This window comes from Neorhizobium sp. SOG26 (assembly GCF_003491345.1).
In the GTDB taxonomy this organism is placed as follows: domain Bacteria; phylum Pseudomonadota; class Alphaproteobacteria; order Rhizobiales; family Rhizobiaceae; genus Neorhizobium; species Neorhizobium turbinariae.
On sequence record NZ_CP025512.1, the window covers coordinates 1740615 to 2183758 of the forward strand.

A 443144-nucleotide genomic window follows, 5' to 3' on the forward strand; every position below is an offset into this window, starting at 1 on the left:
TGATGAGCAGTTCCATCGCCTGGACGTTTTCCGCGCCCGGAACATTGCGGTCGCCGGTGGCGAAGATCACCGGGAGCGCCGGATAGGTTTCCCGCAGCTTCAGCGCCAGATCGAGCCCGCTCATCTCGGGCAGGTGGACATCCGTCACCAGGATATCGACCGGCTGGTCGCCGCAGGCGCCGATTGCCTCGTTGGCCGAACCGGCATCCACCACCACCATGCCGACATCCTGCAGGAAATCGGCCGTCGAGATGCGGATCAGCGCCTCGTCCTCGACAAGCAGGACGCGGATTGGCCGTGCCGCCTGAGCGGCTGGAGCTCCTGATGCGGCCGCTGCCGGCCCACCCTCTTTCTTCCAGCTCCAGATGCTCGCCTCGCGCGTCTGCTCGAGCACCTGACGGATCTTCCGGGCCAAAGTCTCCCGGGTGTAGGGCTTGCTCAACAGGTTGACGCCGGCATCAAGCCGCCCGCCATGGACGATCGAGTTTTCCGTATAGCCGGAGGTGAAGAGGACCGCGAGACGCGGCAGCCGTTCCTTGGCCTTGCGCGCCAAGTCGCTGCTCTTCAGGCGGCCGGGCATGACAACATCGGTGAACAGGAGGTCGATCGGCACGCCGCTTTCGACGATGGCAAGGCCGCTATCGGCGTCCCTCGCCTTCAAGACGCGGTAACCGAGTTCGGTGAGCAGGCTGACGGTGATATCGCGCACGGCATCGTCATCCTCGACGACCAGAACGGTTTCGCTGCCGCCGGTGGCGGGCGCATTGCTGTTTTCGACGGTGACGTCTTCTTCCTCCATGGCGCGCGGCAGGTAGATCCGCACCGTCGTGCCATTGCCGGGTTCGCTGTAGATCTTGATGTGGCCGCCGGACTGCTTGACAAAACCATAGACCATGGAAAGGCCGAGGCCGGTCCCCTTGCCTTCCGGTTTGGTGGTGAAGAAGGGATCAAAAACCTTGGCGAGGATATCCGGCGTCATGCCCGTGCCGGTGTCGGAAACGGCGAGCATGACATATTGCCCGGCTTCGACATCGAAGGTGCGGCGGGCATATTCGTCATCGAGATAAGCGTTACCGAGTTCGATGGTGAGCTTGCCCTGCCCGTTCATCGCGTCACGGGCATTGATGGCGAGGTTGAGCAGCGCGTTCTCGACATTGCTCGTGTCCACCAGCGTGTTCCACAAGCCGCCAGCGACAATCGTGTCGATCTCGATCGCCTCGCCGAGGCTGCGCCGCAGCAGATGATCCATGTCGCGGATGAGCCGGCTGAGGTTGACGACCTTGGGTGACAGCGGCTGCCGCCGACCGAAGGACAGGAGTTGCGAGGCAAGCCGAGCACCGCGGGACGCTCCGGCAAGCGCGCTGTTGATGCGCCGCTCCGCGGTCGCGTTGCCTGCGAGCTCGCGGCTGAGCAGCTGAAGGTTGCCCGTCACCACCTGCAGCAGGTTGTTGAAGTCGTGGGCGATGCCGCCGGCCAGGTTGCCGATCGCTTCCATCTTCTGGCTCTGGCGCAGGACCTCCTGCGTCCTTTCGAGCTCGATCGTCCGCTCCTCGACGCGATGCCCCAGCGTTTCGGCGAGATTGGTGAGGTGGGTTTCGGTGTTCTTCTGGTCCTCGATATCCGTGTTGGTGGCGACCCAGAACTCTATCTCACCCTGGGCATTCGATACCGGGACTGCGCGGCTGAGGAACCAGCGGTAAACACCATCGTGACGCCGCACGCGAAGTTCGGTCTCGAAGGTCTTGCCGGTGCGCAGGGCCTCGTTCCAGCGCATCTCGACATTCGGGTTATCATCTGGATGCACGATGCCGGAGCGGACTTCGGCGTCGAAATAGAAGGAGGTGAGCCCGCTATAGGCTAGGATCTGGTCGTTGCACCACTGAACCCGTCCATCCGGCGACGCGGTCCAGACATGGTTCGGCAAGGATTGCGCCAGCGTCCGGAAGCGGTATTCGTTCTTCCTCGCCGCCTCCTGCGCCCGGCGAAGCTCGGTGACGTCATGCCCCTGCACGAAGATGCCGGTGACATTGCCATCCTGGTTGCGGATCGGCTGGTAGACGAAGTCGACGAAGTGCTCCTCCGGCATATGATCCGGTTTCGGCCGGAGCAGGACGCGCGCCGCATGGGCACTGTAGGGCACGCCAGACCTGTAGACCTGGTCGAGAAGCTCGTAGAAGCCCTGGCCGACAAGATCCGGCAGGGCCTCGCGAACGGTGCGGCCGATAAGGTCCTCGCGGCCGACCAACTGCCGGTAGGTGCTGTTGGCAATCTGGAAGCGGTGATCCGGCTCCCGCAACACCGCCATGAAGCCCGGCGCCTGCTCAAACAACGTCCGGAGATATTCCCGCTCGGCTTCGAGCGCAGCATTCTGCCCCACCACGGCATCGACGCGACGCAGGACATCCGTTTCGGCCTGAAGCGAACCACCGTCCACAAGCCGGCTGCGCAGGCGGTGGATGTCGGTCACGTCGACGGTATGCTGCAGGATGAAGACGATCTCGCCCGCCGAGTTCTTCATCGGGCTATGGGTGGCGCTCCAGAAACGCTCCTGCATCTGCCCGTCGGCACCGGCGATCGGATAAGGGATGAGCGGCAGATGGTCGACCTCGCCGGTCGCCAGCACCTTGGCGAAGGACTGGCGCAGCATGCGGTTCGAGGCAGAGGCCGGATCGCTCGGAAACGCGTCGAACATGTTGCGGCCGACCAGCTCTTGGCGCGTCCTGTTGGTCACCGCGAGGTAGGCGTCGTTCATGCCCACGATGCGAAGCTCCGGGTCCATGATCACATATGGATTTGGAGAAACGTTGAACAGCTGATGCAGATCGAGGTCGGTGAACTCCGTGAGTCGGAACATGCTGTATTCCTGATGCGCGTACAGTGAGCTTATAGGTGTTGCCAGCGCATTGACAACGGAAAACCATTGGATGCAAGCGGCGGAACAACCGAGTACCCTGGCGTGTTTCCCTGCGTTACCACACGGAGGAGACCATCATGGCAATCGAGCAGGCACCAAGTGAAAAGGGCCGCGAATCCGCGCGCGGGCTGAAGCAGGAATCGCGCCGGGAAGAAAAGAAGGTCGAAGCACAGAAAGGCTCCGACCTTGCCAAGGGTGCAGACCGTTTCGAGGAACGCGCCACGAGCTCCGACGGCAAGAGCGCAGGCGACAAGCAGCACTAGCCTCGCGAACACGCAAGAATGAGCGGCCCTGCCGGGACAAGGCCGCTCCAAGTGCGTGCGCCGCTTTGTCAGACCTTCCGGGTACGCCAGCTTTCGGCGTAGTTTTCGCGTGCCTCGCGGGCATAAGGCGTCGGCGAGACGCGCACGCGGATTTCCGCCTGCTTGTGGCCCTTCTCGATCGACGTCTTGTCCGTGCCGCCGTTCGGCTCGCCCCAGATCAGCGTCAGCACATCACCTTCCTTGATGTCCGGATCAACGACGCCGAGCGACAGCATGCAACGCTCGTTGTAGCTGTAGCCGTTGAACATCGACATGCCGACGAGACGGTCACCGAGCATGATGCGATCGGCGCTGGAGGAGGCATAGTTCGGCTGCGGAAGGTCGATCCACTTGTAGGGCTGCTCGCCCGGCACGAAATTGGACGCGATCACCTTCATCACGTCTTCCGCATTCCACTCAAACGTCACCTTCTTGCGGTGCGGCTTGCCCTTCATGGCTTCCAGCGCAGCGCGACCGACAAAGTCGTGGTCGAACTTGATATAGATGCCGTAACCGAGCTCGTACGGGGTGACGTAGTAGTCCTCGATATTGTCCGAGACGAGGCTGCCGCCGATGGAGCCGGTGGCCTCATAGCTGTCTTCCGTCAGCCAGTCGCGGTAACCCTGCAACTCGTCACCGGTATAGATGGCCGGCAACGGCGACGGGATCCAGCCGGATTCGAGCGTGTTGGTGGAATAGGCGCGGGCGCCGACGAGGTATAGATCGACGCCGGCATCCTTGGCGGCCTTGACGATGATGTCGCGAACCTCGTCCTTTTCGGCATAGGGACCCCAGACTTCCAGCCCCGGAGCGCCGGCCATGCCGTGGCGCAGCGCCTGCACCTTCTTGGAGCCGATATTGATCCAGTCGACATGGAAGAACTTGATGTCCGGGATCGGCCCGCCATTCATCTGCTCGAAGATCTTCGGAGCATCAGGCCCCTGGATCTGGAAGCGGTAATGCACGCGGTTGACTTCCTTGCCATCCGGGCGCGAGGGCGAACGGGGGTCATGCGTCAGCTTCACATCGTGCTTGCCGAGCGAAGCGTTGTAGCGCAGCCAGTTGGCAGTCGGCGCGCGACCGACAAGCACGAACTTGTCCTGCCGCTCGCGGAAGATGATCATGTCGCCGATGACATGGCCGGCGGGCGTGACCGGCACGTAATGCTTCGCGCGGTTGGTGTCGAAATTGGCGAAGCTGTTGATCGCCAGGCCTTCCAGGAATTTTTCGGCGTCCGGACCCTCGACGATCAGTTCGTCCATGTGGTGCGACTGGTCGAAGAGTACGGCCGAATGGCGCCATGCCTGCTGCTCGGAGCGCCAGTTGGAAAATTCCGGCGCCACCACCGGGTAGATATACATGCCGATGCGCGAGTTGCGCAGCATCTCGACGGTGTTGCCCTTCTCCTTCAGGATCTGGGTCAAATTCTTAGCCATTGGTGGTTCCTCCCAAGCCGATGATGAGCCCGGCGCTTCCTCCAGCCAGGCGTTAAGCGGCAGCATCCATGCATACATGACGAACGTCAAGAGCGAAGAATACTGCTGCAAACGCGGCTGGAGCACGTTGATGTGTACACATTGCAGTCGATCGCAGTGCCGGAGTGCAGTTTAGCGATTTCAATTGGAAGGCCGGCTGAGGTGAAAAATGTTCCCAAAGCTGCTGTTGTGAAATTTCCTGCCTGTGCGACACCGCGTTTCGCTGTCAGTATCTCGTCACGAACGAGATCAGACAGGATCAGGAGAGACCCATGACGATCGCCACCCTTTCCCGACGCACGCTTTTGCAGGCGGGCTCTGCCCTGCTGGCATCGACCGCGCTGCCGACCTTCGCCTTCGCCCAGGATGCAGCGAGCGGTGGCCGGCTGGTGGTCGCGGCCGATTCGGAGCCGAAGAACCTCAATCCCGCGATCGTTGCCTCGAACGGCGTGTTCTTCGTGGCGAGCAAGGTGATCGAACCGCTCGCCGAAGCCTCGTTCGAGGGCAAGGATGGTCTTGCGCCTCGGCTGGCCACCTCCTGGGAAGGATCGGAGGACGGCAAGTCGGTGACCTTCAAGCTGCGCGAAGGCGTGACGTGGCATGACGGCAAGCCGTTTACCTCCGCCGATGTCGCCTTCTCGGCCCTCAACATCTGGAAGCCGCTGCAGAACCTCGGCCGCCTGGTTTTCGCCAGCCTCGAAGCCGTCGATACGCCGGATGACACGACGGCGATCTTCCGCTTCTCCAGACCGACACCGCTGCAGCTGATCCGCAACGCATTGCCGGTCGTCTCCAGCGTCGTGCCGAAGCATCTTTACGAAGGCACAGACATTGCCACCAACCCGGCGAATGTGAAGCTGGTCGGCACCGGGCCTTTCAAGTTTGCCGAGTACAAGCCGGGCGAATATTACCGCCTGGCGAAGAACGAGAACTACTGGAACAAGGGCGAGCCGAAGCTCGACGAGGTGATCTTCCGCGTGCTGCCGGACCGCGCCGGTGCGGGGGCTGCACTGGAAGCCGAGGAGATCCAGCTTGCCGCCTTTTCCGCCGTGCCGCTGACCGACCTCGACCGTATTTCCAAGGTGCCGGGCATCAAGGTGATCTCCAAGGGCTACGAGGCGCTGACGTACCAGCTCGTGGTGGAGATCAACCATCGCCGCAAGGAACTGGCCGACCTGAAGGTTCGCCAGGCGATCGCCCACGCAATCGACAGGAAGTTCGTTGTCGACACGATCTTCCTCGGCTACGCCGCGGCGTCCACAGGGCCGGTGCCAAAGAATGCGCCGGAGTTTTATGACGCAAGCGTGCCGACCTACGACTTCGATGTCGACAAGGCGAACGCGCTGCTCGACGAGGCCGGCTACAAGAAGGACGCGAACGGCACGCGCTTTTCACTGAAGCTGCGACCTGCCCCTTACTTCAACGAAACCAAGCAATTCGGCGCCTATCTGCGCCAGGCGCTGGCGGCGGTCGGCATTGATGCGCAACTGGTGAATGCGGATTCGGCCGCGCACCAGAAAGCGGTCTATACCGACCATGACTTCGACCTCGCGGTTGCGCCGCCGGTGTTCCGTGGCGATCCGGCGATTTCAACGACCATCCTCGTGAAATCCGGGACGCCGGCCGGCGTGCCCTTCTCCAACCAGGGCGGTTATGCCAATCCGCAGCTGGACGAGATCATCGCCAAAGCGGCGGAAACCGTGGATACCGCCGCGCGCACCGAGCTTTACAAGGAGTTCCAGAAGCTCGTCGCGACGGACCTGCCACTGATCAATGTTGCCGAATGGGGCTTCATCACGGTGGCGCGCGACACGGTTGACAACGTCTCCAACAATCCGCGCTGGGCGGTCTCGAACTGGGCGGATACAGCGCTGCAATCGTGATAGCCTGCGGGACCGAGACCTGAGTCCTTGAGGCTTTCCGCAGCGTGAACCGTGCTATTCGATTGATCAGACGACGTGCGATCAGCAGCATTCCGGTGCTGCTGATCGTCGTGATCCTGACGTTCGGGCTGCTGGAAAGCGCTTCGGGCGATGCCGTCGATGCCTATCTGCTGTCGATCGGCGGCGGGGACGCGACGGTGGCGCAGGCGCTGCGGCAGGCTTATGGCCTCGACCAGTCGATGATGGCGCGGCTCTGGGTCTATGTCTCATCGCTCGCGACATTCGATCTCGGCTGGTCGATCGCCTTCGACCGGCCGGTGCTCGACCTCATCCTGGAACGGTTGCCGAACACCCTGCTTTTGATGGGAAGTGCCACGGCGATCTCCTTCGGCCTTGGATCCGCCCTTGGGATCGTCGCGGGCGCAAAGCCGGAAAGTGCAGTGGATCGAACACTTTCGACGGTTTCCCTGATTCTCTACGCGATCCCGAGCTTCTGGCTGGGGCTGGTGCTTTCGATCGTCTTTGCCGTGCAGCTTCGCTGGCTCCCGACGTCAGGCATCGAGACGATCGCCTCCGGCAAGGAGGGACTTGCCCGCGCGCTCGACATCGCCCGCCATCTCGTCTTGCCGGTGGGGGCGCTGGCGCTGATCTACATGGCGCTGTTCCTGCGCGTCATGCGTTCCGGCATGGCGGAAGCCTGGCAGCTGGATTTCGTGCTGTTTGCCCGATCCAAGGGCCTGTCGCGCTCGCGCATCGTGCTGCGCCATGTGGCGCGCAACGCGCTGCTGCCGCTCGTCACCATGCTCGGCCTGCAGTCCGCCGCGATGCTCGGCGGCAGCGTGGTGATCGAGAGCATCTTTGCGATTCCGGGGTTCGGGCGCCTCGCACAGGAAGCGGTCGGCGGCCGAGACGCGCCGCTGCTGATGGGCATCATCGTCGTCAGCGCCGTGCTGGTGATCTGCGTCAACCTCATCGTCGATCTCGTTTATGCCGCACTCGACCCGCGCGTCGGTGCATCGGAGAGCGCCGGATGAGGCTTGTCCGTAACCTCATCGGCACGCCCGAAGGCGCGATCGGGCTCGGCATCCTGGTTCTGCTGGCGCTGGTCGCGCTGTTTGCGCCGGTGCTGTCGCCGGGTGATCCGTTGCGGATTGCCGCGCGGCCGCTGCTTGCCCCATTCACCGACCCATCCTTTCCGCTCGGCACCGACCGGCTCGGTCGCGATGTGCTGGCCGGCATCATCCATGGCACGCGCACCTCGCTTGCGGTCGGGATTGCGGCTGCGCTGGCGGCGATTGCAATCGGCCTCTGCGTGGGTTTAACGGCGGGTTTTGCCGGCGGGCTGGTGGACGAGGCGCTGATGCGGGTGGTGGACGCCTTCCAGATCGTGCCGAGTTTCCTGCTGGCGCTCGCCTTCGTCAGCGTCATCGGCGCCTCGGTACCGGTGGTGGTGATTGCGATTGCGCTCGGCGCCTGGGCCGATCCGGCGCGGCTGACGCGGGCGCAAGTGCTGTCGATCCGCGAACGGGACTATGTGGCCTCGGCGCGCGTCATCGGCACGCACCCGGTCGAGATCGCGCTGCGGGAAATCCTGCCCAATGCCCTGCCGCCGGTGCTGGCGCTTTCGGCAATCATCGTCGCGGCAGCGATCCTCACCGAAGCCGCCCTCTCCTTCCTCGGGCTCGGCGACCCGAACGTGGTCACCTGGGGCTCGATGATCGCCGAAGGGCGCAACGTGCTGCGCTCCTCGCCTTCACTCTCCATCTTCCCCGGCATCGCGCTGGTGGTGACGGTCGTCGCCGTCTATCTCTTCAGCGAAGGGCTGACGAAGACGATTGGCCGCGGGAGGCGCATTGCATGAGCACGCTTTGCGAGATCCGCGACCTCAGCGTCACCTATCACGATCAGCCGAACCCTGCAGTGGGTCACGTCACCCTCGATATCGAGGCCGGTGGACGGCTGGCGATCATCGGTGAAAGCGGCTCCGGCAAAAGCACGCTGGCCCGGACACTGGCCGGGCTTCTGCCGCCCCGCACCCGCGTGACCGGCGAGATACAATGGACAGGCGGAACGCCGCCCCGTCCCGGTCGCGATCTGGGCTTCGTTTTCCAGGACCCGTCCTCCAGCCTCAATCCCGTGCTGACGATCGGCGAACAGGTAGCGGAGGGTGCGAGGCAGCACCTCGGACTTGGCTGGAAGCAGGCCTTGGCGCGGACGCAGGAGATGCTGGAGCGGGTCCGCATTGCGCAGGCGGACCGGATGTTGCGGGCCTTTCCGCACCAGCTGTCCGGCGGACAACGCCAGCGGGTGGCGATCGCGGCCGCGCTTGCCGCCAAACCGAAGATCCTGATTGCCGACGAAGCCACGAGCGCGCTCGATGTCGTGGTGCAGGCGGAGATCGTTGCCCTGCTCGACGACCTGGTGCGCGACGCGCAAATGACGCTCATCTTCATCACCCATGACATCGCGCTGGCCTCAGGCTTTGCGGACCGGGTGGCGATCTTCAAGGATGGACGGCTGGTGGAGGCCGGACCAACGGCAAGCGTGCTTGCCGCGCCTGCGCAGGGCTACACAAGAACGCTTCTTCAGAGCCATCTCGATCTCACCTCGCCACCGCTGGTCGAAGAGGCCGCGACGTGACGCTGCTGGAGATCAACAACCTGTCGAAGCATTTCCGGTCCGGCGGCCGCGATGTCACGGCACTGGATGACGTCTCGCTCACCCTGGATCCGGGACAGACGCTAGGGCTCGCTGGCGCGTCTGGCAGCGGCAAGTCGACGCTTGCCCGCATCGTGATGCGGCTGTTGCCGCCGGATGGCGGCTCTATCCGGTTTGCGGGTGAGGATTGGCTGGCGTTATCCGGCAAAGACCTTCGCCGCCGCCGTGCCAAAATCCAGATGGTGTTCCAGGACGTGCTCGGCGCCTTCAATCCGCGCGCGACGGTCGCATCGGTGCTCGATGATCCCCTCCGGATCCACGAGATCGTTCCAAAGAGCGACCGCCCGCGAAAGATCGCCGAACTGCTCGATCGGGTCGGCTTGCAGGCCAACCTGGCGGATCGCTCTATCCGGGATGTCTCGGGTGGTCAGCGCCAGCGGATCGCGATTGCACGCGCCATCGCCACTGATCCGGCGCTGATCGTGCTTGATGAGGCCGTCTCGGCGCTCGATGTCTCGATCCGTGGCAAGGTGCTCGAACTTCTGGTGGAGTTGCAGCGCGAACGCGATATCGCATATCTCTTCGTGTCGCACGACCTTGCCGTGCTTCGGGCCGTTTCCCACCGGATCACCGTGATGGACGGTGGGCGGCTGGTTGAGACGGGTCCGGCGCGGCAGGTGATCGACAACCCGCAATCGACCGCGGCAAGGGCGCTGGTTTCCGCCGTACCCCGACTGAGAATACAAACACCCCAAGGACATTCGTATGAGCCCTGAGCTTTGGCACCCCCTGCACGACACGCCCGCCTTTCCGCCTGCACGGTTCGGGGCCGTCGCGGATAGGATCGCGAGGATCCTCAACACCCGCAACGACGTGTTGCTGATCCAGGCTGAAGCCGTGGTGGCGCTGGAGGCGGTCGCCGCGAGCCTCGGCCGGCCGGGAATGAAGGTGATCAACGTCGTGACGAGCCTCTATGGCGGCTGGTTCGGCAACTGGATGCGACGTACCGGCGCCGAGGTGGTCGACGTGACCGCCGAGCCTGCCAGGCCGATCACGGCGGAAGCCGTCGAGGCGGCACTGGATGCCAATCCGGATACCAAGGTGCTGGCGCTGGTGCATGCGGAATCGGCGAGCGGCATCCGCAACCCGCTGGAGGAGATCGTCGCGCTGGCTCGCGCCCGCGGCGTCGTGACGGTGGTGGACGCCGTTGCCTCCGTTGGAGGTCACTCGCTCGACGTGGACCAGCTCGGCATCGACATTGCCGTGATCGGCCCGCAGAAGGCGCTCGCCGGCCCAGCCGGCCTTTCCGCCCTCTCGGTGAGCCCGGCCGCATGGAAACTGATTTCTGACGAAGGCCCCCTAAGGGATTCCATTCTCTCGCTTATCGACCAGAAGGCCTGGCTCGACACTGGTCGGGGCGCGCTCGCCGGCACGACGGCACCACTGGAGCTCTTTGCACTCGAAGCAGCGCTCGATCGCGTCGAAGCTGAAGGCGTGCCGCAGATGATTTCCCGGCATGTGCGCGCGGCGCGGGCAACCCGCGCGGCGCTTGCCGCCATGGGTGCCGAGCTCTGGGTGGAACTGACGAAATGCTCCAACCTCGTGACCGCGGTAAAGCTTCCAGAAGGCGTGCGGGCGGAAGCGCTGCTAGGCGTGGCGCCGCGGGTGATGGAACTCTCCGCCGGTGTCGGGCCCGGTGCAGACCAACTGATCCGGCTGAACCATACCGGCCGGCGTGCCCGCTTTGACAGCGTGCTCGGCAATGTCACGGCCTTCGGAATGGGGCTGCGACGCTCCGGCGTGAAGGCCGATATTGCCGCAGCCGTGGATGCCGTGGCGCTACACTTCGGCGACTGATCCGAGGCCTTTCTCGACCAGCCAGGCGCGGGTGATGTCTTCGTCCTCCGGCCCGATGCCATGGTTGGCGTCGAGCTTGCGGGTGGTAAGATCCGCACCGGCGTCTTGCAGCCGCTCCTCCAGCTCCGGCGCCAACGCCGCATAGAAATCATCGGTAGCGGTGAGCGAAAGGACGGCGACGCCGGAGAGATCGACCGCCGGCCTGTCTTCCAGCACGTTCATGGAACGGAGCAGCACGGCCTTGCGGATGAGCTTCGGGTAGAGCTGCATCACCGCGCCGATCATGTTGCCGCCATTGGAATAACCGACGAAGGCAAGACGCTCCGGGTCGACGCCATAGGCCGGACCGAGCTCCTCCACGAAGGCGACAAAGGCTTCCGCTTCGGACCTGATTTCCTTCTGGTCGAAGGTGGTCTGGGTGAAGCGACGGAAGAAGCGCGGATAACCTTCATCCGTGGCGCGCCCGCGGATGCCGATCAACATGGCGTTCGGCGCTGCCGTGCGGCCGAAGGGCAGCATCGCCGTTTCGTTGGCACCCGTCCCGTGCAGCAGGACAAGCGTCGAGCCATCCCACTTTTCCGGCATGTGGATGCGATGCACGAAAGGCAGGTCGCGGTAGGTCACCCGCTCCTCGCCCGGCAGGCCGAATTGCGGCAGCATCACGCGCAGCGCGTCGTGGTCGGCCTTGAAGTGTTTCGGGATGAACAACTGCGTGCCAAGCGTCTCGATCGACTCGTCGGTCGCAAAACCGGGTCCGTCGCTGGCAAGCTCGATCAGCGTGCCGCCCGGCTCGCGCACATAGAGTGAATAGAAATACTGCCGGTCGTGCATGTTCATCTCGCCGGCATTGTCTGCCACAAGCGCTTTATGTACCGCCTCGACCTGCGCCCGGTCCGGTGCGCGAAGCGCGACATGGTCGATGGTGCCGGTGCCCGGTGCAGCGGTCCAGAAGCCGCTCGCATTGCGGACGTCGATGATGTCGCCGGCATCAGAGACGAGCCGCTGGATCGACCCTTCGGTGCCGCTTGCCTGCAGGGCCATGTGCCGCGTGAGGAAATCAGCGGTCTCCTCCGGCTTCTCCGACAGGATCGTCGCGCCCCGCAGGCGGCGGATGGCATCTGCTTCCGCAATGCCGCCGTCCGGCCACCAGACCCACGGGCTGTCGTCGTCCTCGACGCCGACCAGCTTGACGATGACGCCGTCCGGATCCGTCAGCCGCAGCACCGGTTCGCCAAACTCCTGTGCCGGCCCGGCGAGCTTGATGTTGAACTTCAGTGCCCGCGTCAGCCAGAAACCGACGGCATCAGGCGCGATCGCAAAGCTGATCTCGCTCGGCGCGCCGTGTCCGACGCGCCCGAGCGACCCGTCTTCCCAGGCGAGGAAGGTGACAAGCGATCCGGGCGAGGCAGCGCCGTCGCCGTAGAAGAGATGAAGCTGCTGCGCATCCTCGAAACCGGCGGTGCGCTTGACGAGCCGCAGGCCAAGAAAGCCGACGTAGAAATCCACGTTGGCCTGGATCTTCCGGGTGATGGCGGTGATGTGATGGATGCCGCTGGTCATGGGGCCCTGCCTCAACGTGGAACTCAGCCATCCATGTGAAAGAAAAGCCGGCGGGGCGCAACCGCGACACAGCGTCAACAAAATCGCGAGTTCCTTCGAAAGGCTGCTCTGCTCGATCAAAAATCGCTGGCCGGCACTCGTTGTTACGTGGCCAAAGAAAAAGCCCGGAGGCGAAACACACCCGGGCTTTCCTATTCGAGAGGCTGGGGGCGTATCAGCGGCGCTGGTTGTAGACGTCCACGCAGACGGCGCCGAGAAGCACGAGCCCCTTGATGACCTGCTGGTAGTCGATGCCGATGCCGAGGATCGACATGCCGTTGTTCATCACGCCCATGAGGAAGGCGCCGATGACGGCACCGGTGACCTTGCCAACGCCGCCGTAGGCGGAGGCGCCGCCGATGAAGCAGGCCGCGATGACATCAAGCTCGAAGCCGGCGCCGGCCTTCGGCGTGGCGCTGTTGAGGCGTGCCGCGACCACAAGACCGCCGAGCGCTGCCAGGAAGCCCATGTTGACGAAGGTGAAGAACACCAGCCGGTTCGCCTTGATGCCGGAGAGTTCGGCAGCGCGGATATTGCCGCCGACGGCATAGATCTGGCGGCCGACGACGGTGCGGGTCGTGAGGAAGCCATAGGCCGCGATCAGGGCTGCCATGATGATCAGCACGTTCGGCAGGCCGCGATGCGAGGAGATCAGGTAGGCGATGTAACCGACGGCCGCGAGAACGACGAGGTTCTTGGCGACGAAGAAACCGAAGGGCTCGGTCTCGACGCCGTGCGACACCCGGCGCTTGCGGCTTGCGAAGTTCTGGATGATCAGGATCACCGCCAGGACGAGGCCGATCAGGAAGGACGTGATGTAGAGCCCGCCCGACGACGAGATGAGCTCAAGCACATAACCGGACGACAGCTTCTGGAAGATCGGCGGGAACGGGCCGATCGCCTGGCTGCCGAGGATCGCGATCATCAAGCCGCGGAAGACGAGCATGCCGGCGAGCGTGACGATGAAGGACGGTATCTTGAAATAGGCGACAAAATAGCCCTGGATGCCGCCGATCACCGCGCCAACGGCAAGGCAGATGACGATGGCGAGGGCGAGGTTGATGCCGTAGCTGACCATCAGTAGACCCGCGAGGCCGCCGATGAAACCGGCCACCGAACCGACCGACAGGTCGATATGGCCGGTGACGATCACCATCAGCATGCCGAGCGCCATGATGACGATGTAGGAGTTCTGCAGCACGATATTCGTGACGTTCAGCGGCTTCAGAAGAACGCCGTCCGTGGCGATCTGGAAGAACACCACGATCACGGCCAACGAGATCAGCATGCCGAAATCGCGCAGGTTGTCCTTCAGAAAACCAGTCGCCTTGGGCGGCGCTGTGATTGCTTCCTGGGGCGTGCTCATTGGTCTCTCCCTTTGCGCCGCATGATGGCGCGCATGATATTTTCTTGCGTGGCTTCCTCGCCGGCGACTTCACCGACGAATGCACCTTCGTGCATCACCACGATACGGTCGCAGATGCCGATCAGCTCCGGCATTTCCGACGAGATGACGATCACCGCCTTGCCGGCATTGGCCAGTTCGTTGATGATCGAGTAAATTTCGTATTTCGCGCCGACATCGATACCGCGCGTCGGCTCATCGAGGATCAGCACTTCCGGGTTGGTGAACAACCACTTCGACAATACCACCTTCTGCTGGTTGCCGCCCGAGAGCTTGCCGGTTTCCTGGTAGACGTTGTGGCTGCGGATGCGCATGCGCCCGCGGAACTCCTGCGCCACCTTCATCTCGGCGATGTCGTCGATGACGCCGCGTGAGGAGACGCCGCCAAGATGCGCGAGCGACACGTTCTTGCGGATATCTTCCGGCAGGATCAGCCCGAGTTGCTTGCGGTCTTCGGTGACATAGGCAAGGCCGGCCTTGATCGCCTTGTGGACGTCCGACAGGTCGAGCTCCTTGCCATGCAGCTTGGCGACACCGGTGACGTGGCGGCCCCAGGACTTGCCGAACAGGCTCATGGCGAACTCGGTGCGCCCTGCGCCCATCAGGCCGGATATGCCGACGATCTCGCCCGCCCTCACCTTCATCGAGACATTCTTGACGACCTGGCGGTCCGAATGCTGCGGGTGGTAGGCCGACCAGTTCTCCACTTCGAAGATGACGTCGCCGATCTTCGGCACGCGCTTCGGGTAACGGCTTTCAAGATCGCGGTCGACCATGCGCCGGACAATCTCGTCCTCGTCCACCGGGCCTGCATGGCAGTCCATCGTGCCGACGGTGCGCCCGTCGCGCAGCACGGTGATCTGGTCGGCGACCTCGGTGATCTCGTTCAGCTTGTGGCTGATCATGATCGAGGTGATGCCGTTGCGGCGGAACTCCTTGAGAAGCTCGAGCAAGGCGGCACTGTCGGTCTCGTTAAGGGACGCGGTCGGCTCATCGAGGATCAGCAGGCGCACGTCCTTAGACAGCGCCTTGGCGATCTCGACCAACTGCTGCTTGCCCACGCCGATATTGGTGATCAGCGTGTCGGGCTGCTCGGTCAAGCCGACCTTGGCGAGCAGTTCCTGCGTGCGCTTGTGCCGTTCGCTGCGGTCGATGATGCCGCGTCGCGCCGGGGGATTGGTCAAGAAGATGTTTTCCGCGATCGACATCAGCGGAATGAGTGCAAGTTCCTGGTGGATGATGATGACGCCGAGCTTTTCGGAATCATTGATGTCGCGGAAATGGCGCTCCTGCCCGTCGAACAGGATGGAGCCCTCATAGGTGCCGTGCGGGTAAACGCCCGAAAGGACCTTCATCAACGTCGACTTGCCGGCGCCGTTTTCGCCGACGAGCGCGTGGATCTCGCCTTCCTTCACGGTAAAGCTGACATCAGAAAGCGCCTTCACGGCGCCGAAACTCTTGGATATGCCCCGCATTTCGAGGATGGGCGGCTTTTCCGCCAGTGGCTGCGGGTGCGGGACTGGATCGGCCATGATCACTCCGAATGATAAAGATCCGCGCGGCGCAGGAGGCCGCGCGGATTCAGATGACTTACTTGAGCTGGTCTTCCTTGTAGTAGCCGCTGCCGACCAGGACTTCGTTCACGTTGTCCTTTTCGACCACAACCGGCTTCAGCAGGTAGGACGGAACGACCTTCTTGCCGTTGTCATAGGTCTTGGTGTCGTTGACGGTCGGCTCCTTGCCGCTCATCACGGCGTCAACCATGTCGACAGTGACCTTGGCAAGTTCGCGGGTGTCCTTGAAGATCGTCGAATACTGCTCGCCGGCAATGATCGACTTGACCGACGGGATTTCCGCGTCCTGGCCGGTCACGACAGGCATCGGCATGTCGCCGCTGCCGTAGCCAACGCCCTTGAGCGACGACAGGATACCGATCGAGATGCCGTCGTAAGGCGAAAGCACGCCGTGCAGTTTCTTGTCGGAATAGGTCGAAGACAGGATGGCGTCCATACGGGACTGGGCGGTTGCCGGATCCCAGCGAAGGGTCGCGACCTTGTCCATGCCAACCTGGCCGGAGCCAACCTTCAGCGTGCCCTTGTCGATGAGCGGCTGGAGAACGCTCATCGCGCCATTGTAGAAGAAGAAGGCGTTGTTGTCGTCCGGCGAACCACCGAAGAGTTCGATGTTGAACGGACCGGCTTCGGTGTCGGCCTTGAGGCCCTTCACGAGCGAGGTCGCCTGCTGCACGCCCACCTGGAAGTTGTCGAAGGTGGCGTAGTAGTCGACGTTCGGCGTGTCGCGGATCAGGCGGTCGTAAGCGATGACCTTGATCTGCTGGTCAGCAGCCTGCTGCAAGACGTCCGACAGGGTCGTGCCGTCGATCGACGCGATCACGAGCACCTTGGCGCCCTTGGTGATCATGTTTTCGATCTGCGCGAGCTGGTTCGGGATATCGTCTTCAGCGTACTGAAGGTCGGTCGTGTAGCCACGCTCCTTCAGGACGTTGACCATGTTGTCGCCGTCGGCGATCCAGCGGGCAGAAGACTTGGTCGGCATGGCAACGCCGACGAGGCCCTTGTCCTGGGCGCCGGCGGGTGCCGCAATCGACAGCCCGGCCATGATGGCGGCGGTTGCAAGATATTTGAACATGCGCATGGATTGCTCCTCCTTAGAGGCGGCTCCCTTCGAGCCGCCATAGTTCACGTGCTGCAACCGACCCCCTGTCGGCTGCAGGATCCGTATTAGTGGTTGTCGCGCGGAAGGCCGGCAGTCTGGGCGATCCGCTGATACTTCACGGCCGGTTCCAGCACCGCGCCGGTTTCCATCTGGCCGACGATGCCGCGCTGGATTTCCTGCCACGGTGTCTGGTGCTTCGGATACTGGTAGCCGCCGTTGGCCTCGAGCGCCTTGCGGCGTTCGGCAATTTCCTCGTCCGAGATCAGGATATTGGCTTCGCCGCGACCAAGGTCGATGCGGACGCGGTCGCCGGTCCTCAGGATCGCAAGACCACCGCCGGCAGCCGCTTCCGGCGAAGCGTTGAGGATCGACGGGCTTCCCGACGTGCCGGACTGGCGGCCGTCGCCGATGCAGGCGAGCGAGGAAATGCCGCGCTTCAGGAGGTAGTCCGGCGCGCGCATGTTGACCACTTCGGCAGCACCCGGATAACCGATCGGTCCGGCACCGCGCATGAAGAGAATGGTGTGCTCATCGATTTCCAGCGACGGGTCATCGATGCGGTGGTGGTAATCCTCCGGACCATCGAACACCACGGCCTTGCCTTCGAAGGCTTCCGGATCGTTCGGGTTCGACAGGTAACGCTCGCGGAATTCCGGCGAGATGACGCTGGTCTTCATGATCGCCGACGAGAAGAGATTGCCGCGCAGCACGCGGAAGCCGGCGGCAGGCTTCAGCGGCTCCTCGTAACGACGGATGACCTTCTCGTCCTCGATGATGGCGCCGCGGCAGTTTTCGCCGATCGTCTTGCCGTTCACCGTCATGGCGTCTTCGTTGATGAGGCCATGGTTCATCAGCTGGTTGACGACGGCCGGAACACCACCGGCGTGGTAATAGTCCTCGCCGAGATATTCGCCGGCCGGCTGCAGGTTGACGAGCAGCGGAACGTCCTCGCCATAGGTCTGCCAGTCATCGACGCTGAGCTCGACGCCGATGTGACGGGCAAGCGCGTTGAGGTGGATCGGGGCGTTGGTCGAACCGCCAATCGCCGAGTTGACGCGGATCGCGTTGATGAAGGCTTCCTTGGTCAGGATGTCGGAAGGCTTCAGGTCTTCCTTGACCATCTCGACGATGCGAAGGCCCGTAAGGTAGGCGACTTCCTGGCGGTCGCGGTACGGTGCCGGGATGGCGGCCGAACCCGGAAGCTGCATGCCGAGGGCTTCGGCGAGCGAGTTCATCGTGGTTGCCGTGCCCATGGTGTTGCAGTAGCCGGTCGACGGCGCGGACGATGCAACGAGCTTGACGAAGCCAGCGTAGTCGATTTCGCCCTTTGCCAGCAGTTCGCGGGCCTTCCAGACGATGGTGCCCGAACCCGTGCGCTCGCCGCGGAACCAGCCGTTCAGCATCGGGCCGACCGACAGGGCAATCGACGGGATGTTGACGGTCGCGGCCGCCATCAGACAGGCAGGCGTGGTCTTGTCGCATCCGATCGTCAGCACCACGCCATCGAGCGGGTAACCGTAAAGAACTTCCACGAGACCGAGATAGGCGAGGTTGCGGTCAAGGCCCGCCGTCGGGCGCTTGCCGGTCTCCTGGATCGGGTGCACCGGGAATTCGATCGCGATGCCGCCCGCTTCGCGGATACCTTCGCGCAGGCGGTTGGCCAGCTCGAGGTGGTGGCGGTTGCACGGCGAAAGATCCGATCCGGTCTGGGCGATGCCGATGATCGGACGGTCGGACTGAAGCTCTGCCTGGCTGAGGCCGAAGTTCATGTAGCGCTCAAGGTAAAGCGCCGTCATGTCCACGTTGTCGGGGTTGTCGAACCAGGCCCGCGAGCGGAGCTTGCGCATTTCCTGACGCCGGTGGTCGGTTTCTGCGATTTCGTTGGAGGGTGCGTTTTCAGAATTGCTCATGATCAGTCCTCGAATTCTTCCGTCTGGATGCGCCGGCCCAGCATAAAGGCGTCTGCCACATGCACCAGTGGCGAAAAATCAGTGTCGCTGGTGCCGGAGCGGACAAGGCTGACGAAGTCGCGATAAAGATTGCGGTATTCGCGATCCTCTTCGACGATCTGCGGCTCGCCATCAACGATCAACCGGCTGCCGCCATGGGTGAGGACGACAGGGCCCTCTTCCGTCTCGACCCGGATGTCCCAGGTCTGCGGGCCCGTCTGGCGCCAGTCGAACTCTGCCGATACCGGCGTGCCGCTCACCATCTCGAATGCGAGCGATGCGGCGATCGGGGCCGCGCGGTTTGCCGGGAAGGTCAGGTCCGAGCGAACAAGATGGAATGGCTCGGGAAGGATGCGGGTGACGATGGACAGCGCGTTGATGCCGGGATCGAAGACGCCGAGCCCGCCCGGCTCCCAGATCCAGGCTTGGCCCGGATGCCAGTGGCGGACGTCTTCCTTCCACTCGACGGAAACGGTTTTGATCTTCCGCTTGGCAAGCAATGCGCGTGCCGGCTCGACGGCCGCGGCAGCGCGCGAATGCCAGGTGGAAAACAGGGTGAGGCCCTTCGCCTTGGCCAGAGCTTCGAGTGCATAGACCTCGGAGAGGCTGGCGCCCGGCGGCTTTTCCAGCATCACATGCTTGCCGGCGTCCAAGGCCGCCTTCGCCTGGGCAAAGCGCCCCTGCGGCGGGGTGCACAGCGAAACCGCATCGATCTCGACGTCGGATGCCAGGAGGTCGGCGATGTCGTGGAAACAGTGCACGCCCTCAAGCTGCGCGTTGCGGCTCGCGACCGCAACGAGGTTCACGCCATCGGTTGCTTCGATGGCGCCGAGATGCTGATCCCGGGCGATCTTTCCAAGACCGACGATGGCAAGACGGATAGGAGCCATATCAGTCTCTCAGAGTGGCTTGACCGTGACCGGCACGTCGGCCGCGACCGCAAGCCGGTTGACCAGCGGAAGCTTGAACGGGGCGGCCGAGATCTCGAACACGTCGCCCGACTCGGTCTTGATGCCTTCCGAGAAGGACAAGGTTGCCGTGCCGAAGAAATGCACATGCAGGTCGCCCGGCTGGCGGAAGATGTCATATTTGAAGTTGTGGTGCTCCAGGTTGGCGATGGTGTGCGACATGTTCGCCTCGCCAGACAGGAACGGCTTTTCGAAGATGGGCTTGTCGCCGCGCAGCACGCGCGACGTGCCTTCGACATGATCCGGAAGGTCGCCGACAAGGAGTTCCGGACCAAGGGCAGCCTGGCGCAGCTTGGAATGCGCGAGCCAGAGATAATTGCCCTTCTCGGTCACGTGGTCGGAAAACTCGTTGGCGAGGCAGAAGCCGAGGCGGAACGGCGTGCCGTCCGGTCCGATCATATAGATGCCGGCCAGTTCCGGCTCCTCGCCACCGTCCAGCGCGAATGCCGGGGAAACCAGATCCTCGCCCGTGGCGCGCAGCTGCGAGCCGTTGCCCTTGTAGAACCATTCCGGCTGCACGCCCGCCTGGCCTGGCTGCGGCTTGCCGCCCTCGACGCCCATCAGGAACATGCGCATGGAATCGGTCGGCTTTTCTTCCGCCTGGGCTGCCTTGTGCATCTTGTCGCGGCCATCGGCAGAACCAAGATGCGTCAGGCCGGTGCCGGCGACGATGAAATGTGCAGGATCTGGATGCGTGATCGGCAGGGCGATCTTGTTGCTTGCAGCCGCCTGATCGAGGTCGACCACCGCACCGAGGCCCAGGCTGTCGATCTGCTGCGAAAGCGTGCGCGAGGCTGCAACTGCCTGCGTGGCGAGATCATACGTGGAAGACACGCCATTGACGACACGCGCCTGCCCTTCCCCATCCCAAGCCACAACCTTGATGGCTCCGGCATCGTCCCGAACCTGAAGAATACGCAACATCGATCAACCACCTAACGCTTGTCCGATAATGCGATGCCGCATCGCGAGGGCATTCGCATCTCCCCCACCGGAACATGGCGTCCCGATGCATTCGAAAAATACGACTATTGGAAGCGTGCGAGGCTTGTCAAGCGCGCTTCCCCGCCGGTTAACCAACGCGCCAAATTATCCAGCGCGGATTTTAGCGCGATAAATCAGCATCTTGTGAAGGATAAAATTGCACTCCTGAAAAACAGGTTGTGCAGATTCTTCATTTTCCCGCTTGAAAAAGTAATATTATATGTGAATGCTCCATTCGTCAGTTCGCTTTCTCATCACTGGGAGGATTTCAGATGAAAAGAGCACTCGCGACGGCTGCGGCCGTCCTTACGCTATCGCTAGCGTCCACCGTTTCCGCTGCATCGTTGACCGTCGGCTTTTCGCAGATCGGCTCCGAATCCGGCTGGCGCGCGGCAGAAACCACCGTCACCAAGCAGGAAGCTGAAAAGCGCGGCGTGAACCTCAAGTTCGCGGACGCACAGCAGAAGCAGGAAAACCAGATCAAGGCGATCCGCGGCTTTATTGCCCAGGGCGTTGACGCGATCTTCATCGCACCGGTCGTTGCTACCGGCTGGGACGCCGTCCTGAAGGAAGCCAAGGAAGAAAACATCCCGGTTATCCTGCTCGACCGCGAAATCGACGCGCCGAAGGACCTCTACCTGACGGCTGTCACCTCCGACACGGTCTACGAAGGCAAGGTTGCCGGCGAATGGCTGGTGAACGAAGTGGCCGGCAAGGACTGCAAGGTGGTCGAACTTCAAGGCACCACCGGTTCGTCACCGGCGATCAACCGCAAGAAGGGCTTCGAAGAAGCGATTGCCGGCAAGGACAACATCAAGATCGTTCGTTCGCAGACCGGTGACTTCACCCGTACCAAGGGCAAGGAAGTCATGGAAAGCTTCATCAAGGCCGAAGGCGGCGGCAAGGACATCTGCGCTGTCTACGCTCATAACGACGACATGGCTGTCGGCGCCATCCAGGCCATCAAGGAAGCCGGCCTGAAGCCGGGCTCCGACATCAAGGTGCTGTCGATCGACGCTGTTCCGGATATCTTCCAGGCCATGGCGAAGGGCGAGGCCAACGCAACGGTTGAGCTGACCCCGAACATGGCAGGCCCGGCCTTCGACGCTCTTGAAGCCTACCTGAAGGACAAGAAGGAGCCGCCGAAGTGGATCCAGACCGAGTCGAAGCTCTACACGGCTGCCGACGACCCGATGAAGGTCTACGAAGCCAAGAAGAACCTCGGCTACTGACCGTCAGGCACTCTGGCCGACCTCTCGTCGGTTCAGTTGCGTCCAAGGACCGGAGCGGCGCCCGCCGCTGCTCCGGCCCAGCGTATCGATGACCCGCAAGCCTGGGACCGATACGTCACACGAACAGCAAGAGCGCATCATTTCGCGTGGCAATACGCGGCGCCATGGTCTGCGGGTCACATATAATGACGGATACCAATACGCTTCTGGAAGCACGCGGAATCGGCAAATCCTTCCTTGGGATTACCGCGCTGGATGGAGTGGACTTCACGCTGGAAGCCGGCGAGATCCATGCCCTGCTCGGCGAAAACGGCGCCGGGAAATCAACGCTGATCAAGATCCTGACGGGCGTCTACACGCGTGACCGCGGAACCATGCGCATGCATGGCCAGGAGGTGACGCCGGCGAATGTGGGCGAAGCGCAGGCGCTCGGCATCGGGACCGTCTACCAGGAAGTGAACCTGCTCGAAAACCTGACGGTTGCCGAAAACCTGTTCCTCGGCCGCCAACCGCGACGCTTCGGCCTGATCGACCGGCGCGAGATGCGCCGCCGCTCCAAGGCGCTGCTCGAGCGCTACGGTCTCGACATCGACGTCGATGCGCTGCTTTCATCTTATTCGGTCGCGGTCCGGCAGATCGTGGCGATCGCCCGTGCCGTTGATCTTTCCGGCAAGGTGCTGGTTCTCGATGAACCGACGGCCAGCCTCGATGCGCATGAAGTCGAGATGTTGTTCTCGGTACTGCGCAAGCTGCGCGAGGATGGGCTCGGCATCATCATCATCACCCACTTCCTCAACCAGGTTTATGCCGTGGCCGACCGCGTGACGGTGCTGCGCAACGGTCGCCTCGTCGGCACCAAGAAACTGTCCGACCTGCCGCGCCTTGAGCTCATTTCCATGATGCTCGGCCGCGAACTGCAGCACATTACCCGCGACCACCAGGCAGAAGATGCGACCGTCGCTGCGACGGCCGAAGCGCCGATCCAGTTCCTGGGATACGGCAAGCGCGGCAGCGTCGCGCCATTCGATCTCCAGGTGAGGCCGGGTGAAGTGGTTGGCGTTGCCGGGCTTCTCGGATCGGGGCGTTCGGAAACGGCCTTCCTGTTGTTCGGCATCGATCGCGCCGACAGCGGGACGGCAATGGTCGACGGCAAGGAGGTCACACTCTCCTCCCCGGAAGCGGCGATCGCAAACGGCTTCGGCTTCTGCCCGGAGGAACGCAAGACCGACGGGATCATCGGTGACTTCTCGGTCGCCGATAACATCGCGCTCGCGCTCCAGGCGCGACAGGGCTGGGCGAAACCCATCACATCCGCCGAGAAGACGGCGCTTGCCGACAATTTCATCAAGTCGCTGGACATTCGCCCGGCCGACCCGGAGCGGCCGATCAAGTTCCTGTCCGGCGGCAACCAGCAGAAGGCGATCCTCGCCCGTTGGCTGGCGACAGACCCGCGCCTGCTGATCCTCGATGAGCCGACCCGCGGCATCGATATCGGGGCGCATGCCGAAATCCTGAAGATGATCGAGAAACTTTGCGCCGAGGGCATGTCGCTGGTGGTCATTTCGTCGGAACTCGAGGAACTCACCGCCGTCGCGCATCGCGTCATCGTCCTGTCCGACCGCAAGCATGTGGCGGAACTGGCCGGCAGCGAAATGACGGCCGACAACATCATGCAGGCGATCGCCTCCTCGGCCAGAACGGAGGCCGCGTGATGAACCGCGTTTCCCGTCGTCTGAAGCGGCTTGCACCGCAGATCATCGCGCTGGCGATCATCCTCGCGCTGATCACGGTCATCACCCCGGGCTTCCTCACGGTGTCGGTCCAGAACGGCCGGCTTTACGGCAGCCTCATTGACATCCTCGTGCGTGCAGCACCCGTCGCACTCCTGACGATCGGCATGACGCTGGTGATCGCCACCCGCGGCATCGACTTGTCGATCGGCGCGGTGATCGCCATCTGCGGCGCGGTCGCGGCAACGCTGATTACCCAGGATTATCCGCTGCCGGTGGTGATCGTCGTCTCGCTCGCGGTCGGCCTCGCCTGCGGACTGTGGAACGGCGTGCTGGTCGCGCTCCTCGACATCCAGCCGATCATCGCGACGCTGATTCTCATGGTGGCAGGGCGCGGCATCGCCCAGCTCGTGACCGAAGGGGCGATCCTCACCTTCAACAATGATTCCTTTTCGGCACTCGGGTCTGGCTCGCTTGGCGGCATCCCCATTCCGGTGCTGATCTGGATTGCAGCCGCGATCCTGATCGGGCTTCTGGTGCGCCGCTCGGCACTCGGTTTCCTGATCGAGGCGACCGGCATCAACCGCCGCGCGGCAACGCTTGCCGGGGTGAAGGCACGCTTCCTCCTTTTCTTCGTCTATGCCGTCTCCGGCCTCTGCGCGGCAATCGCTGGCCTGATCGTCACCGCCGACATCCGCGGCGCGGACGCAAACAATGCCGGTCTCTGGCTGGAACTGGACGCCATTCTCGCCGTCGTCATCGGCGGCACGTCGCTCAACGGCGGGCGCTTCTCGATCGCGGCATCGCTGATCGGCGCGCTGATCATCCAGTCGATCAACACCGGCATCCTAGTTTCGGGCTTCCCGCCGGAATTCAACCTGATCATCAAGGCCGTCATCATCGTGATCGTTCTGACGCTGCAGTCTTCGGCCGTCATATCGCTGCTGAACTTCGTGAAGCCCGCCAAACGCGGCCCGGAAACCCGCAATGTGAAGCCCCTTGATGAGGCAGAAGGGACCGCACGATGATCCACGCGCGCAACCTCCCGTTCGTGACGACGCTCGGCATCTTCGTGATCGCCTATGCGCTCTGCGTCGCGCAGTTCCCGAACATGCTGTCGACCCGGGTGATCGGCAACCTGCTGACCGACAACGCTTTCCTCGGCATCGCGGCGGTCGGCATGACCTTCGTCATCCTGTCCGGCGGCATCGACCTTTCGATCGGCTCGGTGATTGCCTTCACGAGCGTCTTCGTCGCCGTCATGGTCGGGTCGCTCGGCGTCCACCCGCTGGTTGCGTTTGCGGCGGTGCTCGTCATTTCCACGATCTTCGGCAGCCTGATGGGCGCGATGATCCGCTACCTCGACATTCCGCCCTTTGTGGTGACGCTTGCGGGCATGTTCCTGGCGCGCGGCGCGGCCTATCTCATTTCGACCGAGTCCGTGCCGATCTCGCATGAGATCATCGACACCATCCAGGGCTTCTATTTCCGCTTCCCCGGCGGCGGACGGCTGACCGCGCTTGCCATGCTGATGCTGGCAGTGTTCATCGCCGCTTCCTTCATCGCGGGGCGCACGCGCTTCGGAGCCAATGTCTATGCCATCGGCGGCAACCAGCAGTCCGCGGAACTGATGGGCGTGCCGGTCGGCTCGACCACAATCGGCATCTATGCGCTCTCCGGCTTCCTCTCCGGCCTCGCGGGTATCGCCTATACGCTCTACACCTCCTCCGGTTATTCGCTGGCGACGGTTGGCGTTGAGCTCGATGCCATCGCGGCGGTGGTGATTGGTGGTACGCTGCTGACGGGCGGCGTCGGCCTCGTCGCCGGCACCTTTGTCGGGATCCTGATCCAGGGCCTGATCCAGACCTACATCGTCTTCGATGGCTCGCTTTCTTCCTGGTGGACCAAAATCGTCATCGGCATCCTGCTTTTCGTGTTCATCGTGTTGCAGCGCGGAATCATCTGGTATTCAAACAGGAAATTGGCGGAGAGCCGGCTTAAGGAAGTGTGATGGGTCTTCTGGAAACGACGATCAGCGGGCGAAAGCGCCGCAGCAACCACGCGCATGTGGTGGCGGAGCTCGGTCGAGGCATCGTTTCCGGCAAGATCGCGGAAGGATCGCTGCTGCCTGGCGATTCGGAGCTTTCCGCCCGCTTCGGGGTCTCACGCACGGTGCTCCGCGAAGCCATGAAGACGCTCGCGGCCAAGCGGCTGGTGGAGGCGAAGGCGAAGGTCGGCACCCGGGTGCTGGACAAGGCGAGCTGGAATTTCTTTGATTCGGACGTGCTCGGCTGGCGGTTCGAGTCCGGCCTCGACTACGAGTTCATCGAACATCTGGCGGAAATGCGCATGGCGCTGGAGCCGGCGGCGGCGGCAGCAGCGGCGGTGCGCGCATCGAGCGACGATATCGTTGCGCTTTACGCCATTGCCGCGAAATTCGACGACCTGTCGCATACGCCAGAAACGATCGCGCAGGTGGACCTCGACTTCCACCTCGCCATTGCCCGCATGTCCGGCAACCCCTTCATGCGCTCGGCGAGCGCATTGATCGAGGCAGCGCTTGCCATTTCCTTCCAGCTGTCGTCGCCGGCGGCCTCGCCGGAAAAGATCGACGAGGTGGCCGCAAACCACCTGCGGATCACGCATGCGATCGCCTCGCGGGACCCGCAAAAGGCGATCGCCGCGATGCGCCACGTCATCGAGGTCGGCAAGGGCCGCATCCTTAGCACCTTCGACGTGACGCTGCCGGCCTGAACCTTACCGCGGCTCGAGCGTCATCATCAGGTTGGCGAGCAAGGCCGTGCGTGGCGCAACGCTGCTGACAAAAATATGCTCGTGGAAGGTATGCGGCCCTGCCCCGTCGGCACCAAGACCATCCAGCGTCGGCACGCCCATGGCCGCCGTGAAGTTACCGTCGGAGCCGCCACCGGTCGCCATGCCTTCGAGCGTGATGCCGAGGCCGCTCGCGATCTCGGCCGCCTTGTCGAACAGGCGCTTGCCCTCGACCGTCTGCGCAAACGGAGGGCGGTTCATCTTTCCGGAAATTTCGAAACTGATGTCAGGATCGACCGGCTTCATCGCTTCGATCTTCGCCGTCACCTCGCGGGCGCTCTCGTCGTCGGGAACCCGGACATCCACCTGCATGCGGCACTCCGCCGGCACGGTGTTGCGGCCGGTGCCGCCGTGGATCGTCCCGACGGTCACGGTAATGCCGCGCCCGGTGTCGTTCAGCGCTTCAAGTTCCAGCACCAGCCGGGCCGCCGCACGAACGGCACTGCGGCCATCCTGCGGCCGTGCGCCCGCGTGGGCGGCGCGACCTTTTACCGTGATGTCGTACATGGCCACACCCTTGCGCGCGACGACGACCTTGCCGCCGTCGCGGGCGGGCTCCACGACCAGGGCGTAACCTGCGGTCTTGGCTGCCTCTTCCATGAAGGCGCGCGATGAGAGGCTGCCCATCTCCTCGTCCGGCACGAACAGAAGGTCGATCGGCATCCTGGATCCGCGCTGCACGGCAAGCGTCATCGCCTCGAGCGCCATCAGCGCTCCGGATTTCATGTCATAGATGCCCGGGCCATAGAGGCTGTCACCTTCCTGGCGCAGCGGAAGTTCGTTTTCAATGACGCCGACGGCATGCACCGTGTCGAGATGCGCCAGCACCAGCACCGTTTTTTCGTTGCTGCCGGCCGGACGCGGCGAACGCACCGCCAGGATATCACCATAGCCAAGTGTACCGGGCAAACGCTCGACCTCCAGACCGGATGCCCTGGCGCGTGCTTCGACGCGATCAGCCAACCGGTTGACCGCTGCCGCATCCCGCGTCGGGGTCTCGATCTCCACCCAGGCCTTCAACTCCTCGATCAGGGCTTTGGCATCGATGTCTTCTGCGGAAACGGCAAGCATCATGAAAAGTCCTCGGTTTCAAAATTTGTAATGGGTGGGCACGGTCGATGTCACCGGCCGTTGACGAGCGCCAGGATGAGTTGATGGACATTGCCGCCGTCGCTCATCTCGACGCGGTCGAAATCTGAACTCTTCTGGCGTTGCGCGCGCGAAATCTCCCCGAGCTTCGCCTGCAGTGCCGCCCGCACCTTGGTGCATTTCGGGTCGTTCGGCGCGCTCAGGCCAATGCTGACACGCTCGATCTCCTTGACCATGTCCTTGATCATCACGCCATGCACGGCCTCGTGGCGGCGCACGCCGGTGATGAACGCATCCCACATGCGCTTCAGGTCCGGCGCGAGCGGAGAGGACGGTTTGGGCAGGGTGTAGGTGATGATGAGTCTGGGGCGCGCGGTTGTCAGCGTGCAGGAGCCGTCCGGCTGCGGCACGTATTTCCGTGTCCAGGTGAGCTTGAAGTTGGTGAGCGCAATCGTGCGCACTTCCTGCCCGATCTTCGGGCCGCGTTCGCCGATCGAGGCATAGAGCTCGACGCCGGAGGTGCCGGAGATGGCGTATGTCTTCCACTCCTCGACCGGCTGCCATGGCTCCTGCGCCATCACCGCCTCGGCGAGGAGAAAAGCCACAGCCGTCAGCCAGAAAGACCTCATCCAGTCACGCGGCTCCCTCGATATCCGTTGGATGAGAACTAGAGGCAGTCACCGATCGATGCAATAGGATGAAGCCGCGGGCAAATCTTGCGGGGCTGCGGCCTCAGTCCTCGGGAAAGATCGGATCTTCCACGAATTTGCCGCCCTGGTAGACAGCCATCGCCGAGGTGGGCGCTGGCCGCTCCTGCGTTGCATCAAGCTCGGCCCGAAACCGCTCGGCGTTGTCCTTCGGGCGCCATCCGAGATAGGAGGCGTGCGAGTTATCCCACCACTTGCTGTCATTGTCGGAAATGCCCCAGATGATCGGGCAGCCAAGCATCGGCGCGCGGAAGACGCAGCCGATCAGCGACACGAAGTCGTCATAGGACATCCAGCCTGACAGCATCCGGTGGTTCAGCGGCTTTTCGAAACAGCTGCCGATCCGCACGATCGCGGTTTCCTGCCCGAACTTGTCGAAATACATGCTCGCCAGCGCTTCGCCGAAGCATTTTGAGACGCCGTAAAGGCCGTCCGGCTTCATCTGCGCCTTGACGTCGATATGCTGGTCCTGCCGATAGAAGCCGACAACGTGATTGGAGCTTGCAAAGATGATGCGCGGATGCCCATGGGCGCGCGCTGCCTCATAGAGGTTGAAGAGCCCCAGAAGGTTGGCGTTGAGAATCTTGGAGAACTTGTCCTCCACCGATACGCCGCCAAGATGCAGGATGCCGTCGCAGCCTTCGACAAGCTTCATTACCGCCTCGGCGTCACCGAGATCGCAGGTGACGACTTCCTCGTTCGGCCCGGCAGCACCGACGTCCACGATGTCGGACAGCCGAAGGATCTCCGCCTGCCCCGACAAGCGGGCGCGCATCGCGCTTCCCAGGCCGCCGGCCGCACCTGTGATCAGAAGTCTCTTCAACACGTCATCCTCCCAAAGCGGCCAAGCGACCGCTCTCTGCCATTCACGCCAACTTGTTCGAGACAAGCACTACGACTTATCATACATCTTGACTTGCACTGGTCAACAAGCCACCGCACCGCTAAACAAGCTGGAATACCTGGCATACGAGTTGCCGCCCCAAGAGCAACTCCTGTCGGCAAGGAGGGCACTGTGAGCGTAGATGTGAAAGTCGATACCGGCAGGGGATCGAGGACACTGGTGTCTCGGCTGGCCGAGTCGCTGCGCGAGGCCATCAAGGCAGGAGAATTTGCTCCAGGTTCGCGGCTGCCAAGCGAAGCGCAACTGACCGAAGCGCACGGGGTGAGCCGCACCGTGGTTCGCGAAGCGATCGCAGCCTTGCGCGCCGACCGCCTGGTCGAGGCGCGGCAAGGCGCTGGCGTCTTCGTGCTGGATACGCCTGCCGAACCGCAGCCGGTGCCGTTGTCCTTGCAGGACATAGACCTGGCGCGGGTTTCATCGATGATCGAACTGCTCGAACTGCGCACGGCCGTGGAGGTCGAGGCGGCAGGGCTCGCCGCGGTGCGCCGGTCGCCGGCCCAGGAAGAAGTCATCCTCGAAAAACATTACGCGGTGCGCGCCTGCCTTGAGGCCTCCAAGCCTACCAGCGAGGCTGACTTTGCGCTGCACCTGGCGATCGCCGAGGCCACCAACAACCCGCGCTTTCGCGAGTTCCTGACGATGATCGGCCGCAGCGTGATCCCGCGCGCCGCCCTTCGTCCCGACGAGTCCGAAAAGGACCAGGCGGCCTACATCAAGCTCCTGGACGAGGAGCATAACGCCATCGTGGTTGCCATCTCGGATGGCAATGAGGAAGCAGCCCGGGAGGCAATGCGCAGCCACCTGCGCGGCAGCCAGCTTCGCTACCGCACACTGCTGCGGACGGTCCGTGAATCTGTAAGATGAGCTGTTGACACAGATCAACGCCACCTGTACGACAACTCAAGTCTGGAGGAGACGCTTACAGAGGAATTCATATGATGACGCCAGAAGAGATCAAGGCGGCACTCGGTGCCGGCCTTCTGTCCTTTCCCGTGACGCATTTTGATGCGGAAGGTCAGTTCCAGCCGGAAAGCTACCAGCGCCACATCGAATGGCTGTCAGGTTTCGAAGCGCCCGTCCTGTTTGCTGCGGGCGGCACCGGCGAGTTCTTCTCGCTCTCCCCCAACGAAATTCCCGGCATCGTCAAATCCGCCAAGGAAGCATCCGGCAAGACCGCGATCGTCTCTGGCTGCGGTTTCGGCTCGCATGTTGGCGTCCAGCTTGCCAAGGATGTCGAGAAGGCCGGTGCCGAGGGCATCCTTCTTCTGCCCCACTACCTGATCGATGCGCCGCAGGAAGGCCTTTACCAGCACGTCAAGCGCATCTGCCAGTCGGTCGGCATCGGGGTCATGGTTTATAACCGCGACAACTCCGTGCTGCAGGTCGATACCCTGAAGCGCCTTTGCGACGAATGCCCGAACCTCATCGGTTTCAAGGACGGCACCGGCGATATCGGCCTCGTGCGCCAGATCACCGCGACGATGGGCGATCGCCTGATGTATCTCGGCGGCATGCCGACGGCGGAGCTTTTCGCCGAAGCGTATCTCGGCGCCGGCTTCACCACCTACTCATCAGCCGTCTTCAACTTCGTGCCGGGGCTTGCGGTCGAGTTCTACAAGGCGCTGCGCGCCGGCAACCGCACCCGCTGCGAAGAAATCCTGCGCGACTTCTTCTATCCGTTCATGGCGATCCGCAACCGCCGCAAGGGTTATGCCGTGGCCGCCATCAAGGCCGGCGTTCGCCTGCAGGGCTTTGATGCCGGCAAGGTTCGCCCGCCGCTGGACGACCTGACGGCAGAAGAAGAGCAGATGCTTTCCAAGCTCATTGGCAGCCACAAGCGGTAACACCCGATGAAGATCGTCGCCGTTCGCACCCACCTTCTCGAGCACAAGCTCGACGTCGCCTTCGAAAGCGCCTCGATGCGCTTCGATCGCCGGGCGCATGTCCTCGTCGAGATCGAATGTGATGACGGCACGACCGGCTGGGGTGAGTGCCTTGGGCCGGCAAGACCGAATGCGGCAGTCGTCGCGACCTATGCGAACTGGCTGATCGGTGCCGATCCGCTGGAAAACGAAAAGCTCTGGGCAGTGCTCTACAACGCACTGCGCGACCAGGGCCAGCGCGGGCTCGCCGTAACGGCCCTGTCCGGCATCGACGTCGCGCTCTGGGACATCAAGGGCAAGCACTTCGGCGTTCCCGTCTCCACCCTGCTCGGTGGCCGGTTCCGCGAGAGCGTGCGGGCCTATGCGACGGGCAGCTTCAAGCGCGATGGCGTCGACCGGGTCGAAGACAATGCAGCCGATGTCGCGCGCTACCGTGCGGAGGGCTTCCACGCCACCAAGATCAAGATCGGCTTCGGCGTTGACGAGGACCTGCGGGTGATCCGCGGGGTGCGCGATGCGGCCGGTAGCGACATGCGTCTGATGATTGACGCCAACCACGGATATGATGTCGTGGAAGCGATCCGGCTGGGCAATGCCGCCGCTGACTACGGCATCGACTGGTTCGAAGAGCCGGTGGTGCCGGAGCAACTGGCTGCTTATCGGGAAGTGCGCGCAAAACAGCCTATCCCTGTTGCCGGTGGGGAAACCTGGCACAGCCGCTGGGGCATGCGCGAGCCGATCGAGAGCCGTGCGGTCGACATCCTGCAGCCTGACCTCGCCGGCGTTGGCGGCTTCACTGAAGCCAAGCGCGTCGCCGACCTTGCCGCGCTCCATGGCATTCGGGTTGTACCGCATGTCTGGGGTACCGCCGTTCATATCGCCGCAGCGCTGCAGTTCATGGCCGCGATGATCCCGAGCCCCGTCCGGGTCAATCCGATCGAGCCGATCCTGGAATTCGACCGCACCAACAATCCGTTCCGTCAGGCGGTGATCAAAACGCCGATCGAACACGAGCGCGGCGTGGTTCAGATCCCGAACGGCCCCGGCCTTGGGATCGAGATCAACCGCGATGCGCTCTCCGAATATCGCATGGGAGACATCTGATGCTCGTCCGCCCCCTTTCCGGCAATCCTCCCAAGACAAAGCTGCCCAAGGGCGCGGTCGACACTCAGATGCATGCTTACCTGCCGGGATATCCTTCCCTGCCCGGCGGCCCCGGCCTTCCCGCGGGCGACCTGCCTACCCCGGCTCAATATCGCGAACTGATGCGCTGGCTCGGCATCGACCGCGTGATCGTCACGCAGGGCAATGCGCAACAGCGCGACAATTCCAACCTCAACGCCTGCCTTGCCGAATTCGGCCCGATTGCCCGCGGCGTATGCGTCATCGACTCCGCCACCTCGGACGAGGAATTGGAAAGGCTTGCTGCGGCCGGCAATGTCGGCGCCCGCATCATGGACTTGCCCGGTGGCGCGGTGGACCTGTCCGAGCTTGAGGCGGTCGACGCCAAGGCTGCCTCCCGCAACTGGATGGTGGCGGTTCAGTTCGACGGCAGCAACATCCTGGACCATGAAGCCCGGCTGAAGGCCATGAAGTCGCGGTGGGTCTTCGACCATCACGGCAAGTTCTTCGCAAGCGTCACGCCAGACAGCCCGCAGGTCGATGCCGTGAAGCGCCTGATCGATGGCGGCAAGTGCTGGTTCAAATTTGCCGGCGTTTATGAATCATCGAAAGCTGGCGGCCCCGATTATGCCGACGTGGCAGCCGTCGCACGCGAGATCGCCCGCTATGCCCCCGAACGCATCGTCTGGGGCACAAACTGGCCGCACAACCTTGCCCGCGAACAGAAGGACTATCCGGACGACGTGGCTCTGACGGACACGGTGCTTGGATGGTTCCCGGACGAGGCGGGCCGCGATCTGGCGCTCGTGAAAAACCCCGAAGAGCTTTACGGCCTGCCCGCCTGGGCAGACGGCAGAGACTGAATTTCCAGACAACCGGGGCGTGGAGGCCCTGACGTTAATCCAAGAGGAGGACATCATGAAACTGACCAAAATGCTCGGCCTGGCATTCGGCATCGCGCTTGGCGCGACGGCCGCCCATGCCCAGGTGACACTACGCTCCGCCGACATCCACCCGGATGGCTATCCGACCGTCGATGCCGTCAAATACATGGGCGAGCTGCTCGAAAAGAGCACCGACGGCCGCATCAAGATCCAGGTCATGAACAACGCTGTTCTTGGCCAGGAAAAGGACACGATCGAACAGACCCGCTTCGGCGTCATCGACATGAACCGCGTCAACGCCGCGCCGTTCAACAACCTCGTGCCGGAAACGACCGTTCTCGGCCTGCCCTTCCTGTTCCGCTCGACCGAGCACATGCACAAGGTCGTCGACGGTCCGATCGGCGAGGAAATCCTCAAGGCCTTCGAACCGCACGGCCTGATCGGCCTTGCCTATTATGACTCGGGCGCGCGCTCCTTCTACACCACGAAGAAGCCGATCGAGAAGCTCGCCGACCTCAAGGGCATGAAGATCCGCGTCCAGCAGTCCGACCTGTGGATCGCCATGATGCAGGCCTTTGGCGCCAACCCGACGCCGATGCCGATGGGCGAAGTTTACTCCTCGCTCGAGACCGGCGTGGTCGACGGCGCGGAAAACAACTGGCCGTCCTACGAGTCTGCCCGTCACTACGAAGTGGCCAAGAACTACACCCTCACGCAGCACTCGCTGAACCCGGAAATTCTGGTCATGTCCAAGATCTCCTGGGACAAGCTGACGCCGGAGGACCAGAAGGCCGTGCGTGAAGCCGCCAAGGAATCCGTCAAGAAGATGCGTGAACTCTGGACGGCTCGCGAAAAGAGCTCGGAAGAGAAGGTTCGCGCCGGCGGCGCCAAGGTCATCGAAGTGGACAAGGAAGAATTCTCGGCCGCGATGAAGCCTGTCTACGACAAGTTCGTGACCGATCCGAAGCAGAAGGCTCTGCTCGAGCAGATCCAGGCCGTCAAGTAATCCGCAGGCAATGTCCGGCCCTCCCCGCGAGGGCCGGTTTTATTTTCGGCGCAGGACACGCGCGCGCCGGATCGTGGAGGACAGGTTCGTGAGAAACTTCATGTTGGCCATCAGGCCGATCTTGGGCGGGCTCAGCCGCCTGATGCTTTATATTGCCGGGATCGGCATGATCGGGATGACGCTCATCGTCGGCTGGCAGGTGTTCGGCCGTTACGTGCTGAACGACTCGCCCAGTTGGTCCGAGCCGCTGTCGCTTTACCTCATGTCCTGGTTCATCATGCTCGGCGCCGCCGTCGGCGTGCGCGAAAGCGTGCATCTGGGGCTCGACATCGTCCGCCACGTGGTGCCGCCAGTCATTCAGAAGGCGATGGACATCACCAGCCTCGTCCTGATCGTGCTCTTCGGGCTCGCCATGACCTATTACTCAACGCTGCTCGCCCAGGGCACCTGGTCCGCGACCATTCCGGTTCTCGGCTGGCCGGGCGGCACCGACTTCTTCCCGATGATCTTCGGCGGCACGATGATCGCCGTCTTCGCCCTGGAGCGCCTTGCCGACATCATCATCGGTGTCGACGTGGCGGCCGACGTCCTCGTGCAGGAGGCTGCATAATGGCTTATGCCATCCTTTTCGGTTCATTCACGGCGCTGATGATCATCGGCATGCCGATTGCCTTCTGCCTCGGCATCGCGTCCTTCGCGACCGTGCTTTACATTGGCCTGCCGCCGATCGTCATCTTCCAGCAGCTGAACTCCGGCATGAACGTCTTCGCGATGATGGCGATCCCGTTCTTCATCTTCGCCGGCGACCTGATGGTGCGCGGCGGGATCGCAACGCGGCTGATCCGCTTTGCGGCCGGCCTTGTTGGACACCTGCGTGGTGGCCTCGGCCAGGTCAACGTCGTTGCCTCCACCCTGTTCGGTGGCATTTCGGGCTCCGCTGTTGCGGATGCCTCCGCTGTCGGTGGCCTGATGATCCCGCAGATGGCGGCGCGCGGATATGACCGGGACTATGCAGTCAACGTGACCGCCAATGCCGCAATCATCGCGCTGATGATCCCGCCATCGCACAACATGATCCTTTATTCGATCGCAGCGGGCGGCAATGTTTCGGTGGCCGACCTCTTCACCGCCGGCATCCTGCCCGGGATCCTGCTTGCCGGGGCCCTGATGCTCACCGCCTGGTGGGTTGCGGTGAAGCGAGGTTATCCGGCCGATGCCTTCCCGGGTATTGCGCGCGTCGGTTATTATTTCCTGGCCTCGCTGCCCGGCATCCTCCTCATCGCCATCATCTTCGGCGGCGTTCGTTCGGGCGTGTTTACGGCGACGGAAAGCTCCTGCATTGCCGTGCTCTACGCCTTCCTCGTCGCGATGCTGGTCTATCGCGAACTGAACTGGGAAGGTTTCGTCGAAGCCGTGATGGGTGCAGTGCGCACCACTGCCATGGTGCTCCTGGTCATCGGCACCGCCGCCTCCTTCGGCTGGCTCATGGCCTTCCTCCAGGTCCAGACCCTGATCATCACGGCGATCAGCGCAATCTCGGACAACCCGATCATCGTGCTCTTGATGATCAACGTCATCCTGCTGGTGCTCGGTACCTTCATGGACATGGCGCCGATGGTCATCATCGCAACGCCGATCCTGCTGCCGGTCGTCAAGGCCTTCGGCATCGACCCGGTCCACTTCGGCGTGGTGATGATCCTCAACGCCGGCATCGGGTTGAATACCCCGCCGGTCGGCACCGTTCTTTTCGTCAGTTGCGCGGTGGGCGGCATCTCGATCCGTGAGGCGATGCGAACGATCTGGCCGTTCTTTGGCGCCAGCGTCGCGGTGCTGCTGCTCGTGACATACATTCCCGCGCTATCTCTGTGGCTGCCAAGCCTTTTCAAATAGCCAGCAGACGCTTAACAGTTTTCCTCCGGTCCCGCTCTCCAAGGCGGGACCTTCCACATAAGGGAGAGGCCCATGACCATCTATCAGAACCTCATTGCCGGCGAATGGGTCGGCACGGACGCGTCCAAGAACATCAGCCCCTCGGACACGAATGATGTCGTGGGCATGTATGCGCAGGGCAGCGCCGAAGACGCCAAGCAGGCGATTGCCGCGGCCAAGGCCGCCTTCCCGGCCTGGTCGCGCTCCGGGATTCTGGAGCGCCACGCGATCCTGAAGAAGACCTCCGACGAAATCCTCACCCGCAAGGACGAGCTTGGCGCGCTTCTCGCGCGTGAGGAAGGCAAGATCCTTTCCGAAGCCACCGGCGAAGTTATTCGTGCCGCGCAGATTTTCGATTTCTTTGCAGGCGAAACGCTGCGCCTTACCGGCGAAGTCGTGCCCTCGGCCCGCCCTAACATCGGCGTCGAGATCACCCGCGAGCCGCTCGGCGTCATCGGCATCATCACGCCGTGGAACTTCCCGATTGCCATCCCGGCCTGGAAGATCGCGCCAGCGCTTGCCTACGGCAACACCGTTGTCTTCAAGCCCGCGGACCTCGTTCCCGGTTGCGCCTGGGCGATCGTTGACATCATGCACCGCGCCGGTCTGCCGAAGGGCGTGCTGAACCTCGTGATGGGCCGCGGCTCGGTCGTCGGCCAGGCCATGCTCGACAGCCCGGATCTCGCCGGCATCACCTTCACCGGCTCCACCGGTACGGGCAAGCGCGTGGCGCTCGCTTCCATCGAGCATAACCGCAAGTTCCAGCTGGAAATGGGCGGCAAGAACCCGATGGTCGTCCTGGATGACGCCGACCTCAACGTCGCCGTCGAAGCGGCCGCCAATTCCGGCTTCTTCTCCACCGGCCAGCGCTGCACGGCCTCCTCGCGCATCATCGTGACGGAAGGCATCCACGACAAGTTCGTCGCAGCGCTGACCGAGAAGCTGAAGACCCTCAACGTCGACAACGCCATGAAGGCCGGTACCCATATCGGCCCGGTGGTGGACGAAAAGCAGCTGAAGACGGATACGGACTATATCGAGATCGGCAAGCAGGAAGGCGCAAAGCTCGCCTTCGGCGGCGACCTCGTGAAGCGCGAGACGCCCGGCTTCTACTTGGCACCGACGCTGTTTACCGAAGCCACCAACCAGATGCGGATCTCTCGCGAGGAAATCTTCGGACCGGTCGCATCGGTCATCCGCGTGAAGGATTACGAGGAAGCGCTCGCTGTTGCCAATGACACGCCGTTCGGCCTTTCAGCCGGCATCGCCACGACGAGCCTGAAATACGCCACCCACTTCAAGCGCAATTCGGAAGCGGGCATGGTGATGGTCAACCTGCCGACCGCCGGCGTCGACTTCCACGTGCCGTTCGGTGGCCGCAAGGCTTCGTCGTTCGGTCCGCGCGAGCAGGGCAAGTATGCCGCCGAGTTCTTCACGGTCGTAAAGACGGCTTACACGCTGGCCTGATTGGAAATCACACGCATGAAAAAGGCCCTGCCGTTTGCCGCGGCAGGGCCTTTTTCGTTCGATGATTGATTACTCGGCAGCTGCCACACTTGAGCGCTTGGGCAACCTCCAGTTCGGCCGTGGGAAATGGCAGGTATAGCCGTTCGGGTAACGCACCAGGTAATCCTGGTGCTCCGGCTCGGCCTCCCAGAAATCACCAACCGGCTCGACTTCCGTCACCACCTTGCCGGGCCACAGGCCGGACGCATCGACATCGGCAATGGTTTCTTCGGCGATGCGCTTTTGCTCCTCGTTCTCGTAGTAGATCGCGGAGCGGTAGCTCATGCCGATATCATTGCCCTGGCGGTTCTTGGTGCTCGGGTCGTGGATCTGGAAAAAGAACTCCAGGATATCGCGGTAGCTGGTCTTGGTGCGATCGAAGATGATCTCGATCGCTTCCGCATGCGTTCCGTGGTTGCGATAGGTCGCATTTGGCACGTCACCGCCGCTATAGCCCACGCGGGTGGAGATGACGCCAGGCAGGCGTCGGATCAGGTCTTGCATGCCCCAGAAGCAGCCGCCGGCCAGAACGGCCCGTTCGGTAGACGTCGTCATGCTTTCCTCCTTGGAATTGGTTTCCCGCCTAAAATGGCGATCCGGGCGCTGATATTCAATGTCGAATACCTAGAGGCGACGGCGCCGCGTTGTCCGCCCCTCGACAGAGGAACGCCGCACAGGTTATCGAGGGGCGCAGACGCTGCGGAGGATTCCTTATGACGCCGAAACCGACCTCGATCATTCTCGATTGGGGCACAAGCTCGCTGCGTGCCATGCTCGTTTCCGGGAGCGGCGAGACGATCGACACCAAGGAGACGAGCAGCGGCGGCATCCAGTTCGTCAAGGACGGTGCGTTCGAGGCAGCACTGATGGAGGCGGTGGGCGCGTGGTTCACCGCTCATGGCCCCCTGCCCGTCATCGCCAGCGGCATGATCACCAGCCGCAACGGCTGGCTTGAAGTTCCTTATGTCGATACGCCCGGCGGCGTGGGAGAACTGGCGCGCGGCACCCGAACCCAGACGCTCGCGAACGGCGCGGTCGTCACTTTCCTGCCGGGCATGCGCAACCCGGCCGCCAAACCGTTCCCGGATGTGATGCGCGGCGAGGAAACCCAGATCGTCGGCTTTGGCCTGGAGAAGGATCGGACGCTCGTTCTGCCCGGGACGCACAGCAAATGGGCGCGCATCAAGAATGGCCGCATTGATGGCTTCCAGACCTACGCGACGGGCGAAGTTTTTGCGCTGCTGACGAAACATTCATTCATCGCCAAGGCGGAGGAGCCTGCCCCTGGCTCGGAGCCGAACTGGGCGGCCTTCGATCGTGGCGCCGAGTTTGCCGCCAGCAATGAGGCTGCCGCGGATGCCTTCCTGTCGGCGATCTTCAGCGCCCGCACCGGCGTGCTCGACGGCAAGCTGAAGCCGCAGGACATCATGGATTATGTTTCCGGGCTCGTCATCGGCTCCGAGTTCCGCCAGGCTCGGGCCGCGGGCTGGTTCAAGGACGGTGATGCCATCGGCATTGTCGGAAACAACATCCTGAACAGCCGCTACAGCCGCATCGCGCCACTCTTCCGCCTGAGCGTCGACATCGGCCCGGCGGACGCGGCAAAACGCGGCATCATGCTGATCGCGGCCGAAGCCGCACGATAGTTGATCAAGGAGTTCGACATGAACCTGGAACAGGCCCTGGCCTCCTGTAATCTCGTCGCCATATTGCGCGGCATCCGCCCGGATGAGGTGGAAGCGGTGGGCGAGGTTCTCATTGAAGCCGGCTGGCGCATCATCGAGGTGCCGCTCAACTCACCCGACCCGCTGAAGAGCATCGAGACACTGGTGAAGCGGTTCGGCGATCAGGCACTGATTGGAGCCGGTACCGTCCTCTCGCCAGCGCAGGTTGCCGATGTTGCGGCGACCGGCGCCAAGGTGATCATTTCGCCGAACGCCAATCCGGCAGTCATCAAGGCCTCGCGACAGGCGGACATGGTGAGCCTGCCGGGGGTCGCAACACCGACGGAGGCCTTTGCGGCCATCGAGGCCGGTGCAACCGGCATTAAGGCATTCCCCGCCGAGGCGATCCCGCCACACGTGATCAAGGCGTGGAAGGCGGTCCTGCCGAAGGACATTCCGGTTCTCGCCGTCGGTGGCGTGACGCCGGACAACATGGCAGACTTCGTGAAGGCGGGCGCGGCCGGATTCGGCATCGGTTCGTCGCTCTACAAGCCGGGCGCCGACGTCGCATCCATAAAGGCGCAGGCCATCCGGTTCATCGAGGCAATGAAGGCGGCGCGGGGTTAATCGCAGCTATCGCGGCGAACGGGAACCAAATCCGGCGTCCGTGGGTTGCCGCAGCACCATCACAAGGGGCAGTCATGGCAAAGATCAACCACAGCATCGAACATCAGCAGAAGGTCTACCAGAAGTGGGCGCCGATCTATGATCGCGTCTACCGGGGTTTCCTTGGTGATGCGCATCGCACGGTTGCCAAGCTCGCCGCGGACGCTGGTGACGATATCCTGGAGGTGGGCGTCGGAACGGGCCTCATCCTGCCGCACTATCCCGCCCGCTGCCGCGTGACCGGCGTCGATCTCTCCGAACACATGATCGCCAAGGCGCGCGAAAAGGTGGAGCGACAGGGGCTCGGTCACGTCAAGGCGCTGCATGTGATGAACGCGCACCACCTCGACTTCGCCGACCGTTCGTTCAACGCCGTATGCCTGCCCTTCGTCATCACGCTGATCCCGGATCCGGAACGGGCGCTCGACGAATGTGCCCGCGTTCTCAAGCCCGGCAGCGAGATCATCATCGCCAGCAAGCTCGGGCATGGCCGCGGCCTGCAGGGTGCGATCGAGGAAGTCGTGGCGCCGCTTGCGCACCGCGTCGGCTGGAGCTCCGCCTTCCGTATTTCGCGAATTGCCGATTGGGCCGCCCGTCGTGGTGATTTCGAGGTGGCCGAGATCCGCCCGGTGTTTCCGAACGGATTCTTCAAGGTGATGCGGCTCAAGCACCGGCTGTCGGCCTGAGGCGGCTAGCTACCTTGTCTTGAGCACCGAGACTGCCTGCTCGCTTTTCTGAACATATTCGTTCGCATCGCTTTGCCGCTGCACAAGCAGGATGAACAGCAGGTCTGTCAGCATCAACTGTGCATCACGGGCGGTGATCGCGGAGGACCGAACGCGTTCTTCATCGGCCACCGTATGAAGCCGGATGTCCGCCACCTGCGCCAGCGGGCCACCGCTCAGGCCGCTCACCGCAATCACGGTCGCGCCACGATCGCGCGCCAATTCGGCGATCCGCAAGGTCTCGATGCTGCTGCCGGAATAGGACAGCGCAAACAACACGTCGCCGCTGCGCAGCGTCGAGACATTGGCCATCTGCACGTGGCTGTCGCTGTCATGCAGGACGTTACGGCCGAGTTTCATCAGCTTGTAGGAAAAGTCGCGGGCCACGAGCGACGAAGCGCCGACGCCGGCCATGTGGATCCGGCGCGCTTCATCGAGCGCCGCGAGCGCCCGGCCGATGTCCTGCTCGCTGTTGACGGAGAGCGTCTGCTGCATGGCAAGCATCTTGCTGCCGATCAGCTTCTGCAAGATCGTCAGGTAGCTGTCACCCACCTCGATGCTGCCGTGGATCATGCCCGGCGCCGTGTGGCGCTCCTGCGCCTTGGCTTCGCTGACGGCGAGCTTCAGCTCCTGATAACCGGCAAAACCGAGCTTCTGGCTGAACTTCACGACGCTGGACTGGCTGCGCCCAGTCTCCGCGGCGAGCCCGCCCGACGAGAGCCGCAGCATCTGATCCGGGTTGTCGAGGATAAACTGGCCGATCTCGCGATCAGCCGGGGCCATGATCTCAAGCTGTGCGTTGATCTTCTTCAGGACTGACATGCGTTCATCCGCAACTGGCGCTGTTCGATCGACTTAAATGACCTGCACCCTATCACCCAGCCGGCGTGAGGTCATGGGATATTATACCGGAGACCGCGCCTTGGAATAAAATATTCCGCGTGATTGACAGCCGCACCATTCGGTTTAGGGTTCGTCAGAACAGCGACGGCGCGCTCTTCTTGGACGGATTTCTTCATGGACAGACTTCGAATTGTCGGCGGCCAGCGGCTTCAAGGCGCCGTCACTATTTCGGGGGCCAAGAACGCGGCCCTGCCCCAGATCGCGGCGGCGCTCCTGAGCCCCTACCCGCTCGAGCTGACCAACCTGCCCCAGGTGAGCGACGTCGAGAACATGCTGAATGTTGTGGCGCTGCATGGGGCCGAAGTCTCCCGCGCCGCGCACTCCACGACGATCGATGCCAGGGCGATCCTTTCCAAGGAAACCTCGTACGACACCGTGCGCCGGATGCGCGCGACCGTGCTTGTGCTTGCGCCACTGCTGGCGCGCTTTGGAGAAGCACGCGTGTCGCTTCCCGGCGGCTGCGCCATCGGCGCACGTCCAGTCGACATGCATATCAAGGCGCTTGCTGCGCTCGGCGCGGAGATCGACATCGAGAATGGCCTGATCGTCGCCTCGACCAATGGTGGTTTGACGGGTGCGCGTGTCGTCCTGCCCTCCCCCTCCGTTGGCGCGACGGAAACCGCGATGATGGCCGCGACCACGGCCAAGGGCGAGACCGAAATCCTGAACGCCGCCCGCGAACCCGAAGTCGCGGATCTCGCCGCCTGTCTGACCGCCATGGGCGCCAGGATCGAGGGCGCCGGCACGCACCGCATCCTGGTGGAAGGCTCCACCACCTGGCAGCCGGCAAAACATCACGGCATCCCCGACCGCATCGAAGCCGGCACTTATGCGGTGGCGGCGGCCATCACCGGCGGCATGCTGGAGCTCACCAATGCGCGGCTTGAGAACATGGCGTCTGTCGTGCAGGCGCTGGAAGCGATGGGCGTCAGCGTCTGGCCGAGCGACCGCGGTCTCGTTGTTTCCCGCGACGGACCACTCAAGGGCGCGGACCTAACCACCGAGCCCTATCCCGGCTTCCCGACGGATCTGCAGGCGCAATTCATGGCGCTTGCTGCCTGCGCCGAAGGCGCGTCGCTGATCCGCGAAACCGTCTTCGAAAGCCGGTTCATGCATGTGCCGGAACTGATGCGGCTTGGTGTGAACGTCTCGCTCCAAGGTACGACGGCCTTGGTTCGCGGCGGGGCAAAGCTCAAGGGCGCGCAGGTCATGGCAACCGACCTCCGGGCCTCGGTGTCGCTCGTGCTGGCTGGGCTGGTGTCGGAGGGCGAGACGATCGTCAACCGCCTCTACCATCTCGACCGCGGTTATGAGCAGCTCGACCGCAAGCTGAAGCTCTGCGGCGCAGACATCGAGCGGCTGAGCGCATGAGCAAGGGCAGCCAGCGCTATTTTCTCGGCGTCGACGGCGGGGGCACCGGTTGCCGAGCGCGCATCGAAGATGAAGCCGGAAACCTTCTCGGCCAGGGCCTCTCCGGCCCTGCCACCACACGCCTCGGCATCGAGGAAGCCTGGGCGTCCATCGCCCGCGCCTTCAATGCAGCGATCGAGGAGGCCGAACTATCAGAGGACGATCTTGGTCGCGTCCATGTTGGGATCGGGCTTGCCGGCATCGGCCGGATCGGCGCGCTGGAGGCGCTTTCCGCCATCCCGACACCGTTTGCCAGCGTCGACTTCGTCAGCGACGGGATGGGCGCGTGCCTTGGCGCACATTCCGGCCGCGATGGCGCGATCGTCATTGCCGGCACCGGCTCGATCGGCCTTGGATTTGTCGAAGGCCGTGACCTTCGCATCGGTGGGTACGGATTTCCAATTTCGGATGAAGGAAGCGGCGCCGATCTGGGCCTGAAAGCGATCCAGATGGCGCTACGCGCCAATGACGGGCGGATCGAAAAGACCGCACTGTTGTCAGAGGTGATGCAGCGCTTCCACGGCGACCCGATGGAGGCTGTCGCCTGGATGGATCGCTCTTCCGCGACGGACTACGCTACCCTTGCCCCGATGGTGATGCGCCACGCGGACCAGGGCGATGCCGCGGGCCGCCGCATCGTCCAGTCGGCTGCCGAGCATATCGATACGCTGGTGCGCACGCTGTTCGACCAGGGCGCACCGCGCGTGACGCTTCTTGGCGGCTTGGCGAGCCCGCTGCAGGCCTGGCTTTCGCCGGATGTGCGACGCCGCCTGAAGCCAGCCGACGGCGATGCCGTATCCGGCGCCATTATCCTCGCCCGCCGGTCCGCAGGCGAAGACGCAAGCCGTGCGCCACCGCCTGTTGACGCGGAATAATCTATTCCTTTCTTCGTTGACAGAAGGAATGGATGAACCTAATCCTTGCCTTCAGGTGGAGGGAGCAGTGCTGGCTGGTCGTTGTCCACGTGACGCATTGAAGGTGGACCCATGAGCGATGCAAGGCTGATTTCCGAACTGGAAAACCTGGTCTCCGAGAATCGCAATCCAAGCTCGATGGATATCGACCTTCTGCCGACGATCGACGTCCTGCAGCGCATCAACGGCGAGGACCAGACGGTCGCCACCGCCGTACAGCGTGTCATTCCGCAAATCGCCGAAGCCGTCGATGAAACGGTCAAGGCGTTCAACAAGGGCGCGCGGCTGATCTATATCGGCGCCGGCACGAGCGGCCGGCTCGGCGTCCTCGATGCGTCCGAATGCCCGCCCACCTTCAGCGTACCGGAAGACATGGTGATCGGCCTGATTGCCGGTGGCGACCATGCGCTGCGCCATGCCGTCGAGGGCGCCGAAGACGATCTCGAGCAAGGCAAGCTGGACCTGCAGTCGGTCAATGTGACGGTAGACGATGTTGTGGTCGGCATCGCCGTCAGCGGCCGCACGCCTTATGTCATCGGCGCACTGACCTACGCGAAGTCACTTGGCGCCAAGACCGTCGCCCTGTCCTGCAATCCGGATTCTGTCATCGCCGCGATCGCCGATATCGCCATCTCGCCGGTGGTCGGGCCGGAGATCCTGACCGGCTCAACGCGCCTGAAGTCCGGCACCGCACAGAAGCTGGTCTTGAACATGCTGACCACGGCGAGCATGATCCGGATCGGCAAAAGCTACCAGAACCTGATGGTCGACCTGAACGCCAGCAACCAGAAGCTGGTGGCGCGCGCCGCGCGCATCGTCATGCAGGCGACCGGCTGCGATCTGGAGGAGGCCAGGCGCGTCCTCGACCAGACAGGGAACAACGTGAAGCTTGCGATCCTGATCGTGCTCACGGGGATGGATGTCGAAACGGCGCGCACCGCACTTGCTAACGCTGGCGGCTTCCTTCGCGCTGCAATCAATGACAAGACAGGATAAAGCCGCGCCGGAAGCGCGGTGAAACAACACAAACACTGGGAGAAGAACATGGGACAACATTTCACGACCAAAGCCCTTACAGGCCTTGCGCTCGGTGTAGCGCTTGGTGCAGCGGCCATCGCCGCGCCGGCATCGGCAGCAACGCTGAAGATGGCCTGGAAGCAGGACGCAACAGGGCTTGATCCGCACAAGCAGACGGCTTTCTCATCCATCCGTCTTCTTGAACTGATCTACGAACCGCTGGTGCGTTTCGACAAGGACCTGCAGATCGTCCCGGCGCTCGCGACCTCCTGGGAGTTCGCAGCCGACGCAAAGCAGTTGACCTTCAAGCTCGACCCGAACGCCAAGTTCCAGGACGGCAAGCCGGTCACCGCAGCAGACGTGAAGGCATCCTTCGAGCGCCTGCTTGACGAAAAGACCGCCGCGGCCGCCCGCGCCAACTTCCTGTCGATCGAAACGATCGAGACGCCGGACGACAAGACGGTTGTCTTCAAGCTGTCGCAGCCGGACGTTCCGCTGCTGACGGCGATGGCGAGCATCAATGCCGCGATCGTTCCGGCCGCCGAGATTGCTGCCGGCACGATCGGCACGAAGGCGCTTGGCTCCGGTCCGTTCAAGCTGGACAACTGGGTGCCGAACTCCAAGGAAACGCTGTCCGCCAACAAGGACTGGGCCGGCGGCAAGGTCGCGATCGATGGCATCGACATCAGCGTCCTGCCGGATGAAACGGCAATCCTCGCGGCCCTGCGCACAAAGCAGGTCGATTTCGCCCTCATCAACGACCCGCTGGTCGCAACGCTTGTTCCGGACGAGCCGAACCTGGTGCTGAACCGCACCCCGGTGCTCGCCTACCATGTCCTGCAGCTGAACGCCTCGCGCAAGCCGATGGACAACCTCGCTGTCCGCCAGGCGATCTCCTGCGCAGTTGATCGCCAGGACGTGCTGGACACGGCCTCCGTCGGCGAAGGCAAGGTGACCGGCCCGTTGACGATGCCGGGCTACACCAGCGATCCGAGCAGCCTGTTCTGCTACAAGAAGGACATCGACAAGGCGAAGAAGCTGATGGCCGACGCCGGCTTTGCCGATGGCTTCACCGCCACTGTCATTGCCGCCAATGGCGAACCGGCAACCGCTGCCGCCGAAGCCCAGGTCATCCAGTCGCAGCTCGCCGAAATCGGCGTCAAGCTCGACATCAAGATGATGGAGCTCAACGTTTACGTCGACGCCTGGCTGAAGGGTGACTTCGACATGGCGGTGGCGCTGAACGGTGGCCGCGCCGACCCCTACTCCATGTACAACCGCTACTGGACGAAGAACGGCAACCTCCAGAAGGTCGCGAACTACATCGATGACACGCTCGACAGCCTGATGCAGAAGGGCCGCGAAGAAACCGATCCGGCCAAGCGCAAGGAAATCTTCGCCGAATTCGAGAAGCACATCGCCGAAATGGCGCCGTGGGTCTGGCTCTACACCTCCTTCAGCTACACCGCGCAGCAGAAGAACGTGTCCGGCTTCGAAACGACGCCTGAAGGTTCGCTCTTCGGCCTCACCAAGGTGACGCTCCAGTAAGGAGCGTCCTGCCAACAATACGGGGCTTGGAGATCTCATGAACTACCTGACGCGACGGCTCTTGACCTTTCCGCTCGTCATGCTCGGGGTCTCCATCCTCGTCTTCTTTGCGATCCGCATGATCCCGGGCGACGCCATCACCGCGATGCTCGGGACGGAAGCCGGCCTGCTGACGCCCGCGCAACGGGCGGCGCTCTCTGAATATTTCGGCATCGACCAGCCGATCCTCATCCAGTACTGGAAGTGGCTGCTAGGCGTTTTCCAGAGCGACCTCGGTATTTCGGTGACGCACGGCAAGCCGGTGCTCTCCATCATCCTGGAGCGCTTTCCACTGACCCTCCAGCTCGCCATCATGGCGATGGTCGTGGCGCTTGCCGTGGGCTTGCCTGCCGGTGTGTTTGCAGCCACACGCAAAGAGCGCCCGTCCGACCTTGGCGTGCGCATCTTCGCAATGATCGGACAGTCGACGCCGAACTTCGTGGTGGGCCTGCTTCTCATCTACGCGCTGTCGGCGGGCTTCGGCATCCTGCCGACCATGGGCGAGTTCACGCCGTTCTCAGTGGATCCGCTGCGCAACCTCAGCCAGATGATCCTGCCGGCGGTGACGCTCGGTTTCGCCTTTGCCGCCTCCGTCACCCGCATCTCCCGCTCTGCCATGCTGGATGTCCTCTCCGACGACTATGTCCGCACGGCTCGCTCCAAGGGCGTTCCGAAGCGGCGGGTAATCTGGCGCCATGCGCTTCCCAATGCGCTGATCCCGGTCGTGACGCTTTCGGGCGTCGAGTTCGGCTACCTTCTCGGCGGAGCGGTGCTTGTCGAGCAGATCTACGCCCTGCCCGGCCTCGGACGCCTCGTTCTCGAAGCCATCCTCCAGCGCGACTACGCGCTCGTCCAGGGCTGCGTCCTGTTCATTGCCTTCAACTTCCTGGTGGTCAATCTGCTCGTTGATCTTCTTTATGTGGCGCTCGATCCGCGCATCCGTCTTGGCGAGGGCGGCTGATGCTTCGTGCGATTTTTTCCCACCCCAGCGGCCGGATCGGCGGCGCGATCGTCCTTCTCTACGTGGTGATCGCCCTGCTCGGCCTGTTTGACCTGACGCCGCACGACCCGCTGCAGCAATACCGCATCGATCGGCTGAAGGCGCCGAGTGCCGTCTATTGGATGGGTACCGACCTCTTCGGGCGTGATGTCGCAAGCCGCCTGATGAAGGGCGTCGGACAGTCCTTCCTTGTCGGCATCTCCGCAGTTGCCATCGCAAGCGTCGCAGGCACCGTGCTCGGCCTGACCGCCGCATGGTTCGGCAAGCTGTGGGACGGCCTTGTGATGCGCGTGATGGATGTGCTGCTCGCGTTTCCCGCAATCCTGCTTGCGCTCCTCATCATCGCGATTGCAGGCCCCGGTACCTGGACGAGCGTCGCAGCGATTGCCATCGTCTACACGCCGATCTTCACACGCGTGGTGCGCGGCCCGGCGCTATCGATCAAGTCGCGCGAGTTCGTGGATGCGGCACGCACCTTCGGGTCGAGCAAGACCTATATCCTGACCCGCCATCTGCTGCTCAACCTCGTAGCACCCCTCACCGTCCAGGTGACGCTGGCGCTTGCCTGGTCGTTGCTGACCGAAGCCGGCCTTTCCTTCCTCGGGCTCGGCACCCAGCCGCCGGCCTCCTCGCTAGGCCTGATGCTGGCCGACAGCCGCAACCTGATGGAAAAGGCGCCCTGGCTGCTGATCTTCCCGGCGATTGCCATCATGATCAGCATTTTGGGCTTCAACCTGCTTGGTGACGCGCTGCGCGATATCCTGGACCCCAAGACGAGGAGCCGCACCGCATGACGCTTCTGTCCGTCAAAGACCTGCGCGTCGGATTTGGCCAAGATCCCGCGAAGAACGAGATCGTCAAAGGCGTCAGCTTCGATCTCGAGGCTGGCGAAACGCTCGCGATTGTCGGCGAAAGCGGCTCCGGCAAATCGGTCACCGCGCTGTCGATCAACCGCCTCGTCGATTTCGGCGGTGGCCGCATCATCGGCGGCTCGATCCACCTGACCCGCGCTGATGGCAGTGTCTTGGACGTTACCCAAGCCTCCGAACCGGTGCTGGAAAAGATCCGCGGCGCGGAGATCGGCATGATCTTCCAGGAGCCGATGACCTCCCTCAATCCCGTGCTGTCGATCGGCACGCAGATCGAGGAGAGTTTTCGTCTGCACCGCGGCCTGACCGGCAGGCAGGCAACCGCCGCCGCCAAGGATGCGCTTGACCGCGTGCGCATTCCCGATGCGGCGCGGCGGCTTAGATATGCGCCGAACCAGCTGTCTGGCGGCATGCTCCAGCGCGTGATGATCGCGACAGCGCTTGCCTGCAATCCGCGCCTGCTGATCGCCGACGAACCCACGACGGCACTCGACGTGACGGTGCAGGCGCAGATCATGGCCCTGCTTGCCGAACTGAAACGCGAGACCGGCATGGGGATGATCTTCATCACCCACGATATCGGTCTGGTCGCCGGCATTGCCGACAGGGTGATGGTGATGCAGGCGGGCCAGGCGGTGGAGCAAGGCGCACTCGACGCGGTTCTAGACCGGCCGCAGCATTCCTATACAAAACATCTTTTGAGCGCCGTGCCGCATTTTGAATCCGGCCGCGCCGCCCGCACCGACTTCAAGCGCAAGCAGGGCGAAGCGCCCGCCCTGAGCGTCGATGGCCTGACGGTTCGGTTCAAGGTGAAGAACGGCCTGTTCAGCCGGGCTCAAGGCGCGGTTCATGCGGTGGAGAATGTGGGTTTCGACCTGATGCCCGGCGAAACCCTGGCAATCGTCGGCGAAAGTGGCTCGGGCAAATCCACCACCGCGCGCGCCATCCTGGGGCTGGTGAAGCCCACCCGCGGGCGTTTTGTGACCCACAAGGGCAGCATTTCGGACGCCACCGATCCGGCGACGCAGATGGTGTTCCAGAACCCCTACGCCTCGCTTAATCCGCGGCTGCGCATCGACAGCATCCTGGCCGAGCCGGTGATCGCCGCCGGAGGAAAGGTGACGAACGAGACGCGCGAGAAGATGAAGGCGCTGCTGCAGCGCGTCGGACTGCCGGAAGACAGCCTGGAGCGTTACCCGCACCAGTTTTCCGGTGGCCAGCGGCAGCGGCTCTGCATCGCCCGCGCGCTGATGCTCAACCCGTCGATCGTGGTGCTGGACGAGGCCGTTTCTGCGCTCGATGTTTCCGTTCAGGCGAAGGTGCTGGAACTGCTCGTCGACCTGCAGAAGGAATTTGGCCTCGCCTACCTTTTCGTCAGCCATGACATGGCCGTGGTCGAGCGGATTGCCCACCGCATTGCCGTGGTCTATGCGGGCGAAATTGTGGAGATCGGTGAAGCGGCATCCGTGCTGTCCAACCCGCAGCATTCCTATACCAAGCGGCTGATCTCCGCGGTGCCGAGCATCGACCGCCGCAACCAGCGCTTCGAGATCGACACGCGCCAGGTGGCGTCGCTTGTTCGTCCGCCGGCTTATGAACCACCGGAGGCCCGGTGGCGGGACTATGGTGCCGATCACCGTGCAAGGGCAGAGGCTTGAGCCATGGCTGAACATCTTGGCACAGCGGATGCGGGTTTGGCGGCAGTCTTTGAACGCGCGTTTGCGCCTCTTGAACAGGCTGTCGAAGCAAAACGCATACCCGGGGGCGTACTGGGTATTATCGACCTGAAGCACGGGCGCATGACGCGGGCGCTTGGCTCGGCGCAAATCATGCCTGACCAGCGACCGATGACGCTCGACACCTGGTTCGACCTTGCCTCGCTGACAAAGGTCATCTTCACCACGACGCGCATCCTGAAGCTCGTTGATGACGGCGTGGTCGACCTCGACGCACCGGTGGCAACGCTCCTGCCGGATTTCCGGCAGTATCATGCCGACGCCTGGGAGCGGAAGATCACATTCCGCCAGTGCCTTGGCCACCAGACGCCCTTTCCCGGTGTCGAACCGATCTACACCTATGACCGCGACCCGGACCTGTTGCGCGCCTTCATCCTGCAGCGGGAGTGGCGTGCTGGTCCGCCCGTCTATTCCGACATCAATTTCATCCTGCTCGGCTTCGTACTGGAACGTCTGGCCAAGGTTCGAACGGTGCGGGAGCTCGATCCGGGCGCGGGTTTTGCCTGGTCCTCCGACCCACAGGTTACCGTCGCGACCGAGGACTGTGCCTTCCGCCACCGGGTGATCTGCGGCGACGTGCATGACGAGAACTGTTATGCATTGCAGGGCTCCGGCCATGCCGGCCTGTTCGGGACCGTGGCCTCGGTGCTGGACTTCGCCCAAGGCCTGCTCGACGGCACCGGAGCTTCCGAGCAGGCGATCCGGCTGATGCGGACGCCGCTCTCCAACAAGCGCACGCACGGCTGGGAACATCCCTTCGACGGATGGTGGGGCGGAAGCCTCTGCAGCGGTGACACGATTGGCCATACCGGCTTTACCGGCACGAGCCTGCTGATCGACTTCGAACGCGGTCGCGCGGTGACGCTGCTTACCAACCGCGTCCATCCAACCCGCCATTTCGACAGCGGCATTCTTACGCTTCGGCAGACCGTCTGCGACCTGTTCAACCAGCCTTGAGGACTTCGACCATGCAGCCAATCTGGGCCGTCGGCCTGATGACCGGAACCGTGCTTGACGGCAATATCGACGTTGCGCTGCTGAAGACGGATGGTGAAACGGTCGAGACCTTCGGCGCCTACACGCTCCACCCCTATCCGCCGGAAATCCGCTCGCTGCTGGAAGAAACGCTGAGCCAGGCCCGCGCTTGGAACTTCGAAGGCCCGGATCCCGCCATTTTTGCGCAAGCCGAGGAAGCACTCACACGCGCACAATCCCAGGCGGTGAAGGAGTTGGTGGCGAGCGCCGGGCTTTCCATGGGCGATATCGGCATTGTCGGTTTCCATGGCCAGAGCGTGCTGCACCGCGCCCCGACGAAAGAGCGCATCGGCGCCACCCGCCAGCTTGGCAATGGCGAATTGATGGCTTCCATCCTCGGCTGCAAGGTCGCCTATGATTTCCGCTCGGCTGACGTTCGTGCTGGTGGACAGGGCGCGCCGCTTGCCCCCACTTATCATGCTGCACTCTTGCGCAGCCTCGATACGACGGGCGACAGCGCGGTTTTGAACCTTGGTGGCGTCGCCAATGTCAGCTGGTGGGACGGCAAGGACCTGATCATCGGCTTCGACACCGGGCCGGCCAATGCGCCGCTCAATGATTTCGTGAAAGCCCGTGGGCTTGGCGACATGGACCGCGGCGGCGTGCTTGGCGCCTCCGGCAAGGTCGATGAGGAGCGTCTGGCAAAGCTTCTCGAACATCCTTACCTCACCGCGCCTTATCCGAAATCGCTCGACCGCTTCGACTTCACCGCCGCGATGGCGGACGGGCTGGATGATGCAACGGGAGCCGCCACCCTTTCCGCCTTCACCGCTGCGGCTGTCGGCAAGGGGCTCGATCTCCTGCCGCGCCGCCCGAAGCGGCTGATCGTCTCCGGCGGCGGCCGGCATAACCCGACGATCATGTCGATGCTGGAAAGCCGTGCCGGCGTCACCGCCGTGTCCGCTGACGAATTCGGCTGGCGCGGCGATGCGGTGGAGGCGGAATGTTTCGCTTATCTGGCGGTGCGCGTGCTGCGCGGCCTGCCGATCAGCTTTCCCACCACAACCGGTGCACCAAAGCCCTTGCAAGGTGGGCGACTCGCAGGCTAAGTCGCGGCGTATCACAGCAGCGTCAGGAGCGCTTGAACATCATGAACAAGCGTACGGCTTACGCGGTTGGCGGCAACGCCGTCGTGATTGGCGTGCTGTTGATGCTTCTCGGCGACTTCATGTTCGCGCTGAACGACGCGATGGGCAAATGGCTGGTGGCGAGCTTCTCGGTCGGCCAGGTCCTGCTGATCCGCTCCGTCGGCGCCTTCGCCGTTCTCGGCCCCATGCTGTCGCGCCAGCCGCTGTCGGCCCTCTACCGTGTCGAGCAGCCTTCGCTCCACCTGCTGCGCATCGTGCTTGCCACCGCAGACACCGGCCTGTTCTACGCGGCCGTCGCCTATCTGCCGCTCGCGGACGTGATGACCTTCTACATGGCCGGCCCGATCTATGTGGCGGCGCTGTCGCACTTCCTGCTTGGCGAGCGGATCGGCTGGCGGCGTTGGCTTGCGGTTCTCATCGGCTTCATCGGTGTCGTGATCGCGCTGCGGCCCTCTGAGGAAATGCTGGCATGGCCATCGATCTTCGGCCTTGTCGGCAGCGTGTCCTTCGCGCTGACGATTGTGCTCAGCCGCATGTTGCGCTCCACATCAGACGCAACGCTCGTGACATGGCAGACGCTGGCCTGCCTCGTGGCCGGCGCCTTCCTGACGGTCGGCAACTGGAGCCCGTTCACCTTTGGTGAACTTCTGGCGCTGCTGCTTCTCGGCATTGTGGCCTGCACCGCCCACCTGCTGATCACCCGCTCGCTGAAACTCGCGCCTGCCTCCCTGCTGGCGCCGCTGCAATATACGCTCCTGCTGTGGGCGGTGGTGTTTGGCTGGGCCTTCTTTGGTGACTTCCCGGATGCGCAGACGCTGTTTGGCGCAGCGATCATTGTGCTCGCGGGTCTCTTCATCTTCCACCGCGGAAACCTGAAGCAGGATGTGGAGCCGATCGTGCCGACGGAGTCGAGCCACGGTTGACCGCTCTAGCGCAGGCCAAGCCTGCGGCTCAGCATGGCTTCCAGCGCAGACAGGGCATCATAGATCAGCACAGCAAGCGCGCCGACCACCAGCCCTCCCTGCAGCACGAAGGCCAGGTTGTTGGACTGCAAGCCGGCGATGATGACCTCGCCGAGCGTCTTCGCCGCCACCGTTGAGCCGATGGTGGCCGTGGCGAGGTTGATCGTGACCGACAGCCGTATGCCCGCGATGATGACCGGCAGAGACAGCGGCAGTTCGACCTTCAGCAAACGCTGCATCGCCGTCATGCCGGATCCGCGCGCCGCCTCCGTGACCGAACGGGGCAAGTTTTGAAGCGCCGTCAGCGTGTTTTCGAAGATCGGCAGCAGCCCGTAGAGGAAGAGCGCAATCAAAGTCGGTTTCGCCCCGAAGCCAACCGCCGGCACGGCGAGCGCCAACACGGCAACGGGCGGAAAGGTCTGGCCGATATTGACGAGGCTGCGCGACAACGGCAGGAACTCGGCCCCGAACGGCCGCGTGACGAGGATCGCCAGCAGGATCGCCAGGATTGCCGCGGCGAGCGTCGCCGCAAAAACGATCTCCAGATGCTGCAGCGTCAGTGAAAGCAGGCTTCCCTGGTTGTAGATCGCTGGCGTACCGCCATCCACCAGCGGCCTGAGCAACGGCTCGAACGTGTCGGGAGACACGAGGAAGCTGACCAGCACGGCAAAAAGAAGCAGGCGCAACAGGAGCGGAACAAACCTCATTGAGGCCTTGCCGCATGCTTCACGAGGTTGTCGAGCGTGACCCGGCCCATCGGCAGACCCGAGGCGGAGATGACAGGAAGCGCCCTGCGTCCGGACCATAACATGGCCGATAGCGCGTCCTGCTGCGAACTCGTCTCCGAGATCGGCTCGCCATCAGCCTCGCCCGGCTCCACGATCGCGCCCGTCGCACCGATCGCCAGAAGCCGGAAAGGCCGGTCACCATCTCCTACCAGCGCACCGACAAACGGCTCCGCCGGCGCACTGATGAGTTCAGCAGGCGGGCCGTATTGAAGCACCCTGCCCTTGTCCATCACCGCAATCTTGTCAGCCAGATGGAACGCTTCATTCATGTCGTGAGTCACGAGGACAATAGTCGTTTCCAGGTGCTTCTGGATGGCTTTCAGATCCTCCTGCGCCTTGGCCCGGATGATCGGGTCGAGCGCCCCGAACGGCTCGTCCATGAGGAGCACGTTGGGTTCGGCCGCGAGCGCCCGCGCGACACCCACCCGCTGCTGCTGGCCACCCGACAGTTCATGGGGATAACGCGCGGCGAAGACGGCGGGATCGAGCTGGAACAGGGTCAGCAACTCCTCCACCTTGGTGTCGATCCGCCGTTTCTCCCAGCCAAGCAGGCCCGGCACCGTGGCGATGTTCTGCGCCACCGTGCGATGCGGAAACAGCCCATGCCCCTGGATCGCATAACCGATGCGGCGGCGCAGGTCGTAGCCCGGGATCGAGCGATTATCCTCGCCATCAAGCCGGATCACGCCTTCGGTGGGCTCCACCAACCGGTTGATCATGCGCAGAAGCGTGGTCTTGCCCGAACCGGAGGTGCCGACGATCACGGTGATCGTGCGCGGCTCGATCACCATCGAGACATTGTCCACCACGGCAAGGCCACCATACCGCTTGGTTATCGCGTCGATCTCGATCATGCGGCGCGCCCTCCCTTGGCGACACGGGAATTCATTTCGATCAGCGCATCGAGCACGACGGCCGCCGCGAAGGCGAGCGCCACCGTCGGCACGGCGCCGAGAAGCACGAGGTCCATGGCAGTCTGCCCGATCCCCTGGAACACGAAGACGCCAAAACCGCCGCCGCCAATCAGCGCGGCGATCGTTGCCATGCCGATGTTCTGGACGAGCACGATGCGGATCGCGGTGAGGATGACCGGTAGCGCCAGCGGAATTTCGACCTGGAACAGGCGCTGCCGGTTCGTCATGCCGATGCCGCGCGCCGCTTCGTTCGTTTCGCGCGGGACGCCGGCGAGACCGACGACGGTGTTGGCGACGATCGGCAGCAGCGAATACAAGAACAGCGCCACGAAGGCCGGCGCCGTGCCGATGCCACGGATCCCGGCTTCGGAGGCGCCCGGAACATTGGCAGCAATCCAGGCAAGCGGCGCGATCAGGATGCCGAAAAGCGCGATCGACGGAATAGTCTGGATGAGGTTGAGCAGGTTCAGCACGCTTGCCCGCAGCCACCGGACCCGGTGACACAGGACGCCGAGCGGCAGCCCGACGATCGAGGCCGCGACAAGCGAGCCGAGCGCCAGCTTCACATGATTGCCTGCCTCGCTCCAGAAGACATCCGCCCGGCCGGCATACTCCTTCATGATCGACAGCCCGTTCCAGCTACCGGAGACGAACAGCAGGCCAATCGCCACCGCCGCGACGCCGAGAAACAGCACGCGCAACCAAGGTGGCGGCTGAAGCCGGGTAATGGCATCCGCCGTCAGCAATGCGAAGGCAAACAACAGGATCCAGAAACCGGAGGCGGGCGAGACGCGGGCGTAAGTATTGCCGTCCGGGGTGAGGAAGCCAGCCGCCTGCCCCATGGCAAGCACGAGACCGGCGAGTGCGCCCACCGCCGCGATTAGTCTCAAGGTCGCGGGCGCGCGCAGCAGCGCAATGACGATGGCGAGCGCCAGTCCGGCGAGAAGCACCCCACCCGCCAGCGGCGGTAGAGCCTCGAGCACGGTCTTCGCCTGCCCTTGCAGGATGCGGTTCGGCTTCAGCACGGCGAACGGGCTTGCCAGCAGCCCGTAAACGGCAAGCACGGCGATCACGATCCCGAGTTTGTCGAACCTGAACCTCAATCCGCCTCCTGCGCGCTAAGCACTTCGCGGGTTGGCAATGGCATCCGTCTTCATATCGCCAGTGCGAAGAGACGGGACGCCGGCCGGACCTTATTTCAGGAAGCCGTTCTTCTTCAGGAAGTCTTCGGCAACCGCCTTGGCCGGCTCGCCGCCCACCTGCACGCGGCCGTTCAACTCCTGCAGCGTCACGAGATCAAGCTTCTCGAAGACGGGCTTCAGGATCTCCTCGATCTTCGGGTTCTTCTTCAGCACCTCTTCGCGGATGATCGGCGCGGGCTGGTAGACCGGCTGCACGCCCTTGTCATCCTCGAGCACAACGAGCCCGGACGGCGCAATGCCGCCATCGGTGCCGTAAACCATCGCCGCATTTGCGCCGTTCGTCTGGTTGGCGGCAGCCGCGATCGTCGCGGCCGTGTCACCGCCCGAGAGCGTGATCAACTGGTCCGGCTTCAGTGTGAAACCATAGGTGGTCTGGAAGGCAGGCAGCGCCGCAGCCGAGTTGACGAATTCCGACGATGCCGCCAGCACCACCTTGCCGCCTTCCGACACGAACTTGCCGAAATCGGTCAGCGTCTTCAGCTTGTTTTCGTCCGCAACATCCTGCCGCAACGCGATCGCCCAGGTGTTGTTGGCGGACGACGGCGACAACCAGACGATCTTGTTCGCCTCGTAATCCAGCTTCTTCACCGTCTCGTAAGCCTTCGCCGCATCGTTCCAGGTCGCCTCATCGGCCTTGTTTTCAAAGAAGAAGGCGCCATTGCCGGTATATTCCGGATAGATGTCGATCTCGCCGGCGGTGATCGCCTTGCGCATCACCGGGGTGGCGCCAAGCTGGATGCGGTCGGTCGTCTGGATATCATTGGCGTTGAGCATGGCGAGGATCACATTGCCGAGCACGCCGCCTTCCGTATCGATCTTGGAGGAAACGACGACCTGGGCCTGCGCCACCGTGGCGGCGAGGCTGGCTGCAAGTGCAATTCCGACGAACTTCGCTTTGAACGACATGGCCAAGATTCCTTCGCATCGCGCGCCGATCACGCGCCTTGGTTTTAAACAAGAGCAACAACAGGACGTTTATCTAGGGCACTCGTGCGAGCCTACGAGTTCTCCGGCCAAACCGCGAGAAGAAATTTTCCACGGCATTTCTCGCCACCGCCATATGAGCGGCTCCGCCGTCGCTTGAGACACCAGATGAAGCACAGACAAAAATGCCTCGCACGCGTGAAACCCACGCGGGCGAGGCATAGCGATCTTTGATCTTGAAGGGCTTAGTCGTCCTTGCGCAGGCTACCGGCCAGGAAGAAGCCAAGAAGCGTGCCGGCGGCGAGCGCCCCGAGCGCGACGCCTGTCGCAGTGCTGTTGCGCTGTGCCGTGCGCGTCAGGTCAAGCCCATGCTGGCGCAGGTGGCTCGCCGCATGGCGGGCGAGCGGGCCAAGCGTCGCCGAGGCGTCACCGGCACTCGAGGATGCCTGCCGGGTCAAGCTCCGGCTCAGGTCGGCGAGTTGGTCCTGAAGGATGGATATCTGGTGAGCGATGTCGCGAGCCATTTGAGAGGGTCCCCATTGTTGGATTCGATCTTCAACGTCGGGTTCCCGGCAATGTTCCCGCGCCATCACCGGATGATGGGTCAAGCCGCGATGCGGCGAGCGGCCTTGTGGACGGCCTTGGCGTCATCGCCGTACTGCTCCAGGATCGCAGCGGCGTCCTCGACGGCAATGCGATATTTCTTCGCGACGACAACGGGTGTGAGAGGCGCAGCAGCGCCTTTTTCATGGCTCATGATTTTTCTCCGGAAGTTTCTGGCCGCAAATCGCGGCCGGGGCCATTGCCCCGTGATGCTTATATGGGGAGGGTGGAGGCGTTTTGCGAGTGTTGTCGGAGCGGATGATCAAAAAGATAAGGTGGCAATAGTCCACTGTCTTGGACAGCCGATCAGAACATGGGTAACCGGCGTGGCTAAATTGCGCCGTCTCTGCGCACTCAAATCAAAAAAAGATCGGACCACATGAGCCTCTTTCAGCCGCGCGCAAACTGCTCGTGTTGAATGACTAGAGCCCGCTCCTCCAACGAGAGGGGTTCAAATCTCTCGCGCCGCCGGCCCCACACAACAATAACGCAAACACGGGAAACACAGCGCGCGCAAACGCATGAAAACGTTACGTTTTTTGCCTGCCGTTCAATGTACCACGATCCCGAATTAGCTCGCTTTCTCGTTCACTCAACTGTTCTGGGGTACAGTTCTCGAGAATCGTGAGCTTGATCGCTCGGCCTTCCAAGTGTGCGGCACAAAGTTCTCTGTGGATACGGCGGAACGCGGCCGGCTTCTGCGGCCTGTACGGCCGACCCACGAGGATCTTGATCACGTTCCTCTCATATTCCAGGAACGGGCGAGAGCGGCGAGTGTACTTCCCGATATAAACGCCGGCGCCCTCAATCTCCCATTGGTAGATGCCAGGTCGGTCTGGATCTACGCCGTCCGCAATGTACAACAAGTACCATCCCTTAGGCAGCATGCGGTGTCCTTGCTGACCTTTCCCAGGCCCGGAATGTGAACGGCGGTGCGTATATCAATGCGTACGACAGATCATCGGGTGCCTAACAATGATGAAATTCATTGACTTAGGATGCTGGTGGGCCCTACTGGATCAAAGAAATGAACAATTTCAATGAGTTAGGCTTGCCTATTTTCCCGATACCGTCTGTAATGCCGTCACTTTTTCCAATTCAAAAGCCAGATGAAGGGCTGGCTTCAGGAGGTAGTGCCTCCTGTCGTGACGTAGGTTCGAGTGTGCTAACGGGCCTCCAATTGCGCGATGAGCTTCTTGAGTTCTATAACTGGCGTAGGGTCGGGGCGTTTGTCAAACACGCGCTCCATCCAATCCCCAGTGGTCTCGCAGAACTGCACCTTCGCTTTGTAGTCGGAAAGCGTCTGAGGCGGGAAGAAGGGCATGAGAGCCTGTGTCGCCGTGATGGACACCTGAACGAGTTCCTGAATACAGCCTTCGAGCAAACTCGGGACGAGCATTGGTCCCATGTGCGCGTCGGCGTTCATCTCTGGCCTGAGCATGGCGAAGCCAGCGAAGGTTGGATGACCGCATAGGACGCACAGTCGCTTGTAATGAGCGGCCCGCTTCTTTTCGGTAAATCCGTCGCGCTTATCCAACTCATCCCTGATGAATCCGGGACCGAAGGCTCTCTGGCGCTTGTCTTCAGGCGTGACCTTCCACTCTTGGACAAGTTTTGGATCGGTCCTCAAATAATCGAGGAGCCAACCGCTCTCCATGATGTATCGAATCTGCAAGCCCGACGACTGGTAGTATCCGCCGAGCAGCAGCTTGATGGCTGAAGCCATTGAGTTGAACACGCTGGCACCGATGAGAGCCACGATCACTTGGTCTTCGGTCATGTCCTCCGTGTTCACACGAACGTAATGGTGCATGTCCATGCACCTTTCGATCATCGAGACGTGAAACGACATCTCATCGTTCGCCTCGATGATCTCGATAGACTTTGCGCGAAGGTCCTCTTCACCCCCGTGCAATAAGGTCAGATTTTCAGGGATAGCAGTTATGGGTATCTCCTATGAAATCTCGGCAGCGCTGGCGACTTGCGACGTTTCGGACATGCGCAGCCAATGTTTGCCGATTGGCTCCTGCGTCAGACGCCCAAGTTGTACCATTTCAGAAAGCTGGGTGCGCATCTCGTGGGGTATATCACGTACCTTCAGTGTCACAGGACCACGCAGACGAATCTGTTCAAGCAAATTATAAAGATACTCGCCTTCAGTGCAGTTAAAACGCTTCTGGAAGCTAAGTTTACGCATAGTAGACTCCTCTGACGAATCTAGGTTTATTTTCCTATACTATCTACTCTGTCAGCAGCGCAGTCAACATTTAGTTGAGAGTATTGGGCCCCGGTTGGTGTGGTTGCACGTGGTTTCGTGTTTAGGACCCACACCCGCAACCAAGGCGAAAATGCCGCCTCCCAAAACGCCCCGATTCGAGGAGTTGGTGTATTCGCCTAAGTATATGATAGTTAACGTGATTTTTGGATTTAGACCGACGCGGCTTTACTGGCGCAAAAACGGCCTGACGGTATCCGAGCCTCAAAACATGACGGTATTTTGGGTGTCAGGATACCGTAAAACGGCTTCGCTGGACCATTTTCCGAAAGTTAGGCTATTGATTTTATTGGAGAATATTTGTCCAGATGGTCAAAAAGTGCATGTAGGCCGCCACAAACGTCTGAACTGAGGCCCACCAATAATCAATAACTTAGCGCCGAGACCGCCGCAACCGATTGATCTCGCCGCCGCATACCTCTGATCCGAACTGTGTCTGCCGCCACATACCTCTGATCATTGAGACATATAATTGATTTTCTTAGGCAAGTCGGAGGCGACTTAACGTCGTAGAAATTGCGCGAAGCTGGCGAACGCAATGGAATTAGGGGAAGTTGGCTGAATCAAAATATATGCAGTCAACTGTAGATGATGCTCAAGGTCTCGTGCTGGTGATGGCCCGATGTATCTGGCCGGTTGTTGCGAACTTCTAAGCTTGCATGCAAAACTTGGCTCATCGCTCCCGATTTGACCGAAACCGAGTTTCCATGTCGATAACTGAAACGCACTTCCGCAAGTCCGTCTCAAACCTCAAGCCCCCCTCTTCAGGTCAGTATATCCAGGCAGACTGGGATTTGGCTTACGGGAAGATTTCCCCAACAGATGACGATACTCGGCTCTATGAAGCCGCCAAATGGATAGCTTCGGAATACGCCGAGTTGTCAAAAAAATATCCGTCGCCTGCCTTTGGCTCCCTAGATTCAGAATGGGCCACAATCCTGGCGGTAGCTATATTGAACCGGGATCACCGCATCGCCGAGAAGTTGCGCGACGAGGTCGCCAAAGAACGTCGAGATGATCCAATATATTCAATGGATGCCTTTTCTGGTCTCCGGATCGAGGGCAACAACGGGCAACATTTCACGACAACGGATTTCGCCGAGAGCAGCACAGACCTTACCGAAAACTGGCTTTTCGATGCTCTTAAAGTATCTGGATCGAGCGCTCCGCCCGAAGACCTCACTACATTCGGCGTGGCGGCCGGCAAGTTCTATAGCTTCCGAAAACTTTTGAGCACGCTTTGGAACCAGGCATGGTTCGATGCCTGGTATTTTGACCTCGACAAAGATGGTGCAACGATATGGATGCCTAGCGACCCAGATGCCATGATCCTAGATCAGAGTTGGCTACAGCGCCAACAAACGAATTTGATGAACTACCCGTATATCGATATCTCTATTTGGCCGTCACTTTCGCCGAGTCAGCGAAGGAAGCGCTCCAGATTGAGGGCCGTGACGTCAGTTAGGAGGACCGAAAATTCGGTGCTGGCCCGAGTGTCTTCTGCGCAGTATCTCTCTTCAAGACCACCTGTATATACGATCGAGAGAAGCGGGCTGGAAGGCTCCTTTATCGCAGATTTTCTTGACGTTGATATGCCGAATGCAAAAGGCGTGACGGTGGCGCACCTTTTATCGGCATGGCATCTGATCCTTGACATCGCACACGGGCTGAGCCGGGTTACGAAGCTTCCCCAAACAATATCGCCCAAAGACGCACGAGAAATAGCACTGACTGTACCAGAAGGTACGCTGGTTCAAGCTATCGCTGAGGGGATACCTATCGACGCAGTGACGGCAAAAAAAATCGTCGAGTTTTTGACGTTCGAAATCAAAACGTCGAAAAATCAGAAGGGAAATCGAGGTCTTTGGTCCGCTCCCTTGGTTAAGATTCCCAACTGTAATGATTATCTTTTGCCACTTCCCGCCCTGGAAACGAGTAACCCTTTGCGCAAGGCAGAGGCTTGGATGGAAAAGGGAGGTATTGATGACTCTAACCCGATTGCTGCTCGGGGTGAAAAATACGAAGTAATATACCGTGCCAGAATACGGCAGGCAGTTATCGACAATCGATATTTCAAAACCGCTTCAGTTGCGGAACATGGAGTTAAAAAGACAAAAGACTTCGGTGAGCAGATCGATCTTCTCGTGGCCTTCGGTGGTATCTGCCTAGTTGGAGAAGTTAAGCTGCTGTTGATGCCGGCCGATCCTTTCGAGAAAGCTCGGTACGACGGGAAATTGAAATCTGCCGCTACCCAAGCGAAACGAAAAACGCAGCTTTTGCAGACTCGACCTGACGTTGCCGCAAAGGCGCTAGGAATAGCCGTGGAGTCTGCCAAGAGCCTCCGATATATCCCGATTGTAATTCCAGCACAGGACTACGGCTTTTCGACAAAGGTGGATGATGTCCTGATCGTTGAGGCATCTTTTTTGAAGCTTTATCTCAGTGGCGGCGACCTTGTGGTTGGTCGAGCGATTCAGAAAGGGAGCTCTAGGGCAATAGACAGGACGATCCAATACTATCAAACGGAAGCCCAGGCAGGACAGAATGTTGATTTGCACTGAGAGCTGACCCGGGATTTGCGCCGAGAAGTGACCCGCCTTAGGTATCGTCCGTCGTGGTTGGGGTGGTCAAGTTCCTGCGTTTCTCCTTCGTAGTTTTGGGCTCATGGGCTGAACTGTTTTTGAAGCGGAAGCTGTCGTTTCCGGTTTCGAGGATGTGGCAATGATGTGTGAGCCGGTCGAGCAACGCGGTGGTCATCTTGGCATCGCCAAAAACGCTGGCCCATTCGCTGAAGCTCAGGTTGGTGGTGATGATGACGCTCGTGTGCTCGTAGAGTTTACTCAGTAAATGGAAGAGCAGCGCACCGCCTGAAGCACTGAACGGCAGGTAACCGAGTTCGTCCAGGATGACGAGATCGGAGTGTGCCAGGCGGTTGGCGATCTGCCCTGGTCGGCCTTGGGACTTCTCTTGCTCGAGCGCGTTGACCAGTTCCACGGTCGAGAAGAACCGAACTCGCTTGTGATGATGTTCGATAGCCTGGACACCAATTGCCGTGGCGATATGCGTTTTGCCCGTGCCGGGGCCGCCGACCAGGACGATGTTGTTGGCGTCGTCGAGGAAGTCGCAGCGATGAAGCTGACGCACCAGCGCCTCATTGATCTCACTGCTGGCGAAGTCGAAGCCGTTCAGATCACGATAGGCTGGAAAGCGTGCCGTCTTGAGCTGGTAGGCGGTCGATCGAACTTCGCGTTCCGCAGTCTCGGCCTTGAGAAGCTGCGACAGGATCGGGATTGCCGCCTCGAACGCCGGCGATCCTTGCTCCGTGAGCTCGCCGACGGCCTGGGCCATGCCGTGCATCTTCAGTTGCCGCAACATGATGACGATAGCGCCGCTTGCCGGATTATGACGCATGGCGAGCCTCCGTCTTTCTCAGCGCATCGTAGCGTTCGACATTGGCCTTGGGCTCGTTGATGAGCGTCAGGGCCTGAGGGGCGTCAATGGTGGGCGGTGTGAAGGATTTGCCGTCGACGAGGCGATGCAGCAGGTTCAGCACGTGGGTCTTCGTGGGGACGCCGGACTTCAGTGCCATGTCCACGGCCGACAGGATGGCCTGTTCGTCGTGCTGGAGGACCAGCGCCAGGATATCGACCATCTCGCGGTCGCCACCCGGCTTCTTCAGGAGGTATTGCTGCAAGGCTCGGAATGCGTCCGGTAGCTCAACGAACGGTGCACCATTGCGAAGAGCGCCCGGCTTGCGTTGCACGACCGCCAGATAATGCCGCCAGTCGTAGATCGTCTGTCCCGGTCGATCATGAGAGCGATCGATGACACGGCGGTGCTCACAGACGATCTGGCCCTCCGCGGCGACAACGATACGGTCCGGATAGACCCGGAGGCTCACCGGCCGATTGGCGAAGGATGCCGGGACACTGTAGCGATTGCGCTCCAGATGGACGAGGCAGGTCGGCGTGACCCGCTTGGTATACTCGACGAAGCCGTCGAACGGCCGGGAAACCGGCATCAATACCAAAGCTTCCTCAGCCCAGATGTCAGCGATGGTGCCGCGCATCTGGCCGTGTGGCGTCTGCGCCCACAATTCCTTGCAGCGCTGCTCCAGCCAGTCGTTCAACGCTTCCAGCGACGGAAAGCGCGGCGTGGGCTGCCAGAGACGATGACGGGCATCCTGAACGTTCTTCTCGACCTGTCCTTTCTCCCAGCCGGAGGCAGGATTGCAGAACTCGGGTTCGAACACATAGTGGCTGGCCATTGCCAGGAAGCGGATGTTGACGTCACGCTCTTTGCCACGGCCGACCTTGTCGATTGCCGTGCGCATGTTGTCGTAGATGCCGCGACCGGGGATGCCGCCGAAGACCCGGAATGCATGGTTGTGGGCGTCGAACAGCATCTCGTGCGTCTGCAAGAGATAGGCACGGACGATGAAGGCGCGGCTGTAACTCAGCTTCGTATGCGCCACCTGCAGCTTGGTGCGCTCATTGCCAATGATGGCCCAGTCCTCCGACCAATCGAATTGGAACGCTTCGCCCGGCTCGAAGGCCAGAGGCACGAACGTTCCGCGCCCCGTCGTCTGGAATTCCCTCTGCCGGTCTGCCTTCCATTCCCGGGCAAAGGCTGCAACACGGCAGTAGGAACCGTCATAGCCGAGGCTCACCAGGTCGGCGTGGAGCTGCTTCAGGGTGCGCTTCTGTTTGCGGCCCTTCTTGGATTCCGTCTTCAGCCAGGCCGACAGCCGATCTGCGAAAGGGTCGAGCTTGCTCGGTCGCTCCGGGACCTTGAACTTCGGCTCGACGCCGTCCAACCGCAGGTATTTGCGGACAGTGTTCCGGGACAGGCCGGTCCTGCGGCAAATCTCCCGAATCGAAAGATGCTCTCGAAAATGCCAGCGTCGGATTACGCTCAGTAACGCCATGTCGATCACTCCAAAGCCCCCGCTGAAACCTCGCGAGGGATGATTGAAACATGGGTCAAATCTCAGTGATAATTTCCCGCAATCCCGGGTCAGCTCTCAGTGCAAATCAACAGTCATTGAGGGCGGAGCTGCGATGGAGAAGCCGCCAGAACAAACGCGGTTGCAGGTCCCAGAGGACATACCAGAGGCAATGCACGGCGAGTGGTTGGCCATCGTCGCTGACCTGAAGAGCCGACACAATTTCACGGAAGCGATGTTCGGCGTCATCGGTGCCTATGTGACAGCCTTGTGGAACATGCGGCAGGCGCAAAAAGCGCTCGACGATTATGGGCAGGTCTTCACGAGTCCAAAGGGCGTCCTCATGAAGAACCCCGCAGTGACCCTCCACGGCAAAGCTCAGGCAACGGTCATGCGGCTGTCGGCCGAGCTTGGGCTGACACCGGCAGCGCGTTCTCGGCCGCGCATGAAAGACGATCCAGAGGGCGCTCAAAAGGACATGTTTGATGGAACCCCTCTCCTGGATTTTTGACGATAGCCCGATCGATGATCCCTTCGGGTATGGGGAAAGAGCAGTTCAGTTCCTGCGCGTTCTGAAGCATCCGAAATCCAGCCTGCCGGGTCGTGCTTTCCAGCTTGATCCCTGGCAGGAGCGCATTGTCCGCAAGATCTATGGCCCGTGTCACCCCGAAAACCAGTGGGATGAGAACGGTCTGGTCATTGCTCGCAAAGGTGAGCGAATAGCGAAAACCGTGGCAGTGATGCTCCCTAGAGGGAACAGGAAAACTGCTCTGGGGGCGGCCCTTGCCCTGCTTCACACGATTGGTCCTGAGGCGATAGCTGGCGGACAGAACAAGGTTGCGGCTGCAGATAGGAAGCAGGCGCGCATTGCTTATGATGAAGCGCTGGACATCATCAATGCCACAGTTGAGCAAACGAGCCGCAAGCGCTTGGAACTCATCGACTCTGAGAACCACATCGGGAACCGGCTGAAACGCGCAAGCTTCCAAGCAATGTCATCTGACGGCAGGGTCGCTCACGGATATACGCCCTACTTTGCCCTGCTCGACGAGATTCATGCTTGGCCGAAGCGCGATCTCTATGAGGCGATCAAGAGCGGCCTGGTCAAAATTCCGAACTCACTTCTCATGGTGATTAGCACGGCCGGTCGTGGTCAGCAGAACCTTGCTTGGGAGTTTTTCGATTATGCGAGGAAGGTGCAGCGCGGGGAGGTTGAAGACCCTTCAACGCTCCCGATACTGTTCGAGACGCCTGTTGATGCGGACTGGCAGGATGAGTCGGTTTGGCTGAAGGTCAATCCGGGCCTTCGTTATGGTTATCCCGACATCATTGGGATGCGAAAGAACGCTCGAGAAGCTCGTGAGCAACCTTCGGAAAGGGCGACCTTCCAGCAGCTGAACTTGAATATGTGGCTCAATGCGTCGGCAAATCCTTTCGTTGATATGCCGATCTATGACGAGGGAGCCTTCCCTGTTGAGCTTCAGGAGTTGGAACACAAGCCTTGCTGGTTAGGTGTAGACCTATCTTCAAACAACGATCTGACCTGCGTGGTTGCTGCCTGGAAAGACGGTGATGGATACATAGTCTATCCATGGTTCTTCTGCCCAGAAGATAACCTCGAGGCGCGTGAGCAAAGGGATAAGGTCCCTTACGTACAGTGGGCCAAAGATGAATACATCATCCCAACCCCTGGGAACGTCGTCGACTTTCGTCATGTAGAAGATCACATCCGCGAGCTCTGTGCGACCTATGATGTTCGAGAGATCGCGTTCGATCCTCACCTCGCGCGCAACATGCTCAACAACCTCTTAGACGAAGGCTTCCCCGCTGTTGAGATGCGGCAAGGCTGGATCACGATGGCGCCGGCAGTGAAGGAGCTAGAGCGCGCTATTCTCGGCCGACGCTTCCGTCACGGTGGTCATCCAGTGTTGCGATGGAACTTCGAAAACATTCTCGTCGAGACAGACAAGGCCGGCAACAAAGCCTTCCATAAAGGCAAAAGCCGAGAGCGCATTGATGGTGCCGTGGCAGCTGCGATGGCGGTGGCGCGCGCTGCGGCGGGAGAAAGCAACGTCTCCAGCTACGACACTTTTGACGGGAACATAGAGGAGTGGGCCTTTGCCTGACGACACAGAACGTCTCCTGGTCTCTCTTGAGGCGAGGATCACTGATTTCGAGCGCAATATGCGCAAGGCGGAGCGAACCGGTACCGGATCGTTCAACAAGCTGCGTTCGAGCTCGGCAAGCGCGACCCGCAACATGGAGCAGGACATGATCCGCAGCACGACGCGGATCAACCAGGCGCTGGCTAGCGTCAGCACCAAGATTGGTGAATTCGGAAAAGCTGGAATTGGCGGCGTGATCGGTGGCATCGCGGCCGGCGGGATTGCTGGCATTGTTTCCCAATTCCGCGACGTCGCGAATTCAGTCGCGGAAGTAGGCGACCAGGCAAAGATCGCGGGCGTCAGTCTCAAGTCTTTTCAGGAACTGAAATTTGTTGCCGAGCAGAATCGGATCGGGGTTGATGCCCTGGTCGATGGCTTGAAGGAGCTTAACCTCCGAGCTGATGAATTCATTGTCACGGGAGGCGGCTCCGCTGCTGAGGCTTTCCAGCGGCTCGGCCTCAATGCCGATACGCTGAAGGCGAAGCTGAGCGACCCGTCGGCGCTTTTCACTGAGATCATCGGGAAACTTTCGCAACTCGACCGCGCGGCGCAAATCCGCATTGCCGACGAGGTCTTCGGCGGAAGCGGTGGCGAGGTCTTCGTGAAGCTGATCGAACAAGGCGAGAAAGGGATCCGCGATACGATCAAGGCCGCCAACGACCTCGGCGCGGTCATGGATGATGATCTCATCAAGAAGGCTGCGGAGGTGGACAAGAAGTTCGCCGCGATCGCCACCAATGTCGGGACGCAGTTAAAGGGCGCGATCATTGAGGCCGCGAACGCATTCCAGAGCTTCATCGACAAGTACAATGCGTTCCAACTGAACCGCCGCGCGCTCGAAGTCGGTGAGGCAATGGGCGGGCTTTACGGCAAAGCAAGCCCTAATCCGCCTGTCGCTCCGACCAGCAAGGCAGCTCCCAAAGGGTCGCGCGTACCGTCCGCGACGGATATCTTGCGCCAGAAGCTGCTCGAGCAGCGCATTGCAGGCGCCTTCGACACCTTGCCTGAAGCGCAGGCTTCGTCCTCCAGTGGTTCGAAATCCTCGTCTATCTCGCAAGCCGAGCGCGAGCGGAAGGCGGTCCAGGAGCTCATCACCGAACTCGAGGAAGAGCTTCGGCTGGTCAATGCCACTGATGCCGCCAAGCGCGCAGCGGCGGCCTCCAGACAGGCAGGAGCGTCCGCTACGGACGACGAGCGCAAGAAGATCATCGGACTGACGGAGGCGATCTATCAGGAGGAGGAAGCCCGTCGACGTGCTGAAGAAGCCACGTTGCTCTATCGCGACCTTACCCGTTCGGCGCTCGATGACGTCTGGTCCGGCATCGAGCAGAACAAGAGCAGCTTCGAGATTATGGCCGACGTGGCTGTCAACAGCCTGAAGCGTATCGCGGACACTCTTATCGATGACGTCTTGGATAGCCTGTTTCAGGTCAATAAGGCGGCTGGCGGAAGCGGCGGCGGTGGCTTGTTGGGTTCCATATTGGGTGGTCTGTTCGGAGGCGGAAAGAGCGCCTTCCCCGCGGCCCCAGCGTTTCCCTCCAAACCCGGGATTGGTCTGTTCGCCAAAGGCGGGATTGCCGATCGGCCGTCGATCTTCGCAGAAGCAGGACCAGAGGCGGCAGTGCCTCTGCCCGACGGCCGTCGCATCCCGGTAGACCTTCGGATGCAGTCGCAGCCCACGGCCGCCGCTTCCGGCAAGTCTGTGATCGAACTTCGGCTGTCGGCCGACCTTGAGGCCCGCATCCTTGAGAAAGCTGGAAATCAAACTGTGTCAGTTATCCGTCAGGCCGATGCAGAACGTAGAAACCTCTACGCGAATGGGGAGCCCCGCTGATGGCTGATCCAATACTCATGCCGGAAATCAACTGGTCATCATGCCAGTTCGACCCGGTAAGCCCCTCGGACACAAGCATGATGGAGGGCCGTCGCTCTGAGGTCGTCGCGAGCATGACGCCTTTTTGGAAAGCCGCTTTCCAAACTGCCTGGCTCGAGGAGATCGACTACGGGCTGTTCGATGCCTTCGTGATGAAGGCCAGTTCTCGCGGCGCTCCGTTCCTCGCATATGACCCGTCCCGCCCTCGACCAATCGCAATGGATACGGGCGCGCCATTGTCGGGCACGAAATCAGGTGGTGGCGCCTTTAACGGTCAGGCCGTTCTCCAGACGATCACCAACAGCCGGCAGCAGGTCATCGCTGGCCTTCCGGCAGGGTTCAAACTCTCGCCCGGGGATTACATCGAATATCGGATGACGCCTCTCAAGCGTTCGCTGCATCGGATCATGGAGTCTGCTACCGCTAACAATTTCGGCGTCGTCACGCTCTCGGTCATGTTTGGGTTGGACACGCAGAACTTCAGCACGGCGGCCACGGTGCACTTCGAACGCGCGTCGTCCGTGATGATGATCGATCCCGGTAGCGTATCAGCGCCGAAGTCCTGGGGCGGCCGCGAGGCTTCCTTCTCAGCAACGGAGATCTTCCTATGAGCGTTCTTGATCCTAATGTAGAAGCCCTGGTTGACGCTGGCTCGCTGGTTCGGCTGGACCTTGTGCGAATAGACCTTCCCGGTAAATCCGTCGGATATCACAGAGGGGGAAGGTCGTTTATTTTCAACGGCCTCGAATACGTCCCAAACCGCTTTCTGCAGATGGGCAATATGTCGAGCGCCCTTGGCGTCGCGGTAACAACGCGCACCATCAGTTTCTCGAACATTCCGGTTGCCGACCCGGACGACGCCTTAGCCAAGATCGAGGAATACAACTACCAGAACGCGCCGGTCATCATCTCGCACCTTGCAGGCAATCCGGATACCGATGAGGTGGTGGGCATTCTCGCATCGTCGATCTACGAGATTGACCAGGTACGGTACAGCACGAGTGCCCTGAATGGCTCCGAGAGGTCGTTGACCATCTCGATTGACCTCCAGCCGCCCGGCCGGTCTGCCCGTGGCTCGACTGGCGTCAAGCGGAGCTCGGCCGAGCACCAGTTCGACAACCTCGCGACTGATACCTTCTTCGAATACGCCGCGACGGTCAGCACAATTCCCGAGGAATGGGGCCAGGTCACTCGATGAATCTGCAGAAGCTCTTATGCGCTGAACTGAAGCGTCAGCTTGAGGCGAAAGGTAAGATCACGACGGCGATACCTGCCGGCGGCGATTTGCTGTGGCAGTGGTTCCTCGATCTAAGCCGGTCCCGCACCTATGGCGCGGCAGGTCCAAACCCGATCAGCTTTGCTGAAATCCTGACCTACGGGCAGGCAATGCGGTGGCCGATGGAGCCGCGCCACGTCGAGATCCTGCGGGCGATGGATGCAGTCTGGATCGAGCGCGCCTTCGAAAAGAAGGATGCTCAGGAGGATCCAAAACCGCACATGGTCCAAGGGCGGACCATGACCCCTGCGAAGTTTGATGCGATGTTCAGCGGGGGGCGGTGATGGCCTATCTCGACCACTACCTCAAAGCCAGAAGCGAGCGACTGAAGCGCCAGAAGGTGAAGAAGCCACGGGACATCATCAAAGGGCAGCGGCGGGAGCACGTGATCAACAAGGTCATGGACACCCTCAAGGACTGGAGATCATCCCCGTTCGAAAACCAGGGCTCTGCTCATGCGGGACTACGGTCCGCGCTCTGCATGCAGGGACATAGTTGGTTGAGATCGGATTTTGAAGCAGGCACGATCGTGGGGCAGTGCCTTCAGCTTATGGGCGCAAAGTATCCCACCTGGGAGCAAGGGCAGCCGGAATACACCGTCCCTCGCGAGAACTGCGCACGGTGTGGTGGTGAGATGCCAGCAGAAGCGCTTGAAGGGACGCGCAAGAATAGGTTCTGCTCAACAGAATGCGCGAAAGCTGCATGGGTATTTCTCAGCGCTGACTCAACTTGGCGAAACAACAGCGTGGCGTGGTCTGCCTATCACCTCGTCCTAAAAAGTCGCACGACACCGAGGATCTGCGTTGGCTGCCAAGAAACGTTCGGCGTTCTCAGCGAGAATTCTAGTGTGCAATACTGTTCGCAAAAATGCGCCGCAGCCGCCAGAGTTAGGCTTCCCGATATCGTATGTGCCGCTTGCAAGAAGACGTTCCACCCACGAAAAAACTATACGAAGTTCTGCTCAGTCGCATGCAGTCACGCCGGCAACTCGCTCCGTGAATATCAAAGGACGTGCACTTATTGCGACGAAGGCTTCACTGCTGCGAATCCTCATGCGCTCTTCTGCTCTGACAGGTGTCGTCAGAAGGAAAGCTATTGGCGGAAGAAAGCCGCGAGCGCGCCGCAGGTCATCTATCTCATGCCAGCACGTGAGATCACACCGACGGTGTTCGACGGCTGGTTCAAGCGCGCCGCATAGGAGGCTCAGAAGTCAATTCTGTTGTCCTGGCTTCCGATAACGGAGCTTATCGGTAGCCAGAATCAATCCTTCTTGCGGTCGAAAACGTTCTGCATGGGGATGAAATCATCCGCGTCGATCGGAGCGTCTATGTCGGCCGCTTGCTGACGCTCGTCCGCCTTTGCGAGCAAAGATTGAGCGCCGTCCATCAGCTTCCGGATTGCCTCGGCTTCAAGCCTCTTCGCTGAGAGATAGAGATCGTTGAATTTTTCGGTTTGGCCGGGGACATAAGAACCGGTTGCGAAGCGCGTCAGGAAGCGGTGCGCGATTTCGTCGAGCGTGCTTGCCTGCCCGAGACCCTGAAGGCTTGATTGCAGGCGGTGGATGATTTCGGCGTTCAACGATCGGCCATTCTCTTCCGCCTTCTCTTTGATGGAGTCTCGCAACCCCGGCGGAAAGCGCAAGAGCAGCTTGTCAACTTCATCGCTTGGGTATGATGGTCTGGCCATGTCGCCTCGATATCAAAATAATTCGGAGTGTGCAAAATCTTCTTGACTACGTATCGTCTCGATATCAAGGTGTCTCCGTATCATAGTGAAACGGAGTTGCTGAATGGTTAACAAATTCCCTTGTGAAAAGCTGGATAAGTTCATGGTGCGGATGCCGGATGGGCTAAGGACCGCGATCAAACTCGCCGCCATAGAGAATGGCCGGACGATGAACGCTGAGGTGGTCTACCACTTAAAGCGGATTTACGAACCCCGCCAAAGCGAAAAGCCCGCTGCGCAGTCCTGAGAAAACGAGCAGCGGGCTTTTAGTAATTAATCCATCAACAAGGACAGATCAGATGCAGACGCAACATATAACGGATGGAACTGTAGTTGCAAGCGCAAAGCCGCTCTATTTGGATGACGCCGTCGGCGACCTTTACCAGTCCGCCGCAGTGATCCGACTTTCCGCAAGCGCTCTGCGCGCTCATGCGCCTGACGGTGATGTGGAGCAGGACGTCGTGACGGCTCTCGGTTTGGTCGATGGTAGACTTTGCCAGATCCGCGAGATGTTCAACGCAGGGTGCGAGGCGGACTATAAGCTGTTCGACCTCATTGACCGATACCGGAAGGCAAAGGCCGCATGGGACGCCGTGCTCAACCTAAATCAATCCCTCAATCATACCCCTGAAGAAGATGCTCATGATGCGGCGCTGATGGAGCTTGTTGCATATCAGTGTCAGACTCTTGGTGGCGTTCACCATAAGGCGCGCGTTTTCTTGCAAGACGAGAGCCTATTGGACACGCTGCGGACCGCACGAAACGGGCCGGATCTGGAAGCGTTTCTCGCATCGCTCATGATGGGGGCGGCGCAATGATCCTCGTGGCCGCAGTTCACGATGCCATTCAGGCCGAGAACCTATTGAAAGCGTCGATCGATGCTCTCGAGGTCCTGCACAAGCAGCTTAGCGGGAGTGACGCGGCGAGCGCTACGCGCATCCGGAAAGGTCTTCGCATTGCCCTCGATCGCGTTGGCGATGTTCTCGACCAACTCGATCCCAACGGGACGGTACCACGGGGGAAATGATGATGCTCGACACGAGGCCGAAACCTGAGCCAAGGGAATCGGTGAGCAGCGACCGCCTCATCGGAGTCAAAGAGATCGCGAGGATCCTCGGCGTTTGCGAGGAAACCGTGCGGCGGTACCATGCTCGCGGGCTGCTCCCTACCCACCAGATCGGGGGGAAATATTCTCCGATCACCTCGACCCGCACGGACCTGCGAAAGTTCGTGCGAGCCAAGCTGAGGAAGAAGTGATGGCCGGATCTAGTTTACGCGAAATGACAATTCCGCGCTTTGCGATGAGGCGAGACGAGGCTGCGGCCTCTCTCGCTATTTCGCCATCGCTCTTCGATAACTGGATTGAGGAAGGGCGAATGCCGCGCGGCCGCAAAATTGGTGGTGTCATGCTGTGGGACACTGAAGAGGTGCGCAGTGCCTGGTACCGCATCGTTGACCGTGACGCCTCCTCCGCCGAGGATGGGGAAAACCCCTTCGATAGGGCAATCGCGTGATCGCTACCCGACTTAAGTACTGCGTCTATGATCCCGATCCGCGCGGGAACGTGCGATATTACCTGCGCAAAAAGGGTTACCCGAAGATCCGCATCGATGAGACGTTCGATGACGGAAACGGAAACATCACCGAAGCCTTCATGAAGGCCTATCTGGCTGCGATCGCGTCCCTGAGCGAGGCCGCGCCGAAGAAGCCGCCTCCGAAGGAGGATACATTTGATTGGCTTGTGGATCAGTACATCCGCTCGGAAAAGTTTCAGAAGTTTGATGCTGCCACTCAGCGTGACAAGCGCAGCGTCCTCAAACGGTTTTGTGAGACCGCCGGCCCTTTGCCCTACAAGAAGTATCGACGGCAGGATATGGAGGCGAGCCAGCTGAAGCGCCGCGACACTCCTGGCGCGGCCGACAAGCTCGTGAAAGTGATTCGGGCGCTCTTCAATTGGGCGATCTCGAAAGGATACGCCACGATCAACCCTGCCACGGGCATCGAGAAAATAAACAAGGGCTCCCAGGGCTTCCACACGTGGACGGCTGAAGAGGTTGAGCAATACAAGGCGTTTCATAAGATCGGGACCAAGCCTCGGCTTGCCTTGGAAATTATGTTGAATGTCGGCGCTCGAATATCCGATACCGCTGTTCTAGGTCGTCAAAACGAAAGCGGCGGCTGGCTGAAGTTCACCGCCAAAAAGAACAGAAACAAGAGCCCGGTCACGATCGAAGTGCCTATCAGGCCGGATCTAAGGGCCGCCTTAGCGGCGACGAAAACCGGCGACATGACCTACCTAGTGACTGACTATGGGCAGGCCTTCACAGTCGACGGCCTCGGCAATCGAATGCGGGAGTGGTGCGATGACGCTGGCTTGCCTCACTGCACCTCTCACGGGTTACGAAAAGCCTCTGCCGTGACGCTGGCGGAGAACGGGGCCTCAGCTTCCGAACTATGTGCGATCTTCGGTTGGACCAAGCTTGAGACTGCTGAAATCTACATCAGGCGAGCTCAAAAGAAGAAGATGGCGGGCAACGCTTTTGCCCGTCTCGATGACTACAGGGACCGGAAAAGTGTCTCATCCAACGGTCCCAAAACGCCACATGAGACAAAATGAGGAAAAAACCGTGCAAAAACAACGGCGAAAAATGGGGGTGGTGGGCCCGGAGGGACTCGAACCCCCAACCAAGCGGTTATGAGCCGCCGGCTCTAACCATTGAGCTACAGGCCCGCCGATCGAGACGAGGATGAGCGCAATGGTCCGCCCAGCCTTAAGGCTCGCTCTAGCGCAATTCCCTTTCCTGAACAAGCCGTCGCCGCAATAGGTTCACAATCGCCCGCCACCAATGTTCCCAGGCAGTGAGTCCGGCGGCTATAAGTCCTGCTCTTTGCCGTTATTCAACATCCGGCGCGGTGGGAGAAACCCACGATGCGCCTTTAGACCGGGAGAACACCATGCGCCCTGCGCCCACACAGTCACGTCTTGCGCTTGCCGCGATCCTGAGCCTTGCTGCGGCAAGCTCATGGACATCAGGCGCGGCGGCCCAGGAACCGCGCCCGCGCGAGCCGCTGATCCGGGTGTCCGGCGAAGGCGAAGCCTCGGTCGTTCCGGACATGGCGGTCGTCAGCCTGTCGGTGGTGCGCAATGGCGAGACGGCCGATGCCGCGCTCTCGGCCAACAGTGCGGCGATGAAAGAGGTGCTGGCGGCGCTGAAGGCCGAAGGCATTGCTGATCGCGACATCCAGACCAGCAACTTCTCGATCTATCCGCAATACCGCCATACCGAGCCGAAGGATGGCGTGGTCGAGCCGCCGAAGATCATCGGCTACGAGGTCTCGAACGGCGTAACGCTGAAGATCCGCGACCTCGAAAAGCTCGGCGGCATTATCGACAAGTCGGTGAAGCTCGGCGTCAACCAGGGCGGCCAGATCGAGTTCACCAATGACAATCCGAAGGACGCCATGAAGGATGCCCGCAAGGCGGCCGTTGCCGAAGCGCTGGACAAGGCCAAGACCTTGACGGAGGCGGCCGGCGTCAAGCTTGGCCGGGTGATCGAGATCAGCGAGAACACCGCCCGCCCGCCGCAGCCGATGATGCGCATGGCGATGGCCAAGGACATGGCGGCGGAATCCGTTCCGGTCGCCGCCGGTGAGAACACCTATCGTGTGACGGTCAACGTCACCTTCCAGCTCGACCAGTAACAACCGTCGTTCCTCTCGCCACATCGGCGGCGGGAGGTTTTCACCTTGAACCATATAAAAAGCCCGCCGATCGGGAGATGATCGGCGGGCTTTTTCTGTTGTTGGCGGCCGCGCGTTAGCGGCGGATCAGCGGGCAGCCGCGGACGTTGGCGAAAACCACCCGGTCGCGACCACGGCGGTCGAACCCGACCACGGTCACGGTGCGACGCGACACGTCCACGACACGGACGCGGCGCAGGCCCATGCGGGCGGCCTTTTCTTCGGCAAGCCACGGTGCGCAGCCGGGGCGACGGTCCGGGCGGCGGTCAGGACGCCAGTGGCGGTCGCGGTGCTGAACCGAGATGACCAGGTCGCCATTGGCGGCTGATGCCGTCGGCGCAACGGCGGATAGTCCGGCGAGCGCGACGAGAGCAGCGATTCCAGCTTTGGTGAAGATGTTCCTCATGGCGTGTCTCCAGAATTGGGGCGTTCTGCCCGAAACCTCTCTCGCCTTGCTGGCGATTGTGTGGAAGCTAGCGCGCCGGGGCTGAACAAACCCGCAATCGGCCATTCAGTTGCGGTTCATCCAGCATTCACCGAAAGATGCAGCACCACCTCGCGCCTATGCGGGTGGTCGCGGTGTTCGAAGAGGTACAACCCCTGCCAGGTGCCGAGCATCAACCGCCCGGAACTGACCGGGATGCCGAGCGAAACAGCGGTCAATGCCGCCTTGATATGCGCCGGCATGTCGTCCGGACCTTCGGTCGTGTGGGTCACCCAGCGCATCTGCGGGTCGCTGGTCGGCGGTACGAGGCGCGAGAAGAAGGTCTTCAGGTCGCGCCGCACATCCGGATCGGCATTCTCCTGGATGAGGAGCGAGCAGGACGTGTGGCGCACGAAGACCGTCAGCAGGCCTTCGCCACTTGCCTGTCCAGCCACGAATTTCTGGGCCGCCTCGGTGAATTCATAAAGCCCCTGCCCGCGCGTTTGGATCGATATGACGGTCTGGGGCATGAGGCGGCGCTCCGTGTTTCAGATCGCCGGATTTATAGGGACATGAAGCTCTGGAAGCCACCGTAAATCATGCGTTTGGCATCAAACACGCCCTTCCACTGCTCGCCTGCGAGCCGCGGATCCTTCATCACCTTGTCGTTGATCGCGTCGCGCTGCTCGCGGCTTTCATAGGTGATCCAGGAGAACACGACCGTCTCGTCCTCCTTCGCCTGCACCGCTCGCGGGAATGATGTCAGCTCGCCATAGGGCACGTCGTCGCCGATGCATTCGACATAGCTGACGGCGCCATATTCCTTCCAGATATCGCCAGCGAACCGGGCAATCTCCTTGTAGCGCTCCAGGTTGGCCGTCGGTAAGGCAAGAACAAAACCATCAACATAAGGCATAGGTCTTCCTCCTCTTGAGTTGCAACTTAACAAGGACGTGAAACGGCAGGCCGATCCGACAAGCTGGCGGAGATTTTCCCGATCGGCAAGATCGGGCCGGATCAGAACCGGTCCGGGATCGTTATGCGGTCTCGATCATCGGGAGAATGGCATGACCGCAGGAGATGCAACGGACACCAGGAAGCAGGCCCGCACATCGCGTCTCGGCTTTCCGGTCAAGGTCATGGCGCGCGATGACCTGAAGAGCAACGACAGCCGCCGCTCAGCCAACAATCCACATCTGCAGGTGTCGCTCGAATATGTCGACCAGATCCTCGACCATCTCGACCGGCACGACATCCGCATGTACCGCATGTCCTCCGATATTGCCCCATACGTCACGCATCCGGACATGCCGCAGTTCCACGGAATGATCGGCGAGAGCGTCAGCGAGCTTCGCGCGCTGGGTGAAAAGTCAAAGCGTCTCGACATCCGCCTGTCGTTCCACCCTTCACAGTTCGTGGTGTTGAACAGCCCCGATCCCGAGCTCGTCAAGAAGAGCATCTGGGACCTCTCGACCCAGGCGGAGATGCTGGATCTGATGGAACTCGGGCCGGAGGCCGTACTCGTCATTCATGTCGGCGGCACCTATGGCGACATTCCCGCCAGCCGCGCCCGCTGGGTTGAGACCTGGAAGATGCTTCCCGAGCATGTGCGCCGTCGGCTGGTGCTCGAACACGATGATCTGCGCTTTTCCGCTGCCGACGTCCTTTGGATCCACGAGCATACCGGCGTGCGGCTGATCTTCGACTACCAGCATTTCTGGTGCCTCAACCCGGAGCGGGCGGACCTGCGCGAGACGCTGGCCGCCATTCTCGCCACCTGGCCGGAGGGACAGCAGCCGAAGATCCACTTCTCTTCGCCGCGCACGGAACTGCGCGAACAGGTGCGGATCGACCCGAAGACGCGCAAGAAGACGACAAGATACGTCGCACCGGTCTTCACCGGCCATGCCGATTTCTGCAACCCGTTTGAGTTTGCCACCTTCATGCGCACGGCCGAAGGCCTGGATTTCGACGTGATGCTGGAGGCGAAGTCCAAGGACCTGGCGCTGTTGCGGCTGCGGCCAGATTTGCTGCGTTATGCGCCAGACGTTGCGCTGCGCTTTGGTCTGGAAGCCACCAAAGCAGAAGAGCTCGAAGAGGAAGCCGATGCGGTGCTCGTGGAGGAGAAGGTCGCCGGCGGCGCCTGACCCGGATCAGTCCGGGAAGCCCCGCGCCCGCCACTGACTGCGCGGCACAGCAGCGCCAACGTCGAATGCGAACGAAACGACCTTCATCGCATCCTCGTCCACCTCGCAGCGAAACCTGATGTTATACCACTGGGCGCTGGCGCGAAACGCCGCCTGCTTGACCTCGAGTACCGTACCGGAAGGCAGCTTGTAGGCGGGCAGGATGTCCGGCCGGTAGGCTGCCGGCGCATGGCGCAACTGCTCGCGCAGTTCCGTGGCGCAAAGCTGCCCGGCGCGGATCTCGCGCGGGATATCGCCCATGGCCGCCATTGCCACGTCGCTTTCGGTGACGCTGCGGGAAAACAGCTTGGTCGCCTTCGTCAGGTTGCTGGGCGCGTCCTTGGCCGGGGCCTCGGTCGGTTTTGGTGTCGGTGCAGGCACGACCTGCGGGATAAGCGCTGTCATCTCGCCGGCAGGTGCGGCACCGGTCTCCGGCCCTTCGACATGCGAACTCGCCGCCGTATCGACCTCCGGCACGTTGACATCATCGGGCACGGCACTTGCGGGTGGCGCATCTTCTGCGGCTTCCGTCTCCTCGGCCGCTTTGCTTGTTTCCTCCGTCTCTGTTGGAGCGGTTTCCGGCTCTCTGCCTGCCGGCTCTTCAGGCGCGTCGCCGTCTTCGCTCACGCGCGGGCCTTCATCCTTCTCGCCAAACTGCTGCACGGGTCGCATTACCGGCATGGGTTGCCCTGCCCGCTCCTCGCCCTGCGGCGGTTCGGGTGCGGGTGGAGGTGGCGGCGACGGTTCGGGCGGCGGAGGCGGTTCTTCCTGTTTCGCTTCCTCTTGCGGCGGCGGTGGCGGTGGGGGCGGTGGCGGCTCCTCCTGTTTGGCCTCTTCCTCCTGCTCCGGCGGAGGTGGCTCTTCGGCCTTCTCCGCCTCTTCTTCCGGCTCTTCAGGTGGGGGAACCAGTTCCACCGTCACGCTCTCTTCCTTGGGCGGTTCCGGGAACTCCAATGGGAAGTGGAAAAAGAAGGCGAAGGCCAGGACGACATGCAGCAACACGGAGGCAGCGATGCCGCCTCCGAACGCTCTGGTCCGTTTCGGACGATGATCCTGCCTGGTTTCCCGGGCGTCCTCGGCTTTAATGCCTTCCATGGCTGCGATGTACGATGGAATGCAGGCCGGATCGAGTCCCGGCGGATCAAAACCTGCGCCGGCAACATCTTTGTGGCTTGAGAAGAAACCGACCGCGCGGTATGTTTCACTATGTCCCAAGCCCACAGACGCGAAAAGCAGCCCGAGCAGGTGCGGCGTTCCATCCTTGACCAAGCGGCACGGTCTGCCGCAGAGGCTGGCTTGTCGGCGATCACCTTGCAGTCCGTCGCAGCTTCGGCCACCGTGACCAAGGGCGGACTGCTACATCATTTTTCCAGCAAGCAAGCGCTGGTCGAGGCGGTGTTCGCCGATCTCCTGGCAAAGCTCGATGACGAGATCGACCGGTTGATTGAGAACGACACCGCCTCCCCTGGTCGCTTCACGCGCGCTTATATCGAAGCCTTCTTTCAGGTTACGCGCGAAGGTGCCGGAAGCCCTTGGGCCGCGCTGTCGGTCTCCTGCATGAACGACCCGAAGCTGCGCGCACTCTGGTCGGACTGGATGCGCGGCCGGATCGAACGCCATGCAGACACGGACAATCACCCGGTGCTGCAGATTGCGCGCTACGCCGCCGACGGCATATGGCTTGCCAATCTCATGGAAAACAATGGTGTCGAGCCGCAAGATCTCGAGCGCCTCAGGATGGAACTCAGGAAGATGACGGAAATCGAGGCGCCCAGATGAACACGGCTCTGGTGACATATGTTTCGCTTGGCACAGCGATTGCGCTCGAAGTGATCGGCACGACCTTCCTGCAGCAAAGCCAGCAGTTCACGCGCCTGGTGCCGACCATGCTGATGGCGCTGTGTTACGGCGCGGCCTTCTATCTCCTGTCGATTGCGCTCCGCGTCATGCCGATGGGCACCGTCTACGCCATCTGGAGCGGGCTTGGCATCGTGCTGATCTCGGGCGTCGGCCTCGTGGTGTTCCGGCAGAAGCTCGATCTTGCGGCCATGATTGGCCTTGGCCTGATCATCGCCGGCGTTGTCGTGGTCAACGTGTTCTCGAAAACCGTCGGGCATTGAAGAGGCCCGACGACCAAAAGAAAAAGGCCCGGCTCGCACTGCGAACCGGGCCTTTTGATAGAGTGTCGACCGGAGCTTAGCTGTCCAAGAAGCTGCGGAGCTTGCGGCTGCGGCTCGGGTGTTTCAGCTTGCGAAGCGCCTTCGCCTCGATCTGGCGGATACGTTCGCGCGTCACCGAGAACTGCTGGCCGACTTCTTCCAGCGTATGGTCGGTGTTCATGCCGATGCCGAAGCGCATGCGCAGCACGCGTTCTTCGCGCGGCGTCAGCGACGCCAGTACGCGGGTCGTCGTTTCGCGCAGGTTCGCCTGGATGGCCGCATCGATCGGCAGAAGCGCGTTCTTGTCCTCGATGAAGTCACCGAGATGGCTGTCTTCTTCGTCACCCACCGGGGTTTCGAGCGAGATTGGCTCCTTGGCGATCTTCAGGACCTTGCGAACCTTTTCGAGCGGCATGGCGAGCTTTTCAGCGAGTTCTTCCGGCGTCGGCTCGCGGCCGATCTCGTGCAGCATCTGGCGCGACGTGCGAACGATCTTGTTGATCGTTTCGATCATGTGCACCGGAATACGGATCGTGCGGGCCTGGTCGGCGATCGAACGCGTGATTGCCTGCCGGATCCACCACGTCGCATAGGTCGAGAACTTGTAACCGCGACGGTATTCGAACTTGTCGACCGCCTTCATCAGGCCGATATTGCCTTCCTGGATGAGGTCGAGGAACTGTAGGCCGCGGTTCGTGTACTTCTTGGCGATGGAAATCACGAGGCGAAGGTTCGCCTCGACCATTTCCTTCTTGGCGATCCGCGCTTCGCGTTCCCCCTTCTGGACCATCGACACGATGCGACGGAATTCGGCGATCGAGATGCCGGTTTCGGTCGCGAGATTCTGGATCTCCTGGCGGATATCGCGGATCGTCGTGTTCTCGGCGCGCGCAAACTCCTTCCAGCCACGGGCGGAAAGGTTGGCGATCGACTTCATCCAGTTCGGATCAAGTTCGGCACCCTGGTACTGCTCGAGGAAGGACTCGCGCTTGACGCCGTAGGATTCGGCGAGGCGCAGCAGACGTCCCTCGTTCTGCATCAGGCGCTTGGAGATGTCGTAGAGCTGCTCGACAAGAGAGTCGACGCGGTTCTGGTTGAGCGACAGAGACTTGACCGCCGTCACCAGTTCGTCCTTGAGCTCCTTGTAGCGGCGCTCTTGAGCAGACGACAGGGTGCCCGTTGCGGAAAGGCGCTGCTCGACCTGCTGATCCTGAAGCTTGCGCAGCTTCTTGTAGGTGTCAGCGATGAGGTCGAGGGTTTCCATGACCTGCGGACGCAGTTCCGCTTCCATGGCGGCGAGCGAAAGGCTCGACTCGTCGTCGTCCTCTTCTTCTTCCTCAAGCGGAAGGCCTTCGCCACCAACGGCCGTGATGTCGTCGTCATTGGCAGCCGAGAAGCGCGCCTTGCGGCTCTTTTCCTTCTCTTCGGCCGCCTTGCGGTCAGCCTCGATCTTTTCCGGGCTCTGGAACTGCGGCGCAGCCTTTGCCTCAGGACCCGAATAGGTGGTTTCCAGGTCGATGATTTCGCGAAGCAGCGTCGTGCCTTCGTTCAGCTCGTCGCGCCAGATGATGAGGGCCTGGAAGGTCAGCGGGCTCTCGCAGAGGCCACCGATCATCGTCTCGCGGCCGGCCTCGATGCGCTTGGCAATCGCAATTTCGCCTTCACGCGACAGAAGCTCGACGGAACCCATTTCGCGCAGATACATGCGCACCGGGTCGTCAGTACGGTCGGTCGGCTCTTTCTTCTTGGCGGTCGCGAGCGCAGTGCCGGTCGTGGTAGCGATTTCGCCGCCTTCGCTCTCGCTCTCCTCGCCATCACCGTCGCTGTCGTCTTCACGCGCGGACGCGTCGTCAGCATCCTCGTCTTCAACGACATTGATGCCCATATCGGAGAGCATGGACATGGTGTCCTCGATCTGCTCGGAGGTGACTTCCTCCGACGGCAGGACCGAATTCAACTCATCCATGGTCACGTAGCCGCGCTTCTTGGCGGCCTTGATCATCTTTTTGACCGCGTCGTCAGAGAGGTCGAGAAGCGGACCGTCGTGCGAGCCTTCGCGTTCGTTCTCTGCTTCTTCGTTTTCTTTGACTTTTGTTGCCATTTATTTCGTCGCTTTCCCTGAACGCCACTTCCGCCGCGCTGTCGCAATCGGCTGAAGACTATCGCCGCCGCCTTCGCCGCGAATCACTTGTCCAACACGTAACGGATTGACCTTTAATTCCCGATTACCATTTGGCGGCCGCATCAACGCAAGGCCGTCCCGTGAGAGGATCATCGGTCATCTTCGGTGCTATTGACCCACTCCGCCTATTCTGCCTTGAGATGGTGATTCCCATAAATTAACGTTCCGTCAAGCTTTTCCCGACCTCAGTCCCCGGAAAAGTCGAAAACTGCTTGCAGCAGCTTCAACAGGGTACGCTCACCAAATTTAACCGCTATGTAGGTACGTCACCCGGAAAGACAAGCCTTTTGACCCAGATATCGCCACCCGGTGACAATTTCTTCCGTATAAAGTGAGTGCTAATTAGGGCGAGATTGCCCCTCTTCGCCTGGCCCACAAAAACCGCGCTCGAATCAGCCATGGCTGACCGCCGCACCCTTGATCCGGCCGGACAAAACTCCGAAGCCATCAATGATCGCTTCCTGGTTCTCCATCCGCACGATCTCAAGCTGGACCTCTGACAGGGCGCGTAAAAGCAGCTCGATCTCCTCGGAGTTATCAGCCTCGGTCGCCTCCGCAATGGCGCGCTCCAACTCCATCTTCTGGATGCGCAGCGCCTTGGTGCGCTTGTGAAGCGACAGCGCCTGGCGGTAGCCTTCGCGTGCGTCCTCCATCGCTGCCCCTTCCGTTGCGGTCCAGAGGCGCGCGTTGCGCACCTGCTGGTCAAGCGACTTCAAAAGCCCCTCGAACCCGTCGGCGGTGAGCCGCTGGATCAGGTATTCGCGCGAAAGATTGGCGCCCGCTGTGGCTGCCGCCGGCAGCATGGAGGACCAGAAGCGCTGCAGGTCGCGGTTCTCGAAGTCGATCGCGGCGATTTCGTCGTATTCTTCTAGCAGCAATTCCGGATGGTTGACGATCGTCAGCGCAAGAACGCTTTCGCGCAGCGCCGGCAGGTCGCGATAGCCGCTGACGAGCCCCGACCGCGTCAGCCGGTCCGATACGGTAACGGGGCCCGCTGCCACGCCGCGCTGGTTCTGGAAGCCGCCACCTTGCCCCGGCCGACCGCCGCCACGCTGGAAAGGCGGGCGATTGCCACTGCCGCGCCGGGTCATTGGCGAAAAGAAGCTGTTCAACCGGTCGCGGATTTCCTGCTGGTAATGCCGGCGCACGCTTTCGTCGCCGATCACGGAGACGATCTGCTTCAGCCGCGCTTCGAGCTCGGCCCGCTGTTCCGGCGTTTTATATTGTCCGGCGGCAGCTTCCCGCTGCCAGATCATGTCGACCAGAGGCTTGGCTTCGGACAAAACCTTGTCGAAGGGTGCGCGCCCTTCCTGCTTGACGAGGTCGTCCGGGTCCTTTCCCTCGGGAAGGAGCGCGAACTGCACCGACTTGCCGGGTTTCAGGAACGGAAGGGCAAGGTCAGCCGCGCGGCTTGCGGCGCGAAGGCCGGCACCGTCGCCATCAAAACACAGCACAGGCTGCGGCGACATCTTCCAGAGCAGGTCGAGCTGGTTTTCCGTCAGCGCCGTGCCGAGCGGTGCCACCGCATTCTCGATCCCCGCCTGATGCAGCGCGATCACGTCCATATAACCTTCGACGGCAATGACCGTACCCGGTTCGCTGCGGTTCGCCTGCGACGCGCGACGGGCGCGGGCAAAATTGTAAAGCACCTGCCCCTTGTGGAAGAGCTCGGTGTCGGGCGAGTTCATGTATTTGGCAAGCGCGTCCTGCGCCATCGCCCGACCGCCAAACCCGATCACCTTTTCCCGCGATGACAGGATCGGAAACATGATGCGGTCGCGGAAATAGTCATAGGAGACGGCGATGCCCTCGCCGTGGCGCACCAGCCCGCAGGCCTCGATCTGCTCCTTCGGCACACCCTTGCTGGCCAGGAACTCCTTCAGCGCATTGCGGCTTTCCGGCGCATAACCCAACCGGAAAGTCTCGATAGTCCGGGCGCTGAGGCCACGATCGCGCAGATAGGCGCGTGCCTTCACGCCGGCGGCGCTCTGCAACTGGTCCTGGAAGAACGCGGTCGCCAGTTCCATGACATCGATAAGGGAGGTGCGCTCCTTTTCCCGCTTTTCCGCCTGTGGATCCATTTGTGGCATCGGAACGCCGGCCATGTCGGCGACGGTCTGCACGGCTTCGGGAAAACTCTGCCCTTCAAGCTCGGTCAGGAAACGGAAATGATCACCGGAAACGCCGCACCCAAAGCAGTGGTAGCGGCCCTTGCGGTCTTCGCAATGGAAGCTCGGGCTCTTTTCGCCATGGAACGGACAGCAGGCCCAGTAGTCTCCACGCGAGACATTGGTCTTCTTGCGATCCCAGGTTACGCGCCGGCCAACCACGGCCGATATCGCCACTCGGTCGCGAATTTCGTCCAGGAAACTGTTGGAGAAGCGCATGTCAACCTCTTGGCCAATTCCCATATAAGCACGCCGGCCAGGGAAAGCCACTGCGGGACGAAAACATGCCCGCTATTCACACCTCGCTGCCGCATGCAGCGAAAACAAAAAGGCTGGAAGCCGAAACGGCTACCAGCCTCCTGCTTTTATCGGCTTTCAAGGAATCTTATTTCAGCAGTTCCTTGACCACGCCGGAGGCCTTGGCGAAATCCATCTGCCCCGGATACTTTTCCTTGAGTATGGCCATCACCTTGCCCATGTCGCGAAGACCTTGCGCGCCGGACTCGGCAACCGCAGCCTTGATGAGCTCAGCCGCCTGCTCGTCCGAGATCTGCTCGGGCATGAAGCTCTTGATGACGGTGACTTCCTCGCGCTCCTGCGCGGCAAGTTCGCCACGGCCGGCATCCTCATAGATCTTCGCCGATTCCTCGCGCTGCTTTACCATCTTCTGCAGGATCTGCAGGATATCGTCGTCGCTGACCGGATCCTTGCCGGCGCCGCGATTGGCGATATCACGATCCTTGATGGCCGTTTGCACCAGCCGGACCGTGGAAAGCCGCCGGGTATCCTTAGCCTTCATTGCTTCCTTGAGCGCCTCGGAAAGCTTGTCGCGCATCATATTGTGTACTCCTTGGGAAGGCCCGCCGCCGGGCGGCAATTATGGCTTTTCCTTGTCTTGGTGGCGCTGTCATAGACGAGGCCCGGTGCAGTATCAATTGGCTGGCTGCCGCTCTTGCGCCAGGCGACCGAAATACCCAATGTTTATTGAGTTCGTGAGATTGACCGTGCTGCCTGCTTTGTCTATTTTCCCGCACCTGCACGAGATATAGATGTATGGGCTTTCGCCGGCACTGCCTGCGCGCCCGTTTCTGCGACCATAGATGGCCTTCGCACCCTGCCTCTTCAAGAGACGGGACGGCAAGGCAGAAGGATAGAGATGACCGCCACTGCCCCCTGGACAACGAAAAAACCAACCGCTGTGCTCGTCCTGGCAGACGGCACGGTGATCGAAGGAACCGGGATCGGCGCGACGGGCAAGGTACCGGCCGAGGTGGTCTTCAACACGGCGCTCACCGGTTACCAGGAAATCCTGACCGACCCGTCCTATATCGGCCAGATCGTCACCTTCACCTTCCCCCATATCGGCAACGTCGGAACCAACGAAGAAGATATCGAAGACCTGACGCCGGCTGCACGCCGCGGCGCGGTCGGCACGATCTTCAAGGCCGACATCACCGATCCTTCCAATTATCGCGCTGCCAAGGATCTCGACGGCTGGCTGAAGTCGCGCGGGATCATCGGCCTTTCCGGCATCGACACCCGTGCGCTGACCGCCTGGATCCGCAGCAACGGCGCACCGAACGCCGTCATCGCGCATGATCCGAACGGCGTTTTCGACATCGAGGCCCTGAAGGCTGAAGCCAAGGCCTGGAGCGGTCTGGAAGGTCTCGATCTCGCCAAGGAAGCCACGTCTGGCCAGTCGTCGCAGTGGACGCAGAAGCCCTGGGTCTGGAACGAGGGCTTCGATGACCTCAACCCGGAAGACGCCAAGTACCACATCGTTTGCGTTGACTACGGCGTAAAGCGCAACATCCTGCGCCTCTTCACCGGCCTTGATTGCAAGGTGACCGTCGTTCCGGCACAGACCTCGGCGGAAGACATCCTGGCGCTGAAGCCGGATGGCATTTTCCTGTCTAACGGCCCGGGGGACCCGGCGGCAACTGGCGAATATGCCGTTCCGGTGATCCAGAACCTCATAAAGACCGACATCCCGACCTTCGGCATCTGCCTCGGCCACCAGATCCTCGGCCTGGCGCTCGGCGCCAAGACGGAGAAGATGCACCAGGGTCACCACGGCGCGAACCACCCGGTGAAGGACCACACCACCGGCAAGGTGGAGATCGTCTCCATGAACCACGGCTTCGCGATCAACTCGAGCACTTTGCCGGAAGGCGTTGAAGAGACTCACATCTCGCTCTTCGACAACACCAATTGCGGCCTGAGACTGGCGGGCAAGCCGGTGTTCTCGGTCCAGCACCATCCGGAAGCTTCGCCCGGCCCGCAGGACAGCCACTATCTCTTCCGCCGCTTCATCAACCTGGTGCGCGAGAAGAAGGGCGAACCGGCACTTGCCGAACGCTGAGAAATCTCAAGAGAAGCTAAAAAAGCCCGCCATTTCGGCGGGCTTTTTGTTTAGCGGCGAACCAGCATCCAGAACCGGCCGCAAAGCAGCGCCGCCGCAGCAGCAAGCCCCATCACGAAGCCGAACCAGACCCCCTCGCCCTTGAAGCCGAGCGGGAAGGCAAAGATCCAGGCAAACACGAAGCCGATCGGCCAATAGGCAATCAGCGCCAGGAGCATCGGCACCTTGGTATCCTTCAAGCCGCGCAGCAGACCAGCCGCCACAGCCTGCAAGCCATCCACGAGCTGGAAGGCACCGGCGATGATGATCAGCGGCACGGCAAGCGCCAGCACCTCGGCGGCATCCGGCTGCCGCGTATCGAGAAAGAGGCCGCCGAAGAAGGCCGGCGCCACCGCATAAAGCACGCCGCCAACCGCGGTGAACAGGATGCTGATCGCAAGCACTGCAACACCCGCACGACGCACGCCAACCATGTCATCTCGACCGTTCGCCAAGCCGACGCGCACCGTTGCCACCTGTGCGAGCCCGAGCGGGATCATGAAGGCGATGGACGCCAGTTGCAGGGCAATGCCGTGAGCCGCAAGCTGCAGCTTGCCGATCATCCCCATGAGCAGTGACGCAGCCGAAAACAGGCTCGTCTCCGCCAGGATCGTGAAGCTGATCGGCAGGCCCAGCATGAAGATCTCCCACAGCATCGACCAGTCCGGCCGCCAGAACCGGACGAAGATCTCGAAGCTGCGCATCCGCGGCTGGCTCCCGACATAAAGGAGCGCGATGAGGAAGCCGGTGAGGTTTGCCGAAACGGCCGCGATTGCCGCCCCGTGCAGCCCAAGCGCCGGTGCGCCGAAATGGCCAAAGATCAGCGTGTAGGCGACAAGCAGGTTCATGAAGAACATGCCGATCGTCACGTAAAGCACGATGCCGCCCTTCTCGAGCCCGGTGACAAAGCTTCTGAGCGCCATCAGTCCGAGCGCCGGGAACAGGCCCCAAAGCGCAATGCGCAGGTAGCTTTGTGCGTTCGCGGCGACATCCGGCTCCTGGCCGAGACGCAGCAGGATCGGTTCGGCGAACCACAACAGCGGCGCGGTGAGCACGCCGTAAGCCAGCACGATCCATAGCCCCATGCGCACTGAACGCCGCACGCCAACCGGATCATTGTGGCCGATCGCCTGGGCAACCAGCGGCACGACGGCGCTGGTGAAGCCTGTGCCGAAGATGAAGACCAGGAAGAACATCTGCGTTGCAAGCACGACAGACGCGAGTTCCGTGGTGCCGAGCCAGCCGACCAGGATGACGTCCGTTGTGTGGATAGCCATCTGCGCCAGCTGCGCCCCCACCAGCGGCACGCCGAGCGCAACCGTTGCGCGGGCATGCGTGGACCACGAATTGTTATGGCTCCGGTCAACGATGGCTGACTGGGTCGACATGGCACTCTCCAAAGACGAAAACGCCGCAACCCATTTGGGCAGCGGCGGCTGCCAATGCCTATAGATCAGGCACCTGAAGGCAGCAACCTTGGCGGTTCATCCAACAGAATTTGTGGACGTTACTTCACGGAACTTGATGTGAAAGTTCCGGCTGCGCGGCCACCGCCGCCTCATCCTTGCGCGAGATGCGCAAGAGGAAGACAGTGATGGCCAACGCCATGAAGATGGCCGCCATGAAATAAGGCGCACCGGCAAATTCCACTGCAGCCCCCTCGCCCGTAAACGCGCTGAAGAGCTGGGTGAAGATCGCCGGGCCGATGATGGTCGTCAGGCTGGTCAGGCTGGTGATCGCGCCCTGCAACTCACCTTGCGCCGACGCAGGCACCTTGGCCGAAGCAATGCTTCGCAGCGCCGGATCTCCGACATTTTCAATCGTCGTCAGCAGGATGACAGCGTAAACGACCCAGCCCTGCCAGGCGAAGGCATAGCCCAACAGCCCGAGGCACGAGAAGCTCAAGCCGAGGACCGCGGTGCGCCATTCGCCCAGAACCGGCACCAGTTTCGGCAGCACGAAACCCATGACGATTGCCGCGCAGATGCCAAACATTCCGAGCGACAGCCCGATCTGCCCTTCGCTCCAGTTATAGCGATAGGCCGACACGAAGGACCATACGGACGGATAAACGGCATGCGCCAGCCAATACAGGAACATCACCAGCATGACCCAGCCGATACCGGGGTAATGACGCATCTGCTTCAACGCGCCGAACGGGTTGGCGCGCTTCAGTTCAAAGGTCCGACGGTTCGCCTTCTCCAGCGTTTCCGGCAGCAGGAACCAAGCCGCGATGAAGTTCGCGAGCGACAACAGGCCCGCCGCCAGGAACGGCGCACGCGGACCAAGTTCGCCGAGCAAACCGCCTATCACCGGCCCGACTGTAAAACCGACGCCGAAGGCAATGCCGATGAGGCCGAAGTTCTTGGCACGCGTCTCGTCGGTGCTGATGTCGGCGATATAGGCGGAACAGGTCGCAAAGCTTCCACCGGAGATACCAGCCAGCGTGCGGCCGACGAACAGCATCCAGAAACTCGTGGCGGCCGCGCAGATCAGGTTGTCGACCGCAAAGGTCAGCACCGAAGCGAGCAGGATCGGCCGGCGGCCGAAACGGTCCGACAGGTTGCCGAGCAGCGGCGCAAACAGGAACTGCATCGCCGAATAGATCAGCAGCAGCCAGCCGCCATCGACGGCAGCGCCGCTGACATCGTCGCCTGTGAGCTCACGCAGGAATGTCGGCAGCACCGGCATGATGATCGCGATCCCGATGATATCGAGAAACAGGATCATGAAGACCAGGAACAGGCCGCGACGCACGAATTTCGGGTCAAGCATTGGGAGGTCACTCCAGCAAAAACATGTTCTGGAAGTGCGACCTAGTCGCCGACGCTACTTAGCGGCGAACGTCCACGTAAACAATACGTGAACATTTCAAAAGTTTTGATGATATTCATCAACGGCGAAAGACGCCGGGTGCTCAACACCCGGCGTCTTTAGAAGTCAGCGTTGTTCAGACAGCGCCGGAAAAGGTGTCGCATGCCCGCATGTCGCCGCTGTCGAAGCCGCGCTTGAACCAGGTCATGCGCTGCGCGGACGTGCCATGGTTGAAGCTTTCCGGCACCACGTAACCCTGGCTGCGCTTCTGCAGCGTGTCGTCACCAATCTGCTGGGCCGCATTCAGCGCCTCCTCCAGATCGCCTTCGCTCAGGACGCCCTTCTGGTCGGTGAACTTGCCCCAGACACCTGCATAGCAATCGGCCTGGAGCTCGACGCGGATCGACATCTGGTTCGCTTCAACCTCGCTCATCCGCTGGCGTGCCTGGTTGAATTTCGGCAGGACGCCGGTGAGGTTCTGCACATGGTGCCCGACTTCGTGGGCGATGACATAGGCTTGCGCAAAATCACCGGCAGCTTCGAAACGCTGCTCAAGCTCGCGGAAGAAGTCGGTGTCGAGGTAAAGCTTCTTGTCGACGGGGCAGTAGAACGGGCCGGTCGCGGACGATGCGAAGCCGCATGCTGAGTTGACCTGACCGGAAAACAGCACCAGCGTCGGCTCCTCGTAGCGTGCGCCGCCCGCCTCGAAAATGCCCTTCCAGGTGTCTTCCGTCTCTGCCAGTACAGTGCGGACGAACTGCGTCGTCTCGTCGTTGGCCGTCTTGCCCGGTGCCGACTGCTGGTAGCTCGAGCCTCCCATGTCGATATCACCGCCGGACAGCAGCGTCAGCGGGTTGATGCCGGTGATCCAGCAGATGATCAGGATCATCACGATCCCGCCGATGCTGAGCCCTCCGCCGCCACGCCGGCCGCCGACCGGGATGCGAAAACCGCCTCGCCCCAGGGGACTGCCCATGGAGGCGCCACGGCGATCCTCAACGTTGTTCGACTGACGACGACCTCTCCATTCCATCTCTCGGACTCCTCTCGGGCAAAGCGCGGCCTTGCGCGGCATAACGCTGGCGGACGGAAAGTGATCCGTCCAGCGTGATTTGCGGGAGCCTGCGACTCACGCGACGCGCAAATCCTTCTTGCCCGGCAGGAACACTGTCAGCAAGCCGAGTGCCGGGAGGAAGGCACAGACATTATAGACGAAGACGATGCCGTAGTGGTCGGCAAACAGGCCAAGCGCCGCCGCGGCAATGCCGCCGATGCCAAAGGCAATGCCAAAGAAAATGCCGGCAACCATGCCGACGCGGCCCGGGACAAGCTCCTGCGCCATGACGACGATGGCCGGGAAGGACGAGGCCATGATGAAGCCGATGATCGCCGACAGCGCGATCGTCACCGGCAGGTTGGCAAACGGCATCGCCAGCGTGAACGGAAGCACGCCGAGGATGGAGAACCAGATCACCACCTTCGAGCCGAACTTGTCGCCGATCAGTCCTCCAATCACTGTGCCGAGCGCCACAGCGCCGAGGAAGATGAAGAGCATGATCTGCGACTGCTGCACGCTTACCTGGAAACGCTCGATGACAAAGAACGTGTAATAGCTGTTGATCGACGCCATGTAGGCGTTCTTCGAGAAGGTCAGGATGGTGAGCACGACGAGCGAGATCACCACCGTCCGCCTCGACAGATTGTGCGTGTTCACGGCACGCTTGCGGCCCTTATTGGCCGCCATGTGCCCCTTGTACCAGCGCGCAACGCGAGACAGGATGATGATGCCGAGGAGCGCGCCAACGGAGAACCAGATGACGCTCTTCTGACCATTCGGCACGATGATGAAGGCTGCAAGCAGCGGTCCGATCGACTGGCCGAAATTGCCACCAACCTGAAATACGGATTGCGCAAAACCGAACCGGCCGCCGGATGCAAGGCGCGCGACGCGCGACGATTCGGGATGGAAGACCGCCGAACCAATGCCGATCAGGGAAGCGGCGACAACCAGCATGGCGTAGGAATGCGCCGTCGCCAGCATGACGAGACCGATCAGCGTCGAGGTCATCCCGACCGGCAGCGAATATGGGAACGGCTTCTTGTCGGTGACGATGCCGATCACCGGCTGCAGCAGCGAGGCCGTGCACTGAAAGGCAAGCGTCAGCATGCCGATCTGCCAGAAGTCCAGCGCATAGTCGGTCTTCAGCATCGGATAGATCGACGAGATCATCGACTGCATGATGTCGTTGATCATGTGACAGAAGCTGACCGCCAGGATGACCGGGAGTACCGTCACATCCATGGAGACGGCCGGCTTGACCTCGCTGACGGAGATGGAAACGGGTTTCGAGGTTGCGTCTGCCATCTGATCTCCTCCGCGCAAGCGGTCTTCGTCTGGGATGGCCGTTGCTGCAATGCTGTGACAGCGGTTACTTATTCTTCTTGCAACCTACTGTCCATGTCAGCTTTGCCACTTCCGGTACGGTTGATGATGCCTGCAGCGCGTGCGCTGTCGATTCCTGTCGATTAGCGGATTTATGGGGTTCCGCTTCGGACAACATTTGCCTATAAGCCGCGTCTAGCCTGAAAAGAACAGACGCGCCCGCCCGACCGGTGAACCCATCACCGTGCCGGCTTTTCGCGCAGGAAAAAAGCGGAAGAAGACCATGCCCAAGCGCCAAGACATTAAATCGATCCTCATCATCGGCGCGGGTCCGATCGTCATCGGGCAGGCATGCGAATTCGACTATTCCGGAACCCAGGCCTGCAAGGCGCTGCGCGAAGAAGGGTACCGGGTCATCCTGGTCAACTCCAACCCGGCCACGATCATGACCGATCCGGGGCTCGCCGATGCGACCTATGTCGAGCCGATTACGCCGGAAGTGGTGGCCAAGATCATTGCCAAGGAGCGGCCCGACGCGCTCCTGCCGACCATGGGCGGCCAGACCGCGCTCAACACCGCGCTTTCGCTCAAGCGCATGGGCGTGCTCGATCGCTACAATGTCGAGATGATCGGCGCCAAGCCCGCCGCAATCGACAAGGCCGAGGACCGCGCGCTGTTCCGCGAAGCCATGGCCAAGATCGGTCTTGAAACGCCGAAGTCGATGCTGGCCAATGCCACCGACATCAAGGATGCCGACCGCAAGACCCATGAAGCCGAGCGCGCGAAGCTGCGCGAAAGCCTCTCCGGCGCCGAACTCGACAAGGCGCTTGATGAGCTGGAAAATCAGTGGAACCTCGGCGAAAGCGACCGCAAGCAGCGCTACATGAGCCATGCCATGGCGATCGCCGCCCAGGCGATCGATGTCGTCGGCCTGCCGGCGATCATCCGCCCGTCGTTCACGCTCGGCGGCACCGGCGGCGGCATCGCCTACAACCGCTCGGAGTTCTTCGAAATCGTCAGTTCCGGCCTCGACGCCTCCCCCACCACCGAGGTGCTGATCGAAGAATCGGTACTCGGCTGGAAGGAGTATGAGATGGAGGTAATCCGCGACAAGGCGGACAACTGCATCATCATCTGCTCGATCGAAAATATCGACCCGATGGGCGTCCATACCGGCGACTCCATCACCGTCGCACCGGCGCTGACGCTGACCGACAAAGAATACCAGATCATGCGTAACGCCTCGATTGCGGTGCTGCGCGAGATCGGCGTCGAAACCGGCGGCTCAAACGTTCAGTTCGCTGTCAACCCGAAGGACGGCCGCCTCGTCGTCATCGAGATGAACCCGCGCGTGTCGCGCTCCTCGGCGCTGGCTTCCAAGGCAACCGGCTTCCCGATTGCCAAGGTCGCCGCCAAGCTTGCAGTGGGCTATACGCTCGACGAACTGGAAAACGATATCACCGGTGGCGCAACGCCCGCTTCGTTCGAACCATCGATCGACTATGTCGTCACCAAGATCCCGCGTTTCGCCTTCGAGAAATTCCCGGGCGCCGAGCCGATCCTCACCACGGCCATGAAGTCGGTCGGTGAAGTCATGGCGATCGGCCGCACCTTTGCAGAGTCGCTGCAGAAGGCACTCCGTGGCCTAGAAACCGGCCTCACCGGCCTCGACGAGATTGAGATCCCGGGCCTGGACGACGGCGACAACAGCAAGAACGCCATCCGCGCCGCAATTGGCACCCCTACCCCGAACCGCCTGCGCATGGTCGCCCAGGCGCTGCGCCTCGGCATGTCCGAAGCTGAGGTTCACGAAGGCTGCAAGATTGATCCGTGGTTCATCGCCCAGTTGAAGGCGATCGTCGACATGGAAGCGCGCATCCGCGAGCACGGCCTGCCGACGGACACTGAAAACCTGCGCATGCTGAAGGCGATGGGCTTCTCCGACGCCCGCCTCGCCTCGCTCACGGGCAAGCGTCCGAAGGAAGTGGCGGAACTGCGCAACTCACTCAACGTCCGTCCGGTCTTCAAGCGCATCGACACTTGCGCTGCCGAATTCGCGTCGCCGACGGCCTACATGTACTCGACCTACGAGACGCCGTTTGTCGGGGCCCTTCGTTCGGAAGCCGAAGTGTCGACCGCCAAGAAGGTTGTCATCCTCGGCGGCGGCCCGAACCGCATCGGCCAGGGCATCGAGTTCGATTATTGCTGCTGCCACGCGGCCTTCGCGCTGAAGGATGCCGGCTATGAAGCGATCATGATCAACTGCAACCCGGAAACCGTGTCGACCGACTACGACACCTCCGACCGCCTGTATTTCGAGCCGCTCACGGCAGAGGACGTGATCGAGATCCTACGCGCGGAACAGGAAAAGGGTGAAGTCGTCGGCGTGATCGTCCAGTTCGGAGGCCAGACCCCGCTGAAGCTCGCCGAAGCGCTGGAAAAGAACGGCATCCCGATCCTCGGCACCGCGCCGGACATGATCGACCTCGCCGAAGACCGCGACCGGTTCCAGAAGCTTCTCATGAAGCTCGACCTCAACCAGCCGAACAACGGCATTGCCTATTCCGTTGAACAGGCGCGCCTTGTTGCTTCCGAAATCGGCTTCCCGCTCGTCGTGCGCCCGTCTTACGTTCTCGGCGGCCGCGCAATGCAGATCATCCACTCAGAATCGATGCTGCAGACCTACCTGCTCGACACGGTCCCGGGCCTTGTTCCAGAAGACATCAAGCAGCGTTACCCGAACGACAAGACGGGCCAGATCAACACGCTGCTCGGCAAGAACCCACTTCTGTTCGACAGCTACCTGACCAACGCAATCGAAGTCGACGTGGATGCCCTGAGCGACGGTACCGATGTCTATGTCGCTGGGATCATGGAGCATATCGAAGAAGCCGGCATCCATTCCGGTGACTCTGCCTGCTCGCTGCCGCCGCGCACGCTGTCCAAGGAAACGATCGACGAACTGGAGCGCCAGGCAACCGCCATGGCCAAGGCTCTCAATGTTGGCGGCCTGATGAACGTCCAGTTCGCCATCAAGGACGGCGTAATCTACGTGCTCGAAGTCAATCCGCGCGCGTCGCGTACCGTGCCATTCGTAGCCAAGACGATCGGCGCTCCGATCGCCAAGATCGCAGCCCGCATCATGGCCGGCGAGAAGCTCGATGCCACCTTTGCCGCCTACGGCAAGAAGCCTGATCCGCGCAACCTGAAGCACATTGCGGTCAAGGAAGCCGTCTTCCCGTTCGCCAAGTTCGCCGGCGTCGATACGCTGCTTGGCCCGGAAATGCGCTCCACCGGTGAGGTCATCGGCCTCGACACGGACTTTGCACTGGCATTCGCCAAGTCGCAGCTGGGCGCCGGGGTCGAGCTGCCGCGCAATGGCACCGTCTTCGTGTCGGTTCGCGACGAGGACAAGATCCGCGTCCTGCCGGCAATCCGCATCCTGGTTGAAATCGGCTTCAAGGTGATGGCATCCGGCGGCACGGCACGGTTCCTGGGCGAAAACGGCATCGAAGCCACCAAGATCAACAAGGTGCTCGAAGGCCGTCCGCATATCGAGGACGCTATCCGCAACCGTCAGGTCCAGCTCGTCATCAACACGACGGACGGTAACAAGGCGATCTCGGATTCGAAATCGCTGCGCCGCGCGACCCTGATGCAGAAGGTGCCCTACTACACCACCATGGCAGGCGCTGAAGCGGCAGCCTTGGCGATCAAGGCTCTCAAGGCCGGCAACCTCGAAGTTCGCCCGCTGCAGAGCTACTTCTAAGCCGACAACCTTCAGCCGGTCAGGGAGACTTGACCGGCTTTTCCGTCGATGTTATTTAGCCTTTAAGTTAATTAACCAGATGGCTAACTTATGCAGGTTGATCCGCTCTCCAGCACGCTCTCTGCCCTTGCCGATCCCACACGGCGGGCCATCATCGCGCGGCTTGCAACCGGGGAAGCGACCGTGAACGAGCTTGCCGAGCCGTTCGACATGAGCCTGCCGGCGATCTCCAAGCATCTGAAGGTTCTCGAGAGGGCCAAGCTCATCTCGCGCGGACGCAACGCCCAATGGCGCCCTTGCCGCCTGGAGCCCGAGCCGCTGAAGGCGCTCGACAACTGGCTGGAGGAATACCGGCAGCTTTGGGACCGGCGCCTTGATCGGCTCGAAGATTACCTGGCGACCCTGCAGGCAAAGGACGAAACCAAGGAGGACGAGTGATGACCGACAAGATGGAGATCCTCAACGAACGGCTCTTCGCCATCGACGCGCACACACTTTTCGGCGCCTTCTCCAATCCGGATCATCTGGAGCAATGGTGGGGACCGCATGGCTTTACCAACAGGATCCATGAGTTCGATTTCCGCCCCGGCGGCACCTGGCGCATCACCATGACCGCCTCGAACGGCACCGACTTCGACAACCGGCTGACCTTCGGGGAGATCATCCCCGGTGAACGCCTCGCCTTCCTCCATCATGAGCCGATGCATGTCTACACGATGGAAATCCGCTTCGAGCCTGAGACGGACGGCACCCGGATGCACTGGCGGATGCTGTTCGACGCGACGGAAGAGAACCTGCAGCTCAAGAAATTCATTGCCGCCGCCAATGAACAGAATTTCGACCGCCTCGAGGACCTCCTCCAACAGCTGAACAAAGGAAGCTGACATGACGACAGTAGACCACAGCGACAGGATGATCCAAGTCGACCGCCTGATTGCCGCCCCGCGCGATCTTGTCTTCCAGATGCTGACAGAGGCGAGGCACCTTGACCAATGGTGGGGCCCGGATGGCTTCATCACCGAAACGCACGAGATGGACTTCTCTGTCGGCGGCCTCTGGCTCTACACGATGCACGGGCCGGACAAGGACTGGCCGAACTGGATCCGCTACACGGAAATCTCGCCGCCCGAGCGGATCACTTACGACCACGGCGCCGAGATCGGCGAACCCGCCTGGTTTGAAGGCTCGATCACGCTAAAGACCGAAGGCACGGGCACCCGGATCACCATCACGCTTGTTTTCCCCACACCGGAAGCCAAGGAAGGATCGCTGAAGTACGGCGCGGTCGATGGCGGCAAACAGACGCTGGCGCGCCTCGACGCCTATGTCACGTCATCGGTTGCAGAGCGCTGAACCGGCCTCCCCGAGCAGGATCATGCTGCCAGGCGGCTGATCTTGCTCATGTCTTCCCTGAAGCGGATCAGTTCCTCCGCCTTTCGCCCCTCATCCGGGATGCGCAGCAGATATGACGGGTGCACGGTAACAAACAGCACCCGTCCATCCTCCATGGCGATTGGTTCCCCGCGCACATCCTCCAGCCGCTGCCGCATGTCGGTGAGCGCAAACAGCGCCGTGGCGCCCATGGCGACGACGAGCTTCGGCTTCACAAGTTCCAGTTCCTGCGTTAGCCACCAGCGACACTGGCGCACCTCGCCCAAGTTCGGCTTCTGATGGATGCGCCGCTTGCCGCGCGGCTCGTATTTGAAGTGCTTGACGGCGTTGGTGATATAAAGCGACTGCCGATCGATGCCGACCAGAGCGAGGGTGTCGTTGAAGAGCTTGCCCGCTGGACCGACGAAGGGCTTGCCGGCCAGATCCTCCTGGTCGCCCGGCTGCTCGCCCACGAACATCACCTTGGCATCCGGCGGCCCTTCCCCGAAGACGGTTTGCGTCGCGCGGCAATAGATGTCGCAGCGCGTGCAACTGCGCGCCTCTTCCTTCAGGGCCGGCAGTGTTCCCGCGGGAGGCTTTGACGGCACCGGCGCATTCGCCGCCGCCTCCTGCAGCCGGTGATGGAAGGGAAGCGGTTCGCTGGCCGCCTTGCGCGCCATCTCCATCACGCTCGCCTCGGCATTGGCGATCAGGCTCGGGATCAGCTCCGCCTCGGGCAGGTTCTTCCAATATCTCTTGGGCATCTCCTTCGTCATCATCTTCACCTTCAGCCGCGCCGGATTGAAGATGGAGGCGTAGTAGGTGCGCCAAAGCTCGTCAGTCTCGTCGCGCAGGTCCGGCTTCTCCGCCGGATCGTCGCTGGTGCGCAGCCTCTCGCCATCCCACGACGCGGATCCCTTCGGCGTCATGATCAGCCAGTCCATGTCGGTGAAGCGGTGCTGAAAGAAAGGCGCCACCCGATCGACAATGAAGTGGTCCGGTTCGAACCAGGAAATGAAGCGCCGACGCCCCGCGACGCCCTCCGGCAGCGGCATCTCCTTGAAGCGAACGAAGGCTGTCATCTTGTGGTAGTCGCGCCCGACGTATTTCGCCATCCGCTGCGCCATCACCACATCAGCATCAGACGACATCTGCAAAAGCCGCCGGTCATGCGCCAGCCGAAACAGCATGCGATACAGCAGCGCGAACCGGCTGGGGTCGGAATGGCAGATCACGGCACCCGCGAGCTTGATGAAGGCCGGCGGCACATGGAGCGGCGGCTGGTTGGGCAATGGGTCCGGCAATCGATTGTCGTCAAAGCCGAACAGGCCGTCGGCATCATCCATGCTACGCCAGTCGATCATCTCCGGCGGGATGCCGGCACTCAGGTAAGCGCGGGCGGCGTCACGCCACTCCGTCAGGTCCCCCCTGCCCCTCAGCGCATAGCGATAGATCATAACAGTGAAAGCTGCTCCGGCTTCGGCTCGAACATGGCGCGAAGGTCCGGCCGGTCGACGAGCCGGTGTGGCATCCAGCCTTCGGCCGTGACGAAGGGCTGTATCTTGCGCAGAGATACCCCAAGCCGCTTCAGGTCATCGAGCCGCAGACGCCGGAAGCGGCGCGCGGACAGGATGCTCTTCACGGTCTTCGTGCCAAGCCCCGGCACGCGCAGCAGCTTCTCCTTGTCGGCGCGGTTGACGTCCACCGGAAACTGTTCGCGATGCGCGAGTGCCCAGGCGAGCTTCGGGTCGAGATCGAGATCCAGCATGCCGTCCGCCCGCGTCGAGGTGATCTCGCCGATGTCGAAGCCGTAGAAGCGGTACAGCCAATCCGCCTGGTAAAGTCGGTGCTCGCGCATCAAAGGCGGCTTGATCAGCGGCAGGTTCTTCGATGAATCAGGAATGGGGCTGAAGGCCGAATAATAAACGCGTTTCAGGCCATAGCTGCCGTAGAGCCGCGCGCTGGTGCCGAGGATGGTGGCGTCATTGGCGCCATCCGCCCCCACGATCATCTGCGTGCTCTGGCCCGCCGGCGCAAACTTCTTGCGCCGCTTCGTCTGTAGCGTCGGCTCGGCCATTTCCTCCATCTTGAGCCGCAGGTTGCCCATCGACTGACGGATGTTGTCCGGCCGCTTTTCCGGTGCGAACTTGCCGATGCCCGCGTCCGTTGGCAGCTCGATGTTGATCGACAGGCGGTCGGCATAAAGCCCCGCCTCCTCGATCAGGTGCGCGGAGGCTTCGGGAATCGTTTTCAGGTGGATATAGCCGCGGAAGTTATGGACCGTACGCAGTTCGCGCGCGATTCTCACCATCTCCTCCATGGTGTGGTCGGAGGAACGAATGATGCCGGAGGAAAGGAAAAGACCTTCGATATAGTTGCGCCGATAGAATTCGAGCGTCAGCCAAATCACCTCTTCCGGCGTAAACCGGGCGCGCTCCACGTTGCTGGACGAGCGGTTGATGCAATAGGCGCAGTCATAGATGCAGAAGTTGGTGAGCAGGATCTTCAGCAGCGAGATGCACCGCCCATCCGGCGCATAGGCATGGCAGATGCCCGAACCTTCCGTCGAGCCAAGACCGCCGGAGCCGAGGGAATCGCGTTTCGACGTCCCGCTCGATGCGCAGGAAGCATCATATTTGGCGGCATCGGAGAGGATAGCCAGACGTTCTTTCAGCGACTTCTTCATTAGCTCGTTCTCTAAATGTTCTCCTCGCGGACGTCAAGACATTGACAAATGCAGCGGCATGGATTCTGATTGAGAAGGTTAGGGATTGGGCTCGGCAGTCACGCAAAAATTCTGGCGATGATTGTCGAATTTCTGTTATAGTGCCCTAAATTCTGGGTTTGCGAATGGTTCCGAAGTTTTACTCCGGAACCTGTTTCTTTTTGTGTCCGCCGCATCCGCGGGCACCGCCTGAAGGACAAGGAAATGGTTGATAAGGTACCGATGACGCAGAATGGCTTTGCACAGCTTCAGGAGGAGTTGCGCTGGCGCCAGCAGGAAGAGCGTCCCCGTATCATTGAGGCTATTGCGGAAGCGCGCGCCCATGGCGACCTTTCGGAAAATGCTGAATATCATGCCGCCAAGGAAGCCCAGAGCCACAACGAAGGCCGCATCACCGAACTGGAAGATCTGACCGCCCGTGCCGAGGTGATCGATCTGTCCAAGATGTCGGGTTCGAAGATCAAGTTCGGTGCGACGGTGAAGCTCGTCGACGAAGATACCGAAGAAGAAAAGGTCTACCAGATTGTCGGCGATCAGGAAGCTGACGTGAAGGCTGGCCGCATTTCCATCTCCTCGCCCATCGCCCGTGCGATGATCGGCAAGGAGAAGGGGGATTCCATCGAAGTCGTCGCACCGGGCGGCTCCAAGGCCTACGAGATCCTCTCCGTATCCTGGGGCTGATTCCGTGCCTTCCAGCGGGGCAAGAAACGACAATCCCGCCATTGTCGATATCCGTGACGCCGAAATCATCGCGCCGAACTTCAAGAAGCGGCTTTCCGGCGTCACCTCGACGATCATCCAACTGATACCGATCCAGCGCGCACTCGGCCAGAAGGTCGCGGCGCTTGGTCCCGGCTTGCCGGATACCCTGCCCCATGTCCGTTTTCGCGATCTGCCAGCGCTGTGGAAGGCGCCGCGTGGCAAGCGCTTCCGGATCTGGCATGCCCGCCGCAACATCGAGATGTTGCCGGCAATCCTCATGCGCGATGTCCTGCGCATGCCGTTGAAGGTCGTCTTCACCTCGGCCTCGCAACGCAAGCATACCGGCTGGACCAAGTGGCTGATCTCGCGCATGGATGGCGTGATAGCCGTCTGCGGCAAGACTTCCGCCTATCTGGAGGTGCCAAACACGGTCATATTGCACGGCATCGACACCGAGCGCTTTTCGCCACCGGCGGACAAGGCTGAAGCCAAGCACCAGTGCGGACTTGATCCGAAGGCCAACATCATCGGCTGCTTTGGCCGCGTGCGCCACCAGAAGGGCACCGACCTTTTCGTGGACGCGATGATCCGCCTCCTGCCGTCGCGGCCAAACTGGACTGCGGTGGTTGCCGGGCGCGCGACAAGCAAGCATGTCAGGTTTGAGGATGAACTGAAGGCACGGGTGAATGCTGCCGGCCTTGCAGACCGCATCCGCTTTGTCGGTGAGCACACCAACATCAACGATTGGTATCGCGCGCTCGACCTCTTCATCGCCCCGCAGCGCTGGGAAGGGTTTGGCCTGACGCCGCTTGAGGCCATGGCGACCGGCGTGCCGGTTGTCGCGACCAATGTCGGCGCCTTCCCGGAACTCATCGCAACCGGCGTCGAAGAAACCGGCGTCATCATTGCGCGTGACGACCTGGACGCCATGGTCATTGCCGCAGCCACCTGGATGGACGACGCGACACGCCGCGCTGTCGCCGCAAAACGCGCCCACGTCCACGCCACGGAAAACTTTGCGATCGAAGGTGAAGCGAAGCGGATTGGCAACTTCTACGCCGGCATCCGCTAGCGCTCGAAACCTACCGCTGCGGCTTGCGCTTGAAGAGGTCGATATAGGCGTCGCAGACGGCGTCTTCCGAGAACTGCCCCACGAGCGTCGCCCGACCGCCCTCGCCCAGGCTCTTTGCCAGCGCCTTGTCGGCAATCAACTGGTTGATGGCGCGGCTGAAGCCGGCGACATCATCAATATCGACCAGCAGGCCGTTCTCGCCGTCGCGCATGAACCAGGACGGACCTTCGGACCGGGAAGAAACAACTGGCTTGCCTTGCGCCCAGGCCTCGAAAATCACATTGCCCAGCGGCTCGTGGCTGGACGGCATGATGAACATGTCGGCCGCGGCAACATAGGGCCGCGCATCCTTCTGCCAGCCGAGGAAGCGCACGCGCTCCTCGAGCTTGTGTTCCTTCACCACGGCATGCAGCGCCTCGTTCTCCTCCCCCTCGCCGGCGATCCAGAGATAGGCGCCCGGCACCGCAGCCATCGCCTCGATCAGCAGGTGGATGCGCTTGCGCTTGACGAAACGGGCCATCGTCATCACCAGCGGCACGCCATCGGGTGTATTGGCGACAGAGCGCGAAATCGGCGCAACGATGCTGGTGTCGGTGAAGTTCGAGATCACCTCGACGCCGCGATTCCAGCCGAGGTTGTTGCGCACGTGATCAGCAATACCAGGGGTATTGCAGACGAGGATGTCGGAGTTCTTGAAGTAGCCGAGATGCGTGGGGTAATCACCAAGACGCGAAAGCTTGATGCCACCCTTGTAGTCCGGCATCAGCCGCGCGCCGCGGGTCGACCACGAGATGATGGCGTCGGCCTTGTCCTTCTTGGCAAGCTGCAGCACCTTGATCGGCAGCAGGATGCGGTCGATGGACAGATTGCGGAAGTTGCTTTCGATGACGCGCGAATGTTTCTCGACATCGGGCTTCCAGCGACGGTTCCAGCGCATCACCGTCGTCTGCTCCACGCCCCTGCGGTGAAGCGCGCCGACCAGGTGCACGAAGAATTTTTCCGCACCGCCGTCCTTGCCGAAAATGTACTGGTGAACCCGAAACGTCATGTCTGCCCTCGTCTCTGCCATGCTGCTTGACCATCAGCGGCCATCCGGGCAGCGCCGCCTATATCTTATGGTTGGCCAAGCTCTGCAAGAGCAAAGCTCTGAAGCGCCAAAAGATCAGGCACAGAACGCGGCAGGGCTCTTCCATCGGCGAGCCAAAGAAACTATCGCAATGACATCAGCCGCGCACTAGATGCGCAGACAAACATCGTCCTGCCGGAAGATTTCATGTCCTTGCTCAAAACCTATGTGATCAACCTGGACGGAAGCACCGACCGCCTTGCCGCGATCACCGAGCGGCTTGCCGGCTTCGGCATCGACTTCGAGCGCGTGGCGGCCGTCGATGGACGGAAGATGGACCTCTCGACGCTGCCCGAATACGATGCTGAGCGTGCCGAACGGTACATGGGCCGCAGCCTCGTTGGCGGCGAAATTGGCTGCTACCTGAGCCATCTCAAAGTTGCCGAGGCGTTCCTCCAGTCAGATGCGCCTTATGCGCTGGTTCTCGAAGATGATGCGTTGCCGCTCTGCAATCCGGTCGAGCTGCTCATGCAGGCACTGGCGGATCTGAACAGCGTCGACCCCGATTGGCTGCTCATCAATACCGGCAACAACAAGCTGAAGATCGCCACGCCGCTGAAGCGCTACACGATCGGCAGCCACCAATGCGAGCTGGTCGCGGCCCACTATTTCCCGATGACGACGAGCGCGATCGTCTGGTCACGCGAAGGTGCACGTCGCTTTGTTGACGAACATGCGAAGATCTTCGCACCGGTCGACAACTACTTCCGCTACTGGCTGACCCGCACGGGCCACGGTTATTCCTTCTGGCCGGCCCCCGTGACGACGACCGAAGCCGCAAGCCAGATTCTGTCCGGCGCCGGCACCGCCCGCAAGACGAACAAGCGGAAATGGTACTACGGCGCGGCGAAACAGTTCCGGCTGTTTCAGGATAAGTGGATTGCCGCCCGGAAGAAGCGGGTGTTCAAGTTAAAGCTCGATGCCTTGGGCGGCTGAATCAAATCTCCACCAGCCCCAGTTGCTTGACCTGGCGAATGGTCAACATGGTGCGGACGGTGTCGACGTGCTCGTCGGCGGTCAAGACCTCGATCACGAAGTCCTGGAAGACGGTGAGGTTCTGGGCCGCGCAGCGAAGCAGGAAGTCGCTGTCGCCATTCACCATCCAAGCCTCCCGCACCAGCGGCCATTGCTGCACCTTGGAGGCAAAGCTCTTGAGATCCGCGTCCGACTGACGCTTGAGGCCGACCATGCAGAAGGCAACAAGATCGAACCCCAGCTTCGGCCCGTTGAGGAGCGCGTGGTAGCCTTCGATGATGCCGGCTTCCTCAAGTTTGCGCACCCGGCGCAGGCATGGCGGCGCGGAAATACCGACTCGCTCGGCGAGGTCCACATTGGTCATGCGACCATCGCGCTGCAACTCCCTCAAGATTTTGATGTCGATGGCATCCAGATCAGCGCGAAACACATCTTTCCCCTTGGCTCGCAGGAGCTTTTAGACGAAACAGCAACTAACGCAAGAAGATGCTTTTTCATGCCAACTGTCCTGTTGTTAACGCAAGGCTGCCCTTGCAAAGCTGCATGGATCACCCTTAGATGACGCTTTAAAGCGGCAGACCGAATGGCGGCTTCCTATATGGGAGGTGGAAAAAGCTGCGATCGGTTTTTGAAAGGAATCACAACATGTCCGCCCGTCATACCGAGGTCCTGATCATCGGTTCTGGCCCTGCCGGTTATACCGCTGCCATTTATGCTGCTCGCGCAATGCTGAAGCCTGTGCTGATTGCCGGCATGGAACAGGGCGGCCAGCTGATGATCACCACCGACGTGGAGAACTATCCCGGCTTCGGCGACCCGATCCAGGGCCCATGGCTGATGGAGCAGATGCTGAAGCAGGCGACCCATGTCGGTGCGGAAATCGTCAACGACCTCGTGACCGACGTCGACATGAGCCGACGCCCGTTCACCGTCTCGACCGACTCGGGACAGGTCTGGACGGCTGATACGCTGATCATTGCCACCGGCGCCAAGGCCAAGTGGCTTGGGCTGGAAAGCGAAGCGCAGTTCCAGGGCTTCGGCGTCTCCGCATGCGCCACCTGCGACGGTTTCTTCTACCGCAACAAGGACGTCATCGTGGTTGGCGGCGGCAACTCCGCCGTCGAGGAAGCGCTTTATCTGTCGAACATTGCCAAATCGGTTACGGTCGTGCATCGGCGCGACAGCTTCCGCTCGGAGAAGATCCTCGCCGAACGTCTTTTCCAGCGCCCGAACGTGAACGTGCTCTGGAACACGGAGATTGCCGAAATCACAGGCAAACCGGCCAAGGCGCCGCTGCCGCCGTCGGTGGAAGGCGTCAAGCTGCGCAACACGCAGACCGGCGAGATCACCGACTTCCCCATCCACGGCGTGTTCGTGGCGATCGGCCATGCTCCGGCGACCGAGCTCTTCATGGGCAAGCTGAAGATGAAGCCGAACGGCTACCTCTGGACGGCGCCCGATTCCACCGCGACGGACGTTCCTGGCGTCTTTGCCGCCGGTGACGTCACCGACGATACCTTCCGGCAGGCGATTACGGCCGCAGGCATGGGCTGCATGGCAGCACTCGAAGCCGAACGTTATCTTGCAGGCATCCAGCCGACGGTCGCGAGCCAGCTCGCCGACACGATGGCTGACGCCGTTCAAGCCGCAGAATAAGGATCTTTGGGGGATGGGTGTTCCGCTCGACTGGGATAAACTGCGCATTTTTCATGCAGCTGCGGAGGCGGGCTCCTTTACCCACGCTGCGGATAAGCTGCACCTTTCCCAGTCGGCGATCAGCCGCCAGGTCAGCGCTCTCGAGCAGGATGTCGGGGTCAAGCTTTTCCACCGGCATGCGCGTGGCCTGATCCTCACCGAACAGGGCGAGCTTCTGTACCGCACGGCACATGACGTGCTGCTGAAGCTTGAAACCGTCAAGGTCCAGCTGACGGAGACGACGGAAAAGCCGTCCGGAAAGCTGCGCGTCACCACCACCGTCGGACTTGGCCAGGGCTGGCTGACGGACAAGGTGCAGGAGTTCCTGCAGCTTTATCCGGAAATGTCGATCCAGCTCATCCTCGACAACGAGGAACTGGACGTCAACATGCGTCACGCCGACTGCGCGATCCGGCTTCGCCAGCCCCAGCAGTCGGACCTCATCCAGCGCAAGCTGTTTACGGTGCACATGCACGTCTATGCCGCGCCATCCTACATCAACCGTTATGGTGAGCCGCAGTCGATCGAGGATCTCGACAACCATCGGATCATCACTTTCGGCGAGCCGGCACCCAACTACCTGCTCGACGTCAACTGGCTGGAATATGCCGGCCGTTCCTCGGACAACATCCGCGTCCCGCATCTGCAGATCAACAGCCAGACGTCGATCAAGCGCGCCTGCCTCCTCGGCATCGGCATCGCCTGCCTGCCCGACTACATCGTCGGCCGCGACCCGGGCCTCATCCAGCTCGCCATCAATGCCGATATCCCCTCCTTCGACACTTATTTCTGCTATCCGGACGAGATGAAGAATGCGGCCAAGTTGAAGGTCTTCCGCGATTTCATCGTCGGCAAGGCACGCAACTGGAATTTCTAGTCGCCAGTTGAGCGGCCACCTGCCGCATATGACGCATTAGCGATAAGCAATGCAGGCGATGCATGGCAGTCCTGCACAAAAAGAGGTTGTCGACTGCGCATAAAGTCACCATATCGCACGCAGCTGATGCACATGGCGGCTTTCCTCCCAGTTCCGCCGCAGCAGCTGTTCCCCTCTGGAGGTTAAATTCGACCTTCATACCTATAAAGGGCCCTGGAGCGATCCGGCGGCCCTCTTTTTTTGCCCGGGATTTTGTGGGTGCGCTTTAGCGGCTTCAGGTGTGCATTCACGGCTTTTGAACCCTTGTCTGCACCAAAGGAACGCCCCATATGCAGGTTAGCTGACGCACCGGACGACCTCCTGTCGTCGCGCCAGCTGTTCCCCTCTGGAGGTTCATTGACCTTCCAACTGTAAGGGCCGCGGAGCGATCCGGCGGCCCATTTTTTTGCTTCACACCTTTAAATCGAGTTTGGACGATCTACATATCGGTCAGAAACGATTTGGCTGACGTCATGGACAGAATGGAAGTACTGAAGGCGCTCGCGCATCCAGTCCGGGTGGAATTCCTGGAGTGGATGAAGGAGCCTGAGCGCCACTTCGCAGACCAGGCGCATCCGCTCTCGATGGGCGTCTGCGCCAACCAGTTCGAGAAGCGCTGCGGTCTCTCGCAGTCCACGGTCTCGGCCCATCTTGCAACGCTCGAAAAGGCAGGCCTGGTCAGGATCAACCGCGTCGGCCAATGGGCGTTCTACCACCGCGATGAAGACAAGATCACCGCCTTCCTCGAAGAACTCCGGTCAACCCTTTGACGAAATCCCCTCCCCAACCGAAGGATGATATTTGATGCCCAATCTTTTTGAGCCCACCAAATTTGGAGATATCGAACTTGCCAACCGTGTCGTGATGGCGCCGCTGACGCGCAACCGCTCGCCGAAGGCAATTCCGAACGATCTCAATGTAACTTATTACGAGCAGCGCGCCAGCGCCGGCCTCCTCATCACCGAAGGCACGCCGGTCACCCAGCAGGGCCAGGGTTACGCTGATGTACCGGGCCTTTACCTGCCGCAGGCGGTTGAAGGCTGGAAGAAGGTCACCGACGCCGTCCACAGCAAGGGCGGCAAGATCGTCACGCAGATCTGGCACGTGGGCCGGGTATCGCACACCTCCCTGCAGCCAAATGGCGCGGCACCGGTTGGCCCTTCGGATCTTCCTGCCAACAGCAAGACCTACATCATCAACGATGACGGAAGCGGCGCCTTTGCCGATACCTCCGCGCCGCGTGCGCTTGAGCTTTCCGAAATTCCGGGCGTTGTTGCAGATTTTGCCAAGGGTGCACGCGCCGCGATCGACGCAGGCTTCGACGGTGTGGAAATCCACGGCGCCAACGGCTACCTCATCGACCAGTTCCTGAAAAGCGGCGCCAACAACCGCACCGACGCATACGGCGGCTCGATCGAAAACCGCGCGCGTTTCCTGCTGGAAGTCGTTGATGCGGTCGCCGCCGAGATCGGCGCCGGCAAGGTCGGCATCCGCCTTTCCCCCGTCACGCCGGCAAACGGCATCAACGAAGAAGACCCGCAGCCGCTCTTCAACTATGTCGTCGAGCAGCTTGGCTCGCGGGGCCTTTCCTTCATCCATGTCATCGAAGGCGCAACAGGCGGCGATCGCAACTTCAAGCAGGGCGAAAAGCCGTTCGACTACCACGAACTGAAGAACATCTACCGCAAGGCCGGCGGCACCGGCGGCTGGCTGGTCAACAACGGCTACGATCGTGAGAGCGCGTCGGAAGCAGTCGGAAGCGGTTATGCCGATGCTGTCGCATTCGGCCGTCTCTTTATCGCCAACCCGGACCTCGTGGAGCGGTTCAAGGACAATGCGCCGCTGAACCAGCCGGACAAGAACACCTTCTACGGTGGCGGCGCCAAAGGCTACACCGACTATCCGGTGCTTGAGGCTGTTGCCTGAGGATACAGAAGGGGCTGCCGTGGCGGCCCCTTCGTTTTTCACGGCATCGGATTTCGCCTCGGCATGAGAACTGGAACAGGCGCGAGCTTGCGACCGCCGCTTTCCAGCGATCCGAGATCCAAGAGGGTCGCCCGCACCGCCTCGTCGATGGAGGTGGACGGCTCCTCGCCGAGGAATGTCACGAGCCGATGGTTGCGCATCCGCACCGGCTGCTTCCAGAGATATCGCATCTCCATCAATTCCCGGAACAACGGGACGAACGGTGACGCAAGCCGCAGCAGCCACCATGGGAAGGCTTTTCTCTTTACCTTCTGTCCAACCACCCGCTCGATAGCATCCGCCATCTGGCTTCCGTCGGAATCCCAGAAGCCATTCATGTGGAAGCGGGCAAAGGTTGGCAGTTCGTCCTGCCGATCAATGAGCCTGAGCATGGTTTCGGCCACGTCCGGCAGATACGCCCATTGGTGCCCGACGCCCCGGCGGTTCGGGATGGTGACCGACCTCACCGGCTTGCCCGGCTTCACGAGCCCCTGGCTGAACCAGCTGTTGGCGGCGCGCGGACCAAAAAAGTCCCCAGCCCGCACGATCAGCACCGGCACGCCCTCACCTGCAGCGAGCTCCAGTTTCCGCTCCAGTTCCACCCTGATTTTGCCCTTGCGGGTCACCGGGTTTTGCGGACTGTTTTCATCCAGTTCCGGGAATGCATCCGGGCCGAAGTTGTAGACCGTACCCGGCAGAAGAATGCGCGCGCCGGTCGCGCGGGCCGCTGCAATGGTGTTGTCCAGCATCGGCAGAACCAGCTTTTCCCAGTCCTTGTAACCTGGCGGGTTTACCGCATGAACAATGAGCGAAACGCCTTCCGCGCCGCGCGCCACGTCCGCGGCAGACATTGCGTCGCCCTGTATCCACTCAAAACGCGGCTCCCGCCTCGCCGCATCCCCGGCCCTCCGGTTGAGGGCGCGAACCTTCCACCCACGGGAGATCAGTCCCGCCGCCACATGTCCGCCGATGCCGCCTGTGGCGCCCAACACCAGGGCGACCTGTCTTCCCGCTTGATAAGCCACTTTGATATCCTTCCATCTTGATTGGATGGATGGATAATGGGGTGACGCCGCGCTATACAAAATTGCCGAAACTCGTTTAGCCTCCATACGAAAATGAACAACATCGACTGGGACATCTACCGCTCATTCCTGGCCGTGCTGAACCTCGGTTCGCTGTCTGCTGCCGCGCGCGAACTGGGCCTAACGCAGCCAACGGTCGGCCGGCATGTCGACGCCCTGGAAAAGGCGGTCGGCTACCAGTTGTTCACACGATCGCAACAGGGGCTGCTGCCGACCGAGCCGGCGCTGGCAATGAAACCCTACGCCGAGACGATGGCCGCAACGGCGGCGGCCATGCAGCGCGTCGCATCCGGTGAAACGGACGCCGTCCATGGCACGGTGCGGATCAGCGCCAGTGAGGTGATCGGGGTTGAAGTGCTTCCGGTCATCCTCGGAAGATTGCAGGATGCTTATCCGGATCTTGAGGTCGAGGTTTCGCTCTCCGACTCGCTTGAAGATCTCCTGAAGCGGGAGGCCGATATCGCGGTGCGGATGACGACACCATCACAGGATGCCCTGCTGGTCCGACGGATTGGCAACATCCCGCTCGGTCTGTTCGCCCACCGGCGTTACCTCGAGCGGCACGGCACGCCGGCAAAACCACAGGACCTGACCGACCACCGGTTCATCGGTTATGACAGGCGCACTGCCTTTGTCCGGCAGGCACTGGAAGAAATCCGGAAAAGCGCACCAACCTTCCCGATCGAAGGCATCCGCTGGAAGCATCGCGCCGACAGCAACTTGGCACAACTCGCGGCAATTCGCGCCGGCGTGGGGATCGGCATCTGTCAGGTGGCGATCGCGCGTCGTGATCCGGACCTCGTCCAGCTTTTCCGCCAGGAATTCGACCTGCCGCTGCCGACCTGGGTCGCGATGCACGAGAACCTGAAGACCGCGCGGCGCTGGCGCGTCACCTTCGATGCGCTTGTGGAAGGCCTGACGGAATACGTCCGCTCGGCCTAGCTCACTCGGCAGCGACGCCTTCTTCTCCGTCTTCCACGTCAGCTTCCGGCCGGTCACCGCCATCGCTGTACTCGGTGTGCCAGATGCCCTTGTCATCCTGCCAGCTGATCTCTTCCGGTTCGCCGCCCACCTGCTGTTCGGCAGCCACGATGCGCGCCGCCTGAAGCGCGTCGGCGCGGGTCGGGAAGGTTTCGGAATAGACGTCGCCAAGGCGATAGGCCCAGCCACCGTCATGCGGGACAACTTTATAGACGACCTTTGTCAATGCTTCCTCCTAAGCCGCTGGAAGCCATCGAGGCTCTTCATGGAGCTCCGTTCACGTAGCGGCGTCAGGACTAGAACGTAAAACAGGCGCCGCCCGCTTCCAGTTCAACGCCCCTGAGTATGCCATCAATGCCAATGCGCCGCAAATGCAGGCGCTGTGGCCGTGCCCGGCTTGATGCGTGAGCCACCTGCCATAGATGCCGCAGGAACGGCGACAGCATCCGCAGTCGGCGCCAGGGTGAAAGGAAGCCACGTGAACATGCTGCGTCTGCTGAAACAGGAACGACTTCTGGTCCTGGCCTTTGCCGTCTGCCTTGTCGCCTACGTGACCGAACACGCGGTGCTCGAAGGTGGCCAGCTTGTTTCTGCAATCGCAGCCGCGGCCCTGGTGGTTGTCATCATCTTGGCCTCGACGCGCGTCGCCTACCATGCGGAGGTGCTCGCCCACAAAGTCGGTGATCCTTACGGCACGATGATCCTGACATTGTCGGCCGTCGCGGTGGAAGTGCTGATCCTGGCGATCATGATGAGCAGCACGTCTTCACCGACGCTTGTGAGGGACACGATCTACTCGGCCGTGATGCTCGACATCAACGGGATCCTTGGCCTTGCCGCGCTCCTCGGCGGTCTCCGGCACGGCGAGCAGGATTACAACGATGATTCCAGCCGCACCTACAGCGTGATGATCCTGACCGCCATGGGCATCTCGATGCTCGTGCCGGAATTCATCCCGGCGGCAAAGTGGCACTATTATTCCGCCTTCACCATCTGCGCCATGATCGCGCTCTACGCCGTCTTCCTGAAGATGCAGGTCGGTCCGCACAGCTACTTCTTCAGCTACACCTATCCCCGGACGCGTCCAGCCGTCGGCGGTGGCCCTCCGCCTGAAAAGGAGGCCGAGCAGGAGCCGGCAGCGGTCTCGATCGGTGTCATCCTCGTCGGCGTGTTGATCATCGGTTTCCTCGCCGAATTCATGTCCGCCTTTCTCAACACGGGGCTCGAAGGCACCGGCGCGCCGCCCGCACTCATGGCCGTCGTGGTGGCGGCAATTTCCGCCGCACCCGAGATCATGACCGCGCTACGGGCTGCGCTTCGCAACCGCATGCAGTCGGTCGTCAACATCGCGCTGGGTGCGTCCCTTTCCACCGTCATCCTGACCGTGCCGATCATGGAGGCGATCGCGCTCTACAGCGGCCAGCCCTTCATCATGGCCATGAGCCCGGTGCAGACGGTGATGGTGGCGATCACCCTGGTCGTGGCGGCGATCAACCTCAATGACGGCCAGACGAACGCGATCGAGGGCATGACGCACTTCGTTCTCTTCGCCACCTTCGTGATGTTGACGATGCTTGGCCTCTGACGCTTTGCGATTCACGATCAAGCACTTACTGCGCGGAACGGAATCAAAAAGAGAAGACGTTGAATCATCACCTGAACTGTGCATGTTACCGCCAGGCTTGAGGTTGCCTTGCGAACACTGCAACCTCCCCCGAATCGCCGAATGGAAAGAATGGAGGAACCAGTGTCCACACCCCCCTACAGAGCCGATCACGTTGGATCGCTGTTGCGCCCTGCTGCGGTCAAGGAAGCACGCAAGAAGTTCTACGAAGAAAAGAGCATCTCGGCGGACGAACTGAAGGCCGTTGAAGACGAAGGCATTCGCGAGCTCGTGAAGCTGCAGGAAAGCGTTGGCCTGAAGGTCGTCACCGACGGCGAAGCGCGCCGCCACTTCTGGCACTACGACTTCCTCGGCCTGCTGGACGGCATGGAATTCGTGACCCGCGAAGCCCACAAGGGCGTTACCTTCCATGGCGTCAAGCTGCCGCCGACCTTCCCGACCATCAACGGCAAGCTCGACTTCCCGGACAACCATCCGCATCTGGAGCACTTCAAGTTCCTGGCAGCGAACACCAACGTCACCCCGAAAATCTCGATCCCCGGCCCGAGCGTTGCGCATTACCGCACCGCCAAGGAGGACATCCACGTTCCGGAATACCAGGACGTCGAGGTGCTGTTTGCCGATCTGGCCAAGACCTACGCCAAGGCTGTCCAGAAGTTCTACGAAGCCGGCTGCCGCTACCTGCAGATGGACGACATTTATTTCGCCTATCTCGGCGACGAAAAGCAGCGCGCGATGAAGCGTGAGGAAGGTTTTGATCCGGACTGGCTGATCCAGAAATATGCCTGGATGATGCACGAAGCGATCAAGGACCGCCCGAAGGACATGCTGATCGGCATGCATATGTGCCGCGGCAACTTCCGCTCCACCTGGGCGGCAGAAGGCGGTTACGATGCAGCTGCAGACGCGATCTTCAACCACACTGGCGTCGACATGTTCTTCATGGAATACGACACCGAACGCGCCGGTGGCCTGCAGCCGCTCAGCCTGCTCCAGAAGGGCTCCAAGCAGCGCGTCTACCCCGGCTTCATCACCACCAAGACCGGTGAACTGGAAAGCCTGGATTCGCTGCGCCGTCATTTTGATGAAGCATCGAAATATGTCGATCTCGACCAGCTCGGCATCGCGCCGCAGTGCGGTTTTGCCTCCACCGAGGAAGGCAACTCGATCACCGAGGACGACCAGAAGCGCAAGCTGGAGCTCGTCGTGAAGACCGCCGAAGCCATCTGGGGTTCGGTCTGATCCATTCCCTGCCGCCGGTTTCGCACCGGCGGCAGTCTCCCTCTCCCATCCTGACTTATTGTTGATCGGCACGTGTGCTGCAGTCGGGACGGATCGCCCTAGATGACGATCATCGCCTGCTCCCCTTCCCCTTTGGGCGAGCACCGGGTCATCCAAGGGAGGATCACGATGAAACGCCTCAACAGACTTTTCACCGGCTCTGCCATCGCCGCTGTACTCTTCGTGACAGCTGTTTTCGCGCAAACGCAGGGCACTGCGCCCGCGGCGGGCGCGCAAACCTCCCAGGCAGGCAAACCCGCCGAAACGAAACAGCCGAACGCGCGCAACCAGAAACCGGCCTTTGCCGGCCAGACGCGTGCGCCGCAGCCGCCGGACATGGTGAAGATCAGCCACGAGGTCGTGGCTGACAACCTGCCGCATCTGTGGTCGATGGAATTCCTACCTGACGGGCGCATGCTGGTGACCGCCAAGGCGGGGGCCATGCATATCATCGGAAAGGACGGCAAGGCCGGTCCGGACATCGAAGGCGTACCGAAGGTTCTGGCACGAGGCCAGGCTGGCCTTCTCGACGTCGCGCTTGCCCCAGATTTCGAAACCAGCGGGATGATCTTCTTTTCCTTCTCGGAGGATCGGGAAGACGGTAACGGCACCTCGGTGGCGTCCGCCAAGCTCGTGCCGGACGAGGCTGGCGGCGGCAAATTGGAGGACGTGAAGGTCATCTTCCGGCAGATGCCGAGTTATGACGGCAACAACCATTTTGGCTCTCGCCTCGTCTTCGGCCCGCAGAACGAGCTTTACGTGACGGTCGGCGAGCGGTCGGACCCTGAGCCGCGTGTCCAGGCGCAGGATCTGGCAAGCGGGCTTGGCAAGGTCTTCCGCGTCGACATGGATGGCAAGGCATTGCCCGACAATCCGTTCGTTGGTCAGGACGACGCGCTGCCGGAGATCTGGTCGCTCGGCCATCGCAACATGCAGGCCGCAACGCTTGATGGCCAGGGACGGCTGTGGACGGTGGAGCACGGCCCTCGCGGCGGTGACGAACTGAACCGCCCCGAGCCGGGCAAGAATTATGGCTGGCCGGAAGTCACCTACGGTCTGGAGTATAGCGGCAAGCCGGTCGGAAAGGGCATCACCCAGAACGCGCATACCGAGCAGCCGGTCTATTACTGGGATCCGGTCATCGCACCATCTGGCATGGCCTATTATGATGCCGACGCCGTTCCCGAATGGAAAGGCGCGTTCCTTGTTGGCGGCCTCGTCAGCCAGGGTGTGGTGGTGATCCACATGGATGGCGAGAAGGTGAAATACGAGGAGCGCGTGCCGCTCGAGGCGCGCATACGGGACGTGAAGGTTGGTCCGGATGGTGCAGTGTATGCCGTTACCGAACAGCGCGGCGGCGGCAAATCGACCATCCTGCGCCTGACGAAGGCGTCGTAGACCTCAAACGCAAAAGCCCGCCGCTCGGCGGGCTTTTGTCTTCTTGATGAAGTGTGTCGGTTACTTGCAGCTGGCGCAGAAGCGCTGGATGCGCTTGCAGGCCTCTTCAAGCAGATCCTCCGAGGTGGCGTAGGAGATGCGGAAGTTCGGGCCAAGGCCGAACGCCGATCCATGCACCACGGCGACGCCTTCGGTTTCGAGCAGTTCGGATACGAAGTCCTCGTCGGTCTCGATCACCTTGCCCGACGGCGCGGTCTTGCCGATCAGGCCTGCGCAGGACGGGTAGACGTAGAAGGCACCTTCCGGCGACGGGCAGACAATGCCCTTTGCCTGGTTCAGCATCGACACGACAAGGTCGCGGCGACCTTCGAAGATCTTCTTGTTTTCCGGAATGAAGTCCTGCGGACCGTTCAGCGCCTCGACGGCAGCCCACTGGGCAATCGAGGTCGCACCAGAGGTCTGCTGGCCCTGGATCATGTCCATGGCCTTGATCAGCGTCAGCGGGCCAGCCGCGTAACCGATACGCCAGCCGGTCATCGCGTAAGCCTTGGAGACGCCGTTCATGGTGAGCGTGCGGTCGTAGAGCTTCGGTTCGACTTCGACCGGTGTCACGAACTTGAAGTCACCATAGGTCAGGTGCTCGTACATGTCGTCGGTCAGCACCCAGACATGTTCGTGCTTCAGGAGCACGTCGGTCAGCGCCTTCAATTCGGCATGGCTGTAGGCAGCACCCGAGGGGTTGGACGGCGAGTTGAAGATGAACCACTTGGTCTTCGGCGTGATCGCCTTTTCAAGATCGGCAGCCTGGAGCTTGAAGTTGTTTTCCTGCGTTGCCGACACGAAAACCGGGGTACCGCCGCAAAGCGAAACCATCTCCGGGTAGGACACCCAGTACGGTGCTGGAATGACGACTTCATCGCCCGGGTTCAGCGTCGCCATGAAGGCGTTGAACAGGATCTGCTTGCCGCCGGTGCCAACGATCGTCTGCTCCGGCTTGTAGTCCAGGCCGTTCTCGCGCTTAAACTTGTCGGCGATCGCCTTGCGCAATTCAGGAATGCCGGCAACCGGCGTGTATTTCGTTTCACCACGATTGATGGCGTCGATGGCAGCCTTCTTGATGTTTTCGGGAGTATCGAAATCCGGCTCGCCAGCGCCAAGACCGATCACATCGCGTCCCTTTGCTTTAAGCTCACGGGCTTTTTGAGAAACTGCGATGGTGGCGGATGGCTTTACGCGGGAAAGAGCATCGGCAAGAAAGGCCATAATCTTCGTCCTGAAGAGCTGTTGAACAAGGCTACATCGCGGGCGCGACACTGCCGGTAAGCTCTATGTCTAAACTGGCCATGGGATTCAAGCACAAAGCTTGAATGGCTGCCATCAATCGGCCTGATGTGATGAGCAGCGAGCGCTGGAGACGGTTGCCTTCAGGCCCCCCGTGTATCCTGGGAGTGGGGCAGGAAGCATCCTGGCCGGACGCTTTCGCGGATCGGCGTCCGGATCATCATGGTCTTAACAGAGCGTTACCAGACACGCCTGCTGCGCCGGCAAGGCGCAACCAGAAGGGCAGATTGCGCTTCTCCTGCCCTTGAAAGCATTAGATTTTCCGAGCCTAATTGGCATCAGAAAACTTTTTCTTGCCAATTTTTAATAAACACAGCACTCTGTGCAAGTTCGGGCAATTTACGAGCATGGGAAGACCTATAATGACGCGCTCCGAAGGCGCCAAGACTTCGGGCGGGAAACCGGGGGGCGGAGATTTCCAAGCAGTCCTACGGGTGACCGCGGTAAAGACAGGGACCCTTTCTTAAAGCTGCCTGCCGCCGCCCCTAGGGGCACACTGTGATGCTGTCCGCCGCTGAACACGGACAGAGAGAAAAGGACCTGCTGCATGGCCGAAACTGGCACTGTAAAATTCTTCAATACCGACAAGGGCTTTGGCTTCATCAAGCCTGATAACGGTGGCGCCGATATCTTCGTTCACATCTCTGCCGTACAGGCTTCCGGTCTGTCCGGTCTGTCTGAAAACCAGAAAGTGAGCTTCGACACGGAACCGGATCGTCGTGGCAAAGGCCCCAAGGCCGTAAACCTGCAGATCGCTGGTTAAGCCCACCAAGGCTTTCTATTCGAGTTGAAGCCCGGCAGCGATGCCGGGTTTTTTCGCTCAGGTGGTAAGTTCAAAGCCCGCGAAGGAACGGGTTCTCACGGCGCTCATCGCCGATCCGGCTCCCTGGCCCGTGGCCACAGATGAAGCCGACGTCGTCGCCGAGTGGCAGGACCTTGTCGCGGATCGACGCCAACAATGTCTGGTGATCGCCGCCCGGAAGATCCGTTCGGCCAATCGAGCCATTGAACAGCACGTCGCCAAGGTGGGCGAAGTTCTGCGCGCGGTTAAAGAATATGACATGCCCGGGTGCATGGCCGGGGCAATGGAAGACTTCGAACTCGTGCTCGCCAAAGGAGACCTTGTCTCCCTCGTTCAGCCACCGATCCGGCACGAGGTTCCGAACGCTCATGCTGACGCCGAACTTCTCGGCCTGCATTTCGAGCCGCTCCAGCAAAGGCAGGTCTGCTTCGTGCGGGCCGACAACGCTGAGACCTAGCACCTCCCGCAGTTCGTCTGCTCCTCCCGCGTGATCGATATGACCATGGGTCAGCCATATCTCCTTCAGGGTAATCCCGTTCTGCCGCACCGTTTCCACGATCGTAGGCACATCTCCGCCTGGATCAATGACAACACCTTCCTCGGTCTCGTCATCGAACAGGATCGTGCAGTTCTGTTGGAATGGCGTTACGGGAATGATTCCGGCTTGGAGCTTGCCCATGATACCTCGGTTAACTGAAGGACTGTCCGAGGGTATAACGCTAAACAGCGGGCGTTACAGCCGAAATAATCAGTCGACGATGGCAGCGGTCATGTAGCTTGCTTCGGCATTCACCGGCGGCGCCAGCGAGACGGTCGCGAGCAGGAATGCGGCAACTGCGATCTTTACGGTGAACACGGTAATCAGGACACCCTTCAAAGGATGAGCCGCGTTCGCCTTTTCAGCACCGATCGGGGGCATGGCAGCGAAGGTCGGGCCGTTCATCGTTGAGGTGGTCATTGTCATTCTCCAGTGTCGTTCGGCTGATTTAATGGCCGGACGGGCCAAAGGTTCCGCAATCCATCTTGTTCTTTGGTAGCGGCTTCTGCTTCCGGTTCTTGTGCGATTCCAAAATGATGTTGATTGTTCTTGTCGTTCGGGTTTTATGGCGGACGACGGGTTCGGCATGCGAGAGCCCGGCACAATGAACCTCGGCTCTTGGTCGGGGCGGACAGTCGAAAGGGAATGCGAGTGGCGCGCGCAACGGCGGTCAAACCCGTCAAGAAGGTCCTGCCGCCAATGCCGGTGGTTGACGAGGCACGCATCGACTTCGAGACGATCGAGCTTCTGTTTTTCGCCTACCGGGATTTCGTTTCCGATCCGGATGCGATCCTGTCGAGGATCGGCATGGGCCGCGCCCATCACCGCGTCGTGTATTTCGTCTGCCGCCAGCCGGGTATGATGGTGACAGATCTTCTGGATATACTGCAGATCACCAAGCAGAGCCTTGCACGCGTGCTGAAGCAGTTGATCGAGCTGGGCTACATCCGGCAGATGGCTGGTGCCAAGGATCGACGGCAACGCCGGCTCTATCCCACGCTTGCAGGCCGCGAACTGGCACTTGCCCTTTCGGAACCGCAATCGCGGCGTATAGCCAATGCGATGGAATCGATGACCCCGGAAGGCGTTGCTGCGGTCAAGGAATTCCTGAGACGCATGCGCGGACGCGACGAGGCTCTGGGACCCATCGACGCTGATATGGATTGATAAGTTGGAGTCGGGATCATGACGAAAGCACCACCCTCCGATGACGCCCCCCATCTTCTGATCGTCGACGACGACACCCGCATTCGCGACCTGTTGAACCGCTACCTGATGGAACAGGGTTTTCGTGTGACGGTCGCCGGTGACGCGGCGGAAGCACGACGAAAGCTTGCGGGCCTCAACTTCGACCTCCTGATCCTCGACGTGATGATGCCTGGTGAATCCGGCCTGTCGCTCACCCAGTCCCTGTACCAGGACAAGACGGTGCCGGTCATCCTGCTCACCGCCCGCGCCGAGGCCGACTCGCGCATAGCAGGCCTGGAAGCCGGTGCCGATGACTACCTGTCGAAACCCTTCGACCCGCGAGAACTGGTGCTGCGCATCAACAACATCCTGCGTCGCAGCGCGTCCGCCGATGCGCCGAAGATCGAGCAGGTCATGTTCGGTCCCTTCACCTTCTCCATTCCGCGCAAGGAGCTGCGCAAGGCAGCCGAGACGATCCGGCTCACCGACCGCGAGCAGGAGATCATGCTGCTCTTTGCGCTGCGTGCCGGCGACACGATCCCGCGCCACGAGCTGATTGGTGACGATGCAGAAGTCGGAGAGCGCACCATCGACGTGCAGATCAATCGTCTGCGCCGCAAGATCGAGGAGGATCCGGCCAACCCGCTCTACCTCCAGACGGTACGCGGCATCGGTTATCGCCTGAGCATAGATTGATCGGGCTCAGCATGAGAGAGCGACTTCCAGGATGGCACTGTTCGACGGACTGAAGCGAGACATGGAGCGCCTGACGCTTCCCGGCTGGCGCCCGTTCATCCGCTGGCTCCGTCACTATCTGCCGACCGGTCTCTACACCCGATCGCTGCTCATCGTCATCCTTCCGATGCTGTTGTTGCAGGCGGTCGTCGCCGCCGTTTTCATGGAGCGGCACTGGCGTATTGTTACCGAGCGCCTGTCTGAAGGCACGGTCCGCGATATCGCGGCGATCATCGACATCATCCGCGACTACCCGCAGGATGCCAACTACAGCGCCATCCGGCGCATCGCCAACCAGTCGCTGAACCTGTCGCTCATGGTGGAGCCACAGGGCGAGCTGCCGCAGCCGCGACCCCGCCCCTATTTCTCCATCCTGGATGACATCCTCGCTGAACAGATCAGGCGCCAGATCAAGCTGCCGTTCTGGATCGACACGGTTGGTGACATTCGCCTGGTCGAGATCCGCATCAAGCTTGACGAGCGGGTGCTGCGCGTCTTTGTCCGGCGCGGCTCCACCTATGCGTCGAACACGCATATCTTCCTTGTTTGGATGGTGGGCGCGGCTTGCGTCCTTGCTGCCATCTCCGTTCTTTTCCTGCGCGGCCAGATCCGCCCGATCCTTTCCCTGGCGCGTGCCGCCGAAAGCTTCGGCAAGGGCCAGAAGACGGAAGGTTTCTCGCCGCGTGGCGCCGTCGAAATCCGGCGCGCCGGCCTTGCCTTCATCCTCATGCGCGAACGCATAGAGCGGCAGATGGAGCAGCGCACGGCGATGCTTGCCGGCATCAGCCATGACCTGAGGACCGTGCTCACGCGCCTCAAGCTGCAACTTGCCCTCGCCGGCGACAAGCCGGAGCTTTCCGGCATGGCGCAGGATGTCGACGACATGCAGTCGATGCTGGAAGGTTACCTTGCCTTCGCCAAGGGCGAGTCGGAAGAGGATGTCGGCCAACTGCGCCTCAGCGAGCTTCTCGCCAAGCTGCAGTCGGATTTCGCAATCCACGGCAAGGTCATGACCTATGAGATCGAAGGCGAGGACGAGATCGCCGTGAGGCCGAACGCCTTTACCCGCCTAGTCTCCAACCTCGTCACGAATGCCGAACGTTATGCCCAGACCTTGCACATTGATGCCAAGCACAGCGCACGCTGGCTGACCCTGACGCTGGACGATGACGGCCCGGGCATCCCGCCTGAATCGCGCGAGGACGTATTCAAGCCATTCCACCGGCTGGACGAGGCACGCAACCTCAACGCATCCGGAACGGGGTTGGGCTTGTCCATCGCACGCGATATTGCGGCGGCACATGGGGGCAATGTGACGCTTGCCACGAGCCCCAAGGGCGGGCTGCGGGCAGTGATCCGCATCCCGGCCTGATCGGCGGCTACATCAGCTTCTTGCCGTTCGGCACCGGCCGTTCGACGGCCGCAAGCACGATCGCGCCCTGCTCATCCTCGAAGCCGAGCGTCAGCACTTCGGAGCGCACGGGGCCGATCTGTCGGGGCGGAAAATTCACCACCGCCAGTACCTGCCGGCCAACAAGCGTCTCCGGCGTATAATGCACGGTGATCTGCGCCGATGACTTCTTGATGCCGATCTCGGCGCCGAAGTCGATCTTCAGCTTGTAGGCAGGCTTGCGCGCTTCCGGAAAGGGTTCGGCCTCGATGATCGTCCCGACACGGATGTCGACCTTCTCGAAGTCGGCATAGGTAATCTCTTCAGACATGGAGCGGCTCAGCTTCCAAGCTCTTCGGCGCGCTTGCGCGCGGCTTCGATCGCCCTGTCGAACAGCGGCTGCATGCCATCGTCCGCCATCAGCACGCCAAGTGCGGCAGCGGTCGTGCCGTTGGGCGAGGTCACGTTCTGGCGAAGCTTGGATGCTTCCTCCGGCGACTGGTGAAGAAGTTCACCAGCGCCTGCAACCGTCTCGCGCGCAAGGCGCATGGCGAGGTCTGCAGGCAGGCCGGCCTTGCGTCCCGCTTCCGCCATGCATTCGACGAGGTAGAACACATAGGCCGGGCCGCTGCCCGACACTGCGGTGACTGCATTGATATCGGCTTCGCGCGCCACCCATTCGACCGGGCCGCTGACCTTCAGGAGCGACTGGACGGCTTCCCGTTGTGCATCACTGACCTTGGGGTTCGCATAGGCGCCGGTCACGCCGCGACCGATCATCGCCGGGGTATTCGGCATGGCGCGGACCATGGCCGCCTCGCCCAGATGCGTCTGGAGGTAACCGAGCGTCTTGCCCGCAGCGACCGACACGACAACCGTATTTTGCCCAACCACCCGCTTCAGCGGCGGCAGCACGGCGTCCATCAGTTGCGGCTTGACCGCCAGGAACAGGATGTCTGCCTGAATATCATCCGGCAGCGCTTCGAAGTGGCGAGCACCAGCGTCGGCAATCACCTGCTGCATCGCGTCGGAAGGCTTCGGGTCGATGACGGTAACGGATGCACCCGGCACGCCCTTCTTCAGCCAGCCTGACAACATCGCGCCGCCCATATTGCCGGCGCCGATGAGAACGATCGATCCAAGCTTTGAGAGAGCCATCAGCACTCGCCCACGGTTTCGAACAGTACGGCTTCCATGGCGGCCTTCGCCTCCATGCCCGACCATACGACGAACTGGAATGCCTGGTAATAGGCTTCGCAGGCTTCAAGCGCGCTTGAAAGCAGCACCTCGACCTGCTGGTTGTTGGGCTCGGCGCCGCCCGCAAGCAGGAGCGACTGGCGGAAGATCACCACGTCTTCCTGGCGCCACAGGTCGAAATGGCCCATCAGCACCTGTCCGTTGACATGCGACAGGAGGCGGATGACCTCGTTGACGCGGGTGTCGGGCACCTTGATGTCGAAGGCGCAGGCGAGATGCAGTGCTTCGAACTCTTCCATCCAGGAAAAGGACACATGGTAGTCCGTCCAGCGGCCTTCCACGGTCATGGCGATCTCGTCTTCTCCCGACCGTTCGAAAGTCCAGTCGTTGGAGGCTGCAACGAACTCGATCATATCGACCGGGTTCGACTGACGTCCGATTTCCAATTCCATTAGGCTCATGCGGCACCTTCTTAACCGGAATGAAAGCGAATTCGTGCTAACGCCAAAACACGCGAACAATGACCGGGAACAAATACTTCAGACGATTCCGACGCCTCCCAGATAACGCAGCCACCCTGTCTGGAGCTTACGAGGTCGTTTCGAATCATCCTTTAAAATCAGTGTACCTAGACAGAGTCCGGCTGCCAGCCCCTCACCCGTCATTTTGCCAAATGAGCTTTGGATAGAGCTTGCGGCAGGAGATCAGAACGGAGTCATAACTGACTCTGCGGGCTTGCTTTTTCGCACCTTTCCACAGGGCCGAAATAATCGCGCGGCGCACTCCGAACGGAAGCCGCGAAGACCGCAGCGGGAGGTCTCGGCTTCACGCGCAAGCGGAAGCTGGATCGTTATGAGACATTCCAGATCATTTCAGCGCCACAGATGCATGCAGCCGGAAACGGATCGACCCGCGGCACGATGCACCACGGGTCGATTCGAAACATAGATTTGGTGGGCTGGCGCCCAATCCTCAGAGCGCGCCGCTTGCGGTCTGTGCTGATAGCTTGGCCTCAAGCGCTTCGATGCGCGCCTTCAGCGCCTCGTTTTCATCGCGGGCGCGGGCGGCCATCTCACGCACGGCCTCGAACTCCTCGCGCTTGACGACATCCATGTTGTTCAAAAACCGCTCGGCCTGAGCATGGAAAGCCGTCTCGACCTCCTTGCGAACACCCTGGGCTGCCCCAGCGGCATCGGTCATCAGCCGTGCGAAATCGTCCAGAATGCGGTTGGTACCGGTTGCCATGGTTCAAACTCCCGTTTCTCTTCCGCTTCCGTAGCGGCAAACTTTGTCCATGAATCTCAAGTAGGGCCTGCCAAAGTCGCTTGCAAGCGCCATCCACTGTCAGGTTAAGACGACAAGGAGAATCGCCTTGACCGCCGGTGGCCTCAACGCCATGTTCCGCAATAACACAGTTTATGAAGAGCCAGTAACGTGTATCAAGCGCTCCATCATGTCGCCCTGCTGCCGTTCCCGAACATCGATCCCGTGGCGTTTTCCCTGGGACCGCTGTCTGTTCATTGGTACGGCCTTGCTTATGTGGCCGGCATCCTTGTCGGCTGGCTCTATGCCCGCAAGCTGATCGGCAACGGCGAACTGTGGCAGAACGGCGTTTCCCCGATCACCCGCCCGCAATTGGACGATTTCCTCGTCTGGGTCGCCGTCGGCATCGTGCTTGGCGGGCGCATCGGCTACATCCTTTTCTATGACTTCCCGGCCGTCGCGGCCAATCCGCTGCGCGCGATCGAGATCTGGAACGGCGGCATGTCCTTCCATGGCGGCTTCCTCGGCGCGACGATCGCGATGATCCTGTTTTCCCGCAAGAACGGCATCCCGACCTGGAGCCTGTTCGACATGGTGGCGGCGGTGGTGCCGATCGGCCTCTTCTTCGGCCGCCTTGCAAACTTCATCAACGGAGAACTGTGGGGGCGGCTGAGCTCGATGCCCTGGGCGGTCGTCTTCCCGACCGGTGGCCCGTTCGCTCGCCATCCGAGCCAGCTTTACGAGGCTGGACTGGAAGGCATCGTGCTTCTCCTGGTGCTCGCCCTTCTGGTCTACCGGTTCAAAGTGCTGAAGCGCCCGGGCGTGCTCGCCGGCAGCTTCGTGATTGGATACGCCCTGAGCCGCATCTTCGTCGAATTCTTCCGCGAGCCGGATGCGCAGCTTGGCTACCTGCTCGGCACGGGTTGGCTTACCATGGGCATGGTTCTCTCGCTTCCGATGATCGCAGTCGGCATCTGGGCAATCGTCCGCGCAAGAGCGGCAACCGCCGCCTCGGCGGCTCGATAAGGGGAGCGCCATGACAACGTCGTCGAACGCCCCCTCCAGCACCACCCCGCTTGCAGAAAAGATAAAGGCGATCATCCGCGCCAGCGGCCCGATCAGCGTCACCGACTACTTCGCCCTTTGCCTCGCCGATCCGGAATACGGCTACTACAAGACGCGCGAGCCCTTCGGGCGGCACGGCGACTTCATCACGGCACCCGAGATCAGCCAGCTTTTCGGCGAGATGATCGGCGTCTTCATGGTGCACGCCTGGCAAAGGCACCGCATGCCGGAAGGGGTGCGGCTGGTCGAAATCGGCCCCGGCCGCGGCACGATGATGGCCGACATGCTTCGCGTCATGAAACGCATCGCGCCGCAGCTGTTCGACAGCATGAACGTGCACCTGGTGGAAACCAGCGAGCGGCTGCGTGGCGTCCAGCGCGTCACGCTCGAGGCTTATTCTACCAAGATCTCCTGGCATGACAGCTTTGACGAGGTGCCGGACGGCTTTGTGCTGATTGCCGCCAACGAGTTGTTCGATGCGATCCCGATCCGCCAGTTCATCAAGACTCCGACCGGTTTCCGCGAACGCCTGATCGGCCTTGATGCCGAGGATCAACTCGCGTTTGCAGCGGGCGTTGCAACGCTTGATCCGGAGCTCCTGCCCTCGCCGCAGGCCTCCATTCCGCAAGGCACGATCTTCGAGCTCGCCCCTGCCCGGCAGGCTGTCATGCAGACGCTATGCGAGCGGCTGAAGCGTTCGAACGGCACGGCGCTGATCATCGACTACGGCAGCCTCGTCACCGGCTTCGGCGACACGCTCCAGGCCGTGCGCAACCATGACTTCGACCCGCCGCTGGCCAATCCCGGCGAAGCGGATCTGACGAGCCATGTCGACTTCGAGGACCTTGCCAAGGTCGCGGTCGCAACCGGTGTCCATCTCAACGGCGGCAAGCACCAGGGCGACTTCCTCTACGGGCTGGGCCTGGCCGAACGCGCCAAGGCCTTGGCCAAGGACAAGGACCCAGCCGAACAGCGATTGATTGCGGCAGCCGTCGATCGGCTGGCAGGCGCCGGCGCCGGCAAGATGGGCGAGCTTTTCAAGGTGATCGCGGTTTCAAGCCCAGCGCTCAACCTGATGCCGTTCCGGGCGGTGGATTGACATCCACCCTACGCTTGCGCCACTCTTGCCGCCGATCGAAGCAGCGGACGCCCGTTTCACGCTTGCATAAAACCTCATGAAATCAGCAGGATACCGAACGCCGATGCAGGACAGACCCTTGCCGACGCCGATCGAGAGCCCCGTGTTGAACAACCCGGCCGGCTGCCGCATCCGACATGGTTTCTTCACCCGCCAGGGCGGCGTGTCCAAGGGCATCTATGCCGGGCTGAATGTGGGCGTCGGCTCGAACGACGAGCCCGAAAAGGTGGCAGAGAACCGAGCACGCGTCGCGCAGTGGTTCGGCCAACCGGTCGAGAAACTTGCGACGGTTCATCAGGTCCACTCGCCGGATGTTGTCGTGGTCGATGGCAGCTACGGCGGCGAACGCCCGAAGGTCGATGCCATGGTGACGACGGTTCCGGGCGTCATCCTCGGCGTCCTGTCCGCCGACTGCGGCCCGATCCTGTTTGCAGACGGAACGGCGGGCGTCATCGGTGCCGCCCATGCGGGATGGAAAGGGGCGCTGACAGGCGTGCTCGAGAATACAATAGAAGCCATGGTCTCGCTCGGCGCCGCGCGGGAAAACATCACTGCAGTGCTCGGTCCTTCGATCGGTCCAGCGAGCTATGAAGTGGGGCCGGAATTCGTCGAACGCTTCCTGGGCTTCGATGCGGCCTACAAGGCCTTCTTCAAGCCATCGAACAAGCCGGGCCACGCGATGTTCGACTTGCCATCGCTGACCATCAAGCGATTGAAGGACGCCGGCGTGCAGGCGCACAGCCTCGACCTCGACACCTATCCGGATGCTGAACGGTTCTTTTCCTATCGCCGAACGACCCATGCCGGAGAGCCGGATTATGGTCGGCAGATTTCAGCCATTTCCATAACAGAATAAGGGAGGACGCCGATGGCCCTGCATTTCGAGAGGAGCGAATACGCCGATCGTCTCGCACGCCTGACGGAGAAGATGAAGGCGGAAAAGCTGGATGCCTTGCTGCTGTTTGCGCAGGAAAGCATGTACTGGCTGACCGGCTACGACACCTTCGGCTACTGCTTCTTCCAGACGCTGGTGGTGAAGGTGGACGGCTCCATGACGCTGCTGACCCGTTCGGCCGATCTGCGCCAGGCGCGCCAGACCTCCATCATAGAGAACATCGTCATCTGGGTCGATCGCCTCAACGCCGACCCGACGATGGACCTCAAGAACCTGCTGAGCGACATGGACCTGCTCGGCGCCAAGATCGGCGTTGAATACGATACGCATGGAATGACCGGCCGCGTGGCGCGACTCCTGGACAACCAGCTGTCGAGCTTCGGCCAGATCGTTGACGCCTCCTACCTCATCAGCCGGCTTCGACTGATCAAGAGCCCGGCGGAGATTGCCCATGCCAAGCGCGCGGCTGAACTCGCCGACGAGGCGCTGGATGCTGCCCTGCCGCTGATCAAGGCCGGTGGCGACGAGGCGGATATCCTGGCTGCCATGCAGGGCGCAGTCTTCCTCGGCGGCGGCGACTACCCCGCCAACGAATTCATCATCGGCTCGGGCGAAGATGCCTTGCTCTGCCGCTACAAGGCTGGCCGGCGCAAGCTTGACGCAAATGACCAGTTGACGCTGGAATGGGCAGGCGCCTCGGCGCACTACCATGCGGCGATGATGCGCACGATCGTGATCGGCGAGACGACGCCGCGGCACCGCGAACTCTACAAGGCGTGCCTTGAAACGATCCAGGCAATCGAGGAAGTCCTGCGTCCAGGGCACACATTTGGCGACGTCTTCGACACCCACGCTCGTATCCTCGACGAGCGCGGCCTGTCCCGTCACCGGTTGAACGCCTGCGGCTATTCGCTCGGCGCCCGCTTCTCCCCATCCTGGATGGAGCACCAGATGTTCCACTTCGGCAATACCCAGGAGATCCTGCCCGAAATGACGCTCTTCGTGCACATGATCATCATGGACTCCGAAAGCGGCATCGCGATGACGCTCGGCCACACCTACCTGACCACGGATGGTGACCCGCAGCCGATGTCGCGCCATGGACTGGACCTCATCCAGCGCTGAGGGTTCAAAACCTGCAATTGACAGGCCGAGCAGGCCAAACTTAAGGTCATCGCGACGAGTTTGGCGCAGGAGGCGGGCATGAGGCATATCGGAAGATGGTTATCAGCACCTCTTCTGGCTCTCTCGCTCGCCGCCTGCAACACGACCGAGGTGATGACCCCGCAGGCCGATATTGGCGGCTCCGGAGGAAGAAGCTCGGCGCCCGTCACGCAGGCCGACACCGAGCGCATGGCGCGCTCGTCGCAATCGACCGGCGCGCAGACGCCGCGGGATGGCTACCGCACTAACCCGCAGAACACGCTCGAGGCGCAGGCCCGCGCGCTCGAAAGCGGCAACAGTTCGCCCGCAGCGTCCGGTCCCGCTCCGCAGGGACAGGGACAAGGACAGGCGGATCCGGCACAGCAAGCTCCTCAATTAACTGCGGCAGCCTCCCCTGCCGCGGGCGGTCAGACAGGTGGCCAGGCGAGCGCCCAGACAAGCAGCGGCTCTATCCGCTTCCTGCCGATCATCGGCGCGCCGGTGCAGGCGGTGACGCCGCTTTCCCGTCAGCTCGGCGCCCAGGCGCGCGCCAGCGGGCTCACCATCCGCCCATCGAGCGATGGCAGCACCGAGCACATCCTGAAAGGTTATTTCTCCGCCTTCGTTGATGGCGGCAATGTCACCATCATCTATGTCTGGGACATCCTTGACGGTACCGGCTCGCGCTTGCACCGCATGCAGGGCCAGGAGAAGGTTCCTGCCAACGGATCGGACCCCTGGGCCGCTGTGCCGGCCGCGACAATGGAGACCATTGCCGGCAAAACCATCCAGGATTATGTGCAGTGGCGGCAATCCCGAGCGGGATGAGATGGAGTGACACTTGAAAGACACTGGTGACCGTTTCTTCATAAAAAACCGTGGCCAGCCATGAAACAGACTTGCAATCGAGGCCTGCGGCGGTAAAAGGCCCGCATCCAGCTTCAATACAGGCGGACCGCAATGAAGGTTTTCGCAGGCAATTCGAACCGGCATCTTGCCGACGCGATCTGCAGCTATCTCAATGTACCAGTCGGAAAAGCCAGCGTAAGGCGATTTGCAGACCAGGAAATCTTCGTTGAAATCCAGGAAAATGTGCGCGGCGAGGATGTCTTCATCATCCAGTCCACGTCTTTCCCGACCAACGACCACCTGATGGAACTGCTGATCATGATCGACGCTTTCCGCCGGTCGTCGGCCAAGCGCATCACGGCAGTCATTCCCTATTTCGGCTACGCCCGCCAGGACCGCAAGGCCGGCCCGCGCACCCCGATTTCGGCAAAGCTCGTCGCCAACCTCATCACCGAGGCCGGCGCGGACCGTGTCCTGACGCTCGACTTGCATGCAGGCCAGATCCAGGGTTTCTTCGACATTCCGACGGACAACCTGTTTGCAGTTCCGATCCTCGCCCGCGACGTGAAGGAACACTATGACCTGAACAACGTCATGGTCGTTTCTCCAGACGTTGGTGGCGTGGTGCGCGCTCGGGCGCTTGCAAAGCGCATCAACTCGCAGCTCGCCATCGTCGACAAGCGTCGCGAACGCGCCGGGGAGTCCGAGGTCATGAACGTCATCGGTGAAGTGGACGGCAAGGACTGTCTGCTGATCGACGACATCGTCGACTCCGGGGGCACGCTCTGCAACGCTGCCGAAGCGCTTCTGAACAAGGGCGCCACCAGCGTCACTGCCTACATCACACACGGCGTCCTGTCCGGTGGTGCGGTCACCCGTATCGGCGCTTCCAAGCTGCGCGAGCTGGTGATCACCGACTCCATCCAGCCGACCACGGCTGTACAGTCGGCCCACAACATCCGCGTCATCACCACCGCGAACCTCCTGGGCGAAGCGATCAACCGCACGGCGATGGAATCGTCCGTCTCCAGCCTGTTCGACTGATCCTCCCTTTCTGACCACAACATTCCGACGCCGGGCTTCATCTCCCGGCGTTTTGCATTCTATGAGTTCGTCGCCTATCTAGGCTCGACACCAAGGAGTCTTGCATGGCAGCCCGCGACCGATATTCCCGCAAGCTTGAATGTTCCCAGTGCGGCAACACAGGTTTTGCGGAGGTATCCGAAACAGACGACAAGCGGGCACCGAGCCGCGATTTCCGCATCGACGAGATGCCGCGCGGTTTCTTCACGGAGTTCGCATCCACCGATCCGAAGAAGTACATGATGCGCTGTGGCCAGTGCAGCCACAAGTTCCGCTTCGAGCAGAAGTCGGTCTATGCCCCGGGCGGCGAGCCGAGGCGCTAGACCTTGCGTCGGCTCGCCTCAGGCGGCGAGCCCAACCGATTTCTCAACCGTTGGCCCGGGACGCCCGAGAAGGTAACCCTGGGCCTCGTGGCACCCTTCCGAGCGCAGGATGTCGAGCTGCTCGCTGGTTTCCACGCCTTCTGCCAGTACCGGGATGCGCAAGCCCTGCCCCAGCGCGAGGATCGCCCGCACCATCGCTTTCGCCTCGTCGCTCTCGTTGAGCTCGGTCATGAAGCTGCGGTCCAGCTTGATCTTGTCGAACGGGAAGGAACGTAGCGTCTCCAGCGACGAATAGCCCGTGCCGAAGTCGTCGATGGCGATGGAGACACCAAGAGCCTTGATTGCCTGAAGTGCCGCCATGGCGCGGTTCTTGTCGACGATGATCGAGCTTTCAGTGATTTCCAGTTCCAGCCGGCTCGGATCAAGCTTGGTTTCCTGCAGCACCTGGTCGACCAGCGCGCCGATGTCGGCGTGCGCGATCTGTACCGGCGACAGGTTGACCGCCACCTTCAGGTGCGGCTCCCAGGTTGCAGCCTCGCGGCAGGCTTCACGGAGCACCCATTCGCCGATCGGCAGGATCGCGCCACACTCTTCCGCCACCTCGATGAAGTCGACCGGTGGGACATTGCCTCGCTCCGGATGCACCCAGCGCAACAGCACCTCGTAACCCGTCGTTTCGCTGGTCGCGATCGACTTCTGCACCTGGTAGTTCAGCTTGAACTGGCCTTCCTCGATCGCCTGCCAAAGATCCTTGGCCATGCGTGCGCGGTCGCGGGCAACATCATCCATCTCGCCGTCGTAGAAGCAGACGTTCTGGCTGATGGACTGCTTTGCGCGATACATCGCAAGGTCGGCATTGGCGAGCAGCGCCTGCGGTGTCTTCCCGTCCTTCGGATAAACTGAGATGCCGATGCTGGCGCCGCAGCTCAGCTTATGGTCACGGATTTCCACCGTCGAGTTCAGCGCGTCGGACAGACGCGTGACGAAGTCATTAAGTTCGCTGACATCGTTATAGCGCTTCAGCGCTGCGAATTCGTCGCCACCAAAGCGCGCAACGATTTCGCCGGAGCCCAGCACCGCAGACATGCGGCTCGCCAGTTCGACCAACACCTGGTCGCCCACGGCATGGCCCATCTGGTCATTGACCAGCTTGAACTTGTTGAGATCGATGCCGAGCACCGCCATGCGGCCTGACGTGTGGTCGGCAAAAGCGACTTCATGCGCAAGGAAATCGGTGAAGGCCGAACGGTTCGGCAGCTTCGTCAGCCCGTCATGCTTGGCCAGGAAGGCGATCTGTTCCTCGCTACGCGTGCGGTCGGTGATGTCCTCGAACGTCGCAACCCAGCCACCCTCGGAAAGGGTGCTGAAGTTCGCCAGGATGGTGCGATCTTCGCTGATCTTGTGGATGAGGCTCTTCTGTCCCGACCGCACGGCGCTGATCTGGCGGTCGTAGTGGGCCCGGGCCCGCTGAAGCGCCTCCTCCGGATCGGCAAGTGCCAGTTCATAACCGCGCTTGACGATCTCCCAGTAGGTGATGCCCGGCTCAAGGAAGCCATCGGTCAAGCGGAAGATGTCGCGGTACCGCTGGTTGGAAAGTACCAGGCGCTCATCCTTGTCGAACAGGCAGATGCCCTGGATCATGTTCTCCAGCGCAAGATCGAGGTTGCGCGAGACTTCCTGGATGCGGTCAGCCGCCGCCTTCTGCTCGGAAATGTCGCGGGTGATCTTTGCAAAGCCGACATGCTCGCCAGCTTCGCCATAAACAGGCTGGATGACGATGTTGGCGAAAAAGGCGCTGCCGTCCTTGCGGTACCGCCAGCCATTGGCTTCAAAGCGTCCTTCGTTCTTTGCCTGTTGAAGGGCGGCCAGCGGCACGCCCGCCGCCTGGTCTTCCTTCGACATGAACCGCGAGAAATGCTTACCGATGACTTCGCTCGCCGAATAGCCCTTGAAGCGCTCGGCACCCGTGTTCCAGCTGCTGATATTGCCTTGCGGGTCGAGCATGTAGATGGCGTAGTCGGTGACGCCGTTCACCAGCAGCTCGAAGTTCTCGTTCGCCTTGCGGGTCGAGCGTTCTGCGCGGGCGGTAACGGCCACCGCTATCAGGCCGGAGAGGATCATCGAGACGGCTGCAACGAGGATCGTCGTCACCATCCATGGCTTCGAAAGGTGTGGCGTGTCGGAAACGACCGTCGCATCCGGAATAAGCTCTGCGGCACCCATCGCGGTGAAGTGCATGCCGACGATGCCGGCGGCAAGAAGCCCGGCGCCCATCCACAGCCCTACCCGGCTCGAACCCGATGCCTTCCAGAAGCCGAAGGGCGAGACGAGCGCGCACAACAGGATGGCCGTGATGACGAGATCGCTACGCCACTGGATATGGCCGCCGAACTCCACGGCCGACATGCCGATGAAGTGCATGCTGGACACGCCGACACCGAAGACGAGGCCGGCCGCGATGGCTGCCTCGGCACCGCGCATCTTGATGGTCGCGATGCCTGCAACCGTGGTGGCAACGACCGCAACGGCGAGCGAGAACAGCGTCGGACCGAACTGGTAGGTCACCGGCAGGCCGGCATCATAAGCCAGCATCGCGATGAAATGCGTCGCCCATATGCCGAAGCCACCCGTGACGGCAGCAAAGGCACACCAGCTCCACCGCGCGGCAGGCTTGGACAGGCCCCTGGCGCGGGCCAGGAAGACAACAGTGCCGAGATTGGTCAGATAACATAAGATGCCGGCCACAGCGACCAGAGCAAGGTCATGTTCGTATGCCAGACACGTAAGTACGTTATACATTTCAGCCCCTAAAAATCTTGGGGGCATCTAGCGCCAGATTGGATTAAAGAATTTCCTTAATCAGGCCGCTGGGCGGAGCGGCCTTAATGCTTTCATCTCGGTTTGCTTAATGAACGGCTAAAGGCGGCTGGACGGCGCGGCGCCACTCGAAATTGGCACATGCGCCGCCCAGCCTCTTTCACTGCAGCACCTGGCCGTTGACGGTGAGCGACTTGCCATCCGCGGACCGCACATCCCACCTCAGGCGGCCATCCGGCTCGGTCTTCGCAATACCCTTCGCCATCATCATCAAAAGCGAGGTCTGGTTAAGGTCCGGGTCGTCTTTCGCCATCTCCTGGACGTGCTTGATCAGCTTGTCGAAATCGCCCGCGAGGATCGTCGCCTCCAGCGAATAGCGATCCTTCTGGTCCGGGTAGCCCTTGACCTTGCCTGAGGCTTCGACATCGTAGATCGAAGACTTGGCGAGGATCTTCGGGAAGTCGATCGTCAGTTGCCCGTCGTTGAGGACGGCTTGCGTCAGCTCGTCGTCCTTGGGGTCCTTGGCATTGGCGGGACGCGGGGCATCTTGCTCCATCAACACATCAATGAAACGCGAGATGTTGAGGTCGGCAAGACCGATCTCGATCTCGGCCAGATCGGGAACGAGCTGCTCGTAGGCTTCCGGGAGGATGCCGGACGGCGCCGAGACGTTCTCGATGCGAGCACCAATGCCGATGCGGGCTGACGCGTTCGGCTCCGTCATCGTCAGCATGTAGTCGAGCTTGCCGAGACCGAAGTCACCAAACGGGCTCACGACCTTGAACTCATTGAAGGTAAGCTTTTCGGACAGCGACGTGAAGAACGGCATCGCATCCCGGAAGAGTTCCTTGAGACGGGCGATCTCTTCGGGCGAAGGCTTGTCCTTCTTGATGAGCGGCAGGATGAACGACATCAGGTCCCGTATCCGTGTCGCCGTCACGCCTTCGACGCCCACGTCGAAGTCCAGGCTTTCCGAGCGAACCTCAAATTCCGGCGTTTCCGGCGCCACGATACGCTCGTAGAAGTTCTTGAACGATCCCTTGCCGCTGAAATCGACCGCCCCTGCCGTCTTACTGTCGACCGAGGCGAGCGTGTAGTTCATGCCTGCAAAGCTGGCCTCGAGTTCCTCTTCTCCGCTTTTGGAGACCATCCGGATCGGGCCGGACGTTGCCTCTGCCGACCGCATGAAGGCGATTGCCGGATCGAAGATGCCCGAGAACACCATGTCGGTGACGGAATAGGTCACGTCCGTCTCTTTGCCGTCCGGCAGCTTGCCGCTGACGGAGAAATTGACGTCGCTGTCGCTGTTGAGCTTCCACTGGCCGTTGTCCAGCGGCGAGGCCGCCATGATGAACGGGGTCAGGCCGGCCACCGTGAAGTCTTTCAGGCCAAGGGTGCCGATCAATTTGCCGAAGTCATAGGAGATCTCGTAGCGGTCGCCCGCCGGCGTCACCGTCAGGAAATCGCTCTTCTTGACCTGCTCGGGCAGGAAGCCAGTGAGGCTCTCCTGCAGTGCTGCGGCACCCTGCGCATTGATATCGGCTGCCGTTGCCGGATTGACCGCAAGCGCTATAAGCACGCTGCCGGCAATGATCTTCGTTCTCATGGGAACATGCCCCCTTCCCTCATTTTTCGCGCCTGAATGTGTGGGATACGGTATCAGAGTCAAGCGGGCGAATGCCCCGCATGTCTAAGCTTGCGCTCAAAGCCCTGATGGAGTATAGCCCGCGCGTCCGCGCAGACACCCTTGGAGGCAAACGCGGATGAAGCGCATCGGATGATGCCCTTCAGTTTGATACGGCACGTGTCGTTGAAAAACTCTCCAAACAACCTCGAAAGGACATGCCATGAGCCAGGAAACTTACGAGCTCAAGGCCGAGGCGCGCGAACGGGTAGGTAAGGGGTCCTCCCGTGAACTTCGCCGCAACGGTATGATTCCCGCTGTCATCTACGGTGACAAGCAGGCCCCGCTTTCCATCGCACTCTCGACCAACGAAGTGACCAAGCGCATCCACGCTGGCGGCTTCATGACGACGATCGCAACGATCGACGTCGGTGGCCAGAAGATCCAGGTTCTCCCGAAGGATTACCAGCTGGATCCGGTACGCGACTTCACCATGCACGTCGATTTCCTCCGCGTTTCGGGCAACACCGAAGTTACGGTTGATGTTCCGGTTCACTTCGAAAACGAAGACAAGTCGGCCATCAAGCAGGGCGGCGTTCTCAACGTTGTTCGCCACACGGTCGAGTTCATCTGCCCGGCCAACCAGATCCCGGAATTCATCACGGTTGATCTGTCCGGCGCCAAGGTCGGCGACAGCATCCACATCTCGGCCGTCAAGCTGCCGAAGGGTGTTCGCCCGGTCATCACCGATCGCGACTTCACCATTGCCACCATCGTTGCTCCGGCAGCCGGCGTTGAAGAAGAAGTGACCGAAGAAGCACCGGCTTCCGAAGCCGAATAATCAGCTTCACATCTTCTTGAAGTTGAACCCGCCCTCTCCGGAAGGCGGGTTTTTTCGTGCATTTTCCGTGACTTCTCGACGAGATTGATCGGCGATTTGTGGCTTTTACCGCATCCGTTTCAATGAAGCTTAATCAATCCGTGGAAGATTGACCGATGACTTGAAGCCTGGGGTAAAGAGCCGGCAAGGCCGGAGAAAATGCGGGGAAAAGGGTGACTCGGTCCGTTGAAAGTCGATTTATCGCGATCATTTCCGGCGCCCTGCTGGTGGTGGTCGCGCCCCTGTTCACGCTTTTCCTGACACTGTCCTCCCAGCAGGCTGCCAAGAACCTCAGCGAACGCGCAGACGCGGTTCTCGCCACCAACTCCCAGGCCCTCGGCAAGCCGTTGTGGGAGATGGACACCACCAGCATCCGCCAGATCGCGACCCTCCTGGTGTCCGACTCTGCCATCAGCGCAGTTCAGATCACCGACGATGCCGGCGTCGTCGACATCTCCGAAGTCAAAGGCAACCCATCCGACTTCCGCGGCCTCGACGCGATCTCGCGGCCGATCCTCTACAAGACGACCCAGAACACCCAGCAGGTCGGCACGATCACCGCCTATGTTCCGCGGCTTGGCTGGTTCGCAGCCCTGCACCAGGTGGAGATGGCCTTCATCTCAATCTTTGTTATCGCCATCCTTACCGTGTTCGGGGCAGCCGTCCTCGGCAACCGCGTGATGGTCATCAAGCCGCTCCTGCGCCTGACGGCAGCTATCGAGGCAACCCGGCGTCTCGGCTCGCGCCACCACGTTGACTGGCGCTCCAACGACGAGATGGGCCGGCTGGCCCGCAGCTTCAACGAGATGCAGACGCTGCTTGAACGCGAGGAGCGCGAGCTGAAGCGCGCCCACCAGCAGACGATCGAGATCTACAACCTGACGCCGGCAATGCTGTTTTCGCTGACGGTGGACGACCATATCTCGGCCGTGAGCGACTATTGGCTGCTGGCAACTGGCTACAACCGCGCCGACGTCATCGGCCGACCATTCCTGGATCTTATCGCACCGGCAGACCACGCCCTGTTTGCCGACCGCAAGAACCAGGCCAAGCCGGACTCGCCGGCAATCGAAGCCACCCTCCGCTTCATCCGCGCCGATGGCAGCATGATCGACGTGCTGATCGTCGAGACCAGCCTTAGCGCGGCCGGCAAGCCTCCGGGATCGCTCAGCGTCATGACGGACGTGACAGAACTGAAGCAGTCCGAACTGCGCAACCACCAGCAGGCGATCACCGACCACCTCACCGGGCTCCTCAACCGGCAGGGGTTCGAAGGCGCGCTGGATGAGAAGATCGCCGAAGCCGATGAAGCTGGCACCGAAGTCGCCTGCCTTTTTGTCGACCTCGACCGCTTCAAGTCCATCAACGACAATCTCGGCCATGCCGCCGGCGATGCCGTGTTGCGCGAGTTCGTGGAACGCGCCCAGCCGCTTCTCCGGGAAGGTGATTGCGCATCCCGTCTCGGCGGCGACGAGTTCGCACTCCTGATCACCGGCGAAGGTGCCGAGCGCCGCGCCTCCGAACTCGCGCAGAAGATCGTCGACCAGTTCGACGCGCCTTTCCGCGTCAGCGGCACCGCCGTGCGCCTCAGCGCCTCCATCGGCCTTGCCTTCTATCCGAGCCATGCCGCCACGGCCGCCGAACTCCTGCACAAGTCGGACCTTGCCATGTATGCGCGCAAGCGGGACGGCAAGAACGGCGCGCAGGTCTACGATCGCGTCATTCTCGATGAGACGCGCGAGCGCGCCGAGATGGAAAGCGACATCGAAGTCGCGATCGCGGCAAGCTGGTTCGAGGCACATTTCCAGCCGATCGTAGACATCAAGACCGGGACGCCGGCGGGCTTTGAGGCGCTGATGCGCATGCGCCATCCGCGCAAGGGTCTGTTGTCGCCGGCCGGCATCGTCAGCGTTGCGGAAGAAACCGGAACGATCGCGCAGATTGGCACGCTTATTCTGGAAGACGCACTCGCAAACCTCGCGCGCGTCTCCCGCCTCCCCGGCATGGGTGATGCATATGTCGCGGTCAACTTCTCGCCGTTGCAGTTCGAGCCCGGCCTGCCGATGCGGCTTGCCGCCCTGCTTGCCCGCTACGACATCCAGCCACAACGCCTGGTGGTCGAGATCACCGAGGCGGTGCTGCTGCATGACAACCCGGAGATCCGCAATGTCCTCAACGAGATCCAGCAGTTCGGCTGCCGCATCGCGCTCGATGACTTCGGCACCGGCTATTCCTCGCTGAGCTACATGAGCCGCTTCCCGGTCGACATCGTCAAGATCGATCAGTCCTTCGTGCGCTCGCTCACTGAACAAACCGACGAGATCGGCCGCAAGAACCGCATGCTCGTCGAAGGCATTAGCGCCATCTCGCACAAGATGAACTGCAAGGTCGTGGCCGAAGGTGTGGAGACGGAAGAGCAGCGGCTCCTTCTCCAGCGGATCGGCGTGGACTTTGCCCAGGGTTATTTCTTCTCCAGGCCACGCGGGATCTCTGACATCCTGGACATGTTTTCGGTCGATGAGCCCATTGCCAGATCACTGGCAAGCTGAGCGACTTAACCTGACCTTGGGCTGAAACCCGGTTGACATCGGCGGCGTTTCGCGGTGGTGAAGGCCGTCAGCGCTACAGGAAATTCGCCATGTTCATCATCGCAGGTCTCGGCAATCCCGGTTCGCAATATGCCGGCAACCGGCACAATATCGGTTTCATGGCCGTGGATGCCATCCAGCGCCGCCCGGGCTTCGCACCATGGTCGAAGAAGTTCAAGGCGCTGATCTCGGAAGGCGAACTCGCCGGCGAGAAGGTGCTGCTGATGAAGCCGCAGACCTTCATGAACCTGTCCGGCGAAGCCGTGGGCGAAGCCATGCGCTTCTACAAGCTCGGGCCGCAGAACATCCTGGTCATTTATGACGAACTGGACCTTGTCCCGGGCAAGAGCCGGATCAAGACAGGCGGCGGCCATGGCGGCCACAATGGCGTCAAGTCTCTCGACGCCCACTGCGGCAAGGACTATCGCCGCCTGCGGCTTGGGATCGGCCATCCCGGCGCAAAGGAACTCGTGCACAATCACGTGCTGGGTGACTTTGCGAAAGCGGATCAAGCCTGGCTGTCGCCGCTGCTCGATGCCATTGCCGACAATGCCGAAATGCTGGTGCGCGGCGAAGACTCGCAGCTCATGAACAAGCTCGCACTGGCGGTGGGTGCCCAGCCTGACGAGGACAAGCCGAAGCGCGAAAAGCCGCCGCAGCCGAAGCCTGCCGCCAAGTCGCACATCCACCAGGCGCGCGGCGGAGCAAAGCCAAACCTGCCGACATCAGGCCCGATGGCCGAAATGCTCAAGAAGATGTTCGGCAGCAAGGATAGTTAGGCAAAGCGGTAGCATCCGGCTCCGCGAACGGTTATGCGGACGCACGAGCAAACGGACTTCAGAAGAATGACAGACATCACAGCAGAACTCGTAACGTTGCGCGACTACTGGCGCTATGCCATCTCGCGGTTCAACGCGGCCAACCTGAGCTTTGGCCACGGCACGACGACCGCAGGTGATGATGCCGCCTTCCTCATCCTCGACTCGCTCGACCTTCCGATCGACGCACTCGATCCATTCCTGGATGCCAAGCTGCTTCCGGCCGAACGCCGACTGCTGGCCGACCGGATCGAGACCCGCGTGACGACCCGCAAGCCGTCGGCCTACATCACCGGTCGCTCCTATATCCAGGGTGTGCGCTTCCATGTCGATGAACGTGTCATCGTGCCCCGCTCTCATATCGGCGAGATCCTGTTTTCGGAATACCTTAATGCCCAGGGTTCGTCCTTCCTGCCCGACCCGATGAATGTCGAAAGCGTGGTGGACATCTGCACCGGCTCCGGCTGCCTCGCCGTCCTTGCTGCCAAATTCTTCCCGAATGCGCAGGTCGATGCCGTCGATCTCTCCGCCGACGCACTTGAAGTAGCAAAGATCAACATTGCCGAGCATGAGGTCGAAAACCAGGTGACGCTCCACCAGGGCGACCTCTTCGGCCCCCTCGCCGGCAACCGCTACGACCTCATCATCACCAATCCGCCTTATGTCGATCACGAGGCGATGGACGGCTTCCCGGAAGAGTTCCGTGCCGAGCCGGCAATGGCCTTTGATGGCGGCGTCGATGGACTTGATCTGGTGCGGCGCCTTCTCGACGAAGCCGCGGACTATCTCAGTCCCGAAGGCGGCATGATCTGCGAGATCGGCTCCGGCCGCGAGATCCTGGAGGAAGAATATCCGGACCTCGATTTCTTCTGGGTGGAAACCGCCGAGTCGCAGGATGCGGTCTTCTGGATCTCCGCCGAAGCACTGGCTGCCCGATCGGCAGGCTGAAGGCTGACGCCTGAGGCCGAAGCTATTCTTCGGGCTCGGTGATGAACATCAGCGGATAACCCGCTTCCTTGGCGAGATCGACAGCCTCCTTGGCCTTGGTCTCGGCAATATCCTTGGTGCAGACAACGACGACGGCGGTGCCCATCTTGTGCGCCGTCAGCATCACGCGGTAGCCGGTCTCCTCGCTCATGCGGAAAACCGCCTTCAGCACCATGGTGACGAACTCCCGCGGCGTGTAGTCGTCGTTGACGAGGATCACCTTGTAGAGCTTCGGCCGCTCAAGCTTCGGCTTGGTGATCGTCTTCGGTTTGAGGGTGGTGTCTTCGGCCATCGGCCTCTCCTGGCGATAGGGATTATCGGGAGATTTCTGGGCTATATCGCACCGCAGCCACGACATTTCAAGCATGAGCGACCGGTCAGGTACCCGCCCCCTCTCCGGCTCAAGCCTTGACCGCCAAGGCAGTTTCCCCCATAGCCACACCAACGCTAATCTTACATCGACAGGTTCGAACCCATGGGTTTCAAATGCGGTATCGTGGGCCTGCCCAACGTCGGCAAATCCACGCTCTTCAATGCGCTCACCAAGACAGCTGCGGCGCAGGCAGCCAACTACCCGTTCTGCACGATCGAGCCGAATACCGGCGAAGTCGCGGTGCCCGACCCGCGCATGCAACAGCTTGCATCGATTGCGGGCTCCAAGGAAATCATCCCGACCCGCATCTCCTTCGTTGACATCGCTGGCCTCGTGCGCGGTGCATCGAAGGGTGAAGGCCTTGGCAACAAGTTCCTCGCCAACATCCGCGAAGTCGACGCCGTGGTGCATGTGCTGCGCTGCTTCGAAGACGACGACATTACCCATGTCGAAGGCCGCATCAACCCGGTCGGCGATGCCGAGACGATCGAGACCGAACTGATGCTCGCCGACCTCGAGAGCCTGGAGCGCCGCGTCGAGCAGACCCGCAAGCGCGCCACCGGCAAGGACAAGGAGTCGATGGCGCAGCTCCCGGTCATGGAAGCTGTCATCAAGCTCCTGAACGAGGGAAAGCCCGCCCGCCTGCTCCTCAAGACACTGGCACCGGAAGAGATCGAGATCCTCAAGGGCCTCAACCTCCTCACCTCGCATCCGGTCCTCTACGTCTGCAACGTCGCCGAAGCCGATGCCGCGACCGGCAACAAGCATACCGAGGCTGTTGCTGCAATGGCCAAGGCACAAGGTGCAGAATGCGTCATCATCTCGGCCGCCATCGAAGCCGAGGTGGCACAGCTGCCTGAAGAAGAAGCCACCGAGTTCCTGTCGGCGCTCGGCCTTGAGGAAGCCGGCCTCGACCGGTTGATCCGCGCCGGTTACCACCTGCTCGACCTGATCACCTATTTCACGGTCGGCCCCAAGGAAACCCGCGCCTGGACCATCCGCCGCGGCACCAAGGCGCCGCAGGCCGCCGGCGTCATCCACACGGATTTCGAACGCGGCTTCATCCGCGCCTTCACCATCTCCTATGACGACTACATCACCTACAAGGGTGAAGTGGGCGCCAAGGAAGCCGGCAAGGGTCGCGATGAAGGCAAGGAATATGTCGTCAACGACGGCGACGTCATCCACTTCCGCTTCAACACGTAACCTCTAGAGGGGAAGGAGCCATGACGGACGTCGAATTTTACTTCGAGGACTTCACGCCGGGCAGGTCCTTCCCGCTGGCGCAGAAGCACGTCTCCGCTGACGAGGTGATCGAATTCGCGTCCGAGTTCGACCCGCAGCCCATGCACCTGTCCGAGGAAGCCGGCAAAGCCAGCATACTCGGCGGGCTGTCCGCCTCCGGCTGGCACACGGCGAGCATGTTCATGCGCATGATGTTCGACGGCTGGCTTTCACGCTCCTCCTCCGAAGGCTCTCCCGGCATCGAGTTCATGGAATGGAAGAGGCCGGTTCTCGCTGGCGATACGTTGTCCGGCCGCTCGACCGTCGTGGAGTCTCGGGTGCTCCGTTCGCGCCCGGGCATTGGCCTCGTCAAGTTCCTGCATGAGGTCGAGAACCAACGCGGCGAGCTCGTCATGCGCGGTGAAAACCCGATCATGATGCGGCTGAAGAACAGCGAGGCCGGCGCAGCATGAGACTGATCGAACTGTCCCCTCCAGGCCGCAAGGTCATCACCGGCACGCTTCTGTTCACCGCCGAAGACATCGTGCGGTTTGCCAGGAAGTTCGATCCGCAGCCGTTCCATGTCGATGCAGAAGCCGCCAAGGACTATGTCTTCGGCGCTCTCTGCGCCTCCGGCTGGCATACCTGCGCCGGTTGGATGAAGACCTATATCGCCTACTGGACGAAGGAAGTCGCGCGGCTGGAGAGCGAGGGGCTGGTTGCACCCAAGCTTGGCCCATCCGCTGGTTTCAAGAAGTTGCAGTGGCTGAAGCCGGTTTATGCCGGCGACAGCATCACCTATTCCGTAACCCTGGTGGAAAGCCGTCCGCTGGTGTCACGTCCCGGGACCTGGATCAACATGACCGTCTGTGACGGCGAGAACCAGCGCAGCGAGACGGTGATGCGCTACGAAGGCACCGTGCTCGAGTTCGAGTGACCGCGTGCCACTGGTTCAGTGGCCCGCAAATTCCACCAGTGTTTGCACCTCGACGCCCAGCGCCTCGAGCTTCTTGCGCCCGCCGATCTCCGGCAGGTCAATCACGAAGCAGGCGGATACGATTTCCGCGCCAAGCTGACGGATCAGCTTCACCGCCCCTTCCGCCGTGCCGCCCGTGGCGATCAGGTCGTCCGTCAGGATCACCTTCTCGCCCGGCTTCAACGCGTCGACATGGATCTCCATCTCGTCGGTGCCGTATTCCAGGCTATAGGCCATCCGGACCGTCTGGTGCGGCAGCTTGCCCTTCTTGCGGATCGGCACGAAACCCGCGCCCAGTTGGTGCGCCAACGCCCCGCCGAGGATAAAGCCGCGTGCTTCGATACCAGCCACCTTGTCGATCCCGAGCCCCTTGTACGGCGCGACCAGTTCATCGACTGCCTGGCGGAACGCTACGGCGTCGCCAAGCAAGGTGGTGATGTCGCGGAAGATGATGCCCGGCTTCGGATAATCCGGAATGGAGCGGATGGCGGTGGTAAGGTCAATGCTGGCTGACATGGTGCCCTGGAACGTGATGGTTTTGGCGAGACCCTAGCAAGTCGGGCCTCGGTCAGAAACAGAAAAGGCGGCACAGAGGCCGCCTTCCTTGAAGGTGAACGGGAGATTTAGTGTTCCCGGTTTGCGTAGACCGACTTCTTGGTCAGGTAGATCAGTCCCGTGAAGATCAGCAGGAAAATCATGACCATGAAGCCCGTGCGCTTGCGCTCTTCGAGGTGCGGCTCTGCAGCCCACATCAGGAAGGCAGCGACGTCCTGCGAATACTGCTCGACGGTCTGCGGAGCGCCGTCGTCGTAGGTCACCTGATCGTTGCTGATCGGCGGTGCCATGGCGAGCGCCGCAGCGCTTGCGAAGTACGGGTTGTAATGCGTGCCCGGAGCGACTTCGACGCCAGCCGGCGGCTCTTCATAACCGGTCAGCAGCGAGTAGATGTAATCCGGGCCACCTTCCTGGTACTGCGTGAAGATGTCGAAGATGAAAGTCGGGAAGCCACGGGTAATGCCGCGTGCCTTGGCGAGCAGCGACATGTCCGGCGGTGCAGCGCCGTTATTGGCGGCAGCAGCAGCCTGGTTGTTCGGGTACGGCGACGGGAAATAATCCGAAGGCACGGCCTTGCGGGTAAACATCTCGCCATCGTCGTTCGGGCCGTCCTCAACTTCATAGTTGGCGGCGAAGGCCTTCACCTGGGCTTCCGAGTAGCCAAGGCCTTCCAGGGTGCGGAAGGACACGAGCTTCATGGAATGGCAGGCCGAGCAGACTTCCGTGTAGACCTTCAGGCCGCGCTGGAGCTGGCCCTTGTCGTAGTGCCCGAAGGGACCGGCAAAGCTCCAGTCCACGTTCTTCGGATGCTTGATCGGATAGTGCGGCGTGCCGCCTTCGGCATGTTCTTCACCGCCGGCCGGAGCAGCAGCATGGTCCTGCGCCAGCGCGGTGGTAACGCCCAGGCCTGCTACGAAGGCCAGCGAAAAGAAGCTTGCAACGAGCTTTTTCATATTCTTTTTCCCTCTCGCCCGCGAGCTTCAGACGGTGACTTTGGACTTGCCGTGCTGCTCCAGGACGGCTTCCGTGATCGAGTTCGGGATCCGCCGTGGCGTCTCGAACAGGCCGAGAAGAGGCATGATCACGAGGAAGAAACCGAAGTAGTAGAGCGTGCCGAGCTGCGACAGGATGACGTAGATGCCTTCAGCAGGCATGGCGCCGAGCCAGCCGAGCATGATGGCATTGGCCACGAAGAGCCAGAAGAACAGCTTGTACCACGGACGGTAGACGGCCGAGCGGACCTTCGACGTGTCGAGCCACGGGAGGAAGAACAGGATGATGATCGAGCCGAACATCACCAGAACGCCACCGAGCTTGGAGTCGATCGGGCCGATGTTGAAGGTGATCGCACGCAGCATGGCGTAGAACGGCAGGTAGTACCATTCCGGAACGATGTGCGCCGGGGTCTTCAGCGGGTCAGCCGGAATGTAGTTGTCCGGATGGCCGAGGTAGTTCGGCATGTAGAAGATGAACCAGGCGAAGACGATCAGGAAGACCGATACGCCGAGCGCGTCCTTGAGCGTTGCGTAAGGCGTGAAGGCAACGGTGTCCGTCTTGGTCTTCACTTCGATGCCGGTCGGGTTCGTCTGGCCGGTCACGTGCAGGGCCCAGATGTGCAGGACGACAACGCCGGCAATCATGAAGGGCAGCAGGTAGTGAAGCGAGAAGAAGCGGTTCAGCGTCGGCTGGTCAACGGCAAAGCCGCCGAGCAGGAACTGCTGGATCCACTCACCCACCAACGGGAAGGCCGAGAAGAAGCCGGTGATAACGGTTGCACCCCAGAAGGACATCTGGCCCCAGGGGAGCACATAGCCCATGAAGCCGGTTGCCATCATCAGGAGGTAGATGACGACGCCGAGAATCCAGAGGATTTCGCGCGGTGCCTTGTACGAGCCGTAGTAGAGGCCACGTGCAATGTGCAGATAGACTGCGATGAAGAAGAAGGATGCGCCGTTGGCGTGCATGTAGCGCAGCAGCCAGCCGTGGTTCACGTCGCGCATGATCTTTTCGACCGAGTCGAATGCGACGCCGGTCGATGCCGCGTAGTGCATGGCAAGCACGACGCCCGTCAGGATCTGAACAAGCAGCATGACCGACAGCATGGCGCCGAAGGTGTAGGCATAGTTCAGGTTACGGGGAACGGGGTAAGCAACGAAGCTGTCATGGAGCATACGCGGCAGCGGAAGCCGCGAATCGATCCATTTTTCAATGCCGGTCGACGGCTGGTATTCGGAATGACCGCTCATCTATGTGTATCCCCTCACCCGATCCTGATGACTGTGTCGGACGTAAACGTAAAAGTCGGAATGGCGAGGTTCTGCGGTGCCGGGCCCTTACGGATACGGCCGGCCGTATCATAGTGCGAGCCATGGCAAGGACAGAACCATCCGCCGAAATCGCCGGCCTGGCCCAGCGGAACGCAACCGAGGTGGGTGCAGGAACCGATCATGACGATCCAGTTTTCCTTGCCTTCGCCACCGGAGCGATCAACGCCGGTTGCTTCGGCTTCCGCCGGCAGGTTTGCGTTACGGGCAACCGGATCCTTGAGGTCGGCAAGCGCAACAGCGTTGGCCTCTTCGATTTCCTTTTGCGTGCGGTTGCGGATGAACACCGGCTTGCCGCGCCACTTGACGGTCAGCGACATGCCCGGCTCGAGAGCCGCAACATTCACTTCGATCGAAGCAAGAGCCAGCGTCGAAGCATCCGGGCGCATCTGGTCGATGAAGGGCCAGGCGACGGATGCCGCACCGACCGCACCGGCCATGCCGGTCGCCAGGTAAAGGAAATCACGGCGAGTGGGCTCGCCCAAAGCTTCGCTGTGTGTATCGTGCTCGCTCACGGATAAATCTTCCTTCTCACGCAATTTGCGGAAACCCCAGTCCCCCTTCCGTAAGAATCTCGAGCGGACATAATCCGACCATAGATTCCCCGGCAATTTGGCGCGTTCTATGCTTGATCGCAAAATATGTCCAGCCTTGCCACATATCGGCATCCACATTGTCCGGCGAAAAAATCGACATGGGAATCGCAGCTTGCGAGGCAGTGACCAGAGCTTGAGGCGAGTTACCGGACAGGCAGAAAGATTCGTGGTTGCAGATAGAAGCGCGAAGTCCTTGAGAAGCCGCAGCAAGCGGTTGTGCTGCTGCGTTGCAACAATGGCGGACGCGTGCTACGTCAGCGTCAACCCAAAAGGCAGCCGCTTCGGATAAAGCTGAATGAGACTCGTCCTGTCGGTGGCCATCTGCGTCATCGTGTCGCTTGTGCTCGGTGCGATCGGGACACGCTACATCCATCCCCACTGGATCCTTGCCACCCTCTACAGCCTGCATCTTCATGCGGCCGTGGCGTGCCTGCTTGCGATGATCGTCGCGCTTTTCATCCAGCGCCATTTCCTGATCTGGCTGCTGTTTGCCGCGACCATTTTCTTCGTTGGTCATGCCCTGCTGATGAGCCGTGAATTCGCCGCACCGGCGACCGCGCAGGAAGCGTCCGGCCCCAGCTTCCGCGTGCTTTCCTTCAACATTCTCAACGACAACTACGCGAATGCTGAATCGATCGTTGAAGCGATCGCCGGTTCAGGGGCCGAGATCGTCAACATCATGGAAGCGGCACCGCTGCGGGTGCATATCGATGAACTGGCGCTCACTTACCCCTATCGCGTCGGCTGCGGCGTTCTCATCGAGGACTGCGACCAGCTGATGCTGTCCAAGGTGCCGATCGACAGCCCTGTTGCCCGCACGCTGAGCGACATCTTTCCGGACCGCTTCATCCTCGGCAAGGTGACGATCGCCGGACGCGAGATCAACGTCGCCAGCATCCACACGACCAAACCATATTTCGACAACTTCCATTCGCTCGAACTCATCCGCGCCGGGTTAGCCCTGATGGAGGTCCCCGGGCCGCTGCTGGTCACCGGTGATTTCAACGCCTCGAGCCTCGGGCCAAACATGCGCCGCTTCCTGCGCATCACCGACTTGAAAACTGGAGGATGGGAGCCCGCAAGCTGGCCGGTCCGTGCTGGCGTCTTTGGCGTGCCGATCGACCATGTCTATGCGCGCGCGCCGCTGAAGATCAAATCGGTGACACGACTGCCCGATGCGCTTGGCTCGAACCACGCCGGCCTTCTTGCAGAGATCGTCATTCTTCCCTGAGGATTACTGAGCGGCGTCTGCCGCGAGGAAACCGCCGGACTGCCGCGCCCAGAGCTCCGAATAAAGTCCGCCCCGGGTGATGAGTTCATTATGCGTGCCCTGCTCGATGATGCGGCCGCGATCCATCACCACCAGACGATCGAGTGCGGCGATGGTCGACAGCCGATGCGCAATCGCCAGCACCGTCTTTCCTTGCATCAGTTTCTGCAGGTTGGACTGGATAACCGCCTCGACCTCCGAGTCGAGCGCTGAGGTCGCCTCGTCGAGCACCAGGATCGGCGCGTCCTTCAGCATCACGCGCGCAATCGCGATGCGCTGCCGCTGGCCGCCGGAAAGCTTCACGCCGCGCTCGCCCACATGCGCGTCAAAACCCTTGCGCCCCCGCTGGTCTTCGAGGTTGGCGATGAATGTTTCCGCTTCGGCGCGCCGCGTTGCCTCGAGCAACTGCTCTTCGGTCGCATCCGGCCGCCCGAACATGATGTTGTCGCGGATCGAGCGGTGCAGCAGGGACGTATCCTGCGTGACCATGCCGATTTGGGCGCGCAGTGATTCCTGCGTCACCTTGGAGATGTCCTGCCCGTCGATCAGGATGCGCCCGCCCTCGAGATCGTAGAAACGCAGGAGAATGTTGACGAGCGTCGACTTGCCGGCACCGGACCGTCCGACAATGCCGATCTTCTCTCCCGGCCGGATCGTCAGCGACAGGTCGTCGATGACGCCCCTGCTCTTGCCGTAATGGAAGCTGACATTCTCGAAGCGGATCTCCGGCCGCGTGACGGTGAGTTCGCCGGCCGCTGGCGTGTCGGTGAGCCCGATCGGCTTGGAGATGAGTTCCGCCGAGTTCTGGATCGTGCCGATATTGCGCATGATGCTGTTGAGCTGCGTCATCAGCCGTCCGAGCAGGAAGTTGAGCCGCAGCATCAGCGCCAGCGTGAAGGCGACCGCGCCGGAGGTGATGAGGCCCGACAACCACAGATGCACGCTCATGCCCGCCATGATGACGATCATCGTACCCGACAGGAATGCCATCGAAGCGCGCACCCGCGTCAACATGCGGGTGAAGCCGATGATCGTGTCCTGGAAGGTCTCGAAGCCCGACAGCATGTAGCGGTCGTTCGCCTCGTCGCGACCGAAAAGCTTCAGCGTCTGGATATTGGAATAGGCATCCACCATGCGGCCGCTGATCATCGAGCCGGCTTCCGCCGAGGCCTTGGCGTGGTGGCGGATGCGCGGCACGTAATGACGAGCGAGCACGGCAAACAGACCGAGCCACACCACGACGACGACCGCCATCCGCCAATCAAGGCCCGCCACAAGCGCGATGGTCGAGACCGAATAGATCCCGACGAACCAGACGCTTTCCATGAAGGAGGTCAGCACGTCGCCGGTTGCCTGGCCGGCGGACCAGACCTTGGTGACGATGCGCCCGGAAAAATCGTTCTGGAAGAAGGAGAGCGACTGGCGCGAGACGTGAATGTAGGACTGCCACCGTACGAGATTGTAGAAGCCGGGCGTAATCACCTGCTGGTCGATGAGGGCGGTAAAAAGCGCCACCAGAAAGCGGCCGACGCCAACGACCAGCGCCATCACCACAAGCTCGGTACCGTGTGCTGCAAGCAGGCCGGACCAGCCGTCCGCCGGTTGCGTCTGGTCGAGGATGTCGACAAGCCGCCCCACATACCAGAACATCGCTGCTTCTACGCCCGCCGCTACGCCGCCGAGCACGAGCATGATGAAGAAGGGCAACTTTGCCTGGCTGATATAAAACCAGATGAAACCGAAAAGCCCTTCCGGGGGCTTCAGGTCATCCCGCCTCGCGAACGGCTTGATCCAGTTTTCGAAGAAGCGGAAGATGGGGTTCAGCATGCAGCCGATATAGGCCTGTTGGGCCGGGTGGCAAATGACAAAAAGCGGGCCGCCCCACCCGGAGCGGCCCGTTTCTTATTCCGCTGCCGCTTCCTCAACCGGTTCACCGCCGAGGAATCCGCCAGACTGGCGTGTCCAGAGATCGGCATAGATACCGCCCGAAGCAACAAGCTCCGAATGGGTGCCGGTTTCAACGATGCGGCCGCGATCAAGCACGATCAGCCGGTCCATCTCGGTTAGCGTCGAGAGCCGGTGTGCGATGGCGATCACCGTCTTGCCTTCCATCAAGGCGAAGAGGTTTTCCTGGATCGCCGCCTCGACTTCGGAATCGAGTGCCGAGGTCGCCTCGTCGAGGATCAGGATCGGCGCATCCTTGAGGAAGACCCGGGCGATTGCGATCCGCTGGCGCTGGCCGCCGGAGAGCTTCACGCCGCGCTCGCCGACATGTGCATCAAGACCTTTGCGTCCCTGCAGGTCGGAAAGCCCTTCGATGAAGTCCCAAGCGTTCGCGCGCCTGGCCGCCTCGATGATCTCCTCGTCCGTCGCCTCCGGTTTGCCATAGGCGATGTTGTCGCGGATTGACCGGTGCAGCAGCGACGTGTCCTGCGTCACGACGCCAATCATCGCCCGCAGGCTGTCCTGCGTCACCGTCGAGATGTCCTGCCCATCAATCGTGATGCGCCCGCCCTCAAGATCGTAGAAGCGCAACAGCAGGTTCATCAGCGTCGTCTTGCCTGCGCCCGAACGCCCGACAAGCCCCACCTTCTCGCCGGCTGGAATGTCGAGGGTCAGCAGATCGATCACGCCCTTCTTCTTGCCGTAGTGGAAGCGGACATTCTCGTAGCGGATGTGCCCCTTTTTCGCGGTGAGCTTGGGAGCCTGATTGGGATCCACGACGTCGTGCGACTTCGTCATCATCGACATGCCGTCATAGACCGTGCCGATGTTTTCAAAGAGCGCCGAAACCTCCCACATCACCCATTGCGACATGCCGTTGATGCGCATCGCCAGCCCGATGGCAATGGAGATGGCGCCGATCGAGATCGCGCCGTCGAGCCAGAACCAGACCGACAGGCCGCCGACGACGAAGAGCGCCGCGCAGTTGTAGAAATAGACGAGCACCTGGAAGCCGGTGACCTTGCGCATCTGCCGGTGCACGGTCTCGAGGAAGATATCCATGGCATCGCGCGCATAAGCTTCCTCCCGCCCTGCATGCGAGAACAGCTTCACTGTCGCGATATTGGTGTAGCTGTCGACGACGCGGCCGGTCATCATCGAGCGCGCATCCGCCTGCTCGGCGGAAATCTTTCGCAGCCGCGGCACGTAGTAGGCAACGGTCGTGCCGTACGCGACGATCCACAACACCAGCGGCACCGCCAACCGCCAATCGGCAGACGCCACGACCACGATCATCGAGATGAAATAGGTCACGACATAAACGAAGACGTCGAGCACCTTCATCACCGTCTCGCGGATCGCCAGCGATGTCTGCATCACCTTGGTCGAGACACGGCCCGCAAACTCGTTGGCAAAGAAGGTCATCGAGTGACGCAGCAGGAAGCGGTGCATCTGCCAGCGCGCAATCATCGGGAAATTGCCCATCAGGATCTGGTGCATGATGAGCGAATTCAGCGTCGCAACCGCCGGTAGGCCGATCAGCACGACGAAAGCCATCAGCAGCAGGCGGCCGCCTTCGTTCTGCAGGAACGTCTCCCGGTCCGCATTCGACAGCCAATCGACGATGTCGCCGAGGAACCGGAACAGCCAGACTTCGCCGAGCGCGATCAGCATCGTGCAGGTCGACATGATGAGGACCCACGGCCAAACCGGCCTGGTGTAATGCCACAGGAACGGCACGAGCCCCTGCGGCGGCAGCGTCGGCGCCTCATCCGGATAGGGATCAACGCGTTTTTCGAACCAGGAAAACATCAAGAAGCTCCAGAAGACCGCTAACGCTGACACCGATCGGTGGGGGTGCGCGAAAGCGGCAGAATCGTATTTGGCGTGACCGTGACGGCCGCGTAACGGATCAGGAATAGAAAAGTTTGCGAGAAACCGCGAAACGCCTAAGCCAGTGAGATGATTGTCTGGCGGAGGCGGGTAGACACGGTCATATCCATGGAGGCCTCCTGAGTTGGCGTTGATCTATCGCGCCTTCTACCCGTTCAGGCCAAAATTGAAAAGAGCAATTGTGCTGATGGATGCCATCAAGGAGCGTGATCTCGGGCTCTCGCGATCTCCTTCCAATGACGCACCTTGAGATGGTGCAGCGCTTTCGCCTATGGATCGATGTATGACCACACCCGCTTCCCGCCTGCATATCGCGCTTTACCAGCCAGACATTCCGGGCAATACCGGCACGGTCCTGCGCCTTGCCGCCTGTCTTGGCTTATCGGTCGACATCATCGAGCCAGCCGGCTTCGACATCTCTGACCGTAATCTCAAACGCTCCGGCATGGATTATCTCGCTTCCGTCGCGCTCACCCGCCACGTGAACTGGGAGCAGTTCGATGGCTGGCGCCGCGGAGAAGGACGTCGCTTAGTGCTGGCCTCGACCAAAGCCGCCCTGCCCTACACGCAGCTTCAGTTCGGCGCCGATGACATCCTGCTGTTCGGCCGTGAAAGCGCCGGCGTGCCGGACCATGTGCACGAAATCGCGGACACTCGCGTCCTGATCCCGATGGTCAAAGGCCAACGTTCGATCAACCTTGCCATGTCGGTTGCGATGATCAGCGGAGAGGCGCTGCGCCAGACAATTTGGAACGGATTATAGAGGATTCCGTTCTATTCTGTCGCTAATGGCCTATGCACTCCTGTGCACGCTGCCTATATTTAATTAGCCGGCAATCCAAATTGCTGCAGATATTCTTCCCTACGGAAAGTGCCGCATGCAATCGACCATCGTCATCATCAATCTCCTGGGAGCAGTTGCGCTGCTGCTCTTCGGCCTTTCCCAGGTGAAGGACGGTGTGACGAGAGCTTTCGGCGCCCGGCTGCGGACGGGGCTTGCCACCGGCACGCGTAGTAGCTTGCGCTCCTTCTTCTCCGGGCTGGTCGCAACTGTTGCGCTGCAAAGTTCAACGGCGACGGCGTTGACCGTTGCCTCCTTTGCCGAACGCGAACTGATCCGGCCGCGCATGGCCCAGGTCGTGCTGCTTGGCGCCAATGTCGGCACCGCAATCACCGCCTGGATCGTCGCTACCGGCATCGAGTGGCTGTCGCCGCTCATCATCCTGGTCGGCGTCGGTATGCTGCGGTCGCGCGCCTCCACCCGCCAGGCTGGCGGCACCGCGCTTGTTGGCATTGGCCTGATGCTGCTGTCGCTGCATCTGTTGGGGCTCGCCACCGAACCGATGCGCCAGTCCCCGGCGCTCGCCACCTTCATCGGCTTGCTGGACAACGCCTGGCCGGTGGCGCTGATCTTTTCTGCCGCGCTTGCCTTCGTCTCCTCGTCCAGCCTCGCGGTCGTGGTTCTCATCCTGTCGCTTGCCTCGACCGGCATGGTCTCAGCGGGGCTGATCATCGCGCTTATCCTCGGCGCCAACCTTGGCGGCGCAATCCCGCCGGTCGTGGCGACCCTCTCCGGCCCCGCTGCCGCCAAGCGCATCACCATCGGCAACCTCATCGTCCGGGCCGCGGGCTGCGCCATTGCGCTACCGCTGGCAGGCATCGCGTCCGGGGTGCTCGCCTCGCTTCCGCTTTCGCCGTCCAAGCTGCCCGTTGATGCCCACCTCGCCTTCAACGTGCTGCTCGCCATTGTCGCCTGGCCGCTCGCCGGCACGGTCTCGAAGCTCACCACGCATCTCGTTCCCGATGATCCCCAGATGGATGGCGGCCCGCGCTTCCTTGATCCGCAGGCGCTGAGCAACCCGGTCATGGCGCTTGCCAATGCCACGCGTGAGGTCCTGGGCCTTGGCGATGCCATCGAGCGCATGCTGATCCGCGCTGAAAACGCCTTCAAGCACAACGACCTGACGCCGCTCGCCGAGATCGCGACGCTGGAAAAACGCGTCGACAATCTCCAGCAGGAGGTGAAGATCTACCTGTCGAAGCTTGGCCGGGTCGGGCTGGACGGCGACAACGCCCGACGCTCCATCGCCATCATCGACTATGCGATCAACCTCGAACATATCGGCGACATCATCGACAAGGGCATCTGCGACCAGGTGCGCAAGAAGATCGCCAACGGCCTGAAATTCTCCGACGACGGTTTCGAGGAGTTGAAGACCTTCTTCGATATCACCATCGACAACCTGCGCACGGCGCAGACGATCTTCCAGACCGGCGACTTCAATCTCGCCCGGCACCTGATGGAGATAAAGGTCGATGTCCGTCGCATGGAAAAGGAGTCGGCGGAGCGGCATCTGCAGCGCCTGCGCGACGGCCGGATGGAAAGCATGCAGACGAGTTCGCTTCATCTCGACATGCTGCGCGACCTGAAGCGCATCAATGCCCATATCGTCTCGGTCGCCCATCCCATTCTGTCGGACGGCGGGGTGCTGAGCGAAAGCCGCCTGCGGCGCGCCGAACCGGGCGCTTAAAGGCGTATCAGCTAGAAAAGGGATCAGTCTGCGGTGGGCAGGCGCCGCATGGTGAACTCGATCTGGTCCCCATCGAGCTGCCGCCAGCTTTCGACTTCGGTCCAGTAGGCCGCCTTTGGGAACTCCGCGAACCACTCGCGCGCCTTCTGCCGGGCTTCTTCCCGCGAAAGCTGGAAGGTCTGCCGAACATAGATCCCGCCCGCGCCCTTGGCACTCTCCTGCCGGTTGCGGTCGATCCTTCGTTTCAGTCCGTCGAGTGGCGGGGGTGGAAACTTCGCCATGCAAGCCTCTGATCGGCACCTTTACAAGAAGTGAAGATAATATGCCGTTGCACGCTTTGCGAGTCTGAATTTCCTGTCTAGGAAGCGACGGCACGGTTCGCGAAAGGATGCTCCTTTAGCTGCGGGCACGGTGGAGACGACGAAGCGCCAGGCGGATGGCGAGAGGGAATGACATCATGGAACGGCCGCAACTGCCAAAGGGACTTCCCGAGGACATCGAAGACAAGAAGGCCACCGCGAAAGCCTGGTTCGAAAGCCTTCGCGACACGATCTGTGCCTCCTTCGAAGCCCTCGAAGACGAGCTGACCGGGCCACTCTCCGACCAAGAGGCCGGCCGCTTCAAGCAGAAGGACTGGCTGCGCCAGGGCGGCGAAGGTGGCGGCGGCAAGATGTCGATGATGGATGGCCGCGTCTTTGAAAAGGTTGGCGTCCACACCTCGACCGTCTTTGGCGAGTTCTCGCCGGATTTCCGCAGCCAGATTCCGGGCGCCGAAGAAGATCCGCGCTTCTGGGCCTCCGGCATTTCGCTCATCGCCCACCCGGTCAATCCGAACGTGCCGGCCGTCCACATGAACACGCGCATGGTCGTCACCTCCAGCCACTGGTTCGGCGGCGGCGCAGACCTCACGCCCGTGCTCGACGCGCGCCGGACGCAGACGGACCAGGACAGCGTTCTGTTTCACCGCGTCATGGAGATCACCTGCAAGCGCCACGAAGCGGTTGCCGACTATGATCGCTACAAGGCCTGGTGCGACGACTATTTCTTCCTGAAGCACCGCAACGAGGCCCGCGGCATCGGCGGCATTTTCTTCGACTGGCTGCATTCCGAGGAGGAAAAAGGCGGCTGGGATGCCGACTTCGCCTTCGTCCAGGATGTTGGCCGCGCATTTGCTCTCGTTTACCCGAAGATCGTCCGGGCAAACTTCAACAAGCCTTGGACGGAAGAAGACCGCGACGAGCAGTTGGTCCGCCGCGGCCGTTACGTGGAGTTCAATCTGCTCTATGACCGCGGCACGATCTTCGGGCTGAAGACGGGCGGCAATGTCGAGTCGATCCTGTCCTCGCTGCCGCCGGTTGTCCGCTGGCCATGAGCTTCAACAGGCCCTGCTAAAGTTTGTGGATTTGCAGGGCCTGCAGGAACTCATCACTGAGAAAAGCCGATAGGAAATTATCCCGGCCGGTGCTAGCTTCATCTTCGGTTGCACGGAGGATGATCACCATGACCACGCCGAACAGCATGCCAACGTCCGACGCGTCCTCGAACGCGTCCCGTCTGATCGAAACTCCCGAAATGATCGACCGTCTTGCGACGGAAATGCGTGCCCGGAGCGGCGGTGAACTGCCGCATTCCTTCTATGTCGAGCAGGTCAGGCGACAGCTTGCCGGCAAGACGGTGGAAGCCACCGCCGCCAACGATGAACCGGCCCAGGACAAGCGTGACGACCAGCCGTCTGTTTTCCACGCCTGGGCCATGCCCGACTGACAAGGGAACGGCACCGAGCCTTTTCGAGTTATCGTTTGAGTACCCCGGCACCGGGGGGACACTCCCGGCCGGAAACGTCGATAGGAGGAAATGCGATGCGCTTGTTCGAATGCGGCACGCTGGTGCCAGGCTGCCAATGGCATACCCGGGCCAACGAGGATGCCGAGGTCGTGCGCCGCGCAGTAGACCATCTGCGTTCTGTGCATGGCGAAGAGATCATCCGCGAGAACATGGTGGAAAACATCAAGACGCGGATCCGCGACGAAGGCAGCACCGAAGCCGCCTGATCCACATACCCAGGATGCAGGCTGGTTGCGGGTCCTATTCCTTGACCAGGGCATCGAGCCGGGCGGAAAGCTCCGTCCGGCCGAGCGTGAAGTTGCGCTCCACCCAGAAATCCTCCAGCATCTTCAGGATCTCGCCGACCCGCCTGCCTGCCGGCACGCCGGCCGCGACGACATCGGCGCCGCTCAAGGGAAAGACCGGCTTCTGGTAGTCTTTCGCCCGGTCGAGCAGCACAGAAAGCCGTGCCGACTTGCGCATGGCAACGGGATCACCTTCCGCATTGGAGCGCGCTGACGCCAGCGCCAGCCGCAGCCGCGTCGACAAGCCCTCGTTGCCGTGCCGGTAAAGCAGCCGGTTGAAGCCGACATCCGTTACCTCATCCGGCACGACAGGAGCATTCGCCCAAGACTGGAGGCGCGCCGCGTCGGCGTTCGACAACCTCAGCCGTTTTGCCAGAGCTTCGAGCCGCTCGGCCTGCGGCGGCACGATCGCGGCAAGGCGCAAGATGTGATCTGGCGCCCAACCCAAGGCCTGCTCCGTCGCCGCCAGTGCGTGGATCGCGTCGATGCCCCACTTTTCTGTCTCCGGCAGGATTTCCGTCAGGACCCCTACCTGCCGCATCCAGAGAAGCGCGCGGGAGGGATCGGGTGCTGCAAGAAGCTTCTTCGTTTCCGCCCAAACCCGCTCGGCCGACAGCGTCTTGAGCTTGTCCTTGGCGCGGGCCGAGGCGCGCAAACCGTCGGCATCTGGCCGCCCGGAGCCGTAATAGGCAAAGAAGCGGAAGAAGCGCAGGATGCGCAGGTAATCCTCGGCGATCCGCTGGCTGGCATCGCCGATAAAGCGAATGGTGCGGCTTTCGATGTCCGGCAGTCCGTTCACCAGATCCACCACCTCGCCAGACTGATCGGCATAAAGTGCATTGACCGTCAGGTCGCGGCGCTCGGCATCCGCCTGCCAGTCCGTGCCGAAGGCTACCTTGGCGTGGCGCCCGTCCGTTTCGATATCGCGCCGAAGCGTGGTCACCTCGAAGCCCCGACCTTCAACCACGAGCGTCACCGTCCCGTGCTCGATGCCCGTCGGTACAGCCTTCAGGCCCGCCGCGTTCGCGCGCTCGACCACCACCTCGGGCAGAAGTGTCGTTGCGACATCGACATCAGCGACCGGCACGCCCATCAGCGCATTGCGCACCGCGCCACCGGCGACCCTCGCCTCCCCGCCATCGGCGTTGAGCAGCGCGAGGATCTTCTGCAGCGCCGGATCCTGGAACCAGTCCGCCTGGGCAACCGAGGTCATCTGTAAAGCCTTTCATACAATGTCCGGATGATCCCGGCGGTAATGCCCCAGATATGCCAATCGCCGTAAGGCATCATGTAGAAGTGGCGCTCCGTGCCATCCCATGTGCGGCTGCCACGCTGGTGGTTCGCCTCGTCCATCAGGAACGATAGCGGAACCTCAAAGACAGCGGCGACCTCTGTCGGGTTAAGCTTCAGCTCGAAGCCACGCTTCACCACCGAAAGCACCGGCGTGATGCGAAAGCCGGTCGCGGCATAATAATCTGGCAGGCGAGACAGGGTTTCGACATAAGCGGGGTCAAGCCCGATCTCCTCCTGCGCTTCCCGTACGGCGGCAACTTCCGGCGAATGGTCGTCAGGATCGATGCCCCCACCCGGGAAGGCGATCTGCCCGGAATGCTTGCGCAGGTTGGAGGTGCGCTGCGTCAGGATCACCTTTGCCTCGTCACCGTCATCTACGACCGGCACCAAGACCGCCGCATCCTTGAGCCTCAGCCCGACTGCGATATCGACAAGCGTCGGGTTGAGCAGATGGTCGCCATGCTCGCGCGACGCTTTCGCTACCGGCCCACCATTCTGGTTCAGCGCACGCCGGCGAAATTCGGGTGCGGAGAAAAGCGGATGGCGGCGGGTCTGGTCATGCAATGTCATTGGGATAGCACGTCCAGTTCCGCTTCCGGCATGACCGGGAAAACCTGCCCGCCGGAGCGCAGGCAGAACATCGGCACACCGTTGACATCGACCACTTCCCCAAGCTCGACGAGATCGTACATCACCGCCCGCGACACCAGTGCCTCAAGCCGGCCGCGCACCAGGAGGTAAGGCTTCAACTCGTTGTTCTCGCCAGCGATCTCAAAACGCAGCGGATGCTCGGCCCCGGCCTCCACCACGTCACCGACATTCGTGCGGAAGGTCAGCACCTGCCCCTTTTCGCCCTGCGTCACCTGCATTTCCACGGCAAGGAACGGCGCATCCTCGACCCGGATCCCGACCTTTTCCACCGGCGTCACCAGATATGTGCGCCCATCCTCGTCCTTGCGCAGCACGGTCGAGAACAACCGCACCAGCGGTGCTCGGCCGATTGGCGTGCCCATGTAGAACCAGGTGCCGTCGGCACGAATCTCCATGTCGAGATCGCCGCAGAACGGCGGATTCCATCTCTCCACCGGAGGCAGGCCGCGCGCGCCCTCACCCGTCTGTTCGGAGGCACGCGAGATCATCGCCGCCAGCCCTGCAGCATCCGGTGCCGATTTTATCATTTCCGCCGCCATCTTGTGGTCCCGGTTCGGCCGTAAGCAACTTGAACGGCAAATTGTTCTCACGAGATAGTCATTCAGTTCGCGCTTGTCAGCCACATTTCGGGGAATAAGTTTGATCGGATGAGGCATGTGCTGCAGCGCAGCGATTCGACTTGCTCTATGAAGGGGCAGGCTTGATAAGCCCGCAGGTTCTGGATGATGGAGAGCGACATGGGCATGATGAATTCGACCGATACCGTTCTCGATGAGAAAGCCATCATCGCTTCGGCCGAACAGGCACTTGCCGATATTGCCTCCGTTCGCACGGAAGTCGCAAAGGTCATCTTCGGTCAGGAAAAGGTGGTCGAAAACACTCTACTCGCGGTTCTGTCCGGCGGCCACGCCCTGCTCGTTGGCGTCCCGGGTCTTGCCAAGACAAAGCTGGTGACGACGCTCGGCACGGTTCTCGGCCTCGACTCAAATCGCATCCAGTTCACGCCCGATCTGATGCCGTCCGATATCCTGGGCTCCGAAGTCATGGACACGGATGACACCGGTCGCCGCTCCTTCCGCTTTGTCAAAGGTCCGGTCTTTGCCCAGCTTCTGATGGCCGACGAAATCAACCGCGCCTCGCCGCGCACCCAGTCGGCGCTGCTGCAGTCCATGCAGGAATATCACATCACGGTTGCGGGCCAGCGCTACGACCTGCCGGCGCCATTCCATGTGCTGGCGACGCAAAACCCGCTGGAACAGGAAGGGACCTATCCGCTTCCCGAAGCCCAGCTCGACCGCTTCCTGCTGCAGGTTGACGTGCTCTATCCGGATCTCGCGGCCGAGCGGCAGATCCTCCTCGACACGACCGGCGTCGCCGAAGCCAAGGCCCGCAGCGTCATCGATGCCGCCCGCCTCCAGGAAATACAGGTGCTGATCCGTCAGATGCCGGTGAGTGACAAGGTGGTGGACGCGATCCTGACGCTGGTGCGCTCCGCCCGCCCCGGCCACGGCAATGCCACGACCGACAAGCATGTTGCCTGGGGTCCCGGCCCGCGCGCCGGGCAGTCACTGATGCTGACCGCCCGCGCCCGCGCGCTTTACGAGGGCCGCTTGGCGCCATCCCTTGATGATGTCTATGCGCTGGCCGAGCCGGTGCTCGAACACCGCATGGCGCTGACCTTCGCCGCGCGTGCCGAAGGCATGTCGGTGCGCGACGTCATTGCCAGCCTGGTGAAGCAGGCCAAGGGCTGAGCAGCCGAAAACCGGCGAGAAAGGAACCTGCGTGGCATCCATCGGCCAGATCGTCGAACAGACCCCCAGCAGTGAAGTCCTCTCCCGCGCCCAGGCGCGCGCAGCCCTGGTGCCCGATTGCATGGTCGAGGCCAAACGCATTGCCAACACCGTCATCTCCGGCTGGCACGGCCGCCGCAAACGCGGCATGGGCGAGAATTTCTGGCAGTTCCGGCCGTATGCCGAAGGCGAAAGCCTGTCGCGCATCGACTGGCGCCGTTCGGCCCGCGACGACCATACCTATGTCCGCGACCGGGAATGGGAAGCCGCCCACACCGTCTGGCTCTGGGCCGACCTTTCTCCATCGATGATGTACAAGTCGACCTTCGCGCACGTCTCGAAGGAAAGTCGCGCCCTGGTGCTGATGCTGGCGCTCGCGGAAATCCTCGCACGTTCCGGCGAGCGCATCGGCTGCCCCGGCGTCATGGAGCCCGTGTCCGCACGCAATGCCGCCGAACGGCTGGCCACCGCCATCATCCATGCGCCCATCACTAGCGGCCTGCCCGAAACCGCGATGATCCGAGGCCAGAGCGACATCGTCCTCATTGGCGATTTTCTCGATGATGCCGACCGGGTGATGGAACGGATTGCGCCGCTCGGTCGACGTGGCCTGCGGGGTCATGTGGTGGAAGTTGCCGATCCCGCCGAAGAAACCTTCCCTTACGTTGGCCGCACCGAGTTCACCGATCCTGAAACGGGCGAAAAGCTGGTGTCCGGCCGCGCGGAAACCATTCGCGAAGATTACCAGCGCGCTTACCTCGCGCGGCGGGAGACGCTGGGCAACGAGTTGCGACGCCTCGGCTGGAGCTTCGTCTTCCACCGCACCGACCATCTCGCCTCGGAAGCGCTTGCCGCCGTCCATGGTCACCTGTCCGGCCTGCCTGCCCAAAGACCCGGAGGCCGGGCATGAGTGCGCTTGCCTTTGCCAATCCCGCCATCCTCTTCGGACTGATCGCGCTTCCCATCATCTGGTGGTTGCTGAGGCTGACGCCGCCACGGCCGAAGACCGAGGTTTTCCCGCCGCTGCGGATCCTCGCAACCGTGCTGAAACGAGAGGAAACACCGTCCCAAAGCCCTTGGTGGCTGACGCTTCTGCGCATGCTTCTGGCCGCCGCGGTGATCTTCGCAATCGCCGACCCGGTGATCAACCCGCGCACGAGCTCGCTCAATTCTGACGGTCCGCTGGTGCTGATGGTCGACAATGGCTGGTCCACGGCAGTTGATTGGGAACGGCGCGTGCAGACCGCCGACCTCTTGATCGATGATGCGGAGAGCGCCGATCTGCCCGTGGCAATCGCCTTCACGGCGGAGCAGAGCCACGATGCCCTACCGGGTTCTGCCATCGCCGCCCGCGAAAAGCTTGCCGCTGCCCAGCCAAGGCCATTGGTTCCCGATCGCGCCCGCGCCGCCGCGGCGCTCGCGCAGGCACTGACTGGAACTCGCCCCGGCACGCTTGCCATCCTTTCCGATGGTGTTGTCGCCGCGCGGGATGATGACGCTTTGTCGGCGCTCGCGGCACTGTCGCCTGCCGATATCCGCCTCATAGAAGGGGACGGCGCCAGTGCCGTCGCCATCACCGACGCGGTCAACAATGCCGGCACGATGTCGGTTACCGCGAGCCGTCTCGCTACTGGCGCGCCGCGGCGCCTGGAGGTCAATGCGCTTGACGCGCAAGGCCGCTCCCTCGCCTCCGGAACGCTCGACTTTGCCGCAGGCTCCGGAACGGCAACCGCCCAGATCGACGCGCCCTTCGAACTGCGCAACGATTTCGCGCGCCTCGCGGTCGAGGGTGTGTCGACGGCCGGTGCAGCGCATCTTCTTGACGACGGCTTCAAGCGTCGCCGTGTCGCACTGATCGCCGGCGAAAGCGGCAGCGATTTCCAGCCGCTGCTGCAGCCGCTTTATTACATTAGCCGCGCGCTTTCGCCTTACGCGGATATCACGCAGCCGAATACGGCCGATTTGTCCGTCTCGATCCCGCAGGTCCTCGAAGGCAACCCGTCAGCGATCATCATGGCCGATGTCGGCCGCTTGCCGCCAGAGACCGCCGCTCCCCTGCAGCAATGGATTGCGCGCGGCGGTACGCTGATCCGCTTTGCTGGACCGCGCCTTGCGGCAGCACCCGCCGATGACCCGCTTGTCCCGGTGATCCTTCGCCAGGGCGAACGCGCGCTCGGTGGCGCCATGTCCTGGTCGGAGCCGCAGCCGCTCGCAGACTTCCCGAGCTTCGGCCCCTTTGCCGGTATGCCCCGCGCAACCGACCTTACTGTCACCCGCCAGGTGCTCGCCGAACCGACCCCGGATCTTGCCGAGCGCACCTGGGCAAGTCTTGCAGACGGCACGCCGCTCGTCACCCAGAAGGAGGTCGAGGCAGGTCGCATCGTGCTGTTTCATACGAGTGCAGAAGCCACGTGGTCGAACCTGCCGCTTTCGGGCAATTTCGTCGAAATGCTGCGCCGCCTCGTGCAACTCGCGCGCGCCGGTGGCGCCGCTTCTTCAGGCACCGGCGGTGACGGTGCCGCCACCACACTGGCGCCCTACCGTCTGCTGACGGCTGACGGCATCCTTACCACCGAAACAGGCACGGCCCGCCCGATCGCGATCGCAGCCAATGAGACGCCAGTCGCAAGCTTTGACCATCCGCCCGGCTTCTACGGTACCGAAGACGGTTTCTCCGCCGTGAACCTTCTGGCCCCGAACACGGTGATCGCACCGTTCGAGCCGACGGTCGCTGGCCGGCCGATTGCACGTGAGGGCCTCGCTGGTGGCGAGGCCGTCTCGCTTCGCCCTGCCCTCTTTGCTGCCGCCTTTGCCCTCCTCATCCTCGACAGTCTCGTGGTGCTCTTCATGAATGGCGCATTTTCGCGCAGGCCCGGTGGACGCCGCACGGGTGCAGGCGCAACGACTGCGGTGGCCGCTCTCGCCATCGCGTTGTTCGCGTTCATGCCCGGCCATTCCCAGGCGCAGGAAAATGCACCCGGTTCCGCAGCCAAGCCCGGCGATGAGGAGATCCTTGAGCGGCTGGACACCACCCATCTCGCTTATGTCATCACCGGCGAAAGCGATGTTGATCGGATCTCGGAACAGGGGCTGGAGGGCTTGAGCCAGTTCCTCAGCTACCGCACCACGCTTGAGCCCGGGGCCCCGGTTGGCCTCGACCTGACAAAGGACGAACTCGGCTTCTATCCGATCATCTATTGGCCGGTTTCGGCCACCGCACCCATGCCGTCGGCCGCCGCGATCTCGCGCATCGACGCCTATATGCGCAATGGCGGAACCGTGCTGTTCGACACGCGCGACCAATATTCGGCGCTTGATGGCGGCGGCGCCAGCGCGAACGGCCAGCGGCTGCAGGCAATCCTTGCCAATATCGACATTCCGCCGCTCGAGCCGACGCCCGAAGACCACGTTCTGACGCGCTCCTTCTACCTGCTTTCGAATTTCCCCGGCCGCTACACCGGCAGCCCGCTCTGGGTCGAGGCACGCCAGGAAGCGCAGGCTTCGGGCGCAAAGCTGTCGTCCTCCGGCGATGGCGTGACACCGCTCCTCATCACCGGCAATGACTTTGCTGGCGCCTGGGCAGTGGACCAGCAGGGCGCGCCCGTCCTGCCCACTGTGCCGCCGGATGAGATGCAGCGCGAATATGCCTATCGCTCCGGCGTCAACATCATGATGTACATGCTCACCGGCAACTACAAGGCCGACCAGGTGCATGTGCCCGCGCTCCTCGAACGGCTTGGCCAGTAGAGGGTAACACCATGACCATTGAATTTGCGCCCTTCTTTTCATGGCCGATCTTGGCGGTCCTTGCGGTGCTGGCCGTTATCCTGGCGGCGCTCGCCTTCTGGCGTGGCGTGCGCGGTGCGACCTTGCGGACGCTGGCGCTTGCAGCGCTTCTCCTGGCACTCGCGAACCCGACGCTGATGCAGGAAGATCGCGAACAGTTGTCGACGATCGTGCCGGTCATCGTCGACCGGTCGCAGAGCCAGGAGACCGCGCAGCGTCAGCAGCAGACGGACGAGGCGCTCGCGAGCCTCAACGACCGCTTCTCGCGTTACCCCCGGATCGAAACGCGGGTGGTCGAGGTCGCTGACGACGGTGACACTGATACCCCGTCCACCAAGCTGTTCACCGCCCTGCGCTCCGCCATTTCGGATGTGCCACCGGCGCGCATCGGCGGTGCAGTCTTCCTCACCGACGGCCAGATCCACGACCTGCCCAACATCAACCAGGACCTCGGCTTCAACGCTCCGGTCCACGGCCTGATCACCGGTCGACCGGATGAATTTGACCGCCGCGTCGAAGTGGTGAAGGCGCCGCGTTTCGGCATCGTCGGCGAAGAGCAGGAACTCAAACTGCGCGTCTTCGACGACGGGCGCCAGGGCGGCGGTAACGCCCAGGTAACGGTGCGCATGAACGGCCAGCAGATTGCCACGCTGCAGATGCGCCCGGGCCTCGAGACGCCCTTCGCCTTCACCGTGCCGCGCGGGGGCAACAATGTCATGGAATTTTCTGTCGCCGAGCTTCCCGGCGAAGTGACGACAGCCAATAACCGCGCCGTCCATGTCATCGATGGCATCCGGCAGAACCTGCGCGTCCTGCTCGTTTCAGGCGAGCCGCATGCCGGCGAACGCGCCTGGCGTAACCTGTTGAAATCCGACGCCTCGGTCGATCTCGTCCACTTCACGATTTTGCGGCCGCCGGAGAAGCAGGACGGCACGCCGATCAATGAACTGTCGCTGATCGCATTCCCGACCCGCGAGTTGTTCGTCGAGAAGATCAAGGATTTCGACCTGATCATCTTCGACCGCTACAAGCATCGCGGCGTGCTGCCTATCCTGTATTATGATTACATCGCGCAATACGTGAACAGCGGCGGCGCGCTGCTGATCGCAGCCGGACCCGAACATGCCGGCGAGGATTCCATCGCCTCGACGCCGCTCGAACAGGTCCTGCCGGCAACGCCCACCGGCGACATCCACAACGCGGCCTTCTATCCGCATCTGTCGGAAGCCGGCCAGAAGCACCCGGTCACGCGCGGCCTCGACGGATCGAGCCAGACACCTCCCGGATGGGGCCGCTGGTTCCGCACGGTCGAAGTCGCACCGCCGCAGGGCCAGACCGTCATGGAAGCCGATGGAGATCGTCCGCTGCTCGTGCTGAACCGCCAGGGCGAAGGCCGCGTCGCCATGCTGCTTTCCGACCAGGGCTGGCTCTGGGCCCGCGGTTATGAGGGCGGCGGACCGCATGTGTCGCTTTACCGCCGCATCGCCCATTGGCTGATGAAGGAGCCGGAACTCGAGGAAGAGGCACTCACTGCCCGGGCGGTCGGCCGCACGCTGGAGGCAACCCGCCAGACGATCGGCGACAACCCCGGTTCCGCCACCATTCGTTACCCCTCCGGTCGTACCGAAACGCTTGCCATGCAGGAGGCCGGTCCCGGCCAGTACCGCGTCGAGCGGCGGATGGAAGAAACCGGCCTGTTCGAGGTGACGAATGGCGAGTTCTCCACCCTCGTCCATGTCGGGGCGGTCGACGCACCGGAATTCAAGGCGATGATCTCGACGGAAGACACGCTGAGACCCTTCGCCGACAAGACGCGCGGGCTCGTGACACGTGTCGCATCGGGCGACAGCGTCTCCCTGCCTGACATCCTTCCCGTCCGCGGCGAGGTGCGCGTGACGGACAACGAGCGCATGGTGATCCGCCTCACCGATGAATCCGTCTTGCGCGGCATCAATACACTTCCGCTGTTTGCTGGCTTCGCTGGGTTGTCTGCCCTGCTGTTTGCGGTCGCCGCCATGTGGTGGCGGGAAGGTCGCTGAGAATGGCCGAACTTGAACTGACCGACAGCCCCTCGCCCGAGGACCTCGCGGTGATCTCCGAAGGCTTGACGGCCTTCAACGAACTCGAGGTCGGCCCTTCCGGGCGCCTGCCGCTCGCCGTGCTGATCCGGGATGATTCGGACGGTTCGCCGGGCAGGATCGTCGGCGGGCTTTCCGGTTACACATCCTGGGGCTGGCTCTTCACGCAGTTGATCTTCATTCCCGACAACCTGCGCGGCCAGGGCATGGCGAGCCGCTTGCTGATCGCCGCGGAAAACGAAGCGCGCGCCCGCGGCTGCGGCGGTGCCTGGATCGATACGTTCAATCCTATGGCGCTCAAGGCGTACCAGCGCCAGGGATACGAGATATTTGGCGAACTGCCCGCCTTTGTCGGCGACCGCACGCGGACATTCCTCAAGAAGGCGCTCTAGGTTATCCTGGCTCAAGTGTCAGACCAGGCTAGGCATCCCATGAACGAGCAGTTGCAGGTCAGGGAAGGTATCGGCGAGGAAGACGAGGCAAAGCTCCTCGATCTCCTGAAAAGCTACAATGTCGCTACTTTTGGCGAGAGTGATCGGCGGGAGCTCGCGGTCCCGCTTTACGACGACGGGGGCCGGCTGATCGGCGGACTCACCGGCTATACCGGCCGCGGCTGGCTTTATATCGCGATGCTTTTTGTGCCAGAGCATCTGCGCGGGCGTGGCCTTGCCGCCCGCATGCTGGAACTGGCCGAAGCGGAGGCCCGGTCGCGCGGCTGCATCGGCGCCTATATCGACACCATGAATCCGGCGGCGCGCAAGCTCTACATCAAATGCGGCTACAGCCCAATCGGCACGCTTGAAGGCCTAGCCGGCGGCCACGCCATCACCTGGCTGCAGAAGCCCCTATCTCCCTCTCCCTAAGCAAGTGAGGCTTGGCGCGTTTCCGCGTTGATCAGGAAGGCCGCAACAGCCGCCGCCAGCAGCAGGCCGGCAAAAATGCCGATCGTCAGGCCCAGGCCATGCGCCACGACATAACCCACGATCGACGGCGCCAGCAGCCCGCCGAGCCGCGCCATCGCGCCTGCCGCACCCATGCCGGTCGCACGCGACGTCGTCGGGTAAAGCTCAGGCGTGTAGGCGTAGAGCGCGCCCCAGGTTCCGAGCAGCGCAAAGCTCATCAGGAGCAGGGCGACCGCAATCAGAACCGCGCTCGGCGCGAGCACAAAGAGCAGGCAGCCCAGCGATGACAGCAGGCAGAAACCGATCAGCGTCGGCTTGCGTCCCCATTTCTCGACGCCATAGGCCGCCAGCGCATAACCGGGAAGCTGGGCGATCGCCACCAGCACCAGGAAACCGTACCCACGCACGAAGCCAAAGCCTTCGCCGGCAAGCCGCGCCGGCATCCAGGTAAAGACGCCGTAATAGGACACGGAAACCAGGAACCAGATCGCCAGGATCATCATGCTGCGCTGACGCAATTCGCCCGAAAAAATGCCGCTTGAACGCACCGGCGGCGGCGAAACAAGCGCCGTCTCGGGCTCGAGTGCCGGATGGCCGTTGACCACCAGCATCCGGTCCACCACCGCCTTCGCCTCCTCCTCCCTGCCTGTCCGCAGAAGATAGAGCGGTGATTCCGGCACGAGAAACCGCAGTCCAATACCGGCTACGGCCGGAATGGCGGTAACCGCGAAAATGTAGCGCCAGGCATCTTCAACGCCGGCAAGGCTTGCGACCCAGGCGGTGACCGCCACGATCAGCGTCCCGACAGCCCAGAAGCCCTCGAGCATGACGAGCCAGCGACCGCGGTTTCGCGCCGGCAGGAACTCCGCCATCATCGCATAGTCGACCGGCAAGGTGCCGCCGACAGCCGCCCCCGTCAGGAACCGCAGCAGAAGCAGGACGGTGAAGTCAGACGCAAAAACGGACATCGCGCCAAACAGCGCATCGCAGGCGACGGTGATGATCAGCACCTTTCGGCGTCCGATCCGGTCCGCAAGCCGGCCAAAGCCCATGGCACCGAGCAGCATGCCGAGGAAGAACAGCGTTCCCGTCTGCAGCGCCTGCGGCACAGTCAGCCCGAATGTCGCGGCAATCGATGCGGCGGTGAAACCGACGGCAAGCACCTGCATGGCATCCGCCGTCCACACCAGTCCGAAGATGCCCATCAGCCTGCGCTGGTAGGTTCCCGCACCGGCGCGATCCAGCGCCTCATCCATGGTGATTGCCGACATGCACGCCCCCCGGAGCACTGGCCAATCAGCCCCACGCTGATGCCTGAAGGGGTTCTAGAGCAATTGTTCTATCCGCGCCAGCAGATGACGCCCTTAAGCCGTGGATGCACGTCCTTGCCGATCGGGACGACAAGAACCCGGCCCGGATCGACAGGACCCGGGAAGTCCAGCGCGTTGTAGGCGACCTTCTCGAAGCCGAGCGGCATGTAGTACGGTGGATCGCCCACCAGGATCACGGCCTCGGAGCCCTGCCGCCTTGCGGCATCGATCGCGATCCGGACCAGTTCGCGGCCGATGCCCCGATTCTTGTGAGATGGCCGGACGGCGAGCGGACCGAGCAGGTGCCCCTTAACGTCGCCAGCGAATACCGGCGTCATCCGCACCGAAGCGATCGTCTCGCCGTCATCCGCACAAACGAAGGAAAGCGACCGGTCGTGCGGCCCCTGCTCCCGGATCCGGGCTGCAGCACGCGTGTGGCGACCGGGGCCGAATGCTTCGGCGTTGATCACTTCGATGATCTCGTCATGCGACGCATCTTCGGTGAGGTAGACAAGGTCGTGCTTAGTGAGAAGTTTCGAAGCCATGGACATGCTGAAGCCGTAGAACAGGAGCGGACAGGACAAGTGATATCGAGAACGCGTGATGCGTCCGTTTCGAAAATCAGCGTCGTCGCAGTGCCCGTGCTTCAGTCATGAGAAAGGGAGCTCTCAAAAATTTGGTGACACGCGACGTAGCAGGATTTTTTTGCGCCGTCCAATGCAAAAACGCAGCGTTCACCATTTCCCGCCTCGCAATATGGCGGCCCTGCCGTATCTTCCTCGGCAAGGGAAACAGCGGAGGCACCCATGGGCATGCTCGTTGATGGAAAATGGCACGACGTCTGGTACGACACGAAGGAGACGAAGGGCCACTTCAAGCGCTCCGAAGCACAATTCCGCAACTGGCTGACGGCAGACGGCGCCCCCGGTCCCTCCGGCAAGGGCGGCTTCAAGACCGAAGCGGGACGATACCATCTTTATGTGTCCTATGCCTGCCCCTGGGCGCATCGCACGCTGATCTACCGCAAGCTGAAGAAGCTAGAGGACCTCATCTCCGTATCCGTCGTTGACTACCTGATGGCGGAGAATGGCTGGGAGTTAAAAAAGCGCGAGGGCGCCACCGGCGACCACCTGTTCGGCTCCGACTATCTCTACCAGGTCTACCTGAAGGCCGATCCGCATTATTCCGGGCGGGTGACTGTGCCAGTTCTATGGGACAAACAGCAGAACACGATCGTCTCGAACGAAAGCGCCGAGATCATTCGGATGATGAACACCGCCTTCGACGGGATCACCGGGTCGACCCTGGATCTTTACCCGCAGGCGCACCGGCAGGGGATCGATGAACTCAACGCGCTGATCTACGACACCGTCAACAACGGCGTCTACAAGGCGGGGTTTGCCACCACGCAGGAAGCCTACGAGCAGGCGGTGACGAAACTGTTCGAGACTTTGGACATGCTGGAAAGTCGCCTGTCTGCCAGCCGCTACCTCTTCGGCGACCAGCCGACGGAAGCCGATTGGCGGCTGTTCACCACGCTGTTGCGGTTCGACCCGGTCTATGTCGGGCACTTCAAGTGCAACATCCGGCGCATCGCCGATTACCCGAACCTGTCAGGCTATCTCGCTGATCTCTATCAGCAACCCGGCATTGCCGAGACCTGCAACCTGTTCCACATCAAGCACCACTATTACGAGAGCCACAAAACCATCAACCCGACAGGCATCGTGCCCGTCGGGCCGGTGATCGATCTCGACGCGCCGCATGGGCGCGAGAAGGTCGCCAAGGCAGCGGGCTGACGCCGATTAGTATCCGAAGCGCTTCAGCGAGAACGGCCTGAGGTCGACACGGCTTTGGCCCTCGACATGCTGCTCGGCCATTGCCTCGCCGATCGCTGCCGAATGCTTGAAGCCGTGGCCGGAGCAGGCGCTTACGACCGTGACATTCTCCATTGCAGGATGGCGGTCAATGATGAAGCCGAAGTCGGGGGTGACGGTGTAGGTGCACACGCTCGCCTTCACCAGTTCCGGCGTGACCCCGTCGATCTTGCCGGCAACCTGGGTGCGGAACATCTCCTCCACCTCCTCCGGTGCAATCTCCCGGGAAAGATCCGCTGGATCGATCGCCACCGTAAACTGCTCGTCGGCCACCTTCATGCTGCCCTCCCCCGGGATCGGCGGGAAGCCGTAGCAGAGGTCCTTGTCGGTCGGGCCGTGCGACAGGATGAAGGTTGGCGAGCGCTCCGGGAAGATCGACGGCTCGGCGAGCTTGAACCAGAAGAGCTTCTGGCGGCAGACACGGAGAAGCTGATTGAACGGATTGCCAAGAAGTTCGGCGCTCCACATGCCGGCGCAGACGATTACCTTTTTCGCCGCGACCTCGCCGTCGGCAAACGAGATCACGCAGTTTTGTCCGTCGGGTCGAAGTTCGGTCACCACCTTCCCGGTGATGGTTTCCGCGCCATGCCGCTTGGCGAGCGTCAGTTGCGCATCGATGCAAGGCTCCGGCCGCACATAGCCGCCGCCCGGCTCGAAATAACCGATCGCACTGTCCAGCACCGGCGCGAACTGCGGAAAGCGGGAGCGGATTTCCGGTGCGCCCAGCACCTCATGCTCGATCCCATACTCCTGGGCGAGACGAATGGTGTTCTTGGTGAAGTTCGGCATGCCGTGATGCGAGGTCGCAGGGCTCTCGCTGGAGGTCATGATCAGCACGCCGCATTGCTCGAACAGCGAAACGCCGAGTTCCGCTTCGATCTCGCGCCAGATGCGGTGCGAGTTGGCCACCAGCGGCACATAGGCTGCACCCTCGCCGACAGCCTGGCGGGTGATCCTGGTATCGCCGTGGCTGGAGCCCTGGTCATGCGGTGGTGCAAACCGGTCTATGCCGACAACGTCCACGCCACGCTTGGCAAGCTGGTAGAGCGTCGCCGCTCCCATCGCTCCCAGCCCGACGACCGCAACATCATGGATCTTCACGTTATTCCCCCAAAAGTCTCTGGTTACCAGTAATCCGCCTTTGCCGCTTTTCCATCGATCTCCGCAAGGCGGCGCAGCGTCGCGGATGTCACATCGTCCGGCAGCGCATCAAGCTCGAAGAAGCCGCTTTCGGCAATCTCCATGTCCGGGGCACGTTCGGTCGTCTGCTCCACCTCGACCTTGTAGAACAGCACATGGTCCCGCTTGCTGACCTTGCGGTTGTAGTAGACGTGGAAAAGCTCCGGCTCACCGCGGATCTCGAGGTTTCCTTCCTCGCGCAACTCCTTGCGGAGCGCGTCCGCCGCCGTCTCATGCCGCTCCATCCCGCCGCCCGGCATGTACCAGCCCGGCACATAGGTATGCCGCACCAGGAAGACCCTGCCCTGCCTGTCGAAGCAGGCGGCCCGCACGCCGAGCGTCATGCCGCGGCTGAAGAAAAAGAAGCGATGCAGGAGCCAGGTGACGATGCGCGTGGGAAACCCGCGGATTTCCTCAATTCCCTGCTTTGCCATGCGCAACTCCAACGTCCCATAAAATCGATAACGATTTTAATGTTCATGCGTTATGTCTGCGCCATGTTCAAATTCGCGCATATTTCCGACATCCACCTGGGCCCGCTTCCGAAACTGACCGTCCGTGAGCTTTTCTCCAAGCGGATCACCGGCTTTGTGAACTGGCATCGAAATCGCCGCAAGCATCTTTTCGTCAACACGCTTGATCTGCTGCTGAGTGACTTGAAACGACAGGCGCCGGACCACTTGGTGATCACCGGAGATCTGGTCAATCTTGCGACCAAGATTGAAACGCGCCTTGCAGGTGAGTGGCTGCGCACGATCGGCGAGCCGCATGACACCACGGTGGTTCCGGGAAATCACGACGCCTATGTGCCGGGCGCGCACGACAAATCGGTCAACGAGTGGTACCCCTTCATCAAGAGCGATGACGATCCACCGGAATGGCCGGAAGACGACCACATCTTCCCAACCATGCGACGGCGCGGCCCGATCGCCATCATCGGCTGCTCCACGTCCAACGCGACGCTGCCTTTTTCTGCCTCGGGTTATTACGGGTCACGCCAGGCACGTGAAACGGTGAACCTGCTGAAGACGACCGGAGAAGAAGGCCTCTTCCGCGTTGTCCTCATCCACCATCCACCGATCCGCGGCGCCGCCTCCTCGCACAAGCGAATGATCGGCATTCGCCGGTTCGCCGCAGCGATTTCGACCGGTGGGGCCGAGCTCGTGCTGCACGGGCATACTCATCTCAACACGCTGTATTGGCTGCGCAATCCGGATCATCAGGTGCCGGTTGTGGGCATCGCTTCGGCCTCCCAAGGTCCGGGTGGTCATAAGCCGCGCGCCGCCTACAACCTCTTCACCCTGTCGGGCGAGCCCGGCGCCTGGAACCTGCTCTGCGAACGGCATAGCCTCACGGAAGCCGGTGACGGCGTCGAGCTCGATGCAAGCCGCGTTCTCTACGGCAGGCTGCCGGCGACGGCTTCCATTCCGGAAGCGGCCAGAATGTTGTAGAAATCTCTTTGCCATTGTTGCGATATCGCCACATTCGGGCCATAGCTGTTCATTCATTCCGAACTGCTTCGCGACGACGGTAAAGCCACCTGTACTCATGAATCAAACCAGCCCCATGAACGACATTCGGCGTGACCTCGTCGCGCTTCTGCCGCGTCTGCGACGGTTTGCTTTGACCCTGACGTCAACCGCGGTTGAGGCCGACGAACTGGTGCGCCAGGCAACCGCACAGGCGATTGGCAAGAGTTACCTCTGGAAGGGTGAAGGACGTATCGAGAACTGGCTGTTCAGCCTCATCCGCACGACGCACGCGGACGAGTTGAAAAAGCGGCTGCGGCGTGGTGAACCGGTTGCGGCGCGTGACACGACCCGCGGCAATATCGGTGCGCGCAACGTTCTTGATCTCGACGAAGACTGGAGCAGCGCGCTGCTGCTCGTTGATGTCGAAGGCTTCAGCTATTCCGAAGCGGCCGCCATCATGGGCGTTTCCTCTGAAACCATTGCAAGCTGTCTCTGCGCCGCACGCCTGAACCTGTCGGTCATGGGTTCTGAAACCAGCGAGCGGAGAGCCTGAACGCCATGACCACGGCACAGCCCACACCGCTTGAGCTTCGGCTTTCGGCCTTCATCGACGGTGAGGCAGGCGAGCAGGAGCGGCACGAGGTGGAGGCCCTGCTGGTCAACGATCCGCAGGTCCGGGCCCTGCATGACGAGATCAAGCGCGGATCAGACGCCGCGCGCCGCGCCTTCGATGACCTCCTGAAAGAACCCGTGCCGCTCGATCTGGTGCGCGGCATCCGCAATGCGGACCTGCCCCGCAAGGCGATCCGCCTGCCGGATGCACCCAGTGTGATGCGTCAGTTCAAGCCTTCGGGCTGGCAGGCGTTCGTGGGCTGCGTTGCCCTTTTCGCCGTCGGCTCGGGTGTCGGTTACCTCCTCGGCAGCAATCCGGCCATGCCGCAGCTTTCAGCCATTTCCGCCCACGGCAGCATCAACCGTGACTGGTTGGATGACGTGATTGCCCATTACCGGCTTTATGCCCGCCAGACCACGCATCTGGCTGAAATTCCCGCCGATCGGCCGGCCGACATCCTGGAATGGCTGACGACGAACACCGGCGTCAGCTTCCGTATCCCGGATCTCGCGAGCAGCGGGCTCACCTTCCAGGGTGCGCGTCTGTTTGCGGCCGAAGGCATTCCGGTCGGCCAGCTTCTTTACCGCCGCACCAGCGGCGACGGCGATCCCGACGTGATCGTGCTGTCCTTCACCAAGTCGCGCCCGGAAGGCAACCGCTCGGTGGAAGAGATCCGCAATGATACCGGCCTCGTATCCTGGGTCACGCCTTTGGCAACTTATGTCGCCATCGGCCCCTCCTCGGCCGCCGATCTCGAAGACATCGCGGCCAAGGCTGCCGGGCTTATCTGAACAAACAAAAAAGGCCGCAGATGATGCGGCCTTCTTGTTGAGCTGGGCTCAGCCGCGGGTTTCGAGCACCCGGTTTGCGGCCGAGATGATCGCTTCGAGCGACGCAGCGACGATGTTCTTGTTCACGCCTGCACCGAAGAGCTTGCCGTCCGGATGCTGCACCTCGACATAGGCGATGGCCGAGGCATTGGAGCCCTGCTGCAGCGAGTGCTCGGAGTAATCGACAACCGACAGTTCGATGCCGAGATAGATCGACAGGGCGTTGATGAAGCCGTCGATCGGACCCGTTCCCTTGCCTTCGATGCGCTTCAGTTCGCCATTGTCGGTGATTTCGGCCGCCACCACACGCACGCCCTTCTGGTCGGAGCCGGCCGGATAGGTGTGGTGATCGACGAACTTCAGGCGCGCGCTTGACTGTTCGACGTAACGCTCCATGAAGCGTTCGTAGATGCGCTTGGAGGGAAGCTCCTTGCCCTCTTCGTCGGTGATGCGCTGGATGTCCTCGCGGAATTCCACCTGCAGGTTGCGCGGCAGGTTCAGGCCGTAATCCTCCTGCAGGATATAGGCGATGCCGCCCTTGCCGGACTGGGAGTTGATGCGGATGATCGCCTCGTAGGAACGCCCCACGTCGCGCGGGTCGATCGGCAGGTAAGGCACTTCCCAGACCGGATGGTTGGCGACCTTGATCGCCTTCATGCCCTTGTTGATTGCATCCTGGTGCGAGCCGGAGAAGGCGGTATAGACCAGTTCGCCAACGTAAGGATGACGTTCGGGGATCACCATCTCGTTGGAATATTCGTAGACGGCCTTGATGCGTTCGATGTCGGAGCAATCCAGTTCCGGATCAACGCCTTGGGTATACATGTTGAGCGCCAGGGTGACGACGTCGACATTGCCGGTGCGCTCGCCATTGCCAAACAGCGTGCCCTCGACGCGGTCGGCACCGGCCATCAGGCCCAGTTCCGTCGCGGCGATGCCGGTGCCGCGGTCATTATGCGGATGCAGCGAGATGATGATGTTCTCGCGGTTGTCGATCTGCCGGCACATCCACTCGATCTGGTCGGCATAGATGTTCGGCGTCGCCATCTCCACGGTCGATGGCAGGTTGATGATCAGCTTGTTGTCCGCCGTCGGCTTCACTTCGGCGATCACCGCGTTGCAGATCTCCAGCGCGACTTCCAGCTCGGTGCCGGTGAAGCTTTCCGGAGAATACTCGAAGCGATAGCCACCGCCGGCTTTCGCCGCCATGTCGGTAATCATCTTGGCCGCATCGACGGCGATCTGCTTGATGCCGGCCACGTCCTTGGCGAACACCACGCGGCGCTGCAGCTCCGAGGTGGAGTTATAGAAGTGGATGATCGGCTTGACCGCACCTTCCAGCGACTCGAAGGTCCGGGTGATCAGTTCCGGCCGGCACTGCACCAGCACCTGCAGCGAAACATCGTCCGGCACGCCGCCCTCTTCCACGCACCAGCGGGCAAAATCGAAGTCCGTCTGCGAGGCGGACGGGAAGCCGATCTCGATTTCCTTGAAGCCCATGTCCAGCAGCAGCTTGAACATGCGCGCCTTGCGATCGTGGCCCATCGGGTTGACCAGCGACTGGTTGCCGTCGCGCAGGTCGACCGAACACCAGATCGGCGCCTTGTCGATGGTCTTCGACGGCCAGGTGCGATCGGGAATGTTGATCGTCGGGTACGGGCGATACTTCGTTGCCGCTTCCGGCATGCCGATCTTGGCGGAGTGGGTTTTCGCGTCCATTGTCGTCTCTTCTCGCTTCACGCGCCGGCTGGCTGCCTTCGTGGGCATGGCCATGACCGAAGCGGACCTTGGATTGGTCTATTGCCTAAAAATCTGGAAATTTCGAGAGGAGCTCTTACGCCGGCAGGCTTTTCGGCCGCCGGGCGCTCCTCAACGGACCCGGCAACCGCGCGTAAGGTCGAGGCTAAGAAGCGAGAGAGGCGCAAGAACCGTCGCCCCGGCCGCGGTGCGGCAGGTGATCGCTCGGTCAGACATGATTGCGCCTGTCATGGTCATGGGCAGGATGTATAGCGACGGTGAAAAACGCTGGCAAGCCCATTTATCCCTGTCGGACACGCATGGCGCGGTTGAACGCCATCACCGCACCGCCGGCGACCAGACCCCAGAAAGCCCCGGAAATGCCGGCAAACGAAAGGCCGGACGCCGTCACCAGGAAGGTGATGGCTGCTGCTTCGCGGGTTTCTGGCTCTCGGTAGGCGGCAAAGGCTGCGTTCGAGAACGCTCCGATCAGGCCCAGCCCCGCGACCGCCTGCAGGAGAATCGGTGGCGCCAGCGAAACGAAGGCGATGATCCCACCGGCCAGCAGCCCAAGAGCGATATATCCGACGCCGCCCATGATCGCGGCCCAGTAGCGTCTTGCGGGATCGGGATTGGAGTCTTCGCTGGCGCACATCGCCGCCGTGATCGCCGCCATGTTCACCGGAACGCCGCCGAACAACCCGCCGAAGATCGAGAAGGCCCCCGTTCCTGCAAACAGAACGCCCGGCGGCGGCTCGTAGTGATGAACCTTCAGGATCGCGATCCCCGGGATGTTCTGAGACGCCATGGTGACGATGAAGAGCGGCACGGCGATCGAGATCGCGGCGTGCCAGGTGAAGACGGGCGTCACGAAGGTGAGGTCCGGATGGATGGCGGCACCGATCCGCCCCATCGTATCGGCCGGCACGTCGACGCCGAGAACCAGCACCAGCACCATCGCGGCAAGCGATGCGGGCACCGCCCAAAGGCGCCAGCGCGACACAACCACCATCCAGGTCAGGACGATCGGCAGGCCGAGGGCCGCATTGAACGCGACCGCCTTCACCGGAGCCAGGCAGAGGCTGAGCAGGATGCCGGCCAACATCGCGTTGGCCAGCGGCGCCGGGATAAGCCGGATCGCCCGGCCGAGCGGCTGGAACAGGCCAGACAAGATGATGAGCGCGCCGCAGATCACGAAGGCCCCGACAGCCTCGGCAAACCCGCCACCGGCCGTACCGATGCCGGCAAGCAGTGCGGCCCCCGGCGTCGACCAGGCGATGCTGATCGGCATGCGGTAAAAGCAGGAGAACACGATCGCAAGCACGCCCATGGAGATCGACTGCGCCAGGAGGCCGGAAGCGATTTCCGCCGGATTGGCTCCCATCGCCTGGAGCCCCTGCATGATCACGGCAAACGAACTGATGAAGCCAACGAAGGCCGTCAGCAGCCCCATCATCAGGGCCGAAACAGAGAAATCCTTGAGCATGAATCGTCACCTGCGAAGTCGAGACCGGTCATCGAACACGGTGTCAGCTTCGAATCAAGGCATGTCCCCTCCGAAATAGTTCGGCTTGGACGACGAGATGCTGAAGCAAATCAGAGATTATTAAAGCCTGCGTGGCATGGTGCCGGTATAGCAGGAAGCTCCGATGATTTCTTCCCTACGTCCGCTACGAGCAAAACCATCCCGGGCACAAATCCTGGGGCTGAGTTACTTCCTCCCGGCGATCCTCGCTGTCACGGCGGTGGTCATCGGCGTCGTCAAGGCAGACATCGACAAGCGCGAGCAGTTCCATGTCTCGCAGCAGGTCAAGGCCGCCGAGCAATTGGCGCGGGTTGCTTCCAACCTTGAGACGAATATCCACGGCAACGTCAATCTCATCTATGGTCTGGTCGCGGCAATCGCCGTCGATCCGAACATGAACCAGGCGCAGTTCGCCTCGCTTGTGGAGCGCATCTTCGGCGTCCCGTCCCAACTGCGCAACGTCGCGGCGGCGAAGGATCTCGTCATCAACCTGGTTTATCCGGAAGAACCCAACCGCAAGAGCCTAGGCCTCGACTACACCAAGAACGAACTCCAGAAGGAGGCGGTGATGCAGGCGGTCCAGCGCCGCGCGCTGGTCATCACCGGCCCGGTGGACCTCGTGCAGGGCGGCCGCGGACTGATCGCCCGTTATCCGGTATTCGGGCGCGGCAGCGGTCAGTTCTGGGGCGTCGTCTCTGCTGTCATCGACCTCGATCGCCTTTACCGGGACAGCAATGTCAACACCGCGCGGCAGGACCTCGATATCGCGATCGCGCGACGTCCCATCCCGACCGCTAAGGACCTCTTCCTCGGAAAGCTGGATATATTCCATCAGGATCCGGTGAGAACGCGCATCGAACTCGGCTATGACACCTGGTATCTCGCCGCCGTCCCAAAAAAGGGCTGGCAGGCCCTGCCGCCGGATATCATGCTCTTTCGGGCGATGGCGCTGATGATCGCCATCTGCATCGTCGCGCCACTGATCTGGGCCGGCGCACTGATGAAGCAGCGCCACCGCAACATCCATATGCTGCAGGAGCGCGAGGAACAGCTCGAAGCGCAAAACGCGGAACTGCGGGCGACCCGTTTGACGCTGGAGCACCAGTCGCTGCATGACGCCCTGACCGGGCTGGCAAACCGCCGCTTCCTCGACCAGTTCATGACGGCCGCCACGGCAACGCCTTCAGCGGACCGCCTGGCCTTCATCCATATCGACCTCGACCGCTTCAAGGAAGTCAACGATACGCTCGGCCATGCCGCTGGCGATGCCGTGCTGAAGGACTGCACGGCGCGGCTTCTGAGGCATATCGGCCCCGAAGAGTTTGCCTGCCGCATCGGCGGCGACGAATTCGTGGTTGTGGTGAGCGGCGCAGATCCGCTGCCACGTTCGAAGGTTGTCGCGAAGTCTATCGTCCAGGCGCTGGCAAAACCGATGCAGATCGACGGCCAGGAAATCCGGATCGGCTGCAGCGCCGGCATTGCCTGCCAGGCGACACCGGCCGATGACGTCGGCGAACTGCTGATCAACGCGGATATTGCGCTTTATGAAGCCAAGAAGCGTGGCCGCGGTCGCGTGGAATGTTTCACCGAAGAACTTCGCGCCGCCGCCGTCCATACCAAGCGGCTGTCGGACGAACTGCTCACTGCCCTCGAGCACGACCAGATCATCCCCTATTTCCAGCCGCAGTTCGATGCCCGCACCATGGCGATCGCCGGCGTCGAGGTGCTCGCGCGCTGGAACCACCCGACCCGTGGCATCCTGCCGCCCGACCGCTTCCTGCCGGTCGCCGAAAGCCTCCACCGCTCCGCCGAGATCGACGCGATCATTCTCGACAAGGCGCTGTTTGAGGCAACTCGCTGGCGCGCGCACGGCATCGACATCCCGCATCTGTCGGTCAACATCTCGGCCCAGCGCCTGGCGGACGAAAGGCTCTTCAAGCGGCTGTCGGAAATCTCCTTCGAGCCCGGCTCGCTTGCCGTCGAACTCCTGGAATCGATTTCCTTCGAAGGCCAGGGCGAGGAACTGAAATCGGCTATTCACCGCCTCAAGGCGCTCGGCATCGACATCGAGATCGATGACTTCGGCACGGGCCATGCCTCGATCGTCAGCCTGCTGGAGCTCGGACCAAAGCGGTTGAAGATCGACCGCAAGCTCATCGCGCCGCTTGAGGCCGAAGGTGCGCAGCTTAAGCTCGTCGCCTCGATCATCGAGATCGGCCGCTCGCTCGGCATCGAGATCGTTGCCGAAGGCGTGGAAACGGACACCCATGTCGAGATCCTGCGCAGCCTCGGCTGCCAGACACTCCAGGGTTATGCATTCGCCAAACCGATGTCGGCTTCGGACTTCATCACCTTTGCCCAGGAGTGGCAGGCCGAAAACAGCAAGCCGCACCTGGTGCGCATCGCCTGAATGCGAAAAACCCGCCAGCTTTGGCAGGCGGGTTCTTGATCTACAAGCAGAAGCGGATCAGATTTCGCTCTGCGACGTCACGATGCGCGACACAAGGCCGTAGCCCACGGCGTCTTCGGCCGACAGCCAGTAGTCGCGGTCGATGTCCTTGGCGATCTTTTCTTCCGCCTGGCCGGTAGCCTTGGAGAAGATCTTGATCAGGCGCTCGTTCATCTTGATGATCTCGCGGGCCTGGATCTCGATGTCGGATGCCATGCCGCGGGTACCACCGGACGGTTGGTGAAGAAGGAAGCGGGTGTTCGGCAGGGCGATACGGCGTTCCTTCGGGGCTGCGACGTAGATCAGGGCGCCGGCCGAGGCGACCCAGCCAGTGCCGATCATCCAGACCTTCGGCTTGATGAACTTGATCATGTCGTGAATCGAGTCACCCGATTCCACGTGACCGCCCGGCGAATTGACGTAGACGCGGATGTCATCGTCGCTTGCTGCGGCAAGCGCCACCAGCTGCGTGTTGACCTTCTGCGCCAGTTCCTGGGTGATAGGCCCATAGATGAAGATCGAACGCGACTTGAAAAGATTCGCCTCCGTTTCCTTGCCGAGCGGCAGTTCCTTCGTCTTGTCGTCGTTGTCGTCTTCGTCGTTCAGCACGGTCAAAGTCTCCTGCATGGATTTCATATACGGGACATAATGTGTTCGCCGCCGTAAAACAATGGACAGCAGGCCCGAGAACTCGCCTACCCAGTGCTAAGGTGAATGACGTAGTCACACCTTGGAGGCGCCAGCCGATTGCGGATGGACAGGCCTTGCACCTCTCCCCTAATCTGTGTGTCATTCCGGAAGACTGATAATTTAGGGGACGACATGCTGAAACGTTTTTCACTTGCTGCGACCACGCTCGCCGCCGCCGCAACACCCGCCTTGGCTCATCTGAATCCGCTTGAGCACGGCTCCTTCATGGCGGGCGTCTCCCACCCGCTATTCGGGCTCGACCATATTTTGGCCATGGCGGCGGTCGGCCTCTGGGCGGCGCAGCTGTCTTCCGCTGGTGATCGAAAGGCGCTCTGGGCCGTGCCCGCAGGTTTCGTCGTTGCCATGGCGGCAGGTTTTGGTCTCGCACTTGCGGGTGTGGCGCTTCCGGTCGTCGAGCCGGCAATTCTCGCATCGGTTGTTGCGCTCGGGCTCGTGGTTGCCCTTGCCGTGCGCCTGCCCGCTGCAGCCGGCGCCGCGGCCGTCGGGCTTTTCGCCCTCTTTCACGGCCATGCCCATGGCGGCGAACTGGGCGCCGCCACCGCGCTGCAATACGGGATCGGTTTCGTCGCCTCGACGGCTGCGCTGCACCTTGGCGGCATGGGCCTCGGGCTCACCATTTCTCGCCTCCACCCGCAGATTGCACGCCTGCTGGGCGGCCTGACGACCGTCGCCGGCCTGTCTCTGGCGTTCGGCTAAGAATTATTCGGATCCGTCCGGCGCTGTCCGCGAACGGACCCGCCCCCCAATCAGCCGCGGCCGCGATAGGTCGCAACCCCCTGCTCCGGCAACCAGACACCTGCCGGAGCTTCGCCTGTCTGCCAAAAGACGTCGATCGGGATGCCGCCGCGCGGATACCAGTAGGCGCCGATCCGCAACCATTTCGGCTCCAGCAGGTCGACGATCCGCTTGGCGATATAGATCGAGCAGTCCTCGTGGAAAGCGCCGTGATTGCGGAAGGAATGCAGGAACAGCTTCAGCGACTTTGACTCCACCAGAAAGCCATTCGGGATATAGTCGATCACGATATGCGCGAAGTCCGGCTGCCCCGTCATCGGGCAGAGCGACGTGAACTCTGGTGCTGTGAACCGCACCACGAAATCTGTACCCTGGTTGCCGTTCGGCACCTTTTCCAGTACCGCCTCTTCGGGCGTCTTGGGCGCCTCGACCTGTGCGCCGAGCTGCGACAGCCCGCTTACATCCGTCATCGTCATTTTCCTGCTCCTTCAACATCGATCTTGCGACCGTGTGGGTTTTCGCTGTCCGGCTCCACGTGGATGCCCAGCGTCGCGCCCGGAATGATGGCCTTGACCGCCTCTTCCATCCGGTCGCAGATGGCATGGGCATCCTCGACGCTCATTTCCGACGGCACGACGAGATGGAAGTCGATGAAGGCCGCCGTCCCGGCGCGGCGTGCCTTGAAATCATGAACCCCAAGCGCGCCGACGGAATGGGTGGCGATTGCCTCGCGCACCGCTGCCTCTTCGGCAGGCTCGAGCGCCCGATCCATCAAACCGCCGAGGGAATGGCTGATCACCCTATAGCCCTGCCAGATGATGTTTACCGCCACCAGGATCGCCAGAACCGGATCGAGGATCGGGTTGCCGGTGGCGATCGCAAGGATCAGCCCGACGAACACGCCCGCCGAGGTCACCACATCCGACATGATGTGCCGGCCATCGGCTTCAAGCGCCGGCGAGCGATGCTTTTTGCCGGCGACGATCAGTTGCCGCGCCCAGACGAGGTTCACCACGCTGGCGAGCGCATTGATGCCGAGACCGATCACCGGTGCATCCGGAAGCTTGGGCGACACAAGCCCTTGCCACGCCTCGTTGATGATGAGCATCGCCGCCACCACGATCAGCATGCCTTCAACGACTGCCGCGATATATTCGGCCTTGTGGTGGCCGAACTGGTGGTCGTGGTCGGCCGGTCGCTGCGCGTAACGGATCACGAAATAGGCGATGATCGCGGTCGCCACGTTGACGATCGACTCAAGCCCGTCCGAGAGAAGGGCAACCGATCCGGTCACCCACCAGGCGAGCATTTTCAGCCCGATCACCGCCACCGAGATCGGGATGCTCCAGAATGCGAGCCTCTCGACCAGATTGCTTTCCCTCACCACCGACTTTGTCCTTCTTGCGCGTGCGAATGATTTGCAGAACCGAAGCTCCAAAACGCCGAAACCGCCGCAGCGAGTTTGACTCGTTGCGGCGGTTTCGGAATGGCGGCTCTATGACTCAACTGCCGCCTGTTGTCAAAGACTACGAAAGACCTAATTGCAGATGTGATTAATTTGTTATATAACTCGTTATATAAACGGAGGAGCAGGCTGTGTCACGCGATATCGTACGGGATTTCGGATACCTCACGCTCGGCACGCGCCTCAGGCGGCTGGGAGAACTTCTTCAGGCAAACACGCAAGCGGTGATGACCGAGTTCGGCGTCACCATTCCTGCGGCACAATACCCCTTCCTGGCGGCGATTGATCGCGACGGCCCGCTTACCGTCGGAGAGCTCGCCGAAGCGGTCGGCATCACCCAGCCGGGTGCCACGCGCACGATCAATCAGCTCGTGCAGGCGGGCTTGGTCGAAGCCTCCGTCAGCGACGAGGACCAGCGGCGCCGCAGCATCACCTTGACGCCAGCCGGCCAGGAACTGGTGGCGCTGTCGAAACAGGCCGTCTGGCCGAAGGTCGAGGCAGCCGTGCGGGAAGCCTGCGCCGATCTTGATGGCCCGCTGCTCGACCAGATCGCCGCGCTGGAGGCGAGCCTCGCCGCCGCTCCCCTCCTTCAACGGATCCACAAGCAGAGGGAACGCCAATGATGCATGTGCTTGATCGCCCTGTCTGGAATGCGCTCGCCACCGTCCATGCGGGTTTTGCTCAAGGATCGGAGTTGGCCAAGCGTTACGACCCGACCATCGTGCCGTTCGCCGCGCCGGCCGATTTGACGCAGGCGAGCCTCGATGCGCTGGCGTCGCTGCCGGCACCGTCCGAAGTGATGGTGATCGTCGAGTCACAACCGGTGGAAACGCCGCCGTCGCTGGAAACGGTGATGGATGCCGTACTCGTCCAGATGGTTGCTGAAAAACCGTTCGAACCGATCGAAGATCCGCGCATCAAACCGCTAGGTGAAGCGGATGCCGAAGAAATGCTTGAACTGGCGAACCTCACGAAGCCCGGCCCTTTCACGCTGCGGGCCCAGGCGCTCGGCACCTTCTGGGGTATCCGCGAGAGCGGACGCCTCGTCGCCATGGCTGGGCAACGGATGCGCCAACCGGGGTATGCAGAACTCAGCGGCCTCTGCACCCGTCCAGAGTTCCAGGGCCAGGGGCTCGGCAAGACGATGATGCGTTTCGTGGCCGGCGAGATCTCCGCCCGCGGCGACGCAGTCTTCCTGCATGCCTACCGCAGCAATGTCGGAGCGATCGCCATGTACGAGAAGATGGGATTCTCGCTGCGCCGCGAGATGCACATGCGGGTCGCCAAGCGGCCGAACTGATCTCGGCCGCTTGGAGTTAAGGGAGGAACGCTGCGCGCCTCAGGCAGCCTTGGTCGCCCTCTTGCGCGACAGATGCGCCACGACATTCTCGATCATCCGCATGCCGGCATCTCCGCCGAGCGTCATGATCGATTCCGGGTGGAACTGCACCGCCGCGATCGGCTCCTTGGCGTGCTCGATGCCCATGATCGTGCCGTCCTCGCTTTCGGCGGTGATGATGAAGTCCGCCGGCAGCGTCTTCGGATCAGCAAAGATCGAGTGGTAGCGACCGACTGTCACCTCTTTCGCAAGGCCCGAGAACACAACGCCCGGCTCGAGCACGCGGATGCGCGACGGCTTGCCATGCATCGGCACCGCGAGGTGGCGAAGTTCGCCTCCATAGGCTTCCGCCAGCGCCTGCAGGCCAAGGCAGACGCCGAAGATTGGCAGGTTTTTCGCCCGCGCCGCCTTGATCGTCCGCTTGCAGTCGAAATCCTTCGGGCTGCCTGGTCCCGGGGAAAGTACGACCAGATCCGAATCGAAGCGGTCGAACACTTCCTCGGGTACCGGAGAGCGCACGGTTGAGACGGTCGCGCCCGTCTGGCGGAAATAGTTCGCCAGCGTATGGACGAAGCTGTCCTCGTGGTCGACGAGCAGGATCTTCACGCCATGTCCGACGGCTGCCACGTCGCGGCCCGCCTTCGCGGCATTGCCGGATCGTGCGTCACGGATGGCGGCAATCATGGCAGAAGCCTTCAGCTCGGTTTCGGCTTCTTCCTCGTGCGGATCACTGTCGTTCAATAGTGTTGCTCCTGCCCTCACCTCGGCAATGCCATCCTTGATCCGGATGGTGCGCAGCGTCAGCCCGGTATTCATGTCACCGTTGAAGCCGACCATGCCGATTGCCCCACCATACCATGCACGCGGGCTCTTTTCATGGCTCTCGATGAACCGCATCGCCCAGAGTTTTGGCGCACCCGTTACGGTCACCGCCCAGGCGTGGCTGAGGAAACCGTCGAAGGCGTCCATGTCGGGCCTGAGCCGCCCTTCGATATGATCCACCGTGTGGATGAGGCGCGAATACATCTCGATCTGGCGACGGCCGATCACCTTCACCGACCCGGGCTCGCAGACCCGGCTCTTGTCGTTGCGGTCGACGTCAGAGCACATGGTGAGCTCGGACTCGTCCTTCTTGGAGTTCAGCAGCTTGAGGATCTGTTCGGAGTCGGAGATCGCATCCTCGCCGCGGCGGATGGTTCCCGAAATCGGGCAGGTTTCGATCCGTCGCCCGGATACCCGCACGAACATCTCCGGCGAGGCGCCGACAAGGTATTCCTGTTCTCCCAGGTTGATGAAGAAGGAATAGGGAGACGGATTGATCGCCTTCAGCCGGTTGGAGATCTGCGACGGATTGCTGTCGCAGCGCTCCATGAACTTCTGGCCGGGCACGACCTCAAAGAGGTCGCCGCGCCGAAAACTTTCCTTCGCCTTTGTAACGAGCTCGGCATATTCGCCTGGCTTGTGGTCGCCCCGCGGCGGAATGACGTCGGTACGCTGGAACGGATCGGGCGCAATCTCGTCGGACTTGCCTTCCGTGGTAAGGCCGCCCTTGGAAAAGTCATAGCGGTCGATCCAGGCCTTTGCCGCGTGGTGATCAACCACCAGGATCTCGTCCGGCAGGTAGAGGACCATGTCGCGCTGGTCTTCCGGGCGCTCCATCGACAACTTGATGGCATCGAACTGGAAGGCAATGTCGTAGCCGAAGGCACCGAACAGCCCGATTGCAGAATCCGCATCGGAATAGAAAAGATCGACCACGGCGCGCAGCACCGTGAACACGGTCGGCATCTTGGAGCGTTCTTCTTCCGTAAAAACGCGGCTTGGTTCATCGACAGTGAGGTCGAGGCGGCGCGCGCTGCGGGCACCGAGCGTCAGGTCCGCAACCGTTGCCAGCTTCTGCGCAACCAGTTCGAGAAGCACTTCCCCGCGACCGTTATAGGCCTCGATCCAGACCTTGCGACCGCGCGAGGAGAAGCCAATTGGCGGATCGGCGATCGCCGTATCCCAGCGCGTGTAGCGGCCGGGATATTCGTAGTTCGACGAAAACACCGCCCCGCGCCGCTCGTCCAGCCGATCCACATAAGACGAGATGGCGGTGGCATAATCTGCGGCGCGCCGCTTCCGGCTCACCGTCACGCCGCCCTTCGTCTCGTAGGTTTCCGAACCGTCGTCCCGGATGATGGTCACCATTGTCCTGCCTCTCCGATCTTGAAGCCCGATCCGAGTACAGCCCAACAAAAAAGCCGCCTCGGATTTCGGGCGGCTTGTTGTCGTCTTGTCGATTGAACATGACTGGTCAAGGCCGCGTGAAGCGTGCCCACCACCAGTTACCAATGTTCATCGAGTTCAGCATGCGCGGGATGGTAGCGCTAGTTTAGCAATCAGGCAAGTGGCTTCTGCAACCCCTTCCCGCCCCTCCTTCATCTCCCACCCATCAGGCAACCTCTGCCGATGCTGGCGCGTTCATCTGTGCCTGTTGAGGCGACCGGGAGGGTAAAGGTGAAGCGACACATCGTGCTGATCTTGTCTGCAGCCGTTTCTCTGGGAGCGGCTCTGCCACGCACCGGTCCCGTTCCCGCCACCAAGCCGGAACCTCCCGCACAGGCCACGGAACAACCGAAACCTCAGGAGGAGGCACCCGCCTCGGACGCATTAGCTCCACCAGCCGAGACGCCCGCCGAAGGCGAGGCCGCAAAAGATCGGGAGAGCGGGTCGATCCCCACGCCGGCACCAAAACCCGACCAGCCACCAAAGCCATCGGGACCCGCAGCCGAAGAGGCTCCCAAATCGGACGATGCAGCTAAGGAACAGGAGAAAGAGCAGGAAACCGCCGAACCTCCCCCGCCGCCTCTCGTCAAGGAGGACCCGGAGGAACTGAAGGCCTGCATGGCGGAGCTCGCGACGCTTGGCACGAAATATGAGAGCAAGCCGCGGATCGACGAAGGGGAAGGCTGCGGCATCGAGAGCCCGATCGCCGTAACCGAAGTGCTACCAGGCATCGATGTCGGCGGCGCGACGATGCGCTGCAAGACGGCCGTCACCATGGCCCATTGGTTGAAGGATACGGTCCAGCCGGCGCTGAGCATCGCCATGCCCGGCCGCAAGATCACCGGGCTGGTTGCCGGATCGACCTATGCCTGCCGCCTGCGCAACAGCGCCTCCACCGGCAAGATTTCCGAACACGCCCGCGGCAATGCCTTTGACGTCGCGTCCTTCAAGCTCGACAACGGCGAAACGATTTCGATGAAGCCGCGCGACGAGGACTCGACTCTGGAAGGCGCCTTCCAGCGCACCGCCACCGCCGGTGCCTGTCTGCACTTCACCACCGTCCTGTCACCAGGCAGTGACGAAGCGCATGAGGACCACCTGCACCTCGATATCCTCGAACGCACCAATGGCTACCGGTACTGCCGGTAGGGCCGTATACGCCAGCGATGCCTCAGAACAGGCCTTCGACCTCGCCCGTCTCGTTCAGGCGGATACGCTCGGCCGATGGCGAGCGCGGCAGGCCCGGCATGGTCATGATCTCGCCGGTGATCGCCACCACAAATCCGGCGCCGGCCGAAAGCCGCACCTCGCGCACATGCACCACATGGCCTTCCGGCGCGCCGCGCAGGTTCGGGTCGGTTGAGAAGGAATATTGCGTCTTCGCCATGCAGACCGGCAGGTCGCCGTAACCCTGCTCTTCCCAAGCCTTCAGTTGGTCGCGAACACCCTTGTCGGCGGTGACTTCGGCCGCGTGATAGATCTTGGACGCGACGATCTCGATCTTGTCCATCAGTGGCAGGTTGTCCGGGTAAAGCGGCTGGAACTTCGCCTGTCCGCTTTCCGCCAGTTCGACCACCTTCTCGGCGAGTTCCGCAGCCCCCGCGGAGCCGTCTGCCCAATGCCGGCAGACGATCGCATCAGCGCCGTGGCGTGCCGCATAATCCTTCAGTGCCTCGATCTCGGCATCGGTATCACTGGTGAAGTGGTTGATGGCGACCACCACAGGCACGCCGAACTTGCGCACATTGGCGATATGGCGGCCGAGGTTTGCAGCACCGCGAACCAGTGCCTGGACGTTTTCCGCCGACAGATCTTCCTTCTTGATCCCGCCGTTCATCTTGAGCGCCCGAACGGTCGCCACGATTACTGCCGCATCCGGTATCAGCCCTGCCTTGCGACACTTGATGTCGAAGAACTTTTCCGCCCCGAGATCGGCCCCGAAGCCGGCTTCGGTCACCACGTAGTCGCCAAGCTTCAGCGCCGTCTTCGTGGCGATCACGGAGTTGCAGCCATGGGCAATATTGGCGAATGGCCCGCCATGCACGAAGGCCGGGTTGTTTTCGAGCGTCTGCACCAGGTTCGGCTGCATCGCATTCTTCAGCAGCACCGTCATTGCCTGGTGCGCCTTCAAGTCGCGCGCAAAGACCGGCGAGCGGTCGACGCGGTAGCCGATGACGATCTCGCCCAGCCGGCGCTCCAGGTCGGCCAGATCCTCCGCAAGGCAAAGGATCGCCATCACCTCGGAGGCGACGGTGATATCGAAGCCGCTTTCGCGCGGGAAGCCGTTGGAGGGACCGCCGAGCGACGTCACCACCTGGCGAAGCGCACGGTCATTCATGTCCATCACCCGCCGCCAGGTGATCCGGCGCGTGTCGATGTTCTGTTCATTGCCCCAGTAGATGTGGTTGTCGATCATCGCGGCGAGCAGGTTGTGCGCCGAGGTGATGGCGTGGAAGTCGCCCGTGAAATGGAGGTTGATATCCTCCATCGGGATCACCTGCGCATACCCGCCACCGGCTGCCCCGCCCTTCACGCCGAAGCAGGGTCCAAGCGATGGCTCGCGCACGCAAACGATCGCCTTCTTGCCGATGCGGTTCAGCCCGTCGCCAAGGCCGACGGTGGTCGTCGTCTTGCCCTCGCCCGCGGGCGTCGGGCTGATCGCTGTCACAAGGATCAGCTTGCCGTTCGGCCGGTCGGCCAACAAGGCGATGAAGTCGGCGCTGACCTTCGCCTTGTCATGGCCGTAAGGCGCGAGTTCTTCGGCCGGAATGCCGAGCTTGGCGCCGATCTCTATGATCGGCTTCTTGGTTGCCGCGCGTGCAATCTCGATATCCGACTGGACTGCTGACATGCATCTTCCCCTGGTTGGAACCTGATCCCCCACCTTCATGCTTAGCGAAGCAGAGGGAGCCTGTGAACCAAGCCATCGACGTTGCGAACCGGAAATCGCAGATGTTATAAGCTAAAACGTGACAGATAATCGGAAAAATTAACCTCAAGCGGAACGGGAGGGAGAATCCGCTGGCTCTTCGGTCGGATTGGTATATTCCTGCTTGTGAAGCTAAACCGTTGTCAGATTTTTAACCATGATCACTCTTGAGCGGCAGTCGATCCTGAGCAGCGAGATTTCCGCTGTCGATTGCCCGGAGGATATTGGCCCCGCTTTTGCACGCATCACGCAGGCCTTCGGCTTCCGTTATTACCTCCTGCTCAATGCCTTGAGCCGCCCGCAGGAGGCCTCGCTTGCGCGACTGGTGATTGAGGGTGATCTTCCGGAAGAATACATCCAGGAATACGACCGCCAGCGGCTTCTTTCGGCCTGCCCGATCGCAGCGATCGTCGCCAAATCACCCACACCGGTCTCTTGGTCGATCGACGAGCCCGATGACCTGCGTGGTTTCAGTTTTCCGGATGCGATCATCGAGTTGCAGCGTTCGCACGCCATCGGGAGCGGCGTTGCCATGGCCTTCCGTTCTCTCGCCGGCCCCACCTACACGACCTTCATCTTTGGATCGCGCCCGCGGCTCACGCAAGACGAGCTCAACGAGATGGGCATGATCCTGCTGCACGCCTTCGGCGCCTTCGAGCGGCTCAACCATCCACAAGCGCCGGCCGCGCCCGCATCGCTGACGACCCGCGAACTGGAAGTCGTTCGCTGGACGGCGCAAGGCAAGACCTCCGCCGAGATCGGCCGCATCCTGTCGCTCTCCGACCACACGGTGAATGCCTACATGAGCAACGCCATAAAGAAACTGGATTGCGTCAACCGAACCCAATTGGTAGCTAAAGCTTTAAGGCTCAGGCTGATAAACTGACGCCGTTGCTGCGCGGGCAGCGGGAGGAAAAGCGTGCCGCCCTGGGTTCAATATTCAACGAAGCCGTCCAACCCTCAATATCCCTCGATACCCCTGACCGCAGAGGAAGTTGTCGACCTCGCCTCTGCCTTCGAGCTCTTTGGTTACTGGCGCCTCGATATCGATAGCGGACACCTGTTCGCCACTGAAGATATCTGCCGCATCTTCGGCCTTCCGCCGACTGAAGGGCCGCTCAATCTGGTCACCTTCACCTCCCGCATCCATCCCGATGACATGCCGGTGTTGATGGAGATCTACGAGCGCATCAGCCAGGAGCGACTGGTCTACCAGAATGTCTATCGCGTGAAGACGGATGGCGAAGGCTACAAATACGTCCGCTCCGTCGGCAGGTTCCGCGACAAGCCGGGCACGGGTGGCGAGATCGTCGGCTTCACCGAGGAATGCTGTCCGCAAACCCCGGCAGTCACTTTCTCAGAGCCCACGGCCGCTGAATAAGGCGGTTCACGGTCGCGACGAACCTTAACGGTCCAGCACCGCGCGCGCCTCGACGAGGTTCGAACGCACGTTCAGGATATGGAAGCCCATCACCGCAAGATGGCTTGGCATGATCATGCCGTCTTCGCTGCCGTTCGACACAATCGTTGGCTGGACGTTGAGGGCCGAGCGGAAGCGGCTCAGCGTGTCGTTCCAGATCTGGCCAAGATTGCGCTCGCGGATCACCTGCGAGAAGTCCGCCCCTGCGCCGGAAAGAATGGCGTAATAACCGTAGAGCTGTCCGTAGGCGAACCAGAAGCGGTCGTCGGCACGCGTGTCGAACCAGCCGGCACTGTGGTTTTCGGATCGGTCGCGCAGGATGGCCGCCGTGCCGCCAAGGTCGTTGGCGATGCGGTCGATGAACTGCACCAGGTTGTCGGCACGGCTGTCGAAGGTCGCAGCACAGATCGTAAGGTCGCGGTTGAACGCCCGCAGCTTCTCGATCGCCGTGCGGTAATAGGATGGCGTCGGGGTTTTAAACCCGAAAGGATCAAGCCCGAAATACCAGGAATATTCATCGAACTGCAGGTTGCCGCGCGCGTCCTGGAGATTGTTGTTGATGCCCGATGTGCCGCGCACGCGACCGAGCGTATCGACAAGTTCCGTCGAGGTGCGGCGCACTGCCTGGTTCACGCCACGCTGGAACGAGGCCTTGTTGTCAAGGAACGGCGTGTGGTCCCAATCAATGCCGAAGAAGCCGAGCCGATAGAGAAGCATCGACGATATCCAGGCATTCTGGTTGACGTTGAAGTCCGTGAGGTCGGCTGCGGCATCGACGATCGCCGAAGACTGGCACTGGCGCGCAGCCGGATTGGCAGCCGTCGCGGCCGGCGTCGCATCGCTGCCCGCTAGTGCGGTCGATGGCGGCAATTCCTGGCCCGCCGGCACCGTGCGTTCCGACCAGCGGTAGGTATCGATGAAGTTCGGGTTGAAGCCGCTCCAGACCTGCGTCTGGATAAAGAAGTAGCCGTAAAGCCCGATCAGCACCGCGAGCACGGCAAGGATCGGCCCCTTCACCATCCAGTGGCGACGGCCATACCAGCCATGCGCAGCCATGAACGGCCAGACGAGCCATGCGAACAGCAGGCCGATCCCCCTTCCGATGGCCTGGCCGGCGTTCTGGAAGAAGGCAGTGATCCGTTCAAGCATCGAGGTCTCCGTCAGGCGCTAGTTGGCTCAACACATATGTGTTCGCCGGGCATGACACAACGGCCTTGCGACGATCAGGACCGCGCCGGCCGCAACCGTGGCAGGCCCCATCGGCGCTTGGCCGGTTGCACGGTTGGCACCGGCGGTTCTGCCGGCACTACGCCCGGAAAATGGGCGGCAAAAACCGCATCGGCGCGTTCGCGCCTGCCGTTCAACCCGTGGATCGTCAGCATGCCGCGCATGAAACGGTCCGTCTCCTGCTGGAGCGACGGAAACCGCTCCACCGCAAGCGGCTCACTGCCATCGCGACGCGAGGCTTCGAACACCACCTGATAGAGGATCAGGACATCCTCCATGTCTGCGGAAATCTTGTGCAGGAGCACATTACAGGTGCCGATGCGGTGGTTGATCTCGCCGACAAAGCCTTCGAACGTCGCAAGGATCCGCTGCAACCGCCGCGTCGCTTCCAGTGTTGTCATCGCTTCGCCGGTCTCGCCCTTCAAAGCCTGGATCATCTCTGGCCGATGGTCGATGAAGGTGACAAGGCAGCTTTCGGTCCGGCGCCGCTCCATCACAAGCAGTTCGCGCTCTTCGCGGATCATGCCGGCCAGCAGATCGCCGCGCCTCAGTAGTTCCTCGAGATGAAGAAGCAGGGACGGACTGGAGGCACGCGCTTCCAGCCGGCGCTGCATCATCGAGCGGGAAAACAAGCCGATCAGCCTGTCAGAGCGGCTCGGCTCCTCGCGTTCCTCGAACTCCGTCTTCCGGCGCGCGATCTGCCGCGACATTTCGTAGGCTAGTCGCGCTAGCGTCGTTTCCGCCTTGCGCCGCTCTACGATCTCCGCCTCAAGCCGCGCCTCTTCGCGCTGCAGGGTTTCGTCATCGGGCAGCACCGCATCTTCGGCCGCCACATGCAGCATCTGCATGACCGGCTGCAGCGCCTCGCGCATCTGCGCAAACACACCGCGGATGCGATCTACCTCACCGTCGAACCTCTTGACCTTGGCCACGTCCTGCCTCCCTGCCCGCTCAGGCAGAAGATAGCGCCGCGGCAAGAAATTTCCACGGCGGCGGGGAAGGCGTGGCGGCGCGCGTCAGAGCCCCAGCGCGGTGATCTCGGCGGCAAGCCGTTCCTTGGCGAGCTTCGGCATCTTGGCATCCTTGACCGGCGCAAGATCGACCGGCTGGTCACCGACAACAACCACGGCAACCATGCCCATGCCGAAATGTGGCGTGCACTTGAAGACATAGGCGCCGGCCTGGTCGACGGTGACCGAAAGCTCCTGGTTCATCTTGCCCTTGATGGCGGGAACACCTTCCGGCGTCAGGCCGACGATCGAGACCACGTCATGCCCCTTGTCGGCCGGCACGAACTTGATCGTGTCACCAAGCTGCGCCTTCACGGCAGCCGGCTCGAAGACCATCGCCTGCCCGTCGGCGCCCTTGTTGAGCATCTTGATCTCGATTTCCGCACCAAAGGCCGGCGCTGCAAAAAGTGCGGCGAGTGCGGCAAAGGCGAAAGTGGTTTGGCGAGCGTTGCGCATGGGGTATCTCCTGCTAGGCAATTTGGTTGCCGCCGTTTTAGGAGACGCTCAAACACCTGGCGTTGACACACCTCAACCGCCGGTGGGCAATGGACAATCTGCCGCAGCCGCGAACTTCTAGGCGCCCTCGCAGCGCATCTTTTCTTCCCAGTGCCGGCGGCAGAGCGAAACGTATTTTTCGTTCCCGCCAACCTCCACCTGCGCGCCCTCGCGAACGAGGTTGCCTTCGGCATCGAGCCGCACGACCATGGTTGCCTTGCGGCCGCAAAAGCAGATGGTGCGCACCTCGCGCAACTCGTCGGCAATCGCCAGCAGCTCCAGCGATCCGGGAAACAGCTTGCCCTGGAAGTCGGTCCGCAACCCATAGGCCATCACCGGAATGCCGACATGGTCGGACACGCGCGCCAGCTGCCAGACCTGCTCCGATGTCAGGAACTGCGCCTCATCTACGAAGACACAGGCGAGCGGCTCGCGCATGTGCATCTCCTTGATCGTCTCGAACAGGTCGTCGGAGCTACTGAAGGGGATGGCGTCGGAAGACAGGCCGATTCGCGAGGCCACCTTGCCCTGCCCTGCGCGATCATCCAGCGCGGCCGTGAAGATTGCCGTGCGCATGCCCCTTTCCTGGTAGTTATAGGAGGCTTGCAGCAGCATGGTGGACTTGCCAGCATTCATCGTGGCGTAGTGGAAATAGAGCTTGGCCATGCCCGGTTTCTGATCGCATTTCAGCGCCGGGAAAAGTCGCCGCGGGCGCAACCCACAGAAAACTGGGATCCCCTATGCGGCAGTCGGTGCAGCACGCTGTACCCCCGATGTCGCAAAGACACCGGGAATGCGCGCGGATGCGCGCGCTTGCGCCATTCCTCAGGATATTGATAATGGCGGGAACGCAGAAAAATCAGAGGGAGCATACAGCATGCGCGTCGACACCTTCCTGAAAACGGCCGTGGCCGCCGCCTCGCTTCTTGCGATCGCCGGCACGGCGAATGCAGCAGAACCAGAGGCTTGCCAGACCGTCCGCATCTCCGACGTCGGCTGGACCGATCTCGCCTCGACCAACGGCAGCTTCGTAACGATCCTCAAGGCTCTGGGTTACAAGCCAGACGTCAAGACGCTCGGCGTGCCGGTGACCTATTCTTCCATGAAGAACAAGGACATCGATGTCTTCCTCGGCAACTGGATGCCAGCCCAGGCGGGCGCCATCAAGGCTTACCTGGACGACAAGTCCATCGAAACCATTACCGTGAACCTCGAAGGCGCCAAGTACACGCTCGCCACCAATGCTGCCGGCGCCAAGCTGGGCATCAAGGACTTCAAGGATATCGCCCAGCACAAGGATGCCCTCGAAGGCAAGATCTACGGGATCGAGCCGGGCAACGAAGGCAACGGCATGATCGTTGACCTGATCGACAAGGACACCTTTGGGCTCAAGGGCTTCCAGGTGGTGGAGTCGTCCGAGCAGGGCATGCTGACGCAGGTTTCGCGCGCCGACAAGGAAGACAAGCCGGTGATCTTCCTCGCCTGGGCGCCGCATCCGATGAACGTCGCGCACGAGATCACCTATCTCGCCGGTGGCGACGACACCGTTTTCGGCCCCGATTTCGGCGGCGCGACCGTCTACACGGTTGCCCGCGGCGGTTATGTCAACGAGTGCCCGAACGTCGGCACGCTTCTCAAGAACATGAAGTTCTCGCTCGACATGGAAAACGCCATCATGGGCAGCATCCTCAACGATGGCGAGGACAACGAGAAGGCTGCGAAGGCGTGGCTGAAGGCCAATGGCAGCGTCGTCGAGCCGTGGCTTGCCGGCGTCACCACCTTCGACGGCCAGGACGGTCTTGCGGCCGTCAAGAAGGAGCTTGGCCTCTAAGCCAGATCCATGAGCCGGAGCAGCCCGTCGCTGCTCCGGCACCCGCCCTTTCTTTCTCTCAAAATGGCAGGTCTGCGTGGATTGGATCGAAGAGCACCGTATTCCCATAGGCGCCTGGGCGAAGTCAGTCGTTGATTGGCTGACGACCAATGGCTACTGGTTTTTCAGGTGGCTGTCGTCCACCTTGTCGTCGGTTATCGACGGCCTTTTATGGCTTCTGCAGGCCCCTCACCCGCTGGTGGTGATGGCGATCTTCGCAGGCCTTTCTTACGCGCTACGGCGCTCCATCCCGCTCGCGCTCTTCACCTTTGCCGGCTTCCTGTTCATCTTCAACCAGGGCTATTGGGAAGAAACGACGCAGACGCTCGCGCTCGTAAGTGCAGCAACGGCCGTCAGCATGCTGATCGGTGTACCGCTCGGCATCGCCGCGGCCCGACGCGAATGGCTCTACAGCGCCATGCGTCCCGTGCTTGACCTGATGCAGACGCTGCCAAGCTTCGTGTACCTCATCCCGGCGCTCATCCTGTTTGGCCTCGGCATGGTCCCCGGCCTCATCGCCACGGTCATCTTCGCCATCCCCTCGCCGATCCGCCTCACCCGTCTCGGCATCATCTCGACGCCGACGGCTCTTACGGAAGCCGCCGTCGCTTTCGGCGCGACACCCGGCCAGGTGCTGCGCAAGGTTGAACTGCCCTATGCGACGCCGCAGATCATGGCGGGTCTGACGCAGACCATCATGTTGTCATTGTCGATGGTCGTCATCGCGGCCCTCGTCGGCGCGAACGGCCTTGGCGTTCCGGTACTTCGCGCGCTGAACACGGTGAACGTAGCCCGCGGCTTCGACTCCGGCCTCTGCATCGTCATTCTCGCGATCATCCTCGACCGCATGTTCCGCACGTCGGGAGGCAGCGCATCATGAGCCACCAGAACAGCGCCGCCACCATGTCCGCCTCCCCGGCAGAACAGGCAAAGGACTGCGTCGTCTTCGATCGCGTCGACATCATCTTCGGGGCTAAGCCGGAGCGCGCCCTGCCTCTCGTCGACCAGGGCAAGACGCGTGACGAAATCAGCGCCAAGACCGGGATCGTGCTCGGCGTCGCTAATGCCTCGCTATCGATCCGCGAGGGCGAGATCGTCGTCCTCATGGGCCTATCCGGCTCGGGCAAGTCGACCCTGCTGCGCGCCGTCAACGGGCTTGCCCCGGTGGTCCGCGGAAGCGTTAGCGTGCAGACGCCGTCCGGCCCCGTCGATCCCTATACGGCAAGCCCCAAGACGCTGCGTGACCTTCGCATGCACAGCGTCTCGATGGTGTTCCAGCAGTTCGGCCTCCTGCCCTGGCGCACGGTGGCTGAAAATGTCGGCTTCGGCCTCGAACTTGCCGGCATCGGTGAAGCCGAGCGCAAGAAGCGTGTCGATGAGCAACTCGAGCTCGTCAACCTCGACACCTGGGCAGACCGCAAGGTCGGCGAACTCTCTGGCGGCATGCAGCAGCGCGTCGGCCTGGCGCGCGCCTTTGCCACCGGCGCGCCGATCCTGCTGATGGACGAACCCTTCTCGGCGCTCGACCCGCTGATCCGAACCCGGCTTCAGGACGAGTTGCTGGAATTCCAGCGGCGCCTCAAGAAGACGATCCTTTTCGTCAGCCACGACCTCGACGAGGCCTTCCGCATCGGCAACCGCATCGCCATCATGGAAGGCGGCCGGATCATCCAGTGCGGCACGCCGCAGGAGATCGTCCGCGCCCCGGCCGACCAGTATGTGGCCGATTTCGTGCAGCACATGAACCCGATCACCATGCTGAGCGCCAGCGACGTCATGCGGCCCGGCATCAACGAGACGTCCGGCGCGGCACCCTTTTCGGCGACCGCAACGCCAACGACACCGCTCGTCGATGTGCTCGATGCCCTCGCCCGCCAGCCCGGAGCGATCGGCGTCGTGGACAACGGCGTCATCATCGGCACGATCGACGCGGATGACATCATTGCCGGGCTGACGCGCCACCGCCGCCGGCACGAATGACACCGGACGGATGACCAGCGAGAACGACATCAAAGCCGAGGGCGACAAGCCCAAGGTGATCCGTGACACCGATGACGAGGCGCGCCGTCTGGCGCGCACCCTCCTGCGCGGCGCCCGCTACATGGCGCTTGCCGTGCTTGATCCGGAAACCGGTTTCCCCTCCGTCAGCCGTGTGCTCACCGGAACGGATATCGATGGCGTGCCTGTGATCCTCGTCTCCGCCCTTGCCAGTCACACGAAGGCGCTGCGCGCCGATCCTCGCTGCTCGCTGCTGGCCGGCGAACCCGGCAAGGGCGATCCGCTCGCCCATCCGCGCATCACCGTGCAGTGCATCGCAGAACCGGTGCGCCGGGAAACGCCGCAGCACGAACGCCGCCGGTCGCGATTCCTCAACCGCCACCCGAAGGCGGCGCTCTACCTAGATTTTGGCGATTTTCAGTTTTTGCGAATCACGCCGCAGACTGCCGCGCTCAATGCCGGCTTCGGCCGTGCATACATATTGCCCGGATCGGACCTTGTCATCGCTGAACCGGCAGACGGGGAAGAGTGGCGGCAGCTGGAAGAAAAGCTCTCCACCATGACCGCCGAGGCTGCCGCTGTTGCGGCCCATCTGGGGCGCCACGAGAGCCCTAACTGGCGCTTTGGAGGCCTGGATCGCAGCGGTTTTGAGCTGATTTGCGGCGATATCCTCCTCCGGCACGAGTTCGATGAACCGGCCGTATCGCCCGAGGCCGTGCTTAACCATATTTCGGCATTCGCTAATGCGCGGTGACGCCCTACCTAAATTTTAGGTATATACAATCGTCTAAGACACTTGTTATTTCTTACCCATCATTAAGGATGTTTTTGAGCGGGGGGCCGCTATGAAAACGAGGGGACACAGCTGATGAACACGATGGAACTATCCGAGCACTCAACCGCAGCCGCAGGCCTGCTCTCTGCCATGGCAAACCCGAAGCGGCTGATGATCCTTTGCTGCCTCGTAAAGGGCGAAGTGGCCGTCGGCGCCTTGGCAAACCAGGTTGGGCTGAGCCAGTCGGCTCTTTCGCAGCACCTGTCGAAGCTGCGTGCGCAGAAGCTCGTGAAGACGCGTCGTGACGCACAGACCATCTATTACTCCAGTTCCTCCGAGCAGGTCATGAAGGTGCTCGAGACGCTCGAAGACATCTACTGCACGGTAGAACAGAAGACGTCCGTCGCCGCCTGAAACAAGGCCGCAACCTGATTTGGTGAATACATGAGATGTTGAGGGGCAGCAGGAATGCGGGCCCTCAAACCTTTTGGGCGGCAGGTATAGCTGCCGCAACCGGGCCTCACGGGCATGATCTCGAAACCCGTTGACGCTTTCGTTCCCCTTGATAATTTGACCATCTAGTCAAAAGACGGCGACAGCCGCCGAGGGGAATAGGCCACCCGAAATCGATGGCCACGGAGATCTTTATGTCCAATCGTCTTAACACCACGCCGAACGATCTTCGTGCGTTCTGGATGCCGTTCACAGCCAACCGCCAGTTCAAGCAGGAACCGCGGATGTTCGTCGGCGCCAAGGACATGCACTATACCACGTATGACGGGCGCCAGGTGCTCGATGCGACGGCTGGCCTCTGGTGCGTGAACGCCGGTCACTGCCGCCCGAAGATCACCGAAGCGATCCGCGAACAGGCAGGAGAACTGGACTATGCGCCGGCCTTCCAGCTCGGCCACCCGAAGGCCTTCGAGCTTGCCAACCAGCTGGTGGACATCGCGCCGGAAGGCATGAACCACGTGCTTTACACCAATTCCGGCTCCGAGTCGGTGGAGACGGCGCTCAAGGTGGCACTCGCCTACCATCGCGTGAAGGGCAACGGCTCGCGCTTCCGCCTCATCGGCCGCGAGCGCGGTTACCACGGCGTCAACTTCGGCGGCATCTCGGTGGGCGGCATCGTCGCCAACCGAAAGATGTTCGGCACGCTCCTGACCGGCGTCGATCACATGCCGCACACCCACCTTCCGGGTCAGAATGCCTTTACCCGCGGCCAGCCCGAACATGGCGGCGATCTCGCGACCGAACTCGAACGCATCGTTACCCTGCATGATGCCTCGACCGTCGCGGCCGTCATCGTTGAGCCGGTTGCCGGCTCCACCGGCGTGCTCATTCCGCCGAAGGGCTACCTCCAGAAGCTGCGCGAGATCTGCACCAGGCACGGCATCCTGCTGATCTTCGACGAAGTCATCACCGGTTTCGGCCGCCTCGGTGCGCCGTTTGCCGCCCAGTATTTCGACGTGAAGCCGGACATCATCACCACCGCCAAGGGCCTGACCAACGGCGTCATCCCGATGGGGGCCGTCTTCGTCACCTCCGAGATCCATGACGCGTTCATGAACGGTCCGGAGCACATGATCGAGTTCATGCACGGCTACACCTATTCGGGTAACCCGATCGCATCCGCCGCTGGCCTCGCAACGCTCGAGACCTACAAGGAAGAAGGCCTCTTCGAGCGCGCCCGCGACATCGCGCCTTACTGGGAAGACGGCCTGCATTCGCTGAAAGACCTGCCGAATGTCATCGACATCCGCAACCTCGGCCTGATCGGCGGCATTGAGCTTGATCCAATTGCGGGCGAGCCCACCAAGCGTGCCTTCACCGCCTTCCTGAAGGCTTACGAGAAGGGCCTGCTGATCCGCACCACCGGCGATATCATCGCCATGTCGCCGCCGCTCATTGTCGAGAAGCACCATATCGACGAGATCTTCGGCAAGCTGCGCGAGATCCTCTCAAACAGTATCTGAGCCTCGACTTCGAGAGCCGGCGGGGCATCCCCCGCCTGCCCTCCCTGCTTCACTGCATGCTTCATCGCCAAGAGACGCGGATGCGGATTGCCTCGCGCGCCGCCCCACTCGACGGCCTGCGAAAGAGCCTCTACAGAAGGCGCTCGCATCTGCCAGTGTCAGCCGTGTCCGGCACAGCCTGGCCTAACCCTCTTCCGATTGTTTGAGCCCGCCCCCGGAGGGTCGCATGCTTCGTCGTTTCTTTTCCTATTACGCGCCATACAAGTCGCTGTTCTTCCTCGATTTCGGCTGCGCCGTGCTGGCCGGCCTGCTGGAGCTCGGCTTCCCGCTCGCGGTCAAATATTTCGTCGATGACCTTCTGCCGGCGCAGGAATGGGGCTGGATTGCCGCAGCCTCTGCCCTGCTGCTCGTCGTTTATGTCGTCAACACCGGGCTGATGGCGGTCGTCAACTACTGGGGCCACGCGCTCGGCATCTCGATCGAGACCGACATGCGGCGCCAGGCCTTCGACCATATCCAGAAGCTCTCCTTCCGTTATTTCGACAACAACCGCACCGGCCAGCTGATCACCCACGTCACGAAGGACCTGGAAGAGGTTGGCGAAGTCGCGCACCACGGCCCGGAAGACCTGTTCATCGCGATCATGACCTTCATCGGCGCCTTCATCCTGATGTTCACGGTCAACTGGAAGCTGGCGCTGCTCACCACCGCCATCGTGCCGTTCATGACCTGGCTCGTCAGCAAATACGGTGCACGCATGACCACGAACTGGCGCAACCTCTTCCGCCAGGTGGGCGACTTCAACACCCGGGTGCAGGAAAGCGTCGGCGGCATTCGCGTCGTCAAGGCATTTGCCAACGAGGAATACGAAAAGCAGCTGTTTGCCGCCAACAACGAAAGCTACAAGACCACCAAGCTCAACGCCTATGCCTATATGACGGCGAGCATCACCATGAGCTACCTCAGCACGCGCCTCGTGCAACTGATGGTCATGCTGGCCGGCACCTATCTCGTCATCTCCGGTGAACTCAGCTATGGCGGTTTTGTCGGCTTCCTGCTGCTCGTCAACGTCTTCTTCCGGCCGATCGACAAGATCACCTCGGTGATCGAGACCTATCCGAAGGGCATTGCCGGCTTCACCCGCTTTGCCAATCTCATCGACACCGCACCCGACATCGCCGACCGTCCGAATGCGAAGGTCGTGGATCACCTGACCGGTGCCATCGAATATCGTGACGTCAGCTTCAGCTATGATGGCAAGGGCAAGGTCTTCGACCACCTGAACCTCAAGATCTCGCCCGGCGAAACCGTCGCCTTCGTTGGTGCCTCGGGTGCGGGCAAGACGACCCTCTGTTCGCTGCTGCCGCGGTTCTACGAGGTCGACAGCGGCTCGATCCTGATCGACGGCATCGACATCCGCGACATGACGCAGGCGTCGCTGCGCAGCCAGATCGGCATCGTCCAGCAGGACGTCTTCATGTTCGGCTCGACGATCCGTGAAAACATCGCCTATGGCCGGCTTGGCGCGAGCGAGGCGGAAGTCATTGCGGCGCTGCGGCGCGCCTCACTGGAAGAGTTCGTGCTGTCGCTGCCGCAGGGCCTCGACACCCCAACCGGCGAGCGCGGTGTGAAACTCTCCGGTGGCCAGAAGCAGCGGCTTGCGATCGCCCGCATCTTCCTCAAGAACCCGCCAATCCTGATCCTCGACGAAGCCACCTCTGCGCTGGACTCGGCCACGGAGCTCAGCATCCAGCAGGCGCTTGGTGAACTTTCCAAAGGGCGCACCACGCTGGTCGTGGCGCACCGCCTCGCCACCATCCGCAATGCCGACCGGATTGTCGTCATGGGCCCGCAGGGCATTCTGGAGGAAGGCAGCCACAGCCAGCTGTTGCGGATGAACGGTGCCTACGCCCGCCTGCACGAGGCCCAGTTCGGCGCGGTAGCCTGATGCGGACAATGAAAAAGGAGGCGACTACGTCAGCCGCCTCCTTTGCTTCTTCCCTCAGTCTGCTCAGGCCTTGAAGAAGGCCAGCAGGTCGGCGTTGATCACATCGGCGTGGGTCGTAGCCATGCCATGCGGGAAGCCTTCATAGACCTTCAGCGTACCGTTTTTCAAAAGCTTGACGGCCAGCAGGGCGGAGTCTTCAATCGGAACGATCTGGTCGTCGTCCCCATGCATGACGAGGACCGGGACTTCGATCGCCTTCAGGTCTTCGGTGAAGTCGGTCTCCGAGAAGGCTGCGATACAATCGTAATGGGCTTTCGCGCCGCCCATCATGCCCTGCCGCCACCAGTTCTGGATGGCGCCTTCTGAAACCTGGGCGCCCGGGCGGTTGAAGCCGTAGAACGGGCCGGCCGGCACATCGCGGAAGAACTGTGCCCGGTTGGCTGCAAGGGATGCCCGGAAGCCGTCAAACACTTCCATCGGCAGGCCGCCCGGATTGTTTTCCGTCTTCAGCATGATCGGCGGAACTGCACCGAGCAGCACGGCCTTGGCCACGCGTCCATCGCCACCATACTGCGCCACGTAGCGTGCAACCTCGCCGCCGCCCGTCGAGTGGCCGACATGGATGGCATTCTTGAGGTCGAGTTTGGCGACGAGTTCGGCGACATCGGCCGCATAGGTGTTCATCTCGTTGCCGGTGTCGCTCTGGGTCGAACGGCCGTGTCCGCGCCGGTCATGGGCGATGACGCGATAGCCTTGGTGCAGGAAGAAAAGCATCTGCGCGTCCCAATCGTCGGCAGACAGCGGCCATCCGTGATGGAAAACGATTGGCTGCGCGTCCTTCGAACCCCAATCCTTGTAGAAGATCTGCGTGCCGTCCTTGGTGGTGATGAAATTGCTGCTCATGGTCCTATCCTTTCAGAGTAAATCTTCGAAGGTAATGCCGTGATGCAAGAGGGGCTTGGGAGCGCCCCTCCTCCATCTTCATATGGCTCCACGGCCTCGTCTAGAGGCTGAAACCGCGTTTAACAGTTCGCGATATTTGTTATCGCGATAATGAAAAGGTAGCGAGGGCGACGGATAATGTCTACAAAAAACTTTATCGCGATATCAATTTTATGATAGAGGTTTGAAAACACAGGAATTCCGGAGCCCGCCATGCCTGCCACCAAGACGCAAGATGCGCCCTATCCGCTCGATGAGCAGCTTTGCTTCACGCTTTACGAGGTGAACATGGCCATCAATCGCGCCTACAAGCCGATGCTGGACGAGATGGGCATTACCTACCCGCAATATCTCGTGCTGAATGCACTCGCTGAAAAGGACGGCATGACGATCGGCGCCATTGCCAGCCGCCTGTCGCTGGAGTCAAGCACGGTCACGCCGCCGGTCAAGCGCATGGAGCAGGCGGGACTGGTCGAGCGCCGCCGCAGCAAGGAAGACGAGCGACAGGTTCATGTCTGGTTGACGCCCGCCGGCCGCGAGCTCCTCATGCAAAGTCGCTGCCTTGGAGACACGCTGCTGCGCCGTTCGGGCATGAACCAGCAGGAGTTTGCAAGCTTCAACCGCCAGGTCCAGGGGCTCTTGGCAGCACTTGGCCGCAATGCATGAGCCGAGCCCGGCAAGGCTTCGAAATGTTGGGTTTGGAAGCTTTGTTCACCTTCATCTTTTCGTGAAACGACAAAAGCTGCGGCCGCTTTGTTATGTTCTTGCGAAAAGCCTCATGAAATCTTAAGCGTTGTTGCCGCCAGCCGAAAGCCAAACATGGCTCGGCACGGCTTCGACCGCATCGCCCTCCTGTGGGTTGGCTCGGCACACGCAAGACTGACCTCAAGCGAAACCGGAGACAGACAGGGCTGACTGTGGCGTTACGCCAGGCCAAGAATGGCCGATCCAAGGAGACTGAAAATGAACCTCAAGACCTTCCTCGGGGCAACTGCCCTCGCTTCGCTTCTCTCCGCACAACTCGCTCACGCTGAAATCGTCATCGGACTGATCGCGCCGCTGACCGGCCCCGTCGCCGCTTACGGCGACCAGGTCAAGAACGGCGCCGAAACCGCCATTGCCGAGATCAACAAGAACGGCGGCATCCTTGGCGAGCAGGTGGTCCTGAAGACCGCAGACGACGCTGCCGAACCGAAGCAGGGTGTATCCGCTGCAAACCAGATCGTTGGCGAAGGCATTCGCTTTGTCATCGGCCCGGTCACTTCGGGTGTTGCCATGCCGGCCTCCGACGTTCTTGCCGAAAACGGCGTCCTGATGGTCACGCCGACGGCGACCACCCCTGACCTCACCACTCGTGGCCTCACGAATGTCCTGCGCACCTGCGGCCGTGACGACCAGCAGGCCGTTGTTGCCGCTGATTACGTGCTGAAGAACCTCAAGGACAAGAAGGTCGCCATCATCAACGACAAGGGCGCCTACGGTAAGGGCCTGGCCGACGCCTTCAAGGCTGCCATCAATGAAGGCGGCATGAAGGAAGTCGTCGATGAAGCCGTAACCGCCGGCGAAAAGGACTTCAGCGCGCTCACCACCCGCCTCAAGTCGGCTGGCGTCGAAGTCATCTATTTCGGCGGTTACCACCCGGAAGGCGGCCTGCTCGCCCGCCAGCTGAACGATCTTGGCGTCAAGGCGACGATCATCGGCGGTGACGGCCTGTCGAACAGCGAATACTGGAACATCGGCACCGAAGCTGCAGCCGGCACGCTCTTCACCAACGCGTCTGACGCGACGAAGAACCCTGACTCGAAGGCTGCTGCCGATGCGCTCGCTGCTCGCAACATCCCGGCCGAGGCCTTCACGCTGAACGCCTATGCAGCTGTTGAAGTACTGAAGGCCGGCATCGAAAAGGCCAAGACGGCCGAAGATGCGGAAGCCGTTGCTGCTGCGCTGAAGACCGGCGAACCGATCCCGACCGCCATCGGCAAGCTCACCTATGGCGAGACGGGTGACCTCACCTCGCAGAGCTTCTCCGTCTTCAAGTGGGAAAACGGCAAGATCGTTGCCGCCGAATAAGGCTTCTTATAATCTGACAACATGAGGGGGCGCCTACGGGCGCCCTCTTCATCTCTGCGTTGGCGGCAAGCTGCATTCTGCGAAGAATACGGCCGGCAAAACCGTCGCGGATGTTCGAGTTCGTCTTTCGCCCAAGGTGACCGCGTGACCCAGAACCAGCCCAATCCTTCCGCTGAAGGCATCCTCGCCGCTTCCAGCCGCATCGATCCGGTCTTCACCAACAGCCCGCTGATCTCGCAGGAAACCGCCAACACGGCGCTGGGCCTGCGCCTTCTTGCCAAGGTTGAGACGCTGAACCCGATCCGCTCCTTCAAGGGTCGCGGCACCGACTGGTGGATGCAGAACGAACCGGCAGGCGATCATGCCGTCGTTTCCGCCTCGGCCGGCAATTTCGGACAGGGGCTTGCGTATGCAGGGCGGGCGCGCGGCCGCAAGGTAGTGATTTTCTCTGCCACGACGGCCAACCCCGGCAAGGTTGAGGCCATGCGCCGGCTGGGCGCCGAGGTGCGCCTGGAAGGTGCGGATTTCGATGCCGCAAAGGCTGCCGCGCGCGCTTATGCCGAGGCTCACAACTGCCCCTTTGTCGAGGATGGCAACCTGAAGACCATCGCCGAGGGTGCCGGCACCATTGCGCTCGAGATCACTGAGCGCCTGGAGCGCGACGGGGCTCAACTCGACGCCATCATCGTGCCGCTCGGCAACGGAGCGCTGCTTACCGGCATCGGCGCCTGGATCCGCGCCAAGGCGCCCGGCTGCAAGGTGATCGGTGTTGTCGCATCCAACGCACCTGCCATGAAGCAGTCATGGGAAACCGGCCGGCTCATCTCCACCGAAACCGCTGCCACCGCCGCCGATGGCATCGCGGTACGCGAATGCGTGCCTTACGCGCTCGATTGCATGCGCGACACGGTGGACGAAGTCTGGGAGGCAAGCGAGGCCGCCATCCGCAACGCCCGTGGTTTCTGCCTCACCCACTATGGGCTCGTGGTCGAGGAAGCAGGGGCCGCCGGCATCGCCGGTCTTCTGGAGAATGGCGGGAGCCTGAAGGGCAAAACCGTTGCCACCATCCTTTGCGGCGGCAATGTCCGCAGCGAAAACGCCTGACGGCACCGGGCTTCCGAAACGCCTCTCCCCGTTTGCCGCGCGACCCGCTAGGTTAGGCGACTGAATCAGCGTGAGGAGCCTGCCCATGACCACCCGCCTCGAAACACTCATCGACCAGGGCACCGGCCGTGAACCTGCCGACATCGTGCTGAAGGGCGGGCGCTTCTTCGATCTCGTCACCGGCGAACTGGTGGCCTCGGACATCGCGATCTGCGGCGACCGCATCGTCGGCACCTGCGGCAGTTATGCCGGCAAGACGGAGATCGACATCACCGGCAAGATCGTCGTGCCCGGCTTCATTGACACGCATCTGCACATCGAAAGCTCGCTGGTTACGCCGCATGAATTCGATCGCTGCGTCCTGCCCTACGGCGTCACCACCGCCATCTGCGATCCGCACGAGATCGCCAATGTCATCGGCACCGAGGGCATCCAGTTCTTCCTGGATTCGGCCGAACAGACGATCATGGATATCCGCGTGCAGCTGTCGTCCTGCGTGCCGGCAACACATCTGGAAACGGCGGGCGCCGACCTGCCAATCGAAAAGCTCCTGCCGTTCCGCGACCACTCGAAGGTGATCGGGCTCGCCGAGTTCATGAACTTCCCCGGCGTCATCCACAAGGATCCGATCTGCCTTGCCAAGCTTAACGCCTTCTACGACGATCATATCGATGGCCACGCGCCGCTCCTGCGGGGCAATGACCTGAACGGCTATCTCGCCGCAGGCATCCGCACCGAACACGAATGCACCACCGCCGAGGAAGCGCTCGAAAAGATCCGCAAGGGCATGCACATCCTGGTGCGCGAAGGTTCGGTTTCGAAGGACCTGCACGCGCTGATGCCGATCATCACCGAGCGTCTGTCGCCTTACCTCGCGCTCTGCACAGACGACCGCAACCCGCTCGACATCGCCGAGCAGGGCCATCTGGACTACATGATCCGTACCGCGATCGCTCATGGCGTCGAGCCGCTCGCTGTCTATCGCGCAGCCTCGATCTCCGCTGCGCGCGCCTTTGGCCTTCGCGATCGCGGCCTTGTCGCGCCCGGCTGGCGCGCTGACCTCGTGGTGATCGATAGCCTGGAAAACTGCAAGGCGGACATGGTCTTTTCCGCCGGCCGCAAGGTCACCGACGAACTTTTCGCCACCCGCACGCCGGTCGCACCGGTCGGGCTCGACAGCGTCAAGGCGCGGCCGGTACAGGCCATGCATTTCGGCGTACCGGCAACGCAAGGCGAAACGCCGGTGATCGGCGTCATGCCCGGCAAGATCATCACCGAACACCGCCGCTACCGCCTGCCCGCCTCCGGCAACCAGACTGGCGTCGATCTCGACCGCGACATCATCAAGGTTGCCGTCATCGAGCGGCACGGCAAGAATGGCAACCATGCCAACGGCTTCGTCCAGGGCTTCGGCTTGAAGAAGGGTGCGATCGCCTCCACCGTCGGCCATGACAGCCACAATATCTGCGTCGTCGGCGTCAACGAGGACGACATGGCGCTCGCCGCCAACCGCCTTGGGGAGATTCAAGGCGGTTTCGTCGTGGTGGAGGACGGCAAGGTGACCGGCGAGATCGCGCTTCCGGTCGCCGGCCTCATGAGCCTTGAGCCTTACGAAGCGGTTCGCGACACGCTGCACGGCTTGAGGAAAGCCGCCTATGCCCTTGGAACGACTCTCGAAGAGCCGTTCCTGCAGGTTGCCTTCCTGCCCCTGCCCGTCATCCCGCACTTGAAGATTTCGGACAAGGGCATGGTCGATGTCGACAAGTTCGCGCTGATCTAGCTCAGCCTGCCGGGGGGAAACATCCAGCAAGCCGGTTCGATGATCTACTTCCGCCGCAGCACCATGCCGGCGTGGTAGAGCACGTCGTCACGGAAGTCGCCGTCGGCGGTAAAGCCCGTGTCGTCCTTGTAGTCGATATGGTCGCCATTCACCCAATACTGGCCCTCGTGTGCCCGTTCGCGTGTGCCGCGGGCTTCGACATAACGTCCGTTGGGCAAGAGTTCATGGCGGATGTTGTTGTCGTCGGTCACCCACATGCCGACGTAAGGGTGGTTGGTCATGCGCTTTTCCTCTTCCTCGATGTCGTGCGCCAGCACGGTGATTGCGGAAATGAAGCCGAAGGCAGCCACCACGGCTGCCAGTGCAAGCGTCCTGCGAATGGGGAGGCTAACCATCGAGATAGTCCCTCCTCAGCCTGCGTTCGCGCCGTGCATTTGCCTTTGCGGACGTCCATCCGAAGTAAGCGTGCAGCAAGCGGGCGACGTGTCGTTCGAACCAGCGGGCAACCCACCGGAAAGGGCTTTCGAGCAGGCATTGAAACTGTGCCATCACCGTCTCCTCTACGTTCAGGTTCGTATTCGGACGAGACGGAATATGAGGGAGAAGCTGCAGCAGACGGTAGACCAGTTCTCCGACATGATTGCACGATCCTACAGACAGCATTTGTAACGGGCACGGCTACCACCTATCTCCCCACCAACAGGGATGGCGATCGCGATCCTCTACCCGCACCCGAAAGGAAGGGATCATGCAGGACAAGCTTGCCCAACTCGCAAAGCTGGTTGCACAAAACACCACGGCCGATGGCGTCTTTCCAACCGCCGTTCCGCGCCTGTCGGTGATCCGCATGTCGAGCCCGACCGATCCGCTGCACACGCTTCACCAGCCGGCGGTCTGCGTCATCGTCCAGGGCGCCAAGCAGGTCATGGTGGCGGAGGAGGTTTATCGTTACGAGCCGGGGCAATATCTCGTCGTGTCGGTGGACATGCCGGTGACCGGCCAGATCATCGAAGCCACCCGCGACGAACCTTACCTCTGCCTGCGGCTCGATCTCGACCTGAAGCTCCTGGGTGACATGCTGGTCGAGATGCCGGATGCCTTCGGCACCTCCTCGGGCCGCTGCAAATGCGTCGGCGTCAGCCGCACCACGCCCGACTTCCTGGATGCGGCGCTGCGGCTCGCGCAACTCGTCGACCGCCCGCACGAGATCGCCTTCCTCGCACCGCTCATCGAAAGGGAGCTGATGTTCCGCCTCCTCCAGGGCGGCCAGGGGCAGATGCTGCGCCAGATCCTGGCGCCGGAAAGCCGGCTGCAGCAGGTCACCCGCGCCATCAACTGGATCCGCGAAAACTACGCCGCGCCGTTCTCCATCGAACAGGTGGCAAGTGCCGCACGCATGAGTTCGTCCGCGCTGCACCAGCATTTCCGCGAGGTGACCTCCATGAGCCCCCTCCAATACCAGAAGCAACTGCGTCTCCAGGAAGCCCGCCGGCTCATCCTCGCCAAATCCATGGATGCCGCCACCGCCGCCCACCGCGTAGGTTATGACAGTCCCTCGCAGTTCAGCCGCGAATACCGGCGCCTGTTCGGTGCACCGCCGATCCAGGACATTTCCCGCCTGCGCAGCCACCCGGCGGCCTACGCCCAGGCCTGATCCAAAAATATTCAACCATTCGGTTGACAATAAAATCCTGCGGCCGCATATTCAACCACATGGTTGAATCACATACGTCGCAGATCGACAACGTCTTCCACGCATTGAGCGACGCAACGCGGCGGCGCATGCTGCGGGAACTGGCCAGTGGCGAGCGCACCGTGAGCCAGCTTGCCGAGCCGCACGAGATGTCGCTTGCAGCCGCTTCCAAGCACATCAAGGTGCTGGAGAGCGCCGGCCTGATCCGCCGCGAGGTGAATGGCCGCACCCATATCTGCCGGTTGGAACCCGGGCCGCTGGCGAGCGCCCATGAATGGCTGGGCTTCTACGAGCGCTTCTGGACGAGCCGCCTCGATGCGCTGGAGCGTCTTCTTCGCGACGGCGATGCCCGAGCCGCTGCCGGGCAAGCCAAGCAAACCTCATCCGACAAACCGAAAGCCAAAAAGGGAGAAGAGCAATGAACGACATGACGCATGCCAGCCCATACGGCACCATCACAGAGCCACTCGCGCTCACCATCCAGCGCAAGCTGCCCGGCCCCATCGATCGCATCTGGGCTTACCTGACGGAGAGCGACCTGCGCCGCCAGTGGCTCGCGTCGGGCACCATGCCGGGAGAGGCCGGCGCCCCGTTCCAGCTCACCTGGCGCAACGACGAACTGGCGACCTCGCCCGAAGGCCGCCCGGAAGGTTTTCCCGAAGAGCACAGCATGGAGAGCGAAGTCCTAGTGTTCGAGCCGCCGCACCGCCTCGTCTTCGCCTGGCCGCCGCAGGGCGAGGTCAGCTTCGAACTCCAGGCCGTCGGCAATGACGTGCTGCTCACCCTCACCCACAAGCGCATCTCCGACCGCCGCAACATGGTGATGATCGGCGCCGGCTGGCACATGCATCTCGATATCCTTGTGGCCCGCGCCAGTGGCGCCGAGCCCCCCTCCTTCTGGCAGGGTTGGAGCCGCCTCAGGGACGAATATGAAGGCCGCATCCCGGCCTGATACCGCCGGCTCCGGACCGCCGCCAAGCTAGACCCGAACCAGATGGAGGAGATCATGAGCAGGTCCTATGCGGGCGGCTGCGCCTGCGGCGCTGTCCGCTACACATGCGAGGGAGAACCGGTGGCGATGGTGGACTGCCAGTGCCGCCAGTGCCAACGCCAGACCGGCGGCGGCCATGGCTCCTACCTGACCTTCGCCGGCACGCCATGGGATGTGCAAGGGACCCCAAACACCTGGAGCGTGGCGGGCGATAGCGGCACGACCAAGAACGCCGCCTTCTGCGCCACCTGCGGCTCGCCGCTGTTCATCACCTTTCCAGATGTGCCTGGGGTCGTCGCCATCCGCGCCGGGAGCCTCGACGAGCCGGAGCGCTACCAGCCGCAACTGGTAACCTGGACCGAAGCCGCGCAGCCGTGGGATCACGTTGATCCCGCGGCCACCAAATTCGCGCGGATGCCGCCCACGGCCTGACGCCCAGAGCTTGGCGCTCAGAGCCTGGCGCAGAACACGTCGAGCGCGTCGAGCTTCGCCACGCCCGCTTCGATACGGGAGGTAAAGCCGGGCAGGTCCACCGGCAGCACGTCGCCGAGCCGTGTCGGCAGCGTGAAATCCTGCGGCTGGCGGGTCAGGTTGAAGACAAACAGCAGTTTTTCGCCGCGCTTTTCCCGCACGAAGGCGAGGAGGTCCTGGTTGGTGTCGAGGAAGGTCATGTCGCCATCGATCAGCGCCGCATGCGCCTTGCGGAACGCCAACGTCGCCCGATAGTGATTGAGCACCGAATCCGGCATCGCCTCGTGCGCATCCACGGCGCGGCTTGCATGGTCCGTCGGCACCGGAAGCCAGGTCTTCGAGCCGGTCGTGAAGCCGGCATGCGGCGCCTGCGCCTCCCACACCATCGGCGTGCGGCATCCGTCACGACCCTTGAAGGCCGGCCAGAAGCGGATGCCATACGGATCGCGCAGATCCTCGAACTCCAGTTCCGCCTCGGTCAGCCCCAGTTCCTCGCCTTGGTAAAGGCAGATCGAGCCGCGCAGCACCGAAAGCAGCGTGATCGAAAGCTTGGCCACCCGATCCTGCTCTTCCGGCGCCTCGATGAAACGCGTCACGTGGCGAATGACGTCGTGGTTGGAAAAGGCCCAGCAGACCCATCCGTTACTCACGGTATCGGCCACCGTCGTCATCACGTTGCGGATGTAGCTCGCATCGAAGGCCGGCCCCAGGAAGTCGAAGGTGTAGCACATGTGGAGCTTGTCGTTGCCGGTCGTGTAAAGCGCCAGCGTGTTCAGCGACCGTGGTCCATCGCCGACCTCGCCCACCGTCGCGCGCGCCTCGTAGCTGTCGAGCAGCGAGCGCAGCCGCTTCAGGAACTCGATGTTTTCCGGCTGCGTCTTGTCGTAGAGGTGGTTCTGCATCGAATACGGATTGGTATCCGTTTCCATGCCCGCGCCCTCGGTGTCGTAGACCATCGGCGGGTTGTTGCGCAGTTGCTTGTCGTGGAAATAGTAGTTCACAGTATCGAGCCGGAAGCCGTCCACCCCGCGGTCGAGCCAGAAGCGAACCGTATCAAGCATCGCATCCTGCACTTCCGGATTGTGGAAGTTGAGGTCCGGCTGCGAGATCAGGAAGTTGTGCATGTAATATTGCTTGCGCACGCCATCCCATTCCCAGCCCGGCCCACCGAAGATCGACAGCCAGTTGGTCGGCGCCGTGCCGTCCGGCTTGGGGTCGGCCCAGACATACCAGTCCGCCTTCGGGTTGGTGCGGCTCGAGCGGCTTTCGATGAACCACGGGTGCCGGTCGGAAGTGTGGGAAATCACCTGGTCGATGATGACCTTCAGCCCCAGCCGATGCGCCTCCTCCATCATCTCGTCGAAGTCGGCGAGCGTGCCGAACATCGGGTCGACATTGCAGTAGTCGGAAACGTCGTAGCCCATGTCGGCCATCGGCGACGTGAAGAACGGCGACAGCCAGATCGCATCGACGCCAAGCGAGGCGACATGCGGCAGGCGCTCGGTAATGCCCCTGATGTCGCCAAGGCCATCGCCGGTCGTATCCTGGAAGGATCGTGGATAGATCTGGTAGATGACTGCGCCGCGCCACCAGTTGGCATCGACCGTCGTCGCCATTTCGCTTGCCATGTTCCGTCTCTCCGGGCTTGTCAATGATCCGAACCCAACCTAGAGCCGGCATGGCAAAAGACAACGCAAAAACAAGGCGTCGATGCCATCTTGCAAGAGGCTCGCCAGAAGCCTATGCGACTGACAGGGCTTATGGAGGACCGGCATGGGCGGCAAGCTTCTTTCGATCGGCGAATGCATGGTGGAACTGTCGCAAGCGGGCGAAGGCCTGCTGCGTAAGGGCTTTGCCGGTGATACCTTCAACACTGCCTGGTACGCCCGCGCATGCCTGCCGGCGGAATGGCTGGTGGACTATTACACCGCCGTCGGCGATGATCCGCTGTCGACCGAAATGCTGACGATGATGAAGGCCGCCGGCATCGGCACGACCGCCATCCGCCGCATCGAAGGCAAGACGCCCGGTCTTTACCTCATCACGCTCAAGAACGGCGAGCGCACCTTCAGCTACTGGCGCGACACGGCCGCCGCCAAGAAGCTCGCCGATGATCCGGATCATCTGCGCGCCGCGATCGAGGGATCGGACGTCGTCTATTTCTCCGGCATCACGCTCGGCATCCTGGCTCCTGAGGCCGTCGATACGCTGCTGGCCGAACTGCGCCGCGCCAAGGCGTCGGGCAAGACGGTCGCCTTCGATCCGAACATCCGCCCGCGGCTTTGGCCGAACAAGGACTACATGCTGAAGACGATCGAGGACGGCGCCCGCGCCGCGACCCTCGTGCTGCCGAGCTTCGATGACGAAACCACCCATTTTGGCGACAAGACCGTCGCTGACACGGTCGCCCGCTACAAGGCGCTCGGCGTCGAGAATGTCGTGGTGAAGAACGGCGCGGAAGGTGCCACGATCAGCTTCGGCACATCGGAGCAAATCTACGTCCCGGCCGTCACCGCGACCAATGTCGTGGATACGACGAGCGCCGGCGACAGCTTCAACGGCGCCTTCCTGTCGCGCCTTGTCTGCGGCGTTGCGCCCGCAGAGGCCGCCGCTTACGGCGCATCGGTGGCGTCGGTCGTCATCGGCCACCACGGCGCACTGATCAGCCCCGGCCTTCTGCCGGGGTGATCCCTCGCCTCTGCTCTTCTTGAAAGCCTGACTGGAATTACTGCCGCTTCATCAAGCGGCATCCGGTCTCAGCCGATCTTGCTGTCGCGCCAGAGGAAATACCCGATGCCGCTGAAACCCAGGCATACGGACGCAATAAGACCGGCAATGATCATGTAGTTCTCCTCCAGAAACGGTGCGACACCCTCCTGCGTCGCAAACCATTGTGCGGAAGAGAACACGGAAGCGCTGCGCTGACAAGGTGTCACCGCAGCAAGCCCCGTCTCAGCGCTTCTTTTTGCGCCCTTCAAACGGGTTGTCGCCCGCCTTGAAGTGGATGCGGATCGGCACGCCCGGCATGTTGAAGTCGGCGCGCAGCCCGTTCACGAGGTAGCGGACATAACTTTCCGGCAGCGCGTCAGGCCGCGTGCAGGACACCATGAATGCCGGCGGGCGAGCCTTCACCTGCGTCATGTACTTGAGCTTCAGGCGGCGACCGGAAACCGCCGGTGGCGGATGCTGGATCTGCGTGCCTTCGAGCCAGCGATTGAGACGGGCCGTCGAGATGCGCTTGTTCCAAACCTTGTCGGTCTCGATGATGTTCTGCATCAGCTTGTCGAGACCGTATCCGGTCTGGCCGGAGATCGGCACGGCACGGATGCCGCGCGCCTGCGGCAGCAGCCGCTCGGTCTTTTCGCGCAGGTCTGCAAGCACGGCCTGCGGATCCTCGACCAGGTCCCACTTGTTGAAAGCGAGCACGGCGGCGCGCCCTTCGCGGATCACCAGGTCGACAAGTTGCAGGTCCTGCTTTTCAAACGGGATCGTCGCGTCGAACACGATGACGACCGTTTCGGCAAAGCGGATCGAGCGCAGCGAATCCGCCACCGAAAGCTTTTCAAGCTTCTCCTGCACGCGCGCCTTGCGGCGCATGCCGGCGGTGTCGAACATCTTGATGGTGCGGCCGCGCCAGTCCCATTCCACCGAGATGGAATCGCGGGTAATGCCGGCCTCTGGGCCGGTCAGCAGGCGGTCTTCGCCGAGGAAGCGGTTGATCAGCGTCGACTTGCCGGCATTCGGGCGGCCGATGATGGCAACGCGCAGCGGCTTTGTATCGTCATATTCCGGCTCGGCTTCGTCCTCGGCCTCGTCGCCCAGCACGGAATCGCGCACGTCGACGTCGGTTTCGGCTTCGTCCTCGTCGTCCTTCGGGAAGGCGCGCTCCTCGCCGATTGCCTCGACGATCGCGTCACGCAGGTCGATCATGCCCTGGCCATGCTCTGCGGAAATCGGAACGGGCTCGCCAAGGCCAAGCGTAAAGGCATCGTAGAAACCGCCGTCGGAGCCGCGCGCTTCCGACTTGTTGGCCACCAGCACCACCGGCTTGCCGCTGCGGCGCAGCAGTTCGCCGAAGGTCTTGTCGAGCGGGGTGAGACCCGATTTGGCGTCGACAACGAACAGCGTCACATCCGCTTCGTCGATCGCTGCCTCGGTCTGGGCGCGCATGCGGCCTTCGAGTGTCTCCGGTCCCGCTTCTTCGAGGCCTGCGGTATCGATGATGGTGAAGCGCAGGTCCACGAGCTTGGCGGCGCCCGGCCGGCGGTCGCGGGTGACGCCCGGCGTGTCATCGACAAGCGCCAGCTTCTTTCCGACGAGGCGGTTGAAAAGCGTGGACTTGCCGACATTCGGACGTCCGACGATGGCGACTGTGAAGCTCATGGTGTTCCTTGAAGGCCTTTGACAGCCAGTAGTTAGGGTGCCTTGCCCGAAGAGGCGATGTTGTCGAGCATGATCTGGGCGCGGTTGGCGATGTTGCGCGGCGTGGCCGCATCATTGGCGATCTGCTGGTACCACTCCTTGGCCTTCTTGAAGTCGCCGGCCTTGTAAGCGGAAAGCCCAAGCGCCTCGCGAGCCGAAGCGGCCAGCGGATTGCCAGGATTGGCCATGGCCTGCACCTGCGCGGCAACCTCGTCATAGCTGCCGGTATCGATCAGCAGCCATGCAGCACGCATCTTGGCCAGCTCGCGCATTGCCTGCGGCGCCTTTGCGTCATTGCCCACTTCCGTGAAAGCGGCAATCGCGGCGGCGTTGTCGCCCTTGGCCTGGTGAACCGTCGCAGCGCGCAGCTTCGCGAGCACCGGATAAGCGCCCGTGCCATCCTTGGCCAGCGCTTCGAAGGCGGCGAGCGCCTCGTCCGGCTTGTTTTCGTTCGCCAGCGTCAGCGCCGCCAGGAACCGGTCACCGGACTGGGAGGAGTTATGCGTCTGCCAGTACTGGTAGCCTTCCTTGGCGATGGCACCACCGACGACAAGCGCGACAACGGCAATCACGACGGGCCTGAATCGCCTCCAGGCGTATTTCATCTGGTCGGAACGAAGTTCCTCATTCACTTCGCGAATAAAACTGTCGTCGCTATTTGCCATCAAGAACTCCGGCCCCAACTGGTCTGCACGCGGCCCATCACGTGGAAAAGCGCCTTCTAGCTTATTTTCCCTGAGATGTAAGGCCCTTCTGGCAAATCTGGCAAAGCTTGTTAACCGGCATGAGGCTAGGAGGCGCCTTTTTTCGTTCCATTCAAAGCTTCGCCTTATTCCGTCACCAGAAGAAGGCAGCCTTCGCGTATCAATCAGGTGCCTCCCATGCGTTCCCCCCTCGCCGCCCTTGCCCTCTGTCTTGCCGCCATCTCCACCCAGGCGATCGCGCAGGACAAGCCCAAGCAACTGGTGATGATTTCGTTTGATGGCGCCGGCGACAACAAGCTCTGGCAGCGCAGCCGCGACCTCGGTGCAAAAACCAATGCCCGCTTCACCTATTTCCTCTCCTGCACGCTGGTGATCGCCCGCGCTGACGCCAAGCAATACCGCGCGCCGCATGGCAAGCTTGGCCGCTCCAATATCGGCTTTGCCGTGGACAAGGCGGAAGCACGCGCGCGCCTCACCCATGTCTGGCAGGCGCGCGGCGAAGGCCATGAGATCGCCAGCCATACCTGCGGCCACTTCGACGGCAAGAACTGGTCGGTTGCAGACTGGGCGACGGAGATGGCCACCTTTCGCAGCGTGCTGAAGGACGCGTGGAAGGCAAACGAAGCAGCGAATGAAGAGCCCGACGGCTGGCAGGACTTCATCGACAACGAGATTCGCGGCTTCCGCGCACCTTATTTCTCCACCAGCGCCGGGCTGGTCGCGGCCGAAAAGCGCGCCGGCTTCACCTATGACGCGAGCCTCGTCACCAAGGGCCCTGCCATGCCGAAGAAAAAGGAGGGCATCATCCGCTTCGGCCTGCCGCTCATTCCCGAGGGGCCATCGGCCCGTCCACTGATCGGCATGGACTACAATCTGTTCGTCCGCCATTCCGGCGGCTTCGACGACCTGAGCAAATCCGCGGAGTTTGAATCCCGCGCCTATTCCGCCTTCCGCGCCGCATTCGACAAGCAATATGCCGGCGACCGGATCCCGCTGCAACTCGGCTTCCACTTCGTCGAGATGAACGGCGGCGCCTATTGGCGGGCGATGGAGCGGCTGGTGACGGAGGTCTGTGGAATGGCCGATGTTGCCTGCGTCACCTATAGCGAGGCTGTCAGTCTCATCGGCGATCGCGCTAAACCGGCTGCCGGTTCCGGCCTCTGACCTCGGAAACGAAACGGAGGGGGCGTGGACAATTTCGCCCTCCGCAAAAGAACCTTCGTCGCTGCATCAAGCACTTAACCATCGCATCATCTGCTGGTTTTCCACGCCCCTCGGCGGACGCGCATAATTGCTCTCGTCATCGGATGGGAAACCGGGTTCGCGAACCGGCAGACTGTTCGGGTCGAAAGGCTCGGTTCCGGTGATGGTTGTTTGAAGCGGTCGACGAGGGCTCGGAAATCCTCCGAAAACCGCCAGAACAGCCGGGGCAGGCAAAACCTGATACCCCCAATACCCGAATACCCGCCTGCCCCATTCCCAAGGCCAACATTCCGGTGCTCAGACACTCCGGAACAGAGGCCACAAACGCAAAACCGCGCCGGGGTGACGATCCGGCGCGGCCAAAACTGCTGTCTTGATTTTCCTCGATCAGGTCGGCCGGTCGGCTTCCAGTTCCCCACCCACCGCTTCGCGCTCCAGGTAATGCTGGTCGATATCCGGCAGCGGCTCGTCGTAGATGGCCGCTTCAAACGCCCGAAGGCGCTTGTGGACGGAGATCAACTCGACGATCGTCGACCAGGAATTGACGAGGAACTGGAACGAGCTCGACACCTGCCCGAAGGCGGAACTGATCTGGTTGAAGGCGCCGAGCGAAACGCTGCCGGCAACCATGGACGGCCCAAGGATCAGCAGCGAGAAGATGCCGTTTGCCTGCAGGTAGGAATAGCGCACCACGTTGAAGTAGACGTAGTGGAAGTAGAGCGTGAAGTAGTTCGTCCGCACCCGGTCGAACAGCTCACGCACTGTCGCCGGCTGGGCGCGGTCGGCATGGTCTTCGCCGTAAACGAGTTCCTTGCGGTAGGCCGCCTCGACGCGCTGGTTGCGGAACTGCAGGCCCGGCAGGCGGTAACCGGCGATGATGAGGCAGACCGTTCCGAAGATCGACCAGAAGATCGCCGCCGAAACGAGCGGATGCGGAATGGCGCCGACGATCGGCAGTTCGGTGATGTTGGCCGATAGCCTCACGAGCACCGGCATGAAGGCGATCAGCGTCATGATGGAGTCGATGAAGGCGACGCCTAGCCCTTCCATGATCTGCGAGAAGCGCATCGTGTCTTCCTGCACACGCTGCGAGGCACCTTCGATATGCCGCAGCTTCGGCCAGTGCTCCATGTAGTAGTCGTTCATCGCGTTGCGCCAGCGGAAGATCCAGTGGCTGACGAAGAAGGCGTTGAGCACCGACACGTTCATGCCGAGAAGAGCAAGCCAGGCGAAGCTGCCGACCTGTTCATAGAAGTTTTCGACGGTGCTCGTCGTCTGCTTCGACATGATCCCCTGCACATAGTCCCAGAACGGGCCGTACCAGTTGTTGACGGCGACCGAGACCTGCACCTGGAAGTATACGATGAAGAGGATCAACGCCGAGCCCAGGATGGACCAGCGCTGCCAGGGATGCGGCGAATAGAAGTTCCAGAACGCGTAGAACAGCGCCACCGCAATCGTGAAGTAGATGTAGAACCACAGGAACGGCGGCGAGAGAAAGACTGTGAAGCCGATGATCGGTTCGGCACCTGGCGCATCCGGCGGCAGCCCGATCAGGCTGCCGAGGTTATAACCGCCCGCATACCAGACGGCGACCACGATGGCCGCCCAGATCGCCGCAGTTGTGAAGAAGAGTTTGGGACGAGGAAAGAAAGAGTGGAACACGGAGCGTCGGCTTTCCTGAGGTTCGAACGCGCGAACCATTGCGCATGAAGTCGCAGGAAACTATGGCAGATCATAATGCCGGGCAATAACTGCCGCAAAATGTTACACAATTGTAACCCCGGGTTATTCCCGTGAAACCACGTGCTATTCCCGCGTGAGCCGCGCCACCGGAACGGAAAGCAGGACAGCGACCACAAGGGTCACCGCCGCCATCACCGTCGGCAGGGTGAAACTGCCGCTCGCCTGCCCCACCCAGCCGGCCACCAGCGGCCCGATGATCTGGCCGGTCCCGAAGGCCGCGGTCATGATCGCAAGTGCCCGGCGCGGGCTGTCGGGCGACAGCCGCCGGCCAAGTTGCAGGCCATAGGACGTGATGATCATGAAGGTCGCGCCAAGCAGTAGCCCGCCGACAAGTGCGCCGGCAATCGGCGGCAGCATCACTGAACCGAGCACGCCGATCGCCTCAAGCCCCATCGCCACGACGTAGGTCCAGGCAAACCCCATGCGCGTTGCCGCCGGCCGCCAGACGACCAGCGATGCGGCTGCCGCGATGCCGGTCACGAACCAGGCGAGGAACTCGATCAACGGCCCGGCGCTGGCCATCCGCACGATCGTGACGAGGAAGGTCGCGGTGATCACATAGCCGAAGCCGAAGAAGGTGTAGGAGAGCGTCAGCAGCGCAAGCGGCAGCCGCCAAACGAGTTGCGGCTCGGGTCGGCTTGCGGCGCCGGTCGGCTGCCGGGGCAAAAGCCATGCCGCCAAGGCCAGCGCGAGGAGCACAACCAGACCACTGGCGATCCATTCGGTGCGCCAGCCATGCGCGCCGTCACCGGCCATCATGTTGATGCCGAACACAAGGGCGGAGGACAAGGCAATGCCGACCCCCACCCCGCCGAAATGCAACATGTTCACCTCTTCCCGCTCGGCCGCGTAAGGCAGCACCAGCGATGACGCAAACACCATGGACAGGGCGCTCGCCATGCCGGCGAGGAAACGGATGGCGATGAAGGCCGCGACCGATGTCGTCGCGGCCATGGCAAACAGCAGAAGCGCGCTTGCAAGCAGCCCCCAAAGCGCCACCTTGCGCTCCCGCCCCGCTGCCCAGCCATAAGCCGAGAGGATGGCGCCTGCGAGATATCCGCCAAAGTTGCCGGCCGCGATCAACCCGGCATTGGCGGCACTGATCGGGATACCGACCATCATGCCGGGCAGGATCGGCGTATAGACAAAGCGTCCAAAACCCATGGCGCTCGCCATGACGATGGTGCCGGAAAGGCCGATCAGCAGCGGGCGATGGTTTCGGCAGGTCTGTTGAAGCATCCCGGCATAATGCAAGCCTGCGTCGTGAAGGGCAAATCAGCAAATCTCATCGCTGGTTGAACGACGCTGATAGGATCGTCGGATTACCATCGCTCGAAGGAGTCGCGCTGCGGAAACGAATTGATGCGCCGCAATGCGACTTTCGTCTTGTTCCTGACATGAATGAAGCGCACTCTACGCCTGTCGTCATGGTGATGGCGGAGGATTGCCCATGGAACGTGACCTATCGATCAGCGAAGTCCTGAACGATCCATTGATCGCCCAGCTTCTCAAAGCTGATGCGATTGGCCATGCGGCATTTGCCCAGTTGATGGAGAGCGCAGCGCGCGTCCATATGCGCCAACTCCTCAACCAGCTCAATGAAGAACGCGTCGACGCCTTCTACCGGAGTGCAGAGATCGCCGCGCAGAAGAACAAGCTGAGCTAAGCCTCAGCCCGCTCCCACCTTCACCTTAAGCAGCCAATGTCAGGATCAGCGGCCCGTTGCGGGTCGCAACCACCGTGTGTTCGTATTGCACGGTGAGCGCGCGAGGATCGCTGTAAAGTGTCCAGACGTCGCCGTTGCCACCGTCCTCTGCCCATTCCGCGCCAAGCGACAGGAACGGCTCGACAGTGAACACCAGCCCCTCCTCCATCACCCGCCGCTCGCTGCGGTCCGGCCATGTCGGAATCTCCTTCGGCTCGTCATGCAGCGTCAGGCCGATGCCGTGGCTCGAAAGGTTGGTGATCAACGTATAGCGGTTCTTCTTGGCGAACGCGCCGATCGCATTGCCGATGCCGGCGATCGGTTTTCCGGTCTTCACCTGCTGCAAGCCGGTCCAGAGCGCGCGGCGGCCGTCGCGGCAAAGTTTTTCGACCTCGCGCGTCACCGGCGGGACCGCGTAGGAGGCGCCGGTATCACCGTAGAAGCCGTCCTTCACCGCAGAAACATCGATATTGACGAGGTCACCTGCCTGGATCACCCGGTCGCCCGGAATGCCATGCGCCACTTCCTCATTGACGCTGATGCAGGTCGCGCCCGGAAACTGATAGCAGGTCTCGGGCGCCGACTGCGCACCATTGTCTTCGAGAAGCTTGCGGCCGATGTCATCGAGTTCACGGGTGGTGATGCCCGGCTCCAGCGCCTTGGCCATGGTTTCCACGGCCTGTGCGCAAAGGCGGCCGATTTCCTTCAGCTTCGCCAGTTCGTTTTCGGTGGTGATAACCATGACATGCCTTGCAATTCTTAGTTCGTCAGCGCGGCCGGTTTCGCGCCATCGGCCGAGCCCGTCAATTCTTTTCTGACGATTGGCGCGACTTTCGTGCCGTAGAGCTCGATCCCGCGCATGATCTGGTCATGCGGCATGGGCCCGATCGCCATCTGCAACAGGAAGCGATCCATGCCGAACACCTTGTGCGCGGCGATGATCTTTTCCGCCACCAGTTCCGGCTCGCCGACGAAGAGATTGCCGAGCGGCGAGCGCGCCTGGTCAAAATGCGCCCGGTTCGTGGGACCCCAGCCGCGCTCGCGGCCGATCCGGTTCATCACCTCCGCCTGCGGGCCGTAGAATGTGTCGGCAGCGGCCTCGGTCGTATCGGCGATGAAGCCATGCACGTTGATGCTGGTCTTCAGCGTCGCCGGGTCATGCCCTGCCCTGCGTGCCGCCTCGCGGTAGAGATTGAAGAACGGTGCAAAGCGCGGATATTCGCCGCCGATGATGGCGACCGCGAGCGGCAGCCCCATGGCGCCGGCACGGGCAACCGATTGCGGTGTGCCACCAACGGCGATCCAGACCGGAAGCGGATCCTGGAGCGGCCGCGGATAAACACCGCGCCCGTTGATCGGCGCGCGGGTCTGGCCGGACCAGGTGACGACCTCCTGTTCCCGCAGCGCCAGCAGCAGGTCAAGCTTTTCGGTGAACAGCTGATCATAGTCGCCGAGGTCGTAACCGAACAGCGGATAGGACTCGATGAAGGAGCCCCGGCCTGCCATGATCTCCGCCCGGCCGTTCGAGATGAGGTCAAGCGTCGCAAACTCCTGGAAGACGCGCACCGGATCATCCGAAGACAAGACCGTCACCGCGCTCGTGAGGCGGATGTTCTTGGTCCGGGCGGCAGCGGCGGCCAGCACGGTGGCAGGCGAGGAGATCACGTAATCCGGCCGGTGGTGCTCGCCGAGCCCGAAGACATCGAGCCCCACCTGGTCGGCGAGTTCGATCTCCTCGAGCAGGTTCTTGATGCGGCGAGCGCCTTCCGCGCCCTTGTTGGCGGCAGCGGCATCGACATCACCGAAAGTATGCAGTCCGAGTTCCATGGCATAGATCCGTTTCGTGGGGTGCCCCTCAGATAGGGACGACCCGCTTTATGCACAAACCGCATTCTCTCGAACCGGCAGATCGAAATATTCGATAGGTCCGGCCACTACGCGCGCGGCAGAGGAAGGCTGTCGATCACTGTCTTCAGGTCTTCCATCATGAACGGCTTGGTAACCACCGGGCAATGGGAATAGCCATTCTCCAGCCCACTTGCGCCATAACCGGTGGCAAACACGAACGGGATGCCGCGCGCGGAAAGGATATCGGCCACGGGGAAGGACTTGCGCCCATCGAGGTTGACGTCGAGCAAGGCGAGGTCGAAGGCGGCTTGGCGCGCCAGTTCCTCGGCCCGCGGCAGGCGCATGGCCAGCTCGACCACCTCATGCCCGAGCTGGATCAGCATGTCCTCGATCATCAAAGCGATTGTCATCTCGTCTTCGACGACGAGGATGCGGAGTGGCATGCGCTACCGCTCCGCATAAAGGTTTTCGGGTGCCTCCACCGTGCAGACCAGGCCGGTGGGCAGGTATTCCATCGTCACGGTGCCGCCCATCTCGCGGGCAAGGCCGCGCTCGATCAGCACCGAACCGAAACCCCGGCGCGCCGGCGGCTGCACCTCCGGCCCACCGCTTTCGCGCCATTCGATCCGCAGGCGTCGCTTGCCTTCGGCGTCGTTCCCTGTCGACCAGCGGACATCGACCCGGCCCTCGCCGTTCGACCACGCGCCGTATTTCAGCGCATTCGTCGCAAGCTCATGCATGGCAAGCGTCAGGGCAAGCGCGGTTTTTGGCGACAGCTTGACGTCCTCGTCGCCTTCGACGGTGCAGCGTCCGTCATCCGGCGCATGCGGCTTGATCGCCTGTTCGATCGCACCGCCCAGCGAGGCACCGACCCAGCGCTCTCCGGTCAGGAGGTCGTTCGCCTGGCCCAGCGCCACCATGCGCGAGGCGAAGCGGTTCTGTGCTTCCTTGAGGTCGATATCGCCGCGGAAGGTCTGCGCCGCGATGGCCTGGGTCATCGCCAGGTTGTTCTTGACCCGGTGGTTGAGCTCATGGACCACCAAGCGGAGATGCTCTTCGTACTGCCGCCTCTCGGTCGTATCGGTCGCCGCCCCGAACCATTCGACGATCTCTCCTTTCTCGTCCATGATCGGCACGGCGCGGGACAACATCCAGCCGAGACCACCATCGGCCTGCCGGACGCGATGCTCGAGCTGGAAGACGCTCTTGGTGCGGATCGCTTCCTCGACCTTCGCCAGGACCGCCGGCCGGTCTTCCGGCAGTAGGTAGGTTTCCTGCCAGTTGATCGTCGGGCGCTCGGTGTCGCTCAAAAGCCCGCGACCATCGAGCGCGCGCATTTCCTTCCAGTCGGCGCTGAACTGGTAGATGATGTCGGACGTGGCACTGGTCAGCGCGCGGAACCGTTCCTCGCTTTCGCGCAGCTGCCGCTGCGCCAGGACCTGCTTGGTGGTTTCCACCACGATGGCGATCACGCCGGCCGGCTTGCCGCTTTCGTCCATGACCGGCGAATAATCGAGGTTCATCCAAACCGGTGCCGGCTTGCCGTGGCGGATCAGCGTCAGCTCCTGGTTTTCGTAGGCAAGCGTGCGCCCCGACAGCCCGACCCGCATGACATTGTCGTTAAAGTCGGCAATCTCCGCCCAGCCTTCGCGCACCTTGGAGCCGAGGAGCTGCGGATGGCGACCGCCGGCAAAACCGGAATAGGCGTCATTGTAGATCATGATGCCGTCTTCGCCCCACAGGAGCACGATCGGCACCGGTGACTGCAACAGCATGTTGGTGACAGTCTTCAGGCTTTCCGGCCAACTGGAGATCGGCCCGAGCGGCGTCTTCGACCAGTCGAAGGACCGGATGAGTTCGCCGGTATGGCCTCCACCATTCGGGAACTGCGATGTCTGGTTCTGCGGTGTGTCGGCTGCCAAACGATGCTCCAGCTCTGGACGAAACTGGCGAGCAATGTAGGACGCGCTTCTTCCAAGTCCATTGCCCGAAACCAAGAACCGAAGGAATTCAGCCGGTTCATGGCTCCGGCTGAATCAAAGTCGCAGGTCGTGCAGATTTCGGTTGAGCTCAGAAGGTCTTGGCGATCTCTTCGAGTTGGCCCGCCACAATGCCCCAACCTTCGTGGAAGCCCATCTCCTCATGGGCCCTCATGTCCTCTTCCGTCCAGTGGAGCGCGGTCGCGACATAACGCGTGCGGCCGTTGCCGAGGTCTTCGAACTCCACCACGGCGGTCATGAAGGGTTTCTCCGACGGAACCCAGGCGCTGGTATAGGCGTCGGTCATCACGAGCTTCCGGTTCGGCACGACCTCGAGATACACGCCATAGTTCGGCGCCTTCTCGCCATCCGGGCCTTCCATCAGGATATAGTTCGAGCCGCCCGGACGAACATCGAGGCGGGCCTCGGTCACCTTCCAGGGCTTCGGGCAGAACCATTCGCCCATGCGCTCCGGTGTTGTCCAGGCCTTGAACAGCTTCTCGGGCGATACGTCCATCTCGCGCACGATCTGCAGCGAATATCTTGGATTTGATGCGGTCATGTTCCGTCTCCCTTCGCATTGATGCTGGTGGTGATTACGAACCTGAGGACGCGTGACGCAGGCGACGTCCGACAACCGCCGGCAGTTTTCTTCGCAGCAAGCGGTCAGAGCGGTTCGGCGACGCTCAACTTGTCGATCTGCTGGCGGATATGGGCGCATTCGGCCGGCGAATTGGCAAGCGCGATCGCCCGGTCGAAAGCGTCGCGCGCCTCGCGGTTCCGCCCCGCCTGCATCAGCAAGCCGCCCTTCACGCCATGGAAATAGAAATAGCTTTGCAGCCGTTCGGCAAGCGGTTCCAGCAGTTCAAGCCCGGCATCCGGGCCCTTCAGCTTGGAAACCGCCACAGCCTTGTTGAGAGATACGACCGGGGACGGCTGGATGCGTTCCAGCAGGTCGTAGAGCAGGACGATCTCCTGCCAATCGGTCTCTTGCGCGCTCGGAGCGCGGGCATGCAGCGCGGTGATCGCCGCCTGCACCTGGTATGGCCCCGGCTGCCGGTGACGGATCGCCTTGTCGAGAAGCGCCAGTGCTTCGTTGATCAGCTTGCGGTCCCAGCGCGTCCGGTCCTGGTCTTCGAGAAGCACGATCTGGCCGGCCGCATCAAAGCGCGCGGCGGCCCGCGAATGCTGCAGCAGCATCAGCGCAAGCAGACCCATCAGTTCTGGGTCGCCGGGGAAGATCCGCAGCAGCAGGCGGGCGAGCCGGATCGCTTCGTCGCAGAAGGCAGCACTATCCGGATTGACGATGCCGGCGGAATACCCTTCGTTGAACACGAGGTAGATCATCGAGGAGACGACCCCGAGCCGTTCCACCCGCTCGGCAGCTCCCGGAGTCTCGAAGGGTATGCCGGCCTTGGCGACACGCGCCTTCGCGCGCGTGATGCGCTGCTCCATCGCGCTTTCGCCGACAAGGAAGGCGCGGGCGATCTGCGGTACCGTCAGGCCGGACACGATGCGCAGCGCCAGCGCGATCTGCTGCGTGTTGGGAAGGTCCGGATGGCAGCAGATGAACATCAGCCGCAGGATGTCGTCGCGGTAATGCGAACTATCCAGCCGGTCGGCCATGTCGCCCTCGGCGTCGGAGAGATCCGAAAAGGCTTCTTCCTCCGGCAGCGGCTCGTTCCTGGCGCGCTTGCGGATCGCATCAACGCCGCTGTTGCGGCCAACGAAGATCAACCATGCCGCCGGGTCGCGCGGCGGGCCCTTTTCGGGCCATGTCCGGATCGCCCGCAGGCAGGCCTCCTGGAAGGCCTCTTCCGCGGTATCGAGATCGCGAAAGTAGCGCAGGAGCGCGCCGACGGCCTGCGGGCGGGCCGCCGTCAAGGCAAGTTCGATCCAGGCAATGTCGGTCATGTCGAAGTCTCGCGTTTGCCCAGCTCGTTCGGGTGGAACACATAGAAGGGCCGGATTTCATAAGACGAGGAGCCGGGATTGACCTCCGAGAGCTTCTTGGAGAAAGCGACGACCTCGTCGAGCGTGTCTGCTTCCATCGTGTAGAAGCCGAGCAGCACTTCCTTCGTCTCCGCAAAGGGCCCGTCGAGCACGAGCGGCTCTTCCTTGCCCTTGCGCACCGTGGTCGCCGCCGTGGTCGGCATGAGCCGGCCGACGGGACCGAGCTTGCCGGCCTTCATCAACGGCTCCTGGACTTCCATGAGCTTGCCCATGACCGCCTCTTCCTCCTCCTTGGACCAGGCAAAGACGGTTTCCTCATGGGCATAACACAGGATCGCATAAAGCATTGTCGCCTCCTCTTGAGTGGAAGACGAAAGCCTAGCGGCTCACCCGACAGGCTGCATCAATAAATTCTCGGAGGGCCGCTGGCGGGTGCGCCGGGCATGCTTATATGTTCCGGGAACATTTCCGCTCGAAGGACAAACGATGGCCGATCTTTCCGCTTTCCACATTACTTCCAAGTGGCCGGCGCAGGACCCGAATGTCCTGCAGCTTTATTCGACGCCGACACCGAACGGCGTCAAAGTCTCGATCATGCTGGAAGAGATCGGCCTGCCCTACGAGCCGCATTTCATCAATATCGGCGAGAACGAGACCTGGGGGCCGGAATACCTGTCCCTCAACCCGAACGGCAAGATCCCCGCGATCCTCGACCCGAACGGCCCGGGCGGAAAGCCACTGGCGCTGTTCGAATCCGGCGCGATCCTGATCTACCTCGCCGAGAAGACCGGCAAGCTGCTGCCGACCGACCCCGCCCGCCGCTATGAGACCATCCAGTGGGTGATGTTCCAGATGGGCGGCCTGGGTCCCATGTTCGGGCAGCTCGGCTTCTTCCATAAGTTTGCCGGCCGCGAATACGAGGACAAGCGCCCGCGCGACCGCTACGCTAAGGAATCCCACCGCATCATCCGCGTGCTCGAAACGCGGCTTGAAGGCCGCGACTGGATCATGGGCGACGAATACACGATCGCCGACATCTCCATGCTGGGCTGGGTTCGCAACCTGATCGGCTTTTATGGCGCCGGTGAACTGGTGGAATACGACCAGTTGAAGAACGTGCCGAAGTGGCTGGAACGCGGCCTTGCCCGCCCTGCTGTGCAGCGTGGCCTGGAAATTCCCAAACGCCCGGCCTGACGGCATCGTGAGAATGACGTGTTGGCGCCAGGCCATAGCGTCAACACATTCTTAACCAACGGAAGGCCATGTCCGATCCGGAGCCGGCGATGCAAGCCGGCCTGCAACTGCGACGGATCGATGAAGAGCCTTTCTGTATTTGCGTCTGCGCTTGTCGCGCTCACCCTCCTTGCCAACCCACTGGCGGCCAAATCCGACGAGCACAAGAAGCCTGCCTTCAACGCCTCATGGCCGAAGGGCCGCGTCACGGGCTTCCCCATTCCACGTTTTGTGTCGTTGAGGTCGGAGCGAGCCAACATGCGGGTCGGCCCCTCCACCGACTATCCGACGAAATGGGTCTATTCCGCGCGCGGCCTGCCGATGGAGATCACCGAGGAATACGGCAACTGGCGGCGCGTGCGCGACCAGGACGGCGCGACGGGATGGATGCTCGCGCCGCTCCTGTCCAGCAAGCGCACGGCCGTCGTCGGACCGTGGCTTGACCAGCCGGCGGCCCTGAACGAGCGTCCAAGACCCAAAGCACGGATGATCGCCAGGCTGTCGCCGAAGGTCCGCCTCGACATTCTCGATTGCGACGGGAACTGGTGCCGCGTCAGCCTGCGCGACAGGCACCTGTGGGGCTTCATCGACCAGACGCTGCTCTGGGGCGTCTATCCCGGCGAACTGATCGACTAGCGAACCACGAAACAGTTCATCGATTTTGCCTGCAGCACGCTGCAGGCGCGGGTTGCCGTCTCACGATCGGCAAAACCTGCAAGGCGGGCGTTATAGGCCTGCTTGCCGTTATAGGTGGCCGCCTCGATCAGCGGAGAAACGCTGTTGAAGCCGGAAAGCAGGCTGATCGCCTTGTCGATCATGTTGACGGCCGAGGCCTTGGTGATGCCGGCCGCGATCTGGACCCGCCAGAGCGATTCCTGCGCCTGGGGTGCAATGGGCGTGACGGCCGCTACCTGCGGGTTCTGCGGCGGAAGGTTCTTCGGCGGCACGCCCTGGCTCGGCGCTGCATAAAGATTGGCGATTGATGCACGGGCCGGCTGTCCGGCGGCGGAACCCGGGTTCATCGTGATCTGCTTGCGTGGCGCTGTCGCAAAGGCGAGAGGCGCCGGCTGCTCGGCCGTCTGCTTCTGCTCCTGTGCCGCGACAAGCGCGCCATCCACCGAAAGGCGGTTGCTCGGAACATACTGGTCGAGAAGAGCCGCCATGCGGTCGTCGCGGGCACGGGCCGTCTTGCCGCCCATCACCACGCCGATGACCCGGCGCCCGTCGATCGTCACCGCGCTTGCGATGTTGAAGCCGGAAGCCTTGATATAGCCGGTCTTGACCCCATCCATGCCGGGATAGCGATACATCAGGTTGTTGTGGCCGCGCAGGCGCTTGCCGCGGAACTCCATGTTGCGCATGGAAAACAGCTGGTATTCGCGAGGGAAATCGCGGATCAGCGCGAGCGCCAGGACCGCCATGTCGCGGGCTGTCGTCACCTGGGCATCATCCGGCAGGCCCGAAGCATTGCGAAACACCGTGCGGCTCATGCCGAGCTGGCGCGCCCTGCGGGTCATCATCTGGCCGAACTGTTCTTCCGTGCCGCCGAGGAAATCGCCCATGGCAGCGGCCGCATCATTGGCGGAGCGCACGATCATCGCCTCCACCGCCTCGCGCACGGTAATCGTACGGCCGGCGGGAACGCCGAGCTTCGACGGGATCTTCGACGCAGCGTTCGGTGTGATGAGGATGTCCTGGTCCCAGGCGATGCGGCGTGCCTTGAGCGCCTCGAAGGTCATGTAGAGCGTCATCATCTTGGTGAGAGACGCCGGATGGTTCAGCTCATTGGCATTTTCGGAGGCCAGGACCTGGTTCGTCTTCACGTCGTAGATGAAATGGGCGTAGCCGGCTTGAGCGGCCCGCCCGAAGGCCAGGGTTGCACTCAGCACGAGCAAACATGCGACGATCTTCGAAATCCGAAACATCATGAACCCTTTGTGAAGTCGAGCGCACAATAGGGCATCGAAGGTGGTGCGAAAATGGCGCCACCCGTTTTTCACTTGATTTTCTTGAGCTTGGATCGCTCTAGCGTGCTGTCAGCGTCCGCTTCACGGCATCCTTCCAGCCGCGGATCTTCGCTGCCCGGGTCTTCTCGTCCATCTGCGGTTCGAAGCGCCGCTGGCGCGCCCAGCTCTTGGCAAAGGCCTTGCGGTCCGGCCAGACACCGGCCTTCGAGCCGGCAAGCCAGGCGGCGCCGAGTGCCGTGGTTTCGAGGATCGTCGGCCGGTCGACCAGTGCGTCGAGGAGGTCGGAGAGCCGCTGCATCGTCCAGTCGGAAGCGACCATGCCGCCATCGACGCGCAACACGGTATCACCGTCATAGGAGCGCCAGTCCTTCTGCATCGCATCGAGCAGGTCGCGGGTCTGGTAGCAGACAGCCTCAAGCGCGGCGCGCGACAGTTCGGCGGGGCCCGTCGAGCGCGTCAGGCCATAGATCGCGCCGCGCGCCTCGGCATCCCAATGCGGTGCGCCGAGACCCGTGAAGGCCGGCACGAGGTAAACTTCCTGTTGAGGATCGGCGTCTTCCGCCAAGTCACCGGACTGACTCGCCCTTTCGATGATGCCGAGCCCATCGCGCAGCCATTGCACCGCGGCGCCGGCAATGAAGATCGAGCCTTCGAGCGCATAGGTCGTTTCGCCGTCCAGGCGATAGGCGATTGTCGTCAGCAGGCGGTTCTTCGAGCGCACCATGTCGACGCCGGTGTTCAACACCGCAAAGCAGCCGGTGCCGTAGGTGGATTTCATCATGCCCGGTTCGAAGCAGGCCTGGCCGATCGTGGCCGCCTGCTGGTCGCCGGCGACACCTAGGATCGGGATCGCTGCGCCGAACAGGCTCTCGTCGGTAACGCCGAAGTCGTCAGCGCAATCCTTTACCTCCGGCAGCATGGCGGCGGGGATGCGCAGGATTTCCAGCAGGTCCTCGTCCCATTCGTTGCTGCCGATATTGTAGATCAGCGTACGCGACGCGTTCGTCGCATCGGTGACGAAGCTCTTGCCGCCGGTCAGACGCCAGATGAGGAAGGTGTCGATGGTGCCGAAGCAAAGTTCGCCCTTGGCCGCCCTCGCCCGCGCGCCTTTGACGTTGGCGAGCATCCAGGAAAGCTTGGTGCCTGAGAAATATGGGTCGAGCAGCAGGCCGGTGCGGCGGGTGAAGAGCTTTTCGAGGTCCTGGCGCTTCAGCTTCTCGCAATAACTTGCGGTGCGACGGTCCTGCCAGACGATGGCATTGTGGATCGGCTTGCCGCTGTCGCGCTCCCATACCACCACGGTTTCGCGCTGGTTGGTAATGCCGATGGCAGCGATATCGGTGGCCTTAAGCTTGGCCTCCTTCAAGGCCTGCTTGACGGTCCAAAGCACCGTGTCCCAGATCTCTTCGGGGTCATGCTCCACCCAGCCGGAACGCGGAAAGATCTGGGTGAATTCCTTCTGGCCGATGCCGACGATCTTCATCTCGCCGTCGAAGACGATCGCCCTGGTCGAGGTCGTCCCCTGATCGATTGCCAGAACATAACCCGCCATGCCGTTCCTCCCATGATCGTCAGCGTTTTGCGTCGTTTGAGCAGATGGAAACAACAGGGTCAAACGAAATTGCGAGCAGGGGCACAACCACCGATCGCCGACGGGCGGATTGCCAGCCCGCCCGGTTTGGGCATAACCTGCACGCCGAGGTGCGGCGCAACAGAACACCGCCCGCAGGGAGATTTTCAGAATGGCGAGAACGGTCGTCGTTACCGGCTCAACCTCAGGCATCGGGCTTGGAATCGCGAAAGCCTTCGCCACTGACGGCGCAAATGTCGTCATCAACGGCTTCGGCGATGCTGACGCGATCGAAGCCGCGCGCAAGGACCTCGACAGCCTCGGCTCTGGCACAGTGCTCTACCACGCGGCGGACATGACCAAGCCGGCCGAGATCGAGGACCTGATCAAGACGACGGCCGACCGCTTCGGCACGATCGACGTGCTCGTCAACAATGCCGGCATCCAGCATGTGGCGCGGATCGAAGAATTTCCTCCGGAGAAGTGGGATCAGCTGATCGCCATTCTTTTGTCATCGGCATTCCATACGATGCGCCACACGATCCCGCTCATGAAGGCAAGCGGCAAGGGACGCATCATCAATGTCGCTTCGGCCCACGGGCTTGTCGCCTCGCCGTTCAAATCGGCTTACGTGGCGGCCAAGCACGGCATCATGGGCCTCACAAAGACCGCGGCCCTCGAGCTTGCCGCAACCGGGATCACCGTCAACGCCATCTGCCCCGGCTACGTGCTGACCCCGCTGGTGGAAAAGCAGATCCCGGACCAGGCCCGCGAAAAGGGCATCAGCGAAGCCCAGGTGAAGGACGAAGTCATGCTGCGGTTGCAGGCCACCAAGGAGTTCGTCGCCATTGAGGAAGTGGCTGCCGCGGCCATTTATCTTGCCAGCGATGCTGCCAGGAGCGTGACGGGCACACATATCTCCATAGACGGCGGCTGGACCGCGCAGTAATGTCAGCGGTTGATAGTTTGTAGCCGGCAACGGCAGACGAAGGAGACAAATGAGCGAAGCCATCCGCTTCATCCTGAACGCAGAAGAAGTGACACTGGGCGATTTCGGCCCCACGGAGACTCTTCTGGATTATCTGCGCCTGAAGCGGCGGCTGACGGGAACGAAGGAAGGCTGCGCCGAAGGCGATTGCGGCGCCTGCACCGTTCTCGTCGGGCGTCTGACGGAGCACGGCCTGCGCTACGAAAGCGTCAATGCCTGCATCCGTTTCCTCGGCTCCCTGCACGGCACCCATGTGGTGACGGTCGAGCACCTGGCCGGCCGCGACGGCGCGCTGCACCCCGTGCAGCAGGCCATGCTGGATTGCCATGGCTCGCAATGCGGCTTCTGCACCCCGGGCTTCGTGATGTCGCTGTACGGCTTGTGGCTCTCCAACGACGCGCCGACCCGCGCCGAGATTGAAAGCGCGCTGCAGGGCAATCTCTGTCGCTGCACCGGTTACGAGCCGATCGTCAAGGCGGCCGAGCAGGTCGCCGCCAACCGCCCAAGCTCGCTGTTCGACCCGCTGGAGCGCGACCGCATCCAGATCATGGCAAAGCTCTGGTCGATCCAGTCCGAGAACGGCACCATCGTCGTCACCAAGGAGGGCGCGCGCTCGATCATCCCGGCCTCCGTGGCCGCCTTTGCCGAAGTGCTTGCCGAAGAACCCAGGGCCACCATCGTGGCCGGCGCGACGGATGTCGGCCTGTGGGTGACAAAGCAGATGCGCCAGCTCGACCCGGTGATCTTCATCAACCACCTCACCGAGTTGCAGTCCGTCGAAGTCGACGAAAATGGCATCACCATCGGCGCCGGTGTCAGCTACAGCCAGGCGCTCGACAAGATCGCCGACGAAATCCCCGCGTTCGGGAGATTGATTGACCGGATCGGCGGCCAGCAGGTCCGCAACATGGGCACCATCGGCGGCAACATCGCCAACGGCTCGCCGATCGGCGACACGCCGCCGCCTCTCATCGCGCTCGGTGCGGAACTGACGCTGCGGACCCATTCGGGCCGCCGCACCATTCCGCTGGAAGATTTCTTCCTGAGCTACGGCAAGCAGGATCGTCTCGCCGGCGAGTTCGTCGAAAAGGTCTTCGTGCCGCGCCCGCGCGACAACAGCCACTTCGCGGTCTACAAGATCTCCAAGCGTCGCGACGAGGATATCTCGGCGCTTTGCGGTGCCTTCGACCTGCGCCTTGATGACGAAGGCAAGGTAGCGAGCATCCGCATCGCCTTTGGCGGAATGGCGGGAACGCCCAAGCGCGCCAGCCGTGTGGAGCAGGCGCTGCTGGGCCAGGCCTGGAGCTGGGGCGTGATCTCGGCGGTGCGCGATGCCTTCGACCAGGATTACCAGCCGCTGAGCGACTGGCGCGCATCGGCCGAATACCGCAGCCTCACGGCGAAGAACCTGCTTACCCGCTTCTTCCTGGAGACCGCCGGCCAAAGCCACGAACTGCGCCGCTTTGAGCTGGAGGAAGCGTGATGGACAAGTCCACCTTCACCACCAAGCCAATCATCAATGGCCCGATGCATGCGCCGCTGCGGCATGACTCGGCGCACAAGCATGTCACCGGCACTGCCGATTATATCGACGACATTCCGGAGCCGATCGGCACGCTGCATATGGGGCTTGGCCTCTCCGATCGTGCCCATGCCGAGATCGTCTCAATCGACCTCTCCGCCGTGGAAACCGCACCCGGTGTTGTCTGCGTTCTGACCGGAGAAGATATTCCCGGCTTCAACGACGTCGCCTCGACCGGCCGACATGACGAGCCGTTGCTGGCCACCAAGGACGTGCAGTTCCACGGCCAGCCGATCTTTGCCGTGGTTGCCGAAACCCGCGACCAGGCCCGCCGGGCGGCACGGCTGGCGCGCATCGAATACCGCGACCTGCCGCACTGGACCGACATCGACGGCGCCCGCGACAATGGCGCACCGCTGGTGGTGGAGCCTATGGTGCTGAAGCGCGGCGAGCCGCAAACCGAGATCGAAAAGGCGCCGCTGCGCATCCAGGGCTCGATGTCGATCGGTGGCCAGGAGCATTTTTATCTCGAAGGCCAGATCGCGCTCGCTATTCCCGGCGAAGACGAAGACATCATCGTCTGGTCGTCAACGCAGCATCCGAGCGAAGTGCAGCATATGGTGGCGCATGTGCTCGGCATCGCCAACAATGCCGTTGAAGTCCGGACGCGCCGCATGGGCGGCGGTTTTGGTGGCAAGGAAACCCAGGGCAATCATTTTGCAGCCCTTGCGGCGGTTGCCGCCAAGAAGCTGAAGCGTGCCGTCAAGTTCCGCCCGGACCGCGATGAGGACATGACGGTCACCGGCAAGCGCCACGACTTCCGGGTCGATTACGACGTTGCCTTCGACGAGGACGGTCGCATCCACGCGGTCGACGCGACCTATGCGGCGCGTTGCGGTTTTTCCGCCGACCTCTCCGGCCCGGTAACCGACCGCGCGCTGTTCCACGCCGACTCCAGCTATTTCTACCCGCATGTCCACCTGACATCGCAGCCGCTCAAGACCCATACGGTTTCCAACACCGCGTTTCGCGGTTTCGGCGGACCGCAGGGCGTGCTGGGCGCCGAGCGGATGATCGAGGAGATCGCCTACGCGCTGGGCAAGGATCCGCTCGAGATCCGCAAGCTGAATTTCTACGGGCAGCAAGGTTCGGATCGCACCGCGACGCCTTACCACCAGGAGGTGGAGGACAATGTCATCGCTCGGATCGTCGAGGAGCTGGAAAGCTCCTGCGACTACCAGGCGCGGCGCCAGGCGATCATCGATTTCAACGCCAACAGCCCGGTAATCCGCAAGGGCATCGCGCTGACGCCGGTGAAGTTCGGCATCTCCTTCACCATGACCGCCTATAACCAGGCGGGCGCGCTGGTGCATATCTACCAGGACGGCTCGATCCACCTGAACCACGGCGGCACCGAGATGGGTCAGGGCCTCTACACCAAGGTGGCGCAGGTCGTGGCCGATACCTTCCAGGTCGATATCGACCGGGTGAAGATCACCGCCACCACCACCGGCAAGGTGCCGAATACATCCGCCACTGCCGCCTCCTCCGGCTCGGACCTGAACGGCATGGCCGCTTATGATGCAGCCCGCCAGATCAAGGAACGGCTGATCGACTTTGCCTGCCGGCAATGGGAGGTCGACCGCAGCGAGGTGGAATTCCTGCCGAACCGGCTGCGGATCGGCGGCGAAATCGTGCCGTTCGATACCTTCGTGCGCGCCGCCTATTACGGCCGCGTCCACCTGTCGGCCGCAGGCTTCTACAAGACGCCCAAGATCCACTGGGACCGCGAGGCGGGCCGCGGGCGGCCATTCTATTATTTCTCCTATGGCGCTGCCTGCTCGGAAGTATCGATCGATACGCTCACGGGCGAGTACCTGGTGGACCGGACCGACATCCTTCACGATGTTGGCCGGTCGCTGAACCCGGCGCTCGACATCGGCCAGATCGAAGGCGGCTTCGTGCAGGGCATGGGTTGGCTGACGACCGAAGAGCTCTGGTGGGATGCCAAGGGGCGGCTGCGCACCCACGCACCCTCCACCTACAAGATCCCGCTCGCCTCCGACCGGCCGAAAGAGTTCAACGTCAAGCTGGCGGAATGGTCCGAGAACGCCGAACCGACGATTGGCCGCTCCAAGGCGGTGGGTGAACCACCTTTCGTGCTGGCGATCTCGGTGTTCGAGGCAATTTCCATGGCAGTCGCAAGCGTGGCGGACTACACGGTCTGCCCGCGGCTTGATGCTCCGGCCACGCCCGAGCGGGTGCTGATGGCGGTGGAACGCCTGAAGCAGATGGGGTGAGGCCTAGTAGCCGGCTCTGCGCCAGCCGGCCTGCCGCGCTTCCAGTTCCGAGCAGAACCACCGCTCGCCGTGCTGCGGGCTGATCTTCGTCGCCGCGTAATAATGCTGGCCGGGCACATGGTAGATCTTCTCGCCCGTGCCAATCGAGATGTTGCCCTTGATGTTGCAACTCGGATCGAAAAGCGACTTCGGCAGCAGCGTGTATCCACCCGTTGCAGTGAAGACGGCCGCAGAAATGAGGACGGTGGCAAGCGTAAAGTTGCTCATGCTCGCGAGCATGGCATGAAGAACTTTACCTGAGGTTGCATCAAAAGTTAAAATTGCACTGCTGGGACCGGGCCGGTCACGGCACGCCGTCCTGATGCGGCACCGGAATCTGGCTGATCTTCGGCCGCTGCCAGGGAAACAGGCCGAGCACCAGCGCGCAGCCGAGGATGATGACAGCCGCGCCGACGAACTGCACCGGCGCCAGCGGCTCCTGCAGGAAAACGGCACCGACAAAAACAGCCACCACCGTCACCACGAATTCAACGCTGATCGCCTTCGTCGCGCCGATCGAACCGACCAGCGTGAAATACAGCACATAGGTCGTCGCGCTCATCACGCAGCCGGCGATCAGCAGGTAGACGATGTCCATGAACCCCGGCAGCGCCGGCACCGGCACCAGTGCGACGAAGGGCGATGCGATGAGGCCGCCGAACAGGAAGGAGCCCATCGTCACCTCCCAGGAGCCGACGTTCTTCAGCCGGTGGCTGGCGTAATTACTGCCGAAGGCGGCGGAAAAACAGGCGCCCAGCGTCGCGGCACATCCGAGCAGGAATTCACCCGTCAGCGGCACGGCGGGGAACCCGACCAGCAGCACCATGCCGGCGGCCCCAAGCACGAGACCCAGCAAGCCGCTCGGGCGCATCCGCTCCAGACCCCATACCTGGCTGATGACCATGGAAAACAGCGGGATGGAGGCAACGATGATTGCGGCCATCGCAGTCCCGATAAGGGGCGTCGCATAGGAAAGGCCGAGCAACTGCCCGGCAACCGTCGTCGCACCGACCACGAAGAAGGGCCACCAACCGGCGCTGAAATCGAGCCGTCGCCCGGTCAGCTTCGCCAGAAGATACAGCGTGACACAGGCGACGAAGGCGCGGATCGACACCGCGGCCACCCAGCCGAACGCCGCCACCACCTTCAAAACGATGAGGAAGGAAAGGCCCCAGGCCGTTGCAAGGAAAATGTAGATGGCAAGGTCGCGAGGCTTCATGGTGGATGAAAGCGCTAGCGAGTTTTGTAGGGAAAGCAAGACTGCCCGGAGCCGAAACAGATCGCCTTGCCAGAAATAGAAGTTCGCTGTCATATCGGATGAGTGCGATCGGATAAAACGTCATGCCGCATTATGATGTTCGCGATGCCAATCGAGCCCATGCACGACGGATGCGGCGGACGCTTACGCCCGCTGAACTCAAGTTCTGGAATGCGGTCCGCGCGCATCGGCTGATGGGCCTGTCCTTCAGGCGGCAGATGCCGATCGCAGGGTACATCGTCGATTTCGCCTGCCCGGATCACAAGCTGATCATCGAGATCGATGGCGTTGGCCACTCATTTGACAGACGGATCAGAAGCGATGGCGAAAGGGATCGCCGGTTGGGTTCACTCGGCTGGCGCGTGGTGCGGTATAGTAATGACGAGATCTACAACCGGCTTGATGATGTGTGTATGCACTTGTTGCGCACGATAGGAATTCATGAGTTTGATTGATCGCTGTTACCCCCCTCTGCCCTGCCGGGCATCTCCCCCTCAAGGGGGGAGATCACCAAGCTGCGCCGGCCCTTTTGCAAGTCGGCGCAGAGCCCGCGGCAGTTGCGGCGGCGATTGGGTCGGGACAGTGCAACGATCAATCTCCCCCCTTGAGGGGGAGATGCCCGGCAGGGCAGAGGGGGGTGTATGACACAAACACAATCCCTCACCGCTTTTATCGCCGCTCATCCCGCAAGCGTGCTGGTCGAGATCGTCCAGGCGAAGGGGTCGACGCCGCGGGAGGCAGGTACCTTCATGCTGGTCGCGAACGCAGCGATCTGGGGCACGATCGGTGGCGGGCAGTTCGAGTTCATGGCGATCGACAACGCCCGCGCCATGCTTTCGGGCGCCGGCGAGCCGGTGATGGACATTCCGCTTGGGCCGGAGATCGGCCAGTGCTGCGGCGGCCGGACGCGGATCAGCTTCACGCCGGTCACCGGACCGGTGGCCGAGCAGTTGACGCGGCGGCTGGCGGACGAGGCCGAGGAACGGCCGGCTGTGTTCCTGTTCGGCGCCGGGCATGTCGGGCAGGCGCTGGCCGAGGCGCTGGCACCCCTGCCCTTTGCCGTCACGGTCGTGGAAACGCGCGCCGAGGCGCTGGACGACTTGCCCGACGGCACGGCAAAACAGCTGACGCCTATGCCGGAAGCGGTGGTTTCAAAGATCCCGACCAATGGCGCTGTCATCATCCTCACTCACGACCATGCGCTGGATTTCATGATCGCAAGGCAAGCCCTGGCGCGACCCGACCTCGCTTATGTCGGGATGATCGGTTCCCAGACCAAGCGCGCCACTTTCGCCAACTGGCTGAAGCGCGACGGTGATGGAGAGGCCGAGATGTTGTCGCGGCTGGTGCTGCCGATCGGCGGCAAGGTGGTCAGGGACAAGCGGCCGGCAGTGATCGCCGCGCTGGTGGCGGCAGAGCTTTTGACGGTCTACGCGCTACGCGAGACGAAAACGTCAGAACGGCAGGTTCCGCATCGCTGAACCGCGCCGGGCGCTGCAGAACGCGTCCATCCGCCCCGCCGGAAGCTCCTCGCCAAGTCCGACATCCCCATGCAGGTCCTTCGGGAGATTCGGGACAGACCAGACATGGCGCAGGAGGAGCCGGTTGACGAAGCTTCGTGCCTGCCGCCACAGGCTCTGCGGCAGGAATGGCAGGGACGGGAAATGATAGGCCTTTGCGGCACGCATGGTTGTCTCACGTCGATAAGCTGAATTGCTTGTCTCACCGCATCCATGCGCCTGATTGGCTTGTTCTTCCAATTCAATTATCATAAGTATCGATCAAGAGAGCTTATGATGAAACTGTCCCGCCGTTTCCCGCTCAATGCCCTGCGCGTCTTTGAAGCCGTGGCCCGGCTGGAGAACTTCACGCGGGCTGCCGAAGAGCTCGGCATGACGCAAACGGCGGTGAGCTACCAGATCAAGATCCTCGAGGATTACCTCGGCGACCGGCTGTTCATCCGCAAGCCACGCGCCCTGCAACTGACCGAATGCGGCCAGAACCTGCTGCCAAAGGTGGCCGACGCCTTCCAGCTGCTGTCGGAAGCCGTGCAGTCGGCCCGCGGCACGGCGGACGAATTGCTGGAGATCCACTCCACGCCCACCTTCGCCTCCCATTGGCTTGCCCGGCATCTCGGCGATTTCCAGTTGCAGCACCCGAATATTGCGGTGCGGCTGGTGCGCCATACCGGTCATGACAGCATGGACCCGCCACCAACGGACGTGGCGATCCGCATCGCGGCAAAACCCTGGGACGATCTCGTCTGTCATCCGCTCATTCGCCTCACCTACACGCCGATGCTGACGCCGAGCCTTGCCGAGCGGATCGGCGGCGTGCGCGAGCCGGACGACCTGATGAAGCTGCCGTGGATTTCGAACGGCAAGGGTTTCTGGCAGGACTGGTTCAAGGCGGCCGGCCTCGACAAGCTGCCGATCCGGGAAATGCATCTCGATGCATCCGGCGCGCTTGACCTTGAAGCCAATGCCGCGATCGCCGGGCATGGCGTGGCGATGCTGAGCCCCTTCCTGTTCAGCGGCGAACTGGCTTCCGGGCGGTTGATCCAGCCCTTCGATATCTGCCTCGGCGATGCCAAGACCTACTGGCTCTGTTACCAACCCGGACGCCGCAACACTGCGAAGATCCGCGCCTTTTCCAACTGGATCCAGGCAGCGCTTGCCCGCGAGATGGAAACCATTCCCGGCCACGTGGCCTTGCCTTCCACAAACGCTTAGAGGCCGCGCGGCAGCGAGATCATGCGTGACGCCTGCGCGGCCCCGTGGTGGACATCGCCGCGCGGACCACGTCCATCAAGAAGCCCGAGATCACGTTGCCAGCTTTCCGGCATCTCTGCGGGGTCGACTGCATTTTGATGCATCGCCTGGCTTGTGCGCCAAAGATCCGCGACCTTGATCTGCGGCAACAGCCGGCCGAAATTCATGCTCAGTGTCGGAAACATTGTGCACCTCCAACGGGATGAACCCGTTTTCACTGGTTTGATATGGAGGTAGTGTGCGCGCGAGGCGGGGGATGATCCAATCGAAATCCCGTCTCCATGGATCAAGAGACCTCATTCATGAAGATGTCCAAGCAGTTTCCCCTGAATGCGCTGCGCGTGTTCGAATCCGCCGCGCGGCAGATGAGCTTCACAAAGGCCGGAGAAGAGCTGGGGCTGACGCAGACCGCGGTGAGCTACCAGATCAAGCTGCTGGAAGACACGCTCGGCGAACAGCTTTTCCTGCGTCGGCCCCGGCAGGTAACGTTGACGGAAGCGGGCAACCGGCTGGCGCCGCGCATCAGCGAAGCCTTCGCGATCATGAACGATGCGGTGGCGAGCCTCAGCAATACGTCGGAGGGGACGTTGATCATCCACACGACTGCGACCTTCGCGTCGCGCTGGCTGAGCCGTTACCTTGGCACGTTCCAGCTGCAAAACCCGGGGATCGCGGTGCTGCTTGAGACATCGCAGGAAACGATCGACTTCACGCGCACCCAAGGCGACGTCGCCATCCGCAGCGGCAGCGGCACGTGGCCGGGGCTCAAGTCGCATTTCCTGATGAAGAGCCATTTCACGCCGATGCTGAGCCCGCAACTGGCGGAAACCATCGGCGGGGTGAAGACGCCGGAAGACATCCTGAAGCTGAGGATCATCGACCCCGGCGATATCTGGTGGCCGATCTGGTTTGCCGCGGCCGGCCTGCCGGATGTGGACCTGAAGAGCCGGCCGATCAGCCGGTTCGGCGCCCAGTCATTCGAGGCGGCGGCGGCCGTGGCGGGCCAGGGCGTGGCGATCCTGAAACCCGAATTCTACACCGACGACGTCGCGCTCGGGCGGCTGATCCAACCCTTCGACATTCTTGCCAGCGACGGCAGCGACTACTGGCTCGTTTACCCCGAAGCGAAGCGCAATCAACGCAAGATCCGGCTGTTCCGCGACTTCATCCTGAAGATCATGGCGGACGAACCCGACCAACTGCCTGGTTGAGTCACGGTCAGAAGCTCATGTCCGGCGCATAGAAGCAACGCAGGTTATCTTCCGTCGGATAAAGGCAGATGTGGTATTCCTCGTCCTGGCTGCGCCGGGCCTGGCTCTGCTTCATGGTGAAGCGGTGCGGGCGCGTGATCATCCGATGGTCGCCGGGCTTCAGCTGGATCTCGTAGCCGTTCTCCGTCACCTTGACGTTGCGGGTGGAGATCATCTGGCAATCACCGGTGTGGTTGTCGCCATTGCAGCAGAAGCCATCATATTTCCACGCCATGCCACCCGCGCTGTGGGCCTCGTGGGCAAGTGCGGCAGTCGAAAAAAGGCACGCGAACGCAACCATCGATCCTGTCAGAACAAGACGCATAAGCTTAGTCTCCGTTGATGAACCAATCATCCCCGGCGAGCCTGTCACGCATTACCCGGCGCCCGCCGGTGCATCTGCATTGCATGTGAAGAATGTCATCGCCGGCCCGGCCACGTTTGGGAGGGGAAGCGGCGGTGTGAAAATCTGCGGCATTCGGTATCAAAAGCGCGCTATGAGGCTTTGAACTCAAAGCCAATGTTCCAGGTTCCCACGCCCGCGCAAAATGTTCCCGCAGAGAGGCACTTTCTTCTTGAGCGGTTTTTCCGCAAAGTGGCCCCGAGTCAGGGGATCATGTGACGGACGAAGGGGTGCCTGAATGTATGAATATGCCGTAGCCTGGGAGTGGCTGAGTTTTGCCGCTCGCTGGTTTCATGTGATCACTGCGATCGCCTGGATCGGTTCGTCCTTCTATTTCATTGCCCTCGATCTTGGCCTCGTGAAGCGGCCGCACCTGCCGGTCGGCGCCTATGGCGAGGAATGGCAGGTGCATGGCGGCGGCTTCTACCACATCCAGAAATACCTCGTGGCGCCGGCGCAGATGCCCGAGCACCTGACCTGGTTCAAATACGAGAGCTATTTCACCTGGCTCTCCGGCTTCCTGATGCTGTGCATCGTCTATTACGGCGGCGCCGACCTCTTCCTGATCGACCGCTCGGTGATGGACCTTCCGGCATGGCAGGCGGTGCTCATCTCGGTTGCGTCCCTCGCCGTCGGCTGGGTGTTTTACGACCAGCTTTGCAAGTCGCCGATCGGCAAGAACACCTGGGGTCTGATGGGCGTGCTCTACCTGGCGCTGATCGCCATGGCCTGGGGTTACACGCAGGTGTTTTCCGGCCGCGCGGCCTTCCTGCATCTTGGCGCCTTCACCGCAACGATCATGTCGGCGAACGTCTTCTTCATCATCATCCCGAACCAGAAGATCGTCGTGGCGGACCTGATTGCCGGTCGCACCCCGGACCCGAAATATGGCGTCATCGCCAAGCAGCGCTCGCTCCACAACAACTACCTGACGCTGCCCGTCATCTTCTTCATGTTGTCGAACCATTATCCGCTGGCGTTTGCGACCGAGTTCAACTGGGTGATCGCGGCGCTGGTCTTCCTGATGGGTGTCACGATCCGGCACTGGTTCAACACGACGCATGCGCGCAAGGGCAAGCCGACCTGGACCTGGCTGGTCACGGTACTGCTGTTCATCGCCATCATGTGGCTCTCGACGGTGCCGAAGGTGCTTTCCGGCGAAACCGAGACCTCCATGTCGCCCGTCGCGCAAAAGTTCGCCGCAAACGACCATTTCGGCGCCGCCCGCGATGTCGTCCAGGCGCGTTGTTCCATGTGCCACGCCGCCGAGCCCGTCTGGGAGGGCATCAACTTCACGCCAAAATCTGTGAAGCTGGAGACGGACGCGGAGATTGCCGCGCATGCGCGGGAAATCTATATCCAGGCAGCCCGCAGCCATGCCATGCCACCCGGCAATGTCACGGCCATCACCCCGGAAGAACGCCGGCTCCTCACCGCCTGGTATGAAAGCAGCATTTCGCAATGACCACCAAACTCATCCGTGGACGCCTGCTGTCCTTCAAGCGCGCGCCGCTCTCCATGACCGACAGCGCCAGCTACGTATACGAACACGACGGCGCGCTGCTGGTTGCGGACGGCAAGATCGCTGCCGCCGGCGACTACGCCAAGGTCAAGGGTGAAGCCGCGACAGACGTGGAGGAGATCGACCACCGCCCGCACCTGATCATGCCGGGCTTCATCGACTGCCACATGCATTTCCCGCAGATGCAGGTCATCGCCTCCTATGCCGGCAGCCTGCTGGAATGGCTGAACACCTATACCTTCCATGAGGAATGCCGCTTCGTCGAGACCGACCATGCGGCCCGCATCGCCACCCACTTCTATGACGAACTGCTGCGCCACGGCACGACGACGGCCGCGGCCTATTGCTCCGTCCATAAGGCCTCTGCCGACGCCTATTTCGCCGAAGCCATGAAGCGCGGCATGTGCATGGTGGGCGGCAAGGTGATGATGGACCGCAACGCACCGCAGGGCCTGCTTGACACGCCAGAGATGGGTTATGACGAGACACGCCAGGTGATTGGCGACTGGCACGGCAAGGGCCGCAACCACGTAGCGATCACGCCGCGCTTCGCCATCACCTCGACGCCGGCGCAGATGAAGGCGGCACAGACGCTTGCGGAAGAATTTCCGGACCTCTTCATCCAGACGCATCTTTCCGAAAACCACGAGGAAATCCGCTACACCTGCGAGCTATTTCCCGAGGCAACCGACTACACCGACATCTATGATCGTTACGGGCTGCTCGGTCGCAAAACCCTGCTCGGCCATGCCATCCATCTCTCCGAACGGGAGGCGGATGCGCTGTCCGAAGCCGGCAGCGTGGCGGTGCATTGCCCGACTTCGAACCTGTTCCTCGGCTCCGGCCTTTTCCCGATGAAATCGCTGATGCGCCGCGACAAGCCGGTGCGCGTGGCGATCGCCACAGATATCGGCGGCGGTTCGAGTTACTCCATGCTGCGGACGCTGGACGAGGCTTACAAGATCCAGCAGTTGCTGGGCGAGCGGCTGAACCCGTTTGAAAGCTTCTACCTGATGACCAGGGGCAACGCCGAGGCGCTGTCGATGGAGAACGATATCGGCACCCTGGATGTGGGCTCGACTGCCGACCTGGTGGTGCTGGATGCGGCGCCGACGCCCGCGATGAAGCTTCGGATGGAAACGATCCAGAGCCTGCCGGAAGAACTTTTCCTGCTGCAGACGATGGGCGACGACCGCGCCGTGGTGGAAACCTATGTCGCCGGCGAGGCGATGAAGAGCGTATTGGCGTGAGGCTGGGAGGCATCGCCACCTCGCCCGCCAAGGGCGCTATCGCTTCCTGGCCGTGTCGTAAACTTCCGAGCGCTCCCGCTTGCCGACCGCCACGACGACAACCGTGATCCGCTCGTCTTCCACCCGGTAGACGAGCCGGTAGCCGGCGGCGCGCAGCTTGATCTTGTAGTGGTTCGGCATGCCTCGCAGCGCATCGGCCGACACCTGCGGTTGCTTCAGCCTTTCGCCGAGTTTCTTCTTGAACTGATGCTTCAGCGTTGCGCCGAGGCGGTCCCACTCCTTGCGGGCGGACGGCAGGAACTCGAGCTTATAGCTCATCAAGGTCGACCGGCACGCCCTTCTCATCGGCACGCGCCTTGGCGAGTTCGACCAGCGCCTGGTCGTCAAGAGCGTCCACCATGGCCTCATAGGTCGTAGCCGGCACCATGTAGGCCATGACGCGGTTGTGGTTCAGGATCGCGATGGGAGAGCCGGTCGCCCCTTCCACCAACGCCGAGGGGTTCTTCTTCAGTTCGGAGACACTGACGGCTATCGGGGCTTCCACGCGCTGCATCCTGATCTCCTGCATGATCAATTCTCGGTACTATATTTAATACCATTTGATCTGCAGATGTCGACTCGTCTGCGTTACACGCGACGGCAGTTGGCGTAGAACGGGCTACATGCACAACCCTGCATAAACGGGGACATTTCGGCTGGCAGCACAGCCGGAATATGGTAGGTCTCCGGGATCAACTTCCAAGGAAAATGATGAAATGTCCAAGCCGCTGACCATTGCCGATTTGAAGAAACTTGCCCGCCGCCGTGTGCCGCGGATGTTCTTCGACTACGCAGACAGCGGCGCCTGGACGGAAGGTACCTACCGGGCCAACGAAGAGGATTACAGCAAGATCAAGCTGCGCCAGCGCGTGCTGGTGGACATGACCGATCGCTCGCTGGAAAGCACCATGGTGGGCCAGAAGGTGTCGATGCCCGTCGCGCTGGCGCCGACCGGGCTGACCGGCATGCAGCATGCCGATGGCGAGATGCTGGCAGCGAAGGCGGCCGAAGAATTCGGCGTTCCCTTCACCCTCTCGACCATGAGCATCTGCTCGATCGAGGACGTCGCCTCGGTCACCTCCAAGCCCTTCTGGTTCCAGCTTTACGTGATGAAGGATCGCGGCTTCATCGAGCGGCTGATCGGGCGGGCAAAGGCGGCGAACTGCTCGGCGCTTGTTGTTACTGCCGACCTGCAAATCCTCGGGCAGCGCCACAAGGATATTCGCAACGGCCTGTCGGCACCGCCGAAGCCGACGCTGGATGCGGCCCTCCAGCTCGTCACCCGGCCACGCTGGTGCCTGGAGATGCTGGGCACCAAGCGCCGCTCCTTCGGCAATATCGTCGGCCATGCGAGCAATGTTTCCGACCTGTCCTCGCTCGGCGCCTGGACCGCAGAACAGTTCGACCCGCGGCTCTCCTGGAGCGACATCCGCTGGATCAAGGATCTGTGGGGCGGCAAGCTGATCATCAAGGGTATCCTTGACGAGGAGGATGCGCGTGCCGCGGCCGATACCGGTGCCGACGCGATCATCGTTTCCAACCATGGTGGTCGCCAGCTGGATGGTGCGCCGTCCTCGATCAGCATGCTGCCGAAGATCGTCGAGGCCGTGGGTGACCAGATTGAGGTTCATGTCGATGGCGGCATCCGCTCCGGCCAGGACGTGCTCAAGGCCGTGGCGCTTGGCGCCCGCGGCACCTATATCGGCCGGCCGTTCCTTTATGGGCTGGGTGCCATGGGCAAGGCTGGCGTGACGACGGCGCTCGAGATCATCCGCAACGAGCTCGACATCACCATGGCCCTTTGCGGCAAGCGTGACATCCAGACGATCGATCGCAGCATCCTGGCGAACACCTCCTTCTAGGCTGGTCCTTCTGGGTCGGCCGCCGCCAGCCTTCCGATCACTGTTGAACCCATCGAGCAGGCGCACCGCGCGTGCTTGTCTTTGCTGCGCTGCACATAAGCGAGACCGAGCGAGGAACTTCGTCGCCTCCTCCCTGTTGGGGGCCCGACAACCTCAACCAATCTCACTTGAGTGGAGCATTACATGACCCTTGCAGGGAAGAAGATCGCCATCCTCATCGCACCCCGCGGCACCGAGGAGCCCGAGTTCAAGAAGCCCAAGGAAGCTGTGGAAGCCGCTGGCGCAACGGTGACAGTGATCGGTCTTGAAGCCGGCGAGGCACAGACCAACAACAACGACCTAGACCCAGGCAGCAGCTACACCGTCGACAAGACCGTCGGCGAAGTCTCCGCCTCCGACTTCGATGGGCTTGTCATTCCCGGCGGCTGCGTCGGTGCGGACAAGCTGCGCGCCGATGCCGCAACCGTTTCCTTCGTGCATTCCTTCTTCGAGCAGGCAAAGCCGGTCGGCGTGATCTGCCATGGCCCGTGGCTGCTGGTGGAAGCCGGCGTGGTGAAGGGCCGCACGGTGACCTCCTACCCGACGCTGAAGACCGACATCACCAATGCCGGCGGCAACTGGGTCGACAAGGAAGTGGCGGTCGACAAGGGGCTGGTGACGAGCCGCAATCCGGACGACCTGCCGGCCTTCTGCGCCAAGATCGTCGAGGAGTTCGAGGAAGGCAAACATCCGGCACAGGCCCGCAGCGCCTGAGGCAGGCTCGACCCGATCGTCGGGCACAGGAGACATACATGGACAACAAGGTTCAGGTGACGCGCCGCGCCATGGCGGGCGCGGGCGGGATGATGCTCGCCGCGGCGGCCGCCGTGGGGCCGGGCTCATCGGCGGCATCCGCCCAGGAAATGGACACCAAGATGGACGACCCGCGCACGAAATATCCGCAGCCGCCGTTCCCCTCACAGTCGCAGCCCTTCCCCGGGCTTGCGGACAGGATGGATCCGCGGCCCGACCGTGGCGAGGAAGTTGCAAGGGCTCCGGGTGGCTTGCCGGGCGCAGGGCGCTGACCACCGGCGGCGATTCCGGCACGGGACGGGCGGCGGCGATTGGGCTATGCCCGTGAAGGCGCCGACGTTGCGATCAACTACCTGCGGGACGAAGACTACGGCCAGGTTGATGGTGCGGCCAGCGGCATCGGCCAGCCTTGAACGATGCGGAAAAGGCGCCGGAAGCTCCGGCGCCTTTTGTCTTTACATGCCGACCTTGACGTTTTCACCCATGTCAGGCCGGGTATTGCTGACCGCGGCAGCCGCCATCTTCACATAGCTGATCACGGTGCCGGGGCTATCCCAATATTCCGCTGAGGTCGGCCTGACCTTGAGGATGCGGATCGACGGGTCATCCGGATTGTCCCACCAGGCCTTGGCCGGTGTTGCCCAGAGATCGCGGATCTTTTCGCGGTCGTTCTGGATTTCGGCGGTGCCCGAAACTGACAGATATGTCTGTCCCTTCGGGTCGGCAAAGGCGAGGCAGACGGCCGGGTAACGGGCGATTTCTTCATCCTTGTGACTCGCCACGTCGGTCAGGAAATAGAAGGCGTTATCGCTGCGCTCTGCATAGGCAGACATCGGGCGCGAACGAAGGTCGCCGCCCGACTGCGTGGTGAGCATGCAGAACCCGATCTTCTCGGCGAGTGCCCAAACCTTGCTCTGGTCGTCTTCGGCATGTGCCATTGGTCTCTCCTTCTTGTGACGGGAGAGAACGACCAGCTTTGGCTCTTGTTCCTGGCTCTCGTGACGGGATCAACCGATCGTCATCAGGCTCGCATTTCCCCCGGCGGCTGCCGTGTTGATCGAGGTCGAGACCTCCTCCACCAGCCAGTTGAGGCAGTAGGCTTCGACATCGGATTCCAGCTGGGCCGTCGTCGCCGCCTGGACAAGAACCAGCGGGCCATCGAGCGCGGCGATGCGCTGGTTGATCTCAACGATACGCGATCCGTCACCTTCCACCAGTGCGGCGGCGAACGGTCCGTCTGCGTTCCAGTCAGCCGTCCAGGACAGGCGCGCCGCAACGCTCGGCGGGACGTTGCTCAATGCCTGGCGAAGCGCGGGGCGATCATCCACAACAAGGTGGTTGCCCGTGGCAAGTGCTGCCGCCATTTGGCGATAGAGCCCCTGTTCGGTTTCCGGCGCCAGCAGCACGCGACCGCGCGGATGCAGCGCATAAAGGTTGCGCTCGCCGACCGGGCCCACAAGCTCCTGCACCAACCCGACCGCCGACTGGCTGCCGAGTTCACGCGCGGCATCGGCATCGGCGGTCCTGCCCGCGGCCGCGAGCCAGGTGGCAAAGTCACGCAGCGCTGGGTCCATGTGCACCGAGCTGTACTGCGGCGGTACCGGCGGCTTCTGCACGAGCCGGCCGAGGTAAAGCGGGCCGCCAGCCTTGGGACCCGTACCCGAGAGCCCGCGCCCGCCGAACGGCTGCACGCCGACAACCGCGCCGATGATGTTGCGGTTGACATAAAGGTTGCCGGCTTTCACGCGGCTCGTGACATGCGCGATCGTCTCATCAAGCCGCGTATGGAGGCCGAAGGTCAGGCCGTAACCCGAACCGTTGATGTCATCGATCAGGCGATCGAGGTTCTCGCGGCGGTAGCGGATGACATGCAGCACCGGCCCGAAGATTTCCTTCTTGAGGTCGGAAAGGTTCTTCAGCTCGATGATGGTCGGCGGCACGAAGGTGCCGCGACGGGTAGCTTCCGGCAGCGGCAGTTGGTCGACCTTGCAGCCGAGCCGACGCATTTCCTCGATATGCCGTTCGATGCCGGCCTTGGCATCCGCGGTGATGACCGGGCCGATGTCGATGCTGAGCTTGTCGGTGCGGCCGATGGAAAGCTCCTGCAGCGCGCCCTTCAGCATGTTGAGCGTGCGATCAGCGATATCCTCCTGCAGGCAGAGAACCCGAAGCGCCGAGCAGCGCTGGCCGGCGCTGTCGAAGGCCGAGGCAATGACGTCGCCCACCACCTGTTCGGCAAGGGCGGAAGAATCAACGATCATGCCGTTCTGCCCTCCGGTTTCGGCAATCAGCGGGATCGGCTTTCCGGCGGCCGAAAGGCGGTTCGCAAGCTGGGACTGGATCATCCGGGCAACGCCGGTGGAGCCAGTGAACATGACGCCCGCCGTCTGCGGCGCATCTATCAATGCGGCACCGAGGCTGCCGCCGCCGGGCACGAACTGCAGGGCGCCACGCGGCACGCCGGCCTCATGCAGGATCTTGACGCTTTCATGCGCAATGATCGGCGTGACGCCGGCGGGCTTGGCCATGACGGCATTGCCCGCGACAAGCGCTGCCGCGACCTGGCCGGTGAAGATGGCAAGCGGGAAGTTCCAGGGGCTGATGCAGACGACGGCACCGAGCGGGGCATGCGACGGTCCGAGCGTGCGGCGCGCCTGCTCCGCGTAGTAGCGCAGGAAATCAACCGCTTCGCGCACCTCGCCGATCGCATTCGGCGCGGACTTGCCGGCTTCGCGGATGACGATGCCCATCAGGCTGGTGATCCGCTCTTCCATGATGTCGGCGGCCCGGTCGAGGCAGGCGGCCCGTTCCGCGGGCGGCACCTTCGCCCATTCGGCAGCGGCTTCCCCTGCCATCGCTGCGATGCGGGCGGCATCCTGCGGTTCGACCTCGGTCACCTCACCGACGATGTCTTCGTGGTCTGCCGGATTGCGGATGATATTCGTCGTGCCGTTTTCCGAACCGTCGGCCAGCAGGGGCTTGGCCTGCCAGTGCACTTCAGCCGTTGCGGCAAGATCGGCGCCAAGTCGCGCAAGTTCCGTTTCATTGGCAAGGTCGATGCCGGCGGAATTCGCGCGCGCGGCGCCGTAGAGATCGCGCGGGTTGGCAATCAGGTCATGCGGACGCCCGACCGGCGACATTGCCTCCACAACGTCGACGGGATCGGCAATGAGTTCATCTACCGAGATCTTCGGGTCCGAGATACGGTTCACGAAGGAGGAATTGGCGCCGTTTTCGAGGAGGCGACGCACGAGATAGGCCAGCAGCGTTTCATGCGTTCCGACCGGCGCGTAGATGCGGCAGGGACGGTTGAGTTTCCCCTCGCCCACCACCTCGTCGTAGAGCGGCTCGCCCATGCCATGCAGGCACTGGAATTCGTAGCGCCCGGTTTCGAACTCCGGCCCGGCGAGATGATAGATGGTCGCCAGCGTCTGTGCATTATGGGTTGCAAACTGCGGGAAGACGGCGTCACCCGCCGAAAGCAGCTTCCGGGCGCAAGCGACATAAGCAACGTCTGTATGGACCTTGCGGGTGTAGACGGGGAAGTCCGGGAGGCCTTCCAACTGGGCGCGCTTGATCTCCGCATCCCAATATGCGCCCTTCACCAGCCGTACCATGATGCGACGCCCGGCGCGGCGCGCGAGATCGATGATGTAGTCGAGCACGAAGGGGCAGCGCTTGCCATAAGCCTGCACCACGAAGCCGAGGCCATTCCAGCCCTTCAGCGCCTCGTCGAGGCTTAGTTCCTCGAGGAGATCGAGCGACAGTTCCAGGCGATCGGCTTCCTCGGCATCGATGTTGAGGCCGATGTCGTAGCGTTTGGCGAGAAGCGCCAGATCGCGCACCCGCGGCAGGAGCTCGCTCATCACCCGTCCTGCCTGGGCACGGGTGTAACGCGGGTGGAGCGCCGACAGCTTGATCGAGATGCCCGGCCCTTCATAGATGCCACGGCCAGCAGACGCCTTGCCGATCGCATGGATGGCGTTCTCATAGTCGCGATAGTAGCGGGCAGCATCCGCCGCCGTCGTCGCGGCCTCACCGAGCATGTCATAGGAATAACGGAAACCGCGTGCCTCAAGCGGACGTGCCCGCTTCAGGGCCTCGTCGATCGTCTCGCCGGTCACGAACTGCTCGCCCATCATCCGCATCGCCATGTCGACGCCACGACGGATGACCGGTTCACCGCAGCGGGCAATGAGGCGTGTCAGCGCCGCGGCAAGGCTGCGGTCGTTGACGGTGGAGGTGAGCTTGCCTGTGACGACCAGCCCCCAGGTCGCGGCATTGACGAAAAGCGAGCGGCCGCCGCCGACATGCGACTTCCAGTCGCCTTCGGAGATCTTGTCGCGGATCAAAGCGTCGCGGGTGGCCGTATCGGGGATGCGCAGCAGCGCTTCCGCCAAACACATCAGGGCGACGCCCTCCTGGCTGGAGAGCGAATATTCCTGCACCAGGCCTTCGACGCCGGTACCCTTCTGCTTGGCGCGCAGCGCCTCGATGAGCTTGCGGGCCGTGGCGCGCACCGGCTGCTTCAGGTCCGAGGGAAGCCTGGCCGTTTCGATGAGGGGCGGCAGACATTCCGTTTCCGGCCGCCGATAAGCGGCGGTGATCGCCTGGCGCAAGCTGCTCTGGGGGCGGATGGGCGGCGCGAAATCCGCAAAGGGCGCATCGGAACGGGACGGAGCAGCTTCAACGGCAGACTTCGGCATGGACAACCTATCGAGGGCAAGAGATCAATGCCTCCTTCATAACATGAAGGTGCGAGGCAATCCGACTTGAAGAGCGCATGTTAAGGCTGATAGGGACTTCTTTCGTCTCATCGAGGAAACCAAAATGCCTACAGAAGCCGGCGTCTTTAGTGAACTTGACCAGTTCGATCGCAAGATCCTCGAGATCCTTGCGCAGGACGGCCGCATCTCGATCACCGACCTTGCCGCCAAGGTTGGGTTGTCAAAGACGCCGTGCCAGCTTCGCTTCCGGCGGCTGGTGAACGACGGCTATATCGAAGGTTTTCGTGCGGTGCTCAATCCATCGAAGATGCAGCTCGACCACATTGCCTTCGTGGAGGTGAAACTCTCCAATACGAGCGAGGATGTGCTGAAAAGCTTCAACGCTGCGGTGAAGAAGATCCGCGAGGTCGAAGAGTGCCACATGATCGCCGGCCGCTTCGACTACCTGCTGAAGATCCGCACCCGCGACATCGGCCGTTATCGCCGGGTTTTGGGCGAACGCATCTCCACCTTGCCGCATGTGGCAAGCACGTCAACAAACGTGGCGATGGAGACGGTCAAGGAAGGCTGGCACTAGGTGGCGTCAGCCGCGACCAGTTGGTCAGCACCAGCCCTTGCCGCTTCCGGGGCGCTTGGCGAGCCCCTCGCGCACCAGGATATCCGAGAGCGCCATGCCGTTGCGCTTGATTTCCCGCAGCTGGTGGCCATCAACCTCCGCATCATTGCCGGCCCACGTGACAAGCTCGAACGGACCGGAATCAAGAAAGGCACGAACCCGCAGCTCTGCATCGCTCGCCTTGATCCGCTCGGTTTCGCAACGCGGCTTCTTGATATCCGGCACTTCGATGCCGACAAGGCGGATCTTCTGGCCGTGGATGACGAAGCGATCGGCCGATACGACGCAATCATCCTGCTTGGCGGTGCCGCACAGGAAGAACTTGCCCTGGTAGGCGCCGGCGATCTTCGGATCAGCCTTTGCCATCTGCGGCTTGCTGGTCTCATCCATGCCCGGCCTGCCGATCGGCGCGGGCGGAATGAGCGCTGCATTGCGACGAACCTCGGGCGCTGTCGCGGGCTTAGGCGCCTTGTCGCGCGATACGCTGGCGGAAAGCGGCGCTGGCGGAACCGGGTTGGCAGGCACGGGAATGGGCCTGGACGCAACAGCGGTTGGCTTGCTGCTCGTCAGGTGGCTGGAGACAAAACGCTTGGCCGCTGCGGAATTTTCATAAAGCGCAAGACCGCCACCGACCACCACGAGGGCTGCGAGCCACGGCCAAAGCCCGGATCCGGTCGTCTTGGCAGGCCGTCTGGTGCTTTTGCGTCTCGAACCGGATTTGCTGCGCGCCATGAGCGAATCTCCTTCATTGTCGAGGAGGAGTATTCCGGGCAAGCATTGCTGAATGGTTTCCGTATGAGCCTCAGCTTGACAATGTGTATCGATGTGTACAGATTTCGATGATGAAGAGCGCCGAGGTCATCGCACTGCTGCGCAAGGATGGCTGGGTTGAAGTTGCTCAACGCGGCAGCCACATCCAGTTCAAACATCCTGTGAAACCGGGCCGAGCAACGGTCCCACATCCGAAGCGGGACATCCCGCTCGGCACGCTGCGCAGCATCGAGAAGCAGGCAGGCATCAAGCTGAGGTAAAGCCTATGAGCAACTACATCGGTCTCATCCACAAGGAACCGGACAGTGACTACGGCGTGTCCTTTCCGGACTTCCCGGGGCTTATAACGGCTGCACCCACGCTGGACGAGGCGCGGCAGATGGCCGAAGAAGCGTTGGCTTTTCATGTCGAAGGAATGATCGGGGACGGTGACGCCATTCCAGAGCCATCAACCCTGGAAAGCATCATGACTGACCCGTCAAACAAGGACGGCGTGGCGGTACTCGTGAGCCTGAAGACCGCCGCTGCCAAGGCCGTGCGCATCAACATCACGCTACCGGAAGACGTGCTGCAAACGGTCGATGCTTATGCCGAAGCACGGGGCCTATCGCGCTCCGGATTCCTCGCACGCGCAGCGATCCACGAGATTGAACGAGAGACCGCCGGCTAATCAGGGTGAGCGTCAACTGCCGCGATAGGTCGAATAACCGTAGGGCGAGAGCAGAAGCGGCACGTGGTAGTGCGCCGTCACATCCGAGATGCCGAAGCGGATCGGGATGACATCAAGGAAGGCCGGTTCGGTGAGCGTCACGCCGCCTGCGCGCAGGTAGTCTCCCGCGTGGAAGACAAGCTCGTATTCTCCGGCGATAAAGGTCTCGTCAGCGAGGATCGGTCCGCCATCGACGCGCCCGTCGGCATTGGTGACCACCGTCTTCACCTTAACTCGCCCCTCGCCTTCCAGGCGGTAGAGGTCGATCTTCAGCCCCTGCGCAGGCGTACCCTTGGCAGTATCAAGAACGTGGGTGGTCAGTCCGGTCACAGGCGGGGCTCCATGATCATGTAGGGTGCATCGAAGGTTTTTTCTTGGAGATTGGCGGCTGGGTTATCGCGATCAACGACGAGGAAGTCGCTGACTTCGCCGAGCGCCATCAGCGGATGGTGCCAGACGTTCGGGAAATAGTTCACGCCCTGGCCGGCTTGTGCCAGGAAGACCTGCGGCACGCCCGGGCGTCCATCTTCGTCAGCGGAGACGGCAACCAGGAACGGGCGGCCGGAGAGCGGCATGAAGCTCTGGCTGCCGTAGGGGTGCCGCTCCATCATGTCGATCGTGTACGGAAACTGCCGCGGCCTGCCGCGAAAAATACTGAAGATCAGCCGCTCGGGTGCTCCGACCACAACCGGTTCGGCCAGCGCATGATAGCGTTCGGTGGTGCCGCCATTGATAAGGCGCATCGTGCCTGGATCGGCTTCAATGACATCACCGAAGGGAGCGAAGGCCTGCTTGGTCAGCGGCTTGATGTTGAGATAGGTACTCACTACTCCCCCTGGGGACGCCAGTGATGAAGGGCGTCGAGTTTTTGCAGAAGATCCGGCAAGGCAATCCTGACCGTATCGAAGACGATCGGAAGCTCCAGCTGATAATAATCGTGTACTGCCAGATTGCGCATGCCGCGCATCTTGGTCCATGGGATGTCAGGATGTTCCACCGGAAAATCCGGATTCCGCGCGACGATCCGGGACGCACCTTCACCGATGAGCACGAGCGACATGGCCACGGCCATTTGCGTGCGTCTGTCGCCGAGGAACTGCTCGATCGTCATCTCACCGACAAACTCGCGGGCCTCCATCGCCGCAGCCCGCATCTGGTCCAGATCCTCCTTCAGGCGATCCAGCTTCATATCGTGGTGGCTTCCGAAAGGATGCGTTGGCGCATCGAGGGCCGCAGGCCTCCGTCGGTCACCAGATCGACCTTCCTCTGGAGGATCTTTTCCAGTTCGTTCTGCAGGCCGCCGAGATCAAACAGGGTCAATCCCGGAAGCGCGTCCACCAGAATATCGATGTCACTGTCAGGGCCATCTTCACCGCGCGCAACGGAGCCGAAGACGCGCGGGTTTGCAGCGTTGAAGCGTTTCGTGGCTTCGCGAATCGCGTCCCGGTTTTTCTCCAAAGCTTCAGATGGCCTCATGACGGCATCACTCCTGATGCCGGCAATATAGGTGAGAGACAGGCTTTCGGGAAGCGTCACGCCTTGGTGCCGAAGAGCCTCAACCGCATCGTGCCGCCATCCGGATGCATGGCATAGCGCACATGCGTGACCGGACCGATATCGGCCACGACATCGGCGCCGTATTCGTGCTGGTGGTCCATCTGCAGCTTCTGGCGCGGCAGGATCGGCTTCCAGGTTTCCGATGCTGCGATCTCGGCCTCCGAGAGCTCATCACCAAGCTCCGGCAGGTATGCGCCCAGAAGTTCGCAGGTATCGGGGAAATTGCCCTTGAAGAAGGCGGTGTCGACGGTGACGCGCTTGATCGTGCCCGGATGGCCGAGCCGGATCACCGCCCAGTCGTGGCCAGGCCCGCGGCGACGCTTGGTTTCCCAGCCATCGCCCATGTTGATGCCGCGCCCCGGTCCCAGCATCTTGTCCGGGTGGCCGTAATGGGCATCCGACCAGGCGAGCGACTTTGCGCCATGGAAGATATAGGCAAGGTCAATCTCTTCGTCTGCGCCGACCTTCGACCAGTCGAAATGCGCCGAACCATAAACGCGAAGACGCGCGATTCCGCCATCGGGGTAGATGTGGAGCCGCAGATGCGTCCAGACCTTGTCCTTGTCTGCGTTGTCGAAGAAGTGGTGGGCACTGGGCCCGAGCGGCGACTTGTCGAGGATCTCGGTCCACTCAATGGATTCGATCGCGTCACCCTCTTCGATGAAGGCAGCCTCGATCGAGCAATGCGGCGGATAGTTGCCGGTGAAGTAGCTGGTGTCGACGTCGAAACCGAAGATGCGGCCCGGCATGGCGAGCTTGACGATCGCCCAGTCGTGGCCGGCGACGCGCTTGCGGCGGCTTTCCCAGCCGTCCATGTACTTGCCGTTGTCGTCGTAGAGATCCGGATCGAAGCTTGCCGGCGCATCGGCCAGCATGCGCTCGAGCGGCGCAAAGAACTCGTCGGTCGCATACAGGCCCTTCGCGCCGAGGCGCGCGGATGCAAGGTTGATCGAGCCCTTCGCGAAATGGGGCAGGCTGTTGTCGCTGGTCTCGGTCATTTTGATGTCTCCGGTAGCAATGCGATGAGGCGCAGAAGCGCAATCTTTTCAACCTGGGCGGCGGCCGTTGCGAACTCGTCTTCCACGCTGTTGTGGATGCGTTTTTCGAAGGCCGCCAGGATATCGTTCTTGTTCAGCCCCTTCACGGCGATGATGAAGGGAAAGCCGAACTTCGCCATGTAATGGGTATTGAGCTCGGTGAAGCGAGCGTGCTCGTCCGGGCTCAGGCGATCCAGCCCGGCACCAGCCTGTTCCTTACGGCTTTCTTCGGTGAGCTCGCCGGCGATCGCCAGCTTGCCGGCAAGATCCGGATGGGCGCGAAGCACGCCAAGCCGCTCCGCATAACTCGCCCGGCGGAAGATGGAGGTCAGCGCGTCGTGCACGCCCTTTGCCGTCAGCGGCACGAAGATCAGGCCGGCGTCATAGGCGCGCTCGGCAATGAAGGGCGAGTGCTCGAAGACGCCACCGAACCGCTCTATGAAGTCTGCGCGCGCAGTCATGGTGCACCTGCCGGGCGATGATGCTGGTGCCAATGGCGGGCAATCTCGATGCGTTGCGGGATCCAGACCTTGTCGTGCGACAGCACGTATTCGATGAAGCGGCGCAGCGCGGCGGCACGACCGGGACGACCGACGAGGCGGCAATGCAAGCCGACCGACATCATCTTCGGCGCGCCTTCCTGGCCTTCCCGGTAAAGCGTGTCGAACGTGTCCTTCAGGTAGGTGAAGAACTGGTCGCCGGCATTGAAGCCCTGGGGCGTCGCGAACCGCATGTCATTGGCTTCCAGCGTGTAGGGAATGATGAGGAAGGGTTTTCCGTCCAGTCCGGGCACCCAGTAGGGAAGATCGTCGGCATAGCTGTCGGAGGAATAAAGGAACCCACCCTCTTCCATGACGAGCTTCAGCGTGTTGGTCGATGGCTTGCCCTGGTACATGCCATAGGGTCGCTCGCCGACAAGCTCGGTGTGAAGGCGCACGGCCTCCAGGATGTGCTCGCGCTCCCGCTCTTCCGGGAAATCCTTGTATTCGAGCCAGCGGTAACCGTGGCTGGCGATCTCCCAGCCGGCTTCCTTCATGGCAGCTACGGCTTCCGGGTTGCGCGCCATGGCGAGCGTCACGCCATAGACTGTCGTCTGCACCTTGAGTTCGGTAAACATCCGCCAGAGCCGCCAGAAGCCGGCGCGCGAGCCGTATTCGTAGATCGACTCCATGTTGAGGTTTCGCTGGCCAGGCCATGGCGCGGCCCCAACGATCTCCGACAACAGCGATTCGGAGGCCGGATCACCATCGAGGATCGAGCTTTCGCCGCCTTCCTCGTAGTTGATCACGAACTGGATCGCGATATTGGCACCATTAGGCCATTGGGGACTGGGAGGGTTGCGGCCGTAGCCGACAAGATCGCGCGGATAGTCTTTTGCCTGCATCACTCACCTTCAACACGTCGACGGACGGTAGCGCACCCGTTCCGGCACTGTCGAGATGGAAAGATCAGCTCACGAGGCCACAGCTTCGGTTTTGCACCGGCATGAACGTCTAAGCCTCAGGCCTGTTTTGTCGTGCGGGCAGCCGGGCGCGAGGCGGCAAGGAGATGGCTGGCGAGTGTGAAGGGGGCAGGAAGCCTCGGATCACGTGACATAACGGTGGCGAGCGCCGCATCCGCAAGCCGGTGGGCAAGCCCAAAACTTACCTTGAACCCGCCGGTAAGCGCGATGACACGCGGATGGTCCGGATGCGGTCCGACCATCGGGTCGCGATCCACTGCCTTCGGACGCAAGCCCGCCCAGCGTTCCACCACGGGTGCGGAGCCAAGTTCCGGCACCAGCGCGCGGGCTCGAGCGATCAAGGCCTCAAGCTGGGCATCGGTCGAAAACGCGTCCTCGAAACTGTCCTCGCTGGTGCTGCCGATGGCGACATGGCCGTCTTCATGCGGCACGACATAAAGCCCGTTGAGGAAGATCACCGGCAGCGTGGGATCCATCTCAGCCTTCAGAAGCGCCGCCTGCCCTTTGACCGGCGTGCCGACCGGCTGTCGCAACGGCGCCGAGACCGCCTGGAGGAGCGGAAACGAACGCCATCCGGCCGCGATGATGCAGTGGCCAAAAGCAGTGCGGTCGCCGTTGGCGAAGACCACGCGGTTGTCGTCCGGTTCGATGCGCTCCGCCTCGATATTCTCGACCACCGTCACATGCCGGGCGGTACGCAGGAAAGCCGCGAGTGCAGCGCAAAGTGCACGCGGCGAAACGCGCGCTGCGAGCGTATCGTGAACGACGCCTGCCTCGGCAAAGGATGATGCTGGCCAGCCGGTGCGGTACGGCCGCTCCAGCACATGCCAGTGGAAGCGGCGGCCGCGCTGGTTCCAGCAGGTTTCGGCATCCTTGGAGTGGCGATCCGCGATCATCCGCAGATGCGGCTTCGGGAGCGGGATGAGGCGCCCCGAGCGGCGATAACCGCAGGAAAGGCCTGTGGCCGCCTCGATCTCGGCGATCTCCTCCTCGAGTGACAACAGCGCGTCGAACTGGAACTGCTTCTTGTCGTTCCACTTGTCCGGCATGTGCGGCATGAGCGCGCCCAACAGGCCGCCGCTTGCTCCCTGCCCGAGTTCACCAGCATCGACCAGCAGGGTGTCGAGCCCAAGCATCTCGGCCTTCACAGCGGCCCACAGGCCCATGATGCCGCCACCGAGGATGACGAGATCGGCAGAAGCCGGCAGCGCAGCGGATTGCCGGCCATGAATTGATTGACCCGCACCACCGGCAGGATTATCCGCGTGTGACATGAACGATCGTCATCCTGAGAATGCCGCGACAAGCGGCCAAATGCCTGAAAGCCAGACGCTGGATTGGAATGATGGCGATATGCCGTATTCGCGCGAGTTTGGCGATCATTTTTATTGCCAGACCGACGGGCGGCTCGAATGTGAGCATACCTTTCTCGCCGGCAATGGCCTGCCTGACCGCTGGTCACCGGGTGGAGACTTCAGGATCGGTGAACTCGGTTTCGGCACCGGGCTGAATTTCTGCGAGACATGGCGGCAGTGGAAGATCCACCGGAAGCCCGGCGCACATCTGCATTTCACGTCCTTCGAGCTTTACCCGATGCAACGCGGCGAGATCGACCGGGCGCTCGCCCGCTGGCCTCAGATCGATGCGGAGCGTCAGGCGCTCACAGCCGCCTGGCCGGATGATCCCAAGGGCCATGTCGTGATCGACCTGGACGCCCAGACGCGCCTTACCGTCGTTTGCGGACCGGCGCTCGAGGGCGTCTCGGCTGCAGAGCCAGGCTTTGACGCGTGGTTCCTCGATGGCTTTGCGCCCTCGCGCAATCCGGCGATGTGGTCGCAGGAATTGATGCAGGCAGTTTTCGAGAAGACCGCGCCACAAGGTACCTTTGGCACCTATGCAGCCGCGGGCTTCGTGCGCCGCAACCTGCAGGCAGCAGGTTTCACCGTCGAGCGCCGCCCGGGCTTTGCCGGCAAACGCGAGATGCTGTGCGGCCGCAAGGAAGCGACCACACAGCAAGACTAGGCCGGAAGGCTACGGCTGAGGGGTTACTGCGTACAGTTCGGGTTGCCGTGCATCTCGTGAGAGTTGCTCGCGTCGCCTTGCGTGTTCGCGCTCATGTGCGACGAGCAGTCTGCCGACGGGTTGGCAGTGCCGGACGTGCTGCCGGTGGAATTCGGATCGAGCTTGCCCGGCGTACCGGGTGCCGCAGCCGTGGGATCGCTCGGTCCGTTCATGACCGGATTGCTGGACGCAGCCGCACCGCCATCATTGCCGGCCTGGGCCAGGGCGCCTCCGGCCATCATCAGAGACAGGATCGTCGTTGCAATGAGCTTCTTCATCGGGGCCTCGCTCCTCGTTGGTTGGCAACGATCGAACTGGCAACCACTCCCGATGTTCCTGCATCTTGAAACTTGGCGATCTAGGCCATCTTCTGGAGCAGGATCTGGATTTCCGGTGACTTCGGAAGGTCCTCGTCGGGCGTCGGCTTCAGCCGCTTCCCGAACTTCGGATCCAGCCGGTACCAGTCGATCAGGGCCGATGCGACATCGGCCGCGGCTTCGTCCCGACGGTCGACGCCATTTTCTTCGCACCAGGCGACCAGAAACTTTTCCAGCAACTCGAGATCGTCGGGAGCGAGCGGTGCTTGTGCCGGAGCCTCACCCTGCTGAATCATGTTGTCCTCACTATGCAGGCGACTGTCCCAGCTCCCGCCTCTGCCGTTACTCGATGTTAGACATCGAAGCTTGTGCAGAACTTTCTAATATAATGAGGTCGACCGCAAAACACTAAAACCTCTTCCGCATCCAACGCTTCTAACGTTTTGTTGTTCCAGCAGAAGTTACGAAAAACCGGCAGATCACTGCGCCGAAGACACGACCGCGCCATCGACCCATTCGCGGATCTTGCTTTCAAGCGCCTCGGGGCTGATCGGCTTTGACAGGTAATCATCCATCCCGACCTGCAGGCAAAGCTCGCGATCGCTTTCCAGCGCATGGGCAGTGACGCCGATGATCGGCGTATGTGTGCCGGTCTGGCGCTCGATCTCGCGGATCTTCTGCGTCGCCTGGTGGCCGTTCATCACCGGCATGGACACATCCATAATGATGACCGCCGGATCATGCTTCTGCCACGCCTCGACGGCCTCGGCACCGTTCTGGACGATCTGGAACAGCCAGCCGGTCGTCTGCAGGATCTGCGTGAAGACGATCTGGTTCACCTCGTTGTCTTCTGCAACGAGCACGTCAAGACCGGGGGTTGCCTGCATCGCAGGTGTCGAAGACCGCACCGGCTCGACCGGAGAAGCGGAGGCGACCACCTGCAGGGCAGGCGTTCCGGAAGCAACCGACGCGGGTCCCGGAGCCTGGACGCTTGGTGCAATGCCCCCTGCCCGCTGCAACTGGGTCAAGAGGTTCTGGTTCTCGTTCGCCCTGCGCTTGGTGCGGATCGCGCGCACCACGTCGATGATCGTGCTGCGCAGCAGGTTGGCGCGCGCGGGCTTCATCAGGTGCGCCTGGATGTTCAGCGACGCGAACATGCTGTCATCGCCGGCCATGTCCATGGAGGTGAGGAAGATCACGCCGCAGCCGTCAAAGCGCGGATCGCGCCGAAGGTGGCGGGCGAAATCGAGCCCGTTCATTTCCGGCATGTGGTAGTCGAGCACGATCGCGTCCACCGCGACATCGATGCGGGCGCATTCCTGCATGATGGCGAGGCCTTCCGCACCGCCTTCTGCCGCGACGCAGTCAAAGCCCCACATGGATAGCTGCTCGGTGAGGATGCGGCGGTTGACCGGGTTGTCGTCCACCACAAGGATCCGCGCGCCGCTGGTGTTGATCGGCAACGCCCGCTGGCTGTTGCGTTCGCTGACGATCTGGAACGGCAGATGCACGGTGAAGACGGAGCCACGGCCAAGCTCGCTTTCCACCTCGATGCGGCCGCCGAACAGTTCGGTAAGGCCGGAGGTGATCGCGAGGCCAAGGCCGGTGCCTTCGTGTCGGCGCGTTGACGAGGTATCGACCTGCGAGAACTTCTCGAACACCGCCTTCAGCTTCTCGTCCGGGATGCCAAGGCCGGTATCCTCGATGCGCACCGTCAGCATCATCTCGCCTTCACCGATCGACTTCGACATCAGGTCGATGAAGACATAGCCCTTTTCGGTGAACTTGACGGCATTGCCAACGAGGTTGGTGATGATCTGGCGGAAGCGGCCGGCATCACCCATCACGGTCTCGCGCACCGATGCGTCACCGCGAACGATGAGCTCGATATCCTTTTCCGAGGCGGACGACGACAGGAGCGTCGCCACATCCTCGATCGCCTCAACGGGATCGAACGGCGCCTTGCGCAGCTTCATCTGGCCGGCATCGATCTTGGAGAAGTCGAGGATGTCGTTGATGATGGTGAGCAGCGCGTTGCCAGACTTCACGATGATATCGATGAAGGTCTTCTGGCGGGTATCGAGGTTGGATTTTGCCAGCAGTTCGGCCATGCCCAGCACGCCGTTCATCGGGGTGCGGATCTCGTGGCTCATGTTGGCCAGGAACTCGGACTTGGCGCGATCGGCGGCTTCGGCCCGCTGCAGGAGGCGGGTCAGTTCCTCCTCGCGGTTCTTCATCTCGGTGACGTCGGTGAAGATCGCCAGCCAATGGTCGCTGCCGGTGATGTTCGCCTCGACCTGGATCCACTTGTCGGTGCCGATCCGGAAGGAAGCATGCACCGGCTTGCCGCCCAGGACGCTTTCTTCCCAGGTCCTAAGGGTGGCGACCGCTTCCTCCGGCGTGCCGAAGTCGCCGCGCTTGGCGGAAAAACGGAAGATGTCGCGCCACTGCGCGCCGATCGTCACCATCTCCTGCGGGATTTCCAGCATGCCCGCGAGCGCGTCGTTGGAGAAGATGATCTCGCCATCGTGCAGGATGAGCAGGCCCTGCGACATCGCGCTCGTCGCGTCGCGCATCAGCGCGCCATGCTGCTCGAGCGCCACCCGCGCCTCATGGACCTGTTGTTCACCGCGCCGTAGCGCCGTGACATCCATGTAGCTCAGCAGGATCTTTCCGCCGGAGAGCTTGGTGCCGGAGATCAGGATATTGCGGCCGTTGCGGCTCTTGACCTCGATCGGCTCGTGGGCGTTGTCATCGGTGAGCGCGGCGATGCGCCGGTTGTAGATCTCGTCGAAGCTCTGCTCCGTGTCCGAATAGATCCCGTGGTCGAAGTTGACCTTCAGGAAGTCGCGGTAGGCACGTCCGGGCAGGTCGAACTGCTCGCCCGCATCCCAGAAACCGTAGAAGGACGGATTGGCGTATTCGAAGTTGAAGTCGGCATCGAGGATGGCCGTGCCGACCGGCAGCGCATGCAGGATCGTCTGCAGGTCCTGGCTGATCTTCTCCGCCTTGTTCTGGGCCTCCTTGATGAGCGAGACGTCCATGCGCGAGCCAACCATGTGGTGGCTGCCGTCATTAACGGTGACGCGGCGCAGACGCGAGATGACCGGCACGACGGTGCCGTCCGGGAAGGTGATGTCCTCCGACTTGTCGATCGCCTCACCCTGGAAAACGCGGTCGTTTTCAGCGCGGTAGCGCTCGGCCGCATCCGGGAACATTTCCGTCTCGGTCTTGCCGAGGAACTGATTGCGCGGGCTACCGAGCATCGCTTCATAAGCGGCGTTGGCGTAGGTCAGCCGATGCTCGCTGTCGCGCACGAAGACCGGCACCGGCAGGTCCTCCAGCACGGCGCGGTAGAGGTTGGTTTCATCGATCTGCGTGCGGAGATGGATCTCCTGCTCCTTGAAATCCGTCACGTCGTGGCGGATCGCGATCAGCAGGCCGTTTTCAAGACGTTTGTTGAGGCTGCGCATCCAGCGCCCGTCTGCCACCTGGTTGACGCTTTCCGAATATGGAACGCGGAAAGGCCTCATCCGCTCTTCGAGCCAGACGTCCTTTGGCGGCAGGTCGACATCCGGTCGTTCGCGCTTGCGGCGGTCATAGGCATGTCCGAGGAGCTCCGGCAGTGTCGCGCCCGGCGCGATGTCCACCGAGATCGCATTGAAATAGTCTATAAGCTGCGAGTTGGAGTAGATCAGCGTGTCGTTCTTGTCATAGATGCCGATGCCCATCTCGAGCATGTCCAGCGCATCATCAAGAAGAACCTTCTGCACCTGCGAGGTGACCGACATCGCAGGTCCGGACTGCGGCTCGACATCTTCGAGCGAAGGGAGGATCTCCCCGCCACTGAAGCCGGTCGATGGCGCGCAGAAGCCGAACAGATAGGTATGGTCGTCTTCCGTCAGGAAGCGTTCGATCCGGATTTCCTGGGCGATGGCGCCGGAGCGATCAAAACAGCAGGCGGTCTCCTCACCGCCGAAGACGATCGCGCGACACTCCTTCTCCTTGCGGTCCGCATCCTCTGACGAACCGTAGAGACCGCGGCTGACCTTGCCGATGAGTTCGGAAGGCTCAACACCGAAGAGACGTGCATAGGCGTCGTTGACGGCGACATAGGAGAGCGCGCTGTCCTTGATGAAGGCCGGCTCGTCCAGGTCGCTGATGCGCGCGCACGCTTTCCTCAACAGTTCGCTATCGGTCTCCACGTGCCCGCTCCCTCATACGGCCATCGCGCTTCAGCACGACAAGCGATAAAAACACCAGTAAGGTTAACAAGGCGTTGCGCGCATGGCCTGAATACTTGCAATCCCGGCCTTGCCTGGGTCAAAAAGAGACACTTGGTCGCCTTCGACACCCGCCGCAAAGTTGCCAGCCGCCTGCTACATTTCAGCCATAATGTGGAACAGCGCGGGGGGATGGACGCGGATACTGCGATTTCGCGCTCAATTAGCTGAACAGCTGTTCAGACTACTCCTGTTTTTCTTCCATGAAACTGCCGCGTTTCAAGAGCGTTATTCCGGTTACCCTTTGAACGTCAGGGGAAAGGAAAAGATCATGTCCCGCTTCAAGAAGACGATAACGTCCGGTCTGGTAGCTCTGTCCGTTGCGGGCGCCCTTGCCGCAACCGCCCCGGCTGCCCAGGCTCGCGACCGCCACCACCATCACAACAATATCCTGCCCGGCGTTGCCGCGGGGCTCGCCGGTGGCCTAATCGGCGGCGCCATCATCGCCGGATCGCAGCGGCCGGTCTATGTCGAGCCGGAATATGAATACGCGCCGCCACCGCCGCCGCGCGTCTATTACCGCGCCGAATATGCGCCGCGCTGCCACTACGAGTGGGTGGAGAACGAGTGGGGTGAAGCCTACCGCGCCCGCGTTTGCGCCCGATACTGAGCAGACGACCAACAGCATCTGGAGAGCCCGCAGCGCGACCGCCCTGCGGGCTCTTTTGCGTCCAAAACAGGGGCGACCGGCCGCCCGCCGCACCGGCTGCGACAAAACAATCGCTTGACATTTGCCCGCATTGACACCAAATGCCGATCAGCTTTCACCTTCCGGCCGCCGCGTGAGCTGCCCCGCGTCCAGAGTATTATCGCGAAGAAGGAACAAGGCGCACAGATAGATCGCCCTCAACGCGAGGGTTTACGCGCTGGAAAGTTTTTCCAACTTGCAAGTTCCCATTTCACGCGGGGTTCTTGACGCCAGAGACGTCCAAGACGCTGGGACAAGCATGTCCGGCGTGTCGTCTCATGGCGCCCCGAAAGGTATTTGACTTGACGAATTTCGAATCGCTTGGCGTTTCCAAGCAGATTGTCGCCACGCTGACCGCGCTTGGCATCGAAACACCGACCCCTATCCAGGCACAGGCCATTCCGCTGCTGCTCGAAGGCCGCGACCTGATCGGCCTCGCCCAGACCGGCACCGGCAAGACCGCCGCATTCGGCCTGCCTCTGGTTGAGCGCCTGCTCGCCGACAACATCCGCCCCGACAACCGCACGACCCGCTCGCTGATCCTGGCGCCGACGCGCGAACTGGTGAACCAGATCGCTGCGAACCTCAAGAACTACATCAAGGGCCGCCCGCTGAAGGTGAACCTCGTTGTCGGCGGCGTATCGATCAACAAGCAGCAGCTGCAGCTGGAAAAGGGTACCGACATCCTGGTTGCCACGCCCGGCCGCCTGCTTGACCTGATCAGCCGCCGCGCCATCGGCCTCACGACCGTGCGTTACCTCGTGCTCGACGAAGCCGACCAGATGCTCGACCTCGGGTTCGTGCATGACCTGCGCAAGATCGCCAAGATCGTGCCGAAGCGCCGCCAGACCATGCTGTTTTCGGCCACCATGCCGAAGGCGATTGCCGATCTGGCCTCTGAATTCCTCACCGATCCGGTGAAGATCGAAGTGACGCCTCCGGGCAAGGCTGCCGACAAGATCGAGCAGTATGTCCACTTCGTTGCCGGCAAGAACGACAAGACGCAACTGCTCAAGGATACGCTTAAGGCCAATCCGGATGGCCGCGCCATCGTCTTCCTGCGCACCAAGCACACCGCCGAAAAGCTTTACAAGCATCTCGAGCAGGTCGAGTTCAAGGTTGCCTCCATCCACGGCAACAAGAGCCAGGGCCAGCGCGAACGCGCCCTCAAGGCCTTCCGTGATGGCGACATCCGCGTTCTCGTGGCAACCGACGTTGCCGCCCGCGGCATCGACATTCCCGGCGTGACGCATGTCTTCAACTACGACCTGCCGGAAGTGCCGGACGCCTACGTCCACCGGATCGGGCGCACCGCGCGTGCGGGTCGTGAAGGTGTTGCGATCGCCTTCTGCGCACCGGATGAAACGCTGCTGCTGCGCGACATCGAAAAGCTGATGGGCATCGAAGTGACGACCGCCTCTGGCGAGCGTCCGGAAGCCCTGAGCCGTCCGGTTCGCGGCAACAACAATCGCGGTGGCAACAAGGCTCGCGGCGGAAACCGTGGCGGCGGAAACGCGCGCCAGGGTGCCGGCCGTGGTGAAGGCGAGGGCCGTCCGCAGCGTCGCGAACGTCCGGCCCGCAAGCCGTTCTTTGCGGCAGAGGGCGCGGAAGGTGCATCGGCAGAAGCCGGTGCCCGCCCGCAGCGCCAGGAAAACCGCAATGGCGGTCGTCCGCAAGGTGATCGTCCGCAGCGCGACCAGCGCCGCAACGAGGATTTCCGCGGCCAGCGCCGTGGCGAAGATGCACCACGTGCCGAAGCAGATAGCGATCTCGCCAGCACCTCGGACTTCCGTGGCGGCAAGAAGCAGTTCGGTCCGCGCGACGGTGCACCGAATGGCGAAGGCCGTCCGGCCCGTAGCGAACACCGCAAGCCGGCCGGCCAGGCTCGTACTGCTGCGAAGCAAGGCGAGAACCGCGGCCCGGTCCGTTTTGGCAACGACAACCGCGCCGAAAATCGCACCGACAACCGGGGTGGCGGCTACCAGGGTCGCAAGCGCAGCCGCGCATAACCTCTTCTGAAAAAAAGGCCGCTTCCGAGCGGCCTTTTTTGTTGCCACGTTATTTCACGGCGGCATTGCCGCCATCGGCATAAAGCGCCGAGCCGGCGACGAAACTTGCCATGGGGCTCGCGAGAAACAGCGCCGCGGCAGCGATCTCCTCGGGCTTGGCGATACGCTTCATCGCATGCAGGCCTGCCGCCCACTCCTTCTGCGCCGCATCCCCTGCGGCCGGTGTGTCCGTGCCGCCGGGCAGCAGCGCATTGGCCCGGATACCTTGCGCGCCATAATCCGCCGTGATGGCTTTCACCAAACCCATCAGCCCCGCCTTAGCCGCCGCGTAGGCGCCCATTCCGGGAATACCGACACTCGTTCCAACGAAGGTCGAGGTGAAGATCAAGGATCCGGAGCCGCGTTGCAACATGGCAGGTATCTGCACTGCGGCGCCGAGAAAGGCACCGGTCAGGTTTGTGGTGATGGTCTGTTGCCATTCGGGAAGCGTCACTTCCGCCAGCGGCTTCTAGGGTCCGACGGCACCCGCATTGTTGAAGGCGAGGTCGAGGCCGCCGAATTGGTTGATCGCCGCATCGACCATGCGCTTGTGAGTGTCTTCATTCCCGACATCGCCGGCGACCGCGACGACCTTGCCACGATTGGCCTCGATCTCTGCGGCAAGCGAATTTAGCGCTTCTTCACCGCGCGCATTGACCACGACGGCAGCACCTTCACGCGCGAACAACAAGGCCGTAGCGCGGCCAATCCCGCTCGAGGCGCCGGTGACGATTGCGACTTTTCCTTCCAACATGGGGGATCTCCTCCAAGAGTTGCCCGTGCTGGTTAAGTCCTCACCTCTCGTGCCGACACCCGTTTCGTGACCCGAAACTTGCCGGCCGCCCGGGCCCCGCCTCAGCCGACCGTCTCGGCTCTCGCCTTGCGGTTGACCATGTAGACACCCGTCACCACGATCACCGTGCCGATGATCATCGGCCAGGTCAGTGGCTCGCCGAAGAGGATGACGGCCTCGATCGCCACGACGGGCGGCATGAGGTAGATGAGCGAGGCTGCGCGCGACACCTGTCCGCGACGGATGAGCCGCAAGAGGAGTGCCACCGCCCCCATCGACAACCCGAACACCGACCAGGCCATGGCGAGGACCGCTTCCTGCGTCCAGTCGAAGCGCAGGTCTTCAAGCAGCAGAGCCAGCGGGATGGTGACGATGAGCGCGCCCACGAATTGCAGCGACGCGATCGACAGGAGGTCGCCCTCCTGCAGATAACGCTTCTGGTAGAGCGTGCCGTAGGTGACTGACCCCATCGAGATCAGGTTGATGATGACGGGAAAGCCGAGGCCGCTCAGGCCGACGTCGAAGAGATCGAGGATCTGCGGCGAAATGGCGATGAGGATGCCGGCAAAGCCGAGCGCAAGCCCGGCTTTCTGCAGCAGCGTCAACCGCTCGGTGATGAAGAAAGGCGCGACCATGGCGGTGAGCAGTGGCTGCATTCCGGCGATGATGCCGGAAAGACCGGCGGGCACCCCCTGCCCGATCGCATACCATACGCCGGCGAGGTAAAGCCCGTGCAGGAAGACGCCGGAGATCAGGGCATGCGCATATTGGCCGATGCTTTTCGGCCACTTCGCCCGGGCGACGACTGCGACGGCAAAAAAGGCAATGGCAGCCAGCCCATGTCGGCCCGCGAGGAATGTCAGCGGATCGGCATGTTGCGCGGCGAACTTTGCGACAATCCAGCCGGTCGACCAGAGAAGAACGAAAACGGCCGGAGCCAGACGGTCAAGCATTACGGTCTTTCGGCACCTGCCAAATTCGCACGAAGCCGCTTCCTATTCCTCGATGCCTTCATGGTCAAAACAGAAAAACTGATGGTTGCGGTGAATTTCGCTTGAACAGCAACTGGCGCGCGTTTGTGCAGTTGATGCTTTCGAAAGCAGAAGGAAGGTTTGATGGCAGCACCGCCAATATCTGCACAGCGGAAGATCCTGATTTTTGCCGCCGCGTGAAAACCTCGCGGCCAACTGTGCATGCTTCTTGCATTAAAAAGGGTGTTGTACTCAAATGGCAGAAAAACGAGGGAACCCGCCATTGGCATTCGATGAAATGTTAACTCCGGAAGGTCTTCCGAGAGATCCCTACAAGCAATACCACCAGTGGTATAGCAGCCAGGATGCCGCCCACCTCATTCGCAAGACCCAGGACGCCGAAAACATCTTCCGCAAGACCGGCATTACCTTTGCGGTCTATGGGCATGCGGACAGTTCCGAAAAGCTGATCCCCTTCGACATCATCCCGCGCATCATCTCCGGTCGCGAATGGCGCAAGCTGGCGCAGGGCATCGAGCAGCGGGTTCTGGCGCTCAACGCCTTCCTCGACGACATTTACCACAAGCAGGAAATCATCAAGGCGGGACGTATTCCCCGCGAGCTGATCGAGAAGAACACAGCGTTCCTTCCGGAGATGATCGGCTTCAAACCGCCCGGCGGCGTCTACACCCATATTGTCGGCACCGATATCGTGCGCACCGGTGAAGACCAGTTCTTCGTGCTGGAAGACAATGCCCGCACGCCATCCGGCGTCTCCTACATGCTGGAGAACCGGGAAACCATGATGCAGATGTTCCCGGAGCTCTTCACGCTGAACAAGGTCCAGCGCGTCGAAGACTACCCGCGCCTGCTGCGCCAGTCGCTCGCGTCTTTGGCGCCGCCCGGCTGCAGGGGCCGCCCTCGTGTGGCGGTACTCACGCCCGGCATCTACAATTCCGCCTATTACGAGCATTCCTTCCTGGCCGACCAGATGGGCGTCGAACTGGTGGAAGGCTCGGATCTGCGCGTCATCGACGGGCGCGTGAAGATGCGCACCACGCAGGGCTATGAGGCGATCGACGTGCTCTACCGCCGCGTCGATGACGACTTCCTCGACCCCCTCACCTTCCGGCCGGATTCCGCGCTTGGAATCCCTGGCATCATGGATGTCTACCGCGCCGGCAACATCACCATCGCCAATGCACCGGGCACGGGTATCTCCGACGACAAGGCGATCTATTCCTACATGCCGGAGATCGTCGAGTTCTACACTGGCCGCAAGCCTCTGCTGGAAAACGTGCCGACCTGGCGCTGCTCGGAGCCGGACAGCCTCAGATATGTGCTCGATCATATCGGGGAACTGGTCATCAAGGAGGTGCACGGCTCGGGCGGCTACGGCATGCTGGTTGGCCCGACGGCGAGCAAGAAGGAGCGAACCGAGTTCGCCGAGAAGCTTGCCGCCAAGCCCGCCAACTACATTGCCCAGCCGACGCTGGCACTCTCCACCGTGCCGATCTTCGTCAACAAGGGGATCGCGCCGCGCCACGTCGACCTGCGGCCTTATGTGCTTGTTTCCGACAAGGTGAAGATCATCCCCGGCGGCTTGACCCGGGTGGCGCTGAAGGAAGGCTCGCTGGTGGTCAATTCCAGCCAGGGCGGCGGCACCAAGGACACCTGGGTTCTGGAAGATTGAGGCTGGGGACGTAGAATGCTCGGAAGAACTGCAAACGGCCTCTACTGGATGTTCCGCTATATCGAGCGGGCCGAAAATATCGCCCGCCTGGTGGACGCGGGCCTGCGGGTTTCGCTGACGCGCGCCGGCTCCTCCGACGAGGACTGGCATGGCGTGCTCGAAAGTGCCGGCGTGCGCGAGGCCTATGCCACGGTGCATCCGCAACTGACGGCGGCAGACGCGATCGACTACCTGCTGCGCGACACCACCAATCCGTCGAGCGTGATGTCCTGCATCGAATGGGGCCGCAACAATGCCCGCATGGTGCGCACGGCACTCACCCGCGAAACCTGGGAAGCCACCAACGAAGCCTGGATCGACCTCAAGGCACGGCTGGCGAACCGCCTGAAGGCGGCCGACCTGCCGGAATTGATCGACGTCATCAAGCATCGCTGTGGACTGATCCGTGGCGCCTTCCACGGCTCCATGCTGCGCAACGACCTCTACAACTTCTCGCGGATCGGCACCTTCATCGAGCGTGCCGACAACACCAGCCGCATCCTGGACGTCAAGTATTATGTGCTGCTGCCATCGGTGAGCCAGGTCGGCTCGGCACTCGACAACATGCAGTGGGAACAGATCCTGCGCTCTGTTTCGGCGCACCGCTCCTATGGCTGGGTTTATGACGGCGACCTGCAATCGGCCAATATCGCCGACTTCCTGATCCTGAAGATCCAGATGCCGCGTTCGCTTGCCTACTGTTACGAGAAGATCGTCAGCAATCTCGACTACCTGGCCGACACCTATGGCGAACGGTTGAAGGCGCATGAGACAGCGGCGGCGATCCGCTCCTCACTGAAGCGCGGCTCGATTGCCGAGATCATGGACATCGGCCTCCACGAATTCCTCGAAGACTTCGTGACGCGCAATAACCAGCTCAGCGCCGAGATCACAACCGGCTACCGCTTCTACGAGTAGGATGATGCCGATGCGGCTGAAGATTTCCCATACGACCGAATATCTATATGACGCGCCGGTGCCTTATTCCCTGCAGCGGCTGCGACTGACACCCTTGAGCGGCCCGACGCAGAAGGTGCTGAACTGGGCGGTTTCCGTGGATGGCGCCAAGGTGGAAGCAGGTTACGCCGACCAGTACGGCAACCGTGTCGAACTTGTTTCGATCGAAGGCACCGAACATACGATCCGGATCACCGCTTTCGGCGAGATCGAGACGGAAGATCGCGCCGGCGTTTTCGGACCGCACCAGGGTTTCTGCCCGCTCTGGCTTTTCCTGCGCGAAACGCCGCTCACTACGCCCGGACCGCTGGTCGAGGCATTGGCGAAGAGCGTCCACGGCGACAGCGAACTTGCCCAGATGCATGCGCTGATGGAGGCGATCCACGACGGCGTCGCCTACACCCCCGGCACGACCACGACCGAAACGACCGCGGAAGAGGCACTGGCGACAAAATCCGGCGTCTGCCAGGACCATGCGCACATCTTCATCGCGGCAGCCAGGGTGCTGGGCATCTCGGCACGCTATATTTCCGGTTACCTGATGATGGAGGACCGGGAGGACCAGGTCGCCACACATGCCTGGGCGGAAGTGCATCTGCCGGGCCTGGGCTGGGTGGGTTTTGATGCGGCCAACAAGATCTGCCCGGACGACCGTTACGTGCGGATCGCGTCGGGCCTCTGCTACCGCGATTGCGCACCGGTTTCCGGATTGCGGATTGGCCGAGCGGAGGAAGGCTTGAAGGTGTCGCTGACGGTGGCCGCGACACAGACGCAATCGCAGAGCCAGAACGGGCAAAGCCAGAGCCAGGGGTAACTCAGGCAAGCTCGGCGCCACCTCGGCATGGTTATGTGTTACCATGTGAGCGAGGTGACCATGCTGTTGGGCCAATCGATCTTTCAGTCCGTGTTGACGCGGCTGGACCAGGAAAATCCTGGGGATGAGGCGGAAGACACCGGCGTCGAGTTCCGGATCAGGAGCCTCGGCATGGGCTTTGTCGCGGCAACGGTCGAGACCGATGTAGAGCCGGCCAGCAGAACGGACGCCTACCTCGCCTTCGAGCCAGACCCGGAGATGGCGGAACTTGAAGTGGAGCCGGAACCTGAAGCGCCGGCGCCTGTCCCTGCGCATCTCCTGCGCTTGAGCGAAAGGGAAATCGCCGAGGATCTGGGATTGAGCGATGCGGACACGGAAACAAGTCTGGGCGAAAAGCGCCGACAGTTCGCCAAGGCAAACCATCCTGATCGCGTGGCCCCGGAATATCGCGAGATGGCGACGGTCCGCATGACGACCGCGAACCTGCTGATCGACCGGGCGATCAAGAACAGCTTCTGGCGCTAGACTAGTCTTCCTGCGTGTCGAGCGGACGCTGCTGCGGTGGATCCCGTTTTTCGATGAAGAGCTTGTAGGTCGCATAGGCGCCGATGGCGCCGACGATGACGGCCCAGAATGCCTCGCCTGCCACCAGTTCGAAGATCACCCAGACAAGGCATACCGCCGGAATGAGCACGCGGCGCCACAGCGGTCGATAAAACGGGTGGTCTGGATCGATCATCGGCTCTTGTCCTGCGGTTTCATGCGGCGTGCCAAGCAGCATATCCCCATCCACCGGCAAAATAGCAAGAGGCGGCAAACGCGCCGGTTAATCTCGGGCGGCGTTGGAACAATCGCGGCGGCTGCGGCTTTGCCCCCGGAAACGGAGGAAACGATGTCCAGCGAATGGCCAATGTTCATCATGCAGGCGGCAGTTCTTTTTCTGATGGCAGGCTGCCTGTTCATCAAGGCCTGATGCGACGCCCTAGCGGGTGAGCGGAACGCAATGGCCGTCAGGTCGTTGGTTAGGCAGCCAGCTTGATGAGGTTTTTCATGTCGAACGCTACCCAGGACAACAGCCGTAACGCCGCCAACAATGGTGTGAGCCAGAACCGCTTCGGCGCCTCGCTGGAAAGCAAGGCGCAGATCGAGGATGCCGCCATCCTTGCCTCTGGCAGTGAGGAAGGCGAGTTGCTGAACGTCTACCGGCTCGTGCCGGTGGCGCCGCCGAATGATGCGCGCTGGGAAAAGGCGCCGTCGATGGGCGAAGTTGTGGTAGCCGCACGCACGGCGGGCGACGCGCGCATTGTCGCCGCAGGCCGTGAACTCGACTTCCTCGATATCGACGCACTGCCCGGCGAGGACATGACGACGGCCCATGCCAGCGCATTCCGCGACGAGAAGGCCTACACCGTGATCGAGATCGAGCACGGCCGGTCGGGACTGCAGCGCGGCGTTCTCGAAGGCATGGTGCGGGTCGATACAATCAAGCCCAGCCAGCTCTGACCCACAAGTCGTCACAGACGGATGAAGCGGAACCTTGCCCCATGCGCAGGGTTCGGCCACCAAAGGAGTTTCAATATGAATCACAAGATTTCCGCCGCCTTGCTTCTCGGCCTCGTGTTTGCGTCACCAAGCGTCGCCCAGCAGGGCGGGACTTTCACGCCTGACACGACCACCTCGCAGGGTACCAACTCCGGCGGCCCGGTGGGGAGCCAGGCGGTGGATCGCCCAAAGACGGCAACCCCGAACGATGTCGGCAAGCGCGGCAATGATTGCGAGCAGATGTCCGGCACTGTTTCGGCGCAGCGTCCGGCCACTGCCGGCCAGCAGACACCACAGCCACAAGCCAAGTGCTGACACACAGGGGGCGGCACCTGGATGGCGCCGCCCTCGTCTTTTATCTCGACGTTCGCCTCTAATGCATCTGCTGGTCGGGCGCCAAAGCCGTTCGAATGATTTGTAGCGAGCGCGTGCCCACCCCCGGCAGGTCCAGCACTTCCTTGTCGCTCATCTGCTGCAGGCGGCTCAGCCGCTTGACGCCACTCTCGCGTAGCGCCTTGATCAACCAACCGGGAAGATTGCTCCGGATCACAAGATCGCTGCGCTTGGTGGGCTGTCGGCTGTGCATATCGGCTCCCGCATCTCTCTGGATGGGCCGAACTAGGTTTTGTGCCGCCGGTTCCTCGAAAAAATGAAAGCTTTTCGCGGCCGGCCGCCTATAGTCACCGGGATACCCTCAGCCTGGGCAGACGTATTTCATGACGATCCTTTTTCAACGTGAGCTCGAGCGCACCCTGGACGCGCTTGTTTCCCGGTTTTCCTCCAGCAACTCGAAGCGGATTGAAGCCTGGACCTTCGACGACGAGCCGAGCCGCCGGCGGGCGGAAGCGCGTTTGCGTGATCTCGGCGTGAACGCCAGAATCCGCAGTGCCTATAAGCCGCTGCTGCACTTCTTCCTGGAAGAGGTCGACTGGACCGCGCTTGAGGCCGCGCATGTGATCTACCCCGTTCACTCGGCGGCACCCGCAAATCGTTTCCTGCTCGAGGCATACCCGCTTTCAGCACTGGCGAAGGACCTCGCAGTAACCTTCGAGGCAAGTACAGGAGACGCGCTGTCCTACGAGGTGAACTTGACCTTCAAGGATGGTGGGACGGCGATTCACAAGGTCTTCGCACCCAACCACCTCCATCAGGACATGATCGGCGAGACATCGCTGTCCCCCACCGGTTGGGTCGCAGTCGACGGGGATGCCGGGTCGCGGGTGGAGACGGACTACGAGATCCTGTTCCATCCGGCGATGAAGGCGATCGCGGCGCATGACTGGGGAGTGGTCGAGCCGTATTTCGAGGAGTTGTCCATCGCGGTCACGCTGCCGATCGAAGATCGTGCGCTGCCTTATGGCGACGAAGTGATCAGCCTGCGCGAGGGCCTGCACGAAGACTTCTATTTCTCGCTGCTGGAGTTCTTCCAGAAACATTCCGGCAAGCCCGTCGGCGACCGGACCTTGAGGCCCGGCCAGATCGTGCCGGACATCCGCTACGGCGAGAGGCCAAGCGTGCGTGTCGAACTGCGGCCGCTTTCGAGCCGTGAACGTGAAGATCAGCACCAGCCGCTGGACACCGCGGTCGCGCCGCTGCCGACGAGCCAGATCAAGGCCGAACTTCAAGAGATCGGCGGCCATGCCTTCACCGCCGCGACGCGGGCCGGCCGCAGCGTCAACGCGCGCTACCGCAGGGGCACGGATCGGCCGGTCATCATCAGCGGCGGCCAGCATGCCAATGAAACGACGGGCGTGGTTGGCGCCTTGCGTGCCGCCCGGCAACTGGCGGCGATGCCCGACGCGCATTTCGTCATCTCGCCGCTCGAGAACCCGGACGGCTACCAGATCCACTGGAGGCTGCGCGAAAACAATCCGCGCCACATGCACCATGCGGCACGCTACACGGCCCACGGTGATGACCTCGAATATCGCTCGGCAGGAGACCCCGGTGAAAAGGCCATCCGCCACGAGGCCGAGCGGCTGACTGGCGCCCGGCTGCACGTCAACCTGCATGGTTATCCGTCACACGAGTGGACGCGGCCGCTTTCCGGCTACATCCCGCGTGGCTTTGCGATGTGGACGATCCCGCGGGGGTTCTTCCTGATCATGCGCCACCATGCAGCCTGGGCAAAACAGGCCGAGCAGGTGCTGGACCATGTGACGCGCCGCCTGATGCAGAACACGGCTGTGGTGGAGATGAACCGCCGGCAGAAGGAACTGTTCGAACTCTACGCCGGCGATCCCGGCTTCCGGATGATCAACGGTTTCCCCTGCCTCGTCTCGGTGGTCGAGCACCAGACCGTGCCGCTGACGATGATAACCGAATATCCGGACGAGACCATTTACGGCGAGGCCTTCATCGCCGGGCATACGGCGCAGATGCAGACCGTGCTGGCGGCTTATGACGCGGCGCAGGTGATCACGGAGCCCGAAATACTCGTCGCCTAGAGCAGGCTCATGATGGTGCCGGCGATGGCGGTGAGCAAAACGACGCTCCATGGCGGCGCCTTCCAGACCGTGAACAGCACGAAGCCGGTGGCGGCGATGGCAAAATCGTAGGCATTGAGGACGGCGCCGGTCCAGACCGGGCTGTAAAGCGCAGCCGCCAGGATGCCGACCACGGCGGCATTGGCGCCGCGCATAGCCGCTTGCGCCAGCGGCCGGCGCCGCAACGCATTCCAGAAAGGCAGCGCGCCGGCCAGGAGCAGGAAGCCGGGCAGGAAAATCGCAACGAGCGCGATGGCAGCGCCCAGGAAACCATTGGGCTCCGGCTCCATCACCGTTCCCAGATAAGCGGCAAAGGTGAAGAGAGGCCCGGGGATCGCCTGCGCCGCACCGTAACCGGCGAGAAACGCGCCTTCGCTCACCCAGCCCGGCGCCACCGTTTCCGCCTGCAGCAGAGGCAGGACGACATGCCCGCCACCGAACACCAGCGAGCCGGATCGGTAGAAGGCATCGATCAGCAGGAGCGCCTGCCACCCGGTGACAGCCGACACGATCGGCAGGAGCACGAGCAGCCCGAAAAACAAGACGAGGCAGAGAGCGCCGGTCCTGCGGCTGACCTGGAAGGCAAGGTGTCCGGTCGCAATGGATGCTCCGTCGCGGCACAGGAGGAGTCCGGCAAGGCAACCCATGGCAATCGCTGCGATCTGGCCAAAAGCCCCGCCGAGAAACACGACCACGAGAATGGCCGCAACCGCGATGCTCGCTCTTGGCCTATCGGGCGCCAGGCTGCGTGCCATGCCCCAGACGGCTTGCGCGACAACGGCCGCGGCAACCAGTTTCAGGCCATGCAGGAGGCCGGCACCTGCCGGACCATCAAAGGCTGCGGCAGCACTGGCGAAGGCAACGAGGAGGAAAGCCGAAGGCAGCGTGAAAGCCGCCCAGGCCGCGAGGGCACCGAGCGGGCCTGCGCGCAGCAGGCCAAGCGCAAAGCCGACCTTGCTGGAGGCCGGTCCCGGCAGGAACTGGCAGAGCGCCACGAGATCGGCATAACCCGCCTCGTCCACCCACTTTCGACGCACCACGAGTTCGTTGCGGAAATATCCGAGATGGGCGATCGGCCCGCCAAACGAGGTGAGACCAAGCTTGAGGAACGCTCCCAATACCTCGCGGGCCGTGCCGGCCGGACGATGTGCGGCCTTCTCGGGCACTGACGTTTTCGATGCAGTCAAGGGTACCCCTCGTGTCTGGCGGTGACGAACAACCCGGCAGCTATCACCTGCCCTCATGACATCTACATGAAAGACTTGTCGCTTCCACACGAGAAGTTGACGAATGCAAACGTCCATCGGTGGATATCCACCTGGCGGAGTTAACCACCGGTTAACCATCGCGCTTCACCATTCGCTAATGGACAGGGCAAAGCTTCAGAAACTGGGGATGATCGCCGCGCTTGTCGCCAGCCTCATCGGTTCGGGTGACGCGGAAGCGGGCAAGCGCAAGCCCTGGAAGGACCCCGGCAAGCCGCTCGTCATCGACGCCTACGAACTCAACATCATCGACTGGCAGAAGCTACTTACCGACAAGCGCATCGCCGGTTTCATCCACAAAGCGTCCGATGGGCTGCCGGAAAGCTTTAGCTGCACCGGTGACCACGGCGGCGACACCGTGGCGCACTGCAAGACCATGTGGCGCAAATATGCGGTCAGCAAGGAGCTCTACCAGACACGCCGGCTCGTTGCCCGCGCGGCCGGCCTGCTCTGGGGCGCCTACCACCTGGCGCGGCCGGGCAACCCGATCGACCAGGCGAACCATTTTCTCGATTATGCCGAACCCGATGACAAAGAGCTGATGGTGCTCGATCTCGAGGATCTCAGCGACAAGTTCATGTCTCTGGAGGATGCGGAGATCTTCGTGCGCCATATCAAGACGCGGACGGGCCGTTACCCGATCCTCTACACCAACCACAATGTTTCCCGCTATATCGCCGCGCGGCGCAAGGACTACCGGCTGCTGTCGCGCCTGCCGATCTGGTACGCACGATACAAACCCGAGATTTCCACCGCCTTCCCGGCCGGCAACTGGTCGAACTACTTCCTCTGGCAGTTTTCTTCCGCCAGCAACTGCTCCAAGCGGCACTGCCCTTATCGGGTGCCCGGCACGCTGACCGACATCGACGTCAATGTCGCATCCGTCGATCTGGAGGAGTTGAAACGGATATGGGCCAAAGGCGAACTCCTGCCGTCCGTCGATCCGGAACCGTCACTGGTAGCCGAGGCCTTCCTGCCCTACGAACCGTTCTGAGGCCCTCGCCCGGCGTGGAACCCGTCCATCAGGCGAAGCGTTGCACCAGCAAGAAACGAAAGATGCTGGAGGCAAGGATGTCTGAAGACAAGCGGGCGCAGGATGCGGTGGAAAACGTGGAGAAGCCGGCCAAGGAAGGAAACTACCCAAAGGCTGGCCCGCACGCGAAGCCAGAGCTGACGGATAACGAAAAGACCCCCGGCACCGGCGCGCTGCCGAACAGCACCGATACCGAAGCGGATGCCGGGTCGGAGTGACGCTGCACCCTACCCTGCCTGATGCGACGCCGTGACGCTTGTTCTCGAAGCGCTGGCGTCTTAACTAGCCCGCCAAGAGATCCGGAGATCCTCCATGGCGGGCGAAACCATCACACTATACGAAGCGATCGGCGGCGACGCGACGATCCGCGCCCTCGTGAAGCGCTTCTACCATCTGATGGACACGCTGCCGGAAGCAGCGCGCTGCCGCGCCATTCATCCTGCAAGCCTCGAAGGCAGCGAGGCCAAGCTCTACGACTACCTCACCGGTTATCTTGGTGGACCGCCGGTTTATGTCGAGAAGTACGGCCACCCGCGCCTGCGCTCGCGTCACTTCGGTGCCGAGATCGGCCCGCTGGAGCGGGACGAATGGATCCTGTGTTTCCGTCGCGCCATGGAAGAGACCATCGAGAACCCGAAGCTGCGCGAAATCATCTGGCCGCCGATCGAGCGGCTGGCATTCCACATGCAGAACAAGGAATAGACGCGGTGGAACGACTGGATCGCCTGCGCCCCCTGATCCTTTTCGTCAGCGGCCTGATGGGCGCCTGCGGCGTCGCACTCGCTGCCGCGGCAAGCCATGGCGGCGATACGTTGTTTCTCGGCTCGGCCTCCACGATGTGCCTGGCGCATGCGCCGGTGCTGCTGGCGCTTTTCCTCGGCTACCGGCAGTTTCGCACGGCAACGCTTGCGGGATTGGTCCTGGGTCTCGGCACCGTTCTGTTTGCCGGTGACCTCGTCTCACGCCACTATCTCGGCAGCCGCCTGTTTCCCATGGCGGCGCCGGCCGGTGGCACATTGATGATGCTGGGTTGGCTGCTGGTGGCGCTCGGCGCCTTCTTCAGGCGTGCCGATCTTCCGAAGTAATCAGCGACGGCGAAACGCCAGCACGCGCCCTGGTTCATCCTGGGATACTGCAGCTTCCGCAGCAAGCTGCGGCCGTACTGGCATCGCAACCACATTCGTCATGTCAGCCGGCGCATCCCGCTGGCCCGCCAGCAGCGCATGAAGCTCCGGCACCAGGCCATCGCCCTTGTGGTGGGCAAGCGCGTGCAGGCCGAGCAACAGGCTGGCATCACGACGTTCTTCGTTCATCATTCCGTTCCTTGATCGTCTGGAGTGCACGCTCCAGGCTGGACTTCGAGCCATTGCGCAGCGGCACGAAGGCGACCCCGAACTTCTTGCAGCCGGTCTTCACCCGCAGGCACGCATCGTGGCTGATACAGTCGATGGGGCAGAACACGCAGTCGACGGATGGAAGCACCGTATCGATGCGCGACACCGCTTCCCGCAAACCGCCATCATGATGGATGAGTTCCGCGCCGTGCTTGCTGGCGATCTCGCGCAGATGCGCTACCTGGCAGTCGCGACCGCCAACGTAAAGGAAGCTGCGCAGGTCGATCGCGCCTGCATCCTTGCGGGCATTGGCCTTGGCTGCATCCTCATTGGCGTTGGCGTTCTTCCGCTTCTGTTTCTTCGCCATGGCGCTCCCCGTCTGGCAGAATCTCCTCGGGGCGGACCCCTTCGACGGCGGCACCATATTTAACCTGATTATCTCAGTAAAGATTAAAGTTGATGCGCGCGCTCATGTTTGTTTGAGGCCTCTGGCAGTCAAAATTTTACCGTTTGATAAATTTTTGGCCTGTGGTAGCCTTTCCCCAATAGTTGTCCATGAATCCATAAAAGAGGGAACATAAGATGGAACGACTGGGAAGCGGCCATCTGGCCGGGATTGCTGCTGGGCGTCTTCCGGATGCGCAGTACGAGGTAAACTTCGCGGACCTTCACCCGCGCCTCGACAAGCACGAGGCGCTTGTTGCCGCCGACCGCTGTTATTTCTGTTATGACGCGCCGTGCATGACGGCCTGTCCCACCGCCATCGATATCCCGCTGTTCATCCGGCAGATATCGACAGGCAACCCGCTCGGCTCCGCCAAGACCATCTTCGACCAGAACATTCTTGGCGGCATGTGCGCCCGGGTCTGTCCCACCGAAACGCTGTGCGAGCAGGCCTGTGTGCGCAACACGGCTGAAGACCGGCCGGTCGAGATCGGCAAGCTGCAGCGCTATGCAACCGACATTGCCATGGAAGCAGACCGGCAGTTCTATTCACGGGCCAACCCGACCGGCAAGACGGTTGCTGTGGTGGGCGCAGGTCCGGCAGGGCTCGCCGCCGCGCACCGCCTTGCCATGCATGGCCACGAAGTAACGATCCTCGAGGCGCGGGAGAAATCTGGCGGCCTCAATGAATATGGCATCGCCACCTATAAGGCCGTCGATGACTTTGCCCAGCGCGAGGTGGATTACGTCACCGCGATCGGTGGCATCACCATCCAGCACGGCCAGGCCCTCGGCCGCGAGCTTACACTGGCGGATCTCACAGCGCGCTTCGACGCCGTTTTCCTCGGCATGGGCCTGCAGGGTGTCAACGCTCTCGGCATCGAGGGCGAAGACCTGACGGGCGTTGAGGATGCGGTTGATTTCATCGCATCCCTTCGCCAGGCCAAGGACAAGAGCGTGCTGCCGATCGGCCGGCGCGTGGTCGTTCTCGGCGGCGGCATGACGGCGATCGACGCCGCGATCCAGGCAAAGCTCCTTGGTGCGGAGGAAGTGACGATCTGCTACCGCCGCGGCAAGGAAAATATGAACGCGTCCGGTTACGAGCAGGATCTGGCGGCCGCCAATGGCGTCATCATCCGCCACTGGCTTGCGCCGAAAAGGATCATCGGCAAGGACGGAGCGGTCGCGGGTATCGAGGTCGAATATACCGCAATGACCGACGGCAGGCTCGCCGGCACCGGCGAGACCGGCATCCTCGCCGCCGACCAGATCTTCAAGGCGATCGGCCAGAGTTTCTCGGCGTCGGGCCTTGGCGCCCTGCATTTCGAAAAGGGCAAGATCGTCGTGGATGGCGAGGGCCGCACCTCGATGAATGGTGTCTGGGCTGGTGGCGACTGCGTCTGCGTTGGCGAAGATCTCACCGTCTCTGCCGTGGCGCAGGGACGTGATGCCGCCGAATCCATCAACCGTGTTCTGGCCGCTCAAACGCAGCCAGCTTTTGCTGTCGCCTGAGGACCTCGATCATGGCTGATATTCGCAACAACTTCATCGGCATCAAGTCTCCGAACCCGTTCTGGCTCGCTTCAGCGCCGCCAACCGACAAGGCCTATAACGTCGAGCGTGCCTTCAAGGCGGGCTGGGGTGGCGTGGTCTGGAAAACGCTTGGCGAGGAAGGCCCGCCGGTCGTCAACGTCAATGGCCCGCGCTATGGCGCAATCTGGGGCGCCGACCGCCGGCTGCTCGGCCTCAACAATATCGAGCTGATCACCGACCGTGACCTCTACACCAACCTCACCGAAATGAAGCAGGTGAAGAAGAACTGGCCGGATCGCGCCGTGATTGCCTCCATCATGGTGCCCTGCGAGGAGAACGCCTGGAAATCAATCCTGCCGCTGGTGGAAGCGACCGAAGTCGACGGCATCGAACTGAACTTCGGTTGTCCGCACGGCATGTCGGAACGCGGCATGGGCGCCGCCGTCGGCCAGGTGCCGGAATATATCGAGATGGTGGTGCGCTGGTGCAAGCAGTACTCCCGCATGCCGGTGATCACCAAGCTCACCCCCAACATCACCGATATCCGCTATCCGGCACGCGCCGCAAAACGCGGCGGCACGGATGCGGTGTCGCTGATCAACACCATCTCCTCGATCGTCTCGGTCGACCTCGACAATTTCGCCCCGATGCCGACGGTGGGCGGCAAGGGTTCGCATGGGGGGTATTGCGGCCCGGCCGTGAAGCCGATCGCGCTCAACATGGTGGCCGAGATCGCCCGTGACGCGGAAACCCATGGGCTGCCGATCTCCGGCATCGGCGGCGTCACCACCTGGCGGGATGCGGCCGAATTCCTAGCGCTCGGCGCCGGAAACGTGCAGGTCTGTACCGCGGCCATGACCTATGGCTTCAAGATCGTGCAGGAGATGATCACCGGCCTGAGCGACTGGATGGACGCCAAGGGCCACCGGACGCTCGATGACATCATCTCGCGCGCGGTGCCGAACGTCACCGACTGGCAGTATCTCAACCTCAACTATGTCGCCAAGGCGCATATCGACCAGGATCTCTGTATCAAGTGTGGGCGCTGCCACATCGCCTGCGAGGACACCTCCCACCAAGCGATCACCAACTTTGTCGATGGCGTGCGTCATTTCGAGGTGATGGAAGAGGAATGCGTCGGCTGCAATCTCTGCGTCAACGTCTGTCCGGTCGAGAACTGCATCACGATGGAGCCGCTCGCTGCCGGCAGCCTCGACAAGCGCACCGGCCGGATCGTTGACCCGACCTATGCCAACTGGACGACGCACCCGAACAACCCGATGGCCCGCCAGGCCGCGGAGTAGAGCTGGAATCAACAGGTGTAAAGGATGACTTTACACCTGTTGCCGCGCATTCTACATTCTCTCCATGAGGATCAGGAATGTCCTGCACAAGGGACTTCGCCGCTTCATTCTGGATGATGACCCATCCGGCTTGCAGCCGGCAGTGGTCCCGAAGCTGCGCCGGATGATCTCCTTCCTGCAGGACATGCAAAAAGAAGAGGAGTTGCGGCATGTGCCGAGTTGGAAAGCACATAGGCTAACCGGCGACAGGAAGGACACCTGGAGCCTGTTCGTGACGAAGAACTGGCGGCTGACCTTCCGTATTGATGCGAACGAAATCGAGATCCTCGATCTGGACTATGCGGATTATCACTGATGACCGAGGCCAACGGTATCCGATTTAAGCGTCCCGCGCATCCGGGAGATTTTTTGAAGCACGAGGTGCTCGAGGATCTCGAATTGTCCGTTACTGAAGCGGCGCGCGTGCTCGGCGTCACCCGCCCTGCCCTCTCCGCGCTACTCAACGCACGCTCATCGCTATCTCCTCAAATGGCATTGAGGTTCGAAAAAGCCTTCGGCCTTTCGATGGAGACGTTGATGCGCATGCAAAACAGCTACGACATTGCCGAAGCACGAAGACACGAAGACGCGATCGACGTGAAGCCCTACCGGGTCCGCACCGCTTAGAGCGTTCCGCTCACCCTGCCTTGCCGGTAAGAAGATCCAGCATCGCGCGGAGGGCACGGGTTACATGCCGTTCTGCATGGTGAAGGACCCAGAACTGCCGCGCCGGCATCGGGAAATCGGCGATGTGCAGGTTGCCCGCGTGTGAGTGCGACGCGGCGGCGCGGCTCGACAAGACTGTTGCTGCTGTCCCGGCCTCGACGGCGGCAATCGCCGCTTCGTTCGACGGAAGTTCGAGCACGACCGACAGCGACTCCGGTTCGAGCCCCAACCTCGTCAGATGCGCCTCGAAGGCTGAGCGCGTCCCCGAACCCTCCTCGCGCATGATCCAGTTGGTCTCCAGAAGCTCGTTCGGCGTCAGCCTTCGCCCGTCCGCCCAGGCGTGACGCTTGCCCACCACGAGGACGAGGTGATCCTCAGCAACCCGGATGCGCTGAAGACCCGCCAGGGCCACCGTACCCTCCACCACCGCGAGTTCGGCGGCACCGGAAAGCACCGCCTGCGCAGCGCTCTGCGTATTTCCGACCGTCAGGCGCAGGTCCACCCGTGGATAAAGCTCGTGGTAGCTGACCAGCCGCGACGGGAGCCAATAGCTTGCAACCGTTTGGCTGGCATGAACCCGCAAGACGCCAGATGCGGCACCGGCAAGATCGGCGAGCAGATGTTCGGCTGAACGTGCCCTCTCAAGCACCGCGCGCGCCTCCGGGACAAACAGCCGCCCCGCCTCCGTCAGCTCGATGCGACGGCCCACCCGGTTGAACAGGATCACCGCGTGCCGCGCCTCCAGCGCCGAGATAGCGCCACTTACCGCAGACTGCGTCAGGTGCAGTGCTTCTGCGGCCCGCGTGACGTGTTCGCGCTCCGCGACTTCAAGAAAAATCCGCAGTTGATCGAGTGTCATCGGCGATCGTTCGGCTCCATCGATTGGAATGACAACATCAATCAATTGGAACTGTCATTCAAGAGAAAGGAGAATGGTGTTCGACAAATGAGCGAATCTGAAGAAAAAACATGAAGGCTGCCACCTCCGTGACAGAACAACAAACCAGCTTTGCGTCTCGCCAGCTTTCGCTCCCGCCGGTCCTTCCCGGCATTTTGCTGACGGCAGCCATTGCGCTTGCTGCGCTGACGATCCGCAGCCTGACGGGGCTGGCCGCGCTCAGCCCGCTGATCGTCTCCATCATCCTCGGCATGGCGGTACGAAACCTTGTTTCGCTGCCGACGGCGGTGGATGCGGGCATCACCTTTTCTCTGAAGCGCATCCTGCGCGTCGGCATCGTGCTGCTCGGCCTGCAGGTCACCGCCATGCAGATCCTGTCGCTCGGCGGCGCCGGACTGGTGATGGTGGCGCTGACGCTGGTCTCCACATTTGTCGCCATCCGCATCGTCGGCCGCTTGATGGGAGTCGATCGGTCTCTGACCGACCTGATCGCCGCCGGCACCTCGGTCTGCGGCGCGTCAGCGATCATTGCCGCCAATACGGTGGTTCGTGGCCGCGAAGAGCATGTAGCCTATGCCGTCGCTTGCGTAACGCTGTTCGGCTCTCTTGCGATGCTCACCTACCCTCTGCTCGCTGCACCACTCGGGCTCGATGCCCGCGGCTACGGCCTGTGGTCCGGCGTCACCATCCACGAAGTTGCACAGGTGGTGGCCGCATCCTTCCAGGGCGGTGACGTTTCCGGTCAGTTTGGCACGATTTCGAAGCTCGCCCGCGTGGTGATGCTGGCACCACTGATCATGACGCTGGCGCTTGCCATGCGTTCCGGCTCAGGTGAAGGGGCCAGGGCGTCGGCGCCAATGCCGTGGTTCGTATTCGGCTTCATCGGGATGATGCTGCTCAACAGCGCGATCACCATTCCAGCCGACGTGACGGCAAAGATCGTCGTCCTGACGAACTTCCTCCTTGCCATGGCGCTCGCCGCCATGGGTCTTCAGGCCAATATCGGGAAGTTGCGGGCGGAAGGTTGGCGGCCACTGGCGCTCGGCGCCTTCGGCTGGCTGTTCATCGCCACGTTTGGCTTGGTGATGCTGAGGCTCTTCGGCTTCTAGGAAACAAGACGCATCCGGACGCGCGCCGGCCCAGACGGCGCCGCGCGACCGCTAAAGGCGATCAGCAGGGTTTTGGACGTTCCGACTTCGAAGTGTCGGCCTGCACGGCCTCTTCGTGATACCAGCATCCGATATCGACGATTGCAGGCGCGGCCTCGTAAAGGGCCGGCGCCGTCATTCCGTTTTCCAGCCGGCGGCGCGGCCGCAGCGGAAAACTCAAGATCTTGGCTGTTTCACGATGGATGTGGGTGGTCATCCTATCGGCTCCTCACCGTCAAAATGCTTTTTGCGTTACCAGATCAGCGCGAATGCACATTTTTTGTGCTGATTGCACTATTTTACATCATTTACGAAGGAAAACCAGAAACAAATTTCGGCCCGTTTGCCGAAATTGCTTCAGCTTTGCCTATTTTCGGAACGTGCTGGCGAAGATTGAGTTCCGGCACCCGTCTGATTAGCCGCAGAAAGGCAGATGAACCCGCAGCGCGCTTGCAATCGAGTGGCTGGTCCGGCTGAAACTTCCACACCTCATCGGGCGAATTTTCGTGGCGTTTTCGAATCTGGCACGGGATATGCAAGGTACGTGTCATGCCGGGGATGGCGCGCTTGAAAAAGCGTGATGTTGCCCGGGATGCTCAACCATGACACACGGCGTGAGAGACCAAACATGACCAAGTATAAGCTCGAGTACATCTGGCTCGATGGCTACACCCCAGTTCCGAACCTGCGCGGCAAGACCCAGATCAAGGAATTCGACAGCTTCCCGACGCTCGAGCAGCTTCCACTGTGGGGCTTTGACGGCTCGTCCACGATGCAGGCCGAAGGCCGCTCTTCCGACTGCGTCCTGAAGCCGGTCGCCGTTTATCCTGACCCGGCCCGCACCAACGGCGTTCTCGTCATGTGCGAAGTAATGATGCCGGATGGCGTCACCCCGCATCCGTCGAACGCACGCGCCACCATCCTCGACGACGAAGATGCATGGTTCGGCTTCGAGCAGGAATACTTCTTCTACGAAAACGGCCGCCCGCTCGGCTTCCCGGAAACCGGCTACCCGGCTCCGCAGGGTCCGTACTACACCGGCGTTGGCTACAAGAACGTTGGTTCGGTTGCCCGCGAAATCGTTGAAGAGCACCTCGATCTTTGCCTGGCTGCCGGCATCAACCACGAAGGCATCAATGCCGAAGTGGCCAAGGGCCAGTGGGAATTCCAGATTTTCGGCAAGGGCTCCAAGAAGGCTGCCGACCAGATCTGGATGGCGCGTTACCTGCTTCTCCGCCTCTGCGAAAAGTATGGCATCGACATCGAGTTCCACTGCAAACCGCTCGGCGACACCGACTGGAACGGTTCGGGCATGCACTGCAACTTCTCCACCAAGTTCATGCGCGAAGTGGGCGGCAAGGAATATTTCGAGGCGCTGATGGCGCAGTTCGAAAAGAACCTGCTGGACCACATCAACGTTTACGGCCCGGACAACCACCTGCGCCTGACCGGCAAGCACGAAACGGCACCTTGGGACAAGTTCTCCTACGGTGTTGCTGACCGTGGCGCTTCGATCCGCGTACCGCACTCCTTCGTGAAGAACGGCTACAAGGGTTACCTGGAAGACCGCCGCCCGAACTCGCAGGGCTGCCCTTACCAGATCGCTTCCCAGGTCCTGAAGACCATCTCGGAAGTGCCGACCGAAGGCTACGCTTCGGCTGCTGCCTGATCTCGATCCTCCCAAGGATTGGAAACGCCGGCCTTGTGCCGGCGTTTTCGTTCGTGGCGTTCGATGAAGACCCGCCGTCTCTAGCTGGTGGCAGTCACCCGCAACCCGTCCATGAAAAGCTTTTCGAGGAAACGCGCGGCATCTTCGAAACGACCCTCGCCCGACAGGTTATGGCCGAGCACCGCGCGCACCTGCACGTCAAAGTCGGCATAATGCTGCGTCGTCGACCAAATCGAGAAGATCAGATGGTAGGGATCGCATTTGGCGATCTTGCCGGCGCGCGCCCAGGTGCGGATCACTTCCGCCTTCTCGTCGACGAGGTCCTTGAGCGGGCCTTTCAACTCATCCTCGATATGCGGTGCACCCTGCAGGATCTCGTTGGCAAACAGCCGGCTTTCGCGCGGGAAGTCGCGCGCCATCTCCAGCTTGCGGCGAATATAGGAGCGGATCTCGGCTTCCGGGTTTCCCTCAGCGTTGAACGCCCGCAACGGCTCCAGCCAGGTATCGAGAACGCGGTCGATGAGCTGCCGGTGGATCGCCTCCTTGGTGCGGAAATAATAAAGGAGATTGGGCTTTGACATGCCGGCCGCCTCGGCGATCTGGTCAATGGTCGTGCCGCGGAAGCCGCTGACTGAAAATACGTCGAGCGCGGCTTCAAGGATTCGCTCCTCCTTCTCCTCCTGGATGCGCGTTCGTCTCTGGGTTTTCGCCGCACGCGGGATGGCCATGCTTTTCTTACGCCCCCTTCCCGCCCGTTCCCCCAAGAAGTTCGGCCACCAGATTTTCCTCTGGGATTTTCCCGAAATAGAGCTTGAGTGAAGCCGCGGAAATTGTAATGTTTTACCAATCGGTCAAATTATCGGCGACAAGCATAACAAACGCAACGCCGAAACTTCAGGTGTCGAAACGCGGCACCGAGGCGACCACGGGAACAGCAGCAGACCGCTTTCTTTGGCGGGTATAACAGGTGAGGACAGATCACATGGTGGCAGCACCAGGCGAGAACTTGCGCGTCAATGGCGACCGTCTCTGGGACATGCTGATGGAGATGGCCAAGATTGGCCCCGGGGTCGCCGGCGGCAACAATCGCCAGACCCTGACCGACGCCGACAGCGAAGGCCGTAAGCTGTTCCAGACCTGGTGCGAAGCCGAAGGTATGACGATCGGCGTTGACAAGATGGGCACAATGTTTGCCACCCGCGCCGGCACTGACCCGGAAGCGCTTCCCGTCTACATCGGCAGCCATCTCGACACCCAGCCGACGGGCGGCAAGTTCGATGGCGTGCTTGGCGTGCTCGGCGGCCTTGAAGTGGTTCGCAGCATGAACGACCTCGGCATCAAGACCAAGCATCCGATCGTCGTGACAAACTGGACGAACGAGGAAGGCGCGCGATTTGCGCCCGCCATGCTGGCCTCGGGTGTTTTTGCGGGCGTCCATTCCATCGACTACGCCTATGCCCGCAAGGATCCGGAAGGAAAGACGTTCGGCGACGAGTTGCAACGGATCGGCTGGGTGGGCGACGAGGAGGTCGGCGCCCGCAAGATGCACGCCTATTTCGAATACCATATCGAGCAAGGGCCGATCCTGGAGGCCGAGAACAAGCAGATCGGCGTGGTCACGCACTGCCAGGGCTTGTGGTGGCTCGAATTCACCCTGACCGGCCGCGAGGCCCATACCGGCTCCACGCCGATGAACATGCGCGTCAATGCCGGGCTTGCCATGGCCCGCATCCTGGAAATGGTGCAGGAAGTGGCAATGTCCGAACAGCCGGGCGCCGTTGGTGGCGTTGGCCAGATGTTCTTCACTCCGAACTCCCGCAACGTGCTGCCGGGCAAGGTCGTCTTCACCGTCGATATCCGTACCCCGAGCCAGGACAAGCTGGACCGCATGCGCGCCGCGATCGAAAAACGAGCGTCAGAGATCTGCGATGGCCTGGGGGTCGGCTGTTCGGTCGAGGCGGTCGGGCATTTCGACCCGGTGACCTTCGACCCCACCCTGGTCGGTCGTGTCCGCGGTGCTGCCGAACGGCTCGGCTACAGCCACATGGACGTGATTTCAGGTGCCGGTCACGACGCCTGCTGGGCCGCCAAGGTGGCACCGGCGACGATGATCATGTGCCCCTGCGTCGGCGGCCTCAGCCACAACGAGGCCGAGGACATCTCCAGGGAATGGGCCTCTGCCGGCTGCGACGTGCTTTTCCACGCGGTTCTGGAGACCGCGGAGATTGTGGAGTAGGCGATGCTGGTCTTGGCCAAGGCCCCCTCATCCGGCCCTTCGGGCCACCTTCTCCCCGCTGGGGAGAAGTGAGGTGCACAGGATCTGTCCGCCCCCTTCAACCTGTCAGCGCCGCCCGATCTTTTGGGCGATGGCGGGTCATGCGCGAGGGAAGTTCTTCTCCCCAACGGGGAGAAGGTGGCCCGAAGGGCCGGATGAGGGGGAAATTGTCATGCGACACGACGATGTCACCAAACGACGTCCTGGCAAGACCTCCCAGGCGAGACGGCTCCGGCGCAACGAGACGGAGGAGGAGTATCGCCTCTGGAGCGAACTGCGCAACCGCCTGCTGGATGGCTACAAGTTTTCAAGACAGGTCCCGCTCGGACCGTACGTCGTCGATTTTCTCTGCCGCGAAGAGCGCCTGGTGGTCGAGATCGACGGTTTCCACCACGCGCAAAGCGCCTCTGACGACATCCGAACGCGGTGGCTGAACCTGAACGGCTACCGCGTTCTCCGTTTCTGGAACCACGAAATCACCCAGGAGCGTCGTGCCGTACTCGACACCGTTCTTGCTGCGCTGAAGGGCCAACTAAGCAGGAACAGCGACAACCGGCGCTTCTATCCTTCAATTGAAAAGCCAGGGGAACAACAATGACCACAGTCATCAAGGGTGGAACCATCGTCACGGCCGACCTGACCTACAAGGCGGATGTGAAGATCGACGGCGGCAAGATCATCGAGATCGGGCCGAACCTGTCCGGCGACACCACCCTGGACGCGGCAGGCTGTTACGTCATGCCGGGCGGCATCGACCCGCATGTGCATCTCGAAATGCCATTCATGGGCACCTATTCCGCTGACGACTTCGAAAGCGGCACGCGGGCGGCGCTGGCCGGCGGCACGACGATGGTCGTTGATTTCTGCCTGCCCGACCCCGGCCAGTCGCTGCTTGATGCGCTGAAGCGCTGGGACAACAAGGCGACCCGCGCCAATTGTGACTATTCCTTCCACATGTCGGTCACCTGGTGGGGCGAGCAGGTGTTCAACGAGATGAAGGCGGTGGTCGCGCATCACGGCATCAACACCTTCAAGCACTTCATGGCCTACAAGGGCGCGCTGATGGTGAACGACGACGAGATGTTCGCCTCCTTCCAGCGTTGCGCGGAACTCGGCGCCCTGCCGCTCGTCCATGCCGAAAACGGCGATGTCGTTGCCGCCATGCAGCAGAAGCTGATGGACGAAGGCAATGACGGGCCGGAAGGCCACGCCTATTCCCGCCCGCCGTCGGTGGAAGGCGAGGCTACCAACCGCGCCATCATCATTGCCGACATGGCGGGCGTGCCGCTTTATGTCGTCCACACATCCTGTGAGCAGTCGCACGAAGCGATCCGGCGCGCGCGCCAGAACGGCATGCGCGTTTATGGCGAGCCGCTGATCCAGCACCTGACGCTCGATGAAAGCGAATACTTCAACAAGGATTGGGACCACTCCGCCCGCCGCGTGATGTCGCCGCCGTTCCGCAACAAGCAGCACCAGGATTCCCTCTGGGCAGGCCTCGCATCCGGTTCGCTGCAGGTGGTGGCGACTGACCACTGCGCCTTCACGACAGACCAGAAGCGCACCGGGCTTGGCGACTTCCGCAAGATCCCGAACGGCACAGGCGGGTTGGAAGACCGCATGCCGATGCTCTGGACCTATGGGGTGGCGACCGGGCGCATCACCATGAACGAGTTTGTCGCCGTGACCTCCACCAACATCGCCAAGATCCTCAACATCTATCCGCGCAAGGGTGCCATCCTTGTCGGCGCCGATGCTGACCTCGTGGTCTGGGATCCGAAGCGCTCCAAGACGATCAGCGCCAAGAGCCAGCAGTCGTCAATTGACTACAACGTCTTCGAGGGCAAGGAAGTGACCGGCCTGCCGCGCTACACGCTGACGCGCGGCGTGGTGGCGGTCGAGGAAAGCCTGATGAAGACACAGGAAGGCCACGGCCAGTTCGTCAAGCGCGAGCCCTTCCAGGCGGTCAACAAGGCGCTTTCCACCTGGAAGGAGCTGACGGCGCCGCGCAAGGTGGAGCGGACGGGCATCCCGGCTTCGGGCGTGTGAGCGGTGGAAGAGCCGATGGCGCCGCTATTCGCTCACCAGGCTTTCGAGTTCCGGCAGCAGGACGACGCTTTCCTGCTCGTTGGGATCGGTGCGGGCGATAACTGCGGTACACGGCTCTGTCCCGAGGTTGATTGGCAGATGCGGCATGCCGGCCGGAATATAGAACATGTCGCCGGCCCGCGTGACGACACGGTGCTGCAGCCGGTCGCCATAATAGGTCACCGCCTCGCCGGCCATGATGTAGATCGCCGTTTCGTGCGCGGCATGCATATGCGCCTTCGCCCGGCCGCCCGGCGGGATCGTCACAAGCATCATGGCGATGCCGGTGGCGCCGCTGCTCTGGGCGGAAATGCCCTCGAGGTAGGAAAAGCCCTGCTTTCCGGCATAGCCGCCGCTCGGCCGGATCAGCTTGCAATCAAGGTCTGGAATGGATGACATTGCACGACCTCCTAGAAAAACAGGACATCAAGTCCGGGGAACATGATCAGGTAAACTGGGTCACTATGACAGAAAATCAGTCATCCGTCGTTTCAGCCAAGAAGCTGGGCCTTACATTTCAAACAAGCGACGGTCCGGTGCATGCGCTGTCGAACGTGGATCTGGAGGTCGGCAAAGGCGACTTCGTGTCCTTCATCGGACCATCCGGATGCGGTAAGACGACCTTTCTCCGAGTCATCGCCGATCTGGAGCAGCCGACATCGGGAAGCATCACCGTCAACGGCATGAGCCCGGAAGAGGCGCGAAAGTCGCGCTCCTACGGCTATGTCTTTCAGGCGCCGGCGCTTTATCCGTGGCGCACGATCGAAAAGAACATCGCCCTGCCGCTGGAGATCATGGGCCATTCCGCTGCCGAGCGGGCAAAACGCATCGAGCGGACGCTGGACCTCGTGAATCTTTCGGGCTTCGGCAAGAAATATCCCTGGCAGCTGTCGGGCGGCATGCAGCAGCGCGCTTCGATTGCCCGCGCACTCGCCTTCGATGCCGATCTTCTGCTGATGGACGAACCGTTCGGCGCGCTCGACGAGATCGTTCGCGACCATCTGAACGAGCAACTGCTGAAACTTTGGGCGCGCACGCAGAAGACAATCTGTTTCGTGACCCATTCGATCCCTGAAGCCGTCTATCTCTCCACCAGGATCGTTGTCATGTCACCGCGCCCCGGGCGCGTGACCGACGTGATCGAGTCGACCCTTCCGCGGGAGCGGCCGCTGGAGATCCGCGAGACGCCGGAATTCCTGGAGATCGCTCACCGGGTGCGTGAAGGCCTGCGAGCGGGGCACAGCTATGAAGAATAGCAGTCCTGACGGCTTTCGCAGCCACCTCATCCCCGTCTCGGTCATCCTGATCGCCATCGTGGCGATCTGGTACGTTGCCGCCTTCTTCATGAACGCGCCGTTCCAGCGCGACCTCGACCGGCGCGGCAATGTAACCTCAACGACGATCGAACTGATCGGCAAAACCATGGTGCAGCCGAAGCCGGTCCTGCCGGCGCCGCACCAGGTGGCGGTCAATGTCTTCGAGAACACGGTGATGCGCAGCGTCACCTCGAGCCGCAGCCTGATCTACCATGGCTGGGTGACGCTCTCGTCGACTGTTGTCGGCTTTGCCTTCGGTACGCTGCTCGGCATCCTGATCGCGGTCGGGATCGTGCATGTCAAGGCGCTCGATCGCAGCCTCATGCCCTGGATCATCGCGTCTCAAACGGTGCCGATCCTGGCGATCGCACCGATGGTGGTGGTGGTGCTTGGCGCGATCAACATCACCGGCCTTGTTCCAAAGGCGCTGATCTCGACCTACCTGTCCTTCTTCCCGGTCGCGGTCGGCATGGTGAAGGGGCTGCGTTCACCCGAACTGATCCAGCTCGACCTGATGCGCACCTACAACGCCAGCGCCTCGCAGACATTCTGGAAACTGCGCGTTCCAGCCTCCATCCCCTACCTCTTCACCTCGATGAAGGTAGCGATTGCCGCAAGCCTTGTCGGCGCCATCGTCGGCGAACTGCCGACCGGTGCTGTGGCCGGCATCGGCTCCAAACTTCTGGCCGGCTCCTATTACAGCCAGACAATCGAGATCTGGGCGGCGCTCATCGTCGGCTCGCTGCTTGCTGCGGCTCTTGTCGCCATCATCGGCCTCATTGGCAGGCTTGTCGATCGCTCGATGGGCGGGAGGCCGGCATGATGCGGTTGAAGCGCAACTGGCAGGCATTCCTAGCCGCCCTCCTGGTGATCCTTTCGCTCGCTTACCTTCCCCTCACCTCGGCGCAAGCGACGGGGCCGCAGGGCAGCGGCATGCTGGTGGTCGCGGTGCTGGCGGTCGCCATCATCGCCGTGGTCGCACTTGATGGCGCGGATCACTATCTGCGCGCCGCGGTGCTTTTTGTCGGGGCACACCTGCCGGCCTTCCTGCTGCTTGGCACCGTCACCGGCAATGAAGGGCAGATGTCGACGGCCTTCTTCCTGCTGATCGGTGCGAGCTGGCTGCTGGCCTGGGCCTCTGTCTCCGAACTCTCCTACCTCACGCCTCGCTCCAACGGAGCCCAATGGCTGCTGCGGCTTCTGATCCCCGGCATTTTCGGCGCCTGGATCCTGATCCTCTGGGAAGCGGCGGCGCGCGGTTTCGGCGTCCCCTTCGTGCTCCTGCCGCCACCGTCGGCGATCGGCGCCCGCATCGCCGCTTCGCTTCCCGTCCTCTGGTCGGATGTGCAGCAGACGATCTTCAAGGCGGTGCTGATCGGCTACATCCTCGGCTGCGCCAGTGGCTTCGTGGTAGCGATCCTTGCCGACCGCGTTGGTTTCCTGCGGCGCGGCTTGCTGCCGATTGGCAACATGATGTCGGCGCTGCCGATCATCGGCGTGGCGCCGATCATGGTCATGTGGTTCGGCTTCGACTGGCAGTCGAAGGCCGCCGTCGTCACGATCATGACCTTCTTCCCGATGCTGGTGAACACCGTGGCCGGGCTTGCCGCGGCTGGGAACATGGAGCGCGACCTGATGCGTTCCTATGCCTCGAGCTACGGCCAGACGCTGGTGAAGCTGCGCCTGCCGGCCGCCATGCCCTTCATCTTCAACGCCTTGAAGATCAACTCGACGCTGGCTCTGATCGGTGCCATCGTGGCGGAATTCTTCGGGACGCCGATCGTCGGCATGGGCTTTCGCATCTCCACCGAGATCGGCCGCATGAACGTCGACATGGTCTGGGCCGAAATCGCGGTCGCGGCGGTCATCGGCTCAGCATTTTATGGCATCGTCGCGCTTGGCGAGCGGGCGACGACATTCTGGCATCCGTCTAACCGCAGGGGTTAGACGAGAATATCCGGCACTGCCCCACGGTGCCGGCAACAAAAGAGGGAACCGCAATGAAAAAGATGATGATGGCATTGATGGCCGGGGCGGTGTCGCTGATGGCCGCGCAGGCGCTGGCGGCCGACAAGGTGACGCTGCAGCTGAAATGGGTCGCCCAGGGCCAGTTCGGCGGTTATTTCGTCGCCAAGGACAAGGGCTTCTATGAAGAAGAAGGCCTGGACGTGACGATCAAGCCGGGCGGGCCGGACATCGCTCCGGAACAGGTGATCGCCGGCGGCGGTGCCGACGTGATCGTCGCCTGGATGGGTGGCGCGCTCGTGGCGCGCGAAAAGGGCGTGCCACTCGTCAACATCGCCCAGCCCTACCAGAAGTCCGGCCTGCAGCTGATCTGCCCCAAGGATGGCCCGGTAAAAACCGAAGCCGACTTCAAGGGCCGCACGCTCGGCGTCTGGTTCTTCGGCAATGAATATCCGTTCTTCGCCTGGATGACCAAGCTTGGACTGAGCACCGATGGCGGCCCGGACGGCGTGACCGTGCTCAAGCAGAGCTTCGACGTGCAGCCGCTCGTGCAGAAGCAGGCGGATTGCATCTCGGTGATGACCTATAACGAATACTGGCAGGCGATCGATGCTGGCTTTAAGCCGGAAGACCTGACGGTGTTTAACTACACCGAACTTGGGAACGACCTGCTCGAGGACGGCCTTTATGCCAGCGAAGAAAAGTTGAAGGACCCGGCGTTCAAGGAAACCATGGTGAAGTTCGTCCGCGCCTCGATGAAGGGCTGGCACTACGCGCTGGAAAATCCGGATGAAGCGGCTGAAATCGTCATGGACAACGGCGGCCAGGACGAAAATCACCAGAAGCGCATGATGGGCGAAGTTGCAAAGCTGATCGGTACCGGCAAGCTCGACATGGCGACCTATGACCGCACGGTAAAGGCGCTGATGGACCAGAAGATCATTAGCAAGATGCCGGAAAACGCTTACACAACAGAGATTACCGACGCAGCATTGAAGTAGTACATCTGCAACGGAACGATCTTGGCGGATGCGGGTTACATCACCCGCGTCCGCTCATTGACGTAAATCATAACCAAAAGTCATGTTTCATATAACAATGTCCGATTGATTTGTGCAGCGCAAACCCGTAAAACGACGGGCATTGAGGAATCTTTCGCAGCCAGTCTTGTAACCCCTTTGGGTGGTTACCACCTGAACTGGAAAAAGCACGCACTGAGGGGGGTGCGGCGAAACGGGTTTTGCCCGAGCGAAAAATTCTCCCCTAACTTCAGGTTGGAATTATTCGCATGTTTCGTACGTTCCCGAAGTCCGCCGGTATCACGGCTTTGGTCGCTTTGCTTGCGACCAGCGCAGCTTATGCGCAAGAGCCTGCGGCACCCGCACAGGCGGAAATCAAGCTACCTTCGATTGTCGTCACCGAAACGGTGAAGAAGCCGCTGGTCGACCGTGTCATCTCCACCGGCACGATCAAGCCGGTTGAAGAGGTTTATGTCCAGCCGCTCGTCGAAGGCCTGTCCATCAAGGGCCTCAATGCCGATGTCGGCGACGAGGTGCAGGCCGACAGCGTGCTCGCCACGCTGAACGACGACGCGCTTCTTCTGCAGAAGAGCCAGCTCGAGGCGAACCGCGCCAAGGCAGAGGCCGGTGTTGCGCAGTACCAGGCGCAGGTCATCGAGGCCGAAGCGAACCTGGCAGACGCGACCCGGCAACGAGACCGCACCAAGCGGCTGAGCACGAGCGGCACCAGCACTGTTTCCCAGCTCGAACAGGCCGAGGCACTGGTCGAGGTCGCCCAGGCGCGGCTCAACGCTGCCAAGCAGGCCGTTGCCGTGGGCCAGTCGGACATCAAGGTCGTGGACGCACAGATCGCCGACATCGACCTGAAGCTCCAGCGCACCGGGGTGAAGACGCCGGTCGCCGGTATCGTGTCGGCGCGCACCGCCAAGATCGGCGCCATCGCCAGCGGCCAGGGCAATCCGCTCTTCACGGTCATCAAGGACGGCGAGATCGAACTCGTCGCCGATCTGTCCGAATCCGACATCCGCAAGATCAAGGTCGGACAGAAGGCCATGGTGACCGTTGCCGGTGGTCGCAACAAGATCAAAGGCAAGGTAAGGCTCGTTTCCCCAACCGTCGATCCGACGACACGCCTCGGTGCGGTTCATGTCGTGATCAGCGACGATGAAACCGGCGCCCGTGCCGGCATGTATGCCAGTGCAGAAATCATCATTGCGGAAGAAGAAGGGCTCGCCCTGCCGCTTTCCGCCGTCACGACTGGCCGCGAGGGTTCCACCGCGCGCAAGGTCGAAGACAATGTCGTCAAGCAGGTGAAGATCGAAACCGGAATCCAGGATGGTGGCTTCATTCAGGTCGTCAGCGGCCTTGAGGCCGGCGACCTGGTCGTGGCCAAGGCAGGTGCCTTCGTCCGTGACGGTGACAAGATCGCGCCAGTTCCGGCTGAGCCGGCTGCTGTTGGGAACTGAGGTCCTCCATCATGAACTTCTCCGCCTGGTCGATCCGTAACCCCATTGCGCCGCTGCTCGGCTTTGCCTTGCTGCTTGTCGTCGGCATGCAATCCTTCTTCGGGCTGCCGATCACCCGCTTCCCGAACATCGACGTTCCGGTCGTGTCGATCACCGTCGTGCAGAGCGGCGCCGCACCCGCCGAGCTCGAAATGCAGGTGACGAAGGAGATCGAAGACGCGGTCGCCTCTATCAGCGGCATTGATGAAATCCAATCGACCGTGACCGACGGGCAGTCGCAAACGGTTGTCGTCTTCCGTATCGAAAAACCGACGGAAGAGGCTGTTCAGGACACCAAGGACGCGATCGACAAGATCCGCAGCGACCTGCCGGCCGGCATCGAAGAGCCGGTCGTCACCAAGGTCGATGTCGAAGGCCAGGCGATCCAGACCTTTGCCGTCACCTCGCCCAACATGACGCTCGAAGAGCTGTCCTGGTTCGTGGACGACACGATCAAGCGCAGCCTGCAGGGCCAGCCGGGCGTCGGCAAGATCGACCGCTACGGCGGCGCCGACCGCGAAGTGCGTGTTTCGCTCAACCCCGCCAAGCTGGATGCCTATGGCATCACGGCAGCGGACGTGAGCAACCAGTTGCGCGGCACCAACGTCGATCTCGGCTCCGGCCGTGGCCAGGTGGCGGGCAACGAGCAGACGATCCGCACGCTCGGCGACGCCCGCAGCGTGCCGCAGCTCGCCAACACGACGATGACGCTGCCGAACGGCCAGTTCGTGAAGCTGTCCGAGCTTGGCGCGATCACCGACACCTATGAGGAGCCGAAGTCGTTCTCGCGCTTCAATGGCAGTCCGTCGGTCACCTTTGCCGTGTTCCGCGCCAAGGGCGCCAGCGAAGTCTCTGTGTCAGAGACCGTGGCGGAAAGCCTGGACGAGGTGCGCAAGGCGCATCCGGACGTCTCGATCGAGATGGTCGATGACTCGGTCTACTTCACCTATGGCAATTACGAAGCCGCGCTCCACACCCTGATGGAAGGCGCGCTGCTTGCCGTTATCGTCGTGTTCCTGTTCCTGCGGAACTGGCGCGCCACGCTGATTGCCGCCGTTGCCTTACCGCTTTCGGCGATCCCGACCTTCTGGATCATGGACGTCATGGGGTTCTCGCTGAACCTCGTGAGCTTCCTGGCGCTGACGCTCGCGACCGGTATCCTGGTCGATGACGCGATCGTCGAGATCGAGAACATCGCGCGCCATATCAAGATGGGCAAGACGCCCTACAAGGCGGCGCTGGAGGCAGCGGACGAGATCGGCCTCGCCGTTATCGCGACGAGCTTCACGATTATCGCGGTCTTCGTGCCGGTCTCCTTCATGCCGGGCATCCCGGGCCAATACTTCATCCAGTTCGGCCTGACAGTCGCCTTCTCCGTCTTCTTCTCGCTGATGGTGGCGCGTCTCATCACCCCGCTGATGGCCGCCTACCTGATGAGCCCTGAAGACGGGATGGACGAGCACCACGACAAGGACGGCTGGATCATGCGCGGCTATACGCGCCTCGTCACCGGCACGACCCGCAAGTGGTACTGGCGCTACACGACGCTGATGGCGGCAATTGCCTTCCTCATCGGCTCAATGATGCTTCTTGCACAGGTTCCGGGCAGCTTCCTGCCGCCGGACGACAGCTCGCGCGTCGTGCTTTCGGTGGAACTGCCGCCGAACGCCACCCTGGACGAGACGGCCGCCTCGACCGATACCATCTACGATGCCGTGCGCGATATCGACGGCGTCCAGAGCGTCTTCGTGTTGGGTGGGGCCTCCCCGAAGGGCGACCTCGAGCTTCGCCGCGCCACGGTGCGCGTGATCTTGAAGAACATCGACCATTCGTTGCTCAAGACCATCGTCAACAAGGGCCTCGGGGGTCTGCCGGTGGTGGGCGACCTGATCCCGAAGATCAAGGATAAAGGCCGCACGCGTCCGCAATGGGATGTCGAGAAGGAAATCTTCGCGGCCGTCAGCTCTATCCCCGATGTTCGCATTTCCAAGGTCAATGACCGCGCCGAGCGTGAGTTGTCGTTCAACTTCCTGTCCACCAACGAGGAGGACCTGAACGAGGCGGTCAGCATCCTGGAATCGAAGCTGCGCGCCTCGCCGATCCTGGCGAACGTGTCTTCGGAAGGCGCCCTGCCCCGTCCGGAACTGCAGATCCGTCCGCGGATGGACCAGGCATCGCGCCTGGGCATCACGCCGCAGCAGATCTCGCAGACGGTGCGCGTCGCCACCATCGGTGACGTGGATGCACAGCTTGCCAAGATCTCGCTCGACGACCGCCAGATCCCGATCCGGGTGCAGGCATCGCTCGACGTGCGTCGCGATCTCGCAGCGATCCGCTCGCTGAAGATCAAGACGGCCACCGGTGCGACGGTGCCGCTCTACAGTGTCGCCGACATCGACTACGCGGAAGGTCCGAGCTCGATCAAGCGCAACGACCGCAACCGAGTCGTGTCCATCGGCTCCGACGTGCCCTTCGGCACCGCGCTCGATACGGCAACGGACGAGTTCAAGCGCATCGTGGACTCCACCGAGTTCCCGAAGACCGTGCGTCTCGCCGAAAGCGGTGACGCAAAGGTCCAGGCCGAAATGACGCAGAGCTTCGGCAATGCGATGCTGCTCGGCCTGATGCTCGTGCTCGTGGTGCTGATCCTGCTCTTCAAGGATGTGATCCAGCCGTTCACCATCCTGTTCTCGCTGCCGCTCGCAATCGGCGGCGTGGCGGTGGCGCTGATCATCACCCAGAACTCGCTCTCCATGCCTGTTCTGATCGGCATCCTGATGCTGATGGGCATCGTGACGAAGAACGCCATCCTGCTTGTCGATTTCGCGATCGAGATGAAGCGGCACGGGCTGGAGCGCGTGCATGCCATGGTGGAAGCCGGACGCAAGCGTGCCCGCCCGATCATCATGACCTCGATCGCAATGTCGGCCGGCATGCTGCCGTCCGCGCTTGGCGTTGGCGAAGGCGGTTCGTTCCGTGCCCCGATGGCAATTGCGGTGATTGGCGGCATTATTGTCTCGACCGTGCTGTCGCTGGTCGTGGTTCCATCCTTCTTCCTCATCATGGACGACCTGTCGCGCCTGCTCGGCCGCATCTTCGGCCGCCTCGTCGGCAAGAAGGAAGAGGAAGACCTGGGCCTGACGACGGAAGAACTCAGCAAGGAAGCTCGCAAGAACGCCGAGGCGATCCAGACCCTTGAGGAGCGGCTGGCGCATATCGAGCGCCAGACCAGCGCCAACGACGACCGGTCGCCGGGCACGCATGCCAGCAGCAAGGTGCTTCGCCTGCCGCCGATGGCTGCCGAATAACCGCTGCATTCAAGCTAAGACATCAAGCGCCGGGCTCTCAGGGTTCGGCGTTTTTCGTTACTAGACTTGATTTTCGAGCCGGCTCTGCTGCAGTTTGATCAATGTCAAAACGCGATGTTCCCGAGACGCTATCGTGCGCGGCGATCAAGCAGCTCAATCGGACATCGGGGACGATGAATACCAATCTAAAGCTCAGCAGTCGTGACCACGCGATGCTCATGAAGACACCGTTCATGTCGAACCTGAGCAGCGCATCGGCTGCGCGTTTGATGGCAGCGATGACGGTCACCAGCCTGCCCGCCCGGCACCTGATCTTTCGCGACGGCGAGACGGCAAGCTCCTTCTTCTGCGTCCTGAGCGGCTATGTGCGCCTCTACCGCCTGAACCGTGAAGGCCGCGAAGCGGATCTCAGGATCTGCGGTCCGGGCGATACCTTCGCCGAATGCCTGTTGTTTGGCAACAGAAGGTACCGCTACCACGCGCAGACGGCAGAATCCGCCACCGTAGCCGCATTCGACCTCAAGGCTGTCCGCGCACTTGCCGAGCAGGAACGGGATGTGGCGGCCGCCCTCCTTACAATGCTCTCTCAACACCTGCTGACGACGCTGGACTGCGTTGCCAATGACCGGCTGCATACGGCGCCGCAGCGGGTCGCGAACTATATCCTTGCCCATTGTCCCGTAGATGGCGGCCCGGCGGCCGTGCGCCTGCCCTTCCAGAAGAGCCTGCTCGCGGGCCAGCTTGGCCTGGCGCCGGAAGCCCTGTCACGTGCCTTCTCCAAGCTTCGCGAGATCGGCGTCACGGTTCGCGGACGCATCATCCAGGTGGGCGACGTGCAGGCGCTGCGGGACGTCCTGCGGACTTGATGGAGGGGGCACCGCCCTCAGAGCACTATGTCCTCGAAACCGATCGCGGGGCTGCGCTTCTGCCACTCGAAGGGCGTGATCAGCATCTTCTTGCCGATGTCGCCGCTCCAGGTGGCACGAAGCCCCTTCTTGGCGAGCGTCTCGATGATCTGCTCCGCGATCACCGGCGTGTTTTCCATCCGGTTCTGGAACGCGCCGAAGGTGAGGTAAAGGGATTCGCCCGCCAGGGCCGCGGTGATGTCCTCCTCGCCGTAGAAAACGAAGCCCTCGGACCCGACATCGACTTCCTTGCGCATCTGATATTCGGCGGCGACCTCGGCAAAGGCATCTGCCTGGGTAACGCCGGCATCATGAAGCGCGATGACGCCATTCGCCCGCAGCACCACAAAGGCTGAATCCAGCCGATCCCAATCGGTCCTCGTCGGCCAATCCGTCTCCTCGCGAAGCTTCTGGGCAAACTGCCGCGCGATCTCGTCGGCCAGCCATTGGCGGTCCGCCTCGCTCAGGAGGCTGGGCTCCGGATAACCTTCGAGCACGATGTCGAGGATCGCGTCCTGCGCCTCAAAGCCGCTCCAGACGAGCCGCCGGATCTCGGCCGCCGCATCCGCCTGGTCGACGGCAAGGGTCGCGACCTCATCGGCGGTCTCTTCGTCTGGCTTGGGTGGAAACCACCGCGCCAGGAGGAGTTTGATAAGTTCTAGCATCCGACCACGGCTTCAAAGCCCGCCCTGCTGTTTCAGGAAGCGCACGACGTGGTCGACGCCCTCTCCGCGCTTGAGGTCGGTAAACACATGCGGCTTCATTTCGCGCATCCGCGCCGCGTCACGATCCATGACATCGATATCGACGCCCACGTAAGGCGCGAGATCCTTCTTGTTGATGACCAGAAGGTCGGAGCGGGTGATTCCTGGCCCGCCCTTTCGCGGGATTTCCTCCCCCTGGCAGGTGGAGATGACATAGATGGTAATGTCGGCAAGGTCGGGCGAGAAGGTCGCGGCGAGATTATCGCCACCTGACTCGATGAAGATCACGTCGAGATCCGGGATGCGTTCATTGAGCCCGGCAATGGCCTGCAGGTTGATCGTTGCATCCTCGCGGATCGCCGTATGCGGGCAGCCGCCGGTTTCCACGCCGACGATGCGGTCGGAGGAAAGGGCCTGCATGCGCACCAGCGCCTCGGCATCTTCGCGGGTGTAGATGTCGTTGGTGACGACGGCGACCGAATAGTCCTCGCGCATGGCCTTGCAGAGCTTCTCCGTCAACGCCGTCTTGCCGGAGCCGACCGGGCCGCCGATGCCGACCCGCAGAGGACCATTTGCCGATTTCATGTGCCGTCCTTTCAATCCGTCCGAATTCTAGCCCGCACCTCAGCTCCGGAACAGGCGCGAATGCTGTGTCTCATGCCGAAGTGAAGCGATCTCCGCCTGCACCGTTGCCGTGCCGAGATCATCAAGCGTCAGGGCCGCTGCCCGGCTCGTCAGCGCTTCGATCGGCTCCTCGAGCTTGGCGAGGATGCCGACGCCTTCCGTTTGACCGCAACAGCCGAGCCTGATGCCGGCCGACACCGCCTGCGAGACCGCCGCATGCAGGTAAGCCGCAAGCGCCTGCTCCACCGGGACGCCGTGGGCGGCCGCGACAGCCCCGACCGCAACCGGATAAGGAACGTCCTTTGGCACGCGATGCAGAACCTCGTCCGGCCATGCGGCTGCGGCCGCGATGAAGGCCTTGCCGAGCGAAAGAGTTTCGGTGAAGCGCTCCGCCGATCCGGCCAGCGCCAAGCCCAGCTCAGAGAGTTCCTGCAGCCGGGCCCGGTCGTCCGCGCTGCGCCATGCATCAATGAGCAGTACCGCGTCTGTCCACAGAGCTCCGTGATACATCACCGTTTGCAGCCAAGCGCCGAGGTCTTCCCCGCTCTTCACCAGCCCATCGGCAACGGCCCGCTCCAACCCGCCGGACCAGGCAAAGCCGCCGATCGGGAAGGCCGGCGACAGCCAAGCCATCAGTCGTAGCAGGGCCCGCGTCTGGGAATTCTCGTTCACAACCGGTCAGTGTCCGTGGTGATCGTGAGAATGATTGTGGCCGTGCGAGTGATAGGCGCCGCGCGCCGGCTGGAAACCTTCCTCCACCTCGCTGACGGTGGCGCCAAGCCCCTCCAGCATCGCGCGGATCACATGGTCGCGCAGGATCAGGATGCGGCCTTCCTCAATCTGCGCCGACAGGTGCCGGTTGCCCAGATGCCAGGCGAGCTCGATGAGGTGCAGCGTGTCGCGCCCCTTCACCTCGAACAACTTCTCTGGCGCCGCCCTCACCTCGATCGTATCGCCATCTTCGAGCACCAGCCGGTCGCCGTGGTGGAACAGCACCGCCTCCTTGAGGTCCAGCATCACCATGTCGCCGTTCGAGAGGTGGAGCAGCTTGCGGCGCAGGTGGCGAAGATCGTGCGGCAGCGTCACGACGTCGATCGGCGGATCGCTGACTTCACCGGCCGGGCGGTAGGAATGGATATGTTGCATGCAGGTGTCCTTAGAACAGGAAGTAGCGCTGCGCCATGGGCAGCACGGTCGCCGGCTGGCAGGTCAACAGTTCGCCATCGGCGCGCACTTCATAGGTTTCCGGATCGACCTCCACATGCGGGGTGGCCGAATTATGGATCATCGATGCCTTGCCGATGCCGCCGCGCACATTCTTCACAGCGACCAGTTTCTTGGCAACGCCAAGCCGCTGCGCAAGCCCGCCATCCAGCGCCGCCTGGGAAACGAAGGTAACGGAGGAGTTGGTGCGCAGCTTGCCGTAAGCAGCAAACATCGGCCGGTAATGCATCGGCTGCGGCGTCGGGATCGACGCGTTCGGATCGCCCATTGGGGCGGCGGCAATCGACCCGCCCAGCAGCACCATCTCCGGCTTCACCCCAAAGAAGGCCGGGCTCCAGAGCACGAGGTCGGCGCGCTTGCCGACTTCGACGGAGCCGATCTCGTGGCTGACGCCATGGGCGATGGCCGGGTTGATCGTATATTTGGCGATGTAGCGCCTGACGCGGAAATTGTCGTTGTCGCCGGTCTCTTCCTTCAGTTGGCCGCGCTGGCGCTTCATCTTGTCGGCGGTCTGCCAGGTGCGGATCGCGACCTCGCCGACGCGGCCCATGGCCTGGCTGTCCGAAGAGATGATCGAAAAGGCGCCGATGTCGTGCAGGATGTCTTCGGCCGCGATCGTCTCCTTGCGGATGCGGCTTTCGGCAAAAGCGATGTCTTCCGGGATCGATGGTGACAGGTGATGGCAGACCATCAGCATGTCGAGGTGTTCAGCGAGCGTATTGACCGTATAGGGCCGGGTCGGATTGGTCGATGACGGGATGACGTTGGGGTTGCCGCACACCTTGATGATGTCGGGTGCGTGCCCGCCGCCCGCGCCCTCGGTGTGGAACGCATGGATGGTGCGGCCCTTGATGGCGGAGATCGTGTCCTCCACGAAGCCGCTTTCGTTCAGCGTGTCGGTGTGGATCATAACCTGCACGTCGTATTGGTCGGCGACGGTGAGGCAGTTGTCGATCGCCGCCGGCGTCGTGCCCCAGTCCTCGTGCAGCTTCAGCGACGATGCGCCCGCAAGGATCATTTCCTCCAGCGGCGCCGGCAGCGAGGCATTGCCCTTGCCGGCAAGCGCGAGGTTCATCGGGAAGGCATCGAAGCTCTCGATCATCCGCTCGATGTGCCAGGCGCCGGTGCAGGTGGTGGCAAGCGTGCCGTGCGCCGGGCCGGTGCCGCCGCCGAGCATGCAGGTGACGCCGCTCATCAGCGCCTCCTCGATCTGCTGCGGGCAGATGTAGTGAATATGCGCGTCCATGCCGCCGGCCGTCAGGATCTTGCCTTCGCCGGCAATCGCTTCCGTGGATGGGCCGACGATGATTGTCACGCCCGGCTGGGTATCCGGATTGCCGGCCTTGCCGATGGCATGGATGCGGCCATCCTTGAGGCCCACATCGGCCTTGTAGATGCCGCTATGGTCAACGATCAGCGCATTCGTGATGACGGTATCCACCGCCCCCTCGGCCCGTGTCGCCTGGCTCTGGCCCATGCCATCGCGGATCACCTTGCCGCCGCCGAACTTCACCTCCTCACCATAGGTGGTGAAGTCCTTCTCCACCTCGATGAAAAGCTCGGTATCGGCGAGACGCACCTTGTCTCCGGTGGTGGGGCCGAACATGGAGGCATAAGCCGCGCGGGACATCTTGTGGGGCATGGGCGGTCTACCTTGTCAAAGCGGGTCGGGTCATCGTCTGCAACGACCGTTCTAGAGATTGTCGGCGAGAGCCTTGAGTTCGTCGGTGCGCTTGCGCGTCAGCTCAGCCTGGCATTCGGCATTGAGTTGCGGCTCCATGGTGCCGCCATGCGCCTGATAAGCGAAGGCCTCGCACCAGGAATCCCGATAGGCCACCCAGGCACGCTGCGCCTTTACCAGCGCCGTGTCTAAACCCGCCTGCCCTTCCCCGGCATCGGCATCACGCGCCTTGGTCAATTTGCGCAGCGCCTGGTATTCGGCGTTCAGCGCCCTGTCGGCTTCGGCGAGGTCTTCACCGGCACACATGGTCATCTCGATCTGCGTCTGCGGGAAAAGGACCCGTTTCACAAGGCACCCATGATCTTCTGCTGGAAGCCGTAAACGGCACGGCGACCCGACAGCGGAATGAGCGTTACCTGCCGCGTCTGGCCGGGCTCGAACCGCACCGCCGTGCCTGCGGGGATATCAAGCCGCATGCCGCGCGCTTTCTCGCGATCGAAGGCCAAGCCGTTGTTCGTCTCATAGAAATGGTAGTGGCTGCCGACCTGGACCGGGCGATCGCCGGTATTCGACACCTCGATCGTGACGGTCGGCGCGCCGGCATTCAGCTCGATTTCGCCTGTTGCGGCAATGACTTCACCAGGGATCATGAATCAATCTCCCAACGCGTTAACGGATCGGTTCATGGACGGTGACAAGCTTGGTGCCGTCGGGAAACGTCGCCTCGACCTGCACGTCGTGGATCATCTCGGGGATGCCTTCCATCACCTGGTCGCGGGTGATGACATGCGCACCGGCCTCCATCAGGTCCGCAACCGAACGGCCGTCACGCGCGCCTTCGACGACGAAGTCGGTGATCAGGGCGATCGCTTCCGGGTAGTTCAACTTCACGCCGCGCTCCAGCCGGCGACGGGCAACCATGGCTGCCATGGAAATCAGCAGCTTGTCTTTTTCTCGTGGCGTCAGGTTCATTGGGGTACCGCTTCGGGATGCAGGTTCGGCAAGGTCAGATGTTCCAGACTTTCGGCACTGGAGCGCCGTTACGCAATACGGAAATTACCGGTGTCAGGATTTTCCTCAGAGCATATCCATCGGCGGCAACAAGACGCGCGATGATCTTGCCGTTCCAGGTGCTTGCGCCACCGGCCGTACCTTCCAGGCACGCCCGCAGCTTCGGAAGAAGCGCGTCGGTCAGTGGCCCGGCATAGAAAAGTGTCGCGAAGGCGACCCGGCCGGAGAGCACCGCCGTTGCCCGGGTCAGGCGCTCGATCTCGCCGTCGAGCTTCATTTCTTCGGCATGGAGAAGTTTGCCATCGCGGCGGATGCGCCAGCGGTCGCGGAACGTGCCGTTGGCAACAGCCTCCCCCATTGCCTTGCGGCCAAGCAGAACGGCCTCGACGGCCAGGAATTCGGAAGTATCGGAAAGCTCGACATCAAGCCGCCGCGTCAGCGACGCCTGGTCGAAGAGGATGGTTTCCTGTGGCAGCCAATGCACCGATGCGCTGGGCCCGACGGAAATCCGGGTGGAAACCGAAGCGGTGTCGGCGGATGCCTTGTAGATCTTTTCGTTCGCCTGCGTCGTCACCGAAAGCCGGGTAGAAGCCGCGGCGGCGACGGACCATTCGATCACGTCGCCGCCCGTCAGTCCCCCTGACGTATTGATGAGGATCGCCTCCATTTCAGGCGAAAACGTTTCCGGAAGGCGAATTTTTGCGCAGCCTTCCTGGAAAAATTCGGCAAGCCGCGTGCGCCCGCCGAAAGCCTTGGTTACAAGGCGCCCTTTGCCCCTTGCCCGCTGCGGCGCATATCGATCGGCTGGTTGCTGCTGCACGATGTCCCCTGAAGCTCCGCCTGCATCTGGCAATCCGATGCAACGGCTGTGCCAGACTTGGGCGTTGCGCCGCCCTTCGCGGGAGAAGCAGTGGCAATCATATCCGTGCTGTCGGCCTTGCCGAAGAAATCCCACATCCGCGAGGCAGGATCAATACTCGTTTCGAACGAAGGCTTGCTCGGGGCAACCGCGGCAACCTTGGTGACGCTCGCCGCGCTATCCTTTGCGGCTGCAAGCACCGCTTCCGTCGCCGGAGCAGGCTTTGGCCATTCGTGGCCGCCGTTTTCGAAGGTATATGCGGCGATGCGCGCGCCGTTCTTGCAGGTGCCGTAGAGGCTGAAGATCACGCCGTCGGCCCTCTTGGAGTCGCCGTTGCCGGTGCAGCCATCAAGCTCCGTCCAGCGCTGCACGGCGGTTTTGAAACTGTACTGCCAATAAGCCTTGCCGCCACCGCCATAGGGGTTCGCGTGGTCCTTCACACCCGCAAAGGCGATGATCGAGATCGGCTTGGCCGGGCTGCAGTTGGCCTTGTCCGGCCCCCACTTTCCATCGCTCTGCACCGGGCGGCCGGCGCGCAGCGAATGAACGAAGCCAGCGGCCGAAAACACGTCCTGGCCGGAGCAGAGGAAGGCGGACAACATGCGTCCGCCACCGGAATAACCGGAGGCATAAATCCGCGACGGATCCACGCAGAACTCCTCCTTCACCGTATCGATCGCGGCGTGGATATAGCTGATCTCGTCGCGGCCGCCTTCCTGGGTCGTCACGTAAGGGACGTTCCAGGCGTAGGTTCCGGAGGCGTTACCCGGAAGGCTGCCCTGCAAGGCGACGGCGATGAAGCCATTTTTCTCCGCAACCTTGTCCCAGGAGCTTCTGTTCAGCTGGGATTCAGGATTGCTGTGGCTACCATGGAGATCGAAGACAACAGGGACCTTGTCCTTGCCGGTGTAACCAGAAGGAATGAAATAGACAGCGCGGCGCGGCGCGCCATCATCCGTCTCGATGGTCATCACGTGACGGCCTGGTTGAAGAGGTTGGCCGCAACCTGCAAAAGCGCCGCCGGTCATGGCGCCAAAAAAAACAGCTCCAACGGCAAAACTGCGTGCGAGAGCTGAACGTGAGAAGGTACCGGCAACGCAAGCAAAAGCCATCAACGCCTCATGGTGGGTGCTGTGTGTTCGTTATATGCGGGGTACATGCCCTGACTGGATCGGTGTGCCCAACCCGTCCGATGCAGTGTATCTAACACAGCTAAAAAGCCTTTAACAGGAACGATTTGTTGCACCCTGTCCCAAACATTCACCAGTAAATACTGGCGATATACACGCCCGGTTTGCCGCGTTTCTGCCGCATCTGCCATCGTCCTTAGGTATAACGGCACAGTCTTGCCATCTTCGTTGACACATTCCTAACGGCAGCCGCTTCGGGCAGGTAACTCGGCTCGATATGGCGACCGCTTCTGCTCCTGGAACAAAATCGCGATAAACGGATTGCCCCCGGGACCCCCATCCCAGGAGCTACCGCGTGATCAACGACCTCTGGTACAAGAACGCCGTCATTTATTGCCTGTCCGTCGAGACCTTCATGGATGCCAATGGCGACGGTGTCGGGGACTTCCAGGGGCTACAACGACGTCTCGATTACCTCGCGGGTCTCGGCGTCACGGCGATCTGGCTGATGCCCTTCCAGGTCTCCCCGCAGAAGGACGACGGCTATGACGTGTCCGACTACTACAATGTCGATCCGCGCTACGGCACGCTGGGCGACTTCGTGGAGTTCACCCATGGCGCCAAGCAGCGCGGCATCCGCGTGCTGATCGACCTCGTCGTCAACCACACCTCCGACCAGCACCCCTGGTTCCAGCAGGCGCGCAGCGACCCGAACTCGTTCTACCGCGACTGGTATGTCTGGTCGGACAAGAAGCCGGCCAATGCCGACGAAGGCATGGTCTTTCCCGGGGTGCAGAAAACCACCTGGACCTATGACGAGAAGGCCAAGCAGTATTACTTCCACCGCTTTTTCAAGTTCCAGCCGGACCTCAACACCGCCAACCCGCATGTTCAGGCGGAGATCCTGAAGATCATGGGCTTCTGGATCCAGCTCGGCGTGTCCGGCTTCCGGATGGATGCCGTTCCCTTCGTGATCGACGAGAAAGGCGCCGAGGTCACCAAATCCAAGCCGCAATACGACATGCTGCGGACCTTCCGCGAGTTCCTGCAGTGGCGCCAGGGTGACTCCGTCATTCTCGCGGAAGCCAATGTGGTGCCGAAGGAGACGCTGAAATATTTCGGCGATGATGGCGACCGCATGCAGATGATGTTCAACTTCCACGTCAACCAGGCGATGTTCTACGCACTGGCGGCAGCCGATGCCGAGCCACTTGCCAAGGCCATCAACGAGACGCGCGACCGGCCGGCAACCGGCCAGTGGGGCCTATTCCTGCGCAACCACGACGAGCTCGACCTTGGGCGCCTGACGGAAAAGCAGCGCCAGAAGGTGTTTCAGGAGTTCGGGCCGGACAAGGACATGCAGCTTTACGACCGCGGCATCCGCCGGCGCCTGGCGCCGATGCTGCAGAATGACCGGCGGCGGCTGGAACTCGCCTACAGCCTGATGTTCTCACTGCCGGGAACCCCGGTGATCCGTTATGGCGACGAGATCGGCATGGGTGACGACCTGTCGCTACCCGAGCGCAACTGCGCCCGCACACCGATGCAATGGTCGGACGAACCGCATGGCGGTTTCACCAAGAGCAACAAGCCGGTGCTGCCGGTGATCAGCGGCGGCCCATTCGGTTTTGAGCACCTGAACGTGGCGCATCAGCGCCGGGAAACGAATTCGCTCCTCAACTGGACGGAGCGGCTGATCCGCATGCGTAAGGAAGCGCCCGAGATTGGCGTCGGCGTCTGCACGCCGGTCGAGACGAGCGACAAGGGCGTGCTGGCGCTGCGGTATGACTGGCGCGGCAACTCTGTGCTGCTGATCCATAACCTCAAGTCGGTGCCGATCGAAGTGACCTTCGACGTCGGGCTGGAGGAGCACGGGAACAAACTGATCGACATCGCCGACCACGCCAACACCGAGGCCGGCGAGAACGGCAAGCACAAGCTCCTGCTCGACGCATATGGGTATCGCTGGTTCCGCGTCGGCGGGCTCGACTACCTTCTGCGGCGAACGGAGGTTTAAGGGAAGAGCGTCAAGGATGACCAGTGCCCATGTCTACAGGCACTGGCTCCAATCAGTCCGCGTCAGTGGGTGACGCCGGAGGCAAAATAGGCAGCGAGCGCCGGATCTTCTTCCAGATGGATCCGCCACTGGTCAGCGTCGATCTGGCCCGACCGGTAGCACTGGACAAGAAGTTCCTGCTCCCGGGTCAGCAGCGGCGGGTGCGCCTCATTCGCGACGACCTTTTCCGGGTCTGCGAGGCCTACCTCGACCAGGAAGCTGGTGATGGTGCCTTTGATATCTGAGACGTGCAATGACATGGGGCTGTTCTCCTGTTGTGCAGAAACCAACCCGTTTTCCCGGCGAATGTTCCGATCGTGGGCGCTTGGGTGGCGCTCGCCGTCATGCCTGAACGCGAAAAAGCCCGGCAACGCCGGGCTTCTCCAAAAGATCGAGATGATCTGGCCAGATGGCCGAAATCACATCTCGGTGTAGGTGTACTTGCCGTCGGCGCCCTTGCCCCACTTGTACATGACGTAGTCCGGACGGGTGATGTCGCCCTTTTCGTCGAAGCCGAGTTCGCCGATCGCGGTCTTCCACGGACCGGAAGACTTGATGGTTTCGGCAACCTTTTCGCTTTCGGTCGTGCCGGCCTTCTCCGCAGCCTGTGCGATAACCTGGAGGGCAGCGTAGGCGTAGAGCGTGTAGGCTTCCGGCTCGAAGCCAGACTTGCGGAACTTCTCGACGAGTTCAGTCGCAGCCGGATTCTTGCGCGGATCCGGAGCAAACGTCATCAGCGTGCCGTCAACAGCGTCGCCAGCGATCGAAGCAAGTTCGTTCGAAACGATACCATCACCCGACATCATCGGAGCTTGGATGCCCTGGTCCTTCATCTGGCGCATGATCAGGCCAGCTTCGGTGTGCAGACCGCCCCAGTAGACGAGCGTAACGCCAGCCTGCTTCATCTTGGCGATCAGAGCCGAATAGTCCTTGTCGCCCGGCGTTACGCCCTCGTAGATGACTTCCTTCAGGCCAGCTTCGTTCATGGCCTTCTTGGTTTCGTCGGCAAGACCCTGGCCGTAAGGCGTCTTGTCGTGAACGATGGCGATCTTGCCGTCCTTGAAGTTGTCGACGATGTACTTGCCGGCAACGCCGCCCTGCTGGTCGTCACGGCCGCAGGTACGGAACGTGTTCCACAGGCCGCGCTCGGTGAAGACCGGGTTGGTCGAGGCCGGGCTCACCTGGAGGATGCCGTTTTCAGCGTAGACTTCCGAAGCCGGGATCGAAACGCCGGAGTTGAAGTGGCCGATGACGTACTTCACGCCATCGGACGCGAACTTGTTGGCAACCGAAACGCCCTGCTTGGCGTCGGATACGTCGTCGCCGAGAACGATCTTGATCATCTCGCCGTTGATGCCGCCAGCAGCATTGATGTCTGCAGCAGCCTGTTCAGCACCCTTCTGGAGCTGTGCGCCGAAGGCCGCGTTCGGGCCCGTGACCGGTCCGCCAACGCCAACGAGAATATCAGCCCATGCGCTGCCGCTGAAAGCGACCATGGCGGTCAGCGCAACAGCCGAAAGAAGAGACTTCTTCATTGATTTACTCCCAGTTTTTTTAAGCGGGTCGAGTTAGTTAGCCCAGGACGATACCCACCATGATCGTCCCGGTAATTGTTCCCTCAGGTTCCAGTTCTTGGATTTACCTGGAGCAATCTGAGGGCAGAAAACTCAAGCTGTCAATGCTTCTTCTTCCACCCGAAAGCGGAAGTCGGCTCGTACAGCCAGTAGTAGTTCTGCACCATCTGGCGCGTCCTGCGGATGCGGAAGCCGGCAATCGAAAACACCAGCAACACCACCACGTCGAGGATGTAATAGGTGGCGTTGATGAACGGTCCCTCGAACAGCGCGAAATGCATGAAACGCATCACGATGGCGAGAAGCAGCGTATAGACGACGACCGTGCCAAGCCCGCTCCAGCCCTCGGCCACAGCCTTGCCGGTGCGCCATGCCGTCCAGAAGCCGAGGAGCAGCACCAGGAAGCGGAGCACGAAGTGCACGCCATCGGCTTCTTCAAAGAAAAGTCCCTGCATGTCGAACTCCTAATGCCTTCCGCCTTCGAGATAAGCCGCACGCACTTCCGGATTGGCGAGAAGCTCCTTGCCCGATCCCGACATGGTGACCTTGCCGTTGACCATGACGTAAGCCCGGTCGGAAAGCTTGAGCGCGGCAAAGGCGTTCTGCTCGACGAGGAACACGGTAAGTGCCTCTTCCGTGTTCAGTTTCTTGATCGCCTCGAAGATGCCCTTGACGATCAGCGGTGCGAGACCGAGCGAGGGCTCGTCCAGCAGGAGAAGCTTCGGACGCGCCATCAGCGCTCGGCCGATCGACAGCATCTGCTGCTCGCCACCTGACAGGGTACCGCCACGCTGGCTCTGACGCTCCTTGAGCCTCGGAAACAGCGTGAAGATCTTCTCGACGTCTTCCTTGAAGAATTTCAGGTTGTCGAGATTGGCGCCCATCTGCAGGTTTTCCAGCACCGTCATGCGCGGGAAGATGCGCCGGCCTTCGGGCGACTGGGCAATGCGCTTGCGCGCGATCAGATGGGTCGGAAGTTTGGTGATGTCCTCGCCGTCGAAGATCACCTGGCCATGGCGCGCCTGCGGGCTGCCACAGATGGTCATCATCAGGGTGGACTTGCCGGCACCGTTGGCGCCGATGAGACTGACGATCTCGCCGCGGTTGACCTCGACATCGACACCTGCAAGCGCGCGAATGTTCCCGTAATAGGTTTCGACGCCCTGCACCTTAAGAAGCGCTTCACCGGCCATCAGTGATCGCCTCCCTCGAGTTCCACTGCAATTACCTCTTCCACCTCGTCATCCTCGACACCGAGATAGGCGGCGATGACCTTCGGGTCGTTCTTCACGTGATCTGGCGTCCCGTCAGAAATCTTCTGGCCGTATTCCAGCACCACGACGTGATCCGAGATCTCCATGACGACAGACATGTCGTGCTCGATCAGCAGGATCGAAACGCCCTCGTCGCGGATCGCGTAGAGAAGCGTGTTAAGCGCTGCCGATTCCCGCGGATTGAGGCCCGCGGCAGGCTCATCGAGGCAAAGGAGTTCGGGACCGGTGCACATGGCACGGGCGATTTCGAGACGACGCTGCGCGCCATACGGCAGGTCGCCGGCCGGGTCGTCGGCGCGATCGATGAGTTCCGCCTTCTCCAGCCAGTAGCTTGCCTTGTCGATCGCAGCCTTGGCCGCATTGCGATAGGCCGGCAGGCCAAGCAGGCCGAGAATGGTGTAGCCGGACGCCTTCATCAGCGCGTTGTGCTGCGCCACCAGCAGGTTTTCCAGCACGGTGAGGCCCGAAAAGAGCCGGATGTTCTGGAAGGTACGGGCAACCTTGGCGGATTTGGTGATCTCGAAATCGTTCAAGCGCTCGAGAAGGTGTTCCTTCCCGTCCCGCTGCCGAAGCGTGATCATGCCCATCGTCGGCTTGTAGAAGCCGGTGATGCAGTTGAAGACGGTCGTCTTGCCGGCTCCGTTCGGGCCGATCAGCGCGGTGATCTCGCCGCGCCGGGCTTCGAAGGAGAGGTCGTTGATGGCCATCAGGCCACCGAACTTCATCGACAGGTGCTCGACCTTGAGAAGGGTGTCGCCAGTAGTATTGGACGTCATCATGTCTGTTCCGAAGGTCATCAACCGTGACCTTCCTTGGTAAAGCTTCCTGAGACTGCCTTGCGCTGCTTCAAGAAGGCAGTGGGCTGTCGGCTACCGACAAAACCGCGGGGCTTAAAGAGCATGACGATGATCATCGCCAGGCCGAAGAGCAGCATGCGGTAGAGTTCCGGCGTGAAGTCCGGTCCGAAGATCAGCTTCAGGAATTCCATCTCGCGCAGAAGTTCGGTGCCGCCGACCATGACAACGGCCGCGATGGCGATACCCGTGAGCGAGCCCATGCCGCCCAGAACAACGATCGCCAGGATGACGGCCGATTCCAGGAAGACGAAGCTTTCCGGCGACACGAAGCCCTGGCGGGTTGCGAAGAAGGAGCCGGCAAAGCCGCCGAACATCGCGCCGGTTGCAAAGGCAGTAAGCTTGGTGGTGACGGTGTTGATGCCGAGCGAACGGCAGGCAATCTCGTCTTCGCGCAGCGCTTCCCATGCACGGCCGATCGGCATCCGGCGCAGCCGGATCGTGACATAGGCTGTGAGCATGCAGAGCGCCAGGATCACGTAGAACAGGAAGATCTTGTACCAGGCCGAGGATGTGGCCAGGCCGAGTGCCTTCGGGAAATAGTCCGGCGCACCGACATTGAACGACCAGATGCCGAACACGGAAGCCTTTGCGATGCCGGAGATGCCGAAAGTGCCCTTGGTGACGTCCGTCCAGTTCAGGAGAACGAGGCGGATGATTTCACCAAACGCGAGCGTCACGATGGCAAGGTAGTCACCGCGCAGGCGCAGCACCGGGAAGCCGAGGATAACGCCCCACATCGCGGCAAGAATACCCGCGAGCGGCAGCAGCACCCAGAACGACAAACCGAAGTAGGACGACAGGAGCGCGTAGGAATAGGCGCCGACCGCGTAGAAGGCGACGTAGCCGAGGTCGAGCAGACCGGCGAGGCCAACCACGATGTTAAGACCCCAGGCAAGCATCACGTAGATGAGGATCTGGATGCCGAAGTTGTCGACGTACTTGAGCGAACCCTGGGGCCCGAACAGCATCACCGACATAGGCGGATAGATCAGCAGCGCAATCAGCGCGATCTTGAGGAAGTGGCGATGGAAGAAGCCCTTCTCCTCGGAAATCTCCAGCACGCCGCTTTTCGCCTTGGCGAGCTTGCGACGGTCGATATGCGGCCGGATGAAGCCGACGGTGACGAAGCGGCCGACGGCAGCGATGATCACGAAGATCGCCAGCAGCCCCCAGCGGGTGCGCCAGACAAGCCTGTTGTCGATGTCCTGGTAGGTTTCGATGCCGACGAACAGCAGGAACATGCCGAAGGCGATGGCACCCGCAAAAGCGGCTTCGCGCAATGCCTTGGACATGATGTTTGTCGAACCGGTTTCGGAAGCGGCGTTCATGATTATACCTTCTCCACTTCCGGCCGCCCAAGGATACCCGTGGGCTTGAAGATCAGCACGAAAGCGAGGATCGCAAACGTCGCGACATCCTTATAGGCGATCGTGAAATACGCCGACCACAGCGACTCGATGAGGCCGATCAGCAGACCGCCGAGCACAGCCCCCGGAAGCGAGCCGATGCCACCGAGAACGGCCGCCGTGAACGCCTTGACGCCCGGGATGAAGCCGTCGTTGAACGATGCGACACCATAATACATCAGATACATGGAGCCTGCGACAGCGGCGAGCGCTGCACCCATCACGAAGGTGACGGAGATCGTACGGTCGACGTCGACGCCGAGCAGAGCCGCCATCTTGCGATCCTGTTCGGTGGCGCGCTGGGCACGGCCAAGCGGCGTCTTGTTGACGATATACCAGAAGGCCGCAAGCAGGATGCCGGTGATCACGACGATCAGGATCTGCTTCAGCGAAACGGTGATCGCACCGATATGGTAGACGTCCGAGACGAGCTGCGGGATCGGCTTGTTGCGCGGACCCTGCGTGACCTGGATGAAGTTCGACAGCACGATCGACATGCCGATCGCGGTGATCAGTGGCGCCAGGCGGAACGAACCGCGCAGCGGCCGGTAGGCCATGCGCTCGATCGTCCAGTTCCACAACCCCGTCATCAACATGCCGACGACGAGCATCAGCAGGAGAAGCAATGCCACCGGGATGCCTGCGAAAAAGGATGTGAGAATCAGGAAGACGATGAGAGCGGCGAAGCCGCCGAGCATGAAGATGTCACCATGGGCGAAGTTGATCATGCCGATGATGCCGTAAACCATCGTATAGCCAATAGCGACAAGGCCATAGATGGACCCAAGAGTCAGCCCGTTGATGAGCTGCTGGATAAAGTAATCCATACACTTTCCCCCGGATGCGATCCTCGAATGGGCGCATCTCTTGTATTGCTGTCCCTTGCGGGTTCTTGCGTTCTTGCCGCATTGCATAACGGTTTCGCATGAAATGTGAAGACAAAAAGCCCGAGTGCTGTCGAAATCTGGGCACTTCTCAACAATCTGACGCCATCTCGGTCAGAAAATCCAAAAAATCGGCAGCTTGCGGCTGTTTATTGTGCGCCGCACACATCTCTATCCATCCGATAGACTAAGCTGCGACTGCGTGGATATTCGAGAGCTTGTTCCACCGAATATCAATGACTTAAGCCCGCAATCATCCCCGCCTCCCGCGGCAGCGATAGACTTTCCCGCGAACAACAGCGGAGAGCCCCATGGCTGACACCACGACGAATCTAAAGATGCCCTTCATCCTGCCGTCGCAGGCACAAAAACACGTGACTCATAATGAGGCGCTGCTGGCGCTCGACGCGCTTGTGCATCTGACGATTGCGGAAGAACGTGCGGCGCCGCCCGAGTCACCGGCGGATGGCAGTTGTTATGCGATCGCGACCGGGGCGACGGGTGCCTGGACCGGCCGCGCAGGCAAGATTGCCGCTTGGCAGGATGGCGCCTGGAATTACCTGCAGCCGAAGACCGGCTGGCGCGCCTGGTTCACGGAGGAAAATCGCCTGAAGGTCTATGCCGATGCTGGATGGCAGGAGATCCCCCTGCCCGACCGCGCCGATTTTACCGAACTTGGCATCAACGTCACCGCCGACGAGAGCAACCGGCTCGCCGTCTCCTCCCCGGCCAGCTTGTTCAATCACGCCGGCCAGGGGCACCAGATCAAGGTGAACAAGGCTGCTTCAGGAGACACCGCCTCGCTGCTGTTCCAGACGAACTGGAGCGGCCGCGCCGAGATGGGTCTTGCCGGAGACGACGCCTTCTCGATCAAGGTGAGTGATGGCTCGATCTGGAAAACCGCACTTCATATATCACCCGCCGGTCACGTTACCCGGCCGCAACAGCCGGCCGCCCGCCTGTTCAGGTCCGGGTCCAGCTTTACACCGACAGATGGGCAGCAAAGCGGCTTCACCGTTTTCGCGGTCGACCAGGGCGGCGTCACGCTGGGGGCATCGACGGCCGGTGGCGGCAACCGTGTCGTCGTGCCGGTGGATGGGCTCTACCTTGTCTCATTGCAGGTCAGGGCAACCTCTTCGTCCGGGCATACAACAACCTTGCTGGTGAACGGCACCCAACCGATCCTGACCTTGATCGGCACCTCCGGTGGTTCCCAGTCCCAGTCCTCGACCGGCATTCTTGCGCTATCTGCCGGTGATTTCCTGACGTTGGGACATGCAGGATCAGCGACTTTCGAGGCCGGCGCCGGCAAGACGGAGCTTTCTATCCTGCTCATTTGAGCCCTAGAAGGCCCGCTTTTCCGGGAGGTCGCCGTATTTGTTCCACAACAGTGCGACTTTCCGTTGAAGTGGGAACAAATGCGCAAACCTGTTTAGTCAAATGTTAAATCTGCCGGGCTAGGCTCTCGGACGTGGTCTTGTGTTGTGTAGAGAGTCCAATGACCGAAATGATACGTCCTCGAGTTAAATATGTCATCGGACCCGATGGCAGCCCCCTGACGATCGCGGATCTCCCGCCGGCCAATACGCGCCGCTGGGTCATTCGCCGCAAGGCAGAGGTGGTAGCCGCGGTTCGTGGTGGCCTATTGAGCTTGGAAGAAGCCTGTGAGCGTTATACGCTGACGGTCGAAGAATTCCTTTCCTGGCAGGCGTCCATCAACGACCATGGCCTTGCCGGCTTGCGCACCACGCGCATCCAACAATATCGCCACTAGGATCGAGCCGACAGGTTCCTCCTGACGTACAAGTGCTGGGGAATGAAAAATGCCGCCGCAGGTTTGCAGCGGCATTTTTCACATCCCGCGCCCGCCTGACCGGCCGCCGACAAGGCTCGGCAGGAAGCCGGCAATCACCGCCGAGGCGGCATAAAACCAGAGCCCCGGCTGGGCCGTCGCACTCGCGACGCCACTGCTTTTCGCCGCCACGATGACGATCGCGACCAGCATCACGTCCATCATCGACCATTTTGACAGATGCGGCATGACGCGCATGACATGGCCATTGCCCTGCCCTCCCGTCATCTGAAGGCCAATCGCCATCAGCTTCAGCACCGGAAACACGATCGAGAACAGGCCAACGACCAGGGCGAGGAGAAGATCGTCCTCTTCGATCAGCGCCGCCACGAGCTCGATCAGCGATGGCTCGTCAGAGAAGAAGTAGAGCTTCTCAAAGCGGATGATCGGCAAAAACAGGCCAAGCCCGAGGCAGACGACAGCGAGGGTAAACAGAACCGGGGCCAGCCATTTTCCTGGTTTCATCGATCCCGCCCCATGCCGTTACCCCGCCCGCTATTTCCGTTCGGTCGTGACCATACTAAACAAAGCTGGAGCAAATCGAGGGCTGATGATGAACATCACGCATGAAGAGACGAAGTCCGGCGGCCGTTACCTGGCTGAAGTCGATGGTCACGTCGCCGAAATGACCTATTCCCGCGCCTCGCCGGAGTTGATCATCGTCGATCATACAGGCGTTCCGGGTGAACTTCGTGGGAAAGGTGTCGGCCAGGCACTGGCGGTCCACGCCGTGGACGCCGCGCGCACGGGCGGCTGGAAGATCATACCGCTCTGCACCTTCTTCAAGGGCCAGGCGGAGCGTCATCCCGAATGGCAGGACATGCTGCGGTGAGCCCGGTCATGGCTGCCGGGATCCTGAACTGACAAAAAGCTGCACGAGGCACAGCCTCGTGACATCAGTCTTGAGATAGGAAGGTCGGGCTTGCGGCCGATCAGGCGCGAGCCCGCATGCCGCCGTCCCTCTCCTCGAGGGCGGATGCCTTTGCAAGTTCTGCTTCGGCTTCCTCGAGCGCGAGTTCGGCCGCGTCCTGCTGGACCTTCAGTTCCCGGATCGACACCTGCAGATTGTCGGCGCGCTGGCGCGCGGCCTTTGCAAAGGTCGGGTAAGCAAAATGATTCGGGTCCGTAATGCCCGACTTCTTTTCCTCGACCGTGATCTGATGCTCGAGTTCCTTGGCCATCCGCTCGAACTCGGCCATCATCATCTGCAGCTGCTGGAGCTGCCGGCGTTTTTCGTTGACCTGAAAGCTCTTCAGGCGAACCAGACTGTCACGCGACTTCATACGCAATACCTCATGGATAGCGAGACCCAGACCTGTATCCGGTTTGTTACACTCCGGTTCGAATTCTTTCCGAGGGGTTAATAATTGGCTCCCCGGATTAACCTTTCATTTACAGGCATCATTAATGATAGGGCCGATCGTTTAAGGGTCGGTAAATGCCAGGGCCGAAAATCGGCCGCGACAATGTTGAGTCGCTTGAATCACTTAGCGGGATTTCCTCGTCCGTTGAGTCAGTCTGGTGATGGCCAATCCGTAAAGGAAAACAGGCTGATACTAATTTTGCTTAATGAAATGATGCACCTTGTCAGGGGGGCTCATAATTTGTTAACCATTTAGTGGCAGCTTCCAAATCAGGCACAGTCTGGATCCGTAACGAGTAAGGGGGCATGAACACCTTGCGCGGCGGTAAAGGGGAAAATTATGCGGGTTCTACTCATCGAAGATGACAGCGCGACTGCCCAGAGCATCGAGCTGATGCTGAAATCGGAAAGCTTCAACGTATACACGACCGATCTCGGTGAAGAGGGTGTCGATCTCGGCAAGCTCTACGACTACGACATCATCCTTCTCGACCTCAACCTGCCCGACATGTCAGGTTATGAAGTGCTTCGCACTCTGAGGCTCTCGAAGGTCAAGACGCCGATCCTTATCCTGTCGGGCATGGCCGGCATCGAAGACAAGGTTCGCGGCCTCGGCTTTGGCGCCGACGACTACATGACGAAGCCCTTCCACAAGGACGAACTGGTCGCTCGTATCCACGCGATCGTCCGTCGCTCCAAGGGCCACGCGCAGTCGATCATCATCACCGGCGAACTGATCGTCAACCTGGACGCCAAGACTGTCGAAGTCGGTGGCCAGCGCGTTCACCTCACCGGCAAGGAATACCAGATGCTGGAGCTCCTTTCGCTCCGCAAGGGCACGACCCTCACCAAGGAAATGTTCCTCAACCACCTTTATGGCGGCATGGACGAGCCGGAACTGAAGATCATCGACGTCTTCATCTGCAAGCTCCGCAAGAAGCTCGCAAACGCTGCCGGCGGAGCGAACTACATCGAAACCGTCTGGGGTCGCGGCTATGTGCTGCGCGAGCCGGACGGCGCCGAATACGCCGAAACCGCCTGAGCCTGAGCCGATCCCCTTTTTCGAACGCCCGCCTGGTTATCCCGGCGGGCGTTTTTCGTTTCGGCGCCAGCGCCTGGAAAGCTGCATACAAAACAGCGACTCGTCGACGCCGATATGTGTCTTGCAGAATGTGGGTGTCAGGTTTTCAGGCCGCCTGTGCCAGGCGTGCAAAGACCGAGGTAAGGATCTTGCGGTCGAACGGCTTGAGCAGGAAGTCATCCGCTCCGGCACGCTTGCCGACCATCATCTTTTTGAGGTCTGCCTCGATCACGCAGTAGAAGATGCGCACGCTCTTGCCGTTCGGCATGGCGCGAACCGAGGTGATGAGGTCCAGGGCGCCATCCATGGCGGCGTCAACAATGAGGAGGGCCGGAAGATCCGTCCGGCAACGGGTGACGGCCTCAAGCGAGTTGCTGGCTTCCACGACAAGGAAGCCAAGCTCCGTCAGGATGCGCTTGCCTACGGTGCGAACGATGTCGGAGCTGTCCGCAATCATCAAACGCTGCATCATCTACCCCTATCCGCTGCCCGCCCATCGCTCACGGGCTCATGGTCGGGCAGAGATTGCGGCAGATGTCGCTAAGGAATGGTTACTCGGTGGCCGTCTTTTCAGACTTGATGGATTCGGCGATGAAAACGATCTTGTCTTCCGAGACGATGTGCTTCAGCTCCATCTCGGCCTCTTCGGCGAGAAGCACCGTGTAATAAGGCTGGATGGTGTGCGCATCGATCGGCTCGTCCAGCGTGCCGGTGGAGATTTCCACGAACTTGGCGGGCACGCGCATCATACGGCCCTTCACGGTGATGATGAACTTCGCATCATATTCCGGGTTTTCAAGCACGACATCGACCGAGCCGCCGCGCGGGATACCGGCGTAGGCGACGAGGAAGAGATTGAGGAGCAGCTTGACGCGGTTCTTCGGAATGATGGTGCGCGGGCCGCTCCAGGTAACTTCGGTCTTCTTCTCGGCCGTGGCGAAATCGCGCGCAGCCTTTTCCGCTTCGCCCGTATCGATCGAAGCCCCGACCGAACCGGAAGCACCAAAGGCAAGACGTGCAAACTTGAGGCGAACCGAGGCGTTCAGCGCCGAAGTGCGGATCAGATCGAGCGCGTCACTGTCGGCCGCGCCCTCGTCCAGGAGCTCGAGGCCGTTGTTGATGGCGCCAACAGGCGAGATCACGTCGTGGCAGACGCGACTGCAAAGAAGTGCCGCGAGATCAGGCCCACTCAGCGTGAGGTTGGGATTCTTCGGCATGTGTATCTCCTGTGAAACGTCTTGCCTCTATCGCCCGCTTAGCCGCTCAAGGTTGCTTGAGGATGGTGCGATTGCTGGCGTCATAATGACACCACTTTTGGTAAACCGATTGTTAAGACCATGCCCGCAAGATATGTCGACTTTCAGCATGATGCGAAAGGTTATGCCCCGGATGACACAATCGATGGATTTGAAAATGCGCGTCCAGACATCCTCCGCTTTTGTCCGTTTCGCCATTGCCGCGATGACCATTGCTGCTGCGCTGTTTGCCGGCCACGCAAGCGCCCAACAGAATGGTAGCCAGTATTCGGTGCAGGAAATCGTCGATGCCGGCCACGGCTTCTTTGGCAATACGAGCGGCGGCCTTGCCAAGGTCGTCGAGAATGCCTTTGCGCAATATGGCCTGCCGAACGGCTATATCCTTGGCCAGGAAGGCTCCGGGGCCTTCATCGCTGGTCTCACCTATGGCGAAGGCGAGCTCTATACGAAGAATGCCGGCCAGCACCCCGTCTTCTGGCAGGGCCCGTCGCTTGGCATCGACTACGGCGGCCAGGGCACCCGCGCCATGATGCTCGTCTACGACCTTCCGTCCGTGAACAGCCTTTATGCGCGCTTTGGCGGCGTATCGGGCTCGGCCTTTGTGGTCGCCGGCGTCGGCATGACCGTGCTACGCAACAACAACGTCATTCTCGTCCCGATCCGCACCGGGCTTGGTGCACGGCTTGGCATCAATGTCGGCTATCTCAAGCTGACGCCGACGCCGACATGGAACCCATTCTGAGGTCTAAGCATTATCTCCCCACTTGCGGCGGTTTCCGTCGCCAGCCGGGGGATCCATGGAATACCATCTCACTCATCCAGTACTCGAGGGTCACCGTTGCCGCGCTTGCTGCCCTGCGGTTGGCGTGCTTAAACAGAACGCCCTTACCTACACAGATCAAGAAGCGGCGTTGTTGTGATCCAATTTGCTCTCCTGTTCGGCCTGGGCTTCCTGAGCGCCGCCCTCCTCGCCATGCTGATCGCGCCGGCGGTTCATTCACGGATCGTGCGCTACACGGAAAATCGCATCAAGGCGACGCTGCCGATCAGCCCCCAGGAAGTGCGCGCCCAGCGCGACATGGCCCGCGCCGTTTATGCGGCCGAAAACGCCCGCACCAAGCAGGAACTGGTCCAGGAGCGGGAAAAGGGCGTGGCGCTGCAGTTGCGCGCCGACCGGCTGTCCGAAGAAGTCAAGCGCCTCCACAGCGAGGCTGCTGAACTGCGCAACCAGATCGACAACCTCGACCAGGAAGCGGCGGAGATGCGGGCGCGCCTGCGCCAGGAAGACAGCTATATCCAGCAGCTGAAGGCCGCGCTTGAGGAGACGGAAGAAACGCTTGCCGCCAAGGAGCAGGAAATCGACGGCTTGCGGCAGCGGCAGAAGATGATGATGGCCGAAGCCGACAACTTCCGCATCGACCTCTCCACCCGCGACACGGAGATGGAGAACCTGAAGCTGCGGCTGGCAAGCCTGCGCGACGAACGCGAAACGCTGCGCAACGACCTGCGGGTCCAGACGGCGCGCGCCAAGGATGCCGAAACCCGCCTGGCCCAGGAAGTTGATCGCGCCAAGCGGCTCGAAGACAAGCTCAATCGCGAGATTGCGGCCCGCGCCGATCAGGAGACAGTACTGGAGCGCCGGCAGAAGGAAATCCTGCGGCTGCGCGAGAAGTTGAACCCGAACGCTGCTCCGGTCACTGACAGCATGGCCGACGATGCCGAGATCAACCTGTCCAAGATCGCCGCCGTCTCCCAATCACTGGGCACGCAGGAACTGCCGCAGGAGCCTGGCCGCGAGGACGCGCTGATCGCACAGGCTGCGGAAACGACGCCGCGGATCGCCGAGATGGTGGAAGATACTCGCAACCGGGCGACGGCGCTCTCGGAACGCATCTATAGCGCCGACGGCAGCAATGACGCGGCAATCCGCCAGGAACTGGCGTCGATTGCCGCCAACATGGTGGCACTGACCGCCATTTCCGAAGGCTCGACTTCGCCGATCCACGCGATCCTTTCCGGCAAGTCAGGCAGCGGTCACCGGGAAAGCCTCGCGGCGAAGTCCAAGAAGGCGCTTGCCGAGGCGCAGGACACGGCCGGCTGAGCTACAGGCGGCCTTGCGCCATCGCCATCTCGTAAAGCGCGATACCCGTCGCAGTCGCGGCGTTGAGGCTATCGAGGCCCGGGGCCTGCGCAATCCGCGCGGTGTTCACGCGGGCAAGAACCTCCGGTGACAGCCCCTCGCCTTCCGTGCCGGTGATCAGCACCATGCGGTCGGCTGCCGGCACTTCGCGAATTTCCACCGCTCCGGCAGGCGACAGGCCCCAGATGGAGAAGTCTGCTCCATCGAGTGTCGTCAGGATCTCGGCCGTGCTTCCTGCGCGGATATAGGGCACAGCGAGCACCGCACCGACTGAGACGCGCAGCGCTTTGCGGTAAAGCGGGTCGCAGCAGGCCTCGTCAAGCAGCACCGCATCCGCCCCGAAGGCGGCAGCATTGCGAAAGATCGAGCCGACATTGTCGTGGTTCGAGATGCCGAAGGCGGCCACGACCAGTGCCTTGGCCGGCAGGCTCTCGATCAGTTGTGCTGGAGCGGGATTGCGCAGGCGATGGCCGAGCGCCAGCACGCCGCGATGCAAATGGAAGCCGGCAATGGCATCCAGCACCGGCTGCGACGCAACGTAAACCGGCACCTCCTCGGGAAGCTCCTGCAGGAGGGCAGCCAGCCCTTCCACCCGGTTTTCCAGGAGGAGCAGCTTTTCGGCCGCAAAATCGCCCCCTGCGCGATGCGCCCCAATCAGCATGCGAAGCACAACTGTACCTTCCGCAATGAAGCGGCTGTCGCGGCCCGTCAGATCGCGCTCGCGGATCGACCGGAACTCGGCGATCCGCGGGTCGTCCGCCTCATGGATGCGGATCAGTTCCCTCACTGCGGAATGGCGACGGTTATGTCGGCAATCACCCGGCCGGCCTTGATGTCAAACAGCAGCACCTTCGGCGTGCCGTTGAGCGTGCCGTAGAAGGTCAGTTGTCCGCCGGTACCGGATACCGTCTGGATCGCAAAGCCGGCCGGAAGCTCGGCTGTTGCCGCCAGCGGCTGTCCTTCGGGAATGGAAAAGCCACCCGACGGCGTGGCAGCCGCCGGTGCGGCCGGCCGTTGCGAGACCTTATAGACAATGGCTCCGAGGACCGCCATAAAGCAGAGAAACAAGATACCGCCCGAAACGAGGATGAGAAGCATCATCTTCCGGCGGATTTTCTCCATCGCCGGATCAAGCGGCTCTTCCTGTTCCTCGATCATCGGTTGGGGCATGAAGACGTCCTTGCTTCGAATTGCTGTCGGAATGGCTGAATGAACGACCCCTTTACCCAGATAGAGCGTCCGAGGAAAGTACTGACTGCCGGCGAGGATGCCGAAGGTCGCATCGACGCCTGGATCGCTTCAGTCTTTGCCGGCGAGTTTTCGCGCAGCCGCATCAAGGCGTTGATCGAACAGGGTGCGGTGACGCTGAACGGCAAGCCGATGACCGAACCGAAGCGCAAGGTCAACGTCGGCGACGTGATCGAGCTCGATCTTCCGGAGCCAGAGGACCCGCAGCCGAAGGGCGAAAACATCCCGCTCGACGTGCTTTACGAGGACGCCGACCTGATCGTGGTCGCCAAGCCCGCTGGCCTTGTCGTGCATCCTGCCGCCGGCAACTGGCACGGGACGCTCGTCAATGCGCTGATCTACCACTGCGGCGACAGCCTGTCGGGGATCGGCGGCGTGAAGCGCCCAGGCATCGTCCATCGCCTCGACAAGGAAACGAGCGGCGTGATGGTGGTCGCGAAGAACGACATCGCCCACCGGCACCTCGCCGACCAGTTCGCAGACCACGGCCGCACCGGGCCGCTGGAGCGCGCCTACCAGGCGGTGGTCTGGGGCCGCCCCTCAGGCCTGAAGGGCACGATTGACGTGCCGCTCGGACGCTCGGGAAGCGACCGGACGAAGCGTGCCGTCAAGCGCGAGGACAGCGAGGATGCCCGCGAGGCGATCACCCACTACGAAGTGCTGGAGCGTTTCCACGAGACGCCAGATGCGGTTGCGCTCGCCTCGCTGATCGAATGCCGGCTCGAAACCGGCCGCACGCACCAGATCAGGGTGCACATGGCCCACATCGGCCATCCGCTGATCGGAGACCCGGATTACTCCGCCGGCTTCAAGACCAAGGCGAACCGCCTGCCGGATGAAGCGAGAGCCGTTGTCAGCCGTTTTCACCGCCAGGCGCTTCACGCGTATTTGCTCGCATTTGAACATCCGCGCACTGGCGAAGTGATGGAGTTCGAAGCACCTATGCCTGGTGATCTCGCTCGGTTGATCGACGCGCTGAGGGCGTGAGGAAACCCTCTCGCCCGTGGTGCCATCGCGGACATCTGCCGCGCGACTTCCCGTTCGACCAGCATTAACAAAACGTAATGATATAACGCTCCCGTGATCTCTTGAATCACCGTTCTGCCGCACTTATTTGTTACACGGGTTGGTGCGGGGTCGGAACAGATCCGCGCCACATCGGTTCGCCTTCAAGTGCATGACTATCGTTCCAGAGGGAGCCGACAACGATCGGAAAGGGGTGCTTTATGGCCCGAAATACTTTGCCTTCCATCACTGCCGGTGAAGCCGGCCTCAACCGCTACCTGGATGAAATTCGCAAGTTCCCGATGCTTGAGCCGCAGCAGGAATACATGCTCGCCAAGCGTTATGCCGAACACGGGGATCGTGACGCGGCCCATAAGCTCGTGACGAGCCACCTGCGGCTCGTCGCCAAGATCGCCATGGGTTACCGCGGCTACGGCCTGCCGATCGGCGAAGTCGTATCCGAGGGGAATGTTGGCCTCATGCAGGCCGTCAAGAAGTTTGACCCGGAACGCGGCTTCCGCCTGGCGACCTATGCCATGTGGTGGATCAAGGCCTCGATCCAGGAATATATCCTGCGCTCGTGGTCTCTCGTGAAGATGGGTACGACTGCCAACCAGAAGCGGTTGTTCTTCAACCTGCGTCGGTTGAAGGGCAAGATCCAGGCGATCGAGGAAGGCGACCTGAAGCCTGACCAGGTTTCCGAAATCGCCACCAAGCTCAACGTGTCCGAAGAGGAAGTGGTTTCCATGAACCGCCGCCTGTCCGGCGACGCCTCGCTCAATGCCCCGATCCGGGCAACGGAAGGCGAGTCGGGACAGTGGCAGGACTGGCTGGTCGATGACCACGACAGCCAGGAAGAAGTCCTGATCGAACAGGACGAGTTGGAGACCCGTCGCCGGATGCTGTCGAAGGCGCTGAGCGTGCTCAATGATCGTGAACGTCGCATCTTCGAGGCTCGTCGCCTCGCAGAGGATCCGATCACGCTCGAGGAACTGTCGGCGGAGTTCGACATCAGCCGCGAGCGCGTGCGCCAGATCGAGGTCCGCGCCTTTGAAAAGGTGCAGGACGCCGTGCAGAAAGAGGCGCTGGCCCAGGCCAACGCCCTTCGCGTCGTTGACGCCTGATCTTACGGTCAGAGTAACACGTACGAAAAGGGGCTGCCTCAGGCAGCCCCTTTTCTTTTGTCCAGTCGAGGGTGTCCTTCAGGCGAAGGACACAACTCTTCTTACTGGCCGCTGGCGGGCGCCATGGCGCTCCATTCCTTGATCGCGTCCGCAAAGATCCGTTCGCCGTCGGCACCCTTCTGGAGCGTCAGCAGCGCACGGCGGCCATTGCGATAGGCAAGCGGGATATCGATCCAGTTGCGCGAGCGCAAAAGCTCCAGGTTGGTGTTGCGCGCGTCCGGGAAGTCGTTGAGCGCGATCATGTGGAAGTCGTCGGTGATCTTGGCCGGAACCGCGATCAGCGCGTTGCCCCGATCCTGCTCCGTCGACTTCATCGCGATCCGCTGGACGCTTTCGATCGCGCCACCCTCGAAATCCGCCGGGACGGCGAAGACGATCTCGACCAGGTGGCTCGCGGGCAGCGATGGATCGGTGTTGCGCTTGAAGGTCAGCAGAGCGGTAAGGCCACGGCCGGGGATGTTGAGGCGTCCCTGGACGACCGGCTCCTGGCGACCATTCTCGCCCGGCTCACGCTGCAGTGACCACGATACAGCGCCTTCGATCGCCGTCGGCGCCGTCTGGCCGATCCGCTCCTCATAGAGGAACATCTTTTCGCCAGCGAGCGCCGGTGCATCGGACGGCGTTGCCGCCGGGGTCTCATCGGCAGGCGCTGCATCCGTCGCCGAAGGCGGCGTCTGCGCGGGTTGGGCCGGGGGTGCATTCAACTGGGCAACAGACTGCCCTTCGGCATTCTGCGCCAACCCGCCGGTGCCACCGGGGCCTGCATCCATTTCGCTGCCGTCTGCCATGAGACGCTGCGTGAACTTCTCGCCCGCGACGGAACCGTCAGCCGCACCGGCTGTCGACGGCGTTGCGGCACTGGCGTTGCTGTCGGCAGGCGTTGCCGGCTGCTGCGCCGCTGGTGCTGCGGCCGTCTCGTTGGCAGGTGGCGTCGTCTGCGCTGCCTCAGGTGCCGGATCGGCCGCCGGTGTTTCAGGCGCGGATGGCGTCTGCTCGGCGGTCTGCGTGGCGACCTGGCCTGGAGGCACCAGTCCCTCGACCAGATCATTGAGCGAGTCGCGGTTCATCCAGATCGCATAACCGCCACCGGCCACGAGAAGCAGACCAACGAGGCCCAGCAGCATGCCGGCATAGTTGCGCTTGCGCACGGGCGTAACGCGATAAGGCTTGGCCGGTGCTGCCAGCAGTTCGTCGGCATCGACGTCGCCGTGCAGCGTGCCGCGCGAGGCATTCGCCTGGTCCGGCTGGTGACCGGAAAAGCCGATCAGTTCCTCCAGGTCGCCCCAAGGGTCACTTGCCTCGGTCTTCGGCTTGGTATCGCCCTTGGCCGGTTCGCCTTCCGCCGCCTTCGGTTGCGGGTCGAAGAATTCCGCGAACGGGTCGTCGTTGGCCGGGGTGGCAGCGGTTGCGCCAGCAACACCGGCAGCCGCTGCCGCAGGGGCCGCAGCAGACAGTTCAGGGAAATCGGAAACCGGCGGCATACGCACAGATTCCGCCTGCACGTTCATTTCCGGGTCAAAGTGTGCCTCGGCGGTCGCGCCATGCGCGCCCTGATGCACGGGCTCCGTCGGACCGGCTGGAACAAGCTCCGGGACCTCGTCCCAGGCAGCCGCGACATCGGTGCCGGACTTGGCTTCGTGCGCCGGTGCTGCGGCGGGCGCCTGCGCTTCCCAGCCCCATTCATCAACGGCGGGCGCACTGGCAGCCGGTGCAACGACCGGAAGCTCGGAAGCGTCATTATCCCAGGGAGCGGCAGCCTGCCCGGCGGGCGCCGGCTCGTGTTCGGGCTCGGCCGGATGATGGAAGCCGTGACCCCGCTCAGCCGCACCAGTCTCAACCTGCTCCGGCTCAAGCCACGGATCGGCGACAGGATCGGATTGCACCGGCTCCGGCTGGTTCCAGGCCTCGGCGGCAGCTTCGGGCGCGCGCTCCGATTCCGCATAAGGCACTTCTTCCGGCTCGGCCGCGCGCTCTTCATAAGGCGCGACATGCTCCGGTGCCTCGTCGTAAGACGGTTCAACAGCCGGCGAAACCGGCTGCACATCATGGTAATCCTCAGGGGCAGATGCTGCGGCGGGCGCCGCCTCTTCCGGCGGAAGATCGTCGCGCCAGTCGCCATACTGCTGGGCCGGCTCTTCCGTGGCGGGCTCAGATGCCGGCTCCGCCGCCTCGTAATGCTGAGGTTCCTCGTAAGCATGAGGCGCTGCCGGTTCCGCGGCAGCGACCTCTTCTTCGGGATGATGCTGCGGTTCGGGTTCAGCCACTACGGAAATCGATTCTGCAGGATCGGCCTCGGCCGATGCAGGCTCTTCCGCATGATAAACCGGCGCTTCATCCCGCACCGGCTCAACGGGCTCTTCTGCGGAAACCGGCGTTGCTGCTTCAGGCGCAGGTGCTTCTGCCACTACCGGCGCTGCCGATGGCACGTCATCATCGAAGGGGTCGCGCGAGGGATCGACAACGGCGAGATCCTCTTCCGCCGGCAATGCCTCCGCATGTTCGCTTTCGACGCTGAGGATCGCGGCTTCAAGCTTTTCCATCTGCCGGCGAAGCATGTCTTCCGGCGGGCGCGGCTTCATGTTCTCGAGTTGCCGCTGAACGGCGCCACGAGCCTTGTCATAGACCTTCGCGCGCATCTCCGGCGTGTTGTTCGCCAGACCGTCAACGGCGCGGCGGATAACCGCAACAAAATCAGCCATCAGCACTTTCTCATGATGGCCGGCAATTTGCCGGCCGATGGGTAATCAATCGTGAACCTTAATCTTCAAATGGATCGGTCACAAGTATGGTATCGTCCCGCTCAGGGCTTGTGGAAAGTAGGGCGACCGGTGCGCCAATCAATTCCTCGACCTGGCGGACATACTTGATTGCCTGGGCCGGCAGATCCGCCCAGGAGCGGGCGCCGACGGTGGATTCCTTCCAGCCTTCGAGCGTCACGTAGATCGGCTCGGCACGTGCCTGCGCACCCTGGCTTGCCGGCAGGTGGTCGATCCGCTCGCCGTCCAGCATGTAGCCGACGCAGATCTTCAGTTCTTCCAGTCCGTCGAGCACGTCGAGCTTGGTCAGCGCAATGCCGGTGATGCCGTTGGTGGCAACCGACTGGCGCACGAGTGCTGCATCAAACCAGCCGCAGCGACGCTTGCGGCCCGTGACGGTGCCGAATTCATGGCCCTTTTCGCCCAGGAACTGGCCGATTTCGTCCGTCAGCTCGGTCGGGAACGGGCCTTCGCCAACGCGGGTCGTATAGGCCTTGGTGATGCCGAGGATGTAGCCCAGCGCGCCAGGGCCCATGCCGGAGCCGGCAGCTGCCTGGCCGGCCACGGTGTTGGACGAGGTGACGAAGGGATAGGTCCCATGGTCGATGTCGAGCAGCGAACCCTGCGCACCTTCAAACAGGATGCGCGCACCCTTGCGGCGTTCCTTGTCGAGGAGTTCCCATACGGTTTCGCGGAACGGAAGCACCCGGTCGGCGATCGAGGTCAGTTCCTGCATGATGGTTTCATGCGAGACTTCCGGCGCACCAAGGCCACGGCGCAGTGCGTTGTGGTGGGTGAGGATGCGGTCAACCTTGCCGGCCAGCGTATCCATGTCGGCGAGATCCATCACGCGAATCGCGCGGCGGCCGACCTTGTCTTCATAAGCAGGGCCGATGCCACGGCGGGTGGTGCCGATCTTCGTGCCGCTGTTGGAGGCAGCATCTTCGCGCATGCCGTCGAGTTCGCGGTGGAGCGAAAGGATAAGCGTCGCATTGTCGGCAACCCGCAGGTTCTCAGGCGTTACCTTGACGCCCTGCTTTCCAAGCTTTTCGATTTCGGCCAGCAGTGCATGCGGGTCGAGAACCACGCCATTGCCGATGACGGCGATCTTGCCCGGGCGAACGATGCCCGACGGCAACAGTGAAAGCTTGTAGCTGATACCGTCGATAACGAGCGTATGGCCCGCGTTATGACCACCCTGGAAGCGCACCACAACATCGGCGCGCTCGGAAAGCCAGTCGACAATCTTGCCCTTGCCTTCGTCACCCCATTGTGAACCCACGACCACTACGTTCGTCATCTTCAAATCCTGCGTTCCGGGCCATACGGCCACGCGACCAAACGCACACCAGCCACAGTCGATCTTGATCTGGGGTCGGTATGCCACTCCGATATTTCTCGGTGCCGCCGAAGAACCAGAGCCTCAACGTCACTACAAACGCGCGCATCTATATCGCCTCGATCAAAGGAAAGCGACCCGTTTGTGCTGTTCCACTGGTTTTTGCGTGACAAAGGCGTCAGCCAGAGGCTATTGCCGCCCAAAACTACAACCGCGGCGTCACGGCCCGCGCGGAGATTCTTAAAGTGCATCAGAAAGCATACCTTGCCCTTGCCATCGCAACTTTGTGCTGGGGAGGCAATGCCGTTGCCGGCAAGCTGGCCGTTGGCCATGTCAGCCCGATGCTGCTGACCTTCTTGCGCTGGCTCGTCGCAGTCATCGTCATCTTCGCGATTTCGCTGCCGCAGATCCGCAAGGACTGGCCGGTCGTCAAGAAGAACCTGCCGGTGCTGATCTTCCTCGGCTTCTCGGGTTATGTCGTGTTCAACGCGGCACAATACACCGCGGTCAACTATACCACCGCAATCAACGTATCGGTCGAGCAGGTGCTGATCCCGATGCTGATCTTCGTCCTGAACTTCCTGCTGTTTCGCATGAAGGTTAGTTGGGCACAGATCTTCGGCTTCACCCTCACCTTCATCGGTGGCCTGATCACCGCCGTTCATGGTGACTTCAGCACGCTGATGACGCTTTCCGTCAATATCGGCGATGCCATCATGATGATCGCGATCGTCGGTTACGCCTTCTATACCGTGGCGCTGCGCTGGCGCCCGCTCATCAACTGGCGCACGATGATGGCGATCCCCGCCCTCGTGGCGCTGATGTTCTCGGTACCGCTCGTGTTTTGGGAACATGCCACCGACAGCCTGATCTGGCCGGACCAGCGGGGCTGGGTGATCGTGCTCTACACGGCACTGTTTGCCTCGCTTGTCGCGCAGGTGCTTTACATCGTCGGTGTGGAAAGGATCGGCGCCAATCGCGCTGGCCTCTTCATCAACCTTGTACCGGTGTTCGGCACGCTGTTGTCGGTCGCGATCCTGGGCGAAGACCTGCAGCTTTTCCACGTCGTGGCGCTGGTTCTCGCACTCGGCGGCATCGCGATCGCAGAGCGCGGCAAGCTTTCTGCAAAATAAAAAGCCCGCCTTCATCCAATGAAGGCGGGAAAAGCCTGCCGATGGCGACAGGACCTGGCGTCGGGCAGTCGCGCAGGAATTAGATGTCGAAATAGATGCTCGGGCTCGCCTTGGTGGCTTCGATCACCGGAGCGGAGGTGGGGAACGCCAGGGTGGATGCCTCGCCGCCGAGCACCACGTCGCCGCGATCCGTGGTGACAACCAGCACGCGCTCGATGCTGCCTTCCGCCGTGATCGAATAGTCGATGCGCATCGCCTTTTCCGACCAGCCGAGCGCCACGAGGTGATCGCGCTTCAGGTCGGCGCAGTCGATGCAGGAAGACGCACCAAGCTTCAGCTCGCTGCCGCCGAGGAAGCTGTCGAGGTATCCGTCGACTTCGCCGATCGCCGTCTCGATCGCCATGTTGGCGTTCAGAAGCTCGCGACGCTTCGTGAAGGTCAGCGTCACGGTTTCCTTTTCTGTGGAGCGTCCTTCAAAGCTCGGCATGTCCGCAGCGGCGAGTTCAATCGCGCTGCTGGAGGCGAGGCCCCGGGTGAAGCCGCCGATGCCGAATGCACTGGCTTCCTTGGAATAGATGAGGGCCGTCAGGACGACCGCTGAAAGTACGAGCTTCTTGATCATAACACTGCACCCTGTTTCAAATTGGACGACTTGATCGCCGTCTCGCTTCTTGATGAGACAGTTCTACGCAAAAGCGTTTTCAGTGCGCTTAAGCCGATTGCTGCAATTTTAGCGAAATCGCGCTTTTTCCCTTTTCGGCACAAACCGGCTGGGGCGGGCACGCGGTATGCTGCCCAGGCCCACGTCCGCGATCTCTAAACTTTTCCTTAAATTTTACCGGTTATTAATCTCTGGAACACGAGAGACCGAGCGATGCGTATTGCGTTTTTCATCGCCCTTGTGGCAGTCACCCTCACCGCCTGTGCCTCCGCGCCGAGCCGTATCAACAACGCCTGCGCGATCTTTGAGCAGCGAGGCGGGCTCTTCAACAATTGGGCACGGGATGCCAAGCGCGTGGAGCGCGAATACGGCGTGCCGGTACCGGTGCTGATGGCGACCATCTATGTCGAGTCGGGCTTCCAGCCCTATGCCAAGCCGAAGCGCAAATACATCCTCGGCATCATTCCCTGGGGACGCATCTCGACGGCCTATGGTTATGCGCAGGCGCTAGACGGCACCTGGAAAACCTACCAGAAGGACACCGGCCGCTGGAGCGCAAGCCGCAGCAATTTCGGCGACGCCATCCACTTCGTCGGCTGGTATCATAACCGCAGCAGCAGGGTAAACGGCATCGCGCCGACGGACAGCTACAACCTCTACCTCGCCTATTACGCGGGTCATAACGGTTACAAGCGCGGCCAGTTCACCTCGGCCATCCGTGGCGCGGCCCAGAGATCGGCCAGCATGGCGTCGCGTTACGAGGCTCAGCTCAGAGGCTGCGGATACTGACCCGCAGCCCGCCTTTCATGGTTCAGGCGCCGTAGGGCGCCAGGAACTTCTTGATGGCCTCGATCTCGTTCGGGCGGATCTCATGTCCGCCAGCGTGCCATTCGAGCGTCACTGTATCGCCCTGCCGCTTGAAGTAGTCGGACAGTTGCTCCGTCAGCTCGACCGGGCAGATCGGGTCGTGCTCGCCGGCCGTAATCAGCACATGCGCGTTCTCATCCACGGCCCGATCCTTCGGCGAAAACGGGATCAGCGGATGCATCAGCACGCCGGCTTCAAACAGGCCCGGCTTTTCGATCATGATGTTGGCGAGGATGTTGGCGCCATTCGAAAAGCCAAGGCCGATCACCGTCGATGATTCATGCCGCTTGCGGTTGGCCTCCACAAAGTCGCTCATCCGCTCGGTGGCACGCTGCAGGTCGTCGCAGTCATAAACGCCTTCCGCCTTGCGCCGGAAAAAGCGTGCGGCACCATGTTCGGAAACATCGCCACGCGGTGAAACCACCGTGGCAGTCGGAAGCAGCCTGCCGCCGAAGTCGAAAAACTGGTTTTCGTCCCCTCCGGTGCCGTGGAACACAAAAAGGATGGGGGCGCCGGGCGCACCGGGCCGCACCCGGTGCACATAGCTATCGTAACTCATGGTTATTCTCCTGATGATCCGGAAGGAACAGCCGCTCCTTCCGGTTTTGTCTTCATCTGGTTCAAGCGAGCGGTTCGAGGTGTTGCTCGAGCGTTGCGCGAAGATGCGCGTGCTGCTTCGGAAGCTTCAGCGCTTCGCCGAGGTGAGCGGTATCCTCGTCGCGGTCGAAGCCCGGTTCGTTGGTGGCGATCTCGAACAGGACGCCCCCGGGCGTGCGAAAATAGATCGCCCAGAAGTAGTCGCGGTCGATCACCGGCGTGACCTGGTACCCCGTATCCATCAGCGCCTTGCGCACTTCGAGCTGCTTTTCGCGGTTCTCGACTGCGAAAGCGATGTGATGAACCGAGCCGGCTCCAAGCCGCGCGCTGTTGATGTTCGGCATAGTTTCCACGTCGATGAAGTCCGCGCCATTGCCGCCCGGGATACCGAAGCGGATCACGCCGTCCTTCGCGTCGACCTGTTCGTAGCCCATGAACTTCAGGAGTTCGGAGGTCGCGCCATCGTCGCGCAGACGCATGGAGGCGGAATGGAAGCCACGGATCGCTTCGTCCGCACCGACACCATTGCCGGTCCAGGGAGCGCGGTTATCGTCCTTCACTTCCACGAGTGCAAAACCATCGCCATCGGGTCCTGCAAAATTCAGGCGCTTTTCGCCGAAGGCTTCATCGGCCTTCAACCCCTCGGCGCCGGCCTTAGCCAGCCGGTCGCTCCAGTAGCCGAGCGAACCTTGCGGAACGGAGAAGACAGTCGTGCCCACTTCACCGGTGCCGGGACGGCCCTGGGCAATATGGGGATACGGAAAATACGTCATCACCGAGCCGGGCGTGCCGACTTCGTCGCCGTAATAGAGGTGGTAGACATCCGGCGCGTCGAAGTTGACGGTCTTCTTGACCCTGCGCAGGCCGAGCGTATCGGTGAAGAACCTGTTGTTGGTGCTGGCGCTTGCAGCCATCGACGTGACGTGGTGCAGGCCCTTGATCTGGGTGAGCATTTCAAACCCCTTTCTGGCCCAACTCCCAATAGGTGAGCCAATGTTCTAGGGCATATTTGGTCCATGCCGTGCCGCTTGGATAGACGACGGCATCCGAACGCATCGTTCACTCGGCGTTGACGAAACTCATGACGTGTTCAACAACTACACGCTGTCAGGCAGCTTCCAGTCGACAGGGTCCTTGCCGATCGAGCTCAGATAGGTGTTGGTCTTGGAGAACGGGCGGGAACCCAGGAAGCCATTGTGCGCCGATAGCGGCGACGGGTGGGCGGATTTCAGCACAAGATGCCGCTCGCTATCCACGAAGGCCGCCTTCTTCTGGGCATAGGAGCCCCAGAGGATAAAGACGATCCCGTCGCATTCGTCATTGACGGTGCGGATCACGGCATCGGTGAAACGCTCCCAGCCCTTGCCCTGATGGGCGGCGGCGCGGCCTTCCTCCACGGTGAGCACGCTGTTGAGCAGGAGAACCCCCTGCTCTGCCCAGTGCTCAAGGAATCCGTGTCTGGCTGGAGGGATGCCGAGGTCGGCCTCCATCTCCTTGTAGATGTTGACCAGCGACGGCGGAATGCGCACGCCCGGCTGCACGGAAAAGCACAGGCCATGCGCTTGCCCCTGCCCGTGGTATGGGTCCTGCCCGAGGATCACCACCTTCACCTCGTCGAGCGGCGTCAGGTCGAGCGCCCGGAAATATTCCGCGCCCTTCGGGAAGATGCGCTTGCCTGCCTGCTTTTCGGCCAGCAGGAATTGCTTCAGCTGCGCCATGTAGGGCTCGCCGAACTCCTTCTCGAGCGCCTGCTTCCAGCTTTCCTCGAGCTTCACCCCATCGCCACCCATCGGTCGCTCCTCTTACTGGAAGCGGCCGCCGCGCTGGATCACTTCCGTCTTGTAGCCATCCGGATCCGTCACGAAGAAGAACTTGGCAAATGGCTTGCCCTCATGCGGCATTTCCACCAGTTTGCCAACGGTCAGCCCCAACTCCGTGAAGCGCTTGTGTTCGGCCTCGACATCATCAACCGTCACGGCAAGGTGGCCGTAGCCGTCACCGAGGTTGTAGGCTTCCGTACGCCCGGCATTGACCGTCAGTTCCAGTTCAAAGCCCGTTTCCGGGTTGGACATGTAGATGAGCGTGAAGCCATCGAAGGGCACACGGTCCGCAACCTTGAGGCCGAACGCCTTCTCGTAGAAGTCGACCGACCGAGCCTCTTCGAGCACGCGGATCATCGAATGGACCATCTTTGCCATGGTGTATTTCCTTACTGCAGTACGTGATTTGAACGGGAATGCCAGTCCCAGGCCGAACGGATGATGTCATGCAGCGTGTACTGCGGCTGCCAGCCGAGCACGGCCCTGGCCTTGTCATTGTTCGCGACCAGCGAGGTGGAGTCTCCTTCCCGCCGCCCGACATATTCCACCGGGAATGGCTTGCCGGAGACTTCCGAAATGGCGGCCAGCAGTTCCTTCACCGTGGTGCCGGTGCCGGTGCCGAGATTGAGCTCGACCGTGTCGCCGCCCGCCAGCAGGTAATCGACGGCGCGCACATGGGCGTCGGCAAGGTCGAGAACGTGGATATAGTCGCGCACGCAGGTGCCATCGCGCGTGTCATAGTCGTCGCCGAACACCTTGAAGCCCTGGCGCCGGCCAAGCGCCGCCTCGATGGCGAGCGGAATGGCATGTGTTTCCGGCGTATGCCATTCGCCGATCCGGCCTTCGAAGTCGGCGCCGGCCGCGTTGAAGTAACGGAGCATCACCGACTTCAGATCCTTGTAGGTGCCGTAGTCCTTGAGCGCCTGCTCGATGATGAACTTGGTGCGGCCATAGGGGTTGATCGGCTCCTGCTTGTGCGTCTCGTCCATCGGCACGCGATCCGGCAGCCCGTAGGTCGCGCAGGTGGAGGAGAAGACAAAAGCCTTCACGCCGGAATCGATCGCCGCCGACAGAAGCGTCAGGGCGCCGATGACATTGTTGTCGTAGAAGCCGACTGGGTTCTTGACCGATTCCCCGACCTCGATCAGCGCTGCGAAATGCAGCACCGCGTCCGGCTTGTGCTTGGCGAAGACCTCGTCGAGACGTGCCCGGTCCCGGATGTCGCCTTCTTCCAGTTCGCCCCAGCGAACAAATTCGGCATGGCCATTGGAGAGGTTGTCGAAGACCACCGGCTCATATCCGCGCTCCGCCAGCACCAGGCATGTATGCGAGCCGATATAACCGGCCCCGCCAACGACAAGCACCTTCTTCTTCGACATCACCGCTCCTGCTTTTGGGATTTGCCGGCAATATACCCGCCGACAGGCAAATGGAAAGGGTGCCTTTCCGGCAACCGCCCCGCGCACCAGATAAGGGCGGTGCGTCAGGTCCCAAGTTGAATCAATACATGAAGACGGGGCGCTTCAACTTGTTTATCCTGATGAAGATTTTCCCATAGGTCTTTCATGCGACTCATATTTTTGTGTCTAGGCTGGCTGTTCGTAGCGCTCGGCGTCATCGGCGCTTTCCTGCCGGTCATGCCGACAACACCCTTCCTGCTGCTCGCGGTTGCGTGTTTCGCGCGCTCCTCGCCGAAGCTCGAAGCCTGGCTGATGAACCACCCGACCTTCGGCCCGCCGCTGCGCGACTGGCGCGAACGTGGCGCCATTTCACCACGGGCAAAGATCACCGCCGTGTCGCTGATGGCAGTGAGCTATGCGATTTTCTGGTTCGGCACCGCGCCGCCACCCGGGCGCGCCCTGCTTGTCGCCGCGCTGATGATCGCACCTGCGGCGTTCATGCTGACCCGGCCTAACGCCTGATCCTGCACTGATGGTGGCGGCTCAAGAGCTGTCCGCCCCCCTCCTTAGATGGCCGGAACCCACTTCCAGAACACGCCTTCCATCCGCTCCGGATAATATTTAAACTCGCATTCCAGCCGCTTGCCATAAGCTTCGGCGGCTTCGAGCGCTTCCTTGCTCACCGGGTTCATTCCCGTGCCTGGCGCAAACCAGTCTTCGAGAAGATCTTCCGGCACATAAACGCCTGTCCTCAGCGGCATGGCCTTGAGCGTCTCGTCAAGCTCGTGTGGCGGCATGGTGCAATCTCCCTCCTATTTGCCCGCGGCGGCCGAACCCGTGCGCCCGTCTAGCGCAGAGCCTTCCCGAACCCAGCCTGTCAGTGCTGCGCCACGTGCTCCGGCTTGCCCTTGCGCTTGGTCGACGCAAGCTCGTCGAGCTGCTTTTCGCTCATCGACTTTTCCATGCTCTTCGAGGCGCCCTTGAGGTCGCCCTTCTTGATGTCGCCGCGCTTGGCGGCGAGCGCCGCACCGGCGGCTTTCTGCTGTGCTTTCGATTTGGCTGGCATGTGATCCTCCTTGGGGTTGCCGGCGATTCAACACCCGGGCGGAAGCCTTGGTTCCCGCTCCGCATGGGAACCTCTGCGTCGACGGTGGGTTGTCAGCCAACGAGCCTCGTCGCCGACGAAGGCTCAGGCCAATCGAAAGGATACGCGTATGGACGCCGAACGCAAAACAAACCCCGATGGTGAATCCGCTCGCTTCGAGCAGGAAGGCCGCGAACGTGCCGAGGATGCGCTGCACGCACAGGCCGACATGACCAATCTCGATGCCGTGAAGGAAGCCTCGCGGCTCGGCGGCGGCGACACCTACATCGTCGATGCCGACCTTGAAGATCTCGACGAGCGGTCGGACACCGACCAGCCCGACGGTCGCCCGAGCCCCATGGCAAACGCCGACAACCCGGAGCGCTGAGCGACACGGTGACCTGAACAAGGCCCGCGGAACCAGTTCACGGGCTTTGGTGTTGCTGTCTCCATTGAGACACGGAGACATCGATGGACGCCGACATAACGCCCACCGGATCAACAGCAACGGAACGCGGTTCCCACCCCATGGAACTGATGCCCGGCATCGAGGTGAAGGCTGCCCCGACGCTGGCCGATCCTGATTCCGAGGCCTTCGTGGCCGAGGCGATCGAGGAACTGGTGCGTTGCCACATCCCGTTCCTGCTTGCAGGCACGTTTGCGGTCAGCGCCTATACGGGCATCAGCCGCCCGACCAAGGATCTCGACATCTTCTGCAAGGCCGGCGACTACGCCCGCATCCTCGCCCACTTCAAGGAGCGCGGCTACGAGATCGAGGTCGAGGACGACCGCTGGCTCGGCAAGGTCAAGAAGGGCCGGCACTTCTTCGATGTGATCTTCGCGGGCTCGAACGGCACCATGCCGATCAGCGACGCCTGGTTTGAAAACGCCCGCCAGATCGAGATGAACGGCCACAAGGTGCGCATCATCGCGCCGACCGAGCTCATCTGGTCGAAATGTTTCGTGCAGTTGCGCCACCGTTACGACGGCGGAGACATCGTCCACATGATCCTGCGCGCCCACGACCAGGTCGATTGGGAACGCCTTCTCAACCACATGGAAGTGCATTGGGAAGTGCTGCTGATCCACCTCCTGAACTTCCGGTGGATCTACCCGACGGAGCGCGACAAGGTGCCGGACTGGCTGCTCGACGAATTGCTCGACCGGCTGAAGGCACAGCGCGAACTGCCCTTGCCGCAGATGAAGATCTGCCGCGGCCGCATGTTCAGCCGCGTCGATTTCGAGATCGACGTGAAGGAATGGGGTTTTGCCGATGTTGGCGGCGAAGGCGAGCTTCGCGAAGGCATCGAACAGGAACGAGCAGAAGGAGGATCGGCGTGACAGATGCGTTCGACGCGAACCGGGAAATCGAAGAGCCGACAGCGCCGGCACCGAAAACCAACGGCACCGCACGCATTGCTGCCATGGGTGACCTCCACGTCAAGGAACATGGCACCGTTTCCTACAAGGAGTTGTTCAGCGAAATCTCGCAGGCTGCCGATATCCTCGTGCTGACCGGCGACCTTACCGATCTCGGCAAGGTCAAGGAAGCCGAACTGCTGGCCGCGGATCTCCGGTCCTGCTCGATCCCGATCGTTGGCGTGCTCGGCAACCACGACTACGAATGCGGTTGCGTCGACGAGGTGCGGACCATCATCAAGGATGCCGGCGTGCATCTGCTGGAAGGCCAGGCGGTCGAGATCAAGGGTGTCGGTTTTGCCGGCGTCAAGGGCTTTGCAGGCGGCTTCGGACGCCACATGCTTGGTTCCTTCGGCGAGCCGGCGATCAAGGCCATGGTGGCGGAAAGCGTGGAAGAAACCATGCGCCTTGAAAATGCGCTCAGGCAGGTCCGCTCCGAGCGCGCCATGGTTGTGCTCCATTATGCGCCGATCCCCGAAACCGTCGAAGGCGAGCCCAAGGAAATCTATCCATTCCTCGGCTCATCCCGCCTTGCTGAAACCATCGATCGCTTCCCGGTCAAGGCCGTCGTACATGGCCACGCTCACCGGGGCCGCTATGAGGGCCGCACACCGGGCGGCGCACCCGTCTACAACGTCGCCTCGCATATCGAGAAACCGACCGGAAAACCCTACGCCCTGCTGGAGCTATGAACGCGGGCGCCGCAGCCACGTGACGCCGACCGGAGGCTAGATATGCAGCGCGTGGCCGAGCGCCTTCATCGCAGCTTCGGCAAGCCCCTCCGATTGCGACGGGTGGGCATGGATCGTCCCGGCAATATCCTCGAGCCTTGATCCCATCTCGAGCGCGAGCCCGAAGGCTGCCGAGAGCTCCGAGACGCCGGCACCCACCGCCTGGATGCCGAGCACGAGGTGGTTGTCGGCGCGCGCCACGACGCGTACGAACCCGTCCTCGGCCAAAAGGGTCATTGCGCGACCATTGGCGGTGAACGGGAACTGGCCGATCTTGATCTCGGTGCCAGAAGCGCGCGCCTCGTCCGGTGACAGCCCGACCGAAACGATCTCGGGATCGGTGAAGCAGACAGCCGGAATGGCGCGCCTGTCCCAGGACCGGCGTTTGCCCGACACGATTTCCGCCACCATCTCCCCTTGCGCCATCGCCCGATGCGCCAACATCGGCTCGCCCGTGACGTCGCCGATGGCATAGATGCCGCGCATGGAGGTTCGGCACTGGTCGTCAACCTTCAGGAACGGGCCGAGCATGTCGAGCTCCAGCTCTTCACGCCCCCAACCTTCGGTGACGGGGCGCCGCCCGACGGTCACCAGCACCTTGTCCGCATGGATCCGTTTTTCCTCGCCGTCCGCCGTCTCGATGAGCAGGCTCTCGCCATTGCCGGACTGTCCCCTCACCTTCGTTTGCAGAAGAAGCTCGACACCAAGCGCCGACAGCCGCTTTGCCACCGGCTGCGTGAGTTGCTTGTCGTAGAGCGGCAGCACACGATCGAGCGCCTCGATGATCGTCACCTTCGACCCCAGTTTGGCGAAAGCCGTCCCGAGTTCGAGCCCGATGTAACCGCCCCCGACAACCGCAAGCGTTCTCGGCACCTCGCGCAGTGACAGCGCTTCGGTCGAGGAGATCACCTTGCCGCCGAACGGCAACATCGGAAGCTCGACAGGCGCGGAACCTGTGGCGATGACGATTGCCTCGGCGCGGATGATCTGCTGCCCCGTCTCGGTCTCCACAACCACCGTCTTGCCATCCCGGAACTTCGCTCGCCCGACAACGATCTTGACGCCCGCCTTCTTGACGAGCCCCGCGACACCGTTCGTCAGCCGCCCTACAATCCCGTCCTTCCAGGCAATGGTGCGCGAGAGGTCGATCGCGGGGTTATCTGCGCGGATGCCCATCGCATTTCGGCCTGCCGCCATCTCGGAGGCGCGATGAAACTCGTCCGCCGCGTGGATGATGGCCTTCGAGGGGATACAGCCGATATTGAGGCAGGTGCCGCCGGCCTTCGTCATCTCGACGATCACCGTGTCGACACCCAACTGCCCCGCCCGGATGGCGCAGACATAACCTCCTGGCCCGGCGCCAATGACGAGAAGCTTGCAGTTGATCTCCTTCATGGTCACTCCTCGACAAAGATCAGCGCTGGCGTTTCGAGAAGCGTCTTCAGACGCTGCACGAAGACGGCCGCATCCCAGCCGTCGATCACGCGGTGATCAAAGCTGGAGGAGAGGTTTATCATCTTGCGCGGCACGAACTGCGTCCCGTCCCAATGCGGGCGGATCGCGAGTTTGTTGACGCCGACGATCGCGACCTCCGGATGGTTGATGACCGGCGTCGAAACGATGCCACCCATGGCACCGAGCGAGCTGATGGTGATCGTCGACCCGCTCAACTCCTCGCTCTGGGCAGTGCCGTTCTTCGCAGCGTCGGAGAGCCGCGCCACTTCGCGGGCGCAGTCAAAGATGTCGCGCGCTTCGGCATGCCGGACCACGGGCACGACAAGGCCTGCCGGTGTCTGCGCCGCAACCCCGATGTGAACGGCGCCGAACTGGCGGATGACGCCTGCCTCATCATCGAAGTGCGCGTTGATGCCCGGCTGCTCGCCGATCGCCTTCACCATCGCCCGCATCAGGAAGGGCAGGATCGTCAGCTTCGGCCGGTCCTTCTGCGCCCCGCCCGGTTGGGCATTGAGGCGGGCGCGCAGTTCCTCCAGCGCCGTCATGTCCACCTCCTCCACATAGGTGATGTGGGGGATGCGGGATTTCGCGAGCGCCATCTTCTGGGCGATCCGTCGTCTGAGACCAACGACCTTCACCTCCTGTACGTTGGTGTTGGGTTGCAGGCCGGCACCGACGGCCTTGCCGCCGCCGCGCTCCAGGAAAGCGTCGAGATCCTCGTGGGTAATGCGGCCGGCGGGCCCGGTCGGCGTCACCTGCCGCAGGTCGACGCCAGCCTCGCGTGCGCGCAACCGGACGGCCGGCGAAGCAAGCGGCCTGTCGCCTTCGGTGCGGGGAGCAGCCGGCGCACGTGGTTTTTCAACCGGCTTGGGTGGTGGAGGCGGCGTTTCGACGGCTGCAGGTTCAGGCGCCACCCGCTCCTGCATCGGTTCCACTGCCACTGCGGGTTCAGGCTTGGACTCCGGCTCGTCATGTTCGTCCGGCGCGTCCTCGCCGGCCACCTTGATCTTCAGGATGACAGTGCCCGTGGCGATCACGTCGCCCACCTCGCCATGCCGAAAGGTTACCTTGCCTTCCACCGGTGACGGAATCTCGACGGTGGCCTTGCCGGTCATGACGGCCGCAAGCACCATGTCTTCCTGCACGACATCGCCCACCTGGACATGCCATTCCACGAGTTCCGCTTCAGCAACGCCCTCGCCGACATCGGGAAGTTTGATGATCCGCTCTGCCATCTCAGGCCTCCATCATGTCGCGCAGGGCCTGGCCTACACGCGCGGGACCGGGGAAATAGTCCCATTCCTGCGCATGCGGATAAGGCGTATCCCAACCGGCCACCCGCATCACCGGCGCTTCGAGGTGGTAGAAGCAATGCTCCTGCACCAGCGCCACGAGTTCGGCCCCGAAGCCCGATGTCAGCGTCGCCTCATGCACCACCATGCAGCGGCCGGTCTTCTTGACGGAAGCGACGATAGTATCGAGGTCGAGCGGCAATAGGGTGCGCAGGTCGATCACCTCCGCATCGATGCCCGTTTCCTCCGCCGTCGCCTCCGCGACGTGAACCATGGTGCCATAGGCAAGCACCGTCACCGCCGACCCAGGGCGGCGCACCACCGCCTGCCCGAGTGGGATCGTGTAGTGGTCAGCCGGTACCTCGCCCAGCGGGTGGCTCGCCCAGGACGTCACGGGACGATCGTGATGGCCATCGAAAGGCCCGTTGTAGAGCCGCTTCGGCTCCAGGAAGATCACCGGATCCGGGTTCTCGATCGAGGAGATCAGCAGGCCCTTGGCATCATAAGGGTTGGACGGCACCACCACCTGCAGCCCGCAGACATGCGTGAACAGCGCCTCCGGGCTCTGGCTGTGTGTCTGGCCGCCGAAGATGCCGCCGCCGGTCGGCATGCGGATCGTGATGCCGCAGGAGAAGTCGCCGTTGGAGCGATATCGCAGGCGTGCAGCTTCCTGGGTGATCTGGTCGTAGGCGGGGTACATGTAATCGGCGAACTGCACCTCGACGCAGGGCTTCAGCCCATATGCGGCCATGCCGATCGCCGTGCCGACGATGCCGGATTCGTTGATCGGCACGTCGAAGCAGCGGGTCTTGCCATATTTCTGCTGGAGCCCCTGCGTGCAGCGGAACACCCCGCCGAAGTACCCCACGTCCTCACCGAACACGACCACGTCGTCGTCGCGTTCCATGGAAACATCGAGTGCGCTGCGAATGGCCTCGATCATCGTCATCCGCGGCATGCCTTACACTCCTGCCTTCTGGCGCTGGCGTTTCAGATGCGGCGGCATGGTCGCGTAGACGCCTTCGAACATGTCACGCATGGATGGGCGTCCGCCGGAGTGAAGCGTGCCATGCGACTCCGCCTCCTTCTGTGCCGCGACCACCGTGTCGCGGATCTCGGCTTCCGTCTGCTTGTGGCGTTCCTCGCTCCAGGCGCCGATCCGGATCAGGTGGTTCTTCAGCCGGATCACCGGGTCGCCAAGCGGCCAGGCTTCCGATTCCTCCTTCGGCCGATAGGCGGAAGGGTCATCGGAGGTGGAATGGGCGCCGACACGATAGGTGACGTATTCGATGAGCGTCGGGCCGATATTGCGCCGAGCCCGTTCAGCAGCCCATTTGGCGACAGCATGGACAGCAAGATAGTCGTTTCCATCGACCCGCAGCGATGGAAGGCCGAAGCCCAGTCCGCGGGCAGCAAAGGTGCCCGAGCCACCACGCGCAATCCCCTGGAAGGTGGAAATCGCCCACTGGTTGTTCACGACATTGAGGATCACCGGCGCCTTGTACGTGGAGGCAAACACCAGCCCCGCATGGAAGTCCGATTCGGCGGTGGAGCCGTCGCCGATCCAGGCGGCGGCGATCTTCGTGTCGTTCTTGATGGCCGACGCCATTGCCCAGCCCACCGCCTGCACAAATTGCGTCCCGAGATTGCCGGAGATCGAGAAGAAGCCATGGTCGCGCGCCGAATACATCACCGGCAGCTGGCGGCCTTTCAGCGGGTCGGCATCATTGGAAAAGATCTGGTTCATCATGTCGACCATCGGATAACCGCCCGCAATGAGCAGGCCCGCCTGTCGATAGGTCGGAAAATTCATGTCACCCGGGCGAAGCGCCTTGCGGAATGCGCAGGAGACCGCCTCCTCGCCAAGATGCTGCATGTAGAAGGAGGTCTTGCCCTGGCGCTGCGCCATCAGCATGCGCTGGTCGAAGGCGCGCAGCAGCATCATGTGCCGCAGGCCCTCCAGCAGTTCCTCGCTGGTCAGCGTCCCCGCCCAGGGGCCAACCGCCTCGCCCTCCCGGTTCAGCACCCGGATGATCGAAAAGGCGAGGTCGCGGATGGTTTCCGGATCGGCATCCACCTCCGGCCGCATGACGGATCCCGCCTTCGGGATCGGCACCCGGGAAAAGTCGGGCTTGCCACCCGGCCGCACTTCCGGTTCGGGTACGTTGAGGCTGAGCCTTGTTTCGTCTGTCATCCGCTTCTCCTCCCAAAGAACCGATTTCAGCTGGTGCGATCTTCCCTCAGGCAAATCCGCGAGCGATGATGATTTTCTGGATGTCCGACGTCCCCTCGTAGATCTGGCAGACCCGGACATCGCGATAGATGCGCTCCACCGGGAAGTCGGTAATGTAGCCGTATCCGCCAAGCGTCTGGATGGCGGCCGAGCAGACCTTCTCCGCCATTTCCGAGGCAAACAGCTTCGCCATGCAGGCTTCCGACAGGCAGGGCTCGCCGCGATCCTTCAGCCGCGCTGCATGCAGCACGAGTTGCCGGGCCGCCTCGATCTGGGTCTTGGCATCCGCCAGCCGGAAGGCGACCGCCTGGTGTTCGAGCAGCGCCTGGCCGAACGACTTGCGCTCACGGGCATAAATAACCGCGACGTCGAACGCCGCCTGCGCCATGCCCACGCATTGCGCGGCGATGCCGATGCGGCCGGCTTCAAGGCCAGAAAGCGCGATCTTCAGCCCCGCCCCTTCCGCGCCGATGCGCTGGCTTTCCGGGATCCGCAGGTTGTCGAACATCAGCGCCGCGGTGTCTGAAGCACGCTGGCCGAGCTTGTCCTCGACCTTCGATATCGAGAAGCCGGGAACGTCCGTCGACGTAACAAACGCCGAAATGCCGCGCTTGCCGGCGGAAGGATCGGTGACGGCAAAGATGATCACCGTGCCGGCGATCTTGCCGGAGGTGATGAACATCTTCGAACCGTTGATGAGGTAGTCGCTGCCGTCGCGGGTCGCACGGGTGCGAATGGCCGCAGCATCTGATCCGGTATCGGCCTCGGTCAGTGCAAAGGCACCGATATGGCGACCTTCGGCGAGCGGCCGCAGGAACTGCTCTTTCTGCGCGTCGGAGGCATGGGCGTTGAGAAGCGAACAAACTGGGGAGTTATGGACGCTGACGAGCGTCGACACCGCGCCGTCGCCTGCTGCAAGCTCCATCAGGGCGCTGGCATAGGCGACATAGGAGCAGCCGACGCCACCCCATTCCTCCGCGGTTCGCATGCCGAGGAAGCCCAGTTCCGCAAGCTGCCGCAGGACCTCCGGCTCGATCGCGTGGTTGCGATCACGCTCGGCGGCACCCGGTTGGAGCACCTCGCGCGAGAAGTCCGCAGCCGTTGAACGGATAAGCTCTTCCTCGTCAGTCAGCATGCCCAGATCTCCTCCCGAAACCGCCTGCATACAAGATAAAACTAATGCTGAAGCGGCAACCGCGCCACTGGCCTGGCTTGCGAAATGTTGTCCGGCCGCGCAATTTTCTTACCAGCGTCCAGGGTGATGGAACTACAATCCTGCACCGGCGTTTGCAGGTCTCTTTCAATGAGGGGCTGGTTGATATGCCGGATACGAATGGCGTTGCCGAATTTCGCGCTTTCCCGAAGAGCTGGGGCGCGGAATATGTTGCGGCCGGAGAGGTGCGGTTCAGGCTGTGGGCGCCGGGACAGGAAAAGGTCACGCTGCGCCTGAACGGCGAAGACACCGAGATGACCCGCGACGATGAGGGCTGGTTCGAGCTGCTGGCAACCGGCGTCACCCCGGGGGCCGAGTACAATTACGTGCTGGCGGACGGGATGGTCGTGCCCGATCCCGCGTCGCGGGCGCAGAAGCAGGACGTCAACGGCCCGTCGCTGGTCATCGACCCGACGAGCTATGACTGGCAGGACGCCGACTGGAAGGGCCGGCCCTGGGAAGAAACCGTCGTCTACGAGATGCATGTCGGCACCTTCACGCCGGAGGGCACCTTCCAGGCAGCGATCGAGAAGTTGCCCTACCTCGTTGATCTCGGAATCACCATGATCGAGGTCCTGCCTGTCTCGCAATTTGGCGGCAACCGCGGCTGGGGTTACGATGGAGTGCTGCTTTATGCGCCGCATTCGGCCTATGGTACACCGGAGGACTTCAAGGCCTTCGTCGATGCCGCCCACGGCCACGGGCTTTCCGTCGTGCTCGATATCGTACTGAACCACTTTGGCCCGGAAGGAAACTACCTGCCGCTGCTGGCGCCGGACTTCTTCCACAAGGAGCGCCAGACGCCTTGGGGTGCGGCCATTGCCTATGACGTCGATGCCGTGCGCCGGTATATCGGGGAGGCGCCGCTTTACTGGCTGGAGGAATACCATCTCGATGGACTGCGCTTCGATGCGATCGACCAGATCGAGGACGTTTCGGACAAGCATATCCTGATCGAGATCGCCGAGCGCATCCGCGCCGAGATCACCAGCCGGCCGATCCATCTCACCACCGAAGACAGCCGCAACGTCATCTTCCTGCATCCGCGCGAGGAGGATGGCTCCGTGCCGCTCTTCACCGGCGAATGGAACGACGACTTTCACAATGCCGCGCATGTCTTTGCGACCGGCGAGACGCACGCCTATTACAAGGACTTCGCCAAGCAGCCGGAAAAGCTGGTCGCCCGCATCCTGAGCGAAGGTTTTGCTTATCAGGGTGAGGTGTCGCCGCAGACCGGCGAGAAGCGAGGCGTCAAAAGCACTGGCCAGCCGCCGGTTGCCTTCGTCGATTTCATCCAGAACCATGACCAGGTCGGCAACCGCGCCCATGGCGACCGGTTGATCTCGCTTGCCGGCGTCGAGCGGACGAAGGTGCTGCTCGCGACGCTGCTGTTTTCGCCGCATATCCCGCTGCTGTTCATGGGCGAAGAATATGGCGAGACGAACCCCTTCCTGTTCTTCACCGATTTCCACGGCGATCTTGCCAAGGCGGTGCGCGAAGGCCGGGCGAAGGAATTCGAAGGCCATGCTGGCCACGAAGGCGAGAGCGTGCCCGATCCCAACGCGAAGAAGACCTTCGACGCTTCAAAGCTGGACTGGAACAAGCTCACCTCGAAGAACGGCAAGGACTGGCTCGCATTCACCCGGGAACTGCTTTCCCTGCGCCAGCAGCATGTCGTGCCGCTCCTCGCAACCGCCGGCGGCAACAGCGGCAAGGTCTTGAAGACCGGCGACGGTTTCGTCGCGGTCTCCTGGACATTCCCCAAGGGCACGCTGTCGATGGCGCTCAACATCGGCGAGAAGGCGCAGCCTGTTCCGGACATGCCCGGCCAACCGATCTTCAGCTGGCCGGCAAAGGCGCAGGATCTGCAGCCGAATTCGATCCTCGTCACCCTTGATGCCGCCGGAGACGCCGCATGATCCCGACAGCCACCTACCGCATCCAGTTCCGCAACGGCATGACCTTCGATCGTGCCGCCGCCCTGGTGCCCTATCTGAAGCGTCTCGGCATCAGCCATCTGTATGCCTCGCCGATCTTCACCGCTACCAGCGGTTCGACCCACGGGTATGATGTGACCGATGCCAACGAGATCGACCCGGTGCTTGGCGGTCGCGAAGGCTTCGACCATATGGTGAGGGTGCTGAAGGCCGAAGGGCTCGGGCTCATCCTCGACATCGTCCCGAACCACATGGCCGCCTCGCTGGAAAACCCGTGGTGGCGCGATGTGGTGGAAAGCGGCCAGGACAGCCGCTATGCCCGCCACTTCGACATCGACTGGTCGCGCCGCCTCACTCTTCCTTTCCTCGGCGATACCTTCGAGACGGTGCTGGAAGCTGGCGACATCTCGGTCAAGGCTGACCCGAAGACGGGGAAGCCAGCGTTCGCTTATTTCGAGACCTTCTATCCACTGAACCCGGCGACGTATGCCGGCCGCGAGCAGGAGGTCCTCGGCATCACGGATAAGGCGGCGATTGCCAGCCTGCACGACCAGCAACCCTACCGGCTGATGTCCTGGCGCGACGCCAAGCGCGACCTTTCCTACCGGCGCTTCTTCGAGATCACCGGCCTTGCCGGCGTGCGGGTGGAAGACGCCCAGGTGTTTGACGACACTCACCGCCTGATCCTGGAGCTTGTCCGCAACGGAGCGGTCGATGGGCTGCGCGTCGACCACGTCGATGGGCTCGCCGATCCCAAAGCCTATCTCGAAAGGCTGCGACGGGAAGCCGGGCCCGACTGCTACATCACGGTCGAAAAGATCCTCGGCGAAGGCGAGCACATCGCACCCGACTGGCCGATCTCCGGCACTACCGGTTACGAATTCATCGCTGCCCTCAGCGACGCGCTCGTCGATGGCAACAAGCTGGACGGCTTGCGGGCCGCTTACGAGACTGTCGTCGGCGCCCCTGTCGATATGGTCGGGGAGCTTCTCGCTGCGAAGCTCCTGATGGCAGACAACAACTTCCAGGGCGAGGTCAGCACGCTGCTGAAGCTTGCCATGCAGATCGGCGAGACGGAGGAAGGACCTCAGAGCTCCGAAGCATCGGTGAAGTCGGCGCTGCGCGAACTGCTGGTCAGCTTTCCCGTTTACCGCACCTACGGCACTGAAACCGGCCTGCCGCCGGAAGGCAAGCACATGCTCGACAAGGTGCTGCACGACATCCGTGGTGGCCAGCATGCGCCCGATGAAGCATCCCTCGCCTTCCTTGCGCGTATCCTCCGTGGCGAGGTCACTCCCGCCTCAGCAGAGCAGGCTGCGCTTTTCCGCACCCGCTTCCAGCAATTGACCGGCCCGCTGATGGCGAAGTCGGTGGAGGACACGCTGTTCTTCCGCCAGCACATGGCGCTGGCGCTGAACGAAGTGGGTGCCGAACCGCTGCCGCGCCCATTTTCGCTCGCCCGCTTCCACGAGGAGATGAAGACGCGACTGGAAAAACAGCCGGATGCGTTGTCGGGCACCTCGACCCATGACACCAAACGCGGTGAGGATGCGCGCGCCCGACTTTACGTGCTGACCGAAGCGCCGCAGCTTTGGGCGGAGGCGGTTACCCGTTGGCGGCACATCAACAAGGCATCCGTGCAGACGCTTGAGGATGGCCCTGCCCCCGAACCGGCCGTCGAGTGGATGCTCTACCAGGCGCTGGCCGGTGTCTGGCCGGCCGATCTCCAGGCATCAGACGCCGAAGGTCTAAAGGCCCTTGAGGAGCGGTTCGCCGCCTATGTCGAGAAGGCGATCCGCGAAGCGAAACATCGCACCAACTGGGGCGACAGCAACGAGGCCTATGAAGAAGCCGTGCTCGGGTACGCCAGCCAACTGCTCTCGCCGGAGAACAGCGCCTTCCTCCAGGATTTCGCCGACACGCTGAAGCCCATCATCCGCGCCGGGCTCGTCAACAGCGTCACGCAGACGATCATCAAGCTGACGGCACCGGGCGTTCCCGACATCTACCAGGGCAGCGAAAGCCTCGACTTGAGCCTCGTTGATCCGGACAATCGCAGGGAGCCCGATTTCGACCTGTTGCAACAGCGGCTGCCGGAACGCAAGAAGCCGACCTCGGCAGACGAGGAGGATTGGCAGAGCGGTCGGCTGAAACAGCAGGTCATCGCAACGCTGCTTCACCTGCGGCAGGAAGCGCCGTCCTTGTTCTGCGCTGGCGATTATGTCCCGCTTGAAGCAAAGGGCAAGCGTGCCGGGAATATCCTTGCGTTTGCGCGCGCCGATGAAGATGACGCCTTGATCGTCATCACCCCGCGGCTTGTCTTTAACGCGCTGCATCCGGGCCTCACCGCGCAGGATCGCTGGGCGGAAACGGAAATTGCGCTGCCGCCGAACCTCGCGAACCGCCGTTACCGCGACCTCTGCACCGGCAAGACAATCGACCCCAAGGAACGCGTCGCCGTGAACTGGGTTTTTGCCGACCACCCGTTTGCCTTGCTCGTGGCGCAGTGACGCCACGGCACCAACGGAAAAGGGCGCCGCTCCCAACCGGAGCAGCGCCCTTTTTGATTCTCTTCCGGAACTTGAAGTTCCAGATCTTTTCTAAATGAAATCAAGCGAATCCGACAAGATTTAAAACTGCGATAACGATGACGACTGCGCCAACCAACCAAACGATGCTGTTCATTATCTTCTCCTTTTGATGTCGTGGGTGGGAACGTCGCGCCGTTTAAAAAGTTCCGCTGTTCAAGCCTCTGCATGGGCCGCACCATGCCCGGGAACAATTGTGGACGTCTGCTTGTTGAACCGGGTTCGATAAATCGGTTTCAAGATCGGGGGCTGAAGTGGCCGGAGCGGATCCACATCACGATGTTCAACCGTACGACAGGCATCGCGTCGTCATTGTCGGCGCCGGCTTTGGCGGCCTTGCCGTGGCGCGCGCGCTCGGCAACTCTCCGATCGACGTCACGGTGATCGACCGGCGCAACCACAATCTCTTCCAGCCCCTGCTCTACCAGGTCGCGACCGCGGCGCTCTCGCCCGCCGATATCTCCGAACCTATCCGCCGCACGCTCGGGCGCTTCCGCAACATCGACGTCAAGCTCGCCGAGGTCACTGGCGTCGACGCGACAGCCAAGGTGGTGAAGCTCGGGGATGGCGCCGAGATCGGTTATGACCGGCTCGTGCTCGCCACCGGCTCGGACTACAACTATTTCGGCCATGATGAGTGGCGGGCCTGGGCGCCGGGCTTGAAAACCATCCACGAGGCGCGCCTCATCCGCCAGCGGCTACTGCTCGCCTTCGAAAAAGCCGAGCTTTCCCAGGATCCGGAAGAAAAGAAGGCGCTGCTGACGAGCGTCATCATCGGCGGCGGCCCAACCGGCGTCGAAATGGCCGGCGCCATCGCGGAGCTTGGCCGCTTCATGATCACCCGCGATTTCCGCAAGCTGGAGCCGGATCATCTTCGCGTCATCCTGATCGAGGCGGGGCCAAGAATTCTCGCCGCCTTTCCGGAAAACCTCACCCGATGGGCGCGCACCTCGCTTGAGAAAGCTGGCGTCGAGGTGATGACCAACGTGCCGGTCGAAGACGTACGCCGCGGCGAAATTGTTGCGGGCGGCAAGGTCATCCGCACCGGCTGCGTCATCTGGGGCGCCGGCGTCAAAGCTTCCCCTGCCGCTAACTGGCTCGGCATCGAGGGCGGGCCGGCCGGCCGCATCAAGGTCAACCCGGACCTTTCGATCCCCGATTTTCCCGATATCTATGCGATCGGCGACACTTCGGCGGCGTTTGGGGAGGACGGCAAGCTCCTGCCGGCGCTGGCGCAGGTGGCAAAGCAGCAGGGTGAATATCTCGGCAACGCGCTGCGGCACGAGATCTTGGAGGGGAAAAAGCCCGCCCCTTTCCGTTTCCACAACCGCGGCAATACCGCCGTGATCGGCCGCAATGCCGCAATCTTCGACTTCGGCCGGTGGACGCTGAAGGGCCGCCTTGCCTGGCTCCTCTGGGCGCTCATCCACGTCTACCTGCTCGTCAACTTCGAAAAGCGGCTTCTCGTCAGCATCCAGTGGATCTGGCGTTACCTCACCCGCCAGCGCGGCGCGCGCATCATTGATGAGAACGCCGCAGCCGCCATCCCCTCTTCGACAGAAAGGACCGAGACATGAACACCGCCAATCCGCAGCTCGAAGGCCTCTATCTTGCCGTCGCAGCGATCAACCGTCTTCTCGTGAACAAGGGCGTGACGACAAACGAGGAGATCCAGGAGGCCCTGCAGGTGGTGGAAAAGAAGGTGCTGGCGGATGACAACCCGCTGCATGTCTCGCCCTCGCACCAGAAGGCGGTCGCTTTCCCGATCCGCGTCCTGCTGCTCGCCAACGAGGCCCACCAGCACGGCACCCCCTTCTGTTTCGAGGACCTGGCACGCGAGGTGGGGCGGCGCACCTGATCACCCACGCGGTCAACGGCGGCCAAAGAAAAAGGCGCGGGAGATACCGCGCCTTCATTCGTTGTCCGGAAGCGTGCTTGTCAGGCCCCGGGTGTCACCATGCCGTCGCCGCCGCGCAGCCGCTTCAACTGCTTGACGATGCGAAGCGAACTGGAAACGCGCACGGCCGACTGTTCCGAACCCTTGGCGAGAACGCGCAGCATGTCTTCGGCCTCGTCCGCGGAGATTGTGCCGCGGGCCGCCAGGCCATCGATCAGCATCAGCATGGCCCCCTCCACGGCGAGCGTTCGCCGGCGCATTTCCTGTTCAATTTCGCTGGGTTCGGACATCGTCTGCTCCTTGAATTCACATCACACGAATGAATTCGGCAGGAGAAGGTTCCTGACCTTGCGACGCGCGGGAGCCGAGCCTCAGGATCCTGATTCAGCGTCCGCCGGGGCGGGCTTGGGCGCCGGCGTATGGTCGCCGCGGTCAATCTTGCCCTGCTCGGCCTTGTAGTAATACTGGCTGGCGACGAGCCAGCCCTTCAGCGGCCTCAACGGCAGGATGCATGTCGCAAGCAGGAACGGCAGCGAGATCAAGAGATGCACCCAGAACGGCGGCTGGTAGACGACTTCCAGCCACACCCCGAGGGCGACGCTTGGAATGCAGGCAAAACAGATCACGAAAAAGGCCGGGCCGTCTGCCGGGTCCGCGAAGGAATAATCGAGATCGCAAACCTCGCATTTCGTCCGCAGCGTCAGGAAGCCGTTGAACAGGTGGCCTTGCCCGCAGCGGGGGCAGCGCCCCTTGACGCCTGTGCTATAGGGCGAAAGCGGCGCCCAGTTTGCTTCATAAGCCATGACATTTGCCTTTCGTAACTACGTGCCCGAGCGATAGGGCTGAACCCGGTGCCGCCGCAAGCTGTTCCCTTGCCGCGCGTCAATCTGCCTCGCCTATGCCAGGAAAGAGGGAAAGGGCAAGCCCGCAGGTCGCGTCACGCCAGCGGTTGCAGGCCCTCCGGGTCAACCGCCCGATCGGAGGACGCCGGCGACGTGTCGCCATGTCGCGCGATGCAAACTTCGAGTGCCTGGACCACCGCCTGCAGGAAATTCTGCGCGCGGCTTTCGGTCGCCTTCGCCGCCGCCTGCGCGACCGCGCTGCGGATGCGTGTCATGAAACCGAGATGATCGAAGCGATCGGCGGCGACATTCACTTCGACCTCATCGATAAAATGCGCCAGGAGCGGCTCGAGCGCGAGGTTCGGGTCCTTCCCGTACTGGTTCGCCATCTGCTGAGCGAGCTTGCCCATCTGCACATAGGGGCCGCATTCGGCGCTCATTCCAATTCTCCTCCCGATCATCACATCAAGGATCAAGGTAGGGTGCGGTTGCCGCCGGTGCAAATTGATTGTGCAGGAGTGGGGAAAGGAGGTGCGGAACCGATCGAGCCTGAGGCTCGATTTTAAACAAGCTTACTGCTTCGAAGAATGGCGCACCCGACAGGATTCGAACCTGTGACCTTTGGAATCGGAATCCAACACTCTATCCAGCTGAGCTACGGGTGCTTGCCTGGAACCGGAGACTCGCTCACCGGTGGCTGGTTCTTAAACCAGCCCGCGGCGCGCATCAATCAAAATCTTGGGCGTCCCGCCAGACGAGGCCCCATTCAATGGAAAGCGCCGTAGCGGCGGGCTGCCGCATCAGTCGAGCACCTTGGCTTCGATGCAGGCCATGATGAAAGCTTCGCGCGATGCCTCGCAGGAGGTCTTGCCTGCCATGGCCAGGCTGCAGCGCTGCTTGGCGAGGTGGTAGGCTTCGCCATAGACGGGCGGCCAGCGGTACAGAAGCTGGTTGAGCGCCTCCCGAGGGCTTCGGATCGCTTCCGGCACTTCATGACCGATGCGGACGTAAACGGGAGTAAGCCAGCGAGTGTCGCTGGCGCGCATTTGCATGTTCATTTCGATTGCCCCAAAAATTCGAAGCAAGAAACTGCGGATGCCTCAAAAGGTTGCTATCCGCACAAACTTTATGCACTTCCTGATGTGTTAATCCTCGCCATCCATTGCAAGGGCAGTTGCAAGGAACCCAAGCGCGAAGGTGGACGCTACACCATAGATCATCAGCCAGGCGGCAAGGCCGCCAGCCGGCATCGGGTAATCTTTCAGGGGGCCAAGGATCAGGGCGAGCGCACAAGCGCAGCCGATCGCAAATCCGGTCACAAGGCGCAGGATGATGTAGCGGATCAGTGGCGGCATGGCGATGCTCCGGTGCTTGGTGCCCCAACCGGCCGCAGGAAGGGGAAGTTCCCCTCCTCCGGACAATCCTTCTTTTATTTCGGGAACTTCTCCTCACCCTCGCGGTTCCAGTCGCATCAACCCGAACGGAGAAAGCCTCTCATGAAGAAGATTACATTGGCCGCTGCCCTTTTGATGAGCGCAAGTGCTGCGTTTGCCCAATCGGCAACGGAAAAGACCGGCGTCAACTCCGCACTGGGCGTCGCCCCGTCGACCGAAGATTTCGTCATGCAGGCTTCGGCCAGCGACATGTTCGAGATCGAGTCCAGCAAGCTGGCGGTGCAGATGTCGGAAGACGAAGCCACGAAGAAATTCGCCCAGCAGATGATCACCGACCATGAAAAGACCAGCGCCGAGCTGAAGGAGCTGATCTCCAGCGGCAAGGTGAAGGCCACCCCGGCGACTGCTCTTCCGGACGAGATGAAGGAAGACCTCGATGAGCTTGCCAAGCTCAAGGGCGCCGAGTTCACGGAAGAATACCATGACGCCCAGGTGGATGCGCATGAAGATGCCGTCGACCTCTTTACCCGCTATTCCAAGGAAGGCGAAAATGCCGACCTGAAGGCATGGGCTGCCAAGACACTTCCAGCCCTGGAGCACCACTACAAGATGGCCCAGGACATGGACAAGGATTGATCCGGCACAACCGGATCGACAAAGGAAAAGCCCCGCCGGATGCGGGGCTTTTTTCGTTTTCGGGGGTCGATGAACCTGGTGTCAGCCCTGCTCGGGCGAGGTTGCCGGTGGCGGTGATACATCCGTCGGCTGGCTCGGGCCGCGCATCAGGAACGCGGCCGCGAACAAGAGGACGATGATCACCAGCACCGCGATCATTCCGTTCTTGATCATCCGGTTCTTACCGGTCCCGATCAGTGTCGCCATTCTGGAAGATGCGGCGATCGGCATCCTGTGCTGGCGGATCGAACTTTTCAACCGGCTGCACCGCATCGCCCAAGGATGCAGCACCGGACGCTTTTTCGACGCTCGGTTTGGACGACGCCTTCAGTTCCCCGTCGCTTCCGATCGGTGCCACATGCTCGTTCTTGATATCGAGCGCCCCGCCCTTGCTCTTCCCGTCACTCGTCGCTTGGTTTGCCATCTGTTGTCTCCTGTTTGCGTGACAAAACAGATGGCAGGCGCTCGAAGTTCCGATATTTTAGCCGAGACTCATGAAGAGGACTGGCCGGGCGCCTTGCAGCAGATTCCGATATTGCCGCTCTCGGCAGTGATGAAGACAACGCCGTGATCCTCGAAGGCGAGCCGCATCTGCGCTTCGGTTGCCCGGTGCACGTCGTGCCGGTTGCCTTCGTAGTCGCGGATCGTGCTGCGGGAAATGCCGGAGCGGTCGGCAAGATCGGCCTGCGTCCAGTCCAGGAAGCCTCGCGCTGCCCGGCACAAAGCCGGCGTCAGAATCTTCGGATGTTCTGCTTGACCCATCGTCGATTGTTGCCCATATTGGTCAATATCAGTCATATAAGTGATTTTCAGAAGTTTTGCTAGAGGTGTTTCTGATGACGGAAACGGCCTTGGGCGCGGGAGAGGTCTGCACATTGGGGTAACGTTGGGGCCAAGTATTCTTCTTTTCCTGCTGATCCTGCCCTTTGCGGGCAGCATTGCCTCCGTTTGCCTGTTGCGTACCTCATCGACGGCCTTGCCGTCCTGGATCGCCGGCACAGTCACGCTCGCCGCATTTCTTTTGACCGCCGCCAGCTATCCTTATGTGCAGGAAGGCCAGGTTCTCCGCTTTTACCTCGAGTGGATCCCGCAGCTCGGGCTGAATTTCACCCTGCGGCTCGATGGTTTTGCCTGGCTGTTTGCCATGCTGATCACCGGCATCGGCTTCCTCGTCGTCGTTTACGCGCGGTACTACATGTCGGAAGAGGATCCGGTTCCGCGGTTCTTCTCCTTCCTGCTCGCCTTCATGGGCGCGATGCTCGGCATCGTCATCTCCGGCAACGTCATCCTGCTGTCGGTGTTCTGGGAACTGACGAGCATCTTCTCCTTCCTGCTGATCAGCTACTGGCACAACACGGCGGCAGCCCGCGATGGCGCGCGCATGGCACTGACGATCACCGGGATCGGCGGCTTCTGCCTGCTGATCGGGCTGCTGCTGCTGGGCAACATCGTCGGCAGCTATGATCTCGACAAGATCCTGGAATCGGGTGACGCGATCCGCAACCACTCGCTGTACCTCCCGGCGCTGATCTTCATCCTGCTCGGCGCGCTGACGAAGAGCGCCCAGTTCCCCTTCCATTTCTGGCTGCCGAATGCCATGGCCGCGCCGACCCCGGTTTCGGCCTTCCTGCATTCGGCCACCATGGTAAAGGCAGGCGTCTTCCTGCTCGCTCGCTTCTGGCCGGCACTCGCGGGAACCTCCGAATGGTTCTGGCTGGTGGGCCTCGCAGGCGTCATCACGCTCCTCATCGGTGCCTATTTCGCCATGTTCCAGCAGGACCTCAAGGGCCTGCTCGCCTATTCGACCATCAGCCACCTCGGCCTCATCACCACGCTGTTGAGCCTCGGCAGCCCGCTTGCAACGGTCGCGGCGATCTTCCACATGCTCAACCACGCCACCTTCAAGGCGTCACTGTTCATGGCCGCCGGCATCATCGACCACGAGGCCGGCACGCGCGACATGCGAAGGTTGAGCGGGCTCTTCCGGTTCCTGCCGATCACCGGCACGCTTGCCATGGTGGCGAGTGCGGCCATGGCCGGCGTACCGCTTCTCAACGGCTTCCTGTCGAAGGAGATGTTCTTCGCCGAAGCCGTTGAAACCCACGCGGATTCGATCCTCGACCGCAGCCTGCCCTATATCGCGACGCTCGCCAGCGCCTTCAGCGTCGCTTATTCGGTGCGCTTCATACACATGGTGTTCTTCGGGCCGCCGCCGGTCGATCTTCCGAAGGAAAAGCCGCACGAGCCGCCGCACTGGATGCGTTTCCCGGTCGAATTCCTGGTGGTCGTCTGCCTGATCGTCGGCATTGCGCCGGCCTGGTCGGTCGGCCCCTTCCTGCACACGGCGGTCGTCAGCGTCCTCGATGCTGAAACACCCGAATACAGCCTTTCCGTCTGGCACGGCTTCAACCTGCCGCTGATGATGAGCATCACCGCGATGCTCGGAGGTACGGCACTCTACTTCGCCCTGCGTGGCTACCTGGCGCGCTGCGACGATGGTGCTCCCTTCTTCCGCCGTTTCAAGGGCCAACGCATCTTCGAGCGGGTTCTCGTGGAGATCTCGTGGCACTGGGCGCGCCTGGCAGAAAAGCGCATCGGCACACGAAATCTCCAGCCGCAGATGCGCTGGGTGGTGGGCACCGGCTTCATGGCCGGCCTTCTGCCGCTCTGGGTATCCGGTTTTGAAACACGCCCCTTCGTCTTCAGCGGCATCGATCCCGCCTTCGCCGCGATCTGGTTCATCGGTATCTGCCTGGCACTCGGCACCGCTTATCTCGCGAAATACCATCGCCTGGCGGCCCTCGTCGCACTCGGCGGAGTCGGCCTGATCGTCTGCGTCACCTTTATCTGGCTGTCGGCGCCGGATCTCGCCATCACCCAGCTTCTGGTCGAAATCGTCACAACCGTTCTCATCCTTCTCGGCCTGCGCTGGCTGCCAAAGCGCACCGAGGGCATGGAAGAAAAGATCACGCTGCAGGCCCGCGTCCGGCGCTTCCGCGACTTGGGGCTCGCCGTCTTCTGCGGCATCGGCATGACCTTCATCTCCTATGCCGTCATGACCATGCCGGTGCCGGATGCGATCGCCAACTACTTCCTCGAAAACGCCTATAGCCAGGGCGGCGGGCGCAATGTCGTCAACGTCATCCTGGTCGATTTCCGCGGCTTTGATACGCTCGGCGAGATCAGCGTTCTTGGCGTGGTGGCGCTCACCGTCTACGCCCTGCTGCGCCGCTTCCGCCCTGCCCCGGACAGCATGGAAAAGCCCGAGCAGCAGCGGATCCAGAACCGCTTCGATGCCGAACGGCCGGAACGCTCTGAAGGCGATACCGTGCGGGAATACCTGCTGATCCCTTCGGTCATCATGCAATGGCTGTTCCCGGTCATCGTCACCTTCGCCGTCTACATCTTCATGCGCGGCCATGACCTGCCCGGCGGCGGCTTCTCCGCCGGCCTGACGTTGTCGATCGCCTTCCTGCTCCAGTATCTGGCAGGCGGCACGCGCTGGGCGGAGGATCGCATCCGCATCCTTCCGCTGCGCTGGATCGGTGCCGGCATCCTCACCGCCACGGCCACCGGCATCGGCGCCTGGGCATTCGGTTATCCGTTCCTCACTTCGCACTTCCAGTACATCGAACTTCCGTTGATCGGCAAAATGCCTGCTGCCACCGCCCTCCTCTTTGACCTTGGCGTCTTCTCCCTCGTGGTCGGCTCCACGGTCCTCATCCTCGTCGCGCTCGCGCACCAGTCGATCCGCATCAATCGACTGCGTGCCATCGAGGTCGAGAAGGCGAAGGAGGCCGCCTGATGGAAATCATCCTCTCCATCGCGATCGGCGTCATGACGAGCTGCGGCGTTTGGCTCATCCTGCGTCCGCGCACCTATCAGGTGGTCATCGGCCTGTCGCTCCTGTCCTATGCGGTCAACCTGTTCATCTTCGGCGTTGGCGGCGTCAAAACCAACGTGCCGCCGATCCTCAACGACAGCATTGCGACCTCGAGCCTTGCCGATCCCGTGCCGCAGGCGCTGGTGCTGACGGCAATCGTCATCGGCTTTGCAACGACGGCGCTCTTCCTCGTCGTCTTGCTCGCTTCCCGCGGGCTGACGGGCACCGACCATGTCGACGGCAGGAATGATCCGCGATGATGAACTGGACACACCACCTCATCATCGCGCCAATCCTCATCCCGCTGGCGGCGGCCGCGATACTCCTGTTCATCGATGAACGCAGCCGCGCCACGAAGGCGATGATCAGCCTCTGCTCGGTCCTGCTCATGGGCGCCGCGGCCCTGATCCTGCTGCGGATCGAAAGCGGCCCGAACGACTTCGACGGCGTCTACCTCCTCGGCAACTGGGCCGCGCCCTTCGGCATCGTGCTGGTGCTGGATGAACTGTCGGCCCTGATGCTGCTGCTGACGGCACTGCTGGCCGCCGCAGCGCTGGTCTTCTCGTTTGCCCGCTGGCACACGATCGGCGCCCATTTCCATTCCATGTTCCAGGTGCTGCTGATGGGCGTCAACGGCGCCTTTCTCACCGGCGACCTGTTCAACCTCTTCGTCTTTTTCGAAGTCATGCTGGCGGCCTCTTATGGCCTGCTGCTGCACGGCTCCGGCCCGCTACGCGTCAAGGCCGGCATGCACTATATCGCCATCAACCTGGCGGCCGCCCTGCTCTTCCTGATCGGCGTCAGCCTGATCTACGGCACGGCCGGCACGCTCAACATGGCCGATCTCGCTGCGCGTATCCCGGAGATCGAACCGGACCGGCGCATGCTGATGGAAGCCGGCGCGGGCGTGCTCGGCATCGCCTTCCTCATCAAGGCCGGCATGTGGCCGCTCTGCTTCTGGCTGCCGACTGCCTATAGCGCGGCAGCTGCACCGGTGGCCGGCGTCTTTGCCATCCTCAGCAAGCTCGGCATCTATGTCATCCTGCGCCTGACCATGCTGCTCTTCAGCGATGGACCGGCCGCCGGTTTTGGTGCGAGCGTCCTGCTCTACGGCGGACTCGTCACCGTCATCTTCGGCACCGTCGGCGTCCTCGCCTCCCAAGCACTCGGCCGCGTCGCCGGCTACTCGGTGCTGGTTTCTTCCGGCACGCTGCTGATGGTGCTCGGCATCAACGACAACGCCATCTCGTCCGGCGCGCTGCTCTACCTCGTGAGCTCGACCCTGACGATCGGCGCCTTCTTCATGCTGATCGAACTGGTGGAACGCGGGCAGGATGCCGGTGCTGCGGTTCTTGCCGTTACCATGGAAGCCTATGGCGACGCCGAGGAAGGCGAGCCGGACCAGACCGAAGGTGTTACCATGCCTGGCACCATGGCGATCCTCGGCATCTGTTTTGCCGCCTGCGCCATCCTTCTGTCCGGGCTGCCACCGCTCTCCGGCTTCATCTCCAAATTTGCCATGCTCTCGGCAATGATGGGCACCGGCGCGATCGGTGTGCCGCCGACAGCTTCCGTTTGGGCGCTCATCATCCTCGTCATCCTGTCGGGTGTCGCCGCTCTCATCTCCATGACACGCGCCGGCATCCGTACCTTCTGGAGCTCGATCGAAGGCACCGTGCCACGCGTCCTCGTCATTGAGGTCATGCCGGTTCTGTTCCTGCTGGGCCTCACCCTGCTCCTTACCGTGCAGGCAGGCCCCGCGATGCGCTACATGGACCGGACGATCCAGTCGCTCAGCAACCCGACCGTCTACATCGAGGCTGTGCGCAATGCGATCGTGGTCGGCGCGGAGAAAGGAAAGGCGGACTGATCATGTTCCCCTATCCGATCCTCACCACCTTCCTGGTCCTGATGTGGCTGCTGCTCAACGGCTTTACGCTGGGCCATCTTCTGCTCGGCATCATCGTGGCGGTGATCGCCTCCTGGGCCATGGCCTCGCTCAGGCCGGAAAAGCCGAAGCTCAAGAAGTGGTACTTGCTGCCCAAGCTGCTCTTCATCGTCCTTTACGACATCGTGCGCTCCAACATCGCTGTTGCCCTCTTGATCCTGAGAGGGCGCAAGCAGGGCCACACGACTGGCTTCATCAACCTGCCCCTGGAGCTGGAGGACAGCATGGCGCTCGCCATCCTGTCGATCATCATCACCAGCACCCCGGGCTCGGCCTGGCTGGAATATGATTCGCATGACAAATCGGTGCTGCTTCACGTGCTCGACGTGATCGATGAAAACCAGTGGATCGAGACGGTCAAGGAACGTTACGAGAAGCTGCTGCTGGAGATCTTCGCATGAGCGCGATCATCATCTTCACCGCCGTCGCCGTTGCCCAGCTGATGCTTGCCGCCGCCATGGCGATCGCCTCGCTTCGCATCTTCCGCGGCCCGCGCGCACAGGACCGCATCCTCGGCCTCGACACGCTCTACATCAACGCCATGCTGATGCTGGTCACCTTTGGAATCGGCACCGGCCGCATCGTCTATTTCGAAGCGGCGCTGGTGATCGGCATGCTCGGTTTCGTGGCGACCGTGGCGCTCGCCAAGTTCCTGATGCGCGGGGAGGTCATCGAATGATCTATACAGCGGCAGATGTTCCTGTGCCCGTGGCGATCGCGGTCGCCTTCTTCCTGCTCGTCGGCGCAGCCCTGGCGCTGATCGGCGCGATCGGCTTCCTGCGGCTTCCGACGTTTTACGAGCGCCTGCATGCCCCGACCCTTGGCACCAGCTGGGGTATCGGCGGCGTCATGCTGGGCTCGATGATCTTCTTTTCGGTGTCCGCATCGCGACCGGTCGTGCACGAGATCCTGATCGGTCTGTTCGTGACCGTGACGACGCCGATCACGCTTGTCCTTCTGTCGCGCGCGGCCCTTCACCGCGACCGCGCCGAAGCCAACGGCAACGTTCCTGAGAAACGTGCCGTCACCGAGCCCGAAGTCGACGTCGAGAAGTCCGAGGGTTAACCGCGGATCACCTCTTCCCAGGCCATGGCGGCCTGAAGCAGCGGCCCGTCGGCATTCGCCTTGCCCGACAGCAGGAAACCGACTGGCATGCCGACATCGCCCGTGCCGCAGGGGATCGATACACCGCACCAGTCGAGGAAGTTGCCGAAGCCGGTGTTGCGCAGTGTCTTTCCGTTTGTCGCAAAGAACAGGTCATCATCGGCCTTGAGCGGTGCAATCGGCGGCGCGACATGCGCGACCGACGGCATGGCGACGAAGCGGTCACCAATCAGCGCTTCGGTTTCCGCCGTCATGCGGGCCCGTGCCTCGAGGATGGCGATGTAGTCCGCCAGGCTCGTCTTCTCGCCGAGCCTGGTGCGGGCGACCACGCGCGGATCGATATCCACAGCTTCCGGTCCCGCAAGCTTCTGCCGATGGAGCGCGAACGCTTCCGCCGTCACCAGCGGGCCATACTGCGCCATCAGCTTCGGCAACTCGTCAAAGGCCGGAAACGCTGTCCGACTGATCCGGCAGCCTTGTTTTTGCAACCGCTCGATCGCCGCTTCGAACGCGGCCACCACGCCGGGTTCTGCGCCATCAAAAACGCCATTGGTCGGCACAACGATCTCCAGCGCCTCGCGCGGCTGCCGCGTCACCGGCGCAACACTGCTGCCCCGCATGGCGGCGTCGATCCAGACCGCATCGAGCACCGAGCGGCAAAGCGGCCCGAGTGAGTCGAGGCTTGTCGCGAGGGGATAAACGCCATCCATCAGGTAGCGGCCGCGCGTCGCCTTGTAGCCGACAATTCCATTGAGCCCGGCCGGAATGCGGATCGAGCCGCCGGTATCAGTGCCCATCGCCACCGGCACTAGGCCGGCCGCCACGGCGACTGCCGCACCGGACGAGGACCCGCCCGGAATGCGCGGCTCATCCGTCGAACGTGGATTATGCGGCGTCCCGTAATGCGGGTTGATGCCGATGCCGGAGAATGCGAACTCGCTCATGTTGGTGCGGCCGATGGCCACCATGCCGGCCTGCTTCAGGAGATCGACCACCGCGGCGTCCTTGGCCGCAGGATCCGCCGTCTTCAACACTTTGGAGCCAGCCGTGGTGGGCATGCCTTCAAGGTCGAACAGGTCCTTCCAGGCGATCGGAATGCCGTCGAGCAGGCCGAGCGAGCGCCCTTCCTTCAGTCGCTTCGATGATGCTTCGGCTTCGGCAAGTGCCCTTTCCTCCGTCAGCGTCACGAAAATCGCCTTGTCCGGATGCGCCTTGATATCGGCGAGAACGCCCTGCGTGACCTCCAGCGGGTCTAGAGCACCCGTCTGGATCAGCGCAGCAAGTTCGGCAATCGACATGGCTCCGTAAGGCTTGGTCACGGCAATGGTTCTCCTTAAAATCACACCCCAAGCTCTAACCGATTTTGCGTCCGACGCCAGTAGGCAGTCGCGTGCCAGTGAACTGCGCATCAACTACGGCCAAGGAACCCTGGCGGCCTGGTGGAGTTAGCCGGAGCCAACACCATACGGAGCGTCTGAAAGGACGGATAATGATGAGAACGTTTTTGCTGATAGCGGCGACGGCAGCAGTCGTGAGCGGATGTGCTGTGGATGGAGGTGCGGGACGCCCCCTGCCCTCGCTGGAGATCGGGCCGGGCATCGAGCCGATCCCCGGCAGCATCACCTATGGCGGCCAGCCGCGCACGCGCCTTCAGAAGGCTCCTGTCGGCAGTTCCGTGCCGCATGATTTTCGCACCAGCCGCGGCGAACGCGTGCGCGAAACCTACATCATCCAGCCGGACCGTAGCCTCAAGCTGGTCAACCGCCGGGTCTGCCGCCTGCCGTCCTGCGACGACTGATCGCCCGCCACAAAAGAATAGAGCCGCTAGGTGCGGCTCTATCAGAAGGCTAGAAACAGGGACGCTGTGCGCCCCCGCGCAGTGCTTGATCAGCAGGATTCTGCACCCGTTCCCGTGGTCCCTGCAGAGCCAGAGTTGGAAGCCGGCGAACCAGCCGAACCCTGCTGCGTCGGCGTGGTCTTGCAGCCGGTGTTGGTGCTGCCGGCGTTGTTGGCATTGCCGCCGCTGTTGTCTGCGCCGCCGGTGCTGGAGCTGGTTCCGCTGGAGCTCGACGAACCGGAGCTTGCTCCACCCGAAGCGGATGAATCGGAGCCCGAGCCGGTGTTGCTCGACTGGGCGACCGCAGCGGTGGTCGCGAGGCCAACGGAAAATACGGTGACTGTAAGAAGCTTAGCGAACATCTTGACCCTTTGAGTTTCGATGCGGCGTGATTACCACACGGCGGAAGAACCCTGAGCGACGCCCATAGTTCCAAAGCTTTAGGGGGAAACTGCCAGCCGGAGCTCAAGCGTTTTCGGCTTCGGCATCCACCGGATCCGCCTGGGCCTGCAGTTGCAGCCCAAAGATGCTGATCGCGGTCATGAACCACATTTGCTCGCCGGTCAGGAACACGCTCTCAAGGCAGCCCAGGAAAACAGAGAAGAGCCACATCCGCACAAATAGCCGCGTGACGTCGGACTTGACCCCGCGCTTGAAGGCGATGCCGGCGTGCCGGCAAGGAAGCACGACCATCCAGATCGCCATCAAGGCGACAAGCGGCAACCCTCCATGCAGCGCAAGCTCCAGATAACTGTTGTGGGCACTGGTGGCCTTCACCGCCCAGTTCTTCAGCGCAGCTTCACCACGCAGCACCGCATCGGTGTCCCAGAAGGAGTGGAAGCCGTAGCCGGTCAACGGGCTCCTTTTGACGGCGGACACCGCAATCCGCCAGATGGCGGTTCGTTCGGTAAATGTCGGATCGAAGCCGTAGGAGCTCAAGAGCCTTTGCATCGGCCGTGAAACGGCAGCCGATAGCAGGACGAAGTTGACGGCGCCCAGGACACTGCCCACGAGCACGAGGCGCAGCCAGCCCAGGCGCTCAAACAGCCACGCGGCAATCAACACCGCCGGCAGCATGGCGGCAGAGGTCTTTCCCCCTGTCTTCAGAAGGAAAAGGCAGGCCGCGACGAAGATGAGGGTGCCGAGGACCGACGACAGCTGTTTCCTCAGGAAAAGACCCAGGAAGGCTGCATAAACCATCGCCGCAGCGGCGGTGTTCTTGTGCAGGAAGTAACCGCGCCAATTGCCGGCGAGATTCGGTTCCATCGGGTCGCCGGACTGGTGGATGGCATTCTGCGGCAAGGCGAGCACGCCGAAGTAACAAAGCCCGACAACGCAGACGACGCAGAGCGCCATCAGCTTGGCAAACTCGCTGCTGCTGCGCGGCAACAAGAGGATGCCGCAGGCGCAAATGCAGGTCAGCAGCACATAGGTGACGCGCCGGACCACGAAGAATGGATCGACCGCCGTGGCGCCTGTCAGAAGCAACCAGATGAAGATGAGCGCAAGCACGCCCCACAGCCTTGGCACGAGCCCGAGCGAGGGACGCATCATCAGCATCCCGATCACCGAAAGTGACACCGCCACCATTACCAGCTGGTTGATGACCGTGTGCGCGTCGACCGCGTGCCCCGGCTTCAAGCGTTCTGCGAGGCTTGGGAATGGCGAAAGCCCGATCCAGAAATAAAGGAGCACGATGCCCAACAGGATCGGCGACAGCCACTGCGAAAGCGGCGAGGCGCTGAAGCCGCTATGTTGGCCGTAACTGACCTCCGCCATCTGACGTTCCCAGCATCCTGTTGTCGATCACGATCTTCATCCCCGCGATCGCTCAAGCCCGGAGGGCGAACGTCATCAACGGCTGGAACCGACACTAGCGGCGAATACGCCCGTCCGCCTCCCATTCCTTAACGCGAGGTTAAGAGGAGTGGTTAATGAGGGACATGACAAATGCGAGACCCTAAGCCAAGCAGCTCTTTGGGCATGTTGAAAATCAAGTTGTTTTTGGGAAGATGGTAGCGGGAGGCAGAATTGAACTGCCGACCTCAGGGTTATGAATCCTGCGCTCTCACCAACTGAGCTACCCCGCCACAGGGTGCAGATCAAAGCCTCTTTCGAAGCGTCGTCCGCTTTGGTCGTGCGGCTTATAAGTCCCCTGTCACCAAGGTGTCAAGAACATCTTCGGCAAAATCCGGTGGCAATTTTGCCTGCCGCCGGATCGCCTGCAGTCAGGCCGCGACAGGGGTCGCAAGCAGCGTCTTCAGAGCCTCTTCAGCATCGGCCGCGCGCTCCGAGCGGTCAATGAAGCCGCCGCCGTAAACCCGGGCATCGGCGCCTTCTGCCGAATAGAGAACGCAGGCCTGGCCAGGCGCCACGCCCGCCTCACCGACCGCGAGGTCGACATAGATGCCCTGCGCATCGCAATGAAGCGTGGCCGGGGTTGGCGGACGCGTCGAGCGCACCTTGGCATAACAGGCAAAGCCATCTCGCGCGTCGTCCGCCAGCGCCCGGTCGCCAAGCCAGTTCATGTCGCGCAGGTAGACCCGATGCGTGTCGAGCGCCTCGCGAGGACCGACGATGACGCGGCGCGAGCGGGCATCGAGGTAAACCACGTAGAGCGGCTCGCCGGTTGCCACGCCCAGCCCCTTGCGCTGGCCGATCGTGTAATGGACGATGCCTTCGTGGCGGCCAAGCACCCGGCCATCCATGTGGACGATATCGCCCGCCAGCGCTGCGTTCGGCTTCACCTTGTTGATGATGTCGGCATATTTGCCCTGCGGCACGAAGCAGATGTCCTGGCTGTCAGCCTTCTTGGCGACCACCAGCCCCATTTCTTCGGCGAGTTCGCGCACCTGCGCCTTCGACATGCCGCCGAGCGGGAAACGCAGGTAGTCGATCTGCTCCTGGGTGGTCGCAAACAGGAACCAGCTCTGGTCGCGGTCGCTGTCGATCGGGCGGAACAGCGCCCGACGGTTCGGGTTGTCCGGCGTCGGATTGGCGGCGGAACGGATGTAGTGGCCGGTTGCCAAGGCATCGGCGCCGAGTTCCTTGGCCGTTGCCAACAGGTCGGCAAACTTGACCGTCTGGTTGCAGGCAACGCAGGGGACCGGCGTCTCACCCATGGCATAGGCCTCGGCAAAGGGATTGATCACGGTTTCGCGGAAACGCTTTTCGTAATCGAGCACATAATGCGGGATGCCGAGCGTTTCGGAAACGCGGCGCGCATCATCGATGTCCTGGCCGGCGCAGCAGGAACCGGCGCGGTGGACGGCCGCGCCATGATCGTAAAGCTGCAGCGTGATGCCGAGCACGTCGTAACCCTGGCGTTTGAGCAGGCCAGCAACGACGGAGGAATCCACGCCTCCGGACATGGCAACGACAACGCGCGTGTCTTCCGGCCTCTTGTCAAAATCCAGCGTATTCACGGGGTACTCTCTCGCTGTAGCGGTCGGCGCCTCTTGCTTGCAAGGCACCACGAACAATTTGGCGGGATCGGCCGCCAAAGGCAATTGCTGCCGATATAGAAAGGATTGGGCCTCGGTGCAAGGCGGCGTCCCTTGCTGACGACACAGGCACAATCATCCCTTGGCGATCTCGGATTTTTGATTTCGGCCGGGGCGCTGAAAGCTGCCTCTTAAGTTTTAGTTTTATGTGACACCTCTCAGCGCCCCGTTCAGTGTGTTTTTCCGCGCAACTCCGGTCCGTCTGCGGCGGCCCCTCTTGTTGTTCTTGGTGGGCCGGGTTGTGTGCGACACACGCACGCCTTGTTCAGGGGCAGACCATTTTCTGCGCAGCTTCCGGGCAAGCGCCTGCATAAGGGCGCCTTACCGGACCACCGGTCCCGCCTCGCCGGTTATGCGGACCGGTGTAGCCGAAGCGGAACGAGGCCATTGTAGGCAGGGGTTGTGGAGGCGTGGAAAACCGAGGGGTGTTTTTCCGTTAAGTGGTTGAGGTTGCTGGAGGCAGGATGCGAAATTTTCCACGGATGACAGGCCTGTGCTGGTGGCTGCAGAGCACCCAATCCGCCTTGCCGGGTATTTCCCCTTCGCGGCTAAGATAAATCGTGGTGCCGTTTCCCGTCACCTCTTCCGTCGCACGAAGGTGCAGTGCAGCACCGGAAAGTGCGGCCGCAAAAATTTCACGATTGAGGCGCTTCATTGTCCCTGGGGTGATTTGCGCCTTGGCGATGAAGGACCGATGTGATGACTTTCGATCTGACCCGCTTCGTGGATGCCCAAGCCCCAGTCTATGACCGCGTGCTGGAAGAACTGAAGGCGGGACGCAAGCGCTCCCACTGGATGTGGTACATCTTCCCGCAGGTTGCCGGTCTCGGTTTTTCCATCATGTCGCAACGGTTTGCGATCGGCTCCAGGCAAGAGGCCATAGCCTACCTCGCCCATCCGGTGCTTGGGCCTCGGCTTATTGCCTGCACCAATGCCATGCTTTCGCACAAGGGCATCTCGGCGCTCGTCATCCTCGGCTCGCCCGACGATGTGAAGTTCAAGAGCTCGATGACGCTGTTTGCCGCGGTCAGCGAAAAGGGCTCGCCCTTCGAGCGAGCCCTTCAACAGTTTTATGGTGGTGAGCGCGACGAAAAGACCATCGCGCTCCTGAACGCTTAAGCAGCGGCCTGGATGGCCGAGAGCTTCCAGTCGTTGGCCGGCTTGCGCACAAAGGTCCAGATCTCAACAGTTTCCGTCGGATGGTCCGGGTCACCCTCGGCGACAGCACCCGTTTCGCGATCCTTCATGTAGTCGACGCTGGAGTAGCGCATCGCGACGGTCGCGTAGTCCTGGCCGTTTTCGCGCCAGGCTTCGGCGAGGTCGCCCTGCAGAAGCTGCACGTCCTTCACCTCGTTCTTGAGGCCGTTGGTTGCGTTCTCGCCGAGTTCTTCGGCAAGGTAGGACATGGCTTCCGGCGTGGTCAGGCTGCGCAGCTTGCCGTAGTCTTCCGCGGCGTAGGCGGCCTGCACGTCCCTCAGCAGCTTCTCGAAGTGATCAAGGTCGCGGCCGGTGATGCCGATCTCGTCGGTTTCCGGGCCAGCCTGGCGGGGGGTCGCCTGCTGTGCACCAAAACCAGCGGCGCCGCCGCCGAGCGAACCGATCTTCGGGATCTGGAAGCCGCCCTGGTTGGCGTTATTGCCCTGGGGGCCATCATGGCTGTTGCGCTGGTGGCCAAAACCGTTGCCGACATTGCCTGCCGGACCAGCCGGCTGCTGGCGACGCGCAAAGAAGCGGAAGGCGAGCATGGCAAGACCAGCAATCAGCGCGATCTGCAGGATCATGCCGAGGAAGCCGGCCATGCCGCCAAAGCCGGTGCCCATCAGCATGCCGAAGAGGCCGCCAAGCGCCAGACCGCCGAGCAGGCCACCGGCCATGCCGCCGAAAAGGCCCGGGCGACGCTGCTGTGCAGCCTGGCCGACGCCAGCGCCAGGATTAGTGGCATTCTGCTGCGTGTTCGGCGTCATGGAACGATTGATGCCGGAGGCAGGTGCAGGGGCGGTCCGTGTGACTGGGGGCGCAGAAAAGGTGCGCGTTCCGCGGCTGCCGAAGCCGCCGCCTGCGCGCCGCGCCTCCGCGAAATCCACGGCGGTCAAGGAAACGGCCATCCCGATCGCGGCGACCACGAACAGCTGCTTGAAGCGCCGAAGTTTCGATAACATTCTTTTCTCCTCATTCCCGCGTCAGGCGGGGTTCCCTCGTTATATAGAAATCACGTCGTTGGGATTTTAGTGGCGAGGCCAATTTTTCCCGCTGTAGTGGATAATCAACTCTCCTCCAGAAGCAAAGTTTCCGTTTTGCAACCTACGGGATTGTGATCTGTGCAAATGGTCGCAGGCGGCAAAAGCAAAGGGCCCGGCGCGTTTCTGCACCGGGCCCTTCATCCCTGGGAGGATGTAACCGTGATCAGTCGACGTTGAAGACCAGCGGCCGCGCCTGGCGGATCGCCGGGTTGGCCGTCAGCTTCGCCAGCACCTCGTCGGATACCGGACCATCGACATAAAGCAGAGCGATTGCATCGCCGCCGCCCTTTTCGCGGCCGAGCTGGAAGTTGGCGATGTTGACGCCCGCGTCACCGAGCGTGGTGCCCATGAAGCCGATCATGCCGGGCACGTCGGTGTTGGAGATGTAGACCATGTTGGCGCCGACATCGGCATCCATGTTGATGCCCTTGATCTGGATGAAGCGCGGCTTGCCGTCGGAGAAGACAGTGCCGGCGATCGAACGGGTCTGGTTCTCGGTGGTCACCGTCAGCTTGATATAGCCGTCGTAAACACCGGTCTTGTCGCGCTTGACCTCGGAAAGCACGATGCCCTTTTCCTTGATCATGATCGGCGCGGAAACCATGTTGACGTCCGCCACCTGGTTGCGGATGAGACCCGCGAGCAGCGCAGAGGTGAGCGCCTTGGTGTTCATCGTGGCCGTCGCACCATCGTAAAGGATCTCGATCGCCTTGATCGGATCGTCCGAGACCTGGCCGACAAAGGCGCCGAGCACATCTGCAAGCCGGATGAAGGGCTTCAGGATTGGTGCTTCTTCAGCAGTGATCGACGGCATGTTGATGGCATTGGAGACGGCGCCCTTGATGAGGTAGTCCGACATCTGCTCGGCGACCTGCAGCGCCACGTTTTCCTGGGCTTCCGTGGTGGATGCGCCAAGATGCGGGGTGCAGACGACGTTTTCCAGGCCGAAAAGCGGGCTTTCGGTGGCAGGCTCGACCTCGAAGACATCGAAGCCGGCGCCGGCGACATGGCCCGACTTGATGGCGTCGGCAAGCGCTGCCTCATCGACCAGGCCGCCGCGGGCGCAATTGATGATCCGCACGCCCTTCTTGGTCTTGGCGAGGTTTTCGCGGCCGAGGATGCCGCGGGTCTTGTCGGTCATCGGCACGTGGAGCGTGATGAAGTCGGCACGGGCGAGCAGTTCGTCGAGCTCGACCTTCTGGACGCCCATTTCCTGGGCGCGCTCGACCGAAAGGAACGGGTCGTAAGCGATGACCTGCATGCCAAGGCCGATTGCCTTCTTGCAGACGATGCCGCCGATATTGCCGGCACCGATGACGCCGAGCACCTTGCCGGTGATCTCGACACCCATGAACTTCGACTTCTCCCACTTGCCGGCCTGGGTGGAGGCATCGGCCGCCGGAAGCTGGCGGGCAACCGCAAACATCAGCGCAATGGCGTGTTCGGCGGTGGTGATCGAGTTGCCGAACGGGGTGTTCATGACGATGATACCGCGGCGCGAGGCGGCTGGAATATCGACATTGTCGACGCCGATGCCGGCGCGGCCGATGACCTTGAGGTTGGTCGCGGCGGCGATCAGCTTTTCCGTCGCCTTGGTGGCGGAACGGATGGCCAGGCCATCATAGTTGCCGATGATCTCGAGAAGCTTTTCCTTGTCCTTGCCAAGCTTCGGCTGGAAATCGACGTCAATGCCGCGGTCCCGGAAGATCTGGACGGCGGTTGGCGACAGTTCATCGGATACGAGTACGCGAGGTGCCATGGTTGGGGCTCCTGATAAGAGGTTCAAAACGGAATGAGAAACCGGCTCCGCCGAAGCGGAGCCTCATGCAATCGATCAGGCGGCGGCCTTCACGAGCGCGGCCTTCTGCGTTTCGAACGCGAAGGTGAGCCAGGGCATGAGGGCCTTCATGTCGGCTTCCTCGATCGTCGCGCCAGCCCAGATGCGAAGGCCGGACGGGGCGTCGCGATAAGCGCCGATATCAAGCGCCACGCCTTCCTTCTCCAGGATAGACACCATGCCCTTGGCAAATGCCGCCTGGGCATCGTCATCAAGAGCCGTCACCTGCGGATCGACGATCTTGAGGCAGACGGAAGTGTTGGACCGGGTGGCCGGATCAACCGCGAGGTTCTCGATCCAGTCATTGGCTTCGACGAAGTCGAAGATGACTTTGGCGTTGGCGTCAGCGCGGGCCATCAGGCCCTTGAGGCCGCCGATCGACTTCGCCCAGTTCAGCGCATCAATGTAGTCCTCGACGCAGAGCATCGACGGCGTGTTGATGGTTTCGCCAACGAAGATGCCTTCGATCAGCTTGCCGCCCTTGGTCATGCGGAAGATCTTCGGCAGCGGCCAGGCCGGCACATAGGTTTCCAGCCGCTCGACGGCGCGCGGCGACAGGATGAGCATGCCGTGGCCGCCCTCACCGCCCAGAACCTTCTGCCAGGAGAAGGTGACGACATCGAGCTTGGAGAAGTCCATGTCCTGCGCGAAGGCTGCCGACGTTGCGTCGCAGATCGTCAGGCCCTTGCGGTCAGCCGGGATGAAATCGGCGTTCGGAACGCGCACGCCAGAGGTGGTGCCGTTCCAGGTGAAGACCACGTCACGGTCGAAATCAACGGTGGAGAGGTCAGGAAGCAGACCGTAGCCGGCCTCGATCTTGCGAACGTCCTTGAGCTTCAACTGCTTGACGACATCCGTCACCCAGCCGGAACCGAAGCTTTCCCAGGCGAGCATGTCGACGCCGCGCTCGCCGAGCAGCGACCAGAGCGCCATTTCGACGGCGCCAGTATCGGAAGCCGGTACGATGCCAATGCGGTAATCCGCCGGCACGTTCAGAATTTCACGGGTAAGGTCAATGGCCTGCTTGAGCTTTGCCTTGCCGATCTTGGCACGGTGCGAACGACCGAGCGGAGCATCGGAAAGCGCTTCGAGCGACCAACCGGGGCGCTTCGAGCAAGGGCCAGAAGAAAAATGAGTATTCGCCGGACGCACGTCCGGTCTTGGTGCGGTATCCGCCATCGTGCTACCCTTCCAGATAGATGGCTCCTCGTTGGGGAGGAGTGTCCCGCCGCCGTGGGTATTCCTGTCGGCTGTCGCAGTCAAGCGATTTCATCTTGCTAAAATAAGAAATTCTGAAAGCGCCTCGCCCTGCCCTCGCGCGCCCCGGAGAACGCAAAAAGGCCGCCCTGGAGGACGGCCTTGTTTCGAAGAAAAACCGAAAGCGCTTACTTGTAGACGATCGGTTCCGGCTCAGGCTCGTAAGCCGGAGGCGCATCGCAGCCGCCAAAGGTGTAGCGCGCGCCGACACGGGCTTCGTGGCTGTAGTAACCCTTGTCCTTGCCCGGGCCGCCGCCCAGCGCGTAACCGAACATATCGCCGCCGGAGACATGACGCAGGCGGTAACCGACGTCTGCCTTCCAGTTGCAGGTGATGTCGATCGAGGCGCCGGCCATCAGCGCATAGGTGAAGCGCCAGCTCTTCTTGCCGCCGTGGCTCACTTCGCCATCGCAACCCGAGCCATCGTCGGCGCAAGAGGTGTTGCGCAGGTTCGACCATTTCACGTAGGTGCCGCCGATACCACCGCCGATATAAGGGGTGATGTAGCCATAGGTGCCGAGGTCGACATAGGCATTGGCCATCAGCGTATAGGCGTGGAGAGACGCGTAGTCGCTGGAGGTACAAGCGGTGCTGACGCCGCAGCTTCCGACGGTTGAACCGCGGAACTTGCTGTTGAAGGAGTAGTCCAGCGTCAGGTCCGTGCGCAGGTAGCTGTTGATCTTGTAGCCAACGCCGCCGCCCAGCATGAAGCTGTCGCGCAAAGATGCGCTGCGGAAATCGACGAGGTTGCCGTTCGATCCCTGGAAATATTCTGCGCCGCGCAGTTTCTTGAACGAATAACCGACATCCCCGCGAAGATACCAGCCGCTCGCTTCCTGAACGACGATCTCGGGCGCCTGTTCGTAAAGGTCCGGCTGCGGCTGCGGCTCGTACACATCCGCCGCATTGGCGGCGGCAGCCGTCAGCACCAGCGCGACCCCGCTGGCAAGGAACTTCTTCATGACTTCATCTCCAAGCTGACTTGCGTATGGCAGGCTCCGCGCACAGCCATCGGGTTGATCATCTGCGATTATGCTGGAGAATGGTTAAGCCTGACTTAACCATGCTTATTTACCACACATTTTCCTTGAATTTCCGGACAAGACTGCCGCATTGGAGCCACTGAAGCGCCCACTACTTGGAGAGCGTCCGCTTTCCATTGGCAAAGGCGCGACGGAAGCTTAGAAAGGTCCCATGTCCGACAACGTCATCAAGTTCAAACGCCCGCCGAAACCCAGGCCGCCACGGCAAACGCCGCCATGGCTGAAGCGGCTGCTGCCGTTTCTGGTGATCGCCGCCTTCCTTGTGGCCGCCTATGTGTACTTCTCGCTGAGCAACGGCGGCTGAGGCAAACAGAAAGGCCGGCGCTGGGGCCGGCCTTGTTCTTATTCGAACAAACAGTTGATCAGGCGGCAGCGCGCACGTTGGCGATCACGTTGACGAGGTTGTTGACGATACGCTCGACCTGGGCCCGGTCGTCACCTTCGGCCATGACGCGGATCAGCGGCTCGGTGCCCGATGGCCGGATCACCAGGCGCCCCTTGGTGCCGAGTTCGGCTTCCGCATCGGCGATCGCCTGACGCACCACGGATTCCTCGAGCGGCTTGCCGCCGGCAAAACGGACATTCTTCAAAAGCTGCGGCACCGGCTCGAAGCGACGGCAGACTTCGCTGACCGGGCGACCGAGTCGCTTGACGCGCGCCAGGATCTGCAGCGCGGCCACCAGGCCATCGCCGGTCGTGCCAAAATCGGACAGCACGATATGGCCGGACTGTTCGCCACCCACATTGAAATCATGGTTGCGCATGTGCTCGACGACATACCGGTCGCCGACCTTGGTACGGGCGAGGCCAAGCCCCCTGCCCTCAAGGAACCGCTCCAGTCCGAGGTTCGACATGACGGTCGCGACGATGCCGTTGCCGCGGAGCTTCTGCTCCTCGGCCCAGCTTTCGCCGATCACCGCCATCAACTGGTCGCCATCAACGATCTCGCCGGCTTCGTCGACGATGATGACGCGATCCGCATCGCCATCAAGCGCAATGCCGATATCGGCGCGGACTTCATGCACCTTCTTCTGCAGGTTGGCCGGGCTTGTCGAGCCGCATTCGAGATTGATGTTCGTGCCGTTCGGTTCGTTGCCGATCGTCACGACTTCGGCGCCAAGTTCCCAGAGCGCCAGTGGGGCAACCTTGTAGGCGGCGCCATTGGCGCAGTCGATCGCGACGCGAAGACCCTGCAACGTAACGTCCCTTGGGAGGGTACGCTTGGCATGCTCGATGTAGCGATAAATGTCGCCTTCGACGCGTTTGGCGCGGCCGATATCGCTCGACTTCGCAAGCTGCGCATGCAGATCGCTGTCGAGCAGGTCTTCGATGCGTGCTTCCAATTCGTCGGAAAGCTTGTAGCCATCGGGGCCGAACAGCTTGATGCCGTTGTCCTCGTAAGGGTTGTGCGATGCGGAGATCATCACGCCGACATCCGCCCGCAGCGAACGCGTCAGCATGGCAACGGCCGGTGTCGGGATCGGGCCGAGCAGGAAGACGTCCAGCCCCGCGGCGGTGAAGCCGGCAACCATGGCGTTCTCCAGCATGTAGCCGGAAAGGCGGGTATCCTTGCCGATCACCACGCGATGACGATGATTGCCGTTGCGGAAGATGGTGCCGACGGCGATGCCGACGCGCATCGCGAGATCCGGCGTCATCGGGAAGATGTTCGACTGGCCGCGGATACCGTCAGTGCCGAAATAACGACGTGTCATATATGCTCCTTCGTCATCGCGCTCTCGTCGCGCGGCTTGGCGGGGATCGAACCCGCTGCAACTTGCAAGGCTGAAAAAGCAGCCATTGCCGCGGCTCATGCCATAGTTTGGAAGATCAGGCACATAAAATAACGCGAAAATTGCTTACATGTCGTTACTGGAGGGCTTCTTCAGCCATTACACAACCGGCCTCATCACGTTGAGGGTTGATCATCCGCGCCTTGCATCGTCCGATACCGTACCCAATGGAGAAACCAGGCATTATTGAGGTAGGATGGCTTGTCGTTGACGCCCATCCTATGAGCGCCGATGACCGAGCGTTCGCACGTGCTCCCGCCTGCTTGATGGACGAAGCAACATGTTACCAAATTTTGCGCCTGATCCACGACAGGACGACCGGCAGCTATTGGATCCGATGCTGTCGCGTTACGCCGCCCGCTATTACCTGAGCGGGCCGGAAAAGGACGCGCTTGTGTCACAAACGCTTCTCATTCTTGCCAATGACCCTGATGCACTGGCCGACGGGCCGGTGGAAAAGGCGATCGCCGAGACGATGCACCGGGTCTACCTGACGGGAACCCACCGCTCCTGACATTCGCCACGACCGCAGTCGATCAGCCTTTGCCCTCGTCGTCCGACGGTCCGAGGATTTCGGCCTCGGCCGTGGCACGCAGAAAAGCCTCCCGCGCCAGTTCCGGATCAAGCTGGGCCTTGGCAGCCGCACGGCAGTTGGTTTTCGCACTTCGGTAGTGACGGCCATCCTCGCGCGGCCAGTCGTGCAGGAGCTTGTCGAGCGCCTCGCCTGGCGTTTCGACCTTCTCCGGCGCCTGATTGGTGAACTTCACCGCGACGGTGCGCCATCGTACGGGGCGCTTTTTACCTTGATCTGCTTCTCTGGGCTGCATTGGCTTCTCCGTTGGAAGATACCCAACGCCTACCCCTCCCGGACGTTCCGGAACCGGCCGATGTCGCGACCCCGGCGCATCAACCTCGTTGGGCCGCGGAACCTGAATGGAAGAAGCGGGTTCTGACCTCTTCCAAGGAGGGCATGATGAGCTTCAGGATCGAACGGAGTGACGGCAGCGAAACCAAGGTGCGGACAGCGTCGAAGGCCGTGGACGTCGTCAAACAGGAGCTTCGCCGTGAGCCGCTGGTCACGCTGAAGCTCGAGCCGGAAACCAGCTCGCCAGCCGAGGTGACCGCCTCGCAGGCGGAGATCGAGAGCCGCCAGCGCCACTGAACGACATTGCACTTCCTTCGTGTTTTCCAGGATGGACCATGACCCGATTTTATTTCGACGTCCGCAGAAACGGCCGACTTGAAGAGGACAAGGAGGGCGAAGAGCTTCCATCCAAGGAAGCCGCGATAGAAGAGGCGATGGCCGCCGCGCGCGAGCTTGTTGCAGACAAGGTGCGGACCGGCGACGTGGTGGATGGCGACGCCTTCGAGATTCGTGACGAGCATGGCGAGGTGGTGCACATACTGCCGTTTCGATCTGTCCTGCGCCTCGATTGACAGATCGGATTCATACGCCACAGGATTGCAAACGGTTTGCCGGACACCCGGAATGTGATATGTTCCAGTTTATCGTCTGCACGTCTTAAGGGCGCAGGCGGCTGAGAGATCGTTTCTCTTGCCCCAATGCAGGAGGAGCGTGGATGTCCCGCCCTCACTTTCAAAACAAGCTGCTTGCTCTTGTTCCCCCGGCGGAACTGGAGCTCCTGTATCCTTTGCTCGAACCCATCGACCTTCCGAAAGGCTTCGCCATTGCAACGGCCGGCGAACCGATCCAGTACGTCTATTTCCTGGAGCAGGGGCTGGGCTCGATCGTTTCGGTCTCGCGGCAGGGGCAGAAGGCCGAGGCCGGCATGTTCGGCTATGAAGGTTTTGCACCCACCCCACCGGCGGTGCGCTCCACCATGAGCTTCCATGACGCGAGCCTGCAGGCTGAAGGATACGGCTATCGCATCACGATCGAAGCACTGTGGGCAGCAATGGATAGATGCCCGGAATTTTCCAGACTCCTTGCCCGCTCATCCCAGAACCTGGCAACCCAGGTGTCCTACACCGCGCTGTCGAACGCCGTGCACCAGGTGAACGAACGGTTGGCACGCTGGCTGCTGATGTCGCACGACAGGCTGCGCCAGGACGAGTTCCTGATCACCCATGACTACATGGCGCTGATCCTTGCCGTACGACGCCCAAGCGTGACGACGGCATTGCATGTGCTGGAAGAGCGGCGCTTCATCCGCGCCGAGCGCGGCTGCGTGACGATCCGCAACCGCTCCGCCATGGAACACTACGCGCAGGATGCCTATGGTCTGCCTGAGGAAGAATACCGCCACCTGTTTCCGTGAAGCGCGTCAGGAGCGCGGCCAGTCTGGCGAGATGACCCGTCGGTATTCTGCTTCCGGCGCGCCATAGGCATCGCGCGCGAACGCCTCGAGCTTGGAACGATCACGGATCTTGATCAGCGCCCGTTCGGTGCTTATGGCGCGTTCGCCTTCGAGAACATGCAGGGCATCCGTGACGCTGGGACGGCGCACGCCGAGCATCAGGCCAAGGAAATCATGGGTCAGCGGCAGTTCGGGCCCCAGCCTGTCCTGCGACATCAGCAGCCAGCGCGCCAGGCGCTGCTCGATCTTGTAGCGTCCATCGGCAAGCGTCGTAGCCGCGACCTGAATCATGAAGACATGCGTGAAGCGCAGCAGCAGTGATGACAGCGTCTCGCTCTCCCGCATGGCGCGCCTCAGGTCTGCGGCGGGGAAACGAAGGGCCGTGGTGCCGGCTTGCATGAAGCTGCGGTGCGGCGTGCGATCGACCCCGAGCACCGCGAAGTTCGCTGAGAAACCTTCGTGGCCAATGCAGCCCACCTCGATCTGGTGGCCGTCACGGTTGATGGCAATCTCCGACGACATCCCGCCGTTGAAGAAATGGACGTATTCGACCGGTTGAAGCGGTTCGTAGAGCACCTGGCCCTGCTTGAGCTCCACCTCTTGTGCCAGCGGCTCCAGAAGCGCCTGGTCGTCGGGCGAAAGCTGGGTGAGCAGGTGGTTGTTGGTGGTGAGCATCGAACTCCTCGCGAATGAAGCTTGCGAGTGCGCATATATGGCAGGCGTTTGTGATGTCATGCCCCCTGCTGCGGGCAACTTGCAGCGAAAGTCGGCTGCCCCGATCACGCAACGAAAAAGGCCACCCGCGGCTGGCGAGGGTGGCCTTTTTTTATTCAAGCGTTCCGCAGAGACTCAATGCGGCTGTGGCTCCAGGCCGCCTTCGGCTTCGCCACCCTTCGGCTCGTCTTTCTTCGAGCCGGTGGATGGAACCGCCGAACCGCGTGCCGGAGGCGCGTCATCCCCAAGGTCGCGGGAGGGCTTCTGGCCCTTGATCAGTGCCTTGATCTCTTCGCCCGACAGCGTTTCGTATTCCAGCAAGCCTTCCGCGATCGCCACGAACTCGTCGTGGTGGTCGGTAAGGATGCGTCGCGCTTCGGTATAGGCCTCGTCGATCAGGCGACGGACCTCGGTGTCGATCTTCTGCGCGGTTGCTTCTGAAACATTCTTCGACTGCGATACGGAATGGCCGAGGAAGACTTCCTGCTGGTTCTCACCGTAGGCGACCTGGCCGAGCACGTCGGAGAAACCCCACTGGGTGACCATGGCACGGGCAAGCTTCGTGGCCTGCTCGATGTCGGAGGATGCGCCGGAGGTGATGTTTTCCTTGCCGAAGGTGAGTTCTTCCGCAACACGGCCGCCCATCATGATGACCAGGCGCGAGACCATCCACTTGTAGCTCATCGAGTAGCGGTCGCCTTCCGGCAGCTGCATGACCATGCCCAACGCCCGGCCGCGCGGAATGATCGTTGCCTTGTGCAGCGGATCGGCAACCGGGACCCTGAGCGCGGTGATGGCGTGGCCGGCTTCATGATAAGCCGTGAGCTTCTTTTCGGCCTCGGTCATGGCGGACGAACGACGTTCGGCGCCCATCATGATCTTGTCCTTGGCGTCCTCGAACTCGCTCATGGTGACAAGGCGCTTGTTGCGGCGCGCCGCCATCAGGGCAGCTTCGTTGACGAGGTTCATCAGGTCCGCACCGGAGAAGCCGGGCGTACCACGGGCGAGAACCTTGAGGTCGACATTCGGCGCCAGCGGCACGTTGCGGGCATGAACCTTGAGGATGCGCTCGCGGCCGACGATGTCCGGGTTCGGCACCACGACCTGGCGGTCGAAACGGCCGGGACGCAGCAGCGCCGGGTCGAGAACGTCCGGACGGTTGGTCGCGGCGATCAGGATGATGCCTTCATTGGCTTCAAAGCCGTCCATTTCGACGAGCAACTGGTTGAGCGTCTGTTCGCGCTCGTCGTTACCGCCGCCAAGACCGGCGCCACGATGGCGGCCGACAGCGTCGATTTCGTCGATGAAGATGATGCACGGCGCGTTCTTCTTGGCCTGCTCGAACATGTCGCGAACACGGCTTGCACCAACGCCAACGAACATTTCAACAAAGTCAGAACCGGAGATGGTGAAGAACGGCACGTTTGCTTCGCCGGCAACCGAGCGGGCGAGAAGCGTCTTACCCGTGCCAGGAGGGCCGACCAGCAGCACGCCGCGCGGGATACGACCGCCCAGGCGCTGGAACTTCTGCGGGTCGCGCAGGAATTCGACGATTTCTTCCAGGTCCTGCTTGGCTTCGTCGACTCCAGCGACATCCTCGAAGGTGACGCGGCCATGCGCTTCCGTCAAAAGCTTCGCCTTGGACTTGCCGAAGCCCATCGCACCGCGCGAGCCCCCTTGCATCTGCCGCATGAAGAAGAGCCAGACGCCGAGGATCAGGAGCATCGGCAAGAGCGTGCCGAGATAGCTCAGGAAGCCCGAGGAACCATCAGTCTCCGGACGGGCGACGATGGTGACGTTCTTCGACTGGAGCTTCTCCATCAGGGAGTCATCGATGACGGGAGAATAGGTCTGGAAGCCGGAGCCGTTTTCGGCGTAGGTGCCGAGCACCCGGTTACCTGTGACGACGACATCCCGCACTCGCCCCGAATCCACATCGCGAAGGAACTGCGAATAAGGAATCTCACGCGAGTTGGTCTGCGTCGGTGCCGTCTGGAACATGCTGAACAAAGCGACCAGCAAGAGGGCTATGATGACCCAGAGGGCGATATTACGAAAGTTTGGGTTCATTGAACTCCCCGGACTGCGACGGCCCGCTTTTAGAGCGGCCGCCTTGCTTGCCGCATAACATAGGGTTGCGGCAAGGCCTTGCCAAGGCAAAGGGGAGCCGGGCCTAGCTTTTCCGCCGAGAATCCTTAACCGGAAGCGGGGTAAATTCCTCGTGTCCGATCAACTGCGCTATCCGGTTTGCAAGGTTAAGCTCAAACTGAGGCAAAAAACGGTCGAACGGCGCGAGGATGGGTTCCACCACAACCGCGCCCGCCCCTGACCTTTGGGCTGATCCCGGTGCGAAACCGACGAACGGCAGCGCGCACGCCGCACGCATGGCAATCGCTGGCGGCGCCTCCGGGAACAGCGCAAGCGCCTCGTCTCGGTCAGGCGCCGTCGGGCCGACAATGACCTCCTGATCCGTTCCATTGATGATCCGGAACCGGCCGTCCCAAACGGCGGTCTCGCCGGCGCCCACGTGCAGCGACAGCATGCCGCGGTTTTCGCGCATCATGAACAGGCCATCGCGGCGTCGGTCGAAAATTACTCGTCCTGCGGTAATGCGGCCCGCAGCCCCACCCTGGATGAAGGCGAGTACCCGCGCCATGCTATCGCTGCCGAGAAGATGCGTCCGTCCGCCAAGCACGGCGCCAAGGGTTGCCAGCGCGTGCCGCAGGACCGGCAGTTCCTCCGTCAGCCCCCCGTGCGAGACCTGCGCCAGCACGCTGTGCCCGATCGACACATGCGCCTCGATGAGGTCGGCAGCCCGGTCGGCGAGATCCTTGCGGCGTGCCGCGGCCTCGCTGTCGACGGGTGCATCGGGACCCGCCAGCCGCACCCTCACCCGCTCGTAGCGGGCGTTGAGATTGCTCGGATCGTCAATCCACCCCTCGCCGTGGCGTTCCAGAAAGGCGCGGATATCGGCACGGGTGGTGGACAGCAACGGCCGCATCAGCCAATGGCGCCGCTCCAGCAGCACCCCACCGGACATTCCGGCAAGCCCCCGCCTCGCTTCGCCATCACCACGGCGGGCGCGCATGGAAACCGTCTCCGCCTGGTCATCGAGCGTATGGCCGCTGACGATGACATTCGCGTGACTATCGCGAGCAATGTCAGAAAGCAGGCGGTAACGGGCGTCGCGTGCCGCCGCCGAGATGCCACTCGACGGTTTCTCGCCCTCCCAACGACGGATGACATGCGGCACGGCAAGCCGTTCGCAGAGTGCCCTGACGGCCAAAGCCTCCTCGGTCGATTCCGGGCGGAGCCCGTGGTCGATGGTAGCGGCGGAGATCGAGAATTTCGAGCGATCGGCGAGCTTCGCCAGCGCCAGCAGCAGGCCGGTGGAATCGCTGCCGCCGGAAATTGCTACAAGGAGATGCGCTGGTGTTTCCAACCCGTCGAGGAAGACGCGAACCGCGTCTTCCGGCGACAGGCGGTTGGCCTCAGGCGCCATGGGATCGCAGCCGTTCTGCCTCAGCAGGACAGCCGCTTCTGTTCCGTGCCGACCTTGGCCAGCACTGCCCTGGGCGCGGACGGGTAACGCTTCGGCACCTCGCGCAGCGTGGCGCAGGCGGTTTCCGTGTTGTCGAGTGCGGCCAGCGACATGCCAAGCTTCAGCAGCATCTCCGGCGCCTTGGCAGACTTGCCATAGGTCTGGTGGGCGTTGAGGAAGGTCTTGGCCGCCTCGTTATACTTGCCCTGCGAATACTGCGCTTCGCCGAGCCAGAAATTGGCGTCGGCAATCTTGGCACCCTTCGGATAGGCGGAGAGGTAGCTGTTGAATTCCTTCTCCGCGAGCGCGTAGTCACCCGTCAGGACGTGGTTGTAAGCCGCCTGATAGGTGTCATTTTCGCTGCCGAGCGAGGCCGTTTGCTGCGGGTCGGTTCTTGACGGTGCGGAAGGCTTGGCGGGCAGCGGCGGGCCAACATCGACGCCCGGCAGGCCGGCTGCATTGTTGGCGCTGCTGTTGCGCGAGGCACCGCGCGGATTGCCGTTCTGGTCAAGCTCGATTGAGCCAAGCGTTGTCGGGGGTGGCGCCGTCGGCGTGACTGACGGTGCATCGGGTGAACCGATGATGCGCGCGACGTCATCACCTGCCGTCTCTTCATCAGGGGCGGACGAGGAGGATGAGGGGCGATTGGCCGCCACGGCTGGTTGCCCAGCCGTGTCGCCCAGATCGCTTCTCTTCTTCTTTTCCAGATCCTGGAAGCGGAATTCGTTATCTTCCTGCGTCTTGCGCATCTGCTCCTGCATCTGCAGAAGCTGGAAGCTCATTTCCTCGATCCGACCGTTCAACTGACGGATCTCTTCCTGGAGCTGCTGGATACGAACGGGGTCGCTTGCCTGTGCCAGAACCACCGGCCTTTCGGTCGAAGGTTGCGGTACAGCCGTTTGATTTCCCTGGAAGAGTTTTGGCAGCGAGAATGCCCCTGCGGGTACGCTCGTCGCCATCAGCCCCAGCATCGCTGCCAAGACAATTTTCTTCATGAGTGTCCGTCCTGCTTGTTCGTCCACGCCTGATTTGGCGCGAAAGGAGACTTTTCCAACTGCCGCCAAAAAGCAACTAAATCGCGATCAAAAATCCCGGAAATCAGGGCCAAACTATGGAAAAAGCAAAAAGGCGGCCCGAGGGACCGCCTTTTTGAGGTTCCGGTAATCCGTGGCTTTCGCCAGATTACATGCCGGCGCCGCCAAGCACCGTGACGGCGCGACGGTTCTGCGACCAGCAGGAGATGTCGTCGCAAACAGCGACCGGACGTTCCTTGCCGTAGGAGATCGTCTTGATGCGGTTGGCCGGAACGCCACGCGATGCGAGGTATTCGCGGGTCGCAGCCGCACGACGTGCACCGAGCGCCAGGTTGTATTCGCGCGTGCCGCGTTCGTCAGCATGGCCTTCGACCGTGATCGCGTAGTTCGGGTAGCGCTGCAGCCACTGGGCCTGACGGTCAAGCGTCTGCTGGGCGTCGGCGCGAATCGAGGTCGAGTCGGTGTCGAAGAAGATGCGGTCGCCGACGTTGACGGTGAAGTCCTGGCTCGAGCCCGGCGTCGCAGCACCAGCGCCGGCGCCGTTCAGGCCCAGCTCGTTGGCGTTGTTCGGCAGGTTCTTCTTGTTGGCGCAGCCAGCAAGTGCGAGCGCCAGCGTCAGTGCAATCACGGCCGGATTGCGAGCGATGGTCTGCATGCGGCTCATTGCCGGGGTATCGGTGCGGCTCATAGCCGGTCTCTCCTTGATCACTTATTCCAGGTTTGCCAGAATTCTACGGTTTCCAGACTCTAACCGGGCTCGGTTAACCATGATGCAACGCACATGGTTAATAAAATCTTCCCACGCGTCATTTTGCGCGGTTTCTCAACACATTAAGGCGACAAAGGGGCGGAAAACCGCCCCTTTTAAGGTCAATCCTATTCAAGCAGCGGCGACCAGGCCGGGTCGGACCCGTAAGCCGGGGTCTTGACCGGCTGCTCGTTGTAACCGGTGAGGTCGATCGAGTAGAGCTGTGGGCCACCGGCGCCGGCGTTCTGGCGGAAGAACATCAGCACGCGGCCGTTCGGCGCCCAGGTCGGGCCTTCGTTGTGGAAGCCCGTCGTCAGGATGCGCTCGCCTGAGCCATCCGGCTTCATGACGCCGATCGAGAACTTGCCGCCCGATTGCTTGGTAAAGGCGATCAGATCGCCGCGCGGGGACCAGACCGGCGTGGAATAGGAACCATCGCCGAAGGAGATGCGCGTCTGGCCGGAGCCGTCGGCATTCATCACGTAGATCTGCGGACGACCGCCGCGGTCGCTTTCAAAGGCGATGCGGGCACCATCGGGCGAATAGGAAGGCGAGGTGTCGATCGCCTGGGTCGAGGTCAGGCGGGTCGTGGTGCGCGAACGCAGGTCCATCGTGTAGATGTTGGAATTGCCTTCCTGCTGGAGGCTCATGATGACCTTCTGGCCATCCGGCGAGAAGCGCGGCGAGAACGTCATGCCGGGGAAGTTGCCGACCACTTCGCGCTGCCCGGTTTCCAGCTGCAGCAGGTAGACGCGCGGCTGGTTGCCTTCAAACGACATGTAGGTGATTTCCTGCCGGCTCGGCGAGAATCGCGGCGTCAGCACGATGTCCTTGCTGTTGGTCAGCATGCGGACGTTGAAACCGTCCTGGTCCATGATCGCAAGCTGGCGCTGGCGGGCGTTCTTCGGACCGCTTTCGGACACGAAGACGACGCGGCTGTCGAAATAGCCGTTTTCGCCGGTGATCTGCTTGTAGATCGCATCCGCGATGATATGCGCCACACGACGCCAGTTCTCCGGCTGGGTGAAGAACTGCTGGCCGGTCATCTGCTGACCGGCAAAGGTATCCCAGAGGCGGAACTCGGCGCGCAGGCGGCCGTCGCCTTCGCGGGTCACGCGGCCGGTGACGAGTGCCTGGGCGTTGATGACCTTCCAGTCTTCAAAGCGCGGCGTGCGGTTCGGGTCGGCGATCTTCTCGATGAAGGCGGACTTGTTGACCGGTGCAAACAGGCCCGAGCGCTGCAGGTCGGCAGCGATGACCTGCGAAATCTGCGGTCCGAGCTCGTTGTTGGACAGGAAATCGGTCACCGCGATCGGCAGCGGCTCGACATTGCCCTTGTTGATATTGATTTCCACCCGCGCCTGGGCGGGCGCGGCGAACATCACCGCCATGCCGGCAAACGCAACCAGGAGGCGGATGAAAGAACGTTTCATCATGTCAATCAGCCTTTCAGCTTTACAGCAATTCGCTCGGGTCGAAGTTGACGACAACCTCGCTCCATGCGTCGTATTTGTCGGCGGGCAGGTTCTTGAACGGTGCTGACCGGCGCACGGCGCGCAACGCACTGGCCTGAAGGGTTCGGCGTGCATTGTCGGACCCGCCGCTTGCGGTCACTTCCGGTTCCCCGATGATATCGCCGGACTCATCAAGCTTCATTGTGACCTTGATAAGGACGCCGTCAGCACCTTCGATACCGGCAATGATCGACCAGTTCTTCTGGATCTGGCCGCGCAACGCGTCCATCTCGCTCTGGGTCAGCTTCGATCCGCCCGTATTCGTCTTGCCGCCAAGTGCTGCCGTCTGGGTCGAGCGCTTCGCACCGCCATTCGCCGGCGCCTGCTTGTTCAAAAGCGCGGCGATGTCGTCGGCGTTGAAGTCGCTTTCCTTCGAGGACGCCGACTTCGCCGATTCCTGCTTCTTGTCGGCAACCTTCTTGTCGCTCGGCTTCACCGCAGCAGTCGCTTTCGGATCGGCCTTGGCGGTTTCCGTCGGCTTCGGCGGGTCCGGCTTTTTCTCGACCGGCTTTTCAACGGGCTTTGCTTCTTCCTTCGGCGGCTCGGGCCGCGGCTTTACCACCGGCACGGGCACATTGTCAGGAAGCGGGGTGGCCTCTTCCGGCGCAGGTGCCGGCGTTTTCGCCTGCGGTTGCGGCAGCGGATCGGGTGCCGGCTTCGGCGGCGTCACGTCCGGCTTCGGCTGCGGCAGGGCGGCCACTTCCTGCGGCGGAGGCGTGGTGTCTTCCTTGGCGATCTCGGTGGAAGCCGTCGGCTTGGTATCAACAACCGGTGCCGGCTTGTCCTGCTTCGGCGGGGCCGCCGCGGATTCGTTGTTGGACGGCTTGGCGGCCGGCGTCGGCGGCGCCTTGATGTCGACGTTGTTGTCGCCAAAGTTCTCGGCGTTCTCGACGGGGTCCGGCCTGTTCGTCGGAACAGGTGCGGAATGCTCGGCCATCGGGGCCTTCTTGTCGCCCTGCTGGATCTGGCTGAACTCCTCGATCGGCACGAGGTCGACCGGCAGTGCCTCGGTGTTGGCGACTTCCAGCTTGTCCGGCGCGCCAATCGTCACCAGCGCGAAGGCCAGTGCCGTCACGTGTAGGATTGCCGATGTGGTGAGGCTCGCCTTCATCGCTCTTAACGATTGCCCTGACGTTGCTGCGTAACGAGACCGATGTTCTTGAAACCAGCCTGCTGAATGCGTGCCATCACGTCGGCCACGATCCCGTAGGCCGAGGTTGTGTCGGCGCGCACGAAGATGCGCTCGTTATAGCCGGTGGTGGAAATCGCCTGCAGCTTAGCGGCAACTTCTTCCGCGGTGATCGGGGTTTCCTGAAGATGGATCTGGCCGTCCGCATTGACCGAGATGGTGATCGGCTGCGTTTCGGAATTCAGTGCCGCTGCCTGCGTCTGCGGCAGGTCGACGGGAACACCGACCGTCATCATCGGTGCGGCGACCATGAAGATGATCAGCAGCACGAGCATGACGTCGACAAGCGGCGTCACGTTGATTTCGCTGATGGCTGCGCCCCGGCGCCCGCGCCTGCGGCGACCACCACCCGAACCCTTTGCTCCTCCGGCCGACATACCCATGAATGCGTACTCCTAAGGACCGATGTGACTTACTGCGCCGCGGCCTGCTGGCGCGGCTGCAGCTTCTCGTCAATCTGGCGGGACAGGATGGCGGAGAACTCGTCGGCAAAACCTTCCATGCGTGCCGAGAGCTTGCCGGCATCGCCCATGAACTTGTTGTAGGCCATGACCGCGGGAATAGCGGCGACGAGGCCGATTGCCGTTGCAAGAAGCGCTTCGGCAATACCGGGCGCCACAACCGCAAGGTTGGTGGACTGCGAGCCAGCGATTGCCTGGAACGAGGTCATGATGCCGACGACGGTACCGAAGAGGCCGATGAACGGGCCGGCCGAACCGATGGTCGCGAGCGATCCGAGGCGGGCTTCATAGGTTTCGGCTTCGCGCGCCATGGTGACGTCCATCGCACGGTCGATTCGCATCTGCAGGCCGATCGGCGAACGCGCTCCGCGCTCGAAGCTTTTCTTCCACTCGCGCATGGCAGCCACGAACATGGCCGCAAGGCCGCTGTTCTGCCGTTCCGACAGGGTACGATACAGCTCTTCCAGCGACTGCCCCGACCAGAACACCTGCTCGAACTGGTCGAACTGGCGCTTTGCCTTGGCGAAGCTGACATATTTGTCGATCACGATCGCCCATGTCCAAACGGACGCACCGAGAAGACCGATCATCACGAGCTTGACGACCAAGCCCGCCTGCATGAAGAGGCCCCAGAGGCTCACATCATGCGTTGCAGCTTCCAAAGCTACTTGTTCCATCTAACGTCTATCCCCGAATCCAAACGCCCGGCTTGTTTAAGACCGGGCGGGTTCAAAAGCGCTCTCGCGAGAATATGTCTGATCGCTGGATGCGCTCGCTAAACCCCAAGGTGCCCTGAGTTTTCAGCTTGGCTTCTCGCTTTCAAATTTGGTCAAAGGAAGGCGTGCGTTGCACAATTTCCTCAGCTGCCAGTAAGACATCATTATGGTTAAACATTCGTTAAAACTGATGAGCGGCGCTAGACTTGCTGCCGCGAGAAGACGCGGCGACCGATACTATCCAGAATAGAATTTCTAGAGCCGCGGGAAGCCTGGGCGCCGAACGCCACGACGCCTGAGTAAGATCCGGTCAGTTTCCCTTGCCGAGAAACTTCTCCGCCACCGTTTCCGGCAGCCGTCGCGGGCGACCATGCTTGTTGATGACGGCGATCACCACCTTGGCGGCGATCAACAGCGTATCATCGCGGCGGATTTCCTGGTTGAGCACCATCTTGGCGCCGCCCGCCTTTTCCGTCACGGTCCGGACGGTCAGGATGTCATCCATGCGGGCCGGCTGCTTGAAGTCGATTTCCATGCGATGGACGACGAAGACGAGGCCTTCCTCGTCGGCGCTGAGCAACTCGCTTTGCTGGCATCCAAGGCAGCGCAGGTAATCGGTGCGGCCGCGCTCCAGGAAATGCAGGTAGCGGGCGTGATACACGAGGCCGGAGAAATCCGTGTCTTCATAATAGACGCGTTGCACGAGGCGGTGGCCGTCGGCGGTCAGTTCGCCAGACAGCGCGATCATGTCGTTCTGGGTCAAGTGCTCGTTCCAAATCGCTGAGGGTTCGGCAACAAGGCGCGGCGGATGCACCGCGCCGCTGCCCCGTCCCTACCATGGTCGCAACCAAAGTCCAGACGGGGGGCGAACCTTGACGTGATGAGAACAAATTCAGGGGCTGGCGGAAGATCCGGAATGCGGATGTTTGTAGCGGCGCATCCGGGCCTCGTTCTTGGCCTTCTCCATCGCCTTCTTGTGCTGCTCTGCCCATTTCTGACCAGCATCGCCGCCCCACAACAGCCACGCGATATAACCGGTCGAGGGGTTCTCGTCGTCGCCGAAGTTTTCGGCACGTTTATCCACCTTGTGGCGCGCGAAATAGCTCACCATGCGCCGGATGGTCTGCTCCGAAATATTCTTGCGGTTTTTCAGGTCGCGGGCACGCGCCACGCCCACCATGGTGCCGCCACGACGATACTGGGCGCGCAGCTTCAAACCCTTTTCCGCTGCCTCCGCGACTTCGACGGGAGGAATACGATCAGGGAGATCATTGTTCTGCATGACATTCTCCTTCTTGTGAAAAAGAACGGGGTGCCGCGGCGGGATGTTCCCGCCTTATTGGTCTACGTCGAGCCTCAGCCGAGCTCGATGAGGTTGATCTCGGGCGGAGAGCCGAAGCGCACCGGCAGCATTGAGCAGCCGAGCCCGCCGGAAACAATGAGGTTGCGCCCGCCTTCGACGACATGCCCATACGCATAGCGGTTGCCGAAGCGCGACGGGACGACCGGTGCGTAACCGAACAGGCGGACCTGCCCCCCATGGGTGTGCCCCGACAAGGTCAAGGAAACGCGGTCGGGCACCTGCGGAAAGATGTCCGGCTCATGCGCCATGAGGATGACGGGGGCATCGTCAACAACCTGCTTGAGCGTGCCGGGCAGGTCGTCGCGGCCCTTGTGCCGACGCGCGGGAGCCGAAGGGCCGGGTGGTGCGATCTGGTCCTCAAGCCCCGCCAGCCAGAACGGCCTACCGTCCTTTTCCAACCGCACAGCACTATTGCTGTAGACCGGGATGCCGACCTTCTCCAACGCCCGCCGCGCTACTGGGATGCCGCTCGCTTCTGCGAGCGGATCTTCCAGCCAATCATGGTTGCCAAGCACGGCATGGACGCCAAGCGGTGCCCTCAAGAGCGAAAGCGCCTGCGCCCAGGCGTCCGGCTCAACGTTCCCCGTTGCGAAGCGCATGCCGGAGACATAATCACCAAGCAGGCAGATGACATCCGGTTCCAGGGCATTGGCAGCCCGGCAGATCGCTTCGATCCGGTCAATGGGCATCCACGGCTCGCAGGCATGGATATCGGTCAGTACTGCAACCCGCAGCTTGAGACCCGGCGTCCAATCCGGTGGCGTCAGCGCATACCTCTTTGTCTGAAGCCGCAGCAACGGCTCCGCCACGGCGTAACCCGCCAGTGCCGCGAGTGCGGCTGCCCCTCCGCCAAGCGCCTTTAGGAAGCCCCGGCGGGAGATCATTCACTCATCCTCGAGATTCATCCTGAACTGGGCGGCCTCGAGATCCTTGGGCGGCTGCATGCCGAGATGTTTCCAGGCAACCGCGGTCAGCACCCGGCCGCGCGGCGTGCGCTGGATGAAACCCTGCTGGATCATGTAGGGCTCGATAATGTCCTCGATGGCATCGCGCGGCTCCGAAAGTCCGGCCGCGATAGTCTCGATGCCGACCGGCCCGCCGCCGAAGTTCACGGCGATCATGTTGAGGTAGCGCTTGTCGAGCTGGTCGAGCCCCATGTTGTCGACCAGAAGCCGCGTCAGCGCCTCGTCGGCAATCTCCTTCGTCACCGCATCAGCCCGGGCGACTTCGGCAAAGTCACGCACGCGGCGCAGCAACCGCCCGGCGATGCGGGGCGTGCCGCGCGAACGGCGGGCGATCTCCCTCGCCCCTTCGTCGGTCATGCCAAGCCCCATGAGCCGCGCACCACGACGCACGATCAACTCCAGTTCCTCGACGGTGTAGAAGGAAAGCCGCACGGGGATACCGAAGCGGTCGCGCAGCGGGGTCGTCAGGAGGCCGAGGCGGGTCGTTGCGGCAACCAGCGTGAACTTCGACAGGTCGATCTTGACCGAGCGTGCCGCAGGGCCTTCACCGATGATGAGGTCGAGCTGGAAATCCTCCATGGCCGGATAGAGGATTTCCTCCACCGCCGGGTTCAACCGGTGGATCTCGTCGATGAACAGCACGTCGCGTTCTTCGAGATTGGTGAGGAGCGCCGCAAGGTCACCCGCCTTGGCGATAACCGGGCCCGAGGTCGAGCGGAAGTTGACGCCAAGTTCCTTTGCCATGATCTGCGCCAGCGTCGTCTTGCCGAGCCCCGGCGGGCCCACGAACAGGACGTGGTCCAGCGCCTCGCCGCGGTTCTTGGCTGCCTCGATGAAAACCTTGAGGTTGGCGCGCGCTTCCGCCTGGCCGGTGAACTCGTCCAGCGATTGCGGCCGCAGCGTCATATCGAGGTCTTCGCCCCGCTTCTCCGGCGTGATCAGGCGGGAAGGCTCGCTCATGAGGACATTTCCGTTTGCATATCTGTGTTAGTACTACAGGAGGCGCGCGAGGTCTAACCGCCTAGCGCGCCAGTTCCTTGAGGCCAAGCCGGATGAGCTTGGCGCTGTCGGCCCCTTCGCCGGCGTTCTTGAGCGCTGCCGCAACGGCATTGGCCGCCTGGTCGCGAGAATACCCCAGGTTGGTGAGTGCCGACACGGCATCGGCCACCGGTGCGGAAGCTACACCCTCACCCAGTTCCTGTTTCAGGCCGATATTGGCGCTCGCCTCGCCAGCAAAGGCCGGCGCCTTGTTCTTGAGCTCGGTGACGATGCGCACCGCCACCTTGGGCCCGACACCGGGGGCGCGCGACACGGATGTCTTGTCCTGCAACGCGATCGCATTGGCAAGCTCGGAAGGGGTGAGTGTCGAAAGGACAGCAAGCGCCACCTTGGCGCCGACGCCCTGCACGCTTTGGAGCAGGTTGAACCATTCGCGTTCCAGCGCGGTGAGGAAGCCGAAAAGCTTCAGTTGGTCCTCGCGCACATAGGTCTCGATATAGAGGATCACCGCCTCGCCCACCGACCCCATGCGCGACAGGGCGCGCGACGAACAGAAGACCTCGTAGCAGACCCCATGCACATCAACGAGCACGTGGTCGTCGCCGATCTCGTCAATGGTTCCTTTGAGCTTGCCGATCATGAAATGGGTCCGTTACGGATGGGTTTCGGGTGAGATGATGTCGAGGGACGGGAAATAGCCACGGTAACGCGCTGCGTCTCGCGTCAGCAACCGGTGCGACCGAACCATCGCATGGGCGCCGATCAGGAACTCCGGCAACGTGCGCTCACGCTGGCCGCCAGCGCGGCGATAGGCGAAATGCGCCTTGCCCGCCTGGAACGCAGCTTCATAAGAGAATGGCTCGCGCTTCATCCGCAGCCAGCCAAAAGCTGACGTCAGTTGCTGCTCCGTCAGAGGTGAAGCTGCAAGCTCCGACCACACGATGGGGCTCAGGATCAACTCACCCTCGCGATGGCACTGCTCCAGCCGTGACAGGGACCAGTCCCGCAAAGGGTTTGGCATGCCCAGGATGTCGATGAGGATGTTCGTATCAACCACGGTTGAGGTCATCGCGCGGTCCCCTCAGCCACTCCATGTACTGGTCGGTGGTCATGCCCATCGCATCGAAGGTGCCGGCAACGCTATCTGCCCATTCCCTGAAGTCCTTGAACTGGTCCTGCTGCTCTGCCTTGACGAGAAACACCTTGCCCTCATGCGTGACGAATTCCACCTCCGACCCAGGACCAATCTTCAACTGATCGCGGATGTCCTTGGGGATCGTAACCTGGCCTTTTTCGGTGACACGCATAGGTAATACCTCTAAGGTATTACCTATAAGGCGATCCGGAACAAGTCAAGAACAAATCACCCCGCCAACGCTTGGCGCATGCGCTGTCCGCCGCGGTTGTGGGCATGACAGATGGCGATTGCAAGCGCGTCGGCCGCGTCATTGCCCTTAAACTCGGCCTTCGGCATGAGGATCTTCAGCATCATATGGATCTGCTGCTTTTCGCCGTGCCCGACGCCGATGACGGACTTCTTCACTGCATTTGGTGCATATTCGGAAACCGGCAGCCCGGCGCGCGCCGGCACGAGCATCACCACGCCCCTCGCCTGCCCGAGCTTCAGCGTCGCGACCGCGTCCTTGTTGACGAAGGTCTGTTCGACGGCCGCTTCATCCGGCTGGTAGGCATGCACCACTTCGGCAAGCCCGTCATGCAGCTGGCAAAGGCGTGAGGCGAGATCCAGGTCGCCATCCGACATCACCGTGCCGGAGGCCACGAAGCGCAGGCTGTTGCCAAGGGTCTCGATAATGCCCCACCCCGTCCGGCGCAGGCCCGGATCGATGCCGATGATACGAATCGCTGCTGTCATGATGACCACCTTAATCGCTTCATCCAACTACTGCCATGGGAATGTGAACAAAACGAAAACAAGCGGTGCTGTGCCGTTAACTTCTGTTTAACCAAGCCTCCCACGTTCGCGGCTCGAAGCATCGATATGAAGCAACGCGCGATCATCTGGGGCGTTGATCTTCGTCGCCATCAGCCGCGCGGAAGGAGGTTGTCATGCACAAGAAGAGCTTGTCCCTGTTCGCCAGGACCACGACAATCTTTCTTGGCCAGATGGCCATGACGGGTCTTGCGACACATAGCCTGCTGACGCAGCCGGAGGCCCCGTCCCGTGTGTTCGCCATGGCTGGACTGGCTCTAACCGCGATGACCGCGATCATGCTGTTGAAACGCCTGCTCCAGCCGGTCGCAGCACTTGCGGATCTCGCGGATGGTTCTGAGGATGATGCCGGCAAACTCGCATCCCGGCACGATGATCTTGGCCTCGTGGCACGCGAACTGCTGCGGCTGCGCGACAAACAGATGGATCGCTCGGCGAAGGACCTGGATGCGCTGGAACGCGAAAAGCGTGCCCTAGAGGCGATCGAGCGCGACCTTCATGTCACGAAGGCGGAGGCCGCTTATCTGAAGGTCGTGGTGGATGCCCTGGATGGCGGCGTGCGGCGTCTTGCCGTGGGCGACCTGACGGTGCGGCTGACCATGCCCTTCCCGACCGAATACGAAGGCTTGCGCGCCGACTTCAACCATGCCGCCAGCCTCATCGAGGATACGCTGGACCGGGTCGGGACTGGTGCCCGGGTGATCTCGGCTTCCGGTGCGGAGCTGGAAGCGGGCCTGGCCGAGGCCACCCAAGCGCAGGCGCGGCAGGTTGCCGCCATTTCATCACTCGGCACCGACCTCGACGCGCTGGCGGGTGGGCTGAAGCGGGGGAAGATGCAGAGCGAGCATCTCGCGGCGATCGTGCATAATGCCCACGTGGACATGCGGCGTCCGAAGGAGGCATTGGGCGAGGTCGGCGCTGCGATGGATACGCTGCGTGTTGCCTCATCCGAACTTCGCCCGGCGGCGCAGGAGATCATCGACGCGGCTTTCCAGGCGAATATCCTGGCAATGAACCTCGGCATAGAAGCGTCGAGTGTCGACGAGCCGCGGCTGACGGCGATTGCGGAAGATATCCGTGGTCTGGCGGAACGCGCCTCGGAGGCCGCGAAAACGGTCTGCGCCAAGGCGCGAGACGTGGCCGACGCCGTGGAGCGCGGCTCAAATGCTGCCGATCAGGCGGGCCGCGAATGGGACGCGATGAGCATCTACCTGAACGCCCTGCGCGAGCAGGTCAGCGCCATCGATCACGGCGCCGCGAAGGATGCCGAAGCGATCGTCGCGCTGCGCTCCAGGATCACCGCGCTTGTTGGTGAAAGCGGCCAGCAGACCTGCCGCCTCGACGGGCTGTCGAAAACCGTTTCGGGTTTCAGCCGTGCCGCACGAAATGTCGATCATCATGCAACAAAATTCACGCCCGTGACGGTGGTCAAGCCCGGCGGCGTGACGGTGCCGGAATGCGTCAAGCCACCGAAGCGCGGGGCGCATCTGCGGCTGGTGAAATCCTGAAACTTGGTGGCCCGCCGCTGGCTTGGGGTCGCAAAGCCGGCCGCGGCTGCCTAAATGAAGCGGGATTACACGACGAACCGTTTCTCCAGGACATTTGAATGATCCCCTTTTCCATTCTCGATCTGTCGCCCATCGGCGAAGGTTACTCCGTTCGCGACGCGCTTGATCAATCACGCCAGATGGCCATCAAGGCCGAAGAGCAAGGCTACAAGCGGGTTTGGCTCGCCGAACACCACGGCATGCCGGGTATTGCGAGCGCCGCAACCTCGATCGTCATCGGCCATGTCGGCGCCGCGACAAAGAAGATCCGCGTCGGCTCGGGCGGCGTCATGCTGCCGAACCATTCGCCGCTGGTGATTGCCGAACAGTTCGGGACGCTGGAAGCGCTGCTGCCGGGCCGTGTCGACCTTGGCCTCGGCCGCGCGCCGGGAACGGACATGCGGACGGCGAGTGCGCTTCGCCGCAACCTGGATGCAGGCGCGGAAAGCTTCCCGCACGACATTCTCGAGCTTCAGCGGCTGATGGGCGCGCCGGAGCCGAACCAGGGACTGCTTGCGGTACCCGGCATGAACGCCAACGTGCCGATCTGGCTGCTGGGCTCCAGCCTCTACAGCGCGCATCTCGCGGCAGCGCTTGGCCTGCCTTATGCCTTCGCATCACATTTTGCGCCGGACATGCTGATGGAAGCAATCGCCATCTATCGTGAGCGCTTCCAGCCGTCGCTCGCATACGAGAAGCCTTACGTCATGGTGGGCGTCATGGGCGTGGCGGCTGATACGGATGCCGAAGCCGAGCGGCTGTTCACCTCCTCGCAGCAGCAGTTCGTCAACCTGCGCAAGAACGCCCGCACGCCGTTCCCGAAACCGGTCGACAGCATGGACGGCATCTGGACGCCGATGGAAAAGATGACGGTGGAGCACACGCTGCGTTATGCGGCCGTCGGTTCAGTGCCGACTGTCGAAGCCAAGCTCAAGGACTTCCTGGAGGAAACGCAGGCGGATGAACTGATCATCTCCATGCCGATCCACGACATCGACAAGCGCCTGCGCTCGGTCGAGCTGTTTGCCCAGCTGCCGATGATGGAAAAGGTGCTCTGACAAAGAAAAGGGGCCGGTCAAGCCGGCCCCGAACAATGCAGAAGATGAGAGGTCAGGCCGAGAGCTTGGCCATCACTTCCTCGGACACCTCGAAGTTCGAATAGACGTTCTGTACGTCGTCATCGTCTTCCAGGTTGTCGATCAGCTTGATCAGCGACTGGGCCTTTTCCTCATCCACTTCGATCGTGTTCTGCGGCTTCCAGATCGTCTTGACGGACTGGGCTTCGCCGAGCGTCGCTTCGAGTGCCTTGGAGACTTCGCCGAGGCTTTCGAAGGCGCAGATGATCGTGTGGCCGTCTTCGTCCGAGGTCACGTCATCGGCACCGGCTTCAATTGCAGCTTCCATGACCTTGTCAGCATCGCCGACCGAGGCCTTGTAGGTGATTTCACCGACATGGTCGAAGGAGAAGGAGACCGAGCCCGTTTCGCCGAGCGCGCCACCAGCCTTGGTGAAGATCGAGCGGACGTTGGAGGCCGTGCGGTTGCGGTTGTCGGTCAGTGCTTCAACGATGATCGCCGTACCGCCCGGGCCGTAACCTTCGTAGCGCACCGAGTCGTAGGTTTCGGCGTCGGCACCGGAAGCCTTCTTGATGGCGCGGTCGATATTGTCCTTCGGCATGGACTGCGCCTTGGCGTTCTGGACAGCCAGGCGGAGTGCCGCGTTCATTGCCGGATCGGGCAGGCCCGTCTTTGCGGCAACAGTGATTTCACGCGCGAGCTTGGAGAACAGCTTGGACCGGATCGAGTCCTGCTTGCCCTTGCGGTGCATGATGTTCTTGAACTGTGAATGGCCAGCCATGGCACCCCTGACACTTTTTCGATTGCTTGGGTCGCGTCTTGCGAGATTGGCGCCTTATAATTTCGAAGTTCTGGCCGTTCAAGCCCTCACCTCGAAGCCTCTTGGGCGGTGCCCGGCTGCCGGAACAAAGGCCAAAGCCTTGCCGTTTCCTTGCCGAACACAACAAACACAAAGGAGATGACGCATGGCAAGCCTGACCGAAGCCAAGGAAGCACCGGAACGCCAGCTCTGGGACGAGATCGCCAAGATCCATGCCGGCATGCTCGGCATCGAGGGGTCCCACATGCATTTCCAGCCGATGGCGCCGCATGTCGACACCAAGACCAGCACCATCTGGTTCTTCACCAAGAGCGACACGGACCTGGTGCGGCATGTCGGCAATGGCGCGACCGCGCATTTCTGCGTCGTCGGCAAGGACCATGATTACCATGCCTGCCTCGCCGGCCGGCTTGAGGTGCGCAAGGACAAGGCGAAGATCGACGAATACTGGAGCGCCATGACCGCTGCCTGGTACGAAGGCGGCAAGGACGATCCGCAGCTGACGCTTCTCGCGCTGCGCGTCGAGGATGCCGAAATCTGGGCTTCCACCGACAGCAAGCTCAAGTTCGGTTGGGAAATTGCCAAGGCCAACATGAAGGACGAGAAGATGCCGGAAGTCGGCGTCAAGCAGCACATCGCCTTCCCGCAGTTTCACTGATCCCAGGCGGTCCACCAATACCGGGTGGGCCGCTTTTGCCGGGAGGGAATGCCGCAGGGGTGCTACAGCCCCTGCGGCACCAGGATCATCGGCTTCTTCGGCAAGCTGCGCATCGACACTATGATCGTCTGCTCCTTGGCGTAGGCCACATCGAATTTTCCATCGAACATGCTCAGGAACCGGTCGAGCGGCGGGCCAAACCGGTGCATCGGCAGGATCAGCGATGAGCGCAGCCGCTGCACGACGCGGCTCATGCTGTCGGCACCCATGGTAAGCCCGCCATCCACCGGCACCATCAGGATGTCCAGCCGGCCAATCTCCGTGTATTGCACCTCGTTCAGCTCGAAATGCAGGTGGCCGAGATGGCCGATGCAGAGCCCCGCCACCTCGAAGATGAAGATCGAATTGCCGTTCTCCTCTATGCTGCCACCCCAGTTGCGGATGTCCGAGACGACATTGCGGATATAGACGTCACCGATCATCTCCTGGTGCCTGGCCTTTTCGCCGGGGACGGGTCCCCAGCCCTGGAGCACATGCTTAATCGCGGGATCCGGATGCGACGTATAATGCGTCGAGTGCGCCTTGTTCATGGTGATCACGTCGGGCGTGCGTGACGGCTGGTAGACGCCGCTGTAGTCGGTCGCGACGCCGATGCCCTCCGGGCTTTCGATGAAATAGGTGGAGTGGCCGACAAAGGTGATCTTCACCTCTTCGCGCGCTGCCATCGATAGGCTCTTGCCTGCCTGCGCGAGCTGAACACCTGCGGGTTCAAAGCTGGCGAACTGCACCGATGGCAGTTTCTGGGCGATCGCCTGGCACTGGCTGATCGGCATTTCGGCTGTCTGTGCAAAGGCGGAAAGCGGGGTAAAGAGCAGGCTCGACAGCCCGCCGAAAAGTCCGAATGCGAAGGCTCGTAGCATCATGCTACTCCACATGGGTTGCACTCATTCCGGAGTGGCAAGGATGCGGTAGCGGCCGAAACCGGTCCAGCAAGAAGTGCCGGACGAGCCTCACATTTCCGTCATTGTCCGCCCTCACCGCCCGCCGTGCGCCAGTGCGGATAGGTGACATAAGCGGTGACGGCACCCTGTTCGTGAGAGCGGATGGTGACCCGGTTGCCCTTCGGCATGTAGACGATGTCACCCGGCCCTGCCTCGACCGTCCCGTCCGCCGAAGACACCGAGAGTCGTCCTTCGAGCACGATCATCGTGTCATCCACTGCGATGGTGTCTTCGAGGACCTGGTTCGGGCTGTAGCGCCCGTAGCCGATCGTCACCGGCCCCCCATGCCGCTCGTCCACCAGGTTGCCGGCAAAGATGTCAGCCTCCTGCCCCGGCGAGCGTTCCATCGAAGCATCGGATAGCGAAAACTTTTGGACCTTCATCATCTACCTCCCGTGGACGGCACCTAAGCGCCACCCACGGAGATCTAGGAAGGGGATGAAGATCGGGAAGACGTGAACGGGCTAGCGCCAGAAGCTCGGGATCGTTTCAGCAAGCCGCGGCCCGATCCGCAGCGGCTCGATCTTTTCGGCAAGGCCGGTGCTGTCCGAGATCTCGATGCCGAGGCCGCAGATCGTCGCGGGTCCGCTGGCTGCCTCGAACCGGCCCTTCGGCATCTTGGAGATGAAGCGGTTGAGAGGCTCTTCCTTTTCCATACCGAGCGAAGAGTCGTAATCGCCGCACATGCCGGCATCCGACATGTAGCCCGTGCCTCCGTTCAGGATCTGGCAGTCAGCGGTTGGGACATGCGTATGCGTGCCGACAACAAGGCTGGCGCGGCCATCCACGAAATGGCCAAAGCACTGCTTTTCGCTCGTCGCTTCGGCGTGGAAGTCGAAGACGATCGCATCCGCCTGCTCCTTTAGGGGAGCTGCGGCCAGGATTGCCTCGGCGCTTTTGAAGGGATCATCGAGTTCCGGATGCATGAAGACCCGGCCCATGATGTTGGCAACGAGAACACGGGCGCCGTTTCGGGCGTAATAAAGGCCGGAGCCGCGGCCAGGCGTTCCGGCCGGATAGTTTGCCGGGCGCAGGAACTGGTCGTGCCGGCTCGCAAAGCCCACCGCATCCTTCTGGTCCCAGACGTGGTTGCCGGTGGTGACGACATCGGCGCCGGCGTTGATCGTTTCGAGATAGATCTCTTCGGTGATGCCGAAGCCGCCGGCGGCATTCTCGCCGTTGACGATGACGAAATCGAGCTTCAGGTCCGAGACCAATCCGGGCAGCTTTTCCCAGACCGCGGTGCGGCCGGTCTTGCCAACCATGTCACCCAGAAACAAGAGGCGCATGTTATTCCAATCTATGCGGTCGCACCGAGCAGGCGATAGCCACTCTCGGTCAGGACCGCGTCCAGTCTGACGTCATGAGGTTCAGCCGTGACTGATGCCACTTCCTGGCAGTCGAAGGCAATGCCAATGAGCCTTGGCTTCAGTCCTTTTTGGTGCAGGCGGTGGATCGCACGGTCGTAATATCCGCCGCCATAGCCGATGCGGTGGCCGCCGGCATCAAAGGCGGAGAGCGGCATCAGCATGATTTCAGGATCGAGTTCGGCGGCTTCCGGTCCCGGACCCACGGTGCCAAACGTGCCTGGCACCAGGTCCGCCCCGCGCACCAGTTCGCGAAAGACGATCGTAGTTTTATCAAGGATGGCAGGCACGCAAAGCCGTGCGCCGCGCTCGCGCAACTGGTCCATCAACGGTCGCGGATCGACCTCGGAGCGGATCGGCAGGAAGCCGGACACCACCGTGCCCGGATCGACCGAGATGACTTCGGCGCCGTGCGCGGCAAGCACGAGGCTCTTTTCGATCCGCTCTTCGGCTGGAATGGCATCACGCGCCGCAAGGCGTCCCTTGCGCAGTTCCGCCTTCAGCGACGCGTCGGCCATCAGTTCTTCTCCTGGGCGCGCCGGACAATCAGCTTGTCGATGCGGCGACCGTCAAGATCCACCACTTCGAAGGTCCAGCCGTGGGCGGTGAAGCTTTCGCCGAGTTCCGGCAGGTGTTTCAGCTCGTCCAGCACGAAGCCGGCGACGGTCTCAAAGCCCGGATCCTCACCAATGTTGACGCCCATCTGGTCGGCGAATTCATCGACCGGCATCCAGCCCGCAACCAGGAAGGAGCCATCGTCGCGCGGCACGATCGGCGGTTCGTCGACTTCGTCTTCCTGGAAGACGCCGGTGATCGCCTCGAGGATGTCGGCGGGCGTGATGATGCCTTCGAAGTGACCGTATTCGTCATAAACGAGCACCACCTGCGCCGGCGCCTTGCGCACCGCCTGGATGACGTCGAGCGCGCCGGTGAGGTCCGACACCACCGGGGCATCGCGCATCAGCGCCTTGAGGTCGAAATTTTTGTCGCCGGCGAGGAAATCATAGGCATCCTTGACGAACAGCACGCCGATGATCTCGTCGGAACTGCCCTTGCGCACCGGCAGGCGCGAACGTGGTGTCGCCCGCAGCTGGACGCGGATTTCCTCAAGGTCATCCTCGGTATCAATCACCTCGACATCGCGGCGCGGCGTCATCAGGCCACGCGCGGTGCGGTCTGCAAGGCGCATGACGCCGGAGATCATTGCCGACTCTTCCGTCTCGATCACGCCAGCGCTCTGCGCTTCGGCAAGAACCGTGCGGATTTCCTCGTCTGTGACCTTTTCCCCCGATTCACCGCGCTGGCCGAGGATGCTGAGCACGATGCGCCCGGAAACATCGAGAAGCCAGACAATCGGCGAGCCAATGGTGGCGAGCAGCTTCATGGCTGGCGCGACACGCGCGGCAACCGTTTCGGGTGCGCGCAGGGCTATCTGCTTCGGCACCAGTTCGCCGATGATCAGCGACAGGTAGGTGATCAGCACGACGACGGTGCCGACGCCCAGCCAGTCTGCGACGTTGTCAGGTAAGCCTTGCGTCTTCAGCCAGATGGAGAGGCGCGCGCCAAGCGTTGCACCGGAGAAGGCGCCCGAGAGCACGCCGACCAGCGTGATGCCGATCTGCACGGAAGACAGGAAGCGGCCGGGATCTTCGGCCAGCTGGATCGCCGTCGTCGCGCCCTTGTTGCCGTGCTCGGCCATGACCTTGAGGCGGACGGGACGGGAGGAAACAACGGCAAGTTCCGACATTGCCAGGACACCGTTGAGGGCGGTCAGCGCAATGACGATGAGAATTTCGGTTAACAAAAGGAGCTCTTAAGCTAGGACAATATCCTGCACGCCAACCCAATACGTCGCCGGATCGGGCGACAATCGTTCAACAACCGGGCAAGACGCCCAGATCGCCAGCTGCGCGCACAGTTCAGAAAACCGTTTGACGGTCTTCGGAACTATGCACCTTCACTCGCATGGTGAAATCATAGGGTCACGGCTGCGCTAAGGCAATGGGCGGGAACATCTACAACTGAGACTTCTTCACAAAGCTATCGGAAATCAGTGAAGCACGACCGTCAGTTCGGCGCGGGTGCCGGTAATGCTCGGCACGTAGTTGATGGTCGAGCCAAGCGTTGCTGCCATGGACTTGACGATCCGGCTGCCGAGACCGGTGCCCTTCGGCGCCTCGCCTTCGCGCCAGCCGATGCCGTCGTCCTCGACCGCCAGAAGGGCGCTGCCTTCGCCAAGCCGCTTCAGGACCACGCGCACTTCGCCTTCGCTGCCTGCGGGATAAGCGTATTTCAGCGCGTTGGTCAGAAGCTCGGTGACGATCATGCCGACGGAAACGGCGCGATCTGACGAGAGAGAAACCGGTTCGGCTTCGAGCTTGATCGACGGGCCCTGCTCGTCCTTCACCGTGCCCTGCACTTCCCGCACCAGCGTGCTGAGATATTTGTCCATCTCCACGTGGCGCACGTCATCGGAGGTGTAGAGGCTGCGGTGCATGCCGGCGATTGCGGTGATGCGTGCCTGCGTTTCCGCCAGTGCCTCCTTCACCGCATCATTCTTGCTGCTCGAAACCTGCAGACGGATGAGGGCCGCCACCAGCGCCAGGCTGTTGGCCACACGATGGTTGACCTCGGCGAGCAGCACTTCCGCGCGTTCCTTGCCGAGGCGAATTTCCTGTTCGGCCTTTTCCTTGGCACGGCGCAGTTCCGCATTGGCCAGCCCCTGCGCGATGGCGCTTTCCATCAGCGGCCAGAACTCGTCGCCGACCGTCTTGATGACGTAGTCCGAGGCGCCGCTCTTCAACGCGTCAATGGCGATCGTCGCGTCACTCGACCCCGTAACGTAGATCACGGGGATATCCCATCCCCGCTCCTTCATCCGTTTCAGGATATCAAGCCCGGTCTCGGCCTTGAGGTAATGATCCAGCACCACGAGATCGATGCCGCCCCTTTCGCAGGCCTCCATGGCCGACTGTCCGTCCGCAGCAGGGACGACCTGATAACCGGCGCGTCCGAAATGCCGTTCGGCCAGCCTTGCCAAAGCCAGGTCGTCATCGACGTAGAGAATGGTCTGCGGCATCGCGATTTCGTTATTGTCCTGGAATCTGCATCACGGAGAAGAATAGCCCGAGTTGCTTGATGGCGTGAGCGAAACTGTCATAGTCCACGGGCTTGGTGATATAAACGTTGGCTCCCAGATCGTAGCAACGCTGGATCTCGCGCTCGTCGTCCGTGGTGGTAAGGATGACCACAGGCAGACGCTTCGAATACGGGTTGGACTTCACCTTCTCCAGGATGTCAATACCCGACATATCCGGCAGGTTGAGGTCGAGAAGGATCAGCAGGTAGCGATCCTGCGTGGAGGTGCCGGAGCGGTCGGCGCCCAGAATGTAGTCCAGCGCCTCGTTGCCGTTGGTGAACGGGATGATCTCATTGTTGACGCCGGCGCGACGGACGTTCTTCTCGATCAGACGAGCGTGGCCCTCGTCATCCTCGATCATCACGATGGTGACTTCTTTGCCTGCAGCTTTCATGACCCGTGACTCCTGACATATTGGGACAAATCCGTGGGCAGACGGATAATAAAGGTCGCGCCGCCGCCCAGGGTGGAGGTCACCGTAATCTCGCCCCCTAAATTTCTGACTAATGAACGGACATGGGCAAGGCCAATGCCCTCGCCCGGCTTGTCCTGCACGCCCGACCGGCGGAACAGTTCGAAGACCCGCTCGTGATCTTCGGGCGCAATGCCGCGCCCGTTATCGGCGACTTCGATGCGAACTGCCGCCCGGCCAATAGGTTGCGCCTTGACCGAAAGAGTGAGCGGCCGGTCCGGATGCTTGTACTTCACCGCATTGTCGAACAGGTTGCCGAAGATCTGCTCCAGCGAGAACTTGTCGGTGACGAGGCTTCGGGTGCTCTCGACCGCAATCGTCACCTCGCCGCCCGCATCGTTCACCTGGTGGTAGACGCTGGCCGCGGTGGTTTCGAGCAGGTCCTTGAGGTTGATCCGCTCAGGTTTCAGCTCACGCCGGCCATCGCGCGAAATCTTCAGGATGGCGTTGATGAGCGCATCCATTTTCTTTGTCGAGGTGCGGATGAAGGCGATAGCCTCCGGCAGGTCTTCCTCGACGGCAAGGCGCGCCTCCTGGATTTCGCTTTCGCTCAGTTCCTCGCCATCGGCAAGCACGAAGGTGCGTACCGCCTTCAGGGTCGCATCAAGCTCGCTGGTGAAGCCCATGATATTAACGAGCGGCGCCCGCAGGTCGTGCGAAACGATATAGGCATAACGCTGGATTTCACGGTTGGCCTGGATCAGGTCCTCGGTGCGCTCGTTGACCCGCTCCTCAAGGCTGGCGTTCAACTCCTCCACCTCGCTGCGGGCGCGCTGCAATTCGCGCACATGCTGCGACACGATGGTGATCGCGCCACCGAGAACAAGCAGGATGACGATGCCGCCGCCAATGGTGAACCACTGCAGCGAAGACGCCGAGGAATTAAGCTCCTTGGTTCCGGTATCGACCCGCTCGTCCATCTCGCTGATGACCTTGCTGAGGATCGCCGTGATGTTTTCCATGACCTGCCGGCCATAGGCGCCCTTCACGACGGTGACGGCGCCCGCAAAGTCGCCCTTCCTGCCGAGGTCGATGGTTGCCTCCATCTCCTGGGCCTTGTCGTCGATCAGCCGGTCAAGCTCTTCCATCGGTACCTGGACGGTGCCTTCCGCCGCGACAGCCGCATGCAGGCGCTCGCGCGCCTTGGGTAGCGCCGAGACGGCTTCGCTGTATGGCGTGAGGAAAGCGTCATCCTGGGTAACGAGATAACCGCGCTGTCCCGTTTCCGCCGCCTGCAGCAGCACGACAAGGTCGGCCGCGCCCGAACGGACGGCGCGCAACTGCACCACATCCTCGAAATACTGCTTGGTATTGGCCGCCAGGAAAAAGGAGGACAACACGATCCCGACCAGGATGGCGCTGCCGACAAGAAGCATGAGCAGCGAAGATCGGGCAAAGGACGCTTGGGCAAAAGGCATGAAGACCGTCGGCACGTGAAGAAGACGGCAACAAGGTGGTCGTTAGCGCCGCTTTGTCAAGGAATGGATGACGCTGGAGTTTAAGGAACTGCCAGGTTGGGCGCAGTCAGGTGCTAAGGGGACTTGCGCGTGTCTCGCCACCATGTACTGCTCGAGAACCTGACGAGGGAGCCTTGCCCATCATGCCACGCCAGCGAATATACTTGCCAAGTCCAGGGCCTTCCACGTGGCAGCAGTTTCTGGCCGAGCCGGAAAAGCAGTGGCGCGTAGGTTATTCGGCGCGGACAATCGCGCATTGCTGGGAGCATTGTGACGGCTTGCCGCCGGAGGTGTCTGCCATGTTTCCGGGCGACCCGGAGCTACTTTTGGCTATTCCAGAGCATAAGGTTCCGCTCGCGGGCGGCGGTCGCGATAGCCAGAACGACGTCTTTGCGCTGATCCGGTTTGACGGAAAGACCTGTGCCGCGACCATCGAAGGAAAGGTTGCAGAGCCGTTCGGGCCCACGGTTGGCGAATGGTACAACGCACCATCCAACGGCAAGATGATGCGGATGAAACATCTCTGCGACGTATTGGGTCTGGATGGAACGCCACCTCCCCAGATCCGCTACCAGTTGCTGCACCGGACGGCGTCTGCGCTGATCGAGGCAACCCGCTTCAAGACCGACGAAGCAGCCATGATCGTCCAGTCTTTCTCCCCCACCAAGGACTGGTTCAGGGATTTCGCCGCCTTTGCGAACCTGTTCGGCGTGGAGCCTACGGCGGGGCAGCCGGATGTGATTACTTTGCCCACCGGCATGACGTTGAGGATCGGTTGGGCGATAGGAAACCCGGCGTTCCTCGTGCTCTGAAACCCGAGACGGATCGTCCGGCGATTGTCCGAGAGACGAAAGCTCCGGCAAGTGGAAGAAGGAAGCGCGATCCGCGGCAACCGATGGAGAGTTACGATCCTGGGTGCCTACAAACGTAGGTGGGCGCCATATGTCCAAGCCCACGGGCCTGGTCAGGGACAGCTCCCTTTGGATCGAGTATGGCCCCAGGGATTGTGGTTCCTGTCGAGAGGCGCAGATCGCAAAACGAATATAAGGCCGAAGGTCGCATTGCGCCAGAGCCGAAAGTGGTTCGGCCGAACGATTTCGGTGCGGGCCTACTCCACCGGGGCGGGCGTGCGGCCGTTGAGCTTGGCCGTCAGCCCTTCGAGGCGGCTTGCAAGCTCGCTCAGGGCAGCCGCCACCATCTGTTCGTTCTGCTGCTGGCTTTCCTGCGCGCCTTCGCGCACCGACTTCAGCGCTTCGACTTCCGCTTCAAGGCTCTTCATCTTGCGCGTCAGGTCGGACAGTTCGTCCATCACCATGATGCCGGCCATGACAGTGATGCGCAGGTCGCCGATCTCGCCGAACTGGCTCTTCAGGTGGCCGACATAACGATCGAAGCGGCTGGCGAGTTCGGTCAGGTGGTCTTCCTGCCCCTCCTCGCAGGCCATCCGGTAGGCCTTGCCGTCGATTGTCACCATTACCTGGGCCATGAGTTCCTTCCGATCCCGCTTCAGCGATCGAGCACGGCGCGGATGGTTTCCATCGCCGTCACAAGCCGCCGGGAGACTTCTCTATTGACCTCTTCGAGGCGGTTGGCGCGAAACTGCGACTGGTCCAGCTCATGCGCGAGCCGCGCCCGGTCGGCATGCACGCGCCGGACCTCGTTTTCCGCGTCATGGCTTTCGCGCTGGCGTTCGATGCGCGCATCCACCGCGCTTTCCAGCCCGTTGATGGCAGCGTTGAGCTGCGAAATCGCCATTTCGATCGTCTTTTCCGCCGGCATCCAGGCCTTCCCGCCTATATTCGGTCTGCTGTTGGTGACCTGCCGAATCGAACCGGCATCCCGCAACAACGTGCATCGCAGACTATTCGCGGCCATTTCACCGGTCAATCAACATAGGTTTACCGGCCGCTGCTAACTGTGGATCGTTAACTATGCCGGGCGGCGCGCGAGCCTCCGCAAGCGGCCTGCTCATGCTCCCGGCAAATGCATGAAACTTCCTCGCAAGGCCCGTGTTATGGGGCGTGCTTTTGTTGACTTGCGCGTTGCACCTGATAAGGATCAGCCGCTCCCAGACGGCCCGCGGGTCCACTTCCGGTAACCCTGCTGCGGCCGATATCGACACCCGGAACAAGCGGAATAGCTATGATCTCTCGCGACAAACACAACCGGATGGCGAACGCGATCCGTTTCCTTGCCATGGATGCTGTGGAGAAGGCCAATTCCGGTCACCCCGGCCTGCCGATGGGCGCTGCCGACATCGCGACCGTGCTCTTCACGCGTTACCTGAAATTCGACCCCAAGAACCCGCTCTGGCCGGACCGCGACCGCTTCGTGCTGTCGGCCGGCCACGGCTCCATGCTCCTTTATGCGCTTCTCTATCTCACGGGATACGAGGACATGAGCATCGAGGATATCAAGCAGTTCCGCCAGCTCGGCTCCAAGACCGCCGGCCACCCGGAATATGGCCATGCCTCGGGCATCGAAACGACCACCGGTCCGCTCGGCCAGGGCATTGCCAACGCCGTTGGCATGGCGATCGCAGAGCGCAAGCTCGAAGAAGAATTCGGATCTGATCTCCAGAGCCACTATACCTATGCACTGTGCGGCGATGGCTGCCTGATGGAAGGCATCAGCCAGGAAGCAATTGCGCTGGCCGGCCACCTGAAGCTCAACAAGCTCGTCCTGTTCTGGGATAACAACTCCATCACCATCGATGGCGCCGTCTCCCTGTCGGATTCGACCGACCAGATCATGCGCTTCAAGGCAGCACACTGGAACACGATCGAAGTCGACGGCCATGACGTCGACCAGATCTCGGCTGCGATCGAGGCTGCGCAGCAGTCCGACCGCCCGACCTTCATCGCCTGCAAGACGATCATCGGCTTCGGCGCACCGAACAAGGCCGGCACCCACAAGGTCCACGGTTCGCCGCTGGGCGCCGAGGAAATCGCTGCGACCCGCAAGGCGCTCGAATGGGAAGCTGAAGCCTTCTCGGTTCCGGCCGATGTGCTGGACGCCTGGCGCCTCGCCGGCCTGCGTTCCACCAAGACCCGCAAGGAATGGGAAGAGCGTCTGGCCGCTTCCGACAAGAAGGCCGAGTTCAACCGTCGCTTCTCCGGTGAACTGCCGGGCAATTTCGATAGCGCCATCGACGCCTTCAAGAAGAAGATTGCCGAAAACAACCCGACGGTTGCCACCCGCAAGGCCTCCGAAGACGCGCTTGAGGTCATCAACGGCATCGTCGCCGAAACGCTGGGCGGCTCTGCCGACCTGACGCCGTCGAACAACACCAAGACCAGCCAGATGAAGTCGATCACCCCGACCGACTTCTCCGGTCGCTACATGCACTGGGGCATCCGCGAGCACGCCATGGCGGCTGCGATGAACGGCATCGCGCTGCACGGCGGCCTGATCCCCTATTCCGGCGGCTTCCTGATCTTCTCCGACTACTGCCGCCCGTCGGTGCGCCTCGCAGCCCTCATGGGAATCCGCGTCGTGCATGTCTGGACGCATGACTCGATCGGTGTTGGCGAAGACGGCCCGACCCACCAGCCGGTGGAACACGTTGCCGCCCTGCGCGCCATCCCGAATCTGCTTGTCTTCCGTCCGGCTGACGAGACCGAAACGGCAGAGTGCTGGCAGTTGGCGTTGAAGGAAAAGCACCGTCCGTCCGGCCTGGCGCTGACCCGCCAGAACCTGGCACCGGCCCGCAAGACCTACGAAGAGAAGAACCTCTGCGCCCAGGGCGCCTACGAGCTCGTGTCGGCGGCCGACGCCAAGGTCACCATCTTCGCTTCCGGCTCGGAAGTGGAATTGGCTCTGAAGGCGCAGGCAACACTCGACGGCAAGGGCATCGCGACCCGCGTCGTGTCCGTCCCCTGCGTCGAGCTTTTCGAAGAGCAGCCCGAAACCTACCAGCAGGCAATCCTCGGCAATTCGCCGATCAAAATCGCTGTTGAAGCTGGCGTGCGCGAAGGCTGGGACCGCTTTATCGGTCATGACGGTGTCTTCATCGGCATGAAGTCCTTCGGCGCGTCCGGCCCGGCCAAGGATCTCTTCAAGCATTTCGGCATCACCGCCGAGGCTGTCGTCGCCGCAGTCGAAGCACAGCTCTGAGCCGGCGGCGCCTTGCCGGCGCCGTCTCCGCCTCTACCTGCAAAGCAATTTCCGAGGGAGTGAACATCCATGACTGTAAAGGTTGCCATCAACGGCTTTGGCCGTATCGGCCGCAACGTGCTGCGCGCGATCGTCGAGTCGGGCCGCACCGATATTGAAGTCGTTGCCATCAACGACCTGGGCCCGGTCGAGACCAACGCCCACCTGCTGCGCTATGACTCGATCCACGGCCGCTTCCCGAACGACGTGAAGGTCGAAGGCGACTCGATTGTTGTCGACGGCAAGAAGATCAAGGTCACAGCGATCAAGGATCCGGCTACCCTGCCGCACGGTGAACTCGGCGTCGACATTGCCATGGAATGCACCGGCATCTTCACGGCGCGCGACAAGGCTGCCGCCCACCTGACGGCTGGCGCCAAGCGCGTGATCGTCTCGGCCCCGGCTGACGGCGCGGACCTCACGGTCGTCTACGGTGTCAACCACGACCAGTTGACCAAGGAACACAAGGTCATCTCCAACGCGTCCTGCACGACGAACTGCCTCGTGCCGGTGGTCAAGGTCCTCAACGACCTGATCGGCGTGGAGCATGGCTTCATGACGACCATCCACTCCTACACCAACGACCAGCCGTCGCTCGACCAGATGCACAAGGATCTGTATCGCGCCCGCGCCGCAGCACTCTCGATGATCCCGACTTCGACCGGTGCCGCCAAGGCCGTTGGCCTCGTCCTGCCGGAACTGAAGGGCAAGCTCGACGGCTCGTCGATCCGCGTCCCGACCCCGAATGTATCCGTCGTCGACCTGAAGTTCGTTGCCAAGCGCAACACCACGAAGGAAGAAATCAACGAAGCGATCAAGGCTGCCGCCGACGGTCCGCTCAAGGGCGTGCTGGGCTACACGGAAGAGCCACTCGTTTCGCGCGACTTCAACCACGACCCGCGCTCCTCGATCTTTGCGATCGACCAGACCAAGGTCATGGAAGGCAACTTCGTCCGTATCCTCACCTGGTACGACAACGAGTGGGGCTTCTCCAACCGCATGTCGGATACCGCAGTCGCCTTTGCCAAGCTGATCTGACCCAATTCATCGCAGCTTGAAGAACTTCGAAAGCCTCCTTTCGCATGAAGGGAGGCTTTTTCCATTCTTGCCCTTCTCTTGCCGGATTTCTTCCCGCCTAGTCTCGTTACTGCGTCGAGTCGCCCGCCTCCTGTCGGCCTGCCAAACAACGAACTTGATCTTGCAGCCTCCCCCGGCTGCGGTTTTGTCCGTCAGGGTGCTGACGAACCGACGCCTGTGCGCAATGGCAGCTTAAGGGGACTTCTCAGGTGGAGGCGTTTTACATTGTCCTGTTGGTCGGGACGATTCTTGTTCTTGTGGCGGCGCTTTCAAGCCTCCTCGCCTTCCGTTTCGGCGCCCCGCTTCTGCTGATCTTCCTGGCGATCGGGCTTGCGGCCGGCGTCGATGGGCTGGGCATCCGCTACGAGAACTATTCCTTCAGCTTCATGCTCGGATCGCTGGCGCTGGCGGTGGTGCTGTTCGATTCAGGGTTCATGACGCCGATCCATTCCTTCAGGATCGCCGCCGCCCCGGCGCTGACGCTTGCGACCCTGGGCGTCATCCTGACCACCGGCATCTTCTCTCTCGCCGCCGTCGTGCTGATGGACTTCTCGTTGCTCGAAGGCCTGCTGCTCGGCTCGATCGTTGCCTCCACGGATGCCGCGGCGGTCTTCTTCCTGCTGCGCATCGGCGGGATCAACATCCGCGACAAGGTGCGCTCGACGCTCGAGGTCGAGTCCGGCACCAACGACCCGATGGCGATCTTCCTGACGATTGCGCTTGCCGAACTCGTCGCCACCGGCCAGGGCTTCTCCAATATCGACTTCCGCTTCCTGCTGCATTTCGTGGAGCAGATGGGCCTCGGCGTCCTCTTTGGCCTGCTCGGCGGCGTGATGATCGTGGCGGTGTTGAACCGCTTCACTTCCGACCGCGGGCTGGCGCCGATCTTCGTGCTGACGCTCGCGCTCCTGGTCTTCTCGTTCACCGGCACGATGGGCGGCAGCGGCTTCCTGGCGGTCTATGTCGCGGGTATCTATTCCGGCAATCGCAAGATGTTTGCGAAGTCGCAAATCGTGCGCTTCAACGAGGGGCTGACCTGGCTGGCGCAGATCATCATGTTCCTGGTGCTCGGCCTGCTTGCCACGCCCTCGCAGTTTCCGTCGATCCTCTTGCCGGCGATCCTGCTGGCGCTCTTCCTCGTCTTCATCGCCCGCCCGATCGCGGTGTGGCTCAGCCTTCTGCCTTACGACTTCACGCAGCAGGAAACCGGCTTTGTAGCCTGGGTCGGCCTGCGCGGCGCGGTCTCGATCCTGCTCGCCATCATGCCGGTGCTGAGCGGCGTCGAAAACGGCACGGTGTTCTTCAACACCACCTTCATCATCGTGCTCGTGTCGCTCCTCGTTCAGGGCTGGACCATCAAGCCGGTGGCGCAATATCTTGGCCTCATCATCCCGCCGCGCATCGGCTCGGTGGACAAGATCGAACTCGACCTGCCCGGCACCGCACATCACGAACTGATTTCCTACCGCGTGATGAAGGACAGCCCGATTCTCGCCGGTGAACGCATCCCGCGCTGGGCCATGCCTTCGCTCGTCATTCGCGACGGCCGCAGCATGCGCTACCAGTATGCTGGCCGCCTGAAGGAAAATGACCAGGTCTACCTCTTCGTCCTGCCGGCCTATTCAAAGCTGCTCGACCGGCTGTTCGCAAGCCAAGTGCCGGTGGACGACGACGACGCCGATTTCTTCGGCGCCTTTGCGATCTCGCCAACGCGGCCTGCCAAGGAACTGGATGCCGCCTATGGGCCGGGCCTGCTCACCCCAACCGAGCAGAACATGACGGTCGGCGAGTTGATCACATCGCGCCTCGGCGGCAGGGCCGAATATGCCGACCGCATCCGCTTCGGCTCGATCATCCTCATCGTGCGCGAGTTGGATGACCAGGATAACCTGCGCAGCATCGGCGTATCGCTCGAGCCGGTGGAGCCGGCCACCAACCTGCCGATCTTCATCAACATGCGCGAGATCGCCCACCGCATCCGCGACCGGTTGCGCAAGTATCGCGGCAAGAACGTGCCTGCCGTGAAATAGCGTCGGGCAGTCAGCCGGTAGCTTGTCTCCCCCCCTGTCACGCACGCCCTTGCGTCCGGGTTCAGTCATAGTATGGTCCGCTCGAATTTTAGAGGAGAGTGGATCAGCACATGCCGGCCTTCAAAACCCTTGACGACCTCACCAACCTTTCGGGCAAGCGCGTCCTGGTGCGCGTTGACCTCAACGTTCCCGTGTCTGACGGCAAGGTGACGGACAAGACCCGCATCGAGCGCGTCGCACCAACCATCCAGGAACTGTCCCGCAAGGGCGCCAAGGTTATCCTGCTTGCCCATTTCGGCCGCCCCAAGGGTGAACCGGTCGCCGACATGTCGCTGTCGCTGATCGTTTCGGCCGTCAATGAGGTGCTGGGCACCAAGATCCTGTTCGCCGCCGATTGCATCGGCCCTGACGCCGAGAAGGCTGTGGACTCGATGAAGGATGGCGACATCCTGCTTTTGGAAAACACCCGCTTCCACAAGGGCGAGGAAAAGAACGACCCCGAGTTCGCTGAAGCGCTTGCCAAGAACGGCGACATCTTCGTCAACGATGCCTTTTCCGCAGCTCACCGCGCGCATGCCTCGACCGAGGGCCTGGCGCATCACCTGCCCGCCTATGCTGGTCGCACCATGCAGGAAGAACTGGAAGCGCTGGAAAAAGGCCTCGGCGCTCCGGCCCGCCCGGTTGTCGCGATCGTCGGCGGCGCCAAGGTCTCGACTAAGATCGACCTGCTGCAGAACCTCGTGAAGAAGGTCGACGCGCTGGTGATCGGTGGCGGCATGGCCAATACTTTCGTTGCCGCCAAGGGCGTCAATGTCGGCAAGTCGCTTTGTGAGCATGACCTGGCGGAGACGGCGAAGGCCATCATGGCCGAGGCGGAAGCCTCAGGCTGTGCCATCGTGTTGCCGGTGGATGGCGTCGTTGCGCGCGAGTTCAAGGCGGGTGCGGCAAACGAAACGGTTGCGATCGATGCCATCCCGGCTGACGCCATGATGCTCGATGTTGGCCCGAAGTCCGTGGAAGCGGTCAGCGACTGGATCTCGAAAGCCTCCACGCTCGTCTGGAACGGCCCGCTCGGAGCCTTCGAGATCGAGCCCTTCGACAAGGCGACCGTTGCCGCGGCCAGGCATGCCGCCGAACAGACCAAGGCCGGCAAGCTGATCTCGGTTGCAGGCGGCGGCGATACCGTTGCTGCCCTCAACCACGCCAGCGTTGCCGACGACTTCTCCTATGTCTCGACGGCGGGCGGCGCCTTCCTGGAATGGATGGAAGGCAAGGAGCTTCCGGGCGTTGCCGTTCTGACGAAAAATGGCTGAAGTTACTGAAAAACAAGCAGGAAAGCGCGGCATATATGGCAGCGCTTTCCGCCGTAAACCATTTTAAAAATATTTAGATCATTTAAACGATTGAAATAATTTCAATCGTTTCAACAGCTTGAGGTGGCATTCCCCTTTAAAAAAACTTCTGTTATCCGCGAATGGCAGCTTAGGGAGAGACTGGCGCATAAGGCGCCGGATCCAGGGAAAGGGTTGAATGATGGACGCGAAGATGTTGAACAAGATGAGCTCTGCGCCTGGTTTCATTGCGGCGCTGGACCAGAGCGGCGGTTCGACACCCAAAGCGTTGAGCCTCTACGGCGTCTCTGAATCGGATTACCAGAGCGAAGAGGAAATGTTCCGCCTGATGCACGCCATGCGGGTTCGCATCATGACCGCGCCGGCCTTCACCGGCGACAAGGTGATCGGCGCAATCCTTTTCGAGCGGACCATGGATGGCGACGTCAACGGCCAGCCGGTTCCGTCCTACCTTTGGGAAGAACGCGGCGTCGTGCCGTTCCTGAAGGTCGACAAGGGTCTTGAGGCGGAAGAAAACGGCGCCCAGGTGATGAAGCCGATGCCGGATCTGGACGCGCTGCTGATCCGCGGTCGCGAAAAGGGTATCTTCGGCACCAAGATGCGCTCCGTCATTGCGCATGCCGACAAGACCGGCATTGCGGCGGTCGTGAAGCAGCAGTTCGAAGTCGCCCGCCAGATCATCGGCCAGGGCCTGATGCCCATCATCGAGCCGGAAGTTTCGATCAAGAGCCCGACCAAGCAGGAAGCCGAAGCCATTCTTCGCGACGAGATTGCAGCGCAGCTCGACAAGCTGCCGGCCGGCGAAACGGTGATGCTGAAGCTCACCATCCCGACGGTCGCTGACTTCTACGCGCCGCTGGTGGCGCACAAGTCGGTCGTTCGCGTCGTGGCGCTTTCCGGTGGCTACAGCACCGCGGATGCCTGCGAAAAGCTCAGCCACAACCGCGGCATGATCGCGAGCTTCTCTCGCGCGCTGACCGAGAACCTGCGCGTCTCGATGAGCGACGACGAGTTCAACAAGAGCCTGGCTGCAACAATCGACCAGATCTACGCGGCGAGCGTCAACAAGTCCTGATTAAGGCTACACGAGATATCTCGAGGAGGCGGTAGGAGAACGCCTCTTCATGGGAGGAAGAAGGCCGCCCCGGCAACGGAGCGGCCTTTTCGCTGTTAGTCTTCCGACCGGCTGTCGCTCTCGCGGTTCCGCTCGAAACCCTTCACCGGGAACGGCGGCAACCAGCTTTCCCGTCGGATGGTCCAAAGCTCATAGGTCGGTTTGAACTGGTTCGGCTTATCCAGCGAGCCGAGGTTGATCTCGACCTCGTCGCCGCTGCGGCCAAAGACGGGCGATCCGCAGCGTGGGCAGAAATGACGACCGGCATAAGATCCGGTCTCGCCTGTTACGGTGACGGCATTCTCGGGAAAGATCGCCGAGGCGTGGAAAAGCGCGCCATGGTGCTTGCGGCAATCCAGGCAATGGCAGATCCCGACCCGGTACGGTCGCCCGGTTGCCACCAACCGGACCTGATCGCACGAGCAACCACCTTCAACCCGTTCCATTTGTCCCTCCTCTCTTCGCATGAAGGCGAAGACAAGCAAGGATCGGCGGCCAGATCAACCTCAGGTGCCGGTGAACTCCCGCAGGATGAGGGCAGCACTCCACAACGCAAAGGCAAACAGCGCCAGCTTCCAGAAATCGGCGCGACGCCTCAGGCCCGGCAGGCCGAGAGGCTTGATGATCTGGGCGATCATCGCAAGCATGAGCAGGACGGCGATTGCCTTGGTCATTCTGATCTTCGTTCCGGCAAGCGCCACAGGCTGGACATTTTTGCCCTCCACCACAGATAGTTCCGGAGGGGATTCGGGGACCGTTATCCGCTCCGCCTTCGTTAACGCGCGGTTCAGCTCTATGCAACAATGCTAGCGCCGGAACTACCGCGAGTCGCAGACGCACATGAGCAGATCGCAGCAAAGATGAGACGAAACCTCCTTCCAGTCCTCGCCCTCCTTTGCGGAACGCTCTTCCTCTTCCTGGGCAATGGCCTGCAGGGTCTGCTGCTTCCGGTCCGCGGATCCCAGGAAGGTTACTCCAACGAGGTGCTCGGCCTGCTCGGCACCACCTGGGCATCCGGCTTCGTCATCGGCTGTTTCGTGGCGCCCAATGTGGTGCGCCGCATCGGCCATGTGCGCGCCTTCTCCGGCTTCCTGTCACTGATCTGCCTCAACGTGCTTTTGACGGGTCTGCTCGTCGACCAGAACACCTGGCTGGTGCTGCGCGCCATCACCGGTTTTTGCACCGCCGGCACCTCGATGATCATCGAAAGCTGGCTGAACGAGCGGGCGACGCCGGAAAACCGCGGCACGATCTTTTCCTTCTACATCTCGATCACCCTGCTCGGCGTGGTCGGCGGCCAGTTGATGGTGCCGCTCGCCGATGTCGCGACCGCAACGTTGTTCATGGTCTGCGGCATCCTGTATTCGATCGCCGCGCTACCCACGACACTTTCCAAGGCGGCATCGCCGCAGCCGCTGAAACGGGCGCGGCTGGATCTCAAGGCGCTGTTCCGCAATTCGCCCATCTCCTGCATCGGCATTCTGCTGATTGGCACTGCCAACGGCGCCTATGGCACGCTCGGCGCCGTGTTCGGCACCCGAGCCGGGCTCGACAACGGCGCGGTCGCCGCGATGGTCTCGATCACCATCTTTGCCGGCGCCATCATGCAGTTTCCGGCCGGGCGCCTCTCTGACCGGATGGATCGCCGTTATGTGCTGGCGGGCCTCTCGGCTGCTGCCGCACTTGCAGGTCTTGCGATCGTCGCGATCCGCCCCGCTGACGTCTATGGCATCGTGGTGCTGGTGGCGATCTACGGCGCTGCGGCGAACGCGCTTTATCCAATCGCGGTTGCCCATGCCAACGACTTCGCCGCGCCAGAGGACTTCGTGAAGGTGTCCGGCGGGCTGCTGCTTTTGTTCGGCATCGGCACGATCATCGGCCCGACACTCGGCGGACCGGTGATGACCTGGGCTGGGCCCTACGCACTCTTCTCCGTCACTGCCGGGGCGCATGCACTTGTGGCGATCTATGCCATCTTGCGCGCGCGCAAGCGCGCGCCCGTGCCCGCGGCCGATCGCGGCGCCTATACGACGGCCGCCGCCTCCACCGCGCCGCATGTGACACCGGAAAGCCTGTCGCTCGATCCGCGGGCCGCGAGCGAGACTCAGCCAGGCCGCTAAGGAGGAGGAGGACGCATGAGCTTTTTTGAAGACGATCGCCCCAAGAAACCGGTGACTCACGAAATCGGCGCCGACTTGTCGCTGCTGTCGGCCGACGAGCTCGACTCACGCGTCAGGCTGTTGAAGGAAGAGATTGCGCGCCTCGAGGCCGAGAAGGAACGCAAGCTTGCCGGACGGCGCGCTGCCGACAGCTTCTTCAAGAGCTAAAGCGTCGTGTTTCAGGACGAAGCAAGTAAATCTCGAGCGCTTTTAAGACTATATTAATCATTAATAGAGAATATAAGCCCGTCCAGGCTTCCTGGACTCAGACAGTTTCACCGTTCGGCGAATGGTCTGATTTCTCCCTGTTTTACCTTGAGAGCCGCCTTTCCGCGGCTCTTCTTTTTTGTTCTGTTGCCATTTTTGGCGTTTACGCTAGAGCTACAGGCGGCAGGTGCGTAGGGAAACGGGACAGCCACACGCCTTCCGCTTAGACGAAAGGCAAAGGCGTTTACCACTTCTTGTGGGTATTAACCTTTCCTTAACAAACGCCTTGCGGATTTGCATTATAGGTATCATGTTCAAGGTCGTTGAGACCCGAGCGGAACTTTTCCGCGGCAAGGTCATTGCCTGAAGTAATTGCGTTAGCAGGATGAATTCGATGTCCGAACTGGGATTGAACACTGTCAGTTTCGCCGGCCGCGCCGCAGCATCGTCGCAGTTCAAGGCGCTTTACACCGAGGGCATGGCGCTGGTTGAAGAAACCGCCAGCTACCTCGATGGCACCGGCCGCGCTGCGTCCAAGGTTCTTCCCCGCATGGCATCCGTGCTTTACGCGGCCGAGTCGATGCGGCTCACCACCCGCCTCATGCAGATGGCGTCCTGGCTCCTGCTGCAGCGCGCCGTCAACAATGGCGAGATGAGCCGCGACCAGGTTCTGTCGGAAAAGAACAAGGTTCGCCTTGAAGGCTTCAACGTCGACCGCAACGCCCCGGGCTGGAACGACCTGCCGGAAGGTTTTCGCGATCTCGTGGAGCGCTCGCTTCGCCTGCAGAATCGCATCGCCCTGCTCGACCGTGAGATCTACCGCCCGGAAGAGCCGGCCGTCATGCCGGACAACGAGAACAGCGTTCGCGCCCAGTTGAACCTTCTCCAGACCGCCTTCGGCAACTAAGCATCCGAACGTCAAAATTGCAAAAGCAGGCCTCGCGCCTGCTTTTTTTTTCGTTTCTGCCGTGCTTGCTCTTCCTGAAACGCAGGCAACAAAAAACCCGGCTTTCGCCGGGTTCTTCTAATTGAATATCTTTGGCCGATTAGAGGCCGAGACCGCCGAAGCGCTTGTTGAACTTCGAAACGCGACCGCCGCGGTCCAGAAGCTGCTGGTTACCGCCGGTCCAGGCCGGGTGCGACTTCGGGTCGATTTCGAGGTTCATGGTCTCGCCTTCCGAACCCCAGGTGGAGCGGGTTTGGTATTCGGTACCATCGGTCATGACGACCTTGATCATGTGGTATTCGGGATGGATGCCAGCCTTCATGTCGATAATCCTGCGCTGCGAGGTCCATGTGTCGCATATGCGAGCGAGGACGCTCTGTAATAAATGAAGCCGCTGACCGATCCGGCCACGGCTTCCCAATTCGATGCGGAGCCTATACAGGAAGGCCAGCCGAAGTACAAGTACCCGCGCGACCTGAAACCGCGCTCCCGCATGCCGAGGAAAAATTGGCCGAATCCCGAGAACAGCAGCCGAGAACCAAAGCCCTTAGACCGCTGACAAGGCTGCTTCCGTATCTTGCGCGGTATCGCTCGCTGGTCGCCGCCGCCGTCTTCTTCCTGATTCTCGCCGCCGCCACCACGCTTGCTCTGCCGCTGGCCGTCCGGCGCATGGTGGATCACGGATTTGCCGCCGCTGACGGCAGCTTCATCAACAACTATTTCGGCATGCTGATGGCGCTGGCGTCGATGCTCGCGGTCGCGAGCGCCATGCGCTACTATTATGTCATCACCATCGGCGAGCGCGTGGTCGCGGACCTGCGCCGCGAGGTCTTTGCGCATATCACCCGGCTGTCGCCTTCCTTCTACGACGTCAACCAGTCCGGCGAGATCGTCTCGCGGCTGACGGCGGACACGACGCAGATCAAGTCGGCGTTCGGATCTTCCGCCTCGCAGGCGCTGCGCAACACGATCCTCTGTCTCGGCGCCATGGGCATGATGATCTATACGAGCCCGAAGCTGTCTGCGCTGGTGCTCGGCGCGATCCCCTTGATCGTCTTTCCGCTGGTCGCCTTCGGCCGCTCCGTGCGTAAGCGCTCGCGCGCTGCCCAGGATACGCTCGCCGCGACATCCGCCTTCGCAGCCGAAGTGATCGGCGCCACCCGTACCGTCCAGGCGTTCGGTGGCGAGGCGACGGCGACCAACCGTTATGCTGGAACCGTGGAAGACGCCTATGGCGCGGCGCGGGCGGCCATCCGGGCCCGCGCGCTGCTGACCGGCTTTGCGATTCTCCTCGTCTTCGGCAGCATTGTCGGCGTGCTCTGGTACGGCGCCCAAAGCGTGCTCTCCGGCACGATGACAGCCGGGACGCTCGGCCAGTTCGTGCTCTATTCGGTGATTGCGGCCAGTTCGCTCGGCCAGCTGTCGGAGGTCTGGGGCGAGTTGTCAGCAGCCGGCGGTGCGGCTGAACGCCTGACCGAATTGCTGGAAGAAGTGCCCGCGATTCGCGACCCGCAGACGCCGACGGCACTTCCCGCCCCTCCACGCGGCCAGGTGGAGTTCGACGCGGTCTCCTTCGCCTACCCGACGCGGGTGAGCTCGATCACGCTCAACAACCTGTCATTCCATGTGAAGCCGGGCGAGACGGTGGCGATCGTCGGGCCGTCCGGTGCCGGCAAGAGCACCATCTTCTCGCTCCTCATGCGCTTCTATGATCCGGCATCGGGCACCGTGAAACTCGATGGCGTCGACCTGCGGCAGGCGCGGCTGGAAGAGCTTCGGGCGCGGCTGGCGATCGTGCCGCAGGACGTGACGATCTTTGCCGCCTCGATCCACGACAACATCGCCTTCGGCATGCCAGACGCCAGCCGCGAGGCCGTGCGTGCGGCAGCGATTGCCGCCCAGGCTGACGAGTTCATCTCGAAGCTCGACAATGGTTATGACACGCTCGCTGGCGAGCGCGGCATCACCCTGTCCGGTGGGCAGCGCCAGCGCATCGCGATTGCGCGCGCGATCCTGAAGAACGCGCCGGTGCTTTTGCTCGATGAAGCGACCTCGGCGCTCGATGCCGAAAGCGAAACGCTCGTCCAGAAGGCGCTCGACAGCCTGATGGAGGATCGTACCACGCTGGTGATCGCCCATCGGCTCGCCACCGTTCTGAAGGCCGACCGGATCCTCGTGCTGGAAGACGGCAGGGTCGTGGAAGAAGGAACCCACCAGAGCCTGGTGGCGCAGGGAGGGCTTTATGCCAAGCTTGCCCGGCTTCAGTTCCAGGACATCGAACAGCGCATGCCCTCCGCGGTCTGACAGAGCCGCCAAGCGGTGTCGCGTGACGCCATGTTGAAGCGCCCATGACGAGCCTGGACCCGCAGACATCGCCGCTTGACCTCTGGCTCGACGAGATCCAGTCACGGACCTTCAGGTTCTTCTGGGAAGGCGCCCATCCGCAAAGCGGCCTTCCCTTCGACAAATGTTTCGTCTCCGGCGCCCCCTCACCCAACATCATCTCGGTAAGCGGCGTTGGCTTCGGTGTGCTGGCGATCATTGTCGCGACGCAACGCTGCTGGATCAGCCGCAGAGAAGCGCTTGAGCGGCTGGCACGCATGTTGGAGCATCTCGCCCGCTCCCCGCGCTTCCACGGCGCCTTTGCGCATTTTCTCGACGGCACAACGGCCGACGCCATGCACTTCTCCAAAAAGGACAACGGCGGCGATCTTGTCGAGACCACCTTCCTGATGCAGGGGCTGATCTGCGCCCGCCAATACTTCTCCGGCGGCACGGAGGAGGAAGAGGCGCTCTGCTACCGCATCAACCGCCTGCTTGAGACGGTGGAATGGAACTGGTACACGCGCGGCGTCGATGATGGCCCGCTCTACTGGCACTGGAGCCCGAACTACAACTGGATCATGAACCTGCCGATCCGCGGCTGGAACGAGGCGCTATCAACCTATGTGCTGGCTGCCGGCTCGCAGGCCTTCCCCATATCGCCAGGCAGCTACCACAAGGGCTGGGCGCGCTCCGGGGAGATGCGCAATGGCGCAAGCTATCTCGGCACCCTCCTGCCACTCGGCGAGCCTTATGGCGGGCCCCTCTTCCTCGGGCAATACAGCTTCTGCGCGCTCGACCCGCGGGGCTTGAGCGACGCCTATTGCGACGATTACCTGGCACAGGGCGTTGCGCATGCCCGCATCAACCATGACTACTGCATGACCGTGCCGGAATATCGAGCCACCGGCGTCTGGGGTCTCACCGCATCCGAAGGCCCGCGGGGTTACGGTGCCTTTTCGCCGACCAATGACAAGGGCGTCATCGCGCCGACAGCCGCGCTTTCCAGCTTCCCCTTCCTGCCTGCGGAAGCCGAAGCGGCGATGCGCGCCATGCTGGGTTGCGGGCGGGGCAAACTCTATGGACGCTTCGGTTTCGTCGACTCCTTCAAGCCGAAGACTGGCTGGATGGCGCCGACTTATCTGGCGATCGACCAGGGGCCGATCATCGCCATGATCGAGAACTTTCGGTCAGGCCTGCTGTGGAAGCTGTTCATGAGCACGCCGGAGGTGCGGCGTGGTCTGTCGCGGCTCGGCTTCACCTCGACCACCCACGGCATCAGCCCTGCCGACGCCTGATCAGTCAGCGCGCTTGAAGGTCCATTTGACGATGTGCTTGCCGTTGCGCTTCGTCTTCGTCTTGATCTTGAAGGTGACCGGACCACCGAGCACTTCTTCGGCATCCGCGAATGCCTGCCGGGCATCGGCCATTGCCTTGTGATAGGTGCTGTTGTCGCGCTTCGGGCTGTCAGCGACTGCCTTCAGCACCGCGCTCATGTCTGGCTTTTCGGTCATGGCCTAGCGTTCCGTCAGCTTCAGCTCGATGCGACGGTTCTGCGACCGCGCCTCCGGCGTATCACCCGGCGCGATCGGCTGGAACTCGCCGAAGCCTGCCGCGACGAGACGGTTTGCCGGTACGCCCTTGGAGATGAGGTACTTCACCACGGAGGTGGCGCGCGCCGAGGAGAGTTCCCAGTTGTCGCGGTAGCGTCCGGTGCCCGACAGCGGTGCGTTATCGGTGTGGCCATCCACACGCAGCACCCAGTTGATTTCCGCCGGAATCTCCTTGGCAAGATCAAGCAGCGCGGTGGCGAGCTTGTCCATCTCAACCCGGCCAGCCGGATCGAGTTCGTTGCCACCGACGGGGAAGAGGACCTCAGACTGGAACACGAAGCGGTCGCCAACGATGCGGATGTTTTCGCGGTCCGAGAGGATTTCGCGCAGCCGGCCAAAGAAGTCCGACCGGTAACGGTTGAGCTCCTGCACCCGCTGCGCCAGCGCCACGTTGAGCCGTCGGCCGAGATCGGCGATCTGCGCCTGCGAAGACGCATCCTTCGCCTCCGATGCCTGCAGTGCCTGCTCCACGGCAGCGATCTGCGCCCGTAGCGCGGCGATCTGCTGGTTCAGCAATTCCACCTGGCTTGCCGCACGCGCACTGATCTGCTGTTCCTGGTTCAACTGGTTGGTAAGCTCGCCGATTTTTGCATTGGCGGCCTCGCTGTTGCCGGCGCCCTGGTTCAGCAATTGCTGGAGCCGCGAACGCTCGCTTTCGGCAGTCGCGAGCGACGACTGCAGGGTCACAAGCTGGTCCTCGAAATCCTGGCTGTTGCTCTTTTCCAGCGCCAGCAGTTCCGTCAATTCGGCGATCTGGCTATTCAGCCGGTTCAGAACCTCGTCGCGGCCGGAAATCTCGCGGCTGAGCAGGAACTGCGCCAGCACGAAGACGGTAAGCAGGAACATGATGGCAAGCAGCAGCGTGGACAGGGCGTCCACGAAGCCTGGCCAATAATCGACACCCCGCTCGCGACGGCGGTTCTTGCCGAGCGCCATCTGTTACCTCCCTCCGATCTTGTCGGAGAGCCGGTCGAGGGTGCGCCGCATGGCTTTCGATTCTTCCTGCTGGGCTTCGATCCAGTCGCGCAGCATCTGCTGTTCGTTGCGCATGTTCTTGACCAGCCCCTGGATGCCTTCGGCAAGATTGGCCATGGCCGAGAGCGACCGGTCGTTGGTCGCGCCGTCGCTTGAGCCCCTCGCCTGTGCGGCCGCCAGCGCCCGAAGCTGTTCGGTGAGCGCCCTCAACTCGGCCGAGGAACCAGTGGAGGCCACCGGTGCTGCGACCGGCATGTCGGAGCCGAGATCGGTCACCGAGGACAGCCAGTTTTCAAGCTCGGTATAGAAGCGGTTCTGGGCGCGCCCCGCCTGCAGGTCGAGGAAACCCAGGATCAGCGAGCCGGACAGGCCGAGCAGCGAGGACGAGAACGCTGTGCCCATGCCGCTCAGCGGCTGCGCCAGGCCCGATTTGATGGCGGCGAGCACGTCGTTTGAGCTGCCGGAGTTCGGGTCGAGCGCGCCAATGACGTTGCTGATCGAGCCGATCGTCTCGATAAGGCCCCAGAAGGTGCCGAGCAGGCCGAGGAAAACCAGGAGGCCGATCAGGTAGCGGGACGTGTCCCGCGATTCGTCGAGCCGGGTGCCGATCGAGTCGAGGATGGAGCGGAAGGCGGTGGTCGACAACGCCATCTCGCGACGGCTGCCAATCAGCGTGCGCATCGGCGCGAGCAGCTTCGGCTCTCGGCCGACCTTGTCAGCGCTGCCGGCGGCCCGGAAAGAATTGAACCACCGGACTTCCGGAACAAGCCCGATTACCTGGTTGAAGACCAGGATGATGCCAATCAGCAGGACGCCGAGGATCAGCCCGTTGAGGCCCGGGTTTGTCTGGAAGGCATGCGCTGCCTGTCGGTACAGGATGGCGGCGACGAAGCCGACGATGATCAGGAAGATCGCCATCGTCCACAGGAAGGAGGCGGGATTGGAGAGCTTGTACAGATAGCCACCGCGGCCTGTTTCCAACTCGTCCAAATCGCCCACTGTCGCATTCGCCATGACGCATTGTCTCCGGTACTAGGTTGCGCCGGAGGCTAGTGGAAAAATGCGACGAATTGAAGTGCGGAACCTGCGGAAAACAGTGAGATATCCCGCTCCTGCACCGCAAGTTCACTTCAATGGAGACTGAACTCAGCGTTGCGGTACAGGCCGGTTTGCGACTTCCAGCAGTGCCTTCTGGATGAGTTCGTTGCCGGCAACCACGTTGCCGCTCTCGAACATGCTGTTGGTGCCACGCATGTCGCTGACAAAGCCGCCGGCTTCACGGATCAGTACGAGGCCGGCTGCCATGTCCCAGGGCGACAGATCGGTTTCCCAGAAACCGTCGAGACGACCGGCGGCGACATAGGCGAGGTCAAGCGCTGCGGCGCCAAGGCGGCGAATGCCTGCGACTTCACCCATCACGTGGCGCAGTTCAACGAGGAACTTGCCGTGGTTGCCGCGGCCAAGATGCGGCGCGCCGCAACCGATGACGCAATCGGACAGAACGCGGCGGGCAGCCACGCGGATACGGCGGTCGTTGAGGAAGGCGCCGCCGCCCTTTTCCGCCGTGTAAAGTTCGTCCGTGGCCGGGTTGAAGATGACGCCGGCAACGATCTCGTTGTTGCGCTCAAGCCCGATCGACACGGCGAACTGCGGAATGCCGTGCAGGAAGTTGGTCGTGCCATCGAGCGGGTCGACGATCCAGCGATGGGCGCCGTCGGTGCCCTTCTCTTCGCCGCCTTCTTCGCCAAGGAAGCCGTAAGTCGGGCGCGCCTTCAACAGCTCGTCGCGAACGATCTTCTCAGCTTTCAGGTCAGCTTGGGAAACGAAGTCACTCGGCCCCTTCACCGAGACCTGCAGGTTCTGCACTTCGCCGAAATCGCGCGATAGCGACTTGCCGGCCTTGAGGGCAGCCTGAACCATGACATTGAGAAGGGCGGAGCGAGCCATGAAGGAAATCCTTGGGGAACCGTCTGCATGCGTGAGTGCAGAACGCTATTTTCTCATTCTTGATTGATGGGCGGCTTCATGACCACAAAAATGCGGGAAATTCAAGTCGCGCCGCGGCCTCATCAAGCATGGCAGCCATGTTGCGGGTGCCGGAGATGCTCCAATTCGGAACGATGGGGCTTTGCCGACGTTGCGCAGGTTCACGTCCTATGGAGCGATCAATGAGCGAGAACCTGAAGAGCGGCGACAAGGTGACCTGGAACACCAGCCAGGGCAAGACCGAAGGCAAGGTCGTCAAGAAGCAGACGAGCCCGACCAAGATCAAGGGCCACGAGGTGAAAGCCTCCAAGGACAATCCAGAATATATCGTTGAAAGCGCCAAGAGCGGCAAACGTGCCGCCCACAAGCCGGACCAGTTGCACAAGACCAGCCACTGACCTGGTGATCAGCCTGAAGGATCAGCCGCGGCGGAACCGGTTCGCGGCCTCGATCGCCTTCTTCTGGGTTTCCTCGTTGATGCCGAGGTAGAAATCTTCCAATTCCGGATCCTGCAGCCCGGCGCGGCGTGACAGGACATACCACTTGGCCGCCTCGACCGGATTGGGGCGGGTGCCGAGCGCATTGATGTAAAGATGCGCGAGCTTGTTCTGGGCCGCAACATTGCCACGGCTTGCGGCAATCTTGATCCACTGGAAGCCCTTGTCATAGTCGCGCTCGCCGGCAACGCCGTTGACGTACCACAGGCCCATATCGAGCTGCGCGGTATCGAAACCGGCCTTCGCGGCCCGTTCCAGCCAGGTGCGCGCCTGCGCCTTCTTTTCCTCCGGCACGTCCTTCAGCGTCAGGTAAAGCTGTGCCACCGCATATTGCGCATCTGCAACGCCCTGTGCGGCCGATTTCTCGTAAAAGGGAAGCGCCAGCCGCAGCCCCTTTTCGCCGGGGTTCTCGGAAACCAGGATCTGCGCCCAGTTGAACTGCGCAGACGAATTGCCAGCCTCGGCTGCCTTGCGCATGTATTCGTCGGCGAGCTTCTTGTCGCGCGGCACGTCGCGGCCGGACATCAATAACAGCGAATACTGGAACATCGCGGCCGGATCGCCGCCCTCGGCGGCTTTCTGGTACCAGAAGGCAGCAGCCTTCGTGTCGCGCTTGACCCCCTGCCCCTTCGTTGTCATTTCGGCGACGAGCGTCTGCGCGGCGGCATCACCTTCACCGGCGCGTGTCAGTGCCTTGTCGAGCGCCGTCAGGTAAAGCCCGCGCTGGTAGGCGCCGTAAGCTTCATCAATCGGGCCGTTATACGGCTTTTCCGGCGGAGCAGGCGGAAGGGCAGCCCCCATGCGCTGGTAGACGTTGACGCCGCTCGACGGGACGATGCCATCGGGCTGGCTGTCAGCCGGCTGGTTACCCTTGGCAGCTCCCGCAACAGGCTGGGTTTCCACCCGATCGCTCTTGATGGGCTGGTTGTCAGGCTCGAGCGGGCGCGTGATCGCCTTCTGGTCCGATTGGGACAAGGCAGCAGGCGGCAAAGAGGTGAGCGCAGCCAATGCCACGCCCAGACTGCCGGAAATCACACGCAAAGATCGGTTCGAACCCATGGGCAGCCATCAAGCCTCAAACCGTGGCGCTTTTTCGTCCAGCAAGGCGTTGACGGCAGCGACAGCGGCAGCGCTTCCTTCGGGATGGGAGAAAACAGCGCTGCGAAGCGCCACGAACTCGGCGCCGGCTTCGGCGACAGCCAGTGCGGAAGAGAGATCCGTGCCGCCCATGACGATGCAGGGAATCTCGATCATCGAGGCCCACCATTCGCCGAGCGCCAGGTTCTTCGGATGGGCTTCCGGCTTGATGTCGCCGTCAAGCTTGCCAAAGAAGATATAGTCCGGCCGCAGCTCGCCGACCTCCAGCGCCTGGTGCCGGTCGGAGGCACCACCGGCGCCGACGATCATCTTCGGCGCATGTTTTTCGATCGCCTCGCCCAGTTCCTCGACATTGCCGGCGATGTGCAGCCCGTCAGCCTTGGTGCGACCGGCAATTCGGGTATCGCCGGCGACCAGGGCCGCAGCACCTGCATCCTGGATGATCGGGATCAGTGTCTCGGCGCGTTTCTGGAACACCTGGTCGTCCGAACCATATTGCGGAACGATGACCGAGGCGACATCGCCGGCTGCCAGCGCGGCTTCGAGGTTTTTCGCCTGTTCGGCAAGATCCTCGGCCTCCGGTACGATCAGGACCAGTCGGCAGCGCTCTTCCATTTTACTCATCTCATGTCCGTTCAGCGGATAAGGAGACAAATCCGCGCTCGTGTTCTGTTCACAAGTTCGATAAACCGGACCGATTGAAGGATCAACCGCCCCGCCGCCGCTTAGGTCTGCACTGCACCCCTGATGACCGATTCCCTGACACTTGCCTTTTTCACCTTTGCCGTTCCGGCCGTGCTGCTTGTCGGCCTCTCGAAGGGCGGCATCGGCGGCGCGATCGGCCTGCTCGGCGTGCCGTTGATGTCGCTGGCGGTCGATCCCGTGCGGGCGGCGGCGATCTTCCTGCCGATCCTCATCGTCATGGATATCGTCGCTCTGTGGTCATGGCGGCACTATAACGACCGCAAGACGCTGTTGATGATCCTGCCGGGCGGCGTCATCGGCATTGCGCTCGGCTGGGCGACCTCGGCCTATGTGTCCGACAACGCGCTGCGGCTGGTGATCGCCACCGCCACCATCCTCTTTACCGTGCGTTACTTCTGGCAGGTCTATGGACCCCATTCACGGGTGCCGCGGGAGCCCCTGCCGCATCGTCCGGTCGCGGCAACCTTCTGGGGTTCGCTCTCGGGTTACGCGAGCTTCGTTGCACATGCCGGCGGCCCGCCGTTCCAGATCTACGTGCTGCCGATGCAGCTTGACCCGAAGGCCTATACAGGCGCCAGCATCCGCTTCTTCGCCATTGTCAATGCGGTGAAGGTGATCCCTTACTTCTTCCTCGGGGCGCTGGACCGGGAGAACATGTTCATCTCGATGACCCTGCTGCCGGTGGCGCTTGTCGCGACCATGCTGGGGGCCGCTGTCGTCAAGCACCTGAAGGCCGAAGTCTTCTACCCGATGACCTATGGCCTCGCCTTCTTCGCTGGCCTCAAGCTGTTGTGGGATGGGTTGTTCGGCTGACACGCCAAGCACAGCTGGCGTCGGCGCACTTGCTGCGACGCACAATGCGTCTTGTCGCATAGGTGCGTTTGGCTTAGGCTGCCGCCATGAGCTCTTTGGATCCCTTTGCAGCCATAGCTGATCCGAACCGGCGATATCTGCTGGAAGAATTGCGCCGCGCGCCAAAGACGGTGAATGAACTGGCGCAGGGCCTGCCGATCAGTCGGCCGGCGGTGTCACAGCATCTGAAAGCCTTGCTGGACAGCAATCTCGTGACGGTGAAGAACCACGGCACGAAGCGCATTTATTCGGTCAATACCAAGGGCTTCGACCGCATGAACCTGTGGCTTGATCAATTCTGGTCGTGACCTTCGGTGTGCAAGTCACTCTGTTGGAGTCCGTCAACCACGACCAGAATCTTTAGTTCTTAAGGCTTGGATTGTTTTTGCCGCTGTCGGGCCCGTTCGCGGTTGGAACATGGGCTAGCGGCTCGTTTCTCCTTGAGAGAGTTAGTGACGCGTAGAGGCTTTGAGACGCTGCAGCTCATCCTTGAGGCGCAGCTTGCGGCGCTTGAGATCGGCGATTTCCCGATCGTCCGCGGAGGGCGAAGCAAGAATGCTTTGGAGCTCCTCCTCGAGAGCACCATGCTTCTTTTCAAGCGATGCGATATGAGCCTGGACGGTCATGTGGCATGTTCCTCCTTGGTCCACCTGCCCCGACAATCCTTTCTGCCGAGGCTTCAGGTTTACATTAGCAGTGTGACATGATCGGGCACGTTTGTCGAAGGAGAAATCGTGGCTTGATGCGGGCAAATTCATGGCGCCGGCTAACTTCCAGTTAACGCGGTTTGATGGTAGAGGCTTGCGCAATTGACCGGCAGATCGGAAATGGCTGGTATGAGAATGGGGATTGAACCATGGCTGACCAGGAACAGGCGGATATCCGGCTGACACTCGCAAAGCTTCGCCAGGAGCACGAGGATTATGACGCCGCCATCAACGCCATGATCCAGGTCGGCTCCGAGGCGCTTCGCATTCAGCGGATGAAAAAGAAGAAACTGGCCATCAAGGACAAGATGAGCCAGCTTGAAGACCAGATCATTCCCGACATCATCGCCTAAGAGGCTCGACATGGCTGAAAGACCTGCCGTTGCTATCATCATGGGCAGCCAGTCCGACTGGGAAACCATGAAGAATGCTGCCGACACGCTGGAGGCGCTCGATATCGGTTACGAGGCCCGCATCATCTCGGCGCATCGCACGCCCGAACGGATGATGAGCTTTGCCAAGGGTGCCCGCGACGAAGGTTTCCAGGTCATCATCGCCGGTGCCGGCGGTGCCGCCCACCTGCCGGGTATGACGGCGGCGATGACGCCGCTTCCGGTCTTTGGCGTGCCGGTGCAGTCCAAGGCGCTTTCGGGCCAGGACAGCCTGCTTTCGATCGTCCAGATGCCGGCCGGCATTCCGGTCGGGACATTGGCGATCGGCCGCGCCGGCGCCATCAACGCCGCCCTGCTGGCAGCCTCCGTGCTCGCGCTCAATGACGACGGCATCGCCGAGCGGCTCGATGAATGGCGTGCCCAGCAGACCGCCGCCGTCGCAGATTATCCGATCGACGAGGCTCTATGACCATTTCCACCATCGGGATCATCGGCGGCGGCCAGCTTGGTCGCATGCTGGCGATCGCCGCCGCCCGGCTGAACTTCCGCACCATCATCCTGGAGCCGCAGGCCGATTGCCCCGCCGCCCAGGTCGCCAATGCCCAGATCGCGGCGGCCTACGATGATCCGGCAGCACTTGCCGAACTTGCCGAGCGCTGCGACGTCGTCACCTATGAATTTGAGAACGTGCCGGTCGCGGCGGCAGAAGCGCTGCAGCACGCCGTTCCCGTTTATCCTCCGGCCAAGGCGCTGGAAGTTTCCCAGGATCGCCTTACCGAAAAACGCTTCCTGAACGCCTGCGGCATCCGCACGGCAGATTTCCGCGCCGTCGACAGCCAGGAGGACCTCGAGGCGGCGCTTGCCGAATTCGGCGGCAAGGGTGTGCTGAAGACCTGCCGCATGGGTTACGACGGCAAGGGCCAGCGCGTATTCCGCTCCACGGATGACAGCCCGGCCGGCGCATTCGGGGCCTTGGGCTCGGTGCCGCTGATTCTCGAAAGCTTCGTTCCCTTCGAACGCGAGGTGTCGATTATCGCCGCCCGCAGCCGCGACGGCGATGTTTCATGCTACGATCCGGCAGAGAACGTGCACCGCAACGGCATCCTCCACACCTCGACCCTACCGGCGCGCATTTCGGAATCAGCTGCGGCCACGGCGCGCGACTCGGCCAAGAAGCTTCTCGATGCGCTCGGTTATGTCGGCGTGATCGGCATCGAATTCTTCCTGATGAGCGACGGCACGCTGATCGCCAACGAAATTGCCCCGCGCGTCCACAATTCCGGCCACTGGACGGAAGCGGCCTGCGTGGTGTCCCAGTTCGAGCAGCATATCCGCGCCGTTTCCGGCCTTTCGCTCGGCGATCCGGCCCGAAATTCCGACTGTGTCATGACCAACCTGATCGGCGACGACATCAACGACGTGCCGGCCTGGCTCGCCAGGAAGGACGTGCTCGTCCACCTCTATGGCAAGACGGAATCCCGCCCCGGCCGCAAAATGGGCCACGTAACGGAGTTGAAAAAGCCGTCACAAGGTTGACACGCAGGGTGGCTCGGGTTATCTGCACGCCCAACCGGAGCGCGCCCCTCTTGTCTAAAAATTGGCGGCGCGCTTTTGATTGATAGAGACAAGCGGCTTCAACGCCCACAGACTGCTGGACCAGTACAATGAAGATCAAGAACTCGCTTAAGGCGCTCAAGGCTCGTCACCGCGATAACCGTCTGGTTCGCCGCAAGGGTCGCGTTTACATCATCAACAAGCAGAACCCGCGCTTCAAGGCTCGCCAGGGCTGATATGTCGGCTGGCCGCAGCTTTTAGTGGCCGCTGATCAAATTGTCGGTAGTGCGACAATTCGGGTTTGACCTCCAGCGCATGCGGATTACCTTGTCCGCATGCGCTATTTTCGTTCGACGATCCTGATTCTGCCTGCAATCTTGGCAGCCCTTCCCGCGTTAGCCCAACCGGTGATGGCTCAGTCGGTCGTGCCGGAAACGACCCTGCCGGATCCGCCGAAGAATGCGGCGCCGCAATCGACGCCGGCCGAAACCGCACCCGCGGCAAAAGCCGCCAAGCCGATCGATCCCCTGTTCGAGGCACTGAAGCGCGAGCGCAACCCGGACAAGGCGCGCGGCATCGCCACGCAGATCATGACCGATCTCAACGACTCGGGCAGCGCCACCGTGAACCTCCTGATGCAGTGGGCTGCCACCGCCATCAAGGAGAAGCGCAATGCCGCGGCACTCGACTTCCTGGATCAGGTGACGGTGCTCGACCCTGCCTATCCGGAAGGATGGAATCGCCGCGCGACGCTGCATTACACGATGGGAAATACGCGCAAATCCATGGCCGACATCGCTGAGGTCTTGAAGCGTGAACCCCGGCATTTCGGGGCGATTGCGGGCATGGCGGGCATCCTGATGCAGTCCGGCAAGGACGAGTTGGCGCTGAAGGCCTGGGAGGACTACCTCGCGATCTATCCGGCCGACCGAGACGCACAGGAGGCGGTGACCAAGCTGTCTGAAAAGATCGCCGGCAACCGCACCTGAGACGCGCGACTCGCTGACGCGATGATCCTCATTCCCCTGATCCTGCTCGGCATCCTTGCTGCGGCTTTCGGCTTCACCACCTGGAAGGCGCGTGCGATCGAGAAGGCCCACCCCAATATCGGCGAACTGACCGATGTAGGCGGCTTCCGGATGAATGCCGTGCATGTTCCGCCATCACCCAATGCCGACCTGCCGCCGATCGTATTCATCCATGGCGCCAGCGGCAACCTGCGCGACCAGCAGGCGACGTTCCGTCCCATGCTGGAGGGGCGCGCGGAGATGCTGTTCGTCGATCGTCCGGGCCACGGCTATTCGGAGCGCGGCGGGCCGGAGAACGATTTTCCGGATGGCCAGGCCGACGCAATCGCGCGGCTGATGGATAAGCGCGGCATCGACAAGGCGATCATCGTCGGCCACTCCTTTGGCGGCGCCATCGCCGCAAGCTTTGCCCTGTACCACCCGGAGAAGACGGCAGGCCTTCTCTTTCTTGCGCCGGCGACACATCCCTGGCCGGGCAGCATCGACTGGTACTACAAGCTGACGGCGCGCCCGGTGCTTGGCCGCCTGTTCCGCCACCTGCTGGCGCTGCCTGCCGGGCTACTGATGATGGATGGCGCCACCCGCTCGGTCTTTTCGCCTAACCCGTGCCCCGCTTCCTATAAGGACGATGGCGCGCCGGCGCTCGTGCTGCGGCCGGCAACCTTCCGCTACAACGCGATCGATGTCGCCAACCTCAACGGTTACGTGACGCGCGTGGCGCCACGCTACCGGCAGATCAAGGCGCCGACGGTGATCATCACCGGCGATCAGGATGCTATCGTCGCCGAGGAAATCCATTCCGTCGGGCTGGCGAACGATATCGCGGGCTCCGAACTTATCTGGATCCGCAACCTTGGCCACAAGCCGGATTACGTGGCGACCGATGTCGCGGTGGCGGCGATTGAAAAGCTGTCCGGCTTGCCGCGGGATCTCCAGTCCGCTGCAGCGCTGGCCGAAGCACGCATAGCACGGCATGCACAGGAGCCGGCACCCGCCCTCGACCTTGCCATCGAAAAGACCTGACCGGTCTGCGCCACAAATGAAAAAGCCGCCGGATCGCTCCGACGGCTTTAGCAGCTCAATTTGCGTGGCGTCAGATGCCCGTCTGGCCGTCCGAGCCGATATAGGCGATGCGCAGCATGTTCGTCGCGCCCGGCGTGCCGAGCGGAACGCCGGCGGAGATGATCAGCCGGTCGCCGGGATTGCCAAAACCTTCGGAGACGGCGATGCGGCAGGCGCGGTTCACCATGTCGTCGAGGTCGGTTGCATCCTGCGTCACGACGCAGTGCATGCCCCAGCAGAGCGACAAGCGACGCGCCGTCTGCACGATCGGCGAGAGCGCGATAATCGGCACATTCGGCCGCTCGCGCGAGGCACGAAGCCCCGTCGTGCCGGAGGACGTATAGGTGACGATGGCGGCAAGCCGCAGCGTTTCGGCGATCTGGCGGGCAGCGAGTGAAATGGCATCGGCGCCGGTCGCTTCCGGGGTCGCGCGCTGGGCATAGATGATGCTCGGGTAAAGCGGGTCGTGCTCCACCTGCCGCGCGATCGACGCCATCATTGCAACCGCTTCGACCGGATACTGGCCGGAAGCCGATTCAGCCGATAGCATCACGGCATCGGCGCCTTCAAACACGGCGATCGACACATCCGATACTTCTGCGCGCGTCGGCACCGGCGAGGAAATCATCGATTCCAGCATCTGCGTGGCAACGACAACCGGCTTGCCGGCCCGGCGACATGCGCGCGTCAGCTGCTTCTGGATGCCCGGAACCGCCTCGATCGGCATTTCGACGCCAAGATCGCCGCGGGCAACCATCACGGCATCGGAAAGCTCGATAATCTCGTCGATCCGCTCGAGCGCCTGCGGCTTTTCGATCTTCGACATGACGCCGACGCGACCGCGGGCGATCTTGCGCACTTCCGCAAGGTCATCCGGACGCTGCACGAAGGACAGCGCCACCCAGTCCACCTCATTGGTGGCGAGCGCGGCATCGAGGTCGGAGCGGTCCTTCTCGGTCAGCGCGCCGACGCCAAGCAGCGTATCGGGCAGGCTGACGCCCTTGCGATCGGAAATGCTGGTGCCGGCAACCACGGTGCAGACGATCTTCGTGCCGTCCGCCTGTTCGGCCTTCAGCGCCAACTTGCCATCATCGATCAGCAGGCGGTCGCCGGGCTTCACGGCTTCCAGGATTTCGGGATGCGGCAGGAAGACGCGCGTTTCGTCGCCCGGTTCGTCGCGGTTGTCGAGCGTAAACGTCTGGCCGGCCGTGAGCGTCACCTTGCCGGCGGCAAACTTGCCAACGCGCAGCTTGGGGCCCTGCAGGTCGCAGAGAATGCCAATCGGGCGGCCGCAACGTGCTTCGACCGAACGGATCCGGCTGATCAGGGTGCGCATCATGTCATGGCTGGAATGGCTCATGTTGATGCGAAAAAGGTCTGCTCCCGCCTCATGCAGCTTCTGGATCATATCCTCTTCGGAGGATGCAGGTCCCAGCGTCGCTAGGATCTTTACTTTGCGGTAGCGCCTCATCAATTCTGGCCTTCTTGCGTGCCGGGCGTATCGGAAAGCTGAACCATCCAGCTTCCCTGACGTCCTGTATCATATTCCTTGAAGCCCATGCGCTGGTAGCCACGGGCGAAACAATCGTTGACGCCGACGATCTTGAACTCGTTCTCCGCGACGCACATGTTGATATTGCCGGTCCAGCGGCCACCACGAGCCGCGTCTTCGGCGTATAGATAATAATATCGCGACTTCAACTCGCCTTCGATGAGCGTCGCGCAGGTGGAGGCAGGCACCTGCCACCACCCCTCCGTGGTCCAGCCCTCCGCGGCGCGGTAACCGATGGCGACGCCGACGAGGTTCTGCGTTCCGTTGCACACGCGGAAATCGGCATGCGCGGCAGTGGCGACGAAAAGCGGGCCACCGGTGGCAACAATCGCGCCGAGAACGGGAACGGAAAGAAGGGAGCGAACTGCGGATCTTGGGGATTTTTTCGACACGGTTTCCGTCAGGACTCCATGGTTATTGGTGAAGCACTTTCTCGCAAGGCGACACCTGAAAGTCAACGCAAGTCTAATCGATTAGCCCGATCCCCTGCGATTGCCCTTCAACGGCCACCGCCGCTTGCGTCGCCCGCCTGCTCGTGCAACTAACGTTGCTTTCCCAGACCTCAAGACGCCACCCCGCATCATGCAAGACTTTGCACCTTTCGAGATCATAGACGGCGATTATGACCGAGGCATGGTGCTTCTGGCCGATCACGCCATGAACCGGCTGCCGCCCGCTTATGGCAGCCTTGGCTTGCCGGAAGCTGCCTTCGGGCGGCACATCGCCTACGACATCGGCATTGAGGGGCTGACGCGGGTGCTCGCGTCCCGCCTCGGCATTCCCGCCGTGCTCGGATGTTTCTCCCGCCTGCTGATCGACCCAAACCGCGGCGAGGACGATCCGACGCTCATCATGAAGATTTCCGATGGCGCGATCATCCCTGGCAACCACCCGATCACCCAGGAAGAATGGGACCGGCGGCTCGACACCTACCACCGCCCCTACCACCGCGCCGTTGAGGAAACGATCGCCAGGGCGCAGACGCCGCAGCGCGCGCCGCTGGTGCTCTCGCTCCATTCCTTCACGCCGTTCTGGAAGAACTTCGCACGGCCGTGGCATGCCGCGGTCCTGTGGGATACTGACGACCGCGCCGTGCTTCCGCTGCTGGAAGCGCTGCGGGCGCCGGGCGATCTCGTGATCGGCGACAACGAGCCTTACGACGGCGCGCTAAAGGGCGACACCATGTACCGCCATTGCATGATGACCGGGCGGCCGCATGCGCTTCTGGAAGTGCGCCAGGACCTGATCGCCGACGAGGATGGCATCGCCGCCTGGGCAGAAAGGCTTGCCCCCATCTTCAATGCGCTCAACGCAAACCCCATCTTGCACGAATACAAGATCTTTCCGTCGCGCACCGGGCCCTACCCCGCGTGACTGGCACAGGAGGCGCTTCATGACCGAACTCAGCAGACAACAGCAGACCGAATTCGAGGCCGCTGCTTTTCGCCGCCTGGTGCAGCACCTGCGCGAGCGCACCGACGTCCAGAATATCGACCTGATGAACCTCGCCGGCTTCTGCCGCAACTGCCTGTCGAACTGGTACAGGGACGCGGCAACCGAGGCAGGCGTCGATTTATCGAAGGATGCCTCCCGCGAAATCGTCTACGGCATGCCCTACGAAGACTGGAAAAACCTTCATCAGAAAGAAGCGGATAGCGCTCAAAAAGCCGCATTCGACGTCAACAAACCCGCGCATGGCTGAAATGACGCGGGTGATCGATTTGGCTTGACCTCGGCGCCGCTTTTCGGCAGTTGACCACCACGCAGATAAAATTCCCAATATCAGGAGACACCGATGTCTGATGCTCATGGCGTCGCCCGCGACCAACTCCGCGCATTCGTTGAGCGCATCGAGCGTTTGGAAGAAGAAAAGAAGACCATCGCCGACGACATCAAGGACGTCTATGGCGAAGCCAAGTCGATGGGCTTCGACACAAAGATCCTGAAGAAGGTCATTGCCCTTCGCAAGAAGGACGACCAGGAGCGCATGGAAGAGGACCTGATCCTCGATACCTACCTCGCAGCGCTTGGCATGATCGAAGGCCCGCCGGAGCAGGACGCGGCCTAAAACCGGGATCCGATCCTGACCAGAGCCCGCCACTGGCGGGCTTTTTCATGTCCGCCTCGGTCTTTAGGCCGCGAAACCTTTCCGTTGCATGCGCGTTGCTATGTCGAAGGAGTCGACATGGCCACATCTTACGAGTTTCATACCCGTGATCCGGACAAGCTTTCCGACAGTGAAGTGCTTGCCGCCGCCCATGAACGTGTCGAAGCCTATCTTGCCTTCCTGCGCAGTGAACGTCTCGGAAACGATGTCATCGACGTGAGCGAGCTGCCATGCAGCAAGGTCTCCCTGGAGAACTCGATCCGGCTGGTGATCGCTACCGAGCCGCGCAAGCCGGTCCGCCGGCGCCTTGCCTCTGCCGGCCTGACGCTGGCGCAGTTCCAGCCGGACGTTGGGGCGCGCGTGTCGATCGAGCCCGCCTACGGCGTCAACTCCAAGACGTCACAGTCCTCTGCACGGGCCTTCAGCCGCTTCGATGCGGCGCTGGAGCGGATGGCGAAGGATATCGACCGGCTGCGCAGGCTCTTCGTGCAGTCGGAAGCCATGGCCGAACGGGGTTTCGAGCAGCCGAACATGGGCCCGCCCTTCAAGGAGGACGGCACCTATACCTGGTATGGTCATCACTGAGTGAGTATTGCCGCCGCCGACACCCGTCGACGGCGAAGCTTGCGATCGCTTAGTTGCTCGGCCCGCTGAACCGTGCCGGGTCGATCGCGGCTGCCTTGGCGACCGGCTTGAAGCCGCCGCTCGTGTAGCCCGCGGCATATTCGCTGTTGAGCGTGCGCGTCACGACGCGCGGCGCCTTCATCGAAGCGGTCGCCTCGGCGCGGTTGTTGTTGAGCGCCCACTTGGCCAGCATGTCACCGGTCAGGCCGTTGTTCTTGGCCGCGTCACCCGATGCGCGCGCCGGGCGGCCGCCCTTGCTGACGCTCGGCATGGCGCCGACCGAAGCGGAAACGGTTGGCCGTGGCGCATCAAATGCGTCGCCGAACTGCATCGACCGGTTGGACGAGGACTGGATCACCTTCGGCGAAACGGCAGCCGTCTGGACCGGGCGCTGTGCCGGCGTCGGCTGTGGCACCGGCGCCGCGGCAGCCGGAAGCGGGGTCGCAGTCGCAACCTGGCCGCTTTCCACGCTCTTTGCGAGCGCTGCAACCAGTTCGGCCGTCAGTTCCTGTTCGTTGTCGGCATCCGGCGTCTTGGCCGCCATCACGCTCGAACCTTCAGCCGCGGTGGCGGGCCGCTGGAGCGGCGTTGGAACGGCCGCCAGTTCTTCCGGCAGCGGCATCTGGGCCAGTGAGGCCGTCGTCACCTCTTCCGCGTCACCCTTCAGGCCGCGTGGGCCAAGCAGGGTCGGAACCGGGATCTTGTAGGCGGCAAGGTCGACAAAGCCGGAGTCAGGCTGCTGCTGCGGCACCGGAGCTGATGCCTGCATGGCGAGCGCTTCCTGAGCGGCATTTCGGGCCGGAGAATAAAGTGCGGTTGCAAGGCTGCCCGGTGCGGCATCCGAACGGAAGGCGGGACGCGACAGCGGAACCGGCGCAGTGATCGCCTCCTCCACCTGCTTGGGAGCAGGCGCGGCAGATGCAACAAGCGTCGGCGCTTCGACGGGCTCCGGTGCGGGCTTGGCCGCCGGTGCCGGACGCCGTGCCGTGGCCGGTGCATTGCTTTCTTCGTTGTCTTCCTCCTCGTCGGCACCGCCGCCGCCAAACAGGAAGGCAAGCAGGTTCGGCTGGCGACGCGGCGTGGAATCGCCACGAACACCGCCCGCCGTGCTGGCGATCTGGATCGAGTCGGAGCCAACGCGGCGCTTGTAGTCGGCGAGCGCCTTGTCGTAGCCCGGCAGCGGCTTGCCGTCGGCCGGCAGGTGGATCGTGTTGCCGTTCGGGAAGATCTGCACCAGTTCCTGGCGCGTCATCCGCGGCCAGGCGCGCACGCCGCCAACATCAAGATGCACGAAGGGCGAACCGGATTTCGGATAATAACCGACGCCGCCAACCTGCATCTGCATTGCAAGCGCGCGCAGCGTCGAGAGCTTTACGCCCGGAATATAGAAGTCCATGGCCTTGCCGAGCATGTGCTGGCTGTTCTTGGCAACGCCGGTATTGCGCGAACGGGTCCGCAGCATGTTGTTGGTTGCCGGAGAACGATAGGCCGAAACCACGTGGATGTAATCGGTCGCGCCCGAGCGGCGATAAACCTCCCAGACGAGATCGAACAGCCGCGGATCCATCTTGGCAGGCTCGTTGCGGCGCCAGTCGCGCAGGAACTGGTTGATCTGCGCCAGGCCCCGGCTGTCGAACTTGCCGTTGCGCTTGAAGGTGATGGTCGCCTTTTCGCCCGTATGGACGAAATAGAGCTTGAGGCTCTTGTCCTGTGCGGAAGCGGCATTCGCGGAGAAAAACAGCACCGGCAACAAGGCAGAAGCGACGACGCCTGCTGCCACAACGCGTTTGGTGAGCTTGGCGATCAGCCCTGAAAGCCTGCCGCGCCCTGTCTCACCCGAAGGCGTTTGTTCTGCATGATAATCCGGCAAAACGATCCCCGTCCTGTCGACAACGTCCCACGTTGCCTCAAATGACTGCCAAATGCGGTCACACGATGGCAAATGTGCCACACATGTACAAGCTTCTCCCATATAGTCAACAAATGACTAAGGGAAGGTTGACAGAAGGTGACAGGACATCCTTGCCTGAAAGTTAACGGTGCTTAACACACTGCATTCCCTGCCTTTATTGCCGGGCGATACAGTAGAATGCAGATTCGCCTCACGCTCTTTAAACAGCTGATTCCGCCGTTACTATCGCTCAAGCTGCTTCCTTCAGCGGGTCATCGGGATCAATGCCATAATCCTTGAGCTTGCGGTAAAGCGTGGAGCGTCCGATGCCGAGCTTGCGGGCAACCTGGCTCATCTGGCCGCGATAGAATTTCAGTGCGAAGCGGATCAGTTCTTCTTCGACATCGGCGAGCTTGCGGACATCGCCCGCCTCGTCGGTGCTGACGATGACGTTCTCGGGGGTCGGATAGGCGGCGGCGAGCATCGCCTTCGCATCCGGCTTCGAAGAATGGGACCGGTCGTTGTTGGAGAACACCGGAGTTTCGGCGAGCGCCTCGCGAACGGCATTTTCGGTCGCCGCGGCAGCCGAAGGTGCGGCAACGGCGATCAGTTCGCGCGAATGGAACTGCGGCACCTGGGCGGCAATCTGCGGGAAGTCGGCCTCGGTCAGCTCGTCGTCCTCAGCCAACACGACTGCCCGGAAAATCGCGTTTTCCAGCTGGCGGATATTGCCTGGCCAATCATAGGCGGTGAGCAGAGCCATGGCGCCGGCGCTGATGTTGACAGTCTGCGGCAGCCGCTGTTCGGCGGAGAAGCGCTCGGCAAACACCCGTACCAGATGCGGGATGTCTTCCTTGCGGCGACGCAGCGCCGGAATGGTGATCGGGAACACGTTCAGCCGGTAATACAGGTCTTCACGGAAGCGACCGGCGCGGACTTCTTCGATAAGGTCCTTGTTGGTGGCCGAGATCAGGCGGACGTCGACCTTCTGCACCTTGGAGGCGCCAACGGTCTCGATCTCGCCCTGCTGCACGGCGCGCAAGAGCTTCACCTGTACGTCGAGCGGCAGGTCGCCGATCTCGTCGAGGAACAGCGTCCCGCCATCGGCTTCCACGAACTTGCCGGTGTGTTTTTCGGAGGCACCGGTGAAGGCACCCTTTTCGTGGCCGAACAGGATGCTTTCCACAAGATTATGGGGAATGGCGCCGCAGTTGACGGTGATGAAGGGCTTGCCGGCACGATCGCTGTTGGACTGGATGGCCCGCGCGATCATTTCCTTGCCGACGCCCGACTCGCCTTCAAGCACGACCGGGATGTTGGAATGGGCTGCACGCTGGGCAAGGTCGACGACCCGCAGCATGTCCGGGCTTGCCGAGATGATGTCGCCGAACCCGACGGAACCGGAGCGGTTGCGACGGCCCTTGGACTTCGATTCCCGCTGGTCGAGCTTCAGCGCATTGGCGATGGAATTGGCGATCCGCTCCGGCGACACCGGCTTCACGACGAAGTCGAAAGCCCCGGCGCGCATGGCCTGCACCACATATTCGATGCTGCCCTGTCCAGTCTGGACGATCACCGGCGTCTCGACACCCTGCTCGCGAATGGTGGCAAGGAAGGTCAGGCCATCCATCTGCGGCATCATCAGGTCGAGCACGATGACATTGACGTTGACCGCGCTCCGCTTCAGGAACTCGAGCGCTGCCAGCCCGTTTTCGGCGACATGGGCAACGTGACCGTACCGTTCAACAGCGTTCTTCAACAGGCGACGCTGGATCGGATCGTCATCGACAACGAGGATTTGCGCAATCATGCTCGGCTCCCGGCTACGGTCATCGTGCCCCGGTATGGGCTCTCTTTTCTGAAGCCGGTTGTCTCAGAAAGGCTTGAACATCCCCTTTTGAGAAAAGCTTGCATTTTAACAGCTGCCAAGGAAAACAGATTCCCTGTCAGATCCTCATGATAACAAGGAAGCCGCGATGAATCCCTCCCGCCCTGCGCTCCACCCAGTTCTGGCCACAGCCGCCTCCGGTGCGGCGGCCGATCCCGCGCTCGGCACGCTGCCGGTATGGAAGCTGTCGGACCTTTATCCCGCCAAGGATGACCCGGCGTTCACCGCCGACATGGAAAAGGCCGAAAAGCTCAGCCTGGCCTTCGAGGAGAAGTGGAAGGGCAAGCTTGCTGAGGCGGCAACCAAGA

General features: G+C 61.9%; 457 protein-coding genes, 3 tRNA genes, 1 other RNA gene and 4 pseudogenes (2 of these 465 cut by a window edge). 237 read left to right on the forward strand and 228 right to left on the reverse strand.

Features of this window, described 5'->3' with window-relative positions; all coding sequences use genetic code 11:
* A protein-coding gene (locus tag CYG48_RS08640; RefSeq protein WP_118850010.1) for a hybrid sensor histidine kinase/response regulator crosses the window boundary here: on the reverse strand, positions 1-2854 show its 5' portion. 65 nt of this gene lie to the left of the window's left edge; only the first 2854 of its 2919 coding nucleotides appear in the window; it begins with the start codon at positions 2852-2854; its stop codon lies off the left edge, out of view.
* 137 nt (positions 2855-2991) lie between these two features.
* On the opposite strand from CYG48_RS08640, the gene CYG48_RS08645 reads away from it, so the two are divergent.
* A complete protein-coding gene (locus CYG48_RS08645; RefSeq protein ID WP_118850011.1) occupies positions 2992-3177 on the forward strand; it encodes a hypothetical protein in 186 nt (61 codons plus the stop codon).
* Positions 3178-3245: 68 nt separating this feature from the next.
* Here CYG48_RS08645 and ligM read toward each other — a convergent pair whose 3' ends face one another.
* A complete protein-coding gene (ligM, locus tag CYG48_RS08650) occupies positions 3246-4652 on the reverse strand; it encodes a vanillate/3-O-methylgallate O-demethylase (RefSeq protein WP_118850012.1) in 1407 nt (468 codons plus the stop codon).
* Positions 4653-4963: 311 nt separating this feature from the next.
* Between ligM and CYG48_RS08655 the strand changes: the two genes are divergently transcribed.
* Genes CYG48_RS08655 through CYG48_RS08680 form a run of 6 tightly spaced genes read left to right on the forward strand, consistent with a single transcriptional unit; the run spans position 4964 to position 11089 of the window.
* The gene (locus CYG48_RS08655; RefSeq protein WP_118850013.1) at positions 4964-6574 is read left to right on the forward strand and encodes an ABC transporter substrate-binding protein; all 1611 of its coding nucleotides are present in this window, start codon (positions 4964-4966) and stop codon (positions 6572-6574) included.
* Positions 6575-6618: 44 nt separating this feature from the next.
* Positions 6619-7608 carry an ABC transporter permease gene (locus CYG48_RS08660; protein ID WP_118850014.1) on the forward strand — a complete coding sequence of 330 codons (990 nt, stop codon included), beginning with the start codon at positions 6619-6621 and terminating at the stop codon, positions 7606-7608.
* A complete protein-coding gene (locus CYG48_RS08665; RefSeq protein WP_118850015.1) occupies positions 7605-8435 on the forward strand; it encodes an ABC transporter permease in 831 nt (276 codons plus the stop codon). Before CYG48_RS08660 ends, CYG48_RS08665 begins: the two co-directional genes overlap by 4 nt.
* Positions 8432-9214, forward strand: a complete 783-nt coding sequence (locus CYG48_RS08670; protein WP_118850016.1) for an ABC transporter ATP-binding protein — start codon at positions 8432-8434, stop codon at positions 9212-9214. Before CYG48_RS08665 ends, CYG48_RS08670 begins: the two co-directional genes overlap by 4 nt.
* A complete protein-coding gene (locus CYG48_RS08675; RefSeq protein WP_118850017.1) occupies positions 9211-10008 on the forward strand; it encodes an ABC transporter ATP-binding protein in 798 nt (265 codons plus the stop codon). Before CYG48_RS08670 ends, CYG48_RS08675 begins: the two co-directional genes overlap by 4 nt.
* The gene (locus CYG48_RS08680) at positions 9998-11089 is read left to right on the forward strand and encodes a pyridoxal-phosphate-dependent aminotransferase family protein (protein WP_118850018.1); all 1092 of its coding nucleotides are present in this window, start codon (positions 9998-10000) and stop codon (positions 11087-11089) included. Before CYG48_RS08675 ends, CYG48_RS08680 begins: the two co-directional genes overlap by 11 nt.
* Here CYG48_RS08680 and CYG48_RS08685 read toward each other — a convergent pair.
* From CYG48_RS08685 to araD1, 7 genes are all read right to left on the reverse strand, one after another.
* The gene (locus tag CYG48_RS08685; protein ID WP_118850019.1) at positions 11072-12649 is read right to left on the reverse strand and encodes a VOC family protein; all 1578 of its coding nucleotides are present in this window, start codon (positions 12647-12649) and stop codon (positions 11072-11074) included. The genes CYG48_RS08680 and CYG48_RS08685 overlap by 18 nt on opposite strands.
* A 214-nt stretch (positions 12650-12863) precedes the next feature.
* On the reverse strand, positions 12864-14054 hold the full coding sequence (mmsB, locus tag CYG48_RS08690) for a multiple monosaccharide ABC transporter permease (protein ID WP_118850020.1): 1191 nt from the start codon (positions 14052-14054) through the stop codon (positions 12864-12866).
* Entirely contained in the window at positions 14051-15625 is a 1575-nt protein-coding gene (gene mmsA / locus CYG48_RS08695; RefSeq protein WP_199925109.1) for a multiple monosaccharide ABC transporter ATP-binding protein, read from the reverse strand. The genes mmsB and mmsA overlap by 4 nt, the downstream gene beginning before the upstream one ends.
* 58 nt (positions 15626-15683) lie before the next feature.
* Complete coding sequence (gene chvE, locus CYG48_RS08700; RefSeq protein WP_445304332.1) at positions 15684-16742, reverse strand: multiple monosaccharide ABC transporter substrate-binding protein; 1059 nt, start codon at positions 16740-16742, stop codon at positions 15684-15686.
* A gap of 92 nt (positions 16743-16834) precedes the next feature.
* Positions 16835-18616 (reverse strand): IlvD/Edd family dehydratase, encoded by a 1782-nt coding sequence (locus CYG48_RS08705; protein WP_199925283.1) that lies wholly within the window; start codon positions 18614-18616, stop codon positions 16835-16837.
* A gap of 65 nt (positions 18617-18681) precedes the next feature.
* Positions 18682-19608, reverse strand: coding sequence for a Gfo/Idh/MocA family protein (locus CYG48_RS08710; RefSeq protein WP_118850023.1), 927 nt, complete (start codon positions 19606-19608; stop codon positions 18682-18684).
* A gap of 9 nt (positions 19609-19617) precedes the next feature.
* Positions 19618-20610 (reverse strand): AraD1 family protein, encoded by a 993-nt coding sequence (gene araD1 / locus CYG48_RS08715; RefSeq protein WP_118850024.1) that lies wholly within the window; start codon positions 20608-20610, stop codon positions 19618-19620.
* Between the two features lie 332 nt (positions 20611-20942).
* Between araD1 and ytfQ the strand changes: the two genes are divergently transcribed.
* The 5 genes from ytfQ to CYG48_RS08740 all read left to right on the forward strand — a co-directional run bounded on the left by ytfQ (position 20943) and on the right by CYG48_RS08740 (position 26386).
* Entirely contained in the window at positions 20943-21902 is a 960-nt protein-coding gene (gene ytfQ / locus CYG48_RS08720) for a galactofuranose ABC transporter, galactofuranose-binding protein YtfQ (protein ID WP_118850025.1), read from the forward strand.
* A 185-nt stretch (positions 21903-22087) separates the two neighbouring features.
* Entirely contained in the window at positions 22088-23614 is a 1527-nt protein-coding gene (locus CYG48_RS08725) for a sugar ABC transporter ATP-binding protein (RefSeq protein ID WP_118850026.1), read from the forward strand.
* On the forward strand, positions 23614-24660 hold the full coding sequence (locus CYG48_RS08730; RefSeq protein ID WP_199925110.1) for an ABC transporter permease: 1047 nt from the start codon (positions 23614-23616) through the stop codon (positions 24658-24660). Before CYG48_RS08725 ends, CYG48_RS08730 begins: the two co-directional genes overlap by 1 nt.
* Entirely contained in the window at positions 24657-25643 is a 987-nt protein-coding gene (yjfF, locus tag CYG48_RS08735) for a galactofuranose ABC transporter, permease protein YjfF (RefSeq protein WP_118850028.1), read from the forward strand. Before CYG48_RS08730 ends, yjfF begins: the two co-directional genes overlap by 4 nt.
* Positions 25643-26386, forward strand: a complete 744-nt coding sequence (locus CYG48_RS08740) for a FadR/GntR family transcriptional regulator (RefSeq protein WP_118850029.1) — start codon at positions 25643-25645, stop codon at positions 26384-26386. Before yjfF ends, CYG48_RS08740 begins: the two co-directional genes overlap by 1 nt.
* Before the next feature lie 3 nt (positions 26387-26389).
* Here the strand turns inward: CYG48_RS08740 and CYG48_RS08745 are convergent, their stop codons facing one another.
* The 3 genes from CYG48_RS08745 to CYG48_RS08755 form a co-directional block, all read right to left on the reverse strand.
* Positions 26390-27538, reverse strand: coding sequence for a M20 family metallopeptidase (locus CYG48_RS08745; protein ID WP_118850030.1), 1149 nt, complete (start codon positions 27536-27538; stop codon positions 26390-26392).
* A gap of 47 nt (positions 27539-27585) precedes the next feature.
* Complete coding sequence (locus CYG48_RS08750) at positions 27586-28182, reverse strand: DUF922 domain-containing Zn-dependent protease (RefSeq protein WP_118850031.1); 597 nt, start codon at positions 28180-28182, stop codon at positions 27586-27588.
* A 103-nt stretch (positions 28183-28285) separates the two neighbouring features.
* Positions 28286-29083, reverse strand: a complete 798-nt coding sequence (locus CYG48_RS08755) for an NAD-dependent epimerase/dehydratase family protein (RefSeq protein WP_118850032.1) — start codon at positions 29081-29083, stop codon at positions 28286-28288.
* Positions 29084-29275: 192 nt separating this feature from the next.
* Here CYG48_RS08755 and CYG48_RS08760 point away from each other — a divergent pair, with 192 nt between their 5' ends.
* The 8 genes from CYG48_RS08760 to CYG48_RS08795 all read left to right on the forward strand — a co-directional run bounded on the left by CYG48_RS08760 (position 29276) and on the right by CYG48_RS08795 (position 37455).
* Positions 29276-30028, forward strand: coding sequence for a FadR/GntR family transcriptional regulator (locus tag CYG48_RS08760; protein WP_118850033.1), 753 nt, complete (start codon positions 29276-29278; stop codon positions 30026-30028).
* 74 nt (positions 30029-30102) lie between these two features.
* Positions 30103-31008 carry a 5-dehydro-4-deoxyglucarate dehydratase gene (gene kdgD / locus CYG48_RS08765; protein WP_118851564.1) on the forward strand — a complete coding sequence of 302 codons (906 nt, stop codon included), beginning with the start codon at positions 30103-30105 and terminating at the stop codon, positions 31006-31008.
* A 6-nt stretch (positions 31009-31014) separates the two neighbouring features.
* The gene (locus CYG48_RS08770; protein WP_118850034.1) at positions 31015-32151 is read left to right on the forward strand and encodes a mandelate racemase/muconate lactonizing enzyme family protein; all 1137 of its coding nucleotides are present in this window, start codon (positions 31015-31017) and stop codon (positions 32149-32151) included.
* Positions 32151-33032 (forward strand): amidohydrolase family protein, encoded by an 882-nt coding sequence (locus tag CYG48_RS08775; protein WP_118850035.1) that lies wholly within the window; start codon positions 32151-32153, stop codon positions 33030-33032. The genes CYG48_RS08770 and CYG48_RS08775 overlap by 1 nt, the downstream gene beginning before the upstream one ends.
* Positions 33033-33087: 55 nt before the next feature.
* Entirely contained in the window at positions 33088-34059 is a 972-nt protein-coding gene (locus CYG48_RS08780) for a TRAP transporter substrate-binding protein (RefSeq protein ID WP_445304298.1), read from the forward strand.
* Between the two features lie 88 nt (positions 34060-34147).
* On the forward strand, positions 34148-34669 hold the full coding sequence (locus CYG48_RS08785; RefSeq protein WP_118850036.1) for a TRAP transporter small permease: 522 nt from the start codon (positions 34148-34150) through the stop codon (positions 34667-34669).
* Positions 34669-35949, forward strand: a complete 1281-nt coding sequence (locus CYG48_RS08790) for a TRAP transporter large permease (RefSeq protein WP_118850037.1) — start codon at positions 34669-34671, stop codon at positions 35947-35949. The genes CYG48_RS08785 and CYG48_RS08790 overlap by 1 nt, the downstream gene beginning before the upstream one ends.
* A gap of 72 nt (positions 35950-36021) precedes the next feature.
* Entirely contained in the window at positions 36022-37455 is a 1434-nt protein-coding gene (locus tag CYG48_RS08795; RefSeq protein WP_118850038.1) for an aldehyde dehydrogenase family protein, read from the forward strand.
* A 69-nt stretch (positions 37456-37524) separates the two neighbouring features.
* Here CYG48_RS08795 and msrA read toward each other — a convergent pair whose 3' ends face one another.
* Positions 37525-38049 (reverse strand): peptide-methionine (S)-S-oxide reductase MsrA, encoded by a 525-nt coding sequence (gene msrA, locus CYG48_RS08800; RefSeq protein ID WP_118850039.1) that lies wholly within the window; start codon positions 38047-38049, stop codon positions 37525-37527.
* A gap of 158 nt (positions 38050-38207) precedes the next feature.
* Here msrA and CYG48_RS08805 point away from each other — a divergent pair, with 158 nt between their 5' ends.
* The 3 genes from CYG48_RS08805 (at position 38208) to CYG48_RS08815 (ending at position 40510) form a co-directional block, all read left to right on the forward strand.
* The gene (locus tag CYG48_RS08805) at positions 38208-39140 is read left to right on the forward strand and encodes a 2-dehydro-3-deoxygalactonokinase (protein WP_118850040.1); all 933 of its coding nucleotides are present in this window, start codon (positions 38208-38210) and stop codon (positions 39138-39140) included.
* A gap of 18 nt (positions 39141-39158) precedes the next feature.
* Positions 39159-39785, forward strand: coding sequence for a 2-dehydro-3-deoxy-6-phosphogalactonate aldolase (locus tag CYG48_RS08810; protein WP_118851566.1), 627 nt, complete (start codon positions 39159-39161; stop codon positions 39783-39785).
* Positions 39786-39859: 74 nt separating this feature from the next.
* Positions 39860-40510 (forward strand): class I SAM-dependent methyltransferase, encoded by a 651-nt coding sequence (locus CYG48_RS08815; RefSeq protein ID WP_118850041.1) that lies wholly within the window; start codon positions 39860-39862, stop codon positions 40508-40510.
* A gap of 9 nt (positions 40511-40519) precedes the next feature.
* Here CYG48_RS08815 and CYG48_RS08820 read toward each other — a convergent pair whose 3' ends face one another.
* Positions 40520-41371 carry a MurR/RpiR family transcriptional regulator gene (locus tag CYG48_RS08820; RefSeq protein ID WP_118850042.1) on the reverse strand — a complete coding sequence of 284 codons (852 nt, stop codon included), beginning with the start codon at positions 41369-41371 and terminating at the stop codon, positions 40520-40522.
* A gap of 195 nt (positions 41372-41566) precedes the next feature.
* Between CYG48_RS08820 and murA the strand changes: the two genes are divergently transcribed.
* From murA to CYG48_RS08870, 10 genes are all read left to right on the forward strand, one after another.
* On the forward strand, positions 41567-42823 hold the full coding sequence (gene murA / locus CYG48_RS08825; protein ID WP_118850043.1) for a UDP-N-acetylglucosamine 1-carboxyvinyltransferase: 1257 nt from the start codon (positions 41567-41569) through the stop codon (positions 42821-42823).
* On the forward strand, positions 42820-43737 hold the full coding sequence (locus tag CYG48_RS08830) for an N-acetylglucosamine kinase (RefSeq protein WP_118850044.1): 918 nt from the start codon (positions 42820-42822) through the stop codon (positions 43735-43737). Before murA ends, CYG48_RS08830 begins: the two co-directional genes overlap by 4 nt.
* A gap of 111 nt (positions 43738-43848) precedes the next feature.
* Positions 43849-44772 (forward strand): N-acetylmuramic acid 6-phosphate etherase, encoded by a 924-nt coding sequence (murQ, locus tag CYG48_RS08835; RefSeq protein ID WP_118850045.1) that lies wholly within the window; start codon positions 43849-43851, stop codon positions 44770-44772.
* A 48-nt stretch (positions 44773-44820) separates the two neighbouring features.
* A complete protein-coding gene (locus tag CYG48_RS08840; RefSeq protein WP_118850046.1) occupies positions 44821-46341 on the forward strand; it encodes an ABC transporter substrate-binding protein in 1521 nt (506 codons plus the stop codon).
* 37 nt (positions 46342-46378) lie between these two features.
* Positions 46379-47341, forward strand: a complete 963-nt coding sequence (locus tag CYG48_RS08845) for an ABC transporter permease (protein WP_118850047.1) — start codon at positions 46379-46381, stop codon at positions 47339-47341.
* Entirely contained in the window at positions 47341-48174 is an 834-nt protein-coding gene (locus tag CYG48_RS08850; protein WP_118850048.1) for an ABC transporter permease, read from the forward strand. Before CYG48_RS08845 ends, CYG48_RS08850 begins: the two co-directional genes overlap by 1 nt.
* Positions 48171-49907: an ABC transporter ATP-binding protein gene (locus tag CYG48_RS08855; RefSeq protein WP_118850049.1), complete on the forward strand. Its 1737-nt coding sequence runs from the start codon at positions 48171-48173 to the stop codon at positions 49905-49907. Before CYG48_RS08850 ends, CYG48_RS08855 begins: the two co-directional genes overlap by 4 nt.
* Before the next feature lie 3 nt (positions 49908-49910).
* On the forward strand, positions 49911-50942 hold the full coding sequence (locus CYG48_RS08860) for a serine hydrolase domain-containing protein (RefSeq protein ID WP_118850050.1): 1032 nt from the start codon (positions 49911-49913) through the stop codon (positions 50940-50942).
* Between the two features lie 11 nt (positions 50943-50953).
* Positions 50954-52069 (forward strand): anhydro-N-acetylmuramic acid kinase, encoded by a 1116-nt coding sequence (locus CYG48_RS08865; RefSeq protein ID WP_118850051.1) that lies wholly within the window; start codon positions 50954-50956, stop codon positions 52067-52069.
* A gap of 41 nt (positions 52070-52110) precedes the next feature.
* Positions 52111-53031 (forward strand): DMT family transporter, encoded by a 921-nt coding sequence (locus CYG48_RS08870; protein ID WP_118851567.1) that lies wholly within the window; start codon positions 52111-52113, stop codon positions 53029-53031.
* Between the two features lie 5 nt (positions 53032-53036).
* Here the strand turns inward: CYG48_RS08870 and CYG48_RS08875 are convergent, their stop codons facing one another.
* The 8 genes from CYG48_RS08875 to CYG48_RS22285 all read right to left on the reverse strand — a co-directional run bounded on the left by CYG48_RS08875 (position 53037) and on the right by CYG48_RS22285 (position 59698).
* Entirely contained in the window at positions 53037-53777 is a 741-nt protein-coding gene (locus CYG48_RS08875; protein ID WP_118850052.1) for an ABC transporter permease, read from the reverse strand.
* Positions 53774-54712: an ABC transporter ATP-binding protein gene (locus tag CYG48_RS08880; RefSeq protein WP_118850053.1), complete on the reverse strand. Its 939-nt coding sequence runs from the start codon at positions 54710-54712 to the stop codon at positions 53774-53776. The genes CYG48_RS08875 and CYG48_RS08880 overlap by 4 nt, the downstream gene beginning before the upstream one ends.
* Positions 54709-55875 carry an ABC transporter permease gene (locus CYG48_RS08885; RefSeq protein WP_118850054.1) on the reverse strand — a complete coding sequence of 389 codons (1167 nt, stop codon included), beginning with the start codon at positions 55873-55875 and terminating at the stop codon, positions 54709-54711. The genes CYG48_RS08880 and CYG48_RS08885 overlap by 4 nt, the downstream gene beginning before the upstream one ends.
* Before the next feature lie 90 nt (positions 55876-55965).
* A complete protein-coding gene (gene osmF / locus CYG48_RS08890) occupies positions 55966-56880 on the reverse strand; it encodes a glycine betaine ABC transporter substrate-binding protein OsmF (RefSeq protein WP_118850055.1) in 915 nt (304 codons plus the stop codon).
* Between the two features lie 263 nt (positions 56881-57143).
* Positions 57144-57422, reverse strand: a complete 279-nt coding sequence (locus CYG48_RS08895) for a hypothetical protein (protein ID WP_118850056.1) — start codon at positions 57420-57422, stop codon at positions 57144-57146.
* 80 nt (positions 57423-57502) lie between these two features.
* Positions 57503-57655 (reverse strand): hypothetical protein, encoded by a 153-nt coding sequence (locus CYG48_RS22480; protein WP_199925111.1) that lies wholly within the window; start codon positions 57653-57655, stop codon positions 57503-57505.
* Positions 57656-58666: 1011 nt separating this feature from the next.
* The gene (locus tag CYG48_RS08905; protein ID WP_150132708.1) at positions 58667-59281 is read right to left on the reverse strand and encodes a hypothetical protein; all 615 of its coding nucleotides are present in this window, start codon (positions 59279-59281) and stop codon (positions 58667-58669) included.
* Positions 59282-59455: 174 nt separating this feature from the next.
* Positions 59456-59698, reverse strand: a complete 243-nt coding sequence (locus tag CYG48_RS22285; protein WP_150132709.1) for a hypothetical protein — start codon at positions 59696-59698, stop codon at positions 59456-59458.
* 785 nt (positions 59699-60483) lie between these two features.
* Between CYG48_RS22285 and CYG48_RS08915 the strand changes: the two genes are divergently transcribed.
* Positions 60484-62337 (forward strand): hypothetical protein, encoded by a 1854-nt coding sequence (locus tag CYG48_RS08915; RefSeq protein ID WP_118850060.1) that lies wholly within the window; start codon positions 60484-60486, stop codon positions 62335-62337.
* Positions 62338-62374: 37 nt separating this feature from the next.
* Here the strand turns inward: CYG48_RS08915 and istB are convergent, their stop codons facing one another.
* Entirely contained in the window at positions 62375-63187 is an 813-nt protein-coding gene (istB, locus tag CYG48_RS08920) for an IS21-like element helper ATPase IstB (protein ID WP_057352983.1), read from the reverse strand.
* Entirely contained in the window at positions 63177-64703 is a 1527-nt protein-coding gene (istA, locus tag CYG48_RS08925) for an IS21 family transposase (protein WP_118851503.1), read from the reverse strand. Before istA ends, istB begins: the two co-directional genes overlap by 11 nt.
* A gap of 133 nt (positions 64704-64836) precedes the next feature.
* On the opposite strand from istA, the gene CYG48_RS08930 reads away from it, so the two are divergent.
* The 7 genes from CYG48_RS08930 to CYG48_RS08960 all read left to right on the forward strand — a co-directional run bounded on the left by CYG48_RS08930 (position 64837) and on the right by CYG48_RS08960 (position 71233).
* On the forward strand, positions 64837-65232 hold the full coding sequence (locus CYG48_RS08930) for a phage terminase small subunit P27 family (protein ID WP_118850061.1): 396 nt from the start codon (positions 64837-64839) through the stop codon (positions 65230-65232).
* On the forward strand, positions 65207-66847 hold the full coding sequence (locus CYG48_RS08935; RefSeq protein WP_118850062.1) for a terminase large subunit: 1641 nt from the start codon (positions 65207-65209) through the stop codon (positions 66845-66847). The genes CYG48_RS08930 and CYG48_RS08935 overlap by 26 nt, the downstream gene beginning before the upstream one ends.
* Positions 66848-66992: 145 nt before the next feature.
* On the forward strand, positions 66993-68720 hold the full coding sequence (locus tag CYG48_RS08940; RefSeq protein WP_150132710.1) for a phage tail tape measure protein: 1728 nt from the start codon (positions 66993-66995) through the stop codon (positions 68718-68720).
* Complete coding sequence (locus CYG48_RS08945; protein ID WP_118850064.1) at positions 68720-69370, forward strand: hypothetical protein; 651 nt, start codon at positions 68720-68722, stop codon at positions 69368-69370. Before CYG48_RS08940 ends, CYG48_RS08945 begins: the two co-directional genes overlap by 1 nt.
* Complete coding sequence (locus CYG48_RS08950) at positions 69367-69957, forward strand: DUF2163 domain-containing protein (protein WP_118850065.1); 591 nt, start codon at positions 69367-69369, stop codon at positions 69955-69957. Before CYG48_RS08945 ends, CYG48_RS08950 begins: the two co-directional genes overlap by 4 nt.
* Positions 69954-70319, forward strand: a complete 366-nt coding sequence (locus CYG48_RS08955) for a phage tail assembly chaperone (RefSeq protein ID WP_118850066.1) — start codon at positions 69954-69956, stop codon at positions 70317-70319. Before CYG48_RS08950 ends, CYG48_RS08955 begins: the two co-directional genes overlap by 4 nt.
* A complete protein-coding gene (locus CYG48_RS08960; protein ID WP_118850067.1) occupies positions 70319-71233 on the forward strand; it encodes a hypothetical protein in 915 nt (304 codons plus the stop codon). The genes CYG48_RS08955 and CYG48_RS08960 overlap by 1 nt, the downstream gene beginning before the upstream one ends.
* Positions 71234-71295: 62 nt before the next feature.
* Here the strand turns inward: CYG48_RS08960 and CYG48_RS08965 are convergent, their stop codons facing one another.
* Positions 71296-71721, reverse strand: coding sequence for an Arc family DNA-binding protein (locus CYG48_RS08965; protein ID WP_118850068.1), 426 nt, complete (start codon positions 71719-71721; stop codon positions 71296-71298).
* Between the two features lie 103 nt (positions 71722-71824).
* Between CYG48_RS08965 and CYG48_RS08970 the strand changes: the two genes are divergently transcribed.
* The 5 genes from CYG48_RS08970 to CYG48_RS08995 all read left to right on the forward strand — a co-directional run bounded on the left by CYG48_RS08970 (position 71825) and on the right by CYG48_RS08995 (position 74377).
* Positions 71825-72007, forward strand: a complete 183-nt coding sequence (locus CYG48_RS08970; RefSeq protein ID WP_118850069.1) for an Arc family DNA-binding protein — start codon at positions 71825-71827, stop codon at positions 72005-72007.
* Between the two features lie 52 nt (positions 72008-72059).
* Complete coding sequence (locus tag CYG48_RS08975) at positions 72060-72578, forward strand: hypothetical protein (RefSeq protein ID WP_118850070.1); 519 nt, start codon at positions 72060-72062, stop codon at positions 72576-72578.
* Positions 72575-72787 carry a hypothetical protein gene (locus CYG48_RS08980; RefSeq protein WP_118850071.1) on the forward strand — a complete coding sequence of 71 codons (213 nt, stop codon included), beginning with the start codon at positions 72575-72577 and terminating at the stop codon, positions 72785-72787. Before CYG48_RS08975 ends, CYG48_RS08980 begins: the two co-directional genes overlap by 4 nt.
* 2 nt (positions 72788-72789) lie before the next feature.
* Positions 72790-73017, forward strand: coding sequence for a helix-turn-helix domain-containing protein (locus tag CYG48_RS22890; protein ID WP_445304333.1), 228 nt, complete (start codon positions 72790-72792; stop codon positions 73015-73017).
* A gap of 253 nt (positions 73018-73270) precedes the next feature.
* Positions 73271-74377 (forward strand): tyrosine-type recombinase/integrase, encoded by a 1107-nt coding sequence (locus CYG48_RS08995; protein WP_118850074.1) that lies wholly within the window; start codon positions 73271-73273, stop codon positions 74375-74377.
* A gap of 38 nt (positions 74378-74415) precedes the next feature.
* Here CYG48_RS08995 and CYG48_RS09000 read toward each other — a convergent pair.
* Positions 74416-74491: transfer RNA gene (locus CYG48_RS09000), tRNA-Ile, on the reverse strand.
* A 224-nt stretch (positions 74492-74715) separates the two neighbouring features.
* Between CYG48_RS09000 and CYG48_RS09005 the strand changes: the two genes are divergently transcribed.
* Positions 74716-75462, forward strand: a complete 747-nt coding sequence (locus tag CYG48_RS09005) for an SIMPL domain-containing protein (RefSeq protein WP_118850075.1) — start codon at positions 74716-74718, stop codon at positions 75460-75462.
* A 115-nt stretch (positions 75463-75577) separates the two neighbouring features.
* Here the strand turns inward: CYG48_RS09005 and CYG48_RS09010 are convergent, their stop codons facing one another.
* The 3 genes from CYG48_RS09010 to CYG48_RS09020 all read right to left on the reverse strand — a co-directional run bounded on the left by CYG48_RS09010 (position 75578) and on the right by CYG48_RS09020 (position 76841).
* Positions 75578-75907, reverse strand: coding sequence for a hypothetical protein (locus CYG48_RS09010; RefSeq protein ID WP_118850076.1), 330 nt, complete (start codon positions 75905-75907; stop codon positions 75578-75580).
* A gap of 116 nt (positions 75908-76023) precedes the next feature.
* Entirely contained in the window at positions 76024-76455 is a 432-nt protein-coding gene (locus CYG48_RS09015) for a secondary thiamine-phosphate synthase enzyme YjbQ (RefSeq protein WP_118850077.1), read from the reverse strand.
* 32 nt (positions 76456-76487) lie between these two features.
* Entirely contained in the window at positions 76488-76841 is a 354-nt protein-coding gene (locus tag CYG48_RS09020) for a DUF1428 domain-containing protein (RefSeq protein WP_118850078.1), read from the reverse strand.
* A gap of 151 nt (positions 76842-76992) precedes the next feature.
* Here CYG48_RS09020 and uvsE point away from each other — a divergent pair, with 151 nt between their 5' ends.
* Positions 76993-78072 (forward strand): UV DNA damage repair endonuclease UvsE, encoded by a 1080-nt coding sequence (gene uvsE, locus CYG48_RS09025; protein ID WP_118850079.1) that lies wholly within the window; start codon positions 76993-76995, stop codon positions 78070-78072.
* A gap of 6 nt (positions 78073-78078) precedes the next feature.
* Here uvsE and CYG48_RS09030 read toward each other — a convergent pair whose 3' ends face one another.
* Positions 78079-79032, reverse strand: coding sequence for a DUF930 domain-containing protein (locus tag CYG48_RS09030; protein WP_245450317.1), 954 nt, complete (start codon positions 79030-79032; stop codon positions 78079-78081).
* Positions 79033-79071: 39 nt separating this feature from the next.
* Here CYG48_RS09030 and CYG48_RS22645 point away from each other — a divergent pair, with 39 nt between their 5' ends.
* The 3 genes from CYG48_RS22645 (at position 79072) to CYG48_RS09040 (ending at position 80231) form a co-directional block, all read left to right on the forward strand.
* Entirely contained in the window at positions 79072-79287 is a 216-nt protein-coding gene (locus tag CYG48_RS22645) for a hypothetical protein (protein WP_245450318.1), read from the forward strand.
* Between the two features lie 120 nt (positions 79288-79407).
* Positions 79408-79890, forward strand: coding sequence for a TetR/AcrR family transcriptional regulator (locus CYG48_RS09035; RefSeq protein WP_245450319.1), 483 nt, complete (start codon positions 79408-79410; stop codon positions 79888-79890).
* An 8-nt stretch (positions 79891-79898) separates the two neighbouring features.
* Entirely contained in the window at positions 79899-80231 is a 333-nt protein-coding gene (locus CYG48_RS09040; RefSeq protein WP_445304334.1) for a DMT family transporter, read from the forward strand.
* A 76-nt stretch (positions 80232-80307) separates the two neighbouring features.
* On the opposite strand, the gene rpoD is transcribed toward CYG48_RS09040, so the two are convergent.
* The 3 genes from rpoD to CYG48_RS09055 form a co-directional block, all read right to left on the reverse strand.
* Entirely contained in the window at positions 80308-82371 is a 2064-nt protein-coding gene (gene rpoD, locus CYG48_RS09045; RefSeq protein ID WP_118850083.1) for an RNA polymerase sigma factor RpoD, read from the reverse strand.
* Between the two features lie 473 nt (positions 82372-82844).
* Complete coding sequence (gene dnaG / locus CYG48_RS09050) at positions 82845-84839, reverse strand: DNA primase (RefSeq protein WP_118850084.1); 1995 nt, start codon at positions 84837-84839, stop codon at positions 82845-82847.
* A gap of 166 nt (positions 84840-85005) precedes the next feature.
* Positions 85006-85458 carry a GatB/YqeY domain-containing protein gene (locus CYG48_RS09055; RefSeq protein WP_118850085.1) on the reverse strand — a complete coding sequence of 151 codons (453 nt, stop codon included), beginning with the start codon at positions 85456-85458 and terminating at the stop codon, positions 85006-85008.
* A gap of 318 nt (positions 85459-85776) precedes the next feature.
* Here CYG48_RS09055 and carA point away from each other — a divergent pair, with 318 nt between their 5' ends.
* The gene (carA, locus tag CYG48_RS09060; RefSeq protein ID WP_118850086.1) at positions 85777-86982 is read left to right on the forward strand and encodes a glutamine-hydrolyzing carbamoyl-phosphate synthase small subunit; all 1206 of its coding nucleotides are present in this window, start codon (positions 85777-85779) and stop codon (positions 86980-86982) included.
* A gap of 50 nt (positions 86983-87032) precedes the next feature.
* Here the strand turns inward: carA and CYG48_RS09065 are convergent, their stop codons facing one another.
* From CYG48_RS09065 to CYG48_RS09080, 4 genes are all read right to left on the reverse strand, one after another.
* On the reverse strand, positions 87033-88409 hold the full coding sequence (locus CYG48_RS09065) for an MATE family efflux transporter (protein ID WP_118850087.1): 1377 nt from the start codon (positions 88407-88409) through the stop codon (positions 87033-87035).
* Between the two features lie 124 nt (positions 88410-88533).
* Complete coding sequence (locus CYG48_RS09070) at positions 88534-89796, reverse strand: TCR/Tet family MFS transporter (RefSeq protein WP_118850088.1); 1263 nt, start codon at positions 89794-89796, stop codon at positions 88534-88536.
* A 175-nt stretch (positions 89797-89971) separates the two neighbouring features.
* Positions 89972-90868 carry a KPN_02809 family neutral zinc metallopeptidase gene (gene ypfJ, locus CYG48_RS09075; RefSeq protein ID WP_118850089.1) on the reverse strand — a complete coding sequence of 299 codons (897 nt, stop codon included), beginning with the start codon at positions 90866-90868 and terminating at the stop codon, positions 89972-89974.
* Positions 90869-90964: 96 nt separating this feature from the next.
* Positions 90965-92200: an MFS transporter gene (locus CYG48_RS09080; RefSeq protein WP_118850090.1), complete on the reverse strand. Its 1236-nt coding sequence runs from the start codon at positions 92198-92200 to the stop codon at positions 90965-90967.
* Positions 92201-92501: 301 nt separating this feature from the next.
* Between CYG48_RS09080 and carB the strand changes: the two genes are divergently transcribed.
* The 4 genes from carB to CYG48_RS09100 all read left to right on the forward strand — a co-directional run bounded on the left by carB (position 92502) and on the right by CYG48_RS09100 (position 97340).
* The gene (gene carB / locus CYG48_RS09085) at positions 92502-95987 is read left to right on the forward strand and encodes a carbamoyl-phosphate synthase large subunit (RefSeq protein WP_118850091.1); all 3486 of its coding nucleotides are present in this window, start codon (positions 92502-92504) and stop codon (positions 95985-95987) included.
* A gap of 90 nt (positions 95988-96077) precedes the next feature.
* The gene (locus CYG48_RS09090) at positions 96078-96425 is read left to right on the forward strand and encodes an ArsR/SmtB family transcription factor (RefSeq protein WP_118850092.1); all 348 of its coding nucleotides are present in this window, start codon (positions 96078-96080) and stop codon (positions 96423-96425) included.
* The gene (locus tag CYG48_RS09095) at positions 96425-96871 is read left to right on the forward strand and encodes an SRPBCC domain-containing protein (RefSeq protein WP_118850093.1); all 447 of its coding nucleotides are present in this window, start codon (positions 96425-96427) and stop codon (positions 96869-96871) included. Before CYG48_RS09090 ends, CYG48_RS09095 begins: the two co-directional genes overlap by 1 nt.
* A gap of 1 nt (position 96872) precedes the next feature.
* On the forward strand, positions 96873-97340 hold the full coding sequence (locus tag CYG48_RS09100; protein WP_118850094.1) for an SRPBCC domain-containing protein: 468 nt from the start codon (positions 96873-96875) through the stop codon (positions 97338-97340).
* A 20-nt stretch (positions 97341-97360) separates the two neighbouring features.
* Here CYG48_RS09100 and CYG48_RS09105 read toward each other — a convergent pair whose 3' ends face one another.
* Together CYG48_RS09105 and CYG48_RS09110 are read right to left on the reverse strand one after the other, a co-directional pair.
* Entirely contained in the window at positions 97361-98815 is a 1455-nt protein-coding gene (locus CYG48_RS09105; RefSeq protein ID WP_445304299.1) for a UdgX family uracil-DNA binding protein, read from the reverse strand.
* Positions 98812-100044: a putative DNA modification/repair radical SAM protein gene (locus CYG48_RS09110; protein WP_118850095.1), complete on the reverse strand. Its 1233-nt coding sequence runs from the start codon at positions 100042-100044 to the stop codon at positions 98812-98814. Before CYG48_RS09110 ends, CYG48_RS09105 begins: the two co-directional genes overlap by 4 nt.
* A 243-nt stretch (positions 100045-100287) precedes the next feature.
* On the opposite strand from CYG48_RS09110, the gene greA reads away from it, so the two are divergent.
* Both greA and CYG48_RS09120 read left to right on the forward strand, forming a co-directional pair.
* Positions 100288-100764: a transcription elongation factor GreA gene (greA, locus tag CYG48_RS09115; protein ID WP_118850096.1), complete on the forward strand. Its 477-nt coding sequence runs from the start codon at positions 100288-100290 to the stop codon at positions 100762-100764.
* Positions 100765-100804: 40 nt separating this feature from the next.
* Positions 100805-101857 carry a glycosyltransferase family 4 protein gene (locus CYG48_RS09120; protein ID WP_118851569.1) on the forward strand — a complete coding sequence of 351 codons (1053 nt, stop codon included), beginning with the start codon at positions 100805-100807 and terminating at the stop codon, positions 101855-101857.
* A 10-nt stretch (positions 101858-101867) separates the two neighbouring features.
* Here the strand turns inward: CYG48_RS09120 and CYG48_RS09125 are convergent, their stop codons facing one another.
* Positions 101868-102905: a glycosyltransferase gene (locus tag CYG48_RS09125; RefSeq protein ID WP_118850097.1), complete on the reverse strand. Its 1038-nt coding sequence runs from the start codon at positions 102903-102905 to the stop codon at positions 101868-101870.
* 225 nt (positions 102906-103130) lie between these two features.
* On the opposite strand from CYG48_RS09125, the gene CYG48_RS09130 reads away from it, so the two are divergent.
* The gene (locus CYG48_RS09130) at positions 103131-103919 is read left to right on the forward strand and encodes a glycosyltransferase family 25 protein (protein ID WP_118850098.1); all 789 of its coding nucleotides are present in this window, start codon (positions 103131-103133) and stop codon (positions 103917-103919) included.
* Position 103920: 1 nt separating this feature from the next.
* Here CYG48_RS09130 and CYG48_RS09135 read toward each other — a convergent pair whose 3' ends face one another.
* Positions 103921-104388, reverse strand: a complete 468-nt coding sequence (locus tag CYG48_RS09135) for an Lrp/AsnC family transcriptional regulator (protein ID WP_118850099.1) — start codon at positions 104386-104388, stop codon at positions 103921-103923.
* Between the two features lie 215 nt (positions 104389-104603).
* Between CYG48_RS09135 and trxB the strand changes: the two genes are divergently transcribed.
* The 4 genes from trxB (at position 104604) to CYG48_RS09155 (ending at position 108495) form a co-directional block, all read left to right on the forward strand.
* Entirely contained in the window at positions 104604-105614 is a 1011-nt protein-coding gene (gene trxB / locus CYG48_RS09140) for a thioredoxin-disulfide reductase (protein WP_118850100.1), read from the forward strand.
* A 13-nt stretch (positions 105615-105627) separates the two neighbouring features.
* A complete protein-coding gene (locus tag CYG48_RS09145) occupies positions 105628-106530 on the forward strand; it encodes a LysR family transcriptional regulator VtlR (RefSeq protein WP_118850101.1) in 903 nt (300 codons plus the stop codon).
* Positions 106531-107042: 512 nt separating this feature from the next.
* The gene (locus CYG48_RS09150; protein ID WP_118851570.1) at positions 107043-107339 is read left to right on the forward strand and encodes an ArsR/SmtB family transcription factor; all 297 of its coding nucleotides are present in this window, start codon (positions 107043-107045) and stop codon (positions 107337-107339) included.
* Between the two features lie 34 nt (positions 107340-107373).
* Complete coding sequence (locus CYG48_RS09155; RefSeq protein WP_118850102.1) at positions 107374-108495, forward strand: alkene reductase; 1122 nt, start codon at positions 107374-107376, stop codon at positions 108493-108495.
* A gap of 38 nt (positions 108496-108533) precedes the next feature.
* Here CYG48_RS09155 and CYG48_RS09160 read toward each other — a convergent pair whose 3' ends face one another.
* Positions 108534-109559, reverse strand: a complete 1026-nt coding sequence (locus tag CYG48_RS09160; protein WP_245450320.1) for an NAD-dependent epimerase/dehydratase family protein — start codon at positions 109557-109559, stop codon at positions 108534-108536.
* Between the two features lie 93 nt (positions 109560-109652).
* On the opposite strand from CYG48_RS09160, the gene CYG48_RS09165 reads away from it, so the two are divergent.
* The gene (locus tag CYG48_RS09165) at positions 109653-110561 is read left to right on the forward strand and encodes a LysR family transcriptional regulator (protein WP_118850104.1); all 909 of its coding nucleotides are present in this window, start codon (positions 109653-109655) and stop codon (positions 110559-110561) included.
* A gap of 1 nt (position 110562) precedes the next feature.
* Here the strand turns inward: CYG48_RS09165 and CYG48_RS09170 are convergent, their stop codons facing one another.
* The gene (locus tag CYG48_RS09170; RefSeq protein ID WP_118850105.1) at positions 110563-110826 is read right to left on the reverse strand and encodes a DUF2188 domain-containing protein; all 264 of its coding nucleotides are present in this window, start codon (positions 110824-110826) and stop codon (positions 110563-110565) included.
* Between the two features lie 258 nt (positions 110827-111084).
* On the opposite strand from CYG48_RS09170, the gene CYG48_RS09175 reads away from it, so the two are divergent.
* From CYG48_RS09175 to CYG48_RS09185, 3 genes are all read left to right on the forward strand, one after another.
* On the forward strand, positions 111085-112185 hold the full coding sequence (locus tag CYG48_RS09175; protein WP_118850106.1) for a calcium:proton antiporter: 1101 nt from the start codon (positions 111085-111087) through the stop codon (positions 112183-112185).
* A 162-nt stretch (positions 112186-112347) separates the two neighbouring features.
* A complete protein-coding gene (locus CYG48_RS09180; protein ID WP_445304300.1) occupies positions 112348-113466 on the forward strand; it encodes a 5-methyltetrahydropteroyltriglutamate--homocysteine S-methyltransferase in 1119 nt (372 codons plus the stop codon).
* 168 nt (positions 113467-113634) lie between these two features.
* Positions 113635-114903, forward strand: coding sequence for a PQQ-dependent sugar dehydrogenase (locus CYG48_RS09185; RefSeq protein ID WP_118850108.1), 1269 nt, complete (start codon positions 113635-113637; stop codon positions 114901-114903).
* Between the two features lie 60 nt (positions 114904-114963).
* Here the strand turns inward: CYG48_RS09185 and CYG48_RS09190 are convergent, their stop codons facing one another.
* On the reverse strand, positions 114964-116166 hold the full coding sequence (locus CYG48_RS09190) for a pyridoxal phosphate-dependent aminotransferase (protein WP_118850109.1): 1203 nt from the start codon (positions 116164-116166) through the stop codon (positions 114964-114966).
* Between the two features lie 625 nt (positions 116167-116791).
* On the opposite strand from CYG48_RS09190, the gene CYG48_RS09195 reads away from it, so the two are divergent.
* Entirely contained in the window at positions 116792-117007 is a 216-nt protein-coding gene (locus tag CYG48_RS09195; RefSeq protein WP_003494703.1) for a cold-shock protein, read from the forward strand.
* Positions 117008-117077: 70 nt separating this feature from the next.
* Here the strand turns inward: CYG48_RS09195 and CYG48_RS09200 are convergent, their stop codons facing one another.
* Together CYG48_RS09200 and CYG48_RS09205 are read right to left on the reverse strand one after the other, a co-directional pair.
* On the reverse strand, positions 117078-117725 hold the full coding sequence (locus tag CYG48_RS09200; protein WP_118850110.1) for an MBL fold metallo-hydrolase: 648 nt from the start codon (positions 117723-117725) through the stop codon (positions 117078-117080).
* Positions 117726-117794: 69 nt separating this feature from the next.
* Positions 117795-118004 carry a hypothetical protein gene (locus CYG48_RS09205; RefSeq protein WP_118850111.1) on the reverse strand — a complete coding sequence of 70 codons (210 nt, stop codon included), beginning with the start codon at positions 118002-118004 and terminating at the stop codon, positions 117795-117797.
* 225 nt (positions 118005-118229) lie between these two features.
* Here CYG48_RS09205 and CYG48_RS09210 point away from each other — a divergent pair, with 225 nt between their 5' ends.
* From CYG48_RS09210 to CYG48_RS09220, 3 genes are read left to right on the forward strand one after another with little or no spacing between them, the layout of a single operon-like run.
* Positions 118230-118751: a MarR family winged helix-turn-helix transcriptional regulator gene (locus CYG48_RS09210; RefSeq protein WP_118850112.1), complete on the forward strand. Its 522-nt coding sequence runs from the start codon at positions 118230-118232 to the stop codon at positions 118749-118751.
* An 18-nt stretch (positions 118752-118769) separates the two neighbouring features.
* Entirely contained in the window at positions 118770-119468 is a 699-nt protein-coding gene (locus tag CYG48_RS09215; RefSeq protein WP_118850113.1) for a response regulator, read from the forward strand.
* A gap of 31 nt (positions 119469-119499) precedes the next feature.
* On the forward strand, positions 119500-120879 hold the full coding sequence (locus tag CYG48_RS09220) for an ATP-binding protein (protein ID WP_118850114.1): 1380 nt from the start codon (positions 119500-119502) through the stop codon (positions 120877-120879).
* Between the two features lie 7 nt (positions 120880-120886).
* Here CYG48_RS09220 and CYG48_RS09225 read toward each other — a convergent pair whose 3' ends face one another.
* The 4 genes from CYG48_RS09225 to CYG48_RS09240 all read right to left on the reverse strand — a co-directional run bounded on the left by CYG48_RS09225 (position 120887) and on the right by CYG48_RS09240 (position 123339).
* Complete coding sequence (locus CYG48_RS09225) at positions 120887-121228, reverse strand: tRNA-binding protein (protein WP_118850115.1); 342 nt, start codon at positions 121226-121228, stop codon at positions 120887-120889.
* A gap of 8 nt (positions 121229-121236) precedes the next feature.
* Positions 121237-122055: a pyrroline-5-carboxylate reductase gene (gene proC, locus CYG48_RS09230; protein WP_118850116.1), complete on the reverse strand. Its 819-nt coding sequence runs from the start codon at positions 122053-122055 to the stop codon at positions 121237-121239.
* Positions 122055-122555 carry a type III secretion system chaperone family protein gene (locus CYG48_RS09235; RefSeq protein WP_118850117.1) on the reverse strand — a complete coding sequence of 167 codons (501 nt, stop codon included), beginning with the start codon at positions 122553-122555 and terminating at the stop codon, positions 122055-122057. The genes proC and CYG48_RS09235 overlap by 1 nt, the downstream gene beginning before the upstream one ends.
* A 511-nt stretch (positions 122556-123066) precedes the next feature.
* Positions 123067-123339, reverse strand: coding sequence for an accessory factor UbiK family protein (locus tag CYG48_RS09240; RefSeq protein ID WP_118850118.1), 273 nt, complete (start codon positions 123337-123339; stop codon positions 123067-123069).
* 189 nt (positions 123340-123528) lie between these two features.
* Between CYG48_RS09240 and lgt the strand changes: the two genes are divergently transcribed.
* The 7 genes from lgt to CYG48_RS09275 all read left to right on the forward strand — a co-directional run bounded on the left by lgt (position 123529) and on the right by CYG48_RS09275 (position 129853).
* Positions 123529-124383, forward strand: coding sequence for a prolipoprotein diacylglyceryl transferase (gene lgt, locus CYG48_RS09245; protein ID WP_199925113.1), 855 nt, complete (start codon positions 123529-123531; stop codon positions 124381-124383).
* A 10-nt stretch (positions 124384-124393) separates the two neighbouring features.
* A complete protein-coding gene (locus CYG48_RS09250; protein ID WP_118850119.1) occupies positions 124394-125521 on the forward strand; it encodes a class I SAM-dependent methyltransferase in 1128 nt (375 codons plus the stop codon).
* A gap of 103 nt (positions 125522-125624) precedes the next feature.
* Entirely contained in the window at positions 125625-126416 is a 792-nt protein-coding gene (gene pgeF / locus CYG48_RS09255) for a peptidoglycan editing factor PgeF (RefSeq protein ID WP_118850120.1), read from the forward strand.
* 12 nt (positions 126417-126428) lie between these two features.
* Positions 126429-127580 (forward strand): M24 family metallopeptidase, encoded by a 1152-nt coding sequence (locus tag CYG48_RS09260; protein WP_118850121.1) that lies wholly within the window; start codon positions 126429-126431, stop codon positions 127578-127580.
* A gap of 78 nt (positions 127581-127658) precedes the next feature.
* The gene (locus tag CYG48_RS09265; RefSeq protein ID WP_118850122.1) at positions 127659-128426 is read left to right on the forward strand and encodes a hypothetical protein; all 768 of its coding nucleotides are present in this window, start codon (positions 127659-127661) and stop codon (positions 128424-128426) included.
* 132 nt (positions 128427-128558) lie between these two features.
* A complete protein-coding gene (locus CYG48_RS09270; protein WP_118850123.1) occupies positions 128559-129491 on the forward strand; it encodes a ribose-phosphate pyrophosphokinase in 933 nt (310 codons plus the stop codon).
* A 104-nt stretch (positions 129492-129595) separates the two neighbouring features.
* Positions 129596-129853 (forward strand): hypothetical protein, encoded by a 258-nt coding sequence (locus CYG48_RS09275; protein ID WP_118850124.1) that lies wholly within the window; start codon positions 129596-129598, stop codon positions 129851-129853.
* 18 nt (positions 129854-129871) lie between these two features.
* Here CYG48_RS09275 and CYG48_RS09280 read toward each other — a convergent pair whose 3' ends face one another.
* Complete coding sequence (locus CYG48_RS09280; RefSeq protein WP_118850125.1) at positions 129872-132652, reverse strand: bifunctional diguanylate cyclase/phosphodiesterase; 2781 nt, start codon at positions 132650-132652, stop codon at positions 129872-129874.
* Positions 132653-132830: 178 nt separating this feature from the next.
* Positions 132831-134276: a hypothetical protein gene (locus tag CYG48_RS09285; protein WP_118850126.1), complete on the reverse strand. Its 1446-nt coding sequence runs from the start codon at positions 134274-134276 to the stop codon at positions 132831-132833.
* A gap of 241 nt (positions 134277-134517) precedes the next feature.
* On the opposite strand from CYG48_RS09285, the gene CYG48_RS09290 reads away from it, so the two are divergent.
* The 4 genes from CYG48_RS09290 to prmB all read left to right on the forward strand — a co-directional run bounded on the left by CYG48_RS09290 (position 134518) and on the right by prmB (position 139528).
* Positions 134518-135135: a 50S ribosomal protein L25/general stress protein Ctc gene (locus CYG48_RS09290; protein ID WP_118850127.1), complete on the forward strand. Its 618-nt coding sequence runs from the start codon at positions 134518-134520 to the stop codon at positions 135133-135135.
* A gap of 212 nt (positions 135136-135347) precedes the next feature.
* Positions 135348-137723 (forward strand): bifunctional diguanylate cyclase/phosphodiesterase, encoded by a 2376-nt coding sequence (locus CYG48_RS09295; RefSeq protein ID WP_118850128.1) that lies wholly within the window; start codon positions 135348-135350, stop codon positions 137721-137723.
* A gap of 89 nt (positions 137724-137812) precedes the next feature.
* Positions 137813-138541, forward strand: coding sequence for an aminoacyl-tRNA hydrolase (pth, locus tag CYG48_RS09300; protein WP_118850129.1), 729 nt, complete (start codon positions 137813-137815; stop codon positions 138539-138541).
* A gap of 66 nt (positions 138542-138607) precedes the next feature.
* Entirely contained in the window at positions 138608-139528 is a 921-nt protein-coding gene (gene prmB / locus CYG48_RS09305; RefSeq protein ID WP_118850130.1) for a 50S ribosomal protein L3 N(5)-glutamine methyltransferase, read from the forward strand.
* 22 nt (positions 139529-139550) lie between these two features.
* Here prmB and clpS read toward each other — a convergent pair whose 3' ends face one another.
* Positions 139551-139859, reverse strand: a complete 309-nt coding sequence (gene clpS / locus CYG48_RS09310) for an ATP-dependent Clp protease adapter ClpS (protein ID WP_118850131.1) — start codon at positions 139857-139859, stop codon at positions 139551-139553.
* 183 nt (positions 139860-140042) lie between these two features.
* On the opposite strand from clpS, the gene ychF reads away from it, so the two are divergent.
* The 3 genes from ychF to CYG48_RS09325 are packed head-to-tail and all read left to right on the forward strand — an operon-like array spanning position 140043 to position 142101.
* Positions 140043-141146, forward strand: coding sequence for a redox-regulated ATPase YchF (gene ychF, locus CYG48_RS09315; RefSeq protein WP_118850132.1), 1104 nt, complete (start codon positions 140043-140045; stop codon positions 141144-141146).
* A 20-nt stretch (positions 141147-141166) separates the two neighbouring features.
* Entirely contained in the window at positions 141167-141637 is a 471-nt protein-coding gene (locus tag CYG48_RS09320) for a MaoC family dehydratase (RefSeq protein ID WP_118850133.1), read from the forward strand.
* Complete coding sequence (locus CYG48_RS09325; protein ID WP_118850134.1) at positions 141634-142101, forward strand: MaoC family dehydratase; 468 nt, start codon at positions 141634-141636, stop codon at positions 142099-142101. The genes CYG48_RS09320 and CYG48_RS09325 overlap by 4 nt, the downstream gene beginning before the upstream one ends.
* 15 nt (positions 142102-142116) lie before the next feature.
* On the opposite strand, the gene CYG48_RS09330 is transcribed toward CYG48_RS09325, so the two are convergent.
* From CYG48_RS09330 to petA, 4 genes are all read right to left on the reverse strand, one after another.
* Positions 142117-142656, reverse strand: a complete 540-nt coding sequence (locus tag CYG48_RS09330) for an adenine phosphoribosyltransferase (RefSeq protein WP_118850135.1) — start codon at positions 142654-142656, stop codon at positions 142117-142119.
* A 107-nt stretch (positions 142657-142763) separates the two neighbouring features.
* A complete protein-coding gene (locus CYG48_RS09335; protein ID WP_118850136.1) occupies positions 142764-143648 on the reverse strand; it encodes a cytochrome c1 in 885 nt (294 codons plus the stop codon).
* 27 nt (positions 143649-143675) lie between these two features.
* Entirely contained in the window at positions 143676-144941 is a 1266-nt protein-coding gene (locus CYG48_RS09340; RefSeq protein WP_118850137.1) for a cytochrome b, read from the reverse strand.
* 14 nt (positions 144942-144955) lie between these two features.
* Positions 144956-145534 (reverse strand): ubiquinol-cytochrome c reductase iron-sulfur subunit, encoded by a 579-nt coding sequence (gene petA / locus CYG48_RS09345; RefSeq protein WP_118850138.1) that lies wholly within the window; start codon positions 145532-145534, stop codon positions 144956-144958.
* A 376-nt stretch (positions 145535-145910) separates the two neighbouring features.
* On the opposite strand from petA, the gene CYG48_RS09350 reads away from it, so the two are divergent.
* Positions 145911-146846, forward strand: coding sequence for an endonuclease/exonuclease/phosphatase family protein (locus CYG48_RS09350; protein ID WP_118850139.1), 936 nt, complete (start codon positions 145911-145913; stop codon positions 146844-146846).
* A 3-nt stretch (positions 146847-146849) separates the two neighbouring features.
* Here the strand turns inward: CYG48_RS09350 and CYG48_RS09355 are convergent, their stop codons facing one another.
* Both CYG48_RS09355 and CYG48_RS09360 read right to left on the reverse strand, forming a co-directional pair.
* The gene (locus tag CYG48_RS09355; protein ID WP_118850140.1) at positions 146850-148712 is read right to left on the reverse strand and encodes an ABC transporter ATP-binding protein; all 1863 of its coding nucleotides are present in this window, start codon (positions 148710-148712) and stop codon (positions 146850-146852) included.
* A 75-nt stretch (positions 148713-148787) separates the two neighbouring features.
* On the reverse strand, positions 148788-150641 hold the full coding sequence (locus CYG48_RS09360) for an ABC transporter ATP-binding protein (protein WP_118850141.1): 1854 nt from the start codon (positions 150639-150641) through the stop codon (positions 148788-148790).
* Positions 150642-151005: 364 nt separating this feature from the next.
* On the opposite strand from CYG48_RS09360, the gene CYG48_RS09365 reads away from it, so the two are divergent.
* Entirely contained in the window at positions 151006-151485 is a 480-nt protein-coding gene (locus tag CYG48_RS09365; RefSeq protein WP_199925114.1) for a tRNA (cytidine(34)-2'-O)-methyltransferase, read from the forward strand.
* A 115-nt stretch (positions 151486-151600) separates the two neighbouring features.
* On the forward strand, positions 151601-153253 hold the full coding sequence (locus CYG48_RS09370) for a Na/Pi cotransporter family protein (protein WP_118850143.1): 1653 nt from the start codon (positions 151601-151603) through the stop codon (positions 153251-153253).
* Between the two features lie 23 nt (positions 153254-153276).
* Here CYG48_RS09370 and CYG48_RS09375 read toward each other — a convergent pair whose 3' ends face one another.
* Entirely contained in the window at positions 153277-153534 is a 258-nt protein-coding gene (locus CYG48_RS09375) for a hypothetical protein (RefSeq protein WP_118850144.1), read from the reverse strand.
* A gap of 176 nt (positions 153535-153710) precedes the next feature.
* On the opposite strand from CYG48_RS09375, the gene hemF reads away from it, so the two are divergent.
* From hemF to CYG48_RS09390, 3 genes are all read left to right on the forward strand, one after another.
* Complete coding sequence (gene hemF / locus CYG48_RS09380; RefSeq protein ID WP_118850145.1) at positions 153711-154625, forward strand: oxygen-dependent coproporphyrinogen oxidase; 915 nt, start codon at positions 153711-153713, stop codon at positions 154623-154625.
* 128 nt (positions 154626-154753) lie between these two features.
* Positions 154754-155017: a hypothetical protein gene (locus CYG48_RS09385; RefSeq protein WP_199925115.1), complete on the forward strand. Its 264-nt coding sequence runs from the start codon at positions 154754-154756 to the stop codon at positions 155015-155017.
* A gap of 95 nt (positions 155018-155112) precedes the next feature.
* Entirely contained in the window at positions 155113-155304 is a 192-nt protein-coding gene (locus tag CYG48_RS09390; protein ID WP_118850146.1) for a DUF1059 domain-containing protein, read from the forward strand.
* Between the two features lie 34 nt (positions 155305-155338).
* Here the strand turns inward: CYG48_RS09390 and CYG48_RS09395 are convergent, their stop codons facing one another.
* Genes CYG48_RS09395 through CYG48_RS09405 form a run of 3 tightly spaced genes read right to left on the reverse strand, consistent with a single transcriptional unit; the run spans position 155339 to position 157865 of the window.
* Positions 155339-156595 carry a CCA tRNA nucleotidyltransferase gene (locus tag CYG48_RS09395; RefSeq protein WP_118850147.1) on the reverse strand — a complete coding sequence of 419 codons (1257 nt, stop codon included), beginning with the start codon at positions 156593-156595 and terminating at the stop codon, positions 155339-155341.
* The gene (locus tag CYG48_RS09400; protein ID WP_118850148.1) at positions 156592-157245 is read right to left on the reverse strand and encodes a CoA pyrophosphatase; all 654 of its coding nucleotides are present in this window, start codon (positions 157243-157245) and stop codon (positions 156592-156594) included. Before CYG48_RS09400 ends, CYG48_RS09395 begins: the two co-directional genes overlap by 4 nt.
* Positions 157242-157865 (reverse strand): DUF1285 domain-containing protein, encoded by a 624-nt coding sequence (locus CYG48_RS09405; protein ID WP_118850149.1) that lies wholly within the window; start codon positions 157863-157865, stop codon positions 157242-157244. The genes CYG48_RS09400 and CYG48_RS09405 overlap by 4 nt, the downstream gene beginning before the upstream one ends.
* 198 nt (positions 157866-158063) lie before the next feature.
* Between CYG48_RS09405 and CYG48_RS09410 the strand changes: the two genes are divergently transcribed.
* From CYG48_RS09410 to CYG48_RS09435, 6 genes are read left to right on the forward strand one after another with little or no spacing between them, the layout of a single operon-like run.
* The gene (locus CYG48_RS09410; protein ID WP_118851573.1) at positions 158064-159077 is read left to right on the forward strand and encodes an AAA family ATPase; all 1014 of its coding nucleotides are present in this window, start codon (positions 158064-158066) and stop codon (positions 159075-159077) included.
* Positions 159078-159108: 31 nt separating this feature from the next.
* On the forward strand, positions 159109-160026 hold the full coding sequence (locus tag CYG48_RS09415; protein WP_118850150.1) for a DUF58 domain-containing protein: 918 nt from the start codon (positions 159109-159111) through the stop codon (positions 160024-160026).
* Positions 160023-162863 carry a DUF4159 domain-containing protein gene (locus CYG48_RS09420; RefSeq protein ID WP_118850151.1) on the forward strand — a complete coding sequence of 947 codons (2841 nt, stop codon included), beginning with the start codon at positions 160023-160025 and terminating at the stop codon, positions 162861-162863. Before CYG48_RS09415 ends, CYG48_RS09420 begins: the two co-directional genes overlap by 4 nt.
* A gap of 11 nt (positions 162864-162874) precedes the next feature.
* Positions 162875-164941, forward strand: a complete 2067-nt coding sequence (locus CYG48_RS09425; RefSeq protein WP_118850152.1) for a hypothetical protein — start codon at positions 162875-162877, stop codon at positions 164939-164941.
* 2 nt (positions 164942-164943) lie between these two features.
* On the forward strand, positions 164944-165372 hold the full coding sequence (locus CYG48_RS09430; protein ID WP_118850153.1) for a GNAT family N-acetyltransferase: 429 nt from the start codon (positions 164944-164946) through the stop codon (positions 165370-165372).
* Positions 165373-165411: 39 nt separating this feature from the next.
* On the forward strand, positions 165412-165843 hold the full coding sequence (locus CYG48_RS09435) for a GNAT family N-acetyltransferase (protein WP_118850154.1): 432 nt from the start codon (positions 165412-165414) through the stop codon (positions 165841-165843).
* Here CYG48_RS09435 and CYG48_RS09440 read toward each other — a convergent pair.
* Together CYG48_RS09440 and CYG48_RS09445 are read right to left on the reverse strand one after the other, a co-directional pair.
* A complete protein-coding gene (locus CYG48_RS09440; protein WP_118850155.1) occupies positions 165840-167153 on the reverse strand; it encodes an MFS transporter in 1314 nt (437 codons plus the stop codon). The two genes, CYG48_RS09435 and CYG48_RS09440, sit on opposite strands and share 4 nt — an antisense overlap.
* Before the next feature lie 68 nt (positions 167154-167221).
* Positions 167222-167737 (reverse strand): GNAT family N-acetyltransferase, encoded by a 516-nt coding sequence (locus CYG48_RS09445; RefSeq protein WP_118851574.1) that lies wholly within the window; start codon positions 167735-167737, stop codon positions 167222-167224.
* 261 nt (positions 167738-167998) lie between these two features.
* On the opposite strand from CYG48_RS09445, the gene CYG48_RS09450 reads away from it, so the two are divergent.
* Positions 167999-168991: a glutathione S-transferase family protein gene (locus CYG48_RS09450; protein WP_118850156.1), complete on the forward strand. Its 993-nt coding sequence runs from the start codon at positions 167999-168001 to the stop codon at positions 168989-168991.
* A gap of 6 nt (positions 168992-168997) precedes the next feature.
* Here the strand turns inward: CYG48_RS09450 and solA are convergent, their stop codons facing one another.
* Positions 168998-170170, reverse strand: a complete 1173-nt coding sequence (gene solA, locus CYG48_RS09455; protein ID WP_118850157.1) for an N-methyl-L-tryptophan oxidase — start codon at positions 170168-170170, stop codon at positions 168998-169000.
* A 23-nt stretch (positions 170171-170193) separates the two neighbouring features.
* On the reverse strand, positions 170194-170682 hold the full coding sequence (locus CYG48_RS09460) for an NUDIX domain-containing protein (RefSeq protein ID WP_118851575.1): 489 nt from the start codon (positions 170680-170682) through the stop codon (positions 170194-170196).
* Between the two features lie 63 nt (positions 170683-170745).
* Between CYG48_RS09460 and CYG48_RS09465 the strand changes: the two genes are divergently transcribed.
* The 3 genes from CYG48_RS09465 (at position 170746) to CYG48_RS09475 (ending at position 173124) form a co-directional block, all read left to right on the forward strand.
* On the forward strand, positions 170746-171699 hold the full coding sequence (locus tag CYG48_RS09465) for a metallophosphoesterase family protein (protein WP_118851576.1): 954 nt from the start codon (positions 170746-170748) through the stop codon (positions 171697-171699).
* Positions 171700-171814: 115 nt separating this feature from the next.
* The gene (locus CYG48_RS09470) at positions 171815-172273 is read left to right on the forward strand and encodes a sigma factor-like helix-turn-helix DNA-binding protein (protein ID WP_199925116.1); all 459 of its coding nucleotides are present in this window, start codon (positions 171815-171817) and stop codon (positions 172271-172273) included.
* A 5-nt stretch (positions 172274-172278) separates the two neighbouring features.
* Complete coding sequence (locus CYG48_RS09475; protein WP_118850159.1) at positions 172279-173124, forward strand: anti-sigma factor family protein; 846 nt, start codon at positions 172279-172281, stop codon at positions 173122-173124.
* A gap of 48 nt (positions 173125-173172) precedes the next feature.
* On the opposite strand, the gene leuA is transcribed toward CYG48_RS09475, so the two are convergent.
* Both leuA and CYG48_RS09485 read right to left on the reverse strand, forming a co-directional pair.
* Positions 173173-174882 carry a 2-isopropylmalate synthase gene (leuA, locus tag CYG48_RS09480; RefSeq protein ID WP_118850160.1) on the reverse strand — a complete coding sequence of 570 codons (1710 nt, stop codon included), beginning with the start codon at positions 174880-174882 and terminating at the stop codon, positions 173173-173175.
* A 319-nt stretch (positions 174883-175201) separates the two neighbouring features.
* On the reverse strand, positions 175202-176386 hold the full coding sequence (locus CYG48_RS09485) for a benzoate/H(+) symporter BenE family transporter (protein WP_118850161.1): 1185 nt from the start codon (positions 176384-176386) through the stop codon (positions 175202-175204).
* 163 nt (positions 176387-176549) lie between these two features.
* Here CYG48_RS09485 and CYG48_RS09490 point away from each other — a divergent pair, with 163 nt between their 5' ends.
* Entirely contained in the window at positions 176550-178835 is a 2286-nt protein-coding gene (locus tag CYG48_RS09490; protein WP_118850162.1) for a bifunctional diguanylate cyclase/phosphodiesterase, read from the forward strand.
* A gap of 57 nt (positions 178836-178892) precedes the next feature.
* Here CYG48_RS09490 and CYG48_RS09495 read toward each other — a convergent pair whose 3' ends face one another.
* Positions 178893-179480, reverse strand: coding sequence for an ATP-dependent Clp protease proteolytic subunit (locus CYG48_RS09495; protein ID WP_245450469.1), 588 nt, complete (start codon positions 179478-179480; stop codon positions 178893-178895).
* Between the two features lie 216 nt (positions 179481-179696).
* Between CYG48_RS09495 and CYG48_RS09500 the strand changes: the two genes are divergently transcribed.
* Positions 179697-180281, forward strand: a complete 585-nt coding sequence (locus CYG48_RS09500) for a HupE/UreJ family protein (protein WP_118850163.1) — start codon at positions 179697-179699, stop codon at positions 180279-180281.
* A 50-nt stretch (positions 180282-180331) separates the two neighbouring features.
* On the opposite strand, the gene queF is transcribed toward CYG48_RS09500, so the two are convergent.
* Together queF and CYG48_RS09510 are read right to left on the reverse strand one after the other, a co-directional pair.
* Complete coding sequence (queF, locus tag CYG48_RS09505) at positions 180332-180796, reverse strand: preQ(1) synthase (RefSeq protein WP_118850164.1); 465 nt, start codon at positions 180794-180796, stop codon at positions 180332-180334.
* Entirely contained in the window at positions 180793-181629 is an 837-nt protein-coding gene (locus CYG48_RS09510) for a cation diffusion facilitator family transporter (RefSeq protein WP_445304335.1), read from the reverse strand. Before CYG48_RS09510 ends, queF begins: the two co-directional genes overlap by 4 nt.
* A gap of 287 nt (positions 181630-181916) precedes the next feature.
* Between CYG48_RS09510 and CYG48_RS09515 the strand changes: the two genes are divergently transcribed.
* Together CYG48_RS09515 and CYG48_RS09520 are read left to right on the forward strand one after the other, a co-directional pair.
* Positions 181917-182408, forward strand: coding sequence for a MarR family winged helix-turn-helix transcriptional regulator (locus CYG48_RS09515; RefSeq protein ID WP_118850166.1), 492 nt, complete (start codon positions 181917-181919; stop codon positions 182406-182408).
* Complete coding sequence (locus CYG48_RS09520) at positions 182405-183085, forward strand: GNAT family N-acetyltransferase (RefSeq protein ID WP_118850167.1); 681 nt, start codon at positions 182405-182407, stop codon at positions 183083-183085. Before CYG48_RS09515 ends, CYG48_RS09520 begins: the two co-directional genes overlap by 4 nt.
* 39 nt (positions 183086-183124) lie before the next feature.
* Here the strand turns inward: CYG48_RS09520 and CYG48_RS09525 are convergent, their stop codons facing one another.
* Positions 183125-185314, reverse strand: coding sequence for an anthranilate synthase (locus CYG48_RS09525; RefSeq protein ID WP_118850168.1), 2190 nt, complete (start codon positions 185312-185314; stop codon positions 183125-183127).
* A gap of 309 nt (positions 185315-185623) precedes the next feature.
* Between CYG48_RS09525 and CYG48_RS09530 the strand changes: the two genes are divergently transcribed.
* The gene (locus tag CYG48_RS09530; RefSeq protein WP_245450321.1) at positions 185624-186541 is read left to right on the forward strand and encodes an extensin-like domain-containing protein; all 918 of its coding nucleotides are present in this window, start codon (positions 185624-185626) and stop codon (positions 186539-186541) included.
* A gap of 22 nt (positions 186542-186563) precedes the next feature.
* Here the strand turns inward: CYG48_RS09530 and CYG48_RS09535 are convergent, their stop codons facing one another.
* Complete coding sequence (locus tag CYG48_RS09535) at positions 186564-188243, reverse strand: formate--tetrahydrofolate ligase (RefSeq protein WP_118850170.1); 1680 nt, start codon at positions 188241-188243, stop codon at positions 186564-186566.
* Between the two features lie 235 nt (positions 188244-188478).
* Between CYG48_RS09535 and CYG48_RS09540 the strand changes: the two genes are divergently transcribed.
* Positions 188479-189207, forward strand: a complete 729-nt coding sequence (locus CYG48_RS09540) for a helix-turn-helix transcriptional regulator (protein ID WP_118850171.1) — start codon at positions 188479-188481, stop codon at positions 189205-189207.
* A 33-nt stretch (positions 189208-189240) separates the two neighbouring features.
* On the forward strand, positions 189241-189702 hold the full coding sequence (locus CYG48_RS09545; RefSeq protein ID WP_118850172.1) for a PAS domain-containing protein: 462 nt from the start codon (positions 189241-189243) through the stop codon (positions 189700-189702).
* A gap of 24 nt (positions 189703-189726) precedes the next feature.
* Here the strand turns inward: CYG48_RS09545 and CYG48_RS09550 are convergent, their stop codons facing one another.
* The 4 genes from CYG48_RS09550 to CYG48_RS09565 all read right to left on the reverse strand — a co-directional run bounded on the left by CYG48_RS09550 (position 189727) and on the right by CYG48_RS09565 (position 193139).
* A complete protein-coding gene (locus CYG48_RS09550) occupies positions 189727-190890 on the reverse strand; it encodes a DUF2333 family protein (protein ID WP_118850173.1) in 1164 nt (387 codons plus the stop codon).
* Positions 190891-190964: 74 nt separating this feature from the next.
* Entirely contained in the window at positions 190965-191900 is a 936-nt protein-coding gene (locus tag CYG48_RS09555; protein WP_118850174.1) for a hypothetical protein, read from the reverse strand.
* Between the two features lie 84 nt (positions 191901-191984).
* Positions 191985-192434: a pseudoazurin gene (locus CYG48_RS09560; protein WP_118850175.1), complete on the reverse strand. Its 450-nt coding sequence runs from the start codon at positions 192432-192434 to the stop codon at positions 191985-191987.
* A 117-nt stretch (positions 192435-192551) separates the two neighbouring features.
* On the reverse strand, positions 192552-193139 hold the full coding sequence (locus CYG48_RS09565) for a thymidine kinase (RefSeq protein ID WP_118850176.1): 588 nt from the start codon (positions 193137-193139) through the stop codon (positions 192552-192554).
* A gap of 211 nt (positions 193140-193350) precedes the next feature.
* On the opposite strand from CYG48_RS09565, the gene choX reads away from it, so the two are divergent.
* The 7 genes from choX (at position 193351) to CYG48_RS09600 (ending at position 201040) form a co-directional block, all read left to right on the forward strand.
* The gene (choX, locus tag CYG48_RS09570; protein WP_118850177.1) at positions 193351-194304 is read left to right on the forward strand and encodes a choline ABC transporter substrate-binding protein; all 954 of its coding nucleotides are present in this window, start codon (positions 193351-193353) and stop codon (positions 194302-194304) included.
* 76 nt (positions 194305-194380) lie between these two features.
* The gene (gene choW, locus CYG48_RS09575; RefSeq protein WP_118850178.1) at positions 194381-195223 is read left to right on the forward strand and encodes a choline ABC transporter permease subunit; all 843 of its coding nucleotides are present in this window, start codon (positions 194381-194383) and stop codon (positions 195221-195223) included.
* A gap of 23 nt (positions 195224-195246) precedes the next feature.
* A complete protein-coding gene (gene choV, locus CYG48_RS09580) occupies positions 195247-196323 on the forward strand; it encodes a choline ABC transporter ATP-binding protein (RefSeq protein ID WP_118851578.1) in 1077 nt (358 codons plus the stop codon).
* A 10-nt stretch (positions 196324-196333) separates the two neighbouring features.
* The gene (locus CYG48_RS09585; RefSeq protein ID WP_118850179.1) at positions 196334-197095 is read left to right on the forward strand and encodes a HugZ family pyridoxamine 5'-phosphate oxidase; all 762 of its coding nucleotides are present in this window, start codon (positions 196334-196336) and stop codon (positions 197093-197095) included.
* Between the two features lie 114 nt (positions 197096-197209).
* On the forward strand, positions 197210-197530 hold the full coding sequence (locus tag CYG48_RS09590; protein ID WP_118850180.1) for an ArsR/SmtB family transcription factor: 321 nt from the start codon (positions 197210-197212) through the stop codon (positions 197528-197530).
* A gap of 233 nt (positions 197531-197763) precedes the next feature.
* The gene (locus tag CYG48_RS09595) at positions 197764-199092 is read left to right on the forward strand and encodes an aspartate aminotransferase family protein (protein WP_118851579.1); all 1329 of its coding nucleotides are present in this window, start codon (positions 197764-197766) and stop codon (positions 199090-199092) included.
* A 226-nt stretch (positions 199093-199318) separates the two neighbouring features.
* Positions 199319-201040: an ABC transporter ATP-binding protein gene (locus CYG48_RS09600; protein ID WP_118850181.1), complete on the forward strand. Its 1722-nt coding sequence runs from the start codon at positions 199319-199321 to the stop codon at positions 201038-201040.
* Between the two features lie 63 nt (positions 201041-201103).
* On the opposite strand, the gene CYG48_RS09605 is transcribed toward CYG48_RS09600, so the two are convergent.
* On the reverse strand, positions 201104-201943 hold the full coding sequence (locus tag CYG48_RS09605; protein WP_118850182.1) for an alpha/beta fold hydrolase: 840 nt from the start codon (positions 201941-201943) through the stop codon (positions 201104-201106).
* 252 nt (positions 201944-202195) lie between these two features.
* On the opposite strand from CYG48_RS09605, the gene CYG48_RS09610 reads away from it, so the two are divergent.
* The 4 genes from CYG48_RS09610 (at position 202196) to ade (ending at position 206936) form a co-directional block, all read left to right on the forward strand.
* The gene (locus CYG48_RS09610; RefSeq protein WP_118850183.1) at positions 202196-202648 is read left to right on the forward strand and encodes a MarR family winged helix-turn-helix transcriptional regulator; all 453 of its coding nucleotides are present in this window, start codon (positions 202196-202198) and stop codon (positions 202646-202648) included.
* A gap of 297 nt (positions 202649-202945) precedes the next feature.
* Positions 202946-204052, forward strand: coding sequence for a branched-chain amino acid ABC transporter substrate-binding protein (locus tag CYG48_RS09615; protein WP_118850184.1), 1107 nt, complete (start codon positions 202946-202948; stop codon positions 204050-204052).
* Positions 204053-204196: 144 nt separating this feature from the next.
* Positions 204197-205156, forward strand: a complete 960-nt coding sequence (locus CYG48_RS09620) for a threonine ammonia-lyase (RefSeq protein ID WP_245450322.1) — start codon at positions 204197-204199, stop codon at positions 205154-205156.
* Between the two features lie 85 nt (positions 205157-205241).
* Positions 205242-206936 carry an adenine deaminase gene (gene ade, locus CYG48_RS09625; protein WP_118850186.1) on the forward strand — a complete coding sequence of 565 codons (1695 nt, stop codon included), beginning with the start codon at positions 205242-205244 and terminating at the stop codon, positions 206934-206936.
* A 44-nt stretch (positions 206937-206980) separates the two neighbouring features.
* On the opposite strand, the gene CYG48_RS09630 is transcribed toward ade, so the two are convergent.
* The gene (locus tag CYG48_RS09630; protein ID WP_118850187.1) at positions 206981-207331 is read right to left on the reverse strand and encodes an Atu4866 domain-containing protein; all 351 of its coding nucleotides are present in this window, start codon (positions 207329-207331) and stop codon (positions 206981-206983) included.
* A gap of 353 nt (positions 207332-207684) precedes the next feature.
* On the opposite strand from CYG48_RS09630, the gene CYG48_RS09640 reads away from it, so the two are divergent.
* Genes CYG48_RS09640 through CYG48_RS09655 form a run of 4 tightly spaced genes read left to right on the forward strand, consistent with a single transcriptional unit; the run spans position 207685 to position 210052 of the window.
* Positions 207685-208590, forward strand: coding sequence for an AraC family transcriptional regulator (locus CYG48_RS09640; RefSeq protein ID WP_118850189.1), 906 nt, complete (start codon positions 207685-207687; stop codon positions 208588-208590).
* 59 nt (positions 208591-208649) lie between these two features.
* Positions 208650-209051, forward strand: coding sequence for an ArsR/SmtB family transcription factor (locus tag CYG48_RS09645; RefSeq protein WP_118850190.1), 402 nt, complete (start codon positions 208650-208652; stop codon positions 209049-209051).
* Positions 209048-209581 (forward strand): SRPBCC family protein, encoded by a 534-nt coding sequence (locus CYG48_RS09650; RefSeq protein WP_118850191.1) that lies wholly within the window; start codon positions 209048-209050, stop codon positions 209579-209581. The genes CYG48_RS09645 and CYG48_RS09650 overlap by 4 nt, the downstream gene beginning before the upstream one ends.
* A gap of 54 nt (positions 209582-209635) precedes the next feature.
* Positions 209636-210052, forward strand: coding sequence for a GFA family protein (locus tag CYG48_RS09655; protein WP_118850192.1), 417 nt, complete (start codon positions 209636-209638; stop codon positions 210050-210052).
* A 17-nt stretch (positions 210053-210069) separates the two neighbouring features.
* Here the strand turns inward: CYG48_RS09655 and bglA are convergent, their stop codons facing one another.
* A complete protein-coding gene (gene bglA, locus CYG48_RS09660) occupies positions 210070-211719 on the reverse strand; it encodes a beta-galactosidase BglA (protein WP_245450323.1) in 1650 nt (549 codons plus the stop codon).
* Between the two features lie 145 nt (positions 211720-211864).
* On the opposite strand from bglA, the gene CYG48_RS09665 reads away from it, so the two are divergent.
* A complete protein-coding gene (locus CYG48_RS09665; protein WP_118850193.1) occupies positions 211865-212779 on the forward strand; it encodes a sugar kinase in 915 nt (304 codons plus the stop codon).
* Positions 212780-212847: 68 nt separating this feature from the next.
* Here CYG48_RS09665 and CYG48_RS22485 read toward each other — a convergent pair whose 3' ends face one another.
* The 3 genes from CYG48_RS22485 to CYG48_RS09675 are packed head-to-tail and all read right to left on the reverse strand — an operon-like array spanning position 212848 to position 215178.
* Positions 212848-213000, reverse strand: a complete 153-nt coding sequence (locus CYG48_RS22485; RefSeq protein ID WP_199925117.1) for a hypothetical protein — start codon at positions 212998-213000, stop codon at positions 212848-212850.
* A gap of 43 nt (positions 213001-213043) precedes the next feature.
* Complete coding sequence (gene der, locus CYG48_RS09670; RefSeq protein ID WP_118850194.1) at positions 213044-214474, reverse strand: ribosome biogenesis GTPase Der; 1431 nt, start codon at positions 214472-214474, stop codon at positions 213044-213046.
* A gap of 32 nt (positions 214475-214506) precedes the next feature.
* Complete coding sequence (locus tag CYG48_RS09675; RefSeq protein WP_118850195.1) at positions 214507-215178, reverse strand: tetratricopeptide repeat protein; 672 nt, start codon at positions 215176-215178, stop codon at positions 214507-214509.
* A gap of 216 nt (positions 215179-215394) precedes the next feature.
* On the opposite strand from CYG48_RS09675, the gene CYG48_RS09680 reads away from it, so the two are divergent.
* Entirely contained in the window at positions 215395-216381 is a 987-nt protein-coding gene (locus tag CYG48_RS09680) for a polysaccharide deacetylase family protein (protein ID WP_118850196.1), read from the forward strand.
* A gap of 426 nt (positions 216382-216807) precedes the next feature.
* Here the strand turns inward: CYG48_RS09680 and sbmA are convergent, their stop codons facing one another.
* Positions 216808-218085, reverse strand: coding sequence for a peptide antibiotic transporter SbmA (sbmA, locus tag CYG48_RS09685; protein ID WP_118851581.1), 1278 nt, complete (start codon positions 218083-218085; stop codon positions 216808-216810).
* Positions 218086-218229: 144 nt separating this feature from the next.
* Positions 218230-219405, reverse strand: coding sequence for a YbfB/YjiJ family MFS transporter (locus CYG48_RS09690; protein ID WP_118850197.1), 1176 nt, complete (start codon positions 219403-219405; stop codon positions 218230-218232).
* Between the two features lie 211 nt (positions 219406-219616).
* Here CYG48_RS09690 and CYG48_RS09695 point away from each other — a divergent pair, with 211 nt between their 5' ends.
* Positions 219617-219832, forward strand: coding sequence for a hypothetical protein (locus CYG48_RS09695; protein WP_118850198.1), 216 nt, complete (start codon positions 219617-219619; stop codon positions 219830-219832).
* A gap of 25 nt (positions 219833-219857) precedes the next feature.
* On the opposite strand, the gene map is transcribed toward CYG48_RS09695, so the two are convergent.
* From map to CYG48_RS09730, 7 genes are all read right to left on the reverse strand, one after another.
* Positions 219858-220613: a type I methionyl aminopeptidase gene (gene map, locus CYG48_RS09700; RefSeq protein WP_118850199.1), complete on the reverse strand. Its 756-nt coding sequence runs from the start codon at positions 220611-220613 to the stop codon at positions 219858-219860.
* 17 nt (positions 220614-220630) lie between these two features.
* Positions 220631-221698, reverse strand: a complete 1068-nt coding sequence (locus CYG48_RS09705; RefSeq protein ID WP_118850200.1) for an LLM class flavin-dependent oxidoreductase — start codon at positions 221696-221698, stop codon at positions 220631-220633.
* A 107-nt stretch (positions 221699-221805) separates the two neighbouring features.
* Positions 221806-222162 (reverse strand): response regulator, encoded by a 357-nt coding sequence (locus CYG48_RS09710; protein ID WP_118850201.1) that lies wholly within the window; start codon positions 222160-222162, stop codon positions 221806-221808.
* Positions 222163-222165: 3 nt separating this feature from the next.
* A complete protein-coding gene (locus CYG48_RS09715) occupies positions 222166-223641 on the reverse strand; it encodes a sensor histidine kinase (protein WP_118850202.1) in 1476 nt (491 codons plus the stop codon).
* Positions 223642-223789: 148 nt separating this feature from the next.
* On the reverse strand, positions 223790-224260 hold the full coding sequence (locus CYG48_RS09720) for an SRPBCC family protein (protein WP_118850203.1): 471 nt from the start codon (positions 224258-224260) through the stop codon (positions 223790-223792).
* A 104-nt stretch (positions 224261-224364) separates the two neighbouring features.
* Positions 224365-225612 (reverse strand): RNA polymerase sigma factor, encoded by a 1248-nt coding sequence (locus tag CYG48_RS09725; RefSeq protein WP_118850204.1) that lies wholly within the window; start codon positions 225610-225612, stop codon positions 224365-224367.
* Positions 225609-225998: a YciI family protein gene (locus CYG48_RS09730; protein ID WP_118850205.1), complete on the reverse strand. Its 390-nt coding sequence runs from the start codon at positions 225996-225998 to the stop codon at positions 225609-225611. The genes CYG48_RS09725 and CYG48_RS09730 overlap by 4 nt, the downstream gene beginning before the upstream one ends.
* Before the next feature lie 139 nt (positions 225999-226137).
* Between CYG48_RS09730 and CYG48_RS09735 the strand changes: the two genes are divergently transcribed.
* Positions 226138-226845: a glutathione S-transferase N-terminal domain-containing protein gene (locus tag CYG48_RS09735; RefSeq protein WP_118850206.1), complete on the forward strand. Its 708-nt coding sequence runs from the start codon at positions 226138-226140 to the stop codon at positions 226843-226845.
* Positions 226846-226965: 120 nt separating this feature from the next.
* Positions 226966-227520, forward strand: coding sequence for an SH3 domain-containing protein (locus CYG48_RS09740; RefSeq protein WP_118850207.1), 555 nt, complete (start codon positions 226966-226968; stop codon positions 227518-227520).
* Here CYG48_RS09740 and CYG48_RS09745 read toward each other — a convergent pair.
* Together CYG48_RS09745 and glpK are read right to left on the reverse strand one after the other, a co-directional pair.
* A complete protein-coding gene (locus CYG48_RS09745) occupies positions 227517-228809 on the reverse strand; it encodes a D-alanyl-D-alanine carboxypeptidase (RefSeq protein ID WP_118851582.1) in 1293 nt (430 codons plus the stop codon). The two genes, CYG48_RS09740 and CYG48_RS09745, sit on opposite strands and share 4 nt — an antisense overlap.
* Before the next feature lie 100 nt (positions 228810-228909).
* The gene (glpK, locus tag CYG48_RS09750) at positions 228910-230403 is read right to left on the reverse strand and encodes a glycerol kinase GlpK (protein WP_118850208.1); all 1494 of its coding nucleotides are present in this window, start codon (positions 230401-230403) and stop codon (positions 228910-228912) included.
* 190 nt (positions 230404-230593) lie between these two features.
* Here glpK and CYG48_RS09755 point away from each other — a divergent pair, with 190 nt between their 5' ends.
* From CYG48_RS09755 to xdhB, 3 genes are read left to right on the forward strand one after another with little or no spacing between them, the layout of a single operon-like run.
* On the forward strand, positions 230594-231370 hold the full coding sequence (locus CYG48_RS09755; protein WP_118850209.1) for a 3-hydroxybutyrate dehydrogenase: 777 nt from the start codon (positions 230594-230596) through the stop codon (positions 231368-231370).
* Between the two features lie 49 nt (positions 231371-231419).
* On the forward strand, positions 231420-232892 hold the full coding sequence (xdhA, locus tag CYG48_RS09760) for a xanthine dehydrogenase small subunit (RefSeq protein WP_118850210.1): 1473 nt from the start codon (positions 231420-231422) through the stop codon (positions 232890-232892).
* Positions 232892-235231: a xanthine dehydrogenase molybdopterin binding subunit gene (gene xdhB / locus CYG48_RS09765; protein ID WP_118850211.1), complete on the forward strand. Its 2340-nt coding sequence runs from the start codon at positions 232892-232894 to the stop codon at positions 235229-235231. The genes xdhA and xdhB overlap by 1 nt, the downstream gene beginning before the upstream one ends.
* 3 nt (positions 235232-235234) lie before the next feature.
* Here the strand turns inward: xdhB and CYG48_RS09770 are convergent, their stop codons facing one another.
* Both CYG48_RS09770 and CYG48_RS09775 read right to left on the reverse strand, forming a co-directional pair.
* Positions 235235-235498, reverse strand: a complete 264-nt coding sequence (locus tag CYG48_RS09770) for a sunset domain-containing protein (protein ID WP_118851583.1) — start codon at positions 235496-235498, stop codon at positions 235235-235237.
* A 76-nt stretch (positions 235499-235574) separates the two neighbouring features.
* Entirely contained in the window at positions 235575-236489 is a 915-nt protein-coding gene (locus CYG48_RS09775; RefSeq protein ID WP_118851584.1) for a DMT family transporter, read from the reverse strand.
* A 122-nt stretch (positions 236490-236611) separates the two neighbouring features.
* Here CYG48_RS09775 and CYG48_RS09780 point away from each other — a divergent pair, with 122 nt between their 5' ends.
* Both CYG48_RS09780 and xdhC read left to right on the forward strand, forming a co-directional pair.
* Positions 236612-236983: an endonuclease domain-containing protein gene (locus CYG48_RS09780; RefSeq protein WP_118850212.1), complete on the forward strand. Its 372-nt coding sequence runs from the start codon at positions 236612-236614 to the stop codon at positions 236981-236983.
* 186 nt (positions 236984-237169) lie between these two features.
* Positions 237170-238009, forward strand: coding sequence for a xanthine dehydrogenase accessory protein XdhC (gene xdhC / locus CYG48_RS09790; protein ID WP_118850213.1), 840 nt, complete (start codon positions 237170-237172; stop codon positions 238007-238009).
* Here xdhC and CYG48_RS09795 read toward each other — a convergent pair.
* Complete coding sequence (locus CYG48_RS09795; RefSeq protein ID WP_118850214.1) at positions 237983-238216, reverse strand: hypothetical protein; 234 nt, start codon at positions 238214-238216, stop codon at positions 237983-237985. The genes xdhC and CYG48_RS09795 overlap by 27 nt on opposite strands.
* A 105-nt stretch (positions 238217-238321) precedes the next feature.
* Between CYG48_RS09795 and CYG48_RS09800 the strand changes: the two genes are divergently transcribed.
* Positions 238322-239260, forward strand: a complete 939-nt coding sequence (locus CYG48_RS09800) for a LysR substrate-binding domain-containing protein (protein ID WP_340162629.1) — start codon at positions 238322-238324, stop codon at positions 239258-239260.
* On the opposite strand, the gene CYG48_RS09805 is transcribed toward CYG48_RS09800, so the two are convergent.
* Positions 239257-239484: a hypothetical protein gene (locus CYG48_RS09805; RefSeq protein WP_118850215.1), complete on the reverse strand. Its 228-nt coding sequence runs from the start codon at positions 239482-239484 to the stop codon at positions 239257-239259. The genes CYG48_RS09800 and CYG48_RS09805 overlap by 4 nt on opposite strands.
* A 117-nt stretch (positions 239485-239601) precedes the next feature.
* On the opposite strand from CYG48_RS09805, the gene CYG48_RS09810 reads away from it, so the two are divergent.
* Entirely contained in the window at positions 239602-240510 is a 909-nt protein-coding gene (locus CYG48_RS09810) for a LysR substrate-binding domain-containing protein (protein WP_118851587.1), read from the forward strand.
* A 7-nt stretch (positions 240511-240517) separates the two neighbouring features.
* Here the strand turns inward: CYG48_RS09810 and CYG48_RS09815 are convergent, their stop codons facing one another.
* Positions 240518-240874 carry a hypothetical protein gene (locus tag CYG48_RS09815; protein ID WP_118850216.1) on the reverse strand — a complete coding sequence of 119 codons (357 nt, stop codon included), beginning with the start codon at positions 240872-240874 and terminating at the stop codon, positions 240518-240520.
* Between the two features lie 316 nt (positions 240875-241190).
* Here CYG48_RS09815 and puuD point away from each other — a divergent pair, with 316 nt between their 5' ends.
* Positions 241191-242417 (forward strand): urate hydroxylase PuuD, encoded by a 1227-nt coding sequence (gene puuD, locus CYG48_RS09820; protein ID WP_118850217.1) that lies wholly within the window; start codon positions 241191-241193, stop codon positions 242415-242417.
* On the forward strand, positions 242414-243724 hold the full coding sequence (gene guaD / locus CYG48_RS09825; protein WP_118850218.1) for a guanine deaminase: 1311 nt from the start codon (positions 242414-242416) through the stop codon (positions 243722-243724). The genes puuD and guaD overlap by 4 nt, the downstream gene beginning before the upstream one ends.
* 36 nt (positions 243725-243760) lie before the next feature.
* Here guaD and CYG48_RS09830 read toward each other — a convergent pair whose 3' ends face one another.
* Both CYG48_RS09830 and CYG48_RS09835 read right to left on the reverse strand, forming a co-directional pair.
* Positions 243761-244042 (reverse strand): type II toxin-antitoxin system RelE family toxin, encoded by a 282-nt coding sequence (locus tag CYG48_RS09830; RefSeq protein WP_118850219.1) that lies wholly within the window; start codon positions 244040-244042, stop codon positions 243761-243763.
* A complete protein-coding gene (locus tag CYG48_RS09835) occupies positions 244032-244277 on the reverse strand; it encodes a type II toxin-antitoxin system Phd/YefM family antitoxin (RefSeq protein ID WP_118851588.1) in 246 nt (81 codons plus the stop codon). Before CYG48_RS09835 ends, CYG48_RS09830 begins: the two co-directional genes overlap by 11 nt.
* 202 nt (positions 244278-244479) lie before the next feature.
* Between CYG48_RS09835 and CYG48_RS09840 the strand changes: the two genes are divergently transcribed.
* From CYG48_RS09840 to CYG48_RS09850, 3 genes and pseudogenes are all read left to right on the forward strand, one after another.
* On the forward strand, positions 244480-245625 hold the full coding sequence (locus CYG48_RS09840; RefSeq protein WP_118850220.1) for an alpha-hydroxy acid oxidase: 1146 nt from the start codon (positions 244480-244482) through the stop codon (positions 245623-245625).
* Positions 245626-245808: 183 nt separating this feature from the next.
* Positions 245809-246378, forward strand: coding sequence for a type 1 glutamine amidotransferase domain-containing protein (locus tag CYG48_RS09845; RefSeq protein WP_118850221.1), 570 nt, complete (start codon positions 245809-245811; stop codon positions 246376-246378).
* A 149-nt stretch (positions 246379-246527) separates the two neighbouring features.
* Positions 246528-246785 (forward strand): annotated as a pseudogene (locus tag CYG48_RS09850) (SDR family oxidoreductase); the annotation flags it as partial.
* Between the two features lie 87 nt (positions 246786-246872).
* On the opposite strand, the gene CYG48_RS09855 reads toward CYG48_RS09850, so the two are convergent.
* Positions 246873-247355 carry a pyridoxamine 5'-phosphate oxidase family protein gene (locus tag CYG48_RS09855; protein ID WP_118850222.1) on the reverse strand — a complete coding sequence of 161 codons (483 nt, stop codon included), beginning with the start codon at positions 247353-247355 and terminating at the stop codon, positions 246873-246875.
* Positions 247356-247424: 69 nt separating this feature from the next.
* Positions 247425-251123, reverse strand: coding sequence for a trifunctional transcriptional regulator/proline dehydrogenase/L-glutamate gamma-semialdehyde dehydrogenase (putA, locus tag CYG48_RS09860; protein ID WP_118850223.1), 3699 nt, complete (start codon positions 251121-251123; stop codon positions 247425-247427).
* A gap of 124 nt (positions 251124-251247) precedes the next feature.
* Between putA and CYG48_RS09865 the strand changes: the two genes are divergently transcribed.
* Positions 251248-251721, forward strand: a complete 474-nt coding sequence (locus tag CYG48_RS09865; RefSeq protein ID WP_118850224.1) for an Lrp/AsnC family transcriptional regulator — start codon at positions 251248-251250, stop codon at positions 251719-251721.
* A 24-nt stretch (positions 251722-251745) separates the two neighbouring features.
* Here CYG48_RS09865 and CYG48_RS09870 read toward each other — a convergent pair whose 3' ends face one another.
* Positions 251746-252492 carry a hypothetical protein gene (locus CYG48_RS09870; RefSeq protein ID WP_118850225.1) on the reverse strand — a complete coding sequence of 249 codons (747 nt, stop codon included), beginning with the start codon at positions 252490-252492 and terminating at the stop codon, positions 251746-251748.
* A gap of 110 nt (positions 252493-252602) precedes the next feature.
* Between CYG48_RS09870 and CYG48_RS09875 the strand changes: the two genes are divergently transcribed.
* Positions 252603-252791, forward strand: coding sequence for a type II toxin-antitoxin system HicA family toxin (locus CYG48_RS09875; protein ID WP_118851589.1), 189 nt, complete (start codon positions 252603-252605; stop codon positions 252789-252791).
* A 5-nt stretch (positions 252792-252796) separates the two neighbouring features.
* Complete coding sequence (locus CYG48_RS09880) at positions 252797-253201, forward strand: type II toxin-antitoxin system HicB family antitoxin (RefSeq protein ID WP_118850226.1); 405 nt, start codon at positions 252797-252799, stop codon at positions 253199-253201.
* A 12-nt stretch (positions 253202-253213) separates the two neighbouring features.
* On the opposite strand, the gene uraH is transcribed toward CYG48_RS09880, so the two are convergent.
* From uraH to CYG48_RS09920, 8 genes are all read right to left on the reverse strand, one after another.
* Positions 253214-253570, reverse strand: coding sequence for a hydroxyisourate hydrolase (uraH, locus tag CYG48_RS09885; protein WP_118850227.1), 357 nt, complete (start codon positions 253568-253570; stop codon positions 253214-253216).
* On the reverse strand, positions 253567-254067 hold the full coding sequence (locus tag CYG48_RS09890; RefSeq protein ID WP_118850228.1) for an ureidoglycolate lyase: 501 nt from the start codon (positions 254065-254067) through the stop codon (positions 253567-253569). The genes uraH and CYG48_RS09890 overlap by 4 nt, the downstream gene beginning before the upstream one ends.
* A complete protein-coding gene (locus CYG48_RS09895) occupies positions 254067-254429 on the reverse strand; it encodes a HepT-like ribonuclease domain-containing protein (RefSeq protein ID WP_118850229.1) in 363 nt (120 codons plus the stop codon). The genes CYG48_RS09890 and CYG48_RS09895 overlap by 1 nt, the downstream gene beginning before the upstream one ends.
* The gene (locus CYG48_RS09900) at positions 254426-254716 is read right to left on the reverse strand and encodes a nucleotidyltransferase family protein (protein ID WP_118851590.1); all 291 of its coding nucleotides are present in this window, start codon (positions 254714-254716) and stop codon (positions 254426-254428) included. The genes CYG48_RS09895 and CYG48_RS09900 overlap by 4 nt, the downstream gene beginning before the upstream one ends.
* Positions 254717-254772: 56 nt before the next feature.
* Entirely contained in the window at positions 254773-255795 is a 1023-nt protein-coding gene (gene alc, locus CYG48_RS09905; protein WP_118850230.1) for an allantoicase, read from the reverse strand.
* Entirely contained in the window at positions 255792-256295 is a 504-nt protein-coding gene (gene uraD, locus CYG48_RS09910) for a 2-oxo-4-hydroxy-4-carboxy-5-ureidoimidazoline decarboxylase (RefSeq protein ID WP_118850231.1), read from the reverse strand. Before uraD ends, alc begins: the two co-directional genes overlap by 4 nt.
* The gene (gene puuE / locus CYG48_RS09915) at positions 256292-257218 is read right to left on the reverse strand and encodes an allantoinase PuuE (protein WP_118850232.1); all 927 of its coding nucleotides are present in this window, start codon (positions 257216-257218) and stop codon (positions 256292-256294) included. Before puuE ends, uraD begins: the two co-directional genes overlap by 4 nt.
* A gap of 116 nt (positions 257219-257334) precedes the next feature.
* The gene (locus CYG48_RS09920; protein ID WP_118850233.1) at positions 257335-258570 is read right to left on the reverse strand and encodes an NAD(P)/FAD-dependent oxidoreductase; all 1236 of its coding nucleotides are present in this window, start codon (positions 258568-258570) and stop codon (positions 257335-257337) included.
* Positions 258571-258610: 40 nt separating this feature from the next.
* Here CYG48_RS09920 and mnmD point away from each other — a divergent pair, with 40 nt between their 5' ends.
* Positions 258611-259318 (forward strand): tRNA (5-methylaminomethyl-2-thiouridine)(34)-methyltransferase MnmD, encoded by a 708-nt coding sequence (gene mnmD / locus CYG48_RS09925; RefSeq protein ID WP_150132711.1) that lies wholly within the window; start codon positions 258611-258613, stop codon positions 259316-259318.
* Positions 259319-259341: 23 nt separating this feature from the next.
* On the opposite strand, the gene CYG48_RS09930 is transcribed toward mnmD, so the two are convergent.
* The 3 genes from CYG48_RS09930 to CYG48_RS09940 all read right to left on the reverse strand — a co-directional run bounded on the left by CYG48_RS09930 (position 259342) and on the right by CYG48_RS09940 (position 263879).
* Positions 259342-259635, reverse strand: a complete 294-nt coding sequence (locus CYG48_RS09930) for a hypothetical protein (RefSeq protein WP_118850234.1) — start codon at positions 259633-259635, stop codon at positions 259342-259344.
* Between the two features lie 80 nt (positions 259636-259715).
* A complete protein-coding gene (locus CYG48_RS09935; protein WP_118850235.1) occupies positions 259716-259970 on the reverse strand; it encodes a hypothetical protein in 255 nt (84 codons plus the stop codon).
* 183 nt (positions 259971-260153) lie between these two features.
* Positions 260154-263879 carry a response regulator gene (locus tag CYG48_RS09940; protein WP_118850236.1) on the reverse strand — a complete coding sequence of 1242 codons (3726 nt, stop codon included), beginning with the start codon at positions 263877-263879 and terminating at the stop codon, positions 260154-260156.
* Positions 263880-264228: 349 nt separating this feature from the next.
* Here CYG48_RS09940 and CYG48_RS09945 point away from each other — a divergent pair, with 349 nt between their 5' ends.
* Together CYG48_RS09945 and CYG48_RS09950 are read left to right on the forward strand one after the other, a co-directional pair.
* Positions 264229-264567, forward strand: coding sequence for a hypothetical protein (locus CYG48_RS09945; RefSeq protein WP_118850237.1), 339 nt, complete (start codon positions 264229-264231; stop codon positions 264565-264567).
* A 337-nt stretch (positions 264568-264904) separates the two neighbouring features.
* A pseudogene (locus tag CYG48_RS09950) lies at positions 264905-266654 on the forward strand (DEAD/DEAH box helicase).
* 49 nt (positions 266655-266703) lie between these two features.
* Here CYG48_RS09950 and CYG48_RS09955 read toward each other — a convergent pair.
* Positions 266704-267447: pseudogene (locus tag CYG48_RS09955) on the reverse strand (SDR family oxidoreductase).
* 101 nt (positions 267448-267548) lie between these two features.
* The gene (locus CYG48_RS09960) at positions 267549-268439 is read right to left on the reverse strand and encodes a DMT family transporter (RefSeq protein WP_118850238.1); all 891 of its coding nucleotides are present in this window, start codon (positions 268437-268439) and stop codon (positions 267549-267551) included.
* Between the two features lie 101 nt (positions 268440-268540).
* Here CYG48_RS09960 and CYG48_RS22490 point away from each other — a divergent pair, with 101 nt between their 5' ends.
* The 5 genes from CYG48_RS22490 to CYG48_RS09980 are packed head-to-tail and all read left to right on the forward strand — an operon-like array spanning position 268541 to position 272485.
* Positions 268541-268762: a hypothetical protein gene (locus tag CYG48_RS22490; RefSeq protein ID WP_199925118.1), complete on the forward strand. Its 222-nt coding sequence runs from the start codon at positions 268541-268543 to the stop codon at positions 268760-268762.
* Positions 268756-270150 carry a circularly permuted type 2 ATP-grasp protein gene (locus tag CYG48_RS09965; RefSeq protein ID WP_199925287.1) on the forward strand — a complete coding sequence of 465 codons (1395 nt, stop codon included), beginning with the start codon at positions 268756-268758 and terminating at the stop codon, positions 270148-270150. Before CYG48_RS22490 ends, CYG48_RS09965 begins: the two co-directional genes overlap by 7 nt.
* 15 nt (positions 270151-270165) lie before the next feature.
* Positions 270166-271107 (forward strand): alpha-E domain-containing protein, encoded by a 942-nt coding sequence (locus CYG48_RS09970; protein ID WP_118850240.1) that lies wholly within the window; start codon positions 270166-270168, stop codon positions 271105-271107.
* A gap of 10 nt (positions 271108-271117) precedes the next feature.
* A complete protein-coding gene (locus CYG48_RS09975; protein ID WP_118851593.1) occupies positions 271118-271960 on the forward strand; it encodes a transglutaminase family protein in 843 nt (280 codons plus the stop codon).
* A 60-nt stretch (positions 271961-272020) separates the two neighbouring features.
* Entirely contained in the window at positions 272021-272485 is a 465-nt protein-coding gene (locus CYG48_RS09980) for a hypothetical protein (RefSeq protein WP_118851594.1), read from the forward strand.
* 1 nt (position 272486) lies between these two features.
* Here the strand turns inward: CYG48_RS09980 and CYG48_RS09985 are convergent, their stop codons facing one another.
* The gene (locus tag CYG48_RS09985; protein WP_118851595.1) at positions 272487-272699 is read right to left on the reverse strand and encodes a DUF3329 domain-containing protein; all 213 of its coding nucleotides are present in this window, start codon (positions 272697-272699) and stop codon (positions 272487-272489) included.
* Positions 272700-272720: 21 nt separating this feature from the next.
* Here CYG48_RS09985 and CYG48_RS22290 point away from each other — a divergent pair, with 21 nt between their 5' ends.
* The 3 genes from CYG48_RS22290 (at position 272721) to CYG48_RS09995 (ending at position 273817) form a co-directional block, all read left to right on the forward strand.
* Positions 272721-272933: a hypothetical protein gene (locus CYG48_RS22290; RefSeq protein ID WP_150132712.1), complete on the forward strand. Its 213-nt coding sequence runs from the start codon at positions 272721-272723 to the stop codon at positions 272931-272933.
* A gap of 77 nt (positions 272934-273010) precedes the next feature.
* Positions 273011-273463 (forward strand): hypothetical protein, encoded by a 453-nt coding sequence (locus CYG48_RS09990; RefSeq protein ID WP_118850241.1) that lies wholly within the window; start codon positions 273011-273013, stop codon positions 273461-273463.
* Positions 273464-273538: 75 nt separating this feature from the next.
* A complete protein-coding gene (locus CYG48_RS09995; RefSeq protein WP_118850242.1) occupies positions 273539-273817 on the forward strand; it encodes a hypothetical protein in 279 nt (92 codons plus the stop codon).
* A gap of 58 nt (positions 273818-273875) precedes the next feature.
* On the opposite strand, the gene CYG48_RS10000 is transcribed toward CYG48_RS09995, so the two are convergent.
* Complete coding sequence (locus CYG48_RS10000; protein ID WP_118850243.1) at positions 273876-274088, reverse strand: helix-hairpin-helix domain-containing protein; 213 nt, start codon at positions 274086-274088, stop codon at positions 273876-273878.
* A gap of 130 nt (positions 274089-274218) precedes the next feature.
* Here CYG48_RS10000 and CYG48_RS10005 point away from each other — a divergent pair, with 130 nt between their 5' ends.
* Complete coding sequence (locus CYG48_RS10005) at positions 274219-275949, forward strand: M14 family zinc carboxypeptidase (RefSeq protein WP_118850244.1); 1731 nt, start codon at positions 274219-274221, stop codon at positions 275947-275949.
* Here CYG48_RS10005 and chrA read toward each other — a convergent pair.
* A complete protein-coding gene (chrA, locus tag CYG48_RS10010) occupies positions 275946-277175 on the reverse strand; it encodes a chromate efflux transporter (RefSeq protein ID WP_445304301.1) in 1230 nt (409 codons plus the stop codon). The two genes, CYG48_RS10005 and chrA, sit on opposite strands and share 4 nt — an antisense overlap.
* 178 nt (positions 277176-277353) lie before the next feature.
* On the opposite strand from chrA, the gene CYG48_RS10015 reads away from it, so the two are divergent.
* From CYG48_RS10015 to CYG48_RS10030, 4 genes are all read left to right on the forward strand, one after another.
* On the forward strand, positions 277354-278247 hold the full coding sequence (locus CYG48_RS10015; protein ID WP_118850246.1) for a glycoside hydrolase family 25 protein: 894 nt from the start codon (positions 277354-277356) through the stop codon (positions 278245-278247).
* A 77-nt stretch (positions 278248-278324) separates the two neighbouring features.
* Positions 278325-278504 carry a hypothetical protein gene (locus tag CYG48_RS10020; protein ID WP_118851596.1) on the forward strand — a complete coding sequence of 60 codons (180 nt, stop codon included), beginning with the start codon at positions 278325-278327 and terminating at the stop codon, positions 278502-278504.
* Between the two features lie 94 nt (positions 278505-278598).
* Positions 278599-278988: a group II truncated hemoglobin gene (locus tag CYG48_RS10025; RefSeq protein WP_118850247.1), complete on the forward strand. Its 390-nt coding sequence runs from the start codon at positions 278599-278601 to the stop codon at positions 278986-278988.
* A 56-nt stretch (positions 278989-279044) separates the two neighbouring features.
* The gene (locus tag CYG48_RS10030) at positions 279045-279371 is read left to right on the forward strand and encodes a DUF423 domain-containing protein (protein WP_118851597.1); all 327 of its coding nucleotides are present in this window, start codon (positions 279045-279047) and stop codon (positions 279369-279371) included.
* Here CYG48_RS10030 and CYG48_RS10035 read toward each other — a convergent pair whose 3' ends face one another.
* Both CYG48_RS10035 and CYG48_RS10040 read right to left on the reverse strand, forming a co-directional pair.
* Entirely contained in the window at positions 279372-279599 is a 228-nt protein-coding gene (locus CYG48_RS10035; RefSeq protein WP_210211176.1) for a hypothetical protein, read from the reverse strand.
* On the reverse strand, positions 279580-279987 hold the full coding sequence (locus CYG48_RS10040) for a DUF2325 domain-containing protein (RefSeq protein WP_118850249.1): 408 nt from the start codon (positions 279985-279987) through the stop codon (positions 279580-279582). The genes CYG48_RS10035 and CYG48_RS10040 overlap by 20 nt, the downstream gene beginning before the upstream one ends.
* A 215-nt stretch (positions 279988-280202) precedes the next feature.
* On the opposite strand from CYG48_RS10040, the gene CYG48_RS10045 reads away from it, so the two are divergent.
* From CYG48_RS10045 to CYG48_RS10060, 4 genes are all read left to right on the forward strand, one after another.
* Entirely contained in the window at positions 280203-281576 is a 1374-nt protein-coding gene (locus CYG48_RS10045; protein ID WP_118850250.1) for an NAD(P)-dependent oxidoreductase, read from the forward strand.
* 11 nt (positions 281577-281587) lie between these two features.
* Entirely contained in the window at positions 281588-282901 is a 1314-nt protein-coding gene (gene preA, locus CYG48_RS10050) for an NAD-dependent dihydropyrimidine dehydrogenase subunit PreA (RefSeq protein WP_118850251.1), read from the forward strand.
* 64 nt (positions 282902-282965) lie between these two features.
* Complete coding sequence (locus CYG48_RS10055) at positions 282966-283256, forward strand: type II toxin-antitoxin system RelE/ParE family toxin (RefSeq protein WP_118850252.1); 291 nt, start codon at positions 282966-282968, stop codon at positions 283254-283256.
* Entirely contained in the window at positions 283256-283567 is a 312-nt protein-coding gene (locus tag CYG48_RS10060) for a HigA family addiction module antitoxin (protein WP_118850253.1), read from the forward strand. The genes CYG48_RS10055 and CYG48_RS10060 overlap by 1 nt, the downstream gene beginning before the upstream one ends.
* Positions 283568-283577: 10 nt before the next feature.
* Here CYG48_RS10060 and CYG48_RS10065 read toward each other — a convergent pair whose 3' ends face one another.
* A complete protein-coding gene (locus tag CYG48_RS10065; RefSeq protein WP_118851598.1) occupies positions 283578-284465 on the reverse strand; it encodes a LysR substrate-binding domain-containing protein in 888 nt (295 codons plus the stop codon).
* A gap of 110 nt (positions 284466-284575) precedes the next feature.
* Between CYG48_RS10065 and CYG48_RS10070 the strand changes: the two genes are divergently transcribed.
* On the forward strand, positions 284576-285613 hold the full coding sequence (locus CYG48_RS10070; protein ID WP_118850254.1) for a YeiH family protein: 1038 nt from the start codon (positions 284576-284578) through the stop codon (positions 285611-285613).
* A gap of 61 nt (positions 285614-285674) precedes the next feature.
* On the opposite strand, the gene CYG48_RS10075 is transcribed toward CYG48_RS10070, so the two are convergent.
* Positions 285675-285869, reverse strand: coding sequence for a DUF2735 domain-containing protein (locus tag CYG48_RS10075; RefSeq protein WP_118850255.1), 195 nt, complete (start codon positions 285867-285869; stop codon positions 285675-285677).
* A gap of 411 nt (positions 285870-286280) precedes the next feature.
* Here CYG48_RS10075 and CYG48_RS10080 point away from each other — a divergent pair, with 411 nt between their 5' ends.
* On the forward strand, positions 286281-287321 hold the full coding sequence (locus tag CYG48_RS10080) for a glutamine synthetase beta-grasp domain-containing protein (protein WP_118850256.1): 1041 nt from the start codon (positions 286281-286283) through the stop codon (positions 287319-287321).
* 80 nt (positions 287322-287401) lie between these two features.
* Here CYG48_RS10080 and rutR read toward each other — a convergent pair whose 3' ends face one another.
* Complete coding sequence (gene rutR, locus CYG48_RS10085; protein ID WP_118850257.1) at positions 287402-288049, reverse strand: HTH-type transcriptional regulator RutR; 648 nt, start codon at positions 288047-288049, stop codon at positions 287402-287404.
* 254 nt (positions 288050-288303) lie between these two features.
* Between rutR and CYG48_RS10090 the strand changes: the two genes are divergently transcribed.
* The 3 genes and pseudogenes from CYG48_RS10090 (at position 288304) to hydA (ending at position 291645) form a co-directional block, all read left to right on the forward strand.
* A complete protein-coding gene (locus CYG48_RS10090; protein ID WP_305778820.1) occupies positions 288304-289557 on the forward strand; it encodes a Zn-dependent hydrolase in 1254 nt (417 codons plus the stop codon).
* A gap of 3 nt (positions 289558-289560) precedes the next feature.
* Positions 289561-290194: pseudogene (locus CYG48_RS10095) on the forward strand (endonuclease domain-containing protein).
* Positions 290191-291645: a dihydropyrimidinase gene (gene hydA / locus CYG48_RS10100; protein ID WP_118850258.1), complete on the forward strand. Its 1455-nt coding sequence runs from the start codon at positions 290191-290193 to the stop codon at positions 291643-291645. The pseudogene CYG48_RS10095 and the gene hydA overlap by 4 nt, the downstream one beginning before the upstream one ends.
* Before the next feature lie 24 nt (positions 291646-291669).
* Here the strand turns inward: hydA and CYG48_RS10105 are convergent, their stop codons facing one another.
* A complete protein-coding gene (locus tag CYG48_RS10105; protein ID WP_118850259.1) occupies positions 291670-292083 on the reverse strand; it encodes a cupin domain-containing protein in 414 nt (137 codons plus the stop codon).
* A gap of 65 nt (positions 292084-292148) precedes the next feature.
* On the opposite strand from CYG48_RS10105, the gene CYG48_RS10110 reads away from it, so the two are divergent.
* The 7 genes from CYG48_RS10110 (at position 292149) to CYG48_RS10140 (ending at position 301663) form a co-directional block, all read left to right on the forward strand.
* Entirely contained in the window at positions 292149-292940 is a 792-nt protein-coding gene (locus CYG48_RS10110; protein ID WP_118850260.1) for an ABC transporter ATP-binding protein, read from the forward strand.
* Entirely contained in the window at positions 292930-293823 is an 894-nt protein-coding gene (locus tag CYG48_RS10115) for an ABC transporter permease (protein WP_118850261.1), read from the forward strand. The genes CYG48_RS10110 and CYG48_RS10115 overlap by 11 nt, the downstream gene beginning before the upstream one ends.
* Positions 293820-294947, forward strand: a complete 1128-nt coding sequence (locus CYG48_RS10120; RefSeq protein WP_118850262.1) for an ABC transporter permease — start codon at positions 293820-293822, stop codon at positions 294945-294947. The genes CYG48_RS10115 and CYG48_RS10120 overlap by 4 nt, the downstream gene beginning before the upstream one ends.
* Before the next feature lie 53 nt (positions 294948-295000).
* A complete protein-coding gene (locus CYG48_RS10125; protein WP_118850263.1) occupies positions 295001-295966 on the forward strand; it encodes an ABC transporter substrate-binding protein in 966 nt (321 codons plus the stop codon).
* Positions 295967-296253: 287 nt separating this feature from the next.
* A complete protein-coding gene (locus CYG48_RS10130; RefSeq protein WP_118850264.1) occupies positions 296254-297450 on the forward strand; it encodes an efflux RND transporter periplasmic adaptor subunit in 1197 nt (398 codons plus the stop codon).
* A gap of 11 nt (positions 297451-297461) precedes the next feature.
* Positions 297462-300797 carry an efflux RND transporter permease subunit gene (locus CYG48_RS10135; RefSeq protein WP_118850265.1) on the forward strand — a complete coding sequence of 1112 codons (3336 nt, stop codon included), beginning with the start codon at positions 297462-297464 and terminating at the stop codon, positions 300795-300797.
* A 173-nt stretch (positions 300798-300970) separates the two neighbouring features.
* Positions 300971-301663: a Crp/Fnr family transcriptional regulator gene (locus tag CYG48_RS10140; protein WP_118850266.1), complete on the forward strand. Its 693-nt coding sequence runs from the start codon at positions 300971-300973 to the stop codon at positions 301661-301663.
* A gap of 17 nt (positions 301664-301680) precedes the next feature.
* Here CYG48_RS10140 and CYG48_RS10145 read toward each other — a convergent pair whose 3' ends face one another.
* From CYG48_RS10145 to CYG48_RS10190, 10 genes are read right to left on the reverse strand one after another with little or no spacing between them, the layout of a single operon-like run.
* Positions 301681-302367, reverse strand: a complete 687-nt coding sequence (locus CYG48_RS10145; RefSeq protein ID WP_118850267.1) for a DUF6891 domain-containing protein — start codon at positions 302365-302367, stop codon at positions 301681-301683.
* A gap of 12 nt (positions 302368-302379) precedes the next feature.
* Positions 302380-302991 carry an urease accessory protein UreG gene (ureG, locus tag CYG48_RS10150; protein ID WP_118850268.1) on the reverse strand — a complete coding sequence of 204 codons (612 nt, stop codon included), beginning with the start codon at positions 302989-302991 and terminating at the stop codon, positions 302380-302382.
* A 39-nt stretch (positions 302992-303030) separates the two neighbouring features.
* Positions 303031-303702: an urease accessory protein UreF gene (locus tag CYG48_RS10155; RefSeq protein WP_199925119.1), complete on the reverse strand. Its 672-nt coding sequence runs from the start codon at positions 303700-303702 to the stop codon at positions 303031-303033.
* Positions 303703-303708: 6 nt separating this feature from the next.
* Complete coding sequence (gene ureE, locus CYG48_RS10160; RefSeq protein WP_118850270.1) at positions 303709-304176, reverse strand: urease accessory protein UreE; 468 nt, start codon at positions 304174-304176, stop codon at positions 303709-303711.
* 10 nt (positions 304177-304186) lie between these two features.
* Positions 304187-305896 carry an urease subunit alpha gene (gene ureC / locus CYG48_RS10165; protein WP_118850271.1) on the reverse strand — a complete coding sequence of 570 codons (1710 nt, stop codon included), beginning with the start codon at positions 305894-305896 and terminating at the stop codon, positions 304187-304189.
* A 51-nt stretch (positions 305897-305947) separates the two neighbouring features.
* Entirely contained in the window at positions 305948-306283 is a 336-nt protein-coding gene (locus CYG48_RS10170; RefSeq protein ID WP_118850272.1) for a lysozyme inhibitor LprI family protein, read from the reverse strand.
* On the reverse strand, positions 306280-306585 hold the full coding sequence (locus CYG48_RS10175) for an urease subunit beta (RefSeq protein WP_118850273.1): 306 nt from the start codon (positions 306583-306585) through the stop codon (positions 306280-306282). The genes CYG48_RS10170 and CYG48_RS10175 overlap by 4 nt, the downstream gene beginning before the upstream one ends.
* A gap of 19 nt (positions 306586-306604) precedes the next feature.
* Complete coding sequence (locus tag CYG48_RS10180) at positions 306605-306907, reverse strand: urease subunit gamma (protein WP_118850274.1); 303 nt, start codon at positions 306905-306907, stop codon at positions 306605-306607.
* A 34-nt stretch (positions 306908-306941) separates the two neighbouring features.
* Positions 306942-307766: an urease accessory protein UreD gene (locus tag CYG48_RS10185; RefSeq protein WP_118850275.1), complete on the reverse strand. Its 825-nt coding sequence runs from the start codon at positions 307764-307766 to the stop codon at positions 306942-306944.
* Complete coding sequence (locus tag CYG48_RS10190; RefSeq protein WP_245450326.1) at positions 307703-308776, reverse strand: alpha/beta hydrolase family esterase; 1074 nt, start codon at positions 308774-308776, stop codon at positions 307703-307705. Before CYG48_RS10190 ends, CYG48_RS10185 begins: the two co-directional genes overlap by 64 nt.
* A gap of 514 nt (positions 308777-309290) precedes the next feature.
* On the opposite strand from CYG48_RS10190, the gene CYG48_RS10195 reads away from it, so the two are divergent.
* On the forward strand, positions 309291-310952 hold the full coding sequence (locus CYG48_RS10195; RefSeq protein ID WP_118850277.1) for an alpha-amylase family protein: 1662 nt from the start codon (positions 309291-309293) through the stop codon (positions 310950-310952).
* 62 nt (positions 310953-311014) lie between these two features.
* Here the strand turns inward: CYG48_RS10195 and CYG48_RS10200 are convergent, their stop codons facing one another.
* The 7 genes from CYG48_RS10200 to CYG48_RS10230 form a co-directional block, all read right to left on the reverse strand.
* On the reverse strand, positions 311015-311251 hold the full coding sequence (locus tag CYG48_RS10200) for a hypothetical protein (protein ID WP_118850278.1): 237 nt from the start codon (positions 311249-311251) through the stop codon (positions 311015-311017).
* A gap of 159 nt (positions 311252-311410) precedes the next feature.
* Positions 311411-312526, reverse strand: coding sequence for a branched-chain amino acid ABC transporter substrate-binding protein (locus CYG48_RS10205; RefSeq protein ID WP_118850279.1), 1116 nt, complete (start codon positions 312524-312526; stop codon positions 311411-311413).
* Between the two features lie 140 nt (positions 312527-312666).
* The gene (locus CYG48_RS10210) at positions 312667-313020 is read right to left on the reverse strand and encodes a DUF6867 family protein (protein ID WP_118850280.1); all 354 of its coding nucleotides are present in this window, start codon (positions 313018-313020) and stop codon (positions 312667-312669) included.
* Positions 313021-313029: 9 nt separating this feature from the next.
* Complete coding sequence (locus tag CYG48_RS10215) at positions 313030-313758, reverse strand: ABC transporter ATP-binding protein (RefSeq protein ID WP_118850281.1); 729 nt, start codon at positions 313756-313758, stop codon at positions 313030-313032.
* Positions 313758-314636, reverse strand: coding sequence for an ABC transporter ATP-binding protein (locus tag CYG48_RS10220; RefSeq protein WP_118850282.1), 879 nt, complete (start codon positions 314634-314636; stop codon positions 313758-313760). The genes CYG48_RS10215 and CYG48_RS10220 overlap by 1 nt, the downstream gene beginning before the upstream one ends.
* Positions 314636-316024 (reverse strand): high-affinity branched-chain amino acid ABC transporter permease LivM, encoded by a 1389-nt coding sequence (gene livM, locus CYG48_RS10225; protein WP_118850283.1) that lies wholly within the window; start codon positions 316022-316024, stop codon positions 314636-314638. The genes CYG48_RS10220 and livM overlap by 1 nt, the downstream gene beginning before the upstream one ends.
* Positions 316025-316026: 2 nt before the next feature.
* Positions 316027-316929 carry a branched-chain amino acid ABC transporter permease gene (locus tag CYG48_RS10230; RefSeq protein ID WP_118850284.1) on the reverse strand — a complete coding sequence of 301 codons (903 nt, stop codon included), beginning with the start codon at positions 316927-316929 and terminating at the stop codon, positions 316027-316029.
* Positions 316930-317297: 368 nt separating this feature from the next.
* Between CYG48_RS10230 and CYG48_RS10235 the strand changes: the two genes are divergently transcribed.
* Positions 317298-318326: a DUF2793 domain-containing protein gene (locus CYG48_RS10235; RefSeq protein ID WP_118850285.1), complete on the forward strand. Its 1029-nt coding sequence runs from the start codon at positions 317298-317300 to the stop codon at positions 318324-318326.
* Positions 318327-318484: 158 nt separating this feature from the next.
* The gene (sciP, locus tag CYG48_RS10240) at positions 318485-318760 is read left to right on the forward strand and encodes a CtrA inhibitor SciP (RefSeq protein ID WP_062455190.1); all 276 of its coding nucleotides are present in this window, start codon (positions 318485-318487) and stop codon (positions 318758-318760) included.
* A 78-nt stretch (positions 318761-318838) separates the two neighbouring features.
* On the opposite strand, the gene CYG48_RS10245 is transcribed toward sciP, so the two are convergent.
* The gene (locus CYG48_RS10245; RefSeq protein ID WP_118850286.1) at positions 318839-319303 is read right to left on the reverse strand and encodes a paraquat-inducible protein A; all 465 of its coding nucleotides are present in this window, start codon (positions 319301-319303) and stop codon (positions 318839-318841) included.
* 88 nt (positions 319304-319391) lie between these two features.
* On the opposite strand from CYG48_RS10245, the gene CYG48_RS10250 reads away from it, so the two are divergent.
* A complete protein-coding gene (locus tag CYG48_RS10250) occupies positions 319392-319670 on the forward strand; it encodes a GNAT family N-acetyltransferase (protein ID WP_118851601.1) in 279 nt (92 codons plus the stop codon).
* 100 nt (positions 319671-319770) lie between these two features.
* Here CYG48_RS10250 and CYG48_RS10255 read toward each other — a convergent pair whose 3' ends face one another.
* On the reverse strand, positions 319771-320121 hold the full coding sequence (locus tag CYG48_RS10255; RefSeq protein ID WP_118850287.1) for a flagellar export protein FliJ: 351 nt from the start codon (positions 320119-320121) through the stop codon (positions 319771-319773).
* A 420-nt stretch (positions 320122-320541) separates the two neighbouring features.
* On the opposite strand from CYG48_RS10255, the gene ctrA reads away from it, so the two are divergent.
* A complete protein-coding gene (gene ctrA, locus CYG48_RS10260) occupies positions 320542-321243 on the forward strand; it encodes a response regulator transcription factor CtrA (protein WP_046794530.1) in 702 nt (233 codons plus the stop codon).
* 145 nt (positions 321244-321388) lie between these two features.
* Here ctrA and CYG48_RS10265 read toward each other — a convergent pair whose 3' ends face one another.
* Positions 321389-321751, reverse strand: coding sequence for a response regulator (locus CYG48_RS10265; RefSeq protein ID WP_118851602.1), 363 nt, complete (start codon positions 321749-321751; stop codon positions 321389-321391).
* A gap of 82 nt (positions 321752-321833) precedes the next feature.
* Positions 321834-322499, reverse strand: coding sequence for a histidine phosphotransferase ChpT (chpT, locus tag CYG48_RS10270; RefSeq protein ID WP_118850288.1), 666 nt, complete (start codon positions 322497-322499; stop codon positions 321834-321836).
* Positions 322500-322743: 244 nt separating this feature from the next.
* Here chpT and CYG48_RS10275 point away from each other — a divergent pair, with 244 nt between their 5' ends.
* Together CYG48_RS10275 and CYG48_RS10280 are read left to right on the forward strand one after the other, a co-directional pair.
* Positions 322744-323280, forward strand: coding sequence for a DUF1134 domain-containing protein (locus tag CYG48_RS10275; protein ID WP_245450471.1), 537 nt, complete (start codon positions 322744-322746; stop codon positions 323278-323280).
* 174 nt (positions 323281-323454) lie between these two features.
* The gene (locus tag CYG48_RS10280) at positions 323455-324639 is read left to right on the forward strand and encodes a hypothetical protein (RefSeq protein WP_118850289.1); all 1185 of its coding nucleotides are present in this window, start codon (positions 323455-323457) and stop codon (positions 324637-324639) included.
* A gap of 1 nt (position 324640) precedes the next feature.
* Here CYG48_RS10280 and CYG48_RS10285 read toward each other — a convergent pair whose 3' ends face one another.
* Both CYG48_RS10285 and CYG48_RS10290 read right to left on the reverse strand, forming a co-directional pair.
* Positions 324641-325465: a TrmH family RNA methyltransferase gene (locus CYG48_RS10285; RefSeq protein ID WP_118850290.1), complete on the reverse strand. Its 825-nt coding sequence runs from the start codon at positions 325463-325465 to the stop codon at positions 324641-324643.
* Positions 325462-325848, reverse strand: a complete 387-nt coding sequence (locus CYG48_RS10290) for a hypothetical protein (protein WP_118850291.1) — start codon at positions 325846-325848, stop codon at positions 325462-325464. Before CYG48_RS10290 ends, CYG48_RS10285 begins: the two co-directional genes overlap by 4 nt.
* A gap of 39 nt (positions 325849-325887) precedes the next feature.
* Between CYG48_RS10290 and CYG48_RS10295 the strand changes: the two genes are divergently transcribed.
* Together CYG48_RS10295 and rpoH are read left to right on the forward strand one after the other, a co-directional pair.
* Positions 325888-326913 (forward strand): RluA family pseudouridine synthase, encoded by a 1026-nt coding sequence (locus CYG48_RS10295; RefSeq protein ID WP_118850292.1) that lies wholly within the window; start codon positions 325888-325890, stop codon positions 326911-326913.
* 239 nt (positions 326914-327152) lie between these two features.
* Positions 327153-328055, forward strand: a complete 903-nt coding sequence (gene rpoH / locus CYG48_RS10300) for an RNA polymerase sigma factor RpoH (RefSeq protein ID WP_118850293.1) — start codon at positions 327153-327155, stop codon at positions 328053-328055.
* A gap of 101 nt (positions 328056-328156) precedes the next feature.
* Here the strand turns inward: rpoH and CYG48_RS10305 are convergent, their stop codons facing one another.
* Both CYG48_RS10305 and CYG48_RS10310 read right to left on the reverse strand, forming a co-directional pair.
* Entirely contained in the window at positions 328157-330814 is a 2658-nt protein-coding gene (locus CYG48_RS10305; RefSeq protein WP_118850294.1) for a hypothetical protein, read from the reverse strand.
* 58 nt (positions 330815-330872) lie between these two features.
* Positions 330873-332171, reverse strand: coding sequence for an adenylosuccinate synthase (locus tag CYG48_RS10310; protein WP_118850295.1), 1299 nt, complete (start codon positions 332169-332171; stop codon positions 330873-330875).
* 284 nt (positions 332172-332455) lie between these two features.
* On the opposite strand from CYG48_RS10310, the gene CYG48_RS10315 reads away from it, so the two are divergent.
* Positions 332456-333343 (forward strand): DMT family transporter, encoded by an 888-nt coding sequence (locus CYG48_RS10315; protein WP_118850296.1) that lies wholly within the window; start codon positions 332456-332458, stop codon positions 333341-333343.
* Positions 333344-333422: 79 nt separating this feature from the next.
* Here CYG48_RS10315 and CYG48_RS10320 read toward each other — a convergent pair whose 3' ends face one another.
* On the reverse strand, positions 333423-333965 hold the full coding sequence (locus CYG48_RS10320; protein WP_118850297.1) for a transglutaminase-like cysteine peptidase: 543 nt from the start codon (positions 333963-333965) through the stop codon (positions 333423-333425).
* 252 nt (positions 333966-334217) lie between these two features.
* Here CYG48_RS10320 and CYG48_RS10325 point away from each other — a divergent pair, with 252 nt between their 5' ends.
* Positions 334218-334793 (forward strand): transglycosylase SLT domain-containing protein, encoded by a 576-nt coding sequence (locus CYG48_RS10325; protein WP_118850298.1) that lies wholly within the window; start codon positions 334218-334220, stop codon positions 334791-334793.
* Positions 334794-334815: 22 nt separating this feature from the next.
* Here CYG48_RS10325 and CYG48_RS10330 read toward each other — a convergent pair whose 3' ends face one another.
* The 5 genes from CYG48_RS10330 to galE all read right to left on the reverse strand — a co-directional run bounded on the left by CYG48_RS10330 (position 334816) and on the right by galE (position 338667).
* Positions 334816-335430, reverse strand: a complete 615-nt coding sequence (locus CYG48_RS10330) for an alpha/beta hydrolase (RefSeq protein ID WP_118850299.1) — start codon at positions 335428-335430, stop codon at positions 334816-334818.
* A gap of 61 nt (positions 335431-335491) precedes the next feature.
* Complete coding sequence (locus CYG48_RS10335) at positions 335492-336421, reverse strand: VOC family protein (RefSeq protein ID WP_118850300.1); 930 nt, start codon at positions 336419-336421, stop codon at positions 335492-335494.
* Between the two features lie 144 nt (positions 336422-336565).
* Positions 336566-337258, reverse strand: coding sequence for a uracil-DNA glycosylase (gene ung / locus CYG48_RS10340; RefSeq protein ID WP_118850301.1), 693 nt, complete (start codon positions 337256-337258; stop codon positions 336566-336568).
* 12 nt (positions 337259-337270) lie between these two features.
* Positions 337271-337666 carry a VOC family protein gene (locus CYG48_RS10345; RefSeq protein ID WP_118850302.1) on the reverse strand — a complete coding sequence of 132 codons (396 nt, stop codon included), beginning with the start codon at positions 337664-337666 and terminating at the stop codon, positions 337271-337273.
* Positions 337667-337677: 11 nt separating this feature from the next.
* Entirely contained in the window at positions 337678-338667 is a 990-nt protein-coding gene (galE, locus tag CYG48_RS10350) for a UDP-glucose 4-epimerase GalE (RefSeq protein ID WP_118850303.1), read from the reverse strand.
* Positions 338668-338853: 186 nt separating this feature from the next.
* On the opposite strand from galE, the gene CYG48_RS10355 reads away from it, so the two are divergent.
* Positions 338854-339210: a YbaN family protein gene (locus CYG48_RS10355; RefSeq protein ID WP_118850304.1), complete on the forward strand. Its 357-nt coding sequence runs from the start codon at positions 338854-338856 to the stop codon at positions 339208-339210.
* 44 nt (positions 339211-339254) lie between these two features.
* Here CYG48_RS10355 and CYG48_RS10360 read toward each other — a convergent pair whose 3' ends face one another.
* Positions 339255-339485, reverse strand: coding sequence for a hypothetical protein (locus CYG48_RS10360; RefSeq protein WP_118850305.1), 231 nt, complete (start codon positions 339483-339485; stop codon positions 339255-339257).
* 80 nt (positions 339486-339565) lie between these two features.
* Positions 339566-339754 carry a DUF3008 family protein gene (locus CYG48_RS10365; RefSeq protein WP_118850306.1) on the reverse strand — a complete coding sequence of 63 codons (189 nt, stop codon included), beginning with the start codon at positions 339752-339754 and terminating at the stop codon, positions 339566-339568.
* A 148-nt stretch (positions 339755-339902) separates the two neighbouring features.
* Here CYG48_RS10365 and CYG48_RS10370 point away from each other — a divergent pair, with 148 nt between their 5' ends.
* From CYG48_RS10370 to CYG48_RS10380, 3 genes are all read left to right on the forward strand, one after another.
* Positions 339903-340160: a hypothetical protein gene (locus CYG48_RS10370; protein WP_118850307.1), complete on the forward strand. Its 258-nt coding sequence runs from the start codon at positions 339903-339905 to the stop codon at positions 340158-340160.
* A gap of 140 nt (positions 340161-340300) precedes the next feature.
* Entirely contained in the window at positions 340301-341113 is an 813-nt protein-coding gene (locus CYG48_RS10375) for a nucleotidyltransferase family protein (protein WP_118850308.1), read from the forward strand.
* 83 nt (positions 341114-341196) lie between these two features.
* Entirely contained in the window at positions 341197-341883 is a 687-nt protein-coding gene (locus tag CYG48_RS10380; protein WP_118851604.1) for a metallophosphoesterase family protein, read from the forward strand.
* A 36-nt stretch (positions 341884-341919) separates the two neighbouring features.
* Here CYG48_RS10380 and lpdA read toward each other — a convergent pair whose 3' ends face one another.
* The 5 genes from lpdA to CYG48_RS10405 are packed head-to-tail and all read right to left on the reverse strand — an operon-like array spanning position 341920 to position 348037.
* Entirely contained in the window at positions 341920-343317 is a 1398-nt protein-coding gene (lpdA, locus tag CYG48_RS10385) for a dihydrolipoyl dehydrogenase (RefSeq protein ID WP_118850309.1), read from the reverse strand.
* A gap of 2 nt (positions 343318-343319) precedes the next feature.
* The gene (locus CYG48_RS10390; protein ID WP_118850310.1) at positions 343320-344612 is read right to left on the reverse strand and encodes a dihydrolipoamide acetyltransferase family protein; all 1293 of its coding nucleotides are present in this window, start codon (positions 344610-344612) and stop codon (positions 343320-343322) included.
* Between the two features lies 1 nt (position 344613).
* The gene (locus tag CYG48_RS10395; RefSeq protein WP_118850311.1) at positions 344614-345627 is read right to left on the reverse strand and encodes an alpha-ketoacid dehydrogenase subunit beta; all 1014 of its coding nucleotides are present in this window, start codon (positions 345625-345627) and stop codon (positions 344614-344616) included.
* A 3-nt stretch (positions 345628-345630) separates the two neighbouring features.
* Positions 345631-346863: a thiamine pyrophosphate-dependent enzyme gene (locus CYG48_RS10400; RefSeq protein WP_118850312.1), complete on the reverse strand. Its 1233-nt coding sequence runs from the start codon at positions 346861-346863 to the stop codon at positions 345631-345633.
* 46 nt (positions 346864-346909) lie between these two features.
* Positions 346910-348037, reverse strand: coding sequence for an acyl-CoA dehydrogenase family protein (locus CYG48_RS10405; RefSeq protein WP_118850313.1), 1128 nt, complete (start codon positions 348035-348037; stop codon positions 346910-346912).
* Positions 348038-348222: 185 nt separating this feature from the next.
* Here CYG48_RS10405 and treZ point away from each other — a divergent pair, with 185 nt between their 5' ends.
* From treZ to CYG48_RS10425, 4 genes are all read left to right on the forward strand, one after another.
* The gene (gene treZ / locus CYG48_RS10410; RefSeq protein WP_118850314.1) at positions 348223-350034 is read left to right on the forward strand and encodes a malto-oligosyltrehalose trehalohydrolase; all 1812 of its coding nucleotides are present in this window, start codon (positions 348223-348225) and stop codon (positions 350032-350034) included.
* The gene (gene treY, locus CYG48_RS10415; protein WP_118850315.1) at positions 350031-352562 is read left to right on the forward strand and encodes a malto-oligosyltrehalose synthase; all 2532 of its coding nucleotides are present in this window, start codon (positions 350031-350033) and stop codon (positions 352560-352562) included. Before treZ ends, treY begins: the two co-directional genes overlap by 4 nt.
* Before the next feature lie 332 nt (positions 352563-352894).
* Positions 352895-354217: an NAD(P)/FAD-dependent oxidoreductase gene (locus CYG48_RS10420; RefSeq protein WP_118850316.1), complete on the forward strand. Its 1323-nt coding sequence runs from the start codon at positions 352895-352897 to the stop codon at positions 354215-354217.
* Positions 354214-354498 (forward strand): hypothetical protein, encoded by a 285-nt coding sequence (locus CYG48_RS10425; protein WP_118850317.1) that lies wholly within the window; start codon positions 354214-354216, stop codon positions 354496-354498. The genes CYG48_RS10420 and CYG48_RS10425 overlap by 4 nt, the downstream gene beginning before the upstream one ends.
* Positions 354499-354578: 80 nt before the next feature.
* Here the strand turns inward: CYG48_RS10425 and CYG48_RS10430 are convergent, their stop codons facing one another.
* The 6 genes from CYG48_RS10430 to CYG48_RS10455 all read right to left on the reverse strand — a co-directional run bounded on the left by CYG48_RS10430 (position 354579) and on the right by CYG48_RS10455 (position 356734).
* Entirely contained in the window at positions 354579-354827 is a 249-nt protein-coding gene (locus CYG48_RS10430) for a hypothetical protein (protein WP_118850318.1), read from the reverse strand.
* Positions 354828-354908: 81 nt separating this feature from the next.
* Entirely contained in the window at positions 354909-355340 is a 432-nt protein-coding gene (locus CYG48_RS10435) for a DUF983 domain-containing protein (RefSeq protein WP_118850319.1), read from the reverse strand.
* Positions 355341-355474: 134 nt separating this feature from the next.
* A complete protein-coding gene (locus CYG48_RS10440; RefSeq protein WP_245450328.1) occupies positions 355475-355819 on the reverse strand; it encodes a hypothetical protein in 345 nt (114 codons plus the stop codon).
* Between the two features lie 148 nt (positions 355820-355967).
* Positions 355968-356044 (reverse strand) — tRNA-Arg (locus tag CYG48_RS10445).
* A gap of 135 nt (positions 356045-356179) precedes the next feature.
* Positions 356180-356437 carry a DUF982 domain-containing protein gene (locus CYG48_RS10450; protein WP_118850320.1) on the reverse strand — a complete coding sequence of 86 codons (258 nt, stop codon included), beginning with the start codon at positions 356435-356437 and terminating at the stop codon, positions 356180-356182.
* Positions 356438-356524: 87 nt separating this feature from the next.
* The gene (locus CYG48_RS10455; RefSeq protein ID WP_118850321.1) at positions 356525-356734 is read right to left on the reverse strand and encodes a hypothetical protein; all 210 of its coding nucleotides are present in this window, start codon (positions 356732-356734) and stop codon (positions 356525-356527) included.
* A gap of 141 nt (positions 356735-356875) precedes the next feature.
* Here CYG48_RS10455 and CYG48_RS10460 point away from each other — a divergent pair, with 141 nt between their 5' ends.
* Positions 356876-357409, forward strand: coding sequence for a DUF4142 domain-containing protein (locus CYG48_RS10460; protein ID WP_118850322.1), 534 nt, complete (start codon positions 356876-356878; stop codon positions 357407-357409).
* 81 nt (positions 357410-357490) lie between these two features.
* Here the strand turns inward: CYG48_RS10460 and CYG48_RS22775 are convergent, their stop codons facing one another.
* The 3 genes from CYG48_RS22775 to CYG48_RS10470 form a co-directional block, all read right to left on the reverse strand.
* Positions 357491-357622 (reverse strand): hypothetical protein, encoded by a 132-nt coding sequence (locus tag CYG48_RS22775; protein ID WP_256371641.1) that lies wholly within the window; start codon positions 357620-357622, stop codon positions 357491-357493.
* Between the two features lie 7 nt (positions 357623-357629).
* Positions 357630-357872 carry a hypothetical protein gene (locus CYG48_RS10465; protein ID WP_118850323.1) on the reverse strand — a complete coding sequence of 81 codons (243 nt, stop codon included), beginning with the start codon at positions 357870-357872 and terminating at the stop codon, positions 357630-357632.
* 68 nt (positions 357873-357940) lie between these two features.
* Entirely contained in the window at positions 357941-358255 is a 315-nt protein-coding gene (locus tag CYG48_RS10470; RefSeq protein ID WP_118851605.1) for a helix-turn-helix transcriptional regulator, read from the reverse strand.
* A 79-nt stretch (positions 358256-358334) separates the two neighbouring features.
* Between CYG48_RS10470 and CYG48_RS10475 the strand changes: the two genes are divergently transcribed.
* Genes CYG48_RS10475 through mnhG form a run of 6 tightly spaced genes read left to right on the forward strand, consistent with a single transcriptional unit; the run spans position 358335 to position 364344 of the window.
* Complete coding sequence (locus CYG48_RS10475; protein WP_245450329.1) at positions 358335-361253, forward strand: monovalent cation/H+ antiporter subunit A; 2919 nt, start codon at positions 358335-358337, stop codon at positions 361251-361253.
* Entirely contained in the window at positions 361253-361591 is a 339-nt protein-coding gene (locus tag CYG48_RS10480; protein ID WP_118850324.1) for a Na+/H+ antiporter subunit C, read from the forward strand. Before CYG48_RS10475 ends, CYG48_RS10480 begins: the two co-directional genes overlap by 1 nt.
* Complete coding sequence (locus CYG48_RS10485; protein ID WP_118850325.1) at positions 361588-363201, forward strand: monovalent cation/H+ antiporter subunit D; 1614 nt, start codon at positions 361588-361590, stop codon at positions 363199-363201. The genes CYG48_RS10480 and CYG48_RS10485 overlap by 4 nt, the downstream gene beginning before the upstream one ends.
* Before the next feature lie 2 nt (positions 363202-363203).
* Positions 363204-363680 (forward strand): Na+/H+ antiporter subunit E, encoded by a 477-nt coding sequence (locus CYG48_RS10490; protein WP_118850326.1) that lies wholly within the window; start codon positions 363204-363206, stop codon positions 363678-363680.
* The gene (locus CYG48_RS10495; RefSeq protein WP_118850327.1) at positions 363677-363958 is read left to right on the forward strand and encodes a K+/H+ antiporter subunit F; all 282 of its coding nucleotides are present in this window, start codon (positions 363677-363679) and stop codon (positions 363956-363958) included. Before CYG48_RS10490 ends, CYG48_RS10495 begins: the two co-directional genes overlap by 4 nt.
* Positions 363955-364344 (forward strand): monovalent cation/H(+) antiporter subunit G, encoded by a 390-nt coding sequence (gene mnhG / locus CYG48_RS10500; protein ID WP_118850328.1) that lies wholly within the window; start codon positions 363955-363957, stop codon positions 364342-364344. The genes CYG48_RS10495 and mnhG overlap by 4 nt, the downstream gene beginning before the upstream one ends.
* Here mnhG and CYG48_RS10505 read toward each other — a convergent pair.
* A complete protein-coding gene (locus CYG48_RS10505; protein ID WP_118850329.1) occupies positions 364341-365702 on the reverse strand; it encodes an amidase in 1362 nt (453 codons plus the stop codon). The genes mnhG and CYG48_RS10505 overlap by 4 nt on opposite strands.
* 173 nt (positions 365703-365875) lie before the next feature.
* On the opposite strand from CYG48_RS10505, the gene CYG48_RS10510 reads away from it, so the two are divergent.
* The gene (locus CYG48_RS10510; RefSeq protein WP_245450472.1) at positions 365876-366181 is read left to right on the forward strand and encodes a hypothetical protein; all 306 of its coding nucleotides are present in this window, start codon (positions 365876-365878) and stop codon (positions 366179-366181) included.
* A 135-nt stretch (positions 366182-366316) separates the two neighbouring features.
* On the forward strand, positions 366317-366595 hold the full coding sequence (locus tag CYG48_RS10515) for a hypothetical protein (RefSeq protein WP_118850330.1): 279 nt from the start codon (positions 366317-366319) through the stop codon (positions 366593-366595).
* Positions 366596-366685: 90 nt separating this feature from the next.
* Here the strand turns inward: CYG48_RS10515 and CYG48_RS10520 are convergent, their stop codons facing one another.
* From CYG48_RS10520 to CYG48_RS22295, 4 genes are all read right to left on the reverse strand, one after another.
* Positions 366686-367999: an O-antigen ligase family protein gene (locus CYG48_RS10520; protein ID WP_118850331.1), complete on the reverse strand. Its 1314-nt coding sequence runs from the start codon at positions 367997-367999 to the stop codon at positions 366686-366688.
* A 234-nt stretch (positions 368000-368233) separates the two neighbouring features.
* Positions 368234-368310 (reverse strand) — tRNA-Met (locus CYG48_RS10525).
* A 138-nt stretch (positions 368311-368448) separates the two neighbouring features.
* The gene (mnmA, locus tag CYG48_RS10530) at positions 368449-369645 is read right to left on the reverse strand and encodes a tRNA 2-thiouridine(34) synthase MnmA (protein ID WP_118850332.1); all 1197 of its coding nucleotides are present in this window, start codon (positions 369643-369645) and stop codon (positions 368449-368451) included.
* 514 nt (positions 369646-370159) lie between these two features.
* Positions 370160-370378 carry a hypothetical protein gene (locus CYG48_RS22295; RefSeq protein ID WP_150132713.1) on the reverse strand — a complete coding sequence of 73 codons (219 nt, stop codon included), beginning with the start codon at positions 370376-370378 and terminating at the stop codon, positions 370160-370162.
* A gap of 44 nt (positions 370379-370422) precedes the next feature.
* Between CYG48_RS22295 and CYG48_RS10535 the strand changes: the two genes are divergently transcribed.
* Positions 370423-370842, forward strand: coding sequence for a DUF1810 domain-containing protein (locus CYG48_RS10535; protein ID WP_118850333.1), 420 nt, complete (start codon positions 370423-370425; stop codon positions 370840-370842).
* Here CYG48_RS10535 and CYG48_RS10540 read toward each other — a convergent pair.
* The 4 genes from CYG48_RS10540 to CYG48_RS10555 form a co-directional block, all read right to left on the reverse strand.
* Positions 370839-371882, reverse strand: a complete 1044-nt coding sequence (locus CYG48_RS10540) for a Tim44 domain-containing protein (protein WP_118850334.1) — start codon at positions 371880-371882, stop codon at positions 370839-370841. The genes CYG48_RS10535 and CYG48_RS10540 overlap by 4 nt on opposite strands.
* Positions 371883-372126: 244 nt before the next feature.
* Positions 372127-373722 carry a phosphoglycerate dehydrogenase gene (serA, locus tag CYG48_RS10545; RefSeq protein WP_118850335.1) on the reverse strand — a complete coding sequence of 532 codons (1596 nt, stop codon included), beginning with the start codon at positions 373720-373722 and terminating at the stop codon, positions 372127-372129.
* A 75-nt stretch (positions 373723-373797) separates the two neighbouring features.
* A complete protein-coding gene (locus CYG48_RS10550) occupies positions 373798-374979 on the reverse strand; it encodes a phosphoserine transaminase (protein ID WP_118850336.1) in 1182 nt (393 codons plus the stop codon).
* A gap of 206 nt (positions 374980-375185) precedes the next feature.
* Positions 375186-376019 (reverse strand): outer membrane protein, encoded by an 834-nt coding sequence (locus CYG48_RS10555; RefSeq protein WP_118850337.1) that lies wholly within the window; start codon positions 376017-376019, stop codon positions 375186-375188.
* Positions 376020-376251: 232 nt separating this feature from the next.
* Here CYG48_RS10555 and CYG48_RS22495 point away from each other — a divergent pair, with 232 nt between their 5' ends.
* Positions 376252-376404 carry a hypothetical protein gene (locus CYG48_RS22495; protein ID WP_199925120.1) on the forward strand — a complete coding sequence of 51 codons (153 nt, stop codon included), beginning with the start codon at positions 376252-376254 and terminating at the stop codon, positions 376402-376404.
* Positions 376405-376462: 58 nt separating this feature from the next.
* Here CYG48_RS22495 and glmM read toward each other — a convergent pair whose 3' ends face one another.
* Positions 376463-377815, reverse strand: coding sequence for a phosphoglucosamine mutase (glmM, locus tag CYG48_RS10560; protein WP_118850338.1), 1353 nt, complete (start codon positions 377813-377815; stop codon positions 376463-376465).
* A 358-nt stretch (positions 377816-378173) separates the two neighbouring features.
* Here glmM and CYG48_RS10565 point away from each other — a divergent pair, with 358 nt between their 5' ends.
* Positions 378174-378407, forward strand: coding sequence for a hypothetical protein (locus CYG48_RS10565; protein ID WP_150132714.1), 234 nt, complete (start codon positions 378174-378176; stop codon positions 378405-378407).
* A gap of 22 nt (positions 378408-378429) precedes the next feature.
* Here CYG48_RS10565 and CYG48_RS10570 read toward each other — a convergent pair whose 3' ends face one another.
* The gene (locus CYG48_RS10570) at positions 378430-378720 is read right to left on the reverse strand and encodes a DUF982 domain-containing protein (RefSeq protein WP_118850340.1); all 291 of its coding nucleotides are present in this window, start codon (positions 378718-378720) and stop codon (positions 378430-378432) included.
* 143 nt (positions 378721-378863) lie between these two features.
* On the opposite strand from CYG48_RS10570, the gene CYG48_RS10575 reads away from it, so the two are divergent.
* The 3 genes from CYG48_RS10575 (at position 378864) to CYG48_RS10585 (ending at position 380172) form a co-directional block, all read left to right on the forward strand.
* Positions 378864-379055: a hypothetical protein gene (locus tag CYG48_RS10575; protein ID WP_118850341.1), complete on the forward strand. Its 192-nt coding sequence runs from the start codon at positions 378864-378866 to the stop codon at positions 379053-379055.
* Positions 379056-379093: 38 nt separating this feature from the next.
* A complete protein-coding gene (locus CYG48_RS10580; RefSeq protein ID WP_118850342.1) occupies positions 379094-379330 on the forward strand; it encodes a DUF6894 family protein in 237 nt (78 codons plus the stop codon).
* 143 nt (positions 379331-379473) lie between these two features.
* Positions 379474-380172, forward strand: coding sequence for a Crp/Fnr family transcriptional regulator (locus CYG48_RS10585; RefSeq protein WP_118850343.1), 699 nt, complete (start codon positions 379474-379476; stop codon positions 380170-380172).
* A gap of 6 nt (positions 380173-380178) precedes the next feature.
* Here CYG48_RS10585 and CYG48_RS10590 read toward each other — a convergent pair whose 3' ends face one another.
* The 17 genes from CYG48_RS10590 to ruvC form a co-directional block, all read right to left on the reverse strand.
* Positions 380179-380886, reverse strand: a complete 708-nt coding sequence (locus CYG48_RS10590) for a Crp/Fnr family transcriptional regulator (RefSeq protein WP_118850344.1) — start codon at positions 380884-380886, stop codon at positions 380179-380181.
* Positions 380887-381060: 174 nt separating this feature from the next.
* Entirely contained in the window at positions 381061-382995 is a 1935-nt protein-coding gene (gene ftsH, locus CYG48_RS10595) for an ATP-dependent zinc metalloprotease FtsH (protein WP_118850345.1), read from the reverse strand.
* Between the two features lie 103 nt (positions 382996-383098).
* The gene (tilS, locus tag CYG48_RS10600; RefSeq protein ID WP_118850346.1) at positions 383099-384427 is read right to left on the reverse strand and encodes a tRNA lysidine(34) synthetase TilS; all 1329 of its coding nucleotides are present in this window, start codon (positions 384425-384427) and stop codon (positions 383099-383101) included.
* A gap of 20 nt (positions 384428-384447) precedes the next feature.
* Positions 384448-385461 carry a tol-pal system protein YbgF gene (ybgF, locus tag CYG48_RS10605; RefSeq protein WP_118850347.1) on the reverse strand — a complete coding sequence of 338 codons (1014 nt, stop codon included), beginning with the start codon at positions 385459-385461 and terminating at the stop codon, positions 384448-384450.
* Positions 385462-385648: 187 nt separating this feature from the next.
* Complete coding sequence (gene pal, locus CYG48_RS10610) at positions 385649-386188, reverse strand: peptidoglycan-associated lipoprotein Pal (protein WP_118850348.1); 540 nt, start codon at positions 386186-386188, stop codon at positions 385649-385651.
* Positions 386189-386376: 188 nt separating this feature from the next.
* Positions 386377-387684: a Tol-Pal system beta propeller repeat protein TolB gene (tolB, locus tag CYG48_RS10615; RefSeq protein ID WP_118850349.1), complete on the reverse strand. Its 1308-nt coding sequence runs from the start codon at positions 387682-387684 to the stop codon at positions 386377-386379.
* A gap of 19 nt (positions 387685-387703) precedes the next feature.
* Positions 387704-388873, reverse strand: a complete 1170-nt coding sequence (locus CYG48_RS10620) for a cell envelope integrity protein TolA (RefSeq protein ID WP_118850350.1) — start codon at positions 388871-388873, stop codon at positions 387704-387706.
* A gap of 5 nt (positions 388874-388878) precedes the next feature.
* Positions 388879-389334, reverse strand: coding sequence for a protein TolR (tolR, locus tag CYG48_RS10625; RefSeq protein WP_118850351.1), 456 nt, complete (start codon positions 389332-389334; stop codon positions 388879-388881).
* A gap of 29 nt (positions 389335-389363) precedes the next feature.
* On the reverse strand, positions 389364-390089 hold the full coding sequence (tolQ, locus tag CYG48_RS10630) for a protein TolQ (protein ID WP_118850352.1): 726 nt from the start codon (positions 390087-390089) through the stop codon (positions 389364-389366).
* A gap of 349 nt (positions 390090-390438) precedes the next feature.
* Positions 390439-390876 (reverse strand): tol-pal system-associated acyl-CoA thioesterase, encoded by a 438-nt coding sequence (gene ybgC, locus CYG48_RS10635; protein ID WP_118851608.1) that lies wholly within the window; start codon positions 390874-390876, stop codon positions 390439-390441.
* Between the two features lie 144 nt (positions 390877-391020).
* Entirely contained in the window at positions 391021-391410 is a 390-nt protein-coding gene (locus tag CYG48_RS10640) for a hypothetical protein (protein ID WP_118850353.1), read from the reverse strand.
* A 74-nt stretch (positions 391411-391484) separates the two neighbouring features.
* Complete coding sequence (locus CYG48_RS10645; RefSeq protein ID WP_118850354.1) at positions 391485-392375, reverse strand: metallophosphoesterase; 891 nt, start codon at positions 392373-392375, stop codon at positions 391485-391487.
* Positions 392376-393416 (reverse strand): Holliday junction branch migration DNA helicase RuvB, encoded by a 1041-nt coding sequence (ruvB, locus tag CYG48_RS10650; RefSeq protein WP_118850355.1) that lies wholly within the window; start codon positions 393414-393416, stop codon positions 392376-392378.
* A gap of 61 nt (positions 393417-393477) precedes the next feature.
* Entirely contained in the window at positions 393478-394095 is a 618-nt protein-coding gene (gene ruvA, locus CYG48_RS10655) for a Holliday junction branch migration protein RuvA (RefSeq protein ID WP_118850356.1), read from the reverse strand.
* A 12-nt stretch (positions 394096-394107) separates the two neighbouring features.
* Positions 394108-394524 carry a type II toxin-antitoxin system VapC family toxin gene (locus CYG48_RS10660; RefSeq protein WP_118850357.1) on the reverse strand — a complete coding sequence of 139 codons (417 nt, stop codon included), beginning with the start codon at positions 394522-394524 and terminating at the stop codon, positions 394108-394110.
* Entirely contained in the window at positions 394505-394762 is a 258-nt protein-coding gene (locus tag CYG48_RS10665; protein ID WP_118850358.1) for an AbrB/MazE/SpoVT family DNA-binding domain-containing protein, read from the reverse strand. The genes CYG48_RS10660 and CYG48_RS10665 overlap by 20 nt, the downstream gene beginning before the upstream one ends.
* Positions 394763-394818: 56 nt before the next feature.
* Complete coding sequence (gene ruvC / locus CYG48_RS10670; protein ID WP_118851609.1) at positions 394819-395328, reverse strand: crossover junction endodeoxyribonuclease RuvC; 510 nt, start codon at positions 395326-395328, stop codon at positions 394819-394821.
* Positions 395329-395522: 194 nt separating this feature from the next.
* On the opposite strand from ruvC, the gene CYG48_RS10675 reads away from it, so the two are divergent.
* Both CYG48_RS10675 and CYG48_RS10680 read left to right on the forward strand, forming a co-directional pair.
* A complete protein-coding gene (locus tag CYG48_RS10675; protein WP_118850359.1) occupies positions 395523-396914 on the forward strand; it encodes a methyl-accepting chemotaxis protein in 1392 nt (463 codons plus the stop codon).
* Positions 396915-397012: 98 nt separating this feature from the next.
* Positions 397013-398011: an LLM class flavin-dependent oxidoreductase gene (locus CYG48_RS10680; protein ID WP_118850360.1), complete on the forward strand. Its 999-nt coding sequence runs from the start codon at positions 397013-397015 to the stop codon at positions 398009-398011.
* Between the two features lie 52 nt (positions 398012-398063).
* Here CYG48_RS10680 and CYG48_RS10685 read toward each other — a convergent pair whose 3' ends face one another.
* Complete coding sequence (locus CYG48_RS10685) at positions 398064-398810, reverse strand: YebC/PmpR family DNA-binding transcriptional regulator (protein WP_118850361.1); 747 nt, start codon at positions 398808-398810, stop codon at positions 398064-398066.
* A gap of 184 nt (positions 398811-398994) precedes the next feature.
* On the opposite strand from CYG48_RS10685, the gene CYG48_RS10690 reads away from it, so the two are divergent.
* Complete coding sequence (locus CYG48_RS10690; RefSeq protein WP_118850362.1) at positions 398995-399507, forward strand: pyridoxamine 5'-phosphate oxidase family protein; 513 nt, start codon at positions 398995-398997, stop codon at positions 399505-399507.
* A 62-nt stretch (positions 399508-399569) separates the two neighbouring features.
* Here the strand turns inward: CYG48_RS10690 and CYG48_RS10695 are convergent, their stop codons facing one another.
* The 8 genes from CYG48_RS10695 to CYG48_RS10730 all read right to left on the reverse strand — a co-directional run bounded on the left by CYG48_RS10695 (position 399570) and on the right by CYG48_RS10730 (position 406904).
* Complete coding sequence (locus CYG48_RS10695) at positions 399570-400430, reverse strand: MBL fold metallo-hydrolase (protein WP_118850363.1); 861 nt, start codon at positions 400428-400430, stop codon at positions 399570-399572.
* A 98-nt stretch (positions 400431-400528) separates the two neighbouring features.
* On the reverse strand, positions 400529-400891 hold the full coding sequence (locus tag CYG48_RS10700; protein ID WP_118850364.1) for a cupin domain-containing protein: 363 nt from the start codon (positions 400889-400891) through the stop codon (positions 400529-400531).
* Positions 400892-400972: 81 nt separating this feature from the next.
* Complete coding sequence (locus CYG48_RS10705; protein ID WP_118850365.1) at positions 400973-401797, reverse strand: TIGR00282 family metallophosphoesterase; 825 nt, start codon at positions 401795-401797, stop codon at positions 400973-400975.
* A gap of 11 nt (positions 401798-401808) precedes the next feature.
* Positions 401809-402393, reverse strand: a complete 585-nt coding sequence (locus CYG48_RS10710; RefSeq protein ID WP_118850366.1) for a 5-formyltetrahydrofolate cyclo-ligase — start codon at positions 402391-402393, stop codon at positions 401809-401811.
* Positions 402393-403622 carry a hemolysin family protein gene (locus CYG48_RS10715; protein WP_245450473.1) on the reverse strand — a complete coding sequence of 410 codons (1230 nt, stop codon included), beginning with the start codon at positions 403620-403622 and terminating at the stop codon, positions 402393-402395. Before CYG48_RS10715 ends, CYG48_RS10710 begins: the two co-directional genes overlap by 1 nt.
* A 303-nt stretch (positions 403623-403925) precedes the next feature.
* Positions 403926-404954 carry a sensor histidine kinase gene (locus CYG48_RS10720; RefSeq protein WP_118850368.1) on the reverse strand — a complete coding sequence of 343 codons (1029 nt, stop codon included), beginning with the start codon at positions 404952-404954 and terminating at the stop codon, positions 403926-403928.
* A 10-nt stretch (positions 404955-404964) separates the two neighbouring features.
* Complete coding sequence (locus CYG48_RS10725) at positions 404965-405408, reverse strand: response regulator (RefSeq protein WP_118850369.1); 444 nt, start codon at positions 405406-405408, stop codon at positions 404965-404967.
* Positions 405405-406904, reverse strand: a complete 1500-nt coding sequence (locus CYG48_RS10730; RefSeq protein WP_199925121.1) for a sensor histidine kinase — start codon at positions 406902-406904, stop codon at positions 405405-405407. The genes CYG48_RS10725 and CYG48_RS10730 overlap by 4 nt, the downstream gene beginning before the upstream one ends.
* A gap of 182 nt (positions 406905-407086) precedes the next feature.
* Here CYG48_RS10730 and CYG48_RS10735 point away from each other — a divergent pair, with 182 nt between their 5' ends.
* The gene (locus tag CYG48_RS10735) at positions 407087-407755 is read left to right on the forward strand and encodes a DUF6946 family protein (RefSeq protein WP_118850370.1); all 669 of its coding nucleotides are present in this window, start codon (positions 407087-407089) and stop codon (positions 407753-407755) included.
* Between the two features lie 64 nt (positions 407756-407819).
* Here CYG48_RS10735 and ssrS read toward each other — a convergent pair.
* The 3 genes from ssrS to CYG48_RS10750 all read right to left on the reverse strand — a co-directional run bounded on the left by ssrS (position 407820) and on the right by CYG48_RS10750 (position 408722).
* Positions 407820-407978, reverse strand: a non-coding RNA gene (gene ssrS, locus CYG48_RS10740) — 6S RNA.
* 73 nt (positions 407979-408051) lie between these two features.
* Positions 408052-408429 (reverse strand): cell division protein ZapA, encoded by a 378-nt coding sequence (locus CYG48_RS10745; protein ID WP_118850371.1) that lies wholly within the window; start codon positions 408427-408429, stop codon positions 408052-408054.
* A gap of 20 nt (positions 408430-408449) precedes the next feature.
* The gene (locus CYG48_RS10750) at positions 408450-408722 is read right to left on the reverse strand and encodes a DUF4164 domain-containing protein (RefSeq protein ID WP_118850372.1); all 273 of its coding nucleotides are present in this window, start codon (positions 408720-408722) and stop codon (positions 408450-408452) included.
* Positions 408723-409085: 363 nt separating this feature from the next.
* Here CYG48_RS10750 and tkt point away from each other — a divergent pair, with 363 nt between their 5' ends.
* The 5 genes from tkt to CYG48_RS10775 all read left to right on the forward strand — a co-directional run bounded on the left by tkt (position 409086) and on the right by CYG48_RS10775 (position 416632).
* Positions 409086-411059, forward strand: a complete 1974-nt coding sequence (tkt, locus tag CYG48_RS10755) for a transketolase (protein ID WP_118850373.1) — start codon at positions 409086-409088, stop codon at positions 411057-411059.
* Positions 411060-411128: 69 nt separating this feature from the next.
* Entirely contained in the window at positions 411129-412136 is a 1008-nt protein-coding gene (gene gap, locus CYG48_RS10760; protein ID WP_118850374.1) for a type I glyceraldehyde-3-phosphate dehydrogenase, read from the forward strand.
* Positions 412137-412384: 248 nt separating this feature from the next.
* Positions 412385-414205 carry a potassium/proton antiporter gene (locus CYG48_RS10765; RefSeq protein WP_118850375.1) on the forward strand — a complete coding sequence of 607 codons (1821 nt, stop codon included), beginning with the start codon at positions 412385-412387 and terminating at the stop codon, positions 414203-414205.
* Between the two features lie 110 nt (positions 414206-414315).
* Positions 414316-415518, forward strand: coding sequence for a phosphoglycerate kinase (locus CYG48_RS10770; RefSeq protein WP_118850376.1), 1203 nt, complete (start codon positions 414316-414318; stop codon positions 415516-415518).
* A 217-nt stretch (positions 415519-415735) separates the two neighbouring features.
* Positions 415736-416632 carry a fructose bisphosphate aldolase gene (locus tag CYG48_RS10775; RefSeq protein WP_118850377.1) on the forward strand — a complete coding sequence of 299 codons (897 nt, stop codon included), beginning with the start codon at positions 415736-415738 and terminating at the stop codon, positions 416630-416632.
* A 95-nt stretch (positions 416633-416727) separates the two neighbouring features.
* Here CYG48_RS10775 and CYG48_RS10780 read toward each other — a convergent pair whose 3' ends face one another.
* Both CYG48_RS10780 and CYG48_RS22500 read right to left on the reverse strand, forming a co-directional pair.
* On the reverse strand, positions 416728-417117 hold the full coding sequence (locus tag CYG48_RS10780) for a GFA family protein (RefSeq protein ID WP_118850378.1): 390 nt from the start codon (positions 417115-417117) through the stop codon (positions 416728-416730).
* A 60-nt stretch (positions 417118-417177) separates the two neighbouring features.
* A complete protein-coding gene (locus CYG48_RS22500) occupies positions 417178-417345 on the reverse strand; it encodes a hypothetical protein (protein ID WP_199925123.1) in 168 nt (55 codons plus the stop codon).
* 186 nt (positions 417346-417531) lie between these two features.
* Here CYG48_RS22500 and CYG48_RS10790 point away from each other — a divergent pair, with 186 nt between their 5' ends.
* From CYG48_RS10790 to rcdA, 3 genes are all read left to right on the forward strand, one after another.
* On the forward strand, positions 417532-418791 hold the full coding sequence (locus tag CYG48_RS10790) for an MFS transporter (RefSeq protein WP_118850380.1): 1260 nt from the start codon (positions 417532-417534) through the stop codon (positions 418789-418791).
* Positions 418792-418806: 15 nt separating this feature from the next.
* Complete coding sequence (locus tag CYG48_RS10795; protein ID WP_118850381.1) at positions 418807-418998, forward strand: DUF1192 domain-containing protein; 192 nt, start codon at positions 418807-418809, stop codon at positions 418996-418998.
* Positions 418999-419431: 433 nt separating this feature from the next.
* Positions 419432-419944 carry a protease adaptor protein RcdA gene (gene rcdA, locus CYG48_RS10800; protein WP_118850382.1) on the forward strand — a complete coding sequence of 171 codons (513 nt, stop codon included), beginning with the start codon at positions 419432-419434 and terminating at the stop codon, positions 419942-419944.
* Between the two features lie 139 nt (positions 419945-420083).
* On the opposite strand, the gene rpmE is transcribed toward rcdA, so the two are convergent.
* Complete coding sequence (gene rpmE / locus CYG48_RS10805) at positions 420084-420305, reverse strand: 50S ribosomal protein L31 (protein ID WP_118850383.1); 222 nt, start codon at positions 420303-420305, stop codon at positions 420084-420086.
* A 185-nt stretch (positions 420306-420490) separates the two neighbouring features.
* Between rpmE and CYG48_RS10810 the strand changes: the two genes are divergently transcribed.
* On the forward strand, positions 420491-422287 hold the full coding sequence (locus CYG48_RS10810) for an ABC transporter transmembrane domain-containing protein (RefSeq protein ID WP_118850384.1): 1797 nt from the start codon (positions 420491-420493) through the stop codon (positions 422285-422287).
* A 44-nt stretch (positions 422288-422331) separates the two neighbouring features.
* Positions 422332-423603 (forward strand): glucoamylase family protein, encoded by a 1272-nt coding sequence (locus tag CYG48_RS10815; protein WP_118850385.1) that lies wholly within the window; start codon positions 422332-422334, stop codon positions 423601-423603.
* Here CYG48_RS10815 and CYG48_RS10820 read toward each other — a convergent pair whose 3' ends face one another.
* The 4 genes from CYG48_RS10820 to CYG48_RS10835 form a co-directional block, all read right to left on the reverse strand.
* Positions 423604-423819: a hypothetical protein gene (locus CYG48_RS10820; RefSeq protein ID WP_118850386.1), complete on the reverse strand. Its 216-nt coding sequence runs from the start codon at positions 423817-423819 to the stop codon at positions 423604-423606.
* A gap of 3 nt (positions 423820-423822) precedes the next feature.
* Complete coding sequence (locus tag CYG48_RS10825; protein ID WP_118850387.1) at positions 423823-424854, reverse strand: peptidoglycan -binding protein; 1032 nt, start codon at positions 424852-424854, stop codon at positions 423823-423825.
* Between the two features lie 3 nt (positions 424855-424857).
* On the reverse strand, positions 424858-425907 hold the full coding sequence (locus tag CYG48_RS10830; RefSeq protein ID WP_118850388.1) for a flagellar motor protein MotA: 1050 nt from the start codon (positions 425905-425907) through the stop codon (positions 424858-424860).
* A 132-nt stretch (positions 425908-426039) separates the two neighbouring features.
* A complete protein-coding gene (locus CYG48_RS10835; protein WP_118850389.1) occupies positions 426040-426840 on the reverse strand; it encodes an inositol monophosphatase family protein in 801 nt (266 codons plus the stop codon).
* 221 nt (positions 426841-427061) lie between these two features.
* On the opposite strand from CYG48_RS10835, the gene CYG48_RS10840 reads away from it, so the two are divergent.
* Positions 427062-427277, forward strand: a complete 216-nt coding sequence (locus tag CYG48_RS10840; RefSeq protein WP_118850390.1) for a hypervirulence associated TUDOR domain-containing protein — start codon at positions 427062-427064, stop codon at positions 427275-427277.
* Between the two features lie 21 nt (positions 427278-427298).
* Here CYG48_RS10840 and CYG48_RS10845 read toward each other — a convergent pair whose 3' ends face one another.
* On the reverse strand, positions 427299-428435 hold the full coding sequence (locus CYG48_RS10845; RefSeq protein ID WP_118850391.1) for a tetratricopeptide repeat protein: 1137 nt from the start codon (positions 428433-428435) through the stop codon (positions 427299-427301).
* 9 nt (positions 428436-428444) lie between these two features.
* On the reverse strand, positions 428445-429098 hold the full coding sequence (locus tag CYG48_RS10850; RefSeq protein ID WP_118850392.1) for a thiamine phosphate synthase: 654 nt from the start codon (positions 429096-429098) through the stop codon (positions 428445-428447).
* A 123-nt stretch (positions 429099-429221) separates the two neighbouring features.
* Between CYG48_RS10850 and CYG48_RS10855 the strand changes: the two genes are divergently transcribed.
* Positions 429222-429992 carry a sulfite exporter TauE/SafE family protein gene (locus CYG48_RS10855; RefSeq protein WP_118850393.1) on the forward strand — a complete coding sequence of 257 codons (771 nt, stop codon included), beginning with the start codon at positions 429222-429224 and terminating at the stop codon, positions 429990-429992.
* A gap of 86 nt (positions 429993-430078) precedes the next feature.
* Complete coding sequence (locus CYG48_RS10860) at positions 430079-430339, forward strand: ArsR/SmtB family transcription factor (RefSeq protein WP_118850394.1); 261 nt, start codon at positions 430079-430081, stop codon at positions 430337-430339.
* A gap of 141 nt (positions 430340-430480) precedes the next feature.
* Here the strand turns inward: CYG48_RS10860 and CYG48_RS10865 are convergent, their stop codons facing one another.
* A complete protein-coding gene (locus tag CYG48_RS10865) occupies positions 430481-430657 on the reverse strand; it encodes a YdcH family protein (RefSeq protein WP_118850395.1) in 177 nt (58 codons plus the stop codon).
* Between the two features lie 230 nt (positions 430658-430887).
* On the opposite strand from CYG48_RS10865, the gene CYG48_RS10870 reads away from it, so the two are divergent.
* The 6 genes from CYG48_RS10870 to CYG48_RS10895 all read left to right on the forward strand — a co-directional run bounded on the left by CYG48_RS10870 (position 430888) and on the right by CYG48_RS10895 (position 434735).
* On the forward strand, positions 430888-431091 hold the full coding sequence (locus CYG48_RS10870; protein ID WP_118850396.1) for a YdcH family protein: 204 nt from the start codon (positions 430888-430890) through the stop codon (positions 431089-431091).
* 10 nt (positions 431092-431101) lie between these two features.
* Positions 431102-431599, forward strand: coding sequence for a 5-(carboxyamino)imidazole ribonucleotide mutase (gene purE, locus CYG48_RS10875; RefSeq protein ID WP_118850397.1), 498 nt, complete (start codon positions 431102-431104; stop codon positions 431597-431599).
* Entirely contained in the window at positions 431596-432666 is a 1071-nt protein-coding gene (locus CYG48_RS10880; RefSeq protein ID WP_118850398.1) for a 5-(carboxyamino)imidazole ribonucleotide synthase, read from the forward strand. The genes purE and CYG48_RS10880 overlap by 4 nt, the downstream gene beginning before the upstream one ends.
* A gap of 128 nt (positions 432667-432794) precedes the next feature.
* Positions 432795-432920 (forward strand): type B 50S ribosomal protein L36, encoded by a 126-nt coding sequence (gene ykgO, locus CYG48_RS10885; RefSeq protein ID WP_003497670.1) that lies wholly within the window; start codon positions 432795-432797, stop codon positions 432918-432920.
* Between the two features lie 99 nt (positions 432921-433019).
* Entirely contained in the window at positions 433020-433673 is a 654-nt protein-coding gene (locus CYG48_RS10890) for a hypothetical protein (protein WP_118850399.1), read from the forward strand.
* Positions 433674-433694: 21 nt separating this feature from the next.
* On the forward strand, positions 433695-434735 hold the full coding sequence (locus CYG48_RS10895; RefSeq protein ID WP_118850400.1) for an alpha/beta fold hydrolase: 1041 nt from the start codon (positions 433695-433697) through the stop codon (positions 434733-434735).
* Positions 434736-434805: 70 nt separating this feature from the next.
* Here the strand turns inward: CYG48_RS10895 and pyk are convergent, their stop codons facing one another.
* Both pyk and CYG48_RS10905 read right to left on the reverse strand, forming a co-directional pair.
* Entirely contained in the window at positions 434806-436245 is a 1440-nt protein-coding gene (gene pyk / locus CYG48_RS10900; RefSeq protein WP_118850401.1) for a pyruvate kinase, read from the reverse strand.
* Positions 436245-436655: a DUF1036 domain-containing protein gene (locus CYG48_RS10905; RefSeq protein ID WP_245450474.1), complete on the reverse strand. Its 411-nt coding sequence runs from the start codon at positions 436653-436655 to the stop codon at positions 436245-436247. Before CYG48_RS10905 ends, pyk begins: the two co-directional genes overlap by 1 nt.
* Before the next feature lie 253 nt (positions 436656-436908).
* Between CYG48_RS10905 and CYG48_RS10910 the strand changes: the two genes are divergently transcribed.
* The 4 genes from CYG48_RS10910 (at position 436909) to CYG48_RS10925 (ending at position 439018) form a co-directional block, all read left to right on the forward strand.
* On the forward strand, positions 436909-437700 hold the full coding sequence (locus CYG48_RS10910; protein WP_118850403.1) for an N-formylglutamate amidohydrolase: 792 nt from the start codon (positions 436909-436911) through the stop codon (positions 437698-437700).
* A 19-nt stretch (positions 437701-437719) separates the two neighbouring features.
* Complete coding sequence (locus CYG48_RS10915; RefSeq protein ID WP_118850404.1) at positions 437720-438028, forward strand: DUF1244 domain-containing protein; 309 nt, start codon at positions 437720-437722, stop codon at positions 438026-438028.
* Positions 438029-438121: 93 nt separating this feature from the next.
* Positions 438122-438394 carry a DUF2312 domain-containing protein gene (locus tag CYG48_RS10920; protein WP_118850405.1) on the forward strand — a complete coding sequence of 91 codons (273 nt, stop codon included), beginning with the start codon at positions 438122-438124 and terminating at the stop codon, positions 438392-438394.
* A gap of 117 nt (positions 438395-438511) precedes the next feature.
* Positions 438512-439018, forward strand: a complete 507-nt coding sequence (locus tag CYG48_RS10925; protein ID WP_118850406.1) for a hypothetical protein — start codon at positions 438512-438514, stop codon at positions 439016-439018.
* A gap of 49 nt (positions 439019-439067) precedes the next feature.
* On the opposite strand, the gene CYG48_RS10930 is transcribed toward CYG48_RS10925, so the two are convergent.
* Positions 439068-440927: a DUF882 domain-containing protein gene (locus tag CYG48_RS10930; RefSeq protein WP_245450330.1), complete on the reverse strand. Its 1860-nt coding sequence runs from the start codon at positions 440925-440927 to the stop codon at positions 439068-439070.
* A 271-nt stretch (positions 440928-441198) separates the two neighbouring features.
* Positions 441199-442758: a sigma-54-dependent transcriptional regulator gene (locus tag CYG48_RS10935; protein ID WP_118850408.1), complete on the reverse strand. Its 1560-nt coding sequence runs from the start codon at positions 442756-442758 to the stop codon at positions 441199-441201.
* A gap of 166 nt (positions 442759-442924) precedes the next feature.
* Between CYG48_RS10935 and CYG48_RS10940 the strand changes: the two genes are divergently transcribed.
* Positions 442925-443144, forward strand: partial view of a M3 family oligoendopeptidase gene (locus tag CYG48_RS10940; RefSeq protein WP_118850409.1) — the 5' portion only. 1634 nt of this gene lie beyond the right edge of the window; 220 of the gene's 1854 nt are visible here — the first part of the coding sequence; it begins with the start codon at positions 442925-442927; the stop codon falls past the right edge of the window.

Bases quoted from the DNA above. Each gene is read 5' to 3' on its own strand.
- CYG48_RS08645 (WP_118850011.1), top strand. From the start codon at position 2,992: ATGGCAATCGAGCAGGCACCAAGTGAAAAGGGCCGCGAATCCGCGCGC.
- ligM (WP_118850012.1), bottom strand. From the start codon at position 4,652: ATGGCTAAGAATTTGACCCAGATCCTGAAGGAGAAGGGCAACACCGTC.
- CYG48_RS08655 (WP_118850013.1), top strand. From the start codon at position 4,964: ATGACGATCGCCACCCTTTCCCGACGCACGCTTTTGCAGGCGGGCTCT.
- CYG48_RS08665 (WP_118850015.1), top strand. From the start codon at position 7,605: ATGAGGCTTGTCCGTAACCTCATCGGCACGCCCGAAGGCGCGATCGGG.
- CYG48_RS08670 (WP_118850016.1), top strand. From the start codon at position 8,432: ATGAGCACGCTTTGCGAGATCCGCGACCTCAGCGTCACCTATCACGAT.
- CYG48_RS08680 (WP_118850018.1), top strand. From the start codon at position 9,998: ATGAGCCCTGAGCTTTGGCACCCCCTGCACGACACGCCCGCCTTTCCG.
- CYG48_RS08685 (WP_118850019.1), bottom strand. From the start codon at position 12,649: ATGACCAGCGGCATCCATCACATCACCGCCATCACCCGGAAGATCCAG.
- mmsB (WP_118850020.1), bottom strand. From the start codon at position 14,054: ATGAGCACGCCCCAGGAAGCAATCACAGCGCCGCCCAAGGCGACTGGT.
- mmsA (WP_199925109.1), bottom strand. From the start codon at position 15,625: ATGGCCGATCCAGTCCCGCACCCGCAGCCACTGGCGGAAAAGCCGCCC.
- chvE (WP_445304332.1), bottom strand. From the start codon at position 16,742: ATGTTCAAATATCTTGCAACCGCCGCCATCATGGCCGGGCTGTCGATT.
- CYG48_RS08705 (WP_199925283.1), bottom strand. From the start codon at position 18,616: ATGCGCAAGCTCCGCTCGCGGGCCTGGTTCGACAACCCCGACAACGTG.
- CYG48_RS08710 (WP_118850023.1), bottom strand. From the start codon at position 19,608: ATGGCTCCTATCCGTCTTGCCATCGTCGGTCTTGGAAAGATCGCCCGG.
- araD1 (WP_118850024.1), bottom strand. From the start codon at position 20,610: ATGTTGCGTATTCTTCAGGTTCGGGACGATGCCGGAGCCATCAAGGTT.
- ytfQ (WP_118850025.1), top strand. From the start codon at position 20,943: ATGAAAAGAGCACTCGCGACGGCTGCGGCCGTCCTTACGCTATCGCTA.
- CYG48_RS08725 (WP_118850026.1), top strand. From the start codon at position 22,088: ATGACGGATACCAATACGCTTCTGGAAGCACGCGGAATCGGCAAATCC.
- CYG48_RS08730 (WP_199925110.1), top strand. From the start codon at position 23,614: ATGAACCGCGTTTCCCGTCGTCTGAAGCGGCTTGCACCGCAGATCATC.
- yjfF (WP_118850028.1), top strand. From the start codon at position 24,657: ATGATCCACGCGCGCAACCTCCCGTTCGTGACGACGCTCGGCATCTTC.
- CYG48_RS08740 (WP_118850029.1), top strand. From the start codon at position 25,643: ATGGGTCTTCTGGAAACGACGATCAGCGGGCGAAAGCGCCGCAGCAAC.
- CYG48_RS08745 (WP_118850030.1), bottom strand. From the start codon at position 27,538: ATGATGCTTGCCGTTTCCGCAGAAGACATCGATGCCAAAGCCCTGATC.
- CYG48_RS08750 (WP_118850031.1), bottom strand. From the start codon at position 28,182: ATGAGGTCTTTCTGGCTGACGGCTGTGGCTTTTCTCCTCGCCGAGGCG.
- kdgD (WP_118851564.1), top strand. From the start codon at position 30,103: ATGACGCCAGAAGAGATCAAGGCGGCACTCGGTGCCGGCCTTCTGTCC.
- CYG48_RS08770 (WP_118850034.1), top strand. From the start codon at position 31,015: ATGAAGATCGTCGCCGTTCGCACCCACCTTCTCGAGCACAAGCTCGAC.
- CYG48_RS08775 (WP_118850035.1), top strand. From the start codon at position 32,151: ATGCTCGTCCGCCCCCTTTCCGGCAATCCTCCCAAGACAAAGCTGCCC.
- CYG48_RS08780 (WP_445304298.1), top strand. From the start codon at position 33,088: ATGAAACTGACCAAAATGCTCGGCCTGGCATTCGGCATCGCGCTTGGC.
- CYG48_RS08790 (WP_118850037.1), top strand. From the start codon at position 34,669: ATGGCTTATGCCATCCTTTTCGGTTCATTCACGGCGCTGATGATCATC.
- CYG48_RS08795 (WP_118850038.1), top strand. From the start codon at position 36,022: ATGACCATCTATCAGAACCTCATTGCCGGCGAATGGGTCGGCACGGAC.
- msrA (WP_118850039.1), bottom strand. From the start codon at position 38,049: ATGACGACGTCTACCGAACGGGCCGTTCTGGCCGGCGGCTGCTTCTGG.
- CYG48_RS08805 (WP_118850040.1), top strand. From the start codon at position 38,208: ATGACGCCGAAACCGACCTCGATCATTCTCGATTGGGGCACAAGCTCG.
- CYG48_RS08810 (WP_118851566.1), top strand. From the start codon at position 39,159: ATGAACCTGGAACAGGCCCTGGCCTCCTGTAATCTCGTCGCCATATTG.
- CYG48_RS08815 (WP_118850041.1), top strand. From the start codon at position 39,860: ATGGCAAAGATCAACCACAGCATCGAACATCAGCAGAAGGTCTACCAG.
- CYG48_RS08820 (WP_118850042.1), bottom strand. From the start codon at position 41,371: ATGTCAGTCCTGAAGAAGATCAACGCACAGCTTGAGATCATGGCCCCG.
- murA (WP_118850043.1), top strand. From the start codon at position 41,567: ATGGACAGACTTCGAATTGTCGGCGGCCAGCGGCTTCAAGGCGCCGTC.
- CYG48_RS08830 (WP_118850044.1), top strand. From the start codon at position 42,820: ATGAGCAAGGGCAGCCAGCGCTATTTTCTCGGCGTCGACGGCGGGGGC.
- murQ (WP_118850045.1), top strand. From the start codon at position 43,849: ATGAGCGATGCAAGGCTGATTTCCGAACTGGAAAACCTGGTCTCCGAG.
- CYG48_RS08840 (WP_118850046.1), top strand. From the start codon at position 44,821: ATGGGACAACATTTCACGACCAAAGCCCTTACAGGCCTTGCGCTCGGT.
- CYG48_RS08845 (WP_118850047.1), top strand. From the start codon at position 46,379: ATGAACTACCTGACGCGACGGCTCTTGACCTTTCCGCTCGTCATGCTC.
- CYG48_RS08850 (WP_118850048.1), top strand. From the start codon at position 47,341: ATGCTTCGTGCGATTTTTTCCCACCCCAGCGGCCGGATCGGCGGCGCG.
- CYG48_RS08855 (WP_118850049.1), top strand. From the start codon at position 48,171: ATGACGCTTCTGTCCGTCAAAGACCTGCGCGTCGGATTTGGCCAAGAT.
- CYG48_RS08860 (WP_118850050.1), top strand. From the start codon at position 49,911: ATGGCTGAACATCTTGGCACAGCGGATGCGGGTTTGGCGGCAGTCTTT.
- CYG48_RS08865 (WP_118850051.1), top strand. From the start codon at position 50,954: ATGCAGCCAATCTGGGCCGTCGGCCTGATGACCGGAACCGTGCTTGAC.
- CYG48_RS08870 (WP_118851567.1), top strand. From the start codon at position 52,111: ATGAACAAGCGTACGGCTTACGCGGTTGGCGGCAACGCCGTCGTGATT.
- CYG48_RS08875 (WP_118850052.1), bottom strand. From the start codon at position 53,777: ATGAGGTTTGTTCCGCTCCTGTTGCGCCTGCTTCTTTTTGCCGTGCTG.
- CYG48_RS08880 (WP_118850053.1), bottom strand. From the start codon at position 54,712: ATGATCGAGATCGACGCGATAACCAAGCGGTATGGTGGCCTTGCCGTG.
- osmF (WP_118850055.1), bottom strand. From the start codon at position 56,880: ATGTCGTTCAAAGCGAAGTTCGTCGGAATTGCACTTGCAGCCAGCCTC.
- CYG48_RS08895 (WP_118850056.1), bottom strand. From the start codon at position 57,422: ATGGCTCGCGACATCGCTCACCAGATATCCATCCTTCAGGACCAACTC.
- CYG48_RS22480 (WP_199925111.1), bottom strand. From the start codon at position 57,655: ATGAGCCATGAAAAAGGCGCTGCTGCGCCTCTCACACCCGTTGTCGTC.
- CYG48_RS08905 (WP_150132708.1), bottom strand. From the start codon at position 59,281: ATGACCGAAGACCAAGTGATCGTGGCTCTCATCGGTGCCAGCGTGTTC.
- CYG48_RS22285 (WP_150132709.1), bottom strand. From the start codon at position 59,698: ATGCGTAAACTTAGCTTCCAGAAGCGTTTTAACTGCACTGAAGGCGAG.
- CYG48_RS08915 (WP_118850060.1), top strand. From the start codon at position 60,484: ATGTCGATAACTGAAACGCACTTCCGCAAGTCCGTCTCAAACCTCAAG.
- istB (WP_057352983.1), bottom strand. From the start codon at position 63,187: ATGCGTCATAATCCGGCAAGCGGCGCTATCGTCATCATGTTGCGGCAA.
- istA (WP_118851503.1), bottom strand. From the start codon at position 64,703: ATGGCGTTACTGAGCGTAATCCGACGCTGGCATTTTCGAGAGCATCTT.
- CYG48_RS08930 (WP_118850061.1), top strand. From the start codon at position 64,837: ATGGAGAAGCCGCCAGAACAAACGCGGTTGCAGGTCCCAGAGGACATA.
- CYG48_RS08935 (WP_118850062.1), top strand. From the start codon at position 65,207: ATGGAACCCCTCTCCTGGATTTTTGACGATAGCCCGATCGATGATCCC.
- CYG48_RS08940 (WP_150132710.1), top strand. From the start codon at position 66,993: ATGATCCGCAGCACGACGCGGATCAACCAGGCGCTGGCTAGCGTCAGC.
- CYG48_RS08945 (WP_118850064.1), top strand. From the start codon at position 68,720: ATGGCTGATCCAATACTCATGCCGGAAATCAACTGGTCATCATGCCAG.
- CYG48_RS08950 (WP_118850065.1), top strand. From the start codon at position 69,367: ATGAGCGTTCTTGATCCTAATGTAGAAGCCCTGGTTGACGCTGGCTCG.
- CYG48_RS08955 (WP_118850066.1), top strand. From the start codon at position 69,954: ATGAATCTGCAGAAGCTCTTATGCGCTGAACTGAAGCGTCAGCTTGAG.
- CYG48_RS08960 (WP_118850067.1), top strand. From the start codon at position 70,319: ATGGCCTATCTCGACCACTACCTCAAAGCCAGAAGCGAGCGACTGAAG.
- CYG48_RS08965 (WP_118850068.1), bottom strand. From the start codon at position 71,721: ATGGCCAGACCATCATACCCAAGCGATGAAGTTGACAAGCTGCTCTTG.
- CYG48_RS08970 (WP_118850069.1), top strand. From the start codon at position 71,825: ATGGTTAACAAATTCCCTTGTGAAAAGCTGGATAAGTTCATGGTGCGG.
- CYG48_RS08975 (WP_118850070.1), top strand. From the start codon at position 72,060: ATGCAGACGCAACATATAACGGATGGAACTGTAGTTGCAAGCGCAAAG.
- CYG48_RS08980 (WP_118850071.1), top strand. From the start codon at position 72,575: ATGATCCTCGTGGCCGCAGTTCACGATGCCATTCAGGCCGAGAACCTA.
- CYG48_RS22890 (WP_445304333.1), top strand. From the start codon at position 72,790: ATGCTCGACACGAGGCCGAAACCTGAGCCAAGGGAATCGGTGAGCAGC.
- CYG48_RS09005 (WP_118850075.1), top strand. From the start codon at position 74,716: ATGCGCCCTGCGCCCACACAGTCACGTCTTGCGCTTGCCGCGATCCTG.
- CYG48_RS09010 (WP_118850076.1), bottom strand. From the start codon at position 75,907: ATGAGGAACATCTTCACCAAAGCTGGAATCGCTGCTCTCGTCGCGCTC.
- CYG48_RS09015 (WP_118850077.1), bottom strand. From the start codon at position 76,455: ATGCCCCAGACCGTCATATCGATCCAAACGCGCGGGCAGGGGCTTTAT.
- CYG48_RS09020 (WP_118850078.1), bottom strand. From the start codon at position 76,841: ATGCCTTATGTTGATGGTTTTGTTCTTGCCTTACCGACGGCCAACCTG.
- uvsE (WP_118850079.1), top strand. From the start codon at position 76,993: ATGACCGCAGGAGATGCAACGGACACCAGGAAGCAGGCCCGCACATCG.
- rpoD (WP_118850083.1), bottom strand. From the start codon at position 82,371: ATGGCAACAAAAGTCAAAGAAAACGAAGAAGCAGAGAACGAACGCGAA.
- dnaG (WP_118850084.1), bottom strand. From the start codon at position 84,839: ATGCGCTTCTCCAACAGTTTCCTGGACGAAATTCGCGACCGAGTGGCG.
- CYG48_RS09055 (WP_118850085.1), bottom strand. From the start codon at position 85,458: ATGATGCGCGACAAGCTTTCCGAGGCGCTCAAGGAAGCAATGAAGGCT.
- carA (WP_118850086.1), top strand. From the start codon at position 85,777: ATGACCGCCACTGCCCCCTGGACAACGAAAAAACCAACCGCTGTGCTC.
- CYG48_RS09065 (WP_118850087.1), bottom strand. From the start codon at position 88,409: ATGTCGACCCAGTCAGCCATCGTTGACCGGAGCCATAACAATTCGTGG.
- CYG48_RS09070 (WP_118850088.1), bottom strand. From the start codon at position 89,796: ATGCTTGACCCGAAATTCGTGCGTCGCGGCCTGTTCCTGGTCTTCATG.
- ypfJ (WP_118850089.1), bottom strand. From the start codon at position 90,868: ATGGAATGGAGAGGTCGTCGTCAGTCGAACAACGTTGAGGATCGCCGT.
- CYG48_RS09080 (WP_118850090.1), bottom strand. From the start codon at position 92,200: ATGGCAGACGCAACCTCGAAACCCGTTTCCATCTCCGTCAGCGAGGTC.
- carB (WP_118850091.1), top strand. From the start codon at position 92,502: ATGCCCAAGCGCCAAGACATTAAATCGATCCTCATCATCGGCGCGGGT.
- CYG48_RS09090 (WP_118850092.1), top strand. From the start codon at position 96,078: ATGCAGGTTGATCCGCTCTCCAGCACGCTCTCTGCCCTTGCCGATCCC.
- CYG48_RS09095 (WP_118850093.1), top strand. From the start codon at position 96,425: ATGACCGACAAGATGGAGATCCTCAACGAACGGCTCTTCGCCATCGAC.
- CYG48_RS09100 (WP_118850094.1), top strand. From the start codon at position 96,873: ATGACGACAGTAGACCACAGCGACAGGATGATCCAAGTCGACCGCCTG.
- CYG48_RS09105 (WP_445304299.1), bottom strand. From the start codon at position 98,815: ATGATCTATCGCTATGCGCTGAGGGGCAGGGGGGACCTGACGGAGTGG.
- CYG48_RS09110 (WP_118850095.1), bottom strand. From the start codon at position 100,044: ATGAAGAAGTCGCTGAAAGAACGTCTGGCTATCCTCTCCGATGCCGCC.
- greA (WP_118850096.1), top strand. From the start codon at position 100,288: ATGGTTGATAAGGTACCGATGACGCAGAATGGCTTTGCACAGCTTCAG.
- CYG48_RS09125 (WP_118850097.1), bottom strand. From the start codon at position 102,905: ATGACGTTTCGGGTTCACCAGTACATTTTCGGCAAGGACGGCGGTGCG.
- CYG48_RS09130 (WP_118850098.1), top strand. From the start codon at position 103,131: ATGTCCTTGCTCAAAACCTATGTGATCAACCTGGACGGAAGCACCGAC.
- trxB (WP_118850100.1), top strand. From the start codon at position 104,604: ATGTCCGCCCGTCATACCGAGGTCCTGATCATCGGTTCTGGCCCTGCC.
- CYG48_RS09145 (WP_118850101.1), top strand. From the start codon at position 105,628: ATGGGTGTTCCGCTCGACTGGGATAAACTGCGCATTTTTCATGCAGCT.
- CYG48_RS09150 (WP_118851570.1), top strand. From the start codon at position 107,043: ATGGACAGAATGGAAGTACTGAAGGCGCTCGCGCATCCAGTCCGGGTG.
- CYG48_RS09155 (WP_118850102.1), top strand. From the start codon at position 107,374: ATGCCCAATCTTTTTGAGCCCACCAAATTTGGAGATATCGAACTTGCC.
- CYG48_RS09165 (WP_118850104.1), top strand. From the start codon at position 109,653: ATGAACAACATCGACTGGGACATCTACCGCTCATTCCTGGCCGTGCTG.
- CYG48_RS09175 (WP_118850106.1), top strand. From the start codon at position 111,085: ATGCTGCGTCTGCTGAAACAGGAACGACTTCTGGTCCTGGCCTTTGCC.
- CYG48_RS09185 (WP_118850108.1), top strand. From the start codon at position 113,635: ATGAAACGCCTCAACAGACTTTTCACCGGCTCTGCCATCGCCGCTGTA.
- CYG48_RS09190 (WP_118850109.1), bottom strand. From the start codon at position 116,166: ATGGCCTTTCTTGCCGATGCTCTTTCCCGCGTAAAGCCATCCGCCACC.
- CYG48_RS09195 (WP_003494703.1), top strand. From the start codon at position 116,792: ATGGCCGAAACTGGCACTGTAAAATTCTTCAATACCGACAAGGGCTTT.
- CYG48_RS09200 (WP_118850110.1), bottom strand. From the start codon at position 117,725: ATGGGCAAGCTCCAAGCCGGAATCATTCCCGTAACGCCATTCCAACAG.
- CYG48_RS09205 (WP_118850111.1), bottom strand. From the start codon at position 118,004: ATGACCACCTCAACGATGAACGGCCCGACCTTCGCTGCCATGCCCCCG.
- CYG48_RS09210 (WP_118850112.1), top strand. From the start codon at position 118,230: ATGCGAGTGGCGCGCGCAACGGCGGTCAAACCCGTCAAGAAGGTCCTG.
- CYG48_RS09215 (WP_118850113.1), top strand. From the start codon at position 118,770: ATGACGAAAGCACCACCCTCCGATGACGCCCCCCATCTTCTGATCGTC.
- CYG48_RS09220 (WP_118850114.1), top strand. From the start codon at position 119,500: ATGGCACTGTTCGACGGACTGAAGCGAGACATGGAGCGCCTGACGCTT.
- CYG48_RS09225 (WP_118850115.1), bottom strand. From the start codon at position 121,228: ATGTCTGAAGAGATTACCTATGCCGACTTCGAGAAGGTCGACATCCGT.
- proC (WP_118850116.1), bottom strand. From the start codon at position 122,055: ATGGCTCTCTCAAAGCTTGGATCGATCGTTCTCATCGGCGCCGGCAAT.
- CYG48_RS09235 (WP_118850117.1), bottom strand. From the start codon at position 122,555: ATGAGCCTAATGGAATTGGAAATCGGACGTCAGTCGAACCCGGTCGAT.
- CYG48_RS09240 (WP_118850118.1), bottom strand. From the start codon at position 123,339: ATGGCAACCGGTACCAACCGCATTCTGGACGATTTCGCACGGCTGATG.
- CYG48_RS09250 (WP_118850119.1), top strand. From the start codon at position 124,394: ATGACAACGTCGTCGAACGCCCCCTCCAGCACCACCCCGCTTGCAGAA.
- pgeF (WP_118850120.1), top strand. From the start codon at position 125,625: ATGCAGGACAGACCCTTGCCGACGCCGATCGAGAGCCCCGTGTTGAAC.
- CYG48_RS09260 (WP_118850121.1), top strand. From the start codon at position 126,429: ATGGCCCTGCATTTCGAGAGGAGCGAATACGCCGATCGTCTCGCACGC.
- CYG48_RS09265 (WP_118850122.1), top strand. From the start codon at position 127,659: ATGAGGCATATCGGAAGATGGTTATCAGCACCTCTTCTGGCTCTCTCG.
- CYG48_RS09270 (WP_118850123.1), top strand. From the start codon at position 128,559: ATGAAGGTTTTCGCAGGCAATTCGAACCGGCATCTTGCCGACGCGATC.
- CYG48_RS09275 (WP_118850124.1), top strand. From the start codon at position 129,596: ATGGCAGCCCGCGACCGATATTCCCGCAAGCTTGAATGTTCCCAGTGC.
- CYG48_RS09280 (WP_118850125.1), bottom strand. From the start codon at position 132,652: ATGTATAACGTACTTACGTGTCTGGCATACGAACATGACCTTGCTCTG.
- CYG48_RS09285 (WP_118850126.1), bottom strand. From the start codon at position 134,276: ATGAGAACGAAGATCATTGCCGGCAGCGTGCTTATAGCGCTTGCGGTC.
- CYG48_RS09290 (WP_118850127.1), top strand. From the start codon at position 134,518: ATGAGCCAGGAAACTTACGAGCTCAAGGCCGAGGCGCGCGAACGGGTA.
- pth (WP_118850129.1), top strand. From the start codon at position 137,813: ATGTTCATCATCGCAGGTCTCGGCAATCCCGGTTCGCAATATGCCGGC.
- prmB (WP_118850130.1), top strand. From the start codon at position 138,608: ATGACAGACATCACAGCAGAACTCGTAACGTTGCGCGACTACTGGCGC.
- clpS (WP_118850131.1), bottom strand. From the start codon at position 139,859: ATGGCCGAAGACACCACCCTCAAACCGAAGACGATCACCAAGCCGAAG.
- ychF (WP_118850132.1), top strand. From the start codon at position 140,043: ATGGGTTTCAAATGCGGTATCGTGGGCCTGCCCAACGTCGGCAAATCC.
- CYG48_RS09320 (WP_118850133.1), top strand. From the start codon at position 141,167: ATGACGGACGTCGAATTTTACTTCGAGGACTTCACGCCGGGCAGGTCC.
- CYG48_RS09325 (WP_118850134.1), top strand. From the start codon at position 141,634: ATGAGACTGATCGAACTGTCCCCTCCAGGCCGCAAGGTCATCACCGGC.
- CYG48_RS09330 (WP_118850135.1), bottom strand. From the start codon at position 142,656: ATGTCAGCCAGCATTGACCTTACCACCGCCATCCGCTCCATTCCGGAT.
- CYG48_RS09335 (WP_118850136.1), bottom strand. From the start codon at position 143,648: ATGAAAAAGCTCGTTGCAAGCTTCTTTTCGCTGGCCTTCGTAGCAGGC.
- CYG48_RS09340 (WP_118850137.1), bottom strand. From the start codon at position 144,941: ATGAGCGGTCATTCCGAATACCAGCCGTCGACCGGCATTGAAAAATGG.
- CYG48_RS09350 (WP_118850139.1), top strand. From the start codon at position 145,911: ATGAGACTCGTCCTGTCGGTGGCCATCTGCGTCATCGTGTCGCTTGTG.
- CYG48_RS09355 (WP_118850140.1), bottom strand. From the start codon at position 148,712: ATGCTGAACCCCATCTTCCGCTTCTTCGAAAACTGGATCAAGCCGTTC.
- CYG48_RS09360 (WP_118850141.1), bottom strand. From the start codon at position 150,641: ATGTTTTCCTGGTTCGAAAAACGCGTTGATCCCTATCCGGATGAGGCG.
- CYG48_RS09365 (WP_199925114.1), top strand. From the start codon at position 151,006: ATGACCACACCCGCTTCCCGCCTGCATATCGCGCTTTACCAGCCAGAC.
- CYG48_RS09370 (WP_118850143.1), top strand. From the start codon at position 151,601: ATGCAATCGACCATCGTCATCATCAATCTCCTGGGAGCAGTTGCGCTG.
- CYG48_RS09375 (WP_118850144.1), bottom strand. From the start codon at position 153,534: ATGGCGAAGTTTCCACCCCCGCCACTCGACGGACTGAAACGAAGGATC.
- hemF (WP_118850145.1), top strand. From the start codon at position 153,711: ATGGAACGGCCGCAACTGCCAAAGGGACTTCCCGAGGACATCGAAGAC.
- CYG48_RS09385 (WP_199925115.1), top strand. From the start codon at position 154,754: ATGACCACGCCGAACAGCATGCCAACGTCCGACGCGTCCTCGAACGCG.
- CYG48_RS09390 (WP_118850146.1), top strand. From the start codon at position 155,113: ATGCGCTTGTTCGAATGCGGCACGCTGGTGCCAGGCTGCCAATGGCAT.
- CYG48_RS09395 (WP_118850147.1), bottom strand. From the start codon at position 156,595: ATGACCTCGGTTGCCCAGGCGGACTGGTTCCAGGATCCGGCGCTGCAG.
- CYG48_RS09400 (WP_118850148.1), bottom strand. From the start codon at position 157,245: ATGACATTGCATGACCAGACCCGCCGCCATCCGCTTTTCTCCGCACCC.
- CYG48_RS09405 (WP_118850149.1), bottom strand. From the start codon at position 157,865: ATGGCGGCGGAAATGATAAAATCGGCACCGGATGCTGCAGGGCTGGCG.
- CYG48_RS09410 (WP_118851573.1), top strand. From the start codon at position 158,064: ATGGGCATGATGAATTCGACCGATACCGTTCTCGATGAGAAAGCCATC.
- CYG48_RS09420 (WP_118850151.1), top strand. From the start codon at position 160,023: ATGAGTGCGCTTGCCTTTGCCAATCCCGCCATCCTCTTCGGACTGATC.
- CYG48_RS09425 (WP_118850152.1), top strand. From the start codon at position 162,875: ATGACCATTGAATTTGCGCCCTTCTTTTCATGGCCGATCTTGGCGGTC.
- CYG48_RS09430 (WP_118850153.1), top strand. From the start codon at position 164,944: ATGGCCGAACTTGAACTGACCGACAGCCCCTCGCCCGAGGACCTCGCG.
- CYG48_RS09435 (WP_118850154.1), top strand. From the start codon at position 165,412: ATGAACGAGCAGTTGCAGGTCAGGGAAGGTATCGGCGAGGAAGACGAG.
- CYG48_RS09440 (WP_118850155.1), bottom strand. From the start codon at position 167,153: ATGTCGGCAATCACCATGGATGAGGCGCTGGATCGCGCCGGTGCGGGA.
- CYG48_RS09445 (WP_118851574.1), bottom strand. From the start codon at position 167,737: ATGGCTTCGAAACTTCTCACTAAGCACGACCTTGTCTACCTCACCGAA.
- CYG48_RS09450 (WP_118850156.1), top strand. From the start codon at position 167,999: ATGGGCATGCTCGTTGATGGAAAATGGCACGACGTCTGGTACGACACG.
- CYG48_RS09460 (WP_118851575.1), bottom strand. From the start codon at position 170,682: ATGGCAAAGCAGGGAATTGAGGAAATCCGCGGGTTTCCCACGCGCATC.
- CYG48_RS09465 (WP_118851576.1), top strand. From the start codon at position 170,746: ATGTTCAAATTCGCGCATATTTCCGACATCCACCTGGGCCCGCTTCCG.
- CYG48_RS09470 (WP_199925116.1), top strand. From the start codon at position 171,815: ATGAACGACATTCGGCGTGACCTCGTCGCGCTTCTGCCGCGTCTGCGA.
- CYG48_RS09475 (WP_118850159.1), top strand. From the start codon at position 172,279: ATGACCACGGCACAGCCCACACCGCTTGAGCTTCGGCTTTCGGCCTTC.
- leuA (WP_118850160.1), bottom strand. From the start codon at position 174,882: ATGGACGCGAAAACCCACTCCGCCAAGATCGGCATGCCGGAAGCGGCA.
- CYG48_RS09485 (WP_118850161.1), bottom strand. From the start codon at position 176,386: ATGCTCAAGGATTTCTCTGTTTCGGCCCTGATGATGGGGCTGCTGACG.
- CYG48_RS09490 (WP_118850162.1), top strand. From the start codon at position 176,550: ATGATTTCTTCCCTACGTCCGCTACGAGCAAAACCATCCCGGGCACAA.
- CYG48_RS09500 (WP_118850163.1), top strand. From the start codon at position 179,697: ATGCTGAAACGTTTTTCACTTGCTGCGACCACGCTCGCCGCCGCCGCA.
- queF (WP_118850164.1), bottom strand. From the start codon at position 180,796: ATGACGATGACGGATGTAAGCGGGCTGTCGCAGCTCGGCGCACAGGTC.
- CYG48_RS09510 (WP_445304335.1), bottom strand. From the start codon at position 181,629: ATGCTCGCCTGGTGGGTGACCGGATCGGTTGCCCTTCTCTCGGACGGG.
- CYG48_RS09520 (WP_118850167.1), top strand. From the start codon at position 182,405: ATGATGCATGTGCTTGATCGCCCTGTCTGGAATGCGCTCGCCACCGTC.
- CYG48_RS09525 (WP_118850168.1), bottom strand. From the start codon at position 185,314: ATGGTGACCATCATCCGGGACGACGGTTCGGAAACCTACGAGACGAAG.
- CYG48_RS09535 (WP_118850170.1), bottom strand. From the start codon at position 188,243: ATGTCAGCAGTCCAGTCGGATATCGAGATTGCACGCGCGGCAACCAAG.
- CYG48_RS09540 (WP_118850171.1), top strand. From the start codon at position 188,479: ATGATCACTCTTGAGCGGCAGTCGATCCTGAGCAGCGAGATTTCCGCT.
- CYG48_RS09550 (WP_118850173.1), bottom strand. From the start codon at position 190,890: ATGCTTGAACGGATCACTGCCTTCTTCCAGAACGCCGGCCAGGCCATC.
- CYG48_RS09560 (WP_118850175.1), bottom strand. From the start codon at position 192,434: ATGCGCAACGCTCGCCAAACCACTTTCGCCTTTGCCGCACTCGCCGCA.
- CYG48_RS09565 (WP_118850176.1), bottom strand. From the start codon at position 193,139: ATGGCCAAGCTCTATTTCCACTACGCCACGATGAATGCTGGCAAGTCC.
- choX (WP_118850177.1), top strand. From the start codon at position 193,351: ATGCGCGTCGACACCTTCCTGAAAACGGCCGTGGCCGCCGCCTCGCTT.
- choV (WP_118851578.1), top strand. From the start codon at position 195,247: ATGTCCGCCTCCCCGGCAGAACAGGCAAAGGACTGCGTCGTCTTCGAT.
- CYG48_RS09585 (WP_118850179.1), top strand. From the start codon at position 196,334: ATGACCAGCGAGAACGACATCAAAGCCGAGGGCGACAAGCCCAAGGTG.
- CYG48_RS09590 (WP_118850180.1), top strand. From the start codon at position 197,210: ATGAACACGATGGAACTATCCGAGCACTCAACCGCAGCCGCAGGCCTG.
- CYG48_RS09595 (WP_118851579.1), top strand. From the start codon at position 197,764: ATGTCCAATCGTCTTAACACCACGCCGAACGATCTTCGTGCGTTCTGG.
- CYG48_RS09600 (WP_118850181.1), top strand. From the start codon at position 199,319: ATGCTTCGTCGTTTCTTTTCCTATTACGCGCCATACAAGTCGCTGTTC.
- CYG48_RS09605 (WP_118850182.1), bottom strand. From the start codon at position 201,943: ATGAGCAGCAATTTCATCACCACCAAGGACGGCACGCAGATCTTCTAC.
- CYG48_RS09610 (WP_118850183.1), top strand. From the start codon at position 202,196: ATGCCTGCCACCAAGACGCAAGATGCGCCCTATCCGCTCGATGAGCAG.
- CYG48_RS09615 (WP_118850184.1), top strand. From the start codon at position 202,946: ATGAACCTCAAGACCTTCCTCGGGGCAACTGCCCTCGCTTCGCTTCTC.
- ade (WP_118850186.1), top strand. From the start codon at position 205,242: ATGACCACCCGCCTCGAAACACTCATCGACCAGGGCACCGGCCGTGAA.
- CYG48_RS09630 (WP_118850187.1), bottom strand. From the start codon at position 207,331: ATGGTTAGCCTCCCCATTCGCAGGACGCTTGCACTGGCAGCCGTGGTG.
- CYG48_RS09640 (WP_118850189.1), top strand. From the start codon at position 207,685: ATGCAGGACAAGCTTGCCCAACTCGCAAAGCTGGTTGCACAAAACACC.
- CYG48_RS09645 (WP_118850190.1), top strand. From the start codon at position 208,650: ATGGTTGAATCACATACGTCGCAGATCGACAACGTCTTCCACGCATTG.
- CYG48_RS09650 (WP_118850191.1), top strand. From the start codon at position 209,048: ATGAACGACATGACGCATGCCAGCCCATACGGCACCATCACAGAGCCA.
- CYG48_RS09655 (WP_118850192.1), top strand. From the start codon at position 209,636: ATGAGCAGGTCCTATGCGGGCGGCTGCGCCTGCGGCGCTGTCCGCTAC.
- bglA (WP_245450323.1), bottom strand. From the start codon at position 211,719: ATGGCAAGCGAAATGGCGACGACGGTCGATGCCAACTGGTGGCGCGGC.
- CYG48_RS09665 (WP_118850193.1), top strand. From the start codon at position 211,865: ATGGGCGGCAAGCTTCTTTCGATCGGCGAATGCATGGTGGAACTGTCG.
- der (WP_118850194.1), bottom strand. From the start codon at position 214,474: ATGAGCTTCACAGTCGCCATCGTCGGACGTCCGAATGTCGGCAAGTCC.
- CYG48_RS09675 (WP_118850195.1), bottom strand. From the start codon at position 215,178: ATGGCAAATAGCGACGACAGTTTTATTCGCGAAGTGAATGAGGAACTT.
- CYG48_RS09680 (WP_118850196.1), top strand. From the start codon at position 215,395: ATGCGTTCCCCCCTCGCCGCCCTTGCCCTCTGTCTTGCCGCCATCTCC.
- CYG48_RS09690 (WP_118850197.1), bottom strand. From the start codon at position 219,405: ATGCTTCAACAGACCTGCCGAAACCATCGCCCGCTGCTGATCGGCCTT.
- CYG48_RS09695 (WP_118850198.1), top strand. From the start codon at position 219,617: ATGGAACGTGACCTATCGATCAGCGAAGTCCTGAACGATCCATTGATC.
- map (WP_118850199.1), bottom strand. From the start codon at position 220,613: ATGGTTATCACCACCGAAAACGAACTGGCGAAGCTGAAGGAAATCGGC.
- CYG48_RS09705 (WP_118850200.1), bottom strand. From the start codon at position 221,698: ATGGAACTCGGACTGCATACTTTCGGTGATGTCGATGCCGCTGCCGCC.
- CYG48_RS09710 (WP_118850201.1), bottom strand. From the start codon at position 222,162: ATGCCACTCCGCATCCTCGTCGTCGAAGACGAGATGACAATCGCTTTG.
- CYG48_RS09720 (WP_118850203.1), bottom strand. From the start codon at position 224,260: ATGACCGCATCAAATCCAAGATATTCGCTGCAGATCGTGCGCGAGATG.
- CYG48_RS09725 (WP_118850204.1), bottom strand. From the start codon at position 225,612: ATGACCGACATTGCCTGGATCGAACTTGCCTTGACGGCGGCCCGCCCG.
- CYG48_RS09730 (WP_118850205.1), bottom strand. From the start codon at position 225,998: ATGCTTTATGCGATCCTGTGTTATGCCCATGAGGAAACCGTCTTTGCC.
- CYG48_RS09735 (WP_118850206.1), top strand. From the start codon at position 226,138: ATGGCCGATCTTTCCGCTTTCCACATTACTTCCAAGTGGCCGGCGCAG.
- CYG48_RS09740 (WP_118850207.1), top strand. From the start codon at position 226,966: ATGAAGAGCCTTTCTGTATTTGCGTCTGCGCTTGTCGCGCTCACCCTC.
- CYG48_RS09745 (WP_118851582.1), bottom strand. From the start codon at position 228,809: ATGTTTCGGATTTCGAAGATCGTCGCATGTTTGCTCGTGCTGAGTGCA.
- glpK (WP_118850208.1), bottom strand. From the start codon at position 230,403: ATGGCGGGTTATGTTCTGGCAATCGATCAGGGGACGACCTCGACCAGG.
- CYG48_RS09755 (WP_118850209.1), top strand. From the start codon at position 230,594: ATGGCGAGAACGGTCGTCGTTACCGGCTCAACCTCAGGCATCGGGCTT.
- xdhA (WP_118850210.1), top strand. From the start codon at position 231,420: ATGAGCGAAGCCATCCGCTTCATCCTGAACGCAGAAGAAGTGACACTG.
- xdhB (WP_118850211.1), top strand. From the start codon at position 232,892: ATGGACAAGTCCACCTTCACCACCAAGCCAATCATCAATGGCCCGATG.
- CYG48_RS09770 (WP_118851583.1), bottom strand. From the start codon at position 235,498: ATGAGCAACTTTACGCTTGCCACCGTCCTCATTTCTGCGGCCGTCTTC.
- CYG48_RS09775 (WP_118851584.1), bottom strand. From the start codon at position 236,489: ATGAAGCCTCGCGACCTTGCCATCTACATTTTCCTTGCAACGGCCTGG.
- CYG48_RS09780 (WP_118850212.1), top strand. From the start codon at position 236,612: ATGCCGCATTATGATGTTCGCGATGCCAATCGAGCCCATGCACGACGG.
- xdhC (WP_118850213.1), top strand. From the start codon at position 237,170: ATGACACAAACACAATCCCTCACCGCTTTTATCGCCGCTCATCCCGCA.
- CYG48_RS09795 (WP_118850214.1), bottom strand. From the start codon at position 238,216: ATGCGTGCCGCAAAGGCCTATCATTTCCCGTCCCTGCCATTCCTGCCG.
- CYG48_RS09800 (WP_340162629.1), top strand. From the start codon at position 238,322: ATGATGAAACTGTCCCGCCGTTTCCCGCTCAATGCCCTGCGCGTCTTT.
- CYG48_RS09805 (WP_118850215.1), bottom strand. From the start codon at position 239,484: ATGTTTCCGACACTGAGCATGAATTTCGGCCGGCTGTTGCCGCAGATC.
- CYG48_RS09810 (WP_118851587.1), top strand. From the start codon at position 239,602: ATGAAGATGTCCAAGCAGTTTCCCCTGAATGCGCTGCGCGTGTTCGAA.
- CYG48_RS09815 (WP_118850216.1), bottom strand. From the start codon at position 240,874: ATGCGTCTTGTTCTGACAGGATCGATGGTTGCGTTCGCGTGCCTTTTT.
- puuD (WP_118850217.1), top strand. From the start codon at position 241,191: ATGTATGAATATGCCGTAGCCTGGGAGTGGCTGAGTTTTGCCGCTCGC.
- guaD (WP_118850218.1), top strand. From the start codon at position 242,414: ATGACCACCAAACTCATCCGTGGACGCCTGCTGTCCTTCAAGCGCGCG.
- CYG48_RS09830 (WP_118850219.1), bottom strand. From the start codon at position 244,042: ATGAGCTATAAGCTCGAGTTCCTGCCGTCCGCCCGCAAGGAGTGGGAC.
- CYG48_RS09835 (WP_118851588.1), bottom strand. From the start codon at position 244,277: ATGCAGCGCGTGGAAGCCCCGATAGCCGTCAGTGTCTCCGAACTGAAG.
- CYG48_RS09840 (WP_118850220.1), top strand. From the start codon at position 244,480: ATGTCCAAGCCGCTGACCATTGCCGATTTGAAGAAACTTGCCCGCCGC.
- CYG48_RS09845 (WP_118850221.1), top strand. From the start codon at position 245,809: ATGACCCTTGCAGGGAAGAAGATCGCCATCCTCATCGCACCCCGCGGC.
- CYG48_RS09855 (WP_118850222.1), bottom strand. From the start codon at position 247,355: ATGGCACATGCCGAAGACGACCAGAGCAAGGTTTGGGCACTCGCCGAG.
- putA (WP_118850223.1), bottom strand. From the start codon at position 251,123: ATGCCGAAGTCTGCCGTTGAAGCTGCTCCGTCCCGTTCCGATGCGCCC.
- CYG48_RS09865 (WP_118850224.1), top strand. From the start codon at position 251,248: ATGCCTACAGAAGCCGGCGTCTTTAGTGAACTTGACCAGTTCGATCGC.
- CYG48_RS09870 (WP_118850225.1), bottom strand. From the start codon at position 252,492: ATGGCGCGCAGCAAATCCGGTTCGAGACGCAAAAGCACCAGACGGCCT.
- CYG48_RS09875 (WP_118851589.1), top strand. From the start codon at position 252,603: ATGAAGAGCGCCGAGGTCATCGCACTGCTGCGCAAGGATGGCTGGGTT.
- CYG48_RS09880 (WP_118850226.1), top strand. From the start codon at position 252,797: ATGAGCAACTACATCGGTCTCATCCACAAGGAACCGGACAGTGACTAC.
- CYG48_RS09895 (WP_118850229.1), bottom strand. From the start codon at position 254,429: ATGAAGCTGGATCGCCTGAAGGAGGATCTGGACCAGATGCGGGCTGCG.
- CYG48_RS09900 (WP_118851590.1), bottom strand. From the start codon at position 254,716: ATGAGGCCATCTGAAGCTTTGGAGAAAAACCGGGACGCGATTCGCGAA.
- alc (WP_118850230.1), bottom strand. From the start codon at position 255,795: ATGACCGAGACCAGCGACAACAGCCTGCCCCATTTCGCGAAGGGCTCG.
- uraD (WP_118850231.1), bottom strand. From the start codon at position 256,295: ATGACTGCGCGCGCAGACTTCATAGAGCGGTTCGGTGGCGTCTTCGAG.
- puuE (WP_118850232.1), bottom strand. From the start codon at position 257,218: ATGCAGGCAAAAGACTATCCGCGCGATCTTGTCGGCTACGGCCGCAAC.
- CYG48_RS09920 (WP_118850233.1), bottom strand. From the start codon at position 258,570: ATGTCACACGCGGATAATCCTGCCGGTGGTGCGGGTCAATCAATTCAT.
- mnmD (WP_150132711.1), top strand. From the start codon at position 258,611: ATGCCTGAAAGCCAGACGCTGGATTGGAATGATGGCGATATGCCGTAT.
- CYG48_RS09930 (WP_118850234.1), bottom strand. From the start codon at position 259,635: ATGAAGAAGCTCATTGCAACGACGATCCTGTCTCTGATGATGGCCGGA.
- CYG48_RS09935 (WP_118850235.1), bottom strand. From the start codon at position 259,970: ATGATTCAGCAGGGTGAGGCTCCGGCACAAGCACCGCTCGCTCCCGAC.
- CYG48_RS09945 (WP_118850237.1), top strand. From the start codon at position 264,229: ATGTCCCGCTTCAAGAAGACGATAACGTCCGGTCTGGTAGCTCTGTCC.
- CYG48_RS09960 (WP_118850238.1), bottom strand. From the start codon at position 268,439: ATGCTTGACCGTCTGGCTCCGGCCGTTTTCGTTCTTCTCTGGTCGACC.
- CYG48_RS09965 (WP_199925287.1), top strand. From the start codon at position 268,756: ATGTTAACTCCGGAAGGTCTTCCGAGAGATCCCTACAAGCAATACCAC.
- CYG48_RS09970 (WP_118850240.1), top strand. From the start codon at position 270,166: ATGCTCGGAAGAACTGCAAACGGCCTCTACTGGATGTTCCGCTATATC.
- CYG48_RS09975 (WP_118851593.1), top strand. From the start codon at position 271,118: ATGCGGCTGAAGATTTCCCATACGACCGAATATCTATATGACGCGCCG.
- CYG48_RS09980 (WP_118851594.1), top strand. From the start codon at position 272,021: ATGCTGTTGGGCCAATCGATCTTTCAGTCCGTGTTGACGCGGCTGGAC.
- CYG48_RS09985 (WP_118851595.1), bottom strand. From the start codon at position 272,699: ATGATCGATCCAGACCACCCGTTTTATCGACCGCTGTGGCGCCGCGTG.
- CYG48_RS22290 (WP_150132712.1), top strand. From the start codon at position 272,721: ATGCGGCGTGCCAAGCAGCATATCCCCATCCACCGGCAAAATAGCAAG.
- CYG48_RS09990 (WP_118850241.1), top strand. From the start codon at position 273,011: ATGTCGAACGCTACCCAGGACAACAGCCGTAACGCCGCCAACAATGGT.
- CYG48_RS09995 (WP_118850242.1), top strand. From the start codon at position 273,539: ATGAATCACAAGATTTCCGCCGCCTTGCTTCTCGGCCTCGTGTTTGCG.
- CYG48_RS10000 (WP_118850243.1), bottom strand. From the start codon at position 274,088: ATGCACAGCCGACAGCCCACCAAGCGCAGCGATCTTGTGATCCGGAGC.
- CYG48_RS10005 (WP_118850244.1), top strand. From the start codon at position 274,219: ATGACGATCCTTTTTCAACGTGAGCTCGAGCGCACCCTGGACGCGCTT.
- CYG48_RS10015 (WP_118850246.1), top strand. From the start codon at position 277,354: ATGGACAGGGCAAAGCTTCAGAAACTGGGGATGATCGCCGCGCTTGTC.
- CYG48_RS10020 (WP_118851596.1), top strand. From the start codon at position 278,325: ATGTCTGAAGACAAGCGGGCGCAGGATGCGGTGGAAAACGTGGAGAAG.
- CYG48_RS10025 (WP_118850247.1), top strand. From the start codon at position 278,599: ATGGCGGGCGAAACCATCACACTATACGAAGCGATCGGCGGCGACGCG.
- CYG48_RS10030 (WP_118851597.1), top strand. From the start codon at position 279,045: ATGGGCGCCTGCGGCGTCGCACTCGCTGCCGCGGCAAGCCATGGCGGC.
- CYG48_RS10035 (WP_210211176.1), bottom strand. From the start codon at position 279,599: ATGAACGAAGAACGTCGTGATGCCAGCCTGTTGCTCGGCCTGCACGCG.
- CYG48_RS10040 (WP_118850249.1), bottom strand. From the start codon at position 279,987: ATGGCGAAGAAACAGAAGCGGAAGAACGCCAACGCCAATGAGGATGCA.
- CYG48_RS10045 (WP_118850250.1), top strand. From the start codon at position 280,203: ATGGAACGACTGGGAAGCGGCCATCTGGCCGGGATTGCTGCTGGGCGT.
- preA (WP_118850251.1), top strand. From the start codon at position 281,588: ATGGCTGATATTCGCAACAACTTCATCGGCATCAAGTCTCCGAACCCG.
- CYG48_RS10055 (WP_118850252.1), top strand. From the start codon at position 282,966: ATGAGGATCAGGAATGTCCTGCACAAGGGACTTCGCCGCTTCATTCTG.
- CYG48_RS10060 (WP_118850253.1), top strand. From the start codon at position 283,256: ATGACCGAGGCCAACGGTATCCGATTTAAGCGTCCCGCGCATCCGGGA.
- CYG48_RS10065 (WP_118851598.1), bottom strand. From the start codon at position 284,465: ATGACACTCGATCAACTGCGGATTTTTCTTGAAGTCGCGGAGCGCGAA.
- CYG48_RS10070 (WP_118850254.1), top strand. From the start codon at position 284,576: ATGAAGGCTGCCACCTCCGTGACAGAACAACAAACCAGCTTTGCGTCT.
- CYG48_RS10075 (WP_118850255.1), bottom strand. From the start codon at position 285,869: ATGACCACCCACATCCATCGTGAAACAGCCAAGATCTTGAGTTTTCCG.
- CYG48_RS10080 (WP_118850256.1), top strand. From the start codon at position 286,281: ATGACCAAGTATAAGCTCGAGTACATCTGGCTCGATGGCTACACCCCA.
- rutR (WP_118850257.1), bottom strand. From the start codon at position 288,049: ATGGCCATCCCGCGTGCGGCGAAAACCCAGAGACGAACGCGCATCCAG.
- CYG48_RS10090 (WP_305778820.1), top strand. From the start codon at position 288,304: ATGGTGGCAGCACCAGGCGAGAACTTGCGCGTCAATGGCGACCGTCTC.
- hydA (WP_118850258.1), top strand. From the start codon at position 290,191: ATGACCACAGTCATCAAGGGTGGAACCATCGTCACGGCCGACCTGACC.
- CYG48_RS10105 (WP_118850259.1), bottom strand. From the start codon at position 292,083: ATGTCATCCATTCCAGACCTTGATTGCAAGCTGATCCGGCCGAGCGGC.
- CYG48_RS10110 (WP_118850260.1), top strand. From the start codon at position 292,149: ATGACAGAAAATCAGTCATCCGTCGTTTCAGCCAAGAAGCTGGGCCTT.
- CYG48_RS10115 (WP_118850261.1), top strand. From the start codon at position 292,930: ATGAAGAATAGCAGTCCTGACGGCTTTCGCAGCCACCTCATCCCCGTC.
- CYG48_RS10120 (WP_118850262.1), top strand. From the start codon at position 293,820: ATGATGCGGTTGAAGCGCAACTGGCAGGCATTCCTAGCCGCCCTCCTG.
- CYG48_RS10125 (WP_118850263.1), top strand. From the start codon at position 295,001: ATGAAAAAGATGATGATGGCATTGATGGCCGGGGCGGTGTCGCTGATG.
- CYG48_RS10130 (WP_118850264.1), top strand. From the start codon at position 296,254: ATGTTTCGTACGTTCCCGAAGTCCGCCGGTATCACGGCTTTGGTCGCT.
- CYG48_RS10135 (WP_118850265.1), top strand. From the start codon at position 297,462: ATGAACTTCTCCGCCTGGTCGATCCGTAACCCCATTGCGCCGCTGCTC.
- CYG48_RS10140 (WP_118850266.1), top strand. From the start codon at position 300,971: ATGAATACCAATCTAAAGCTCAGCAGTCGTGACCACGCGATGCTCATG.
- CYG48_RS10145 (WP_118850267.1), bottom strand. From the start codon at position 302,367: ATGCTAGAACTTATCAAACTCCTCCTGGCGCGGTGGTTTCCACCCAAG.
- ureG (WP_118850268.1), bottom strand. From the start codon at position 302,991: ATGAAATCGGCAAATGGTCCTCTGCGGGTCGGCATCGGCGGCCCGGTC.
- ureE (WP_118850270.1), bottom strand. From the start codon at position 304,176: ATGCAACATATCCATTCCTACCGCCCGGCCGGTGAAGTCAGCGATCCG.
- ureC (WP_118850271.1), bottom strand. From the start codon at position 305,896: ATGCCCCACAAGATGTCCCGCGCGGCTTATGCCTCCATGTTCGGCCCC.
- CYG48_RS10175 (WP_118850273.1), bottom strand. From the start codon at position 306,585: ATGATCCCTGGTGAAGTCATTGCCGCAACAGGCGAAATCGAGCTGAAT.
- CYG48_RS10180 (WP_118850274.1), bottom strand. From the start codon at position 306,907: ATGAACCTGACGCCACGAGAAAAAGACAAGCTGCTGATTTCCATGGCA.
- CYG48_RS10190 (WP_245450326.1), bottom strand. From the start codon at position 308,776: ATGACCATCGAGACGGATGATGGCGCGCCGCGCCGCGCTGTCTATTTC.
- CYG48_RS10200 (WP_118850278.1), bottom strand. From the start codon at position 311,251: ATGTCATTGCACGTCTCAGATATCAAAGGCACCATCACCAGCTTCCTG.
- CYG48_RS10205 (WP_118850279.1), bottom strand. From the start codon at position 312,526: ATGAAGAAGTCTCTTCTTTCGGCTGTTGCGCTGACCGCCATGGTCGCT.
- CYG48_RS10210 (WP_118850280.1), bottom strand. From the start codon at position 313,020: ATGCAGGGACTTTTCTTTGAAGAAGCCGATGGCGTGCACTTCGTGCTC.
- CYG48_RS10215 (WP_118850281.1), bottom strand. From the start codon at position 313,758: ATGGCCGGTGAAGCGCTTCTTAAGGTGCAGGGCGTCGAAACCTATTAC.
- CYG48_RS10220 (WP_118850282.1), bottom strand. From the start codon at position 314,636: ATGACCTTCGGAACAGACATGATGACGTCCAATACTACTGGCGACACC.
- livM (WP_118850283.1), bottom strand. From the start codon at position 316,024: ATGAACGCCGCTTCCGAAACCGGTTCGACAAACATCATGTCCAAGGCA.
- CYG48_RS10230 (WP_118850284.1), bottom strand. From the start codon at position 316,929: ATGGATTACTTTATCCAGCAGCTCATCAACGGGCTGACTCTTGGGTCC.
- CYG48_RS10235 (WP_118850285.1), top strand. From the start codon at position 317,298: ATGGCTGACACCACGACGAATCTAAAGATGCCCTTCATCCTGCCGTCG.
- sciP (WP_062455190.1), top strand. From the start codon at position 318,485: ATGACCGAAATGATACGTCCTCGAGTTAAATATGTCATCGGACCCGAT.
- CYG48_RS10245 (WP_118850286.1), bottom strand. From the start codon at position 319,303: ATGAAACCAGGAAAATGGCTGGCCCCGGTTCTGTTTACCCTCGCTGTC.
- CYG48_RS10250 (WP_118851601.1), top strand. From the start codon at position 319,392: ATGAACATCACGCATGAAGAGACGAAGTCCGGCGGCCGTTACCTGGCT.
- CYG48_RS10255 (WP_118850287.1), bottom strand. From the start codon at position 320,121: ATGAAGTCGCGTGACAGTCTGGTTCGCCTGAAGAGCTTTCAGGTCAAC.
- ctrA (WP_046794530.1), top strand. From the start codon at position 320,542: ATGCGGGTTCTACTCATCGAAGATGACAGCGCGACTGCCCAGAGCATC.
- CYG48_RS10265 (WP_118851602.1), bottom strand. From the start codon at position 321,751: ATGCAGCGTTTGATGATTGCGGACAGCTCCGACATCGTTCGCACCGTA.
- chpT (WP_118850288.1), bottom strand. From the start codon at position 322,499: ATGCCGAAGAATCCCAACCTCACGCTGAGTGGGCCTGATCTCGCGGCA.
- CYG48_RS10275 (WP_245450471.1), top strand. From the start codon at position 322,744: ATGACCATTGCTGCTGCGCTGTTTGCCGGCCACGCAAGCGCCCAACAG.
- CYG48_RS10290 (WP_118850291.1), bottom strand. From the start codon at position 325,848: ATGCCCCAACCGATGATCGAGGAACAGGAAGAGCCGCTTGATCCGGCG.
- CYG48_RS10295 (WP_118850292.1), top strand. From the start codon at position 325,888: ATGAACGACCCCTTTACCCAGATAGAGCGTCCGAGGAAAGTACTGACT.
- rpoH (WP_118850293.1), top strand. From the start codon at position 327,153: ATGGCCCGAAATACTTTGCCTTCCATCACTGCCGGTGAAGCCGGCCTC.
- CYG48_RS10305 (WP_118850294.1), bottom strand. From the start codon at position 330,814: ATGGCTGATTTTGTTGCGGTTATCCGCCGCGCCGTTGACGGTCTGGCG.
- CYG48_RS10310 (WP_118850295.1), bottom strand. From the start codon at position 332,171: ATGACGAACGTAGTGGTCGTGGGTTCACAATGGGGTGACGAAGGCAAG.
- CYG48_RS10320 (WP_118850297.1), bottom strand. From the start codon at position 333,965: ATGATCAAGAAGCTCGTACTTTCAGCGGTCGTCCTGACGGCCCTCATC.
- CYG48_RS10325 (WP_118850298.1), top strand. From the start codon at position 334,218: ATGCGTATTGCGTTTTTCATCGCCCTTGTGGCAGTCACCCTCACCGCC.
- CYG48_RS10330 (WP_118850299.1), bottom strand. From the start codon at position 335,430: ATGAGTTACGATAGCTATGTGCACCGGGTGCGGCCCGGTGCGCCCGGC.
- CYG48_RS10335 (WP_118850300.1), bottom strand. From the start codon at position 336,421: ATGCTCACCCAGATCAAGGGCCTGCACCACGTCACGTCGATGGCTGCA.
- ung (WP_118850301.1), bottom strand. From the start codon at position 337,258: ATGGGTGGCGATGGGGTGAAGCTCGAGGAAAGCTGGAAGCAGGCGCTC.
- CYG48_RS10345 (WP_118850302.1), bottom strand. From the start codon at position 337,666: ATGGCAAAGATGGTCCATTCGATGATCCGCGTGCTCGAAGAGGCTCGG.
- galE (WP_118850303.1), bottom strand. From the start codon at position 338,667: ATGTCGAAGAAGAAGGTGCTTGTCGTTGGCGGGGCCGGTTATATCGGC.
- CYG48_RS10355 (WP_118850304.1), top strand. From the start codon at position 338,854: ATGCGACTCATATTTTTGTGTCTAGGCTGGCTGTTCGTAGCGCTCGGC.
- CYG48_RS10360 (WP_118850305.1), bottom strand. From the start codon at position 339,485: ATGCCGCCACACGAGCTTGACGAGACGCTCAAGGCCATGCCGCTGAGG.
- CYG48_RS10365 (WP_118850306.1), bottom strand. From the start codon at position 339,754: ATGCCAGCCAAATCGAAAGCACAGCAGAAAGCCGCCGGTGCGGCGCTC.
- CYG48_RS10370 (WP_118850307.1), top strand. From the start codon at position 339,903: ATGGACGCCGAACGCAAAACAAACCCCGATGGTGAATCCGCTCGCTTC.
- CYG48_RS10375 (WP_118850308.1), top strand. From the start codon at position 340,301: ATGGAACTGATGCCCGGCATCGAGGTGAAGGCTGCCCCGACGCTGGCC.
- CYG48_RS10380 (WP_118851604.1), top strand. From the start codon at position 341,197: ATGGGTGACCTCCACGTCAAGGAACATGGCACCGTTTCCTACAAGGAG.
- lpdA (WP_118850309.1), bottom strand. From the start codon at position 343,317: ATGAAGGAGATCAACTGCAAGCTTCTCGTCATTGGCGCCGGGCCAGGA.
- CYG48_RS10390 (WP_118850310.1), bottom strand. From the start codon at position 344,612: ATGGCAGAGCGGATCATCAAACTTCCCGATGTCGGCGAGGGCGTTGCT.
- CYG48_RS10395 (WP_118850311.1), bottom strand. From the start codon at position 345,627: ATGCCGCGGATGACGATGATCGAGGCCATTCGCAGCGCACTCGATGTT.
- CYG48_RS10400 (WP_118850312.1), bottom strand. From the start codon at position 346,863: ATGACAGACGAAACAAGGCTCAGCCTCAACGTACCCGAACCGGAAGTG.
- CYG48_RS10405 (WP_118850313.1), bottom strand. From the start codon at position 348,037: ATGCTGACTGACGAGGAAGAGCTTATCCGTTCAACGGCTGCGGACTTC.
- treZ (WP_118850314.1), top strand. From the start codon at position 348,223: ATGCCGGATACGAATGGCGTTGCCGAATTTCGCGCTTTCCCGAAGAGC.
- treY (WP_118850315.1), top strand. From the start codon at position 350,031: ATGATCCCGACAGCCACCTACCGCATCCAGTTCCGCAACGGCATGACC.
- CYG48_RS10425 (WP_118850317.1), top strand. From the start codon at position 354,214: ATGAACACCGCCAATCCGCAGCTCGAAGGCCTCTATCTTGCCGTCGCA.
- CYG48_RS10430 (WP_118850318.1), bottom strand. From the start codon at position 354,827: ATGTCCGAACCCAGCGAAATTGAACAGGAAATGCGCCGGCGAACGCTC.
- CYG48_RS10435 (WP_118850319.1), bottom strand. From the start codon at position 355,340: ATGGCTTATGAAGCAAACTGGGCGCCGCTTTCGCCCTATAGCACAGGC.
- CYG48_RS10440 (WP_245450328.1), bottom strand. From the start codon at position 355,819: ATGAGCGCCGAATGCGGCCCCTATGTGCAGATGGGCAAGCTCGCTCAG.
- CYG48_RS10450 (WP_118850320.1), bottom strand. From the start codon at position 356,437: ATGAACATGCAAATGCGCGCCAGCGACACTCGCTGGCTTACTCCCGTT.
- CYG48_RS10455 (WP_118850321.1), bottom strand. From the start codon at position 356,734: ATGCCGCCACTGATCCGCTACATCATCCTGCGCCTTGTGACCGGATTT.
- CYG48_RS10460 (WP_118850322.1), top strand. From the start codon at position 356,876: ATGAAGAAGATTACATTGGCCGCTGCCCTTTTGATGAGCGCAAGTGCT.
- CYG48_RS22775 (WP_256371641.1), bottom strand. From the start codon at position 357,622: ATGATCAAGAACGGAATGATCGCGGTGCTGGTGATCATCGTCCTCTTG.
- CYG48_RS10465 (WP_118850323.1), bottom strand. From the start codon at position 357,872: ATGGCAAACCAAGCGACGAGTGACGGGAAGAGCAAGGGCGGGGCGCTC.
- CYG48_RS10480 (WP_118850324.1), top strand. From the start codon at position 361,253: ATGGAAATCATCCTCTCCATCGCGATCGGCGTCATGACGAGCTGCGGC.
- CYG48_RS10485 (WP_118850325.1), top strand. From the start codon at position 361,588: ATGATGAACTGGACACACCACCTCATCATCGCGCCAATCCTCATCCCG.
- CYG48_RS10490 (WP_118850326.1), top strand. From the start codon at position 363,204: ATGTTCCCCTATCCGATCCTCACCACCTTCCTGGTCCTGATGTGGCTG.
- CYG48_RS10495 (WP_118850327.1), top strand. From the start codon at position 363,677: ATGAGCGCGATCATCATCTTCACCGCCGTCGCCGTTGCCCAGCTGATG.
- mnhG (WP_118850328.1), top strand. From the start codon at position 363,955: ATGATCTATACAGCGGCAGATGTTCCTGTGCCCGTGGCGATCGCGGTC.
- CYG48_RS10510 (WP_245450472.1), top strand. From the start codon at position 365,876: ATGAGAACGTTTTTGCTGATAGCGGCGACGGCAGCAGTCGTGAGCGGA.
- CYG48_RS10520 (WP_118850331.1), bottom strand. From the start codon at position 367,999: ATGGCGGAGGTCAGTTACGGCCAACATAGCGGCTTCAGCGCCTCGCCG.
- CYG48_RS22295 (WP_150132713.1), bottom strand. From the start codon at position 370,378: ATGAAGCGCCTCAATCGTGAAATTTTTGCGGCCGCACTTTCCGGTGCT.
- CYG48_RS10535 (WP_118850333.1), top strand. From the start codon at position 370,423: ATGACTTTCGATCTGACCCGCTTCGTGGATGCCCAAGCCCCAGTCTAT.
- CYG48_RS10540 (WP_118850334.1), bottom strand. From the start codon at position 371,882: ATGTTATCGAAACTTCGGCGCTTCAAGCAGCTGTTCGTGGTCGCCGCG.
- serA (WP_118850335.1), bottom strand. From the start codon at position 373,722: ATGGCACCTCGCGTACTCGTATCCGATGAACTGTCGCCAACCGCCGTC.
- CYG48_RS10550 (WP_118850336.1), bottom strand. From the start codon at position 374,979: ATGGCGGATACCGCACCAAGACCGGACGTGCGTCCGGCGAATACTCAT.
- CYG48_RS10555 (WP_118850337.1), bottom strand. From the start codon at position 376,019: ATGAAGAAGTTCCTTGCCAGCGGGGTCGCGCTGGTGCTGACGGCTGCC.
- CYG48_RS22495 (WP_199925120.1), top strand. From the start codon at position 376,252: ATGTCCGACAACGTCATCAAGTTCAAACGCCCGCCGAAACCCAGGCCG.
- glmM (WP_118850338.1), bottom strand. From the start codon at position 377,815: ATGACACGTCGTTATTTCGGCACTGACGGTATCCGCGGCCAGTCGAAC.
- CYG48_RS10565 (WP_150132714.1), top strand. From the start codon at position 378,174: ATGTTACCAAATTTTGCGCCTGATCCACGACAGGACGACCGGCAGCTA.
- CYG48_RS10570 (WP_118850340.1), bottom strand. From the start codon at position 378,720: ATGCAGCCCAGAGAAGCAGATCAAGGTAAAAAGCGCCCCGTACGATGG.
- CYG48_RS10575 (WP_118850341.1), top strand. From the start codon at position 378,864: ATGATGAGCTTCAGGATCGAACGGAGTGACGGCAGCGAAACCAAGGTG.
- CYG48_RS10580 (WP_118850342.1), top strand. From the start codon at position 379,094: ATGACCCGATTTTATTTCGACGTCCGCAGAAACGGCCGACTTGAAGAG.
- CYG48_RS10585 (WP_118850343.1), top strand. From the start codon at position 379,474: ATGTCCCGCCCTCACTTTCAAAACAAGCTGCTTGCTCTTGTTCCCCCG.
- CYG48_RS10590 (WP_118850344.1), bottom strand. From the start codon at position 380,886: ATGCTCACCACCAACAACCACCTGCTCACCCAGCTTTCGCCCGACGAC.
- ftsH (WP_118850345.1), bottom strand. From the start codon at position 382,995: ATGAACCCAAACTTTCGTAATATCGCCCTCTGGGTCATCATAGCCCTC.
- tilS (WP_118850346.1), bottom strand. From the start codon at position 384,427: ATGGCGCCTGAGGCCAACCGCCTGTCGCCGGAAGACGCGGTTCGCGTC.
- ybgF (WP_118850347.1), bottom strand. From the start codon at position 385,461: ATGAAGAAAATTGTCTTGGCAGCGATGCTGGGGCTGATGGCGACGAGC.
- pal (WP_118850348.1), bottom strand. From the start codon at position 386,188: ATGAGCCGCACCGATACCCCGGCAATGAGCCGCATGCAGACCATCGCT.
- tolB (WP_118850349.1), bottom strand. From the start codon at position 387,684: ATGATGAAACGTTCTTTCATCCGCCTCCTGGTTGCGTTTGCCGGCATG.
- CYG48_RS10620 (WP_118850350.1), bottom strand. From the start codon at position 388,873: ATGAAGGCGAGCCTCACCACATCGGCAATCCTACACGTGACGGCACTG.
- tolR (WP_118850351.1), bottom strand. From the start codon at position 389,334: ATGGGTATGTCGGCCGGAGGAGCAAAGGGTTCGGGTGGTGGTCGCCGC.
- tolQ (WP_118850352.1), bottom strand. From the start codon at position 390,089: ATGGAACAAGTAGCTTTGGAAGCTGCAACGCATGATGTGAGCCTCTGG.
- ybgC (WP_118851608.1), bottom strand. From the start codon at position 390,876: ATGATCGCGCTGTCTGGCGAACTGACCGCCGACGGCCACCGCCTCGTG.
- CYG48_RS10640 (WP_118850353.1), bottom strand. From the start codon at position 391,410: ATGCAGAACAATGATCTCCCTGATCGTATTCCTCCCGTCGAAGTCGCG.
- CYG48_RS10645 (WP_118850354.1), bottom strand. From the start codon at position 392,375: ATGATCTCCCGCCGGGGCTTCCTAAAGGCGCTTGGCGGAGGGGCAGCC.
- ruvB (WP_118850355.1), bottom strand. From the start codon at position 393,416: ATGAGCGAGCCTTCCCGCCTGATCACGCCGGAGAAGCGGGGCGAAGAC.
- ruvA (WP_118850356.1), bottom strand. From the start codon at position 394,095: ATGATCGGCAAGCTCAAAGGAACCATTGACGAGATCGGCGACGACCAC.
- CYG48_RS10660 (WP_118850357.1), bottom strand. From the start codon at position 394,524: ATGACCTCAACCGTGGTTGATACGAACATCCTCATCGACATCCTGGGC.
- CYG48_RS10665 (WP_118850358.1), bottom strand. From the start codon at position 394,762: ATGCGTGTCACCGAAAAAGGCCAGGTTACGATCCCCAAGGACATCCGC.
- ruvC (WP_118851609.1), bottom strand. From the start codon at position 395,328: ATGACAGCAGCGATTCGTATCATCGGCATCGATCCGGGCCTGCGCCGG.
- CYG48_RS10675 (WP_118850359.1), top strand. From the start codon at position 395,523: ATGCACAAGAAGAGCTTGTCCCTGTTCGCCAGGACCACGACAATCTTT.
- CYG48_RS10680 (WP_118850360.1), top strand. From the start codon at position 397,013: ATGATCCCCTTTTCCATTCTCGATCTGTCGCCCATCGGCGAAGGTTAC.
- CYG48_RS10685 (WP_118850361.1), bottom strand. From the start codon at position 398,810: ATGGCTGGCCATTCACAGTTCAAGAACATCATGCACCGCAAGGGCAAG.
- CYG48_RS10690 (WP_118850362.1), top strand. From the start codon at position 398,995: ATGGCAAGCCTGACCGAAGCCAAGGAAGCACCGGAACGCCAGCTCTGG.
- CYG48_RS10695 (WP_118850363.1), bottom strand. From the start codon at position 400,430: ATGATGCTACGAGCCTTCGCATTCGGACTTTTCGGCGGGCTGTCGAGC.
- CYG48_RS10700 (WP_118850364.1), bottom strand. From the start codon at position 400,891: ATGAAGGTCCAAAAGTTTTCGCTATCCGATGCTTCGATGGAACGCTCG.
- CYG48_RS10705 (WP_118850365.1), bottom strand. From the start codon at position 401,797: ATGCGCCTCTTGTTTCTGGGTGACATGGTTGGCAAGACCGGCCGCACC.
- CYG48_RS10710 (WP_118850366.1), bottom strand. From the start codon at position 402,393: ATGGCCGACGCGTCGCTGAAGGCGGAACTGCGCAAGGGACGCCTTGCG.
- CYG48_RS10715 (WP_245450473.1), bottom strand. From the start codon at position 403,622: ATGTCGGAACTTGCCGTTGTTTCCTCCCGTCCCGTCCGCCTCAAGGTC.
- CYG48_RS10720 (WP_118850368.1), bottom strand. From the start codon at position 404,954: ATGCCGCAGACCATTCTCTACGTCGATGACGACCTGGCTTTGGCAAGG.
- CYG48_RS10725 (WP_118850369.1), bottom strand. From the start codon at position 405,408: ATGAAAGCTGCAGGCAAAGAAGTCACCATCGTGATGATCGAGGATGAC.
- CYG48_RS10730 (WP_199925121.1), bottom strand. From the start codon at position 406,904: ATGCCTTTTGCCCAAGCGTCCTTTGCCCGATCTTCGCTGCTCATGCTT.
- CYG48_RS10735 (WP_118850370.1), top strand. From the start codon at position 407,087: ATGCCACGCCAGCGAATATACTTGCCAAGTCCAGGGCCTTCCACGTGG.
- CYG48_RS10745 (WP_118850371.1), bottom strand. From the start codon at position 408,429: ATGGCCCAGGTAATGGTGACAATCGACGGCAAGGCCTACCGGATGGCC.
- CYG48_RS10750 (WP_118850372.1), bottom strand. From the start codon at position 408,722: ATGCCGGCGGAAAAGACGATCGAAATGGCGATTTCGCAGCTCAACGCT.
- tkt (WP_118850373.1), top strand. From the start codon at position 409,086: ATGATCTCTCGCGACAAACACAACCGGATGGCGAACGCGATCCGTTTC.
- gap (WP_118850374.1), top strand. From the start codon at position 411,129: ATGACTGTAAAGGTTGCCATCAACGGCTTTGGCCGTATCGGCCGCAAC.
- CYG48_RS10770 (WP_118850376.1), top strand. From the start codon at position 414,316: ATGCCGGCCTTCAAAACCCTTGACGACCTCACCAACCTTTCGGGCAAG.
- CYG48_RS10775 (WP_118850377.1), top strand. From the start codon at position 415,736: ATGATGGACGCGAAGATGTTGAACAAGATGAGCTCTGCGCCTGGTTTC.
- CYG48_RS10780 (WP_118850378.1), bottom strand. From the start codon at position 417,117: ATGGAACGGGTTGAAGGTGGTTGCTCGTGCGATCAGGTCCGGTTGGTG.
- CYG48_RS22500 (WP_199925123.1), bottom strand. From the start codon at position 417,345: ATGACCAAGGCAATCGCCGTCCTGCTCATGCTTGCGATGATCGCCCAG.
- CYG48_RS10790 (WP_118850380.1), top strand. From the start codon at position 417,532: ATGAGACGAAACCTCCTTCCAGTCCTCGCCCTCCTTTGCGGAACGCTC.
- CYG48_RS10795 (WP_118850381.1), top strand. From the start codon at position 418,807: ATGAGCTTTTTTGAAGACGATCGCCCCAAGAAACCGGTGACTCACGAA.
- rcdA (WP_118850382.1), top strand. From the start codon at position 419,432: ATGTCCGAACTGGGATTGAACACTGTCAGTTTCGCCGGCCGCGCCGCA.
- rpmE (WP_118850383.1), bottom strand. From the start codon at position 420,305: ATGAAGGCTGGCATCCATCCCGAATACCACATGATCAAGGTCGTCATG.
- CYG48_RS10815 (WP_118850385.1), top strand. From the start codon at position 422,332: ATGACGAGCCTGGACCCGCAGACATCGCCGCTTGACCTCTGGCTCGAC.
- CYG48_RS10820 (WP_118850386.1), bottom strand. From the start codon at position 423,819: ATGACCGAAAAGCCAGACATGAGCGCGGTGCTGAAGGCAGTCGCTGAC.
- CYG48_RS10825 (WP_118850387.1), bottom strand. From the start codon at position 424,854: ATGGCGCTCGGCAAGAACCGCCGTCGCGAGCGGGGTGTCGATTATTGG.
- CYG48_RS10830 (WP_118850388.1), bottom strand. From the start codon at position 425,907: ATGGCGAATGCGACAGTGGGCGATTTGGACGAGTTGGAAACAGGCCGC.
- CYG48_RS10835 (WP_118850389.1), bottom strand. From the start codon at position 426,840: ATGGCTCGCTCCGCCCTTCTCAATGTCATGGTTCAGGCTGCCCTCAAG.
- CYG48_RS10840 (WP_118850390.1), top strand. From the start codon at position 427,062: ATGAGCGAGAACCTGAAGAGCGGCGACAAGGTGACCTGGAACACCAGC.
- CYG48_RS10845 (WP_118850391.1), bottom strand. From the start codon at position 428,435: ATGGGTTCGAACCGATCTTTGCGTGTGATTTCCGGCAGTCTGGGCGTG.
- CYG48_RS10850 (WP_118850392.1), bottom strand. From the start codon at position 429,098: ATGAGTAAAATGGAAGAGCGCTGCCGACTGGTCCTGATCGTACCGGAG.
- CYG48_RS10855 (WP_118850393.1), top strand. From the start codon at position 429,222: ATGACCGATTCCCTGACACTTGCCTTTTTCACCTTTGCCGTTCCGGCC.
- CYG48_RS10860 (WP_118850394.1), top strand. From the start codon at position 430,079: ATGAGCTCTTTGGATCCCTTTGCAGCCATAGCTGATCCGAACCGGCGA.
- CYG48_RS10865 (WP_118850395.1), bottom strand. From the start codon at position 430,657: ATGACCGTCCAGGCTCATATCGCATCGCTTGAAAAGAAGCATGGTGCT.
- CYG48_RS10870 (WP_118850396.1), top strand. From the start codon at position 430,888: ATGGCTGACCAGGAACAGGCGGATATCCGGCTGACACTCGCAAAGCTT.
- purE (WP_118850397.1), top strand. From the start codon at position 431,102: ATGGCTGAAAGACCTGCCGTTGCTATCATCATGGGCAGCCAGTCCGAC.
- CYG48_RS10880 (WP_118850398.1), top strand. From the start codon at position 431,596: ATGACCATTTCCACCATCGGGATCATCGGCGGCGGCCAGCTTGGTCGC.
- ykgO (WP_003497670.1), top strand. From the start codon at position 432,795: ATGAAGATCAAGAACTCGCTTAAGGCGCTCAAGGCTCGTCACCGCGAT.
- CYG48_RS10890 (WP_118850399.1), top strand. From the start codon at position 433,020: ATGCGCTATTTTCGTTCGACGATCCTGATTCTGCCTGCAATCTTGGCA.
- CYG48_RS10895 (WP_118850400.1), top strand. From the start codon at position 433,695: ATGATCCTCATTCCCCTGATCCTGCTCGGCATCCTTGCTGCGGCTTTC.
- pyk (WP_118850401.1), bottom strand. From the start codon at position 436,245: ATGAGGCGCTACCGCAAAGTAAAGATCCTAGCGACGCTGGGACCTGCA.
- CYG48_RS10910 (WP_118850403.1), top strand. From the start codon at position 436,909: ATGCAAGACTTTGCACCTTTCGAGATCATAGACGGCGATTATGACCGA.
- CYG48_RS10915 (WP_118850404.1), top strand. From the start codon at position 437,720: ATGACCGAACTCAGCAGACAACAGCAGACCGAATTCGAGGCCGCTGCT.
- CYG48_RS10920 (WP_118850405.1), top strand. From the start codon at position 438,122: ATGTCTGATGCTCATGGCGTCGCCCGCGACCAACTCCGCGCATTCGTT.
- CYG48_RS10925 (WP_118850406.1), top strand. From the start codon at position 438,512: ATGGCCACATCTTACGAGTTTCATACCCGTGATCCGGACAAGCTTTCC.
- CYG48_RS10935 (WP_118850408.1), bottom strand. From the start codon at position 442,758: ATGATTGCGCAAATCCTCGTTGTCGATGACGATCCGATCCAGCGTCGC.